Origin of the sequence: Solibacillus sp. FSL K6-1126, assembly GCF_038003445.1 — a bacterium.
Taxonomy (GTDB): Bacteria; Bacillota; Bacilli; order Bacillales_A; family Planococcaceae; genus Solibacillus; species Solibacillus silvestris.
Genome location: NZ_JBBOPD010000001.1, coordinates 2,477,949 through 2,939,321, shown reverse-complemented (window position 1 = coordinate 2,939,321; position 461,373 = coordinate 2,477,949). Strand labels below are relative to the sequence as shown.

Sequence of the window (461,373 nt, the reverse complement as noted above, 5' to 3'; positions counted from 1 at the left end):
CTATTAATTGGTAATTAAATTGTGAGGTAAAAAATGAAAAAAACATCATTGTTACAAGAAGAAAAACGTTCAACTATATTATTTTTATGGTTATTTTATGTGGTATTTTCTGTATATGAAATAATTTATCTTAACCTTTTCCCATTACTTCCGTGGTATGATGATAGCGCAAATGATGTATGGCATAATTTTATGTTTGTCAAATATGGAATTATGGTAGCGATCATCCCTGTATCAATTTATTTAATCAAAAAGGAAAAAACTGGGTTTGTTAAGTACATATTATTTTCCGGTTATTTTTTTACTAATTTATTTTCAGATATATTGTTTTATAAAGATAATACGCCTGCCTATACTAGTGGAAACTTAGTAGAACTTGTAATTATTCTTTTCTCACCAATCTTTGTGAGTAAAAGGTTTACATATTATATTTCTTTTGGTTTATTATTAAAATATATATTGGTAGGTATATTTATTAAAGCTCCATTGGTATTATTTCCAATTAGTATATTAATAGTTCTTACATTTATCTCTTTCTTAATTCTTCTGCGTTTTTTAAATTATATTAAAGCATTGAAGTATTCATACGACGAACAATTAGAAGGTATCGTTAAAGGAGTTATTGCTACACTGGAGTTAAAAGATCCTTATACTCGAGGACATAGTGAACGAGTTGCTGCATATGCAATGAATATGGCAGAAGCCACTGGGAAATTCAAACCTTCCGAATTAAATAATTTTTATTATGCTTGTCTCTTACATGATATTGGAAAAGTTAATATACCGGATTCGATTTTGACAAAGTCTGGTAGTTTGACAGATGAAGAGTATGATATAATTAAGACACACCCGGTTGTTGGCGCGGAAGCTATTCGAGACGTTGATGGAATTGCCGATAATATTGATGTCATTTATCATCATCATGAAAGATGGGATGGAAAAGGGTATCCAGATGGACTAGCTGGAGATGATATTCCATTTTTAGCAAGAATTACGGCGGTTGCCGATGCTTTTGATGCAATGACTTCATCCAGATCTTATCGTCCAGCACTTCAATTTGAAGTAGCCCATCAGCGAATTCTTGATGGACAAGGAAATCAGTTCGACCCACAACTGATAGAATTATTTAAACAGTTATATCCTCAATGGATACAAATTTCAAAAATGTATCATAAGGGTATGGACATGAGAGGAGGCAAATAAATGAAAATTCGTAAACTGAATAAAATAAAAGTTACTTGCTGGTGGTGTTTTTTACTTCCAAATAGATAAGTGAGTACATACTTAGGATGCTATAATTATAGCATCCTATTTTAATTTGTAGAGGGGGCTATACGGTGAAGGTATCCTTGCAATCCGAAATAACGCTATATCCGTTATCGATTCGAAAAGATAAAAAACATTATATTGTAGAAGAGCCGATTTCCGAGGATTTCTTTGAATTGCCTGAGATAGGTGTGGATGCCATCAAACGTTTGGAACAAGGTGAGGAACTCGTTTCAATTGAACATGCATTAAAAAATTCATATCCAGATGAAGAAGTGGATATTGTCGATTTTGTAGAACAGTTGTTGGAGTTAGGACTTGTTCAAGAAGTGGATGGTGTACTCGTTAAGAAAGAGCAGTCTAAATCCACATCACGTTCGGGTGGTTTCCTATGGATTCCGCATTCGGTGGGGCGCATATTTTTTAATGGAGTGATGAACAAGATCTACTTGCTTTTGCTCGTAGCGAACATCGTCATGCTCATACTGAATCCGAATCTTTTCCCCCATTACAAAGATATATTTCTCTTTGATTCTATGATGCTGAATATTATTAGCTATTTATTTATATCTTTATTATTAATTTTAATACATGAATTTGGACATATCCTTGCCATTCGATCACATGACTTGCCGGCTAAATTAAGTATTGGAAATCGGCTGATATTTATTGTTTTTGAAACAGACCTCACTCAAGCTTGGAAGCTCGATCCAAAAAAGAGAAATATACTGTACCTTGCCGGACTGTCCTTTGAGCAAGTAATTCTTTTCCTTTCACTTGGTGCAATGCTTCTTTTTCCGGATGCGGGCATTATAGGAATTCTCGGGATCATCGTTTTGGATATTTTCATTAAATTTATCTATCAATGCTGTTTCTATATGAAAACCGATGTTTATTATGTTGTGGAAAATATAACAGGCTGTTATAACTTGATGGAAAACGGCAAAATCTATTTGAACTCCAGATTTAAGAAACGACGAAAAGATGAGGAAATTAATAAAGAGATGTTCCACGGAGAATGGAACTTGATCCGTCTGTATAGTGTGTTTTACATAGTGGGAGTTGTTTTAACATTAATTTTGGCCGTGTTGTATTTTGTACCACAGCTTTATTACACTTATACTACTATTTATTTAAATCTTCTTGGAACAGGCGATCGTGCCGCGTTTTGGGATGCCATTTCATTTTTGATCATGACAATGCTCATGCTTGTTCTGCTGATGTATGTTGCAAATAAGCAAAGGCATGAGAACAGTTAGCGTATATATTATAAAATGCCTTGCAGGTATGCTCTGCGGGGCATTTTTTTTTTTTATAAAATAAGTTATTTTCCAAACATATGACATTCAACCTAATCTAAGATAAAAAAATTAATTTAATGGGAGTTAAATATTTTGCTGTAGGAGTAATTTCCTATTATAATGGAACTAAAATATTCTTCATAAGGGAGCTTCTACAAGATGAAAACTTTTCCGCCTAACAATAGCACGACACAAATTTTAAATGAAACATCTGTATTGACTGCACTTGAATCAAATTTGGCCATGATAGAATTTAACCTAAACAAAGAGGTTATTTGGGTAAATGAAAATTTCGCTAAAACATTAGGATATACAGTAGGTGAAATGAAAAAGATGGTACATAAAGAGTTTTGTACACTTGATTTCAGAAACAGCAGTGCCTATGAAGAATTATGGGATTGTCTTGGTAAAGGGGAAAAGTATCAGGGTAAAATCCAAAGGGTTGGGAAAACGGGGAATCTACTTTGGTTGGAGGCTACCTATATTCCAATTATGGATGACGAAGGGCAAGTAGAAGCTGTACTTAAAATTGCAACTAATATTACAGAGCGGGAAAATAGCACAATAAAAATTACTTCTCAATTAAAGGAAATGCCAACAGAGTTAGTAAATCTTGTTGTTGAAAATTCAATGGAAAAAATACAAGCAATAAAATCATTGGAGCAACAAATTGATTTGATTACTGATACGACTAAAATTATCCGTAATATTTCGATGCAAACGAATGTACTTGCCTTAAATGCTGCAATCGAAGCAGCCCGTGTAGGAGAGCAGGGACGCGGTTTTAAAGTTGTGGCAGATGAAGTTCGGAAATTGGCCAGCAATGTTGATCATGCCATTAAAAATGTGAATACGAACATAGAAAATATTACAAGTGAAGCTTTAAAAGTCAGTAAAATAACAGATGATCTACAAAGAACCGTCTCAGAAACTCAATCAAAGTTTAGTAAGACTATTGAAGAATTTGAAGGGGTTATTAAATAATATTACGACAAAACAAAGACATTCATAATGGGAGAATGTCTTTTAGTTTTATTTAAAACGTGTATCATCTTTATCATGCTGTTTTATCTAGCGGTCTTCCCCGATAAATGCTGTAAATATCTGAAATTTTAAATTATTCTAAAAACCTACTTGACGAATAAGAATTAAATCGGTACGATACTGTTAATACATTTAAAGTTAAGTAGTTTACTAGGGATTGGATAAATAAACTGCTCCTTTAAAGAAAAATTTAATAAAGTGCTGATTAGACAACTAAAGGCGCTAAAAATACATTCCTCTCACCAAACATATTGGAGGAGGCTGTATTTTTAGTGCCTTTTCATTTTAACTTTTGTTAAAAGCGGTTGTCTTGGAAGGAGGAAACTAAACAAAAGAGGGTATCAACAATGTTTGAATAGCACTTGAACGTCAAATAAACGGTTAACTTAAATAAATAATGAAAAGGGAGCGATATATATGGGAAATCCAACAATTCATCCTACAGGAGCGACAGTTTACATTCCAGAGAAGGCGGCAAGCGGTTTTACAATTTTTCAAGCAGCAAATGAGGGAGCATTACTGATTGATATGAATGGGAAAGAAGTTCATTTATGGAAAGGGCTACGCGGCTTCCCGAACAAAGTATTTCCAGGTGGTTTTGTTCTAGGGCATACGTTTAATCGTGATCCGCAGTATGGCTTCCAGGATGAGGGCGATTTAGTCCAGATTGATTTTGAAGGTAATGTTGTATGGAAATTTGACAAACATCAATATATTGAAGATCCGGGCAAGGAAGCAAGATGGTATGCACGAGCACACCATGACTACCAACGTACGGGCAGTCCTGTAGGGTACCCGGCACCAGATCAGGAGCCACAAACAACAGGCGGCAATACATTGATTTTGGTTCACCGTGATGTAGTCAACGAAAAAATCTCCAAACATCCACTATTGGATGATGCATTCATTGAGGTCGATTGGGAAGGTAATATCGTATGGGAATGGAATGCACATGAGCATTTCGATGAGCTAAACTTTAGTGATGAAGCAAAAAAGGCGATTTACGAGGAGCCGAATCGACGTTTCTTTGGTAATCATTCAGGCGACTGGCTTCACATTAATTCCATTTCATTAGTTGGTCCGAACCACCATTATGATAATGGAGATGAGCGTTTTCATCCGGACAACATTATTTGGGATGCGCGTGAGGCAAATATTATCGCAATTACAAGCAAAGAGACAGGGAAAATCGTATGGCAACTTGGTCCGGATTATGACACACCGGAGACGAAACATTTAGGATGGATTATCGGACAACATCATGCACATATCATTCCAAAAGGTTTGCCCGGAGAGGGGAATGTTTTAGTATTTGACAACGGAGGCTGGGGAGGATACGGCGCACCGAATCCAAACTCGGTTGATGGCAATAAAGTGGCAATCCGCGACCATTCCCGCATTTTGGAAATCGATCCGATTACACTTGAAATTGTATGGCAATATACTGGGCTTGAAGCAAAGTATTCAGTGCCAACAGATTCCTATAAATTCTACAGTCCTTATATTAGTTCGGCACAGCGTTTGGAAAATGGCAATACGCTTATTACAGAAGGTTCGAATGGCCGAATTTTTGAAGTAACGGCAGACCACGAAATTGTTTGGGAATATATTTCTGCCTATAAAAATGAACGAGGGTCAAATATGGTCTATCGCGCATACCGTGTGCCATACAACTGGGTACCACAATTGGAAACACCGGTTGAAGTAGAGATCAAGCCAATTGATGTGAAAGATTTCCGTGTGCCAAATGCGGCAGAAGGCGGTGCACATTCGGTTGCTGAAATTAAAGAAGCTTTTTCTTATGGTGAAGGTGCGCTTTGCGTTGCTCGTTATGATGAGACAGTGGCGAAGAAAATTACAACTTGAATTTTTGAACATAATTCCTAGTATAAAAATAAAAATAGTTAGTTAGTGGAAAGAGTGAAAATATGAAACTAAAAAGTTCGATACAATTACTGCTATTATTTGTAATGGTCCTAATATTAGCGGCGTGCGGGAATGATGCAAATTCAGCCAATGCTGATGGCAAAACAATTCGGGCAGCAATCGATACAGCAGCAGGGGGATCGTTCCAAATCCGGACAGCTGCTGCAAACAATTATTTTGCGGATCGAGAATTGAATGTAGAGCTTTCCAATTTTGCCTACGGAATCGATACTGTGAACGCTGTTTTGACAAAGCAGGCAGATACAGGGTTGGCGGCAGATTATGCATTACTGAACTCGCTAGGTAAAGGTGATTTCGTCGTCGTTTCATCACTGACAGGGAGCGATGAGCATTTCAACTCTGTCAGTCTGTCTGAAATTCTAGCAGTGAAGGGAATAGAGGTACCGGCAGATATTAAAGGGAAAAAAATTGGTGTTGCAAAAGGAACGGTATCTGAATACCAATGGGCTAAATACTTGGAGCACTACAGTATTAGCGAGGACGATATTAAATATATACCGTACAGTACTCCTGATGAAGCAATAGTCGGAATGAAAAAAGGGGATATCGATGTCGTTATTGGATCGGGTGCCTTAATAGAGAAATTCAAAAATATTGATGGTGTGCATGAAATCGACCGATTGAGTTCTGTACCTGATTTAAGTGTATCGAGCTATTTAATTGTGGACCGAAAATTTGCAGAAGCAAATTCAGAAGAAATCGGGAAGTTCCTTAAAGGTATTGAACAAGGAATTGAATATGTAAAGGGGAACCCGGAAGGTACTGCGGACATCGGCTACAAAGAGCTGAAAATTACAAAAGAAGACATACTGCTTGATTTAAAACGAGTGAACTATACGCTAGGTTTTACGAAAGAAGACTATACACATTTATCCAACATGAAAGGATATTTGCTGGAGCGCGGTATTTTGGATGAAGATTTTAATTTAGATGAAAAGCTGTATCTAGATCCGGCGAAGCAAGTATTGAAAGACAAGGTAACTTACTAACTAAGGGGGAAAAGGCAATGCTGAACACGATAACAGAAGAAGCAATTGTAATTAAGAATGGTGCCAAAACATTTCAAAAAGATATTGAAAATCCGACATATGTATTAAAAAATGTAGATTTATCGATAAAAAAGGGCGAGTTTTATGTACTTCTCGGTCCAAGTGGCTGCGGTAAATCAACACTGCTGAATATTATTGCGGGATTTTTGGATTTGTCGGTTGGCGAATTGCACATTGTGACTTCTCGTGAAGAAAACCGAGATGGACGCGGTTTCGTTTTTCAGTCAGCGGATTCAGCATTGTTCCCTTGGTTAACTGTTGAGGAGAATATTTCATTTGGCTTAAAAATGAAGAAGGTGCCTCCAGAAAAGCGAAAGAAGATAGCCAATACTTTCATAAAGCTAACGGGTTTACTTGGCCATGCAAAAAAGTTTCCAGATAATTTGTCAGGCGGGATGAAGCAGCGCGTTCAGCTTGCCCGTGTTTTGGCAAATGAGCCGGAAATCTTATTAATGGATGAACCGTTTGGGGCACTTGATGCAATGACACGACGAACGATGCAAAATGAGCTCATACGAATTTGGAAAGAAACAAATAAAACCGTTATCTTTGTGACACATGACATTCAGGAAGCGATTCTATTAGGTCAGAAGATTGGCATAATGTCTGTCGGTCCGAATTCGCGGATCGAGACGGCTTATGACGTAAAGCTGCCTTATCCTCGTGATATAACAAGTATTGATTTTAACAATCATTATAAGCAAGTTCAGGCACATTTTGAGGACTTTTCGATTTAATAAAAGCTTTGTTTAGAATAATAGGAGGCAGGTTATGACGACAATTGAACTGAAAAAAGGACAGCAAGTGGCGCCTGTCGTAAAGGTAAAGAGAAAAAGCAGAATCGGTAAATTGATTTTACAGTCCGGTATGATTGGCTGGTTATTTATTCTGCTTGTATGGCAAATTGCATCGATGTTATCCGAACCGATGTTTTTGCCAAGCCCCTATTTAACATTGGTTGGGGCGATTGAAATTGCCAGTGATGGGACATTGTTTCTCTATATGGGCTACAGTTTTTTACGGGTGTTGGCTGGATGGACACTCGGGTTGTTAATTGCTGTACCATTTGGACTTCTTATTGGAACGAACAAGTTTGTGCGGGCACTGTTTGAACCGGTCATTAACTTTGTGCGCTTCATCCCGCCACTTGCTTTCATTACTTTATTTATGCTGTGGTTTGGGATTGGCGAACAGTCAAAAGTATTTTTAATTGTCTATGCAACATTTTTTGTCATCACCATTAATACATTAACAGGGGTCCTATCTATTTCAAATGATAAATTATTATCTGCTAAAAGTATGGGGACTTCAAAGTTCCAAACGCTTATTTACGTTGTAATTCCGGCCACAATACCGTACATATTCACAGGTGCGAAGCTTGCGATGGGTTCGTCGTTCATGGCGATTGTCGGGGCGGAAATGGTTGCGGCAAATGAAGGGATCGGTTTTATGATCTGGAATGCTCGACTATATTTTAAAACAGACTGGATTTTTGTGGGGCTTGTCGTTCTTGGATTAATGGGCTTTATTATGGACCGTATTTTCGCATATGCCGGACGCAAGCTGCTTGGTCGTTATAAAGTTGTGTAACAAAAAATAAGCTAAACAAATATGTTTAGCTTATTTTTATGAAAGGCTATTTCTGTTTAACGTAATGAAATAATAATCAATTTGCACTATTAAACTAATTATTCATATTTTTTTACTTGGTTTTATTGATTTGTAGAAAATTTCCATGTATCATATGGTTTATTATACAAATATTGGACTTTTATTTTTAAAAAGGAGAGTAAATTAATGGGGAAAGTATATATTGTTGGGGCAGGGCCTGGTGATGTCGATTTAATCACAGTAAAAGGTTTACGCTGTATACAAGAAGCAGACGTAATTTTATATGACCGGTTAATTAACAATGAGCTGCTATCTTATGCAAAGCGCGGCGCACAGATGATATTCTGCGGGAAATTGCCGAACCGTCATGCGATGATTCAGGAAAATATTAATCTTTCTTTAGTTCATCATGCTTTACAAGGTAAAACGGTAACCCGATTAAAAGGCGGCGACCCATTCGTTTTTGGACGTGGTGCTGAAGAAGCGGAAGTATTAGCGGAAAATGGCATTCCTTTTGAAATCGTGCCGGGAATTACTTCAGGCATTGCTGCACCAGCCTATGCAGGGATACCGGTTACGCACCGCGATTTAGGCTCCAGTTTTGCGATTGTCACAGGACATATGCGTGAAGGAAAGGACGATTCCATCCAATGGGAGAGTTTGGCAAAAGGTATAGATACGCTAGCTATCTACATGGGGATAGGCAATTTACCATATATTTGCCGGCAACTTTTAACATTTGGACGGGATGCTTCTACACCTGTCGCATTAGTACATATGGGAACTTATGAACAACAGCAGACGATTACAGGGACATTAGGATCGATTGTTGAGATTGCTCAAGTAAACGATGTAAAAAATCCGAGCATGATTATCGTGGGTCAGGTCGTGGCATTACGTGAAAAAATAGCATGGTATGAGCAAACAGTACAACAGGATAAAAGAATAAAGGAAAAAATTGTGTAAAGCAGGTGAGTACGATGAGGGCAATTTTGTATGTAGGGCACGGTACCCGCTTGAAAAAAGGCGCAGATGAGGCAATACAGTTTCTGGAAACAACAAAATCTTATGTAGAAACTGAAATTCAGGAAACCGCCTTTTTGGAACTAGTCGAGCCTAATATTCTGGAAGGTGTTGCAAAATGTGTCAATCAAGGTGCAACACATATATCGGTTGTCCCGATTTTATTATTAACGGCTCAGCATGCCAATGAAGATATACCAGCTGAAATTAAGATTGCGAAAGAACGTTATCCGCACGTAACCTTTTCAACCGGGCGCCCATTTGGAATTCATCCAGCATTAATTGAAACAGTTTATGAAAGAATTGTTGAACAACAGGTGCCGATTAATGCTGACGCAGAAGTTTTATTAATCGGTAGAGGAAGCAGCGATATTGCCGTTGTAAGGGATATGGCGAGAATTAGTGAACAGCTAAAGGAAACTTACGGTTTCCGAGAAGTAAAATCTTGCTTTTTATATGGGGCAGGACCGTCTTTTGATCAGACATTAGTTGAACTGAAATTCAAGCAGACGAAGCAAGTTTTTATTGTACCTTATTTATTGTTTTCAGGACTTTTAAGTGTAGGAATCGAAAAAAGAATTCGGTCGCTTGACCTTGATTCATCTTCCGTAATTTTATGCAACCATTTAGGCTACAACGAAAAAGTTCGGAATGTATTGCTGGAAAGAGTGCAAGAGGTCATCTGAAAATTAGGAGGCATTTAGTCATGACGAAATCAAATGATATTAACGAAACGATTGAGAAGATTAAAGATACGGTTGCATCAGTGAAATATGGAACAGTGACGTTAGTTATTCAGGACGGTCATGTTGTACAAATTGAAAAAAACGAAAAAATCAGATTGAAATAAAACACGATTCGCGAGGTGGAAGTTTTGACGTTAAATCTGCATAATAGCCCATTTTCCGAGGCACAGACAAAGTTAATCAATGAGCTTTATCCAACGTTAACGGACTATCAAAAAGTTTGGTTAAATGGTTATTTAAGTGCAATACAAACAATAGGAGATTCCAATCAGCCGCTTGAAGTAACGGTTACAGAACAAGGGCAAACCGTTTCATTGCTGGAGGCAGTCAAACAGGAGGCAACCATTTTATACGGTTCGCAAACCGGCAATGCACAACAAGTTGCAGGTAAATTGAAAACGGCTTTAGAGTCACAGGGGGTCGAGGTCGTTTTGTCTGCAATGTCTGATTTTAAAACAAATAATCTGAAAAAACAGAAAAATATTTTCGTCATAACAAGTACACATGGCGAAGGTGATCCACCGGATAATGCAATCTCCTTCCATAGCTTCCTATATGGAAAGCGAGCACCGAAACTGGAGGATGTATCTTTTTCCGTTCTCTCGTTAGGCGATAGCTCATATGAATTTTTCTGCAAAACAGGACTTGATTTTGATGAACAACTAGAAAAATTAGGTGGTAAACGGATTGTTCCGCGTGTCGATTGTGACTTGGATTATGATGACCAAGTTTCACAGTGGATTGGGCAGGTCGTGGAAGCAATGGCGCAAAATACGCCGAGCAAACAACTGGAATATCAAAATATACCGGTTGCGGTAGCTGCTAGTGAAAAATCAGCCTATGACAAAAATAATCCTTTTTATGCGGAAGTACTGGAAAGCATCAATTTAAATGGTCGCGGGTCGAATAAGAAGACTCAGCATTTGGAGCTTTCATTGGAAGGATCCGGTTTGACATATGAACCGGGCGATAGCGTCGGAATTCTTCCTGAAAATGATGCAAATTTGGTAACTGCATTACAATTATCGCTTGGCTTTGAAGGCTCGGAAGTAGTGACGGTAAAAAATCATTCTAAATCATTGAATGAAGCACTCACTTTACATTTTGAAATTACTGTACTGACAAAGCCATTACTGCAAAAGCTGGCTGTCTTTTCAGAAAACGATAAGCTTGAGGCATTGCTGGAGGATGATTCGAAGCTAAAGGAATATGTTTATGGACGAGACTTGCTGGATGTTGTGCAAACTTTTGGGCCTTTTAACTGGAATGCCCAACAGTTTGTTGATCAGCTCCGTAAAAATCCGGTACGCCTGTATTCCATTGCAAGCAGTCAAAAGGCAAATGAAGAAGAAGTTCATTTAACAATCGGTAAAGTTTTCTATGAAGTAGATGAACGTGAACGTTTAGGCGTTGTGTCTGGGCAAGTGGCAGAGCGAATTAGAATTGGAGATAAGATTCCGGTTTATATTCATAAAAATCCGAATTTCCGTCTGCCGGAAAATGCGCAAACACCAATTATTATGATTGGTGCGGGTACTGGGATTGCTCCTTACCGTTCATTTTTGGAGGAACGTGCTGAAGCAGGCATCGAAAGCAATGCATGGCTGTTCTTCGGAGATCAGCATTTTGTTACGGATTTCTTGTATCAGACTGAGCTGCAGCGCTGGCTGAAAGATGGTACATTGACAAAATTATCTGTAGCCTTTTCACGTGATACAGAACAGAAAGTCTATGTACAGCATCGTCTGCTTGAAAATGCTGAAGAAGTATATCGATGGTTAAATGAAGGTGCGGTCATCTACGTATGTGGTGACGAGAAATATATGGCGCATGATGTGGATCAAACATTGCGCAAAATTGTTGCGGAACAGGGCGGCAAAACGGAAGAAGAAGTTACATTATTTTTTAATGAGCTAAAAAGTCAAAAACGTTATCAGCGAGACGTATATTAACCCATTTTTTTGTTATGGACCGTAAATTTTAATAGAGATAGGAGATAGGCATATGAGTCAGAAAATCGTACTTCCTCCACAGCCGGGTAAACCGAATGATGTTGAACGTATTAAAGACGAAAGTAATTATTTGCGGGGAACTTTAGAAAAAACAATGCAGTATCCAATTAGTTCAGGAATTCCGGATGATGATAACCGTCTCATGAAATTCCATGGAAGCTATTTGCAGGATGACCGGGATTTACGTACAGAACGAGAAAGACAAAAGCTGGAGCCAGCTTACCAATTTATGGCCCGTGTCCGAACTCCGGGTGGTGCCGCAACATCGGAACAATGGCTTGTAATGGATGAGATGGCGGAAAAGTACGGGAATGGGTCACTAAAGCTAACGACTCGTCAGGCATTCCAGGTACATGGCATTCTGAAATGGAATGTCAAAAAGTATATGCAGGAAATTCACGAAGTGCTGCTTGATTGTATCGCGGCATGCGGTGATGTAAACCGTAATGTAATGTGTAATGTAAATCCGAATCAATCGGCATTTCATGAAGAAGTGTATAATTGGTCCGCGAAGTTAAGTGAACATTTATTGCCTCGTACTCGTGCATACCATGAATTATGGCTGGACGGAGAAAAAGTTTATGATGGTATACAGGATACAGAAGTTGAACCGGTTTACGGCGCACTGTATTTGCCACGTAAATTTAAAATCGGTATTGCCGTTCCACCGAGCAATGATATTGATGTATTTTCACAGGATATTGGTTTTATTGCCATTGTCGAGAATGGCGAGCTACTGGGCTTTAATGTCGCGGTCGGCGGCGGGATGGGTATGACGCATGGCGATAAGGAAACATACCCGCAATTAGGCCGTTTAATTGGTTATATTCCAAAGGACCGTCTGCTAGAAACTGCGGAGAAAATCTTAACAATCCAACGTGATTACGGGAATCGGGCAGAACGTAAAAAGGCCCGCTTTAAATATACGGTAGATGCAAAAGGTTTGGATTTTATTAAACAAGAGCTGAATCATCGTTTAGGGTGGGAGCTTGAACAAGTAAGACCGTACACATTCAGTCGTACAGGAGATGAGTACGGATGGATAAAAGGAGAAAATGGAAAATGGCACTTTACGTTATTTATCCAAAATGGACGAATTAAAGATTTTGAAGATTATCAGTTAAAATCGGGCTTGCGTGAGATTGCCAAAGTGCATACAGGGGTGTTTCGTTTAACTCCAAACCAGAACCTTCTGATTGCAGATGTAACGCCACAGAAAAAAGCGGTCATTGATAGACTGTTGACGGCTTACAACATAACTGATGGTGCGCATTATTCTGCACAGCGACGCAATTCGATTGCCTGTGTCTCATTGCCGACGTGCGGCCTGGCAATGGCAGAAGCAGAACGTTATTTGCCTTCATTAATTACGAAAATTGATGAAGTACTGGCAGATAACGGGCTGCGTGATACCGAGATCGGTATTCGTATGTCAGGATGTCCGAACGGCTGTTCACGCGCAGCAATGGGCGAGATCGGCTTTATCGGAAAAGGACCCGGCAAGTACAATCTATACTTGGGCGGTGATTTTAAAGGACAGCGCTTAAACAAAATCTACAAAGAAAATATCGGTGAAGAAGAAATCTTAAATACTCTTTCGCCAATTTTTTCTGAATATGCAAAAGAGCGAATCGAAGGTGAATATTTCGGTGACTTTACAATTCGTAAAGGTTATGTAGAAGCAGTAACGGATGGCCGACAATTTCATGGACTGAGCGAAGTGCGAAGCTGACAATGTTACCGATGATGGTCAATATACGAAATAAAAAAGTAATTGTAATAGGAGGCGGAAAAATAGCGGCTAAGAGAATCGAGTCGTTATTACGCTTTCAACCGAATATTACAGTCGTAAGTCCGGTACTTGAGGAACGTTTACATGACCTTGTGAAAAGTGATGTAATCGAGCATATTGCAAGATCCTTTCATAAAAGTGATGTGAAAGGGACGTTTCTCGTCATTGCGGCTACAGATGATACAGCGGTAAATCAACGGGTTAAGGAAAGCTGTCAGACCAATCAGCTGATCAATATTGTCGATGATCCGGCCAATAGCTCGTTTCATTTTCCGGCAATGTATGAGAAAAATGAAATTACGATTGCGGTGACGACGAGCGGTATTAGCCCGATGCTTGCCAAAAATCTCCGTGACGAATTCGCAGCGATTGTTGATGGGATGGATCCGGAATATTTATTGTTTTTAAAAGAAGTCCGGCATCTGGTGAAAGAGGGTCAATTTACAAAAGAACAGAAGCGTATTCTGTTAAAGGAATGCTTGGAAGAATGTCATCATTCCAATTCTATACAACGGTCAATTTTTATGGAAAAGATTCTAGATTTATACTATCACCCCAAAAAAAATAAAAGATAAATTAGGGAGCAGTTATAATTGACTGCTTCTTTTTTATTTCTGTATTTATAGAAAAAACTGGGTAAAGCAGTAGAAATCTAATTATAGATAAAGACATATTTATTTATGTTAATATTAATGGAAGATAATAAATCTTTACTATAAAAACTTTGAATGTTTCCATAATCTATAACTTCAAACGGATATTCTGGAATGGAGGTAATTTCATGGTGATACCAATGCAAGAATTACAGATGTATCAAAATTTTAATGAACTCGCCAGTGATGTATTAGAACTAGCTAAAGAAATTATGCCTGACAAACTGATTTATTTAAGTTCATTCACCGAAAATGAGCAAGTTATTCTTCGGCTTTCAAATGCAGATTCACATATTTTATTATCTGAAGGAATGGCAATTAAGCTTAATCAAACGGCTTGTAATCAAATTGATTTTGAAAATAATCAACCGTTAATATATGAAGATATCAGTAAAGAAACGGATTTTGAAGAGCTGAAAAAAATAAGCGAAAAAATTAATATTAATTCCTATTTGGGTATCCCAATTTCCCTTACAAATGGGGAAAAGTTTGGCACATTATGTGTGGTACATCATGATGCTGCTCATTTTGATACAAAAAGCATCAGTTTGCTTCAAAAGGTAGCGAAGATGTTTTCATATTATTTAATGTTGGAAAAACTGGCCTATAAAGATTCTTTGACAGGACTTTACAATAGAGAGTTTCTTTTCGCGTTTTTCAAGGAATATTCAGAATTAGGAGGGACTTTATTCTTTCTTGATTTGGATGGGTTTAAAAAAATAAATGATCTGTATGGCCATGATGCAGGGGATCAAATTTTAAAAAGTGTATCTTCTAAAATAAAAAAATTTATAAAACATCACGAAAATGTATTTGCAGTGAGGTTGGGAGGAGATGAATTTATTATAAATTTACCTCATATTTCTTCTAAAGAAGAAACTGCCAAACAGGCTGAAATACTTCTTGAGTATCTCAATACATGGGATAACGAATATCAACTTTCCGCAAGTCTTGGCATAGTCCATTATAGGGCAGAAGATACATCTGCTCTGGAAACGATTCTAAAACATGCGGACAAAGCTCTATATCAAGCAAAATTGGCGGGTAAGAACACTTATAAATTTTTTGAAGCTTAATGAACTGCACCTCAATTGTCAGAAACATCTCAATTGGAGGTGTATTTTTTTATGACTAAATTCAGTGCAGAGGAAACGCTATCAGTTAATCGAGCTTTATGCTTTGAACTTTTCTATTGAATAATAAAATGTTGATGTAGGTTGAGGGACTGTTTGGTTGTTGCAACTCACACACATCTTTACACAACTCCAAGGAATGAAGTGCATAGTATAACAGAAACCGGCTATAAGAAAGGTGGAAGCTCTTGTATCACCCACAAATGATGTTTCAACCAGTCGCCAGTATACGGGAATTGACTGTTACTGGGAATGGTGAAATTATTGCTCAGCCTGATTATGCGCAAGTGCAAATCGAAGTTCGAACGCAAGGCGAAAATGTCAGCACGATTCAGCGGGAAAATGCGGTTATTATGACTCGTGTGATTGATTCACTAAGGGCTTTAAATATTCCCCAAGAATCCATTCAGACGACTGCTTACAATATCTTTCCAACGTATGATTTCATAGATGGAAGACAGGTGCTAAGGGGCTACGAGGTTCAAAACGCCATAACAGTAAAAATAGCGGATATTGGTCAAGTAGGTACGGTAATTGATACGGCAATTCGAAATGGAGCAAACCATGTATCCGCTATCGAGTTTAAAATAATGGATACAGATGTTTACTATCGTCAGGCACTTCAGTTTGCTCTGATCGATGCCGTGGGAAAAGCAACAGCTATGGCTAAAACGATGCGCGTCACATTACACACGGTGCCGGTGGAAATAATAGAAGAGCAAACGATCACTCCGATTCCGTACAAAGCGATGCAGTTAAGCAGCCGACAGGTAGTGACACCGATAGAACCTGGAACAATGACAGTAAGCGCATCAGTTCGTGTAAAGTTTAGTTATTAGAAAAATTATATTTCATTCTATAATACTTTAACCGTCCAGAAAAATAGCGGTTAAAGTATTTTTTATTACGGTGATTTTCATCCTAAATTCTCTTCTTTTTATATTCAAGCATGTTTTCTACCTGCCTGTACATAAAGTATCTATGATAAATAGAAATATAAAGAAGGTGCGAATTGAAAAAGAGTATTCAAATTGCAGGGGCGTTTGTCAGTTTAGTTGTCGGTGCAGGCTTTGCTTCAGGACAGGAGATTATGCAGTACTTTACAAGCTTTGGATTAATGAGTGTGTTTGGATGTATTGCAGCGACGATTATTTTTACGATGTTGGGGATGACGCTTGCTCAGATTGGTTCCGATTTACAGACGACTTCCCATAAGGAAGGAATTCAATTTATCGGCGGACGTTTTTTTGGTCCGGTACTCGACCAGCTGATTTCCTTTGTGCTGTTCGGCATTGCGGTGGTTATGCTGGCTGGGGCAGGCTCTACTTTTAATCAGATGTACAGTGTGGATGCCTCGATAGGAAGCTTGTTTATGGCAATACTTGTTGTAATTACACTGATGCTTAATGCGGAAAGTATCATTAAAATGCTGGCGGCTCTTATGCCATATTTACTCGGAATCATATTTATTCTATTAATTTATTCATTGTTTACGATGGAATATTCAGTGAGCGAGCTGAATGTAATCGCGAAAAGCCAGCCTTCTGCATCACCACATTGGTTTTCCAGCGCCGTTATATATGTTTCTTATAATATTGCGGCAGGTGCGGCAATGCTTATTGTAATGGGGGGAACGGCAACGAATAGAAAGGTTGCTAGAAGAGGCGGCGCGTTAGGAGGCATCATACTAGGGTTACTCATTTTACTAATTAATGTAGCTTTATTTGCCAAAATGGATATTGTGGCCGGAGTCGAAATGCCGACACTGGAACTTGCAAAACAAATTCATCCTACAGTTGGTATCATCATGTCCTTTGTGCTGTTAGCCATGATTTACAGTACCGCTGTAGGAACTCTTTATATACTGGCTGTCCGAATAGTAAAACAGGACCGTTTTGCATTTAAGGTCGTTATCAATCTACTTTGTATTGTTGGCTTTGCGATTAGCTTAGTCGGTTTTACAACTTTGATCAGTAAATTGTATGTCATCATGGGGTATTTAGGAATAGTTCTGATTCTTTTTATCATGATTTCAGCAATATTCAAATCGAGTGGTCGGAAGGTAACTTGAATGACGAAAAATTCTATGCTAAAGATTCATCCTTCTTTTTTCATAAAATTCTTCGTCATTCCGCCTATAACGAACTTATCAATTGTTCTCTTCCGCTTCAAGACGCGCAATCGTAGCGCGGATTGACTCAATCTCCAGACGGATTTGCTCCATTTTATCAGTTAATGTTGAAAAGGTTCTGGAAAATTGAGTATTTTGGATTTCTTCATAGCTAGCGACAATACCGTCGATTCGGATGTCATCGAATCGTGCAGCTAAAGTCCCTTTCCATGTAGCTGAAGTAAGTTCTGGCTTTGTCATCAGATGCTGATTGCTTGAGAACTCACTTTGCTTTCCGGTTAATTGACCATTGCACGTTTGTAAACGGTTCAAATCATTTTGCTTTTTATTTAACAGAGCATACCAGTACGCTAAAGACATTCTATCACCTCTCAATTAATTGGTTTAGTCTTTTGAAATATGGGTACCTATATAGAGTAAATAATTGGTTTTATAGCAAATTGTAGGAACTATAATATAATACCACTTAAATATATCACAAAGAAAATAACATAAAATGATATACTTTGCTTATTTTATTCCAAAAAAATTAGTATAAAATTCCTCTTTTGCTATATTCTTATTGACCTTATTTGCGAAGGTTCTATAGAATGAGATTGAAAATGAGGATTGTTAAATTTTGTGAATTTGATTGCGAAATTTAATAATGCCAAAAAGGAGAGAACTTCATGTCAGGAATTATTCGTGTTACCCCAGCAGAACTAGAGGCAATGTCGAATCGCTATGGGAGTGAAAGTGCTCAAGTAGAAGAACAAATTTCGCGTTTAGATAACATGATTCAGGAACTGCAGTCAATGTGGGAAGGTGAATCAAGTCGCGCATTCGCGGATCAATATGCAACTTTACGTCCATCAATTCAAGATATGCAACGACTTTTACAGGATGTTTCAGTACAACTGAAAAATACTGCACATGCTCTTGCAGATGCAGATCGTCAAATTGCAGGACAAATTCGCGGCTAAATTTCATCGGTGTTTAAGTTTTCAAAGAGCGTCATATTCGGATGAAGGCGCTCTTTTTGTTTTTGCTGACCGATTTGACCAAGTTTATCGCTATGTTGCAGAAGATGTGTTGAGGTGAAGGATATGTACATAGAAGTTTCAATTGATTTAAAACAGTATAACGGGGAGTGCTTCGATCTTCGTCTATCAAACTCCTATTCCGTCAAAGAGTTAATTGAAATCGTTTGGCAGGTAAAGTCGATTCCCTATCCACCGAAAGAAGGGTTCTGGGTACGAAATACAAATAAGCAACGAGTTTTATCCGGGAATGACCTCCTGGTGAACAGTGGCATCACAACAGGTGATCGATTAGAAATTTTGTGAGGAGTCATGGAGATGACAGATAAAAAAACATCCTATTTAGAAAAACAGTTAGAGGCGGCCCTCAAGTTTGAACAGGACAAGATTGTAATAACGTTTCAACGTGAAAAAATTAAATTAGCCAATGAACTGGAAATTACGTTATTGCAAGAAAACAATCTTTTCATTGAGAAAAACATCACGTTAACAGAAGATGAATTAATTTTTACATATAAAAAAGAACCGAACTTTATGACATTCGGTAAATTACGAACATTAGATGAAAGAAGTCGATGGATGTTTGCATCAAAGGTATTAAGGTTTATCATGCTACACCAGTCAAACCGGCTTCATCTCATTGTTTGTCCTGAAAATATTCTCATAGATGAAAGTTTGACCGCTTATTTTCTGCATTATGGAGTAAAAGAGAGTATCCCTCCTTATGAAAGAAATAAGGAACGACTTTGGGCTGAAACAAAAGCAATCATTGCCGCCGCGGTACAGCCAAAATATAAGTTTGACCAATATATTCAGTTCTCCAAGTCAATTGAATTAAGTCCGGTGGCAGTAAAAATAATGGAAGCGAAAGACGAACAAGAACTTTTGACCACCATCCAAGATCAGCTGCAGCTGCTGGAAAAAGAAGAGAAAAAATATACAAAAATTGCAAAAACAAAATGGAACTGGGTGAGGTATAGTCTGATTGGGCTTCTATTAGTGTTATTGCCGTTAGGAATCTATACCGGATACGCAGCTCTCGTAATACAGCCGCAACAAGAAGCGTATGTAGCTGTACAAGCACCGTACATCCAAGGAAATTACAGTGAAATTATCGATCAGCTTGCACAGTATGACGTTGAAAAAATGCCTAACGTGATTCAGTACGAGTTATCGCTTGCCTACATTGTTAATGAAACTTTGACGGAAGAGCAAAAGGAAAACGTCTTAAAGACCATTACACTGCAAACAGATCCGGATTATTTTAAGTACTGGATTTACATTGGCAGGGGACAGGCAGAGGAAGCGTTAACGGTGGCGCGGCAATTGGAAGATTTAGATTTGATTATGCTTGCGCTGTTGCATTATGAAGAATCGATCAAGGCTGACCGAGAATTAGACGGCGAAGAGCGCGAACAGCTGCTTGACAAAGTTCAAACAGAAATAAACGAAGTGACAAAACAGCTTGAAGAATTAAAAGAAGCGCTGGAATCTGAAGATGTGAATACAGATGACGGAAAAAATCCCGTTTCAAAGCAAGAGCAGGAAAAAGCAGAAGAAAAAAATACAGTTCCTGAAAGTACGAACGAAGCAAAAGCGGAGAAGACTGCCCAGCCGGAAAAAACTAAGGAAGCGGGAGCCGAATAACTTCAGTTAATGTTCTTCAAACCGAAAATTGTAAAAACACTTTCGAAAAAAACATTACATGATTAGGAAATCCCTAATAGAAGGTGATTTGATGAGTACACTTATATTTTTCTATGACAACTATTATCAGTCCATAGATTTAAATCAACTAAAAAAGAATTCCATTACAGTAGGGAATAATTCATCTGATACTGTAACAATTCAAAGCATTCCATTTACAGATGGCCCGCTCCAGATTACCGAGGATTCCTTTGGTTTTACGGTAAAACAGAATGGAAGCCAGCTTGGAAAAGTGAATCCTAAGCAATTTTTTGAGTGGAAAGACAGTACCGGCAAAAAAATGCTGAAAATCATTCTCTTTCTTTCAAGACCTACAAGTGAGACGTATTTTGTAGGGAATAGAACGGAAATTTCTCTTTCTACAATAGACGGTCAGGCAGACGTTGTTTGGCAATCTGAAGCTGAAATCCAGCAGCAGTCTTTTTCACTGCTGAAGGTGGGGCAACAATGGATTGCTGAACTTCCGGAAAATACTATGCTCTACATAAATGGACAAAAAAAGCAGTCAACTAAGGAAATCCAAATCGGAGACTTGATTTTTACACCATTTATTTTCTTTCGTCTAGTGGAAGAGGATGTTCTGGAAGTGACGAGCTTTGAAAAGTTTGAAACAAGATTTTCGGTTATCAGTGAACCTGAATCGGAAATGAAAAAGAAATACCCGATATACAGAAGAACGCCAAGAATGGTCTATGAACTGCCGAAAGAAAAGATTTCACTGTCATTTCCTTCACAGGAGAACGACCCGTCAAACCGTGGTTTATGGCTCATCATTTTACCGCCGCTTGTCATGCTGATTGTGATGGGGATTGTCGCGGTTATTCAACCACGCGGCATTTTTATACTGATTACGATGGTCATGTTCGTCATGACGCTCATTACATCAACCGTGCAGTATTTTAAAGACCGTGGCAATGAAAAGCGCAAGAAAGAAAGACGTATTCGTATCTATACGGCCTATTTGGAAAACAAACGGCAAGAGTTGCAACAGCTGTCCGAAAAACAGCGCTTTACAATGGAGTTTCACTTTCCTAAATTTGAGCGTATGAAATATTTGACGAATCAGATTTCCGACCGGATTTGGGAACGTTCCTTGGAAAGTAATGATTTTCTGCAATTACGTTTAGGAACAGGAATCGTTCCTTCTAGCTTTACCATTGCCTTGAACTCGAATGATATGGCCAATCGCGAAATGGACGATCTAATCGAACAATCCCAAAAACTTGAAAAAGTATACAAAGAGATTTCAGATGTCCCTGTTATAGCGAATTTGGCAAAAGGACCGATTGGACTAATCGGGAAAGAGCGAATTGTAAAAAAGGAAATTCACCAGATTATAGGCCAGCTTGCATTTTTCCACAGCTATCATGATTTGCGCTTTGTTTTTATTTTTGATGAAGCTGATTATGAGAACGTTGAATGGATGAAGTGGCTGCCGCATTTCAATATTCCTAATATGTATGCACGCGGGTTCATCTATAACGAGAAAACCCGGGATCAGCTGCTGTCAACGATTTATGAAATGATTCGCGAGCGCGATATTAAGGAGAACAAAGAAAATCTCCGTTTTACTCCGCATCTTGTTTTCATCATTACAAACCAGCAGTTAATATCTGATCATGTCATTTTGGAATATCTTGAAGGTGAACATAAAGACTTGGACATCTCAGTCATTTTTGCAGCAGATGCAAAGGAAAGTTTGTCGGACAATATTCATACTCTTGTTCGATACTTAAATGATACAGAAGGCGACATATTAATTCAGGATAAAAAAGCGGTAAATATTCCGTTTAAACTTGATTCCCACCGTCAGGATAATAATGAACATTTTGCCCGACTATTAAGGACACTGGATCATCAGACAGGGATGACAAATTCAATTCCTGAAAGTGTAACGTTCCTTGAAATGATGGATGTGAAAGAAGCCGATGAACTTCAAATTGGCGATCGCTGGATGGAAAATGAATCCTCCAAGTCCCTTGCTGTACCAATTGGCCTGAAGGGAAAAGATGATCTTATGTATCTGAATCTTCATGAGAAAGCACATGGACCTCATGGACTATTAGCCGGTACAACAGGGTCAGGGAAAAGTGAATTTCTGCAGACCTATATTTTATCATTGTCTGTTCATTTTCATCCCCATGAAGTTGCATTCCTGCTGATTGACTATAAAGGCGGAGGGATGGCGCAGCCGTTTAGAACATTACCGCATCTTCTAGGGACAATCACCAATATTGAAGGTAGCGTGAACTTTACGAATCGGGCACTTGCCTCGATCCGCAGTGAACTGAAGCGTCGTCAACGTCTTTTTGACCGCTATAACGTGACCCATATTAATGACTATACAGGATTAGTAAAGCTACAACTTGCTGAAGAACCTCTGCCGCATCTGTTTTTGATTTCGGATGAGTTTGCGGAGCTGAAAAATGAAGAACCTGATTTCATTCGTGAATTGGTGAGCGCGGCTCGTATCGGACGTAGCCTGGGAGTACATCTGATTTTGGCAACACAAAAGCCAGGCGGGGTCATAGATGATCAAATATGGAGTAATGCCCGCTTCAAAGTGGCATTAAAGGTTCAGGATGCAAACGACAGTAAGGAAATTCTTAAAAACGCCGATGCCGCATCCATCACTGTTACCGGCAGGGGCTACTTGCAAGTTGGCAACAATGAAGTTTACGACTTATTCCAATCAGCATGGAGTGGTGCTCCATATCAATCCGAGCACATTGGCGGGGAAGATGAAGTTGCAATTGTAACAGATTTAGGGTTGATCCCATTATCAAATATAGCCGCAAAAGAAAGTAAACAAAAAGGGCTTTCCGAAATCGAAGCAATCGTAGACAAAATTAAAGAAACCCAGGAAATGTACAACATCGAAAAGCTGAAAAGTCCTTGGCTGCCTCCACTTGCAGAACGATTGCACAAAAACGGCATTACATCAGAAATTCAGGAACATATTGCAATGGCCTTCGTCGATGAACCGGAAAAACAAAGTCAATCGCCATATTATTATCGCGTGATGGAAGACGGGAACTTAGGTATTTTTGGTTCAACTGGTTACGGCAAATCAACTACCGTGCTGACATTATTATTAAATATTGCGGAAAATTACAGTCCTGAGGAAGTCCATTATTACTTGATGGATTTTGGGAACGGTTCATTGCTGCCATTAAAACAACTTCCGCATACAGCTGATTTCTTCTTAATGGAAGAAGGGCGCAAAATGGATAAATTTATGCGAATGGTTCGAGATGAAATTGCAAGAAGAAAACAGCTGCTTCAGCAACTGGAAGTAGGCAATATCAAGCTTTATAACCGCATTGCAGATAATAAGCTGCCACTTATCTTTGTTGTTGTAGAAAATTTTGATTTCATTAAAGATGAAATGCCGGATATGGAAACATACTTCAACCAATTTGTCCGGGATGGACAGTCTTTAGGCATTTATATGATTTTCACGGCGACCCGTATTTCTTCGATTCGTCAAGCGGTCATGAACAACCTCAAGACGAAAATTGTCCATTATTTAATGGATCATAGTGAAGCCTATACAATCCTCGGGAAAACCGCTTTAGTACCTGAAGCAATACCGGGTCGGGCAATTATTAAAAAAGACGAAGCAAACTTCTCGCAACTTCTGTTGCCGGCAAACGGGGATAATGATTTCGAAGTAATTGAAGGTATTAAAGAAACTGTAAAGATATTAAAAGAAAAGTATAAGGATCATATTGGACCATCACCGATTCCAATGCTTCCAACTAATTTAACCGTGAAACAATTAGCTGAATACAGCGGATTAATGGGTCAGCAGCATTTATATCCGATAGGTCTGGATGAAGAATTTGTTCGACCTGTCGTAGTGAATTTCCTGACGAACAAGCACCTTCTGATTATGGGACAAGCCCAAAAAGGAAAAACAAATGTGCTTAAAGTATTGTTGACGAATGCAGTAGAGAACAACGTCCTGCATATCGGCGTTTTTGATTCGTTTGACAGAAGTCTGGCTATGTTTACCGACAATGAATCGATTTCGTATTTGGAATCTAAAGATGATGTGGAAGAATGGATAACGCAAATAGAAGGGCAGCTTTCAATACGTGAGATGACTTATGCCAATTCGGCGATAGCTGAGCGCAAAACTTTGCAGTTTACACCAATTTTGCTGGTTGTCGATGATTATGCCCGTTTCAATTCGGGCATTGATGCAAAATTGCAGGAACGGATTACAAAGTTGATGAAAAATGCTGGCTATTTAGGGTTCAACTTCATCGCATCAGGAAATTCTACAAATTTAACGAAGGGATACGATGTGTTAACTACGGAAGTGAAGCAAATTCGCCAGGCAGTTCTATTAATGAAAAAATCTGATCAAACATTGTACACGCTTCCTTATGACCGTAAAGAAGAAGAGATACAAGCAGGGTTTGGCTATTATGTCCTAAACAATAAAGAAACGAAAATCCAAATACCACTTTTTGATAGTGAAAGGAAGATCTATTCATGACGGCTCAAAAAAAGCTCATGTTAAAAATCATAATCGTCATGATTTTGATAGTAGGAGCACCTGTCCTTTATTTTATGGCAATCGGAGAAAATCCGTTTTTCGATTCATCGAATGGAACGAAAAAAGTCGCGGTTGTCAATGAAGATACAGGTTCAAAAAAAGAAGAAAGTTCACTGGAATTCGGAAAAGAAGTGCAGCCGATTCTATCGACGGATTCCGAATATGAATGGTCTGTTGTCAGCAGAAGCGCAGCCGAAAAAGGGCTGACAGATCGAGAGTACGATGCGGTCGTATATATCCCTTCGAATTTCTCGGAAAACATCATGACATATGAAGAGCAACAGCCGGTAAAAGCGGAGTTTAAGTATACTGTTTCCGGTCAGCTGAACGCGGCAAACCGTGAAAAAGTATTGCGAGAAATTGACAATGCAACTGCAAGAGTTAACGGGAAAGTCGCAACATTATACTGGAGTTATGTATCTCAGGATTTGGAGAAAGTACGAAATGAATTTGATACGATTCTTCAAAAAGAGATGGAGTTTTTAAATACGATTTCCAACTTTTATCGGCCGAATTTAGCAAGCGTGGTTGGTGATATTGAAAGTCAAAAGAGCCTGCTCGATAATTTGGCTGCCACTGTTAAAGACACTCCGATTGAGGGAAATATCGAAAACGCAGGTGAATTTGAAGGGCTGCTGGCACAATTTATTACCTATGTGGATACATATCGAGAGTATCACAGTACACAGCCGCAGCTTTTACAACCGTTGCAAAATGCAAATACGGCCTCAATCATCGCGCTGAAAAGTGAGCATGACCCCCGCTATGTGGAAGTGAAATCGTATTTAATGGAGCATAATGAAAAGTTCAATTCCGATGTACAAAAATTGGAGAATCAGCTGGCCAAAAATAAAGATAATGTTAAAAATTTATCGGATGAAGTAGTCGTTCAGCGTAATGAGATTATCAGCCTACTGAAGCAAGTAGAAGGGGAGCTATTAGTGCAATACGAAAATCAAGTGATTGGTCTAAAGAATCAGCTTGATGCTAGTACCCCTTCAGCAGATCCGACAATACAAGCGAAAAATGGTAGCGGCAAAGTTACAGACAATACAAATAACTTTATCGCTTCATCAAAAATTACAGCGCTTGATTCGGAACGCGAAAAACTGCTCGGCTTAGTCCAGAACATGAATTCACTGAAACAGGAAGTGGGTGCTACAGCGGTAAATTCGGGCGAAACGACACCGGAATCCGCAGTTAATGCAAGTGCTACTGCAGCAGTAAACGAAAAGCTTACACAAATTTCATCACAGATGACAACAATTGAAGCAAATATCCAGCATATACAACAGCAGGAAAAACAATTGCAGGAACAATTTGTACAATCTCAAAGTGAATTGGTTAAAGAGACAGTAGTTGAAAAAAAACCAACCTTTGAAAATGCAACAGCCGTAATCGAAGAAATCGAGCGTAAAGAAGCGGAAATTATGGCGCTGCCTATGATGAATAACGGTAAAATAGAGCGTCTGAAAAATGTTTTCTCGAAATCTATCGGAAGTAACAATACGACTAAGCTGATGGAATATTACGGTGCACTGGCCCAGTATGAAGCGGTCGTGCAAACGAACTTAAGCGAAGAATCCAACTTCAAGGAGATTTCATCGCATGTCAATACGATTTTAGGCATCAATGATCGGGGAACGACAATTTTAGATGAATTGCAAATGGACGTTCCCGCTTCACAAAACCAATTAGCAACTTTGGAAAAAGGAGTTAATTCTTTCTTCCTGACGTATATGGAAAAAGTCGATGCAGACTATGAAGCGATTTCTGCACAGCTGGATGCAATTGAGACAAGTGCGGACAGTATGCAGCAAAGCCTTGATGCCTTTATTGCCGGATCTGAAGAAGTTGCCACGCCGCCAGCTGACGGCAGCAGCCTTGTCACGAATCAGCAAAGCATCAGTCAAAACTTAATGGCGATGAGTAATGCAATGAACAGTATTATGGCAAACCAGGACAACATTATCTCGGTTACAAATGACTTGGAATCAAAAGCGAAGAACGTCAACGCAGATACAGAGGAATTGAATTACAAGTGGAATGAAAATGTGGTGACGACAGAAAAGTACCGGAACGCGATCCATGATGTACTTAACAATGCATTTATCGATGGACAAAGGAACGGTCATATCTACAATCATTTATCAACACCGCTTGCGGCGAAAAGCTTGAATTCTTCCGTGCAGGAAAATAAAATACCGCCCGTAATTGTACTCGTAATTGTTCTGGTCAGCGGACTATTAATCGGCTACTTCTGCTACTATTTAAAAAATAATAAACGAAGTGTGCGCATTGCATTGTTTGCTTTGCTTAATCTGATTGTCGGACTAATTATCAGTATGTACGGAATGGATATTTATTCGTTAAATGAAACGAGCTCGATTGAGTGGACGATATTCACAATTTTATTATTAACAGCAGTTTCCACAATTATTTTTGCCGGCTTTTCAGTGGGCCCGCTAATTGGGTGGTTTGTAACCGTTGCAGTAATTGTATTCTTTGTCACACCAATGCTAACACTTCTGGCTTCCAATATTGATTATGAGGATCCGATGTCGAAGGTGTACTTATCGATTCAATATGGTCCGGAGTCACTGATTATTTCTGCAAGTATTGTGCTTGCACTTCTCATTGGGGTTTTTGCACTTGTACCACTCATTGTAAGCAAAATTAAAAATCGTAAAATCGAACAAGATGAGGAAACGATTTATGAAATGTAGGAAATTAGCAGTTGTTTTTGGATTTAGTATATTAATGGGAGTCGGATTCGAAATTGAATCCGGCTTTCCGTTAAATTTAGAGACAAAGCAAGTGTCTGCAGCTACTGAATTGAATAACCTCAATCCCAATGAATTTAAAGAAAAAGAATTTAAAGACAACAAAGAGTACCTTCATAATGAATCCCTGCTGGACAACCGGAAAAATATCCGTGAGGAGCAAAAACAGTTGGATTTCAAGCCAAAAGTATCAGAACGAAACGAGAAAATAAAGGAAGAGCTTTTTGTAAGTGATTTTAAAGAACGGAAAACGATTGCTTACGATTCGATGAAATATGGTCTGTTTTCAAATGAAAGAGAAATAGTGAAAACCAAAATAACCGAATCGATTCCTGATGACGACAGCAAAAGCAATGGGCTGCAGTTTTTCTATATTGGTCTCTTGATAGCTTGTATATTCGTTGTCTTGTTATGGCTAGTCCCGAAAATGGTACAGGGTGATAAAAGCTAACACATAAGAAGCAAACAAACGGAAAGGAGAGAAGGAATATGTCGAATGAAGTGAAAGTTGTATATGCGGATGTTGAAGAACAGCTGGGAGTAATGGAGAATGCTGCGTCAACACTGAAACCTAAAGCAGAATCGCCAATTGAAGGGAATATGTTGGATGTTGTTACAAAATTAAACGAGCTGTCGCTGCAATTGGAACAGGTTTTAACAAGCTACCAGGCTGTGCTGCAAAATAATATTCAAACAACGGAAAATTCTGTGCAATATTTAAAAGAGCAGGATCAGCGGATATCAACAACTATTAACGGTGCCGCTTCTAGTCATGGGAGGCTGATGGAATAATGAAAGTATTGGATGCAGAAAACTTTCATAGCGGTCTTGCGCGCAGTATAACCATGCTGACTAGACTTGATACCGAAATGAAAACAATTGAGACATCGATACAGGGACTTATTCAGCTTGAGGAATCTTTAAAAGGGCAAGGTGGGAATGCAATACGTACATTTTACCGAGATTGCCACATGCCCTTTTTACAATTTTTTTATCTATTTAAAAACAGTTTTCAGGAAGTTCTTCAGCAAACAGAAGCCGCGTTAACCAGCCTCGAACCAGATCAAAGCGGCTATATTCAACAAACATTTCTTGAAACGGGTGTTGAACAAGGTTTGAATAATGCGAAAGAAACTGCGGAGGGCCTAACAACTGAAGCGAATGGAATTATGGACTATGTGGCAGATATTGTTTCATTGCCGAAACTCAATGATTCTGCAGTACAAAGCGAAATCCAGGCTGCCAAAAACCATCGGGATACAACAATTGAAAATTTAATGATGTTTGACAATAGCCAAACAGCTGTGCTTGGAGGAGTGGAAAGCGATCTGGCGGCGATGAGTACTTGGATTAAAGACCTTGAAACGATGATTACAGAAGGGTTGACCGATGTGAATTTCCCTGCTGAACATTGGGCGCAATATGCTTCAACGACAGCCCTTTTAACAAATTTAACAAGCCGAACAAATCCAGTCGAAGAAGTGACAGAAGAGCCTGTAGAGGAAAAACCGGGCGATGTCACATCTGCAGACGAAACAGTTATGGGACATAAAGAAGATGTAGGGAATGCAAAGAAATTTAATACCGCGGTCAATGGCGCAGTTGAAAGCTTTGGCATGTTCATGGCAGGGAAAAACGGCGGACTGAAAATGGAGTTGGTGCGTGATGCGAGAACAGGCCGAAATGTATACCGTATGCTTGCCAGTGAACGTGCCCTCCATTATTTACGTGTAACACCGGATGCAAAAGCAATGCGCGAGTTTAATTATAAATTGCCAAAAGGGAATAAAGCATGGAAACCAAAACATTACCAGCAGCAGGCAAATAATCGGGCAACTTTAAAGTTTGCTACGCAAAAAAAGGGACAATCAGGCTGGTCCAAAGTTGGGGAAGCTGCCTTAAAAGAGCATTCATCGCTAAAATACTGGAATGATCAAGCGACCATTGCCGAAAAAGCCAAAACGGTTGGTAAAGCTACTGTAGCAGGTGCGGGTAAGTCATTCAAAGATGCTGTAGATGTAAAAGGGATTTTTACCAATGGGGCTGCAAAAGGATTTACAAAAGCACTTGGCCCTGTATCGGCCGGTCTGAACTACTACAGCAATTACCATAATGCAAAAGATGACGGGCTAACAGGAGCCGAGGCCCACACACGTGCCACAGTGGATACGGCAATCGATACAGCGGTGGGCGGTGCGGTACAAGCTGCAAGTGTTGCATTATTCACAGCCGCTGTTCCAATTCCGGGTGTCGGTACTGCTGTTGGTGTTGCAGTCGGAATCTTCGCCAATACGCTTCTTAACAAAAAAGACAAAAAAACAGGGGAATCGGCCATGGATAAAATTAAAGGCTGGTTCCACTGATGAATATGGAGGTAGTCACCGCATGCTAAAAAAACTATCAGAACAAGATTTCGCAGTATTACGAGGACCGCTGGAGTCTGGTAGACAAAGTCCGAATTCGTTGGCATCTGTGCTTGTATTAGGCATTTTCCTGCAGGCACTGTTTTTCTATCTAACTTATAATATTGCAGGAAAATACACAATCTATCCAAATTTCGAAAGCATTAAAACAATTCATATGTGGCTTACAGGAATCATTATTTTATTGTCCCTTCTATTCGCTATTCCTGTCGTTTTTAATAAGATGGAGAAGCTGCAGTACTTCTTGTCGATTATTGTGACACAAAATTTTTCTGTATTTTTATTCCTTGCCCCGTTATTTCTTTTAGGGGAACAGGACGCTGCAACAGTTGAATCGCTACTAAATTTAACATGGATTACACTTTCAATTGCAGGTGTATTGTTTATTGCTACGTGGATCCGCTTTTATTTACTTCTAAAAAAAGGTCATTACCGTGCAGGGTCAAGAAACGAGGAAATGCGTGGGAAATTTGAAACGAAATCGTATATTCCAATTGCAGTCATCGGCAGTACAGCGCTTGTTTTTCTTATCCAATTTGTCATGAAAACAGGTTCGTCCGATTTATTTGAAACAATCATGCTAGTCTTTTTACCATTCGGTATTTTTTATACACTCATTTTCGTATTGCCGGAGCAGCTTGTTATACTCTATTGCAAAATCAGATTTAAAAGCTTCAACTTTGATATAAACGGTTATCTGAACACGGAAAGAGCAGCCAAAAATACTAGAAAAGTAAAACAAAGTTAGGGGGACTCAATCATATGGAGATTCGCGGATTGCATTTCGATCATTTAATTATGTTTCGTGTGAGAGATCAAAAAGAGAACTGGCTTGAAGGAATAAAAGTAATGGAAGATTTTCCGTTAAATCATGAAGTGTATAAAAATGGGCCAGTGCTTTTCTCGTTTGAAGAAGAGGAAGATGGGGAAGGTTTGTTTACTTATTTTATGCCGATTAATACGGAAATCGAATTTGAAGAAGGGATTACCGATTTCGCCTATTTAAATCAATACCAATTGAATCAATCTCTGTTATTGCGCCATGCACAGGAAGAATTCGATTTCAGGACTGCTTATGAGAAAGTAAAAGCGTATGCAGCAGCAGAAAATCTTTCCGTAGAGGATTCATATATCTGTGTACTGTTAAATGTTTACGGAGAATATATCATTGATTTGTATGTCCCATTGAAAGAATGGAGCGAAGTGCAATGATTATAGAAAACCATCAAATTGCATACAGAAATGTAGCTTCAAAATATTATAATTTTGTCCCGGAAGAAATTGATCTGGCTTTCCAAGATTTTGATCAAATTTTATCGAGTCATGGATACAATACAGCCGATGTCATGTTTTTTTCTATTATCAGTGACCCGACCGCATCCGTTATGACTGCTGAAATTTTCCGGCCGATCGAAGAGAATGAAATTTCGCAAATAAGTTCTGAAGAAGATGTTAATTTCAGAAGCTATTTTTCAATTAATGGCATGCTGATGACGCGGATTACCGATCAATTTGATGAACAATCTCAAGTAAAGTTTTGGGAACTGGCGGAGCACATACAACAACATAATTTCTCGCAGAGCAGCCCTTACTTTGTAGAATACAAACGCAGTCATTCCGGGGCAACATATGTGGAAATGAGTGTCGGAGTAAGGTGAAAAACGGAGGCCAATTCAAACGTAATGAATAAAAAGATGGTGATAAATTGAAGGTATTGGATGTAAATGAGTTTCAGCAAGGACTTGAAAGAACTGTTAATCAGTTAACCCGCCTGGAAAGTGAAATGAAACAAATTGAAAGTGCTGTTCAAGGTCTCACACAATTAGAAGAATCGCTAAAAGGTCAAGGTGGAGAAGCATTACGTGCATATTACGAGAGTTGCCATTTGCCATTCCTCACATTTTTCAATACCTTTAAAAATAGCTTTACTAGTGTTCTTCAAGAGATGAAAACAGCCCTTTCATCGCTTGAACCGGATTCATCAGGCTTTATTCGCCAAGCAGCATTAGAAGGCGAAATCGAGCAAGGCTTAAACCGAGCCAAACAAGTGACGGAAGAGCTGACAGATGAAGCCAATAATATCATGGACCAAGTGTCAGATATCGTGAACTTGCCAAAACTGGATGATAGTGAAGTCCATCTGGGTGTACATGACGCGAAACGACATCGGGACGAAACCGTTGAAAAACTCATTGAATTTGACGTATCCCAAACAGATGCATTAACGACAATTCAAACAGACCTGATGCATATGAAAACATGGATCACCAACATAGAAACGATGATGACAGAAGGGGTAACAGATGTTAACTTCCCGGCAGAACAATGGCAGTCATTCGCTAGTCAGAATCCGTTAATGTTTGCACTGGCTTATCGTACGCAATCGTTGGATCAAGTGATTAATATGAATCCACTATTTAATCCTGGAGGAATAGGAGGAGCGAATCCATATACTCTCCCTGGTCTTTATCAAAATGGTCAGCAGCCTTTAGTTACTTTCGGTCTCAGCGGTGCGATGGTTTCAACAAATTTCGTTTCATTTATGAAGCAAAAAGAAAAAGAAATCGTAAAAGAGCTTTCCACTACAGCCACAACAGTAGATAATGTGAAAGATGAGGGGAATGGTTTTCTTAATTTCCTAGGAGATGTCGGAAGTGGCGCTACAAAAGTCGGAAAAGGCTTGTTGGATTTCTTAATATTGGACGACGTGAACACGCTAGCTGATAAAAATGCATCATTACTAGATAAAGGAATTGCTGTAGCATCCTTCATTCCAGTAGGAAAAGTTTTGAAAATCCCGAAAGCGATTGATAAAATTGTAGATAGTAATGTGGGTGCGGTTGTTAAGAAGAGTGATGTAGATGAGGTTGTTGGTAAGGGGAATATGAAGCATTTACCAAGAATAAAAGAAGTTGAAGTTAATTTTAAAAGAAATGATAAACATGACTCCGAAGAATTTGCAAGACAATTGAAAGACCAAGAAAAAGGTATGAATGAACTTACAGTTGATGAGTATTTGAAAAATCGTGAGAAGTATATTGAACAAGGGCGTGCAATTGAAGGTAACGCTGCCCAACAAGCAGCTCGAGAAAAAGCATTAAATAAAAAGATAGAAGAATTGTTCGAAAATGGTATGTCATGGGAAGAAGCGGAGAAAAATGCAAATAGTTGGTTGAAATCGCAAGCAGCCCTCCATAATCCTGACCAAATTGCTGGAGGTAAACCGCTAAATATTGGTGGTATGGGAGATAAAAGAATAAATTCATCAATTGGATCACAATGGAAGTATAGAATTGATATTGTCGATGAACAAATAGGTGAACTAACTAAATCAATGACATCTGATCAGCGAAAGAATACTTATTTAAATGTTAAGCTTACACATTAGAGGAGGTTAACAATTTGAGCTTATTTAAAGATTTTAAAAAAGTAAGTGAAGTTGAGGAATATACAATTAATAAATATAAGAATATGGTCCCAGAAGCTTTAATTGAAGTATGGAAATCATATGGGTATGGTACAATTATGAATGGATACTTAAAAATAATAAACCCTGATGAATTCAGCTCTTTAGTAAATGAGTCTTATTTAAGAAGTAAAGGGACAATACCTATTTTCAGTACATCCATGGGTGATCTAATACTTTTTGAAAAGGATGAAAATCAAGAATCCTATATTGTAACAATAAACTACCGAAAAGGTAAAACAAAAGTTGTAGCTTCAAAATACTCCTTGTTTCTAAGATTTTTAGAGGAAGAGGCTTTTAGACAGAAGGCTTTAGATTGGCTTCCTTATCCAGAAGCAATAGAAAAATATAATGAACCAGAGTATGATGACTGCTTTGGCTATACTCCTTTACTAGGTTTAGGTGGAGCAGAAAAAGTAGAGAATCTAAAAAAAGTCAAATTGAAGGAACATATTCGTATTATTACTGAATTTATGGGTCCAGTGCAGTAATGTACAGGAAATATGGTTAGAGTTAACTATGAGCACTTGATTGTCTATATTAGGCGACGAGTGCTTTTTTATGTTTTCAATATTCATACCGATGTTAACTTCCCGGCAGAACAATGGCAGTCATTTGCTAGTCAGAATCCGTTAATGATTGCACTGGCCTATCGAACGCAATCGCTGGATCAAGTGATTAATATGAATCCATTATTTAATCCTGGAGGAATCGGAGGAGCGAATCCTTACACACTTTCGGGTCTTTATCTAACCGGTCAACAGCCTTTAGGTACTTTCGGGCTCAGCGGTGCAATGGTTTCAACAAATTTCGTTTCATTTATGAAGCAAAAAGAAAAAGAAATCGCAAAAAAGCTTTCCGCTACAGCCCCAAAAGTAGATGATGTGAAAGAAGATGGTTATCAGGCACATCATATTATTCCTAAAGAATTTAAATATCATCCAGTAATAGAAAAAGTAGGATTGGATATGGATAATGCTAACAATGGAGTGTTTTTACGCAATCGAACTAGTGCTAAAATAAGTCCGATGGCAAGACATCAAGGATATCATCGAGTATATAACAAATACGCAGAGAAAAGATTAAATCAAATAGAATTAACTAAGAATGTTAATGAAATTGAAAGGGATGTGTTTACTCTTCAGGGAAATAGTTTAAGACCAAGCGGATTTGATATAGAATATGAAATAGATGGTCGTATGAGGTATACAAGTATAGAGAATTAGGGGTGTTTATGTGAAGGCATTTGAGGATTATTTTTCAGAATTACAAACAGATATGGTGGCTATTTGTTTAGAGTACGTCGATAATAAAGCAGATGAAATCTTTATTTATTGCTCATATGAACCCAAAATGTATGTGTTTGATTTTTTCTATAAAATTAATGGTAAGGTTGTTCATAAACATCAACTCAAGGAGACTGTAAAAAAATCGAATGGTCCACACAATCAAGTTTATGATGTTTCTAGAGAAAGACAGAAGGCTGCACTAAGAATTGGTAATCAAAATTTAAAGCATATTCATAAAAAATGTGAAGAGTTCAATAAAGATATGCCTAAAGAAATGAAACTTTATTATAATGTAAAACAAAATAGCTTAAAAGGAAAATATAGATATGAGTTAGTTTATTCGAATGATGACGAACTATTACCTGATGATATTTTTGATTTATGGTTTGAAGAAGTGAAGGGAAATAATTAGTAAAACAAGACCTTGATTGGCTATATGCCTTTCAAGGTTTCTTTTTTAGGTGAATACCTAGCGCCCAATAAAGCGCTATTATTTTTAAAATGTAGATAACCCCTGTATCCCTTTCCAAGCCTTGAAGTTTACATTCGTTGTAAAAATCGTGCTCTTATTTTCGTAAAGTACATCGATTAACTACAGGAGAAATAGGACTTTCATCTCTCGAACCGAATTAGTCGGGCTTTATTCGCCAAGCAGCATTGGAAGGCGAAATCGAGCAAGGCTTAAACCGAGCCAAACAAGTGACGGAAGAGTTGACAGATGAAGCCAATAATATCATGGACCAAGTGTCAGATATCGTGAGCTTGCCAAAACTGGATGATAGTGAAGTCCATCTGGGTGTACATGACGCGAAACGCCATCGGGACGAAACCGTTGAAAAACTGATTGAATTCGATGTGTCCCAAACCGATGCATTAACGACAATTCAAACAGACCTGATGCATATGAAAACATGGATTACCAATATAGAAACGATGATGACAGAAGGGGTAACAGATGTTCACTTCCCGGCAGAACAATGGCAGTCATTCGCTAGTCAGAATCCGTTAATGATTGCACTGGCCTATCGTACGCAATCGTTGGATCAAGTGATTAATATGAATCCACTATTTAATCCTGGAGGAATCGGAGGAGCGAATCCGTATACCCTCCCTGGTCTTTATCAAAATGGTCAGCAGCCTTTAGGTACTTTCGGTCTCAGCGGTGCGATGGTTTCAACAAACTTCGTTTCATTTATGAAGCAAAAAGAAAAAGAAATCGCAAAAGAGCTTTCCGCTACAGCCACAACAGTAGATGATGTGAAAGATGAGGGGAATGGTTTTCTTAATTTCCTAGGAGACGTCGGAAATGGCGCTACAAAAGTCGGAAAAGGTTTGTTGGATTTCTTACTATTGGACGACGTGAACACGCTAGCCGATAAAAATGATTCGGGTCTTGATAAAGGTATTGCGTTAGCATCCTTCATTCCAGTAGGAAAAGTTTTGAAAATCTCGAAAGCAATTGATAAAATTGTTGATAGTAATGTGAATGAGTTGGTTAAGAAGAGTGATGTAGATGAGGTTGTTGGTAAGGGTAAGGGTGATATTGGTTGGAGTATGTCAAAAGGCGGAGGAGAAATAAATGGAAGAAATTATTCTCAGCATGCTTTGGAAAGAATGGCACCTGATACTCCTGAAGTAAAAGCTACTTTGACAAGTAGAGCAATTAAAAAAGCTGAAGAATTAGGATATAAGCCACAAACAAAAGAATTTAGTGACTTTATCAAAAAATATGTTGATCCAAGAAATATTCCACCTTCAGTTATTGAAGACGCTATAATGAATACGAAAAAGACACCTGGTAATAGAAGCGGAACGTTTGTTCATGAAACATAGAAAAAGATGCTAATGAGGTCAAGTACATTTCTATTTTAAGAAAAAATACTAATAAGAGTATAGCTGAAATAAAAGAATTACATAATAATAATAATGATTTCATTTTATCGTATAATTTATTTGAAATTGATGAATTCTTGCAAATGAAAAAAATAGTAAGTTTATTATTAGCGGCGAATGCTAAAGTTCATATATTTGAAGAGAAAAGAGAGGTTAGCATAGAGTTTTTAGATAATCTTATAGAATCTCATTTAGATACTAAAAGATATCTGGAAGATGTTGATGAGCAAATATTTAAGGCGGATTAATACAAATATTTTCGTATTCTTACTATGGGCAACGCAAAAGATAACAAATAAAGATAACAAAGCACTCGGTTGTCTATTAGACAACCGAGTGCTTTGTTATGAGAAAATTATGCATTGGATAATTAATGTGATTGTAAGAAATTCATAGCACTATTGAATGAGGCGAAAGAAAGGGGAAGGCCAGGCAATTCATTTGAAGTTCCATCGCCTTGGGTAGAGTGGATAGAAGAGCATGCCAAAAATGGACGTATAAATAAATAGACGGAGCTGAAATATATGTTATTAGAGCCTAAAGCGCTTGAGAATATTATTGTAGGTGTATTAATTGAGAATCGTTTCAAATGGTATGTATCCCCAAAAGATATTTGGTTTTTAGATAGAGAAAAGTTAGAAGAAGCATATAGAAAGAAATATAAAGAAATGGGACTTGGAAATATGGGTCCTTTTATCGAAGAGGATGATGAGAGGAAAGGTATAGAAATATTGGATGAGGATTCATATACAGAATTTGCGCCAAAAATTGCCAAGTATGCTGTTTCAACAAAAGAATTAAGAGAAAGCCTTAAGTTAAATTTACTTACTGAAAAGAAAGAGAACACTTTTTATAGTTTTATGCCTTCTTTATTCGTAAATTTCGATAAAAGAGAACTGTACTCCCTTTATTCAGAACCAGCTTCCTACGAGGATTTTGTACCTGAAAATTGGACAGGAGGCTACGAAGACTTTTTACCATTCATAGATAAGGCAGAAAAGTACTGGTATGATGAAAATGAGAGTGTTCTATTAAATTTCGAGAATGACGGAGGGAAGAAATGAGCGAAGATAAAATAATTATAATGTCGGAAACCTTTGAGAATGAAAAAACGGGTGACCAAGTCGAAGGTATTACAATTATAATTGATGGCAAATTAAAAAGTATGCTAGACATAATTATTGACAAAGAAGACGGCTACAATAATTATACAGAATTGGTTAAGGATTTGATGTTTGCTGGAATTAATCAATATGTTGATAAATACAAAAAGTAGAAGCTACCTTAGTAAACACAAATTTATATAAGTAAAACAGCCATCTGATATTTTAAGTTGTATAAAAAAAGAAATAATTAATAAGACAAGACCTTGAAGGCTAAAGCTTGTTGGATTTCTTAATATTGGACGACTTGAACACGCTAGCTGATAAAAATGCTTCGGGTCTTGATAAAGGAATTGCGTTAGCATCCTTCATCCCGATAGGAAAAGTTTTGAAAACCCCGAAAGCGATTGATAAGATTGTAGATAGTAACGTGGGTGCGATTGTGAAGAAGAGTGATGTTGATGAGGTTGTTGGTAAGGGGACGGGTAAAGAAACTTATTAACATCTAAAGGACCATAAGAATAATAAATATTCTACTCGGAGTATAGAGTATCGGCTATACACCTCTATTAGGTTTAGGTGGAGCCGAAAAAGTAGAGAATCTAAAAAAAGTCAAACTGAAAGAACATATTCTTATTATTACTGAATTTATGGGAACAATTCAATGATATTCAGGAGTATGTTATAGAATTAACCATAAGTACTTGATTTACTTTATGAAGCGACAATTGAAAAAACTTCAATTAGATATTGAGCAATGAAAAGAGGTATCATACTAACCTTATGATTTTGTTCATTTAGAAGAATGATAATATAATTAATTAAAATTGCACCTTGATTGGCTCATGCCTTTCAAGGTTTCTTTTTGTAGAGGGTTACCTAGTACCGTATTTTGAAACAAACAGTGAGTATCTTATATCCGGTTAATAATCACCCACCACATTCATATACTTTCCTATTGATGATTTTATTGAGGGAGGAGCTTTGTGGAGATTTTCGTAAGACCGGGTGATTCCTTTTGGTATTATAGCCAAGTTTTTAATCTTCCTTTTCAGCTGATTCTTGATTCGAATCGGAATCTGAATGCACAAGCCCTGATGCCCAACCAACCCGTTCAGATTCCCGGTTATGTGACAAGTCAGTATACGGTTCAACGGGGAGATACGGTTTGGTCGATTGCACAAAGAATCAATATGCCGATGGATGCGCTTTTTCTGCTCAATCCGGTACTCAATCCATACGTACTTCAGGTCGGTCTACGGTTGCGGTTGCCTGTTCGTGTAACATGGAGAGTTGTGAATGGTGAACAGGATTACGATTATAGGGCAATGGTGCAGGATATTCGGTCATTGCAGGCAATCTATCCGTTTATAGCAAATGAGCCGATTGGCAATTCCGTATTGGAAAAAGAAATTCCGGGGCTCACGATTGGGAACGGGCAGAAACGTGTTCATTTTAATGCTTCTTTTCATGCCAATGAGTGGATTACGACGTCGATTGTCATGACGTTTCTTAATGATTATTTAATTTCGCTCACGAATAATGCTTCAATACGAGGGCTATATACATTGCCATTGTATATTCAAACGAGTTTAAATATTGTGCCAATGGTAAATCCCGACGGAGTAGATTTAGTGCTGAACGGACCTCCGGAAGATGAAACAATTCGTAAAAACGTAATCGAATGGAATAATGGTAGTACAGATTTCTCGGGTTGGAAAGCGAATATTAATGGGGTTGATCTGAACGACCAGTTTCCTGCTGAATGGGAACGGGAAAGAGAAAGAAACCCGAAAACGCCTGGGCCGCGGGATTATGGTGGGCAAAGTCCGCTATCGGAACCGGAATCCATTGCAATGGCCGATTTGACAGTAGAGCGGGATTTTGCTCGGGTTTTGGCTTTCCATACACAAGGTCAAGTTATTTATTGGGGATTCATGGGATTGGAACCTCCTGAAACAGAACAGCTTGTCAATGAATTTGCGAGGGTAAGCGGATATGAGCCTGTGCAGACAATAGAAAGCTATGCGGGTTACAAAGACTGGTTTATTCAAGATTGGCGCCGCCCCGGATTCACCGTTGAACTGGGGCTTGGAACGAATCCTTTACCAATCAGCCAATTCGGTGAAATTTATGAAGAAGCATTAGGGATTTTTTTAAGTGCATTATATATGTAAATAAAGTCCCCCCGTTACGTCCTTAGAGGTAACGGGGGAACTTTTATGAATCCCTCAAGGTTTCATCAATTTCAAGGATGCTTTGCTTTAGCTCATCTAGTTTGGATTTATTCTGCTCGACAATATCCAAATGCTCCTGCCTTTGCTCTGCATTGGCAAGTGCATTTTCGGTACGTTCCATTGAATTAAAAGCATGTTCCACCGCAAATTCCTCTGGGTGGGACATTGCCTGTTTTACTGCACGTTCTGTTCGTTCAACGGAGTTGGATAATAAAGTAATCGGGTGATTTTGTTTCCAGCTAGGTGTACCTGAACTTTTTTTAGCCACTGTTCCTCATCCTTTCTTGCGAAAATTGACTGATTCACACGTTTAGTATTGGTGGATGCAATGATTCCATACGCGGAAGAAATTCGGAATTGTTAGGAAATGTGTCGATATCAATTTTTATCTTTATAGGGAATAACTGCAGCAAGTACAGCCATACTAAAATTGATTCACTTTTAAACATAGGGAGGCGGAACGAATGGATAAGAAGGGTTTCACAGATCCAAAATCTAAGAAGATCCACCAAAACTGGGCGAGCGAAAAGCATCAAAAGTCTCAAATCAAAGGGGAAACAGAGGTAACTCTGCATAACCAGATTTTGAGAATTAATGCGAAGGCGAGACAGTTCTAACCTTTGTCTTGAAGTAAATCAGGCCTTCATTCCAGTACATACTGGAATGAAGGCCATTTACATATCAATACATTTTTCTTTTTCCTTTTTTTGCTTGCTGATGGAGCTCGGTTAGTTCATTCGCAATTTCTTCCTTTACTTTGTTTGGTGCAATTTTCATGTTTTTCGGTGTTTGCGGTAATGATTGTTTATTCGTTCCTTTACTTTTACTATCATCTCTGCCCATTTAAATGCTCCTTTCAATATTGGTTCCTTCTTAATATGGCTTTACAATTTTTTTTCATTACAAAAATTGAGGAAGCCTGAAAAAAGCATAAAACCTCCTATCCTGAGCACATTAAGCCAGTAGGAGGTGATGAAATGAGCAAAAACAGTAAAGAAACGATGAATACGCGAACACATAATCCTTTTTCTACCTATAAAGAATTACACCGAAATACAACAAGTCACAATCGGAATCCGGAAGATAATACAGCGGAATTTGCCGAAGAGTTCGATTCGAAATTAAAAAATAAAAATAATAAAACAAACCATGATAAAAACCAGCAATCCAATAAAAAGTAAAAAGTAACGGATAAAGAAAAATGAAAAAGCCTCGCTACATAGAATGTACAAGGCTTTTTCTTATATAGCTGGGCAATAGGTAAATCTAGCCCATATAAACACTTTCACATGTTCCCGCTATAGGCTCATAGAAACAATGCTGTTTAAATTGACCTGTAAATGGTTGATCGTACCAAGTAGGAGGACATGGGCCGGATGGGTTAAAATACCAAAGTGCATATTTCGCCGGATGGTCTCGCCAATAATCCAGCGTCTGTCTTGCTAATCTTCTTTCAGTCTCTCTAGCCCTCTGATAAAACATGTTTCCTTTTTGTACCGCCTCAAACGAATAGTTATTGCCCTGTACTTGGAAAATAACCTGCTCGATTGTTCTCACATCATTAAAATCCAGGCATGAAGCAACAGCTCGGTTCACAATTACATTTCCGACATACAGCATCCCTTGTTTTCCTTCACCTTCAGCCTCAGCCCGCATCATTCGTGCCATCAAATCCACATCGGAATCCCGGTATTTTACTCTTGGCATTTTTTCACCTCACTACTATAGTATGAAACAGTCAACCTGGTTGCGCATATGAATGAATGAAAATGTAGAATATTGTTTTTTGTCATGGTTACTTATATATTTCTAACCTATCTTTCCGCATTAATACGGTATATAGTTCATAAATTAGTACATAGGAAAAGGAGGACGGACAATTCAAATTCATGTAGTACAACCGGGAGAATCATTGTGGGCAATCGCACAGGCTTATGGAACAACAGTGCAGAGTTTAGTGGAAGCCAACCAAATTCCGGAGCCGGCCCGGTTAGTGGTCGGGCAAGCATTGGTCGTTCCATTGAAAGGGCAGTATTATATTGTACAGCCAGGGGATAGTTTATGGTCAATTGGTCAACGTTTTCAGGTGAATTATTTAACGCTCGCACAAGCAAATGGCTTGAATCCAGATGCGTTGCTGATGATTGGCACCTCATTGTATATACCGGAACCAACTAAAAGGTCCGCAGAAATTTTGGCATATGTAGAACCAAGAGGCGATGAAATAAGTGATGCGCTGCTCGACCAAGTTCGGGAGGCAAGTCCTTATTTAACGTATTTAGCTATTTTCAGTTTTGAAGCAAGACGGGATGGTTCATTAAAAGCGCCTACAATTAACCCATTACCGGAAATTGCTGAACAAAATAATACAGGAATAGCAATGGCAATCACTAATCTCGAGGATTATCAGTTTAGTGCTGAGCTAGCACGTGATATTTTCCAAAGTGTTGCAGTTCAAAATTTACTGCTGGACAATATCATAGCTGAAGCAAAGCGTATCGGAAATATTTCAGATATCCATTTTGATTTTGAACGGATTGCACGCGATCAGCGGGAAGCTTATAATAATTTCCTCCGAAGAGCTGTAGAACGTATGCATGCGGAAGGATATACCGTTTCTACCGCATTGGCTCCAAAAACGAGAGCCGATCAGCCGGGAGAATGGTTTATGGGCCATGACTATAAGGCGCATGGCGAAATAGTGGATTTTGTTATGTTGATGACATATGAGTGGGGCTATTCTGCGGGACCTCCAATGGCCGTTTCTCCGCTGCCGCAAGTCGAACAAGTAGTACAATATGCATTAACAGAAATTCCTGCAAATAAAATTTTACTTGGGCAAAATTTGTATGGTTACGATTGGACATTACCTTTTGTACAAGGAGGAGATTACGCAGAAGCGATAAGCCCGCAACGTGCAATTGAAGTGGCCAAACGCTACAACGCAGCAATCCAATTTGACTATACAGCACAGGCACCCTACTTTAACTACTATGATGAGCAAGGGCGTTCACATATTGTCTGGTTTGAAGATGCACGTTCGATTCAGGCGAAGTTCGATTTAGTAAAGCGATTAAATTTGCGCGGAGTCGGCTATTGGAAGCTCGGTCTGCCATTCCCGCAAAATTGGCAGCTCATCGGGGCTAATTTTAATGTAGTGAAGAAATAGCAAAAGGAAAGAAAGTCAGATGAAAAAACATCTGACTTTTTGATTGTCATCTAAATTAAGAAGGAGATTTTATTGAAGCTGATGAAGTATTAGTAGTAGCTGAATAAAAGGGGGATTATAGATGGGGAATATTCCGGAAATTTTACAAAACTTACGTATCCCAGTAATCGGGGCACCATTGTTTATTATTAGCAATCCGAAATTGGTCATTGAACAATGTAAGGCAGGAATAGTCGGGTCAATGCCTGCGTTAAATGCAAGACCGGCAAGCCAGTTGGATGAATGGTTAGCTGAAATTACAGAGGAGTTGGCCAGCTATAATGCCAAAAATCCGGATCAGCCGGCAGCGCCATTTGCCATTAATCAGATTGTTCATAAAACAAATGAACGTCTGGAACAGGATATGGAGCTCTGTGTGAAATATAAAGTTCCGATTATTATTACTTCACTTGGGGCACGTGAAGAAGTATTTGAGGCAGCACATAGTTATGGTGGCATCGTTTTCCATGATGTCATTAACAATCATTTTGCAAAAAAAGCGATTCAAAAAGGTGCAGACGGCATCATTGCTGTAGCAACAGGTGCAGGTGGCCATGCAGGTCAGCAAAGCCCATTTGCGCTCGTACAGGAAATCCGTGAATGGTTTGACGGTCCATTAGCTTTATCAGGATCAATCGCGCGAGGACATTCGGTATTGGCTGCACAGGCGATGGGGGCTGATTTTGGCTATATCGGTTCACCATTCATCGCGACCGAAGAAGCGTTTGCTCGTCAAGAATATAAACAGATGATTGTTGATAGTACTGCAGAAGATATTGTATACAGCAATTTATTTACAGGAATCCACGGGAATTATTTGAAAGGTTCTATCATGAACGCGGGGATGGACCCGAGTAATTTAAAAGAAAGTGATCCTTCAGCAATGAACTTTAACGATAATACCGCAAAAGCCTGGAAAGATATTTGGGGCAGCGGGCAAGGAATTGGCGCGATTAAAGAGATTACTTCCACAAAACAATATGTCGATAAACTGGCCGAGGAATATGCTCAGGCTTTTCATGAACTGACTGGTAAAAGATCTGCAGTAACCCATCTACAATAGATGTCAGCGCATCATTAGTAACAAAACTTTTACTAACGATGCGCTATTTTGTGAATTTGTTATTGAACTATTAATTTCGTAATTTTGTGAATTCACTTGCCCGGTTCGAATTAATTTGTTACACTCTGGGTAATTAAATGCATTTGCGGGGGGACACAGCAGTGTTGAGAAGGTTAAAACCTGACCCTTAGAACCTGACCGTTAATACGGACGTAGGGAGCAAAGTACAAGCTATACATATGTACTTACTTTGGCTCCGCGTATATTTTACGTGGAGTCTTTCTTTTGCAAATACACAAGCATTTGATTTGCGGGGGGACACAGCAGTGTTGAGAAGGTTAAAACCTGACCCTTGGAACCTGGCCGTTAATACGGACGTAGGGAGCAATGAAAAGTGGTACGTACACTTTTTGGGGACGTCTCTCTATATGTTGAGACGTCCTTTTTGTGCTTCCGCCAACAAAAAGGAGGAGTAACAATGGGGTTTTGTGAAAAGGTAAGAAAAGAAACGGATTTTTATTGGGAGGCTAGCTTTTATCATCCTTTTGTACAAGGGATTGCAGATGGGAGTCTACCGCTGGAGAAGTTTAAGTTTTATATGTTGCAGGATGCGTATTATTTAAAACATTATACGAAAGTATTAGCTCTTGCAGCTGCAAAAGCGACAACGGATGATGATGTTCAATATTTTCTACAAACAGCAAAGTTTATCCATGATGCCGAGCTTGAGTTGCACCGTACAACGTTTAAAGAATTAGGTGTGACAGCGGATGATTTGGAACAATTCGAACCAGCACCAGCAGCCTATAACTATGTGAGCCATATGTACAATGCAGTGCATAACGGAGATGTAGCAGAAGCATTTGCGGCAATCCTGCCATGCCCATGGCTGTATCAGGAAATTGGGCAAAGATTAAAAGATGCATGCCCCAATATACCTCTTTATGAACAGTGGATTGCATTATATGCTTCCGAGGAGATGCTTCAAAATATTGAAGTACAAAAATCGATGCTAGATCGATATGCGAAAGAACAACCTGCAAAGCTTAAAGTACTACAGGAGCATTTTAAGAAAAGCTGTTATTACGAATGGATGTTTTGGGAAATGCCTTGGACGAAGCAAAGCTGGGAACAAGGAGTGTATGTAAATGAGTCTGCAAGCAATTTATAATAAACAACCATTAGTTCATTGTATTACCAACTATGTTGTCGCAAATTTTACAGCGAATGGCTTGCTGGCGGTAGGAGCTTCACCAGTAATGGCGGATGCAATAGAAGAAGTGGGTGAAATGGCTGCCCAGGCCAATGCTTTGCTTTTAAATATGGGCACTTTGAATGAACGGACAATAGAGTCGATGAAGAAAGCAGGACTTAGCGCAAACATGCATAATACTCCGGTTGTCCTTGATCCAGTAGGTGTAGGGGCAACGAAGTTTCGAGCGGAGACAGCACAACAATTGCTCGACCTTTTAAAGATTAATGTAATCCGTTGCAATATTGGAGAAATGGCGGCTCTGGCGGGAGTGAATTGGGCGTCTAAAGGTGTGGATAGTGGCAAAGGAGATATCGATGTTGCAGTGACTGCCAAAAAGTTGGCTAATAACTATCAATGTATTGTGATCGTAACAGGAGAACAAGATGTTATTACTGATGGGATAAGAGTGGAATTTGTAGAGGGTGGTCATGAAAAGGTGACAAAAATGACGGGGAGTGGCTGCTTGCTTAGTGCCTTTTGTGCAGCGGCGCTTGCAAACAGTAAAGAACCGTTTGATGACTTACTGACGCTACTAAATGAATATAAACAGGCAAGTGCCAATTCTGTTGCAACTATAGGAAATTTCCACACAAATTTCTTGAATGAACTAGAAAATTTAGCGGAGGGACGAAAATGATTACATGTACGATAGCAGGATCGGATAGCGGTGGCGGTGCCGGGATTCAAGCCGATTTAAAAACGTTTCAGGAACTCCGTGTATTTGGTACATCAGTAATCACCGCATTAACCGCACAAAATACTGAAGGAGTGCATGGAATTTTTCCGACAACGGCTGATTTCGTTCAAGCTCAGCTAAAGGCAGTACTTCAAGATTTCGACGTAAAAGCAATTAAGACAGGGATGCTGTTTAGTGCTGAAATTATCGAAGCCATTGTGACTTTACTAAAAAATACGGATATTCCGCTTATCGTTGATCCGGTCATGATTGCAAAAGGCGGTGCCAGTTTGCTAGAGCAGCAGGCAACAACAGCTCTTAAAGAAAAGTTATTGCCGCTCGCAACCGTTTGTACCCCGAATATACCGGAAGCGGAAATCCTGACAGGCTATAAAATACAAACGGAAAAGGATATCGCATCAGCGGCGCATGATTTATTAAGTCTGGGGCTGAAATGTGTTGTCATTAAGGGTGGTCACTTAAACAGTAAGCATGCGACAGATACGGTTTTCATTCGCGGGGTGCAACCATTTAAAATGAAAACCGAGCGGGTGGATACGAAACATACTCACGGTACAGGATGTACATTTTCTGCAGCGATTACCGCGGAAATGGCAAAAGGCAGATCGATAGAGGCAGCCATAATAGAAGCAAAAAAATATGTGCAGCTTGCAATCCGTCATCCGCTTAATATTGGTCATGGGTTTGGTCCGACAAATCATTTCGCCTATCATGAACAGCGGGGGATGTGCGATGTCCATGTCCTTTGATTTGAATAAATATTTTGTGATGGGAACGGCCAATTGTAAACGCGAACCATTGCTTGTTTTGGAAGAAGCTTTACAGGCAGGTATTACGATGTTCCAACTGCGAGAAAAAGGAAAAAATGCATTAAAAGGCCATGCGTATGCAGAGTTTGCCCGTCAATGCCAAAAGCTATGCCAAACATATAAAGTGCCGTTTATTATTAATGATGATGTCGAGCTTGCACTAACATTAAATGCAGATGGTATTCATGTAGGGCAGGAAGACACCGGTATTGAACAATTTAGATTCCTTGCAAAAAATAAAATCATCGGTGTATCGATTCATACGATGGAGCAACTCGAAATGGCCATTGCAAATGGGGCGGATTATGCGGGAATTGGTCCAATTTATGAAACTTCCACAAAAGATGATGCGAGAGCACCAGTAGGGCTGACGTTACTGGAAGAAGCGAAATCTCAGTACACTCAATTTCCTATTGTAGCAATTGGCGGAATCTCTGTTGAAAATAGTTTCATTGTAAGACAAACAGGAGTAAATGGAGTCGCCGTTATTTCGGCAATCAGTCATAGCGATAATATAAAAGAGGCTGTAAATTCACTATAAGTTAAATTCTGTCATATAAGTACTATTTTGATTGGAATAACCTGTACCAAATTACTCTTTTCTACTATTCTGGCAATTTAGTATGATAGTTCTGTTATACACTACAGAATATGGGAGTGAAAGAAATGTTGAAAAAACTATCTGCTTCAGCCTTAACGCTAACACTTTTAGCAAGTGGCATGTCAGCAGTTTCAGCGGCACCAGTCTCTACAAATGAAGATATGACACGTGGGGAGTTTGTGAAGGCCGTAATCGATGCATTGGGGGTAGAGGTCGGTACTGGTCAGTCTGTAAAATTTCAGGATGTACCTGATTCACTTAAGCCTTATATTGAAAAAGCGGTGGAATTAAAGTTAATTAAAGGAAAAACTCCAACTAAATTTGCACCAGACGAAAAACTGACACGCACACATGCATTCCTTATTGCGGCAAGAGGATTGCAGGATAAGGAAACATATTCTGAAAAGGTATTGGATCAGTTTAAAGACGCAAACAAAATTGGACAAGGCAATCGCCAGGAAATGGCGAAAGCGGTAGCAACAGGATTACTGACAGGCTTTGATGACGGAACGATTCGCCCGAATGATTTTGTAACAAAAGCTCAAATGCAAAAAATTCTTCAGCGCTTTTTGGAAGAATACAGTCCGGTAAAGGCAAATACGACGGTTTCTTTACGTATTTTAGGAACGACGGATATTCACACAAATATTGTAAACTATGATTATTATAAAGATACGCCAACGAACAGTTTAGGTTTGGCAAAAACTGCGCTACTAATCGAAAAGGCGCGTGAGGAAAATCCAAATACAGTGCTGTTTGACAATGGAGATGCAATACAAGGAACGCCACTTGGCTCGTATATTCAATCAGTAACGAAATTAAAAGACGGGGAAGTTCATCCATCGATTGCTGCGATGATTGCACTTGATTATGATGTAGCGACATATGGTAACCACGAGTTTAACTACGGTTTGGAATTTATCGATGAAGTAACGGATGATGCCCCATTCCCGTATGTAAATGCCAATGTGCGTAATGCAACGACAAAGGAATTAATGTATAAACCATATGTCATGATTGAAAAAGAAGTAGTCGATTCAAACGGTGAAAAAACGTTGATTAATATTGGGGTAACAGGTATTGTGCCACCTCAAATTTTAAAATGGGATAAAGCAAATTTAGAAGGAAAAGTAACAGTCGATGATTCCGTAGAGGCTGTTAAAACAGTCGTTCCGCAAATGAAAGAAGCAGGAGCAGATGTTGTCGTAGTACTTTCACACTCTGGTATGGGAGATGCTACACATGAAAAAGGGGAAGAGGATGTATCGTATTTACTATCTACAATTGAAGATGTGGATGCAATCATTACAGGGCATGCCCATGGCGTATTCCCTGGTAAAGTGGATAGCTCTATAACAAATGTGGATATTGAAAAAGGAACAATGAACGGCAAGCCGATTGTTATGGCCGGTAAATTTGGTAGCCATTTAGGGGTCATTGATCTAGAGCTTGAGAAAAAAGACGATGCATGGGATGTTACAACAGGAACGGGCGCGGTGCGTGAAATCGCAAAAGATAATGATGCTGTCAGCGCTACGGTTGTAGAAAGTGTAAAAGAAGCACATGAAGGAACAATTAAATATGTGCGTCAGGCAGTAGGGACAACGACAGCGAACATTCACAGTTACTTCTCGCAAGTTCAGGATGATCCTTCTATTCAAATTGTAACGAATGCCCAGTCAATCTATGTGAAAGAAAAGTTGAAAGATACAGCGTATGAAAACCTTCCTGTCCTGTCAGCTGGTGCACCATTCAAAGCCGGAACAAGAAGTGATCCGGAATACTATACATTTGTACCAAAAGGTGAGCTTGCAATTAAAAATGTAGCAGATTTATATTTATATGATAATACACTTGCGATGCTGAAGGTAACAGGTGCAGATGTGAAAGAATGGCTTGAAATGTCTGCAGGACAATTCAATCAAATAGATGCAACAAAATCAGAAGAACAGCAATTAATCAACGCCGAATACCGTTCATACAATTATGATGTTATTGACGGTGTGACGTATGAAATTGATGTAACAAAACCGGCAAAATATGATGCAAGTGGAAAAGTTGTAAACGAACAAGCATCACGTATTGTCAATCTGCAATATAACGGGAAGCCAATTGATGCAGCACAGGAATTTATCGTAGCGACAAATAACTATCGTGCGAATGGTACATTCCCAGGTGTTCGTAATGCGACAGCGGTTGAAATTTATCCGGATGAAAACCGTCAGGCAATTATCGACTATATTTTAGCCGAAAAAACAATTGATCCGACAGCAGATGGCAACTGGAAGTTCGCTCCGATTCCGGATAGCGTAAACGTTGTATTTGAATCTTCTAAAAAAGCAGTGGATGTATTGGATGAAAACAGCGCTATTAAGTATATTGGAGACGGTACAGACGGCTTTGGCAAGTATGGTTTAAAAACAAAGTAATTTTAAAAATGCCTGTAGGCGAAGAATTCTTTTCTTCTGTCTGCAGGTTTTTTTGTTTGTTTTAAATGACTGTCACGAGTAAGAATTAATACCGGTAAGTAACTAATTTTTTTAGAAAACCTTTTGACATAGTAACAACCTGTTGTTAATATTGAGTTGTTACTTTTTAGATAAAAAATTTAAAAGAGGATGAGAAGATGAGCAAAATCAAAACAATGGGTATTACTTTAGGAATGTCTTCCGCACTGCTACTTGCTGCTTGCGGAGATGATACGGAGAATAAAGAAAGTTCGGCCGGAGCGTCGTCTTCTAGTATTGGCGAACAAGTCGATTATACAGTAGTTGCTACTGAACCCGGGGCAGGTTTAACTGGCCTTTCCCATGAAGTAATGGAGCAATATGAGAATCTGGAGGGCTGGACATTACAGGAAAGTTCAACTGCTGGAATGCTGAGTACGTTGGATAAGGCAATACGAAATGAAGAACCGGTTATTGTGACAGGCTGGACACCACACTGGAAATTCTCGGCTTATGATTTAAAAATACTTGAAGATCCTAAAGGTATTTTAGGCGGTGCTGAAAACATTCAAACACTTGCCAGAAAAGGTTTAGAACAAGACTTGCCTGATGTATATACAGTACTTGACCGCTTTTATTGGGAGCCGGAAGATATGGAAAAAGTCATGTATGATGCACAAGAAAATGGTGACTTTGATGTAGCAGCAGCCGATTGGGTTGAAAATAATCAAGATAAAGTTAGTGAATGGACAAAAGATATAGCACAAGGAAATGGCGAAAAGGTAAAAATCATTTCAACACCTTGGGATTCGGAATTTGCTTCAAGTAGCGTAATAAAATTGGTGCTGGAACAATTAGGGTATGAACCTGAAGTAACACCAGTCGATCCGGCCATTATGTTCCAGTCAATCGCAACTGGTGAAGGGGATGTAACGGTAGCACCATGGTTACCAACAACTCACAAAGCATTTTATGATAAGCATAAAGACGATATTGTTGATTTAGGTGAAAATCTAGAAGGAACGCAAAATGGTTTTGTTGTTCCGGCATATGTAGAAATTGATTCGATTGAAGATTTAAAACCGAAAGAATAAATAGAAATATGCTCCGTAAATAGCCTATACGGGGCTTTATTTATTTGTACTTCTAGTTTGACAAAAGTAACAACTTGTAGTTAAAATGGGGTTGTCGATTTTTTAGGAGTAGATAAATTCAGATTATAGGGGATGAAACATTTGAAACGATTTAAAACTTTAGGTTTAACTATAGGGATGTCTGCAGCATTGTTATTAGCAGCATGCGGGGATGATACAGGCAGCAGTGATAATTCAAACAATGAATCTGCAAGTATAGGTGAACAAGTAGATTATAAAATCATTGGGATAGAACCTGGCGCGGGGATAACAGGTTTGTCACATGATACATTGGAACAATATGAAAATCTGGAAGGCTGGACATTACAGGAAAGTTCAACTGCAGGCATGATCGGGACGTTGGAACAGGCGATTCGCAATGAAGAACCGGTGATTGTAACTGGCTGGACACCCCATTGGATGTTCTCTGCCTATGACTTAAAATTCCTTGAAGATCCTAAAGGAGTTTTAGGAGGAGCAGAAAATATAAATACTGTCGTAAGAAAAGATCTTGAAAAGGATTTACCGGACGTCTTCACAGTGCTTGACCGATTCCATTGGGAACCGGAAGATATGGAACAAGTTATGTATGATGCACAAAATGGAGATTTCGAAACAGCTGCTGCAGCCTGGATTGAAAATAACGATGACAAAGTAAGTGAGTGGACGAAGGGTATTGAACAAGGTAACGGAGAAAAAGTGAAACTTGTTTCAGTCCCATGGGATTCAGAAATTGCATCAAGCAGCGTTGTTAAAATAGTGTTGGACAATTTAGGTTATCAAGTAGAAGTAATACCTGTAGACCCTGCGATCATGTTCCAGGCAATTGCAACTGGTGAAGGGGATGCTACTGTGGCTCCATGGTTGCCGACAACTCATCAGGCATTCTATGAAAAACACAAAGACGATATTGTGGACTTAGGCGAAAACTTGGAAGGTACGCAAAATGGCTTCGTCGTACCAGCTTATATGGACATTGATTCAATTGAAGATTTAGAACCGAAAGAATAATGAGTGAAAACCTCTTTATCGGCAAATTTATTTTAATAAAAAAGCTATGTGCAGTAGTGGGTAACCATTCTACACATAGCTTTTTTATGCAATCGTTCGCTGTGGTTCGATGCTTGGTTTACCAAATAAATAACCTTGGAATAACTTATAGCCGATTTGTTTTAGCCACTCAAAGTCTTCCTGAGTTTCTATTCCTTCCGCAAGCGGTGTTGCGCCAATTTCAAGCGCTTTTTTCAAAAACTGTTTGGCGGTATTTTGTTTTTCAAAATCCTTATTTACGCCTTGTACATATTTCATATCAAGCTTCATATAATGCGGCTTTATGTCGCCCAGCATTTCCAGAGTATTATAACCTTCTCCTACATCGTCCAATGCATATTGAAAGCCTTTATTGTTATAGTAATTCAAAATCGATTTTAAATGATCAATATCATCAACTTGCTCCGATTCCACGACTTCAAATACAAATTGATTCGGGTCAATTTCCAGAAGGTTAGCGAGCTTTACCGTTGACTGCAGGCAATATTCAGGAGAATAAATCGACGTAGGAATGAAATTGATAAATGTTTTTTTCTTTAATACAGCAGCATACTTTACGGCAGCCATGCGACATAAACGGTCCAACGCATACAGGCGCCCTCGGGTTTTAGCTGCGGCAAAAATTTCATTTGGAAAAATGAGTGAGCCATCTTCTCGGGTAAAGCGTGACAGCACCTCATAAGCGTAGATTTCATTTCTGCTATTTACAATAGGCTGAGAGTAGCTGACTACTGCATTTCTATGTATGACATCATCAATCCATTGCATTTCAAGAACAGTTTCAATTTCAGCAAGGTGCTCCCAAGGCATTTCGTCCAATCTAAAATAAATCAGTTCTGGCTCCATATAGTCTCTACTAAAGTCAAGAAACTCTTTCACGCCGGATTCTTGTATCATTACAATTTGTTCCTTTTTAGTAATTGTTAAATTCCGGCGGTTAAAGTGTTCGACAATCATATCCAACATAGCGATATTGTTTTCGCCTTTTAATAAAATCTCAAACTGTAATTCTGAAACGACACAATTTCTGCAAGACATGTAAAGTTCCCCCCTTTTAAGCTTTATTTAACTGTATAGTATAGAGCTCAAAAATACTATGTAATATTGCTTATTTTACTATTAAAATTATACATTGTACAACGTTTGTATATTAATTTTAATTATTTCGCATAAAGTTGACAATAAATAGTAAACAATGTTATACAATAATTATACAAAGTGTTGGGGTGAGGATAATGGTAATGTGGTGGAAGCAGAAAACATTGGTCGAAAAGGCATATCAAGAGGAGAAAGTGAATGACTTTAATCCTGTGATTGAATTGACAAGCATGCCTGAATTAGCACAGCAGATGAACTTGATTGGTATAGCGGAAGAAAATTTACGGCGCATAAAGTCATATCAACCAGCAATTGCAGCGGGAGTATCCGAGATTACGGATGTATTTTATGAAAATGTATTAGCCGTACCATCTTTAAAAAAGATAATCGAAGAGCGTACAAAAATTGATCGCTTAAAGAAAACATTGAGTTCTTACATTATTTCCATGTTTGACGGGGTTTTTAATGAAGAAACAATCGAAGCGAAAAGAAAACTCGCCCGCATGCATTTCAAAATCGGGTTGGATCCAAAATGGTATATGGGCACATTTCAAAAGTTGCAGGAAACAATGATTATGCTTATCAGTAAAGACATAGCGGATGTTGCAGGAAGAGAAATTATTCAATTAAATGTGTCAAAACTTATAAACCTTGAGATGCAGATTGTTTTAGAGGAGTATGAAAAGGAAAATTTGAATCTTCGAAAAGAACAATATAATGTTGTAAAGTTTGAACTGAAGGATAAATTATCCGCCATTATTCAAAATCTCGCAGACTTAACGGAAGAAACGAACCAATCGATTGAACAAGTAAACAGCCATACATTTCAGATAAGTAGTACGATTGAATCTAATGTTAAAATTGTACAGCATATACATACAGATGCAGTGACAGGGAACAGCGAAGTTACAAGGCTGGAGCAGGAGATGCTTGAAATTAGGGATAGTACGGTTGAAATGGGACAACTGATCGGGAATTTAAAAACGTCTTCCGAACAGATTATCGATATTGTGGCCCTTGTTAAAAATATTGCAGACCAAACAAATTTACTTGCATTAAATGCCTCGATTGAAGCAGCAAGAGCGGGGGAACATGGTAAGGGGTTTGCTGTTGTCGCACAGGAAGTACGGAAACTGGCGGAACAATCGAAAAGCTCTGTAGAAAATATAACAAATCTCATCCAGACATCCACGCTGCTAACGTCGACTGCTGTTCAAATGATTGAAAGGGTTCAGTTGAGGGTGGATTCAGGTTTGGATGTATCGATCAATACCCAAACGATATTTCAGCAAATTTTGAAGGCAATCGAACAAAATGAAGCGCAAATAAAGGAAGTCGCAATGGATATAACAAATTTGGGCAGTGTCATCGGCAACATCGGTCAAGAAACGAGAGATGTTGCAATTACTGCAGACGAGCTTTACCAAATGACTACCCACCTATAAAGTTTTATAGAGTGTTTTGTTATGAATAATGCTGTGTAAAAGTGCCATCGCTTTTACACAGTTTTTTGTTTTATAAGTCTCTTTTTTTATAAGTGTAATTACAAAATGATTGGGAATAGTAAGGTAGGTGAGAATAAATTAACAAATAAGGAGCCACATTGAAATGAAAATTACTGCAGCTGTAACTGAAGCACAAGGAAAAGATTTTGTCTTGCAGGAAGTAGAACTAGCATCCCCAAAAGCAAATGAAGTGTTGATTAAAATTGTAGCAACAGGTGTTTGTCATACAGACGCGGTAGCACGTGATTTAGCAATTGCTCCGCTTCCAGCTGTTCTTGGACATGAAGGATCTGGAATTGTAGAAGAAGTGGGAGAAGGTGTGACAAGTTTAGAAAAGGGTGACCATGTTGTCATATCGTTTGCACATTGCGGGACGTGTCCAAACTGTTTAACAGGTCATCCAACAGTATGTGATACGTTTAACCCACTCAACTTTGGCGGCGTTCAGGATGATTATACAACACGTCTATCAAAAGATGGTGCTGAGTTAGCAACATTTTTCGGTCAGTCTTCATTCGGAACATATGCAATTGCGCATGAGCGAAATGTTGTAAAAGTAGATAAGGATGTTGATTTAGCGTTGCTTGGTCCTCTGGGCTGTGGTATTCAAACAGGTGCCGGGACAGTATTAAATCGACTTCGACCACAATTTGGTTCTACAATTGTCATATACGGATGCGGTGCTGTTGGTTTATCTGCGTTGATGGCAGCAAAAATTGTAGGCTGTAAACATATTATTGCCGTTGACGTCCATGACTCACGACTGAAGTTTGCAAAGGAACTAGGAGCGACACATGTATTAAATGGCCGAAATGTTGATGTCGTTGCCAAGGTTAAAAAGATTACAAACGGCGGTTCAAACTATGCAGTTGAAACGACAGGTGTGCCACCAGTTGTGAAGCAATCCCTTAATGCATTACGTCCATTAGGTACTTGTGCGATTGTAGGGGTGACACCTGAGATGACAATCGATGTCCATAACGATATTATGGCGGAAGGAAAAACAATGATGGGAGTCATCGAAGGAGATTCGGTACCTCGTGTATTTATTCCGGAATTAGTCAACTATTATAAAGATGGTAAATTCCCGTTTGATCGACTCGTAAAATTTTATGAATTCGAACAAATTAATGAAGCTTTTGAAGACTCTAAAAATGGGACTACTATTAAGCCAATTTTAAAAATCGCGAAATAAATTGACTAAAGCCGAGAACATAGACATTCTCGGCTTTTTGATTATATCGCAGTCAATCCAAATAATCGTGTTTTCGTGCTTCATCTGCATATTCTTTGGAAATTTGCCCCTGCAGAAAATCGTCCTTGGAAACATGCAATATTTCTAGTGCAGAATACATATCTTCATCATCTTTATCTTTGTATAAATCGTTGTAGTGATCGAAATCTCCTTCAAAATCTGCTGGTGTATCGGAATTTCCATACTGTGCGACGATTTGGAAGGAATCTTCGTTATCTTGAAGCTCATCATCCTTTTCCCGATTTGAAAAGGAGTTGTCAACAGCCGGATGGAGCAATTGTTCTTCAACCGGACGATCTGCCGCAGGAGTTTTTGCATCACTATGCTCAATACAAAAAGCCGTATACGGAATTGCTTGCAGTCGATCATATGGGATTTCTGTTTGGCATTTTGCACAAATTCCATATGTACCGTTATTCATCCGATCAAATGCCGCTTCAATTTGGCTCAATAAGTCATCACTATGCACTTTTAATGCCATATCTTTTTCACGGTCATATAATTCGGTCGCTAAATCCGCGGGATGATTGTCAATAGTTGAGAGCTCATCTGTAGAGTCCCTTAAACTGGCACGTGCAATAAGTTCATTTTCATTAGTGTTGACATCACCAATTAGTTCTCTTTTTTGTTCGATGAGCAGTCGTTTTAATTTAGTAAGTTGTTTTTCACTAAGCATCATAATCAATTCCTTTCAATTTTAGTATGGGCGAAATACGATGAATTATTTCAAAACATCGTGAACTGCTTTCGTATAGTTTCTTTTTAAATTAGAAATACTAATATATAAGGCGAAATTTTATGTACACATAAAAATATCCATTCTATAGGAGGAGTCGAAGTTGCTAAATACTGAAAATACACTATCCATTTTCGCACTAGGCGGCATTAATGAAATCGGAAAAAATATGTATGTCATTGAATATGGGCAAGAATTAGTTATCGTTGATTGTGGCGGGAAATTTGCAGATCAGAGTTTATTAGGTGTCGATTTGATAATCCCGGATTTAAGCTATTTGGAAGAAAATAAACATAAAATCAAAGCTTTAGTTGTAACGCATGGACATGAAGATCATATTGGCGGAATCCCATATTTGTTGAGAAAAATTAATATGCCAATTTATGCATCCAGATTTACCCTTGGGTTAATTGAGCTGAAACTAAAGGAGCACAAATTGCTCCGTAATACAGAATTAATTGAGATTAATGCAGAGTCAAAAATTAATTTTGACCAACTATCGCTCACTTTCTTTAAGACAAGTCACAGTATTCCTGACTGTTTAGGGATTGTTTTTCATACGCCTGAAGGGAAAGTCATTCATACAGGTGACTTTAAATTTGATTTCACACCCGTTAATGATCAACCATCAGATATTCATAAAATGGCAGCACTCGGTACAGAAGGGGTGCTCGCCCTCATATCCGAAAGTACAAACGCCGAACGTCCCGGATTTACACCATCCGAGCAAGTAATTGGAGGTCATTTGGATGAGGAATTTCAAAAAGCGACCGGAAAAATCTTCATTTCTACTTTTGCATCCAATGTAAATCGCATTCAGCAAATCGTTGAAGCAGCAAAAAAGACGAATCGGAAAATTGTTCTTCTAGGTCGCAGCATGGTCAATGTTACGTCTGTTGCGATGCGACTGGGCAACTTGGACATTCCAGGCTGGATGCTTATCGAGCCAAGAGAATTAAAAGAGTTACCGCCGGAACGGGCAGTAATATTATGTACAGGAAGCCAAGGGGAGCCATTAGCTGCGCTTTCCCGACTCTCAACTGGTCGTAATCGGGATGTTAAAGTTGTGCAAGGCGATACGGTTATTTTCGCAGCTTCACCAATACCTGGAAATGAAAAAGATGTTTCAAAAATTGTTGATAATCTGTTTCAGCTTGGCGCAAAAGTAGTATACGGAAATTCGAGCATTACCGGTATGCACGTATCGGGTCATGGCTATCAAGAAGATTTAAAAATGATGCTGACACTTATGAAGCCAAAATATTTTATTCCCATTCATGGAGAATACCGCATGCTTCATATTCATCGGTCACTGGCAGAAGCGGTTGGTGTTGAAAAAGGGCATACATTTATCCTTAAAAATGGTGAAATTGTTGACATTAAAGGCGGGGAAGCGCGGCAAACACGGGCTATTCCGGCAGGAGATTCGTACGTGGATGGTACTGGAAGTGATGAAGTCGGTGAAATCGTATTGCGTGATCGGAAGCAACTATCCGAAGATGGGATGCTTGTGATTGTCGTCACGATCAGTAAATTCGATGGGTCCATTATTTCTGGTCCTGACAGTATTTCTCGCGGATTCGTCTATGCGAGAGAATCAGAAGGATTAATAAATGATATTAACGAAATTGCTCAAGCAGCTGTCGAAAACTTTAAAGAAGCCAATCCGTTTGCTATGAAAAAAGCGATTAAACACGCGGTAGATCAATATATCTTTACATTAAAAATGAAAAAGCCCATGATTTTGCCGATAATAATTGAAATATAAAGTTAAATTATTACAGAAAAACGATCTTGAAAGGAAATAATCGCTTTCAAGATCGTTATTTTATTACATGCATTTTAGTCTTTTTTTGTTTGGGCTCACTAAAATTAAGCAGGCTGAAGCTCCGTTTGTTCCAGAAGCTGTTTGTAAACTGCCAAATCTTCTTCATAATTATTAATATATGTGGAAAGACTATGATTTTTTATCATTTCAAATGTATTTTGATCAATGAATAATAATTTTTCATTTAGGTTTTCTGCGTTAGCCCATGCGGTTTCTTCAAAGGCAATGTTCATTTGATGTTCTTCTATTAACATGCCTAATAAATCAGGATTTTTAAAAATTTCTTTAGTAGAATATTGATCTCTCATATCAAAATAATCGAGGGTTCTAGTTAAAGAAGCATCTAGTGCAGGACGGTCAATAGCGTGACCAAGTTCATGAAGAGTAATGGTTTTTACATATTGATCAAATGGAATGCTTGATAATTCGCCAGCTGCTTCCACTAAACGGTTTGCATCAAAACTAACAACATTTGTTATAAAGTTATAGCTCATATTTACTCCGGTATGATCCTCCTCCAACATTATAGGGAGGCCGGTAGCTTTAATAGTGGAATAAATTAATTTATATAAAAATTCGTTTGTATATTGGTTCATGTATACGCTCATTTCCTTTTCTATATATATAATAAATAAGAAAACACAATAAAATGCTCGCTCTAATTTAAGCAAGCATAAAATAATATATAATTGTTATATAATATTTTCAAGTAATTTGTTTGGATATGTATACTGTTCGAGGGGAAATTTGGATAATAGGGTAAAAATCCATACAAATAAGGGTGTTCGCCATTCTTCTAAATGGCAAACACCCTTTATTAATGTAAAGAATTAATATTTACATCATGAATCAACCTATCTTCAAGGTTAATTAAATCATTATGAGTTATTTTTTTTGTTATTATTGTTACTGTTATTGTTTCTACGGCTAGCTTCTCCGCCTTTGCGGCCAGCTTCTTCACGGCTCATTTTGCCGCCATTATTGTTATTATTACCGTTTTGGTTGTTTCCGCTGCTTGCTTCTCCGCCTTTACGGCCGATTTCTTCATAAAATTCTCTACCATGGTTATTAGATGTAGCCTCTCCGCCTTTACGACCCGCTTCTTGAACCGTCATTTGTCCGTCATTCTGATTCTGATTACGTTTGTTGTTATTAGCCATTTCTTACATCCTCCTAGTGAAAATTTTTTAGCTTATTGCTAAGCTTACTAGTTAAATTCCCATCTCTCGTTATATTAAACATAAATTATATTTCATTTATATTACAAAAAAATGATGTAAAGTTATTAGAATCTGAAGAAGAGGTTCATCATAAAATAGAAGTATTTCAAATGACATAGGCATGTAAAGCAATGTAAGGGTGATTTATTTCAACTATTTCGATAATTTTTACAATTTCTGTAGTTTGGTATGATAAAATAGCTATTATGCATAATTTTCAGTTAATTTTAAAAATTGTAATACAACAGTTATGAAATTTGTTATTGTTGTATTACAACATAAGAGAGATACATAGGGGGAAAGTTAAATGAATGCGATCACATTAGTAATTGGGGCAATCTGTATTTTAGTAATTGCCTATCGTTTTTACGGAATTTTCTTTACAAAGAAAGTATTAAAGATTAACGAAGATATACCTACACCTGCAAATGAAAAAAATGACGGACAAGATTACGTGCCAACAAATCGTTGGGTAGCTTTTGGACATCACTTTGCAGCCATTGCCGCAGCAGGACCGCTAGTTGGACCAATTTTAGCCGCGCAATTCGGTTATTTACCGGGTTATCTTTGGTTATTAATTGGTGCTGTTATTGGGGGCGCCGTACACGATGCAGTTGTATTATTTGCTTCGATGACAAAAGGCGGGAAGTCATTATCGGAAGTTATGCGTGAAGAGCTTGGGCCTGTCGCTGGTTTTTGTACAGGATTAGCGATGCTGTTCATCATTACAATTACAATGGCCGGTTTATCAATGGTTATTTTAGGAGCTTTAGCAGAAAACCCTTGGGGAACATTTGCAGTTGCAGCAACGATTCCGATTGCCATGCTCATGGGTCTTATCAATAAATTCACAGGAAACTTAAAGATTTCAACAATACTTGGGGTCATTCTTCTCGTTGGGGCCGTTTTTTACGGACCGTCTATTCAAGGTACATGGCTAGGAGATGTATTAACATTAGATCGTGAAACTTTATCGATTCTATTGCCGATTTATGCGTTCTTTGCAGCTGCATTGCCAGTTTGGTTCTTACTTGCACCACGTGATTATTTGAGCAGTTTCATGAAGATAGGGGTATTTATTGCTTTAATCATTGGGGTGTTTATTATTAACCCTACAATTCAATTCCCTGCGTTTATTCCTGAATTCCTAGGAGGCGGTCCGATCGTTGCAGGTCCTGTGTGGCCATTCGTTTCGATTACAATTGCATGTGGAGCTATTTCCGGTTTCCATGCATTTGTAGGATCAGGTACTACGCCGAAAATGTTAAACCGTTGGGATGATATTCGCGTAGTTGGTTTTGGTGCTATGCTCGTAGAATGTGTCGTTGGGGTAATGGCACTGATCGCTGCAACTGTACTGCATCCGGCAGATTACTTTGCGATTAACTCATCACCTGAAGCATTCGCAAAATTGGGAATGACGGTTGTCGATTTACCGGTGCTGTCAGAAGCAATTGGTATGGATCTGGAGGGTCGTACTGGTGGTGCAGTAACACTTGCAGTCGGTATGGCATCCATTTTCTCTGGGGTAGAATGGTTTAGCCATTTAACCGCTTATTTCTATCAATTTGTTATTATGTTTGAAGCTGTATTTATTTTAACTGCAATTGACGCAGGTACACGTACAGCTCGTTACTTAATTCAAGACTTTTTAGGAAATGTTTATAAGCCGCTTAAAAAGACGGATTGGCTCCCAGGCGCAATTGGGGCAAGTGCATTGGCCTGTATCATGTGGGGATACTTATTAAATTCAGGGGATATTGCTTCTGTATGGGCATTATTCGGTGTGTCCAACCAGTTAATGGCCTCCATTGGTCTAGTATGCGGTGTAACATTCGTATTAAAAGTAGCGGATAAGCGTATTTATGCTTTAACTTGCTTTATTCCGTTAGTATATTTATATATTACGGTAAACGTAGCAGGATTCTGGATGGTGAAAAATGTTTACTGGAACGATATGGCTGGTGGCTACAATATTTTAAACGGTATTTTATCGATTATTATGCTTACACTAGGATTGATCATTGTTATTACATCAGTCATAAAATGGCGTGAACTATGGGCACATCCACGTTTTACAAAACAAGCTACTGCTAACTAAAACAATTAAAAAAGAACGGAAAATTAGAGTAACCTCTAAATTTTCCGTTCTTTTTGTGTTGAGTATAAATAATTTAAAAAATCGTCCTTAAAAACAGCGTTTAAAATACACGGTTGCTTTTGTCTTTTTTCCAGCAGCAAATGTTCTTCAGGAAATTGCTGTTCGACATTTAAAGATATGAAAGGAAGTTTTTCCTGCGCTTTTTGAGAACGCAAATTGACTGTACGTGCACCGGCAAATACTACTTCAAGATGTAAATATTCAAATGCTATTTTCAAAAGTTCAATTTTGGAGGCCAGATTATAGCCTTGGCCCCAATAATCCACTGCAATCCAGCTTCCGATATGGCATTGTTTATTGGACTGATCGATAAACATCAATGTCGTAATTCCGATCAATTGGTCCTCTTCATTCAAAATTAAACGGGAAATAGTTTTCCCTTCTGATTCCTCCATTAGAGTATTAATAATAAAGTTTTCCGTATCTTCCACAGATTGTGTCGGAAGTCCGAGTGCATTCTTTACTTCGGGCGCCTGCGATAAACGATGAATTTCTGGTGCATAACGAAGTGCTTGTGGAATTAATGTTACTTTTTTCATTCATATAACCTCACTTTCCGATGAAACGTGCCAAACCTGCGTATGGTACATTGTTTCATTTTACATTATATTCAAAAAATATCCGATTATTTTTTAGAAAATAAAAATAAATTAAAAAATAAGGTTGTTTTATTTAAGTAAGTATAATAATATAACTCATATAATATAAAACCAAGTTGAATAATCGGTATTGGGGTGAAAACTAGTTGTCGACAGTTAAGATTGAAATTAAAGAAGTTTCAAAGTCGTATGGAGAAAAAGGTCCGACAGTTTTAAAAGATGTTTCTTTTAATATAAATCACGGTGAAGTCATTGCCATTCTTGGGAAAAGCGGTTGTGGTAAAAGTACATTGTTAAATTGTATCGGTGGCTTTGAAACGATTGTTCAAGGACAAATCATGCTTGATGGGACTGCCGTTACAAAACCTAGTAAGCGCTGTATTATGCTTATGCAAAATTACGGGCTGTTGCCATGGCGCTCTGTTCGAAAAAATGTGGAGCTCGGTATTGAAAATTCAAATTTACCGACTGCTGACATTACAAAAAGAGCGGCCCATTATTTACAGATGGTCGGTTTGGAAGACCGTGCTAATGCATTGCCTAGCGAACTTTCAGGTGGTATGCAGCAACGAGTCGCAATTGCCCGTGCGCTAGCCATTCAACCGGAAGTTATTTTAATGGATGAACCGTTTGGAGCGCTTGATACATTTACACGCTATTATTTACAGGATGAATTAAAACAAATTCAGCAACGCGAGAAAATGACAATTGTATTAGTAACCCACGATATTGATGAAGCAATTTATTTAGCAGATCGCATCCTTATTATGAAGCCTAATCCAGGTGAAATTCATAAAGAAGTTGTGCTAAAGTTGCCAAAGGACCGCAATCGTGCTGATGCAGATTTTCAACATTACCGCGAAATCATTTTTAATGAATTCCAATTTACTCATGATAAAGCAGCAATTGAATTTAACATTTAGGAGGATAGTAGATGAAAAAAGTAGCGTTAATGATAACACTGCTGTTCGTCGTATTGTTGACGGCGTGCGGGACGAACGAAACAGGAAGTACTGCAGGTGACGGGGAAAAGCCAACGATTAAAATCGGGTATTTACCGATTACGCACGCGGTACCGTTATATATGCAAAATGATGAAAAATATGAAGATTATAATTTAGAGCTCGTGAAATTCGGTTCTTGGCCTGAGCTGATGGATGCACTGAATACTGGTGCAATTGATGGGGCATCTGTATTAATCCAATTAGCGATGAACGCAAAGGAAAAAGGCATTGACCTAAAAGCAGTCGCACTTGGTCATCGTGATGGCAATGTATTAATTGGAGGTAAGGATATAAATTCCGTGGAAGAACTGAAAGGGAAATCTTTTGCAATTCCAAGCCGGTTTTCAACACACAATATTTTGTTGTATGAAATGCTGAAAAAGCATGGCATTGCTTACGATGAAGTGGATGTTATCGAATTGCCCCCAGCGGAAATGCCTGCTGCTTTAGCGGAAGGGCGTATTGCTGGTTATGTAGTTGCGGAGCCGTTTGGTGCGATTTCTGTTGCATTGGAAAACGGAAAAGTGCTTTATCAGTCAGAAGAAATTTGGCAAGATTCAATTGATTGCGGCTTAGTATTGCGCGGTCAGTTTATTAAAGATAATAAAGAATTGGCAGGGAAATTTGTCGATGACTATGTAGCAGGCGGAGAGCTAGCACAAGGGAAAGACGATCATATGCATGAAATCGTTGGGCAATATTTAACAGTTGAAAAAAATGTATTGGATATTTCATTAGATTGGATTTCCTACGATAATTTACGCATTGAACAAGACAGCTATACGATTTTACGTGATGCATTACTGGAGATGGGATTATCCGAAAACCCTCCTTCCTATGAAGATTTTGTTGATGCTAGCTTTGTAAATTAGTAGAGGACGGAGGGATATTATGGCGATAGTGAAGAAATTGTCCCCGATTACACTTGGCTTTCTATTATTACTTGTCGTATGGCAAGCTGCAATTATGATAGGTGGGCACCAGTCGGCACTTTTCCCTCCGCCTTTAAAAGTGGGGGAAGCATTACTGGCGATCATTTCCGATGGTTCGCTGTTTGCACATATACAAATTAGTTTATTTCGATTTTTCACAGGCTATCTGATCGCTGTCGTTGCAGCAATTTTGTTAGGGCTTATTTTAGGAAGGTTACCGGCTGTCTGGAAAGTGCTCGACCCGGTAGTTCAAGTATTGCGACCGGTTTCGCCGATTGCATGGTCACCGTTTATCGTTCTATGGTTCGGCATTGGCAATATGCCGGCGATCGTTATTATTTTTATCGCTGCATTTTTCCCGGTGTTATTGTCAACGGTATCCGCGGTAAAAAAAGTTGATAAAACGTATCTACGAATCGCATCAAATTTTGAAATGAGCACTTTTGAGACAATGCGGAAAATTATATTGCCGGCATCATTTCCAATGATCGCCAATGGGCTGCATATGGCATTAGGTTCAGCGTGGATTTTCCTCGTCGCGGGGGAAATGGTCGGAGCGCAATCGGGTTTAGGATTTTTAATTATCGATGCACGAAATTCCTTAAGTCTAGATTTAGTTATGGCATGCATTGTTGTAATTGGGGTACTTGGTCTTTTACTCGACAAAGGCATTCATTATTTTGAAAGTTGGGTAAACCGCATTTGGGGAGGGGCCAAATAAAACTGCCTAATGAGTTTAGACAGTTTTTAATGGCCGTATATGAATCGTGTCGACGCGTTTGCCTGTTTCAGTAGAATAATAACCGACTTCTACACGCTGTTCATCAGGCCCGACGATTTCTTTATAACAGGTTTCTAGATGATCAGCACCCCATATAATCATGGAGTTGAATACATGCTCAAGGGCTGTCCCTTTTTCGGTTAATGTATAACGGTAGCGTGGGGGATGGGCGGAATATAGCCCGCTTTGAACGATCTGTGCTTCTTCCAATTCTTTTAACCTATTTGACAGAATATTCGCTGATAAACCTGGAAGCTTGAGCTTAATATCATTAAAGTTGGTTTCGCCGATAAGTAGTTCGTGAATAATGAGAAGCGTCCAACGATCTCCCAAAATATTTAATGTTTGTGCAATGTTACAGGGTAAGTCATAACGTGTTTTCATGTTTTCGCCTCCTTGATACAAGTATAAACATTAATTTTATGCAATGCGAGTTAATTTTTTTAACCTATAAGAACTATTGAAATGGGTATTCATAGTGCGCTCTAAAGAACGCCTATTTGAATATAGAATAATTTAACATTTACTATTAGGAGGAAAATACAATGAGTTTATATTTAGTAGAATCAACAATTAATGAGGTTTCTTCAAAAGAAGAATTTTCGGCATTAGTCGAAAAAGTGCATGGTACAGAAGGTGTTGGAGTTATCGAAGTACAAGTGGCGAAAGACTTTTCACGTGGTTATTTCATTATTGAAGCAGCAGATGAGGAAGCGGCAAAAACAGCGTTACAAACACAAGGTGTTGCAATTGATCTAGTAAAGGAAGTCCGTTTAATCGGTAAAGAACTTGATGAAGTAAAAGCGGGCGGCGAGCAAGTAAACTACTTAGTAGAATGGGAAATTCCTGCAGAAATTACGATGGAAAAATATTTAGAGCGTAAAAAGAAAAATTCGGTAAAATACGAAGAAGTTCCAGATGTAAAATTCTCTCGTACGTATGTATGTGAAGATATGACAAAATGTTTATGTTTCTATGATGCACCAGACGAAGCGGCTGTAAAACGTGCACGAGAAGCAGTACAAACACCGATCACATCATTAACGGAATTGGCAGACTAAAAGGAAAGGATGCGGGGACAATGGCATTGAACAAAGAATTGTTACAACGAATCATCGATGAAAAACTGAAGCCCGTAGTGAAGAAGGTCGATGAGCAGGCACATTATGCAGAAGATTATATTTTAGTGCTAAGTGAGGCTGGTTTCTTCCAATCGGCAAATAAGGAGCAATCGACGCTATTACAGGATGAGGCAGCAGTTGTTCGTGAAACGTCAAAGGTTTGTATGACAACAGCGTTTTGTGTTTGGTGCCATTTAGCCGCATTAACTTATTTACGTAATAGTGACAATAAGTATTTAAAGCAAACGATATTACCGGAACTGGAAAGCGGCGTAAAGCTTGGTGCAACAGGATTATCAAATGCGATGAAGTACTATTCCGGATTAGAAAAACTCCATCTGAAGGCAGAAGAGACAGAAGAAGGCTATGTCATTAATGGAACGTTGCCAGCTGTATCCAACTTGGGGAACCGTCATTATTTTGGTGCAGTTGCGACAGTCGACAGTCGTGAAGTTTTGGTGCTTGTACCAACTGATATCGAAGGTCTTGAAATGAACGAACGACTTGGTTTCCTTGGAGTGAATGGCAGCGCGACATATTCATGTAAATTTGATCATGTCGTAATTTCGAAAGACTTTGTCATTTCCGAGGATGCAAAAGAATTTTGCGATATTATCCGCCCTACGTTTATTTATTATCAAGTTCCGCTTGGTGCAGGTGTAATTGCCGCAGCAGTTGAAGGTATTGAAAAAGTAAAGGCTAAGCAAAACGGCTGTAATGACTACTTAAAAGTACAGGCAACCGAACTGCGCGATCAATATGAAAGAATTAATGCAGAGTTGAACAACTTGGCAGGCAATTTGACACTGAAGGGAATTGTAAACACACGTCTCCAAGCTGTGCACGATACATTAGCTGCAGTACAGGCGAATATGATTCACAATGGAGCAGCCGGCTATGTTGCGGGAAGTGTTCCATCCCGCAAATTGCGTGAAGCATACTTCTTTGCTAACTTGACGCCAACAGTCCGACATCTGGAAAAAATTAAATCATCTTTTGCTTGAGTTTAAAAGAGGCTGGGACAGAAGTAGAAATTTCATAAACTAAGGAGAAAAACCTTATTAAGAAACGGATATTTTATAAAATTGATTGGAATGGAGGGCGACTCCTGCGGGAATAGCGTGACGCCTGAGACTACAGGCTCAGGCCACGCCCGCGGAAAGCGTCCCGGAATGGAAATCAATTTTTATGCTCAGCAAAAAAATGCCATTTTTCTCTAGCAGAAAAATGGCATTTTTGGGTTATGTCCCACCCCCTTTTCATATATTCCTCCTTTAACTCCAACACCTCTTCTCACCTCATATCGTTAAGTCTTTTTCAATTTTTTCATATTCGCTTCAAGCTAGTAATTCAATGGGTGACATGAGAAAATGGATTAAATAGAAAAAGGGGGATCGGCATGGATATAAAAATTTCAGAAAAACAAATAAAAAATCTATGCGGAACCGTTTCTTTTAAAAAAGGACAAACTTTTTACCAAACAGGGAAAGTTAATTTCCTGCAAGATACAGATGTGTATGGAGAAGCGGTTGTAAACAGTACGGAACAATTCGTTGTCCGGGTAGAAAAAGAGGGAACAGGCCAATTTAAAACATCTTGCAGCTGTCCGACATTGGGTAATTTCAGTAAAAGCTGTCAACATGTTGCGGCAGTTCTTATCGCTATTTTTAATAACAATAAAAATAAAGCTCAATCGATGCAAGTTGATGAAAACGCTGGAAATTTAATTTCTGAAAACAGCTTTCTTTCTATTTTTAAACAGGAGACAATACAAACAACAAGACAGCAAAGTCATTTTGAAAAACGGGAAATATTAGAAGTGCAGTTTTTATTAACGCCTGTTCAACTTTCAGAACAAGACCCGTTTTTTAGTATACAACTCCAGATCAATGGAGAACAGATTTTATCAATTCGCGAATTTTTATCACATATAAAAAATAAAAAGCCATATCGGATATCTCAAAATATCACCTATAATTTTGAACAGTTCTGCTTTGAGGAACAGCATGATGCCATTTTACAGCTCCTAATTAAAATTGTTGAAGATGATACACTTTATAGTGACACGCCTGTACAAAATCAGGAGCAGCATCTGCTGATCATTCCACCCTCATCTTGGTTTCTTCTAGCTACATTGATATCGAATACGGAAAATGTTTCGTTATTGTATCAAAATGAAAGCTATAGCGATGTAAAGCTACAAACACAACCTACAGCTCTTCGTTTTTTCATTGAAGCAAAGGGAAAAGATTATCAGGTTTATATAGAAGGAATTAAACGAGTTTTCTTGCTTCCTAATTATCGGGTAGTGCTATTTGATGGAGAAATGACGCAAATGAGTGACGATAGTATGAAGCAGTTTTTCGAGTTAAAGCAGATGCTTCAGCAACAAACCTTATTAACGATTGAGCATTCACACTGGGATTACTTCCGGGAACAGGTGATACCTAAATTGAAAAAAATAGGTATTGTTGAAATGGCTCCAGAGCTTTCAGCAAAACAGATGGAAACGCCATTAGTCGCAAACATTTATTTAGACCGTGTGAAAAACCGCTTCCTTGCAGGGGTGGAATTTCAATACGGGCAATTTGTCATTCAACCATTGGATGATCAGCTTTCTGACGAAGTGTTCATCATCCGTGATATCGAAAAGGAAGCGGCGGTTTTAGCGTTGATGGATGGAAGCGGTTTTACAAAAACGGATGGCGGCTACTATATGCAAAATGAAGAGCTTGAATACGAGTTTTTATATCACCAGCTTCCGAAGCTCACAAAACTCGCTAAAATTTATGCCACAAATTCTGTCAAACTGCGGATAGCAAAAGAAAATAACTTTCCGAAAATCCGGGTGAACGTTCAAAAGGAACGGACAAATTGGCTTGAATTTAAATTTGAAATGGATGGGGTTACGAATAAGCAAATTAAAGAAATTTTAGCGGCCATCAAAGTGAAGCAAAAATATTATCGTTTGCAAAATGGGGCATTGCTTTCGCTGGAGACTAAGGAAATTGAAGAAATTCAGCGCTTTCTTAGAGCAATTCCGGCTCAGGATGATGAATATGAATTAACGTTTAATATGCCAATATTGGATAGTCTACCGTTTTTGGAGCAGTTTGAACAAAGTGAAATATTTGAAGCGGAAAAATCGTTTAAACAGTTTACAGGGCAGTTATTACATCCTGAAACATTGAAATTTGAAGTTCCGGAAAGCTTGGAACCGATTCTTCGGGATTACCAGAAACATGGTTTTAACTGGTTAAAATTGCTTTCGAATTATGGATTCGGTGGTGTGCTTGCAGATGATATGGGACTTGGTAAAACAGTACAAAGTATTGCTTTTATCGTATCTGAATTGCCGATCATCCGTGCAAATAAACAGCCGGTTCTGATCGTCTGTCCATCCTCGCTTTCATACAATTGGCTGTATGAGTTCATGCAATTTGCCCCTGAAGTCGAAGCAATTGTCATTGATGGGGAAGTATCCGAGCGGCGTCATTTGCTTCGTACAATGGAAGAACATGATGTTATCATTACGACCTATCCGTTATTACGTAAAGATAGTGCATTTTATGAACGTCAGCATTTCCATACGGTATTTTTTGATGAAGCGCAGGCATTTAAAAATCCGGTTACACAGACGGCTAGAACAGTAAAAAGAATCAGTGCGACAAATCGCTTTGGTTTAACAGGAACACCGATTGAAAACTCATTATCGGAATTATGGTCGATATACCGTGTCATCTTTCCGCAGCTGTTCCGCGAGCTAGAGGAGTTCCGCCATATGCAGCGGAAAGATATTGCACGCAGAGTACGGCCGTTTCTCCTTCGCCGAATGAAAGAACATGTACTGGGTGAATTGCCTCAAAAAGAGGAAATGATTGAAAAAGCCGAACTGTTACCGGAGCAAAAAGCGTTATATGCAGCCTATTTGGCAAAACTGCGTGTCGATACAATGAAGCATCTGGATAAAGAAACGTTCCATAAAAACCGAATTCGTATTTTGGCCGGAATTACGAGACTGCGTCAAATCTGCTGTCATCCGGCACTGTTTGTCGAAGGGTATAAAGGTAGTTCCGCCAAGTTTGAACAGCTGTTCCGACTATTGGAACAATCGAAGGTATCTGGCCGCCGGGTATTAATATTTTCACAGTTTACGCAAATGCTGAAAATGATTGCGACAGAACTTTCCAAGCGCGGGGAACAATATTTTTATCTTGATGGACAAACCCCTTCAGAAGAGCGTATTGCACTATGCAACTCTTTTAATGATGGCGAGCGGAATATGTTTTTGATTTCTTTGAAAGCAGGCGGCACAGGACTGAATTTAACAGGCGCAGATACCGTCATTTTATATGATTTATGGTGGAATCCGGCAGTAGAGGAACAAGCGGCCGACCGTGCCCATCGTATGGGGCAAAAGGAAGTTGTACAAGTGATTAAACTCATTGCAAATGGTACAATCGAGGAAAAAATGAGTGAACTTCAGCAGAAGAAGAAAATGCTTATTTCGGATATATTGGACGGCGATGAATCGTCGAAGGGAACGTTAACCGAACAGGATATCCGGGAAATTTTAATGATCTAAAAAAGGTTATGAGGGCCATTTTTGTGCTCCTCATAACCTTTGTTTTATTTTACGGTGTCCGTACAATTAAAACATCGCATGTTGCATGCCGAACGATTGCTTCCGTAGTGGAGCCCATGAACATCTGCTCGACCGCATTCGAGCCGGTTGCACCACATATGATAATATCTGCAGGTGCATGCTCTGAAAGCTTTCTTGCTAAAATTGTTTTGGGCGTGCCTTTTGTTAAAATCTTATTGATCGCAGGAATGCCTGCTTCTTTTGCTTCCAATTCATAGCGGTCTAGTAAAACTTCGCCATGTTTGCGAACCAATTCAACCATATTATCATAAAGCATATCAAAAGATGTGGAGAAGCTCGTATCGATTACATGGATAATATGTAAAGTCGAGCCAATATTTCGTTTTGTTATATCAATCGATTTTTTAAAAGCGAGTTCGCTTATTTCTGAACCATCTACTGCAACAACAATATTTTGATAATGATTTGCCATATGAAATTCCTCCTTCATCTATTGAATAAAGTATATCAAATATATGAATCTCGGTATAATGATGACGCCGAGAACATGAGATGAGGAATTCTACTACAATCAACCATTTATTTAATAGGTAGGATTTTCAGGATTTTTTGAATACGATATGCAAAGAATCCTGCGAAAATTGAAAGAATAATATCTTTTGGCATTGGCGGAATCATCCAAAGCCATGCCATTTTAAACGTAAAACCTTCTGGAGCGGATGCCCATAATGTATAGGCAAAATACATCCATGTTGTTCCTATAATATAGTTAACCGCCATTGCTATAAGTGCACCAATAATATAGGCAAGTCGTGTTTGAAACTTTTCGGCAATTTTACCGGCAATATATGCACTTATAATAAATGTTACAATGAAGCCGAAAGTCGGAAGTAGAATTGCCGAAAATCCGCCTGTGAATTTAGAGAACACCGGTGCCCCTGCAAGACCGATAAACATATAAACTGCACAAGCGATGGCTCCTTTTTTTGATCCAAGCACTAAACCTGCTAGTATGGCAAAAAATGCCTGTAATGTTATCGGTACACCACCGACCGTTAGAAAAGGTACAAATGATGTAATATTTGCCCCGATCATAATAAGTGTCGCAAAAAGTGCACTGTAAATTAAATCGATTGTTTTAAAGCTTTGTGTTTTGTGAACAGTCTCCATACATTACTCCCCTTGTTGTTAACTTCTATATTATTTTGGTTAACATAAATATAAATTGAGTTTTGTTTTGTGTCAACTTTTATTTTTAATAGGTTAACATACTGACCGGGCGTTATTTTGGTTAACTTTTATAATAAAGTTTATAATAAATGCATCTTTGAAAGGAATGAGGCGAAAACAAATGACAGATAAAAAGCAGAATTTTGGTTTTCGTTTTAATAACAGTTACTTGGAGTTGCCGCAAACTTTTTATTCCCATGTAACAGCTAATGAAGTGACATCACCTTCAATCGTCATCTTCAATCGTACATTAGCTGAGCAGCTCGGGTTAGATGCTCGGGAATTAAAAGAGCATGGTGCCGCTATTTTGGCAGGACAAGAAATGCCTGATGGCGCAGCGCAAATTGCACAGGCCTATGCAGGACATCAATTCGGGCATTTTAATATGTTAGGTGATGGAAGAGCGTTATTAATCGGAGAACATCTCACGGGAAATGGGAAACGATTTGATCTTCAGTTGAAAGGATCGGGTCTTACACCGTATTCTCGTGGAGGCGATGGACGTGCTGCACTTGGTCCAATGTTACGCGAATTTATCATCAGTGAGGCAATGCATGCACTTTCAATACCAACAACACGTAGTTTAGCTGTTACGGCAACTGGCGATATCATCTATCGTGAAACAGCTTTGGAAGGCGCTGTTCTAACACGGGTTGCTGCAAGTCACTTACGTGTCGGGACGTTTCAGTATGCGGCTGCATTTGGAGAGGCGGACGACTTAAAAGCTTTGGCTGATTATGCAATTGAGCGCCATTATCCTGAGCTGATGCAATCAGAAAACCGCTATCTTGCCCTGCTCGAAGCGGTAATTGATAGACAAGCTTCCCTTATTGCGAAGTGGCAGAGTGTCGGCTTTATTCATGGTGTAATGAATACTGATAATATGACAATCAGCGGTGAAACAATTGATTACGGGCCATGTGCGTTTATGGATACGTATGACGTGGCAACTGTATTCAGTTCGATTGATCGTAAAGGGCGTTATGCCTACCGCAATCAGCCGCCGATCGCATCATGGAACTTAACGCGTTTCGCTGAAAGTCTGCTCCCGCTTCTTCATGAAAACGAAGAGGAAGCAGTTCAACTTGCACAAACTATTCTAGGTAAATTTCCTTCTATTTATGAAGCTTATTATTATAGTGAAATGCGGGAAAAATTAGGTCTACTTTCGATTGATGATCAGGATGAGAAGCTGATAGATGATCTGCTGAATTTAATGGAAGAATATGAAGCAGACTATACAAACACTTTTCGTACATTGTCGGAAGGTAAGCGACCGGATAATGATTTGTTCCAGTCAGACGCCTTTAAACAGTGGGAAAAAACATGGTTTGAACGGATTGAACAACAAGACACGACAATTGATGAAACAATGCAGGTAATGCAGTCCGTTAATCCGGCCTTTATTCCAAGAAATCATTTTGTGGAACAGGCAATCGATCAGTTTGCAGAAGGCGACCCTTCAATGTTTGCTGAAATGCTCCAAGTACTGACAAGCCCATTTACTGTGCCGGAGCAGTACAAAAAATATACTCAGCCACCGACAGACGAAGAACCACCGTTTGTAAGTTATTGTGGAACTTAAAAAACGAGCACGGTACAACAAAAAGTTGTTGCCGTGCTCGTTTTCACTAACTAAAGAAAACTTTTATGATTTCAGTTCAATGTGGTTTCTAACAATTGGAACGACTTCGTTGGCAAATAAGTTTATACTGTTTTTTACAAGTTCAAATGGTTGACCGCCAATATCCGGCTGCGCCAAAAACCGGCTATGCCCGAAGAATTCATATTGTTTAATAATTTTTTCCGCAACCTCTTCAGGACTTCCAACGAATAATGCCATGTTCGGTCCGGTAATTTCGATGAATTGTTCAAAAGATAACTGGAAGCTGAAACTGCCGCGTTGCTGATTTACATACTGCCAATAGTTTTTATAGTAAGGGTAAAATTGCTCCAGTGCCTGTTCAGTTGTTTCTGCAATGAAAAGGTGACCGGTAACTCCAACATTTAATTTTTCAGGATGATGCTGTCCGGATTTTCGGTAAAGATTCACCAGTGGCTGGAACCGATCAAGGGGACCGCCTAATATTGCAAGTGCCATTCCAACTCCGATACGACCTGCTCGAACGGCACTTGCCGGTGTGCCGCCAACACCAACCCAAATAGGAATTTCTTGATTAAAGGGCCTTGGAGCGATTTCCGCATTATTTAAAGCTGGGCGGAATTGACCACTCCATGTTACGCGTTCCTGAGAATTTAATTGTTGGAGTAACAGTAAGTTTTCCTCAAATAATGCGTCATAGTCATTTGTTGAATACCCGAAAAGCGGGAAAGATTCGATGAATGCACCACGACCTGCTAAAATTTCGGCTCGTCCGTTGCTAAGTAAATCAAGCGTTGCAAAATCTTCAAAAAGCCGAACAGGATCCACCGTACTTAAAACGGTTGTTGTGCTCGTCAGTTTAATATGTTTTGTCCGTTGAGAAATCGCAGACAAAACAACAGGCGGAGCAGATACGACATAATCAAGACGGTGATGCTCGCCGACACCGAACACATCCAGCCCTAAATTTTCAGTTAAGTCCGCCATCTGTAAAATTTCCTCTAATCGTTGCGAAGGAGAAGGGGCTTTTCCTGTTAAAGGATCAGTGCCAATATCAGCAAGGGTATAGATGCCGAATTCAAATTTCTTCATTTTTAATAGACTCCTTTAGTAAGTTACTAAAAGTAAGTTTATCATATACTCTGTGATATCTATATTAATAAGCTTTGTGCAACATATCATTCAAAATAGTTGAAGTATATTTAAATACTTCTAGGGGGGGAACTCGTGAAAACAGAAAAAAACATCCATTTCCTCACGGAGAAAATGGATGTTTTTGTTACCATGGATTGTTAATTAAGATAGACGGTTACGGTAGTCTTCGTATTGGAAAGTACGAATAACTTTTACACCATCTTGTTCATTGTAAGTGCAAATACTTGGCAGATTTACACCATTGAACATATGCGTTTTTACCATTGTATAATGGGCCATGTCCGTAAAGACAAGTTTGTCGCCTGCTTGTAGCGGCTCATCAAAAGAATAGTCTCCGATAATGTCACCTGCTAAGCAAGTCATACCGCCTAAACGATATGTGTAAGCTTTCTCGTTTGGCTGACCCGAACCGATAATATGTGCGCGATAAGGCATTTCAAGTGTATCCGGCATATGGCAAGTAGCTGAAGAGTCGACAATCGCAAGCTCCATACCGTTTTGTACGATATCAAGTACTGTTGCCACTAAATATCCTGTATTAAGCGCAATTGCTTCACCTGGCTCTAAAATCACTTTTACGCCATATGTTTCCTGAATGCGGTTGATTAAGCTGACTAATAGCTCGACATCATAACCTGGCTTCGTAATATGGTGTCCGCCGCCAAAGTTAATCCACTTCATTTGATGCAAGTATTCGCCATATTTCTCTTCAAAGTGTACTAAAATACGCTCCAAAACCTCTGCACCCTGCTCACACATTGCATGGAAGTGAATACCTTCAACACCGTCAAGTTCATCCGGACGGAATGACTCCACCGGAATACCTAATCGCGAGTTAATATAGCAAGGGTCATACAAAGGTGTTTCCACTTCTGAATATCCTGGATTTACACGTAAACCGATTGAAATATTTTTCTCGTGATTTAACACTTTGTCTTTGTATTTATTTAACTGATCAAATGAGTTAAATACAATATGGTCGACATAAGTTAAATATTCATCGATTTCATGCTCTGCATAAGCAGGGGCATACGCGTGTACTTCCTTGCCGAATTCTTCAAAGCCAAGACGTGCTTCAAATAATGAAGAAGATGTAATCCCCGCTAAATAATTGCGCGCCATCGGGAATGTTGACCACATAGAAAACCCTTTAAGTGCAAGTAAAATATCACAATTCGTACGATCTTGTACGGATTTTAACAGTTTTAAATTGCGCTCAAGTAATCGCTCGTCCACTACGAAGGCGGGAGATGGTGCTTTTGACCAGTCAATGCCTGTTTCTTTTTCAAGAGCAGCTGCCATCACAGATTTTTTCGTGTTTTTAATTTCTGCCATTATGCTTTTTCTCCAGCAGAAGTGAATTCCAAGTCGATTAATTCAGGGTTTTCTGTTTCGTGCCATGGTAATCCCCATTTATTTAATGCATCCATGAATGGGTCCGGATTGAAGTCTTCTACATTCCATACACCTGGTTTTTGCCATTCGCCGTTCATTACAAGCATAGCGCCGATCATTGCCGGTACACCAGTTGTGTAAGAAATCGCCTGTGAGCCAACTTCTCTGTAGCATTCTTGGTGATCACATACATTGTATACATAGTAAGTTTTTTCTTTACCGTCTTTCATACCGCGAACGATACAGCCGATGTTTGTTTTACCTTTTGTAAGTGGACCTAATGTAGCTGGGTCTGGTAAAACAGCTTTTAAAAACTGGATTGGCTGAATCATTTGTCCTTGGAATTCGATTGGCTCGATTGAAGTCATACCTACATTTTCAAGAACGTTTAAATGTGTTAAGTATTTTTCGCCAAACGTCATCCAGAAGCGGATTTGTTTTAAACCTTTAATGTTTTTCGCTAAAGATTCCAGTTCTTCATGGTATAGAAGGTAGCAATCTTTTTCACCGATTTCCGGTAAGTTATAAACTGTTTTATATTCTAAAGGCTCCGTTTCAACCCACTCGCCATCTTTCCAGAAACGACCGTTCGCAGTAATTTCGCGAATGTTGATTTCAGGGTTGAAGTTTGTTGCGAATGGAAGTCCGTGGTCTCCACCGTTTGCATCAACGATATCGATATAATGAATTTCATCGAAATGATGCTTTTGTGCATGCGCTGTGAATACGCCTGTTACACCTGGGTCAAAACCTGAACCTAGAAGCGCAGTAATACCTGCTTCTTCAAAACGCTCTTTATACGCCCATTGCCATTTATATTCGAATTTAGCAGTATCTAAAGGCTCGTAGTTCGCTGTATCTACATAGTGAGTCTTCGTTGCCAAACATGCATCCATAATAGTTAAGTCTTGATATGGTAAAGCTACATTGATCACCACATCTGGATTAAATCCATTGATTAGGTCAATTAGTTCCTCAGTGTTATCCGCATCCACCTGTGCTGTGTGAATAATCGTTTTTCCACCATCTAATTTTTCTTTTAAAGCATCACATTTTGATTTTGTTCGACTTGCGATCATAATCTCTTCGAATACTTCTGAGTTTTGTACACATTTATGTACGACAACGCTAGCTACACCGCCAGCTCCAATAATCAATGCTTTACCCAATTTCTTGTCACGCTCCAAATCTATAATTTTTTGGTTTCATTTTTGAAACAAGATTGATTATATAGAATAGTACGGTAGTTAGCAATTATGTTCTCATATTTTTTTTGTAGAATTAAGAGAAAATAAAAACATAATTTATTATCATTACTTTATAAAAAAGAAAAAGCCCAGTGAGAAGTTATATCCACTGGGCAGGCATATCTATTTAACTGTTTGTTTTTGTAAAAATGTATCACGATTCGTTACTGCATCAACGGCTTCGTAGATTGTACTTTCAAAGTGATTAACTTGAAGGGAAGTGACACCTTGAATTGTCGTTCCTCCAGGTGAACATACTTGATCGATTAATGCCCATGGGTGAGAATCGGACTGTAATACCATTTGCGCACTGCCTAATACAGAGCTTGCCGCAATTTGAAGTGCCATATCTTTGGGCATCCCTTCACGAACTGCTGCACGGGCCAATGAGTCGATATAGAGGTAAGTAAAGGCAGGAGAAGCACAACCAATTGTTGTAAAGATTGAAAATAGGTTTTCAGGAAGCTCGACAATTGTTCCGACAGTAGCAAAAAGCTTCTCAATGATTGCTTTTTGACCTGCACTAGCTTTCTGAGTTGAATAACAACTTGTCGATGCCCCGATTGTTGCGTTAATATTCGGCATAACCCGGAAAATAGATGTTTCGCTTCCAAGTTCCTCATGTAAATAATCGAGTGATTTTCCGGCGGCGATTGAAATGACGATGTGTTTATTCGTTAGATGTTTTTTTATTGTAGGTAAAACATCTTCGAACATTTGAGGTTTTACAGCGATGACAATTACGTCTACTTGTTCCATTATCTGTTCAATTGTATCGGCTGCCTGAATGCCGTATTTATTTACAAGGTCTTCGGTTTTTTCACGACTCCGATTCATCCCGTATACATCGGCAGCATTAAATTGCTGGCTTGTAATCATGCCGTGAATAATCGCGCCAGCCATGTTTCCAAGTCCGATAAATCCAAATTTCATCTATAAATCCTTCTTTCAATTAATTTAATTATATCTTTTACGTAAAATGTACATAGCGCTTAGTATACCGCACTGGCCGTTCAATGCAAACAGAACGACTTTTTTCATACACACAATAACCGTCCTTTTGTTGCTAATAACAATAAATTAGGTTAATTACAATTAAGAACGGGAATATTGAGTGAAAAGGGTCACGATTTCAGATTAAATCATGCATTCATATAATTATTGTTGGAATGAATAAACAACGTTAAAATAAATGCAATGGACGAAGAGTGCAACTGCATTACTTTGTCGCCGATGGAGTGATTAGATGAAAGAAAATAAAAAAAATAAAGATCATGGAAAAGTAATTTTATTTCCGGGGATGATGGATCGTTTATTTAATGAAGCAAAATACTTGGCAGAAAATAACCAGTACAAAGAAGCAAATGAGCTATTTGAGCAAGCTTTGTTACTAGGTGAGGGAGATGAAGTGTCACTTAGTATATTTGCATACTCATTATATGAAGAAAAAAATTACGAACGAGCAAAACAAGTTTGTGAGGAATTGCTTGCGATAGGTCCAAACATGTACTTTGAAGTGATGGAACTGTACTTAACGATCTGCATGCAATTACGTCAATTTAAACAAGTTGAAAAAATCATTGAATCATTGTTTGACGAACAGTTAATCCCTGAATATGAAGCGGAAAAATTCGAACGCTTAAAAAATTTGAATGCCCATATTGCGGAAAACCAGGAATCCCATTTTCAAGCAACAATTATTGAAGATAACGAACCTGAAGAATTTACGGCAACAGAATTTTCTGTAATGTCAGCACAACAGCAAATGATGCTGATCCATGAACTTACGGAAAAGAATATCCGTCCCTATTCCGGTGAATTGAAAGCCCTCATTGAAAACGAAACAATCCAACCTTTTATAAAAAGCTTACTGCTCATTCTGCTTGTTGAACAAGAAATCAATATGACAGTCACTGTAACAAAACTAGGTCAGTCCAAAGAATTAAACCCGGTGAATTTTCCGTTGCCGACGAAGCTGCCTCAATATACGGAAATTACGGGATTTATAACGGAACAACTGGCACAGGAGCCGTCTACTTTAGAGTTTGCTTTACACTTAATCGACAAACATGCAATCGTACTTTACCCGTTTGAATGGGCCGGATATTCCAGTGAAGAAGTTGCTGCAGGCTATATCGATTATGTGAAAATAATGTTCGGTGAAGAGAGGGAAATGAATGGTGGAATAGTTACTTTTTTACAAAACATAGAAAAAATGTCGGATTTGCAAGAGTAGTGAAAAAAGTTGAAACATTGAGCATCTATGTTATACTAAAATGGTTGTCAAACAATATATATGACGAGTTTGTTTATTCAAACGAATGTTAACTTTGGAGGTAATATATATGTCAGTAAAATGGGAAAAACAAGAAGGTAACGAAGGTTTATTAACGGTTACTGTAGAAGCTGCAGAAGTTGATAAAGCTTTAGACCAAGCTTTCAAAAAAGTAGTAAAACAAATTAACGTACCAGGTTTCCGTAAAGGAAAAATGCCTCGTAACGTATTTGAAAAAATGTACGGTGTAGAAGCTCTTTACCAAGATGCTCTAGAAATCGTTATCAATTCTTCATACCCAGTTGCTTTAGACGAAGCTGGTATTGAGCCAGTTGACTACCCAGAAATCGCGGGTACTGAGAATTTCGCTAAAGGTACTGACTTCACATACACTGCAACAGTAACTGTGAAACCAGAACCAAAATTAGGTGAATATAAAGGTTTAGAAGTAACAAAACAATCTGCTGAAGTAACAGACGAAGAAGTTCAATCTTTAATCGACGCTCAATTAGCTAAAAAAGCTGAATTAGAAATTAAAGAAGATGAAGCAATCGTTGAAGGCGACACAGCTGTAATCGATTTCGAAGGTTTTGTTGGTGAAGAAGCATTCGAAGGCGGTAAAGGTGAAGACTACGCATTAGAAATCGGTTCTGGTTCTTTCATTCCAGGTTTCGAAGAGCAATTAGTAGGTGCTAAAACTGGTGAAACGAAAGATGTAGTAGTTACTTTCCCAGAAGAATACCATGCTGCTGAATTAGCTGGCAAAGAAGCGAAATTCGTTGTAACAGTTAAAGAAGTTAAAACAAAAGTATTACCAGACTTAACGGATGAGTTCGCTAAAGAAATCGATCCAGAAGTTGAAACTGTAGAAGCATTACGCACTAAATTAAAAGAAACTACTTTAGCTAACAAAGAAGCAGATGTAGAAGCTTCTTTACGCGACGAGTTAGTTGAAAAAGCGGCTGCTAATGCAGAAGTTGAAATTCCACAAGGAATGATCAACACTGAAGTTGACCGCATGGTTCAAGAGTTCGGCCAACGTTTACAAATGCAAGGTATGAACTTAGACCTTTACTACCAATTCTCAGGTCAAAACGAAGAAGCATTACGCACTCAAATGGCTGAAGAAGCTGTAAACCGTGTACGTGTATCTTTAGTTTTAGAAGCAATTGGTCAAGCTGAAAACATTGAAGTATCTGAAGAAGATATCAATACAGAAGTAGAAAAAATGGCTGCTCAATTCGGTATGTCAAACGATCAAATTTTAACTGCTTTAGGTGGAACTCAAGTTCTTGAGAACGATATCCGCACTCAAAAAACAGTTGAATTCCTAGTTGAAAACGCTAAAATTTCTAACTAATTATTTGTTTTGAATAATCGATTTGAATTCAATCCTGTACTGATTCATGACCATGGTGAAGCATGAATCAGTGCCGACAAGTACCGGTTTACTCCTGGGCTACCGTCTAACATAAAGATAAAACTAGTACGGATTGAATAAAATGAGATTTTGACAAGGTACGGTATTCCCGTGCCTTGTTTTCTACCTTTGAATACATACATATAATAGTTGGTTCATTTGAATATTTAATGATAAAAAGTTACAATATAAAGTGAAACTTAAATCAGTGGGGGTTCTTTATCTCCCACTGATTGTTAGTTGAACCAATCGGGCTTTTACGGGTAGTTGATTTCCCGCCTTTCCTTTTCGCTGTACTTTAGTCGAAAGGCGGAATTCTTACTACCCGTTAATGCGGGATAATCTCATTAACTATTGAACAGCCAGCAAAGTTTAATAGGACATAAAATAAGCTAGTAACAACGCGCAATCAATTTATTTGATAAAACAACTAGAATCTTGTAAGATTGTTGCTTGAATAGGGGTGAACCAAATTGTTTAAATTTAATGATGAAAAAGGCAATTTAAAATGCTCTTTTTGTGGTAAACCACAAGAACAAGTTCGTAAACTGGTTGCAGGACCAGGCGTATATATTTGTGATGAGTGTATCGAACTATGCTCGGAGATCGTAGTGGAAGAGTTAGGGATCGAAGAGGAAATCGAGTTCAATGAAATTCCAAAACCTAAAGAGATTTTAAATATTTTAGGTGAATATGTAATCGGACAAGAACGTGCAAAAAAAGCATTAGCAGTTGCTGTATATAATCACTATAAACGTATTAATTCGAATTCAAAAATTGACGATGTTGAATTGTCGAAATCGAATATCGTATTAATCGGACCAACTGGTAGCGGTAAAACTTTACTTGCTCAAACGTTGGCGCGTATTTTAAATGTACCATTCGCAATTGCTGACGCGACAAGCTTAACTGAAGCAGGTTATGTTGGTGAGGACGTTGAAAATATTCTTTTAAAGCTAATCCAGGCTGCAGATTATGATATAGAACGTGCAGAAAAGGGTATCATTTATATTGATGAGATTGACAAGGTTGCTCGTAAATCTGAAAATCCTTCAATTACACGTGACGTATCAGGCGAAGGTGTACAACAAGCATTACTGAAAATTTTAGAAGGTACAGTTGCAAGTGTTCCCCCACAAGGCGGACGTAAGCATCCACACCAGGAGTTCCTTCAAATCGATACATCGAATATCCTGTTTATCGTAGGTGGAGCATTTGATGGAATCGAAACAATTATTAAACGTCGTCAAGGCGAAAAAGTAATTGGCTTTGCTTCAACACAAAATAAAGGAATCGATGAAGATGCTTCAATTATGTCACAGTTAATTCCTGAAGACTTGTTGAAATTCGGATTAATTCCTGAATTTATCGGACGTTTACCGGTATTGGCTACATTAGAGCAGTTAAATGTAGATGCTTTAGTACAAATTTTAACTGAGCCTAAAAACGCTTTAGCAAAACAATACCAAAAAATGTTGGAGCTTGATGATGTTGAACTGGAGTTTGAAGACGATGCACTTGTCGAAATTGCTAAATTGGCAATTGAACGCAAAACTGGTGCCCGTGGTCTACGTTCAATCATTGAAGCGACAATGCTTGATGTAATGTTTGAATTGCCTTCACGTGAAGATATTAAAAAATGTATCATCACAGCTGAAACAATTCGTGACAAAGCAGATCCAAAGTTAATTTTGGATGATGGGTCTGAATTGAAAAAAGACGACAACAAAAAAACTTCAGCTTAATTATTAGCTGAATGGATTCCAACTATGTAGCTGACTTAGACTTCTCAAGCAAGTCCAAAGTCAGCTTTTTCTTACAAAAAGCATATACATAAGGTTTCGGATATTTAGCCGGATGTCTCAGGTTTTGAAGCGTTAAAAATGGTTTTCTCCAGTATTTTGAGTACCTGAACTCGGAAAAATCTGGACACAGTAACGCTTAGGCGTAATTGACAAGGAACTAACACATACTTATATTGCGGGTTTTTTTAAAGATTTGGATGGAGGTGAATACCCGCGTGACGAAAAAATTAACTAATATGCCAGTTTTACCGTTAAGAGGACTTCTTGTATACCCAACGATGGTTTTACATATTGATGTGGGTCGAGAACGTTCAATTGCTGCACTAGAACATGCGATGCTTGAAGATAGTACAATCTTTTTAGTAACCCAAAAAGATTTACGTGTTGATTCACCGGGAAAAGCAGATCTTTATAAAATGGGGACATTAGCGAAGGTAAAACAAATGCTGAAGCTTCCAAATGGAACATTACGTATTCTGGTTGAAGGTTTAAACCGTGCGGAAATGGTCAGCTATGAAGATTCCGGAAAATTTACAACTGCAGATTTGGAACTATTTGAAGATGAGCTGCACAAAGATGCAGAAACGGAAGCTTTAATGCGTACTGTGCTATCGTATTTTGAAAAATATGCAAAATCTTCAAACAAAATTACGACAGAAACAATCGAATTGGTGCTTGATATTGAAGAACCGGGTCGATTAGCAGATGTTATTGCTTCTCATTTGCCTTTCAAAATTAATGAAAAGCAAGAAGTGCTCGATATTACGAACATTAAAAAGCGTTTAGATCACTTAATGATTCGTTTGCATGACGAGCAGGAGATCTTAAATCTCGAGAAAAAAATCAGTACAAAAGTGAAACAAGCGATGGAGCGTACACAGAAAGAATATTATCTGCGTGAGCAAATGAAAGCAATCCAAACAGAACTTGGTGATCGCGAAGGAAAAACGGGTGAAATTGCCGAACTTCGCAAAAAAATCGATAGTGCCGGAATGCCGGAGTCAACACAAAAAGTAGCGTTAAAAGAACTTGACCGCTACGAAAAGTTACCTGCTGCAAGTGCAGAGAGTGGTGTCATCCGTAATTATCTGGAATGGCTTGTATCGATTCCTTGGACGGAAAAAACGGAAGACCGTATTGATATTGCCTATGCAGAAGAAATTTTAAACCGCGATCATGATGGCTTAGAAAAAGTGAAAGAGCGCGTTTTAGAATATTTATCAGTACGTCAATTAATGAATTCATTGCGCGGTCCGATTTTATGTTTGGCCGGACCTCCGGGCGTAGGTAAAACGAGTTTAGCGCGTTCCATTGCGGAAAGCCTTGACCGTAAATTTGTCCGTGTATCACTTGGCGGTGTGCGTGATGAATCTGAAATTCGTGGTCACCGTCGTACGTATGTCGGCGCAATGCCGGGACGTATCATTCAAGGGATGAAAAAAGCAGGCACGACAAATCCTGTATTCTTACTTGATGAAATCGATAAAATGTCAAATGACTTCCGTGGAGACCCATCTGCTGCAATGCTGGAAGTATTGGATCCCGAGCAAAATAATACATTCAGTGACCACTTTATTGAAGAACCGTACAATTTGCAAGATGTCCTATTTATTGCAACAGCAAATGATTTAAGTACAATTCCTGCACCATTATTGGATCGTATGGAAATCATTAATATTGCAGGTTATACAGAATTCGAAAAAGTAGAAATTACTAAGAACCATTTGATTCCGAAACAGATGAAGGAACATGGTTTGAAGAAGACGCAAATGGCGATGAAAGATGAAGCGATTACGGATTTAATTCGTTACTATACACGTGAAGCTGGTGTTCGTGGGTTGGAACGTCAAGTTGCGACTGTTTGCCGTAAAGCTGCGAAAAAAATCGTATCTGGTGAAAAGAAAAAAGTAACGGTCAACTCCAAAGTACTAGTGGATATGCTTGGGAAACACCGCTTCCGCTATGGACAAGCTGAATTGGAAAACCAAGTGGGTGTCGCTACTGGACTTGCCTATACAACAGTCGGTGGTGATACATTACAAATCGAGGTTTCATTAACACCTGGTAAAGGTAAATTAATTTTAACAGGGAAGCTTGGCGATGTAATGAAGGAATCAGCACAAATTGCGCTTTCATTCGTCCGCACATTAACAAGTGATTTAGGAGTAGATGCTGATTATTTCGATCAGCACGATATTCATGTCCACGTTCCGGAAGGCGCTGTACCAAAAGATGGTCCATCAGCAGGTATTACGATGACGACTGCTATTGTGTCCGCAATAACTGGAAAAGCAATTAAACGCGAAATTGGAATGACTGGAGAAGTAACATTACGGGGTCGTGTACTGCCAATCGGCGGCTTAAAAGAGAAATCACTAAGTGCCCACCGTGCAGGATTAACGACGATTATCATTCCGCAAGACAATGAACGTGATATTGATGATATTCCTGAAACAATTCGTGAGCAACTCACATTTAAACTAGTTTCACAAGCGGAAGAAGTTCTTGCGCTCGCACTAGATGGAGGTTTTAATAAGTAATGAAAGTCCATAACGTAGAAATGATCGGCAGTTTTGTCCGACCAGAACAGTTCCCGGAAGACGGGCTACCTGAATTCGCTTTAGCGGGTCGTTCAAATGTCGGCAAATCTTCGTTTATCAATCGTATGATTGGCCGTAAAGCAATGGCACGTATTTCGTCAAAACCTGGTAAAACACAACAACTGAACTTCTATAAAATTGAAGAACAGCTTTATTATGTTGACGTACCAGGATACGGCTATGCAAAAGTTTCAAAATCAGAACGTGCAGCATGGGGAAGAATGATTGAGCAGTACTTTATGGGTCGTGAGCAGTTAAGAGCGGTTGTCTTAATTGTTGATATTCGCCATAACCCGACTTCAGATGACTGCATGATGTATGATTTTTTAAAGCATTATAATATCCCGGTAATAGTTGTCGCAACTAAGGCTGATAAAATTCCGAAGGGAAAATGGGATAAGCATAAAAAGATTGTCCGGGAAACACTACAAATGGAAAAGCAAGATCCATTAATCGTGTTTTCTTCTGAAAAAGGTCTTGGTCTAGAACAGGCTTGGGCAGAAATTGAATCACGCATGTAAACAATGCAACCTCGAAATTCTTTCGGGGTTGTTTTTTATTTTGGCCAATTTACTCTCGGAAATTATAATAATTACTTGATATTCATAGTATTTAGCCGATAAAGGTAAATAGGAGGTGTACATTTGGATATTGCTGCATTAGCGATGTCGGCGAAACATAACGAATTGATGCAAAATGTTTCATTGACCATGACGAAAAAAGCGATGGATTTTCAGCAAGATAATGCGAAACAAATAGTCGAAGTGATCAATGCATCACACCCCATATTAGGTAAAACAATCGATATTTACGTATAAATAATTTCGACAATCAATGCCAATAGTCGGCAATTTTGTTACACTAAAATAGGCCCTGTAACAATATTTGGTATCAACTACAAATATTCCGGGCGTTTACTATGGATTGAAAAAGTTACTGAAAGAAGGAGGCAGGAAAATTGCTTAAAAAATTCATTACCGTATTGATAGCAATTACAATTGCTTTAGCGATCTTACCAATAGTGCAAAAAGCTGAAGCAGCATCGAATACATATACATTTATGAAAGCGAATTATAATGAAACCGAAGATAAGAAGGGAAATGTCACACGAACATTAAAAAGTGTCACATTAAAAAATAGTGCAGGCAAAACTGCAACATTTAACCTTGCCAATACTAGTAAATACTATATTAATAGTACGCTGACAACGATTGATGGATTTAAAGCAGGCATGAGTGTCACGATAAAAGTAAACTTGGGCAAAATTACGGAAATGCGTGGCTCTACAAATGTAGAAGGCGGTTCAATCGTCGAAAACAGCAAACAAGTAACCGGTGTTGTCACACAAATTGATCCGAACGGTTTGCAGTTACGTGTAAAAATCGACGGTTCCTCAACTAAAAATTATTCAGTGACAAACAATACGGAAGTTTTCAAAGGAAACTCATCTGTAGATTTAAGCACACTTTATGTTGGAGACCGTGTCCGTCTAAAATTTGCAACAGCCAATACTTCCCGTATAGCTGAAATTACAATTATGAGCACAGCCAATATGGTAGCGGAATTATATAAAGCAGATTTAAATACAGTTAACACAAACAAAAATACGCTAAATGTTAAAAATGCGCATCCTTTACTAAACTGGCGCTTTGGAACAGTAAAAACGAAAACACAAGCAACATTTAATTTTACGAACAGTACAAGCATTTACGTAGGAAATAAAAAAATCTCAAAAAGCCAATTAAAAAAATATAATAATAGCGAGCTTTATTTTGTAACAAAAACTCAGTTCAGCAAAGAAGTAATTGATAAAATTATCGTATTAGCAAAAAATGAGCGTACATTCTATCAACCTATTACAAGTGTCAATCTTGGTGTGAACACACTGCAACTTAAAAATTCATTAAAATTAAATTATCATAACGGTTCGATTTTGATTCGCAATGGCCGTTTAGTAGAACCTGAAGGACTTATAGCCCTTGATTTAGCGCAAAATCCAATATCGACAACGGCATTTGTATTAACAGATGGGGCGATTAAGAGTGATTATGCCCATATCGTCAATATAACAAATGATGGTTATTTAGCACCGAATCTATCAAAATACAAACTTTACTTTGGTCGAATTAATGTGGCGGATCTAGATGCATATGAAGTGGAGTTATTTGACTTACAACGTTTCGATAATCATTTCTGGAATACGGATAATTCCATTGCATCATTTGCTTACAGTAATTCAACAATCGCTTCAGAACTGGATGGAACAAAGCAATTTAAAGTCATCCCGGAACTGGATCTCGATTTGTATGATAATTACACAAATTCACCAAATCCATATTACGGATACTTCTTTGTAAATGATGGTCATATTGAGGGCATTCATTTTGTGCCAAATGAAAAACTGGCTACGTTAACATTAACTGGCCGTGTAAGTTCGATTAATTTCAATACGAAAAAGATATCGGTTGTTAACAGCAGCCAGTGGAACAAAGACGGTCACTGGAGTTACCGATTCGGTTCACTTTCGCTCGACCTATCAAAAGCAATGGTTATTAAAGATGGGGAAGTAATCGACATATCTGAAATTAAAAAAGCAGATCATGTTACAGCGATTGCACGTTCAACATCGGAAGTATATGTATTATTAGTAAACTAATTAAAAAGGCATGCGGGACCGGTTTCTCGCATGCCATTTCATAATAAGTGAATCATAAAGAAATGAGGGACAAATTTGTGAGAAAGAAACTTTGCTTCACCTTCCTAGTGGCATGCTCATTTTTTCTGTTGCTGCTCCCTTCATCAAGTTCTGCACAATCTATTGATCTAACAGGCGGCATAAAAAACGAATATGAGTATGAAGAATACTTTTTCTTAACAGGAAAGCCGATCAAATTTACAGGGACAAATAAAAATATAACGATATCAGCGAGGGAATCTAAAGGCAAGTTAACCGAAACATATAAGTTTACGTTGGCAGGGCCAAATGGGGAAAAGCTAACACGGAATTTTACGTATACATACGATGTCACAAACTATGACCAAGTTGGGCAAAGTTCGGCAACGGGTGAAGTTACAAAATTTACTGAAAAAATTACGGTTGGTGACAGAACCTTTACATTGGCCGATTACCAGCTTTCTAAAAGTACGATTACAGACAAGCGTCCGGCATCCGACTATTATTCAGGAAATGCGATTGCACGTAAAACATATACCGAAATGACAGGACGTAGCAAAGATGCCGTTACTAAAACAATTACGGTACATGTAGATAGCCGCAATGAAGGATATGAAAACTTCTGGGGGGCTACTGAAACACAAATTACGGATTTTGAGATTGAGTTTGATGACGGGACGATTGGTACAGTGAAAAACAAAGTATCAACATCCAAGTCGCGAACATTGGAATATAATGAAAATGATGCATCGTTATCTAGTTTTAACGGTAACTATAAAACGATTAGCTCTGCTGATTCATTATCGGAATATGAATACGACTTGCCTACTAGTGAAGGAACAGTCGCAAGCAACATCGACTATATGCCAATGCTTGAAATGCTGAAAATTCCAAAATTCCGAGATTTATCTTCGAACTGGGCACGCGTGCAAATTGAGAAACTGTATTCATTGGGCATATTAGATGATCAATCGAACTTCTACTCACCCAATACACCTGTTCAGCGCTATGATTTTGCAATTGCCATTGGTAAAGCAATCGATCTGCGTGTATTGGAAGAAACGAACCGCAAAAAGACACAGCCATCTATTTTTAAAGACGTGAAACGTACAGTAAAAGATTACAATTACTTAGTGGCAACGGTTGATAAAGGCGTTATTAAAGGGAAAACACCAACAACATTTGACCCGGATGGTTTTTTAACACGTCAGCAGGCAGCGACAATTTTAGTACGCGCACTTGGGCTGGAAGGTAAAGCACCTGAGCCTGGCTATACTACAGACTATAAAGATGATTACAAAATTACGGATTATGCACGCGATGCAATTTATGTCGCAACACAGTTAGGGTTAATGTCAGGAAGCGAAGGGTATTTCAATCCGAAAGCTACATTAACACGTGCACAATCTTCTGCAATCATTGAACGATTTTTACGTTATTTAGAAACAGATTTAAAAGAAAATTACCGAGACAATATTCTGTTCTTTAACTAAGGGGTTGCAAACATGAGTAAAACAAAGAAACTAATGGCCATGCTGCTCTGTAGTCTTCTAGTATTCTCCGTAGTATTTCCGTTCGGTGCTACGGAAACGGAAGCTGCAAGTAAGCAAATTTCGGATATATCGAAAAAAAATTCGAAGTATAAAGCAGCCAAATGGACAATAGATAATGATTATTTGCAGTTGTATAAAGGAAACAAATTCCAGTCCGGAACACTCGTAATGGAATGGCAAATGCTGCAGTTTTTGGCGAAGATGGACAAAAACTATCATTTCAGTACAAATGATAAAGATATGCTCTATGAATATTATGGCGACTTGAATATTCCGTTATATGGTGTAAATAATAAATCAAAACGCAATGCCAATATTTCACGCGGACATTTTGCGCGTCTTTATGCGGCGGTAAATGGTCTTGATTTATCCGAGATTCAGGCGGTCAGATATTTGTATATGAACGAAATTACGACAGGTACAACAGGAAAGCAAACATACGAGGACTATAAGCCGACACGCAATATTAATCGCGGTGATATGGCAGTCTTCATGTACCGAATCAATCAGCAAGGGAAACTGGCAATTGAAGGTCTGGCAAGTACACCTGCTGGCAAAGATAATAATAAAATTACATTACCGGTAAACTTTGTTGAGAGTAAAAACGGCACTGTTATAATACCGACAACACCAGGTGAAAATACGGATGATAAAACGACACGTCCGGATGTTTATAAAGCAGTTAAAAAAATAAATGTAGAAAACGAGGAACTTATAGCAAACGGTGTTGATTCCACATTAATCACAATTGATCTGCGAGATAGCTACGGCAATGACATTTCATATGATGAATCATTGGCATTTAAAGTAACTTCAAAAGCAGGGGCAAAAGTTTCCGAAACGAATACAAGTACAAGCGGTCAATCCACAACGGTCTATACCGATGGACCACAGCTTAGCGTATATGTAACGGCACCAGCTTTAACGAAGTCAGTAGTGGATACAATTCGCTTTGAGATGATTAATCCATCAGAAAAGTATTACACATACAAAAATCAGGTGATTGAAGCGTCTGTGCGCTATGTGCCAAAAGCAGAACTTCGTATTTCTTACGAAGTGTTCGATCCGGAACAGACAGAGTGGAATGGCGGAACGGTTGACCCTGGCGTTAGACCTCTACCGGCATTACCTCAAGGTGTTGTAGGGACAACGACAGTACCATTTACACAAAACGGGGTTATAACAATCTCAAACTACGATCCGGACTTAAAAGTGATGACAGGGTCTAAATGGGAAAGCTATACAACTGCTGACGGAAAACTGACACAAGGCCAGGTTACTTCCAAGGAAATTCAATATGGGAATGCAGATTTGAAGCTGGAAGGTCAAATTATATCGGTTTGGCTGTTTGAACAAATTCTTGACTATATGATTGAAGGACCAAAAGAGGAATCTTCTTGGGGCGGTCTCGGCAATGCTAAAGTAATGTACACGGTCAACAATGAGGGACGCGCGACATATGATTTGCAAGGTGTCATGAGTGAAGAAGATACGGAAGCATTCGATTCAATGCTCCATGCGGTCATTATTTATTTAACAGACAAATTTTTACCGATTGCAGACCAGGTAACATTAGCACATGAAGAGTCGGTAGAGGTCATTAAGGCGATGTATGATCGTTTAGGCCAAATCGACAAAAACTTACTGCGAAAAGATTATGCGGATATAATCGGGAAGCTCGAAGGTGCCGTTGCAAAAATTAAGGTTTTGCTTGCAGGTAAAGAGCTGCAGCAGCGTCCGGAAGGCATGGACCGATATACAAAAGTAATCGTCAACCTTGTCGCACCAGGCGGGGTTATTATTACCGATTATAAAGGCACGGTGGAAGTAACTTTCAACGGCAAAACACGTGTCGTATCATTCGATACAAATACGAAAGACTATAATAACGGCACAGGCAGCCGCGGATCCGCGGTAGTTTACTTTGATGATATTTTATACGGTAAAGCGCAAGTAAAGGCGCGGTTGATCGATTTGGATCCACGCTACGATAAGGTCGTTCAAAGCCTGAAAAATACAACGGTCACTGAACAAATCTTTGCCAACCCGCGTTATGAAAACAATTTATGTTCCGTTGAATCGGAAGTTATGTTTGTTGTAGACCACTCTGGTTCGATGAAAGCGCGCGATGCGAAAAATTATACAGCGAATAAAGTGAAGCAAACGATTAAACAAATCGGGGCAAACCCTAGTCATGTATATCGCTTTAATAATCGTCCAAATCACGAAGCAACAGACAAAGCGGATATTGTTTCAAGTATCGATAGTTTGTTAACGTATAAAAATGAAAACCGATCGACAAATATTGTGAAAGCCCTTGAAACAGCAATCGGTAATTTCACGACAAACCAGTATACGAGCAAAGCTATTGTACTAGTTACTGACGGTTATTCGAACAGCAATGGACTCGAACAGGTGCTGAGAGATGCAAAACAAAAAGGAATTACAATTCACACTGTCTCTGTTGGGTCATATACAACGGTAAATGAGAAACTACTGAAAGATATTTCGTCCGAAACAAATGGCACATATCAAAATATTACATCGATTGAAAACTTGCACGGCTCTTTGCAAGCAATCATTACGACAATTTTATGTAAAACACCTGTTATGAATAATAGTTGTCTAGTAGGGGATACAATCTTTAACAATACCGATGTACGTATCGAAACATCAAAAGTAACAATCCTGGCAGATGTAAATACAGGATGTGACAATGTAAAAGGTGTTCGCGTTGTCTTCATTTCACCGAGTGGGGATGTTAAATACGACTTGCCTGCACGAGGTTCTTCTCGTTATATGCATCGACCGAACCTTTATGAGTTCCCGGAATTTGATTTATATGTAGAGGTTGAATTCCAGGCAATTGATGCAACCGGCAACATTATTGGGACTAAAATTCATAATATGTGACAAAATAGAGGCTCACTTATAAAGTGAGCTTCTTTTTTAGTTTGAATGATTGAAATCTGTGTCGAACTTTGTTAAACTTACATTAGAATAATTCTAATTTAACAATTCCCGATTCATTTTGGAATGGACTTCATCTTGCTCTCTTTGGGACAAGATGTATTTTTCTGAAGTTAGGGTATATATACAAAGGTTCAGTTATCCACTGACAATATAAAAGTTGTTTTTGGATTTAATTAAGTAGGTTTAGTATATACTTTCATGTCATGTTCACAAACTAAACTAGAATCATGCTGCAATTATGTTACAATAAAATCTATGAATTAGAACGTGTGAGGTGTGGGGATTCATGCATACATTAGTAGTAGGCCTGAATTATAAAACAGCGCCAGTAGAAATTCGTGAAAAGCTCTCGTTTATCGAATCGGATCTTCCGAATGCTATGGAAGCGCTACAAAAGCAAAAAAGCATATTGGAAAATGTAATCATCTCTACTTGTAACCGTACAGAAATTTATGCGGTTGTTGATCAATTACACACTGGTCGCTATTATATTAAACAATTTTTGGCGAACTGGTTTAACATACCGATGGAACAGTTCGAGGATCACTTATTCATCCGTGAAGAAGATGATTCATTGAACCATTTATTCCGTGTAACGGCTGGTATTGATTCAATGGTGCTTGGGGAAACGCAAATTTTAGGACAAGTAAAGAAAAGTTTTTTACAAGGTCAGGAAATTGGTACAACTGGTACAGTTTACAACCAACTATTTAAACAGGCAGTAACATTTGCAAAACGTGCCCATAGTGAAACAGCGATTGGGGAAAATGCTGTTTCTGTTTCTTATGCTGCCGTAGAGCTTGCCAAAAAAATCTTTGGTTCCTTGAAAGATAAGCATGTAGCCATTTTAGGTGCTGGTAAAATGGGCGAACTTGCAATTCAAAACCTATACGGAAATGGTGTAGGAAAAGTAACGGTTATTAACCGTACATTTGAAAAAGCCCAAAACTTGGCATCGAAATTTGATGGAGATGCGAAAGCAATGAATGAACTTCAATGTACGCTGCTGGAAGCTGATATTTTAATCAGTTCAACTGGGGCAACAGATTATGTCATCGATTATGACTTAATGAAAGATGTAGCGAAATTCCGTAAAGGCGATCCTTTATTTATGGTCGATATTGCGGTACCGCGTGATTTAGATCCGCGTATTGGCGATGTGTCCAATGTATTCCTGTACGATATTGATGACCTTCAAGGAATTGTACAAGCAAACTTGGCTGAACGTGAACGTGCGGCAAATGAAATTACAGCGATGATTCAAGAGGAAATTATTCAATTTAAAGATTGGTTTAATACACTTGGTGTTGTTCCTGTTATTTCTGCCTTACGCAAAAAAGCGGCATCTATTCAAGAAGAAACAATGTTGAGTATCGAAAACAAAATGCCGAATTTAACAGAGCGCGAACGCAAAATTTTAAACAAGCATACAAAATCGATTATTAACCAGCTATTGAAAACGCCGATTCTACAAGCAAAAGAACTTGCAAATGAGAAAAATGCGGAAGCACAGCTTGCATTGTTCCAGCAAATCTTCGGTATTGAAGATGAAGTGCAGCATGAAGTTCAGCAATTACGCCCGGAAGTGAAAAGAAGTGAAACAGCAAAAGAGGTAACCTTAAAACCAGGGTTATCTTATTAATTGAACAATAGCCAATAGACATTGAGCCTTATTGAAGCACTTTATTCAAATAAAACATAAGCGTTTTCGTATCTATATGGTAAAATTATAGATAGCGAAAGCGCTTTTTTTTAGTAAGTTTCCATCGGGAGAAGGGTGCATATGACAGAAATGGTAATGACAAGATTATATGAGCTCATGATCATTCTCTATGGGCTCTGTATCGTACTATATTTCACAGACTATCTTTATAAAAATATAAAATTCAGACGCGTAGCTTTTTGGTTTGTTTCGATTGTTTGGGTGTTACAAACTTTATTTATCGTCTTATTTATCATTGAAACGAAGAGATTTCCGATCTTATCGTTGTATGAAGGAGTATTCTTTTATGCATGGCTCTTAACGACACTTTCTATCGTCCTTCATTGCATTGTACGAGTTGATTTACCAGTGTTTTTTATTAATGTATTGAGCTTTGTATTTATGACAATCCATTTATTTGCGCCGCAAACGAACGATCAGATTGTCGGTGATTCATTAGTTTCGGAAATGCTGCTAATCCATATTAGTTTTGCGATTGTGTCATACGCAGCTTTTTCTGTTGCGTTTGTCTTCTCGCTGCTATATTTAATTTTATATCGCATATTAAAACGAAAAAAGCTTACTAATTTATGGTCACGTTTGCCAAGTTTACAGCAAATGGTGAAATGGATTAATTTATCAACCATTATTGGTATTCCATTGCTATTAATAAGTTTAATTTTAGGATTAGAATGGGCATTTTTAACATTAGAGAATGTTTCAATTTTCGATGTGAAAATATTAGGTTCGTTTATCGTATCGATAGTTTACTTAATTATTTTCTTGCTGCATCAGAGAGGGAAATTAATTGGCATGGTATATGCAAAAGTGCATGTTTATTTATTTTTACTCGTAGTCATTAATTTCTTCCTCGGCAGCAAATTATCAAATTTCCATCTGTGGGTTTAGCAGAATAGAAAGGTCGGAGTAACGTGAGAAAAATTATTGTAGGATCCCGAAAAAGTAAATTAGCATTAACACAAACAAACTGGTTTATTAATGAGCTAAAAGAGGCTGGCGTACCATTTGATTTTGAAGTTAAGGAAATTGTAACAAAAGGCGACCGCATTTTAGATGTACAGCTTTCTAAAGTTGGCGGTAAAGGACTATTCGTTAAAGAAATCGAGCAAGCTCTATATGATAAAGAAATCGATTTTGCCGTACACTCGATGAAAGATATGCCTGCCGTATTGCCGGAAGGGTTGATCATTGGCTGTATCCCTCCACGAGAAGATGCGCGCGATGCCTTTATTTCAAATGGTCATGTGAAATTTGCTGATCTGCCAAAAGGGGCAATCGTTGGAACGAGTTCATTACGTCGTAGCGCACAATTATTACAAGCACGTCCAGATCTTGAAATTAAGTGGATTCGCGGAAATGTCGATACACGTCTAAAAAAACTGGAAACTGAAGATTTCGATGCGATTATTTTAGCTGCAGCAGGCTTGAAACGACTTGGCTGGAGCGATGAAGTCGTTACGGAATATTTAGATACAGATATTTGCCTTCCAGCAGTTGCACAGGGTTCATTAGGTATTGAATGCCGTGCGGATGATACGGAGCTGCTTGAACAACTGACAAAATTAACAGACGCCACTACATGGGCTACAGCACATGCCGAGCGTTCATTCTTAGCTGCAATGGATGGCGGCTGCCAAGTCCCGATTGCTGGCTATGCAACAGTAGAAGGTGACACAATTACTTTAACTGGTCTAGTGGCAGCACCGGATGCTTCTGTAACGTATAAAGAAACGTTGACAGGTACAGATGCGGATGCGGTTGGTAAAGCAGTTGCCGCAAAATTAACAGAGCAAGGTGCCTTTGACTTAATTCAAAAAGTAAAGGCTGAGTTAGATGCCGAGTAATGCACTCTTAGGAAAAACATTGATTATTACAGGGTCGGCTGTTGTAAGAACTGTAGAGCAATTGATTGAGCAACATCACGGGAAAGTTTATAATTATCCATTAATCGAAACAGTAGAAAAGATTTCTAAGGAAGATAAATTCTATCTTCAGGAATTACAGGCCTATCATTGGCTCATTTTTACGAGTCAAAATGCAGTGAAAAGCTTTGTCGATAAATGTATACGGCATGAACAGACGATTCCTGCAACAATGAAAATTGCAGCTGTCGGTGAAAAGACAGCTGCTTTATTAAAGGAGCATGGCTATAACATTCATTTTATGCCAACTGTTTACAGTGCTGATGTATTTGTGAAGGAATTTTCGATGATGCCAGGGGAACGTGCATTATTTATACGCGGATCAAAGGCGAAAAAAACGATACACCAAGGTACTGGAGCAGATGAATGGACCGTTTATGAAACACGTCCGTGCAGTAAATATTTTGCGCAGTTAACACAGTGCCTGCTGACCGAAAAACATCCGATTGTAATATTCGCCAGCCCTTCTGCGGTTGATATTTATGCTGAGCATATTGTGCCGCATGTAGCTTGGCAAAATGTGAAATTTGCATCGATTGGTCATGTAACAACAGCAGCCCTTGAAAAGCATGGGGTACAGCCAATGGTGCAACCGAAAATCTATACGATGCAAGCTGTAATTGAACAGCTCATCCTGGAGGAACAGACAAAATGACAGAACTATATTTCCAACGTCACCGTCGCTTACGTCAAAATGCAGCGATGCGTGCACTCGTAAAAGAAACATACCTACAAAAAGAAGACCTTATTTATCCGTTGTTTATTATTGAAGGTGAAAATATTAAAAACCCTGTAAGTTCAATGCCGGGCGTGTTCCAGTTATCATTAGATAATTTGGCTGCTGAAATAGATGAAATTGTAGACTTAGGCATTCGTGCGGTATTACTGTTCGGAATTCCTGAAGAAAAGGATGCAGTCGGCACTGGTGCTTTCCATGATCATGGGATTGTACAGAAGGCGACGCGTTTAATTAAAGAGCGTCATCCAGAGCTTCTAGTCGTAGCAGATACATGCTTATGTGAATTTACGGACCACGGTCATTGTGGTGTCATTGAAGGCGAACAAGTTTTAAATGATCCATCACTGGATGTGTTGGCACGTACAGCAGTTTCTCAAGCAAAAGCCGGTGCTGATATTATTGCTCCGTCAAACATGATGGACGGCTTTGTAACAGCAATTCGTGCAGGTTTGGATGCAGCAGGCTTCCAGCATATTCCGATTATGTCGTATGCGGTGAAATACGCTTCAAGCTATTACGGACCATTCCGTGAAGCAGCGGAAGGGGCACCACAATTCGGTGACCGTAAAACGTATCAAATGGATCCTTCCAATCGAATGGAAGCGATTCGTGAAGCAACTTCCGACGTTGAAGAAGGTGCAGATTTCCTAATCGTGAAACCGGCATTAGCATATTTGGATATTATCCGTGATGTGAAAAACAGCTTCCCGCTGCCTGTTGTGGCGTATAATGTTTCAGGCGAATATTCAATGGTAAAAGCAGCTGCACAAAATGGCTGGATTGATGAAAAAGCGGTTGTACTAGAAACATTATTAGGTATGAAACGTGCAGGTTCGGATTTAATCATTACTTATCATGCAAAAGACGTCTGTCGTTGGTTGGAGGAAAAATAATATGCGTAGTTATGAAAAGTCAAAAGCAGCATTCACAGAAGCGGTTGATTTAATGCCAGGAGGAGTAAACTCTCCTGTACGTGCATTTAAATCAGTAAACTTGGATCCGATATTTATGGATTCGGGCAAAGGTGCAGTTATTAAAGATATCGATGGCAATGAATATATTGACTATGTCCTATCGTGGGGTCCGTTAATTCTAGGACATGCACACCCGGAAGTTGTTTCGGCTATTCAGGATCAGGCAGCTAAAGGCGCATCATTTGGTGCACCAACTGTTTCCGAAAACAAATTGGCGAAACTTGTAATGGACCGTTTGCCGTCAATGGAAATGATTCGTTTCGTATCATCAGGAACAGAAGCAACAATGTCTGCACTTCGCTTAGCGCGTGGATTTACAGGACGCGATAAAATTTTAAAATTTGAAGGTTCATATCACGGTCATGGGGATTCGCTGCTTATAAAAGCGGGTTCGGGTGTTGCGACGCTTGGTTTACCTGACTCACCTGGTGTTCCGGCTGATATTGCCAAAAATACACTAACGGTTGCATACAATGACTTGGAATCAGCAAAATTAGTATTCGAAAAATTCGGCGCTGATTTGGCGGCAGTTATTTTAGAACCGGTTGCAGGCAATATGGGTGTTGTTCCGCCACAGCCAGGTTTCCTGGAAGGGTTGCGTAAGCTGACAGAAGAAAATGGAACGGTTTTAATTTTCGATGAAGTAATGACAGGCTTCCGTGTAGACTATGGCTGTGCCCAGGAATATTACGGAATTACACCTGACCTTACTTGTTTAGGGAAAGTAATCGGCGGAGGTTTACCGGTTGGTGCATTTGGCGGAAAGCGTGAAATTATGGAGAAAATCGCTCCGGCAGGCCCGATTTATCAAGCAGGCACATTATCAGGTAATCCACTTGCTATGACAGCCGGCTATGAAACATTAAGCCGCTTAAACAAAGACTCTTATGAATACTTCCGCAAGCTAGGAGACCAGTTGGAAGAAGGTTTCCGTGCAGCAGCGACGAAATACAATATTCCACATACAGTGAATCGCGCAGGGTCGATGATTGGTTTCTTCTTTACAAACGAAGATGTAATTGATTTTGATTCGGCAAAAAGTTCGGATTTAGAGCTATTTGCTGAATACTTTAAGCTGATGGCTGAAGAAGGAATTTTCTTGCCGCCTTCACAATTTGAAGGACTATTTATTTCAACTGCGCATACGGAAGAACAAATCGCAAAAACAGTTCAGGCATTCCATAATGTCTTTGAAAAATTAGCACGATAAATAAATCATAAATTCCCTTTCTATGCATAATGTAAGCGTAGGGAGGGGATTTTTTATGCAACAGTGGGAAATGAAAGAGACATTTACATTTCCAAAGCAATTAGGAAATGTTCAAGAGAATTCTAAAATAGTAGTAGAACCGAAATGGCATGAAGAAATTAATGAAGATTCCGTCGTAGTAAGAGGAATTTATGTAGTAAAAGGAAATATTCAATTTGATCATGTAGCACGCGAGGATGAAACGGAGGAAGGTATCTATATCGAGCATATGGATATTGAAAAAGATCATGGTTATTTCGAATATGCCCTGCCTTTTTCAGTAGATTTTCCAAACGATGATATTGAATCTGTCTCACTTCGCATAAATGACATAAAAGTAGAACCAAATAATGGCTACTGCTCATGCAGCTGGGCTGTCCATTGTGATGTGGAAAAGAAAGTACAAGCAATAGCTGAAGTTGAGAAGCCCGCACCAGTTGAAGAAATCGTTTTGGAGCAAAAGCCTGTAGAAGAAGTACAACCCCGACTTCAAGCGGAAAAAGAAGTAGAAGCAGAAGTAGAGGTAGAATCAACGCAGCTGGCCCAAACCGTTCCACATGAGCTTGACTTCCTGGAACAGTTGGCCGATGCGTATAGCCGTGTACAAATACAAATAAAAAAATAAATAAATGTTCCGTAAGAATTGAAGCTTACGGAACATTTTTTTGTTAAATGAAATCTGTGAGCAATAAGTAAGTAAATAAAATTAGAAGGGCCAGCAATAATATATCACCCGTTGTCGGAAGCAAGACCGTTCGGATCGCCTGAAAAATCGTAATCGGCAAAATACAATGGCGCATAAAGAAACGGAATTTTCTCAGCCATGGAGGCAATAAATATGGATTGTAGTTTTTTCGCAATGTCCAGACTCCTTTTGCATAGTATATGTGAAGAGAACGGATAACGTGTTAAAGTATATTCCCCATTCGTGCTTGATATTTCATTAAAAACAGCTTAAAATAAAGTGCAACTATATAATTGAAGCGAAGATTAGGAAGAGTACGTATGAGATCGATGGCAAGAGAGGAAACGGTAGCTGAAAAGTTTCTCCATCAACTATGCAGAAGGTAGCCTAGGAGCTGACTTAGTGAACTAACAGTAACTAGGATCCGGTTAAACACCGTTATCGAATGAAGTGCCGAAAAGCTTAAGGAAATTATGCGAGCGCATGACGGGGAAATGCTGAAAAGAAGCATTTGCCAGTCAAGTAACGACGAAGCAACGACAATGAACAAATAGTTCGTGAGGATTGCCGAGTGGAGACGAAGAATGCGAACGATTGACTTAAGCCCCTCGGAAATAAAGGTGGTACCGCGAATTAACTCCCTCGTCCTTTTTTAAGACGAAGGGAGTTTTTTTATGTCCAATAATAAGGTGACAAAGGAGAGATTCATCATGACGGAAATTACAATGCCAACAAAATACGATCCGCAGGAAACTGAAGCCGGCCGCTATGAATGGTGGTTAAAAGGCAAATTTTTCGAAGCAGATCCAACAAGCGATAAGGAACCATACTCTATCGTTATCCCACCGCCAAACGTAACAGGTAAGCTGCACCTTGGCCACGCTTGGGATACAACATTACAAGATATTTTAATTCGTATGAAACGCATGCAAGGATATGACGCACTATGGTTGCCGGGTATGGACCATGCGGGTATTGCGACACAGGCGAAAGTAGAAGAAAAATTGCGCGGTGAAGGTATTACCCGCTATGATCTTGGCCGTGAAAAGTTCCTTGAAAAAACATGGGAATGGAAAGAGGAATACGCTTCTCACATCCGTGCACAATGGTCGAAATTAGGTTTAGGCTTAGACTATTCAAAAGAGCGTTTCACACTCGACGATGGTTTATCGGATGCTGTAAAAGAAGTATTCGTTAAATTATACGAAAAAGGCTACATTTACCGTGGTGAGCGTATTATTAACTGGGACCCAGCTGCCAAAACAGCCCTTTCAGACATCGAAGTAATTCACAAAGAAGTAGAAGGCGCATTCTATCATATGGAATACCCGCTTGCTGATGGTTCAGGTAAATTACGCGTTGCAACAACTCGTCCGGAAACAATGCTAGGTGACTCTGGTGTAGCTGTACACCCTGAAGATGAGCGCTATGCACACTTAGTAGGGAAAACTGTCATTTTACCTATCGTAGGTCGCGAAATTCCAATTGTAGCAGATGACTATGTAGATATGGAATTCGGTACAGGTGTTGTAAAAATGACACCGGCACATGACCCGAACGACTTTGAAGTTGGTAATCGTCATAACTTAGAACGTATTTTAGTAATGAACGAAGATGGTACAATGAATGACTTAGCTGGTAAATATGCGGGTATGGATCGTTTCGAATGCCGTAAGCAAATTGTTGCGGATTTGCAAGAGGCAGGCGTATTAATAGAAATCGAGCCACATGTACACCAAGTAGGCCACTCAGAGCGTACGAATGCTGTTGTAGAACCATACCTTTCTAAGCAGTGGTTCGTAAAAATGGCTCCACTAGCTGAAGAAGCATTAAAAATGCAAGCAGATGAAAATGAAAAAGTAAACTTCGTACCAAATCGTTTTGAAAACACATATAACCGCTGGATGGAAAATATCCATGACTGGTGTATTTCACGTCAATTATGGTGGGGTCATCAAATTCCAGCTTGGTACAACAAAGAAACAGGCGAGCTTTATGTAGGAAAAGAAGCACCTGAAGATGCTGAGAATTGGACACAGGACGAAGATGTTCTTGATACGTGGTTCTCATCTGCTTTATGGCCGTTTTCTACAATGGATTGGCCAAATGAAGAATCTGAAATGTTCAAGCGCTACTACCCGACAAATACGTTGGTAACGGGCTATGATATCATCTTCTTCTGGGTAAGCCGCATGATTTTCCAAGGGAAAGAATTTACAGGCGAGCGTCCATTTAAAGACGTTTTAATCCATGGTTTAGTTCGTGATGCTGAAGGACGCAAAATGTCTAAATCTCTTGGGAACGGGGTTGACCCGATGGATGTAATCGACCAATATGGTGCGGATTCATTGCGTTACTTCCTTGCAACAGGTTCATCTCCAGGTCAAGATTTACGTTACTCTACAGAAAAAGTAGAATCTACATGGAACTTCGTAAATAAAATCTGGAATGCTTCTCGTTTTGCATTGATGAACATGGAAGGCCTAACATTTGAACAAATCGATTTAACAGGCAACCTTTCTACAGCGGATAAATGGATTCTTTCACGCTTGAACGAAACGATTGACCGTGTAACAACTTTATCTGATAAATACGAGTTCGGTGAAGTAGGCCGTGAACTTTACAACTTTATCTGGGATGACTTCTGTTCGTGGTATATCGAAATGGCGAAATTGCCGTTGTATGGTGAAGATGAAGCAACTAAATTAACGACACGTTCAGTTCTTGCGTACGTTTTAGACAATACGATGCGTTTACTGCACCCATTCATGCCATTCGTAACAGAAGAAATTTGGCAGCACTTGCCACATGAAGGTGAGTCTATTACGGTAGCTGCATGGCCGACTGTAAACCCAGCATTCAACTTTACGGCAGAAGCAGGCGATATGCAGCTGTTAATGGATATTATCCGTTCAGTACGTAATATTCGTGCAGAAGTGAATACACCAATGAGCAAAAAAGTACCGATGACGATTTCAGCAAAAGATGAACAAACATCGGCAGTGCTTGAAGTGAACAAAGGCTATATTGAAAAATTCTGTAACCCGGATGGCTTAACAATCGGGGCGAATCTTGAAGCACCAGCACAAGCAATGTCAGCAGTAGTTTCAGGCGCAGAAATCTTCATGCCACTTGCAGGCTTAATCAATATTGAAGAAGAAATCGCACGTCTTGAAAAAGAACTCGACAAATGGGCTAAAGAAGTAAAATTAGTTTCTGGAAAGTTATCAAATGAACGATTCGTTTCAAAAGCACCGGAAGCATTAGTAGCAACAGAGCGCGAAAAACTGGCGGATTATGAAGCAAAATTCGCAACAGTTGAAAAACGCATTGCAGAACTGAAAAACATGTAATGCCAAAGAGAGGTACCGTATAATGGTACCTCTTTCTTTTAATTCAGCTATAATAAAATATATTACATATTAGCCGTATTAGGGAGAGAACATAATGTTTCAAACGATGGAGCAGTGCACAAATTTTATTTTTAAGTTAAAAGCAAGCCAATATAAAGGCGAACCATTACAGTCGGCGAAGATTATCCTGGATGCACTTGGCAATCCGGAACAAAAAACGAAATTCATTCATTTTGCAGGTTCCAATGGAAAAGGTTCAACATTGAATGCAACGCGTGAGATTTTAATCGAGCATGGCTTAACGGTCGGTGCCTTCATATCTCCGCATTTAGAGCGTGCGAATGAACGGGTGACGATCAATAAACAGCAAATTTCCGATGAGGACTTTTTACGTATTGCAAACGAGATTGCGGAAGTTGTTGGAAATAAATTGGACGGAAAGTTTCCAAGCTTTTTTGAGTTCATGACATTACTTGCCCTAAAATACTTTTCGGAGCGATCATTGGATATCGCTTTGCTTGAAACCGGGATTGGCGGACGTTTGGACTCGACAAATGTTGTGACCCCGGAAGTGAGTGTTATTACTACGATATCGCTTGAACATACAGATATGCTAGGGGAAACGTATGCGGAAATTGCCGCAGAAAAAGCCGGAATTATTAAGCAAGGTAAGCCGGTCGTTGTCGGAGTAGAAAATCTGGAAGCTCTAGCGGTAATTCAACAAACCGCAGCACAACAGCATGCACCGATTTATACGATAAGCAAACACTTTTATGTAGAGAATCAAAAAGGTGCTTTTTTTGACTACAGAGGCAATATCAGCATTGACAAGATTGAACTTGCGATGGCAGGGGAACATCAAAAGGCGAATGCCGCGCTTGCCATTACGGCAGCCGATTTATTCCTTTCATCGTTTGATGCACAAAAAGTAAAACTGGCCTTGCAGCATGCAAAGTGGGAAGGGCGTTTTGAACGGGTACGCCATAATGTCATTTTAGACGGTGCCCATAATTCGGAAGGGACGACTGCCCTCATTAAAACTTTGAAAGATACCGCGCCGAAGCATAAAGTGAAGTTTGTCTATGCTGCATTACAGGACAAGGATCATGCAGTAAGTATAAAGTTAATGGATGATGTCGCATCTGAAATGCACTTCACACAAATTGATCTGCCGCGTGCAGCAACAGCGAAGCAGTTATTTGAACAAAGTACACATTCAAAAAAGTTTATGCATTCAAACTGGCAGGTGCTAATTGAAAAAGAAATGGATCATTTGGCTGAAGACGAGCTGCTCGTTATTACCGGCTCTTTGTATTTTATCGCTGAAGTGCGCAGTCTGTTTATAGAAAGAGAGTGGATTTCATGATTCCATTACTGGAAGTATATAAAGAGCGTTGGCAAGTGGAAAGTGAACAAGCGATCAAGCCGGGTTTGGAGGCAATTGAATTCGCGCTCCGTAAGTTAGGTGAGCCACAAAAACAACTGAATGCCGTTCATCTAGCGGGAACGAACGGAAAAGGTTCAACATTGGCTTTCATTGAAGGGATGGCACGGGAATACGGGTTATCGGTCGGGAAATTCATGTCACCTTGCATTGTGGATGTTCATGACCAAATACAGGTTGATGGCCGTCCAATCACGAATGAACAGATGGATCGGATGTTTCAGCAATTGGCGAAAGCGGGGCTTAGCGGAAAACTAACGGACTTTGAACTGTTGACGGCAGTTGCGCTTTTATATTTTGCTGAGCAAAGTCCGGACTTAGTATTAATCGAAGCAGGCATGGGCGGCAGAGAAGACAGTACAAATGTTGTGACACCGATTGTTTCGGTAGTACCGAGTATTGCTTTGGAACATACGAATTTTTTGGGCAATACATTAACGAGTATCGCGTATCATAAAGCCGGTATATTGAAAGAAAACCGTCCTGCTGTCATTGGGGATATGACAGAAGAGGTTACGGAAGTTTTTGAAAAAGAAGCCATTCAAAAAAATGTGCTATTATCCAAGTTTGGAAAGGATTTTTTCGTTACAAAACTTGATGGGACAGAAACGTATGATTACCCATTACAGCAAATTACTATTTCCGATTTACAGCGTCAGCTATTGGGGAAACATCAAGGGCATAATATGGTATTGGCCATTACTGCTTTTCTGGAAGTTATAAAGAAATTCGAACTGCTGCTAGATATTCAAAAAATCCGCAATGGTGTGAACAATGCAACACTTGCCGGGCGCTTTGAACAAATTAGCCCCAATCTTTATTTTGACGGAGCGCATAATCCTGCAAGCATTCAGTCATTGGTTGATACGGTTAAAGAGAATTTTCCGAATAAGCGAATTGAATTTATTATCGGGCTACTGGCGGACAAGGATATCAAAACAATTCTGCAGTTATTGGAAGAAGTCGGTGATGCTTTTTATTTCGCCAATATTCATAATGAACGTGCAATGCAGGCAATGACTCTTTACGAACTTAGTCAAGCAAAGGAAAAACAAATAATAGATGATGTAAACGAATTTTTACAAGGTTTAGTAAAAGGTGACACGGTTCGAATTGTAACCGGCTCACTTTATTTACTAAGTGAAATTCGACGAAATATGCACTAATGCAGCTGGAGAAACGGTTCCTACAGGAAAAGCAAGATGCCTGTGACTCCAAGGTCACGAGTGCCCGTGGAAAGCGTCCAAACTGATTTGAAAAGCAAATTAATAGAAACAAACGGACTTCAATTGCAAATAATGAGGAATAATAGCGAAAACTTTTTAGAGGGAGGCGACAGCAGTCTCCTCTTTTTTTATCGCTATTTTGCTATTATTGTATGAAAAAGAGATGGAGCTGTGGCAACGATGAAAGCTTTAAGGAATAATGCCATTTTTCAAGCAATGTTCATTGGAAGTATTACAGGGCTTGCTGGCGTCATACTATTTGTTTTTATTCTGCAACTACCGACGACAACCGAAGAAGCTGCAGAAACAATCCCGACAGTTCAAACACCCGAGGAGCAGCAAGTACAGCAACAGTATTTTGCGTTGCAGCATGGTGTTTTTTCAAATTTTGATAGTGCAGCACAATTTTTAGGCACTTATCCTACGCTAAATAAGGCAGCAGTTGTTAAAGTGGACGAGCAGTATTTTGTCTGGTCCCGACTAGACACAGAAAAAGTGGAAACAGCATTAACGATTGTACCGACCGGATTTTATAAAAAAATTACGATTATGAGCAGCTGTCCTAATCCTGCAGAATTTCAGCTGCCGGTCACATTGAAAGATTCGAAAATGTTCTCATTGGAAGATACAGAAGCAATTGACAAACAACAAGTGCCAAAAGACTGGACGGCACTTATGACGGAAGTTTCTAAGCTTTCCACGAATCCGAATGTTGTTCGTCTGCATATGTTTATAAATTATTTTGAGAGTTTGGATTGCTTGAAAGTAACATTTTAATCAATGTAAACATACAGAAATCTTGTTTTTGAATATTTGCAACTAGAGTTGGCTGTTGTCCAAATTTCCTTTTCTCGGTTACTATAGTGGGTAGGAGGATTGGAAATGAATTTTACTACAAATGAACAACTAATATTAGCTTCTGCTTCACCAAGGAGAAAGGAACTGCTTCAAATGCTGAATATCCCGTTTACCATTGTGACGAGCGATGTTGTTGAAACAAGCGTAACAGTCGATACGGCTCGTGAATATGTGACAGAAGTGGCATTGTTGAAATCACGTGATGTGGCCAAGAAATGTCAGGGGAAATGTATTATCGGAGCGGATACAATTGTTGTGTTTAATAATCAAATACTGCACAAGCCTGTTTCGGAGGAAGAAGCCATAGAGCATCTAACAAAGCTTGCCGGGAATCGCCATGAAGTAATGACTGCTGTAGCCCTTATTTTGGCTGACGGAACAGAGCATACTTTTGTAGAAGTAACATCTGTACTATTTAAAGAAATTTCTCCGCAATTGATCAAGGCCTATGTTCAGACAGGAGATCCATTCGATAAAGCAGGCGGATACGGAATTCAAACGAGTGGCGCCATGCTCGTTGACCGTATTGAAGGGGACTACAATAATGTCGTCGGTTTACCGATTGCTACATTAGTTCAAAAAATGCTTACATTACAACTACTAAAACTACCATTTTAGGAGTGATGTAAATGACGGTCCAACCGTTATTGAATATGAAAATCCATGATGTTCATGAATCAGACCGCCCGCGTGAACGCCTCATCCGCCAAGGAGCAAAGAGTCTGTCAAATCAGGAACTGATCGCCATCTTGCTCGGGACCGGGACAAAAAGAGAGTCTGTGTTGACCGTAGCTAACCGGGTACTGATCAACTTCGAAAAATTGCATAATTTAAAGCATGCAACACTGGAAGAAATAACAGAGATAAAAGGAATAGGAGAAGCAAAAGCGGTTTTACTGCTCGCTGCGATTGAACTGGGAAGACGACTTGCGTCGAGAGATTTAGAAGAACGCTTTACTATTCGATCTCCGGAAGATGCAGCCACCTTTTTAATGCAGGATATGACGTCCTTACAGCAGGAACATTTTGTCTGTCTCTTTCTCAACGTAAAAAATCAGGTGCTTCATAAGCAAACAATCTTTGTTGGCAGCTTGAATGCCAGCATCGTCCACCCTCGGGAAATATTCCGCGAAGCTGTAAAACGTTCCGCTGCTTCTATAATCTGTTCCCACAACCATCCAAGCGGCATCCCGACACCAAGTCCGGAAGATATTGATGTCACAACAAGGCTTTATGAAGCAGGTAAAATAGTCGGGGTCGACTTGCTCGACCATGTTATCATCGGTGATCATCAGTTTATAAGCATGAAAGAAAAGGGATATTTCTAATTCTAAGGAATCCTAAGCAACTGGACAAACGTATTAAAGCGTTTGTCTTTTTATTTTGCAGTTATTTAATCACGAATTAACAGGTAGTAAGACGAATTCAGAATACTGTAAAAACCCAATGGATCCCTAAGTGCTGTCACAGGATGGGACGGTTTTAGATCGTGTTCCCTCTAATTCAGGGAGGTAGAAAACCCCCACTGATAGAAGTTTCAAATTATTACATTGCGATAACAATTATTACGGATTTAAAAATTCGTCGACAATTTTCGCAATTGCAACTTTTATTTGTTATATTCGTCATAAGCATGTGGCGATTTTGTTAAATCTTACATATTAATTTTATTTGTTTCGTAACGGAAATAGAAATACAATAGTAAAGTAGTGTTGTAGAAAAAAACATTCGACAAAAGTCGCGATTCGGTGCTTGTAACACTATAATTTTTTGATGTAATTCGTTATAATAGAGCGTATGATTTTGCTAGCATCATAAATTAGAAATCGTTTTAATAAGAAAGGGAGTACTTAATTTGTTTGGATTAGGGAATAAAGATGTCGGGATTGATCTTGGCACAGCTAATACATTAGTATTTGTAAAAGGTAAAGGAATTGTATTACGTGAACCATCAGTAGTAGCGAAAAATACAAAAACTGGCGATATTGTAGCAGTCGGAAACGACGCAAAAAATATGATCGGTCGTACACCGGGTTCAATCGTGGCAATCCGCCCGATGAAAGATGGCGTTATTGCTGATTTCGAAATTACAACAGCAATGATCCAATATTATTTAAAAGAAGCAATGAAAGCATCGGGTTCTAACTGGAAGAAACCGAATGTCATGATTTGTGTGCCATATGGTATTACTTCGGTTGAGCAACGTGCTGTTATTGATGCAAGTCGTCAAGCGGGTGCAAAAGAAGCATTTACAATTGAAGAACCATTTGCTGCAGCAATCGGGGCAAACTTGCCGGTATGGGAGCCAACAGGTTCGATGGTAGTTGATATCGGTGGAGGTACAACAGAAGTAGCTGTTATTTCTCTAGGCGGTATTGTAACAAGTGAATCAGTACGTGTCGGTGGTGATGCAATGGATCAATCTATTATCGCCTACATCCGTAAAACATATAACTTAACAATTGGTGAGCGTACAGCAGAAAGCATCAAAGTAGAAATCGGTACAGCACTTGCTGAAGGACCTGCTGAAACGATGGAAATTCGCGGACGCGACTTGTTAACGGGTTTACCAAAAACAATTGAAATTACATCAGATGAAATTTCAAAATCTTTACATGAAGCGATTGTTGTTATTTTAGATGGTGTTAAGAAAACATTGGAACAAACACCACCTGAATTATCTGCAGACGTAATGGAGCGTGGTATTGTTTTAACAGGCGGTGGCGCATTATTACGTAATTTAGATAAAGTAATCAGTGATGAAACAAAAATGCCTGTATTTATTGCTGAAGATCCGCTGGATTGTGTTGCAATCGGAACGGGTAAAGCATTGGACAACATCGCTTTAATTCGCGCACAACAACTGAAGTAAGGAGGACTGGCAGTGCCACATTTTTCTAATAAAAAGTTAATTGTCCTATTAGTAAGCGTGATTTTTCTAGTGGCATTGATTGGTTTCTCTTTACGTGATCGTCATAACGCAACATTACCCGAGAAAATTATTAAAGATACAGTTGGCTTTGCACAATCCCTTGTCGCAAAGCCGGCTAATTACATAACAGGTATTTTTAGCAATATTGATTCGCTGTTAAATACGTATGAAGAGAACCAGCAATTAAAAATGCGTCTAGAAGACTTTGCCGTGCTAAAGGCAGAAGTGAGTACTTTAAAGGCCGAAAATTCTTCATTGCGTGAACTCGCATCAATCGAGGAAAGTTTGCGTGATTTCGACCCAATTCAGGCGACGGTCATCGCGAGAAACCCTGATCAGTGGGAAGAAAAAATTATTTTAAACAAAGGGACAGCACATGGAGTTGAAAAAAACATGGCTGTTATGACTTCTCGAGGGCTAGTTGGTAAAATAGTCATCGCAACACCTTATACTTCAGAAGTGGAACTGCTTTATACGAATAATGAAAACTATCGTGTGTCAGCGGTTGTACATGATGAAAAGAATAAGGAAATTCATGGTTTAGTAGAAGGTTATGACGTCGAGCGTAACGAATTACTATTAAAGCGTATCGATTCTAAAGTGGAACTTAAAGAAGGCGGTAAAGTATTGTCTTCCGGACTAGGGGGAATCTTCCCGAAAGGTATCTTAATCGGTGAGATTACAGAAGTGACAACTGATGACTTCGGTTTAACGAAAATGGCCTATGTCAAACCAGCAGCAGATTTTTCAATGATCGAGCATGTTATTATTGCTAAGCGCAAAACAATTTCGGTAGATGGTTCTGATGGCGGCAGTACAAATGAAGATTTAGTAAATGGACCGGCCGATGAAAATGAGGGGGATAAGTAATGCTCGCTCGATTTTTAATTGGCTTCGTTGCTGTCTTGCTGTTTTTACTTGAATCCGAGTTTGCCGTATTCTCCCCATTGCAGTTGGGTGAAGGAATCTATTATTTGATTCCGCGTTTTTTAATTTTATATTTAATTTTTCTGTCCATTTATTACAGCCGAAAAAAAGCCATGATTTATGGTCTTATTTTTGGACTTTGTTTTGATGTGTTTTATATTAATATTATTGGTCTTTATACGGTTTTATATCCTGCTATCTGTTATATAGCGGCATGGTGTGTAAAACGTGTTCATCCACATCTAGTATTTTCTACGATTTTGGCATTATTGCTGATGATTGTTTTCGAATTTGTTGTATATGAATTTTTCTATATGCTCCAATTTACAACGATGGCGCTTCAGCCGTTCCTAGTGAATCGGTTAGTTCCGACAACAATTGGTAATCTATTATTTTTGATAATGCTTGCATGGGCGTTTAAATATTGTCTTAACGCTCGTGTATTTCAACGGGCACAATAGCATTTTAAAAAAACGAAAAGAAACAAAGCGGATCCATAATCCGGTTGTTTTCTTTTCGTTATTATGTAGCGCGAGGTGACTTGAAAAAGCTATGAAAAAACAACTTATCCATATTAAAGGAACAAAAGATGGGTTAGTACTTCGTTTGGATGACCAATGTTCTTTTACAGAGTTGGTAGAAGAACTTGGAAAAAAAGTTACAGACGGCCATCTTGATGGTAAAATAGATGTACAATTACACTTAGGTAAACGTTACTGTACACAAGAGCAAAAAGACCAGCTTACTGAAATTGTGGAAAGGCAGCAAAAGCTATGTGTGAAGAAAATTCAAAGTGATGTTATTACATTAGAAGAAAGCCATAAACTGCTTGAGACTAGTCGCTTTGAAACATATGTAGGAATTGTGCGTTCCGGACAAACGATTCGTGTTACTGGCGATATTCTTGTGTTAGGTGATGTCAATCCAAACGGACGTATTGAGGCAGGGGGTAATGTACATATTGCGGGTAAGTTAAAAGGCATTGTGCATGCAGGCATGGATGGCAATGAACAAGCAATTGTATCCGCGTCACATTTTGAACCAACACATATATTGATTGGGAATTATGTGGAAGTAATGACGAACGAGTCGCAATATATATTAGACAATACCGATCAGATTTTTGCCTATCTTGGAGAAAATAATGTAATAGCATATGATAGAATCCAGGAAATAAGAAATGTACGACCGAATTTATCAACATTCAAAGGAGGAAGCTAAATGAGTGATGAAGAATTATTATTCTCTAAGAATACTGATGAAACTGGAGCTCAAAAAGCTACCTTATATAAGGAAGGGGCCGCTAATGTGGGAGAAGCAATCGTTATAACTTCAGGAAAAGGTGGAGTAGGAAAAACTACTACGACTGCAAACCTAGGAACGGCATTGGCACTTCAAGGTAAGAAAGTTTGTCTAGTCGATACGGATATCGGACTGCGTAATTTAGACGTTATATTAGGTTTGGAAAATCGGATCATTTATGATTTAGTGGACGTCATTGAGGGCCGCTGCAAAACGCATCAGGCATTAGTAAAGGACAAACGTGTAGATGAACGTCTATACTTGATGCCTGCTGCCCAAAATACAGACAAGAACGCGATTAACCCTGAACAGATGAAAGCTTTGATCGATGAGTTGAAGCGTGAGTTTGACTATATTTTAATTGATTGTCCGGCCGGTATTGAGCAAGGCTATCGCAATGCGGTCGCTGGTGCAGATCGTGCCATTGTTGTGACAACACCTGAAATTTCAGCAGTAAGAGATGCGGATCGTATAATCGGATTGCTGGAACAGGAACCAATCGAACCGCCTAAGCTTATTATTAACCGAATCCGTAAGAGCTTGATGAATAATGGAGATGCGATGGATATTACAGAAGTAACAACGCATTTATCGATTGATTTATTGGGAATCATTGTCGATAGTGAAGATGTTATCAGTTCATCCAATAAAGGTGAACCAATTGTCATGAATCCGAATAACAAAGCATCATTGGGATACCGTAATATCGCACGCCGTATATTAGGGGACTCTGTGCCGTTAATGTCCTTGGAAGATGATCAGCCAAAAGGCGTTTTTGCAAAAATAAAAGCATTATTTAAATAAGAAGTAAGCTGTATGGAATGTAATCTACTATTCTATACAGCTTTTTTTCTATGTACAGGCTTTCCTGAATTGTATTGTTGTTCCTGACATATACTAGTGCAAAAAGAGGGATGGTGAGCTTGAAAAAATGGCAGTGGCTCATCGCGAGTATTGTCTTTGTTGTTATTTATAGCTGTAATTATTATGGGGATATCGCTACAAAACGTGTCATTCATTCGGTTGTCTATAGTTCGGATGATTTAGTCATGATGCGAAAAGCGGTGGTGAATATGTTGTCTAATGAAGACCAGCAGCTCCCTGTTAGTGCAGATGTATCGATTAGTCAATTACAGCTCTTTGAGACGATTGATCGTTTTAATGACGGATATTTACTCGTGTATGATGAACCGTTCGTATTAAATGCATTGTATGATGGGATGATTGTGTTTACGGGCCATACAAAATATAACGGGAAAACGGTCTCGGTTGTTTATGATACAGGGGATACGGTTACGTTTGGTTTTGTGGACGACTTCTATGTATTGCCTTATACAACGGTAACAAAAGGTGCAGTTGTCGCTACGAAAAAAAGCGGGGAACTCTATATTCAGATTGAACGTAACGGGGAAATTTTAAATATGGAAGAAACGATTCGCTGGCTAAAGGAACAGCCGATTTAGATGAAAATTACGATTCATCCATTATTTTTGTTACTGCTCTTATCAATCGTATTATATGGTGATATTGCTTTATACAGTGTTATTATTGTTTCGTTATTATTTCATGAATTAGGTCATTTTATCGCTGCAAAGCTTGTCGGAGCCAAGATAACGCAATGTAAAATCGTTCCTTACGGCGGGGAGATGACGATTAAGGATGAATTGCAGTTATCCTATCAGCAACTGATCATTATCGCTATTGGAGGACCGGTTGCAACATGTCTCGGGATTTTTATCAGTTTATTCCTGCCCGATATGCTCAGTGCGAGATTAATAGAAGTTCAATTCTTTATTCTAGCTATTAACCTCATCCCCATTTGGCCTCTGGATGGTGGAAGAATACTATGTTACAGCATTTTGAAATGGCGGCCGTTTTCTAAAATTTTCGAATTTTATTTAACGGCTTCTTTTTATTTACTTACGGTAACAATTATCGTACTATTATATTTATTGCCGCAGACATTGTCTTTAGCAATTATAAGCCTCTTTTTATGGAGCAAAGTAATTGGAGATTGGAAATATCGAAAATACCGTTCTGCTTTTGAGAAAATAGTTATGAAGCGGTTGACTTGATAATTCTGATGTGGTAGTATTTTAATGTTATTGTTTGTAGCACCCGTGCTACTGCAACCGCGCTGAACAGGTTTAAGTACCTTTATAGGTCACCTGCAATTCCGGGCGAGTCTGAGTCTAAGAGGAGGTGCATTTTAATGTACGCAATTATCGAAACTGGTGGTAAACAAATCAAAGTAGAAGCAGGTCAAGAAATCTATGTTGAAAAACTAGGTGTGGCTGCTGACGAAATCGTTACTTTTGACAAAGTTTTATTCGTAGGTGGAGAAACAGTTAAAGTTGGAGCTCCAACAGTTGCTGGCGCTACTGTAACAGCTAAAGTTGTTAAAGAAGGTAAGCAAAAGAAAATTACTGTTTTCAAACTTAAAGCGAAAAAGAACTACCGTCGTAAGCAAGGTCACCGTCAACCTTACACAAAATTAGTAGTTGAAGCTATCAACGCTTAATAAGTAGGTGATGGATATGATTACAGTAACTATTTATAGTGATGAAAATCGTAAATCGTATGGATTTGAAATTTCAGGACATGCTCTATCGGATATCTATGGTCGAGATTTAGTTTGTGCTGGTGCTTCTGCTGTTGCCTTTGGTGCAGTGAACGCAATCCCGCAAATTACAGGAATTACTCCTGAAATCGAACAAGGTGCTGAAGGCGGTTACTTAAAAGTAACTGTTCCACAAGCTGAACTGAATGATGAAACAGACGCTAAATTACAAGTTATTCTGAACACAATGGTGACACAGTTCTATACAATGACTGCGAGCTATTCAGAATATATCGAATTGAAATATAAAATGATCTAGGAGGTGGAACAGAATGTTATTATTAACTTTAGATCTTCAATTCTTCGCATCTAAAAAAGGTGTAGGTTCTACTAAAAACGGACGTGACTCTGAGTCTAAACGCCTTGGTGCTAAACGCGCTGATGGTCAATTTGTTACTGGTGGTTCAATTCTTTACCGTCAACGCGGTACAAAAATTTACCCAGGTACAAACGTAGGCCGCGGTGGTGACGATACATTATTCGCAAAAGTTGACGGCGTTGTTAAATTTGAACGCTATGGTCGCGACAAGAAAAAAGTATCTGTATACCCTACAGCTCAAGAAGCATAATTCTTGCAATGAAAGGACTGCATTTATTGCAGTCCTTTTTTAAGTTTTTGCACAAAAATGAAGAGATGCCTTTATAAATGGATGGTTGAAATTTTCTTAAGTATTGAATATGGCATGAGTATGAAGTATGGAAGGAAAATTGATGAAAAACTTGTTATACTAATAATACTGTAATACGGAGTGTGTAAAATGACCGTTTCAAAATTAACTGTAAGTGAAGCATTACGCTTTGCGAATCACGACTATTTGAATCAGCTTCATTTAATCCAGATGAACTTAGATTTAGGACGAGTGGACGAGGCGAAAAAGGTAATTTTTGACCAGTCTGAACATTGTAAAATGCTTTCGAACATCAATCGACTTCAATTAACGGAAACAGTGGAATGGCTTCATACCCTGAGTTGGCGTTATCCGGCTTTACAACTAAGCATGACAAGTAATGTAAACGCACCAATACAAAGCAAGTACGATGAAGCGATTGTTCAATACTTGGAAAACACAATTATTCATGTTTACGACAAGCTTGATCCATATGAAGAGCATCAATTACTGTTAAACATCGAAACATATGAAGAGAAATGGAATATTTCATTTCATTTAAAGGGAAAATGGGAACAGTCGCCATTTTCAATAGAACAGAATATTTTTAATGTGGAAACATATGAACAAACGAATACAAGTTGGAAATATGTTCTTCACATATGAGGAGTGAAAGAAATGTTTGTCGATCACGTAAAGATTTATGTTAAAGGTGGAGACGGCGGGGATGGAATGGTTGCCTTCCGTCGTGAAAAATATGTACCGAATGGTGGTCCTGCAGGTGGAGACGGAGCACGAGGCGGTAACGTTATATTTGAAGTAGAAGAAGGTTTACGTACGCTAATGGATTTCCGTTACAAACGTCACTTCAAAGCTGAACGTGGAGAGCACGGAATGAGTAAAGGGATGCACGGTCGTCGTGCAGAAGATTTAATCGTAAAAGTGCCACCAGGAACAGTTGTGATGAATGCTGAAACAAAAACAGTCATTGCCGATTTAGTTGAACATGGTCAACAAGCTGTAATTGCTAAAGCAGGCCGTGGCGGACGTGGTAACTGCCGTTTTGCGACACCTTCTAACCCAGCACCAGAATTAGCCGAAAAAGGCGAACCAGGTCAAGAGCTGGAAGTAATTTTAGAATTGAAAGTATTGGCGGATGTTGGATTAGTTGGTTTCCCTTCTGTTGGTAAATCAACATTACTTTCTGTTGTTTCTTCTGCAAAACCTAAAATCGGCGCTTATCACTTTACAACAATCGTACCGAACTTAGGCATGGTGGAAACTGATGATGGCCGTTCATTCGCAATGGCAGATTTACCTGGTCTTATCGAGGGTGCGCACCAAGGTGTCGGATTAGGAATGCAGTTCCTGCGTCACATTGAGCGTACACGTGTAATCGTACACGTAATCGATATGTCCGGTATGGAAGGCCGCGAACCTTATGATGATTATGTAACAATTAACAACGAGCTTGAACAATATAACTTACGATTACTTGAGCGTCCTCAAATTGTCGTTGCAAACAAAATGGATATGCCGAATGCCGAAGAAAACTTGAAAGAGTTTAAAAAGAAAGTGGGAGAAGATGTAAAGGTCTTCCCGGTTTCAGCGGTTTCTCGTCAAGGGTTAAAGCCATTACTATTTGAAATTGCGGATCTTTTAGAAGTGACACCGGAGTTCTTATTACACGATGTACTTGAAGAAGAATCAGATGCAGTCGTAATGTACAAGCATGAAGGCCAAGGCGGCGACTTCGAAATTTCACGTGATGACGATGGTGCATATGTTCTTTCAGGATACACAATCGAACGCCTATTCAAAATGACGGACTTCAGCCGTGAAGACGGTATTCGACGCTTTGCTCGCCAATTACGTGCGATGGGTGTCGATGAAGAGTTACGTAAACGCGGTGCCCAAAACGGCGATACTGTACGTTTAATGGAATTCGAATTTGACTTTGTCGACTAATTAAGTGGGGGATGACGATGAAAAACGTAGCAAATCAGCGATATTATTTAGTGCGTGAAGATGTCCTGACAGATGCGATGCAAAAAACATTGGAAGCAAAACAATTATTGCAAAAAGGATCTGTTTCATCTATATGGGATGCGGTAAAAGAAGTGGATTTATCTCGAAGCGCATTTTATAAATATCGTGATGCAGTTTTTCCTTTCCATTCGATTGTGCAAGAGCGTATTTTAACAGTTTTCATTCAATTGCAAGATCGAAAAGGTACACTTGCCAAATTACTCGAAACTGTATCTGATGCACATTGCAATGTTCTGACGATTCATCAGACGATTCCGATTCAAGGACGTGCCAATGTGACGCTTTCTTTAGATGTTACAAGCATGTCTTATGAGCTGGATGAACTTATTCGCAGCTTAAATCAACTTGAATTTATCGAATCTGCTGAAGTAATCAGTTCTGGCGCATTTTAACTTTCCTTTGAAGAGCAATGTTGTTTAACAGAAAAAGTGAGATGTTCCGGTGCAAATACATCAGGATATAATAAATAAAATTGCTGTCCAATGTGTTTTAGGGCATTTTGGACAGCTTTTCTTATAGGATAAATTTCCAGAAAATTTAGAACTTATGATCGAGGTGCTTATTGATGTCAGAAAAAAATTGGGAAAAAAGAGTTGCTTACCTAGGTCCGGAAGCATCATTTACATATTTAGCAACAAAGGGACTATTTCCGCATGATTGGCATATTCCGTACAAGTCGATTCCGGAATGCATTGAAGCGGTATCGGAAGGGAAAGTTGAGCTGGCGGTAGTCCCGGTGGAAAATGCACTGGAAGGTTCTGTTCCGCTAACAATTGACTACTTGTACCATGAATCCGAGCTTTTCGTTACAGCTGAAGTGATGTCGAAAATTCAACAGCATTTATTAGTGAATAAAAAGTTTGCGGAAAATAAAGAGGCAATCGAGGAGATTTATTCACATCCGCATGCTTTAGCACAGTGCCATAAATATTTATATTATAAACATGGAGGGGTAAGACAGACATCGTATTCTTCAACTGCTGCCGCAGCAGAGCTTGTATCCCAAACTGAAGACCGCTGTATTGCTGCCGTTGCGAACTTTTCTGCCGCTGAAAAATATAATTTACATATACTCGAACACAATATCCATGATTTCCATTTTAATCATACGCGCTTCTTCGTTTTATCGAAGCAAAATATAAAGCATGGTTTAGTACCGTTGCAGGCACAACCGAAAACTACGTTTATGCTTACATTACCGACAGATGTATCTGGTGCGCTTCATCAAGTACTTTCGGTATTTGCATGGCGTAAACTGAACTTGAGTAAGATTGAATCACGACCACTTAAAACAGGACTGGGGAATTATTTCTTCATTACTGATATACTAGCAGATGAAGAGGAACCGATGATGAAAGGTGCAGTGGAAGAACTGATTGCACTAGGCTGCAAAGTGAAGTCACTCGGTACATATTATACATACGTCACACCAGAGTGAGGTGAAGAGCATGAAGCGAATCCTATTATTTGATGGAGAGTGCAATTTCTGTGATGCAAGTGTCCAGTTTATTATTAAACGTGACCCGAAAGCATTGTTTCAGTTTGCGTCGCTGCAAAGTGAGGTTGGAAGGGCATTGTTAAAAGAGTATGATGTGCCGGAAAACACAGATAGTATTGTGTTTATAGAAGACGACCAGCATTTTACGGAATCGACGGCCGCACTTAAAATTACACGAAACTTATCAGGTTTGTGGAAGCTGTTTTACGTATTTGTGGTTGTACCAAAACCCGTTCGTGATCTTGTGTATCGCTGGATTGCCAAAAATCGCTACAAATGGTTCGGAAAAAAGCAGGAATGTATGCTACCGTCACCGGAACAGCGAAAACGATTTTTATAAAATGTACAGGTGCACTCTGCTTCATGCGGAGTGCTTTTTTTGTTCGGATTTTTATGAGAACAGTGGGGTGCGGTTATTAGAAGAAATGTGGCTTTTATTAGGAAATACAATGAGTTTATTAAATTCTAATAGTGTAGGGTTGAAAAGAATATACATGACATACATATTAGAACATTGCTGTGGGATATTAGAAAATATCATTAGGATATTTGAATATCCAGCTGCGATATTAGAAAAAAGCAAACCATTATTAGAACATCGAAACGATATTTTAGAAAATCGACAATTTATTCAAAGATAAAAATTTTTATTAGAAGTTCTGTAATTATATTAGAATTTTCCTTATGAAAATCAAACTTTCCTAAAACGAGGCTCGTCTAATTGATGAAAGGAGGTATTTAGGTGGAAAGTTATTTAATAAATGATACCGCTAATTTATCAAATGAAATGATTATAGATGAATTAATGCAACAGTACGGGGAAGAGATATTAAAGCTTGTTATGCAATATGTACATAATCATTCGGTTGCCGAGGATCTGACGCAGGAAATTTTCGTGAAATGCTACAAGGCACTCCCTTCTTTTCAATATGGTTCATCGTTAAAAACATGGCTTTGGCGCATTGCAATTAATCATTCAAAAGATTATTTGAAAAGCTGGTATGCCAAAAATGTCGAAGCAAAAGATGATGAAGTTTTTATGAAAGTAGAAAGCGGTATGTCCGTTGAACAAGAAGTCATACAGCAGCAGGAAGATAATAACTTAGTCAAGGCGGTCATGGCACTGCCGGTCAAATATCGTGAAGTTATTTACTTGTGCTATTACGAAGATCAGACGATGAAGGAAATGGCCGAAGTACTGCAAATTAGTGAAAACACGGTAAAAACAAGGCTTAGAAAAGGAAAGCAGCTATTAAAAAAACATCTGGAGCGTGAAGAAAATGGATGATCGTTTAAAAAATTTAAAAAAAGCGATGGATCGCACCGCATTTTCCAACACAAAGTTCACAGAGCAGCATAAAGAAAATGTCCAACGACAGTTAAACATCGATGAGTTGAAAAGGGTAATTTTATCACTTTTAATTGAAGCAAAGTCCGGTATTGAAATTACGCAATTACTGCATGTAAGGGGAATACAGGATGTAATCGATAATGAGGGAATCATCTATTCAATTCTTCATGAACAGGAAAGGAATGGGTTTGTGCTCGCAAATTGGACGGACGGCGTTAAGCGGTATGAGTTAACGAAGACCGGAAAAAAACAATTACAGCAAGAGGGACAAATCAAACTGACATTGAAGGAGCGTCTATTGGGGGTGCGTATGCATGCAGAGTGAACGTTTTTTAAATAAAGTAACAGCCTTTATTCGTTCAAAAGAAGCTCAGGTACATGTATATGATGAATTAAAGCACCATATAGAACATTCGAAAAATGCCTGGTTAAAAAAAGGGTATACACCCGATGAAGCGGAACGAAAAGCAATTGATGAAATGGGCTCACCATCCGCACTCGGAAAATCGATGGACAAGATTCACCGGCCCAAAGTCGATTGGCTGCTGATTAGTTTAGTTGCTATTCTATTAGGGGCCAGCTTTATCCCGATTTTAACATTTGATAGTACCGTTATTTTTGGGGCAGACATGACTAATTATTTTATTCGAAACAAATGGCTGCACCTTCTTTGTGCCGTCCTATTGATAGCAGCACTGATGTATATCGATTATCGGAAGCTGGAGCGTTTCAGTCTAGCTATATATTTGGGTGCCCTTATTTTGTTAATGATATTAAAATATTTTCCGACAGCTATGGTTTCCGGGCAAAGCTATTTAATGGTAGGGCCGATACAGATTCAGGTTTGGACCGTTTTACCATTGCTGCTCATTGCTTGGGCAGGCTTTTTTACACAGAAGAAATTTAAAAGTTGGCAGTTAATCATCTTATTTGTTTTGCCGTTATGGTTTATTTTACGTGCGCCAAACCTGACAGCAGCCCTTATTTATGCGGGGGTCGTTACTATTTTGTTTTACTTAAGTGACTACTCGCTAAAATCGAAAATTTTGACAAGTATAACAGTGATTGGCTTAATCGCTAGTGCGGTGTTTCTGATGACTCCGCAGCTGCACCATTACCAGCTTGTACGTATCTATGCTTTTCTGAATCCGGAAAGCTATGCCACACAGGAAGGCTATATTTATCTGGCAATCAAAAATGCATTAAATGAAGCTGGGTGGTTTGGGGCAGAGACGATCCGATATATTCCGGAAGGGCATACAGATTTTGCTTTAGTACAGCTTATCCAGGAATTTGGTTACATTGCAGGAATTGCTGTCGTAACGGTATTATTCGCCATCGCAATTCGTATACTTTGGGAAGCAAAACAATTAACCCGTTCATATGGCAAAATGCTTGTAATCGGAGCAGTATCTTTTTATTGCATGCAGTTTGGATATTCTGTGGCAATGATTCTTGGTTGGTTGCCGATTATCGGATTATCGCTTCCTTTTATAAGTTACGGTTTTACATCTCTTCTAATAAACTCGTTTGTCATTGGGACTGCACTAAGCGTGTATCGCCGGAAAACATTCATAGGGAGTGGAGCGCAGCAGAACTAATCATAAAAAAACAGCTTATTCATGTGACAGGGTGTCTTTTGAATAAGCTGTTTTATCTTAGTTTTCAATTAAAAACCCGCGCTGACGTAATTTCTCTTCTGCCAGATTCAAGCTTTCTTCAGAAGTTGAGCTAATGACATGTAAGTGTGTACCGTCCGTTAATGCAGAAAGATAAAGGGCATTAGTTTCTTGGACGCGTTTTACAAAATGCTCCACTTCCAAGCGGTTTGATACCATAATCGAAGCGGTAATTTCTCCGTATACCGGATGCTCGACTATAACGCTTTCAACCATAACCCCACAGTCGACCAATATGAAAAGTTCTTCTTTTGCCTCATTTGGATTGTGCATACATACAATTTTTCGTTGAAGGCGTGTTTGCTGGACATTGTGCATATAAATATACCCTTGGCTTGTTGCTACAATCGGTTCATTTCGTGCTTTCAATAAATTCATATCATTGACGATGACTTGTCTTGAAACATTTGTACGCTTCGCCAAATCTGTACCTGTCATTGGCTGTTCAGCCGTTTTTAACAATGCAAGTAGTTCCAAACGCCGTTCTTCACCTAATAATTTTTTCAATATATTCACCTCAATTAGCATACCAGTTCCTTTTCATCTTATCATATTTACCGCTTGCTAAGCGTGAACATTGTGGCAATAGCACAATTTGTGCATATGCTATTACGAGAAAAGGAGGAAAGAAGTGCGCGTTCATATTGTTCAAAAGGGAGACACTTTGTGGAAAATCGCGAAGCAATACGCGGTTGGCTTTGATGAATTAAAGCGATTAAATGCCCATTTAGCAAACCCTGATTATATTGTTCCGGGGATGGAAATTTATTTACCGGACACGACAGCGAAAAAAGAAATGCGGCAACCTGTGAAGGAACAGCCGAAATCTGTTAAAGAGCAGCCGGTACAAATGCCTGCACCAGCTCCGGCACCGAAGAAAGAGCATATCGTTAAGCCGGCACCAGTGCCTGTACCAACACCGGCACCTATGCCGATGCCACAGCCGCAAAAGCCGATTTGGCAAGGGGATATTTATTTCCAGCCACCGGCACCACAGCCGATGCCGATGCCAATGCCAATGCCAAACTGGCAAACACATGTACATGTTCAGCCGACATTTGAAAATACGGTGACAGCACCGCAACCAATGCCATTGCCACAGCAACCGGTTATTCAACAACCTCCGCAGCAACCACAACAACCGATTTTTATCGAACAACCACACTATATTCAGCCGATGCCAATGCCGATGCCGCAAATGCCTGTGTGTCCAACATGTCACCACATGCCAATGCCGATGCCAATGCCGATGCCACAAATGCCAGTATGTTCAAAATGTCATCAAATGGCAATGGAATCTCCGATGCACATGCAATCAATGCCAATGCACATGCATCCAATGCCGATGCCTCAAATGCATGGATGTTCAAAATGTAACCAAATGGCAATGGAATCCCCGATGCAAATGCAACCAAATATGTACATGGAGCCAATGCCAATGCCAATGTCGATGCCGATGCAAATGCAAATGCAGCCGATTTTTAATGAAGAGTCTTCATTAAAGAAAGACCATTGCCATGATAAAGATCACCTAGTGCACCAGTATTATGAAGAAATTGACCACATGATGCGTCAACCTAACCCTTGTTACCCACACATGATGCCATATCAAGAAAATTCAATGCAGCACATGATGCCATATCCAGCAAATACGATGCCCCAAATGCACCAAATGCCACATCCGCCTAAGTCATGTCAATAGTAATTAAAGAGAATTGCTGGAAGTGGGATACACATAAAGGGTCCTTTTTTATGAAGTACTATGAGAATGGTTTTGTGGCGCAGAAAGTTAAAGCGATTCATCGAGAGCTTGAAAATATACAATTTCCATATCATATTCCACTTGTAGAAAATGAAGAGCCGCATATATTAAAGCAGTTTTGGTTTGAAGGGAAAAGTGCGGAGTATAAACGGTTTGAACATCAGCAGCTTTCCCTGCATGCAATCGAAAAACTGCATGAAACATGTGAAGTCATTCCTTGGGCGGAAACAGGCATCTTGTCCACATATCGATTAGAGGAGAAGTGGAAGAGGAGATTTGAGCGTTTTATCCATCATGAAAGAGAACTAAGACGTTTATTAAAAAGCAATTATGATATTTTAGTCAACCATGCTTCCTATGCCTTAGGTTTAATGGCTCAAATAACAGTTCCGAGTGAAAAGCAAACGATTTTACATGGGGATGTTGTTCATCATAATGTGATGCTACGTGGTGAAGACGTGAAACTTATTGATTTTGATTTAGCTTCTTTAGGGGAAGCCTCAGATGAAATTATTTTATGGCTTCATCGCGTATTGCCGCATGTTCAGTATGAAATACAACCGCTTGTAAATGACCACCATTATTTGCATAAAGCGCAGGAAAAGCTTCATTATCTGTTTTTCCCGAATGAAATATTAAGGGAATGTCTGTTTTATCTAAAACTCAGCGACCGTCAAAAGCTTTCCTGCTATCCGTTTATTCAATCGATTGTTTATGACTGGATGAAAAATTACGATTCTTTTGCAAGACAGATCGATACATTGCAAAAGTAATTGGCAGTTTATAATCGATGTTAGATGGAGAAGAATATGATAAACTATTAAAGGCTGTCTTAAAGGACGGTCTTTTCTTTTTGAACCAACATACGTTCGGTAATTCACAACTCTTATGCTATAATAGAGCGAGAAATGTGAGGGATAAAACGATGTATGATTATTTAAAAGGACAGGTTACAAGGGTTACACCCGAGTATATTGTATTAGAGCAACAAGGCATTGGCTGGATGCTGTATACGCCAAATCCATTTGCATTCCGTACATCTGCAAGCGAACAGCAAATATATGTATCCTTGCAAGTGCGTGAAGATGCCCAAAATTTATACGGGTTCAATAGTTTGGAGCAGCGTGAATTATTTAAAAAGCTAATTCAAGTTTCGGGCATTGGTCCAAAGGGCGCGCTTGCTATTTTAGCGAGCGGTAATCCGACTTCAGTCATTCAGGCAATTGAAATGGAAGATGAAGCATTTTTAATCCGTTTCCCGGGCGTCGGGAAAAAAACAGCACGTCAAATGATTCTCGATCTAAAAGGGAAGCTGGACATGCTGCTTGATCACGTCGAGTTACCAAGTGCAGAAAATGAGCTGCCATTGTTTGGAGTGAATCCGAATGAACATGAATTGCAGGAAGCGATGCTGGCACTTGTCGCATTAGGCTATTCAGAAAAGGAATTAGACAAAATCAGACCGCAATTAAGTGAAGATGATAAGTTAACGACGACAGACGCCTATATTAAACAGGCATTGAAGCTGTTGTTGAAATTGAAATAAAAAGGAGTGAGAAGCATGTCAGACCGTGTACTTTCTGGTGAAGCAACAGATGCCGAGCAGCAGTTTGAGCTTTCTTTAAGACCGCAACGTTTAGCGCAATACATAGGCCAAGATAAAGTGAAAGAAAACCTGAAAATATTTATCGAAGCCGCTAAGCTACGTCAGGAAAGTCTTGACCATGTTCTCCTTTATGGTCCACCTGGTTTAGGGAAGACGACGTTAGCGATTGTCATAGCGAACGAGATGGATGTAAATGTAAAGATGACGAGCGGTCCTGCGATTGAGCGACCTGGTGATTTAGCAGCGATTTTAAGCTCTCTTGAAGCAGGGGATGTGCTTTTTATCGATGAAATCCATCGCCTGCCAAGAGCGATTGAAGAAGTGCTTTATTCTGCGATGGAAGATTTCTGTCTGGATATCGTAGTCGGAAAAGGTCCTGAAGCCCGTTCGATCCGATTGGAGTTGCCGCCATTTACACTCGTTGGTGCAACAACGAGAGCAGGTGCTTTATCTGCACCGCTTCGTGACCGTTTTGGTGTTTTATCGCGACTGGAATATTATGATGAGCAGTCATTAGCCGAAATTGTTATCCGTTCCGGTGAATTGTTTGGTGTTGTGCTGGATAAGCATGCGGCATTTGAAATTGCCCGCAGATCCCGAGGGACACCTCGTATCGCAAATCGATTGTTAAAACGTGTCCGTGACTATGCACAAGTATTGGCAGATGGCATTGTTTCCACAAATTTGGCGGAACAGGCACTCGAACTGCTGCAAGTTGATCCACGAGGACTTGATCATATCGATCATAAATTGATGCAGTCAATGATTGAACGATTTGGCGGAGGTCCTGTCGGATTGGATGCATTAGCGGCATCGATCGGAGAAGAGCGTATTACGATTGAAGATGTATATGAACCATATTTATTGCAAATCGGATTTATTCAACGAACACCACGCGGCCGAATCGCGACAAATCTTTGTTACGACCATTTCGGTTATCCGCAGACACAAAAAGAATAGAAGGAAGTTTTGAACGTGAAAGTAGAAGATTTTGATTTTTATTTACCAGAGGAATTAATTGCCCAAACACCATTATTGGATCGTACAGCGAGTCGTTTAATGGTAGTGAATCCGAACTCATTGGAAGTCGAGCATCACACATTTGGTCATATTTTAGATGAGTTAAATGCAGGGGATTGCCTTGTACTAAATGATACACGTGTACTACCTGCACGCTTAATGGGTGTTAAAGCAGATACTGGCGCGAACATTGAATTGTTGCTGTTAAAACAGACAAATGACGATGAGTGGGAGACGTTAGTAAAACCTGCAAAACGTGTTAAAACAGGCACTGTCGTTACATTTGGTGATGGGTTGTTGACTGCGACTTGCACAGGTGAACTGGATCACGGTGGCCGTACCTTTAAATTCACATATGACGGGATTTTTTATGAAATTTTAGACCAACTGGGTGAAATGCCATTACCGCCATATATTCGTGAAAAGTTGGAAGACCAAGATCGTTATCAAACGGTTTATGCGAAAGAGCGTGGTTCTGCAGCAGCACCAACAGCTGGCCTTCATTTTACACAGCCATTACTTGAAGCAATTAAAGCAAAGGGTGTTGAAGTCGTATTTATTACACTGCATGTGGGACTTGGTACATTCCGACCTGTCAGTGTGGATTCGATTGAGGACCATGATATGCACTCTGAATTTTACAGTGTGTCAGAAGAGGCAGCGGCTGTAATTGAACGTGTCAAACAAGCTGGAGGCAAAGTTATTTCGGTAGGGACAACTTCAACCCGTACTCTTGAAACAGTTGCATCGAAAAATGACGGTAAAATTGTCGCTTCTCATGGTTGGACAAATATTTTCATTTATCCGGGCTATGAATATAAAGCAATCGACGGCCTGATTACAAACTTCCATTTACCGAAGTCAACATTAGTGATGCTTGTCAGCGCACTCGCTTCGAAAGAAACAATTATGAACGCTTATGAACAAGCCGTTAAAGAAAAATACCGTTTCTTCAGCTTTGGCGATGCCATGTTTATCCGTCCGGCTAAGTAATTTGCAATTAAACAAAAACCTATATACAATAATAATTTGTGCAACACCTACTAAACTTAGTAGGTGTTTTCATTCGAAGTACTGTATTTACTTTAGAAACGAGAGGATTTTTTTATATGACTGAAACAACAAAACAACCACCAATTCGTTATGAATTGATTAAAACATGTGCACAGACAGGTGCGCGTTTAGGTATTGTCCATACACCACACGGTTCCTTTGAAACACCAACATTTATGCCAGTTGGTACACAAGCGACAGTAAAAGCAATGAGCCCTGAAGAATTAAAAGAAATGAATGCAGGTATTATTCTGTCAAACACATATCACCTATGGTTGCGTCCGGGTAATGATATCGTGAAAGAAGCAGGTGGACTGCATAAATTCATGAACTGGGATCGTCCAATTTTAACCGATTCAGGCGGTTTCCAAGTATTCTCATTATCTAAGTTCCGTAAAATCGAAGAAGAAGGCGTTTATTTCCGAAACCATTTAAATGGCGACAAGCTGTTTTTATCACCGGAAAAAGCGATGGAAATCCAAAACGACTTAGGTTCTGATATTATGATGGCATTTGATGAATGTCCGCCTTTCCCGGCAACATACGAATACATGGAAGCATCTGTTGACCGCACAACACGTTGGGCAAAACGCTGTAAAGAAGCACATCAACGCCCGGAAGAGCAAGGGCTGTTCGGTATTATTCAAGGCGGGGAATATGAAGAGCTGCGCCGTAAATCGGCTGAAGCATTAGTAGAGCTCGATTTCCCTGGTTATGCAATCGGCGGTTTATCAGTTGGTGAGCCGAAAGATATTATGAATAAAGTATTGGACTTTACTGCACCGATGATGCCGGCAGATAAACCACGCTATTTAATGGGTGTCGGTTCACCGGACTCTTTAATCGATGGAGCAATGCGCGGCATCGATATGTTCGACTGTGTATTACCAACACGTATTGCACGTAACGGTACATTGATGACATCTGAAGGACGTATGGTCATCAAAAATGCGAAATATGCAAAAGACTTTACGCCAATCGATGAAAATTGCGATTGCTACACATGTAAAAACTATACACGCGCGTATGTGCGTCATTTATTGCGTACAGAAGAAACGTTCGGTTTACGTTTAACGTCATACCATAACTTACGCTTCCTTATTAAATTAATGGAAGATGTACGCCAGGCAATCCGCGAAGACCGTTTAGGCGATTTCAAAGAAGAGTTCTTTGAGAAGTACGGTTACAATAAACCGAATGCTAAAAATTTCTAAAAATATGTTCGAAATTCGAAATTCAATATAATTTTTTTGAGAAAAAAAAGAGTTTTTTGCGCAAAAACCTGCAATTCTATACTATACTAGGTAAGTGAGAAAGAGATAGAGAAAGGGGGCAATTTGAAAATGGAAGGTTTAGTACAATTTTTACCGATTATCGTAATGTTTGTTGCGATGTGGTTCATTTTAATTCGTCCGGCACAAAAACGTCAAAAAGCAACTGCTACAATGCAAAACAGCTTAAAACGTGGTGATAAAGTAGTTACTGTAGGTGGCTTACACGGAGAAGTAGATGCAATTGAAGATACGACTGTCTATTTATTAGTTGACGGAAATACACGTTTAAAATTCGAACGCCAAGCAATTGGCCGTATAGAATCGGTTTAAACGTTACATAAAAAAGCTTGTGGAGTTTAATTTTCCACAAGCTTTTTTGTATTTTTCATGCAATTTCGAACAAGCTATTGTATGAGAGGTGAATCAATTGGAAGATTATACATTAATTATATTTCGAACAATTGTTTTATATATTATATTACTAGTTGTTTTCCGCCTTATGGGCAAGCGTGAAGTTGGTGAGCTCAGTATTGTGGATTTGGCAATATTCGTGTTAATGGGTGAAATTGCTGCGATTGCATTGGACGATTATGATCGGCAGTTTTTCAAAGCCGTTTTGCCTATTATTTTATTGTTTCTGATTCAATACTTAAACTCCTGGCTCATATTAAAAAATAAAAAACTGCGCGACTTTATTGAAGGCGATCCGTCGCTTGTTATCCGCGACGGATATATTTGTGAAGCGGAAATGAAAAAGCAGCGCTATAATCTCGATGATTTACTCCAGCAATTACGTGAACAGGGAGTATGCTCTGTGCAGGATGTTGCCTACGCTTTTTTGGAGCAATCCGGAAAGCTATCGATTTACCAAAAAGATCAGGGCGGATTTATTTTACCTCTCATTTTGGATGGCTATGTTGACAAAAGACATTTAAAAATTATTGGTAAAGATGAAAAATGGCTCGTTCATGAATTATTGGTAAACGGTTATCCCAATATACGAGATATATTCTACTGCAGTTATGAAGACGGAAAGTGGTTTGTCCAATTACGAGCGCGAAAATATTGAACGAAGATAATGGAAATCGTTAAAACGGATTTGTTTTGTAATGAACAGTAACAGCAAGACAAACCCAATCGTAATTGCAACGCTTACGATAAGCGGCATTCCGGCAGCAATGATCGGCTGTACAAAACAAGTAAGGATGAAAATACCATACGGCAGAACGAAGAAGCGGAAACCTACATTAATCTTTTTCTGCTGTCTAATAGAAGCGATGTGTAAGAAGGACGTAATCAATACGCCAAAGCCTATAGCGATAATCGCGCCTTTTTCCTGAATGGCGGGTTGTGAGGCAAGGAAAAACAGTAAAAATAGCTTCCCTATTCCTCCATAGATGGAATTCATCATGGCAGCCTGTGCTTCATCTAGTGCTTGTAAGATGGAATGAAGCGGACTCTGTATATAATAAAAATAAAAAATAGGAGCCAATATTTTCATATAGCCACGATTTTCCTCAAGATGGAACAGTACCATAGTCAACTCATCGCCGTGTATGAAAAACACAGTAGCGGCCATACAGCCAATTAAAGAAGATAGTCGTAATGAATGTGTAATGCGTTTATTCAGCAACGGGTAATTATTGCTGGCTAGTGCGCTACTAACGGCAGGAATGAGTACAATTGCCAATGCAGCAGGAATGAAAGCCGGAAACAAGAGTAATGGTATATGCACACCTGAGATGATCCCGTACAATGTAGTTGCCGCGCCTGCAGCCAATCCTGAAACCGTCAGTGCTTTTAAGAAAATGATTGGTTCCAAAAACCATGTAAAGGTACCAAACAATTTACTGCCCGCTGAAGGCAGTGCAATATTAAATATCGGCTTTGTAAAGGAAGTGCCTGTTGAACCCTTTTTGAACATTCTACTCGAGCGTTTATAAAAGATCGCTAAAAACAGTAATGAAAAAACTTCTCCAATTGCTGTTATTCCCATAGCGGCTGCTGCCGTCAATGCAGGCGACTCTGAAATGAAGTACGGCAATAATACGACAATGAGACCAATTCGTACAAGCTGCTCAAGAAGCTGTGCCCATGCAGTTGGTGCAATTTTTGCTAAACCTTGTAAATATGCTTTTATTAAGCTTGAAAAAATAACGATTGGAATTGTGAAAAGGCTAATATAAAGAGTGAAAATAAGGTTTTCATTATGTAAAAGCACTTTTGCGATATACGGAATAGCAAAATAAATGAATGGGCTAAATAAAATAATTGATATAGCCGAAATTTTGATTGCAGTTTTCATTACCGATGTGACATGTTCCGTTTTCCGTTTCGCATGGTATTCGGCAATCAGCTTAGAGATGGCAATCGGAATACCTAATTGAATTAGCGAGATGAAAAATATAAATGTCGGGTAAGCCGTCATATAGAGTCCGACCGCTTCCTCCCCGGCAATACGCATAAACTGCATTCTGTACATAAACCCGAGACATTTTGAAATAAATATGACAAACATTAAAAATAATGTTCCTTTTAGAAATGAGCCCAAATAACTTCTACTTTCTCCCTTCTCAATTTAATTTCATTCATATACAATAAAGTATGCAGTAGTAATCGCAGTTAAAACCTAAGTTCAGGAGTGATCGACATGCAAATTCCATTTTTCGGCCTTTACGAGAAGGTACAGCTTATATTGACGAACAAAATCGAGGAATTTCATTACTATGGATATGATTCGATAACAGAACAAGATTTATGGAAATATTGCATTGATAAGGTGTGGCGCAAAAGAGATGTGCAAAATATGCGATTGCATGAGCTGACAGCCGGCATTTTCGGTGCAACTGCTTCGGAAGTGTTAAGCTATATGCAAATAAAGGATTTTAAGCGCAATGAATTGAACTTAAAGCTTTCCAATGAAGAGCTGCAAGGTTTGTTCCACCCGCTTAAAGAGTAGGGGAAAATAAGAATAATATAATAAATTATCTAGTAATAATTTGACAGTTTCCATAAGCTGTTTCATAATGAGAGTGTTGTGCTTTTCAAACTATCGGATTGTTATTTTTGAAAAGTGATTCAGAAAATTATTGAAATGAATACATAGTTTGTGGATGGTAATTTTTACGTTTTACATCACACCGCGTTTCGTGTGATATTGAGGAGGATTTTTTAATGAAATTAGCAAACCGTATCATTACGTTCGTTCTTGTCGTAGCATTGCTATTTACAGGGATGGGCACAACGGTAGAGAAGGTTTTAAACGATGTAAAACTTGGATTGGACCTTCAAGGTGGATTTGAAGTACTTTATGAAGTGGAATCACTTGTTGATGGACAAAAGATTACCCAAGATGTATTGGCAGATACGACTACGGCATTAGATAATCGTATTAATGAATTCGGGGTTAGTGAGCCAAGCATTCAAATTGAAGGGGAAGACCGTATTCGTGTACAGCTTGCAGGTTTAGCGGATCAGGATTCTGCTCGAGAGCTATTATCGAGTACAGCGAATTTAACTTTCCGTGATGTAAATGATAATATTTTACTCGATGGGACAGATTTAAAGGAAGGTGGCGCATCGCCTTCATTTGATCAGCAAAACCAGCCAATTGTAACTTTAACATTGAAAGATGCGGCGAAATTCGCAGAAGTGACGCAAAAAGTCATGAGCATGGGTGCACCGAATAATTTATTAGTTGTTTGGCTGGACTTTGAAGAGGGCGTAGATTCTTACGCTGAAGAAAGCAAAAAGCCACCCGAAGAGCAAAAATTTGTTTCTGCAGCCTCTGTTACTCAAGTATTAAATACAACAGATGTTATGATTTCTGGTAACTTCACAGTAGATGAAACGAAAAACTTTGCATCTATACTTAATGCAGGTTCATTACCTGTTAAGTTAACGGAGATTTATTCAACATCGGTTGGGGCACAATTCGGTGAAGATGCTTTAAATGATACAGTATTCGCAGGAGTAGTCGGCGTACTGTTAATCTTCCTGTTCATGCTGTTTTACTATCGTTTACCAGGGTTTATTTCTATTATTACATTATCGGTATTCACATATTTAGTGTTAATCGTCTTTAACGGTATTAATGCTGTATTAACATTACCGGGTATCGCCGCGATCGTATTAGGGATCGGGATGGCCGTTGATGCAAATATTTTAACAGCTGAGCGTATTCGTGAAGAACTGCGTGTTGGCCATTCAGTAAAAGACGCATATAAATTAGGTTCAAAACAATCACTATCAGCAATCATTGATGCGCAATTGACAACTTTACTTGCTGCTGCCGTATTGTTCTACTACGGGACAAGTTCAGTTAAAGGGTTTGCAACGACATTAATTATTTCGATTTTACTATCGTTTGTAACAGCTGTATGGGGTTCCCGCGTATTGCAGGGTCTTCTTGTAAACAGCGGTTACTTCAATAATCCGGCATGGTTCGGAATTAGCAGATCAAAACAGCATTCAATTGATGAAGGAATTACTTCATTGGATTTAACAACGAAATTTGATAAATTGGACTTCGTTGGAAACCGTAAAAAATTCTATGCGATATCTACAATCATTTTAGTTGCAGGGATTGTTGTTCTCGGTATATTCAAACTGAATTTAGGAATCGATTTCTCGAGTGGTACGCGTGTAGAGATTAAATCCGATACAGCGCTGGTTCAAGAAGAAGTGAAGGATTATCTGGACGAAATCGGTTTTGCAAACGAGGATGTTGTTATTTCAGGCGATAATCAAACAATCGCCGTAATGCGGTATAAAGATGACTTCTCTCAACAACAAGTACTTGATTTTAAAGAGCAGGTAAATGAAAAATACGGACATGAACCAAGCTTAAGTACAGTATCGGCTACTGTCGGAAAAGAACTGGCGAAAAATGCGATGTATGCATTGGCACTGGCGGCACTTGGTATCATTATCTATGTAGCAGTCCGCTTTGAATGGCGTATGGGTCTAGGGGCAATTGTTTCTTTACTGCATGATGTATTCTTCATTATTGTTATTTTCAGTATGCTGCGTCTAGAGGTAGATATTACGTTTATCGCTGCGGTATTAACAATTGTCGGTTATTCGATTAACGATACAATTGTCACGTTTGACCGGATCCGCGAAAATATTGACCGTCACGAAGAAATTACGACGAAAGAAGAGCTGGCATTGATTGTCAACAAATCACTTCGTCAAACGATGGGACGATCTGTAAATACAGTATTGACGGTTATTATTGTAGTTATTGCACTTATTTTCCTAGGTGCTCCATCAATTCAAAACTTCTCGATTGCTCTGTTAATCGGGTTAGTTACAGGGATTTACTCTTCAATCTGTATCGCGGCACAAGTTTGGTATTCACTGAAATGCCGTGAAATGGACAAGAAAGGTACTTCTGTTGTGAAAAAAGAGAAAAAACAATGGGGTTCAGACGAGCCACAAGTATAAATATATGAACCGCGTAATTGCTTTCGGGCAAATTATGCGGTTTTTGTTTACCCCCACTGAAAAAAAGGAATAAATTTTTAAAGTAAGACGTGAGAGGAGGTTCATTATGAAAATTCAATGGACATTGGTAGTTGGACTTATTTTTGCTCTTATTATTGCCATTTTTGCTACAGTTAATGTGGATAGCGTACAGGTTAATTATGTCTTTGGAGAAGCACGCTGGCCTTTGATATTAGTTATTTTAGGGTCGGTATTAATTGGTTTTATCATCAGTTTTTGTTTTTCGGCATTCCGTATGTACGGAGGGAAAAGGCAGATGAAAGCAGTTCGAAAAGATCTTGAAGCAGCACAAGTACTGATTAATGAAAAAGATGCAGAGATTATCCGACTGAAAAATGAGCTTGGGGAACAGGGTGCTTCCAAATTTATAACCGAAGAAATTTCGGGCGGCGATAAAATTCAGAAAGAGTAGATAATATGTGATGCTGATCTTTAGAAGCTATTTGAAACGTGAACATCGTTCCAAATAGCTTTTTTATTGTTTAATAGATACATTTAAGAAAACGTATGGTCATTTTAACTAGCAGACTTATTAAATTTCCGTATCAATATTTCTGGTAATATCAGAAGAAACTTTGGGAAACATGATAGATTTCCGTTATAATGAACTGCGTGAGGAAGTGAATATATATGATACAGTCACAAAAAGTATGGACAATAACAAAGCAAGATGAGCAGCTAGTAAAACAATTCAGTGAACAGCTGAATATTTCAACGATTGCAGCAAAAATTTTAATTGCACGTGGTTGCACATCGATAGAAGAGGCAAAACCATTACTGAAAATTGATGAAACCCAGTATCATGATCCATATTTAATGGCTGGAATGGAAGACGCAGTTATGCGCATTGAACAGGCATTGGATAATGGAGAAAAGATTCTGGTATATGGTGATTACGACGCGGACGGTATTACAAGTACAACTGTGCTGCTAAATGCTTTACTTGATCTGGGGGCAGATGTCAGTTTTGTCATTCCGGATCGGTTTATTCATGGATATGGACCGAATGAAAAACTTTTCAAAAAAGCTTATGAAGATGGCGTAAATTTAATTATTACGGTCGATAATGGGATAAGCGGGATTGAACAAGTAAAAATGGCAAGAGAGCTTGGTATGGATGTGATTATTACCGATCACCATGAAGCGGGTAATATTTTACCGGATGCCAACGTCATCATCCATCCGCGTGTGCCAGAAGGTCATTATCCGTTTGGAGAACTCGCAGGGGTAGGGGTAGCCTTTAAATTGGCACATGCATTGTACGGCGAGTTGCCTGATCATCTATTTGAATATGTGGCAGTGGGGACGATTGCCGATTTAGTGCCGCTCGTTGGCGAAAATCGCTATTTAGTACAGCGCGGTCTACAGGCGTTAAAGCATTCTCCAAATCCTTGGGTAAAGGCCATTTGCGATGCAACAGGGGCAAACAAGAAAGACATCAATGAAGAAACTGTTGGCTTTTATTTTGGCCCACGCCTGAATGCAATCGGACGACTAGGCAGTGCCGAACCGGGAGTACACTTTTTAATGAGCGAAGACCCGCTTCAGGCAAATACACTGGCTACCCAATTGAATGATAAAAATACTGAACGGAAAAAAATTGTGGAAGACATTACAAATGAAGCAATGGCTATGATTGAAGATGATGCTTCATTAAAAGATTCCCTTGTTCTAGTCGTAGCAGGGGAAGGCTGGAATCCAGGTGTTGTCGGAATCGTTGCATCGCGATTAGTCGAAAAATATTACCGTCCGACAATCGTTCTTTCCCTTAATCATGAAAAAGGGATTGCAAAGGGTTCTGCAAGAAGTATTGAAGGGTTCCATCTGTTTAATGAGTTGGCAAAAAACCGTGATATTTTACCACATTTCGGCGGCCACCCAATGGCAGCTGGGATGACGTTACCGATTGAACATGTGGCATCATTACGTACCCGGTTAAACGAACAGGCCAAACTTTGTTTAACAGAAGAGCAGCTTGTGCAAAACATGCAAATTGATGTTCCGATAGAGCTAAGTGAAATTACCGTTGAGGCGATTGAAGAACTGCGACAATTGGCTCCATTTGGTACAGAATTTCCGAAGCCGGTTTTTGGGATTCAGGATGTAAAAGTAAAATCGATGCGCAAAATCGGTTCCGGTGAAAATCATCTGAAAATGGAATTGGAAGATCCGTATCGTACTCTTGATGCAATTGGGTTCAATAAAGGTTTTTTACATGATGAAATTTCATATGGTGTTGCATTATCATTGGTTGGTGATTTGCAAATCAATGAATGGCAGGGGAATAAAAAACCGCAATTCATGATTCAGGATGTTCGGGTTAATGAATGGCAGCTGTACGATTACCGTGGGAAAAGCAAGACCGCAAACTGGCTTGCTAAAATTCATGTGGAAAAAACTGATTTTATTGCTTTTTCCCAACAGACAAAACTTCACTTTGAACAGGAAATTCCGAAAGAAATTATTAATTTCACAATTGAAACGGAAACCGATAAACTGCACAAAAATATCGTATTGCTCGATTTGCCGGAAAATGTAGCCGCATTGGAAAAATTACTGCAAGACGTTCAAATTGAACGAATCTATGCACATTTATATACAGACCAATCAGCGTATTTTAATGGTATGCCGACAAGGGAACACTTTAAATGGTATTATGGATTCCTGAAAAAACGTCCGGCTTTTAACTTGAAAGAACATATTCGACAATTATCCGAACATATCGGACTAAATATAGAAGTAATTAAATTTATGACAAAAGTGTTTTTTGAGCTAGGATTTGTTACAATAGAGAATGGTTTGACGACAGTAAACGAAAATGCACCGAAAAAAGCATTATCCGAAGCAACGTCATATAAATTGCGTTCACAACAAATCGAACTTGAGCAAAAGCTGGTATATGCCACATACAGCGAACTCAAGCAATGGTTTAATGAACGATTGAGTTCTTGAGGAGGACATAGGAAGAATGGATTTAAAACAATACGTAACAACAGTTGAAAATTGGCCGAAAGAGGGCATCAGCTTTAAAGATATTACAACAATCATGGATAATGGTCCTGCATATAAATATGCGACTGATGAAATTGTAAAATATGCGAAGGAAGTTGGCGCTGAAATCATCGTAGGTCCGGAAGCACGCGGATTTATTATTGGTTGTCCTGTAGCCTATGCATTGGAAATCGGTTTCGCTCCAGTTCGTAAACCAGGAAAACTTCCACGTGAAGTCATCTCTGCAGATTATGGATTGGAATATGGTACAGACACATTAACAATGCATAAAGATGCTGTGAAGCCTGGTCAAAAAGTTTTAATCTGTGATGATTTGCTTGCAACAGGCGGTACAGTTGAAGCAACAGTTCGCTTAATCGAACAATTAGGCGGCGAAGTAGTAGGTGCAGCATTCATTATCGAACTTACAGAATTGAATGGCCGTAACAAAATCAACAATATTCCAATTAAAACTTTAATTCAATATTAATTCACTGAACTATCCTGCAAAAACTTTGCGGGATAGTTTTTTTTCAATGAGTTCTATACTAGAAGCTGTTCAATAATTCTACAAATTTCGACTTTCTGCAAAACTAAATGCCCACGTGCCTTTACATTTAGTAGATATCTTTTATACAATTGAACTTATACTTAAAGCGAAAATAGAAAGAACAGGTGGACTCATAATGGCGAAAGAACAAATATTGGCGCCCGAAGATGTTTTCGAGCTCGTCAAATCTTATATGAACGAAGAACATGTTACCTTTGTTGTTAAAGCATATGAGGTAGCGAAAGAAGCACATAAAGAGCAATTCCGCAGTTCAGGAGAACCATATATTATTCACCCGGTACAAGTGGCGGGTATTTTGGCTGAGCTGCAGATGGATCCTGAAACAGTGGCAGCAGGATTTTTGCATGATGTCGTGGAAGACACGGAAGTGACACGCGAAGATCTAGTAAACGAGTTTAGTGAAGAAGTAGCCAAGCTTGTGGACGGGGTAACGAAGCTTGGGAAAATTAAATACATGTCAAAAGAAGAGCAGCAGGCTGAAAACCACCGAAAAATGTTCGTCGCAATGGCTCAGGATATCCGGGTGATTTTAATTAAGCTGGCAGACCGTCTACACAATATGCGGACATTAAAGCATTTGCCTGCTGAAAAACAACGCCGCATTTCACAGGAAACACTTGAAATTTTCGCACCATTAGCACATAGATTAGGAATTTCGAAAGTGAAGTGGGAGCTGGAGGATACGGCATTACGCTATTTAAATCCGCAGCAGTACTACCGGATCGTCAGCTTGATGAAGAAAAAGCGTGATGAACGGGAAGCTTATTTGGATAACGTGATGGACGAAATCAATTCCCAGCTGAAAGAAGTGGAAATTGAAGCGGATATCTTTGGGCGTCCGAAACATTTATACAGCATATACCGCAAAATGGTCCTTCAAAAAAAGCAGTTTAATGAAATTTATGATTTACTGGCTGTACGTATTTTAGTCGATAGTATTAAAGATTGCTACGCGGTAATCGGGATTATCCATACATTATGGAAGCCAATGCCGGGACGTTTTAAAGATTATATTGCGATGCCAAAGCAAAATCTTTACCAATCCCTACATACAACTGTCATCGGACCATATGGGGATCCGCTTGAGGTGCAGATCCGTACGAAGGAAATGCATAAAATAGCGGAGTTTGGTATCGCCGCACACTGGGCTTATAAAGAAGGCAAAACCGTTGAACAAAATGCTGAAACAATTGATCAAAAGCTGACTTGGTTCCGTGAAATTCTGGAGTTCCAAAATGAATCGTCGAATGCAGCAGAATTTATGGAATCGCTGAAATTTGATTTATTCTCGGACATGGTATATGTATTCTCGCCAAAAGGGGACGTTATTGAGCTTCCGTCCGGTTCTGTGCCGATCGACTTTGCTTACCGCGTTCACTCGGAAGTCGGGAATAAAACAATTGGTGCAAAAGTAAACGGTAAAATGGTACCGCTTGATACGCCTTTAAAAACTGGGGATATTGTAGAAGTTTTAACATCGAAACAATCATTCGGCCCGAGCCGAGACTGGATCAAGATTGCCCAAAGTTCGCAGGCGAAAAACAAAATTAAGCAATTTTTCAAAAAGCATGTGCGTGAAGAGAGTGTTGTTAAAGGGAAAGAACTCGTTGAAAAAGAAATTAAGGCTCAGGAGTTTGATATGAAGGAAGTCTTAACAACTGAAAATATTAAACGGGTTATTGAAAAATTCAACTATACACATGAAGATGATTTATATGCAGCTGTAGGCGTAGGCGGAATAACGGCTCAGCAGATCGTCAATCGTCTGGCAGAAAAAATGCGCAAAGAGCGTGAACAGGAAGAAGCGCTCGAAAAAATCGTTAAAAGCATGAATAACCCGACACCGAAAAAACGGACGGAATCAGGTGTTATAGTTAAAGGAATCGATAATTTATTAATTCGTTTATCACGTTGCTGTACTCCGGTACCAGGTGATGATATTGTCGGCTTTATTACGAAAGGTCGTGGTGTTTCAGTACACCGTGCAGATTGTCCGAACATCCAAGATGATGGAAACCTGGAGCGTCTAATTGAAGTGGAATGGGAAAATGACGGCACACAAATCCGGAAAGACTACCCAGTAGATATCGAGATTTCTGCATTCGACCGTCCAGGAATTTTAAATGATGTTATGCATGCTGTCAGTGAAGCGAAAACCAATATATTGGCAGTTACAGGCCGTGCGGATCGTGAAAAAATTGCCACGATTCATTTAACGATTGCCATCACCAATATTTCAGGACTACATCGTGTTGTCGAAAAAATTAAACAGCTACCGGATATTTATTCGGTTCAGCGTGTAATTAATTAATCAATAGATAGTAGGGGAAAAGATGCGCGTAATATTACAACGTTCAAAACAGGCATCTGTTACAGTCGATGGACAAGTAACAGGTGCTATTCAAAAAGGCTATGTACTGCTAGTGGGCATTACACATAGTGATACAGAAGAGGATATCGCATATGTAGCGAAAAAAATTACCGACTTGCGTATTTGGGAAGATGAGGACGGCAAGATGAATCGTTCCATTGCTGAAGCAGGCGGCGACATTTTATCTATCTCCCAATTTACACTATATGCCGATACTCGAAAAGGGAAGCGACCAAGTTTTGTTGAAGCGGCAAGACCGGAACAAGCAAAGCCGTTATGGGAAGCATTTAACGAACAATTAAAGGCAAATGGTTTACATGTTGAAACAGGTATTTTTGGTGCAATGATGGATGTCGCGCTTATTAATGATGGTCCTGTAACAATCACGATTGAGTCTAAAGGTAAATAATCGATGAACGGATCACTCCTTTTTCGCATATTGTACAATATGCATACAAAGGAGTGATTTTTTGGTTCAAATGAACGCATATCCGAACGCGTACTGGCTAGAAGCGATCCAAAATTATTTAGGGCAAATGGTTGCCGTTCAGCAAGAAGGGAATCGTGTTCAGCAAGGGATATTGGCAGCAATCTGTCCGGACTATATTGTACTTGATGTTTGCCAGACACCGTTCTATATTCGTATCGATAAAATAGTCTCGATCATGCCGTTTTTAAAAAAATAAAATGAATGAGGTCTACGCACTCCATAATCGTCATAAGCTTACAATGACAATTAGGGGGTGCTTTATTGTTTCAACGCGTCAATCGATTACTTATTGATTTACCACAGGTTGAATATGGAGACGCAAATGCTGCAAGTGCAGTACAGGAATTACTAGGCGGTAAGTTTGGCGAAATGTCGACTTTGAATAACTATATGTATCAGTCATTCAATTTCCGTGGTAAAAAGAAATTAAAACCATTTTATGATTTAGTTGCGAGTATTACAGCAGAAGAGTTTGGACATGTGGAGCTCGTAGCGACGACAATCAATTTACTAAGCAAAGATACGACGTTTTCCGGAAACCCGAATCTGGCACCGATGATGAACGCTAAAAATATGCGCAATACGCAAAGCTTTATCGCTTCTGCACAGACAGCTTTACCTGTTGATTCGATGGGTAAGCCATGGAATGGGGAATATGTGTTTACGAGCGGGAATTTAGTGCTCGATTTACTGCATAATTTCTTCTTGGAGTGTGGCGCGCGGACACATAAAATGCGGGTATATGAGATGACGGATCATCCGACAGCCCGTGAAATGATCGGATATTTACTGGTGCGTGGCGGGACACATGTTGTTGCCTATGCAAAAGCACTGGAAATGGCGACAGGTGTGGATGTAACTCGGATGCTTCCAATCCCTAGCCTTGACAATCATGTATTTGACCACGCAAGAAAATACGAAGAACGTGGTTATGGAAATGTGTTGTTTACGTGGAATTACGTAGGGGATTACCAGGATATTAATAAAATATGGAAAGGGACACATCCGACAACGAATGCACCACTCATTGTTGAAGAGGGCACGCCAAAAGGTGCAAAAATGCCGGATTTAGATGAATTGCCGGAAGAGTTTGCACCGGGTATCGGTCCGGAAGAGTTCCAGATGATCGCGAAACGTCTTATGTTCAATATGTAATACAAACACCCATTTTTCTCTGAGAGAAAGATGGGTGTTCGCTGTTTAAAATATCCGTTTCTTACCGTATTCATTGAAAAATCTTTATCTTTTTAGGCTATTCAATACCTTCGCAATAGTTCACTACTGTTTGGAAGTCGAGGTCACCGCCGAAAATAGAAAGGGCGCTGCCGATTGTAACATGCAATTTTCCATTTGAAAGTGATTCGAACTTTTTCAGATCGTCAATTGAACGTACACCACCAGCATACGTTGTCGGAATCGATGTCCATTCTGCCAAGTCACGTACTAAATCCTCCTGCATGCCACTGCGTTTTCCCTCTACATCAACCGCGTGGATGAGCAGCTCGTCACAATATTCTTCGATTACTTTAATTGACTGCGCATTAACTTCAAAGTCGCTGAATTTTGTCCATTTGTCAGTTACAACATACCATTTACCGTCACGTTTCCGACAGCTCAGATCCAGGACAAGTTTTTCTTTACCGATTTTTTTTACTAATTGTTCCAGCCGGTCCATATCAAGCTGGCCGTCATGGAAAATATATGATGTTACAATTACATGTGAAGCACCAGCATCAATATATTTTTGTGCATTGTCGGCTGTAATACCGCCACCTATTTGAAGACCGTTCGGGTAAGTTTGTAAAGCAGAAATTGCCGCTTCTTCATTGCCGGGACCAAGCATGATGACATGTCCGCCCGTCAGTTTGTTTTGCAGAAATAATGAAGCGTAATACGAGGCGCCTTGGTCAGAAGTGAAATTTTCAACCACTTCTTTATTTTCGTAGCCAAGTGTGCTTCCGACAATTTGCTTTACTTTTCCATCGTGTAAGTCAATACAAGGTCTAAAATTCATGTTCGTCACTACTTTCTCTAACATTCTATTATCATCATAACATTTTAGCGTACTAAATTAATAGAAAAATCAGACGTAATGGCTTCTTTGCATTATTGTAGGACATGCTTTAATCGGTATGATAAAATGGGCTTACAATTTATTAGAAAGCGTGGCATGGAAATGGCGGAAAATCTAAATTTGTTTGACGTAAATAAGCTCTTTATTTTAGGTCGACCGATTGTAACAATTTTTCATAATGCAACGAATATGTACTCCATTGTTCGTGTCAAAATTCAAGAAACAAACATTCAGTATGACGAAAAAGAAATCATCATTGTTGGCTACTTCCCGCAATTAGTCAATGATGAACAATACCGCTTTACAGGGCAGTTAAAAAGTCATCCGAAATACGGGATGCAATTTCAAATTGATACATTTGAAAAAGAAGTGCCGACAACCGAGCAAGGAATCGTCCATTATTTATCAAGTGATCTATTTTCAGGTGTGGGCAGAAAAACGGCAGAGACAATTGTAGAAAAGCTCGGTATGGATGCTCTTACGAAAATACTGGAAGATCCGTCAGCACTCGATGCTGTTCCCCGGTTATCTGCTGAAAAAAAATTACATATTCGCCAAACGATCGAGGAAAACCTTGGACTGGAACGGGTGATGGTGCGGCTGAATGATTGGGGCTTTGGGCCACAGCTTGGGATGAAAATTTACCAGGCTTATCGGGAAGAAACAATTCAGTTACTGACAGAAAACCCTTACCGTTTAATCGAGGAAGTGGAAGGGGTCGGTTTTATACGTGCCGATGAACTTGGTGCGAAGCTGGGTATTACGGGAAATCACCCGGATCGAATAAAGGCTGCCATTTTCCATGTACTGACAAATGCTGCATTATCAGAAGGACATGTTTATTTGGATGCGGAAATGGTGCTTCCAATGGTTAAAGATATGCTTGAACAAAGTCAGCGCATCGAAATCCCGTATGAAGCGATTTCGAAAGCGGCAATCGATATGCGTGAGGAATCGAAAATTTGCGGCGAGGAAACACGCATGTACTTACCGTCACTCTATTTTAGTGAAGTGGGTATTGCAAGTAAGATCAATGAACTGAAAGAAAAAAACAAAACAGCTGAAAGTTTTACGAAAGATGAAATCCGAAAAGCAATTGGCGATATTGAAGAACAATATGATGTGACGTATGCGCCAACACAGGCACAGGCGATTGAAACGGCAATCAATTCTGCCGTCATGATTTTAACAGGAGGACCCGGCACGGGAAAAACAACCGTTGTACGAGGTTTGGTGGAAGTATATGCGGAACTTCACGGCTTATCATTAAATCCAAAAACATATGCTGAAAAAGAGGAACCGTTTCCCATTGTCCTTGCAGCCCCAACAGGACGTGCAGCGAAAAGACTGGCGGAATCGACTGGCTTACCTGCTATGACAATACACAGGCTGTTAGGCTTTAATGGTCAGGAAAAGGATGAAGAAACAGAGCGTGAAGTCGTAGGTCGTCTCATTATTATCGATGAGATGTCGATGGTTGATACATGGCTGGCACATCAACTGTTAAAAGCATTGCATGAAGATGTTCAAGTCGTTTTTGTAGGGGATCAAGATCAGTTACCGCCTGTCGGTCCAGGGCAAGTCTTAAAGGATTTGCTTGCATCCAAACAAATTCCGACTGTCGAATTAACAGATATATACCGTCAAGCGGAAGGTTCTACAATTATCGAGATGGCCCACCAAATCAAAAAAGGCAAAGTTCCGGATACGTTGACTGCAAAAACAACGGACCGCTCGTTTATACAAGCTGGAGCCGCACAAGTAACGAGTGTTGTCACACAGATTGTAAAAGGTGCACTTGCGAAGGGACAGGCAATTCGAGATATTCAAGTATTGGCGCCAATGTACAAAGGACCTGCAGGCATCGATAATTTAAATAAAGAAATCCAGCAGCTCGTCAATCCGAATGATGGGACGAGAAAAGAACTTGTTTTTGGTGATACGATTTATCGTATAGGGGACAAAGTGCTGCAGCTAGTGAATCAGCCGGATAATAATGTATTCAACGGGGATATGGGAGAAGTAATTTCCATCATCCGTGCAAAGGAAACAGTGGAAAAGCAGGATTTGCTTATCGTCAGCTATGATGGGATCGAAGTAACATATCAGCGTGCTGATTTAAATCAGATTACATTGGCCTATTGCTGTTCGATCCATAAATCGCAAGGCTCTGAATTTCAAACGGTCATTATGCCGATTGTTCGCGGCTATTCGAAAATGCTTCGAAGAAATTTACTGTATACGGGTATTACACGTGCTAAAAACTTTTTAATATTATGTGGTGAGCCGGATGTACTGGCGAGCGGTTTAGCAAAAACAGATGATTTAACACGCTTAACAACATTGAAGGCACGTTTAAATTCAGAATTTGTTGCTGAAGAAAAGATGGAAGCGACACCGGAATTGGAAGAGAAAAAGGCGTCTGTAAGTGAAGTGAAACAAATTCCTTCATCAGAGCAGCTCGGTCTCTTGAATGTTTCGGCTTCACATAAGATCGGGGAATCCCTGCCAAATCACTTAACGGCAGAAACAGCACCATATATTCACCCATTAATTGGTATGGCAAATATATCGCCGTATGATTTCAACGAAGAATAGTACTAGCCATTTCCGTTCATCATTGAATGGGAATGGCTAGTTTTTTTATTTATGGAAAAGTACTATCTAGGATAAATTTTAAAAAATGATGAGTTTATGTTCACGTGTACAGGGAAAATGTTTTTAAAATATAATAAAAGTTTGAAACAAAACGGGACATACTAAAAAAATGATAACTTTTTGCTGAAAAATCAGAACTTTTAAAAGAAACTATTAATTAATATTATTTCTATGGGTATGTTAGTATGAAAAAAAACTTATATGACGTCCGAAGTTGTATGTCAGTTATTACAAAATGAAAAGGTTTTCAAAACTAAAGGAGAAGGTGCACATACATGGATTTCGTATGGGGAATCATAGGTATTCTGGGAGTCGTAGCGATTGCCATCGGGTTATCTAGTAACCGTAAAGCAATTCAATGGAGAATTATTATTTCAGGATTAATTGTCCAATTGATTTTTGCATTTATCGTATTAAAATGGTCTTTTGGCCGTGAGAAGCTTATGCAACTTTCTGATGGTGTACAGAAGCTGGTTAGTTATGCCAATGAAGGGATTGTCTTTGTATTTGGCGGTTTAGCAGATCCGGAAAATGTCGGATTTGTATTCGCGATGAGCGTATTAACAATTATTATTTTCTTCTCATCTTTAATCTCTGTCCTTTATTACTTAGGGATTATGCAATTTGTCATTAAGATTATCGGTGGTTTCTTATCAAAAGTATTAGGTACGACAAAAGCAGAATCAGTGAATGCTGCTGCTAATATTTTCGTTGGACAAACTGAAGCCCCGCTTGTTATTCGACCATTTTTAAATAAAATGACAAGATCACAAATGTTCGCGGTTATGACAGGTGGACTTGCATCGGTTTCAGGTTCAGTATTAATCGGATATTCTTTATTAGGTGTTCCGCTTGAATACTTATTGGCAGCAAGTTTCATGGCTGCACCAGCAGGATTGGTAATGGCAAAGTTAATGATTCCTGAAACAGAAGAAGTAAATGAAGATGACTTTAAATTAGAGCGTAATTCTGAAGCGACAAACGTTATTGATGCAGCGGCTGTTGGTGCTTCTGACGGTTTGAAATTAGCAGTAAATGTTGGAGCAATGCTATTAAGTTTCATCGCATTAATTGCCTTATTAAACGGTATTTTAGGCGGCATAACAGGATTGTTCGGTTTTGAAAATGTAACACTTGAAGGTATTTTAGGTTATGTATTTGCTCCACTAGCATTTTTAATCGGTGTTCCTTGGGATGAAGCAGTACGTGCAGGTTCGTTTATCGGTCAAAAATTAATTTTAAATGAATTTGTTGCCTTCTCTAACTTCGGTCCGGTTATCGGCGAGCTATCGGACAAAACAGGCATCATTATTTCGTTTGCGCTTTGTGGTTTTGCAAACTTAAGTTCAATGGGTATTTTAATCGGTGGTTTAGGTGGTATGGCACCGGATAAACGTCCAATGATTGCACAGCTTGCGATTAAAGCGGTTGCTGCAGGAACATTGGCATCATTATTATCAGCTGCAATTGCTGGTATGTTTATTTAATATCATTCAGTATTCAAGAGACTGTGCTAAAAATATTTTTAGCGCAGTCTTTTTTTAGTACGAAATTTCTGCTGCCAGTTTTTCTAGTTCGGAACGATTTGTCAGGATATACCCGCGATTTTGCTTCGTAATATAGCCTGCCTCGCTGAATTGTGCAAGGACAAAAAGCAGGTGGCGATATGATACACCTAAGTAATCACAGACTTCAGTATGTTTTTCTTTATAGAATTGTTGATCCGACGATAGTAAAATGAATGAAGCTAACCGGTTTTCCAAAGGATAGGCCTGGTTTTGCGTATATTTTGTTGTTGCTGTTGTTGCTTTATGACTTAAAAATAGACAGAGCATTTTTAGGAAAACAGGATCTGTCAATAATTTTTCCTTCACTTCCTGAATCGCAATCGCAAAACATACCGACTTTGACAAAGTTTGAATGCCTTTAGAATAGCGTTCGGCGTTTAGGAGCTCCATTTCCCCCATAAACGTTGGGGCTGTAATAAAATCGATGAGCGAAATTTTCCCGTTTTTATGGGTAATATATAATTTAGCTTTCCCTTCGACCATGTAATATAAATAGTCGGGGAAAGAATGCTCATGGAAAATAAATTCCCCTTTGTCGAATTCGTACACATTGATATATGGCACAATGTCAAACGAAAAATATTGGGAAATCGGGTATTGTTCGATATAGGGGAGACTTTCATCTATTGGTAACTTTCTCAAATTATAGAGCAACTCCTTCCAATAAAATATGAGATTTCTCACATTATTGTAGTATTTCTCATGTTAATATTCAACTTAATAAATTTGAAAAAAGGATGAAGATTATGAATAATCAGCGTTGGCTCGCGAAAAATTTCTTTATGTTCTTTATTACGTGGGGGATTTTCCTGCCATATTGGACGGGTTGGCTTATTAATGATAAAGAGCTTACGGTTTCGGAAGCGAGCATAATAATGGGTTTTGGGCTGGTTGCAAGGGCACTTTCGACGATGTTTATTTTTCCGTTTGTTTCAAAAGTGATGAGCAACAAAAATGTGCTGATCTTTTTTACTGCAAGTTCATTAGTTGTGACACTGCTATACATACCGATTAATTCATTTGGCGGCCTGTTTTTAATGACATTGCTGTTCAGCGCCTTTTACCCGGCATTACTACCGGCTGTTGAGAGCAGTGCTTCCACATTAATGCAACATGGATCCATCCATTATGGAAAAGCACGTTCATTTGGATCTTTCGGGTTTGTTGTCGCTGTATTGATCATTAGTATGATTAGCGGGATGTATGGTGAGCAAATGATTTTATGGATGATGATTGTAGGATTGGCCGCATTACTCATCATTCAATTTATGCCTGCACCTCAAGTATTAAGTTTAGTGCCGGTAAAAGAAAATGGAAAAACGCTCTCAATGAAAGGGCTATTTAAAGTAAAAAGCTTCATCATCGTATTGTTTGTTGTTATTTTGCTTCAGGGGGCACACGCATCGTACTATAACTACGGCTATATTTATTTACAGGAGCTGAATGTCAATCCGTTTTATATCGGAATGATTTTAAATGTCGCAGTAATATTTGAAATCCTTTATTTTTATAAGGCAGATACATTTTTGACAAAGTGGAAGCCTTCTTCGTTAATGCTCGTTGCTGCAATTGGCTCGAGTGTTCGTTGGATACTAGTTTACGCATTTCCGAATATGCCGATGTTTATCTTATCTCAGGCACTACACGCTCTGTCATTTGCAATGGCGCATTATGCCTTTATCCGCTATATTTCCAAAGCTTTACCGCAAGAGCAAATTCCAAATGCACAGGGGATTTATTCTGCACTTGCAATGAGTTTAAGTGCAGCGATTCTTACACTTTTAGGTGGTGCACTTTATGAAATTGAGCCAGGTTTGGCGTTCTTAGGAATGATTATATGTACAGTGCCTGCAATCCTTTTAATTTTACTGACGAAAAAACGTTTTAATTATTAAGGAATGCCGATTGACAGCACGATGTCTATTTTTTATAATGAAGAGCATAATAAAATGAAAACGATGATGGAACAAGTACGTATGGACTTCGTGAACAGAAAGAGATTTCCCGGCTGAAAAAATCTCCCCGAATAAATACTGAAAGCTACTCCAGAGTGCAGCTAACCACTGCCGTTTGCTTACGTTACAAGCACTTGAGATATAATGCATGCGCGTTATAAATTAGGGTGGTACCACGAGATAATAGTCTTCGTCCCTTTACCGGGATGGAGGCTTTTTTTGTTTTCATTTTGCGGAACATAAAAATTTCCGGTAAATGAAGCGCTTATATGCGTGAAGGTGTAATTAATCTGTACCACAATTCATCGACTTCAATAAATTTTAGGAGGAAAAAATCATGACAACAAAAACTATGACAGGTTCTGAAATTCGTCGTCTTTATTTGAATTTCTTTAAAGAAAAAGGGCATCATATTGAACCATCAGCACCATTAGTGCCAATTAATGACCCATCGCTTTTATGGATCAACTCAGGTGTGGCAACATTAAAGCCGTATTTTGACGGACGTATTATTCCAGATAACCCGCGCATTACAAACGCACAAAAATCGATTCGTACGAACGACATCGAAAACGTAGGGAAAACAGCGCGCCACCACACATTCTTTGAAATGTTAGGGAACTTCTCTATTGGGGATTACTTTAAAAAAGAATCAATTCATTACGCTTGGGAGTTTTTAACGGATCCAAAATGGATGGGCTTCGATCCTGAAAAGTTATCGGTAACTATCCACCCGGAGGATCAGGAAGCTTATGACGTATGGCATAATGAAATCGGAATTCCGAAAGAGCGCTTAATCCGATTGGAAGGCAACTTTTGGGATATCGGGGAAGGTCCATCAGGTCCAAACTCTGAAATCTTCTATGACCGCGGTGAAGAGTACGGCGTTGGTGCACCGGAAGAAGAAATGTACACAGGCGGGGAAAACGAGCGCTATCTTGAAATTTGGAACCTAGTATTTTCTCAATTCAACCATAATCCGGACGGCACTTATACGCCACTTCCAAAACAAAACATCGATACAGGTATGGGTCTTGAGCGTATCGTTTCTGTTGTACAAAATGTACCAACAAACTTTGATACAGATCTTTTCATGCCAATCATTGAAAAAACAGAAGCGTTCGCAAACCGTAGTTACAAACGTCCGCATGAAGTGGATTTAAAAGAAATTTTCGGATCGACTGAAGATGTGAATACACCATTTAAAGTAATTGCCGACCATATCCGTACAGTAGCATTTGCTATTGGGGATGGTGCATTACCATCAAATGAAGGCCGCGGCTATGTATTGCGTCGTCTATTACGTCGTGCTGTTCGATATGCGAAAAAAATAGGCATCGAAAAACCGTTTATGTTTGAATTAGTGCCGACTGTCGGAGAGATTATGCATGATTTTTATCCGCAAGTAAAAGAAAAAGAAGCATTTATTCAACGTGTGATTAAAAATGAAGAAGTGCGTTTCCATGAAACACTTGATGGCGGATTAGCAATTTTCAACGAAGTTGCAGAAAGCCAAAAAGCTAAAGGTGAAACAGTTATCCCGGGTGCTGATGCATTCCGTTTGTATGATACATTCGGTTTCCCGATTGAATTAACGGAAGAGTACGCAGAAGAAGTTGGCATGACAGTTGACCAAGAAGGTTTTGAAGCTTCTATGGAAAAACAGCGTGAACGTGCGCGTAATGCACGTGCTGACGTTGATTCAATGCAAGTGCAAAACGAAGTTCTGTCGAATTTAACACAGCAATCTACATTTATTTATGATGCATTGGAAGCTTCTGCAAAAGTTGCTGCAATTGTTGTTAACGGTCAAGAAACTTCAACAGCTTCCGAAGGTGAAGAAGCGTTGGTTATTCTATCTGAAACACCGTTCTATGCTGAAATGGGTGGACAAATTGCCGATACAGGTATCATTGAAGCAGACGGATTCACGGCCATTGTAAAAGATGTTCAAAAAGCACCAAACGGCCAGCCATTACACACAGTTGTAGTGGAATCGGGTGAAATGAATGTCGGCGATATCGCTACTGCAAAAGTTGAAGAATTAAAACGTAAATTAATCCTTAAAAACCATACTGCAACACACTTAATGCACCGTGCATTAAAAGATGTATTAGGTGACCATGTAGCACAAGCAGGTTCTTATGTAGGACCAGATCGTTTGCGCTTTGACTTCTCTCACTTTGGTGCTGCAACAAAAGAAGAGCTTGCACAAGTTGAACGTGCAGTGAACGAAAAAATTTGGGAAGATATCGAAGTCGTGATTCAGGAAATGGATATTGATTCTGCAAAAGCAATGGGTGCAATGGCACTGTTCGGTGAGAAGTATGGGGATGTTGTCCGTGTTGTAGCTGTTTCGGATTATTCGATCGAACTTTGCGGTGGACTGCATGTAAGCCGTTCATCTGAAATCGGCATTTTCAAAATCGTATCCGAAAGCGGAATCGGTGCAGGTACACGCCGAATTGAGGCTGTTACAGGAAAAGCGGCATATGAAGCGATTAAAGAAGAAGAAGCAATTTTAAATGAAGCAGCAGGCCTTTTAAAATCGAATGCAAAAGACGTGGCAACTCGTGTTGCAACACTTCAAGCAGATTACAAAGAACTGCAACGCGAAAATGATTCATTGTCACAAAAAATCGCAAATGCACAAGCTGGCGCAGTATTAGATGCTGCACAAAAAATTGGTGATGTAACAGTACTTGCAACTCGTGTAGAAGCAAAAGACAATAATCAATTACGCCAGATGATGGATGATTTAAAAGAAAAAATGGAATCAGCTGTAATTGTTCTTGGAGCAGTCGATGGCGATAAAGTCATGTTATGCGCGGGTGTAACGAAGGATATCGTTGGTGGAAACTATCACGCTGGAAACATTGTGAAGCAAGTTGCTGAAGCTTGCGACGGCAAAGGCGGCGGTCGTCCGGATATGGCGATGGCCGGTGCGAAAGATGCTTCTAAATTGGAAGATGCGTTGAATGCTGTTTACGAACATGTAAAATCTTTCTAAACATCTAAATTTTACTACTGGCATATTTGAAGTGCTTGCAGGAATAAGTTATAATGATATAAATGGAGATGGGAGATAGTGCTCCATCTCCCTATTGCTGAAAGCGAGGTGCTGGTCTTGAGTTCTTTCGATAAAACAATGAAATTCAGTTTTCCAGAAGAATCCATGGAACAAGAAGTAAAGCAAGTGATGCTGAAGGTGTATACGGCTTTAGAGGAAAAAGGGTATAATCCAACAAATCAAATTGTGGGGTATTTATTATCTGGCGACCCGGCATACATCCCTCGCCACCAGGACGCACGTAATTTAATCCGCAAGCTTGAACGTGACGAGATTTTAGAGGAACTCGTTAGATTTTATATTAGAAAGAATACTGAGGCGGATAAATGAGAATTATGGGTTTAGACGTCGGCTCGAAAACAGTCGGCGTTGCAATTAGCGATGCGCTAGGGTGGACAGCGCAAGGAATCGAAACGATAAAAATCGATGAAGCGGCAGGCGAATTTGGTATTGAACGTATTAATGAGCTTGTAAAGGAACACAATGTAACAGAATTTGTTGTAGGCTACCCCAAAAACATGAATAATACAATCGGTCCCCGCGGGGAAGCTTCCGAAAGCTATAAAAAGTTGCTGGAAGATACATTTGGTTTTCCTGTTAAACTTTGGGACGAGCGTATGACAACAATGGCTGCTGAGCGAATGCTGATCGAAGCAGATGTAAGCCGTAAAAAGCGAAAGCAAGTTATTGATAAAATGGCTGCTGTCATGATTTTACAAGGTTATTTAGATAGTAAAAACTAAAGTTGCTTTATATGAGGCATTTTTGTACTTATCCGAAAAGGCTTTATGTATAATGAATTGAGCAGCAACAGGCACCAATGCCTAAATATTATGAAGAGGTGACGATCATGTCAGAACAACAAAATCACATTACAGTAGTCGATGAAAACGGCAACGAACAACTTTGCGAAATTTTACACACTTTCGATTCAGAAGAGTTCGGTAAATCATACGTATTATATTCTCTAGTAGGTGCAGAAGAAGATGAAGACGGCGCAGTTGAAATCTTTGCCTCTGCATTTGTTCCTGCTGAAAACGGTGAAGATGGCGAATTAACGCCGATTGAAACAGAAGCAGAATGGGATTTAATCGAAGAAGTATTAAACCAAATCGAAGACGAATTAGGCGAAGAAGAATAATTCATTTGACACGATAAAAACAGAGTGGGTGTTGAGCCTACTCTGTTTTATTCATTCATTGGGAGGAAATAGTATGGAAGAAAATATTTTTATATTGCAAAAAGAAGACGGCGGGGAGCAACAATGCCGCGTTGTTTTTACATTTGATTCAGAAGAGCATTCTTATGTGTTATTCTCATTAATCGGTGATGAAGAAGCCGGTATTTCTGCACTTCGCTATGTACTTGACGAAAATGGCGAAATGAGCGGCTTTTCGGATATTGAAACAGATGATGAATGGGCGATGGTTGAAGAGGTTATGAATACGGTGCTAGCGGAGTTTGGCGCAGATCAGACAAATTACTTCACGATCACGAATGACGATGACGAAGAAGTTATGTGCCAAATTTTGCACCGCTTCGAAAGCAACGGCAAAAATTACTTATTCTATGCCATTATGGAAGACGATGAGCCTGTTCTTGAAGAAGTATTCGCTTCTGCCTATATCGCTGGCGACAACGGTGAAGTAGCGGACTTGCTGCCTATCGAAACAGACGAAGAGTGGGAAATGGTAGAGCAAGTATTAAATTCATTAGCACAAAACTAATTTCAAGTACCTTACTGACGATATATACGGCGGTAAGGTTTTTTTATTGTTCAAAATTAGACAAAAACGAACATTTTCTATTATAAAACGTCGCAAATAGTGAGAATTTGCATACCTTTCGTCGCTCGATATTGTGTCGAAAGAGATTTTTATGTATCATTATGAAAGAGAAAAAGGGGGGGCTCCCGTGCTGGACGAAAATAAAAAGCAAGAAATGTTCAATAAAATGAAAGAGCGTAAAGGAGAAGTTAAAACGGTGCGTAAAATTGTGGGAATCATCGCGCTTGTCGCTCTTCTGATTATCGCCATCGTCGGTTTAGCAGGATATAGCTATGTGACATCGGCATTGAAACCAACGGACCCGGAATCGAACGAAAAAGTTGAAGTCGAAATTCCGATGGGGTCAGGTATTACATTAATATCAACTATTTTAGAAGATAAGGGCATTGTAAAGAATGCGCAGATTTTTAAATATTACACTAAATTTAAAAATGAATCGGAATTCCAAGCAGGCAGTTATGCTTTGACGAAATCCATGACACTCGACGAAATTATTGAAAGCTTAAAGACAGGTCGTGTGTATCGCGAGCCTGTATTTACAATGACAGTGCCAGAAGGGTTAACGCTAGAGCAAGTAGCTGATATTGTACAGAAAAATACTTCTCACAAAGCAGAGGACTTCATGAAAAAAGTGACGGATGCCGCTTATGTGGAGCAATTGATCACTGAGTATCCTGATTTATTGTCAGAGGCCATTTTAAAGGAAAATATTCGTCATCCATTAGAAGGTTATTTATATCCGGCAACATATCCATTCTTTGAGGAAGATCCATCAATCGAGGAAATTATCGATACAATGCTTACTGCAATGAATACGATTGTTTCCGAGTATACACCGGTATTGGAAGAACGTGAAACATCTGTTCATGAACTATTGACATTTGCATCACTGCTTGAAGAAGAGGCAACTGCCCAAACGGACCGTGAAACGATTGCAAGTGTATTCTATAACCGTATAGAAATTGATATGCCTTTACAGACAGACCCAACCGTACTGTATGCATTAGGCTCTCATAAAGACCGCGTGCTGTATGAAGATTTGGAAGTGGACAACCCGTATAATACGTATCAAAATGTTGGATTACCGCCTGGACCAATCGCGGGAGCCGGAAAAACATCAATTGAAGCGGCACTGAACCCTTCACAAACGGATTATTTATACTTCCTGGCAGATAAAGAAGGCATAAATCATTTTGCTAAAACGTATGATGAACATTTATCGAACATCGAAAAATACTTACGCTAAGAGAGTTTAATGGATGAAAAGGAATCGAATGGCTTGAAATTTCCGTTTTACGATGGAATTCAGTAAATTGTTCGCATTCCTTTTCTTTTCATGCTATTATAAATTGTGATTTTTTGTCCTTATATAACAATTTTGTAGGCGCAAACATCTTCGTTTCGTCTTTTTTCTTGTGAATGAAAGATGAGCGCAAACAACCAGGTAAAGGGAGAATGACGAATGGAATTATCAGACGCTTATATTGCTTCCTTCATTCCTGAACGTGATGAATTACTAATGGAAATGGAACGCTTCGCAGAACAGAATCATGTCCCGATTATGCAGCTTGCCGGGATTGAGTCACTAAATCAAATTTTACGCATTCAAAACCCGAAATCGATTTTGGAAATTGGTACGGCAATTGGTTATTCTGCTATACGAATGGCGCAAGCGCTGCCAAATTGTCATATTGTGACGATAGAACGTGATGTGTCACGGGTTCAGTATGCCAAGGAATTCATTGCAAGGTCAGAGGTGGCAAACCGCATACAAGTAATTGAGGGCGATGCGTTAGAGGTAGACATGGAAACACTTCCACCTACTTTTGATGCTGTTTTTATTGATGCGGCAAAAGGGCAATACATGAAGTTTTTCGAAAAATACGCATCACTCGTTCCACCGGGTGGCGTTTTATACATCGATAATATGTATATGCACGGACTATCGGATTTAGATATAAAAGAAGTACCTAGAAGAAAGAGAACGATGATTCGCAACTTAAAAACATTTTCAGACTGGATTATGGCACATCCGGATTATTCGAGTGCGTTTTTCCCTGTCGGTGATGGTTTGTTAATTTGTTTGAAGAGGTGATTAGTTTGAAAAAACCAGAATTATTAGTAACACCACAATCCATTGAGCATATTACAGCACTGCTTGAGGCAGGTGCAGATGCTTTTGTGATCGGTGAACAAAAATTTGGCTTACGTTTAGCTGGAGACTTTACGGTAGCACAGGTGGAAGAAGCAACAAAGCTGATTCACGCTGCAGAAAAGAAGGTTTATGTAGCAGTCAATGCCTTATTCCACAACGATCGTTTAGATGCGTTGGATGAATATTTAGTGGAGATGCAGCGTATTGGGGTAGATGCATTATTATTCGGAGACCCAGCCGTAATTATCGCTGTGCGTGAAAACAACGTAACCATTCCGTTACATTGGAATCCGGAAACGACAGCAACAAACTTCTTCCAAGTGAACTATTGGGGTGAACGCGGAAGTAAGCGTGCTATACTTGCACGTGAACTTTCAGTGGATGAAGTTATTGAAATTAAAGAAAATACAAAGCATGAAATCGAAGTGCAAGTACATGGCATGACTTGTATGTTCCAATCTAAGCGCTCACTTTTAGGAAACTATTTCCTTTACCGTGACGAAGCGATGGAAATTGAAAATCGAAAAGAAAACAAAAATATGTTCCTTCACGATAAAGAGCGCAAAAATAAATATCCGATCTATGAGGATATGAATGGCACACATATTTTCTCACCGAATGATATGTGCATTATCGAGGAGTTAAATGAATTATTTGAAGCGGGCATCGATTCATTTAAAATCGATGGTGTCCTTCAAACATTTGATTATACGGTGACAGTTACAAAACTTTACCGTCAAGCGATTGATACGTATTTTGAGCAAGGTGAAGATGCGTACGATGACATTAAATCTGAACTATTTGAGCAAATCGAAGCAATTCAGCCAGCGTTACGTCCACTGGATACTGGCTTCATCTACAAGGAAACAGTTTACTAGGAAGGAGAACGAACGCAGTATGCTACAATTAATTCAAAATGATAGAATCCGTGAAACAATTAACGGGAAAACAGTAATTACGAAAAAACCAGAGCTTTTAGCACCAGCAGGAAGCCTGGAAAAATTAAAAGTAGCCGTACACTACGGTGCCGACGCTGTATTTATCGGTGGCCAGGAATTTGGTTTACGTTCAAACGCAGGGAACTTCACGATTGAAGAAATGAAGGAAGGCGTTGAATTTGCAAACAAATACGGTGCCGTTGTATATGTAACAACGAATATTTTCGCTCATAATGAAAACATGGACGGGCTGGAAGAATATTTGCAAGCAATCGAGGGAGCAGGCGTAAAAGGAATTATCGTTGCAGACCCGTTAATTATTGAAACTTGTAAAAAATGTGCACCTTCTCTAGAAATCCACCTTTCAACACAACAGTCTTTATCCAACTGGAAAGCGGTAAAGTACTGGAAAGAAGAAGGGTTGGAGCGTGTTGTTTTGGCACGTGAAGTAGGCGGAGAAGAAATGCGTAAAATGAAAGAAGAGGTAGACATTGAAATCGAAGCATTCGTGCACGGTGCAATGTGTATCGCTTATTCAGGGCGCTGTACGCTTTCAAACCATATGACGGCACGTGATTCAAACCGTGGCGGCTGCTGTCAGTCTTGCCGTTGGGATTATGACTTATATGAAAATAATGACGGTGAAGAAGTGGCATTGTTTAACGAAGGCGAAGCACCGTTTGCAATGAGCCCGAAAGACCTGAAATTAATCGAATCCATTCCACACATGATTGAGTTAGGTATTGACTCATTAAAAGTGGAAGGCCGTATGAAATCGATTCACTATATTGCTACAGTTATTTCTGTTTATCGTAAAGTAATTGATGCATACTGTGCAGACCCGGAAAACTTTACATTTGAAAAAGAATGGCTGGAAGAATTGGCGCGCTGTGCAAACCGTGCAACTGCTTCGTCATTCTTTGAAGGTGAGCCAAGCTATAAGCAACAAATGTTTGGTTTCCATTCACATAAAATGAAGTGGGATTTTGCTGGTTTTGTAATGGATTATGATGCCGACACTCAAATGGTTACATTGGAACAACGTAACTATTTCAAGACAGGCGATACGGTTGAATTTTTCGGCCCTAATATGGATACATTCAAAATGACGGTTGGCCAGCTTTGGGATAAAGACGGCAATGAACTAGATGTTGCCCGCCACCCGCTACAAATCGTTAAATTTAAAGTTGATCGCTCATTATCACATTTTGATATGATGCGAAAGGAGAATAATTAAATGTCAAACCGTCCAGTTGTAATCGGTATTGCCGGTGGTTCATGCTCAGGTAAAACCAGCGTGACACGTTCTATATATGATGTTTTTCGTGAACATTCAGTAGTTGTAATCGAACAGGATTATTATTATAAAGACCAAAGCCATATGACGTTTGAACAGCGTCTGGAAACGAACTATGATCATCCGCTGGCATTTGACAATAATTTGCTGATTGAGCATATTCATCGTTTACTTGCCTATGAATCAGTGGAAAAACCGGTCTATGATTATGTACAGCATACGCGTTCAGATGAAGTCATTCATGTGGAACCAAAAGATGTAATCATCGTCGAAGGAATTTTAGTGCTGGAGGACGAGCGTCTTCGTGATTTAATGGATATTAAATTATTTGTGGATACGGACTCTGATTTACGTATTATCCGACGCATTCAACGCGATATTAAAGAACGCGGTCGCACAGCTGATTCGGTAATCGAACAGTATTTAACTGCAGTGCGTCCAATGCACAATATGTTTATTGAACCTACTAAGCGATATGCAGATGTAATCATCCCTGAAGGTGGGGAAAATAACGTTGCAATTGACTTAATGGTAACGAAAATAAAAACAATTCTTGAAACTGAATCGAACTTGTAATATGATGATGTAGTATTTACAATAATTACATTTTAAATTGATAGAACAACATAAATAATTAATCATAAAATTCGGCTGCCCGTATTACGGTGTAAACTTCTTCTAAAAGAAGGGATTTACACATACCGTAAACTAGTAGTCGGGTTTTCTGTTATTTATGAACAAAATACGTGAAAATAACATTTAAATTTATACGTATTTTTTTAGAAATAGAAATAGAAAACGCAAAAAGTAAACGTTTTCAAGTTAATACTAAGGAGTGGGAATAATGTCAAACGAAAAACAATATCCAATGACACTTGATGGAAAACAAAAATTAGAAGATGAATTAAACACATTAAAAACAGTAAAGCGTCCGGAAGTAGTAGAGCGCATTAAAGTAGCTCGCAGCTTCGGTGACCTTTCTGAGAACTCTGAGTACGATTCAGCAAAAGAAGAGCAAGGATTTGTGGAAGGTCGTATTTCTTTGATTGAACAAATGTTGCGTAATGCTGTTATTATTACTGAGGACGAAACATCAAATACAATTTCTTTAGGTAAAACAGTTACATTTGATGAACTGATCAACGGTAAACGTGCAAACTTCGAAGAATCATACACAATTGTTGGTTCAGCTGAAGCCGATCCGATGGAAGGTAAAATTTCAAATGATTCTCCAATTGCTAAAGCATTGATGGGCAAGCATGTGGATGATGTTGTAAAACTGACAACACCAGGCGGAGAAATGGAAGTTATTATTTTAGAAGTAAAATAATTATTGGAGCAGTTAGCATAAATTGCTAGCTGCTTTTCTTTTGTTAAGTACTGGAAAACTTTTCAGTGTTTAATTTCCGTGCAACCTTTGATGTTCTAATGCTAAAATAGGTTTGCATAGGAGGAATTGAAATGGAACGAAAAAGACGATTTCAAACACGACAACAGTATGCTGAACAAAAATCAAAACAGACGAAATTTCAGAAAGCGGATAAAAGATTAAATTACTTAATCGCCGTAGTCGCTGTATTAATTGTGGCAACATTAATTTTTATTATTACGCAAGAGCCAAGCCCCAAAAACGAAGCCGAAAAACAAGATTCACCGGCGGAAGTAGCTACAGATGTTCCGGAAGATGATGCTGGGCAGGAGACGGAAGATAATGAAACAGAAACCAATGTCCCGGAAGAAGCAGAAGAGGAAGAAAACTCTTCGGATGAAACGGAACAGCCGACTTCTGAATCGGATAATATGGTAATTCCTTCCGATGATCCGGCAGTAAAAGAAGTGATTACAAATCCGAATTGGCCGGCCTATCCGACGGCACAAACTGGTGAACATGTATCGACATATGAAAAAGGGCATATTGATTACGAAGAAAAACTTAAAGCAATATTTAGTGTCATCGATTTACAGCAGGAAAACAGTATTGTGCTGCGGGTGAATAATAACGGTAGCGCGGAAAATGCAATTGCCGTTGTCACATCGATGGATAAAGAACAGAAATACCGTGTAAGTATTGAATGGGTCGACAATGAAGGCTGGAAACCGATTCAAGTGGAAGTTTTATCAACATTGGAAGGTTCACAATAACGCGTTTAGTGAGCAAGTTTAATTGGAGGAATGAATAAATGACAATAGCAGTAATCGGCGCAATGGAGCAGGAAGTAGAATTATTACGAGGCGCACTACAAAATACGAAAACGGAAACAATCGCAAACAGTGAATACACAACAGGTACATATGAAGGCAAGGAAGTGGTACTTTTAAAAAGCGGTATCGGTAAAGTGAATGCGGCAATGTCTACTACAATCCTATTGGAAAAGTTTAATCCGAAAGTTGTCATCAATACAGGATCTGCAGGCGGTTTTGATGCAGCATTAAAAGTTGGGGATATTGTTATTTCGGATGAAGTACGTCACCATGATGTAGATGTAACAGCTTTTGGCTATGAGATCGGTCAAATGGCTGGGATGCCGGCAGCATATAAATCGGACGAAAATTTAATGGAAGTCGCAAAACAGGCAGTAAAAGAAGTGGGAGAGCATAATTACAGTGTAGGGCTAATTTGTTCAGGCGATGTATTTATGAGCAATCCTGAGCGTGTTGAAGCAGTACGAAAAGATTTCCCTACAATGAAAGCCGTGGAAATGGAAGCAGCGGCTGTAGCGCAAGTATGCCATCAATTCAATACACCGTTTGTTGTCATTCGTGCACTATCAGACATTGCAGGACAAGAATCAAGCATGTCATTTGATGAGTTTTTACCTGTTGCAGCAAAACACTCAACAGAAATCGTATTAAACGCTATTACAAAATTATAATTCGGATCAAAACGATAAATGCCCAATCACAAAAAAGATTGGGCATTTTTTTATCATGTTTAAATTTAATGTTTGTTTGAAAACTTCCTTTCAAATCAAAGGAGACTTATTCTTTCTCTCCATGCTTAAACTGCTGGTAAAGCTTAATAAGTGCCCGTTTTTCAATGCGTGAAACATAGCTGCGTGAAATATTGAGTCTTTTAGCAATTTCCTTTTGGGTATGCGGGTCGAAGTTTTGGAGCCCATATCGGTAGGAAATAATTTCGAGCTCACGCGGATCTAATGTATCTAAATAGCGATACAGTTGGGCAAAATCTTCCTGTCGTTCAATTTTTTCGATTGTTGAAGGTTCGTCAAGCTGCAGTAAATCCCGGATTTGAAGAGACTGCCCATCTTTATCGATACCAATCGGCTCAAATAACGAGACATCCTTTTGCACTTTTTTTTGTGCACGAAGATGCATCAGAATTTCATTTTCGATACATCGGGCGGCATATGTGGCGAGACGTGTCTTTTTTTCTGGTGTGAAGCTGCTCACGGCTTTCATAAGACCAATCGTGCCAATTGAAATATAATCATCAAGCAAATCGTGTGAAGGATGGAATTTTTTTACGACATGTGCAACTAAACGCATGTTTCGCTCAATTAATTCAACACGAGCGCTTTCATCCCCCTTTATAAAACGATTGATGACTTCCTCTTCTTCCTCGCGTGATAACGGTTTATAAAACGTCTGCCCTTTTAAATAGCCTAATAATGCGGGAAGCTCAAGCCAAAGTTGAACCAATGCTGTCACAAAACCGCTCAAGCAATTAACATCCTTTCATCTTTTCGACAGTATATGATGAATTTTGCGCAGAAATGAAAAAAAGTGTAAGAGCGATATTTTGCTCTTACACTTTTTTCAATGTAAACGTACTTACCATTAATAATGCTAATACCGGAAAAAGAATAAAATAAAATGTTTCAGATAACGTATTTGTAAAGAAATATGAAATAGTTAGTAACGTACCTGCCGCTGTAATTGGCAGACCTACAAAATAGCCTGTTGAATCCATTACATTGAATCGAGCTAAACGCAACGCACCGGCAGCGATGAATAACACGGGCATCATCATTCCTGTAAATCCTGCATTCATTAATGCCATTTCATACATTAAAAGGGCAGGTGCCACACCGAAGGAAATAATGTCTGCCATTGAATCAAGCTGTTTTCCCAATTCGGACTCCTGATTAAATTTACGGGCAACTTTACCATCATACCGATCTAAAAAAGCAGCGATAAAAATTAATAATACACTATAGCTATGATACTCATTCAATGTAGCCATAATTGCAGCCCCACCAAATGACATATTTGTAATTGTAATAATATTAGCAGCATTTGCTTTTATTTTTTTAAATGTTGAATCGACTTTTTGAAGTAGAAACATTGGAAAACACTCCCTTGCACATCGGCTATATTCTATTATACTTGTTCTATTAAAAAAAGGTAATAGTTAATTCATATTAAGACCTATCTTTGTATGGCCAGTCATTATATAATTTACTTTTATCCCGTTCACTTTATCAATACTTAATTAAAACCGGAGGACCTAGAATGAAGGAAAAATTATACCGGAATATGATAGAACTATCAAATGGTAAAATCTCTTCGAAAATTTTACAACAGATTGCTCAATCCCGTTTAAGTAAAAATTTTATTCGTAGCTATAGTCAAATATACGGAATTAACATACAAGAAGTTTCAAAATCTCCAAAAGAATTTACGAGCCTGCATGATTTTTTTGTTCGTCAGTTGAAAGAAGAAGTGCGTCCGGTAGATGTTCGCGCGGATATATTTGCGAGTCCTGTTGATGCGAAAATAGAAGCTTTCGGCAATATTGAAGATCAGGAAATGTTTACTGTGAAAAATAAGCCGTATTCTTTAATTGATCTAATGGGAAATGAAACACAGGCAAAGAGGTATAATAATGGCAAATATATTGTTTTTTACTTGAGTCCTGCAGATTATCACCGTATTCATAGTCCGATTGATGGTGTTGTTACGCGACAATACATACTTGGGCAAAAGTCTTATCCTGTTAACCAGATGGGCTTACAATACGGGAAAAAACCGATCAGTCATAATTATCGTATGATTAGCGAAATTAACTATGAAAAAGATCATTATACAGCATTCATTAAAGTAGGAGCGACATTTGTGAATTCAATCGAACTTACGAACACATCCACACAGTGGAAAAAAGGCGAAGAAGTTGGCTATTTTGCTTTTGGCTCAACTGTTGTAATGTTATTCGAACAAAATACAATTGAATTTACGGAGAATGTAACAAATGGGGCGAAGATAAAAATGGGAGAAGCCTTTGCTACTATGGTATAATGAATAAATAAATTTTGAGTTAGGGGTTACGGCTTTGTACAACTTTTTATTACCAGATGAATTTATTCGCAGTGTATATGAAATTACACCGGAAAAATTAAAGGATTTAGGCATTAAAGGGATCATAACAGATTTAGATAATACGCTTGTTGAATGGGACCGTGCTGATGCAACGGAAGAGCTTGTACAATGGTTTGAAATGTTGCGTGAAGCAGGCATAAAAATTATCATTGCCTCAAACAACCATGAAGCACGGGTGCGCCAGTTTGCAGAACCGCATGGCATACCGTTTATTTTTCGTGCAAAAAAACCATTAGGTGCAGCATATTATGCGGCCCTTGTTCAGCTGCGTCTACGTCGCCATGAAGTTGCGATGCTGGGAGATCAGCTATTAACAGATGTGATGGGTGCAAAACGTCAAAAACTTTATACGTTTTTAGTTCGTCCTGTTGCTGACTCTGATGGACTCGTTACAAAATTTAACCGCTTCGTCGAACGTCGTGTATATAACGATTTAAAGCGAAAAGGAAAGTATCCTTGGGAAGACTAAAAACGACCCAAGTTTTTTTGCATGAATGTGCAATAGTAGTTAGGAGGAAATAGTGAATGAATGAAATGCCACAATGTATTGGCTGTGGAACAGTGATTCAAACTGAAGATAAAAATGGATTAGGGTATGCACCTGCATCCTCGCTGGAAAAGGAAATGATTATTTGTCAACGTTGTTTCCGTTTAAAAAACTATAATGAAATCCAACCTGTTAGTTTAACGGATGATGATTTTTTACGTATTTTAAACGGCCTTGGACAACAGCAAGGTCTAATCGTAAAAATCGTGGATATATTCGATTTTAATGGCAGCTGGCTACCAGGTTTACACCGATTCGTTGGAAATAATCCCGTTCTTTTAGTAGCAAATAAAGCAGACCTTTTACCTAAATCGGTAAAAGAAAAGAAAGTAATTAACTGGTTAAAACGTGAAGCAAAAGCGCTTGGTTTGAAGCCTGTTGATGTGAAGCTTGTTTCGGCACATAAAGGATTAGGCATGCAGGAAGTCGTTGAAGCAATTGAAGAATACCGTAATGGCAAAGATGTATATGTTGTAGGTTGTACAAATGTCGGCAAATCGACGTTTATCAACCGGATTATTAAGCAAGCTACAGGTGAAGGAGAAATTATTACAACTTCTCATTTCCCGGGAACTACGCTTGATATGATTGGCATTCCGCTAGATGACGGATCATCTTTATATGATACACCTGGTATTATTAATCATCACCAAATGGCACACCATATCGATTCAAGTGAATTAAAATATATTATGCCGAAAAAAGAAATTAAACCAAAAGTGTACCAGCAAAATGCTGGACAAACCCTATTTATCGGTGCTCTTGCCCGTTTTGATTTTATTCAAGGCGACCGTTCGGCATTTACTGTCCATGTGGCAAATGACTTACCGATTCACCGTACGAAGCTGGAACGTGCGGATCAATTATATGAAGAGCACAAAGGTGAGTTACTGGCACCTCCAACATCTAAACATATCGATCAATTACCGCCATTAGTGCGTCACGAGTTTTCGATTAAAGAACCGAAAACAGATGTAGTCATCTCAGGGCTAGGCTGGGTTACTGTGCAACATGCCAATGTTGTCGTAGCAGCACACGCACCAAAAGGCGTAGAAGTATTCATTCGCCCGTCACTGATTTAACTGAACGGTCTCTTCATCAGTAGGAGCAAGTGTTACTTTGTAGTGAATGAATGGTAGTAGGAAAGAGGGAAATGTCGATGAAAAAGTGGTTTGCGGTTATTGGGGATCCGATTGCACAGTCAAAATCTCCAGAAATGCATAATGCATGGTATGAAGAGGAAAATGTGGATGCAACGTATATTCCGATACACGTGAAGCCAGAACATCTACAACAAGCTGTTGCATCATTCAAACTGTTAGGGACAAGTGGCTGGAATGTAACGATTCCGCATAAACAAACGATCATTCCGTTCCTGGATGAACTCGACGAACTTGCGGAAAAAATGGGCGCGGTCAACACGGTCGTGCGCACTGCAGAAGGTAAATTAAAAGGCTATAATACTGATGGTCCTGGTTTTGTAAAATCACTTGAGCATGCGATCGGTACAATGAAGCGTGACGCACCGATTTTACTAATCGGAGCAGGTGGCGCAGCCCGTGGTATTGCATTTGCTCTACAGCTTACAGGTTATAAAAATATAACTATTGCCAACCGAACAGTTGAAAATGCACAGCGGATCATTGACGACATGCATGCCGGCAAAGCTGTTTCTATGCAAGAAGCAGAACGAAGCCTGGCTAATTTTGAAATTTTTATTCAAACAACACCAGCAGGGATGACAACAGGCAACTTTGCATTACCATTTTCGCTTGAAAAGTTCCCGGCAGGCGCAATTGCTGCAGATATTGTGTATAATCCATTAATGACGCCATTTTTGCAAGCGGCTGAGCAAAAAGGTGCGATAATTATCAATGGATTAGGCATGTTCGTGCATCAAGGTGCGATAGCCTACGAACACTGGTTAGGTCATTATCCAAATACAAATGCAATGATTGCCCGTTTAACGGCGCAATTAGGAGGAAATTATGTTAACAGGTAAACAAAAACGTTTTTTACGTGCTGAGGCACATCACTTAGATCCAATTTTCCAAGTTGGGAAAGGTGGCGTAAATGATGCAATGATTGCACAATTGCGCGATGTATTGGAAGCACGCGAACTTATTAAAGTACGCATTTTAGACAACTGTGAAGAAGACAAAAATGTCGTGGCGGAAGAACTGGCTGCCGGTACTCGTGCAGAGCTCGTTCAACTGATCGGTTTGACAGTTGTATTATATAAAGAATCACGCAACAATAAAAAAATCGTATTACCTAAAGTAGCTACGAAATAAGGTGAAGTGTAATGAAGAAAGTCGGTCTTTTTGGCGGAACCTTTAATCCACCGCATATCGGACATTTAATGATGGCCAATGAAGTGTATGCAGCGCTTGGTTTGTCGGAAGTACGCTTCATGCCGAATGCAAAACCGCCTCATAAGGATTTGTCCCGCTCGGCAACAAATGCACAGCGTCTGCGGATGGTTGAGCTGGCGATCGAGGACATTCCATATTTTCATGTGGAAACATATGAACTTGAGCGCGGAGGGGTATCCTATACATTAGATACAATGAAAGCGTTGTGCGAAAGAGAACCACAAACACAGTTTTATTTTATTATCGGCGGGGACATGATCGATTCTTTGCATACATGGCACCGTATCGATGACTTAATGGAACTTGTCACATTTGTTGGAGTAAAGCGCCCTGGCAGTGAAGCAAAATCAACCTACGATGTGTGTATGGTGGAAGCTCCGCAAATTGACCTTTCTTCAACATATATTCGAAATCGATTACAGCAAACAGAGGCACCTTTACAGTTTTTATTGCCTGCTGCAGTTGAACAGTATATTCGAAAGGAAGGTTTGTATGGAACGTCAAACGATGCTGGCAGCGATTAAAGAGCGAATGCCCGAAAAGCGGTATATTCATACGATTGGTGTAATGGAAACAGCGATCCGTTTAGCTCAGCAATACGATGAAAATCCCAAAAAAGCTGAGATTGCGGCAATTTTCCATGATATCGCTAAATATGCGGATGTTGCCTGGATGAAGCAAGTTGTAACCGAGCAGCAGTTGGATGCACGCCTGCTTGACTGGGGTGCTGAAATATTGCATGGTCCGGTCGGTGCCTGGATTGTCGAGACGGAATTCCAAATTAATGATGAAGCCATTTTAAATGCAATTCGTTACCATACTACCGGACGTGCGAATATGACAACTTTTGAGAAAATTATTTATGTAGCAGATATGATTGAACCAAATCGTAAATTTCTCGGTGTAGAGGAACTAAGAACATTGGCAGACATCAGTTTAGAGGATGCATTCCGGGCATGTGTGACCCATACGCTCAGTTTTTTAGTTTCGTCACAGCAGGCGATTTACCCTGTTTCAATTGAATGCTACAACAGCTTAATAAGAGAGGAATAAACATACATGAATGAAACGTTATTAAATATTACGTACAAAGCAATCGATGACAAGCGAGGAGAGGATATCGTTGCATTGAATATGCAGGGGATTTCACTTTTAGCTGATTATTTCATCATTGCGGAAGGTAGCTCAGAGCGCCAAGTACAGGCAATTGCACGTGAAATTAAAGAAAAAGCAGAAGAAGCGGGTTACACAGTACGTAAGCTTGAAGGCTTTGACACAGCACGCTGGATTTTAGTCGATATGGGTGATGTTGTTGCACATATTTTCCATAAAGATGAGCGTGCCTATTACAACCTAGAGCGCCTATGGGGAGATGCACCACAACTAGACGCGCCACAAATGGACAATGAATAGTTATGAGCGTTTTGCAGAAGTTTATGATGAATTGATGACCGATATCCCGTACACGGAATATTTGGAATGGATTCAGACATATGCACCTGCACAGAACTATAAAAATCTGCTCGATATTGGCTGTGGTACAGGAACACTTGCATTAATGTTGCATAAAGCGGGTTACGCTGTATCAGGGATTGATTTATCGGAAGAAATGCTATCCATTGCCAGTGCCCGTATGGATGCTGAGAAAGTTACAATGCCTCTTTTTGCTATGTCAATGGACGAGCTGGAAGGCTTCAGCGACTTGGATGTTGCCATTATTCCGGTTGACTCGATTAACTATGTAAAAGAGCAGCACAATGTAATGGAAACATTGAAGCGGATATTTGACAGTCTTCGTGAAGGCGGACAGCTATTCTTTGATGTACATTCATTATTTAAGATGGACGATATTTTTCTGGATGGTCCTTTTACGTTTGATGACGGGGAAATTTCTTATGTTTGGCATACTGAACCGGGTGAAGAACCGCATTCCGTGTATCATCAGATGACGTTTTTTGTATTAACAGAAAGCGGACTGTATGAACGTTTTGACGAGGAACATTATCAGCGCACATTTGCATATGGGCAATATGTGAAATGGCTGAAAGAAATCGGTTTTTCTCATGTTGAAGTGACGGCAGACTGGACGACAGCACAACCGACTGATGAAAGCGAACGAATTTTTATTCGGGCGGTTAAATAAAATAGTCGAAAAAGTAAGTTTCGGCAGTTTTGATTGAAATACCTTTTCATAAAGAAGTGGAATTTGTATAGTGGAGATAAGCTCCATATATAAAACCTTCTTTATGAAAGGGTGTTTTTTATTTTGCAGCCATTTCTGGAGAAGTATAAAAAGCAAATTGCCCTACTGGGCGGAGTAGTTGCAGCGATTTTAATTTACTTATTAGTCTTTGATGATTCCTCTAACCGTGCTACGATCGAAACAATTGACCAAATCACACTTGCTGCAAGTGATGAACCTTCCACAATACCGGAAACGGAAATCGAAACTGAATCTAAGCCAATAGTGGTGGATGTAAAAGGCGCGGTAATATATCCGGGTGTGTACACATTATCCGAAGAACAACGGATTGTCGATGCTGTTGAAGCGGCAGGAGGATACACGGACGATGCCAATCCGGTGCTCATTAACCATGCTCAAAAGCTTCACGATGAAATGGTAATCTATATACCGAAAATAGGGGAAGAACCTGAAGAGTTAATGGAACAGATAATACAGGCGAGTCCGGCAACCGGTTCCGGTAGTGGAAGTTCCAACGGGAAAATTAATATAAATAAAGCATCTGAAGGGGAATTGACTCAGCTGCCAGGAATTGGCCCAGCCAAGGCGGCTGCGATTATTCAGCATCGGTCCGAACAAGGAAATTTTCAAATCATTGAGGACTTAAAAAATGTCACGGGAATCGGTGATAAGACATTTGAACAGTTAAAGGACTTAATTGATGTAAAATAAAGTGAAACTTCACTCAGTGGGGACGTTCTTTCCCCGCGGATTAGAAGGAACACAAGCTAAAACCGTCACGTCCTGTGACAACGCTTGTGTGACCAACATCAAGTTGGTCCGAACCAATCGGGCTTTTACGGGTAATTTTGTCTCTGCCGCTACGCTTTCGAGGCAGATAAATTACTACCCGTTAATGTGGGATAAAGTGAAATTTCTGAACAAACCTGCATTGCGAATGACAGGAACTACGTTTAAACTGATAGGTGACAAAACATTTGGGGGTTATCATATGGAGCGAATTACTTGGGATCAATTTTTTATGGCGCAAAGTCATTTACTCGCATTAAGAAGCACATGCAGCCGTCTTGCAGTAGGTGCGACAATTGTACGGGAGAAGCGCATCATTGCCGGCGGATATAATGGATCCATTTCAGGTGACGAACACTGTATCGAAGAAGGTTGCTATGTTGTGGACAACCATTGTGTCCGCACAGTGCATGCCGAAACAAATGCATTACTGCAATGTGCAAAATATGGTACGCCAGCAAATGGTGCGGATCTTTATGTCACACATTTCCCATGCCTGCCATGTACGAAGACAATTATTCAGGCCGGAATTAAAAATGTGTATTATGCAAAAGATTATAAAAATAATAATTATGCAATGGAATTGTTCAAAAAAGCTAACGTCCATGTTGCACATATTCCATTTGATGAAGCAAAAATTGACTTTCTGCAAGATGAAAAGTTCGCACTAACCGCTGAAATGCTCGAAAAACTTCGTGAGTTAGGCGCAAGCCGCGATCAATTGCTCCCATTAGAGGAGAAGATGCATGCTTTATTTGGTAAACTTATTCAGGCATAACTGGATTTTTTACGCCTTGTCGATTTGTATTAGTGCACTTGCTGCATTTGAATCGGGAAGGCTTCTTTTACTGCTTGCTTTATTGTTATTATTTAGTCATTATAAACGACTGTTAAACATTCATCTGTTGCTTATTTTAATTGTTGGGATTGGGAGTTACAGCTATTTCTCCTATGAGGCCAATAAGCTTTCATTGCCGGTTGAGCTTCCCGCATTGTTGACATGGACCGATGAGTACAATATAAATGGTGTGATGCTGCGAGGATTCATGATTAATGAATCGGGAGAGAAAGTATATGTCACCTATGAATTGAGAAATGAAAAAGAAAAACAGCGCTTTGAGGCACAGCAGCTCGCTGGTACAAGTTTTATTGTAACCGGGAAGCAAGTATCCCCATCAATCCCTGCACACCGCTATGGCTTTTCTATGGCCCGCTATTTGCAAAGCAGAAATGCAAGAGGAATCATCGAAATTCAACAGCTTCAATATTCCCATCAAAAAAAATCCATTATGCAGCCTATTTTTGAACAGCGCTTTCAGTTAAAGCGCCACATTGTCGAAACTTTCCCGCCGTCGCTTGCAGCAGAGGCGCAAGCTCTATTGATTGGTTTCCAGGAAAATGTCGATGACCAATTAAATCGTGCCTATCAAAAGCTTGGGATTACCCATTTATTCGCGATTTCGGGTTTGCATGTCGCACTTGTCTCATTCCTGTTTTTTCAGTTGTGGCTTCGCTTGAGGATTCGTAGAGAAATCGCTACAATTTTACTGCTTATTTTATTGCCGTTATATGCAGTTTTAGCAGGAGGAGCACCGTCTATCTGGCGTGCGGTCAGCGTCGTGGAATTAATCATGCTTGCGCAGTATTTTCGCTGGAAAATACCGATTGATGATGCACTGTCAATTAGCTTTATTATGTTTGTATTACTGGAGCCTGGTGCAGTTTTTCAAGTCGGCTTTCAGCTATCGTATTTGGCTACTTACAGCTTAGTATATTCCGGCCGTATTTTAGCGCGCTATTCTAATTTTTGGGTACAATCTTTTTATATTACTTTTGTTTGTCAAATCCTCGTTTACCCTTTGTTACTACACCATTTTTATGAAATCAGCCTTTCCTCTTTTATCGCCAATATTTTTTTCGTCCCTCTATTTTCCTTTATTATTTTGCCAATCAATTTATTTGCTCTTGTACTGACTTTTTTGCCATTCCCGCTTGACTCCTTCCTGTTTTATATTTATGAGCCCTTGCGTACAGCGCTGACAAATTTCATTCTTTATATTCAGCAGCCGATTGTTCAAATGTGGAACCCTGGTAAACCTTCAATTATGTGGCTGATCCTTTTATATAGTTCTGTTTTTTTCGCTTTTTATTTGCTCGATCAGCATGCTCCGTTAAAAAAGGTCTTCATTGCTTTAATACTGCCTGCTTTTATATTTCATGTACAGCCACTTTTGCATAGTGATCTAAAAATTGCTTTTGTCAATGTCGGTCAAGGGGACTGCATTGTTATTGAGTTACCACGCAGAAAATCGGTGATCGTTATCGATGCAGGGGGCTTATTACGATTTGAACAGGAAGAATGGAAGGAGCGCAAAACCGTATATGAAGTTGGGCGTCAAGTTGTTGTTCCCTATTTGAAAGGTCGAGGGATGCAAACAATCGACACATTTGTGCTGTCACATGCGGATGCCGATCATGTAGAGGGGGCTGAAGAGGTGTTGCGGGAAATCCTTGTAAAGGAGGTTCATGTGACACCAGGCTCGATCGCTAAGCCGGTTATGAATGATTTTTTGTATGAGCTAGAGAAAACAAATACAAAACTGATCGAGAAAATGGCTGGTCATAAGTGGCAAATCGGACAAACTGCTTTTGAATATTTATGGCCGCTGGAAATTGAATATGAAGGAAATAATGATTCCCTCGTTCTTTTCGTAAAGCATAATGCATTTCGCGCATTGTTTACAGGGGATTTGGAGCAGGAAGGCGAGAAGGAGCTGATTCAGCTTTATGAAGAGAAATTGCGAAATATCGATTTGTTAAAAGGGGGGCATCATGGCAGTAAAACATCTAGCATCGAGGAATTTGTCACAGTAACAAACCCTAAATTTGCCGTGTTTATGGCAGGAGAAAATAACAGATACAATCATCCGCATATTGATGTTGTTAATCGGTTTGAATCGAAAAATATCCCATACGCAACAACTGGATTAGATGGTACGGTAGAAGTCTCCATCTCTGAGAATCAAATATATATAGAAAAATCGAATGCTCTTTTCAGGAAATAAAAAAGTGGGATGATTTCTCATGTTAATAAGAAATCATTCCACTACTAAGGAATTACAGACGTGTAGCTGCTTCTACGATTATTGCAATAATAAACAATACGATGAAGAATCCGCCACCGATGGCGAAACCGTAACCGGCATCTGGGAAGTCATTGCTTTTCATCGCGCGGCCACGACCTTCAAATGGGTTTTCAGCTACATAGTTTGGATCTTGATGTCCTGCCATAAGTATCCCTCCTAATCTTCAATAATTATAGAATATTCTAACTGAAAATGCTATATGAAATGCTAATTATTCCTTTTATTGGTTTAGTATATCGTTGAGATTTTCAATAAATATCCATAAATTAATTGAGAGGAGATAGAAAGGATATTTTTTTCATGGCATATTGAGATAAGAAACTGGACATCCTCAATAACGTAAAAAATGGTATACTTAGAACTACGAAAGTAAAGGAGGTTCCCAGTATGATAACAAAAGTATGGCAAGATTTTAAAAAGGGGAATTTCGCACCGGTTTACTTGCTTGTAGGAGAAGAATCCTATTTTGTAGATGAAACAATTAAGCAGTTGAAGGCGGCTCTTCAAAAAAATGAAGAAGCGGAAATCATGACCTTTGACTTAAATGAACAGCCGATTGATTATGTTATTGATGAAGCGGATACGATTCCGTTTTTTTCGGAACGTAAATTAATAATAGCTAAAAATGCATCATTTTTAAAAGCGACTGAAAAGGGCAAAGAAAAGATTGACCATGATTTAAAGCGCCTTGAAAGCTGGCTGCAACATCCTACTGATACAGCCATTACCGTATTTATCGCGCCGTACGAAAAGTTGGATGAGCGTAAAAAAGTAACGAAGCTTATGAAAGAAAAATGTACAGTGCTTATAGCGGAAACACCTCAAAACAACGACTTGAATGTATGGGTAAAAAATGAAGCACAGCAGCATGGGAAAGCAATTACAGATGAAGCAGTCGTTAAGCTTCTTGAAATGGTTGGTCCCAATATGCTCCAGCTTCAGATGGAAATAGAAAAGATGGCCTTGTATTTAGGTGAGGATCATGAAATTACACGTGAACTTGTAGATGATTTAGTAGCAAAAACGCTTGAGCATGATGCATTTAAAATGCTGAATGCCTATTTGGAGCATAATCAAGAAGAAGCGCTCAAAATATATCATGATCTATTACGACAAAAAGAAGAACCAATCAAACTTGTAGGCCTCTTAGCAAATAATATCCGGACGATGTCCAATATTTTCTATTTGCAAAAAAAGGGGTACCATCAGCAACAGATTGCAAAGCAGCTTAAAATTCATCCATACCGAGTGCAGATTATTTCAGGTCAAAGAAACCAACCATCCGACCAGCGTTTACTACAAGCACTCTATAGTCTGGCGGAAGTAGATCTCCAGTTGAAAACAACAGGCGGAAATCGTGAGCGTCATCTTGAGCTGTTTTTAATGAAGAAACTATAGAAATTATCATATTCTAGAAAACAACGAAAAAAGCCAACTGTGCGGATGCACAGTTGGCTTTATAAGTTTACAATTAAGCTTTTTTCGCTAAACGAGACTTTTTACGAGAAGCCGCGTTTTTGTGAATAAGACCTTTAGAAGCAGCTTTATCTAATGCTTTAGAAGCAGCAACTACTAATTCTTGTGTGTTTTCAGCACCTGTTGCGATCGCTTGCTCAGCTTTTTTAACTGTAGTACGCATTGCAGATTTTGCTTGTGCGTTAGCAGCGTTAGCTTTTTCGTTAACTTTTACACGTTTGATAGCAGATTTAATGTTTGGCATTTCTTTCACCTCCTAGATTTAGGTACGAGATGAGTATTTTCTCACTTATTCATGTGTCAATACAACAAAAATCATTCTACCAAAGGATTGAAAGAATTGCAATACATAAATGCAAAGAATATTTACTTGACAGTTTGAACAAACTGAATTGTGGAGGTGCATTATGAAAAAAATTGATTGGAATCGAACAGATTTAATTGATGAAACAGCAGAAGTTGTCCAACATCAAACGAAACAACAAAAGGAAACATTGGAACATGAACGTGGCATTCACATGGAAGAATCCCAACAAAATCGTGTCAAAATCACAAAAGTTGAAGTGAATGCTACTGGGGAAGAAAGAATAAGTAAAAAGCAAGGGACGTATATAACGTTGTCGATCCCTACATTAACTTCGGAAGACCGACATGGATTTGAGCAAATGCAGGAATCTTTAATCCATTACCTGCATGATCTGCACAAGGATGTCAAGATTACGGCGGATTCAAAAATTCTAGTGATCGGTTTAGGAAACAAGACGATTACCCCAGATGCGATTGGCCCTTATACAATCGATGCGATGCATAAAAAACAATCGGAACTGGATTCCCCGAAGTTTATTTTGTATGCACCAGGTGTTACAGGGCAGACAGGATTTGAGACGAGCGATTATATTCATGCATTGGCAGAAAAAATTAAACCTGCACTTGTTATTATCGTCGATGCGCTTGCAACAAGCGGAAGTGCCCGCTTATGCCGGACAATCCAACTGACAGATACCGGCATACATCCAGGTGGAGGTGTCGGCAACCATCGCAAGGAAATTTCAAAGGAAATGCTCGGCGTACCGGTAACAGCGATCGGAGTTCCGACAGTTGTGGAAGCACCTATTTTAATAGCCGATGCAATAGATGTAGCATTCAGGTCGATTGCGGCTAAAATACAGGAAAGAGACAAACCTTCAGGCAAGCTCTCAGTTACAAGCTGGACACCTGTAAACGAGGAAGTCGATTTAACGAAAGTTGAGCCGATTTTCGGTCAGTGGGCAACATGGCCGACAGAAGATCGACGACAATTATTTGAAGAAGTATTCAGTACCCATCCGGAGCGGTTGATGGTTACTCCGAAAGAGGTTGACTTCTGGCTGAGTCAATATGCATTTTTACTAGGCGAAGGCTTGTTTAAATGGCTTGAAGAAAAACAAAAAGCCGGTAATTAACCGGCAATTTATTTTCTGAACAATAAAAGCTAGTTATACGTTCTAAGTTTTACTCTTCTCCCATATTGTATTGGAGAAAGGGTGATGTGTTTGCGGAAACTAAAACGCTTCTCATTATTGTTCTTATTTTTATTTTCACTGCCTATCATTATTGGGCAATTCCCTTTTCCAAATAATGAAATGACTACACAAAAAAGTAAAAGTGAACGTCCCCACGTTGTTTATGCGGCGGCAGAGCCAATTGTGACAGTACCTGAAGAACCGAAAATTGATCCATTCAATGTACTGTTGATGTTCACACATTCACACGAATCCTATAAGCCAATCGTCAAAAAAACAAAAGGGATGCAGGCAGTTTATGATGAAGAAATGAATATCTTTTCACTACAAGAAATGATGCAGCATTATCTTGAATTAAACGGTTTAACACCACATATTGTAGATTTTGATGTTATGACCGAAATGAAACAGGTTGATGCAACATTTCACCAAGCGTACAAAGTGGCTCGACCTGTATTGGCACAGTATTTGGAAGAAAACGAATATGAACTTGTAATCGATTTTCACCGGGATTCAGCCCCTAAAAAAGTAACGACACTTACAGCAAATAATGAACAATATGCAAAAATTGCTTTTGTTGTCGGCGCGGAACATCCTGCATATGAAGCGAATTTAGCTTATGCAACAATGCTGAGTGAGCAAGTGAACAGCATTGTGCCTGGCATTTCACGAGGAATTATTAAAAAGTCTGGTACTGGTGTAGATGGTGTTTATAATCAAGATCTTGCAACAAATGTATTGCTGATTGAATTTGGGGGTATCGACAACACCGAAGAAGAACTTCAACGAACGATGGCGGTTTTAGCACAGGCGATTCGGGTTGCTTTCGTTGAATCAGCAGTTTAAGTATTAATTGATTTACAAATAGCAGGCGGGTAGTGTGAGACACGTAGAGCAATTTCAGCACGGCTACTCGCTCAAATATGAAAAACCGTATTTCGCTATAGTTTAGTGCGAAATACGGTTTTCCTATTGTAGGTGAAGGTTCGCTGTTGTCGTTTTACTACAATTCATAGTATAATTTAAAATACGTTATGCCTCTATGTTCCATTACTTAAAATTGGTGGGAGATAGAGGCTGTATTTTAGTAGAAAAGTAAATGGATGAATAACCTACATATGTAGTGACACCAACCCTAAATGGGCTCAGGTGTTTTTTCTAATTAGGAGAGGAATAATACATGAACCGAGAACAACGTTTAAAACGACAAGAGAATATCCGAAATTTCTCGATTATTGCACATATTGACCACGGAAAATCAACTCTTGCGGACCGTTTATTGGAAACGACGCAAACCGTTACACAACGCGAAATGAAATCGCAGCTGCTGGATTCTATGGATCTTGAGCGTGAACGCGGAATTACAATTAAATTAAATGCCGTACAATTGAAATATAATGCTAAAAATGGCGAAATCTATACATTCCATCTGATCGATACACCGGGTCACGTCGATTTCACATATGAAGTATCACGTTCATTAGCGGCATGTGAAGGTGCTATTCTAGTAGTAGATGCTGCACAGGGAATTGAAGCACAAACGCTGGCTAACGTATATTTGGCATTGGACAATGATCTGGAAATCTTACCGGTAATCAACAAAATCGACTTACCTGCTGCAGATCCGGAGCGTGTTCGCGCTGAAGTGGAAGATGTGATTGGGCTGGACGCTTCTGAAGCAGTACTTGCATCAGCAAAAGCAGGAATTGGGATCCAGGATATTTTGGAGCAGATCGTTGAAAAAGTACCTGCCCCACAAGGTGATCCAGATGCCCCATTACAAGCACTGATTTTCGACTCTGTATATGATGCATATAAGGGTGTTATCATTTCAATCCGTATTGTAAATGGTACGGTTAAAGCCGGAGATAAAATTAAAATGATGGCAACAGGTGCAGAATTTGAAGTAATTGAAGTAGGGATTCATACACCAAAATCGGTACCACAAGCTGAATTGACAGTTGGTGATGTAGGGTATTTGACAGCATCAATTAAAAATGTTCAGGACACACGTGTAGGTGATACAGTAACTTTTGCAGGCAGCCATGCTGCGACAGAGCCGCTTCCAGGTTACCGTAAACTAAATCCGATGGTGTATTGCGGTCTTTATCCAATTGACACAGCAAAATACAACGATTTACGTGAAGCACTTGAAAAACTGGAATTAAATGACTCTGCATTACAATATGAGGCAGAAACTTCTCAGGCATTAGGATTCGGTTTTCGATGCGGATTCTTAGGACTATTGCACATGGAAATTATTCAGGAACGTATTGAGCGTGAATTCAACATTGATTTAATCACGACTGCGCCTTCTGTAATTTATGAAGTGACAAAAACGGATGGTTCGGTATTGAAAGTGGATAATCCGTCAATGATGCCGGATCCGCAAAAAATCGACCGCATTGAAGAGCCGTACGTAAAAGCGACAATCATGGTACCGAATGATTACGTAGGTGCTGTTATGGAGCTTTGCCAGAAGAAACGCGGTAACTTCTCAGGGATGGATTACATCGATGACACACGTGTAAAAATCGTTTATGAAATGCCTTTAGCTGAAATTGTTTACGATTTCTTTGATTTCTTAAAATCAAATACGAAAGGCTATGCGTCATTCGATTATGAATTAATCGGATACCAGCCTTCTAAGTTAAGCAAAATGGATATTCTGCTAAACGGTGAACAGGTAGATGCATTAAGCTTCATCGTACACAAAGACTTTGCATATGAACGCGGAAAAGTAATCGTTGAAAAATTAAAAGAGCTGATTCCGCGTCAACAATTCGAAGTACCGGTGCAAGCTGCGATCGGTCAAAAAATTATTGCCCGCTCGACAATTAAATCAATGGGTAAAAATGTACTTGCTAAATGTTACGGCGGTGACATTTCACGTAAACGTAAATTACTTGAAAAGCAAAAAGCGGGTAAAAAACGTATGAAGCAAGTAGGTTCAGTAGAGGTTCCTCAGGAAGCATTTATGGCTGTACTGAAAATGGATGATAGTAAATAGTATTTGTAAAAGGCAGATAGAGCAATCTTTCTGCCTTTTATTTTTAGAGGATAGTTTACTGAAATGTTTTTTGAAAATGAGGTAGAAAATATGACCGATATTTTAAATTTTTTGCATTATAAAAATGAAAAACTGGAAAGTGAATTGAATAAATTGTTTGAACGTGCCAATTCGCCTGTAAGCCGGGTAGATGCTCTGCTGGAAAATAAAGCATTGCAACTGGAAGACCACAAGCTGTTTTTGGCGTTTTTAGCATATTTAGCGCAGCAAAACATTGAAGCAAAACGTTTATTTCAAGATGTTCTGCGCTTGCCAAAGCATCAATTTGAATCGGAATATGAAATGAATTGGGCACAGGTAATCAAATTGAGTGTCACATTTTTTACAATTTTACGTGATAATGACCTGAATAGTTACAAACAATTTATCGACTAGCTTGTAACAAACAGCAACAGTTCGCTATAATGATGAAATGAGTAAAGGTAATAAATGATAGGGGGGCAAGTAGTCGATGAATGAAGAACAACGACTAGCTAGTCAGCAGATTAAACAACCTAAGGAAGAAAAAGACTATAGTAAATATTTTGAGAAAGTATTTACGGCTCCTTCACTAAAAGACGCGAAAAAGCGCGGTAAAGAAGAAGTAAAATATCATAAAGATTTTGATATCGAAGAAAAATATTTAGGAATGGGACAGGATCGTAAGTTTTATATTCGAACATACGGCTGTCAAATGAATGAGCATGACACAGAAGTAATGGCTGGTATTTTCATGCAGCTTGGCTATACACCGACTGAAATGATTGAAGAAGCGGATGTTGTTTTACTAAACACGTGCGCCATTCGTGAAAATGCGGAAAATAAAGTATTCGGTGAGCTAGGCTTCCTGTTAAAATATAAACGTAAAAATCCGGAAATGCTGATTGGTGTTTGCGGATGTATGTCGCAAGAAGAATCTGTCGTGAACAAAATATTAAAACAGTATCAGCATGTTGATATGGTGTTCGGGACACATAATATCCACCGATTACCGAATATTTTACACGATGCTTATATGTCAAAGGAAATGGTTGTCGAAGTTTGGTCAAAAGAAGGCGATGTCATTGAAAACCTTCCGAAAAAACGTATTGGCTCGATTAAAGCATGGGTGAATATTATGTACGGCTGCGACAAGTTCTGTACATATTGTATCGTTCCGTATACACGAGGCAAGGAACGTTCTCGCCGCCCGGAAGAAATTATTCAGGAAGTGCGTGAATTGGCTGCACAAGGCTATAAAGAAATTATGCTTTTAGGCCAAAATGTCAATGCGTACGGCAAAGACTTTGATGATATTGAATACCGACTAGGTGATTTAATGGATGAGCTCCGTAAAATCGATATTCCGCGTATTCGCTTTACGACAAGTCATCCGCGCGACTTTGATGATCATTTAATCGAAGTATTGGCAAAAGGCGGTAATCTTGTTGACCATATCCACTTACCGGTCCAGTCCGGTTCAAACGAAATATTAAAAATTATGGCCCGTAAATACACACGTGAGCATTTCCTGCAATTAGTCGATAAAATTAAAGCGGCAATTCCGGGTGTAACATTAACAACAGATATCATTGTAGGCTATCCGAATGAAACGGAAGAGCAATTCCAGGAAACGCTTGATTTATATCGTCAAGTCGGCTTTGATATGGCGTTCACGTATATTTACTCGCCTCGTGAAGGAACACCGGCTGCAAAAATGGTCGATAATGTAACAGAGGAAGAAAAGAAAGACCGTCTGCACCGTTTAAATGCGGTTGTCTCTGAGTATTCTGCAAAAGCGCTCAAAGGTTTGGAAGGTCAAACAGTTGAAGTTTTAGTTGAAGGCAGCAGTAAAAGACGCGATGATGTGTTAGCTGGCTATACGCGCAAAAACCGTCTTGTTAACTTTAAGGCAGATCCAAAATTTATTGGTAAGCTTGTAAATGTAAAAATTTTAGAAGCAAAATCTTACTCTTTAATGGGTGAGTTTGTAGAAGAAGTGACAAAAGAGGGGGAGTTCGTAAAATGACAACAAAATTGTATACAAAAGATGAGATTGTAGAAAAAGCAAAAGAAATTGCCCATATGATTGCGAATACTGAAGAAGTAGAATTTTTCAAAAAAGCGGAAGAACAAATTAATGAAAATCAATTTGTCCGCGAAAAGATCGCTTCTTTAAAAGCATTGCAAAAGCAGGCGGTTAACTTTCAGCACTTAGGGAAAGAAAAAGCGCTTAATATGATTGAAGGTAAAATTACGGGAATTGAAACTGAAATCGATGAATTACCAGTCGTTCAACAATTTAAGCAATCACAGACGGAAGTAAATGAACTGTTACAATTAGTATCAAATGCCATTGCGAATAATGTTACAGATGAAGTTATTGCTTCTACAGGCGGCGATGTACTAAAAGGCGAAACAGGATCAAAAGTACGTAATAGTACACCAGGCTCATGTTCTTAAAATAATTATTAAAGATATCCCACGTGGATATCTTTTTTTATGTAGAGTTAATATTCTAAAAGTTTAGCAATATGTGACAATAAATATGTCGATATTCCTACTGTTTTTTGTTATGATTTAAGTTAGTTAGAACTATATAGGAAGGACTTTACTAATGAACGAATTTGATAATCTAAGTGTAAGTGATGAAGGATTGTACGATTGGTTATGTCAGATGGCTCGGCAGATTGATTTGGCAGTAGCAATTATTAACCCGAATAAAGGGTATACAATTGAATTTGTAAACCAGATCTTTACGCAAACAACAGGGTACAGGGAAGATGATGTGCTCGGGTCAACACTTTCTTTACTACAGGGACCTCTTACTGACATGTTAAATGAGAATTCGATTCAGGAAAGTATTGAAAATGGACTGACATTTAAAACATCATCCTTTCATTACCGGAAAGATGGGTATGCATTTTGGAATGAAGTCAGGCATTTACCAATGTTTAATCAGCAAGGAATAATCCAATATTGTGTGATCATAATGAAAGATGTAACGGACTCCATGAACATAGAGTCGTTGATTGAGCTGGAACGTGAAGTCTACTTTAGTCTGGAAACAGGGCATCCACTTGAAAATGTATTACGTAATATTTGCAAATCGGTTGAAATAACTTTCGGAAAGAAATGCCATTGTTCCATCGTCCTTGTTGATGAAAATGACCGGATGATTAATATTTACGGTGAAATGTGGAAAGATTTGAAGGAGCTCGATGAGAAAGTTTTATTGATGGATATGAAAGACAATAGGAAAATAAATAAACCGCTCATTTTAAAAGACTTAGAGCAATCGATTTATCATGAAGCATATAGACCGATTATCGATAAATATCGTATAGTTTCAATGTGGAGTCAGCCAATTTTAAATTCAGAAGAAAAAACGATCGGTTTATTTACAATGTACTTTGAACAACGGGCAGAACCAAAAACGATTGAAATAAAATTCATGAACCGAATCGCACCGATTGTTACACTCGCATTAAAATATTTTGACCAAAAAAGTGCGATTCACCGTCTTGCTTTTTGTGATGTTGCATCCGGATTAAATAATTATGAACGCTTTAAAATCATTTTAAATGATTTTACTGCAAATCAGTCGATGGGGCATTTATATATTATTGAACCGGGAGAATATCAAAATATTATTGATTTGTATGACCGGCAAGGCGGGGATGAAGTGCTGCGTCAGCTAGCAAATCGAATACAGAATATCCCATCATTCGCAGACTCGATCATTGCGAGGTATACCCATTCAGCGATTATTGTAGCGACACGTTTATCATTACGGGAAATGAAGATTCCACCAATTGTAGCTGAACAGTTTTTATCAGAGCCATATTATATTGATGGAAAAGAAGTATACTTAACATTAAAAATAGGAACTTCATCTTTTAGTTCCCGTATTAATTACATAGAAGCAGTCCGCCAGGCGGATATTGCGTTATCAAGTGCACTTAAAGTAACGGGCACTGTTATTAAAAATTTTAATATGAGTTTAATTGAATCTGTAGAACAAGAAATGAATGTACTGGCCCATTTTGCTCGCGGTCTAAAAAATAGTGAATTTTTTCCGATGCTCCAGCCGAAAGTGAACTTGATGACAGGGGAAATTGAAAGTTTTGAAGCTTTGGCACGTTGGAATTCGACGGATTTAGGTGTTGTCTCACCGACGTTATTTATTCCGGTTGCAGAAAATACCGGTAATATTTATAAAGTAGACCTCGAAATTTTCAAGAAGGTGCTTCTATGGCAAAAACAGCGACACGATGCGGGATTGAAATTGTATCAAGTAGCGATCAATATTTCACCAAGCCATTTTTATAATCCGGCATTTGTAGAAAGTTCCATTGCCCTTATAGAAAGCTATAAAATAGATCCGAAATTTATAAAATTTGAAATAACCGAAAGTGTCGAACTGGAAAATGTCATAAGAGCAAAAAAAATTATCGACGAGTTGCAACAGCTGGGGATTGAAACATCGATTGATGACTTTGGTGTTGGTTATTCATCACTCAGCTATTTGCAGGAACTGCCATTTAAAGAAATCAAAATTGATAAAAGTTTTGTCGATAATTTAGCGAATCCACGGATGAATGCCGTTATTAAAACCATTATTCAGCTTTCGGATAACTTGAACATGGTATCTGTAGCAGAAGGAATCGAAACAGAAGAACAGCATCTTGAGCTAAAGCGATTAGGCTGTCAGGTTGGGCAAGGATACTATTATTATAAACCAATGTTAATTGAACAAATTAATGAACTATTAAATCAGCAGTTAAAAACTTCATTCAGCAAATGAAGCTCTCAGTAAAATAAAAGATGGGCTAAATAAGACAGCACTATGTAGGCCTTATCCCGCTTCCCGACATAACTGAACCGAGGTATAATTGAGTGAAGCAATAGCAAAAGCGCTACTACAACAAAGGTTTGTAGTAGTTTTTTTTTCTAAAAACTCATTTCACCCTTTAGGCACCTGTCGCATACAATAAGTCGAGTTAGTTGAAGAAAGGAGAGATGTTCGGTGAAGCGTTTACGTCAAATTGTGACGAAAGCAGTTATTGCAAAAGGGAAGAAGCGTACCGAATGTGTAGAAACGCTCTGTCCACCGAATGCGCCAACGAGCATATTAGGTTGTTGGGTAATTAACCATCAATACCAGGCGAAACGTAACGGTAAATTTGTTGAGGTGACAGGGAAATTCGAGGTGAATGTTTGGTACGCATATAACAATCATTCAAAAACGGCAGTGCATACAGAGACAATTTCCTATAAGGACCGTGTCAAACTGTCATTCCGTGATGGAGATGAAGTCGATTCAAATGATGTAAAAGTCCGTGTATTACAAGCGCCGAATTGTATTGAGGCAGTGATTACTAAGCAAGGCGACAAAATCCAAGTAACGGTCGAGCGTGAATTTTTAGTGGAGATAATTGGGGAAACGACAGTTGTGATTAATGTACACCCACTGGATTATGAAGATGAATGGTCATATGAAGAAAGTTCACAGCAGCCATCCAGCACTTCTTCATCATCATCCTCGTCATCCTCGTCATCGTCTTCATCGTCCGACTCGGGCGGAAAAGATTATGGCAAAGATTATGACTCCTCATCATTTTCGTGAAAACGTCTATTTTTTAACAGCAAATTTAAAGTCGTAAAAAACTGCAAAAGTCTATCGTAAACAGAGGGGAATTGTTTGAAGATTACTTTCAGACAATTCCTTTTCTTTTCGTTTGCAAGGCAAAATGCGAGTCAAATGGTATAATACTTGTACAAGTTTTAGCAAGTGAGGGAAATAAACATGACTACATATACACCGATGATGCAACAATATTTACTCGTAAAACAAGATTACAAGGATGCTTTTTTATTTTACCGTTTAGGCGATTTTTATGAACTGTTTTTTGATGATGCAATTAAAGCGTCACAGCTTCTGGAAATTACACTAACAGCGCGCTCTGGCAATACCGATAATCCGATTCCGATGTGTGGGGTACCGCATCACTCTGCACAAGGCTATATCGAAACACTTGTCTCAAAAGGTTTTAAAGTGGCGGTATGCGAACAGACGGAAGATCCAAAGCATGCAAAAGGTGTTGTGAAACGTGAAGTAGTACAAGTAATTACTCCAGGTACGATTACAGAGGGGAAAGCACTTGACGGGAAATCCAATCATTTCATTGCAGCAGCTGAAAGTAATGAAAATGATGAAATGGTATTTGCCTATTTGGATGTATCGACAGGCGAAGCCAATTGTTCTGTTATTGAAGGAAGTGCAAAACAATTAATTCAGCAAGTACAAGCATATGCAATAAAAGAATTGATCGTAAACGAGCAGCTGCAGTTACTGCTTGCAGATTATGCGGAAGCAGGTGGTATCGTTCTGTCGCTTGAAACAGAAGAAATGGATCCGGTAAAAGCAAATCAGTATGTCGCTCATTTGCCGGTTCAGCTACAAGGCGTGGCAAAGCGATTATTACAATATGTGGAACGTACACAAATGCGTTCGTTATCACATATTCAGCCGTTTACCTATACTGAGGCACATAACTTCCTTCGCATCGATACGAATTCCAAACGTAATTTAGAGTTGATTCAATCGATACGCGGAGGTGATTCTAAAGGTACATTGCTGTGGCTTTTGGATGAAACGGTAACGGCGATGGGAGGCCGAAAACTGAAACAGTGGATGCACCAGCCGCTTGCAAAGAAAAATGCAATTGAAGCACGCCAGGCGATTGTTACAGAATTGCTGGAAGATTTCTTTTTGCGGGATGAATTAACGTCATTGCTGAAAAATGTATATGATCTAGAGCGTTTAGCAGGGCGAGTTGCATTTGGTTCTGTTGGGGGACGTGATCTGGCACAGCTGCGTGAATCATTACGCCAAGTACCGATGATTCAGCAAAAGCTTGTAAACTGCGGATTGGAAAAATGTACAGCACTAGGACAAAAGCTTGACGTATGCGCCGATATTGAACAATTGCTGGCAGAGGCGATTACCGATCAACCGCCAATTTCAATCAAAGAAGGCGATGTCATTCGCGATGGCTACAATGCACAGCTCGATGAATATCGTGATGCCTCCCGAAACGGGAAAGACTGGATTGCCCAGCTTGAGCAAAAAGAACGTGAACTGACAGGAATTAAAAATTTAAAAATAGGCTATAACCGTGTATTTGGCTATTATATCGAAATTACAAAATCCCATTTGAATAATACAGACCTGGCACGCTTTGAACGAAAACAAACTTTGGCGAATGCCGAGCGTTTTATTACAGAAGAATTAAAAGAAAAAGAAGCACTAATTTTGAATGCCGAAGAGCAGAGTCTTGCGCTGGAATATGATTTATTTGTAGCATTGCGTGAACAGTTAAAAGGGTATATTCCCCGTGTACAGGCATTGGCTGCCCAAATTAGTGAGCTTGATGTACTGATGAGCTTTGCGATGGTAACAGACAAATACCGTTTTACAAAGCCGGTATTCCATGACGGACGTGCTTTGAAAATTATTGAAGGAAGACATCCGGTTGTCGAGAAAATGCTCAATAAGCAAAGTTATGTACCGAATGATTGTGTGCTGACAATTGATAAAAATATGATGCTGATCACTGGTCCGAACATGTCGGGTAAAAGTACGTATATGCGCCAAGTAGCACTCATTGTCGTATTGGCACAAATGGGTTGCTATGTACCGGCTGATGAAGCAATACTTCCGATTACTGATCAGATTTTCACGCGTATCGGTGCAGCAGATGACTTAGCGGCAGGTCAATCGACATTTATGGTAGAAATGCTTGAATCACAGCATGCCATTACACATGCCACTAAAAACAGTCTGCTGCTGTTTGATGAAATCGGACGCGGTACATCAACATATGACGGGATGAGTCTGGCACAGGCGATGATGGAATATATTCATGATGAAATCGGGGCAAACACATTATTTTCTACCCACTATCATGAACTGACGGATTTGGAAAATGAGCTTTCACGTCTGCAAAATGTTCATGTCAGTGCAACCGAGCAAGATGGCCGGGTTGTATTTTTGCATAAAGTGAAAAAAGGTGCCGCAGATAAAAGTTACGGTGTCCATGTGGCGGAGCTGGCAGAAATGCCTGAAACGATTTTACAACGTGCTCGCGTATTACTGGAGCAATTTGAGGCTGCGAATGAAGAAAAGCCGCAAGCAATCAATTATAAACAAGAACCACCTCAAAATCCGCAAATACCGGAACAGGTGACGGAGAACGACCAGCAGCTTTCATTGTTTACAATAGAGGAAGAACCAGCAATCGCACCGGAACAACAAGAGGTGCTTGATGCATTGGCAAAGCTGAATGTGATGGGCACAACACCGATGCAGGCAATGACATTACTATATGAACTGCAGCAAAAATTACTAGGCAATCAATAAAGGAGGGAACGGCTTTGGGAAAAATTCAAATAATGGATGAGTGGCTATCGAATAAAATTGCAGCCGGTGAAGTAGTTGAACGCCCTTCATCTGTCGTGAAAGAGCTAGTTGAAAATGCAATCGATGCGGGCAGTACGTCAATCGAAATTTTCCTGGAAGAAGCGGGCCTTCATTCGATACAAGTCATTGATAACGGAAGCGGGATGGACGAGGAAGATGCTCTTAAATCCTTTTCCCGCCATGCTACATCAAAAATAGAAAAAGAACAGGATCTGTTCCGTATTCGGACACTCGGTTTCCGCGGGGAAGCATTGGCATCGATTGCTTCGGTTTCCAAGTTAACATTACGCACTTCGGACGGGAATGGAGGTGTGCACCTGTATATGGAAGGCGGTCATTTGAAGGAACACCAGCCGACCGCACTGCGCAGGGGAACAGATATTACTGTTGCACAGCTATTCTTTAATACACCGGCACGCCTGAAATATTTAAAAACGATTCAGACTGAGCTTGGACATACAATCGATTTTGTTAACCGGATTGCGCTAGGCTATCCGACGATTGCGGTTAAACTTGTGCATAATGGGCAAACATTATTGCAAACGAACGGCCGCGGCCAGGTGCAGCAAGTATTGGCGGCAATATACGGTGCACACAATGCGAAGAAAATGCTGCCGTTTGAAGGGGAGAATCAAGATTATAAAATACATGGTTTTGCAAGTTTACCTGAAGTTACGCGTGCTTCGAAAAATTATATGTCACTTTTCGTCAATGGGCGCTGGGTCAAACATTTCGTGATTCAGAAGGCAATCATAGATGCATATCATACGTATTTACCGATTGAGCGTTTCCCAATCGTACTTTTGTATGTCGAGGGAGATCCGCAATTAACAGATGTCAATGTCCATCCGGCGAAGCATCAGGTACGCTTAAGTAAAGAGCCGGAACTGCTGAAGCTTATTGAAGATACGATCCGTTCAGCGATTCGGGAGATTATCCGTATTCCGCTCGCTGAAAAAAAGGAAAAACCAATTCGAACGCCAACTGAACAGATGAATATTTGGAATCCGGCACCTGCAATGCAGCCGACATTTAATGAGGATAAGTTATCGACAATTGTTGAGCGATTATCAAGTGAAGCATCCATTGTAAAAGAGCCGTATGCGCCGGTCCCGACACAACAACAGGTCGTGCCTGCAGCTCCACCCGAGCCGGAAAGCAGCGAACAGCATTCTACGGAAGACTTCCATGAAGTTCCGACTATTGAAGAGGAAATGTACCTGGAAGAGTCACCAATGAAAGAAGTCGAATCGAAAAGGCATTTTCCACAAGTTGAAATTGTCGGACAGATTCACGGAACGTATATTGTAGCCCAAATGGAAGACGGATTTTATTTAATCGATCAGCATGCAGCACAGGAACGAATTAAGTATGAATATTTCCGAGATAAAGTCGGAGAAGTGAATGCAAACGAACGCCAGACTCTCCTCATGCCCTTAACATTCCATTATGCGGCTGATGAGGCATTACGTCTAAAAGAATCCAAGGAGGCACTTGAAGAAGTAGGGGTTTTCTTGGAGGAATTCGGTCTTTCTTCATTTGTTGTAAGGGAATACCCGACTTGGTTCCCGAAAGGCGAAGAACAGGAAATTATAGAGGAACTAATAGAGCAAGTGCTAAGCGCACGGAAAACCGATATAAAAAAATTGCGTGAAGATGCGGCCATTATGATGAGCTGCAAAAAGTCGATTAAAGCGAATCATTATTTAAATAAAGAACAGATGGAAAGACTGATTAATGACTTACGAAATGCTGACAATCCGTTTACATGTCCGCATGGGCGACCTGTATTGATTCATTTTACGTCGTATGAAGTGGAAAAAATGTTTAAACGGGTAATGTAATTCATACAGTGAAACTTCAATAAGTGGGGAATCTCTTCAATCCCACTCATTAGAGGGAACATAAGCTAAAACCGTCACGTTTTGTGACAACGCTTGTGTGACCAACATTGTGTCGGCCCGAACCAATCGGGTTTTTACGGGTAGTCTTGCCTCTGCCACTAAGCTTTCGAGGCAGATAAATTACTACCCGTTAATGCGGGATAAACGAGGGGATGGTTTTATGGAGCAACGGTCATTTTTTGTCACAATGTCAGACGGGCATGATATCTTTGTCCGTACATATACACCAAGTAAAAAGCGTATAGGGCATATTCATATTTTGCACGGGATGTCGGAACATAGTGGTCGATATGAAAATTTCGCGGAGAAGCTATGTGATGAAGGGTATTTTGTAACAGCGCATGATCATCGCGGTCATGGTTTTACAGCGCAAAAAAACGGCATATTTGGTTATTTCGGACCTGAAAAGGGTTTTGAGCTTGTTGTAGATGATGTTGTAGAAGTGCTTTCCTTTTTGAAGAAAGAAACGGCAGAACGGGCTATTATATTCGGTCACAGTATGGGCTCTTTTATAGCACGACGTTTTATCCAACAGCATAGTGATAAAATAGAACGGCTGATTTTATCGGGTACGGGTTCACCGACATTGCTTCATAAGGCAGGGCATATTATAGCGAAGCAGCTGGTAAACCTGCAGGGAGCAAAAATTCAAAGTGATCTTATGAATGATCTTAGTTTTAGCAGTTTCAATCGTAAAATTAAAAATCCGAAAACAAATTTTGACTGGCTTACAACCGATGAAGAGGAAGTACAAAAATATATTGATGATCCATTGTGCGGTGTGATCCCGACGAATCAATTTTTCGTTGATTTAACGGGAGGCATGTTGAAGCTCGAAAATGACCGTGCAAATGCGCGAATACGACCTGATTTAAAAATACTTGTAGTAAACGGCACATATGATCCGATTGCCGGGCCTGAAGCAGAAGGGGCATTTCATGTTGGTAAACTGTTTGCACGTGCGGGTGTAGAACATGTAAAGGTGCATATATTTGAAGGGATGCGGCATGAAATTTTAAACGAAAAAAAGAAAGAACAAGTAAAAGAAATAATTGTACGGTGGTTAAAAGATGAATAAAAAAATCGATGTCGTGGCCATTATCGGTCCTACAGCATCCGGAAAAACAGCGCTGAGTATCCGCTTGGCAAAAGAGATTGACGGTGAAATTATTAACGGAGATTCTATGCAGATCTACCGCCATATGGATATCGGTACGGCCAAAATTACCGAAGCCGAAATGGAAGGGGTTCCGCATCACCTGCTTGATATTAAAGAACCGACAGAAGGTTTTTCGGTTGCAGAATATCAACAGCTTGTCCGCGGTAAAATTGAAGAGATTCAAGCTCGGGGGAAAATGCCGATTATTGTTGGGGGAACGGGGTTATATGTACAATCTGTCCTATATGATTTTCAATTTGCCAAACAAGAGGTCGATGAAACAGCTCGCGAAAATTATTATAGAGAACTTGAAGTGTTAGGGCCACAAGCGATGCATGCGAAACTTGTTCAAATGGACCCAGCAGCGGCGGCGTCCATTCATCCGAACAATACAAGACGTGTTATTCGGGCAATGGAAATGGCAGAACTTGCAGGGGTCTCTCGAGCAGAAGAGCAATTCAATCGAGGGGACATACCGTTATATAACCATGTAATAATCGGGTTGGATATGGATCGCGAAAAACTTTATGAAAGAATTAACTTACGTGTCGATTTAATGATGGAAGCGGGTCTTGTCGAAGAAGTCCGCGCGCTATATGAAGCGGGAATCCGCGATGTCCAGGCGATTAAAGCGATCGGCTATAAAGAGCTGTATGCCCATTTTGATGGACTAGTTTCACTTGAAGAAGCAGTGGAACAGATTAAACAAAATTCCCGTCGCTATGCGAAACGCCAACTTACCTATTTCCGAAATAAAATGGAAATTGCGTGGATCGGAAATGATTGGAGTAAAATAAAAAGTTTATTTGAAATTCATTAAATTTAAAGGGAAATTTTGTACGCATAACGAATAGGTAACTATTGCATATATTTTAAGGTAAGGGAGATTGAACGACGATGAAATCGATAAATTTGCAAGATACTTTTTTAAACAATTTACGTAAAAATAATGTTTTTGTAACGGTATTTCTGTTAAATGGCTTCCAATTAAAAGGACTTATAAAATCATATGATAACTTTACCGTACTATTGGAATCGGAAGGAAAACAGCAGCTTATTTACAAGCATGCAATTTCTACTTTTGTACCGTCCAAAAATGTAGCGTTAACGGAAGAAGAGTAACAACCTAGCCAAACTTGTAGCGAATTTTGATCTGATTGATTATAATGACTAAGATGCTATAAGTATTGGAGGATTTTTGATGAAAACGATGACAACAGATGAACTGATCAACTTACTCGATGCAAATGAAGATTTAAATGTAATCGATGTTCGTGAAGATTTTGAAGTGGAACACGGAATGATTCCAGGTGCTGTACATATTCCACTTGGCTCAATCCCGGAACGTACTAATGAACTAGACAATTCAAAATCCTACATCGTCGTATGTAAAGGCGGGGTACGCAGTGCAAATGCTTGCGAATATCTGGCAGAGCAAGGTTTTGATGTAACGAATTTAGATGGCGGAATGATGGCCTATGATGGAGAATTAGAATTTAAATAATTTCCAAAAGAAAGGGAGTGCCGATTGATTCGGCACTCCCTTTAGTTATCCTACTTTGTATAATAAATTTTCTTTGATGGCAGGCTCCAGCCTTTAGTGTATGAACATATCCGCAGGACAGTAATGGAAACAAATAAAAAGTATAAAAACAAATCCCCCTTAAAAATTTCAAGGCCGATTAAGAAACCTGCACTGGCCGCCCAAACGGCATAAATTTCGTGACGCAGTATAATGGGTCTTCTACCGGCAAGCAAGTCCCGAACCACCCCCCCTCCTGCACCTGTTAAAACGGCAGCTACAATTACTGCTACAATCGGTAACTCCAGGTGGACAGCATGCATTGCACCTTGAATGGCAAAGGCGGATAATCCGATTGCGTCGGTAACGTATCCCCATCGACTCCACTGTTTAAATAAATGATGCGGAATTAAAAAGAAAATCGTAATCGCAAGAAGCGCGAATTGAAACATAAGCTCCTGGTTCCATAATGTCGAAACCGGCAGGCCGATTAATATATTACGGATAGCCCCGCCGCCAAAAGCTGTAACGATACCTAATATGTACACCCCAAATAAATCATACTCTTCTTCCATTGCCACAATTGCCCCGGAAATGGCAAAGGCAACCGTTCCGATCAAACTAAATACATCCCACGCCATAAACATCTCTCCCTTAATGTCCTTTCGACCATGACGATAGCAGTTTTTCAAACATTCGTCAAAACTATTTTTTTTCATGTATAATGGATACAGTTTGAACAGAATGGAGCAGGAATTATGGCATTTCAATCAATATTAACAGCTGAAACATTAACGCTTGCAGCACAAGTGGAAGAAAAAGTCCGCACTTATCATCAGGAAGTCGATGAACGTGCATTTTATAATCAACAAAAGGTACTGGCAGCTTTTCGAAATAATCAGGTAAGTGACTTTCATCTTCATCCTTCAACAGGGTATGGATATGATGATGAGGGCCGAGATAATTTAGAGCGTGTATATGCGCAAACTTTCGGGGCAGAGGCGGCCATCGTACGTCCTCAGATCATTTCGGGTACACATGCGATCACAATAAGTTTATTCGGTGTATTACGACCGGGTGATGAATTGGTTTATATTACAGGCAAACCGTACGATACACTACAATCAATCGTTGATGGTGGCGAAAAGGATACAGGTTCCTTGAAAGACTATAAGATTGGCTATTCTCATGTAGATTTAATCGACAATAAGAAAATCGATTGGGAAGGTGTAAAAAAGGCAGTAAACGAAAATACGAAAATGATTGCGATACAGCGTTCCAAAGGCTATGCAACACGTCCATCATTTACGATTGAACAAATTTCCGAAATGGTTGTGAAAATACGGGCAATCGCACCGAATGCCATTATTTTTGTAGATAACTGCTACGGTGAATTTGTGGAATTACTTGAACCGACAGAAGTTGGCGTTGACTTAATGGCAGGTTCATTAATTAAAAATCCTGGTGGGGGCTTTGCAAAAATCGGTGGATATATTGCAGGTCGCGCAGATTTAGTTGAAAAATGTGCATACCGTATGACATCACCGGGAATTGGAGCTGAGGCAGGCGCTTCATTAAATACGTTAGCAGACTTTTACCAAGGTTTCTTCATGGCACCGCATATTGTTGCACAAAGTTTAAAAGGTGCAATTTTTACATCCGCAATGCTTGAGGAAATCGGTATGACAACATCTCCCCATTATACTGATGTTCGTACGGATCTCATTCAATCCGTTTCATTCCAAACGGCGGAACAGATGGTAGCTTTCTGTCGTGAGATTCAAGCTGCTTCACCTATTAATGCCCATTTTGCGCCGGAGCCTGCCTATATGCCTGGATACGAAGATGATGTCATTATGGCGGCAGGTACATTTGTTCAAGGATCAAGTATTGAATTAACGGCAGACGGTCCAATCCGCCCTCCTTATACAGCCTTCATCCAAGGTGGTTTAACATATGAACATGTAAAATATGCTATTTGTTCTGCTGTCCAAAAGCTAAAGTGATATTTAGGGATCGTCCATTTAATGGGCGATTTTTTTATATGCGTAAAATTCGCTATATTCTGTTTACTTTTCGCTCATTTAAAAAAGTAATGTCAGTTTTTCTAACATACATTTGACAATGTAAATTACAAGTCGTAATATAGCGATAAGGGAGGTGAATTAAATTGAGTAGTGAAATTCGACGTTCAATGCCACTATTATCGATAAGTATCGTCATGCAATTGACGGATCTGACAGCAAGACAAATCCGTTATTATGAAGAGCATGATTTAATTCAGCCGCACCGTACAGAAGGAAATCGACGCATGTTTTCTTTAAATGATGTCGACACTTTATTGGAAATCAAAGATATGCTTGAACAGGGCATCAATATGGCAGGGATCAAAAAAGTATTTGCTTTGAAAAATGATCCGGCAGCACAGCAAGCGAGCAAAGAAATTTCCGATTCGGACTTACGCAAAATTTTACGTGAAGAAATGCGCCAGGCACAACGCATGCAAAAAACATCTATTCGACAAGGGGATTTATCGCGCTTTTACCAATAGCGTGTAAATTATAAAAGATCGAGTAAAATCGGTACTGAACAAATTTAGGAGTGTGGAATTTAGTGGGCAAATATACAAAAGACGATATTAAACGTCTAGTAGAAGAAGAACAAGTAAAATTCATTCGTTTACAGTTTACAGATATTTTAGGGACAATTAAAAACGTAGAAATTCCTGTAAGCCAACTAGATAAAGCATTGGACAATAAAATGATGTTTGATGGTTCATCAATTGAAGGTTTCGTACGTATTGAAGAATCGGATATGTACTTATATCCGGATTATGATTCATTCATGATTTTCCCATGGACAGCTGAAAAAGGGAAGGTAGCACGTTTCATCTGTGATATTTACAATCCGAACGGTACACCATTTGCAGGTGATCCACGTAACAACCTGAAACGAGTATTGAAGGAAATGAAAGAACTAGGATTCACAGATTTCAACTTAGGACCAGAACCGGAGTTTTTCCTATTTAAACTGGATGCAAAAGGCGAGCCAAGCTTGGAAGTAAATGACCACGGCGGCTATTTCGACTTGGCACCGACAGATTTAGGTGAAAACTGCCGTCGCGATATCGTATTGGAATTGGAAGAAATGGGCTTTGAAATTGAAGCTTCTCACCATGAAGTTGCACCGGGTCAACATGAGATTGACTTTAAATATGCGGATGCTATTACTGCATGCGACAACATCCAAACATTTAAATTAGTTGTTAAGACAATTGCACGTAAGCACGGTTTACATGCGACATTCATGCCAAAACCTTTATTCGGTGAAGCTGGATCGGGAATGCACTTTAACGTTTCTTTATTTAAAGGAAAAGAAAATGCATTTTATGATGAGTCTACTGAATTAGGGCTTTCTGAAACAGCGATGCAATTCATGGCAGGTGTGCTTGACCATGTTCAAGGTTTTACTGCAATTACAAATCCGACAGTAAACTCTTATAAACGTTTAGTACCAGGTTATGAAGCTCCATGTTACGTAGCATGGTCTGCGCAAAACCGTTCACCGTTAATCCGTATTCCTTCTTCTCGTGGCGTATCAACACGTGTAGAAGTTCGTTCAGTGGACCCATCAGCAAATCCATATTTAGCGATGGCGGTAATTTTAGAGGCGGGTCTTGAAGGGATCCGCAAAAAAACAACACCACCACCAGCAATTAACCGAAACATTTATGTAATGAGCGAAGAAGAGCGTAAAGCTAACGGCATCGATAATCTGCCTGCAGCTTTAGATGATGCATTAGCATTACTAGCAAAAGATGAAGTGGTTCAAAGAGCATTAGGCAACCATATCTATGCGAACTTTAAAGAAGCAAAAGAAATCGAGTTCGATATGTACCGTTCAACTGTTCACCAGTGGGAACGCGACCAATATATGAAAATGTACTAAGAAGAAAGGGCTGGGGCTAAAATTCCAGCTCTTTTTTTTTGCACTTTTTGTATAGTCGTATTCAATTTTAACCAAAATAACTGTTGTAATTTATTCGTATAATATAAAAGAAACCGGCAATATAAATTGCCGGTTCAATAATGCATTATTTATTGCCGTTTTGGAAACGGTTTTTACCGTAAGAGCCAGAAGCTTGCTGTTTTTTAGCTTCAGCTTGCTGGTTTTGCTGTTTTACCTGGTTAACATCTGTTTCCATGCCAAACTCAGCGTTCATTGAAGTGAGTTTTTTCTGTAAACCACTGTTTGTAAACACACCAGAAGCTTGTTGCTTTTTAGCTTCAGCTTGCTGGTTTTGCTGTTTCACCTGGTTAACGTTTGTTTCCATGCCAAACTCAGCATTCATTGAATTCGGTTTCTTCTGCAAACCGCTATTTGCAAAAGCACCAGAAGCTTGTTGCTTTTTAGCTTCAGCTTTTTGGTTTTGCTGCATTACTTGGTTAACATCCGTTTCCATTCCGAATTCGGCGTTATTCTTGTTATTGATGTTTTTATTTTTTGACATCAAAATCACCTCCTGACATTATTCTGTTCAGAGGTTGCTTTATTATTCGGTTAAATCAATTGCCAATTTTTTAAAAATTTTAAATGTGCGATCACCAATGCTTCAGTACCTTGGAATGATAAGCATATAAATCGTATAATAAGAAGGATTAAAATTTACCGATTGAACAAAAGGAGGCTATTATGAAACTTGATACAATGATGCAAGAATTAGAGGCATTGGGTAAAGAGCGTACAAAAAAGATTTATATGTCCAATGGAGCAAAGGAACCGTTATTCGGTGTAACGACTGGCTCGATGAAACCGTATGTAAAACAAATAAAAATAAATCAGGAGCTGGCTGAACAGCTTTATGCGACAGGCAACTATGATGCAATGTATTTTGCCGGGGTTATTGCGGATCCGAAAGCAATGACTGAAGAAGATTACGACCGCTGGATTGAACAAGCCTATTTTTATATGATTTCCGATTATGTTGTTGCAGTGACTTTGGCTGAATCCGATATTGCGCAAGAAGTAAGCGATAAATGGATTGCAAGTGGTGAGGAACTAAAAATGTCGGCAGGTTGGCATTGTTACTGCTGGCTGCTCGGCAATCGTAAAGATGAAGAATTTTCAAAAGAAAAATTATTGGGTATGCTTGAGTATGTAAAACAAAATATCCGTCAAGCACCACCACGTACACAAGTAGCAATGAATAACTTTGTCATGACAGTAGGTGTTTCATTTAAACCTCTACATGAAGAGGCTGTGCAATTCGCTAAGGAAATCGGGCCAATTGAAACGAAACGTGAAGGGAAAAAGCCGGGTTTGCTGCACGCTTTTGCTGAAATTGAAAAACAGGTGGAAAAAGGACGAATCGGCTTTAAACGTAAATATGTACGCTGTTAATTGTAAAGAGTTATACCTTGTTTTTTTGCCATACAATTGTATAAACTAAAATTAGGAAATTTCAAGGAGGCTATTACATGAAAAAAAGCATTGCCATCGATATGGACCAGGTGCTGGCTGACTTTTATTCGAAATTATGTGTTACATATAACGAGAATTTCGGGACAAATTTTACCGATGAAGAATTTCTTCTGACGACACAGCGCGATTTACCTAGAGAAGATGCGAAAAAATTATTTGCTCTATTAAATGAGCCCGGCTATTTCAGAGATTTAAAAGTACTGGATGAAGATGCTATTGATGTCATTCGAGAGCTGCAGGAGCATTATGAGATTTATATTGCGACAGCTGCCATGGATGTACCCGGGTCATTTACAGCGAAGTACGATTGGTTAATGGAGTATTTACCATTTATTAAAACACAGAACATAGTGTTTTGTGGAAATAAAGCGGTAATACATACTGATTATTTAATTGACGATAGCCCACGCCAACTCAAGTCATTTAAAGGAACAGGTATATTGTATTCGATGCCGTACAATCGATCAGAAGAAGGTTTCATGCGTGTGAACAACTGGAAAGAAATTAAACAGTATTTTATAAAACAACTGGAAATTGTTTAAAAGGGAAAGGGTTGCAATCAGGCAATCCTTTTATATTTTTGTAGTAACTTAGCTTAACGAAATAGTATAATTTAAATAATTGGAATTATCTTTAAATTGTAAGGGGATAGAATGAATGAAACCGATTATTGGATTAACAATGTATGATTTTGACAAGAAATTGGATATAAACAACGCATATTTGACGTCGATAGAACTAGCGGGGGGTATACCAATTTGTATACCGAATGCTACGGAAGAAAACGTAGAAGCAGTATTAAATGTAGTTGATGGCCTCGTATTAATTGGTGGAGCGGATATCGATCCATTATTGTTTAATGAGGAACCGCACCGTCATATCGGTAGTGTTGTTAGAAAGCGTGATGACAGTGATCTTTTATTAATGAAGGCAGCCTTTAAAAGACAAATGCCTGTTCTAGGTATTTGCCGTGGACAACAAATTATGAATGTTGCATTCGGAGGTACGATAATTCAGGATATACCATCACAGGTGGAGAATACAATCTTACATAAACAACCTTCAAAGCGTGGAGAATTGGCACATACCGTTGAAGTGAAGACACCGAAATTTAAGGAGATTTTTACAGAAGAAACATTCCGTGTTAACACATTTCACCATCAATCTGTAGGAAAGTTAGGGGAAGGACTTCTTATTTCGGCAGTTGCGAAAGACGGCATTATTGAAGGAATTGAACACGAATCCCATCCGTATTGTGTGGCGGTACAATGGCACCCGGAAGAATTGGCGCCAAACGGGGATGTTTATGCACAGCGCTTATTTAAAAGTTTTATAGAAGCATGCCATAAGTAATAAAAGGCTCAGTCGTTTACGGCTGAGTTTTTTTAATTCATTAAAAAACTTGCCGATTCTATAAGAATGGCAAGCTTCTGATTAATGAATATTTCGATAGAGGCCGACTACTTTACCTAAAATAGAAACTTGATTGACAATGATCGGCTCCATTGAACTGTTCTCAGGCTGTAAGCGGAAATGAGTTTTTTCTTTGTAAAAGCGTTTGACTGTCGCTTCATCATCTTCCGTCATTGCTACAACAATCTCTCCATTGTTCGCGGTAGACGTTTTTTTGACGATTACATAATCCCCATTTAAAATTCCGGCTTCAATCATGGATTCACCCATAATTTCAAGCATAAATAGTTCTTCTTCCGGTGAGCCGTAAGCATCCGGCAACGGGAAATATTCCTGAATATCCTCGATTGCGGAAATAGGCAGACCAGCTGTAACTTTACCGATTAACGGAACATGGATGACACCTTGTTTGGTGATGTTCATCTCTTCCTGGTCCAATATTTCAATGGCACGCGGTTTAGTAGGGTCACGACGGATAAGCCCTTTACTTTCTAAACGAGCTAAATGCCCGTGGACAGTTGAACTGGAAGCTAAACCTACCGCTTCTCCAATTTCGCGTACTGATGGCGGATAGCCTTTAGAACGAACTTCCTCTTTTATAAAAGTTAGAATAGCCTGCTGCCGCTTTGAAATTTTTTGTGTCAACTAACTCACCTCTTTATCATGCTATTTTTCTTAAAGTAAGTATAGCAGTATGCGAACACGAATGCAAACATAAGTTCGAAAAAACGGTTGACAAAAACATATGTTCGTATTATTATGAGAACAAATATTCCGAACATATATTCGAAAGAGGGTTTTACAAATGAAAAAAACTAAACTAAATGGCTTTACATCAATGTTTCTACTATTCTCTGTACTTATGATTGCTTTATTCATGATGCAGGACGATAAAATAGAATTATACGAACAGGTTAGCATAGAGCATGGCGATACTTTATGGTCGTTGGCAGAACAATATCGTGGTAAAATGGCTAAGCATGATTGGATCGATGAAGTGAAAAAGGAAAACGGATTGCTGGATGAAAAAGTTGTTTTAGGACAAGTACTGGTTGTACCTGTAGAAAAAGATTCACAATACATTGCCCAGCTGAATGAATCCACTGATATGCAATCGATTAAAGTAGTGAGAGGGAACAATGATAAAAACTAAAGCAGTAATTTATTGCCGTGTCAGTACGGATAAAAATACACAGGAAACGTCACTAGTACGTCAGCAAGAAGAGCTGACAAAGTATGCGAAAACATTCGGCTATAATGATGTGGAGATTTTCATGGATCAGCATAGCGGATATGATGTGGACCGAGATGGACTGCTCGATATGCTTGACTATATGAAAGAACACGGCGTCAAAGCGTTATTTGTACAGGACGAAACACGGTTAGGGCGCGGTAATGCACGTATGGCAGTACTTCACCTATTGCAAAAATATGAAGCGACAGTGTATACATTGAATGATGCAGGTCCTGTCGTATTAAACGAAATGGATACAATGCTGCTCGAAATTTTAGCGATTGTCGAAGAATATCAGCGTCGTATGCATAATGCGAAAATCCGCCGGGGAATGCGTCGTGCTGTAGAAAATGGCTACCAGCCCCAAAATAATTTAAAAAACCGCGGTAATATTGAAGGGCGTGAACGTAAAGAAGTGCCTGTTGAAGAAATCGTCCAGCTACGCCAGAAAGGCTTAACATTTGCAGAAATTGCTACGACATTGTCTGGTTTGGGCATTTCCATCAGTAAAGCGACCGTACATAGAAGATATATTGAATATATGGAGCGACTTGAAGAGTAAACACTTGTCTTCAAGTCGTTTTTTTTATACCTTTGTAGTAGGTAGGAAGAAAGGTGAGATTCAAATGTTATCAAAAGAGAAAATAGCTCGAATTAATGAGCTTTCTAAATTAGCGAAAGAAGGTAAATTGACGGAAGAGCAAGCGAAGGAACGCACTGCGCTGCGCAAAGAGTATTTAGATACATTCCGTTCCACAATGCGCGATACAATCGAGCATGTGAAAGTAATTGATGAAGAGGGCAATGATGTGACACCTGAAAAATTAAAACAAATAAAATCACAGAAGAAATTCTTAAACTAATAACATTTCATTAATATGTCACATTTAATATTAAGTATGACATATTTTAGATGACGTTTTTAGAAATTATTGTTTTCTTGTGAAAATTTGTCTACACTATAAAAGGTATAAATATCGTACGAGGAAAGGATGTCACATAATGACACAACAGATGGATCAGTTAGCAATTAACGCAATCCGTACATTATCAATCGACGCAATTGAAAAAGCAAATTCTGGTCACCCAGGTTTACCAATGGGTGCTGCACCTATGGCCTATACTTTGTGGACGAAGCAATTACGCCATAACCCACAAAATCCTAATTGGTATAATCGCGACCGTTTTGTATTATCAGCTGGACATGGTTCCATGCTTTTATATAGTTTATTACATTTGGGTGGCTATGGTTTAGAGATGGAAGAAATCAAAAACTTCCGTCAGTGGAATTCAAAAACACCGGGACATCCTGAATATGGTCATACAGTTGGTGTAGAAGCGACAACTGGTCCATTAGGACAAGGTATTGCCATGTCAGTAGGTATGGCTATGGCTGAACGTCACTTGGCAGCAACATACAACAAGCCAGGCAAAGAGATTGTTGACCACTATACGTTTGCACTATGCGGTGACGGAGATTTAATGGAAGGTGTTGCTGCAGAAGCAATTTCTCTTGCAGGTCACTTAAAATTGGATAAATTAATTGTACTTTATGATTCAAATGACATTTCACTTGATGGTGATTTAGAAAAGTCATTCTCGGAAAACATCCAAAAACGTTTCGAATCTTACGGCTGGAACTATTTAAAAGTTACAGACGGTACAGATATCGTGGAAATTAATTCAGCAATCGAAAAAGCGAAACAAAACACTGGCGGCCCAACTGTAATCGAAGTGAAAACTGTCATCGGTTTTGGTTCTCCTAACAAATCTGGTAAAGCAGATTCACACGGTGCACCACTAGGATTTGATGAAGTTGCTTTAACAAAAGCTGCATATGCATGGGAACATGAGCCATTCGCTGTCCCTTCGGAAGTGTATGATACATTTAAAGCAGCAAGCGAAGTACAAGGTGTACAAGCAGAAGCAGCATGGAATGAACTATTCGAAAGCTATAAAACTGAATACCCGGAACTGGCTGCCCAATTTGTAAATGCAATGGAAAACAAATTACCGGAGAACTTTGCTTCTGAATTACCTGTCTATGAAGCAGGAACTGCAGTAGCTACACGTTCATCATCTGGTGATGCAATCAATGCCATTGCAAAAACTACGCCATCATTCTTCGGCGGTTCTGCTGACTTGGCAGGCTCAAACAAAACAACAATTAAAGGCGCTGGCGATTTCTTTGCTGAAACTCCGGAAGGCCGTAACATCTGGTTTGGTGTTCGTGAATTTGCAATGGGTGCTGCGCTGAACGGTATGGCATTACATGGCGGTTTAAATGTATTTGGCGGTACTTTCTTCGTATTCTCTGACTATGTACGACCAGCAATTCGATTATCTGCATTAATGGGATTACCTGTAACATATGTATTTACACATGACTCAATTGCAGTAGGTGAAGACGGTCCGACACATGAGCCAATCGAGCATTTAGCATCATTAAGAGCGATGCCGAATCTTTCGGTTATCCGTCCTGCAGATGCAAATGAATCTGTAGCAGCATGGAAATTAGCTGTAGAAAGCAAATCAAACCCAACTGTATTAGTATTATCCCGTCAAAACTTGCCGGTGTTGGATGTTGCAAAAGAAACAGTATACGAGGGTGTTGAAAAAGGTGCCTATGTTGTTTCAGCTTCATCTAAAGAAACTCCGGATGCTTTGTTAATTGCAACGGGTTCTGAAGTAGGCTTGGCAGTGGAAGCGAAAAAAGCATTACTGGCAGAAGGGATTGACGCATCTGTTGTGTCAATGCCATCAATGGACCGCTTTGAAAAGCAGTCGAAGGAATACAAAGAATCTGTATTACCAAAAGCTGTAACGAAACGTTTAGCAATTGAAATGGGTGCATCACTTGGCTGGCATAAATATGTTGGCTTTGAAGGAGATGTATTGGCAATTGATAAATTTGGTGCATCGGCTCCAGAGAAAATTGTGTTAAAAGAATACGGCTTCACAGTAGAAAATGTAGTTGCGAAAGTAAAAGCACTTTAATTCGAAGCTCAAAATGTCACTTGTCTACTATGGCAAGTGGCGTTTTTTCTTTTCACTATCAATCTGAAATCCAATATAATGATTAAAGTAACAAGAAAAAAGCTTTGGCAAAAAGACCAGATTCATATACAATATGCCATACATATAGTTGGAAGGCGTGCGATTTTACTGAAGGAATGGTACGATAATAAAGAATTACGGAAGAATCAGATGAAGGATGTGGATGAATGATGACAGCAGAAAACAAGCAAAAGGAAATTACTACATATATCGAGCAGACACTTTATTTTCTATCGAATAAAGCGGACCTAGAAAAATTCGAAACGATGCTTCAAAAAAATATCGATGAAAAACGAGCTTCTTCCACTTCAACGACTGATTTTTATGATCGCTTAATGTTAAATATCGCGTATTACGTGGAAAATAAAATGGCATGGACTGATCTTGTCCGGGAAACATTAAGTACAGGAAAAGTGCCGACCGTTTCTTATATTGAAAACGAACTAATGGCGCAGCAAATGCAAATCCGTAACAGTGTCGGAGAGAAAATGGATGATTACAAAAAAGCATTCCATCAGCAATATGAAGCATTAAAGGTAGAAGATGAAGATGTGATTTACGATTATGCGTATGCATCTGTGGAACATGCGTACCGGATTGATTTTTTAACGGTTGCCTGTGCCAAAAATGCAACAATTTTAACAGAAGGCGATATTGAGGAAACAATCAAATTGCTGGATGGCTATATGGCTTATTACACGGACCAGCTTGTCAATAAAATGACGCTTTCTTAAAAGGAGATATAAAATGAATACACCATTTATTTATTTACACAAAGCACCTAAAGTTGAGGCAGATAAGCAACCTGCGATTTTCTTGCTGCATGGATTAGGGAGCGATGAAAACGATTTACTCCAACTTGTTGATTCGTTTTCAACACATTGTCATATTTTTAGCTTGCAAGGGCCGATAAAACATCGCCCTGGCTATGCTTTTTATACATTTGAAGAAGAAGGTAAGCCAAATCGTGCAATTTTTGATAAAGTGCTGAAAGGAATTGAATCCTTTATTAAGGAAGCAATTTGGGAATTCAATTTAGATGAACAGCAAATTTATGTTGTCGGCTTTAACCAGGGGGCAGCGATGGCACAGTCACTTGCAATGGTGATGGGCAATGCCATTCGTGGAACAGCAGCATTGAGCGGATATTTACCGGAATTCGCTGCACTTGAATATAGTAAAAAAACGATGGATAAATCAAAAATCTTTATATCTCACGGAGAATATGATTATGATTATCCGATTGAATGGGCAGAGCATGCCGTTCGTTTTTTCAACGACTATGATACAGACGTTACATTTCGAACATATCCGGTAGGCCATGGGGTGAGCGAACAAAATCTACATGATTTAATCGCATTCTTATCGAAAGATTTACCGAACAATTTAAACTAAAGAAACAGCTGACGGAAGGTGAATTACTTCTCGTCAGCTGTTTTTTGTGTGTCCAGTAATTGTTCTGCTTCGGAAATGGACATCGGTTTATAAAAATAATAGCCTTGACCAGCAGGGCAGCCGAGTTGTTGAAGCATTGCCAGCTGTTCTTCTGTTTCAATACCTTCAGCAATGGGACGCATTTCAATATTTTTAGCCAATTGGATGATTGTTTGTACGATTGCATACATTCCAGGTTCATTCATTGAACTGACGAAGCTGCGGTCAATTTTAATTTCTGAAAAGGGCAATTGTGGTAAATAGCTTAATGATGAAAAGCCAATTCCAAAGTCATCAATCGAACATTCGATGCCCATTAGTCTTAGTTGATTCAAAATCTCTTTTGCTTTTTTAAAATCTACCAATTCAATGCTTTCGGTTACTTCCAGTTTAATATAATGTGGAGGCACATTATATTGATAGAATATATTTCTTATATTCTCCAGGAAATCCGGGTCGTAAAAATGGTCCGGCGAAATATTGAGCGCAATCGGTAAAATCTTTTTATTTTCATTCATACGATTTTCAAGCCAGATAAGGATCTGTTTGAAATTCAGTAAATCAATCGCTTTAATTTTTCCGGTTTGTTCTGCGATCGGGATGTATTTTACCGGCGAAATAAACCCGAGTTTGCTTGAATTCCAGCGAGATAGTGCTTCAAAACCTTCCACTTCGATTGTTTGGAAGTTAATTTTAGGCTGCAAATAAACTTCGAACTCTTCATGTTGAAGCCCATAAGCCAATTGATTGAGGATATCCATTTCTTCAGTCAGTTGTTTAGTACTATTATCTTCATATATAGAATAGCTCGTCCCAGTACGCTTCTGTGCATTGGATAAGGCAATATCCGCCTGATGTATGCTCTGTTCGACTGTCATTGACTGATTAAAGATTGTATAACCGATTTTTAATGTTATATAGATTTCTTTTCCGTCGATTTTATAAGGCATTTGTGTCAAAGACTCGAGATGCTGATTATAGGCAAGGAAACAATCACTTTCGTTTACTTTTCCTAAAATGAGCGAATTTGAAAAACGTGAAATGAGTGCATCACCATTTGGAAAGTAAACTTGCATACGATCTGCCACTTGACGCAGTATATCCGCTCCAGCATTCCTTCCGTATAAATCAACGACCTTATTAAACTCAGTAGGATGGAGGATGGCGACCATTCCTGAGCGACCGGCATTAATTAATTCTGATAATTCAGACTTAAAATAATGGAGGTTTGGTAAATTTGTTTCAACATCAAAAAAGGCAAGTCTGCTAAGCTCGATTTTTTGTTCAGCATATTTAATGGCTAATTGAATCAGCAGAGCCAATCGGTTTAAATAATTGATATCGATTTGCTTTAACTCCGTTGCATCTTGATTGAACAGGGTCAAAATGCCGCTTACTTCATTTTGAGGTGTTAATATAGGCTTTGTCCATGAGCCTTGAACATGGTTAAGATTCCAATAGTTAAAAAGTGCTTTATGCTGGTCTTTGTCTGCAAAGTCCTTTAAATAAACGGCATTCGAATTCAGACCGGTATTAGGCGAAATTTCCAATATATCGAGTTCATTAATAATCGGCAATGGCAATGAATGTGTGCCTAACGATTTGACTTCACAATTTTCATTGAAAATATGAATGGCACAATATACATCGCGAATATAGAAAAGTTCAATTTTCTCCGTAATTAAATTTAAAATCGATTGCAGATTGTCTTCATGATCGATTGCTTCATACACTTCATGCTCCAATTTATAAACCATTTTATTTAACTCTGCCTCTGTTGTATCTTCACATGTTATTAAAATATATTGAATGACATTGTCTTCATTTCGAATCGGATGAAGGGTAATCGAATTCCAAAAAGCGGAACCTTCTTTCATATAATGCAAAATCGTAAATTTTTTTGCTACGCCTGATTTTAAATGTAAATTTAATTCTTCGATTGATGTTTGATTCGTTCTGTGACCATTGAAAATGTTGATATTTTGATGGAGCAATTCATTCATTTTAAATGAGGTCAGTTTTAAAAAATGTGAATTAGCATGTAAAATAGGTAAATTTTCATCATTTACATCAATGATGAGCGATCCTTTCGAAAGCTGGTTACTTAAGGTTTTTAGCCAATTAAATAAGCGGTCTTTTGATAGGGGTATAAATTGATCTATGGTCATTCTAACTTCCCCTTTAAAAAGTAATGTGTATTTTAACTAAAGTATACCAAAATTCCTATAAATTTAAAGTAAGATTATATTAATATAAAAATATTCCTTTTAATTGATTCTAAAGTACTTGGCGGGAAAATAGAGTTTATTAACTATTTTAACGCAAAAAAAAGAAACTAGTAAATATGAAATTTACTAGTTTCGGTCGTTAAACATTATTTTCGGTATTCATCGATTTTTGATGTAATTTTATCTTTGACATCAGCAACTCTTTCCTGAGTTTCGCCTTTTAGCTGATCGCGCTGACCTTCTACTTGTAAAGATGGATCATTTGTATTTTTACCGATTTCTTCTTTTACTTCACCTTTAATCTTATTTCCTGCACCTTTTAGTTTATCTGTAAATCCGTTTGACATACTATGACCTCCTCAAAGTTTAGATATTATTTATATTCCCTCATGTATTATTACTAAACAAAGTGGATAGAAAGTTTGAATGAAAACAAACTAAAGGCATTTAATGTATGTAGGTTTTATAAAAGTGATGAAGAATTTCCTGACCGTCTTCGTTTACAAGTGTCTGTCCATTCATATGCATGGATACTTTTGTTTTGGATTCATCCATTTTGTCATTTTTAAATGAAAGAATGACTTCTACTTGGCCATTTTCTTTTAAGAGTTCTTTTTGGCTAGCAGTAAATGAATGTGTGGCAAATAAGCCGTTATCTTGCCAAGTACCTGTAATTTTTAACTGCGGTGTTTCTCTGTTATCGTCATAATCCCATTGCACATCGCGTAATATAGTCTTAAATAAATCGTTAATAGTAAAAGTTTGATTGTCGAATTCAATTTCAGTTGCTCGAATGGAATGGACATCGATTGAAATCGCTGAAGCTGCTTCATTTGCTTTTGTATTAATACCTGCCGCCGCCTCTTTCATGTCCGCTACCGTATCACCACATCCAGCCATTAAAATTGTAGTTAATAGTACTAAACTAAATCTTCTCATTAGATTCCCTCCAATGCTGTCATTTCATTCATCTTACTAAATTGTGATGAAAGATTCGCCCGGATTTTTAAACAGATTGTGAAAAAAATGTAACAGATTATAATCAGTCGAATATTCCGAGATGGTTTGCATTGATTCGTCATGAATAACGTTCGCCACTCTGGGCATGATTAGAAAAGATATGAATTGCATGGCGCTGAATAGTCCATCATCTAAATAATCGAAAGTGAGTGATCTTAATGCGGATTAATGATGAATTGCTAGACAAACTGGGAATTTACTTTGTTTATCATGAAGTGTATAACAAATATGGCATTACTTTTGAAAGCTTTGTGGATCGTTGGACAAGAGGAATTTTGGAAATTTAATTTTGTGAAATAAAGCAACTCAAACCCTTTCACACGACGGAAAGATACGACCTAATCGGGAGCGTGTCTTTTTTCTGTTTTCTTTTTGGAAAAAGTTGTTTACGATAAATCTATCTACAATAGTTACTAAAGGAGAACAAACAATGAAAGTACGTGAAATGGGGATAACAATTGGGCAATTGCCTCCAGGGGATAAAAACTGCATTACAGATATTGAAGGTGTAAGTGTGGGGCATGTAACTTTGAATTATCCGTTAAATGATTCAGGTGATGTGGCTTGTACTGGTGTAACAGCTATTTTACCGCATCGCGGCAATCTTTTCCGTGAAAAGGTGACAGCTGCCAGCTATATACTAAATGGTTTCGGGAAAACAACTGGTCTCGTTCAAGTAGATGAACTTGGTGTAATTGAGTCGCCAATCATGCTCACCAATACATTCGGTGTGCCGAATGTAGCACAGGGGACACTTCAATATTTACTTGAACAAAACGAAGAGATAGGAATTTCGACGGGGACAGTCAATATAATTGTCGGGGAATGTAATGATAGTCATTTAAATTCCATTCGCCATTTTCCTGTTAAAGCTGAGCATGCAATTGAAGCAATACAGCAAGCTAAAACAGATGAAATAGAAGAGGGCGCTGTCGGAGCAGGAAGAGGTATGGTTTGCTTTGGCTATAAAGGCGGGATTGGTAGCTCCTCCCGCATTGTTGAAGATCAGGCAGGTCAAAAATATACGGTCGGGTGCCTTGTATTGAGTAACTTTGGGAAGGCGAGTGAATTTTTAACAGACCGATATAAGGTTACTGCTGAAAATAGGGAATCGACAATTAGTCCGACAGACGGCTCTATTATGATTGTAATGGCGACAGATGCCCCATTAAGTAGCCGCCAATTGAAACGAGTTATAAAGCGATGCGGGATAGGGTTAGGGAGAACCGGCAGCCACTTTTCCCATGGAAGCGGAGATATTGTCATTGGCTTTACAACAGCCCGCACAGTGCAGCATCAATTTGATGGAGAACAGGAAAGTCGCCGCCAGTTAAGAGAAGATCATGACGTCATGAACACATTATTTATGGCAGCTGCCGAAGCGACAGAAGAAGCGATTCTCAATTCTTTGTCACAAGCTACAACTACAACTGGGCGAAATAATCATACAGTCCAAAGCTATAATTTTGTCGAATAATGTCTTTTTTCGTTAGGTAAACTTAATAGCTCTATTTAGTCTTTTATATAGCTCCTATGTAGAAGGCTTTTTTTCTTATGAAAATATAATATCTATTGGGATAATATGATTTAAATAATTAACAAATAGTGTGATTTATCAAAGGCTTTCGCGTTTAGAATATTTATTTTTTTATTTTGAAAACTATTAGAAAAAACTTCCACAATCGAAATAAGTATGGTATTTTATAGATTATAAATAAAAGACAGAAAAATCTAAATCTTTAAAAATATTATTCTACACTGATGAATTTAATGATAAATGGAAGGGGTATCTAAATAAATGAAAGTATATATAAGTGCGGATATCGAGGGGATTACGGGCACAACAGTTTGGAGTGAAACCGAACTTAACGCTCCAGATTATGCACAGTTTCAAAAACAGATGACAAAAGAAGTGCTGGCGGCAATCGAAGGTGCATTTGCAGGCGGTGCCACAGAAATTTTACTGAAAGATGCACATGACTCCGGCCGAAATATTCTTATTGAAAACTTGCCAGAAAACGTAAAAATCATTCGCGGTTGGACGCAAGAGCCGATGTGCATGGTAGCGGGACTGGACAGCAGTTTTGACCGTGCGATTTTTATTGGTTATCACAGTGAAGGCGGCAGTGAGAAGAACCCGCTTGCACATACACTGAGCTTATTGGCAGATGTCAAAATAAACGGGGAATATGCAAGTGAATTCTTAATCAATACATATGCAGCTGCACTGCATGATGTGCCGATTGCTTTTGTTAGCGGGGATCAGGCATTAACGGAGCATATCGCCCGTTACAATGACCAAATTGTCACATTCGCGACAAAAGAAGGAGTCGGTCATGCAACAATTAATGTAAGTCCGCAAACGACATTGAAACAGACGAAATATCTTGTAGAACAATCAATGAAGATTGACCGAACAAAGCTTCAAATTGAATTGCCGAAGCATTTTACCGTAGAAATTATTTATAAGGATCATATTAAAGCATACCGGAATTCGTTTTATCCGGGCGCGACATTTAAGCCACATAATACAGTCCAGTTCAAAACAACCGATTATTTCGAGGTGTTGAGACTGTTACAATTTTTAACATAAAGCAGGTGAATTTATGAAAATATCGAAGGTTGAGGTGGGGCTGGTCGAGGCACCACTTATTACCCCGTTTAAAACAGCACTTCGCACAGTACATAGTATTCGAAATATCGTCGTCTTTATTTATACCGAGAATGGTCTAATCGGTATCGGGGAAGCAGCGCCGACACATGTCATTACCGGAGAGACTATTTCATCGATCCGCTATGCAATAGAAGAAGTCATTGCGCCAGCTATTATTGGAATTGAAATTGATGAAATTGCGCTGCTATCCCAACGAGTCGATGCATGTCTCTATCACAATACGAGCGCTAAAGCGGCGGTGGAAATTGCACTTTATGATCTCTGGGCAAAACAGTACAATGCCCCGCTTTATAAATTGCTTGGAGGCTACCGAAAAAATATTACTACGGATATCACCATTAGTGTGAATGACACGGATGAAATGGTGAAGGACAGTATAGCAGCTGTTAAACGCGGATTTTCCATTTTAAAAGTTAAAGTCGGCAAAACCCCGGCTGAAGATGTGGAACGTGTTCTGGCAATTAGAAAAGCAGTTGGTCCAGAAATTACGTTAAGAGTTGATGCCAACCAAGGGTGGACAGCAAAAGAAGCTGTAAAAATCATTAGTCAGCTTGAAGATAAAGGGGCAGATATTGAGCTCGTTGAACAACCTGTACATTACAGCGATGTGAAGGGCATGCAGTATGTTACGAGCAATACGTATACAAATATTCTGGCAGACGAAAGTGTATTCTCTCCAAAGCAAGCGATCGAGGTCATTGAAAAGCGGGCCGCGGATTTAATAAATATTAAGCTGATGAAAACGGGGGGTATTTCAAAAGCACAACAAATTAACCAGATTGCAGAGGCAAATGGTGTCGCTTGTATGATTGGCTGTATGCTTGAAACAAAAATTAGTGTCAGTGCAGCTGCGCATTTTGCAGCAGCGAACAAAAATGTCACAATGGTCGATTTAGATGGACCAAGTTTGTGCAGTGAAGATCCAATTGAAGGGGGGCCGATTTTCGAAGGGGAGAATATTCAAATGACCGATGCTCCCGGTATCGGGTTATTAGTAGAGGCTTACTTAGCCAGATAGAAAAGAGAAATGGGGGAAATGAGTTGAAGAAATCTTTATTAGCGTTACTGTGTATGTTTGTGCTTGTATTAGCAGCTTGTGGGGATTCATCCGATTCTGGTGAAACATCAGAATATCGAACAGTGTATTCCGGAGAAATTAAGACACTGAATTATTTAAAAACAGCAGAAACAAATGAATTTGCATTATCTGCAAACTTAGTAGAAGGTCTAATAGAATATGACCAATATGGAGTAGTTAAGCCTGGATTAGCCGAAAGCTGGGAATCCAATGAAGACGCGACTGTATGGACATTCAAACTTCGTGATGATGTAAAGTGGGTAAACCATGAAGGAAAAGATGTAGAAAATGTTGTTGCACAGGACTTTGTAGATGGTTTGAATTATGTGCTTGATGCGAAAAACGAATCTTCGACAGCGTGGATTGCAACAGTCGTGAAAAACGGCGATGCCTTCTACAACGGCGAAGTAACGGATTTTTCACAAGTAGGTATTAAAGCAATCGATGAAACGACACTTGAATACACATTGGAAGCGCCGACACCATACTTTTTATCGATGCTGAACTATGTATGTTTCTTCCCTGTTAATGGGGAGTTCTTAGCTGAAAAAGGTGATGCTTTCGGAACGACTCGTGAGAATATTTTATATAATGGCGCATATATTTTAGATAAATTCGAACCTCAGAATGAGCGTGTACTTGTGAAAAACGACGAATACTGGGATAAAGAAACAGTGAAAATCGATCGTATTCGCTATAAATACAATAAGGAAGCGGCAACTGTTGCACCTGAACTGTTCCTACGCGATGAGATTGATGGGGCATTAATACCGACATCCATTTTGGATGAATGGTTAAACAGTGACGACAAAAAAGATTTAGTACGCCAAAATACTAATAACTTCTACACATACTTCTATGCATTAAACTTTGATCCGCAATATGATGCAGAGTATGAGCCTGAAAACTGGAAAGTAGCAGTAAATAATAAAGATTTCCGTAAATCGCTTTATCATGCACTTGACCGTGTATCAGCGATGTTAACGATCGAGCCTTACAATCCACAAGACTTATTGTCAAATACAATTACACCGAAGAACTTTGTGGATGTGGAAGGTGTAGATTACACAATGCTTGAACCACTAAAAGCAATTACAGAAACAGATTCATTCAACAAAGATTTAGCTCTAGAGCATAAAGAGGCGGCATTGGCAGCATTGGCTGGTAAAGCAACATTCCCTGTAAAGGTATTATTACCTTACAACTCTGGTTCACCAGAATGGGCAAACCGCTCACAAGTAGTGGAACAGCAGCTTGAAAACCTTTTAGGTGCTGATTACATCGATGTGGAACTATATGCAGGTCCTGCGACAGGATTCCTTGGTGAAGTACGTCGCCCTGGTAAGTTCTCAATGATCGAAGCAAACTGGGGTCCTGACTTTGCTGACCCGTCAACGTATACAGATCCATTTACAGAAGGCGGAACATATAACAAGCCGGAAATGGCAGAAGGTTATAACAGTGAATATAACAAGCTGGTCGAAGCTGCAAAAGCAGAAGTAGATCCGGCAGTTCGTTATGAGCTATTTGCAAAGGCAGAGGCATTTTTAATTGAGGAAGCATTTGTTATTCCGTACGCTGTAGGCGGCGGCGGTTACACTGCTTCAAAGTTAAATCCATTTGAATCACAATATTCGCCATTTGGTGTTACATCCGAGAAGTTTAAAGGTCAGTCTATCCTAGAAAAGCCAATGAGTAATGAAGAATTTAAGTCTGCTAAAGAGGCATGGGAAAAAGAGCGTGCGGAAGCTTTAGCAAACACTTCTAATTAATACGTAGGCATTTTAAATGGAGTTAGATAGGAGATGACAGGATGTTTCTGCATCTCCTTTCTGCTTTTATGCCTCATTTTTGTAGGTGTCACGGATTCAATAAGGAGTATTGGGCGCTAGCGACAAACCGATCCGGACGTCAATACGCCGAGGAATTGATTACTGAGGAGGGAACGTGTTTGGTAAAGTATATTGCGAAACGATTCGCGCAATCCATATTGACGTTATTCATCATCATTACAATAGTTTTCTCCCTGTTACGATTAATGCCTGACGAAGGCTATCTAGGCGCAGCAGCAGAAAAAATGTCGCCTGAACAACAGGAAATCTATTTAACAAATCTTGGCTTACGGGATCCGTTATTAGTCCAATTAAAAAATTTCTACGTTGACCTTATTCAAGGCGACTTAGGGAAATCGATTACATACCGTACAGATGTACCAGTACTTGACATTATTCAAGATAAAATGATGTATTCCATTTTGTTTGGATTAGGGGCTGTAGCACTCTCATTATTAGTTGGGGTACCGTTGGGCATTTTAATGGCCCAGTTTAAAGGGCGCTGGCTCGACCGGCTCGGCACAGGCTATATTGTTATTGTTGTAGCAGTACCGGCGATGGTGTATTTCCTCATGATTCAAATGTATATTTCAGAATGGTTCAACTTGCCGATGCTGTTTGATGAATACAATCCACGGAGTTTTATTTTACCGTTAATCTGTTTGGCGCTTGGTCCGATTGCGTCATATGGAATGTGGATGCGACGTTATATGGTGGATGAGCTGAACAAGGATTATATTAAGCTGGCACGGGCAAAAGGTGTGACAGAGCGTACGATTATGTTCCGCCATGTGATGAGAAATGCCTTTATACCAATGGCTCAATATTTACCGGCAACAATTTTATTTACGATTACCGGTTCGATTTATATTGAATCATTATTTTCGATTCCAGGTATGGGTGGATTGCTTGTAGATGCGATTCAGCGCCAGGACAACAATGTCGTACAAGGTTTAGTGCTTGTATTTTCTTCACTAGGGATTATTGGATTAATTTTAGGGGACTTACTGATGGCAATTGTTGACCCTCGAATTAAACTAGGGAAAGGGGACAGTGTACGCTAATGGGAATTTTCACAAAAGAAATTCAGAATATTTCGGAAAAATCAACAGAACAGCTGCATGATCAGATGTTTGACTTTGCCGCTGTCGATGATGCAAAAGCGGAAGAAACAGCTTATTCCAATTATTCTTATTGGCGTTCGACCTTCCGCTCCTTTAGTAAAAATAAAATTGCTGTTTTTTTACTTGTATTTGTCATCGTATTGATCGCATTTACATTCGTCCAACCTTATTTACCAGATCAAAAATCACCGACTCAAATTTATTTGAATCCGGACACTGGAATGCAGGACCGGAATGTTGCTCCAAATGATGAATATATTTTTGGGACAAACTCCATCGGTCAGGATTTATGGTCCAGAATTTGGGAAGGGACAAGGACATCCTTATTTATCGGTTTTGCTGTAGCGATTATTGAAGTGCTGATCGGTTTTACAGTTGGTGCGTTATGGGGCTATTCTCGAAAACTCGAGGCACCGATCACCCAGCTTTACAATATCGTGGATAATATTCCGACAACGATTGTGCTGATCTTAATGGCGTATATTTTGCGACCTGGCGTATCGACGATTATTATTGCCATGTGTATAACCGGTTGGGTTGAAATGGCTCGCTTCCTGCGAAACCAGATTGTCATACTGCGTGACCGGGAGTACAATCTGGCTTCTAAAACATTAGGAACACCCGGCTATAAAATTATACTGAAAAATCTGCTCCCATATTTAATTTCGGTCATTATGCTGCGAATGAGTTTAGCAGTGCCAGCAGCAATTGGTGCGGAAGTATTTTTAACTTATATCGGCCTCGGATTGCCGGTAAGTGAGCCATCATTAGGAAATCTGATCAATGAAGGAAGAGTATTGATGATGTCACCGGATTTACGCTATCAGCTAATTTTCCCAAGTATCGTGCTGAGTGTCATTACGATTGCCTTTTATATTATCGGGAATGCTTTTGCCGATGCGGCAGATCCGAAAAATCACGTTTAAAGAGGAGGGCGTTATATGGAACAGGAAAAAATATTATCCATCGAAAATCTAGTCATAAAATTTAAACTGCGTGGACAAACATTGACGGCTATCCGTGATATTTCGCTCGATTTATATAAAGGGGAAAGTCTTGCAATTGTAGGGGAATCAGGTTCAGGGAAATCGGTATTAGTAAAATCAATTATGGGTCTGCTTGATAAAAACGGCTATATTGCAGATGGACAAATTCACTTTGACGGCCATGATTTATCGAAATTTAAAACAGAGGCGGATTGGCTGAAAGTTCGCGGCAAAAAAATCGCAATGGTTACACAAGACCCGATGACCTCCCTTAATCCGCTGAAAACTATCGGAAAACAAATTGAGGAAAGCGTTGTACTGCATCAAGGGTTAAAAGGAAATGATGCATATGAAAAAACATTACAGCTGTTGCGTGATGTAGGAATTCATGATGTTGCACGCCGCTATAAGCAATACCCGCATGAATTTTCCGGCGGTATGCGTCAGCGCATTGTGATAGCGATCGCTGTTGCCTGCAACCCGCAAATTTTGATATGTGATGAGCCGACAACTGCACTCGATGTAACGATCCAGGCACAAATATTGCAGCTGTTAACCAATTTACAGGAGAAATATTTGCTGTCGACAATATATATTACCCATGATTTGGGGGTTGTTGCAAAAGTCGCGGACCGGATTGCAGTTATGTATGCCGGGGATATTATTGAAGTTGGACAAACTGAGGAAGTATTTTTCGATGCAAAACATCCGTATACATGGGCTTTGATTTCTTCACTCCCTCAATTGGGAAATAAGGGCGAGGAATTATATTCAATCAAAGGAACACCGCCGAATTTATTTAAAGAAATCAAGGGCGATGCTTTTGCGCCGAGGAATCAATATGCACTGAAAATCGACTTTGTAGAACGTCCGCCTTTTTTCAAAGTGACGGATACCCATTATGCACGCACATGGCTCCTTGATCCAAAAGCACCGAAAGTAGAACCCCCTGAAGTGTTGCAAGCTTTTTTTGCGGAAGGGAGACAATATGCAAATGACTAAAAACAGTAAAGAAAAACTCATTGAAGTGAAAAATATTGATATCATTTTTGGACAAGGGAAAAAGCAGTTCAAAGCAGTAGATGATGTAAGCTTCGATATATATAAAGGTGAAACATTCGGGCTTGTTGGAGAATCCGGTTCAGGAAAAACAACGATCGGCCGTGCGATTATGCGCATTAATCCGATAACTAACGGAGAAATTCTGTTCCATGGTAAACCGATCAATGGTCGTATTACCAGCGCTTGGGACCATGAAATTACCCAAAAGATTCAAATGATTTTCCAGGACCCCGGTGCTTCTTTAAATGAGCGGGCAAAGGTTGACTATATTGTTTCGGAAGGCCTGATTAATAATAAAAGGTACGGCAATGAACAGGAGCGGATCGATAAAGTAAAAAAAGCATTACTGGAAGTCGGACTGCTGCCGGAATTTGCCTCACGTTTCCCGCATGAGTTTTCTGGCGGACAGCGTCAACGGATCGGTATTGCCAGAGCGCTCGTCATGGAACCGGAATTTATCGTAGCGGATGAACCGATATCTGCACTGGACGTCTCCATTAGAGCTCAAGTATTGAATTTATTGTCCAGCTTACAGGAACATCGTGATTTGACCTATTTATTTATCGCTCATGACCTGTCAATTGTCCGCTTTATTACAGATCGTACGGCGGTCATTTATAAAGGGAAAATCGTTGAACTGGGTGAAACGGAAAAGCTGTTCAACAATCCGCTGCATCCATATACGAAAGCATTGCTGTCAGCCGTTCCGGAACCGAATCCGCTAAAGGAACGAAGAAAAAAGCTGCAAGTATATGATCCGACTGTCCATCAGTATGAAATGGACTCACCTGAATTTGTTGAAATTGAAGAGGGACATTTCGTATTGGCCAATCAAGAAGAGCAGGCACAGTATCGGGCGGTGCTTGCCGGAAGTGGAGTGTAGACGATGGCAATGATAATTCCGAAGTCACTGAAAAAAGGGGATACGGTAGCATTAATCAGTGCATCCGGAGCAACACCGGAACACCGTATCGAACGTGCCATCCAGGCAGTGGAGAAGTTGGGTTTCCGTGTAGTAGTAGGAGAAACGTGCAGAGCGCGACACGGTTATTTTGGAGGCAGTGATAATCTGCGTGCAAAAGAACTGAATGACATGTTCCGCAACCCTGAAATAGACGGTATTTTTTGTATTCGCGGGGGCTATGGAGCGACAAGGATTTTACCGATGCTTGATCTGGAAATGATTAAAGAAAACCCGAAAGTATTTGCAGGCTACAGTGATGTTACAGCACTGCATATTGTATTCAATCAACACTGTGGATTTGTAACGTACCATACACCGATGCCGTCAACAGAATTTATTCGTCCTGAAATGGATGACTATACATGGACGTATTTTATCAACAGTGTCACCAATACCGGATGGAGTGATTATTTCCTGGAAAATGCGGAAGGCCAGAATATGAACACCGTTGTTCCTGGTACGGCTACTGGTGAATTAGTGGGAGGAAATTTAACACTTGTCAACGCATCTCTGGGGACACCATACGAGATTGATCTGAACGGGAAAATTCTATTTTTGGAAGACATAGATGAGAATGTACAACGGATCGACCGAATGCTTACACAGCTTGCATTGTCAGGGAAACTCCAGCAGCTGTCAGGTATTTTGCTGGGTGGTTGGACGGATTGTGGGCCAATGGATATAAATAATGAAGAAAATAATTTAAGTTTGGATGCTGTATTTGAAGAAATTTTAGTGCCATTGAATATTCCCATAATAAAAGATGTAACATGTGGTCATGTGCTGCCGACGATGTCATTGCCGCTTGGTAAAACCGTAACGATCGATGCAACGGATAGATCGATTCAGGTTGTAGGTTAGTCCGATGCATAAACAACTTGATCGCATCATTGCACAATGCCCGTATAAAGTCCATGTCATTGTCGAAGACTACAAAACGAACGAAATCGTCTGGAAAATTCGGGCTGAGAAAATCTTCAGCAGTGCAAGTATAATCAAAGTGCCGATTCTCATTGCTATATTAGCTCATTTGCAAAAAACGAACGGCAGTTTAAATCAGGTTTTCAAAATTGCGCCGGAAAACATGGTCGATTTCAGTGTCATTACAGAGCAGAAGCAAATACGAGCTACACTGCATGAACTGTTACTTTGGATGACGATTACGAGTGACAACACAGCAACAAACGTATGTATCGATCTATTAGGCATGGACGCATTCAATGACTATTTTAATGAAATCGGCTTACATAATACTCGGGTCCAGCGGAAGATGATGGATTTTGAACGTCAAAAGCTCGGCTTTGATAATGTAACAACAGCACAGGATATGCAGCAGCTTTTCCGGAAAATTTATAGAGGTACGCTTCTTACAAGTGAATGGAATGCAGTTGCACTTGATATATTAAGCAAACAGCGCAGTCACGAATCACTCAAACGCTATATCGCAGACGATGTGAAGATGGCCCATAAAACAGGCGGTCTCGATACTGTGGATCATGACACAGGAATTGTATTTTTAGAAGTTCGCGATTATTTTATCGGGGTATTCATTACAGAAGTGACCGATAATGATAAAGCGAGACAAACGATTGGTGCTATTTCTAAAATTGTCTATGAGCATTTTACAAAACAGGAGGAGGGAACCGATTGAATGCCGTAGTGAAAACAAAAATTGCGAGTTTACATGCAGAACCTGACACGCATTCTGAATTAATCGATGAGGTGTTGTATGGGATGCCGGTCGAGGTACAGGAAGAAATTGATGAAACTTGGGTCAAAATCCTTACTTTTTACCGTTACGAAGGCTATACATTAAAATCCAACTTGCATATTGGAAGTGAACCTACTGTAAACTGGGTATATGAAGCGAATGAGGTCGTTATTCAAAGCTTTGCCGATGTTCTTGCAGCCCCTAAAATACAAAGTGAAAACATCATGACATTGACGCGGGGTGCTTTTATAAAAGTTGTACTGGAAGCAGGACTTGATACAGCTTGGGCAAAAGTGCAGCTTGTTACAGGGGAAGAAGGGTATGTACGGTCAGCCTGGATCCAGGATCGAGTTAAAGTATATACGGCAAATGAAGCTTTATTTCGCAAGCAAGTTGTGGAAACGGCTTTTCGCTATATGGGAACTCCATACCGCTGGGGTGGTAAAACACCTTTAGGCATTGACTGTTCAGGACTTGTTTCGATGGCCTATATGCTGAATGGCGTCTATATTTTCCGAGATGCGAAAATAGTGGAAGGTTTCCCGTTAAGAAAGATAGAACGTGAAAATTTAAAGCCGGGGGATCTAATTTTCTTCCCTGGCCATGTAGCGATGTATATTGGTAATAATGAGTATATCCATTCCTCGCTAGGAGGAAACGAAGTCAATGTAAACAGCCTGAGCTTGCAACATGAAAATTACCGCGAAGACTTGGCGACAACAATTACGGAATATGGCAGTATTTTTTAATACAAAATTAAAGGGTTAACCCAGCATGATTATTGCTGAGTTGACCCTTTTGGTTATTGTAGAAATGGTTTTGTACAACTAAAAGTTTTTAAGAATCCAATCGTTTGCTTCTACCCAATTACTAACGCGAATTACGTTATTCGGTACGGACATTTGATTGTACGGTGTATCAAATAAAATGACAGGAATTTTAAGCTCTTCGGCAATTTCCACTGCATTATCATGTTTGTCTTCGAAAAAAGCTTCTACTCCATGCTTTTTTGCGATGGCAATTTTGTTATGACTGCCGATACATTCGATATGGTCATAAGGTACTTTAAATTGATCAAACCAGTTTTTTGTAATATCGAAAACATTTTCTCCACGCGCAGAAATATAATAAAGCTCATACTGGTTTTGCCATGCTGTTAAAATGCGATGTGCATCAGCAGCAAGCTCACTTACTTCATACATTCGTGGCTCATTTTCTTTAAACCAGGCCTGAAACTGTGCGCGGTCTACAGGGTGTGGAAAGCCACTTAAAAAATCATATTCCGTTACATCTTGTAGCGTCATATTAATATTGTATTGTTTATTAATATGTGGAATTAATGTAGCAGGACATGTGACAGTCCCATCAATATCAATGCCGAACCGATGTTTTAAGTTTGTCATTTCCATTACCTCATTTCTTTACACGCTTGCATTTATTTCTGCTTCGCGCTTTGCAACCATTTCAGCAGCTAATTTATCGATTTCTTTCTTCAGTTCTTCCACCATTGTTTCTTCAGGAACTTTACGAACTGTTTTACCTTTCATGAATAACAGCCCTTCGCCACGTGCACCGGCAATACCGATATCCGCTTCACGTGCTTCTCCAGGACCGTTTACCGCACAGCCTAAAACGGCTACTTTTAACGGAACATTCAGTTTAGAAATATATTCTTCTACTTCGTTGGCAATCGAAATTAAATCAATTTCAATACGGCCGCAAGTCGGACATGAAATCAATGTCGCCATGTTTGATGCCAAGCCAAATGATTTTAATAATTCACGAGCTACTTTAATTTCTTCCACTGGATCTGCAGATAATGAAATACGTAATGTATTCCCGATCCCTTTAGATAAAATCGCACCTAAACCGGCAGCTGATTTAACAGTACCGGCAAATAATGTACCTGATTCTGTAATTCCTAAATGCAGTGGATAATTGAATGCTTGTGCAGCTTTCTCATATGCTTCAATAGCCAAATTTACGTCCGATGCTTTCATCGAAACAATAATGTCATGGAAATCCAAGTCTTCTAAAATTTTAATGTGGTGCAATGCAGATTCTACCATTCCATCTGCAGTAGGGTAGCCGTATTTTTCGAGGATATGGCGCTCTAAAGAACCAGCGTTAACACCGATACGAATCGGAATACCTTTTGCTTTTGCGGCATTTACAACTGCCTCTACTTTTTCGCGGCGCCCGATGTTACCCGGGTTGATACGTACTTTATCGATGCCACCTTCAATGGCTTTTAGTGCTAATTTGTAATCAAAGTGAATATCCGCTACTAATGGGATATTAATTTGTTTTTTTATTTCAGGTATTGCATTTGCAGCACGCTCATCCGGTACTGCAATACGTACGATCTGACAACCTGCCTCTTCTAAACGTTTAATTTCGGCAACTGTTGCTTCTACATCATGTGTTTTCGTCGTACACATACTTTGGATTACGACTTCGTTATTACCACCAATTGTTAAGTTACCGACACGCACAGGACGTGTTTTCGTACGGTGAACGATTTCACTCATGAAAAATTCTCTCCTTTTCAGGCTTTTAATGTGGTTATATCACCTATATAGATATAACGATATGTAAGCCGTCACTGTTCCTTATTTTATCAGTGTATGAAAAGAAGAACAAGGAAGAAACATTATGAATTCAATTTAGACAATTTTCCTTCACGTTCGAGATGATTGGGATGAGGACAGTATCTCCTGGTACAAGTGGCTGTAAATTCAAATGCGGGTTAAGTTGATAAAATTGGGCAAGTCTTTCAGGAAAAGTGGTTTTAATAGGCGAGGGAGTTGCTGAGAATAGGCTGTAAATTGTATCGTCCTGCTGGATTTTTACGACTACATAGCTTTCTTTTTCCGCTTCCTCACATGATTGAGGAGCAGCATAAAAGGATGCTAATGGGAGCGTACCTTCCTGTAAATCTACTTTAATGACAAACGCAAACAACAAAAGCACAATGGAAGCTATTAAAAAGCGCAATAAAATCCTCCTTATCTCTCTATAATTTAACTCGTTAATAGATTGTTAAACTATATGATTCATAAGGAGAATTTATTATTTTTGTACGGGATATTTTGTTAAGGCAACGATTATAAAGAGCATCGTAATAAAAATACTGCTAAGCGTGATTACAGTTTGAGAGAGGATAAACAGATTTCCGAACATCGTTAGAAATGTTCCCCATGTACTTGCAAAAACAGCTGTTCGCCATACTTGCCGATATTCACCGCGTCGTCTCATCGGCCTAACGAAAAACAAACCTGCAAGTGCATATAAACTTACCTTAATAAAATAGATCGACGTATTTAGTACGAATAAAAATACAATGGCAATCGGGTAAACAATCCATTGAATATTTTGTGCATACTGTCCAATTTCCGAATAACCGAAAATTTCGGCTGTCCCTGTATTGATAAATTGGCCGAATGAAAAAGCGGTAATAAGGGTAATCATTAAAAAGGCATACTGCATCACTTTTCCAATTGATAGAATTCGATAGGCGCCCAGTTTATTAGGGCTTGTTAAACTATGTATAAGTAACTGCATATGTGAAATTTTCATTGTTGATTGCTCCTTTACAAAGGTAGTGTAACATGAAAAAAATTCGATTTGAACTCGGAATAGAAAATTGAATCTTTTCTTTGTTTATTACGTATAATCTGTGAACACATATAAGAATAAAATTTGAAAGGATGTGAAATGGTTGGACATTATTGCATGGACACTTATTATTGCGCTGTTTATTATCGCGTTTATCGGTTTAGTATATCCAATTATCCCATCTGTCTTATTTTTGTTGGGCGGGTTTATCGTTTATGGGCTATTTTACAGTTTTACCGAATTGCCGTGGTGGTTCTGGTTAATTGAGTTATTATTTGTTGCACTGTTATTTGCGGCAGACACGATCTCAAACCTAATTGGAGTGAAAAAATTCGGCGGATCAAAAGCAGGGATGTGGGGAAGTACGATTGGTTTATTGATCGGGCCATTTGTTATACCGTTTGCCGGAATTATCGCAGGGCCCTTTATCGGTGCGATCATTGGCGAGTTAATTGTGACACGAAGCAATCTACAGCAGGCGATTAAAGTTGGCGTTGGTTCAGTTGTCGGATTTTTAACATCGGTGGTAACGAAAGGTATTATTCAAGTCATTATGATTGTCTTGTTTTTTATTGCTATTTAGTTTCTTTTATTAATTGAAGTAGATTTAATTGATGGGGAGCAAATATTTGTAAAATCTATCGGATATCGCTTACACTAGTAGAGGAAAGATTACAAACACAGGTGAGACGAGTAATCCACAGCCTTTCCGTCAAAAGACTGAAATGCAAATATTACTGTTTTTTTCATTGAATGAGCAATCATTTTTTGATAACCTAGTACTGTAATCAACATTAATTACTTGTTCCAGGGAGGAATATTATCATGGCATTCAAATTACCAGAATTAACTTACGCTTACGACGCATTGGAACCACATATCGATGCAAAAACAATGGAAATTCACCATTCTAAACACCACAATACTTACGTAACAAACTTAAACGCAGCAGTAGAAGGTACTGAATACGCTGACAAAGACATCAACGAGTTAATCGCTAACATCGATGCTTTACCAGCTGACAAACAAACTGCTGTACGTAACAACGGTGGCGGACATGCTAATCACACATTATTCTGGGAATTAATCGCTCCAGGCGGTTCTAACACTCCAGTAGGTGAAGTAGCTGCTGCAATCGATGCAAAATTCGGTTCATTCGACGCTTTCAAAGAAGAATTTGCAAAAGCTGCAACAACTCGTTTCGGTTCAGGTTGGGCTTGGTTAATCGTTGATGGTGACGGTGTAGCTGTTACTTCAACTCCAAACCAAGACTCTCCAGTAATGGAAGGTAAAACACCAATTCTAGGCTTAGACGTTTGGGAGCACGCTTACTACTTAAACTACCAAAACCGTCGTCCAGACTACATCGGTGCATTCTGGAACGTAGTGAACTGGGACGTTGTAGAAGCTAAGTTCCAAGCTGCAAAATAATTAAATTTGCACATTAAAATTTAATTATTTCTGTACCGAAAGCGAAGCGGCAGGTACAAAATATTTTAAACGTAAAACGCATGAGAAGTTTATTACTTCCATGCGTTTTTTGTATATATTTTTTTACAGTTATCTGCTACGCTCAAAATAGTAAATAGAATTGGGGTGCGGCAGTGGATGATTGATGAATTTATTGCACAAATTGATGAGAAGTGGCACGGTGCTTTTATCAAATTAATGGAGGCGATTGATGAGAACTTGCCGCCGGGGTTTGAAAAGTCAATTGACCGGAATATGATCGTATACAATGTACCATTAACTACCTATCCAAAAGGGTATCATGTAACACCGAACACGCCCTTACCGTTTTTGGCCCTTGCTCCACAAAAGCGCCATATTGGCCTTTATCATATGGGCATCTACAGTAATCCTGAACTTCTCAAATGGTTTCAGGAAGCCTATGCCGAAGCGGTTCCGACAAAACTAAATATGGGGAAAAGCTGTATTCGCTGGACCTCAACAAAACATATCCCCTATAAACTGATCGGGGAACTGAGCAAAAAAATGTCGGTAGAGCAGTGGATTGCTACCTATGAAAATGAAATACAGAGATAAATAAAGAAGGACAAACGAGCGGACATTTCCTTGATCGTCCTGTCTTATTGCTCGACATCTTGCATGGTTCCAGTGAATGGAACAAGATGCAGGTAGTCCAGCTTAATAATTATATTTTCTAAAAGGCTTTGTAACTTCGGTTGCAGAGCTTTTTTTTATATTTTATTCATCCTTATATAGTCGTAAGTACACCTAAACTAAGCTACTTGTGAATAAAGTAAAGAGAGGTGAGGAATAAATGAGCATGACGTACAAAAATATACTAGTTGCCGTGGATGAAACGAATGAGTCGCTGATTGCTTTTAGAAGAGCTGTGCAAGTGGCACGGGGTAATGTCGGAAGTAAGCTGTATATTGTTCATGTAATTGATACCCGTTCCTTTGCATTTTCAGAAGGCTATAACTTTGATATGGCGGAAAAAATCACGAATAATAAAAAGGATTTGTTAGATAGTTATGAAAAAAAAGCGCAGCAGTCAGGCTTGGTAAATATAAAAAAACTTATTGAATACGGAACGCCTAAGCATGTCATTGCACGTGATATCCCTCAGCAGGAAAAAATTGATTTAATTATTTGCGGTGTAACCGGAAAAGGGGAATTAGCCCGCCTTTTCCTTGGGTCTGTATCGGAAGGGATATTAAGAAATGCCCGCTGTGACGTTCTTGTTGTAAGAAATTCCTAAAAAGGTGACGAAGCTCCACGTAATTTTCGTGAAGCTTCTTTTTTGTGAAACTTTATAAAAGTCCAGCCGTCTAAAAGATGAATAATAAAAATCTGAACTCTTTTTTCATGGAGTTTTCAGTGTTATACTAAAAGCTATGACTATACATTCATGTACACGATACATAAAGTAAGGAAGGGGAAGAGTTCTTTGCGCAAAATTACGCAAAATCGTCAGCAAAATCCGAAGGCAAAGCAACGGGCAAGTTTAACTTTTCGGATGAATATCCTTTTCTTTTCAATATTTGTTTTGTTCTCAGTACTAATATTTCGTCTAGGATATATACAAATTGTAAAAGGTGAAGATTATGTGCGTGCATTAGAGCGTACAGAGGAAGTGCGGGTAAATACTAGTGTGCCCCGTGGCCGTATTTTTGACCGTTATGGTCGTATTTTAGTTGATAATCAGCCTGAAAATGCGATTACGTATACAAAAATGCAAACAACAAAATCCGCTGAAATGCTTGAAATTGCAGAAAAACTTGCAAATCTCATCGAGCAGCCGACAGAAAAAGTAACACAGCGCGATAAATTAGATTTCTGGATTTTACGGAATCCGGAAAAAGCAAAAGAAAAAGTAACACAAAAGGAAATGACGAAATTCCAACTTGAAAATGAAGAATTAGAAACGAAGGAAATCAATAAAGAATATGATCGACGGATTCGGGATCGGATTACAGATGAAGAACTGGAACAGCTTACCGACTTTGACCTGGAAGTTCTGGCGATTTACCGTGAAATGATGACTGGCTATAATTTATCACCGCAAATTATTAAAGGGGAGAATGTTACACCGGAAGAGTTTGCCCGCGTTTCAGAACAATTGGCGGATCTTCCTGGTGTGAATACGACAACCGATTGGAAGCGGGTGCGATTGTCTCCGTTAGCGGTTTTAGGCCGAACAACAGTACCGAGCAAAGGTGTACCTAAATCGAAACTAAACCATTACTTAGCCCGTGATTACTCTCGAAACGACCGGGTTGGGGAAAGTTATTTTGAAGCTCAGTATGAAGAAATCTTACAGGGTGAAAAATCAGTCGTTAAAAACATAACGAATAAAAAAGGCCAAGTAGTTGAAACGATGACGACTTTCGCAGGCGAGCCCGGCAAAGATTTAGTGACAACAATCGATGTGGAGCTCCAGCAAAAAGCAGATGAAATTTTGGAAAAGTATTTATTGGAATTGAAAGCTAAAGGTGGTTCTCAATTATTGGACCGAGGATTTTTAGTGGCAATGGATCCAAAAACCGGCGAACTTTTATCGGTAGTAGGCAAGAAAATAGAGAAGGATGAAGAGACTGGCAAACCATATATTGTCGACTATTCTTACGGTACATTTACGTCAGCATATGAAGCAGGTTCAACTGTAAAAGCAGCTACTGTTTTAATGGGCTACAATGAAGGAATTATTAAGCCGGGGACGGTTTTGCTCGATTCTCCAATGCGAATCGGGAATATTACGTTAAATACATTATTCAACAAGAATGGTAGTGTCATGGTTAGTGATTTAACGGCATTAGAGCGTTCTTCAAATGTCTATATGTTCAAAATCGCGATGGGTATTGGCGGCCGGACGTATTCACCTGGTATGCGATTCAGTTTAGCTCCAGGTACACTGCAGACAATGCGAAATGAATATGCACAGTTTGGACTAGGTGTGCCAACGGGGATCGACCTTCCTGGGGAATCGACAGGTTATCAGGCAGACCCGGATACCGATGTAAAACTATTAAACTTGGCAATCGGCCAGTTTGATACGTATACAACGATGCAATTGGCACAATATATTTCAACGATTGCAAACGGTGGCTACCGCATTCAACCACGCATGTTAAAAGAAATACGCAACCCTTCTAAAGATGGCGAGTATTTAGGGCAAGTTGTGGAAGAAGTGACACCTAATATTTTAAATAAAATTGAAAACAGCCAACGGGAAATTGAGCAAGTACAAGAAGGTCTGCGCCGGGTATACTTCGGGGCAAATGGTTCTGCCCGCCGTCAGTTTGAAACAGCAGATTATACAGCTGCTGGTAAAACGGGTACAGCCGAGGTAGTTTACTATGGACCGCAGCGTGATAAATGGAAAACTAACACGATCAATATTGTCCATGTAGGCTACGCACCATTTGATGATCCTGAAATTGCTTATGCAGTCATTTTTCCATGGGCAACAACGAACTTTACAAATAACTATTTACCACAGGCGAATTTGACAGCACGTGAATTAGTAGATTCCTATTTTGAACTGAAAAATAAATATGCAGAAGAGGGCTTATCTACAAGTAAAGTAGAAAAACCGATCATCAAGCATTCAGATGAAAAGCTGGATGAGGATGAAGAAGTTGAAACTGTAAATGAATAAAATTATGATCCCGTAGTTTCTGCTACGGGATTTTTTTAAGGAGAAGATTTAATGAGAAAGAAGATAATACATATTGTTGTGATCATCGGTGCCCTAAGTAATGCAGCGATTCTAGCATTCATGGATTTGCCGGCATGGCTCATTTTTTTAATGTCGGTAATCTATATTGCTATTTTTGAAGGGCTCCTGCTTGTATTGGAGCCCCGTTTAGTCCGTGCCGAACGCGAACGGAATGTTAAAGCCTATCCTTTTTTACGAGAATTGGTTGACGCAAAAAAAGCGACGGTTACAATGCGCGACGGTTCAGTGTTATATAATGCTACGTTCGAAGGCTATGCCCATCCAAAAGATGCGAAAACCATTTTACTTTATGTACATAAAGTAAAGACGAAAAAGGAAAAAGCAGCCTATAAGGAACATCCTATTAAACTTATTAACATTAAAAGCGTAAAAAAGATTCAATAAGAAGAAAATGAGACAATTTGCCGGGAACTCCTGTAAATTGTCTTTTTTATTTACAAAGCTTTACATTCAATTAACTGCGGAATTATATAAGCTTAACAATTTGTGACTATAGTTGGAATTGTAAGAAAAACATCTATTAAACAAGCGGAGGAATTACAAATGAAAAAGTGGCAGTACTTAACATCAACAGCTTTACTAGGTTCAGCAATTCTTTTAGGAGCATGTGGTGGAGAAGAAAATAATGATGAAACATCAACATCTGCACAAACAAACACTGAACAAGCTGAAACTGGCAGCGCACAATTGACAGGTAACGTAGTAGGCGATGGTTCGTCAACAGTTGCTCCAATTACAGAAGCATTAGTTGAAGAATACGCGGGCGTACAAAAAGATGTACGCGTAGCAGTTGGTGTATCTGGTACAGGCGGCGGATTCGAAAAATTCATCAATGGTGAAACGGATTTCTCAAACGCTTCTCGTCCAATCAAAGATACTGAAATGGAAGAGCTTAAAAACGCAGGAGTAGAATATACAGAATTTGAACTTGCTTACGACGGTTTATCGGTAGTTGTACACCCTGAAAATACTTGGGCAAAAGATTTAACAGTTGACCAATTAAAGAAGATTTGGATTGAAGATGGTTCTACGAAAAAATGGTCTGATATTGATCCTTCATGGCCGGATGAAGAAATTGTATTCTACTCACCAGGTTCTGACTCAGGTACGTATGATTACTTTGATGAAGTCATTTTAGACGGTGAAGACATTGTTAAAACAGCAACATTATCTGAAGATGACAATGTGTTAGTACAAGGTGTAACAGCAGATAAAAATGCAATCGGCTATTTCGGATACGCATACTACCTGGAAAATAAAGATAAATTACAAGTTGTAACTGTTGACGGTGTGGAACCGACAAACGAAACAATCGAATCAGGTGAATATTCACCATTATCACGACCACTTTTCGTTTATGTGAAAAACAGTGCACTTAAAGACAATGAAGCTACATATGACTTCATGAAATTCACACTTGAAAATGCTGGTGAAATGGCAGAAGTAGTAGGGTATGTGAGCTTACCGGATGAAAAGTATGAAGAAGCTCTAAAAGAGTTAGAAGGATTAAAATAATTACGATGTTTAATAGTGTGGGGTGGCTCTCATGCCTCCCCACACGTTTTTTAATGATAAAAATTGACCGATTATTTATATAGATGACTGGAAGGAGTTTTCGCACATGGCTCTTAAACAACAGGAGCAAGTAAGTGTCCAACAATTAATCGAGCGTTCGCGCAATCGCAAAGGAAAGAAAGTAATCGAAAAGTTAGTACCAATCGGGTTATTTTTAGCAGCAACAATTTCGGTTCTTACGACGTTTGGGATTGTATTTACACTAATATTTGAGACATTTGAATTTTTCACGCGAGTGTCGATTACCGATTATTTATTTGGTACAGAATGGCTGCCATTCTCAGGTAAGGAGCCATTGTATGGAGTATTACCATTAATATTCGGGACATTTAAAATAACACTGATTGCTATTATTGTAGCAGTACCATTCGGTTTGGGCGCTGCCATTTATTTAAGTGAATATGCATCAGAACGTGTACGAAAAATTATTAAACCGATTTTAGAAGTACTGGCAGGTGTACCAACAATTGTTTACGGGTTCTTTGCCTTAACATTTATTACACCGATTTTGCAGGCCATTATTCCCGATTTGAAAATATTTAATGCAATAAGCCCCGGGATTGTTGTCGGAATCATGATACTGCCAATGATCACATCCATGTCCGAAGATGCAATGAGCTCTGTTCCAAGTTCGATTCGTGAAGGTGCGTTAGGGTTAGGGGCGACAAAATTCGAAGTAGCAGTTAAAGTTGTCCTGCCAGCCGCATTATCAGGTATTGTCGCTTCTGTCGTATTAGGTATTTCCCGGGCAATAGGGGAGACGATGATTGTTTCACTGGCAGGCGGATCTACACCAAAATTCGACTTTGGCTTTACTGATTCGATACAAACAATGACTGCTTATATCGTGCAAGTAACGACAGGGGATGCCGGTTACGGTACAACAATTTACTACTCAATTTACGCAGTAGGGTTTACATTGTTTATTTTCACTTTAGCAATGAACTTGCTTGCAACCTACATTTCAAAACGCTTCCGAGAGGAGTATTAATATGCGCTATATACAAGAAGATTTAGTGATGGAGCGGATGAATAAACGCCTCAATTCGAATAAAATGTGGAAAATAATTTTCATTATTGCTACAAGTTTTGCCCTTGTTTCTTTAGGTATGTTACTATACCGAATTTTGTCGCAAGGAATTGGTTTTTTAGATATGAATTTCATTACAAACTTCGCGTCACGTATTCCCGAAAATGCAGGGATTAAAGCAGCACTAGTCGGATCATTATGGCTGATGAGCGTTGTTGCCCCTGTCTCGATTATTTTAGGGGTAAGTACAGCGTTGTATTTGGAGGAATATGCAAAGCAAAACAAATTAAATGATTTTATCCGCATAAATATTTCTAACTTGGCAGGGGTTCCTTCCATAGTTTTCGGTTTACTCGGATTAACAATTTTCGTTCGACTGTTTGGCTTTGAAAAAAGTATTTTGGCAGCCGGACTGACGATGAGTCTACTCATATTGCCTGTTATTATTGTTGCGGCTCAAGAAGCGATCCGCTCGGTACCAAATGAACAGCGCGAAGCTTCATACGGAATGGGTGCTACGAAATGGCAAACGATTGTTCGGGTTGTACTGCCGGCAGCTATTCCGGGAATTTTAACAGGTAGTATTTTAGCGTTATCTCGAGCAATTGGTGAAACAGCACCATTAGTAGTAATCGGTATTCCAGTCATTCTGCAGTTTTTACCAACAGGATATCTCGATACATTTACCGCATTGCCGATGCAGATTTTCGACTGGGCAAAACGTCCGCAAGAAGCGTTCCAGTATGTGGCTTCAGCAGGAATTATCGTATTAATGATTTTCTTATTAACGATGAATTCCATTGCAATCTTTATTCGAAATAAATTCCAAAAACGTTATTAGGAGTGAAATGGAATGGTTCAAGTATTAACGAAAAATAATGTGCGTCAATCTGCAATGGGAATCGAACAGAATCAAGCGAATGTCATGCAGTCCAATAATTTTAATTTATGGTATGGGGATCACCATGCTTTAAAAGATATCAACTTAGACATGAAGGAAAACGAAGTAACGGCAATTATCGGTCCTTCCGGCTGCGGGAAATCGACATATATAAAAGCATTAAACCGTATGGTAGAACTTGTGCCGATCGTACGGACATCAGGAGAAATCAATTATCGCGGCCGTAATATTTTTTCAAACGGCTATGAAGTGGAAGAACTGCGCACGAAGGTGGGCATGGTGTTCCAGAAACCGAATCCGTTTCCAAAATCGATTTATGATAATATCGCATACGGACCACGAATACATGGAATTAAAAATAAGAAAATCCTGGACGAAATTGTGGAAAAGTCACTGCGTGGTGCAGCCATCTGGGATGAGGTGAAAGACCGTTTAAATCAAAATGCTTATGGGTTATCAGGCGGTCAGCAGCAGCGTATTTGTATCGCACGCTGTTTGGCAATCGAACCGGATGTCATTTTAATGGATGAGCCGACTTCAGCGCTTGACCCAATTTCAACATTAAAAGTTGAAGAGCTTGTACAGCAGATGAAAGAACAATATTCAATCGTCATCGTGACACATAATATGCAGCAGGCGGCACGTATTTCCGACAAAACGGCCTTCTTCCTGAACGGGGAAGTAGTAGAGTTTGATAAGACAGATATCATTTTCTCGACACCGTCAGATCAGCGTACCGAAGACTATATTTCCGGTCGATTTGGATAACGAGAAAAGGAGAATGATAACGATGATTCGCGAGCGTTTTGAACATGATCTAATAGCGGTACAGCAAGATTTAATGGAACTGTGTGATTTAAGTATTCATTCATTGCAGGAGTCTTTTAAAGCTTTTTTAAAAAAGGATATTGATTTGGCGCTACAAGTTATTGATACCGATCCGAAGATTAATCGGTTGGAGGAAATAATCAATGACCGTGTCATTTTACTCATTGCAAAACAACAGCCTGTTGCGACAGATTTACGCCGTTTAATTGTTGTGATTAAAGCAGCAACGGATATGGAGCGCATAGGTGATCATGCGGTCAATATCGCAAAGGAAACGATTCGAATCGGAAAAACACCATTTGTCACGAGCGTGGAGCCGATTGAGGAAATGTTCCATAAAACAATTTTAATGCTGCGCCAAATTGTCGACGCCTTTTTAGAGGAGAATACGACTAAGGCAAAAGAAATTGCAAAACTGGATGATGAGGTCGACGAATTAACAGGCAATATACTGAGTAACTTAATGAAGTTGTCTGTTTCCAATGAGCAAGTGGCACAAGTGACGAGTTTATCATACGTATGCCGCTGTATCGAACGTTCGGCAGACCACGCAACAAATATAGCCGAGCATTTATTCTACCTTGTAAAAGGGAAGCATTATGAACTGAATAATTAAATGTAAAAAGTATAGGAGGAGACTTCCTATACTTTTTTTCTTTAATCAAACAAATTTGTTTATGAATAATTTATGTATTGAAAGGGTACATGGTACAATAAAGGTAATTCAAATAAGTCATGTACTTATTTAAATATAAAGGGGTAGACAGCATGTTAAAAACAATTGTATTTGACCAATTAAAGCAAGCGATGAAAAACAAAGATGTATTGGCTAAAGGAGTATTAACTTTAGTGAAGTCCGCTTTGGATTCTGCAGAAAAGGAAAAAGGTGCGGAATTGACGCCACAGGAAGAAATTGCTGTCATTAATCGTGAAATTAAGCAGACAAACCAGTCACTAGAAGGTGCAAAGCAAGCAGACCGTCCAGATTTAATCGAAAAAGAGGAAGCAAAATTAGTCATTTTAAAAAGCTTCTTACCAAAACAGTTAACAGAGGAAGAAATTTCAGCTGAGCTTCAGGCAGCTGGTATTACTTCAGGCATGAATATGGGGGATGCAATGAAAATTGCAAAGCCTTTACTTGATGGAAAAGCAGACGGAGCGACAATTTCAAAAGTTGTCAAAACGCTCATTTCCTAAAATGAAAATAAGCATTGTCAAGTAACAGAAAAGGAGGTGTGCCGCAATTAATTGACGGTCACGTCCTTTTCGCTATATTTTTCTAAAATTATAACCATTACACTACAAAAAGGAATTAGGATAGGGAGGATTAAAATGACCTTACATGAACAAATTGAACTGTATGTACCTTACAATGAACAGGAAGCAAAAGATCGAGACATTATTTTACGTGCAATGGCTAGTTTATCGGATGTCCTGACAAGAAATAATGAAGTTCTGCATTTTACTGCTTCAGCTTTTGTATTCAATCCAGACCGCACCCGTGTACTGATGGCTCATCATAATATTTATAATTCATGGGGCTGGATGGGCGGTCATGCAGACGGCGATCCTGATTTATTTAATGTAGCGAAAAAAGAGCTGATGGAAGAAGCAGGTCTTACAGAAGCAAAAGCAATACAGGACGATATTATTTCGCTGGATATCCTGCCGGTTATCGGTCATATGAAAAACGGAAAATATGTTGCAGCACATTTACATTTTAATGTGACTTATATATTTGAAGTGGAAGATGAAGCGACATTTAAAGCGAAGCTTGATGAAAACAGTGAAGTCGGTTGGATCGCAATAGACGAAGTTGCCGAAAAATGTACGGAAGCGCATATGATTCCAATCTATGAGAAAATTATAGAGAAGGTAAAAAAAATCGGCTGTTAAACGATAGGCTGAAATGGATAACATTTTTACTAAAGACTGATTTTTTCCATACGGAGATTTTCTGGATTCAACTCGCTGATATACAGAAAAACACAAACGAATGCTGAAATTGAAATAATTTCACAAAATTAAACAACCGTGTGCTAAAATAACGTTGTATAAACAAAAGGGAGGCTATTTTCAAATGGCGAAAAAAGTAAAAGAATATAAAATTAACCCAGATCGAGTGGAAGAAGCATTATTAGTACAAAACCGTATGCTTCTTGAATTATTGGTTCAAGTTTTAGATGAGCAACTAGTAATTGAACGTCCAATTTTACACGAACGTTTAGGAAACCTAATCGAGCTTTCAGACAACGATCGTGATTTAAAAGATACTTTACACGGTTTAACTCAAAAATTATAATTACATACATTTATGTGTGGTGCGGTATCCTAGTGATACCGCTTTTTTTATGCAGAAAAAAACGATTATATCGCCCACAGTTTAAATTACTACTTTTTAATTTTAATCTTCGCTATACTATCGGTATTGATTTGAAAACAGATGGAGGGTTTTACATGACAAATGAATATAAGACTGTATTAACAGATGAAATTCTTCATTTTTTATATCGTAATGCATCTTTTCAAGCTTTAGATGAAAATGAGCAGCAACAGTTTTTGGAGAAATTCGGTAAACAACCATTATTCATAGAGGTTATCGAAATTGCAATTGCACTTGAAGAAATGATTGCAGAAGTGGAAGCAACGATGCCGAAAATACAGGATAAAGATTATTTATTCCCGATTGAGCAACAAAAGCAATTACTGAAAGATCGGACTGTTATTGATGGCAATGTACTGTATGTGCCGTTTGAAGAGATGAAAAATCTTTATTCACCCATGATAGTCATCCTACAGCAATCTGACGCCATGCAGGGGGTTGAAGCCTTTACAAAAGGGACCATTTTACCGCTATTTAATTTATGTGCTGTCCAAAAGCGTGATTTAATCATACTTCCGTTTAGTAATAAACCGGCTCAACCACTTCTTTTTAAAAATGGAACACTTGAAATTAAAATGTTCGATCAATTTCTGCAGCATTTTTTAACTGGAGACGCTCAAATTATGCCGGCTATAGATAAGGCGATTGAACTTTTTACCCAAGACAACATTGGCCATCAGCGGGATCTTATGATTATTACGGATAATCAATTTAGCGATTTCCATAAACTGAATCAAGAAGTTGCTGCTGGAAAAATGCAGGAATTTGAGATCGATCTAGCGGTCATCGCGATGAGCGAAACCGCCTTTGAAAAACAGCCGATTTCCTTTGCAGACAAAGTATTTTTTGCCAACGATTAATGAAACGAATCCGTTTTGGGTTCGTTTTTAATTTGCCCAATTTTGTTACACACAAGGAATTTTAAAAGGGAGTGCGGAATAATTAAAGTAAGGATACATAAATAGAGAGAAATGGAGTGTTTCGTTCGATGTATACAGCCTATTGTAGAACCGTCCAAAGTTCAATGCGTGTCGGTATGAAGCTTATGAACTGGAGAAAGCCAGAATTACTCCAAGGGGAAAACAGCCTTGAAAAATTGCCGGACCTTGTGAAATGTTTAGATTTAAATATGCTTTTAGTGATTACAGATGAAGGAATTCACAAACTTGGGCTGATGGATAAGTTATTGGAGGGCTTACAGGAGCAAAATATTGCATTTGTTGTCTATAGTAAAACAGTTCCAAACCCAACTTTCACAAATATTGAAGAAGCATTGGAATTGTATAATGCGAATAATTGTGATGGCATTATAGCATTTGGCGGCGGGTCACCGATGGATTGTGCTAAGGCAGTTGCGGCAAGGATAGCACGCCCCGATAAATCGCTGGTTGATTTAAAGGGATTATTCAAAGTAAGAAAAGAAATGCCGCCGTTTTTTGCGATTCCAACAACAGCCGGAACGGGAAGCGAAGGGACGATAGCCGCAGTCGTATCAAATAGTGAAACACATGAGAAATTCGCTATTATGGATCCGGTGCTTGTCCCGCATTACGCTGTACTAGATCCGGTATTAACGATTAATTTGCCTCCGCATATTACATCTACGACGGGAATGGACGCTTTGACACATGCCGTGGAAGCCTATATTGGAAAAAGTAATACAGAGGAGACGAGAAAATATGCCCGTGAGGCGGTTATACTTATTTTTAAGTATTTAGAGCGCGCCTATGTTGAGGGAACAGATATGAAAGCAAGGACGGAAATGCAGCGTGCGTCCTATTTGGCCGGACTTGCATTTACCCGGGCATATGTAGGCTATGTTCATGCCATTGCTCATACACTCGGTGGTTTCTATCAAGTTCCGCACGGATTTGCCAATGCGATTATCCTGCCGCATGTCCTGCGATTTTACGGCAAAAGCGCTGCTAAGCCATTAGCAGAACTGGCGACGATTGTAGGAATCGGGAAAATAACAGACAGCGATGAAAAAAAGGCAGAGTTATTTATTGAAGCGATTGAAGTGTTAAATGAAAAGATGAACATCCCTCGAAAAATAACAGGAATCATCAACCGTGATGTGCCATTAATGGTAGAGCGCGCTATACAAGAAGCGAACCCGCTGTACCCGGTACCGCGCATTGTGAATAAAGATGAAATGTTTTATTTATATCAAGTCATTCAGGAATAGTAGAAAAAGGACAAGCATAAAACCCCGATTTTTCGATAGAGAAATCGGGGTTTATTTTTGTATATAATTATTGTTCAAGTTGGTCGTCGAAATAGTTTAATAACCCTTGATAGATGCCCAGTGTTGCTTGTTCCCGGTAATAATCTGTAGTAATTGCCCGTTCTTCAGAAGGATTACTTAAATAACCGAGCTCAAGCAATATAGCATTTTGACGGTTTTCGCGTAGCACTAAATAGTTTCCGAAGCGCGGTCCACGGTCCTTCAAGTTAACTTTTGATGCCAAGCCTTCATGAACATATTCGGCAAGCTTTTGCTGGTAACCATTTGTATAATAGGTCGTAAAGCCGCTCACTGAACTATCTTCATTTGCGTCATAGTGAATACTGATAAACGCATCGGCACTTGCCTGATGCGACACTGCTACACGCTTTCGCAAGTCGACAAATATATCAGATTCCCGTGTCATGACAACATTTGCACCGGCAGCCTGTAATTTGGAACGGAGCATTTCTGCTGTAATAATATTAATATCTTTTTCGTCGGTTCCACGAACGCCGGTAGTACCACGGTCATTACCGCCATGACCGGCATCCAGCACGATTGTTAGGCCTTTTAATGTACCCTGTTTACGCTCGGCTACTTGACTTGTATTGTTTTGGGATGTAGTTCCCTGTGAATTGTTTTTACTTACAACCCAGTTTGCGACATACGCAGTCTGTTGATCTTTTACTGCGATTTTAAACCAGTCGCCTTCACTTTCCACTATCGGATATGTATGACCAGCATCTGCGATAACGACTACATTTGAAGAAGTAGAAGGGGATTCCCTTAAGTTTGTCCCGTTATAAATAATCGTGACAAAGTTTTTCGCTTCTTCTTTCTCAGATGAATGATTTTGTTTCAATTGTTTTGTGAAAGTTCCGTAAAAGCTGTAAATCCAACCCTTTTTGCCTTTTTCATATTCAATCTCGACCCAATTATGATCGCGGCTAAGCACTTTAAACTGTTGGCCCTCCGATGCAAGTCCTAATTTTTTTGCTGTTAAATCAGGTTTTTTTCGGATGTTTACGGCACTTACATTAACGGTAAATGTATTCGGATCAATTTGCTCTATAGGTTCATTTGATTGTTCCTGTTGCACATTATCAGTTGGAGTTTCCGGTGTTTCCGACTTTGCATCTTTTACTGTGACATATTCTGCGAATACCCAACCTGTTATTTCCCCGAACTGAATTTGAATCCAATCCTGTTCCTGTTGTAAAAATTTACTTTCCGTCCCGGAAGAGATTTTCGTCAGCACAGATGCGGATAATGATGGCGCTACGCGAACATTTAAAGAGTCCACTTGAGAAATGACCGTTTTGTCTGATGAAGAGTCTTTTTGCACATTTGCTGTTTTCACAAGCCATGCCGCAACCCAACCTTCTTGTTGTCCGACCTGAACATGGTGCCAATCACCTTGTTTTTCAATCGAAATAATCTCAGTTCCTTCTTTTAACGTATCAATGATCGGATAAGAAAGACCGGGACCTTCACGTAAATATAAAATTTCCGCGTTTACATACAACGGTTCCCCGTTGGCATAAGCAGGGCGAGCGGAAAAATTATACGGAATTACCGCTGTGAACAATAATAAAATTGATAAACCAACTATTATTTTATTTTTTTTCATAGTTTCCTCCTTTTAAAATTATTTTGTTTAAATGACCCTTTCACTATATCCCCCTATATTATAAAAGTATTTATGACAAAAAATATAGCGTTTTTTTGAAAATGGTTGACAACTTGTCATGACATCATTAAGATTAGTGTTAATTTAACAAAAGTAACATTGCCAATGACCAAACAAGTAGCGGTTGCCAATGCTGAAAAGAGAGGGAAAGACATAGGCTGTAATCTTTCCTGCAGTATGTAACATGTGAACAACAGTTGAGAGGCGTTTCCTCGAAAAATTTTTTCTAGTAGGGGAAGACGGAATCGGCCGTTATCCGAATTCGAGAGGATGTAGAGATACATCAATTAGGGTGGAACCGCGGAAGAATTTACAAGCTTTCGTCCCTTGCAGTTTTTGCAAGGGACGAAAGCTTTTTTTATTTTCTTCTTTCTTCAGCTCGCAATGTGTTTGGTCAATTAAGAGAGGAGTGCTTTTATGAATTTTAAAGTACCAAAAGGAACACAGGATATTTTACCGGGTCAATCCGAAAAATGGCAGTATGTAGAACGTGTCATCCGTGATTTATGTGAAAAATATCGCTATAACGAAATTCGCACACCAATGTTTGAATCAACAGAACTGTTTCAACGCGGTGTAGGCGATACAACGGATATCGTACAAAAAGAAATGTATACATTTACGGACAAAGGAAATCGTTCGTTAACATTACGTCCAGAAGGAACAGCTTCAGCGGTACGTGCATACGTGGAGCATAAAATGTTCGGTCAGGCAGATCAACCTGTCAAACTTTATTATACAGGTCCAATGTTCCGTTATGAACGTCAACAGGCAGGACGCTATCGCCAATTCGTACAGTTTGGTGTAGAAGCAATCGGCTCAGCTGATCCGGCAATTGATGCGGAAGTAATGGCACTTGCAATGGATGTCTATACAACACTTGGTTTGTCCGATTTAAAATTAGTCATTAATTCATTAGGTGACAAAGATACTCGTGATGCGCACCGCAGTGCATTAATTGAGCATTTTACTCCGGTTGTTGGGGAGCTTTGCAGTGATTGTCAAAGCCGTCTGGAGAAAAATCCTTTACGTATTTTAGATTGTAAAGTAGATGCTAAACACCAGGCAATGGCTACTGCACCGGCTTTAACAAATTATTTGACGGATTCTTCTGCAGAATACTTCACGAAAGTAAAACAATATTTGGATGTACTGGGCATTTCCTATGAAGTGGATCCTAACTTAGTACGTGGTCTTGATTACTATAATCATACGGCGTTTGAAATTATGATTACCGGTGAAGGGTTCGGTTCAATTACGACACTTTGCGGTGGCGGGCGCTATAACGGTTTAGTTGAAGATATTGGCGGACCGGAATCACCTGGTATCGGTTTTGCCCTATCAATTGAACGATTATTATTAGCGCTTGAAGCAAAAAACATCGAGCTTGCAACGGGAAATAATCTGGAAATGTATGTTGTGGCAATGGGTGAAGAAGCTAAACTCAAAGCAGTGGAACTTGTAAGTTCGTTCCGCGCAAAAGGCATTTCAGCAGATATGGATTATTTGGACCGGAAAATGAAAGCGCAAATGAAAGCTGCTGACCGTGCGAATGCGAAATTTGTCATTGTATTAGGTGAGTCAGAATTAGAAGAGCAAGCAGTAAACGTCAAAACAATGGAAACAGGCGATCAGACAAAAGTGGAATTCGGTCAGCTTGTCCAATACGTTTTAGAAAACAAATAGTTGGAGGAATAACAATGGCGCAAAGAACACATGCATGTGGCTTAGTAACAGCTGCAGAAGCGGGACAGGAAGTTGTATTAAAAGGTTGGGTACAAAAACGTCGTGATTTAGGCGGATTAATTTTCGTGGATATGCGTGACCGTGAAGGGATCGTACAGGTAGTTTTCGGTGATCAAGCGAAAGACGCTTTAGAACTTGCCAATAAAATTCGTAATGAATTTGTCATTGAAGTAAAAGGTACAGTAGTTTTACGTGATGCTTCCCAAATTAACAAAAATATGAAGACAGGCGAAATCGAAGTGGTGGCTTCTGAACTGACGATTATTAATGAAGCAAAAAACCCGCCATTCGCAATCGATAACAATGCGGAAGTTTCGGAAGAGTTACGTTTGAAATACCGCTATTTGGATTTACGTCGCCCTGTAATGTATGACACATTTAAGATGCGCTCTGATGTAACACGTACAATCCGCAATTTCTTACAAAACGAAGGCTTCCTGGAAGTGGAAACACCAATTTTAACGAAATCAACACCAGAAGGAGCACGTGACTATTTAGTTCCATCTCGTGTACATGATGGTGAATTTTATGCATTACCGCAATCACCACAGTTATTTAAACAGCTATTAATGGTAGGTGGCTTTGAGAAGTACTTCCAAATTGCTCGTTGCTTCCGGGATGAAGATTTGCGTGCAGACCGTCAGCCGGAATTTACACAAGTCGACATCGAAACTTCATTCTTATCAATGGATGAAATTATTGAAATGAACGAACGTCTTCTTACTCAAGTTATGAAAGATGTAAAAGGCATTGATGTCGTTACACCATTCCCGCGCATGAGCTATAAAGAAGCAATGGATCGTTTCGGTTCAGATAAACCAGATGTTCGTTTCGGACTGGAATTAAAACAGCTTTCAGACATCGTAAAAGAATCAGCATTCGGTGTATTTGCTAACGCAGTGGCAAATGGCGGTGAAGTGAAGGCAATCAATGTAAAAGGCGCAGCAACAAACTATTCACGTAAAGATATTGATGCATTAGGCGAGTTTGCAGGCCGTTACGGGGCAAAAGGGTTAGCATGGTTAAAAGTGACAGAAGAAGGCTTGAATGGACCGATTGCGAAGTTCTTTGAAGGCGAAGCAGCTGACACAATCATCCAAGCAACAGAAGCACAGGCTGGTGACTTATTATTATTCGTTGCAGACAAATCTTCTGTAGTTGCAGACGCACTTGGCGCATTACGTTTAAAATTAGGAAAAGAACTAGGCTTAATCGATGAGTCGAAATTCGAATTTTTATGGATTGTTGATTGGCCATTATTCGAATACGATGAGGCGGAAGGTCGTTACTATGCGGCCCACCATCCATTCACTCGCCCATTTGATGAAGATTTAGAGTTAATGAATACAAATCCTAAAGAAGTTCGTGCACAGGCATATGATATCGTATTAAACGGTTATGAGCTTGGCGGCGGATCACTACGTATTTATGAGCCGGATTTACAAGCAAAGATGTTTGAACTGCTTGGATTTACTGAAGAAGAAGCGCGTGCACAGTTCGGCTTCTTACTTGAAGCATTTGACTACGGCGTTCCTCCACATGGTGGTTTGGCGATGGGACTTGACCGATTAGTAATGCTTCTTGCTGGCCGTACAAACTTACGTGATACAATTGCATTCCCTAAAACGGCAACAGCTAGCTGTTTATTAACAGATGCACCATCACAAGTTTCAGATGCACAGCTTGAAGAGTTAAGCTTACGTATCGCAGCGACAGCAAAAAAATAAATGTTAAGGTACTTCTTCTCACGGGAAGAAGTACCTTTTTTTATAAAGTAAATTGGAACCATATTATTCTAAAAAATTAGTACAATTTTAATAATTTATAAGAATGGAATGTTTTCGATTGAATAATCAGAATATTGGTGTTAATATAACACTAATACGAATCCTGATGTGTTCGTCGCTATATTTGTTACTAAACACTTTTGACCGAACAATAAATCGTTGGGAGCTACTATTACCGTAGAAGCAAACATGCCCCATTTGGAGCGGGAAGTTTAACGCTGCGATTAGTGCACCCCCTTGCTATAGACGCGGGATCAAAACGATGTTGTAGCAAGACGGCATTTTTGGGATTCGTCCATTTCTAATTTTACTCTTCTGCTTTTATGTAGAAGAGTATTTTTATTTTGTTATAATAACTGGAATTTGAGCATTCCTGAAATGATATTATGGAAAATGCTGCTTTCTGTCATTAGATTGTTGCTTGCATCTCGTATATGATGTCGTTATAATGCCTAGTAGAATGATAAAGATTGAGGGGTAAAATTAGATGTTACATCAATTTTCACGAAACGAGTTAGCTATTGGAACAGAAGGGTTAGAAAAGCTGAAAGAAACGACAGTCGCAATTTTAGGTGTAGGCGGTGTAGGCTCGTTTGCGGCAGAAGCATGTGCACGTAGCGGGATTGGCCGTATCATATTAGTAGATAAAGATAATGTGGATATTACGAATGTCAATCGTCAATTAGTTGCATATCTATCAACAGTTGGAAAATCAAAGTCTGCTATTATGAAAGAACGGATTGCAGATATTAACCCGGAGTGTGAAGTAATTGATATGCATATGTTTTATACAGAAGAAACGTATGAACAGTTTTTCGCACAAGGAATTGATTATGTAATCGATGCATCCGATACAGTTATGTACAAAATCCATATTATGAAAGAATGTTTAAAACGCAACATTCCAATTATCTCAAGCATGGGTGCTGCCAATAAAATGGATCCTACACGATTCCAAATTGCCGATATTTCAAAAACGCATACAGATCCACTGGCAAAAGTAATCCGTACAAAACTGCGTAAAGAAGGCATTAAAAAAGGTGTAACTGTTGTATTTTCAGACGAATCCCCAATTGTCGTACGTCCGGACGTTGCACAATATGTAGGAAAGCCTGAAGCGGAAATCCGCAAAGCACAATTACCACCTTCATCAAATGCATTCGTACCATCTGTTGCCGGATTAATTGCAGCAAGCTGGGTTATTAATACGATTTTAAAAGATATCGAAATTAAACGTGTTCAAGGGTAATTCGTAAACTTCCATAAATGAAAGGATGTGTAAAAGGGATTTCGAAACCTTTTAACACATCTTTTTTATTGAGGAATTGTTAAATGATATTTACTGATTTAAACGTTGTTTTTACATCTAAAACGTCATTAGACAATTAATGAACCATCAAATTTATCTTTCCGTTAATCAAATTATTGCGTATTAAATTACATACTTATATTAGTTTATACAAAAATTTCCTCATAAAGTGGTTTTGTCATGAATGGTTATTCATTAAATGGAATACAATATTATTGTGATAAAACAATAAAAATGTTTAAGAAATGGAGCTTAAGAAATGGTCATACAACAATTGGAATACCGGGGTTTGAATTTACATGATGTGATCGGCTCAGTGGAAATTGCAATTGATGCCGATTTAAATACGATTCACATTTATGACACCGATCATATTGTTGAACCTGAATATGATTTTTTAACGAAAAACTTCAAGCTAAGTGAAGGTTTCTGGAAAATGGCGAATGTAATAAAAGAAAAGCAATTATTTTTGAGCAATGATGAAAAAAATTTAGATGTATGGATTGAATCATTTAATTGGTTTTTTTACAGTTCAGGCCCTTCCGTTAAAATCTATAAACAGGGTGAGATGGTTGTATTTAAAAACGACTATATAAATATAGAGAAGTTATTGTATGAAAAGTACTTTTCCCGTTTGACGGGTGAATCTTTAAATGGCAAATGACATAATATTCTATTAAGAGAATAATTATGGCAAAAATATGGCAGGATTTTAATGATTTTTTCGTTTTTTAAGAAAAATTCCTTTTTTTTGCTATAGTTAGAGTGTATTGATAATATGCATGGGGATGCAAGGAGGAACGATAGAATGACAATCGAAATGAAAAATGATTTATTAAATTTGCCGAGTCTGCAGTTGAAGATGGATACAATCGTTTTTGAAAATATCGATACAAAACCAAATTGGTCGAAAGCTTTTGAGCAGCTTGATGGATTATTACACAAAGTAGCGAATAATTTTAATTTTTTCATTGCTAAAAATGACGGGGAACTGCCATCAAGCACTACTTATTGGACGCTTTATATGGATATTGCTTCAAAACTTTTATACTTTACCGGTTTAGCGCATGCCAACTTAATTGCGGAAGATGATATCGATGCACGTGCACATGTGAGTAAGTTTTATGAGTTAAGTGCGAGCTGTATTCCAAACGCGCATACTGAAAATAATGAAGAATTGCTTTCGGAGATTCAAAAGAGTATTTACCAGTTAAGCGGTGAAGAAGTTAAGCTGACTGTTGCCGACAATGTGGAGCAGTGTATTAAAGCATTTAAGAAATTTGCAGAGTCATACGAAAAGTAAAATATAAAAGAGTCATTTTCATTGATTTGAAAATGACTCTTTTTGTATTCGTTATAAATTGTTTTTTATTTCTTAAAGGATTTTAGCTTCTCATATATAGCGGCCATTCTTTTTTCTTCACCTGCTATGACGGGCTTATAAAATTCGGTACCTGCCAATTCATCCGGCAAATATTGCTGTTGCACCCAGCCGCCAAATGTTCCAAGAGGGGAATCGTGAGGGTATTTGTAACCGACATGACCGAGTTCTGCCGCACCCGCATAATGAGCATCTTTTAGATGGTTCGGTATATCACCGGTTTTCCCTTCATGAATTGCTGCAATTGCTGAATCCAATGCTTTATAGGCTGAATTCGATTTGTCCGATAAACACATTTCAACGACAGCGGTTGCAAGTGGTATGCGTGCTTCCGGTAACCCGAGTTTCACGGCAGCTTCCGTCGCTGCCTGCACATGTGCTCCGACACTAGGATTCGCAAGTCCGATATCTTCATAGGCCATGACGAGCAGTCTTCGACATACTGCAACTAAGTCCCCATTTTCGAGTAAATGAGCCAAATAATAGAGCGCAGCATTTGGATCGCTGCCTCGTACCGATTTTTGAAGGGCAGACAATAAGTTATAGAAATGAGAGCCCCCTTTATCCCCAAAAACCCCAATTCGTTTTGCAAGTGCGTCGATCGCATTATCGTCGATAATAGTTACTCCGTCTTTTTCATCTGAAGCATAATAGACCGATTCCAAAAGGGTTAATGCTTTTCTGGCATCTCCGTTGGAAGCATTGGCAATTTTTTCGATTTGCTGTTCGGTTATTTCAATTTCTAAATGTCCAAGTCCACGTTCTTTATCTGCCAATGCCTGATTGAGTAGTTGAATGATATCATCGCCTGTTAAGCGTTCCAATTGTAATATTTCCCCGCAGCGCGAACGGATGGCAGGGTTTACATCATGGAACGGGTTTTCCGTTGTTGCCCCGATTAAGACGATTGAACCGTTTTCCACATGCGGCAGCAATGTATCTTGCTGAAGTTTGTTGAAGCGGTGGATTTCATCTAAAAATAAGAGGACTTTACCGCTCATACGCGCGTCCATCACGATTTGCTCAATATCTTTCTTCCCAGCATGTGTTGCGTTCAATGCAAAGAACGGAATTTTCGAACTCCCGGCAATGGCGTTGGCAATCGATGTTTTTCCTACTCCCGGAGGTCCGTATAGCAACATCGAAGGTACATGTCCTTTTTCGATCATTCTAAACAATGGTGTTGCTGATCCAATAATATGCTGTTGACCGACAATTTCATGAATTGTACGAGGTCTCATTTTATAGGCGAGCGGTTCATTTTGCATAATTTTTCGCTCCTTTTCTTTTCAGTTAAATAAATTGGTTATTGTTAATTATCATAAAGTATTTCCGAGTGGTTTAAAAGGAGTTGTGTTATAATGAATAATATTATAGGACTAGAAAATAAGAGGTGTAACGATGAAAATATCGACTAAAGGGCGTTACGGTTTAACGATTATGATTGAATTGGCAAAGCATTATGGTGAAGGACCGATTCCGTTGCGACAAATTGCTGCGGATAAAGATTTATCTGAAGCGTATTTAGAGCAATTAGTGTCTCCACTCCGCAATGCAGGTCTAGTAAAAAGTGTTCGTGGTGCATACGGCGGCTATATGTTGGCACATAAACCTAATGAAATTTCGGCTGCTGATGTCATCCGCGTATTGGAAGGCCCGATCCAGCCGGTTGAAGGAATTGAAAACGAGGAAGCGCCACAGCGTGAACTGTGGATGCGTATTCGGGATGCAGTGAAAAATGTATTGGATACAACGACGATTGATGATTTGGCAAAATATACGAATAATGAAGTATCTGACGGTTACATGTTTTACATTTAGTGTTATTTAAAGGAGTTAGTTAGTTTGAAAAATTCAATTTATCTTGATCATGCCGCTACTTCGCCAATTGCATCGGAAGTAATTGATGTAATGGCACGTGCAATGGCAGAGGAAAGCGGTAATGCATCAAGTATTCATACAGTTGGACGCAGTGCACGTAAAGCACTGGATGAATCTCGGGCTAGTTTGGCAGCCAAATTAAATGCGAAGCCCTCTGAAATTATTTTTACAAGCGGAGGAACAGAAGCCGATAATATGGCCATCTTTGGAACAGCGTATGCGCGCCAAAAAGAAGGTAAACATATTATCACAACAGCAATTGAACACCATGCCGTTTTACATGCGTGTGAAAAGCTTGAAAAAGAAGGTTTCACGGTGACGTATTTACCAGTTGATCAAACGGGACGTATCCGCGCTGAACAGGTAAAAGAGGCTTTACGTGATGATACGATTTTAGTGACGATTATGTATGGTAACAATGAAGTCGGCACAATCCAGCCTATCGCAGAAATTGGTGCGATAGTAAAAGAACATACCGCAACATTTCATACAGATGCTGTACAAGCATTTGGACTGGAAAAAATGGATGTTGAAGCACTCCACGTTGACTTACTAAGTGTTTCGGCGCATAAAATTAACGGTCCTAAAGGAATCGGCTTTTTATATGCAAAAACAGGAGTCAAACTGACAAATATCCTTTATGGTGGCTCACAGGAGAAAAAACGCCGTGCAGGTACCGAAAATGTCCCGGCTGTGATCGCTTTTGCAAAAGCTGCCGAGTTAGCAGGACAGTCTGCACAACAGCGTATGGAGCAGTATAATGGTTTCAAAAATATTTTAATCGAACAGTTCCAGCAGGCGAATATTGATTTTCATCTGAATGGTCATCAAACGAGCGTTTTACCGCATGTATTGAATGTGACTTTCCCCGGGACGGATGTTGAATCATTTTTAATCAATTTGGATATGGCCGGCGTACTCGTATCTAGCGGTTCTGCTTGTACAGCAGGTTCGATTGATCCGTCCCATGTACTTGTTGCAATGTATGGACAGAACGCTCCTGAGCTTCGTAGTTCCATTCGTTTCAGTTTTGGGTTAGGATTAACAGATGAGTTAGTGCGAGAAGCGGGTAAGCGTACTGCTGAAATTGTGAAACGTCTAACTTCGTAAATTTATAAGAAAGACTTCGCGCCTTTTACGCGATTTGTCTAAGAAAAGGTGAATAGTAAATGGTAGAAACAAGAGATCCATCTCAAATTCGAGTAGTTATTGGAATGAGTGGAGGCGTTGATTCATCAGTAGCCGCTTATTTATTAAAACAGCAAGGCTATGATGTAATCGGTATTTTCATGAAAAACTGGGATGATACAGATGAATTCGGTGTATGTACAGCGACAGAAGATTATGATGATGTCATCGCAGTATGCAACCAAATCGGCATTCCGTATTATGCAGTTAACTTTGAAAAACAGTATTGGGATAAAGTGTTTACGTACTTCCTGGAAGAATATAAAGCAGGCCGTACACCGAATCCTGATGTGATGTGCAACAAAGAAATTAAATTCAAAGCCTTCCTGGAGCATGCACTGGCACTTGGTGCGGACTATTTAGCGACAGGCCACTATGCACGTGTAGCGCATGATGAGAATGGTGTAAAAATGCTTCGCGGCATTGATAATAATAAAGACCAAACGTATTTCCTGAATCAGTTAACTTCAGAACAGCTTGAAAAGGTCATGTTCCCAATTGGTCATTTACCGAAGCCTGAAGTCCGTAAAATTGCGGAAGAAGCAGGTTTGGCAACAGCGAAGAAAAAAGATTCAACTGGGATCTGTTTCATCGGTGAACGTAATTTCAAAGAATTTTTAAGCCAGTATCTACCTGCGCAGCCGGGCAATATGGAAACATTTGATGGTGAGGTAAAAGGTACGCACGACGGCTTAATGTACTATACATTAGGGCAACGTCACGGCCTAGGGATCGGCGGAGACGGCGAACCTTGGTTTGTTGTCGGTAAAGATCTAACACGTAACGTATTATATGTTGGCCAAGGTTTCCATCACGATGCATTGTATTCGGATGCATTGACGGCGGTAAAAATGAGCTTTACAGGTGAAGCGAAAACGGGCACATTTAATTGCACGGCTAAATTCCGCTATCGTCAGGAAGACTCGCCGGTAACCGTGACTATGCGTGAAGACGGTACAGCTTATATTGAATTTGCCGAACCGGTTCGAGCGATTACACCGGGACAAGCGGTTGTATTATATGATGGTGAAGAATGCCTAGGTGGCGGTACAATCGATGGTGTATTTAAAAATAGTAAAAAATTAACATATGTAGGGTAATAGACGATAGACGTTCATTAAAAATGAGCGTCTATACATATTTATAGAGGTGACATAATGGATACAAACTATAATGAAATCGGGATTAAAGCATTCCAGGAAAAGCGTTATGAAGAAGCTGCACAAGCTTTTACACAGGCAATTGAAGCACAGCCGAACGATGCAATCGGCTATGTGAACTTCGGTACATTGCTTGCGGCAATGGGGGATATTGAACGAGCTGAGCGTTTTTTCCAAAAGGCGATTACAGTAGACGAAAAAGCTGCTACAGCGTATTACGGATTGGCGAATTTATACTACGAAGCTGAGCGCTATACAGAAGCAGCAAAACTATATCAAAAATCGATCGATTACGGAATCGAAGGGGCAGATGCCTATTACATGCTGGCTAAATCTTTTGAGCGGGAACAGCAATTCAAGTTGGCCCTGCCATTTATGCAGCGTGCGGCAGAGCTTGCGCCGAAAGATCTGCAAATTCGTTTAGCATACGGCATTTTGCTCTGCTCTTTGGAAATGTTCGATTTTGCGAAGCCGGAGCTGGAATTTGTTATTGAAGAAGACTGGAATAATGCAGATGCGCATTATAATTTAGGTGTATTATACGCGGTAGCTACAACAGATACCGATAAAGCAAAGTATCATTTGAAACAGGCTTTTACATTGCAGCCTGAATTTGAACAAGCTAAGTATTTATATGATATGATTTGCCAACGTTCGAACTAAACATTTTCTCCCGAAAAGATGAAAAGTGATGTGCTGGAAAAGAAGTTTCCAGCACATCACTTTTTTTAATAAAATGATAACGAAATGAAATACTTCACAGCTATAAGTTTATGATATGATGGATGAAACTGACAGTTATTTGAGGTGGGATATTTTACATGGACGCTAAAATAGATGTAGCAGATTGCATGTTTTTAATTTCTGATGAAAAAATGTGCCAATTTCAACAATTGATAGATGAACTTGACTTGTTCACGTTAATACTACCTTTCAGTGAGGATTCATACCAGCGTTCTATCATAATATTTGATATTTGGTATTTACTGAATACAGAAGAGGCTGACCGTATTGCTCATCCCGAAAACATTATGATTTATCCAATGCGGAATTATTTACTAGATAGAATTAAAAACTTTCAAATAAAACGTTATATTCAGCTTGCGTTATATGAGAACGATAAACTGGCATTTATCTGTGCGATATATATTTATTTGAAACTCGATCAGTTTGTTTTAGAGAAAATGAAGAAAAATGAAGAAATTGCGATAAACTTTCTAGCCCTTAGAGAATTCAAAGATAAAAGTTTACGACCTTACTATGATTCGAAATATATAGAAGTTGAAAATTACCCGAAACAACTGGCGTTATTGCAAAGTACGGTAGTAAAAGAATTGCAGGAAATTATGGAGGAACATGAACAGCCACTCAAACTTATATTTGAACAAGCAATTGATGAGGCAAGTGAAATTTATGAAGCTGTATTTGGATTGATAAATGATTGGGGTGGGCGAGTATCATGAAAATTTTAAACCAAATCGAACATTTACGTAATTCATTTATAGAGCTGAAATATATGGAAGTGATTCAGTTTAGCACAATTACATTGCCGACTACTCTCGAAGAAAAGAGATATGATGAAGCTCTTCTATGTTATGAATATTTGGCCTCAGCATATTTTGAAATAGGCAGCTATCGAAATTTTCACGCGGTCATGGATGATTATGAAAAGCTTTGCTTAACATATGGAAACAGTGAGAATAAGATGATCTACTACTACTTATACAGTCTCGAACATATCTTTACAAAACATCATGATGAATCAATTGAAGCAGCAAAAAAATCGCTTGAATATGCCCACTTTTTACAGAATGATGAACTTGTCGTTATCAACTACTTCAATTTGGCGGCACAGTACCGTTATATAAATGACTCGGAAAAAGCAACGATCGCCATTCGTTTGGCGGAATTTTATAAACAAAAACTAACTTCAATCAATGCGACGATCGTCCGAGGTTATTTTGGAGCACTCTATTATTATGCATCAACAAATAATGACGTGGAATTTAATCGGATAAAGCATGGCATTTTACAACAGCTCACAGGTAAACATCCTTACTATGAGGGAAGTCTGCTTTTTGCGGAAGCGATTTTAAACTATAATTCTGGGCAAAGACAAGAAAGTCTGAAATTATTTGAGCAGGCTTTTTTACAGTTGGAAAAACAGCGTAACTTTGTATTATTGTCGGTAGTTGAAAGGTATCTGGAGCGTTTTGGCCTAATGAAGCATTTCCGATATAGGGAGGAAATGCAGCAGCTGATTGAAACGAACAAAAGAGAGCCGGAAAATATACGCAAAATACGGAATATACATGATGATTTATTTTTTGAAGAAGAAACGACCGCGCTTAAAATCAAATATCCTCATGTTGTTTCAAAAGAGAGTACGATCCAATATGTAAAACAGGCACTTACAAATAATGAGGCGCTTTACTGTATTCATTGGTGCTTTATAACGGACAAAATTGAAGAGTTGTTCGGCAGTTTATTCACAGAGCAGTTGTTATTTACATTATTTGAATCAATTTATTCGAATATTTTTGAACATAATGCAAAAGTGAATGTATTAACAAAAAATACAGGGGAAGCCTTTATCCAAAATATTTCCGAAGCGGACTTTTTTAAATTGTTGATGAAACTGGAGGAGAAACTTCGAATGAATGTTGTTCATTCGACAACAGGAGTCGTAGAAATTCCGATTCATTTTGGATTTATCCATTCAGATCAACTTCCACAAGAAGAATTATCGTATGAACAATTAGCCGCCTTTGCCGATGCGAGTCTGTACTATGCAAAATCACATGGGCAACTATATATTTACAGTTAATTTAAAATAGTTTGTAAAACTCAGGCTGAAACGATACAATAGCAAGTATAGTAAAAGCGATGATGAAAAAAGAGTAGTAAAGCAGCGTTTTATAGAGAGCTGACGGTTGGTGGAAGTCGGTAAACGTACTTTATGAATGGACTTTCTAGCTGCACAGAGGAAATGCTGTGCCGTAGCGCTCACGTTACGAGTTTTGAGTGGACTAATTAATTTAGTCAATAAAGGTGGCACCACGGCTCTTTCGTCCTTTAAATACGAAAGGGCCTTTTTGTGTTCACAAAAAAGAAAAGCTGAGGAGAGATGAGTATGGCAGTAAAGACAGATAAGTATGTAATGAAGCAGGTAAATGGCGATACGTACACGCCTATTTCGATTTTTGAATCGATAGTTGGAACGAAAAAAGTATTATTCGAATCCAATGCAAAATTTAAGCAAAACGGGCGCTATTCCTTCATCGCCTTTAATCCCGTTGGTGAACTGAAAGGGAATGCGGAATCGGGTTCTTATTCTATCCATAATCAGGAGCTGACGGCAGAGCAGAAACCAGTATTAACTTTGTTGAGGGAGCTATTGCCAATTCAAAATAAAGAAGCTCCATTCGCCTTTTTTGGCGGGGCAATCGGTTATTTTGGCTATGAAACAGCATATCATTTTGAACAAATTGGGGAAATTGTAGGCGATGTATACAATATGCCGGATGTTCATGTTTATTTTTATGAAACATTCATCGTCATCGATCATCTGTTACAGCAAGTATCCATTGTAGCAATGGATCTGTTTCAGGTGGGGCATTCGATGGATTTCATGCAACAAAAAGTGGATGATATCGAACGAATGATGATGTCATCTGTATCATATAAGCACACAGCAGAAATCGATGTACAGTTCGCACCGACAATTAAAAAAGAACGCTTTATTGAAATGGTTGAAACTGCAAAGCAGCATATACGTAAAGGTGACATTTTCCAAGTTGTTTTGTCACAAACGTTTGAAGCTGATTACCGTGAAAATGCATTGACGCTTTACCGCAAACTACGGACGTCAAATGCCTCGCCGTATATGTTCTTTATGGAATTTGGGGATTATACGGTTCTTGGCACATCACCGGAAAGTCTCGTGAAAGTTCAAAAAGGGCTTGTCACAACAAATCCAATTGCCGGTACAAAGCCACGTGGACAAAATGCACAGGAAGATGATGCAATCGCAAATGCATTGCTGCAAGACGAAAAGGAAATAGCCGAGCATAAAATGCTTGTTGATTTAGGACGAAATGATGTTGGCCGGGTAGCGCAGGTTGGAACAGTAGCTGTTACAAAATATATGGAAATAGAAAAATATAAATATGTGATGCATATCGTTTCTGAAGTAACAGGTAAATTACGGGACGATGCCCACTTAGTCGATGTCATTGCATCAAGCCTGCCTGCAGGTACTGTATCAGGTGCGCCGAAAATTCGAGCGATGCAAATTATTAATGAGCTGGAAAAGAGAAAGCGCGGAATTTATGCGGGTGCTATTGGATATTTATCGACTTCGGGGGATATGGATTTAGCCCTTGCAATCCGCACAATGATAATAAAAGATGAGAAAGCCTATGTTCAGGCAGGTGCAGGGATTGTTTATGATTCTGTCCCTGAATTGGAATATGAAGAAACGTTAAATAAAGCAAAAGCATTGCTGGAGGTGCGGAAATGATTTTACTGATTGATAATTACGATTCATTTACGTATAATCTGTATCACCAAATTGCACAGTTTGGAGAAGACATAAAAATTATTCGAAATGATGCCATCACGGTTGAGGAAATCCGCGCATTGCAGCCGAAAGCAATAGTTATTTCTCCAGGACCCGGGGAACCGAGAGACGCAGGGATTGTCATTGAAATGATCCGCGATCTTTACAAAGAGATTCCGATATTGGGAATCTGCCTCGGCCATCAATCGATTGGCGAAGCGTTTGGTGCAACGGTGAGCCGTGCCAAAAATATTATGCATGGGAAAACGAGCCTGCTGCAGTTTGAAAAAACGGGTTTGTTTGCACAATTTGAACGAGAAGTAGAAGTGATGCGATATCATTCGCTAATCATTGAAAAACAAACATTGCACGAAGATTTCCGCATTGTCGCTACAAGCGCAGATGATGGGGAAATAATGGCCATTCAACATAAGCAATATCCGGTATATGGACTGCAATTCCACCCTGAGTCAATCGGAACAGAACTTGGTAAGGATATGATTAGCATGTTCTTAAAGAAGGTAGAAGTATTAGCATGATTCCAAAAGATAAACATGATATTGCAGCAGTAGAGAAACTGGGGACAATGGAAGTAGAGTCGGTCATTCCATTATTGCCGCAGCTGCTTGAATGGGTGCAAGATATGAACTGGCCGATCGCCGAGCCAATGGTAGAACTGCTGCTTCATTATCCCAATGAACTAACACCACTTGTTGAAGAGGTGCTGCTTGGAGATGATGATATGTGGATTTACTGGTGTCTTGTGGCGATTGTACCGAGGCTGCCATTTTATTCGAAGCTCGTTTTGGCAAATGCTGTGGAACAAATTGCCACAATGGAGAAAACACCTTTTACTGAAGATAATATTGAAGCCGCAAAAGAAGCTTTATTAAGTTTTCAACCATAAAAGATTCGCCTAATCGTTCATTGGTTAGGCGTTTTTTTAGTGAATTCACAAAGAAATGCGTCCAAATTTTAATAAATTCCGTCTATAGGGGTGAAAGGAGGGCGGCTAGTGGAAATTGAGAAGCTAATTGATACATACAGTGACTATTTGTACCGCATTGCTTTTATCTATACAAAGGATCGTTTAGCAGCTGAAGAAGTTGTTCAAGACGTATTTGTAAACTATTATCATAAATCCGATCAGTTTGAACAGAAAGCATCGATTAAAACATATTTAGTGAAAATGACGATTAACCGCAGCTATGATTATTTACGAAGCTGGAAAAATAAGAAGTTCTTTATTGCTCAGTTTTTTCAGCAATATGAAAAAGGTGCAGAACAAATCTATGTCGAGAAGGAATTACAAGGTGAAATAACCGCTGCTGTACTTTCGTTACCGGTTAAAGATCGGGAAGTATTATTACTCTATTATTATGAGGAGATGACTGTTTTTGAAATCGCCGAGTTATTAGAGTTGGCAGTATCGACTGTAAAATCGCGATTGCAGCGGGCAAGAGTAAAATTAAAGCCAAAATTAAGCGTGGAGGTGATGGATGATGATTAAGGAGAAGTGGCAGCAAGAATTAAGTAGAGTGCAATTAACGGAACAACAGAAGATAAATTTAATGCAAATGATCGATCATTCCAAACGCCCGAAACGTCATAAGAACTGGACGATTGTGATTGCTCCAATTTTTGTATTTACGGCATTGTTTTTCTTATATTTGATGACGAATGATCCGTTCGTTTCACCTCTTAATCAAGCATCAGATCCTGTAACGGAGAGTTATGAAAACGAACATTCAGCTGAAGTTATAAGAAGAGGCAAACATGTGGCCATCATTAGTTTACTGCTAATTCTCAACGGTGTGCTTGCCACAATTGTTTTCTTTACGATGAAGCGATGGCAAAAACCGAAAATACGCAAACTTCGTGAAACAGTTTATAGATGGCGCTATTTGCTTATCATTCTCTCACCGTTTATCGTCTATGCAATCGGGAGCCTAATTCAGATGTATGAAGTGGACATTCAGTGGCTGAAACTTAGTATTTTTATGCTTATAAATATTTTGCAAATTGTACTTTTATTTTACTTTGCCCGCAATAGAACACGGAAGGTATGCTGTCCGCATTGCGGTTATTCGTATTCTGAAAAAGAGCAGAGAAAAATGGTATGTAAGTTTCAATTGGAATTGCGTTGCCCTTCCTGTAAACAAAAACTGTTTTATTCTAAAAAATACCGTCAAATAATTGGGGGCTTATCGATGCTTACTACGCCAACGATTATTTTCTCTTCTTCGTTTGGGTTACCGATTTCATTAACTATTTTAAGTCTGGCTTTTTATGTCCCGGCGATGTTTTTCATCGTTATGCCATTGTATTTGGAACTAACAGAGGAAGAGGAATTCTTATTTTAAAAAGAGCAGCCGAAAAAAATGTTCGGCAGCTTTCTTCTATTATATATAAGTGACCCTTAAAGTAGTTTTGCAATATCGTTTTCTGCTTTTGTCGGTGAATCTTGTGGTGCATAACGTTTAATGACATTCCCATCACGGTCGACTAAAAACTTCGTGAAATTCCACTTTACCGATTGTCCTAAAAGACCTTTTGCTTCGGAAGATAAATGTTTAAATAATGGATGGGCTTCTGTACCGTTCACTTTTACCATTTCGTGCATCGGGAACGTTACACCGTAATCCAAGCGGCAAAATTCGGCAGCTTCCTCACCGGAAGACAATTCCTGTTTAAATTGGTCGGAAGGGAAGCCGAGTACGACAAATCCTTCTTCCTTATATTTTTCGTATAATTCTTCCAGCTGTGTAAACTGATTTGTAAATCCGCACTTGCTTGCGGTGTTGACAATCATCATTACTTGGCCTTTATATCGATCTAATTCATATTGCTCGCCTTTTTCTGTCTTAACAGGAATATCGTAAATATTCATGCTTTCGTTCCTCCTCGAAACTACTAATATAATGGTTTGTAATTTTATCGTACTTGAAATAAAGCGCACATGTAAAATAATCGCTATCATCAAAACACAAAAATAAAATATGACTCTTGTCGAAATAATGACGGCCACCGAACTTATCTATTCAAATATGACATGTGTCACTGTGCCATTATTGTGATTGCGCTTACATTTTTGGTTGGCATAAAAATTTTACATCAGGGAGTTTTACAATGAACAAAAAAATTGCATGGATTACAGATACGGCAGCATTATTACCAGAACGTTTTATTCAAGAACACTCAATTCATGTGCTTGCATTGAACATCGTTTTTGAGGAAGGTGCTCTTCGTGAAACAGTGGACATGACGCACGATGAATTTTACGATAAATTAAGAAATTCACCAAAACATCCGAAAACATCTCAGCCAGCATTCGGCGAACATGTGGCATTGTATGAAAAACTAAAAGATCAAGGGTATGACTGTGCCATTGCCATTCATACTTCAGAACAACTATCAGGAACAGTATCAAGTGCTCCAATGGCTGCAGAACAGGCAGGTTTCAAAAGCTATGTCATTGACGCAAAAATTGGTTCATATCCAATGCAAGTGATGCTGGCTCTCGGGATAGAGCTTGAAAATCAAGGACATGCACCAGAAGTAATCGTTGAGAAAATTGAAGCAATGCGTGGTAAGGCGGAACTTGCTTTCATCCCTGCTAGCTTGGAGCAATTGCATAAAAGTGGACGTGTATCAGGAATGGCCATGTTCCTTAGTAATTTACTGAATATTAAACTCGTAATTGAATACAATAAAGAAGGCGGCGTTGAGGTAACGAAAAAAGTACGCGCTGATAATCGTGCCAAAAAAGTGGTCATCGAAAAACTTGAACGTGCCATTTTAAAGTCACCTGTAAAGGAAGTAGCAATTATTCACTGTAATAATGAAGCAGGGGCCATCGAGTGGAAAAAAGAGTTGTTGAAGGCTTTTCCATCAATTCAATTTACTCCAACACCGCTTTCTGCCTGTGTAGGTGTCCATGCGGGTGAAGGAACATTAGGTTTGACATGGATACGAGAATAAAAAAATGCAGGGCCACTTTCTAGGGGCTCTGCATTTTTTCGTATTTAGATTGATAGTAATGAATGAAGCCTGCAAAAGTAAATGTAAGGACGAGTGCCGATCCGATGAAAAGTACAATGCCTGTCCATCCGTAGTGCATCCAAAAAATACCGCCTACTGTCCCCCCGATACTTGACCCCATATAATAGGCAAACAAATATAATGAAGATGCCTGGGCTTTGTCGATTTCGGCTAAAAAACTGACCCAGCCGCTTGCAATGGAGTGGGCGCCAAAAAATCCGAAAGTGAAAATAATGAGTCCGCCTACTTTCAACGGCAAACTTATAGGAAAAGTGAGCATTACGCCAACGAACATAATGACAATGCCGCTATATAGAACATTTTGCCGGCCATATTGATCAGACAAATTTCCAAACCATGTAGAGCTCCACGTACCGACTAAATAAACAACAAATAGCCAACTTACAAATGTCATACTTAGATTATAGGGAGGCTCGACCAGTTTGAAGCCGATATAATTGTACATTGTCACAAAGCTGCCCATTAAAGTAAATCCAATCCCGAACAATAAAATAAGCCTTCTATCTTTTATATGCTGGAATAGTGTTTTAGTCAGCAATCGGAATTGTAATGGGCGTGGAGTAAAGTGTTTCGATTCGGGTAGTGCCCATACGAAGTAGCAGCTGATGATAATGCTTAAAACCCCAAGCACAATCACCCCCATCTGCCAGCTGAACAAATCACTCATCGTCCCGATTATTATACGCCCCGATAAACCTCCAATCGCATTTCCACTTATGTAAAGACCCATTGCCACGCCTAAGCTGGAAGGATCCATTTCTTCTCCTAAATAAGCCATCCCAATGGCAGGAACCCCGGCAAATACAAAACCTTGAATCATACGCAATGCGAGAATCGTCTCAAAATTGGGAGCAAATGCTAAAGCGAGTGTTAAAAAGGATGCCGCAAAAATCGAAGCGGTCATCAATTTTTTTCGCCCCCAAGCTTCCGACAATGAACCGAACAGTAACAGACTAAATGCCAGTACGGATGTTGCAGCAGATAAGGATAAACTGGCTACTGCAGGGGATACATTGTAATCATTGGAAAACTGCGGCATTAACGGCTGCGTAATATATAGGTTGGCAAAAGTGATAAAACCTGCAGCAAATAACGCGATATTGGTCATCGTAAAAGCTTTTGTTCCTTTTTTTATATAGTCCATATAATCCCTTCAATCATGAATACTTTTGAATAATCGATAGTTTGGAAGAAGAATTGTATGATACGATTTGTAGTTATTCGGTCGGTTGCCCTGTTAACACTTGGGCAATTTCCTCGATTGTCATATCAGAGCGGAGATCAAATGCACCTTTTTGAATAGAACGTGCAAATTCCGGTTTTGACAAATAAAGTTCAAGTTCACGACCATTTGCTACAATGCCTAAGTCTTCTGCCTGCTGGCCAATTGTATAAATTGAAACATTTTCATAAATATAAATTGTCGCTTCAACAACACCTGAATCAGTTTCTTTTTTTGTAACAGAAGTGTTCTCAGCGGTTGCACTATTTGTTTGCTTGTCCACTTTTGATGGATCGGCGGATACCGGATTTTGCTCCTTTAACTGTTTTGAAAGTTCAGCAATTTGTTTTTCATAGTCTTTTACTTGCTTCTCATAAACGGCGATCTCTTTCTCATTGGAATCAGAAGAGAGCTGGTCAAACAATGCCATGCACGCACCTGCCACAAAAAGACCGATACCAAATGCTCGCAACGATGATTTCATTGTTGACCTCCATTTGCTATAATCGAATGGATTTGAGCATGTGATAATGTGGAGCGTTTACTGATCTCCTCGATCGATAGACCTTGACTATTGAGAGCGAGCACTTGGCTAACTAGAATGCCGTTAATAGGCTTCGTGCTTTTTGACGGATTAACTTTAGGAGCCGTTCCATTGCTTTGAGCCGCTTTTACTTGTGCTGCCACTTGCTGGAAAGATGAAAACGCTGCTTGCTGCTCTGAGTTTTGTTGGACAGAAGAAGGTTTTCTTACTTGAAAATTAGGTTCTACAAGCAGTTCCTCTTCCAATGCTTTTACGCGTCGTTTTAAAGCATTCGTTTCTTGATAAATATTGATTGATAAATCTTCTACATCTTTTTCAACACGTGCTGATTTATCTTTAAATAATAGGGATATAATAATGACAGCAATACCGGCAATCATTAATATTGAAGAAAGTCCCATATGAAATCCTCCATTTCATTTAATCTATTTCTTAGTTTAGACAGGAAACAAGCAATTTTTATAATAGGAAATGTGTTTTCCTACTGCAGATTCCCTTTATTTTAACATAGTAAAACTTATTAAGAAATCATACTAGATTTTTTGAAACAGTGTGTTATAATAGGTAAGTCGTATAAATCATGCTCAAATAAATTTATTCTTAATTTAGAGTGGGAGGGTTAATGATGCGCGTAAACATTACTTTAGCTTGCACAGACTGCGGCGAACGTAACTACATTTCAAAAAAGAACAAGCGTAACAATCCAGAGCGTCTTGAACTTAAAAAATATTGCTCTCGCGAGAAGAAGTACACTCTTCACCGTGAAACAAAGTAATAATCGCTCATTTAGCCAAAACCACTCGTTGGTTTTGGCTTTTTACTTGCTACCCTCTTAAATTTTACTATGATGATTCAACAAAATTGATTTATGATAGTAATGTTTAACTTAAAACAGCTTTATTGAAAGTAGGGATTTGTTTGGAGAAAAGAGACTATCGTATAAAAGTGCAGGAAAAATTGTCCAAAATGAACGATCAGGCATATCGTGAACGTTCATTGGAAATTGCTCAGCAATTAGTACAAGAACCATCTATTCAAAAAGCAAATATTATCGCCATTACATTATCAAACCAGCCGGAAGTGGATACGACGTTTATTATTGAGGAATTATGGAAATTAAATAAATATATTGCAGTTCCGAAATGTAATCCTAAAGATCGCTCGATGCAGTTTTACAAAATTAACAGTTTTGATGAAACCGAACGAGCTTATAAAAATATATTAGAACCGATACCTGAACGAACGGAACTGGTCGAAAAAGAACAAATTGATGTAATGATTGTACCAGGGGTAGTATTCGATCGTCATGGGTACCGTATTGGATTTGGCGGGGGCTATTATGACCGCTATTTAGTCGGGTTTAAAGGGATGCGGATATCGTTGGCGTTTGAGGAGCAACTGTTGAACGAAATACCGAGAGAATCACATGATCTTCCGGTACATATACTACTTACAGACAAAAATCGCATAATCTGCGAATAAATGGTGGGGGAACGAGAATGAAGTCAATGTTGGATGTGCTTGGCATCTTAAAACAATACGGCATTTACATTTATACAAAGGACCGTATTGGAGATTTGTACTTAATGGAAGACGAAATTAAGGAATTATATAAATCTAAATTTATCGAGACGAAAGATTTTCAAATGGCCTTGTTAATCTTGCGCCAAGAAGAGCAAAGGCTTAAAGCAGGAAAATAACTGGAATTTAACGTATAATAGTAAAGGTCGGATAAAGGGTTACTTGTTTACTTAGGGTTTTGGACTTTTTGATGAACATACCCTGAGTGTTACAGCGGGAATAAATCGCTGTTTTCATATTTAACGAAACCTTTTCGAAGTTAATACGTACTAAATAATAGTGCTATTTTATGAATGTAATCTGTTTAAACGAAATAATGTTGCGGATTTGTTTGAAAAGCTTTAACATAGATTTTGTTTGAATAAGGAATTTACACAAATAAAACAATGTATTTAAAAAAAATCGAATATGTAAAGAGAGGATGTATAGGATATGAAAGATTTTAAATGGCCTAAACATTCGATATTAGCGATTGCCGTAATAGCAACCTGGATTAAAACTGTAATTGTTTATGAAACTAGCTTTGATATGAAGATAGAAAATGCAATGCAATTGTTAATTTTGATTATCAATCCATTAAGCTTCTTATTGTTCTTCTATGGATTGTCATTGTTCTTGAAATCACAAAAAGCACGAAATCGCTATATTGTTGGCAGTAGTATTTTACTGTCCTTCGTAGTATACGGAAATGTTGCCTTTTACCGTTTCTATAATGACTTTGTAACATTGCCTGTTTTGTTCCAAACGAGCAATTTTGGAGAGTTGGGAACATCAGCAGCAGCTATTATTAGCTGGATGGACATATTTTACTTTGTCGATGTTTTACTGATTATTATTGCTGTGAAGTTTTTACCGAAAGCGGATGAGCAGTTACTGCCTATACGTAAAGATGCGCGTAAAGCTTACTTTGTCATGACGGCAGCTATTTTGTTTTTAAACTTAGGCTTAGCTGAAACAGAACGTCCGCAATTATTGACACGAGCATTTGATCGTGAACTGTTAGTGAAAAATATCGGAACGTACAACTATCATCTATACGATGTTTATGTTCAGTCGAAATCGTCAGCCCAGCGTGCATTGGCTGACGGGAGTGAGCTTGTTGAAGTAAGCAACTATGTTCGTGCTAACCAGGCGGAACCTAATGTTGAAATGTTCGGCAAGTATGAAGGCCGAAATGTAATTGCCGTTTCACTGGAATCATTGCAGTCTTTTGTTATTAACGAAGAAATGAATGGGGAAGTGGTGACACCTTTCCTGAATTCATTAACAAACGATAAGGATACGTATTACTTCAGCGACTTTTACCACCAAACGGGATTAGGGAAAACTTCGGATTCTGAGTTTATTTTCGAAAACTCATTGTATGGTTTAGGTCGAGGGGCAGTATTCTTTACACATGGTGAAAATACGTATAATTCCTTTGCAGAGCGATTAGGGGAGAATGGGTATTTTACAAATGTTATGCATGCGAACAATAAATCATTCTGGAATCGTGACATGATTTACAAATCATTCAAACTAGATCAGTTTTATGATCTCGAATCTTACAATGTAACAGAGGAAACATCTGTAAACTGGGGATTAAAGGATATTCCTTTCTTTGAACAATCTGCAGCATTGATGAAAGAAATGCCACAGCCGTTTTACAGCCGTTTAATTACATTAACAAACCACTATCCGTTCTATTTGGATCCGGAAGATATAATGATTCCGGAATACGATTCAAATTCAGGAACTTTAAATCGTTATTTCCAAACAGTTCGCTACTTGGATGAATCGGTGAAGGAATTCTTTGATGATTTAAAGGAACAGGGCTTATATGAAAATTCAATTATTGTGATGTACGGAGACCACTATGGGATTTCCGAAAACCATAATAAAGCAATGGCAAAATATTTAAACAAAGAAGAAATTACACCATATGACAGTGCACTTTTACAGGCTGTCCCATTATATATTCACATCCCTGGTTCGAATGATGGACAAGTGATGGATAATGTAGCGGGTCAGCTAGATATTCGTCCTACATTACTGCACCTGTTAGGTATCGAGACTTCAAAAGATATGCAATTAGGTGCTGACCTGTTCTCAGAAGAGCATGAGGATTTCGTTATCTTCCGTGATGGTCGCTTTGTAACAGATAAATATGTATATGCAGGTGAAGTATGCTACGACCGGGAGTCGGGAGAAGCAATTGATACGGAAGCGTGTCAGCCATTTATTGATCGTGCAACGCAAGAATTAGAATACTCGGATCAAATTATTAATGGTGACCTGTTGCGTTTCTATGATACAGAAACAGGAAATCTGCTGATTGATACGAATTATAAATAATGAAAGCTGCCCCGGAGAAATTCGGGAGCAGCTTTTTTTCTTCATATAAAAAACGTATTGCTAGTGTAGCAATACGTTTTTTGGTTGCAATTAGTGGGTTGGTGGATAGCCTTGATTTAAAACCGTCATAATGACGAACCAACCGAAAACACCTGCAGCTAAAGCGTTAAAAGCAGCAGCTAAAAGGTTTTTCTCTTTGATTGATTGGAATATGCCAATTACGCCAAAAATTGCAACTAAACCAAAAATAACCATTAATAAGTTCATAAAAAATTGACACTCCTTTCAACATTCCAAAAAATGTCTCAACAATATTCCTCTTTTATTGTAAAGGTTTCCAAATCGTTTGTCGAGAACTAAAAGTGGCGTTTGTTTGAACGATAACTTTCTCTATCAGAACGATTGAAAAAATGTATAATGGAAACTGAGGTGATAATCCATGTTAAATGTTAGAAAATATAGTCTTGGACCGATACAAACTAATTGCTATATTGTAAGCAATAAAGAAAAAGACTGTTTAATTTTTGATCCAGGTGAAGAAGGGGCACGTATTGTAAATGAATTACGTAAAAATGGCTTGAATCCATTAGCGATTTTATTAACCCATACCCATTTTGATCATATCGGTGGAGTGGATGCGGTACGGGCAATATATAATATTCCGCTGTATGTACATGAAAAAGAAGTGGAATGGCTTGCTGATCCAATGAAAAATGGTTCGGGCAAATATGCGGAATTGCCAAATTATATTGTTAAAAAACCCGATGGAGAACATATTATCCGAAAAGAAGGAGAAATGACTATCGGTGCGTTTACCTTTACGGTAGCCCATACACCAGGACATTCTCCGGGAAGTGTATCCTTTATTTTCAAAGATGATGCTTTTGCGATTGTAGGCGATACATTATTTGAACAAAGCATTGGACGTACTGATTTGATCGGTGGTTCCATGAATGTCTTGCTAAAATCGATTCACGATAAGCTATTATCATTACCGGAAGATACAATTATATATCCGGGGCATGGTGATTATACGACACCAGCTGCTGAAATGGATTCCAACCCGTTTTTAAATGGCTTTTAATTATCCCTATGTAAATGAAAAAACGACCGCTCTCGATTGAAGAGCGTGTCGTTTTTTAATGTCCGCCACCTGGAGTGTGTATGAATGTTGTGTAATAGGTGAAACCGGCGAAGAAAACAGTTAAGTATGCGCCAAAAATGTACATGTACATGCGTTCTGAAAGATTTAAGAAGCCTAATAATAAAAATAAACCTGTATTACCTACGAATAATAGCGAAACCTCGTTCATACCTCCAAGGTAGAACATAACGGCAAAAATAGCAGTCCAGAATGCCATAACTTTATACATATTGCTCATGAAATATCCCTCCTTTTCTAAAAAAATAGAATAGTCTCTCATTCATTATAAATCAAGTTTCTGGATAATGTAAACTGCGAGATATGGAAGAGTTGTGACAAATGAATAATTTTTCCATTAATTGTGAACGGAAATTTTGTATTTACAGAAGTCACAGTCATGTACCATACTTTCTATTTTTGTAATTTCATGACTTTCAAACAGTGTATCAACTTGTCCATACAAAAAGGATTCATGGAGTTGGCATACAATTTCTCCGTAGTTCATTAACTGTTCCTGGAAGGGACAGTTGAAAAGTGAGAATATAATGGATTTGGATTGATTATCTTCAATAACTTCCGGTATATAACCTATTAATGTCGCACTTTTAGTTAACATGGCCAATTTCTCATCAAATGTATAGGGAGATTTTCGTTTATGTGAATTCATTTGTTCAAGCATCGATTGTTTTCCGTCACGGTAACTGATTTCCTGTGCTTTACTCAGAGCATCTTCACCAAGCTCGCGAATAAGTTCAAGTGACCATTTAACTAATGAAGATGGCTCGCGTCGAGGAATACTTAAATTGATTCCTTCTTGCTTTGCTTTATATACTCTTCCAGGTCGGCCGCCTTTTCCGGTTTTTAAATGTTCTGATGTTATGGCACCGATTTCTGCAAGTTTCGTTAAATGCAGGCGTGCTACATTGGAGTGGATTTTAAATTGATCTGCAATATCTTGAACGGATAAAAATTGCTTTTGCTGTAACATAAATTCATAAATGGAAAACCGGGTTTCATCGGCAAAAGTGCTAGAAATTTTAATCGGATGAATCATATATAAACCCCCAATACGGTAAAAATTTAAAATTTAAAAATGCTAGCTTAACTAATATTCTACATGAATTATTAGTGAATTTGTTGATATAGAAAGAAAATTCCTATTAAAAAGAAATTTTATCTGTTTTTATATAAAATACTAGACAATCCATTTATAATGGAGTCATCTTAAATAAAGGGGTGATTTCGATTAAACCATTATCAATCATTGAACAAAAATGTTTGGAGCTTTTATCTAATGCAGCGCAGCTTAATGTGACCGACATTCATTTACTCCCCAGAGAAGGGTGCTATGATTTATTAATGAGAAAATACGGCCGTTTTGAAAAGGAAGATGAACTTCCTACAGAGCTCGCTACCCGTATGATTTCCTATTTTAAATTTCTTTCTTCGCTTGATATTAGTGAAAAGAGAAAGCCTCAGAGTGGTTCCTTCCAAAAATTTATTGACCAGTCCAGGTATGCGTTCCGTATTTCCACATTACCTTCCAGCTTCTTTAAAGAAAGTTTAGCCGTTCGAATATTACGTCAAAATTATACCGTCCCCTTACAGACTTTATGTCATTTCCAGGAAAGTGTTGAACAGCTGTATCAATTGGCCAGTCTTGAAAGCGGGTTAATCCTGATTAGCGGTGCGACCGGAACCGGCAAAACGACAACGTTATATTCACTGCTCCAATATTGTTCACAGCATTTATCCCGTCACGTCATATCTTTGGAGGATCCAGTGGAAAGCAGACAAGAGCAGCTATTGCAAATACAAGTGAATGAGCGAGCCGGAATGACGTATTCAGCAGGTTTAAAAGCAATTTTAAGGCATTCTCCCGAAGTTATTATGTTAGGGGAGATTCGGGACAGGGAAACGGCAAAGGTTGCCATAGAAGCAGCGTTCTCCGGACACCTCGTCATATCAACGATACATGCAAAGGATACTGTGAACTGTATTTACCGGCTTCATGATTTATCGGTTTCACTTGAGGAGATGCGGCAGATGCTTAGAGCGGTTGTTTCACAGCGGCTAATCGAAACGGAGGTTAACGGCTATAAAGCGATTTTTGAATTTTTAACTGACGATCAATTACAGCTTGCCTTTGAATCAATTATCCAAGATAGATCTTTTACATTACCGTTTGATCAAACATTGGCAGGTCAAAGGGCAAAGCTTCTAGGAGAATACTATGAATATACCGCTCCTTAAAAATACCGCAACTGCTGCTTTATTTAAAAAACCTGTCATTAAGTCCTCAGAGCTCCCTACATTACTCCAACGAATTTCCACACTGTTAAATGAAGGCTATACATTTGCCCATAGTATCGAAATGCTGTTGCCCTATCATGTAAAACAATATGAGCCCCTCCAACAGGAAATATCGAATATATTGCGTGGGGGTGGTAGTGTAACACAAGTTTTTCAGCTACTTTCTCTTGATACACAATATTTAGTATCTATTGAGTTGGCAGAAGCGACGGGCAAACTAAGCGAAGCAATTGGTCTTGTCGCAAAACAGCTCGTTTTTCAACAGCAGGCGAAAATGAAACTAATAAAAGTGATGTCATATCCGCTCATTTTATTTACATTTTTAATTATATTGTTTTTAGCCTTTCGAACATACTTTCTGCCGAATATGTCTTCTGTTATTACATCCCGCGTCCATAGCGAATCGTCCGCAAGCATTCAGTGGTCGACGTTTTTCCTCCATATGCCAGACTACATTATTGCAGTTGGAATTGTTCTGGTCATTGTTCTTTCCATTTTTGTTTATTATATCCGTAAGAAGCGAATCGATTTACAGCTTCATCTACTGTTTAAGCTCCCTTTAATCGGCCTTTTTTGGCGACTTTTTCTGACGAGACAGTTTGCTCGCCATTTAGGCAATTTATTATTAGCTGGCTTCTCGCTCCAAAAGGCATTCGATCATTTAAAATCCCAACAGCACCAAAAGCAGATTGCCTATATTGCTGGTTCACTTCAAGAACGCATTCTTATTGGCGATTCCTTGGAGCGGACGGTGGAAGTCGTCGGCTACTTTTATCCGAAGTTTGAGCACTTTATTGCACATGGTGAGGCGAGCGGCTTATTAGGACGGGAGCTTATTTTATATTGTGAGCTTTTGGATGAAAAGCTACAGAAGATAATTGAACGAATACTGGCAATTATTCAGCCGCTGCTTTTTGTGATCATTGCCATTTGTGTTATTGCTGCCTATTTGAGTATTTTAATTCCGATGTATGATGTCATTGATTTTATATAAGAAAGGGTGGAACAGATGAAGAATGAAAAAGGATTTACGCTAGTAGAAATGCTTGTTGTTTTATTAATCATCTCCATTTTAATATTAGTCACAATTCCAAACGTTTCAAAGCACTTTGCATCAATTGATGAAAAAGGGTGTGATGCTTATATTTTGATGCTTCAAGGACAGGTAGAGGCATATAAACTGAATCATAATGAATATCCGTCTTCGGTCACAGATCTAATTGAAGAGGATTATATTGTGGAAGAAGATTTAAGATGTCCGGATAATACTGAAATTAAAATTGTGGACGGAAAAGTCGTTGGACCGGCGAACAGCGAAACGTAACCATGATGCAGAAAGTTAAATCACAGTTAACAGATGAAAAAGGTTTTACACTACTGGAAATGCTTATCGTTCTCTTTATTTTTTTAGTCGTCAATTCAGCGATTCTGTATTTTTCACAAAAGCCGTTAATGGATTATACAGAAAAACAAGTGATGAGCCAAAACGAGATGTTAATACGCATGACACAATTACTATCCATTGAGACCGGAACCTACCATAGCTTTGAAATTATTAATTGTCACCGGATTCAAGTAAGAGAGCGCAATACTTCTACTATTGTTTTCGATCAAAGAATAGCGCGGCCACTAGATATGTATTTAACTACTCCGAATAACCGGCTGATATTTAATACAAGAGGAAATGTCCAGGCGTTTGGACGACTGACATATCATTTTGAGAATAAAAGCTATCAATATTCTATTAATATCGGGAAAGCCAGAATTTTGGAAAAGGAGGTTTTTCATGAACCAGGAAGGACTAACTCTTGTAGAAACACTATTAGCAGTCGTCATTTTATTATTCCTCTCGTCGACAATGATACCGCTCACGTTTAATATGAAACAGCAAATTGCCATACAAAAAATACAAGCCCATGCAGCGGAAGTGGCTTATATAGGAGCGATGAAGTATAAAAGGTATGGTCAATCAGCCGGTACACAACAAATTGATGGCATGCAGTTTCAATGGAATTACGACGGACACCGAGTATGCGTCCGTTATGACAACAATGAAAAAGATGAGGAACTTTGTGTATGAATTTCAAGCAAACATTAAGTGAGCGGGGGTTTACACTACTGGAAAGCTTGTTTCAGTTAACCGTGTTTGTGCTTTTTACCGCAATTAGCCTGCTGATCCTCATATGGGTTCGGGATCTTCAACAGCTTGAGAAGATGAAAGATGAGGTGAACTGGGAATTGTTCGTTTATGATCTTCACCAATACAATATGAATTCCGCATCTGGTAGGGTACTCAATTCTAATATGCTGCAACTGGAAATGTTAAATGATCCCGAGGAGCGGTTGTTTGTCTTTGATAAGTCAGAAGAGCATTTGCGTAAAAGGTCGAATAAAGGGGGAAATGAGATTATGCTGCCTTTTGTTAAGGAATGGGAACTGACGATTGTTGAAAATGAAGTGAATATGAGGGTAGTGATGAAAAATGGAACAAAGCGAGAAAGAGATCTCGTATTGCCATTGCCTCCAGAATGAGAAGGGTGCATTATTTTTAATGGCTGTATTTTTATTGTTCATCGTTTCTGGTGCTGCTGTTTTCTATACAAATGCATATTTTGCGCAAATAAAAGTATATAATTCATTGGAATCTATTTACGTTCGTGCTACGATAAATATACTAAATTTACCTTAAAGTTCGACTTCTTTTTGCAAAGTCGAAAAAATGTCACATCATGCGGTTTTGTTTGATACAAAAATATTTGTGTTAAAACGCAAAATGGAAACGAAAGAATAGGTAGAGGTGTAATTGATAAAGTAGTCCGTAATTAGAAGAAGGTGAACAGCATGCGTAAAATTTATTTAGTAGGATTTATGGGTTGCGGAAAAAGTGCGATTGGTAGACGTTTAAGTTTTTTCTTGAAAATGCCGTATTACGATATGGATCACGAAATTGTACGTCAGCAGGGTATGACAATTCCTGAAATTTTTGAGAAATACGGCGAAGCACACTTCCGAAAAATCGAGACGGAATTTTTAAAGAATTTTCGTGATGAAGCATGCATTATCGCTACAGGCGGTGGGGTAGCCGTCAATGAAGAAAACAGGAGAATTATGCGCCAGACAGGGCTCGTATTTTTTCTTGATGCTAAATTTGAAGATATTTATATGCGGATTCGGAATGATAAAAACCGTCCTATTGTTCAATCGTCATCGGAACAAGAATTGGAAAATCTGTATCACCAACGCAGAAGGAGTTATCGACTAGCTGGCCATATACAAGTACTCACAGCCGGAAGAACATTAAGACAAATTGTCGAGTACATCGGGTTTCAAGTAAAACGTCTTAAAGGCGAATGATTTTACGATAATTAAACTTAATGTTCGTATTTTGAATAAAAATAAAAAAAGATTGCGTTTGCATTATATTCAATGTTAGGATATTGCTAAGAAGAGCAATAACATGAAGTAAATAATCTAACGCGGATGATGATACGGGGAGAGAACGTGATGTCACGTCGCCGAAGGAGCAAATAGCTAAGCTATGAATCTCTCAGGCAAAAAGACTCGTATTGGACGCAACTCTGGAGAGTGCTGTAATAGCTATTGTTACAAACAGCCACCAAAGGGGAAAGCCTAAATTGTGATAGAGGATCAAATTCAGGTGTAACTTTCAGGTGCCAGGACAGAGAATCTCGCTAAAGGGGATTCGTCTGTCTTTTTTTGTGGAGAAATCGGCTTTTAATATTCTGATGATTCTAATAAAAAGATAGATTTACACTTTTGATAGGTGTAATGTTGCTTTCCCCTTTGCATTGCAAAACGAACATACATAATTAAAGGAGGAAATGAACATGACAAATGAATTAAAGCTAAAGCGCACACCACTTTTTGATGAATATGCAAAGTATGGTGGGAAAACAGTTGATTTTGGCGGCTGGGAGTTGCCTGTACAATTTTCTTCGATCAAAGATGAACATGATGCGGTACGTAATCGTGCAGGACTTTTTGATGTTTCTCATATGGGGGAAATCATCGTCGAAGGTCCGGATGCACTTGTTTATTTACAAAAGATGCTTTCCAATGATATTTCGAAAATTGCAATTGGCGGCGCGCAATATAGTGCACTTTGCTATGAAGATGGCGGTGTTGTTGACGATTTACTGACATACCGTTTGGAAGATAATCGCTATTTACTATGTGTCAATGCAGCGAATATTGAAAAGGACTTCAAGTGGTTACAGCAGCATGTCGAAGGGGATGTCAAAGTGGCAAATTTGTCAGATGACTACGCTCAAATCGCTTTGCAAGGACCTTTATCTCAGGAAGTTCTGCAAACATTAACAGCAACAGACTTAACGGCAATCAAATATTTTAAATTCCAGGACAATGTAGAAGTAGGCGGACATTCGGTTCTTGTCTCGCGCTCAGGTTATACGGGAGAAGACGGATTTGAAATTTATGGTGCTCCAGCAGCGATTGTTGACTTGTGGAACAAAATTTTGGAAGCAGGAAAAGACCAAGGTGTAGTAGCAGCCGGTTTAGGCGCTCGTGATACACTTCGCTTTGAAGCTTGCCTGCCATTATATGGCCAAGAGATTTCAAAAGAAATTTCACCACTTGAAGCAGGGATTGGCTTTGCCGTGAAATTGGCGAAAGATCCGCAGTTTATCGGTCAGCAAGCATTAATTGACCAAAAAGAACATGGCCTAACACGTAAATCTGTAGGTATCGAAATGATTGATAAAGGTATTCCCCGCCATGGCTATAAAGTATTTAAAGATGGTGAAGAGATTGGTTTTGTAACTACAGGAACTCAGTCACCAATGACAAAGCGCAATATCGGTTTAGCTTTAATTGACGCAAAATTCACGGAAGTTGGAACTGAATTAGAAATCGAAGTACGAAAAAATAGAGCAAAAGCAGTTGTAGTAGAAACACCATTTTACAAGCGTGCAAAATAAAGTGAAACTTCAATCTACCCGTTAATTGCGGGATAAAACTTTTGAAAAGAGGGTTAACAATGAAACATCGTTATTTACCAATGACGGAACAAGATAAACAAGAAATGTTAGACCGTATCGGGGTTGCGACAATTGATGAACTTTTCGAGGATATTCCTGAAAAAGTTCGCTTCCAAGGAAGCTACAATATTAAACCTGCAAAGTCTGAAGCCGCTTTAATGAAAGAACTGGCACAACTTGCTTCAAAAAATAAAGATACAGCAAGTAATGTCTCATTTTTAGGTGCAGGAGTCTACAATCACTATAAACCGGTAATTGTCGATCACGTTATTTCACGTTCAGAGTTTTATACAGCCTACACACCTTATCAGCCGGAAATTTCTCAAGGCGAACTTCAAGCTATTTTTGAATTCCAAACGATGATTGCGGAACTGACAGGTATGGATATTGCAAACTCTTCTATGTACGATGGCGGTACGGCATTGGCAGAAGCAGGTATGCTTGCTGCAGGCCATACACGTCGCGGTAAATTACTCGTTTCAGGAACTGTCCATCCAGAATATCACGATGTTGTGAAAATGTATGCAACAGGACAATCAATTGAAGTTGTTACTATTCCTGCAAAAGACGGTGTGACAGACATCGAAGCATTAAAAGGCTTAATCGATGATCAAACAGCCGGTGTTATTGTTCAATATCCAAACTTCTTTGGTCAAATTGAAAACTTACAGCCACTTGCAGACATTACACACGATGCAAAAGGATTGTTTATCGTATCTGCTAACCCGTTAGCTCTTGGAGTATTAACACCTCCAGGAAAATTAGGTGCCGATATTACAGTTGGGGATGCACAAGTATTCGGAATTGCTGAAGCATTCGGTGGTCCACACTGTGGCTATTTCGCGGTAACGAATAAATTAATGCGTAAAGTACCTGGCCGTCTTGTTGGGGAAACAGTAGACCAAGAGGGTCGCCGTGGTTATGTATTAACATTACAAGCGCGTGAGCAGCACATCCGTCGCGACAAAGCGACATCTAATATTTGTTCTAACCAGGCATTACTTGCACTTGCTTCTTCAGTAGCAATGACAGCTCTTGGAAAACAAGGTATGCAGGAAATGGCGAAACAAAATATCGTGAAGACACGCTTTGCTAAAAATGCCTTTGAAGCAGCTGGTTTTGAAGTTGTTTATCAAGGGGCACACTTCAACGAAATCGTCGTTAAGACAAATCATAATGTGACAGAGCTAAACAAAGCATTAATCGAAAAAGGCATTATCGGCGGTTTTGACTTAGGTCGTGTTTATCCTGAATTAGAAAATCATGCACTCATTGCTGTTACGGAAATCCGTACAAAAGAAGAAATCGAGCAATTAGTTGCAGAAATGGGGGCTTACAATGCATAACGAAAACCAATCACTCATTTTCGAAATTACAAAACCAGGTCGTGTCGGCTACAACTTAGAGCCATTGGATGTTCCTGATTTTGATCTTGAAGAACTGCTTCCAAAAGAGTTAGTACGTCAAGAAGCGGCTGAACTGCCGGAAGTTGCAGAATTAGATATTATGCGTCACTATACAGCACTTTCACGCCGTAACCATGGTGTAGACTCAGGGTTCTACCCGCTTGGTTCATGTACGATGAAATACAATCCGAAAATCAATGAAACTGTTGCACGCTACGCTGGTTTTGCCAATGTTCACCCATTACAGGATGAGTCAACAGTACAAGGTGCAATGGAATTATTATATGATCTTCAAACATCCCTTCAGGAAATTACAGGTATGGATGAAGTAACATTACAGCCAGCAGCAGGCGCCCATGGTGAATGGACAGCATTAATGATGATCCGTGCATTCCATGAGGCAAATGGTGAAGGTCACCGTAACAAAGTAATCGTACCGGATTCGGCGCACGGTACAAACCCGGCTTCTGCTACAGTTGCAGGCTTTGAAACAATCACAATTAAATCAGGTGATGACGGCTTAGTGGATCTTGAAGATTTACGCCGTGTTGTCGGTCCGGATACAGCAGCATTAATGCTGACAAACCCGAACACTTTAGGTTTATTTGAAGAAAACATATTAGAGATGGCTGAAATCGTGCACGGTGTCGGCGGTAAAGTTTACTATGACGGCGCGAACTTAAACGCTGTTATGAGCAAAGCACGTCCTGGCGATATGGGCTTTGACTGTGTTCACCTAAACTTACACAAAACATTTACAGGTCCACACGGTGGCGGTGGTCCGGGTTCAGGTCCTGTAGGAGTAAAAGCGGATTTAATTCCATTCCTGCCGAAGCCGGTGCTAGTGAAAAAAGAGGATGGCACGTTCCACTTCGACTATAACCGTCCACAATCAATCGGTCGTGTGAAACCATACTACGGAAACTTCGGCATTAATGTCCGTGCATATACGTATATCCGTTCAATGGGTCCAGATGGCTTAAAGGCTGTAACAGAATATGCTGTATTAAATGCAAACTATATGATGCGCCGCTTGGAAGAGCACTTTGATTTACCGTATGACCGTCACTGTAAGCACGAATTCGTGTTATCAGGCCGTCGTCAGAAAAAATTAGGTGTTCGTACATTGGATATCGCAAAACGCCTTCTTGACTTTGGCTACCATCCACCAACAGTTTACTTCCCGTTAAACGTGGAAGAGGGGATTATGATCGAACCAACAGAAACAGAATCGAAAGAAACATTGGATGCATTCTGTGATGCAATGATTCAAATTGCTCAAGAAACAATCGATAACCCATCGATCGTTCAAGAAGCACCGCATACTACAGTAATCAGCCGTTTAGACGAAACACGTGCTGCCCGTACACCGGTGTTACGTTATACTAAAAAAGAAGAAGTCACAATTTCATAAATTGTGACAAAAAAGGTCAGAGCTGTTTTCTGACCTTTTTTCTTTGAATAAGGTTAGACTTCTAACGTGTCAGTATATAATAGAAGAAACTACTGAAAAACAGATAATTATGAACGATACTGCCGGTGAGTGAAAATTAAAAAGCCCTCTACACTGTAGAGAACTTTTAAGATTAGTTTTTCGATTTAACTTTACCTGTCCAAGTTTTGAATCCGCCTTGTAACTGATACAGTTGGCTATAGCCTTTTTTCTTTAATGTCAGCGCTGCTCGTGCACTACGGCCAGAGTTTTGGCAGTAAAGGTATACAGGCAGGTCTGGTCGGATTTCTTTATGACGTGTATTAAGCTGCGTCATCGGAATGTTTCGTGCACCTAAAATATGTCCTGCTTCAAATTCTTTAGGTTCGCGTAAATCGATTAATTGGGCTTTACGGTAGCCTTCGATAAATTGCTCCTGTGTTAAATTTGTAACGGATTTTTTTAAGCGCATAGAGTTGATTACTACGTAAGCAACGATGACTACTAAAATTATTAGTATCGTATATAAAATTGTCACTGCGATATTGCCCCTTTCTTTCTGTACTTACTATTATAAGAGATGAACTAGAGTTAGTCGAGCGAGTTTGTTAAAATGAATTGGTGGAGGCGAGAAATTGTGAAAAAACAATGGTATTTTATAAATTCGGGGCCATGCAGCCCAGCCTATAACATGGCATTAGATGAAGCGTTACTAGATTGGCATAGCCAAGGGGAAATCCCGCCGGTTATTCGTTTTTACGAGTGGAATCCTGCAACATTATCAATCGGTTATTTTCAGCAAGTACATAAAGATATTAATTTAGAAGCCGTAAAAAAGCAAAATTTAGGTTTCATTCGTCGTCCTACAGGCGGACGTGCTGTTTTACATGACCAGGAGCTTACATATTCAGTGATTGTGACAGAGAGCTACCCGAATATGCCTGAGACTGTTACAGAGGCGTACCGTGTCATTAGCGAAGGAATTTTACAAGGGTTCCGCCTATTAGGGTTGGACGCTTATTTTAGTGTGCCGGAGACGAAAGAACAACTGGATGATTTAAAGAAACCGAAAAGCGCGGTTTGTTTTGATGCACCAAGCTGGTATGAGCTAGTAGTTGAAGGGAAAAAAGTAGCGGGCAGTGCACAAACACGTCAAAAAGGCGTAATTTTGCAGCATGGAGCCATTTTATTGGACCTGAACGAAGAGCTGCTACTTTCAGTGTTTAATTTTGCTACAGCCGAAGCTAAAGAAAAAATGCGGAAAAAATTACCCGAGAAAGCCGTTGCGATGAATCAGTTTGTCGATACGCCATTTACAATCGAGCAATGTGTGAATGCATTTTCTAAAGGGTTTGAGATAGCTTTGGATATAGAACTGATTCCTTATGAATTAACGGAGCAGCAAACACAATATGTAGAACAATTAATGCAAAATAAATATTTAACAGATGAATGGAATTTCAAAAAATAGATTGCGAACGTGTGTTTTGATTTTTTATAAAAAAATTTTTATACCCGAAACGTTGGTATAGGTGGATTTAACAAAAACTAAAAAAAATCAACCCCTTGTTTGAAAAAAAGATTTATTGTAATCTTTTTTAAGTGTAATTATATAACCCAACATATAGAATGGTATTTAAGAAATAAGCACAATATATGGTATAAAATGTGTTTAGTTTACATTCGTGAAGGGAATCTTAAAATTATTAAATCGTCCAAAGGGGGGCTTACGCGGTGGCAAGTGTTTTAGAACAATCCATCCAAGTCAATCAATTAAATCAAGATATTGAGCAATTTCCTCAAGTGCACCCGATTACACCGGATATGCATATTACGCATAAAGGTGTATCACGTCTTGTTATGATTGACCGTTATTCTTTTAAAGATACGGAAAAGAAAACATTAAAAACGGGGGATTTTGTTGTTTTGACAGTGAAACAAGATCCGAAATTCCCGGCGCGTGGACTTGGCATTATTCATTCGATTAATCCGGAAAAGAATACCGCTCTTATTAAAATTGATGAAGATTACCGTCATGTATTGGAAGGCGAAGAACAAGAGACGGGTATTATTGAACGCTCATTGGATATTATTGAGAAGCCGCTCGAAATTTTTTATGAGCAAATTGCAAAACGTAATGCAACAGGCTTAGCTTCAGTTGAGAAAACAGAAGAAAAGCGCAAAGAATGGTTCGGAAAGTTTTATGAAGAGCTTGTGTCAATGAATTTTATCCCTGCAGGCCGTGTAATTTATGGGGCAGGTTCGGAAACAGAAGTAACATTTTTCAACTGTTATGTAATGCCATTTGTCGCTGATTCGCGTGAAGGCATTAGTGATCACCGTAAGCAGGTAATGGAAATTATGAGCCGGGGCGGTGGAGTTGGGACGAACGGATCGACACTTCGCCCGCGCAACACATTGGCGCGCGGTGTAAACGGTAAATCAAGCGGATCTGTAAGCTGGCTTGACGATATTGCCAAGCTGACACATCTTGTTGAGCAAGGTGGGAGTCGCCGAGGTGCTCAAATGATTATGCTGGCAGATTGGCATCCGGATATTGTGGAATTTATCATTTCAAAAATGCAAAATCCACGTATTCTCCGTTACTTAATCGAGAATACAGAAGATGAATCAATTATTCGTCTAGCAAAAGAAAAATTGAAATTCAAGCCTTTAACACAGCAGGAAGATGCGATGTATCAAGGCATTGTGAACTATAAAAATATTGAAGGTTTTGGCGGATTTAACGAAGCGATTATTCGTGACGCTGAAACGAAGCTACGCGATGGCGGAACGTACTCAGTCCATAATCCGGATTTCTTAACAGGTGCAAATATTTCGGTTACATTAACGAAAGAGTTTATGAATGCTGTGGAAAACGATGAGGACTTCGAATTACGCTTCCCGGATGTAGAAAACTACACACCTGCACAAATGCTCGATTACAACGAGAAATGGCATGAAGTCGGTGACGTTCGTGAATGGGAGAAACTTGGTTACCCAGTTCGAACGTATCGCACAATCAAAGCAAAAGAACTGTGGAATTTAATCAACGTCTGCGCAACATATGCAGCAGAACCGGGTATTTTCTTCATTGATAACGCAAACGATATGACAAACGCAAAAGCGTACGGTCAGAAAGTTGTTGCGACAAATCCGTGTGGTGGAGTTCGCCTCACGTTAAACATCGCGGGATGAAGCGGGAAGGCTGAAATGCTAATCCGAACCGAAGACGAATTGTAAAATGTTCGTCAGGGGCAACGCATAGATAGTGAACCTCATCATTTGAGAATATAATCTATCCACGAGACCGCGACATTGCACTAAATTAAATCTTTTGACTCAAATATATTTATGAGGTGAAGTTATGGCTAATAGAGGCTATGCTGGATTTTATAAAAATGTATATTTGAGAAGTTCCTATGAATATGCTTATGCAAAATATCTTGATTTTTATAAAATAAAATGGGAATTTGAAATACAAGTATTTAATTTAGGATATAAACTTTATAAACCAGATTTTTTTATCTTAAATCCAAATAATTCAATAAAGAAAATAGTGGAAATAAAATCGAGAAATAAAAAAGCAATTGAACAGGCAAAAACTGACTTGAAAATTATTAGTGAACAGTATGGCTACGATGTTGATGTAATCTCATATAAAGAACTTTTAGAACTGTATAAACCCTTACCTTTTTCTCTTAACTCAGTCATTACAGAATGGATCAACTCAGATCATACAACTATTAATAAAGCTGCATTTGGAGCTTTAAATGGACATTATCAGATGAAGCACAATGATTCTACTAAGAAGAAGATTGGAGCACATACCAAGTTGTTGTGGGAAACTGATAGTATCTCAAAACTGAAAATGATTGAAGGTTTGAAAAAAAGTGGTATGAAAAAAGGATTTATTAAAGTTCGAAGGGTTGAAAGAGAATGCTTACATTGTAACAAACCATTTATTGCACTTGAAACATCAATACAAAAATATTGCAGTAGAACATGTTCAGGATCTGTAGCAATTAAATTAGCAACAGAAGCATCAATAAACAAGCAGTTATTATTGCATCAAGAAATTAAAAAGTATGTTATCGCCTGGACAATTGAAAATAATGAAATTGTTGAAAAAACACCTTTTAATAAAATTAAGCCAACGATAGATCCACTACTAAGAGAAATTGAATTAAAATATGGGATTAAAGATTTAAGAATTATTTCTAAAGCTATTTTTGGAAAAGATTGCGGTAGAAAAGAGTTACTTAAGTTTATGAAGAGTATTTGCAATGAAAATGTATGCTGAACTTGCACGAATGACAAGTGTAAGAACCTTAGGATAAAAAGCCTAGGGGTTAACAAAAATTTGGAACAACCATTAGCACCATATTCCGTTTGTAACTTGGCTGCCGTTAACTTGGCGAAGTTTGCAAACAAAGAAACGAAAACAGTTGATTTTGATTCATTGCGCAAAACGGTCAAAGTTGGCGTACGTATGCAGGATAATGTTATCGATGCAACACCGTACTTCCTGGAAGAGAACAAAAAGCAGGCACTTGGTGAACGTCGAGTTGGGCTTGGTGTAATGGGCCTTGCCGATCTATTGATTTACTGTGAAAAAGAGTACGGTTCTGAAGAAGGTAATGCGCTAGTCGATGAAATCTTCAAGACAATTGCGGTTGCAGCGTATGAAGAGTCGGTTGAACTGGCTACAGAGCGCGGCAGCTTCCCATTCCTTGAAGGACAGACAGAAGCAGAAACAGCACGTTTGCGTGAAGCATTTATTAACACAGGCTTCATGAAAAAAATGCCACAGCATATTCGCGAAAATATTGTGGCAAACGGTATTCGTAATTCGCATTTATTGACGGTTGCACCTACGGGTAAACAAGTTGCCCCGTACATTTGTAAAAATGTAGCGTAAACTTGGCTATATGCGGGAAACCCTGGCGTATCTTTTACTACCTAGCTTTGCCAGCACCATAAAGGTAAAAATGTAAAAGTGTTGATAAGAATTTATCTACCAGACAATCCGCAGGGAAGTCGTGGCTGACCCCTCAACGACTACACGCCGAGCACCATTATTTTGCGAACACTCGTTCTTGTTTTATAATTAATAAAACAGTTGAAGGGTGATTCGATGAAAAAGAATTGTCTTAAATGTGGAAAAGAAATTAATGTAAAACCCAGTCAATTTGAACGGAAGAAATATTGTTCTAGAATCTGTAAAACAGAGTATCAAAAAAGTAATCCGCCTCAAATTTGGAGTGAAATGTCAAAAAAGATATTGATTCCATGTTCTTATTGTAAACAACAAATATTGAGGAAACCTTCTAATATTAATAAAACAAACTTTTGCAATATAAATTGCAAAAAACTATATCAAATACAAAATGGTCATTTATTTAATCAGCATTTAAGAAAAGATGTTGAAGTTAAATGTCTAACCTGTCATCAGATGTTTATTGTGCCTAAAAATCGTGAGCATACAGCAAAGTTTTGTTCTAAGGAATGTTTAGGAAAAGCTAATGGTATTAGAGGAAAGGAACAATATCGTAATCGAATTATTGTTTCTTGTAGTAATTGTCATAAGAAATTTGAAAAAACTCCCTCTACTATTAGAAAATTAAACTTTTGTACTGTAGCATGTATGTCCACTTATTATGCGGAGAAAGAAATGTTTGCTGGTGCTAACAGTGGTACATGGACAGGTGGTAAGGTTTCATATTATGGACCTAATTGGTATAGCCAACGGAGGAAGGTTAGAGCAAGAGATGAGTATACTTGCCAGGATTGCGGAATTACAGAAGCAGAGTATGGACAAGAGCTTTCCGTACATCACATTATTCCTTTTAAACAATTTAACGGGGATTGGAAGAAAGCGAATCAGCTTTCAAATTTAATTTCTCTATGTGAATCCCCGTGTCATCGAAAGAGACATTCTAGAATGGTTGATGATATAGTCTGACCCATATGGCGACATATGGAGCGGGTGATAATAGTCCCGCCCTCTAAAATTAGAGAGTAACAAAAGTGAGTACAGGTACAATGGTCGGAGTTGCAACAGGGCTTGAACCTTACTTCAGCTTCACTTACTACCGTTCAGGTCGTCTAGGGAAGTTTATTGAAGTAAAAGCTGAAATCGTAAAAGAATATTTAGATGCCAACCCGGGTGTGGATGAAAATAACTTACCGGAATGGTTCAAATCTTCAATGGAGCTTTCTGCGGAAGCCCATGCAGATGTTCAATGTATTATTCAAAACTGGATTGATTCATCTATTTCCAAAACAGTAAATGCGCCAAAAGGCTATGGAGTAGAGCAAGTGCAAAAAGTGTACGAGCGTCTATACCGCGGCGGTGCAAAAGGTGGTACGGTGTATGTTGACGGTTCCCGTGACACACAAGTATTAACATTAAAAGCTGAAGAGGCAAATTCAGATGAGCAATTGGAATTTGAAGAATTAAAACAATCAGAAGACCAAGTGAAGCGTCAAGTTGTGCTAGTGGATACAATTAAACCATTAACAGATACAGACGTGACAATTGGTTCGGAAGTTGGCAATACATGCCCGGTTTGCCGTCAAGGTACGGTAGAAGAAATGGGCGGGTGTAACACATGTACAAACTGTGGTGCACAGCTGAAATGCGGTTTATAAAATAAAAAAACGCAACTCATATAATATGGGTTGCGTTTTTGCTTTTCGGAAAAGTTGACGATCTTCCCTTTATTTAAAAATGCAGTCGTCCGGTAGCAGGATGTACTAATGGCCATGCACGAACGTCAATTTTTTTTGAAAAATGCAGGATCGGCTGATCACTTTCCACAATAATCCCTTGCTTGGACAGCGTTGTATTAAGGGTAATTTCGCCTTCTGCTTCTTGTAAAATCCAAGGGTGGTGCAAAATATCACAGCGTACCGGGAGATCTGAAGCATTTAATGTGTAGAAGCAGTAACGCTCGGTCATCCATTCTTCAAAGGAGCCTTTTACCGCAATAAATGGTGCGGAAACGGGTTTATAGCTGCCCGCGAATACAATGTCTGATCGATTGCGCCTTTTGCTTTCAAACAGTACTGTATCACCAAAGTTTTTAATATCCATCTTTGCATAGTGATACGGTAAATGAAAAAATGTGCGGGCACCTTTTACAGCCGGCCAATTATCCGCATCCAAACTGAAAAAGTATACGCCGGGTTTTCCATCAATCGTCACATAGGTGCGCACATTTAGTTCCGGAAATGTAGCGGTACCGGGAATTGGCGGCAACCCTCGAAACCTCACACCTGACATACGAAAAGGGACAACCCCAACCCAGTACACATCTTCATAAGAATCTAATTCCAGTGATTCTGGAACTAACTTCCGTAAAACCTCGTATTTCACCGGATAATGGGCGAATAACAGATCGCTCCATGTTTGCTTCATTCCCCACGGTAAATTTGGCAGCGGCCAAGGACGATGGCTGTCATCCCATTTGTTTTCTTGTATGTTTGGGAGTTCCTCCATAGCAAGTCACTTCTTTCACATCTATCGTATTTTATATAATTTCCTTCATTTTGACTTATAAACGTTCGCGGATTTGTTTTTTCCGCATCCATTGAGTAGCAACCCATTTTTCGCCTTGTATTACTGGCTCACCAGAATGAAGGGTAAGTTCATTTAATTTTTGATCATTGTAGAAATATTCAAAGTAAACCGCTGTACCTTTCTTTGGTACATTTACAATACCTAGATTTGGAAACGTAGTAACGCCTCCTTCTTCCACATCATTTAAGTAGACTACTAACGTGCTAATGCGATTATTACTGCTCGAAGGGTGATTTGGACCAAAAAAATCAAAATGTGGTTTGAATTCCTGGCCCGGTTCATAATGTAAAACTTGTAGACCCTCAGCATGTTCGATTGGAAGGTGCATCAGGCTGCTAATCCGTTTTTCAATTTCGGAAATAAGCGAATTTTCATTTTCCTCAAAAAACATACCACTGCTCGTACGAATTGAACTTATCTCTTTTTTTGCTAATTTGGATCTTTCCAAACGCGAAGAAGCACAATCGATTAAATTCTGGCATTCCTCATCACTTAAAACATTTAAAAACTTTACAATGAGCGGTTCTTCATGCAGAACTTCTGCTGTTATCGTTCGATTGTCAATTGAATAAACAGATTGAATAGGTAAAATGGAAACTTCTGTTGTCATATGTTATATCCTTCCGCAATGGCTTCTAAGTTAGTACAAAAACACTCTCACCCTTATATGATGAAAAGAATGTATTTCTACTCCGATACATATTATACCATTTAATTCAATTTAATGGTATTTAAGTAGCAGGAATATATTAAAAAAATTTTATGCCTGATCCCTAAGTTCTAGTATTTGTAAAAAAATAAATTAGCAGTTAAGAAGGATAAGAAAAAATTATTGATTTACATAAATAACCTAACATTTTATTTATGGCATAGTTTAAGTAAGATAATGGAAGAAGAGAAAGAAATGGAGGAATGTAAATGATTGTTGGATTACATCATGCACAAATAACAATTCCACTAGGTACTAAGGAAGCAGGGAAAGAGTTTTACTGCAAAGTATTAGGTCTAAATGAAATTTCAAAACCTTCTGCACTACAAGGGCGAGGAGGCTTTTGGCTGCAAGTAGGGAATCAGGAAGTACATGTAGGGACAGAAGAAGGCTTTAATCGGCTAACAACTAAAGCACATCTTGCCTACGAAGTTGAAGATATTTCTTATTGGAAAAAAGTATTGATGGAACATGATATTGAGATCTTGGATTCAGTACCTATTCCTCATTATGAACGGTTTGAATTTAGAGACCCTTTCGGAAATAGAGTAGAGATGATCCAACCCATTTAATCGATTGCAATTTCACTCTTGTTTATCCGCATCACTTTTTGATAATAGTTCAATGATTTCGTTATTCTGAGTTCGTATATCTTTTAAAATCCTCTCAATTGCCAAAGCGGTAAAAGTAATGATGATTAGAAGTGCAAAGCTGAAAAAGCCCATTTAAAATCTCTCCATTCTGATTCATATTGCATCTATTATACTAATACTGAAAAGAATAGTTAATTATTTCTAATAAGCTCCGCCTAATTAATGATGGTAAATTTATCGGAAATCGCGTATCATTGTAAGGTAGTTTTAAACTATCAGGTATATCCTGCAAATATATTGAATGATAGGTGAAAAAAATGAATTATCAAGTATTATTGTATTATCATTACACAACGATTGAAGATCCAGCTGCTTTTTCAGAAGAGCATTTAGCTGCTTGTAAGGAAATTGGTTTAAAAGGACGTATTTTAGTAGCCCATGAAGGGATTAACGGTACGGTGTCTGGTACGATTGAGCAAACACAAAGCTATATCGATATGATGGAAGCACATCCATTGTTTAAAGGGATTGTTTTCAAAATTGATCCAGCAGAAGGCCATGCGTTCAAAAAAATGCATGTACGTCCACGCCCGGAGCTTGTAAACTTAGGTCTGGAAGAAGATGTGAATCCGCATGAATTAACGGGCCGCTATTTATCACCGGAACAATTCCTGGAAGAAATGCAAGATGAAAACACAGTCGTACTAGATGTACGAAACACATATGAATATGATGTCGGTCACTTCCGTGGCGCAATTCGTCCAGAAGTAAAGAACTTCCGTGATACTCCGCAATGGGTACGTGACAACCGTGAATTATTCGAAGGTAAAAACGTTTTAACTTATTGTACAGGCGGAATTCGCTGTGAGAAATTCTCTGGTTGGATGAAGCGTGAAGGTTTTGGTGAAGTTGGTCAATTGCACGGAGGCGTTGCAACATACGGTAAAGACCCAGTTGCTAAAGGTCAGCTTTGGGATGGTCAAATGTACGTATTCGATGAGCGTCTGACAGTGCCGATTAACCAGGTGGAACATGTTATTGTAGGGCGTGATCACTTTGATGGGACACCATGTGAACGCTACATTAATTGTGCGAACCCTGAATGCAATGAGCAAATCATTGCATCAGAGGAAAACGAAGCGAAGCATTTAGGCGGCTGTACAATCGAATGTTCAAAACATGAACGTAATCGCTATATCGTCCGTCATAACTTAACGGAAGAGCAAGTACAACAAGCGATTGAATTATTAGAAGCTGAAGCGACAGTATAATAAATTTTTTAATGCATCTCTTAATAGAGATGCATTTTTCTTTTTTGTAAACAAAACACCCTATTGTAAATGCAATGTAAATAGATTTTTCTAAATATTCATCATAAATTGTCTGTTTTCTGTAATTCTTACATGATTCATTAAGCCTTTGAACATAATATTGACATATTTCATTTTCCTTCATTGATAATTATTTAAATCCTCATAAAAAATCCCTCTCGTTTGTTAATAAATCTCATAAATATTTACAAATTGGCTGTTTTATTTTAAATTTTCTGATTTTACTGATTGATTTTACATAATAAAAAGACGTGTTCTTCATAATTTACATAAGGTTTACATGTTTAATACATGCCATTAATTTTATGTATGTATTGTTAAAGCAGGTAGAAAACATTCATGTTGATGGAGGATTGAAGTATGTTGAAAAAAACATTTTACTTCATTGGGTTAACAATTCTAATGGTAGTATTAGCAGCTTGCAGTAATGAAGATTCTACGGAGTCCTCTTCAGGCGGCGGAGACTTAGTAACAATTTCAGGTTCTACATCAGTTGGACCTTTAGCAGAGAAATTAGCAGCAAAATATGAAGAAACAGAAGACGTTAAAATTGAAATAAATCAAATCGGTTCATCGGCAGGGATTACAAATGCAATCAATGATGTATCACAAATCGGGATGTCCTCGCGTGATCTAAAGCAGGAAGAAATCGACTCCGGTATTCAGGAGCTGGTCATTGCGTATGACGGGATTGTGGTTGTTACCCACCCATCAAATCCGGTTAAAGATTTAACGATGGAACAAGTGAAGCAAATCTTTACTGGCAAAATTACCAACTGGAAAGAAGTTGGCGGAAAAGATATGGAAATCGTAGTTGTATCACGTGAGGACGGATCTGGTTCGCGTGATGCCTTCCAGGAAATCGTCGGCTATGAATCTGGACAACTGATTCGCAATGCGATTGTTGCAAGCGGGAACGGAAATATTAAAACAACAGTTGCGATGAACAAACATGCTGTAGGATTCATCTCGTTTGAGTATATTGATGAAACTGTTTCAGCGATGGACATTAATGGCGTTAAGGCAGAAGCAGGCAATGTATTGGATGGTAACTATAAATTATCTCGTCCATTCTTATTCGTTTATAAAAAGAGTGTACCGGAGGCGGCAACGAAGTTTATGGATTTCATTTTAACTGCAGAAGGACAAGAGATTGTGGAAGCCGCTGGAGCGATTCCATTAACGAAATAATCAGTGCTGGAGGATAAATTTGTGAACACACAAAACAGAAACGAAGTAGAACAGCAAATAAGTAAAGGCAATAAGCGAAAATACTTTTTAGAAAGCTTATCATCGAAAATATTTTTAGCATGTGCGCTTCTTTCAGTAGTGAGCTTACTACTAATTGTAGGATTCGTATTTTATAAAGGTGCAAACCCATTCGTAACTGGCGGTTATAGCTTCTTCGACTTCCTATTTGGCAGCGACTGGGTACCATCAGAAGATAAATTCGGTATTTTCCCGATGATCGTTGCGTCAATTTATGCAACGATCGGAGCACTTGTTATCGGGGTACCAATCGGATTATTAACAGCAATTTTCTTGGCGGAAATTGCTCCTAAATCAGTAGCTAAAATCGTATCACCGGCAATTCAGCTTTTGGCTGGTATTCCGTCAGTATTATACGGTGTATTTGGTCTAGCGATTATCGTTCCATTTTTACAGGATAATTTAGGATTAGCTCGTGGACAGAGTTTAATTGCTGTTATTTTAGTACTGGCAATTATGATGTTACCGACAATTGTAACAGTTGCTGAAACAGCGATTCGTGCAGTGCCGAAAACATATCGTGAAGGTTCACTTGCTCTAGGTGTTTCACAAATCGGGACAATCTTTAAAGTCGTTGTACCGGCTGCAAAGTCAGGTATTATGGCAGCGATCGTTCTTGGATTGGGCCGTGCATTAGGTGAAACGATGGCTGTAATTTTAGTAGCGGGGAACTCGCTGGTCATCCCGACGAGCCTGACAGACAGTGTACGTCCATTGACGACAAACATCGCGCTTGAAATGGGTTATGCAGCGGGAACACATCAGGAAATGCTGTTTGCAACAGGGATTGTACTATTCTCATTCATCTTAATATTAAACTTTGTATTAGCACGCATTACAGCGAAGGGAGCTCAGTAACATGCGACAATTTAAAGACAATATGTATCGCGGCTTACTTTGGGGTTCCGCATTCGTATCAGTAGCCGTATTAGTTGTAATCGTTGGCTATATTTTCTATAAAGGTTTTTCTTATATCAGTTTTGATTTTATATTTGGTGATTATTCGCCAACAGGTGGCGGCGGAATATTCCCGATGATCGTCACAACGATTTTAACGATTGTCATTTCACTGTTAATCGCAACACCAATCGGAATTTTGGCGGCCGTTTATTTACACGAGTATGCCAAACAAGGACGTCTTGTACGTATCATCCGTTATGCGACAGAAAGTTTAACAGGAATTCCATCGATTATTTACGGTTTATTCGGTGCTGTGTTCTTCGTAGTAATCTTAAAGTTGGGAATGTCGATTATCGCTGCATCATTAACATTAACGATTATCGTATTACCGGTCATTATTCGTACGACAGAAGAAGCTTTGAAAACAGTGCCGGCAACATATCGTGAAGGTTCACTGGCATTAGGAACAACAAAACTGCAAACGTTAATAAAAGTTATTTTGCCAAGTGCAATGCCTGGAATTTTATCAGGAATCATTTTATCAATCGGCCGTATTGTCGGTGAATCGGCAGCCATTTTCCTGACTGCAGGTACCGTGGCGGCAATGCCATCAAGTATTTTCTCATCTGCCCGTACATTAACGGTTCACTCCTATTTAGTAACACAGGAAGCAGGCGATATCGGACTTGCAGCGGCAATCGGAATTGTATTGATCGTCATTATTTTAGTATTGAATTTAACGGCAACATATATCTCGAAGAAATTAAACAAAGCGGACTATTAAAAGGAGCGAAACCTATATGACTATGACTATTTCGGAAGCATCAATTTTTAAAACAACAACGACTTCTACGGGCGCTTTACCAACAAAAATTAAAGTAAATGATTTAAACCTGTTCTATGGTGAAAAACAAGCGTTATTCAATGTTAATCTGGACATTAAAGAAAAAGAAGTAACGGCATTAATCGGTCCATCAGGCTGCGGTAAATCAACATTTTTACGTACATTAAACCGCATGAACGATCTGATCGATGGTGTACGCGTAATCGGAAATATTCATATTGATGGCGAAAATGTTTATGAATCAAGCGATGTCATCAAGCTCCGTACAAGAGTCGGCATGGTATTCCAAAAGTCAAATCTTTTCCCGATGAGCATCTATGACAATGTTGCCTATGGTCCACGTATGCAGGGGATTAAAAGCAAAAAGCTCCTAAATGAAATTGTTGAAGAATCTTTACGCGGTGCAGCGATTTGGGATGAAGTAAAAGACCGTCTGAAGTCATCGGCTTTAGGTCTTTCCGGTGGTCAGCAACAGCGTATTTGTATCGCACGTGCCATCGCAATGAAGCCGGACGTCATTTTAATGGATGAGCCGACTTCGGCACTTGACCCGATTTCCACGTTAAAAGTAGAAGAACTCATTACACAAATGAAAAAAGACTATACAATTGTCATCGTAACGCACAACATGCAACAAGCAGCACGTATTAGCGATAAGACAGCATTCTTCTTAAATGGGGAAGTCATCGAATATGATGATACAAATGTTATTTTCTCAACACCAAAAGATGAGCGTACAGAAGACTACGTAACAGGACGATTCGGATAAAAGGGGGATTTTGGAATGATTCGCGAAAATTTCGAAAAGAACATGCTTGAACTGCAGGACAAAATGGGTGAAATGGTCGACATGACGGTTGTTGCAATGGAAAAGGCATTTAAAGCACTTCAGGAACAGGATATGGTGTTGGCACTGGATGTCATTGAAGAGGACAACTATATTGATGACCTGGAAAATGAAATTAATCAAATGGCAATTTGGCTGATGGCGAAAGAGCAGCCGGTAGCCCGCGACATGCGCCGAATTATCAGTGTTATTAAAATGTCTTCGGATATTGAACGCATTGCAGACTTTGCTGTAAATACAGCAAAAGCAACGATTCGTATTAGCAAAGAAGAAACGATTTTAGAAAAAACTTCATTAGTCGAAATGAAAAATGTAGCAATGGATATGCTGAAAAAATCAATGAAGGCATTTATCGATGCGGATATCGCATTAGCAAAAAAAGTTGGAGAGCTTGATGATATTGTAGATCGCAATAATCATGAAAACTATGCGCTTTTAACTGAGTATTTGAAAGAGTGCCCTCAAGAGATTGAGCAAACATTGCAATTGTTGTTCATTAACCGCTTTGTCGAACGTGCAGCAGACCATATAACTAATATGGCGGAGTCAACAGCTTACTTTATTAAAGGGCAGCTATTTGATTTGAATTAACTTCCTTCAACAGATTTTATGCTTAGGTGAAGCAGTAAGCACAGAGTGCATTTATATATAGATAGAGGTTAACATAATTTTTGGTCAATTTTCATCGGGTATTCAAATGCCTGCTGAAAGAAGTTAATGCCTCCGGCGGCTGTCATAGATTCGGTAAGAAATTCTTTGCGCGAACGCAAACCGAATCTGGACACAATTACGTCGAGGCGTAATTGATTAGAGAAGCGGGGAATCATTAATGACGAAAAAAATATTAGTCGTTGAAGATGACGAAAATTTAGTGAATTTACTGCATATTTATTTAGTAAAGGACGGCTATGAAGTCCAATGTGTACGATCGGGAAAAGAGGCACTGGCTGCTATTCAATCATTCGAACCGGATGCGATGCTGCTCGATTGGATGCTTCCGGATATGGAAGGAATTGAGATTTGCCGTCAATTCCGCTTCGATCATGACTTTCCGATTATCATGATTAGTGCGCGTACGGATGAATTGGATATTGTACTGGCGCTTGAAATGGGGGCGACAGAATATATCCGAAAGCCGTTTGGATTCCGTGAAATGCTTACACGCTTAAGAATCCATTTAAAACGATACGAAAGGGAATTACAGCAGCAAGAGCGTATTTCCCAAATGTTGATCGGTCCGTTCCGTGTAGATTTAATTATGTTCAAAGTGTACAAAGATGAAGTGGAAATTCCTTTAACAAAACGTGAATTTAAACTGCTGCTTCATTTATTGGAGCAACCGGGCAGTATTAAATCACGTGAAGAGATTATTAATATACTGGACTTTACAAAAGGGGATCGTCGTACAGTAGATGTACATATTCGTAGGCTTCGCGAAAAAATTGAAGAACAGCCGAGCTCACCGAAGTGGATCAAAACAAAAAGCGGGTTAGGTTATTATTTCAACTTTCCTTCACAGGAAGTGACATACAGTTCATAGGTAAAAAACATTTTGGAGCGATCAATTGTTTCAAGATGTTTTTTTTATGTTGGAAATTACATCATTTCTTTTACAAATGCAACAGCAACGGCTTATACTTAAAAAAGTAGATGGATGAGGAGGTCTGAATATGTCTGAACAAAATGAGAAAAAGAAATTAAGCCTGCAGGAACTAGTGAAGCAACAGCTGGAAGCAAAGAAAAACAATGCAGCTGGCAACAAAGGTAACTTAAAAGGTGATACATCAACGAAAAAGATGAAAAGTCAACAAACAAAGAAAACGAGCAATACCCGTCGTAAAATGGGCGTGTAATGGTTAGGGAAGACCGAAGCAAACGAAAATTTGCTTCGGTTTTTTCTGATATTTTATTTTTAAAAAATGATTTCAGATTTATAAGCAACAGTGCCCTAACATGTAAATGTTGGGGTTTTTTATATTATGATGTAAAAGTGATTCCAAATCATTCGTTAATCGTCTTTAAGAAGTAAGGAGGCTGATAGGTTGAGACGGGAAATTTTTGAAGCGCATTACGACGCTGTTTATAAATACATACGTTATTTAACAAATGATACGGATTTAACGCATGATTTGCTGCAGGAGACCTTTTACCGCTTTTATCAGAAAAATTATACTGAGCATGAACGGACTTATTTATTGAAAATTGCCCGAAACCTTGTTTATGACCATTATCGAAGGAAAAAAATTATTGGCTTTTTTCAATTGAAATCGGAGCCAGTTGCAACGGGAGAATTGCCGGAAGCAGTAATCGAGCGAAATGCGGAAAATGAAAAACTGTATGCCGCACTCCAGCAAATTAAATGGAATTACCGTGAAGTGATTGTGCTGCGCTACATAGAAGAATATTCGGTAAAAGAAACAGCGATGATTTTGACCTGCAGTGAAGTAAAGGTGAAAAATAATATGGCACGCGGCTTGAAGGCATTACGGGAACTGTTAGGAGGGGAAGACGATGTTTGAAAACGAAAAGTTAAATGATTTTAAAAAGATTTATGTCGATCCGGAAAAAAAGCAAGAGGACTTCAATAAAATTCAGCAGCGCCTCAACACTAAACCTTTTAACTGGAAAATCCCGGCAGTAATCATAGCGATTGCGTGCATCTCGCTGTTTTTAGTCGGTACATTTCCACAAAAGCAGCAAATCACTTCTGATGATATGGATAGTAGTGCATTACAAGCGGTTTATTTTATGCAATGGGAAGGGAATCCAGAGTCCATCTTTCAAGCTGGTGTGAGAAAAGTGAAAAATGAAGAAACATTAAAAGAGATTGAAACAGCGCTGCAACAGTTTCAGCAAACTGATATTAAAATAGAAGACCCATATATTCAACAAAGCTACAGGCTAAGCTTTAAAGATGATCAGGTGATGCGTATACAGGAATACCCCGGAAGCGAAGTAACGTATTATCGTAATGTCGATACAGGGGAAATATATTTATTAAGTGAAAATTCATTGCAGGAAATTATCAATTTACATGAACCGGCCGATCGAACATTATCTTTAATTATTGGCATAGTATTCCTGACGTTGGCAATGATTGCGACGAGTAAGGTGAAAAAAAAGATGCGTGACCCGGATGATCCGAAACGTTACATTCCGATGCATTCTACCTATTGGCAAAGCGTCGTGGAAATTTTGACATTATTAATCCTGATCTTACTTATTTCTGCATCACAACTACATCTGTTTGTGCTCATCTCGTTTTTGTTGCTGACAGCACTTATTAATATTCTATTAGAAGTAAAGCACGGCAAAAATAAAGGGCGCATATTCCAGTTTGTATTGGTGAAAGTATATGCAGGTGTTTATATTTATATATTTTTATGGCCCTTAATTTAAGTACATCGAATTTATGGATACCAATTTTAGATTGTTTAATTTTAGTACCTTTCAGAATACTTTGACAACAATTGCTATCCCTCGTACGATATTAATAAGTTACTAGAAGGGGTGGTAGTATGACGACGATCGAAAAAGCAAGACAACTCGATGAATTGGATGGACTGCAGAAATATGCAGAAGAGTTTTATAAAAAAGAAGGACAGATATACTTGGACGGCAATTCGCTCGGGTTATTGTCAAAGAGGGCGGAGCAGTCGGTGCATACACTGCTTAATTCATGGAAGGATTTTGGCATTGACGGATGGACAAATGGGGAACATCCTTGGTTTTATTTATCCGAAAAGCTGGCGGCAATGTGCGCACCATTAATTGGCGCGAAAAGTGAAGAGGTAATTCTGACTGGTTCCACAACAACAAACTTGCACCAGCTGTTGGCTACGTTTTTCAAACCGACTGCGTCACGCTATAAAATATTGGCTGACGAACTGAACTTCCCGTCGGACTTGTATGCGATTGCCAGCCAAATTGCTTTGCACAATTTGCCTGAGAGCAGTATGAAGCTGGTGAAAAGTGAAGACGGGCAAACGATTACGACAGAAGCCATCATCGAAGCGATGTCAGAGGATGTGGCGGTTGCGGTTCTGCCTGCTGTCTTATACCGCAGTGGCCAAGTGTTGGATTTGCAGGCGATTACGGAAGCCGCACATGAACACGGCATATTGGTTGGATTTGATCTATGCCATTCGATTGGTTCCGTTCAGCACCATCTTCATGAAATCGGCGCGGACTTTGCGTTTTGGTGCAATTATAAGCATTTAAACGGTGGTCCGGGCTCAGTAGCAGGATTGTACGTTCATGAGAAACATTTTGGAACAGCACCCGGATTGGCCGGGTGGTTTGGCTCAGCAAAGGAAAAGCAGTTTGATTTAGATGTAACAATTACCGCTGCACCGCATGCCGGGGCTTATCAGATCGGTACACCGCATATATTGAGTCTGGCCCCGATTGAAGGCGCACTTTCACTGTTTGAAGAAGCAGGAATTGAAGCGATTCGTGAAAAATCACTCGCCCTAACACAATTTATGATGGATTGTATTGAGCAAGAATTGCCGAACACATTTACTTTTGGAAATCCGCTTGACGAGACACGTGGCGGCCATCTGTTTTTAGTGCAAGACGAGGCGGCAAGAATCTGCAAAGCATTAAAAGAATATGGCGTTGTACCGGATTTCCGTGCACCGAACGGCATCCGCCTGGCACCGGTTGCGCTGTACAATTCCTTTGAGGAGGTATGGCATTCAGTGCAGATATTAAAAGATATTGTCACAAACAAAACTTATGAGAAGTACGAAAATAAACGAGATATCATTGCATAAGGAGTGAGTCAGTGGATAAACGTTCAATTTCGGATTTGCAGCACAAGCTAAAAGATGAAAAAGGGATTCATACAGATTTTCGTGAAGATATGACATACAGCGATTATTTAAGTCTGGCCCCACTTTTAAACAGTCAAAACCGTCTTTCCGACCATCATGATGAAATGCTTTTTATAATTATTCATCAAGTGAGTGAACTTTGGATGAAGCTGATCATTCATGAAATGCGCGGTGCGATTCGTGCGATTCAGCAAGGAGAGATGCAGCCGGCATTTAAGATGCTTGCACGTGTTTCGAAAATCCAAATGCAGATCATTCAGGCGTGGGATGTATTGGCAACGATGACGCCGGCCGAATATTTGCAGTTTCGTGATGAACTGGGGAAAGCATCGGGATTCCAAAGCTATCAGTACCGCTTAATTGAATTTGCACTCGGCTATAAAACACCGTATATACTCAAAATCTATGAAAAGGAACCGGACATTCTTGAAGTACTTAAAGAGGCGTATGATGCGCCAAGTATCTATGATGTGGCGATTCAGGCATTGGCAAAAGCAGGATTGCCAATAACTGAAGCTTTGCTAAACCGTGATTTTTCGGTAGTATATAGTGGTGACGATACTGTTGCCGCCGCATGGAAAACCGTCTATGAAAATATCGATACGTACTGGGATTTATATCAGCTTGGTGAAAAGCTCGTCGATATTGAAGATTCCTTGCAGCAGTGGCGTTTCCGTCATATGAAGACGGTCGAGCGCATTATTGGCTTTAAAGTGGGGACAGGTGGCTCATCAGGGGTCAATTATTTGCGAAAAGTGCTCGATCACCGCTTTTTCCCGGAGCTCTGGGATTTGCGGACAGCTTTATAGCTTAGTTTAGACAGATGAGTGGAGTGAGACAGATGGAGAAGAGTAAAGGACAGTGGTCAAGTAAATTAGGATTTGTTTTAGCGTCAGCTGGTGCAGCGATTGGGCTCGGAGCAATATGGAAAATGCCATATGTAGCCGGTCAAAGTGGAGGTGGCGCATTCTTCCTGATTTTTGTGCTGCTGACATTAATTATCGGGCTGCCAATGCTTTTATCGGAATATATTATCGGGCGTGCCACACAAAAAGAGGCAGTTACTGCCTATAAAGTATTGGCTCCGAATACGAAGGCCTGGGCTTGGATTGGCAAGCTCGGCATCATTGGCTGCTTCTTATTATTATCGTTTTACAGTGTAGTTGGCGGCTGGATTTTTGTTTACAGCGGAGTTTCGGTAGCCGGAAATGTAATTGCACCAGCTATGGAACCAGGGGCATTTTTCGGACAAGTGACAGGTACACCTTGGATTGCTTTACTCGGTTTGGGATTATTTACATTGGCCAATGTAGTGATCATTGCACTTGGTGTTCAAAACGGGATTGAAAAGGCAAATAAATTCATGATGCCGTTACTGTTTATTATGTTCTTTATTTTAGTTGTAAGAGCCGTAACATTGGACGGAGCAATGGAAGGAATTAAATTTTTCCTGTATCCGGACTTTTCGAACATTACCGGTGAATCAATATTATATGCGTTAGGGCAGTCATTTTTTGCATTGGCTGTTGGATTCTCATGTTTAGTTACATATAGTTCTTATTTAAAGAAAGATGTGAGCTTACCGAATTCAGCAGGTTCTGTTGTAGGACTGAGTATTTTTGTATCCCTCTTGGCGGGCTTAGCGATTTTCCCGGTTGTATTTGCATTTGATATGGAAGTGGCAAGCGGACCGCCATTACTGTTTATGGTATTGCCTGCAGCGTTCTCGCAAATGCCGTTTGGCGAACTGTTTTTAGCGTTGTTTTTAATTCTGTTTTTATTTGCAACATTAACGTCATCGTTTAGTATGTATGAAATTATCGTTGCTGCCATTATTGAAAAATGGAACATTAGCCGCGCGAAAATTACAATCATCATCGGTATCCTTGTGTTTATCGCTTCGATTCCTTCAACATTAACGTACAGTTCATTAGGAGATGTTTCGATTTTTGGACGCAATATCTTTGATTTCACCGACTTTCTAGTGTCGAATATCATTTTACCGATCGGCAACTTGCTTATTGCGATATTTATTATGCATATTATGGATAAAAACCTCGTAAAAAGCGAGCTGTTGCAAGGAAGTAAAATGGGTGAAGGCTTTTACAGAACATATCGCTTTTTAATGACCTTCGTTGTACCGACAGTCATTGTCGTTGTGCTTGCATATTTAGTCATTCAATATTAGGGGTGAAGCCATGTGGATTGATATTACACAGCCGATGAAAAACGGGATGCCGAACTGGCCGGGGGATACACCGTTTTCTTTTGAAGTAGGATATACGAAACAACAGACGGGCTCGGTCAATATCGGACGGATGACGACTTCGCTGCACACCGGTACACACGCAGATGCACCGTTTCATTTTAACAGTGAAGCTGAAACGATCGAGCAATTGGATGTGAATGTGTATATCGGCGACTGCGTGATTGTGGATTGCATTGGGCAGGAAATGGTTACAGCTCAATCGCTGGAACCCGTTGATTTCCGTAGTGCAAAGCGTGTACTGCTTAAAACAATTGAACAGCCGAGTGCAGCATTTCCGCAAACTATTCCGGTTATTCATCCGAATGTAGCGCCATTTTTAAAGGAGCGCGGTGTAATATTGCTTGGCATAGACAATCCTTCCGTTGATCCATTGGACAGCAAGGAAGTATTGGCTCATCACAAGTTGTACGAACATGGCATTCATATTCTCGAAGGACTCGATTTAGGGCATGTTCAGCAAGGCCTTTATGAATTGATTGCATTGCCGCTTAAAATAGCAGGTGCTGACGGTGCACCTGTTCGTGCGGTCGTTCGAAAAAAGTTGATAGAGTGAAATAATAACAAGAAGCTCACGATTTTATGTCGTGGGCTTCTTTTGTAATAAAAATAAATTTCTTCGCGTTAAAAAAGTCCATTGAATAGTTTGATTTTGAGTTGTAATATATTCCTACAAAGTATTTTATTTGTAATCCAAAATTCCTAGGAGGGAAAAGCTTGAAGAAACGCAACGAAAAGGTTAATTGGATTCATCAATTAAATCTGTTTATTACGATTGGACTGGCTATTTTAATTGTTTCACCGCTTGTGATTGCAAACGGTTTTAGTAATTCAGTTCCATATTTAATTGCAGGAACCGGAGTTATCTTATTATCGACGGTCAATTATTTCTTGAATATTTCTAATTTTGCCAAAGGATTAATTTTTGTACTGATTCCTGCATCTGTCGTATTTTTATTGTTCTATCTTGATGGGTATACAATCAATAAACATTATATGTTGTTTGTCACATTTATTATGGGAGCAATGTATTTTAATGAACGGTTGATTAAGACATTTTTACTGATTGTCAGTATCTTTTATGTTTTCTTATACATAGCAGTGCCGGAAAATTTATTAGGGGTAAATGCCAATCTGGCCGTATTCATTACAGTATTTGTGAGTATGACCGGTTGTAACTATTTGCTTTACCGATTGACACAATGGGGCAACAAACTCGTGAAGGATGCCCAGGAAAAAGAGCGGGTAGCAAAAGAACTGTTGGAAAATTTAACATCAGTATTAAATAAAATCGATGAAGGTTCAATCCAGCTTGCACAAAATATTACACATGTAAATGAAAATGTGGGGACATTAAATGTTGCGAGCGAAACAATTTTACAGTCATCGAATCAAATGGCAGCAGCCATTCATAATGAAGCTGAAATGATTCAGCAAATTAATGAACAAATCATTTTATCTCATGAAAATATGGTAAAAACGAAAGAGTCTTCTAAATCGACTGTAAAGGATTCGAATGAAGTGCAGGAAGCGATTGAACGGAGCTGGAAGCAGGTGCACATTGTTACAGCTGATATGGCAACATTAAGCGACTCCATTGATTTAACGACAACGACAATTGACAATATGCAAGAGAGCCTTGCAAATGTAAACAATCTGCTAAATGGTATTAAAGCAATAGCGGATCAGACGAATTTACTGTCTTTAAATGCTTCAATAGAAGCAGCACGGGCAGGGGAGCATGGGAAAGGATTTGCGGTTGTTGCAGAAGAAGTGAAAAAACTTGCGGAAGAAAGTGCAAAAATCGCAACGAGTATTACCGTTGTTACACAGCAGTTGCTTGAGCGAGCAACAACTGCCCAGTTAAAAGCTTATGAAGGAAAAGAAGCAGTTCATTCAAGTGTTGGCACATTAAACGAAATTACAAGTTCATTTGATGGAATTAAACTATCATTTAATGATATACAAGGGAAGCTTCATCTAAACATGTCGACAATTACACATACAAACGAGCTTGTTGAAAAAATAATGAATCAAATTGAAAATATGTCCGCTATTTCTGAAGAAAATGCTGCAATGACTGAAGAAATCGCAAGTTCAATAAATGAAGAGCATATCATGATGAAATCGATTGCGGATGCCAGTAATGAACTTCAGCAGCTACATAGTGAATTAGCGGAAATTACAAAACGCTAATAATAGTAAACCGCACATAAAAAGGAAGTGTCCAAAATAACCGGACACTTCCCTTTTTAGTTATTCTACTTCGATTGCAATACTGTCTGTCACATCACCGTTGCTAAAGCGCGCCATACTGGAAATGATATACATACCTTTTTCCAGTGGGGCATTAAAACGTGTCGATGTGGCAATTTCTTTATAATCATAATCATCAATCCATTGTTGAATGGAAACACTCGTTACATTTTGACTATATTGAAATTCCATTACTTCCCCTGGATGTACTTTTACGTAAGGGGTTTTCTGTGCAATTATAATTTCATGCGGGGCAGCCGTATCAACACACTCTGCTTCACCTGCAGAATGCCAGCAATAGCTACCGCGAACTGTTTCAATCACCTGTTCATTCGTTACTGCTGTTACGTCAGGTATTACCGTTACTTCATTTTGTGCCATAAAATAGCGGCCAATAATAACAAGGATAATGATAGCAATAATAAGAAATAAACGATTTACATTTTTCATCAGAATGTCTCACCTCAATGTGTTGTATAGGTACTTTGTTGTTTTCGAAAAACGAAATCTATCCCAATCAGCACCGCCAAATACAGTAAAAGTCCAACAGCCGCCCAATAGTTATGTTCACTCAAAATACCTGCAACAAGTAAAAGGAAGGTTACACCAAATAACTTTACATAAATTCTTTTTGTAATCGTAAATTGGTTTTTGCTCCCGATGATAAACAGAATGCTATGTAGTAAAAAAAGGATAATCCATTCCCATTGTATTAATGGTTCGATATGAATCACTAAATTCATAATACAAAAACCGATCCCTGCAAGTACCGCATCTTTTGCTTTTCCATAATAAAAACAAAGAAATAGAAGTACACCGACTGTGAAACTGATCGTATATAAATCAGGAAGAGACAAGTAGAAAATCGAATTAATATCGAGCAAAGCCACAATTGTTGCTAATGTAATGACAATCGATCTTAAGCTGATCTTGAAAATCAGCAAAACAAATAAAACAAATAAAGCAAATGTGAGCAGCGCTAAAGCCAGCTCCAGATGTTCTATGCGTTGAGAAACGACATAAATTGAATGGGTGGATAAAACAAACAGAAAAAAGAGTAGGATGCTTTTCGAATCATTGTTCATAAACTTTCCTCAATTCCGAATAAGTTTGAAGAGAGGGCATAAAGAATAAAAACTATGCAAATCGCGAAGGAATTTGCATAGTTTTTATAAAAAAAGTGGAATTAGTAAAACTAGACATGCCTCTATCTACATCTTACTAAAATTTGAAATATAAGTCTATTTAAAATTTTCCTGCTATGTGATAATGAGGTTGCGCAAAATAGTCATAACGTTATGGTGAAACGAGGAAAAGAATGAAGCAAAATATTTATGATAATGACTTGTTTTTCAAAGGATATGAAGAAATTCGAAATCGGAAATTTAATTATAACAATTTGCTGGAGCGGCCCAATTTTATAGCACTAATGCCGGATATAAAAGGGAAAGTCTTATTGGATTTAGGCTGTGGAAAAGGGGAGTTTGCAAATGACTGTGTTGTAAACGGGGCACAGTATGTTGATGCAATCGATATTTCAGGTAACATGATTGCCGCAGCAAAAAAGCGCTATAAAAGTAATCGTCTTCACTTTCAACAAATCTCAATTGAAGATATAATCTTGCAGGAATCGAATTATCATCTTATAACAAGCGCATTGGCACTTCATTATGTAGCGGATTTTGAAGGGGTCATTGAAAAGGTAACCAGAGCATTGTGTCCAGAAGGAATTTTCCTTTTCTCCATCGAGCACCCGATTTCAACAGCTAATAAAGGTGTGGAACAATGGATTACAGATAAGAAAGAAACACCCTCGCATTTTGCAGTTTCACGTTACCAAGATGAGGGGAAACGAACACAGAACTGGCTTGTTGACAATGTCGTAATGTACCATCGTAGAATCGAAACAATTATAAACACACTGATCAACAACGGGTTACAAATAGAAAAGTTAGTGGAGCCAATGCCAACAGACGAAGCAATCGAATTACTTCCAAGCCTACAAAAAGAACAGCATCGTCCTTCCTTTATAATCTTAAAGGCGAGAAAGGCAAAATGAAAAATAAAGCGCAGAAATCAATCTGCGCTCCTTTTTTAATATTAGTGCTTATATTGACTAGTTATCAAAACGGTCATCGTCTAAATCTTCTTCGTACTTAATAATGTCGCCTGTTTTTGCATCGATTTCAAAATCGTACTCCATTTTACCGTTACGGATTTCAATCTCATAGATCAGACGGTTGTCATCTTCATCCAATTCCAGGTCCGTTACGGTACCTTTTGCTTTCGCTTGAGCAATTTCAATTGCCTGCTTTTCCGTGATAACAGCAGAAGTGTTCGATGAATCCGTTCCTTTTACTGTATCATCGGTTTTTTCGGTATTTTCCGCTGTAACTGTACGAATGTTTTCACGTTCTGTTACAACCGCTTTACCTGTACCTGCATTCACTTCAACCTCAATTTTTTCATTGTCTTTTAAGATGTCAATTTCATAATGTGGTGTACGATCATCTCGATCATATTCAAAACCAATAATTTCACCGTTTAATTGTTTTAACGCAATTTTCTTTGCTTCACCAGCTGAAATACTTGGGTTGTTTTCTGCTTGCGCAAATAAATCGGACTGTGCGAATACAGCGCCTCCACCAATTGCTACTAGTAATGCCGGGATTGCTAAAAATTTTTTATTCATATTTACTCGCTCCTTTTCTTGTTTGTAATGTCAGTATAACGAGCGAATATGAAAACGGTCTGAGAGAATTATTAGAAATTGATGAGAAAACTAATCATCATATTGAATTACGATAATTTCGCCGGTAATGGCATGGACTTGAACGATGACATCATCTTCCTGTTCAATCTCCACAAAATAGACGCCGCCTTCAGCGTTACCTTCAAATTCCACTGAATCAACTTCACCAGGCACTTCCTTTAATGCAATATCTACGACCTGCTGTTCAGACAGTACTGGCTTTGTTGCTTTTTCAACTGGCTTACTTGTAGATGTTTGATCTTCTTTTGATACTTCCGAATTATTTTGCTCATCTTGCTTTTTTTCATTTTTATGAATGAGCTTTAAATCGGAAAATTGCCCTGTAACGGCATTTACATTCACTTCAAAAATCGAACCATCTTTATTGAACGAAGCGATAAATTGATCTTTTTCTTTCACCAATGTTTGGACTTCCGCATTATAAATATCTTTAATCTTCACTTCCAGTTCATTCGTGTTCAGCTCATGCGGTGTTGATAATTGCTTGACTGTCATTGTAATGAAAAATCCAATGAGAATGACGGCGATGCATAGGGTAATCCATTTAGCTTTCATGTTGTGCACCTCCTGAAAGTGGAACGATGAGTAAAATCGTTGTTCCTTTTCCTAGTTCACTGTCAATGGAAACTTCGGCATTCAGACGATCGGCGAGTTCCTTTGCAATCGAGAGGCCAATGCCGGTGCCACCAGTTTTCCGGTTACGGTCTTTATCAACCCGGTAAAAACGATGGAACAAATTCGGAAGGTCCTCTTGAGGTATACCAACACCAAAATCCTGTATAGAGATATGCAGATCATTTTTCACAGAAGCGTGAATTTTAATGACATCGTCACTGTATTTTCGTGCATTATCAATAAATATAAAAAGCAGCTGTTTTAATTTTGCTTCATCCGTTGTAATGTCAACATCAGGAATATTAACGTGAATCTCACGATGATAAGCAGTTTTTATACTTTGAACAATCTGATCGATAAAAGGCTGTAATGCAAATGTCGTCATATTGATTTTCGTCATTTCATTTGTTTTTGCCAATGCGAGCATTTGTTCAATCATGGCCTTCATATTGGTAGTTTCCTTTAAAATTGCTTCCAACGCTTCTTCCGTAATTTTTGCGTCTTGTGTGCCACGGCGTTTTAACAGCTTTGTATAACTTTCAATGACCGTTAACGGTGTTTTCAGTTCATGTGAAGCATTGCCGACAAATTGCTGCTGTTTGTCATGGGCATCTTCCAACTGTGCCATTAAATGATTGTACGTCGTTGCCATTTGTGCTATTTCATCGTTCGATTGCTTGCGGGTGGGAATCTGTTCATAGCTGGACTGCTGAATATTTTTTTCCATCGTCGACGTTAGCTGCAAAACGGGTTTTACGATCAGTTGAACAAATAGTTGGCTCGCCAAATAAATCGGAATGAGTGCAACAAGTGTCATCAAAACTAATATAATTAACAGTCGATTCATATTATCGGTAATGGTCGGCAATGGCTGGATCAGCTTTGCCTCGGCAATTTCATCATTCGGCAAAATGATTGGAGTAGCAAGTGCGATATGAGGGACATCATGTATTGTTTTTTCCGTATAATGCTGTGCCGGATCAAGTTTAAAATCAATTTGCTCCGAGGTTTTTTGAAGACGGATTAATGGTTTACCCGTATTATCATCAATCTCACGAACGATGATCGCTCCATCAGTCGGGAGATATGCCCCGAAAATCGAATCAATTCCATCCATGGATTCAAGTGCGCTTATTGCTGTTGTCAGCTCATTTGCCCGTGCCTGTAATTGCTCTGCCTCTGTGGAAAAAGCAAACTCTTTATACAAATAATAAATGCCTGTAAAACTACCGATTAAAATAACCGAAGTCAATAACATGGAAAACAGATTTACTTTTGTATTAAGTTTCATTTGACGCTTCCTTTAACACATAGCCGACACCGCGAACTGTATGTAGTAGTGGCGGTAAATTCAGATTTACCTCTAGTTTTTGACGCAAATAACGGACATATACATCGACAACATTTGTATCACCATAATAGTCATATCCCCAAACTGCATTCAGCAGCTGTTCCCGTGACTGTACAAGTTTAGCGTGCTTCATAAAATGCAGCAGCAAGTCAAACTCACGAGGAGTCAAATCAATTTGTAGCGCGTTTCTTGTGACTTCTCGGGTTTGCTCATTTAATGATAAGTCCTGAAATGTGTGGACAGACGATGATGTTGGTTCTGGAGCAGATTTGTGCGAAAATCGCAATGCAACACGAATTCGTGCAAGCAGTTCATCGAATTCAAATGGTTTTGTTATATAGTCATTTGCCCCGTAATCAAGCCCTGTCACTTTATCTTCAATATTGCTTTTAGCAGTGAGTAAAAGAACGGGAACGGTTTCATTATGTTTGCGAATTCGTTTCAGCACTTCCAGGCCGTTCAGCTCCGGAAGCATCACATCAAGCAACACTAAATCATATTCGTCTTCATGAAATTTTAGCAAACCGTCCGTACCGGTATTGGCAATTGTTGTTTCATAGCCTTCAAACCCTAACTCCAGCTGTAATACACGCGCGATCTGCTGTTCATCTTCCACAATTAAAATTTTAGACATGCAAAACACCCACTTCTATCTGTTTTGTATCCATCGTATTGTAAAAGAGGCGGTATTGGCAATGGAGAAACGTTATTCGGTGAAAAATGATCAAAAAGGGGTAGCGATGCTTGGGATAAAACTTCCATTTCATGTTACTCTATTTACAGGGGGTGTAAAATAATGGATTATAGTGAATTGAAAAATTTTAAGCTTCGCTATTTTATACTGTTTGCGATTGGTATATTCATAGCGAGCTTTATCTTGTTATTTTTAATCGATATCCCAGCAAGTGAGGAATGGGTTACATTTTTTGTTTCGGTCAGCTGTTTAATGTACTTGCTGCATCAAACAAAAAAATGGAATTTCTCGTTTAATGAACAGCCGATTCATACTACGATGACAAAAGGGCGCTGGGCAAAATATTTATCGATTACCGCTAGCTTCCAATTGATTACCGTTGTATTTACAACAATCCTATTCACGATTGTGTATCTTATTTTTGAAGAGCATATACGGGAACTGTTTTCATTCTTTCCGATGCTGAATTTGGATGAAGTACAGCCATCATTTCTCGTTTACGTATTATTCTTTATTAATATTTGCATTCTTGCCCCCATATATGAGGAGATGTTATTTAGAGGGATCTTGCTTCGCCGTTTCACCTTGAGATGGAGTCCGCAAAAGAGTATTATTATTTCCTCCCTTATATTTGGTGTTATCCACCTTAACCCAATCAATGTCGTATTTGCCTTTGCATTAGGATGCGTGCTTGGCTACGCGTATTTAAAAACGAAAAATATCGTGATACCAATGCTTTTACATAGCTTTAATAACTTCTTGGCATATCTCCAGTTTGTCTATACAAATCAAACGACAAAACTTGATTTACCGACAACAGAAGCAGCCCAGCAGGAATTGCTGATAAACATGGCGTTCTTCTTAATTTTTGCGGCCATTATTATTATCTTACTCGTCAAATACTATAAAAACTTTCGTCAGTTAAAAAATCCGGCACCGAAGTCGGAGGAACAAACGGATATCGAAACGGTTTAGCTAATCATGGACAATACAAGATTAGGCTGAGATATAACCTCAAAATGCCAATTTTCTCTCAAAGAAAATTGGCATTTTGCTGTGCATAAAAATTGATTTCCATTCCGGGACGCTTTCCGCGGGCATGAGGCCAACAGGATGTTGGTCACAAAAGCGTTGCCACAGGACGTGGCGTTTTTAGCTTTTGTTCCTAGTCTCAGGCGTCGTGCTGTTCCCGCAGGAAGCTTTGCTTGTAGCGAAAGGCGTAGCCGTAAGCTACACTCGCCCTCCATTCCAATCAATTTTCTTAAATGTCCGTTTCTTACAAATAATTTTTCTTTATCAAATCAAAACTCTACTTCGGTATCAAAATTTAATATTACACGTTAAGCATTTGTCCGAACACGCCCTGGTTTTCAATTAATTCTTGGCGATTTCCTTGTTCGATGATTTTCCCTTGATTTAAGACGATAACATAGTCGACTTTGCGAATTGTATTCAGGCGGTGGGCGATGATAAAACTCGTACGGTCTTCCATCAGTTTTTCAAGTGCTTCCTGAATATGGAGCTCCGTCACGGTATCAATACTACTTGTCGCTTCATCCAATAATAAAATTTTCGGATCGGCTACAAATGCACGGGCGATCGATAACAGCTGTTTTTGTCCTTGAGAAATCTGGCTGCCGTCTGCACTTAAAATCGTGTCGTATTTTTCCGGCAGCTTATCGATAAATGTATGGGCATTCGCTTTTTTAGCAGCTTCATATATTTCTTCATCTGTTGCATCGAGCTTCCCGTAGCGGATATTATCTTTGATCGACATTTCAAAAAGGAACGGATCCTGCAAGACAAATGCCATTTGACTGCGCAAACTCGCTTTTGAAATTTCTTCTATTTCCATATCATCAAATACAATCTTCCCGTCCGTTTTCTCATAAAGTCCGGTCAATAGCTGCATAATCGTTGTTTTCCCGGCACCGGTTTGACCGATTAATGCAACTGACTGCCCGGATTTCACTTCAAAGGACACATTTGACAGAGTAGGGGAGGAAGCTTGTGCATCATATTGGAAAGAAACGTTTTGAAAACGCACATTCCCGAGAAGTTCCATATTTTCCCCGTCAATTTCATCTTCTTTTTCATCCAGGATCAAAAAAACACGTTCAGCCCCTGCCAATGCCGAAAGGACGGTGTTGAACTGGTTGGCCAAATCATTTAAGGGGCGCGTAAACTGTCTTGCATACTCCGTGAAAATAATAATAGTCCCGATTGAAATATGGCCGTAATAGGCAAATAAACCACCGGCCAACGCAACAATCGCAAAGCTTAAACTGTTCAGCGTGTTCATGACTTTCGGGATAAACCCGGAATACGTTAATGCCCAGAATCCGACCGTGCGAATGCGTGTATTTTTCTCGTCAAATTGACGCAGCATTTCCGTTTCCTGTGAAAAGGCTTTAACGACATGCTGACCGGTAATGGACTCTTCAATTAATCCGTTCATTTCCCCAATCGCTGCCTGCTGCTGTTTAAATAGCAAGCTTGTGCGTTTTGTTATCCAGCGCATCCCATAAAACATAAGCGGTACGATAAGCATTGTGATAAGTGTCAATAATGGACTAAGCCAAAGCATAACGGCAACCGTACCTGTTAATGTCAAAATACTTGATACAACTTGGATAAAGGCGCTATTTAACGTTGAGCTGATTGTTTCGATATCATTTGTCGCGCGGCTCATTAATTCCCCATGCTTTCGTTTATCGAAAAAGCGGAGAGGGAGCTTGAAAAAGTGTCCGTAAAGCTGTGTACGAATTCGGAATACAGTTTGTTGGGCGATGCTGACCATCCAATAGTTTTGGAAATAGCTCGCTAAACTGTAAAGTAAATAAATGACCGCCAGCCCGTATAGCCAGTATGAAAGCTGGGTTAGCGAACTGCCATCAATAAACTGGTCGATGAGCCGTCCAATGATGAACGGTCCGACTAAAGCAAAAGCTGAGCTTAATACGACAAGCAGTAAAACGATAAACAGGAGCATTTTCTGTTCGGCTACAAAATCGAAAATACGTTTCAATGTATACGTCCAGTTTTGCGCGCGTTCACCTTTTTTCTTCTTACCGCTTGTGTTTTTAATTTGTTCTCTTGTGATGATGGGTTCATAGTTGAAAAACTTCATTCGGCAAGCACCTCCTGCTGTGAAGCAACAATTTTCGCATACAATTCGTTCGTTGCCATTAATTGTTCATGTGTGCCAAATCCGTGCAGTTGGCCTTCGTCAATGAGCAGTATGCGGTCAGCCGTTTGTGCAGTCTGTATTTTTAGAGTTACAACGAGCATGGTGATGGCCTCCTGATCAAGCGCCTCCCATAGTTTCTGCTCTGTCGCAACATCCAGAGCTGAAGTACTGTCATCTAAAATAAGTAACGATGCCGGTTTTAACAGGGCACGGGCAATTGCAAGTCGCTGTTTCTGCCCACCGGATAAGTTGATACCGCGCTGTCCAATCATCGTCTCATACTGTTCGTCAAAGCTTTTGATAGAGTGATGGATTTGCGCTTTTTTTGTCGCGTCAATAATTTGCTCGATAGTTGCATCATTTTGTCCCCAGCGTAAATTGTCCACAATCGTCCCCGAAAACAGGAGGGATTGCTGCGGGACATAGGAAATCGAACGACGCAACTGCTGCAATGGGATATCCTTTATATTTTGATCGTTAATATAAATGTCTCCACTGTTCGGTTCGTAAAAATGCTCGACCAATTGTAAAATAGTCGATTTTCCTGAACCGGTAGCCCCCATTATGGCAATTTTTTCGCCGCTGCCAATTGAAAATGACAGGTTTTGAAGCGTATACTGCTCCGTTGTTGGATAACGGAATGAGACATTGTCAAAATGAATCGAAAAGTCTTTAAGAAGAGGGGCTTCATTTTTTTGTACTTCCTCTATGCCTTCCTCGACATTTAAAATCTCTTCGATACGCTCAGCAGACGCTTTGGCGCGGGCATAGGCAATAATAATAAATGAAAATATAGAAAACGATGCCGTCATACGGAATGCATAGTTAATAATAGCGGCCAAATCACCGGCAAGAATCTCATTGTCCCGGATCGCATCTGCACCAACCCAAATAACAATGAGCAGACTAATATTCATAACAAACTGAAGCACAGGCAATGCAATTTCCATGACACGTGTCGCTTTGATCGTATCAAATTTCAAGTTTTCTGCAACGCTTAAAAAGCGGCTTTCTTCATATTGACCACGCATATACGCTTTAATCAATCGGACAGCCTGCAGTCCTTCCTGAAGCTGACGATTCACAAAATCAAGTCTCTGTTGAACTTGTGCGAACAGCTTGATTCCGACTGATACCATCCATACGAGGAAGATTAGCAAAAACGGAAAGCTGACACATAAAATGAGCGCAAGCTTCGCATTAATGAGAAACGCCATAATAAGCGAACCAACCGTCATTAACGGTGCTTTCATTGCAATCCGCAGCATCATAAAGACGATGTTCATCGTTTGTGTAACATCGCTTGTCAGACGTGTAATAAGTCCGGAAGTTGGGAAAGTCAAGTAGGTCGCCATCGTCAGTGATTGTATTTTACTGTACAATGCTTTCCGTAGAACGAAACCGAAACTATGGGCGACATGCGCGGAGAAGAAGGAGTTGAGTACTCCGCTTATGAAAGAGAATAGGGCTAAAGCAAATAAACAGCCACCCCAAAATGCGACATTATGTAAATTTTCTTCAAGAAGGCCTTCATTAATCATTCTCGCCATGAACAGCGGCTGTATCAGATCGCTTGCAAGTTCCAATAGCATGAGAAAAAATGCGATTGCTGCAGGCCATTTATAGCGCCTCATAAATTGAAAAATCGTTTTCATTTGTTAACTCCTTATAATGAATTCACTGAATTTTAACTCTATTATGCCATTTCGTCTATTGGAACTCAATGAAAATATTTCGAGACTCTAAATATATGGCAGGCGTCAAAAAAAGGGGAGTTATCGTAAAAGTAAATTCCCTTTTACATAACTCCCCGAATCTTTAATTAATCATGTACTAATGTTTGTGCAATAGCCGGGTTTTTCTCGACTTCATGCAGTTTTTTGAAAGAGGCGATCGCTACTTCCACCATCTCGTCTTTCGGTTCTTTTGTTGTTAACAGTTGCAGCCATAATCCAGGATAGCCTAGGTAACGTAAAACCGGAATTTCACGAACGGCATTTGTCGCTTGTAATACTTCAAAAGAAATACCGATTACAACCGGGATTAGTAAAATACGGCTTACAAGACGAACCCAAAGTGGATCAACAGGTACGAAGAAATATGTAAACATACCTACAATTACGGTAAATAAAATAAAGCTTGAACCGCAACGATAATGAAGTCGTGATTGTTTTTGAACATTTTCCACCGTTAAGTCAAGGCCTGCTTCATAGCAATTAATTACTTTATGTTCAGCTCCGTGATATTGGAATACCCGCTTAATCAACGGCGTCATCGAAATAATCTGCAAATAGCCAAGAAGCAAAATTAATTTAAAGCCGGTTTCAATAAAAATTTGAACGGTTTTTCCTGGAAACCAAGGTTTTAAAAATTCTGCCAGAAACATCGGCACTAATGTAAAGACAAACTTACCGAATAGAAACGAGAGTACACCAATAACGGCTACACCTAATATCATCATTAACTTCGATGGCTCTTCACCACTGTTTTTCTCTTCTTCGCCTGGTGTAACATCATAGCGGTCAGAAGCAAATTGCAAATGGCGCGACCCAAAGCCTGCCGATTCGATTAGTGCGACAACCCCACGAACGAAAGGAATTTTTTTTAGCTTTTGAAAAATTGGCTTTTTCTCTTTTTTTACATGGAAATAATCGATGGAATCGTCATTTCGACGGATTGCCGTTACCATATGATCTTGACCAGTGAACATAACACCTTCTAAAAGCGCTTGCCCACCATATATTGGCGCATTATTACTCACTTGCTCGACACCACTCTCTTATAAAATTTCAATCTATTTTAAGGCGGGAGAATGGAGTCTATCCATCTCTTGTCTTTGTTATACCCTCATATTGTACTAAATTTTGGAGAAAAGCACTATCCATTCGAATAGTTTTTTTACAATCGGTCATACTGAGTCAAAAAAAGGAGTTTTTGTCATGCATCTGTTTGTCACTTCATTATTTACATCATTTATTGTGACAGTAAGCTTAAAAGGCTTGCACTTATTTAATTTTATTAAATGGCATCCGGTATCATTTCTAAAAAAATTGGAATGGTTCGAATGGACGGCATTCGAGCGATGGGTTATTTTATTTTTAATGATAGCGATTGTTGCTTTTTTATTATTGGTCGTAACGCAGCTTCTCGTTATGGTGCCTCCTTTTTTACTTTCACTTATTTTGGGAATTGTCATGGCTTCATTACTCGAATTGAAAATCTTAAATCTACCTATTGAATTGTCATCAATCAAAAAATTTTCCATCCCATTTTTTATTGTAATTTTAATAGCGATGCGTTTGATTGTCGAAACGGCCAGGTACCGTACAAAGACATTATTTCGTTAGTCGAAAGTATTGATGTCTGAAAAGTCTGTGATAAAATAGGGACAGTATAAAAAGAAGCGTTCACAATGAAGCAGCTTGTATTAAAGGTCCCTTTTACCACCTTGGAAAGTGTAATTTAAAGGGTTTAAAGACATAGGAGTATTGCATCGCGTAACGCCAAAGTTTCTGTGATTGAAAGCAGGACAAATTTGTAGATTCGCCAATTAAATGGCCATCTGCAAGTTTTTACTACAATAAAAAGGGGAATAAGAACAGATGAAACTTACTAAACTACGTCAAGCACTAATCGAGCACAATGTCGAAGCAATACTCATTACAAATGAATACAACCGCCGTTATATGACAGGCTTCACTGGTACATCAGGTGTTGCAGTTGTTTCCCAGCAGGATGCCGTTTTTATTACAGATTTCCGCTATACAGAACAAGCTTCAGAGCAAGTAAAGGAATTCCGTGTCGTTCAGCATAGTGGTCCGATCCATGATGAAGTGGCAAAACAAGTGGCAGCAATGGGTGTAAAATCATTGGCATTTGAAAAAGATGCCATGCAATATGGTACATATGAAGTATATAATTCGGCAGTGAATGTTGATTTCGTGCCAGTTTCCGGTTTAATTGAAAAAATTCGCTTGATTAAGACTGAAGAAGAGATTAATATTATTAAGGTTGCATGTGAAATTGCAGACAATGCATTTACACATATTTTAAATTTCATCAAGCCTGGCATTACAGAGCTTGACGTATCGAATGAATTAGAATTTTTCATGCGTAAACAAGGTGCTACAAGTTCTTCTTTTGATATTATTGTTGCAAGTGGATTGCGTTCGGCATTGCCGCACGGTGTTGCGACAAACAAAATTATTGAAACGGGCGATTTTGTAACACTTGATTTTGGTGCTTACTATAATGGTTACATTTCGGACATTACACGTACAATCGCTGTAGGCCAACCTTCAGAGAAGTTGGTAGAAATGTACAATGCTGTGCTCGAGTCTCAGCTTCTTGCGCTTGAAAAAGTTGGTCCGGGCATGACAGGGATTGAAGCGGATGCTGTAGCACGCGATTATTTAAAATCAAAAGGCTTAGGTGAAGCATTTGGTCACTCAACAGGTCACGGTATCGGCCTTGAAGTGCATGAAGGACCTGGGTTATCATTCCGTTCAAATACGGTCCTGGAGCCTAATATGGTTGTAACAATTGAACCGGGCGTCTACATTCCTGGAATTGGTGGCGTTCGAATTGAGGACGATATTTTAATCACAAAAACGGGTAATGAAGTACTAACACATTCGACTAAAGAATTAATCATTTTATAATTTGGAGGAAATAATTCATGATCTCAGTAAACGATTTCCGTACAGGATTAACGATTATCGTTGACGGTAACTTATTCCGCGTACTAGAATTCCAACACGTAAAACCAGGTAAAGGTGCTGCATTCGTACGTTCTAAATTACGTAACCTACGTAACGGCAACGTAACAGAAAAAACTTTCCGTGCTGGTGAAAAAGTAGAAAAAGCAATGATCGAAAACCGCAAAATGCAATATTTATATGCACAAGGTGATGAGCACGTATTCATGGACTTAGAGTCATATGACCAAACAACATTAGCTGCTGCTCAAATCGAAGACGAACTTTACTATTTATTAGAGAACATGGAAGTTCATATCCAAACATATTCAGGTGAAATGTTAGGTCTTGAATTACCAAATACAGTAACGTTAGAAGTTGCTGAAACAGAGCCGGGTATTAAAGGCGATACAGCTTCAGGCGGTTCAAAACCAGCTAAAATGGAAACTGGCTTAATGGTAAACGTGCCATTCTTCGTTAACCAAGGTGATAAATTAATTATTAACACAACTGAAGGCACTTACGTTTCACGCGCATAGTCTTCTTGAAAAATTAAAAAACATGCTGAAGGCAATTGCTTTGGTGCTGCACCCCAAAAGTTAGAGTTAAAAAACTAACTTTTGGGGTGTTTTTCTATGGTTAAATATAGCGAAGAATTCAAATTGATGGTGGTTAAAGACTACCTGAGTAGTTCATTAAGTTATCGAGTAACAGCTAGGAAACATGGCGTCGCTGAAGAATCTCAAGTAAGACGTTGGGTGCGTGCTTTTAAAGAATTTGGTCAAGGTAGCCTATCGATTAAGAAAAAGAAGCAGTTTTATTCTGTTCAATTTAAATTAGATATATTAAACTTTATGAAACAAACAGGTGCTTCTTATCTAGATACAGCGATTCAATTTAATATGAATAATCCAAGTTTAATCGCAAATTGGTACAGTAAATTTTTAAAAGAAGGGATAGAGGGCCTGCAAGAAAAAGCAAAGGGGCGCCCATCTATGTCTAAAAAATCAAAAACTACACAAAAGAAGCAAGAAAAAGAACTGTCACGTGAGGAACAGTTAGAGCGCGAAAATGAACTGCTTCGTTTGGAGGTTGCGTATTTAAAAAAGTTGAAGGCTTTTCGAGAGAATCCGGATGCCTTTCTCGAAAAGCACAAGCAGCGATTACCTTTGGACTCAAAGAAGAAGGATTCCGATTGATAGATATTTTAAAACGAGTGGACATTCCAGAAGCAACGTATCATTATCATATCAAACAAATGAATCAGGAAGATCCGGATAAAGCATGGAAAACATTGATTTTAGAGACGTTTGAGAAACATGAGGGTCGATATGGCTATCGCCGAATTCACGCAGAATTAAAGGCAGAAGGACACATAATCAACCATAAAAAAGTACAGCGAATCATGAATGAAATGAATTTGAAATGTGAGAAATTCGGGCGTAAATCTCGTTATAAATCTTATAAAGGAACTGTGGGTAAGGTCGCAAAGAATCGATTAAACAGACGTTTTATCACACCAAATGCCCTTCAAAAATTAGTAACAGACATAACCGAATTTAAGTGTACAGATGATGAAAAATTGTATCTAAGTCCCATCATGGATTTATTCAACGGTGAAATACTCGGTTTCAGTATGTCGAAACGCCCTACACTCGATTTCGTAATGGAGGCACTTGACCAAACACTTCCGATTATTCATGAGCAGGCGAATTATCGAACAACGATTCATTCGGATCAGGGGTGGCATTATCAACATAACAAATGGGTGAAAACATTAAAGAGAAACAAGATTTTCCAAAGCATGTCTCGTAAAGCAACATGTGCAGACAATGCGGCCATGGAGAACTTCTTTGGCATACTCAAACAAGAAATGTATTATGGGGAAGTATTGATTTCCTATGAAGCGTTACAGAAGAAAATTGTGAAGTACATCAGTTATTACAATAATGATCGAATTAAACAAAAACTGGCCGGCATGAGCCCGGTAAAATACCGAACTCATACCAGCCAATTAGCTGCATAATAAAAACTCTAACTTTAAGGGGTCACTACCTTTCAGCGTGTTTTTTTGTGCTTTGTATATATATAAATTTCTTTTCAATTAGATATCTCCATCATTATGAAAATACCATTTTATTGAATTGGAAGGAATATTTAGATAAACGTCAAATATTAAGTGAGTAAGCAATACAAGAAGAAATTTGTCGTTTGATTTCAGAAAATTCAGAAATAGGGGTGTTCGTATGGTTGATATGAAACAGTCTACAACGTATACACGGGATAGAGAAACAGTCATTTCATTGACACAAAAGCTCGTACAAATTGAAAGTGTTTTTCGTAATGATGGCAAAGGTAATGAGCAGGAAGTAGCCAATTACGTTGCCGAGTATTTACGCAATTTAAATCTAGGCATTGAAGTGCACATGGAAGAAGTAACACCAGGCAGACCGAATGTCATTGGCATTATCGATTCAAAAAAACCCGGTAAAACCCTTTTATTTGAAGGGCATACCGATGTGGTTACAGAAGGAAACCGGGATGCATGGACATATGACCCATTCGGTGCTGAAATCATTGATGGGCGTATGTATGGTCGCGGGACGAATGATACAAAAGGGAACTTGGCATGCATGATTACGGCTGTGCAGTCAATCTTGTTAGATCAAGAGAGTTTCACAGGTAAAATTATATTATGCATTCCATGTGATGAGGAAGGGCTTATGCTTGGTATAAAGCATTTTATTGCACAAGGCTGGGCAGATGGTGTAGATGGGGCAATTATTTGTGAGCCTGAAGAAAACCAAGTATGCATTGCACAGCGGGGCGCAATCCGTTTGCGTGTTGATATTTATGGAAAAATGGCTCATGGAGCGATTTCATGGAGCGGTATTAATCCAAACTGGCGCATGGCACGCTTTATAACAGAAATGGAGAAACTAGAAAAGGAAGAGCAAGAACGTTTAGGAGAGGATCCATTTCTGAAATGGCCTTCGATTACTCCGACAATTTTACAAGCGCCAGTATTAGGTGATGCTCAGATTAATGTTATACCGGATCAATGTATGACAACACTTGATATTCGAACTGTTCCGGCACAAAACCATGATGAACTACTAGCGAAAATTGAAGCAATTATTGCCCGAATGAAGAAGTCCGACCCTGACTTTAAAGTGGAACTCACTGTACTCGATAATCGACCGGCCACTTATACAGAACGGACAAATCCGATCGTTGAAGCAGTGCATCATGCTGTAAAAAATGTACTTAAAAAGGAACCGATTTATAATGGTGTACCAGGGGCAACAGATGGAACATTTTTACATGTACATGGAATACCAATTGTAACCATTGGTGCAGGAGATCGAGAGATACCCCATCAAATAAATGAATATGTAGATATAGAAGAGTTGGCGGAAACAACAGCAATCTATAGAGAAGCGGCATTATTATTTTTGGCAGGTGAAGACCAATGAAAATTGCTGTAATCCCAGGAGATGGCATTGGTCCAGAAGTAATGGAACAGGCATTAACTGTACTGGAAACATTGCAGCAGCTTGATCAAACACTTGAAATCGAGACAATGACGTTTCAATGGAATTCCGACTACTATTTACAAACAGGGAGAATGATGCCAGAAGACGGTTTAGAAACGCTTGCACAATATGATGCAATCTTATTTGGTGCCATTGGAGATGCGCGCGTACCAGACGATGTGACCGTTTGGGAACTTATTATGCCTATTCGTAAGCAATTCCAGCAATATGTAAATTTTCGACCAGTAAAATCGCTACCAGGTATTGCTTCACCACTTGCAACAAAAGAAGCGATTGATTTTGTTATTTTTCGAGAAAATACGGAAGGTGAATATTCTAATAGTGGGGGCCGGTTATACGGTGGTACAGAGCACGAATTAGCGATACAAAATACGGTAATGACGAAAGTAGGCATTAATAATATTGTAAGTGCGGCATGTGATTATGCGCTGAAATATAAAAAATCGACGGTAACAAGCGCAACAAAATCGAACGCGGTTATTCATACAATGAAATTTTGGGATGCGATTGTACATGAAACGATGAGCCGTTACCCGCAGTTGCAACTGAAAAGTTATTATATCGATGCGCTCGTTGCTTACTTCGTAGAGCGACCAGAGGAATTTGAAGTTGTGGTCGCTTCTAATTTATTTGGTGATATTTTGTCCGACTTAGGATCGGCCATTATCGGAGGGCTAGGACTTTCACCGTCTGGAAATATTAACCCGAATCGCGCTTATCCATCAATGTTCGAGCCTGTGCATGGTTCAGCTCCTGATATTGCAGGGCTTGGCATCGCCAATCCTATTGCTCAGATTTGGTCGCTGGCATTACTGCTGGGGCATGTTGGGCGTCCTGATTTAGAGCAGCTAATTGTGCAAGCGATTGAACAAGTATTGACGAAAAGCGAAGTGAAAACGGCAGATATCGGTGGAACTGCAACGACGCAACAAATGGGTGAAGCGATTTGCTACGCTTTAAAAAATTGCTATGAAATGAGAGGTGTATAAATGAAAACAGTGATTGTAACAGGTGCTGCTGGTGGTATGGGACAAAAAATTGTTCAACAGTTATTAGTGGAAAATTATGAAGTTATCGGACTTGATTTAGCAATAGAACAGCCATTCGACCATTCGTATTTTCATTATCAACAATGTGATGTAACAGATGAGCAGAAGATTACATCAATTGTCGAACCACTCTCGAATGTGTACGGACTTATTAATGTACATGGCTTAGCACAAGCCGCTACACCGATAGAAGAGGTATCAGCTGATTACTGGGATAAGTTGATGAACATCAATGTTAAAAGCCTATTTTTATTGGCAAAAGCAGTCGTTCCAAAAATGAAAGAAGCGAACGATGGTGTCATTATTAATATTGCTTCGATTTCTGCTGTACGCCCGCGACCTGGGCTTCAAGCATATATTGCTTCAAAAGGTGCGGCTGAAAGCTTTTCTAGAGCAATGGCTATTGAATTGGCTCCATATAATGTGCGTGTTAACACAATTCATCCAGGACCGGCGAACACAGCAATGCTTGGACAATTCGCGGCAGTAGGTGCTGATGTTGAGCAGGAGAAAGCCCAAATTTTTGCTTCTTCCGTTCCGCTAGGTCGATTAATTGAACCGCAAGATATAGCTAATGCAGTACGTTTTTTACTGCAAGAGCAATCAAACATTATTACGGGAACGACACTTCATGTCGATGGTGGACGCGGTTTATAGAAAGGTGGACAAACTATGGAACATATTCCGATGTGTATTAATGGTGAATGGATCGAGGGTGAGGACAAAATCACGGTTTACAACCCTTCGACTGGGAAGCCGCTTGTAACAATTGCCAATGCAACGTATGCACAAATTGATGACGCAGTCCGTATAGCAAACGAAGCTTTTGAAGGTGAGGAATGGCGTAATGTAAAGCCATTTGAACGAGGTCAACTATTGGTAGAATTTGCTCAATTTATTCGTCAAAACGCAGAACATTTTGCGAAGTTGGAAAGCTTAGACGTCGGGAAACCATTGCAACAAGCACGTGCCGATGTTGAAGCAGCGGCACGTTACTTTGAGTTTTATGGTGGAGCAGCAGATAAAGTGATGGGTGACACGATTCCGATTGAAGACGGTATTTTTAATGCAGTCGTATTGGAGCCCATTGGTGTGACGGTACATATTGTGCCTTGGAATTATCCGATTCAAATTACGTCACGTAGTGTAGCCGCTGCAATTGCAACAGGTAATGCGGTAATAGTGAAGAGCGCGGAAGATACACCATTAACGACACATGAAATAGTAAAATGGCTAAATGCACGACTTCCGAAAGGTATTATTCAGCATGTGACAGGTTTTGGTAAAGATGTAGGGGCTTATTTATCAAGTCATCCGGGCATTCACCAAATCACGTTTACTGGCTCAGTACCTACAGGCATTGCAGTTATGCAAGCAGCTGCAAAGAATATAGTACCTGTAACGTTGGAGCTTGGTGGCAAATCTCCAAATGTTGTCTTTGCAGACGCAAATGAGGAGCTTGCACTTGAAGGGGTTATGCGGGCGATTATTCAAAATGCAGGTCAAACGTGTTCGGCAGGTGCACGCTTATTAATTGAAAAATCTTACAAAGAGATATTTTGTGCGAAACTTGTTGAACGCTTTCAGCAAATCCGTATTGGGGCAGGAGAGCAAAATTTAGATATGGGCCCGGTGTTAAATGCAAATCAATTAAAAAAAATTACCACCTTGTTAGAGCTCGCCCAACGCGATGGTAAAGTGCTAATTGGCGGCAAACCTCTACGTGTAGAAAATTATGAGAATGGTTATTATGTGGAGCCGACAATTGTAGATGGGCTTGATGTAACGCATCCACTTGCTGTCGAAGAAATTTTTGGTCCTATATTAACTGTTTTTACATTTGAAACAGTAGAGGAAGCGATACAGCTCGCTAACAGTACAGATTACGGGCTAGTAGCCGGTGTATGGACACGTGATATTGACGTCGCGCATTTCATGGCTAGTCGTATAAAAGCTGGCCAAGTATTTATCAATAATTACGGTGCAGCGGGTGGTATCCAAATGCCGTTTGGCGGCTATAAGAAGAGTGGAATCGGACGAGAAAAAGGATTAGTTGCAATGCGTAACTATACGCAAATGAAAAATATTGCAATTCGCTACAACGTTCAAGGGAGGTAATCGCCGATGACCGAGCAAAAAAAGACTGTCTTACAAGTCGATAATTTATCGATAGCGTTTCAAATGGCAAACGGTAAGCAAACAAATGTTGTCGATGCGGTTAGCTTTCAAGTATTTGAAGGGGAGACGCTGGCACTTGTTGGTGAATCTGGTAGTGGTAAAAGTGTTACATCACTTGCTATTATGCGCCTTTTACAAATGCCACCAGCTCGTATTACATCAGGGCAAATTTTATTGAACGGTACAGATTTATTACAAATGAAGTTAGATGACATGAGCGGTGTTCGTGGAAATGAAATGTCGATGATATTTCAAGAACCGATGACTTCTCTCGATCCAGTTTTCAAAATTAGTAGTCAACTAATTGAGGGGATTCGCCGCCATCAACATGTGGATAAAAAGCATGCTTTTGATATCGCATTATCGATGTTAAATAAAGTGGGCATAGCGAATGCCGAAAAAGTAATTCATGAATACCCGCACCAATTATCAGGAGGGATGAGGCAGCGCGTTATGATTGCGATGGCGATGGCTAACAATCCGAAACTTTTATTAGCCGATGAACCTACGACTGCACTCGATGTAACAGTTCAGGCGCAAATTTTACAGTTAATGTTGAAAATGAAAGAAGAACACGGCTCATCCATTTTATTTATTACACATGATATGGGCGTAGTAGCAGAAACTGCAGATCGTGTGATGGTCATGTATGCAGGTCAAATTGTTGAATCTGGGCCGGTAGAGCGAATATTTACTGAACCGAAACATCCTTATACGAAAGCACTACTTCAAACGATGCCTTCACTTTCAACTAATGAGCGAAGATTACCAACAATTCCAGGCACCGTACCGTCTCCTTTAAACTTTTCAGCGGGCTGTCGCTTTACCCCTCGCTGTCAACATGCGATGGATATTTGTGAACGTATAGTACCTTCTGAAATTACTTTTGAAGATGGTCTGATGGTTCGTTGTCATTTATTTAAGGAAAAGGAGGTTGCTGCCCATGACGCGTGAAATATTAATTGAAGTAAAAAACTTGAAAACACATTTTCCTGTAAAACGAAAGAGATTAAAGGAGAAGAAAAAGGTTGTCAAAGCAATAGATAATATTTCACTCGTTATTTATAAAGGAGAGACGCTCGGTATTGTAGGAGAATCTGGCTCCGGTAAATCGACTCTAGGGCGGACAATTTTGAAATTGACAGAGCCGACGAGCGGAGAAATTTATTATCGTAATACACCTATTACAAAGCTAAAGGGAAGCGAGTTACAAAAGTATCGAAACGCAATGCAGATGGTATTCCAAGATCCGTATTCATCGCTTAATCCACGTATGCGAGTTGGTGATATTTTACAAGAGCCGATGAAGCTACAGCTATCCATGTCAAAAGAGGATCGGCAAAAGCGTGTCCTAACATTGCTTGAAAAAGTAGGGTTACGAGCAGATGCAGTGGATAAATTTCCGCATGAATTTTCAGGTGGACAGCGCCAACGAATTGGGATTGCAAGAGCACTTGCGATTAATCCAGCTTTTATTATTGGGGATGAGCCTGTTTCGGCACTCGACGTATCGGTCCAATCACAAGTATTGAACTTGATGATGGATTTGCAGGAAGAATTTAATCTAACGTATCTATTTATTTCCCACGATTTAAGTGTTGTTAAGCATATAAGCGACCGAGTAGCAGTGATGTACTTAGGGAATATCGTTGAAATTGGCGAAAAGGAAAAAATATTTGCAACGCCAAGGCATCCATATACAAACGCTTTGCTCCAAGCAATTCCCGTAGTAGATTTCACAAAAAAACGAGAGACGATTCCGTTAAAGGGAGATTTACCGAATCCGATAAATCCGCCCATTGGTTGTGTATTCCATACGCGATGCCCGCATGTCATGCCAAAATGCCAGCGAAAAAAGCCGCTTCTTCAAGGTACGGATGCGCAGCAAGTCGCTTGTTTCTTATATGAGGGGGAGATGACGAATGTATAACAACATAACTGATGTTGCCGGAATTACAGTAGGGCATGCCGTTGATAAGCAAGGGGTGACAGGTTGCACGGTCATTGTCGCAAAAGAAGGAGCGGTTTGCGGTGTGGATGTGCGTGGTTCTGCACCAGGTACGCGTGAAACCGATGCACTAGATCCTATTAACGGAGTAGAAAAAGTCCATGCAATTTTATTGGCTGGTGGTAGCGCATTTGGATTGGAAGCCGCTTCAGGTGTGATGAAATATTTGGCGGAGCAGCAAATCGGCTTATTTGTAGAGGTGGCAACTGTACCCATTGTGCCAGGCGCGGTTATTTTTGACTTATTGATTGGTAGCCCGACTGCATACGCAACAAAAGAAATGGGCTATGAAGCGACACAAAATGCGATAGTTGGTCCTTTTGACAACGGCAATGTTGGTGTTGGCTATGGTGCGACCGTTGGGAAAGTTGCAGGTATTGAACACTTTATGAAAGGGGGACTAGGCTCGTACTCTATTCAAGGTATGAAAGATTTAGTGGTAGGTGCAATTGTAGCAGTTAATGCTGTTGGAGATGTGAGGGAGCCTGGAACAAAGGAAATCATCGCAGGAAGTCGTAATCATACGACAGGTGAATGGCTGGATAGCTGCGCTCTTATAAAGCAATATGCAAGTATCCAAACAACACCCGGAGCAAATACGACGATTGGTGCAATTGCCATTAACGCTAAATTGACCAAATCGGAAGCGAAAAAGCTTGCGCAGCTGACGCAAAATGCACTTGCGCATACGATTTATCCAGTGCATACAATGTTTGATGGAGATACAATTTTTGTGCTAGGGACTGGAGAAAAGCAATATCAACTTGATTATTTAGGACAGCTTGCTATAGAAGCAATGGAGCAAGCGATCGTTCTTGCAGTGAAAGATGCTAAGCGTTTAGCGAATGTTGAATGTTATGAAAGTATCCAAAAATAGGGGGAATTTCATTGAAAAAGTATACTCTAATGTTTTTAATGGCAATCGTTGTTTTTGTACTGGCAGCCTGTTCAGAAGATACAGGTAGTGATTCTTCAAATGAAACAAACAATAGCTCTTCAGGGGACGAGGCGCAAGAAATTATCGTGCGTGTAAATGATGATCCTGATTTTTTAGATCCGCATAAAGCGACAGCTTCGATTTCATTCCAGATGATTTTAAATATGTTTGAAGGATTGATGGCTCCAAATACAGATGGCTCATTGCGCGAGGCATTAGCAGAAAAGTATGAAATATCGGATGATGGCTTAGAGTATACATTTACGATTCGTCAAGGTGTGAAATTCCATGATGGTTCAGATTTAACGGTGGATGATGTGAAATATACGTTCGATCGTTTAATGGGTACAAATGGTGGGGAGAAAATGAAAAATAACTTTGATAATGTCGTTTCAGCAAATGTTGAGGACGAAAATACATTTAAATTTATTTTAAAAGAGCCGAATTCAAACTTTTTGTACTCATTAACAGCATTGACTTCAGGTATTGTACCCGCTGCAAATGATGGCAAACATAATGAAAATCCGATCGGTACCGGACCATTCGCATATGAAAAATATTCTCCAGGTACGAATTTAGTACTGAAGAAAAATGAAAATTACTGGCGTGATGGTATACCGTATTTAAATAAAGTAACGTTTAATTTCCAATCGGATGATCAAGCAGCTATTATGGCGTTACTTGCAAATGTAGTGGATTTAACAGGGATACCTTGGGCACGTATTGATGAAGTTACGGAGGAATTTAATACGACGAAACAGCAAAATAACTCATCATTAGTTGTTACTTTTAATGAAGAGAAAGAACCTTTTAATAATGTGAAGGTGCGCCAAGCGATAGCAATGGCTATTAATAAAGAGGACATTATAAGCTCTGTATTTAACGGGTATGCGGAGAAACTTGGTTCAAATATGAGTCCAGCTATGGGTAAATACCATGATGAGAAGCTTGTGGATGTTTGGAAATTTGATGTTGAAAATGCAAAATCTCTCCTAGCAGAAGCCGGCTATGCTGATGGCTTCTCAACAAAAATTACGGTATCCTCTCATAACGCAATATACGGGAACATTGCACAAATTGTCGTTGAAAATCTAAAAGCAATCGGAATTGATGTTGAAATTGAAGTAGTAGAATGGGGTATTTGGTTGGAGCGAGTGTATTTTGGTCGTGATTATGAAATGACGGCTATCGATTTAACAGGTCGCCCATCTGCCTATGAAGTTTTAAATGATTATATTTCAACGAATGATGGGGAGAACTTTTTCCGATTCAACAATGCTGAATTTGACAAAGTTATGAGTGAAGTATTACTTGAAACCGATCAAGAGAAACAAGTGGACTATTTCAAACAGGCACAAAAAATCTTAACAGAGGAAGCAGCGGCTGTTTATATTGCAGATTACCAAGTGATTTGGGGCTCAGATAAAGCGGTATCAGGTTTAAAATCATATCCATTCTGGTACCACGATATGTCGGAAGTGAAAATGTCAAATTAAGAAAGGGTTGAAGCGTAATGTTGTATTTACTACGCCGCTTCGTCCTCTTAATTGTTACTGTTATTTTTGTCTCTTTTATTACATTTGGCGTGTTTCAAATTTTGCCTGGAGACCCTGTGTTAACAATGCTTGGCACAGAAGCAGATCCTGCGCAGATTGAAAGTTTGAGGTCTGAACTCGGTTTGGACCTCCCGCTCTATGTACAATATTTTGAATGGATGACAGGACTTTTTACAGGGGATTTAGGGAATTCTATTCGATTTTCAATGCCGGTAATGGAGTTAATGCTTGATCGGCTTCCAGTTACACTTTCGTTAGCAGCGATTACGCTTTTCATCGTTTGTGCAGTCTCACTTCCTCTTGGGATGTTTGCTGCCCGACGTCAAAATAAATTAAGTGACTTAACGCTGTCAACAGCAACGCAAATTGGTATGGCTATTCCATCATTTTGGCTGGGGATGATGCTAATTATTTATGTCGCTATGAATGTTGATTTTTTCAAAATTAGTGGCTACATACCTTGGTCCACAAGTATTACAGGAGCATTAAGTACATTGTTATTACCAGCGATAACAATCGCCATCCCACAAATAGCGATTAATTTCCGCTACGTCCGTACTGCGGTTTTGGAGCAAATTCGCCTTGACTATGTTCGGACAATTCGCAGTAAAGGTATTGTTGAACGCAACGTTATGTATAAGCATGTACTAAAAAATGCACTGATACCGATTTTGACCGTTTTCGGATTAATAACAGCAGAGGTAATGGCAGGAACAATTATTGTTGAGCAAGTATTTTCAATTCCAGGTGTAGGGCAGCTATTAGTGACGGCAATTAACAACCGCGATTTTCCACTCGTACAGGGAATCGTCATGTATATTACGATTGCAGTTGTAACAATTAATTTTATTATTGATATTTTATACTCCATTATAGATCCGCGAATTCGAATTCGCTAAAGGTGGTGAGCAAGATTGGCAACTAAACTATTGAAAAACTTCAATTTGCTCATCGGCTTGTTAATTGTTGGTGGGTTATTACTGATAATGATTGTAAGTTTTTTTTACACGCCTTATGATGTGACGGCAATGAATATCGCACAAAAGTTGCTTGCACCGAACAGTACACATTGGTTCGGTACAGATGAATTCGGGCGAGATATTTTTAGTCGAATTATGAAAGGGACACAAACAGCCTTTATAGTCGGTATAATCACCGTTTTTATTGGCGTTACATTTGGGGTGTTAATAGGAGGTATTGCAGGTTATTTTGGTGGTTGGACTGACGAAATATTAAGTCGTTTTTTAGATGCGCTAATGGCGTTTCCTGGTATCATTTTAGCCTTAATGCTCGTGGCCATCTTTGGTCCAGGTATTGTAAATACGTCTATCGCATTAGGTATCATTGCAATACCAGGCATTGCCCGTATCGTACGGAGTGGTTTCGTCCAGCAACGTGATGCGGAGTTTGTTTTAGCTGCAAAGTTAATTGGCGCAAAAGCTCCGCGAATTATGTTTCGACATATTTTACCGAACATTTCCTCTCAAATCATTGTTGCGGCAACGATTACATTTGCTACGGCGATGCTAGCGGAAGCAGCGCTTAGCTATTTAGGACTTGGTGTGCAGCCACCGGATCCTAGCTGGGGCCGGATGCTGAAAGATTCACAGTCTTATCTGGCGAGTGCACCTTGGTATGTCTATGCACCAGGGATTGCAATTACGTTAATGGTATTAGGGTTATACATGCTAAGTAATGCTGTCCGTGATTTATTAGACCCACGATCAAAGTAGTAATTATCTAGTAATTCGAAAATTTCAAAACAATGCTACAATGAATGTACATTGCCAATAGTAAAGGTGGGAATATAGTGATGACAAGGTACACGTTACTACATGAAACAATTCAAGCACCAATGGCCGGAATTACGACTCCTAAATTTGTTGAAGCTTGCTGTAAGGCAGGTATGTTAGGTTCAATAGGCGCAGGATATTTAAATGGTGAAGAAACATTAAAGTTTATTCAAGAAGTTAAAAACTTAACGACGAAACCTTTTAATGTTAATCTATTCGTTCCAGAACAATCAGGATTCGATCAGACGGTTATTCAAAAAGCACGCCAAGAATTACAACCTTTTTATGATGAGTTAGGTATTACCGAGACACCACATATCGTGTCTACAGAAGTTTTTAACGAACAAATCCAGGCGATTATCGATGAGGATGTAAAAATTGTGTCGTTCACATTTGGCATCCCTAGTATAGCGACAATTACAAAATTAAAAGAACACGGAATTTATTTAATCGGCACTGCTACAACCGTAGAGGAAGTGATTGCAGTGGAACAAGCTGGTCTTGATGCTGTAGTTATTCAGGGAAGAGAAGCAGGTGGGCATCGTGGGTCATTTACTGAACCTCTTCAATTAATAACGACCACGGAGCTTCTGGAAAATGTAAGAGAAATAGTAACCATTCCGCTCATCGCTGCAGGTGGAATTATGACGGCTGAGCATGTTAAGGAAATGCTGCAGCTTGGTGCGACATCTGTTCAATTAGGTACGATTCTTTTAACTGCATATGAATGCGAGACATCGAGAACACATAAAGAAGCGATTTTAAATTCCGGTCAACAAGCGACAACGTTAACGAAAGCATTTACCGGCAAATATGCGCGCGGACTGAAAAACAGGTTTACCGAGGAGTTAAAAGAAGCGGTGACTGCCCAATATCCGCTTCAGCATTATTTGACCCAACCGATTCGAAAAGAAAGTGCCCGTCAAAACAACCTTGAATATATGTCTCTTTGGATGGGGGAAAATAGCTATTTGGCTAAAGAAGCATCTGTTAAAGAGATTATCGAAACTCTCTTACGATAAAATTTTTTACACTGATGATAAAGGATAAAACTTTCTCATCGGTGTTTTTTTGTGCTTATTTGATTGGATAGTGCATATAGTTTCGTTAAGGAAGGAGGGCTTTATTGGAATTACAAGATGTGCTTCGTGTTGCAGGGATTGGGTTGATTATTGCACTTCTTCATTTATTCTTCGAGCATTTAGGAAAAAAAGAGTTTTCGTTTTTCTTGTTTTTCATTGCGTATTTATACATGACGATTGAATTAATTCGATTTTTGCGCTTGTTCTTTCAAGAGATTGTCGTATTTTTCCAATGGTTGACGGCCGTCTAGCTAAATGATTGCGCTATTTGCAAGTGTCATTTATTTAGTTCTGTTTTTATTTTTAAAACAGACGATGGACAAGCTGCATTCAATTATTGTCGTCATCGCTTTCTTTATTTTTTTCCAATTTGTTGTCCGCGAGCAACTCATTCCGCTTTGGCAGCGACTCGCAGTTATTTTCAATAATGTTCCATACAGTAAGGGACTGCTCTTCACGGCATTACTTTTTTTGCTGAATGAATTAATCTGTCAGCTATTAGATCAATTTGAATATGAAGCTTTTGCGACATTAGTTACATTGTCCATTCGCATGACCGCAGTGTTATATTGGATCAATCTGCTACAACCGAAATTTCAGCTATTAATCCAATTATTAGAAAGGCTACAGTAATGCAGACAATTTATTCGATTTTTACAGAGCCCATTCAATCTTTAGTGTATTCTTTGCTGCTAGTAGCGATATATATTTTGATGTATTTACTGCTACTTGCTTTAGTCCCGAAAGAAACCGCGTTAATTGAACAGTTATTTATTATTTTGTTTATCGTTGTATTTGCACAAAATGTCGTCGATGCCTTTGTTGTGCTGTATGAGCTCATTGCCATACTGCAAAATTTCTTTATGGCTATTTTACCGATCATGTCATTTATGCTGTTGACAATTCAAACCGTATTTACGGCGATCGCATGGAATCCAATCATCATTCTTTTTGTCCAGGTTATTTTATTTATCAGCACAAACGTTACAATACCTGCTCTAATCCTCGCATTAATATTTGATGTCTGTACAAAAATATATCCGGCTATTTCTTTTTCAAAAGCTGCAGATCTTATTCGTTCTTCTATATTAAGCGTCATGATTGCGTCGGTTATTGCATTGACATCGATTTTGACGCTTTCTGGTGTCGCCTTTATTCAGCTAAATGACGCATTAAAATCACCTATAAAGAAATTAATTGAGCAAAATATTCCGTTAATCGGCAATTTGATTGTAGAAGGGCTGTCCTTTTTCCAAAAAACTCAGTCAACCGTTTCCACCTTTGTTGGACTGTCCTTTTTAACAATTATTTGGGGTGCGGCTTTTTATCCGGCGACGGTACTATTGCTACACGCACTGCTGTTTAAAATTATTGGTGCCATTATAGAACCGTTTACAAATATGCGTATAAGCGGTCTATTTGATGATGTTGGAAAGACGATGTTTGTTTTATGTGCGGTTGCCTTTTTACTTGGCTTCGCAATTATGTTTATCGTACTGTTATTTATTTTCTTTATGCAGATGTCCATGGGGGGAAAAACATGATTCAATTATTTCTTTTTATTTTACTGGGCAGCAGTCTTCTCATATTTGCTGATGAGCGGCAATGGCAAGTATATGTAAAGCTCGCATTGTATTTATTCGTGACAAGCACAATTCTTTCATTGTTTGCATAACCGGTTTGTTTCGTTCATACATTATGTTGAAATCTAGTAGAGAAGGGGGCGTATACGCTTAATAATGTGGAAAAGAAACAAGCGAATCGTCCTATCGTATTAATTGTCATTGCCGTAGTATTTATTATTTTTTTATTCATGTTTCTATCACAACCGGAGAAAGGAGAAAGCAATAACTCAAATGAGGAACAACTTGCAAAATTATTAAGTGAAATTCAGTCAGTCGGACAAGTTCAGGTTTATTTTCACTATGATCAACAAAGTGAACAGCAATTTTTGTCTGTCACACAACAGCAAAAGCTATCCGGTGTCATCATTGTGGCACAAGGAGCGAATAATACCGACGTGAAAACCATGCTAAAGGAAACCGTTGGGCATGTTCTGCAAATTCCGTCGCATCGTATTCAAGTAGTGCCAATGCAAATTAAGGGGGAAAACAAGTGAAAGTGAAAAAACGAACAGTATGGTTCTTAACAGTAGTAAGTTTAGCTGCGGTAATTTCTGTATTTTATATTTTCGAAGACAATACGCCGAATATTTTAACGATCTTCTCTGATGAAACGATTGATGAAACAGATATTTTAGGGGTTAATCAAAACCTGACACAACCTGTTAATTCAGAAAGCGACTTATTCCAGGAAGTACGTTTAGAGTTAGCGAACAAACGCAGCCAGCAAAAAGAACAATTGACGCAAAAGATTGCTGCTGATGAATTTACAGCAGAAGAAAAGAATGAGGCATTCAATGAAATGGATGAACTGATCAAGTTGGAATCATCGGAAGCGATGCTGGAAATGCTTATTAAATCAATCGGCTATTCAGATGCCCTTGTCCGAATTGAAGGAGATAAGGTGGCTGTACGAGTTATGTCAGATGAAGTATCCGAGAAATTAGCAGATGAAATCTTATACGTTGTGCGTTCTGAATTTAAAGATTACGTAAATGTTAGCGTAGAATTCGAACCTTTTAATTAAAAGGACGTCATATTAATGTAAAGCAGAAAATGTGTTATATAGCAGATTGAAATATTTTTCTTTGTCTTAATATACGATTGTTCTGCTTTATGCCTATTTTTGAGCTATTTAAAATTATTTGTTTCAAAATAGTCCGAAAAATTATAAAATAGGGTTTGTATTGTTATTACTTTTTTTTAAGGGAGAGTTAAGAATGTTCAAAGTTCAAGAAATCCGAGAAATTATTAAATTAGTAGATGCTTCATCAATCGACGAGTTTGTATATGAAGCGGACGGCGCAAAGGTTAAACTAAAGAAAAACAACGGTGTTACAGAAGTAGCAGCTCCTAAAAAAGTACAAGAAGCAGCACCGGTTGCAGCAGTAGCGGCACCAGCTCCAGTACAAGTAGAAGCGGCACCAGCTCCAGCTCCTAAAGCAGAAACACCAGCAGCACCAGTAGAAAACACGGCTGATTTACATAAAATCACGTCTCCTATGGTTGGAACATTCTATCAGGCTCCAAACCCGGAATCACCAGCATATGTAAAAGTAGGCGATAAAGTAGGCGAAGAGTCAATCGTTTGTATCGTAGAAGCGATGAAGTTATTCAACGAAATCGAAGCTGAAGTTAAAGGTGAAATCGTAGAAATCTTAGTTCAAGATGGCCAATTAGTAGAATATGGTCAACCATTATTTTTAGTAAAAGCTGAATAAGGAGCGTATATACAAATGAAAAAAGTATTAATCGCAAACCGAGGCGAAATTGCAGTACGTATTATTCGTGCATGTAAAGAGCTAGGTATTCAAACGGTCGCAGTATATTCTGAAGCAGATGCGGATGCATTGCATGTAAAGCTTGCGGATGAAGCATATTGTATCGGACCAAAGTTATCGAAAGATTCGTATTTAAGTTTCCCGGCAGTTTTAGGGGTAGCGCAAAAAACAGGTGCTGACGGGATCCACCCAGGATATGGTTTCTTGGCGGAAAACGCAGCATTTGCTGAAGCTTGTGAAAACGCGGGTATTAAATTTATCGGTCCTTCTTCGGATGCGATTAAAATCATGGGGATTAAAGACGTTGCACGTGACACGATGGAAGCGGCAAATGTTCCGTTAGTTCCTGGTACAGGCATTGTACCGAATATTGAAACAGGTAAAGAATGGGCTACGAAAATCGGTTACCCGGTCATCATTAAAGCAACTGCTGGTGGTGGCGGTAAAGGAATCCGTGTTGCACGCACAGAAGAAGAGCTTGTAAAAGGAATTGAAATTACTCAAAAAGAGGCAGCAGCGGCATTCGGCAACCCTGGTGTTTATTTAGAGAAATTCATCGAATATTTCCGTCACTGCGAGATCCAAGTATTAGCGGACAGCCATGGCAATGTTGTACACCTTGGCGAACGTGACTGTACAGTTCAACGCCGCATGCAAAAGCTTGTAGAAGAAGCGCCGTCTCCGGCACTATCTGAAGAGCGCCGTGCAGAAATGGGCGAAGCTGCTGTAAAAGCAGCAAAAGCATGTAACTATGAAGGTGCTGGTACAATCGAGTTCATCTACGATTACCAGGAAGATCGTTTCTACTTCATGGAAATGAACACACGTATTCAAGTTGAACACCCTGTAACAGAGATGATTACAGGTGTTGACTTAGTACAACAACAATTAAAAATCGCTTCTGGTCAAGAACTACCGTTCAAACAAGAAGACATCAAAATTAACGGTTGGGCAATTGAATGCCGTATTAACGCCGAAAATGCATACAAAAACTTCATGCCTTCAGCAGGTACTGTAGATACGTATGTAGTACCAGGCGGTTATGGTGTACGTATCGATTCTGCAGTTTATGCAGGCTATACGATCCCACCATACTACGATTCAATGGTCGCAAAACTGATCGTTCATGCAGACACTCGTGAAGAAGCAATCGCGAAAATGAACCGTGCGTTATCAGAATTTGAAGTAGCTGGACCTGGAATTAACACTACAATTCCATTCCACCAAGCTTTAATGAACAACGACGTATTCAAATCAGCGAAATTCAACACGAAGTTCCTGGAAGAGAATGATATTTTAGGTGTGAATGTGAAATCTTAATTAGATTTTAATAAGTTTTTAACCCTCTAATTTTAATTAGAGGGTTTTTATTTTTTTTGAAACTATTTAACAGTTTTACCGTCTGTAAGTGGAATAGCTATTAATAGAGTAAGAGAGGGGGCGAAAAATATGCAGATGGCTGCTCAAGACAAAATAGCGGAAGGTACCCCTATCTAGAAAGTTTGGTATATGTTAACATATATGTGAATCTTTTAACTTTAGAAATTATAAAAGGAAGTGTAATAAGTACTTATGAAAAAGTTATTCAAACCATTGATTGGTGTAATTGCTGTTAGTGCGATCACTCTATCTATCAATAATGATAAAAATGTAATTGCAAATGATATTGCAAATACGTGTGAGTATGATGCAGCGTCGAAGGTAAACCCTGATTTCTCTACTACGAACTGCTTGTTAACTGAAACAGCACTGAGTTATGATGTCCCTCCTGAAATTGTGAAGGCAATAGCGGAAGGTGAAAGTGGAAATTGGCGTCATTTCGATAACAACGGGGAAGCAATTGTGACAGCAGATAATGGGATTGGCCTTATGCAAATTACAAATCAGGCCGGCTACAATGAAGAAAGATTAAAAAGTGACCTTCTTTATAATATTGAATCGGGTGTAAAAATTCTTGATAAAATGTTTGATCGATCGGATTTACCTAAAATTAATGATGGTGACAGAGATGTCCTGGAATCTTGGTACTTCGCGGTTATGGCTTATAACGGTACGAAGCCGGTAAATAGTCCAACTGTACAAGCAACTGGTGAAAGAAATGTAAAAGCATATCAAGAAAAGATTTTTGGGTTTGTTGAGAAATATGAATTAATCGACTTACAAGAGCTGCCTTTTACAAGCGAAGGTTTCCAATATGACTCTAACAGCAGAGATAATATTAAATTTTTAAAGATGGATTATAAGTTTGATTTACCATTAACAAAATCAAAGTACTCTTTTGAAAAAGGTGAAAAAGTAAGTGCAACAACAAATCCCGCATTTAGATCTAGACCTACAACGGGAGATGATTCTAAAAAAGGTACTTTAACTAAAGGCGAAGTGGTTACCATTACTGGTCCATTTGTTTACGATGAGGTAGCAACGAAGAAAAACCATTTTGTCTGGTATCCGGTGAAAAGAAGTGACGGATCAGAAGGGTATGTAGCTTCAAGTTATTTAGATTATGTAGAATCGACATCGACTCCTGTAACTCCTGTTGAGCCTAAACCGGACTACTCGTCTTATATTAAACAGTATGCTGACTTCAGTACTACAGCTTGGTGGAAAGATGACATGATCTGGGCAATCGATAGAGGTTACATTCAAGGTGACAGTACAATATGGAATGCAAAAACTAAAAAATACGAAACGCATCTACTACCGAATAAAAAATTAACAGAAGCACACTTCCTGACAATCTTCTTCCGCTACGCTGAAAAAGATGAATTAGCAAATGTACAAAGCACATCATCTTGGAACAAAGGTAAAGTATACAACTTGGCGAAAAAGTATAATATGCCTGTAGTGGCAAGCGAAAAATCGAAAGCCTCTAGAGCTTTAGCGGAGCAAGGTATCAGACGTGGTAAACTGGCACAATTGATGGCCTCTTACTACTATGGGAAAACAGTAAGTGAAGACACAGCGATTCAATTTTTCATCAATAATGGACTTACTACCCAAACAACAATCAAAGCTTTTGAACCTGAAAATATTTTAACACGTGCTCACATATCCGCATTCATACAGAGATATGAAACATTCGTATTAAAGAAAAAATAATAGAAATAGGAAAACGGTTGCGTCCACTGCAACCGTTTTTCTCATTTTGCAGCTGTAAAATATCATAATTTGGGTAAAGTAAGAATGAAGAAATATCTCAAAGAGAGAGCTATATGAATAATAAAATAATTTTCTGAAAATAATCAATTTTCCCTATTTAAAAAAATGCTTATAATAGATTGCATTTTACTATAATAACGAATATTATATATAAGTTCTTAAAAATTGTTCGTGTTTTGAAAAGAGGAATGCAAATGTTTCAGTTAAAAGAAAATGGGACAACAGTTAAGCGTGAATTATTTGCGGGTTTAACAACATTTTTAACGATGGCTTATGTCATCATTGTTAACCCGATTATTTTATCAGGTGCTGGAGTTCCGGTTGATCAAGTATTTATGGCAACAATTATCGCAGCAGTTATCGGGACAGGCTGGATGGCGCTTTGTGCGAACTATCCGATCGCCGTTGCTCCGGGTATGGGATTAAATGCATATTTTACTTATACTGTTGTATTAGCTTCAAATGGAGAGATTACGTATACTACTGCCTTTTCAGCAGTATTTGTTGCAGGTATTTTATTTATTATTATTAGTTTAACGCCATTCCGTGAAAAGCTGATTACAGCAATTCCTGAAAACTTAAAGTTGGCGATAACTGCGGGTATTGGATTATTTATCGCTTTCATCGGGTTGCGTATGTCCGGTATCGTCGTAGCTGATGAATCTAATTTAGTTAAGTTTGGTGATATTGCGGAGCCAGCACCGTTATTAACATTTGTCGGGCTGTTCATTACAGTTGCACTAATGGCTCGTAAAGTGAACGGGGCAATTTTTATCGGTATGATTGTGACGGCAATTATTGCGATGTTCACAGGACAACTTACAATCGATAAAGTAGTGGCGCTTCCACATCTACCGGAAGGAATTATCATACTCAATCCAATAACCGCGATTTCAGAAGTGATTGAATACGGTCTATACGGTGTGATTTTTTCATTCATTTTAGTTACATTATTTGATACGACAGGGACGTTAATCGGTGTATCAAAGCAAGCAGGATTATTGAAGGACGGGAAATTGCCGCGTGCACGTAAAGCGCTTATTTCCGATTCTCTTGCAACAACTGCAGGTGCGATGTTCGGGACAAGTCCATCAACTGCGTATTTGGAATCAGGTTCTGGTGTTGCAGTTGGTGGCCGTACAGGTTTAACAGCATTAACCGTTGCCGTACTGTTTATCATCGCTTCATTTTTCGGACCGCTTGTTGGCTCATTGTCCGGTGTGGCAGCCATTACTTCACCAGCATTAATTATCGTAGGTAGCTTAATGATCGGTGTTGTGAAAAACATGAAATGGGATGAAATTGAAGAGTCGTTCCCGGCGTTTTTAGTTATTTTATCAATGCCACTTACATCAAGTATTTCAACAGGGATCGCACTCGGTTTTATTAGCTATCCGTTAATTATGCTTGTAAAAGGGCGTGGACGCGAAGTACATCCGCTCGTTTATATTTTCGCTGTTCTGTTCATATTACAGTTAATTTATCTACCACATTAAAAAATTGCTGCTTCTTATTGGAGCAGCAATTTTTGTAACAAGGGCTTCCTGTTCTATACATAAAAAGGATTGCTGTAACAGGATTAACGCAGGAAAAGAGCTAGAGATCACATTGAATCTCTAGCTCTTTTTAATTTCAAAAAAATAAATGGGTTATTTTCACTTTAAATTGAATACATCTTTTTAGCGTTTTTCTAAATACTAATGCTGATGAAATTAATTAAGGAAGTGATCATATGAATAGAAAAAAATGGAAAAGAATTGCTTTTATTTTATTTTTAGTCCTTTTATTTTTATTTGCAGCTATGTATGTTTTCAACAGTCTAGGTGAAGCAAAAGGAAGGGACTATTATGAAAAAACAGGTGAAATTATATGGGATATTAAAACGAACGAAAAGGTGGTGGCCCTGACATTTGATGACGGGCCGCATCCGAAATATACCGAGCAAATACTTGATTTACTTGAACAATATGAGGCGAAGGGAACGTTTTTTATCGTGGGGCAACTGGCTGAAAAAAGCCCCGAACTCGTTTTGCGGATGCATGATGGAGGAGGCAATCGGGAGCAGACAGTTCAAGCGTTGGAGAAAATATTGCCGGAGCTAAAAAATCAAGGCTACCGATTTATTACAATTTCACAAATGATTCGATTACAAAATGATTCGAACCAACATATCGTAGAGGAGGGGAAATGATGAAATACCGTATTGCATTGATGATGACGGCCGTTGTCATTTTAGGATATATGCCGGTTACCGATGCTTCTGCAGAGGAGGACACCACCTCGACAAAAGAACAACTATTGGAAAAAAGAATGGACTACTATATACAGCATGAAAACATTTTATTGCCTTGGTATTATTTGGCGGCTGTCGATCAATATGAACGAAATATTCAGGAAGTACGAAAGGATATTCCAAAGCGAGAAAGTATCATTGCCATTCAATTTTCGGATGAATTCTGGTCCGGTATTTTAAATCCGGCCGAAAATGATAATTCCCCGGTTTCAATCGCTTATTTTAATGGAAGCGGTATGGATGGGAACGGGGATGGGATTGCGGATCGTTCCGATGATAGCGATATATTATTTACATTGGCTAAGTATTTAAGACAGTACGGATATGGTGAGGATAATTTTAAATTGGCATTATGGGATTATTATAAAAATGAACTATCGGTGAATCAAATACTTGTCATCGCAAAATTATACGAGAAATTTGGAACGATCGATTTGGATGGGCATACATTCCCGCTATCAATTCGAGCCGACTACAGCTACAGAGGGACATGGGGGGCAAATCGCGGCTGGGGTGGCCGAAGAATACATGAAGGAACGGATATTTTTGCTCCGTACAACACGCCGGTCTATTCAACGTCATACGGGGTAATCGAAGTGATGGGCTGGAATCAATTTGGCGGCTGGCGTGTCGGTATTCGTGACAACCATAACTCATATCATTATTATGCACACCTTGCATATTTTCAAAAAGGACTCAAAGAAGGCGATATTGTCGAGGCTGGACAAGTTATCGGCTATGTTGGAAGTACAGGGTACGGAAAAGAAGGAACAGCCGGGAAGTTCCCGCCGCATCTACATTATGGGATCTATAAATTTAATGGCCGGACAGAATGGGCATTTGATCCATATCCAGCGCTGACAAGATGGGAAAAAGAAGCGAGGCAAAGAAAACAATAATGATATATACCATTTTCGCTGTTTATAAAAGTGACGGTATCCCATTCAATACGCATGGGCATTTGTGGCATTAATTCTGTTAACAGAAGTTAAATTTCTGAATAAGCTATGAGATCTTTGCTTTTATAGATAGGGGAAATAAAATGAAAACAAACTTCATTTATTTAGTATTGTTCGGTCTTTGTTTACTTGTAGGCTGTGAAAAAGCGTCATATTCAGGAACTTCCGAAACAGATGGAGTAAAAGAACATCAAATCGAAGCTTCGACCTCCGCCCCGTTGTCGGAAAGTGAAGCAATTGTCGGGGAATATCCGCTTATTTATCCAGCTGTTATTACACTGATCGATCCGAGAACAATGGAAATCGTGAAATCGTTCACACCACAATTATTAGGATACGGCACGGATCGTGAACTGTACGAAGCAAACATTAAGAAAGTAGCGAGAGAACTGGCAAGAGGGTCTAAAGAAAGGACCGGCTATGATCAAACAATGGTCCTGCACAAAATTGGGGAAAACGGAGAGATTATTGAAGGAAATCCCGGAATCGTATTAAAGGAAAGTGAATTAGTCGAAAAAATTTTAGCGGCTTCTCCAAAAGGGGACCATATTTTTTTGCCGCTGTATATATTGGAAAGCAATCTGGAAATCGACATTCCTTCATTAGATGATGTGACTGTTGCTTCGTTTACGACTTATTTTAATGGAGCAGAAAGCGGAAGAAGTGAAAATATCGAGCTTTCCGCAAAGGCCATCCATAATATTTTAGTTGGGGATGGAGATTATTTTTCTTTTAACACAATGGTCGGAGAACGAACGGTGGAAAAAGGCTATCAACCGGCACCTGAAATTATTAACAAGGAGCTGGTGATGGGTATTGGTGGTGGAATTTGCCAAACGTCCTCGACATTATTCAATGCCGTCGACCAGTTGGGAATTCGCATTACGGAAAGGCATCACCATTCACTGAACATCGGCTATGTTCCGACTGGAAGGGATGCGACGGTTTCTTACGGATCGCTCGATTTTAAATTTCAAAATACGAGAGCGGGGCACCGTTTTTAATTAAAACGTATTACAGCAAAGGTTCGCTGACGATTGCGCTCACGACATCGCATCAATATAAAGATTTACTGAAAAAGTAATAAAATTGCTGCTCTTTACATAAGAGTGGTTTTTTATTTTGCTGGTGTTCCTTGATGAAAGAACATCCGCCATGTCCCGTTTTCATTGCGCCAAAGAGAACTGCGGTTTTGCCTGTTGCCATTCGTTCGATTTGTAGTGACAAATCGTGTTTGCACAATTTGATCTGCAAGTGAAACTGCCTGAAATTCTGTAACGGTAAATAAACAGTCTTCAATCCCTTGTTCTGTCATTTGGTGAAGCAAGTAAGTTTTATCCATGATGCCTCCGGATGATCCGTATTCAAGAAAATCCTCACTCAAGATGTTGATAAAATCTTCTTTTCTGTAATGCATAAGTTGTTGTTCTAGAAGCAAAAATAGATTGTTAAGTCCAGTCATAAATAATCCTCCATTCGAATTGATTATCAGTGGAACGATTTTCAATGTAAATCGTTTCTTTACATGGTATGATTTTGTCTTGTAGTTGTAAAGAAGGTTTAAGAAGGTGATTGTTATGTGGGAATCGATAAAATGGTTAATTCCGTCTGTTACTGCACCGACTGTAGCAGATTGTCTGGCGGCTGCTGCAATAATTATCGTTGGTTTAATCGTCATTCGTTTTATAATACGGCCGCTGCTTTTTAAAATTGCGGATTTGTTCAATAAAAAAAATCATCCGGTATTTGGTGACATTACAAAGAGTGTCTACCCATCAATACGTAACGCGATTATTTTCAGCTTGATTGTGATGGCAGCATCTTTATTAGTGGAAGTATGGCTTTTTGAAAATGCGAAACTAAGTATTTATATTGATTCAGTCTATGTATTTTTTGCATTTAAAGCACTGTATGATGTACTTGGTTTTTATTTGAAAAACCCACATCGATTTGAAACAGGGAAAGATCAGGATATTTTAACCCCATTTTTCTTGCGGATGAGTAAAGTCGCGGTCATGGTCATTGCGATGTTTACAATTGCTTCACTGTGGAACTTTAATTTAAACGGGTTTTTAACTGCAATTGGATTAACAGGTGTGGCGCTCGCATTTGGTATTCGTGACACGCTCGCGCATATATTCGGCGGGATGAGTGTTGCGTTGGATAAACCATTTCAGATCGGTGATTGGATTATGTCGGGTGACGAGAAAATTGACGGGACTATACAGGATATTAATTTGCGTAGTACCGTTATTCAAACATCCGATAAAGGGACAGTTTATGTACCAAACTCGTATTTAGTCAATCGTCCGATTTATAATCTTTCCAATCGTACAGAAAGAAAAGTGGAGCATTTCCTGCATATATCAAATGAAAACAGTGAGGAAAGTATTGTGAAGTTTTTGGAATCTGTACGAGAGCAAATTTCACTACATCCGAAAATTTCGAAAAAAATTATTCATGTAGCGATGGATGAGCTAATGCCGACAAGCTGCCGTATTCTCATTCGGTATTTTGTCGAAACGAATGATACAGGCAGTATGCTGCAAGTACGTCAGGAAATATTATTTGTTGCAAAACATTACTGTGAAGTATATGACTTAAAACTAATTGATCCGAATGAAGGTCAGTATGCATGGAATAATGGATGACCATTGCCAAAATTACAAAATGTGGCGCAACCGTTCTACATCCGGTCTATAATTGTAGTATACTGAACTTAAGGATTTAAAGTAACAAGCGTTAGAAATCCATTAGTTTACATAAGAGAGGATGTATCGCAAATGGCTGAGAAACAACAAGTAGCATTCGTACAACCAACACCGGTTGGTAAAGAAGAATTAGGGAAGATTGAAGTCGCGCCAGAAGTAATTGAAGTTATCGCAGGTATCGCTGCAACAGAAGTAGAGGGAATTGCAGCAACACGCGGAAATTTCGCATCAGGTGTTGCCGAGCGTTTCGGTAAAAAAGTCCATTCCAAAGGCATCAAGTCAGCAATGTCGGAAGAAGGCAATATTGTTATTGATGTATTCTGCACTGTAAAATATGGGTATGCCATTCCAAAAGTGGCGAAAGAAGTGCAAACAACGATTCGACAAGCCATTTTAAATATGACAGCCATCGAAACAAGCGAAGTGAATATCCATATTACAGGGATCCAGTTCGAAACTTCAAAAGACACAGAATAATTGTATAAACAAGAACCGAGCTCAATTAATTGATGCTCGGTTCTTTTTTTGATTCCTCAACACTGAAGCTCTTATTTTAAATATTTTTTCATAATTTCGTGAATTTTAGGATGTGAACAAGGTGAAAATAGGGTATAGATTTAAAGCTTCATTTGGTAAGGAGGAAACGGTATGGGAAACTTTTCTGCAAATGCAAGAGAGCGATTGAAAAAAACATTCATAGAAGAAACCTTTGATCTGTTTGTTATTGGTGGAGGAATTACAGGTGCGGGTATTGCACTTGATGCCGCCACACGAGGGATAAAAGTAGGGTTGGCAGAAATGCAGGACTTTGCGGAAGGAACGAGTAGCCGATCGACAAAACTTGTTCACGGCGGCCTGCGATACTTAAAACAATTCGAAATTAAAGAGGTTGCCGAGCTCGGTCGAGAGCGGGCAATTGTTTACGAAAACGGACCGCATGTAACAACGCCTGTATGGATGTTGCTGCCCTTCCATAAAGGAGGGACATTTGGTTCGTTTTCGACAGCGCTAGGATTAAAAGTATACGATATTTTAGCGAATGTGAAAAAAGGTGAACGTCGTTTTATGCTATCTGCAGATGAAACGATTGCCCGTGAACCGCTTATTAAAAAGGATGGTTTGCTCGGTGGCGGCGTTTATGTCGAATATCGTACAGACGATGCACGCCTGACAATCGAAGTGATGAAAGCAGCTGTTGCCAACGGGGCACTTGCAATGAACCATTTGAAGGTTGTGGGAATTGAAGCGGATAACGTGGCATTTTCTACAGTGACGGTGGAAGATCAGCTTATTGGGGAACAATTTCAAATTCGTGCGAAGAAAGTGGTCAATGCAGCAGGCCCATGGGTTGATGAAGTACGTAAATTAGATGGGGAGCTTGATAATAAACACCTTATTTTATCGAAAGGTGTGCATCTTGTTTTCGACGAGGATGATTTCCCTCTGCAGCAAGCGATCTATTTTGATACAGAAAAAGATGGTCGGATGATTTTTGCGATTCCACGAGATGGTAAAGCGTACGTTGGAACAACGGATACATTTTATGAAGGGGATCCTGCAGATCTGAAGGTAACAAAAGAGGACCGACAATATATTATGGATGCGATTCATTATATGTTCCCGCAACTGCAGCTGACAGAAGATAAAATCGAATCGGCATGGGCAGGGGTGAGACCGCTTATCCATGAAGAAGGTAAGGGACCGTCCGAAATTTCACGAAAAGATGAAATTTGGCAATCAGAAAGCGGATTGATTACGATTGCAGGAGGAAAACTGACCGGCTACCGTAAAATGGCTGAAAAAATTGTGGACCTTGTCGTAAAACAATTAAACGACGAATACCAGTTAAAATACGGTAAATCGATTACCAAAAACCTGCCTATTTCGGGCGGAGAAACGAGCGGCTCTAAATTTTTCGAATCATTTGTTGAAAAACGGACAATGAAAGGCCAGGAGCTTGGCTTAACGGAGGAACAAAGCCATTACTTAGCAAAATTCTATGGTACTAATGTCGATAAAGTATTCAATTATATTAAACAGGCAAAAGGAAACTTACCGCCGATCGTATATGGCCAGCTGTACTATGCAATAAACGAGGAAAGTGCATGTACACCGAGTGACTTTTTCGTTCGTCGTACAGGCGCACTCTTATTTAACATCCATCTAGTGAGACAATATAAACAGCTTGTTATTGATGAAATGAGCGACTACCTAAACTGGACAGCAGAAGAAAAGCAGCAGCATACAGATCAACTAGAACATGAACTACAAGACGTAACAATGACTTAGTGAAAAGAGGCGAAGGGAATGTCAACATTTTTAGCAGAATTAGTAGGAACAATGATCTTAATTATTTTAGGTGGCGGGGTTGTTGCTGGATCTTTGCTGAAATTTTCCAAAGCGGAAAATAGCGGCTGGGTCGTAATTACGATTGCCTGGGGTTTTGCCGTGGCTATCGCGGCATATACTGTAGGCGGTGTGAGTGGTGCCCACTTAAACCCTGCATTGACAATAGCATTTGCAACAATTGGTGACTTCCCATGGGCGGATGTTCCGATGTATATTATTGCACAAATATTAGGGGCAATTCTCGGTGCAATTGTCGTATATCTTGCTTATTTGCCACATTGGTCACAAACAAAAGATCAAGATGCGAAATTAGCTGTTTTTGCTACAATTCCTGCCATTCGTCATCCTTTGGCAAACATCGTAACAGAAATGATAGGGACTTTTATATTATTATTAGGAATTTTAGCATTAGGCGGTAATTCATTGGCGGATGGTATTAATCCGTTGCTTGTTGGTATTATTGTTATCGCCATAGGTATGAGCTTAGGCGGACCTACAGGCTATGCCATCAACCCAGCCCGTGATTTAGGACCCCGCATCGCGCATTTTTTCTTACCGATATCAGGTAAGCGTGATTCAGACTGGTCTTATGCCTTTGTGCCAATTGTCGGACCGATTATTGGTGGCGTCACAGGCGCACTGTTTTACAAACAATTCTTTTTAAATGAAAATTCAGTGGCATTTTGGCTGTTTACAACGTTATTTGTTGTCATTTGTGTCATTGCATTTATCACACAATCCAAATCCGTTAAAAAGGAGACAGTATAATGGAAAAATATATTATGGCGTTAGATCAGGGCACGACGAGTTCACGTGCCATCTTATTCAATAAAAAAGGGGATATCGTTCATACAGCACAACAGGAATTTAAACAATATTTCCCGAAATCGGGTTGGGTTGAGCATAATGCAAAGGAAATTTGGAGTTCCATTTTATCGGTAATTGCAAAGGTGTTATCGGAAAATAATATTCAGGCGTCACAAATCGAAGGAGTCGGGATTACAAACCAACGCGAAACGACTGTTGTGTGGGATAAAAATACGGGTGAACCGGTATATAATGCAATCGTATGGCAATCACGCCAAACTGCGGAAATTTGCGATTCTTTAAAGGAAGCGGGGCATAATGAGCTGTTCCGTAATAAAACCGGTTTGCTCATCGATGCTTATTTTTCCGGCACGAAAGTAAAATGGATATTGGACAATGTTAAAGGAACACGAGAAAAAGCGGAAGCGGGCGACCTTTTATTCGGGACGATTGATACATGGATTATTTGGAAGCTTACAGAAGGAGCTGTTCATGTGACGGACTACTCGAATGCTTCCCGAACATTAATGTATAATATTTATGATTTAAAATGGGATGAAGAATTGCTGGACATTTTAGGGGTTCCTGCATCCATGCTTCCTGAAGTGAAACCGTCCTCTGAAATATACGGAGAAATTGCGGGTAATCATTTCTTTGGTCATCGTGTACCGATCGCAGGTATTGCAGGAGATCAGCAGGCGGCATTATTCGGTCAAGCTTGCTATGAACAAGGAATGGTGAAAAATACTTACGGTACCGGTTGTTTCATGCTGATGAACACAGGTGAGGAAGCGGTAAAATCAGAGCACGGTCTTCTTACAACTATCGCATGGGGTTATGATGGCAAAGTGACATATGCGCTCGAAGGAAGTATCTTTGTAGCCGGTTCGGCCATTCAGTGGCTTCGTGACGGACTACGGATGTTCCGGAAATCTGCTGAGAGTGAGGCATATGCTGCTCGTGTAAAAGATACAGATGGAGTGTATGTTGTGCCGGCATTTGTCGGACTTGGAACACCGTATTGGGATAGTGAAGTGCGAGGAGCAGTATTCGGTTTAACACGCGGCACGTCTAAGGAACATTTTATCCGTGCGACATTGGAATCGCTTGCCTATCAAACTCGGGATGTGTTATCGGCTATGGAATCCGATTCAGGTATCGACTTAAGGAAACTGCGCGTTGACGGTGGTGCTGTGATGAACGACTTTTTAATGCAATTCCAGTCAGATATTTTAAATGTGCCTGTTGACCGTCCTTCAGTCAATGAAACGACGGCACTTGGCGCAGCGTATTTAGCCGGATTGGCTGTCGGATTCTGGGAGAACCTCGATGAAGTGCAACAACATTGGCAACTCAATCGTCAATTCGAGCCGGCAATGGATGAAGAGCAGCGTGAATCATTATTTACAGGCTGGCACAAAGCCGTTAAAGCAGCGCAAGCGTTTAAGTGATGGTAAGTAAAAGGACATGAAAATAAATGACCGGACAAGTCGTTTGGCAGTAGCTTCCTATTCTCTATTGGAATTATGCTATAATAGGTCATAATCTAGTTGAGGAGTTAAAATGATATGAGCAAAGATTATATTCGTATAGCAAATGAAGAAGATTTAAATTTGATTAACGCTTATTTTAAGCAAGCATTGGCACACTATGAAGAAGTAGGAGAGCTGATGGCAATGCAGGATATCCGATATTTCTTGGAAAATATGGAGCATTTTCAGTTCTACGTAATAAAAGAAACAGCTGAACAAATTACGTACCTATTTGAATTCCCTGAATCGGAAAACAATAAGCGCGAAACAGGCACGCTGATGATACCGTTACAGAATAATTAATTTCACATTATAATGTAAGATGCCTTCAGTAAGTTTTATAACGAGTTGATTGAAATGGAGGGGAGGCGAGTGTTCGTGCTGACGGTTTCACCTTTCGCACTGTGAAAACATTAGCTGACGGCTATCGCCTTTCGCTACAAGCAAGCTTCCTAGGGGATTAGCCCGTGGGAGAGATGAGGAACAAAAGCTAAGAATGCCACTTCCTGTGGCAACGCTTTTGTGACCAACATCCTGTTGGCCTCGGGGCCCCTGGAAAGCGTCCGACCCGCAATGGAAATCAACTACCTAATATAAAAACCTGGTATTTTATTAACGGAATTAATATAAACGACATGTTGATTTATCTCAAACATGTCGTTTTTTTATCGTAAATTTCACCATTTTAAGGAAGAATACAAAAATCTCTTTTTGCAGCCAAAAATTTTCTGTCAAACTGTGCGATGCCTTGCAAAATATGCTATGATATCAAGTAATGCTACTTATGAAGGAGAGCTATTATTTATGAAACGAACAGAGGCGCGTCAAAAAGCGTTACAAGCTTTGTTTCAGTTAGACAGCACAGAATTAACAATAGAAGAGGCAATTGGCCATGTTCTTGAAGAAGAACAAAAATCAAATGCCTTTTTGGAGCAATTAGTTCGTGGGACAACTGAAAATATCGAAGCAATTGATGCAGCGCTAGAAAAAAACCTAGAAAAATGGACGATCAACCGTCTGCCAAAAATTGAAAGAACAATTTTACGTTTAGCTGTATATGAATTATTATACGCTGAAGAAACGCCAAACAAAGTTATCATGAACGAAGCAATCGAACTTTCTAAAACATTCGGTGACGAGAAATCAAGCAAGTTCGTCAACGGTGTACTTTCGAAATTTACTGAGCAATAAATCAACAAATGTATTCAATTCTTTAAAGATTAATATATCAAGATTTAACTGGTAGGTTGTCATAATAATCGTGTGTGTTTTTAATACAAGCAGTAGGCAACCTTTCCGATTGTCGTAATCACTGGAAGGAGCAACAACATGTCAAGCGTAATTATTAATGGTAAAGAAATCGGTCAAGAAATTCGAACAGGGGTCGCTACTCGTGTAAAGAAGCTAAAAGAGCAAGGGATTACACCCGGCTTAGCTGTCATTTTAGTAGGCGACAATCCGGCATCCAAAACATACGTAGCAAACAAGCAAAAGTCTTGTGAGCAAATTGGGATGTATTCGGAACTTGTCAAACTACCTGAAGAAATTTCAGAACAGGCTTTACTTGAACAAATTCGTGAATTAAACGAACGTGCTTCAATTCACGGTATTCTCGTTCAGCTTCCATTACCGAAACATATCAATGAGGACAAAGTAATTCAAACGATCTCTCCGGAGAAAGATGTGGACGGATTCTCACCGATTAGTGTAGGGAAAATGATGCTTGGACAGGATACATACTTGCCATGTACTCCTTATGGGGTTATGAAAATGCTCGAACATGCGGGAATAGACGTTGCAGGAAAGCATGCAGTCATCGTAGGACGCAGCCATATCGTCGGGAAACCGATGGGGCAACTATTGTTGCAAAAAGACGCTACAGTTACATATACACATTCTAAAACACCGGATTTACCGTACTTTACGAAACAGGCCGATATTTTAATTGCGGCAGTCGGTCGTGCGAACTTTATTACAAGTGAGCATATTAAAGAAGGGGCAGTTGTCATTGATGTAGGGATTAACCGAAATGAAGACAACCGTCTTTGCGGTGATGTGGATTTTGATGATGTACTAGGGATTGCTTCACATATTACACCCGTTCCAGGCGGTGTCGGCCCTATGACAATCACGATGTTACTGGAAAACACAGTACAAGCAGCTGAAAAAGAGTTAGAACGTCAAGAGAATTAATCTAACTTCAAAAATCACGATTTTGATGTAGATCAAAATCGTGATTTTTAGCTTAAACGATACAATAGAAAGTAAACAAGAGAGAAGTAGCGGTAAATATTCCGCTTATTTTTTTATAAACCGGGGTTTCCGACGCAATGGAAATCACACATACAGAAAAGTACTACCGTAAAGGAGCAATACGTTTATGACATCGAATTCTTATTTATCCGTCAAAGCATTAACAAAATATATTAAGCGAAAATTTGATGCCGATCCGCATTTACGTGATGTTTACGTAACGGGAGAGCTTTCAAATGTAAAGGTACATAGTTCTGGTCATATTTATTTCACGCTGAAAGATGACAGTTCACGTATTAACGCTACGATGTTCCGTTCACAGGCTTCGAAACTTTCCTTTAAGCCGGAAGAAGGGATGAAAGTTTTTATACGGGGCGATGTGAATGTCTATGAAGCAAGTGGCGCATACCAACTTTATGCACAGACGATGGAGCCGGATGGGATTGGCGGTTTGTTCGTCGCATTTAACCAGTTAAAGGAACGTCTGCAAAATGAGGGGTTGTTTAACCCAAATTTTAAACAGCCGATTCCGCAATTTCCGAAAACGATCGGTGTATTAACGGCGACGACTGGTGCGGCCATTCGCGATATATGCACAACGATTAACCGCCGATATCCGCAGGCTGAAATTTTAATCTATCCGACGCTCGTTCAGGGTGCAGGTGCGGCTCCAAACATTACAGAGAATATTTATTTAGCGAACCGCCATGGATTTTGTGATGTACTGATAGTTGGACGTGGTGGCGGATCGATTGAAGATTTATGGGCATTCAATGAAGAAATCGTCGCACGGGCGATTTTTGAAAGCCGTATTCCGGTTATTAGTGCGATCGGACATGAAACCGATACGACAATTGCGGATTTTGTCGCGGATTTACGTGCACCGACACCAACTGCTGCGGCAGAATTGGCTGTTCCGAATCAGCAGCAGCTATACCAGCAAATTCTTCACTATCAGTCTATTCTTCATCAAATGATGACATCAAAGCTTAACTTTGAACGCAATCGCTTAACAAAACTGCAAAATTCCTATCCGCTTGCAACACCTGAGCGATTATATCGTCCTTTTATTGAAAGGCTTGTGCAGGTGGACTTATCACTACAAAATGCGACGAAGCTCTATATGATGAATGAAAAATCAAAGCTACAGTCAATTGACAGCAGAATGAAGCTGTATTCGCCGGTACATCAATTAACTGCGGCTAAACAGCAGCTCGAACACCGTACTCAAACGTTAACGAATCGAATGCAGCAACAGCTCGCACAAAATAAAGTCGCTTTTACAAATCAGATACGTATGCTGGAGGCTTTAAATCCTCTCGCATTAATGAGTAAAGGCTTCAGCGTGGCATATAAAGAGGAAAACGTAGTAAAATCAGTTCACGAGCTGGAAAAAGGCGACGTGATTCAAGTGACGTTTCAGGATGGATATGCCGAAGCGAAAATTGAGAAAAAGCATGTGCAAAAGGAAGGGGAAGCAAAGTGACAAAACCGACATTTGCGACAGCAATGACAGAATTAGAAGAAGTTGTACGTAAACTTGAACAAGGAGATGTTCCACTGGAAGAAGCCATTGACCTTTACAAAAAGGGAATGGAACTATCAAAACTTTGTCATGATACACTGCAAAATGCAGAACAACAATTAATTTCAATCGTTGGAGAAGATGGCGAAAAGAAAGCTTTCCAACAAGGAAATGGAGAAGACTAACAGATGGAAAACACGTTAAAGCAGTTTATTGATCATAATATACCGCAGCTGGAAACGACAATGTATGAACTCGTTGAATCGATCAAATCACCGGCACATTTAAAAGAATCGATGCTGTATTCATTAAAAGCAGGGGGCAAACGAATTCGTCCGTTATTTGTTGTGGCAGTTTGCGAAATGTATAATCAGTCTCTTGAGACAAGTTATACAGTAGGATCCGCTGTTGAAATGATCCATACGTATTCGTTAATCCATGATGACCTGCCAAGTATGGATGATGATGAATTGCGCCGAGGAAAGCCAACGAACCATGTTGTGTACGGCGAAGCATTGGCAACTTTGGCTGGTGACGCTCTAAACACATTGGCATTTGGTGTCATCGCACGTCTAAATAATCTTTCTGCAGAAAAACGTATTGAGCTCGTGAACCTATTAAGTGTTGCCTCAGGTGCTGAAGGAATGGTCGGCGGACAAGTACTTGATATGGACGGAGAAAAACGTCTATTGAATCTACAGGAGCTTGAAACAGTTCATGTAAACAAAACAGGCGCATTACTTCGTTTTAGTATTGAAGCGGGTGCTGTGCTGGCAAATGCAAGTATTTCTGATCGTGAAGCATTAGTGGAATATGCACACCATATCGGTTTAGCCTTCCAAATTCAAGATGATATTTTAGATATTGAAGGAACTTCGGAACAACTAGGGAAAACAGCAGGAAAAGACGTAGCAAGCGATAAAAGTACATACCCTGCTTTACTTACATTAGACGGTGCAAAGCAAAAGCTTGACGAACATTATGAGCTGGCGATTGAAGCATTACAAAAAATTGACATTGATACAACATTGCTTCGACAATTTGCGCAGTATATTGTGAGACGTAGTAACTAAAATGTGTTAAACTTTTGTCTTGTGTTGTACATTGATATAATAGAAAAATCACAACGGTGAATAAACTGATGAAAAGGTGTGTGGATGAGATGGATTTAACGAAAATTTCTAGTCCATCCTTTTTGAAAGACTTGAATAAAAAGCAACTAGAAGCGCTGGCTGGAGAAATTCGCGCTTTTCTGATCGAAAAATGTTCAATTACGGGTGGTCATATTGGCCCGAATTTAGGTGTTGTTGAGCTGACGATTGCACTGCATAAAGCTTTTAACAGTCCAAAGGATAAATTTTTATGGGATGTCGGGCATCAAGCATATGTCCACAAAATTTTAACAGGCCGGGCAAGTCAATTTGACACATTGCGTCAATTTAAAGGACTATGCGGTTTCCCGAAGCTTGTCGAAAGTGAGCACGATATGTGGGAAACAGGGCATAGTTCCACGTCTTTATCTGCAGCGATGGGTATGGCTGCGGCAAGAGATATTAAAGGGGACAAAAACTTTGTTGTACCGATTATCGGTGATGGTGCATTAACAGGTGGAATGGCACTGGAAGCTTTGAACCATATTGGTCATGAAAAAACGAATATGATCGTTATTTTAAACGATAACGAAATGTCGATTGCACCAAACGTTGGGGCATTGCATGACGTTTTAGGACGCTTGCGTACGGCAAAAGAATATTCACGTGCAAAAGAAGATTTGGAATCATTAATTCATAAAATTCCAATGGTTGGCGATAAGCTGGCCGCTACTGCTGAACGTGTGAAAGACAGCCTAAAGTATTTAGTTGTTTCAGGTGTATTCTTTGAGGAATTAGGTTTCAAATATTTAGGTCCAATTGACGGACATGATTTTGAAGCATTGGAAAAAACATTGGAATATGCGAAAAAAGTACAGGGTCCTGTACTAGTCCATGTATTGACGAAAAAAGGTAAAGGCTACAAACCTGCTGAAGACGATACAATTGGTACTTGGCATGGAACAGGTCCATATAAAATGGAAACGGGTGCTTTCGTAAAATCTTCTACAAAAGGTCCAGCATGGAGCAGCTTAGTCGCGGAGTCGGTTCGTAAATGCATGAAGGAAGATAACCGAATTGTAACAATTACACCGGCAATGCCTGTCGGTTCAAAACTTGAAGGAATTCAAAAAGACTTCCCGAATCGCTTCTTTGATGTAGGGATTGCCGAGCAACATGCCACAACAATGGCAGCAGGTCTTGCAACACAGCATATGAAACCGTTTTTATCGATTTATTCGACGTTTTTACAGCGTGCGTATGACCAGGTGCTGCATGATATTGCACGTCCGAATTTAAATGTTTTCATCGGTATTGACCGTGCTGGCCTTGTTGGCGCGGACGGTGAAACACATCAAGGCGTATTTGATATTTCGTTTTTGCGACATATTCCAAATATTGTCCTGATGATGCCTAAAGATGAAAATGAAGGTCAGCATATGGTGAAAACAGCAATTGATTATAATGATGGTCCAATTGCGCTTCGTTACCCTCGCGGCAATGGCTTAGGCGTTGAAATGGATGCGGAAATGAAAGCATTGCCGATCGGTTCATGGGAAGTATTGCGTGAAGGCACGGATGCGGTTATTCTGACATTCGGTACAACGATTCCAATGGCAATGAAGGCAGCAGAACAATTGGCATACCAAGGCATTGATGTACGTGTTGTAAATGCACGTTTCATTAAACCGATGGATGAAGCAATGCTGCATGAGATTATGCAGGAAAACCTGCCGATTTTAACGATTGAAGAATCATTGCTGCAAGGCGGATTTGGCAGTGCTGTGCTGGAATTTGCATTTGATAAGAAGTACCGTAATGTTCAAATTGAACGTATAGGGATTCCGGATGAATTTATCGAGCATGGTGAAGTTGATTTATTATTAGAAGAAATAAACGTGACAGCTGAAGAAGCGGTAAAACGTATTACGCAGCTTGTACCGAATAAACAGTCGGATAGGGTTAAATAAAGAATGACAAAGCAAAAAAAAGAACGAGTAGATGTAATGCTTGTTGAGCGCGGGTTATGTGAGACGCGTGAAAAGGCAAAACGCTCGATTATGGCTGGTCTCGTGTTTTCAAACGAAATCCGCATTGATAAAGCAGGGGAAAAAATCGAAATCGATGCACCGCTGCAAGTTAAAGGCTCACAGTTAAAATATGTGTCACGAGGCGGTTTAAAGCTGGAGAAGGCACTGGAAATTTTTGATCTATCTGTTGAAGGTAAGCTAATGCTTGATATCGGCTCTTCAACAGGCGGATTTACAGATTGTGCACTGCAAAACGGCGCCCGTCACTGCTATGCACTAGACGTAGGATCAAACCAGCTTGCATGGAAAATCCGTTCGGATGAGCGTGTAACGGTTATGGAAAAAACCAATTTCCGTTATACAAAGCCTGAAGACTTGATAGAAGGCTTACCAAGTTTTGCAACCATCGATGTTTCCTTCATTTCGTTATCACTGATTTTGCCTGTGCTAAAAACCATTTTAGTGCAAGGTGGCGATGTTATGGCACTTGTAAAGCCGCAATTCGAAGCAGGTCGTGAAAATGTCGGGAAAAAAGGAATTGTCCGTGAACCGAAAGTCCATTTAGCTGTTTTAGAAGAAACAGCAAAAATGGCAACAGAAATCGGATTTGTCGTAAAGGATGCTTCGTATTCACCGATTACAGGCGGCGAAGGGAATATTGAATTTTTATTCCACCTGTATAATCCGCATGACGGTGAAGAAGTAGAGTCCTTCACAAATTTCGAACAAGTCGTAAAAGACGCGCATATGCAGCTGAAATAATGTAAGCACAAAACAGATTCCTATGGATTTGTTTTGTGTTTTTGTTTATTTATGGACATATTAAAAGAGGCATACATTTTTGTTGAAAACGGGAGTTGATTGGAATGGAGGGCGGCGACTCCTAGGGGAATAGCCCGTGGGAGAGACTACAGGCTCGAGCCGGGCCCCTGGAAAGCGTCCGCCCGCAATGGAAATCAACGGACTTTGTAAAGGAGTGTTCTATGGAAACAGGACAAAATTTATGCGAAATTTGCAGATTTTACTTTTTATTTTCATGTAGAAAACAGTCGGAAAGAACGGATTTTTGAACATATGTACGGTTTTTTCTTGTTTTTCCTTTATGCAAATGGTAGTGTAAATATACATATATTCCTAAACATTTTAATGAGGTGACTTTTGTGAACAAAGGACAGCGCCATATACGCATCCGTGATATTATTACAAATAACGAAATCGAGACACAGGACGATTTAGTCGATCAGCTGAAAAATGCGGGTTACAACGTCACACAAGCAACGGTTTCACGAGATATTAAAGAATTGCATTTAGTAAAAGTACCGTTACAGGACGGTCGTTATAAATATAGTTTACCAGCTGACCAACGTTTCAACCCAATTCAAAAATTGCATCGTTCGTTGGCTGATGCTTTTGTTTCAATTGATGGAGCTTCACATTTTCTAGTTATGAAAACATTGCCGGGGAATGCGAATGCAATCGGATCACTGCTTGACCATCTGGACTGGACAGAAATTTTAGGAACGATTTGTGGGGACGATACGATTTTAATCATGTGTCGAACAGAGGACGAACGTGAAGAAATAAAAAATCGCTTATTAGATATGCTGTAAACCGAGGTGGAATGGTTTGTTAAGAGAATTAAGCATTCGAAATTTTGCTATTATTGATGATTTAACCGTTAGTTTTTTTGGTGGTTTAACTGTTTTGACAGGTGAAACAGGTGCCGGAAAATCTATTATTATTGATGCGGTTAATATATTGGCTGGCGGGCGCGGCTCAACGGAGTTTATCCGCCACGGAGAGAAAAAGGCTGAACTTGGCGGATTATTTCATGTAGATAATAGTCATCATCCGATTTTTGCAAAACTTGAAGAAAATGGGATTGAATCAGAAGAAGATACGATTATTTTACGACGGGACCTGCATGATTCAGGAAAAAGCGTTTGCAGAGTGAACGGCAAACTTGTCCCATTATCTGTTTTGCGTGATATTGGCGGCAGTTTAATTGATATTCATGGGCAACATGAAAACCAGGAGCTTATGGATGAAAAATTCCATATCAATTTACTGGATCATTATGCACATAATAAGCTTCAGCCTGTGAAAGCAAGGTACGATGAAGCTTTTGAAGCGTATCGTCAGTTAAAAAGAGAAGTGGCTGAGCTAAGTATGGACGAGCAGCGGATGGCACAGCGCATTGATTTATATCAATTCCAAATTCAGGAGCTGGAACAGGCCGGATTAAAAGTCGACGAAGAAGAAGCATTGGATGAAGAACGACTTCGTTTAATGAATTTCCATAAAATATTCGAACGTGCGAACATTGCATATTCAGCGATTTCCGATGATGGAACCGGACTGGATTTCATTGGTAATGCCATGAATGCACTGGAGGATATTGTTGCACTCGATTCGAATTTCAAAGAGGCTTCAGAAGCGGTCTCTTCCAGCTTTTATGCATTGCAGGATGCAGCATATCAAGTGAAAAATGTGCTGGATGATTTAGAGTATGACGCAGAGCGTTTGAATGAGGTCGAGCAGCGTCTTGCTTTATATCAAAATATGAAACGTAAGTATGGAACGACAGTTGAAGAGATTTTAACGTATCACGAAAAAATCGAAGAAGAGTTGAGCCAGCTTATGAACCGTGATGAAACATTGCAGCAAAATGAGCAATTGCTGGCGAAAATGGAAGCAGATTTAAATAAAATTGCAGAAGAATTGACGACAATCCGCAAAGAAAATGCAATTAAGCTAAGTGATGCGATTATGAATGAACTACGTATGCTGCATATGGAAAAAGCGCAGTTTATCGTTAAATTCGAGCCATTGAATCAGCTGGACGCAAACGGCAAGGATTTTGTCGCATTCTATATTTCAACAAATGTTGGGGAACCACCGAAGTCCTTGCCTAAAGTCGCTTCCGGAGGGGAACTTTCCCGTATGATGTTGGCACTTAAAACAATTTTCTCTTCATCAAATGGCATTACGTCAATAATTTTTGATGAGGTTGATACAGGTGTCAGCGGACGTGTAGCACAGGCAATTGCAGAAAAGATTGCCGCAATTTCAGTCAATTCACAAGTATTATGTATTTCTCACTTGCCGCAAGTTGCTGCAATGGCGGATCATCATTACTACATTAAAAAGCAAGTAGAGCATAACCGTACATTTACGTCGATTACGGAAATGGAAGAAAAGGAACGAATCGTGGAGATCAGCCGCATGATGAGTGGAGCTGAAATAACAGACCTGACATTACAACATGCTTCGGAATTAATTCATATGGCCAATGAACGTAAAGAAATGATGAACTAAATTTAAAAACGTCTAAAATTAATAAAATTTTAGACGTTTTTTTATTTTTTTAACCGTATAAGTTTCAATGTCCCTAAGCAGCAAGGATTACAACGAATACATTCTAATTTTTCCTCATATCAACAAAATTTTTCCGTTCATAACTCCGTCAAATTTTCACATAGTAAGCGCATAGAGGAGGTGAAGGATGATTAAAAAATGGTCGATACTCGTTGCATTGCTTTTTATGTTATCACCAATAGAAGTATTGGGAAAATCGTTAATTCCAATGGGCCATTCAATTGGCGTTCAGTTGGAGATGCCTTATGTAATGGTTGCACAGGACGTATTATTGGAAAATAGTGAGTGGTTGAAAAAGGGAGAACATATTTTAAAACTGAATGGTGAAAAAGTAAGCCAGTTAGAAGACATTGCCGGCAAAGGCGAATCATTTACACTGACCGTTGAGAATGGAAAGCAACAACGAGACATCAACGTATCAGCTCATGAACTGGTGCATTTAAAACCATTTTTAAAAAGTGAAACTGATGGAATAGGTACTTTAACGTATATCGATCCTGAAACGATGGAATACGGAGCGCTAGGACATCAAATTGTAGATTCTACAATGAAGCAGCCTCCAAAATTTAATGATGGTGCAATCTTTGAAGCATCAATCTCACAAGTGAAGAAAAGTACGCCTGGACAACCAGGGTATAAAATTTCAGTTGTAGATAAATCACAAATGCCACTCGGTTCAGTAAAAACCAATGATGTCTACGGAATTTTTGGAAATTGGAAACAATCATTACATGACAGTTTGCATCCACCGCTGGAAATTATACATGCAAATGAATTAAAAAAGGGTAAAGCACAAATCTTAACGGCAATCGACGGAGAAGAAGTCAATTTATTTGATATTGAAATTGACAAACAAACGGATAATACGTTTACATTCAATGTCGTCGATGAACGTCTTATAAAGAAAACGGGCGGTATTGTTCAAGGGATGAGCGGGAGTCCTATTATACAGAATAACCAGTTTGTGGGTGCGGTAACACATATGTTTATCGAAGAACCAACAAAAGGTGCCGGTATTCTTGTTATTGAAATGCTGAAAAAGAGCCCGTACTAAAATACTTTAGACTATACTTTTTAATAAAGTGTAGTCTTTTTTTGCTTTTTTCATTACAATAGTATATAAAGATAAATCGACAAATGTAGAACCATAAATTTCCTTGTCGATAAAGTAAGAAAAGATAATACTTGTTGCTCATTTTTTGTGTAAGAAAAGGAAATTTAGTAATTCTGTCGAAACTTCACTAAAGGACAATGCAAAATAAGAGAGATCGAAGGACAACTGTCGTTCATTTTTGTTACAATTGTATTACAAAAGAAGTTTAGACATTTGTAAGAAAACTCATACAATTTGCTATTGTAATGAATATATAAGAAATAGAATTTAAAGGGGGATTTTGTTTGTCAAAGGTGAAAATTGCGATTGCAGATGATAATCGCGAATTAGTAAAAATGATGGAAGTGTATTTTACAAATCATCCGCAAATTGAAATTGTTGCTACAGCATCCAACGGAAAAATCTGTATTAAAATGTTGGAAGAGCATAAAATCGATGTTCTACTATTGGATATCATTATGCCGCATTTGGATGGACTGGCTGTATTGGAAGAAATGTATAACGATGAGCGTTATACACAGACACAAGTCATTATGCTAACTGCATTCGGACAAGAAGATGTAATGAAGCAGGCAGTGAATTACGGTGCTTCTTACTTCATGTTGAAACCTTTTGAGTTTGAGCAGCTAGTTCAAAAAATTCTGCATTGTGCAGGAAAGAAAGTCGAACAGGAAAAACGTGTACCGGTTTTATCAACGAACACCCCTGCAAAAATGGATACACGCTTATTGGATACAACGATTACAGGCATCATTAAAGAGATTGGTGTACCTGCACATATAAAAGGATATGCTTATTTACGTGAAGCGATCCAGATGGTTTACAATGACATTGAATTATTAAGCTCAGTTACAAAAATTTTATATCCGGAAATCGCGAAAAAATTCGGGACAACCCCGTCACGTGTGGAACGTGCAATTCGCCATGCCATTGAAGTAGCCTGGAACCGCGGCAGCTATGAGAATATCTCAGAACTGTTCGGCTATACAGTGCACCATATGAAATCAAAACCGACAAACTCAGAGTTCATTGCGATGATTGCAGATAAGATTCGTATTGAAATGGTGGCGAGTTAAGAACTTTCTTGAGTTCATTTCGCCTCGGAAACTTATTATTTATTACGAGAATATTACTTTATAAAAACGCCTCCTAGAACAATTGTTCAGAAGGCGTTTTTTAATGCTTTATGCCCGTTCTTAGTAAGAATTGATCATTCAATGCTCTTATACCAAGCCAAAGGAATTATCCATTCTAGTCGCTATACTTGAAATGTCTTCATCAACGAATATGAACGTATCCTTCGTTATTATATAACTATCAACAGCTTGCGCTAAATACTCATTATTTTCTAGTATTTCTTTTAATTTTTCACTAACATAGTAACAATCGTCAGAAAGATCATAAGAGCAATCTTCTACTTCACTGTCAATGCCGATTTCTTTAAAGTAGTTATCCATTTTCTTTAAAATATTATCTAATTTTTTATCAGAGAAATACTTATATTCGCTGCCGTCAAACATCTTAATATATAAATATTCGAACTTATATTCACTCCATAGTTCCTCCTCATTCATAAGGAATAGGAAAAGAAATCGTTCCTCTGTTTTATCATTTCTATAATATATTTCTTCTGTATTCAGCTCATAACTTTTAATTCTTTTTAGAAAAAGTCTTTTGTTATCTAATACAATAACACTCATTACATAATCATCCTTTTACATTCATTGATAATTTATGAGTATTCTAACCTAAAAAGAGATTTTTTAGTCTTTGTGATCATATAAATTGAATTTTGACTTAAAATATTTGTAATTTACGTTTAACAAAAAATAACAAAGGGTAAAATTAGGTAGCAAGGCTAAGAAATTCTTCGTCTTCGTTTTTACCTCCTTTCTTTGGATAATATGTTTGAAAACGTATTGTTCTATTTGTGTCTAGCTGTTGCTGGACACTTTTTTTGTTGTCATAGGATTTTAATATTAATTTCATATTATTAATACAATTTCGAAGTAAAATAGGGGGACAACAATAAGGAGCGATGATAAATGAAACGATGGAAATTCATAATAATCCTGCTCGGTGTCCTGACATTTGTTCTTCTAGTAAGATTTCCGTATGATTTAGATGCATCCTCTACGATAACAGCCAATTCTCCTGATGAGGTTGTAAAAAAATATAAAGAAGAATTACATGTACAACGTGAGACATGTTATAACGATATATTGCTGCTCGGTACATTAAGCAACTCACAGCTTCAAAGGATGGAAATGGAGCTTGAGAATTATTTAAATGAGCTGGGAATATTAAGAAACGAGATCATCGAAAATGATATACACCATCAAAACTTAACTAATTCAATCGAACTAGATATTTTGATGATCAATAGAACACTTATGGCTATTGAGACACAAGACGAAAGTTACTTAACTGACCTGTCAGATATGTACCATAATTTACTCCAATTTCAACGTTCACTATAATAAAATATTTTAGGTATTTATAACTTATGAGTCAGATGCTTTTCATATTAATTGATGGACATGCTAAAAAACCTCCTATTCATCCAATATTTAACTAAACAAATATCGACTATTTGTATATACTGTAATGTATGAGGAGGTGGAAGGGCATGGTTATTTATGAAAATCATTTTTTTGAAATAATAAAAGAAGATAGGAAAGTATATATCCACACACGAAAACCAGGCTTCATGCTAAAAGATTTTGAAACGATATTGCGCCAACATCCTCGTATTAAACTTACAAATTTCGCATTATTAAAAAAAGAATTGAATGAAGTTACCGACAAATCGATAGAAATCGGAATATGGCTCCCATCAATAATGATCGAAATTTCACGAGATAAAATGTCAGCATCGCTTTTTGTATATGAGACAGTGGAGTATATAAAAGAAAACGTACAGTCCATTCAGAATAGAGTTCAGATACTTTTAGCTGAAAATAACATAACGCACGGGATTTTAAATGTAAATCTGGAATCCATTGTCACTTCGAAGGCAACATTAATTGCGCAAGGTACCCCACCTGTCCAAGGAAATGATGCACAAATTACCTATTTAGAATTACCTGAGCGGAAACCGGTCATAAGAGAAGATGGTAAAGCCGATTATTATGATATGAACTTCATTTATGAAATTGAAGAAGGCGCATGGCTTGGTGAGAAAATTCATGCACAGCCAGGTACTCCGGGAATAAATATTTTTGGAGAGTCAATTCCTGCTCCTTTTGGGCGAGATTTGCAGTTAAAGTATGATCGGAAATCGGCATATGAAGTCGAGGAAGATGGAAAAACGGTACTTCGATCGAAAATTAGCGGAGTAGTTGAAGAACATGAAGGAATGGTAAGTGTTAACCACCATTTACCGATTGTTGGTGATGTCGGCATAGAAACCGGTAATATTGAATTTAATGGGTCTGTCTCGATTAAGGGAACAGTCCAGCCAGGTTTTTCGGTTATAGCAAATGGAGATATTTCAATTGAAGGTCCAGAAGGTGTATCCGGCGCAAAATTGATCAAATCCTTATATGGAGATATTTTCATTCGAGGGGGCATATTCGGGTTATGCGAAACGCTTGTTGAAGCTGCTGGGGATATATTCGTTAAACATGTGAATGACGCTCATTTAGTTGCAGGTCAAAATCTGAATATTGGATTTTATTCATTAGGATCCAACTTATCCGCACATTCCATATTGGTCGATGAGCGGAAAGGGAAAATTATCGGTGGTACAGCAATCGCAAAAAGTACTATCGTTACGGCATGTACCGGAAATAGATTGGAAAGACCGACTGAATTAATTATTAATAGCATAAATAAAGCACAAAGTCTTGAGGTTATTCAATACAAGGCATCTCTGCTAAAATCAATGCAGGAAGATATGGTGCAGCTAGAGAGTCAAATAGATCGCATCCTACCCGTTATACATACGTTAACACAACGACAATTGGCAGCACTGGAGATAACAAAGCAAAAGCTCGCTTCCACTAAGGAAACAGCGCAAAATTTAGATCGAGAAATTAAACAATTAATGAACGATTTACGTGAAGTTAGTAAAGCAGAGATTCATGTGACGAAAGAAGCATATCCTGGTACATATATACAGATTGGCAAAAAGTCCACTGTTTTGACGTCTATTACAAATGGGCGATTTTTAATAGAAAATGGAGAGTTGAATGTATAATGAATGACATACCCATTTTTGCCCATCGAGGGGCATCGAGCTTTCACTTAGAAAATACATTTGCTGCCTTTAAAAAAGCGAAAGAACTTGGGGCAGATGGCATTGAACTGGATCTCCAAGTTTCAAATGATGGTATTTTAGTGGTGTTTCACGACAATGACTTAAAAAGACTGGCCGGCATTAATAAAATGATTAATCAGTGTTCTTATGACGAGCTCATTCACTATAAATTAGGTCCGCGGTTTAAACGGCTGTTTCGTCGTGACCGGATGATTGCTTTTGCCGATGTACTGGAGTGGGCGAATGCAGAAAATATTGCGTTGAATGTGGAGCTAAAAGAATCGCTAATAACGAACGAAAATGTGCTGAAGGAATTATTGCATACAATTACTTTACCTGAAAACAGTCATTTCTCGTCATTTCACGAATCTTTATTAAAAATTGTGAAAGAAATTCGGCCGGACATCGAGACGGGGTTTATTATAACGAGAAAATTCTATTGGGGAACATTAGAGGAGCAAAATTTTTTTGATGCGATACATGCACATAAACGGTACTATAAAGGTCAATATTTAGAGGCTTGTAAAACAGCCAATATCGGCATGCGTTTTTACGGAATTCAGGGTAATGAATCTTTTCTGAAAAATCCCCATTCAATTGTAAAAGGGTGGATTACGGATTTCCCCCATTTAGTTCGGGAAGCCCAGGTGAATCGGTAAGTTTGATTTGTTATGGGGGAATATTACAATTTTCGCCAATTTACTTTCACGTTAATAATTTAGTGTCATGTTACAATAACTTTACTCTTCCTGAAAAAAGAGTTAACTGAATATACGAAAAAAATCAAATTTCCTCCCAGAGAAAAATTTGATTTTTTTATTGTAGACCTATTTCTGCCAGCGTTCGGATACTTTGCCGCGCTTGCGATCCCGATGCAGTAAAAAACCTGCAAAAAATAAAAATGAAACGGCAAAAAAGATGGCACCAATAATGAATTGTAACCAAATCCATGGAAATGGTGAAATTAAAATCCCGAATAATGTATCCCGCATAAATTTTATCCCTGCAGCCATTAAAATTGCGGGAATGACTAGTACGATAAATGCAGCCATACGTGCCATTTTCAAACCTCCTTCAGACTAAAAACAGTGAATGAAACAATGTCTCTGATTATTTTAGTATCACTTAATTTTACAATGCAGGTAGAGAAAGTCAATAATCGGGTATAGATTCATAGAATGGAAATATAGGCTTAGTAAAAAAAATACCTAAATAACTATATTAGAATAGTTTATTCGAAAGTAATTTTAATCGGTTTTCAAATGCATTTATAGGTAAAAATTGTCCGAATATTCTAATTTAAATTAAATTGGGGATTTCTAGTTGCATCCTTTTAGATTTATAAGTATTGTAAAAATAACGATAATAAAATTATACAAATTTAAGTATTTATTATCTCTAATTAACAGAAAATAATAATATACGAGAAAGTAAGCGCTTTCTTGAGTGGAGGGGTATAGTGTTATGGAAATTTTCAAGTACATGCAGAAATATGATTTTGAACAAGTAGTCTTTTGCCAAGATGAGGCATCGGGGTTAAAAGCGGTTATTGCTATTCATGATACAACATTGGGTCCAGCTCTTGGGGGTTCGCGCATGTGGACATATGCCTCAGAGGAAGCAGCTATTGAAGATGCACTACGTCTAGCACGCGGCATGACTTATAAGAATGCGGCGGCAGGCTTAAATCTAGGTGGCGGTAAAACAGTTATTATTGGAGATCCGTTCAAGGATAAAAACGAAGAAATGTTCCGTGCATTAGGACGTTTCATTCAAGGTCTGAATGGTCGATATATTACGGCGGAAGATGTAGGCACAACGGTTGCCGATATGGATTTAATTCATGAAGAAACAAATTATGTGACAGGTATCTCACCGGCATTCGGCAGCTCTGGCAATCCATCGCCAATTACAGCATACGGTGTATTTTTAGGGATGAAGGCAGCAGCAAAAGAAGCGTTTGGGGATGATTCGCTGGCAGGTCGTAAAGTAGCGGTTCAAGGTCTTGGGAATGTTGCGTATACATTATGTGAATACTTGTATAATGAAGGAGCGAAACTAATCGTAACTGACATTAATCAGCAAGCAATCGACCGTGTCGTTGCAGACTTTGGAGCGGTAGCTGTAGCACCTGACGAGATTTACGCACAAGATGTGGACATTTTCTCGCCGTGTGCTCTTGGCGCAATTGTTAATGATCAAACGATTCCGACGTTCAAAGCGAAGGTTATCGCTGGATCTGCAAACAATCAGCTGGCAGAATCAAGACATGGTAAAGTACTGCATGATTTAGGGATTGTTTATGCACCGGATTACGTGATTAATGCAGGCGGGGTTATTAACGTAGCAGACGAGTTATACGGCTATAATCGTGAACGTGCAATGAAGCGTGTTGAAACGATTTACACAAGCTTGGAAAAGATTTTTGCAATATCAAAAGAAGAAGATATTCCGACTTATTTGGCAGCAAACCGTTTAGCAGAAGAGCGTATTGCTCGTGTAGCGAAATCCCGCAGTCAGTTCCTTCAAAACGAAAAAAATATTTTAAACGGTCGCTAAAAAGCGATTACGAAAGAAGAAATTGATTTTGTAACTGGAAAAAAGGGGTGTCGGTTATGGCAAAAGATTATGATGTCGTTATTTTAGGCGGAGGCACAGGCGGTTATGTAGCCGCGATCCGTGCGTCACAGCTAGGATTGAAAACGGCAATCGTCGAAAAAAATAAAATGGGGGGTACATGCCTGCATGCGGGCTGTATTCCGACAAAAGCATTGCTCCGAAGTGCGGAAGTATATGTGCAATCAAAAAAGGCACTTGATTTTGGGGTGGAAGTAAACGACGTCAAAATCGACTTTGAACGTGTCCAACAAAGAAAGTCTAGTGTTGTAGATAAACTTTACAAAGGCGTTCAGCACTTGATGAAAAAAGGGAAAATTGATGTATATGATGGTTTCGGCCGTATTTTAGGACCATCTATTTTCTCCCCGATGCCAGGTACAATATCGGTGGAAATGAATGATGGCACAGAAAATGAGATGCTTGTGCCGCAAAACGTCATCGTTGCGACCGGTTCTCGCCCCCGTACATTGGACGGTTTGAAAGTTGATGGGAAAAAGGTGTTCACGTCAGATGAATTTCTGACGATCGAAAAGCTTCCGAAGTCAGCCATTATTATCGGTGGTGGTGTAATCGGTGTCGAGTGGGCGTCAATGCTCACTGATTTTGATGTCGAAGTCACGATCATAGAGTTAGGTGACCGTCTGCTGCCGACTGAAGATGCAGCAATTTCAGCGGAGATGCTGAAATCTTTGAAAAAGCGCGGAGTGAACGTTCATTTCAATGTAAAACTCGATCCTTCGGCAATTGATACAAAGGAAAATGTATCGCTTCAAGTAAATGATGAAACCATTTCAGCGGAAGCACTTTTACTTTCAGTTGGAAGGGTAGCAAACACGTCAAATATCGGCTTGGAAAACACAGAAATCGAACTGAACAATGGATATATTTCAGTAAACGAACATTTCCAGACGAAAGAACGTCATATATATGCTATAGGAGACGTCATCGGCGGTATGCAGTTGGCACATGTTGCTTCACATGAAGGAATTCGTGCTGTCGAGCATATTGCGGGACAGAATTCGATTCCTCTACATTATGCAAATATTGCACGAGGCGTCTACAGTAATCCGGAAGTCGCAAGTGTCGGACTTACAGAAGAGCAAGCAAAAAACAACGGCTATAAAGTTGTGACAACGACATTCCCGTTTAAAGCGATCGGTAAAGCGATTGTGTATGGTGAAACAGCAGGCTTTGTGAAAGTAGTTGCGGATGAAAGTTCAAATGATGTTGTCGGTGTCCATTTAATTGGACCGCATGCAACGGATTTAATATCTGAAGCTGCACTAGGCTTGTTTTTAAATGCCTCGCCATGGGAAGTTGGACAGATGGTGCATTTGCATCCTTCATTAAGCGAAATCATCGGGGAAGCCGCGCTGGCGATTGAAGGGAAAGCGATTCATTTTTAAGAGTGACAAGGGGGTATTTTATGACTGACATTACAACAATAACACATGAACAACTTGGGTTAACGGATGAAGATGTACTGAAAATGTACGAAACGATGTTAATGGCACGCCGCATTGATGAGCGGATGTGGCTGTTAAACCGTGCAGGAAAAATACCGTTTGTTATTTCATGCCAAGGACAAGAGGCAGCTCAAGTAGGTGCTGCCTTTGCCCTTGATCATACAAAGGATTATATTGCGCCGTACTATCGTGATATGGGGGTTGTCCTTCATTTTGGGATGACGGCAAAAGATTTAATGCTTTCGGCGTTTGCGAAAGCGGAAGACCCAAACTCTGGCGGGCGTCAAATGCCGGGACACTTCGGGCAAAAGAAAAATCGTATACTTACGGGTTCTTCTCCTGTAACGACACAAGTACCGCATGCGGTCGGTGTCGCACTTGCAGGGAAAATGCAGCAAAAGGACTTTATCACATTTGTAACACTCGGTGAAGGTTCGTCAAACCAAGGAGACTTCCATGAAGGGGCAAACTTTGCGGGAGTGCATAAATTGCCGGTTATTATCATGGTAGAAAACAACCAATATGCCATTTCTGTTCCGGTTGAGCGACAACTGGGTTGTGCACAAGTATCTGACCGTGCAATCGGCTACGGGATGCCTGGTGTAACGGTAGACGGCAAAAATCCGCTGGAAGTATACAAAGTGGTGAAAGAAGCGGCTGATCGTGCTCGACGCGGTGAAGGGCCTTCACTGATCGAAACGGTTTCGTTCCGACTGACAGCCCATTCTTCTGATGATGATGATCGTCAATATAGAACAGCTGAGGATATTGCAGAAGGAAAAGCAAAAGACCCGATTATTTTATTTGAAACATACTTAAAAGACTGTGGTGTAGCAGACGATGCGTTATTGGAACAAATGAACAAAAAAATTATGGATACTGTCAATGAAGCGACAGATTATGCAGAAAATGCAGCTTATGCCCCGCCAGAACATGCATTGCGTTTTGTGTATGCGGAAGGAGAAGATGCGTAATGCCGGTAATTTCTTATATTGATGCGATTAACTTAGCAATGAAAGAAGAAATGGAGCGAGATGACAGTGTCTTCGTATTAGGTGAAGATGTTGGGTTGAAAGGCGGGGTGTTCAAAGCGACAACAGGCCTGTATGACCAATTCGGGGAAGCGCGCGTATTGGATACACCGTTAGCTGAAAGTGCGATTGCCGGTGTTGCAATCGGTGCAGCGATGTACGGCATGCGTCCAATTGCTGAAATGCAGTTTGCGGACTTTATTATGCCTGCTGTAAACCAGATTGTTTCGGAAGCGGCGAAAATCCGTTACCGTTCAAACAATGACTGGAGCTGTCCTTTAGTTGTGCGTGCACCATTTGGTGGGGGAATTCATGGTGCCCTTTATCACTCGCAATCGGTTGAAGCAATGTTTGCAGGTACTCCTGGCTTGAAAATTGTCATTCCGTCCACACCGTATGATGCGAAAGGGTTATTAAAAGCAGCCATTCGCGACCCAGATCCGGTTCTGTTTTTCGAGCATAAACGTGCATACCGTCTTATTAAAGGGGAAGTGCCGACAGATGATTACACATTGCCAATCGGAAAAGCCGATGTGAAGCGTGAAGGCGATGATGTGACAGTTATTACGTATGGCCTTGCAGTACATTTTGCATTGCAGGCAGCAGAGCGTCTAGCAAAAGACGGTATCGAAACGCATATTTTAGATTTACGTACTGTTTACCCGTTAGATCAAGAAGCCATTATTGAAGCTGCAAGAAAAACAGGGAAAATTCTACTGATTACTGAGGATAATAAAGAAGGCAGCATTTTGGGTGAAGTGGCGGCCATCATTGCTGAGCATTGCTTATTTGAACTGGATGCACCGATCAAGCGTCTCGCAGGGCCGGATGTTCCCGCAATGCCATATTCACCAACAATGGAAAAGTTCTTTATGATTAATCCTGATAAAGTAGAAAAAGCAATTCGCGAACTTGCAGAATTCTAGTTATTAGAATTGGGGTTGTATAAGAATCCTAAATAAACAGCAAAGGCCTATTAGTTAAAGGGGGATTGTTTAATGACAATTCAAAATATCGTCATGCCGCAACTTGGAGAAAGTGTGACAGAAGGTAAGATTGAACGCTGGCTTGTCCAAGTGGGAGATAAAGTAAATAAATATGATCCATTAGCAGAAGTAACAACAGATAAAGTTAATGCCGAAATCCCTTCTTCGTTTGCAGGGGTAATTACAGAGTTAATCGCAAACGAAGGTGAAACGTTGCCGGTAGGCGCGGTTGTATGCGCAATTGAAGTGGAAGGCTCCGAAATGCCGCCAGCTCCAGTTGAAAAAAGCTCGAATGTCAGCTCAGCAATTCTAAATGCCGGCTCACAGAAAAAAGAAGAAGACGAACCGGCAGCGAAAAAAGAAGACAAACCGGTGCGCACAGAACGCAAGCCGGGTCGTTTTTCACCTGCAGTTTTAGCATTGGCAAATGAACACGATGTCGACTTGGCCCAAATTACCGGCACAGGTGTCGGCAATCGGATTACAAGAAAAGATGTTGAAGCATATGTTGCAGCAGGTAAGCCGACAAGTCAGGATATTTCGAATGACGAACAACCAACAGCATTTGCTGAGCCAAAACAGGAAGCGTCAGCACAAGCGTCCACGCAAGGCGCGACACAAGCACCGGCGTCTCAGCCGAAACAAGAGGTTCCAGTTGCTGCTGGAGACATTGAAATTCCGGTTACACAAGTGCGTAAAGCAATTGCAAAAAATATGCTGCGCAGCACACATGAAATTCCGCATGCATGGATGATGATGGAAGTGGATGTGACAGAGCTTGTTGAATACCGCGATAGCATAAAAGAAGATTTCAAGAAAAAAGAAGGATTTAATCTGACGTATTTTGCATTTTTCCTAAAAGCGGTCTCCCAGGCGCTAAAAGAATTCCCGATCATCAATTCTGTTTGGGCGGAAGATAAAATTATTCAAAAGAAGGATATTAATTTATCGATTGCTGTAGCTACTGATGATGCATTATTCGTGCCGGTTATCAAAAATGTCGATGAAAAATCGATTAAAGGCATTGCGAAAGAAATTCATGAATATGCACATCTTGTACGCAACGGAAAACTGAAATTGGAGCATATGCAAGGTGGTACATTTACAGTCAACAATACCGGATCATTTGGTTCTGTTCAGTCAATGGGCATTATCAATCATCCACAGGCAGCAATTTTGCAGGTGGAAAGTATTGTAAAAAGACCTGTAATAGTACAGGGTAATATGATTGCTCCACGCTCTATGGTGAATTTATGTTTATCATTAGATCATAGAATTTTAGATGGTATGATTTGTGGGAAATTCTTATCTCGTGTGAAAGAAATTCTCGAAAATGTCGATAAAGAGAAGATGTCAGTCTACTGAAAATGCCGTGAAAGCCTGTAAAATAAGGCTTTCACGTTTTTTTTCTCTTTATTGTCAGAACATTCTCGTGTAAACTATAGTACAGAAATATAACAAGGGGGGAAGCTACTTAGCGACCACATGTCAATGAATATGAAAGAGATCGAATTTCAAACAGCCAGCTATGAGCAGTGGAAGGAAGAAGCGATTAAAGCATTAAAAGGAAAACCGTTTGAATCCTTATTTACAAAGACAATTGAAAATATCACGCTTGACCCACTTTATACAGAAGAAAGCTTAATCGAAAAATTGGGAGAGCAACTGGAGAAACAAGTATCAACAATCCGTTCTTTAACAAAACAGACAAGCTTCACTGTTGCACAGCAAATCGCTGGCAATGATGCAGCCAGCTTTTTTGCCAATATCGAGGATAGCTTATCGCGCGGCAATGAAATGATTACAATCAACAGCCCGATTGCATTTGACTGGTCTGAACAAGACAGCGAAAAACTCGCTTCTTATTTATCGGAAAATTCATTTAAATTTATCGTCGCTTCTGCTGAAGATGCAGTGCTGGATGTATTCAAATATATTGACGAAGCTAAACGTAAAGACGTTGTAGGCTATATTGTTTCACCTGAAACAATAGAATTAGCTAACTATCCAAATGTCCGCACGTTTTGTGCAAATACGATTCCATTCCATAATGACGGCGCTAATGCGGTACAAGAGCTTGCTATTGCGCTTGCACAAGCAGCTAAACTTGCTAATACGGTAGAAGATTTTAAAGCATTTGAACAGAAGTTTTTCGTACAGTTCGCTGTCGATACACAATTCTTTGCAGAAGTAGCAAAACTTCGTGCCTTCAAAGTATTATGGAAAGCGTTTGCTTCAGCATTCGGCAATGAAGCAAGCGCTGTCCCGGTCGTAGTGGAAACTTCGGTACGCAGCTTCTCGAAATATGATGTTTATGTAAATTTATTACGTGCAGGCAATGAAGCATTCTCAGCGGCAATCGGTGGTGCAGATGTTATTACGGTACATCCGCATGATGCATTGACAGGTGTGACAGGTCAGTCGGTCCGTATTGCGCGCAATGTCTCCCTTGTGACGAAAGAAGAGTCGCATGTAACAAATGTAATCGATCCATCAGGCGGTTCGTACTTTATCGAATCATTAACAGCAGACTATGTAAAAGAAGCATGGGCACTGTTTTTGGAAATCGAAATTGCTGGTGGATTGGAAGCATACGGCATCAATGCTCATATTGAGGAAGTGTATGCGGCACGCATGAAGCAAGTGGAAACACGCAAGCACTCATTAATCGGTACAAATATTTATGCAAACCCGCAAGATGGGGTAGCAACTACTGAAAATGCTCAATTTGCAGGTGTAAAACGTCTTGCCATTCCATTTGAAAACCTGCGTGCTACTTATGCACAAACTGGCATCAAAGCAGCGATTTTAACATTCGGCGAGCTGAAAAATTATAAGCCGCGCGCAGATTTTGTACAAGGATTCTTTGCGACAGCAGGCATCGTCGCATACCAAACAGCAGGCTTCCAAACAATTGAGGATGCAACAACTTGGCTGGCAAGTGCAGACTATGACTATGTAGTAGTAGCAGCAACGGATGAAGATACAAAGGCCATTATTCCGGCATTACTTGAAAACAAAAAGCAAACAGCTGTATTGGATGCAGCGGGTAAATATAAAGAAGAAGAAGAAGCGGCGTGGACTGCAGCAGGCTTAAACGGCTTTATTTATGCAGGTCAAAACATCGCCCGCAAGCTATCGGATGTCGTGATGAGCGTGAAGGGGGTACAACAATGAGCAAAGCAAATTTCGCAACAGTTGTCATTGAAGATGTATTAAAACAAGAGCAACTTACTTCTACAGGCTCGTACGTCACAAATGAAGGCATTGAAGTAAATTCGGTTTACAATAAAGAAGATATTCAAGATGCAAAACATTTAAAAGATGTGGCTGGTATCGCGCCAAATACACGTGGCCCATACCCGACAATGTATGTAGCGCGTCCGTGGACAGTACGTCAATATGCAGGTTTCTCAACTGCGGAAGAATCAAATGCTTTTTACCGTCGTAACTTGGCAATGGGTCAAAAAGGGCTTTCAGTAGCATTCGACTTGGCAACACACCGCGGTTATGACTCGGATCATCCTCGTGTAACAGGGGATGTCGGAAAAGCCGGCGTTGCAATCGATTCAGTTGAAGATGCAAAAATTTTATTCGACGGCATTCCACTTGATCAAATGTCGGTATCGATGACGATGAACGGTGCAGTATTACCGATTCTTGCATTCTACATCGTTGCAGCAGAAGAACAAGGAGTATCGCCTGATAAATTGGCCGGTACGATCCAAAACGACATTTTAAAAGAATACATGGTACGTAACACATATATTTACCCACCGGCAATGTCGATGAAAATCATTGCAGATATTTTTGAATATACGGCGAAATTCATGCCGAAATTCAACTCGATTTCCATTTCGGGTTACCATATTCAAGAAGCGGGTGCGACAAATGATATCGAGCTTGCGTATACATTGGCAGACGGTCTTGAATATGTACGTACAGGTTTAAAAGCAGGTATTGACATTGATGCATTTGCACCGCGTTTATCGTTCTTCTGGGCGATCGGTATGAACTATTACATGGAAGTTGCGAAAATGCGTGCAGCACGTCGCATCTGGGCACAAATGATGTCTACATTCAATCCGAAAAACTCGAAGTCTCTTGCATTGCGTACACACTCGCAAACATCAGGCTGGAGTTTAACGGAACAAGATCCATTCAATAACGTAACACGTACATTGATCGAAGCGAACGCGGCAGCAATGGGCCATACTCAGTCGCTTCATACAAACGCACTGGATGAAGCAATTGCTTTACCAACGGACTTCTCTGCTCGTATTGCACGTAATACTCAGCTATTCCTGCAAGAAGAAACAGGAATGACAAAAGTAATCGATCCATGGGGCGGCTCGTACTATGTTGAAAAACTGACAGATGAACTGACAGAGAAAGCGTGGGCATTAATCGAAGAAATCGAAGCTCTTGGCGGAATGGCGAAAGCGATTGAGACAGGACTTCCAAAAATGAAAGTTGAAGAAGCAGCGGCTAAACGTCAGGCGAAAATCGACTCAAAAACAGAAACGATTGTCGGTGTAAACAAATACCGTCTTGCTGAAGAAGATCCAATCGACATTTTAGATATCGACAATGCGATCGTACGTGAATCACAAATTGCCCGCCTTGAAAAAATGAAGGCAACACGTGATGAAGCAGAGGTGCAAAAACATTTAGCACGCTTAACGATGGCGGCTGAAGACGGCTCTGAAAACTTATTGGCCGTTGCAGTGGATGCAGCAAGAGCACGTGCATCATTAGGTGAAATTTCGGATGCGATTGAAGCAGTATCTGGCCGTCATAAAGCGGTTATCCGCTCAATTTCAGGTGTCTACTCTGCAAACTTCTCGGATGATGAAATGATATCAGAAGTGAAGCAAATGACAGAAGACTTCCTGGAAGCAGAAGGTCGCCGTCCACGTATTTTAGTGGCGAAGATGGGACAAGACGGACATGACCGTGGTGCGAAGGTTGTTGCAACTGGTTATGCGGACTTAGGTTTCGATGTCGATATTTCTCCATTGTTCATGACACCAGAAGAAACAGCACAAATGGCAAACGAAAACGACGTACACTGTATCGGAGTATCTTCTTTAGCTGCGGGTCATAAAACATTAGTGCCTGAACTTGTAGCTGAATTGAAGAAATTAGGTCGTGAGGACATTATCGTCATTTGCGGTGGGGTAATCCCAGCTCAAGACTATGAGTTCCTATATGAAGCAGGTGCAGCGGCTATCTTCGGGCCAGGTACTGTGATTCCAGTATCGGCAATTCGCATTATAGAAGAAATTTATAAAAAGTTAGGTTATGAGGAAGTGGCAGAGTAGTGATGCCACAAGACGAGAAAAGCGCTTTATTTGTCATGGATGGTGTGAAGGGTGGTCATGATGGTATGAGCTATTCAAACCCAAAGAAATTCCGTAAAAAAAAGCAGGAAGCACTTGATTTACAGACGCTGGCTGGCGAAGTGCGTGCGGGTAATCGTACTTCGCTCGCTAAAGCGATAACGCTCATTGAAAGCTCGAACAATGCCCATAAAGAAGAAGCACAGAAGCTGCTGCAGGAGTTGTTGCCTTTTACGGGCAATTCAATCCGTATTGGCATCACCGGTGTACCGGGTGCAGGGAAAAGTTCGTTTATTGAAGCATTCGGTACGATGCTGTGCAAAATGGGCAAGCGCGTTGCGGTTCTTGCAATCGACCCGAGCTCGTCGCTTTCAGGCGGCAGTATTTTAGGGGATAAAACCCGGATGGAAGAACTGGTGCGCCAGGAAAATGCATTTGTCCGTCCTTCGCCGAGTGCCGGTACATTAGGCGGCGTCCACAAAAAGTCCCGCGAAACAATGCTTTTATGCGAAGCAGCAGGCTATGACGTCATTTTGATTGAAACAGTCGGTGTCGGTCAAAGTGAAACGTATGTGCGCGGCATGGTCGACTTCTTCCTGCTGCTTGTCTTAACAGGTGCGGGAGATGAGCTTCAAGGGATGAAGAAGGGCATTATGGAGCTTGCAGACGGCATTATCGTCCATAAAGCGGATGGGGACAATGTGCGTCCTGCACGCCGGACAATGCAGGAATACAAGCAGATCCTTCATTTCCTTCAGCCATCTACTCCTGGCTGGCTCAGTACGTCACTGACCGTATCGTCCCTTGAAAAAAAGGGGCTCGACATAGTATGGGATATGCTGATGGAATTTGAGCAGACGATTAAGCAATCGAATTATTGGACGACACGTCGCCATGAACAAACGCGCGACTGGTTCCATACAATGATTACCGATCATTTAATAGATTCGTTCTATAATAATCCGGAACGTAAAAAGCAGGTCCGGTCACTTGAGGAAGAAATATTGCATGGCCAGCTAACGGTTACACAAGGGGTTAATGCATTATTTGGCGAAAAAAATGAATAAATCAATTACGCCAAGGCGTAATTGTGTCCAGATTTTTTGAGTTTGGACCCACACGAAGTGGGTCAGTCAGCCGTTCGCATGATGCGACGCTTTTAGGCTGGAAATCTCTATAATTCCTTTAAAAAATCTGTGACATCCGCCGGAGGCTTATTTTCATTCAGCGGGAGTTTCCGCTGAATGAAAATAATGATAATCAAGAGTCTTTGCACATCTTTCGTAACCTTGCTATGATAAAAAGGAACATAGAAAGGGGCTAAAAAGCTTATGAACATGGATTATGATTTATTTATGCAACAAATTACAACGACTGCACGTGCAGAGATGGAAGCAGCAGGTTATGAGCAACTGTTCACTCCGGAAGATGTGGAAGCAGCGTTTGCTCGTAAAGGAACAACTCTTGTTATGGTGAATTCTGTATGTGGCTGTGCTGGTGGTATTGCACGTCCTGCAGCAACACATGCTGTACATTATGATAAACGTCCTGACTATTTAGTAACAGTATTTGCTGGTCAAGATAAAGAAGCAACAGCAGCAGCACGTTATTATTTCGGTGAAGATCACATTCCATCATCACCATCATTCATATTATTGAAAGATGGACAAGTTGTAGGAGAAGTTGGCCGCTTTGAAATCGAAGGACATGACCCAATGAGCGTTGTAACAAACCTTCAAGGTCACTTCGAGGAAAACTGCGAAGAAATCTAATACTACTAGAGTTATTGTGTAACGGGTGCGTATTGAACGTACCCGCTGCACACCTATAACGGGGGAGTTCAACCGATATGAAGAAATTTTCAATCGGCTATCGTACATTAAAAACAGCCATTGGTGCTGCTGTTGCGATAGCAATTGCCCAATATTTTGATTTGCAGTTTTTCACGGCAGCTGGTATTCTGACGATTTTAAGCATTCAACCAACAAAACGTAAATCTCTCCATGCAGTGTATACCCGGATTGTTTCAACATTTATCGGGATCGCTTATGCATTTGTATTTTTCAAAATATTCGGTTATTCACCGGTTGTTTTGGGAGTTGTCATGATTCTTTTCATTCCGACAATCGTTTCGCTGAGAGTTGTGGAAGGTTTTATCTCAAGTTCGGTTATTATGATGCATATTTATTTGACCGCCAATTTTACGGCAGATTTGCTAATTAATGAGTTTTACTTAATGGCAATCGGTTATGGGGTTGGTTTAGTCGTTAATATGTATATGCCGGATATTCAGCAAGGCCTGTATTACCACCGTGAGAAAATGGAGTCGTTATTGAAGAAAATTCTTGCAGAAATTGCAGGGTATCTAAGAGATGGCGATACATTATGGGACGGTCATGAACTGATTGAGGCGGCGAAAGTGGTCGAAGCAGGAAAAGCACTGGCATTCCAAGATGTTGAAAACCACGTGACTCGTAAAGAAAATACATATTACTTGTATTTTGATATGCGTGAAAGACAGCTGGAGATTATTGAGCGCGTGTTGCCGAAAATTACTTCACTGCCGGTAATGACGGAGCAGGCTACTTTAATTGCAGCGTTTATGGAAGACTTGAGCGAGCACGTCCATTCAGGAAACACAGCAAGCCGCTTTTTGGAAAAGCTCGACAAAGTAAAAGAAGAGTTCGCCAAAATGCCATTGCCAACCGATCACGAAACATTCCTCGCCATGGCGGCATTGTACCAGTTTATTGAAGAAATGGATGAATACCTGGTCATCAAGCAATCGTTCAAGGGGATGAAATAATACGGAACATGATGGGACGGCAACTTTTGATTTAAATGCAAATTGATTGGAATGAAGGGGAGGCGACTCCAGCGGGAACAGCCCGAGGGAGAGCAATAGGAACAAAAGCTAAGAACGCCACGTCTTGTGGCAACGCTTTTGAGACCAACATAGTGTTGGCCTCGGGCCCGCGGAAAGCGTCCGACCCGGAATGGAAATCAACTTCAGAAACCGGATGAATTAAAAAAATGGATGCATAAACATCCATTACATAATTGCTGCGACACCCATTGCAACAGTTGAGATTAACATGATAACAACCATTGAATAAACGACTATTTTTTGAAACTTTTTGTTGCTCATTCTTTTCGCTCCTTCAATATGAACTAGTACTAGTTTATCAAATTTGAAGGAATTCTCAAGTACATTAGATTTTACATTTTCGAAATTTTAAAATTTTTTTATCGGGATTCCAAATACCCAATAAAAAAAGAAGCCTCCAACAGATGTCCGGACACGCTTCAGATGTGGAGGAATTAATAATTTTATTCAAAAGGGAGTCAGTACCGTGGAAAAAGTGGATCATATCGGCATTGCCGTTCGTAATATTGAAGAACGTATTACATATTACACAGAAACGCTAGGCTTGAAATTATTAAAGATGGAAGAAGTAGAATCACAGCAAGTAAAAGTTGCTTTTATCGATGCAGGCAATGTAAAAATTGAGCTGCTTGAGCCAATGAGTGAAAAAAGCGCGATTCATGGATTTTTGGAAAAGCGCGGAGAAGGCATTCACCATGTTGCATTCGGCGTAACTGGTATTCGTGAGCGCATGGCTGAACTTCGTGACAAAGGTGTACGACTATTATCTGAAGAGCCGGGACCAGGTGCTGGCGGCGCAGAAGTAGCATTTTTACACCCGAAAGACTCATATGGTGTACTTTACGAATTATGCGATAAAAGCGGAAAAGGGGATAAATAACGATGACAACAATGACAGTAACTCCAGATATGTTTGATAAAATTAATGAGCTTTATGACCGTAAAGAAGCGATCCAGCTTGGTGGCGGAGATGCGCGTATCGAAAAGCAACATGAAAAAGGGAAAATGACTGCCCGTGAACGTATTGATATGTTATTGGATGACGGGTCATTCGTTGAAATCAATCCTTTCATCACACACCGTACTGTTGACTTTGGTATGGATAAACTGGAAGGTCCTGGTGACGGCGTAGTTACTGGTTTCGGTAAAATCAATGGCCGTAATGTATATCTATTCGCACAAGACTTCACAGTATTCGGTGGTGCGCTTGGTGAAATGCATGCGAAAAAAATCGCAGCGGTAATGGACTTGGCAGCGAAAAACGGTACACCATTTATTGGTATTAACGATTCTGGCGGTGCTCGTATTCAAGAGGGTGTATTGTCTCTTGACGGATACGGTCATATTTTCTACCGTAACTCAATCTATTCTGGTGTTATTCCGCAAATCTCGGTAATTATGGGGCCATGTGCTGGTGGTGCCGTTTATTCACCAGCGATTACTGACTTTATTTTAATGGTTGATAAAACATCTCAAATGTTCATTACAGGCCCTAAAGTAATTGAAACAGTAACGGGTGAGAAAATTTCTGCTGAAGGCCTTGGCGGATCTAAAGTGCACAATGCAACTTCAGGAAATGCCCACTTCCGTGCTGAGAACGAAGAAGCTGCAATTGCGCAAATTCAGCAATTACTTTCTTACTTACCACAGAACAACCGAGAAAAAGCACCAAAACAAGCTGCTCCAGAAGGCGATAACTTCCGTTCAGAGCTTGTTGATGTGGTACCGATTGACCAAACAAAATCTTATGATGTTCGTAAAGTAGTAGAGCAAGTAGTAGATGAAGGTTCATTCATGGAAGTGCAAAAAGAATTCGCGAAAAACATCGTTGTTGGTTTTGCACGTATCGCGGGAGAATCAGTTGGTTTAGTATGTAACCAGCCGAAGTTCTTAGCGGGCGGATTAGATATTGATTCATCTGATAAATTAGCTCGTTTCGTACGTACATGTGACGCATTTAACGTGCCTGTTATTACATTTGAAGACGTATCCGGCTTCTTCCCGGGTGTTAAACAAGAACATGGTGGGATTATCCGTCATGGTGCGAAAATTTTGTATGCTTACTCAGAAGCAACTGTACCGAAAATTACAGTTATTTTACGCAAAGCATACGGCGGTGCGTACGTAGCATTGAACTCAAAAGCAATCGGCGCGGATTTAGTATTTGCTTGGCCAAATGCGGAAATTGCAGTAATGGGTGCTGCTGGTGCGGCAAACATCATTCATGCAGGTGAAATTGCGAAATCGGCTGATCCGGAAGCAACACGAGCAGCGAAAATTGAAGAATACAAAGAAAAATTTGCAAATCCTTATGTAGCGGCATCACGCGGTATGGTTGACGATGTTATCGATCCACGTGAAACACGTATCAAGTTAATTCAAGCATTGGATATGCTATCAACAAAGCAGGAAGACCGTCCTTACAAAAAGCACGGGAACATTCCACTCTAATTTTTAAGTAAAGTACCCTAAGAAACATCTCTTAAATGATTTGTATACTATACAATCATTTTTGAGGTGTTTTTTGTTTTTAAAAGTTCAGAAGGAAACAGAACAGAAAAAGAAGGATAAAATATTAGGAATTTATCAAAAATTAACCACCTATTAAATGTAAATACTCCTTTTTTATTATAGTGAAATTTACAAAAAGCCATTATGCTAAAGAAAGGGAAAGACTGTAAAAAATTAACGGGATTTTCATTGAATACTTACACAGAGTGACAGGAGGACTTGATGGATGAATGAAAGGAATCAACTACAGAGAGCAATAGATTTAAGAAGTAATGGAGAATTACAGCAATCCAATCAGCTATTATTGGATCTAGTTGAACAACATCCTAACGATGCCTATGTAAATTACCAGTGTGCTTGGAGCTTCGATGTGCTTGGAGAAGAGTCCAAAGCTGTACCGTATTATAAAGAGGCAATTCAAGGTAATTTGAATGAAGAAGATTTAGCGAATGCTTATTTAGGTCTTGGAAGTACATATAGAACATTAGGGGAGTACGAAAATTCAAAACATATGCTTGAAAAAGGGTTAAAGAAGTTTCCACACAATTTAGCCATTCAAGTATTTTATGCGATGACGTTGTTTAACTTGAATGAACACGAGCGCTCCATGGAGCTTCTATTAAAAAATTTAGCGAGCACTTCCTCTGACCCTCAAATTCAGACATACAAAAAATCTATAATATTTTATAGTGATAAACTGAATGAAGTGTGGAAGTGAGGAATCAAATAATTGAGGCAAAATATTGAGTTTGCACCTTTTAGGATGAAATTAACTAAGGTTGTAAACTACTTAGTCTATACAGGGATGGTCAGCCTGATCGGCTATAGCTGTTATTTCATATCGATGTTGTTTATTGGTTCTATGCTGTTTACTGCAGCAGATGCGCCACCGGGAGATATTTCGAATTCAGGCAGATTGCTGACCATTGCCTTTCAAGCTTTTGGAACGTTCATTGTGCTACTTATTTACAGCATTGTTCATTGGAGCATTGCATCGCTTCTGAACATACCGTTTCCAAAGCGATTTATCTTCATTTTAAATTTAATTGTCATTAGTTTGGTCACTGGTGCGTTAATTTTAAAATTCATTATCATCAACGGCAGTTTTTTATAAAATTACTCTACTGCTTTAGACAGATTGAAAGCCGCTTGCTGTTTTTTCTTCTCCTTTTCATACGGGTGTTCGTGCTCGGCAAAAAGGAAGATTGCCCCGAGATCAATGCCATGACCGTAATGGGCAGTTTCTTCAGGGGTTAGGTGCAATATGCGTAAGCTCACTTCATATACATTTTGGCGTGTTATAAAACTGATAAGTTTGTCAAACCAATTGCCGGCAAGGTGGACTTGAATATCGGTATACATTTTCAGTGATTGTAGAGGATGGTTATCTTTTGAAAACACATGGATTTCATGCTCGTAAAAACCGTGCCCCCTAATCATGTTCAGTTTTGTCATAGCTTCCTCAATACTGTACACTAAAGCAATTTCACGTCGATACTCCATCATGATCACCTCTTTTTTATTGTAATGGAATTTTTCATGAGATAGTAGTGATAAAAATCAATCATGCATTAATACAATTGTAAAATGCAGAAAATTCGAAACCTATACAGTAATTAATCCGTAGAACATAAAAAGGGAGGTTTTACTTATGGGGAACTATTCCATTCGCGATTTTGTAAACAAGACGCAGCAAGACCAGAATGAAAACGATTATTTTGAATTGGAAACTGATCGCGTACTCGAAGTGAATCTTAATGGGGAAGTATGGTCAAAAATGGGCGCGATGATCGCCTATGTCGGTTCGATCAAATTTGAGCGTGAACGGATTCTGGAACATGGCGTATCGAAAATGTTCAAGAAAGCATTGACAGGTGAAGGAACTCAACTAATGAAAGCGAAAGGCAAAGGCCGGTTATATTTAGCGGACCAAGGGAAAAAGATTACAATTTTTGATTTGCAGAACGAAAGCTTGTGCGTGAACGGCAATGATCTGCTCGCGTTTGAGCCATCGATAAATTGGGATATTCGTCTTATGCGCAAGATGGCTGGTATGATGGCAGGCGGCTTATTCAATGTGATGCTGGACGGCAAAGGAAAAGTGGCGATTACAACCCATTTTGAACCGTTAACATTAATCGTGAAGCCGGGTGAAACTGTGTATACGGACCCGAATGCCACAGTTGCGTGGTCCGGGAATTTGAAACCAGAGTTTGTAACGGATATTACGTTCCGCACACTCATTGGACGCGGCAGCAATGAATCTATTCAAATGGCCTTTTCCGGTGAGGGATTTGTCATCATTCAACCATTTGAAGAAGTGTATTTATCGTCGGATTCATAATAGTTGCGGTAAAGTAAGGAGAAACCAGATGTTTTTAAAATCAGTCAAACTAAAAAAAGAACAAATATTGGACTATAGCGAGTACCCGTTCTCAATTCCATTTATTCGCCATATGGATGAGCTGGATGTGGATGCACGGGTCACGTTTTTTGTTGGAGAAAACGGTGCAGGTAAATCAACATTGCTAGAAGCCATTGCGGATCAGATCGGTTTCAATCCGGCAGGGGGGAGCACACAAAACTATAAGGCATATGAAGTGCATCAATCCGAATCCGCACTTGGAGATTATGTGAAACTCTCCTGGTGGCCAAAAGTAACGAACGGATTTTTTCTTCGCGCGGAAACATTTTACCAGTTTGCCTCGCATTTGGATGATACCGATGAAAATGGCTACAAAGCATACGGGGGGAAATCACTTCATCATCAATCACACGGGGAATCATTTTTCTCACTGTTCCAGCATCGGTTCACAGGTCAAGCGATTTATTTACTGGATGAGCCGGAAGCCGCGTTATCCCCGACAAGACAGCTAGCGTTTTTAACATTGATGAATGATTTGGTGAAACAGGGCAATGTCCAATTCATTATCGCAACTCATTCACCGATTTTACTCGGGTACCCAGGAGCGGTCATTTATCAATTTGATGAAGATGGCATCGAGCAAGTTGAATACGAAGAAACCGAACATTATCAAATTACCTCATACTTTTTGCAGCACCGTGAAAAAATGCTGCAGGATCTGTTCGAGGAAGATGAGGATGAACTGTAATATCAATCGAAGTGATGCAGATTGCACGGCTGCTTAGCAGCATGTATAAACAAGGGAGTGAATAAAATGGGATGGCAGCAATTGCAACAGCAAGCAGAGCAATATCACATTCAACTATTGGAAGCGGAAAAACTGAGCAAAAAAATCGAAAGTCTTGAACTTCAAATTCAACATGTAAAGCAGAATGTTGAGCAGCATGAACGAGATTTGCAAAACACACGCCAACAATTGAATAAACTCGAGGAATTTTCTTTCGTCAATCTTTTCCGCGGCTGGTCCGGGAAAAAGGATGAGCTAATCGAGCAAAATATGGACTCTGTAGCAGTTACCGAGCTGAAGCTGGTAGAAGCTCAGTTAACGTTTAAAGATTTACAAGAAGACCGGATTAAACTTGTTCAACAATTGAGCACGATAAATGTTTCCGCAATCCGTGAACAGCTAAAGAAAATAGAAGACGAAAAGCAAGTGTGGCTAATGGCGAATGCACCTGCAGCAGCGAAGGAATTGACGGTCATTACTGAACAGGAGCTTTTATGCAAACAGCTGAAAACCGAGATCCATGAAGCGATCGATGCGGGTAAACAGGCATTTAATAAGCTGACAGATGCCGGCTCCCAATTGCAGGACGCCAAATCCTACTCAACATGGGATACATTTTTAGGCGGGGGCTTTATCGCAACAGCGTTAAAGCACGACAAACTCGAAGAAACGAACAGCTATTTGCATGAAGCGCAAATGGCCCTACAACGTTTCCAAAATGAACTGCTGGATATTAAAGAGATGCGTCAAAATACACTGGAAGTTCATACGGATGGTTTTGTGATGTTTACGGATTACTTTTTCGATAATATTTTCACTGATTGGTCAATTCACTCTAAAATTACAACAGCAATCGATCAAATTTCGCGCGTGCAGGACGATGTGGCGAATACACTTCGCGATTTAAAGCAAAAATTGAGCATGACAATCGAAAAAGAACAGGCACTTCTAATAGAAAAAGAAAGCATTTTAAATGCCGATGATCAATCATTGTTTTTTCAAAAATAGAGGCGTACAATAAAGCGTAAACTAGTTATTTAAAGGAGTTATCGATTATGAACCGAGTAGTAGAAGAGTTTTTAGAATTAGTGCAAATTGATTCAGAAACTAAACATGAACAAGTGATTGCACCTATTTTAGTAAAAAAATTAGAAGAAATGGGCTTTGATATTTTTCAGGATGATGCACATACACGTAACGGCCACGGTGCAGGCAATATTATCGCAACATTAAAAGGCGATGAGTCAATCGAGCCAATTTATTTTACAGTACATATGGATACAGTCGTGCCGGGCAAAGGCATTAAACCGGAAATTCGTGAAGATGGCTATATTTATTCTGACGGCACAACGATTCTTGGCGCGGATGATAAAGCAGGTATCGCAGCATTATTTGAAATGGCACGTCGTTTAAAAGAAAAGGATAGCGTACATGGTACAATCCAGTTCATCATTACAGCAGGCGAAGAAAGCGGATTAGTTGGCGCTAAGGAACTCGATCCTTCAAAAATCATCGCCAAATACGGTTTTGCGGTTGATAGTGACGGCAAAGTGGGCGGTATTGTAGTTGCAGCACCATTCCAGGCAAAAGTATTTACAAAAATTATCGGTAAAACCGCACATGCTGGCGTTGCACCTGAAAAAGGGATTTCGGCGATTACTGTTGCAGCAAAAGCTGTTGCCCAAATGAAATTAGGTCGTCTCGATGAAGAAACGACAGCGAATATCGGTCGTTTTGAAGGTGGTAAAGCAACAAATATCGTATGTGATGAAGTATCAATTCTTGCGGAAGCTCGTTCGATTGATGAAACAAAACTGAATGCTCAAACTGATCATATGAAAGAAACATTTGAACGTGTGGCACAAGAGATGGGTGCGCGTGCTGAAGTTGAAGTGAAGTTAATGTACCCAGGTTTCCGTGCGACAGAAGAAGATCAAGTTGTGAAAGTTGCTAAAGCAGCGGTTGAAGCAATTGGTCGTACACCACAGCTCGGTATTTCAGGCGGCGGTAGTGATGCGAACGTTATCGCTGGGTTCGGTATTCCTACTGTAAACTTATCGGTTGGCTATGAGGAAATTCATACAACAAACGAAAGAATGCCGGTTGAAGAACTAGAAAAACTGGCGGATCTATTGGAAGAAATCGTTGTTCAAACAACGAAATAAGAGGTATCCATATGAGCATTGAAAAAGCAGTCGTATTTTTATGCGGCACAGAACAATATGCTGTGCCGGTTGAGCAGGTTGTTTCGATTGAAAAGCTGGAGCGTGTAACTCCGATTCCTCATTTACCGAACTACTTGCTCGGCTTTACGCGAATTCGAGGGGAACTTACACCAATAATCGATTTTCAGACCATTTTATACAATCGCCCGACAAATACACCAACGTCTAAAATTATTGTATTGAAGACAGAGTTGATTAATTATGGATTGGTCGTTGCCGATGCGAAAGAAATTATCGATTTTGAAGAAGGCGTATTAAAGCAGATGGGGCTAGTCAATTATGAAAAGACGAAATATTTTACGGCGGTTGCCAATTTGGAAGACCGCATGATTTCTTGTATTGACCCGAATATTCTCGTTCATTCGTTAGACGGCATCCGTGAAATTATTGAATATTTACATGAAATGAATCAGCAGGAAAATCAAACAAACTAAAAAAAGGAGCTTATCATCTGATCGTGATAGGCTCCATTTTTTCAATCGGCAGTAACTGCCTTTTTTTTGAATTGTTTAACGTACGCATAACCTGTGAAGCTAAATACAAAGATGGAAATGATTGTGAGTGTCAAAACGAGATTTTCCTCAACCCATGGAATATTTCCAAGTAAAAAGCCACCGCCAAGCCAGACAACTGTCCAAAGTACGGCCCCCATGAAGTTATAGCGCAAAAATGTTCCATACGAAAAGCCGGAATATCCGCATATAAATGGTGTCATTGTCCGCATCAACGGTACAAACCGTGAAAACGTAATGGCAACCCGGTCATAGTTTTCCAGGAAGTTCAGAGCTTTTTCATTAGTTTCCTCTGATAAAAAACGCCTAAAGAGATTGCGCTTCGGCGGAATTTTCCGTATCGATTTACCGATAAAATAGTTGCTGCTGTCAGCTAGCGTTGTCGCAATGATAAAGATGATGAGCAATGTCATAAAATCAAGCTTATCGATTGCCGCTAATGTACCACTTGTAAACACCGTACTGTCTCCTGGTAAAAACGTTAAAATCACAAAGGCTGTTTTCGTGAAAACAACCGCAAATAACAGAATATAAATATACAGTCCGAGTTCTTTTATGTAATAAAATATGACTTGGTCGATTTCCCGTAAAAATTGAATAATTTCAAGTAGCATAAGTAGTTCTCCTATCAAGAGGATGATTAAATTCAAGTATAGCGGATATTGGCTGAACATTGCTATAAAAAGTGCTGACTAAAAAAATCTAAAGAGGTGATGGAAATGAGTTTGACAAAGCGCCCTAAAATTGAGATTTCAAAAACAAAATCTGAATGGCTGATGGATATGATCGGCTATATAGCATTAGCAATTATGCTCATTGTGCTATTCATGAACTGGCGAGAACTGCCGAATGAAGTGCCTGCCCATTTTGACGGCAGCGGCAATGTCGACCGCTGGGGCTCTAGATGGGAGCTGTTAATTTTACCGGGCATTGGAATTGTGATGCATTTCTTTTTAATGATTTTCGAAAAATTCCCCGAAACACACAACTATCCGGCCCGAATTAATGAATCCAATGCCGAGGTGTTTTACCGAAATAGTCGTCAAACATTAAATTATATGCGCAATATCATTAATATATTATTCGCTTATATCGTATACCGGTCTGTCACGATTGCATTAGGAGATGCGGCAACAATCGGCTGGCCATTTTTCGTCATAATGGCAGCGCTGTTTGGTGTGCTGATTTGGAAGATGATTAAGATAATGAGGATTAAGTGAATTTAAAAGATTGTGAGCGGAAAGTGGAACTCTCCAATGTAAATTAGAACTTGGAAAGAGAAAAGTAGAATATTTCAAGGCAAAAGTAGAACGCCACTCATAAAGTAGAACACGGCAAGCGGAAATTAGAAAATTTCACGGGTAAGGTGGAACGCACCGGTATGAAAGTAGAACTTACGGCTACGAATGGAGAACTGAACTCGAAAAGTAGAACAATCGGATAGAAAAGTAGAATCCCTATCGAATAACTAAAGCATCTCATAAAGGAGGTGCTTTTTTCAGTGTGCAAAAATTTATTAAAGAAAATTACATATTTCTGTGTTTCGTTCGTCTATACAAGTAAGAGAGGTGATGGATTTGGATTTTGATGAGCTTTATGAGCAGGAGTTCCGCAAAACTTATCAGTACATACGCTACATGGTATCTCACGCACAAGTTGCCGAAGATTTAACACAGGATACGTTTGTGCGAATTTATAAAACGGACTTGACCAAAGTAACCAATTGCCAAACTTATACGAGGCAAGTCGCACGGAATCTTGTTTATGACTATTATCGAAAGAAAGCATTAATAAAGTGGCTTCCATTTACAAATGCCCCGGAGCAGCAGGATTTTGGTTATGTACCGCATGAGTGGCTTATCCAGGAAGAGGACCGAAAACAATTATACGAGGCACTGCAAAAGTTAAAACCAATCCAACGTGAAGTTATCATTTACCGAAAAATCGAGGAGCTTTCAATTCTGGAAACGTGTGACATTATGGGGTTAACTTCGATGAAGGTTGCTAACACACAGCGGAGTGCGATGCAGGCATTGCAGAAAATTTTAGGAGGTGTAATCGATGAAGCTTGATGATCAATTAAAACAGTTAAATGAACTCCCTGAAAATGAATCATTAAAAAAATCCATTTACACCAACATTCATAAAAAACCTGCGAAACCCCGTAAGTCAATGAAGCGATTCCGTGAATTAGGTGTAATGGTGTCAATCTGTTTCATCGGCCTGTTTTTACTGTTCACATCGGACATTCAAAACAACCAGGCAGCATCAGGAGAGATTGCTAAAATTACCTCATATGAAAATAACGGAGAAAAGGGGTTTAGAGGCAGAACTTCGACACTTTTCGTAGGCGTGGAAAATGTTACTATAGATGAATTGACTTATTTATTTGAAAATATTTCAGAGCTCCCTTCTGTCATGGCTCCTCCAAAGAGTGACTTGCATTATGATATTGTCGTGCGGTATAAAAACGGAGAACTTCGAAAATTCGAATTGGCATGGAACTATTTATATGACGTCACCAACAATGCATATTATCCAGGATATGAACAATATCCATCCACTGTTTTAGCTCACTTGGAAAATGCGCATGATCGACTACAATTTCCTGTAATTTTTATTGCGCTAGGGGTTATTGTGATGAACTTGATGTCAACCAGCTACTACAGTCGCCGTCAAATTGAAAGGCCGAAAAAAATTCGTGGATTAGGAATTGCAATGACAATTAGCTTAATCATCCTCGCTGTTTTGGCCGCCTATTACTACTGGTTTGGACCACATTATAAGCCATTGCTCTTGTTATTAGTGCTTGGGTATGGATTAAGCATTTGGTGGCCAATTAAAAAAGAGATTACAAACTTGACCATATTGAAAGTGGAAAAGTACAAAATTATATTTGTTGTCCTGTTGTTCTTTATGTGGATTGCTATGGCGTAAATATTGAAAATGCACAGGCATGGCCGTTCATAAAGAAGCGGCCATGCTTTTGCGTGCGCAGATACTTACAATGGGAAAGGAATTTTTTTGAAACCTTTTATCTGAAAATTCGTATAAATAAACAGGCAAGGAAGAGGAGGCATTTGAATGAATAATCAATTTAAAGAACAGTTCGGTCGGTATTTTTTAGCCGGTGAATTTGAGGAAATCTACGAGAAAACAACAAAGTCGTTTCAGAACCTAGTATCGTTAGAACAATTTCGCCAGCTTTCTTTAGACTATAATTCAAATGTGAGTAGTTATACGTGTATCGTGTCCAATACATTTCAAGGGCTTGATCGGCATATTTGGGTTGATGAAACTTATTCCAAAGCAGTTGTAATAGCATATGACAGGCAGGATATTATTCAGGCAATCTATTTAAAACCGTTTGCAACCTATCCAAACAGCGATCAAATATGGACGAAAAATACATACAACATGCCGATTAATGATGAATGGTATGTTTTTTGGGGCGGCACGAACGAGTTTATCAACTATCATTATCCGTATGAACAGCAGCGTTATGCTTACGATTTAGTCAAAATGGTCAATAACGAAACATATAAAAACTCGACACAGCAAAATGAAAATTACTATGCATTTGGAGACGAAGTCGTAGCACCAGCTGATGGTGTAGTTGTCGAAGTGATTGACGGAATTTCAGACAATGTTCCTGGTGAGATGGATGAAGAAAATCTAGCAGGAAACTATTGCATCATTGCACATGAACACAATGAATTCAGCATGATTGCCCATTTTAAGAAGGATTCTATTTGTGTGAAAACAGGAGATAAAGTGAAAGCAGGTCAACTGCTCGGCTTATGCGGGAATTCTGGCAATTCCTCGGAAGCACATATTCATTTTCAAGTAATGGATCATCAGGATTTCCTGCAAGCAAAATCACTGCGTATCAAATTTCATGGGGGCACAGAACCAATCCAAGGTGATTTTGTGAAGCCTAGCTCAGCAAGCAAACCACAGTGAAATACGTTTGATAAAGTTGCAAAATCTATTTTGTCTGGAAAACTGCTGTTATTGCCTCCCTCGAATAATTGGGCATTTTTTTAGTAGTATAGGCATTCAAAGTGTAGCACAGCTCCCTTTATAGAGGGGCTGTGCTATTTTTACTATATTTATAATGAAAATACCAATCATTTTAAAACAAATAACGAATATTACATCCTATTATTCTTATTTATTTATTTATTTATTTATTGTGCGATGAAAAGAAAGGATAAACTAGCATTAAAGTGATATAATGTAGAAAAATATGGAATTGGAGGCTGAGAGTGATGCAAATGATTTTAAACAATTCACAGAAGCTGACACAGGTTTTGTCGGCGAAATTGTTGCAGCATTTAGAAATACTTCAATTTTCTACGAATGAATTAGAACAATATATTTATGAAAAAGCAAATGAAAATCCACTTCTTTCTGTAATTGACGCAAAAGTAAAAGGAAATTACGAGGAAATTATGAAACTGGCAAAATGTTCAATAAACACGTTTTCATCACACTGGAATAGATCCGGTAAAGAGCAATATAACATCATTGAAAAAACACTTGCGGAAAAAGTGAGCTATGAACAATTTCTAATTGAACAGATTCCAATGCAGAATAATTTATCCGAAGTGGACTTGAAAATTTTAAACTTTTTAATCCAGTCTTTAGATGATCGTTTATTTTTAGATACTGATTTAGAATTTGTATGCAAAAAATATAACACGAGTATTGTCCATGTCGAGGCAATATTGAATTTACTCCAAACTTTTGAACCAGTTGGTGTTGGTGCTCGCAGCTATACAGAGTATTTGTTGATTCAAATTGATCATGACCCATATGCTCCAAAAATGGCAGCCGAATTTATCAATGCCGATTTAAAGTTGGTCGCAACACAGGCAATTAAAAAGTTAAGTAAAAAATATAAAATGCCACTTCAGGAAGTACAACATACTGTTAACTATATTAAAAACTTGAACCCGATGATTACAGGAGATAAGGTGGAAGCAATTCCATATATCATCCCAGATTTAACAGTCAAAAATGTTGAAGGGGAATGGACGATCAAATTAAACCGTCACTATTTGCCATCCGTTACAATTGATGAAACTTATGTGAAACTACTTAAAAATGATGCGAACAATGAAACCTATTACCGAGATTCACTTAAAGATGCACTTGCATTAATGGAGGGCATTGAGCAGCGGGATAAGACACTTTATGAATTGGCTCGGTTGCTCGTACAAATACAGAAAGATTTTTTTGCAAAAGGAATGGATACAATCAAGCCGATGCGTTTAAAAGATGTATCTGAAGTACTTGATGTGCACGAATCAACAGTCAGCAGGGCTATCCGGGGGAAATATATTCAAACACCGCATGGAATTTATGCTTTGCAGTCTTTGTTTACAAAAGGGCTAACCAATGCTTCGGGCAAAATGGATTCCATAATGTATATTAAGAAGCGGATAAAAGAGCTGATTGAAGAGGAAGACAAGAAAAAACCATTATCCGATCAACAAATGACAAATGTTCTTAGTAAGGAAGGAATCCAAATCTCAAGACGAACTGTAGCAAAATACCGGGAAGAAATGAAAATTGTCAGTTCAGCTAATCGTACTTTCGGATAGATGATGCAATAAGAAGTGAGATGATGAAGAATAGAACAACAATGATGCGAAAATGCATCACAAATATGATAGGTCTTCATTTATTTAACTACAATAAACTGAATTTTTAAATTTCGGCATGAAAATTGCTCCTTATAAAGTAGACATTGAATTAGAGGAAGGATTTTATAAATGTCTACATTCATACACTGAGGGGTGAATAAATGGGCACATTGCAAAAATCATTAAAAACGCGTCATATTACGATGATTTCAATTGGAGGAGTCATAGGGACAGGGTTATTCGTAGGAACCGGGAAAAATATTTTAAGTACGGGTCCTGCAGCTGTTATATCGTATGCAATTGCATGTTTTCTGATTGTCCTGATTATGCAAATGGTTGGGGAAATGGCGACAGGAGAACTCGCTTTAGGTAAAAAAAGAGGTAGTTCTGCAGAGCTTGGTTCATTTGCTTCCTATGCTGGAAGATATATTGGTCCATGGGCAGGGTTTACTGTAGGCTGGCTATACTGGGCCAGCTGGGTGTTTATTGTCGGGCTAGAAGCGGCACTCATTGGAGGTATATTGCATAACTGGTTTCCGATTATTCCAGTCTGGGTTGGCGGTGTAGGGATTACTCTATTAATGACAGTTGTCAATATTTATTCTGTTAAATCATTCGGTGAATTTGAATATTGGCTGTCGTTTATTAAAGTAACGGCAATTATAGTGTTTTTGATTGTTGGTATTTTAATGATTGTGGGATTATGGCCAAATTATGAGCCGAGAAGTTTAGAATTATTATCATCGTACGGCGGATTTGCACCAAATGGGATTGTACCGGTTGCGACAGCGATTGTATTTGTAATTTTTTCTATTTGTGGTGCGGAGGTTGCAGCAATAGCAGCAGCAGAATCTGAAAATCCGGCAAAAAACATTGTACGTGCTATCCGCAACGTTGTATTCCGTTTAGGGTTATTCTTTGTCGGGTCTGTTGCGATAATGATTATGATTGTTCCATGGAACGATTCGGCTATGCTAGCTGCACCATATGCAAATATTTTAACAATGGCTGGTTTACCGGTTGCAGCACAAATTATACAGATCGTCATTTTTATTTCTCTAATTTCTGTATTAAATTCTGCTCTGTATACAAGTTCGCGCATGTTGCTTGAAATGTCGCGTCAAGGCGATGCACCGAAAATGTTCTCACAAATTAAAAACAAGCGGGGAGCACCGGTACATGCCATAATTGGCAGTACAGTTGTTGCATATATTTGTGCATTAATGTACTTCGTTTCTCCGGAAGTGATCTTTTACTTTTTAGGAAACAGTGTTGGGGGATTAATGATTGTTGTTTATATTTTCATCGCCATTTCACAAATCCGGTTCCGTCGTCATTATGAAAAGGTTTCTGGTGAGCCTCTTGCGATAAAAATGTGGCTGTTCCCGTACTTATCTTATATTACAATCGGTGTTTTGGCGGTCGTTTATTTATGCCAAATGTTAATTGAATCTTTACGCTCTCAATTTTACTTAAGTACATTAGTATTGATTGGTTCCGTTTTTATATTTTTTGTCATGCGAAAGTTCTCTGTCAAACCGGCTATACAGAAAGAAGTAAAAGTAGAGGAAATAAAGGATAACTTACTATCCGAATAGAATAGGTGAAGAATACCCTTAGATACAGGCTGTCTAAGGGTGTTTTGGAGAGGATGTGACCATTATGCCAATAGTAGGATTTCATAAAGGAGAGCATTTTTTTGTAGTAAAAAACGATGAAATCATTTTGAAAAGCAAAATCCAGTCGGACTTAATCGAAAATATTATAAATCATTATAAAAATGGAAAAGAGTTATTTGAGGTAGATGGCTACTTTGTACAAGTCCTGGAGTCGGCACAGGGAAATTTATTTAATGTGCGCTCGTTAAATCAGTTCAGCGACAGCGATTTTATGAATCCGCTTTCGACAAAAGTATTTAACTCCATCTCTGACGGCATTACGATTTGTGATCATCATGGCAAAATTTTGTTTCAAAATAAAAACGATATTGAAATTGTCGGTATTAATCTAATGGGAAGATATGCGAAAGATGCAATGGCAGAAGGATTGATGAGTGATTCGATCTCGATGAAAGTGATTGAATCAAAAGAAAAAGTAACAATTTTGCAGACGTTTATTAATGGCAAGTGCTTTTTAGTCACGGGGAAGCCGATATTCGATGATACAGGGGAATTGCAATATGTAGTTGCCATAACCCGTGATATGACCGAACTGAAATTATTGGAACAAGAAGTACAGAAGCTTGAAATACAAAATGAAAATTTTAAAAACAAATTACAAGCGATACATACAAAAGAATCAAATATAATATCGATGTCCCATGCTATGGAACAAGTAGTAGATCGTGCGATGAGAGTAGCCGAAGTGGATTCTACTGTATTAATCAGTGGGGAGTCGGGGGTGGGAAAAGAAGAAATCACAAAGCTCATCCATACATCCAGCAGGCGCAGCGACAAGCAATTATTAACGATTAACTGCAGTGCGATACCTGAAACATTATTGGAATCGGAACTTTTTGGTTACGAAGCAGGTGCATTTACAGGTGCAATTAAAGGCGGTAAAGCAGGGCTGTTTGAAATTGCTTCAGGCGGTACAGTATTTTTAGATGAGATTGGTGAGATGCCCTTGCTGCTACAGGTGAAATTATTGCGCGTGTTACAGGAATGCGAGGTTCAGCGCATCGGCAGTGGAAAGCCGATACCTATTGATGTCCGCATTATAGCTGCAACAAACCGGAATTTATCAGAGATGGTAAGGCAGGGCAGTTTCCGAGAAGATTTGTATTATCGCTTGAATATTATTCCTATTGAAGTGCCGCCGTTAAGACATCGTCGGGAAGATATTATTCCGTTGGTAAATCATTTTTTAGCATTAATCAATAAAAAATATGGTATCCACCGGACGATTAAAAAAGACGCATTGAAAATATTTAAGGCATACAACTGGCCCGGTAATGTCCGGCAGCTCAAAAATATCGTAGAACGGATATGCCTACTTGCTGTTCAGCCGGAAATAACTGTGAATATGGTTAAACAGGAATTAGACAGCAATTCGGATATTGCCCATGCAATAGAAAATCTGCATGAGGAGAAATTTGTAACGAAACAAATCATGCATCCCAAATTTGAGGGGACGCTAAAAGAACAAGTGGCTCTATTTGAAAAGCAGCTAATTAAACAAGCACTATCTGAACATCCAAGCATTCGTGAAACAGCTAAGTCTCTCGGCTGTGATCAGTCAACATTGGTCCGGAAAATACAAAAATATCATTTAACGCGCAATATTTCGTATGAAGACAGATGATGTATTTATGCATCATTTTTGCAATTTTAAATTTAAATTGTGTAAATACCTATAAAAATTGCCGTTATAAATTTTATTGTATTAATACATGCAAAGCATGTTGAAATATCAAAAGACATCACTTTTGAATCTATTAAAATGTGGTGTTTTTTGTTGTTAAAAGATTTCTATATACTTATAATTCCCTTCAAACAAAGTTGGCACGAGAATTGCTCATAAAGAGGTGTAGGTAAATAAAACGAAATGAGGGGAACTATTTATGACAATTCAGTTAAAAGAAACGTTAAAAGTATTGGATCAGAAACATTTTCTCCATCCAACATCTTCTATTGAACAACAGCAAGCTGATGGACCGGCTGCCATTTTTACAGAAGGTGAAGGAATTTATTTAAAAGATATGGAAGGCAATGTATACATTGACGGAATGTCTTCTTTATGGAATGTCAATGTTGGGCACGGTCGTGAAGAAATCGCAGAAGCGGCAAAGGAGCAGATGGGAAAGTTAGCATTCAGCTCTTGTTTTGCAACGTTTAGTAATGAACCGGCCATTCGCTTAGCGTCCAAAATTGCATCAATGGCCCCTGGAAATTTAAATACAGTATTCTTCACTTCAGGCGGTTCCGAGTCCAATGATACGGCGATTAAATTAGCGCGTCATTACTGGGTACTGAAAGGTCAGCCGCAACGTCAGACAATTATTTCACGTACCCAGTCTTACCATGGGGTAGCAATGGGGGCAACAAATGCTACCGGGTTAAAAGCATTCCGTGACTTTACAAACTCACATGCACCTGGTTTCCATTATGTATACAACCAGTCTGCACGTAATTTACGTGACACAATAGAACAGCTAGGACCTGAAACAGTTGCGGCATTCATGTCGGAGCCAGTACAAGGAGCGGGTGGAGTAAATATCGCACAGGAAAATTATTTTAAAGAAGTCCGTGAAATTTGTGATGAGTACGGCATTTTATTTATTGCTGATGAAGTAATTACTGGTTTCGGCCGTACTGGTAAATTATTCGGTATGCAGCATTACGATGTTGTTCCGGATATGATTACGTTCGCAAAAGGTGTATCAAGTGGCTATGCACAACTTGGCGGAGTTATCATTTCGGAAAATATTCACCTGGATTTATGTGAGCTATCGAAAGGGACATTAATGCACGGCTATACTTACAGTGGCCATGCTGTAGCATGTGCAGTAGGGCTGAAAAATATTGAAATTATTGAGCGTGAAAACCTTGTTGAAAATGCAGCCAAAATGGGTGAAGCAATGCTGGAGGGCTTCCGTGTTCTACAGGATAAATACAGCTTTATCGGCCGTGTCCGCACACTCGGTTTACTTGGAGCGATTGAGTTAGTAAAGAGCCGCGAGACGGGTGAACTTTTCGACACTTTACTGAGCCCGATTTTTGTACAGGAAACGATGAAAAGAGGCTTAATCTTGCGAACAGTTACGTATGAACAAGATACGATTGTATTTGCGCCTCCGCTAATTTTATCGCAAGCTGAATTAAACGAAATGCTAAGAATTTTAGACGAGACATTTGAATTTGTGCGTAAAAATATTGTGGAGAAAGAAGGCTAAGCAATTAATTATCGGGATTCCAAAGGAAATAAAAAATAATGAATAACGTGTCGGCATAATTCCCGGCGACATTTTTTGAACCCTTCAAGGACGTCAATGATTGCATTTAAAGCGGTTGCCGATGTTCACAACCTTCCGTATAAGTCTTTAAAGATGTACTGCAAACTGTGTCTATTAAAGGAGGAATTTTATGACAACGATAATTAGAGAAATCCGTGAACAATTCAATCCGGCCAATCCGGCTGAATGTATCGGCCAAGTTGAACTTCTGACGGTAGATGAAACGAAAGCAATCGTTGCATCAGCCCATCAGGCATATAGAGAATGGAAAAATAAATCTTCTGTTGCTCGCGGCGAAATTTTACGTGTATTGGCTGATTTACTGGAAGAGGAAATAGATATTGTAGCGGAAACCGCTTCACGTGAAATGGGAAAAACAAAGAATGAAATGATCGGTGAAGTAAAGCGTGGTGCTTCGATTTTACGTTACTATGCACAGGAAGGGATGCGCGCAACGGGTGAAATACTGCCTTCTGCCAATGAAGATAAAATTTTGTATACGAAGCGTGTACCACTTGGTGTAATTGCAGCAATTACACCTTGGAATTTCCCTGTAGCCATTCCACTGTGGAAAATTGCACCGGCTTTAGTTTACGGAAATACTGTAGTTTGGAAGCCTTCAATTGAAGCAGCATTGACTGGAAAGCTGCTTGGCGAATTATTCGAACGGGCTGGATTTCCGAAACACGTTGTCAATGTTGTACAGGGACGCGGTTTAAATGTCGGGCAAGTTTTATTAGAAGCCCCTGAAGTAAAAGCAATTACCTTTACTGGTTCAAACGGCGTTGGACAAAGTATTTTAAATACAGCCGGATCTACAAATAAAAAAATACAGCTGGAGCTTGGCGGGAAAAATGCGGCGATTATTTTAGCGGACGCCGATTTAAAATCAGCAGCAAAATTGACAATCGAAGGTGCAATGAAACAAACGGGTCAGCGCTGTACAGCCACAAGCCGTGTATATATCGAACAAACGATTTACGATGAAGTACTGGCGTTATTAATTGATGAAACAAAGAAAATTGAAGTTGGTGTTACGATGGGACCTGTTGTCTCACGAGGACAATATGAAAATATTTTAGCGGCAATAGAAAAGGCGAAATCTGAAGGCGCAGAACTTATTTTCGGTGGTGAACCAGCTTTTAATGAAACACAAGGCTACTACATTCAGCCAACGATTTTCAAGAATGTAACTCATGAGATGGCGATTGCACGCGAAGAAATATTTGGACCGGTGCTGGCTGTCGTGAAAGTGAAAGATTACGAGGAAGCGATTCAATTATCGAATGATTCGGAGTTCGGTTTAAGTGCTTCAATCTACACTAAAAATATCCAAAAAGCGTTTGATTTTATTAAGCGCAGTGAAGTAGGGCTTGTTCAGGTAAATGATGAAACTGGCGGAGCAGAACCACAAGCTCCGTTTGGCGGTGTGAAAAACTCTAGTACAGGTGCTCGCGAACAAGGTCAGGCAGCAAAAGAATTTTTCACCACAATGAAGACCGTTACGATTAATACGAAATAGTCGAATGTTTTATCGGAATATTGAATTAAATTAAATTAAATTATAAAAACGGCCATATAATGTCCGCTTCATTACAATACAACTTCCTTATGAAAGAAGGTATCTCTATGACACATACTCGTTTAGCTATTGATGTTGGTGGAACTTTTACAGATGTTTTTGTATTCAACGAAAATACAGGAGAAGTGTTTGTAACGAAAACATCTTCTACACCATCTAACCCAGAAGAAGGCATTATTAATGGGATTGAGAAGGCTGGACTAAATGGGAAGGATATAAAAATATTCTCTCATGGCACAACAGTAGGCACGAATGCGCTGATTGAACGAAAGCTCCCGAAAACAGCACTGATCACAACAAAAGGCTTTCGAGATGTAACTGAAATTCGCCGTGGTACGAAAGAAGACATATGGGATACGTATAAAGATACAGCAAAGCCTTATATTCAAAGACGTGATCGATTTGAGGTTACAGAACGGACGGATTATGAAGGGAATATTTTAGAAGCAATTCAGGAGGACGAAATTCGAGCATTAGCAAGAAAGCTGAAACGCAGAAATACCGAATCTATTGCCGTCTGTTTTATTAATGCCTATGTAAATGGAGAAAATGAAGCAAAAGTAAAAGAAATTTTAAAAGAGGAACTGCCAGATGTCTATGTTTGTATATCCAGCGAGGTACTGCCGGAAATTTTTGAACATGAACGGATGAGCACGACAATTATTAATGCCGTTCTAGGACCGATTATGAGTAAATATATTAGTAAATTGAGCGATGAAATGCAGAAAAAAGGCTACGAAGAGGAAATTTTAGTTTTGCATTCAGGAGGCGGGGTAATGACGTCCAGTACGGTTCCTCGTTATGCTGCCAGGTTAGCTAGCTCCGGGATTGCTGCTGGAGCGATTGCAAGTAAACATATAGCCAAATTATGCGGATTTGATAATGCAATCGGTTTGGATATGGGCGGAACGAGTACCGACATCTCCCTTATGTTCGAGGGTGATATTCGTATTACAAAAGACTGGTCGATTGAATATGGTTATCCAATTGGGTTCCCGAGTATAGAGATTTTAACGATTGGAGCAGGTGGGGGGAGCCTTGCATGGAAGGATGAAGGGGGATCTTTGCGTAATGGTCCACAAAGTGCCGGTGCTGCACCGGGCCCTGCTTGTTATGGTCGTGGAGGAATATCGCCAACCAACTCGGATGCGAATTTAGTGTTAGGCCGTTTAGGTGTAAATTTACTGGATGGCACAATGCAATTGGATAAATCTGCAGCAATTAAGGCAGTTAAGTCCATTGCGGATGAATTTGACCAGACTGTTGAAGAAGCGGCGAATGCGATTATCCAAGTGGCCAATGCCAATATGAGCGATGCAGTTCGATTAATTTCGGTACGTCGTGGTTATGACCCGCGTGATTTTGCTCTTGTAGCGTTTGGTGGGGCAGGACCATTACACGGAGCTTATTTAGCAAAAGATTTAAATATCCCGAAAATAATTATTCCGACACATCCGGGCGTGGCTGCTGCAATGGGCTGTCTGCTTGTTGATGTGCGCCATGATATTTCAAAAACGTACGTGAAAAAAGTGACAGATGTGTCTGTTGAAGAGCTAACTGACCAGTTCAGCGATTTGCGAACTGAGGCAAAAGCACTACTGGAAGAAGAGGGGATTTCCGAAGAGACTTCTACATTGATGAACTATATTGATCTTCGCTATAAGGGGCAATGGCGTTCATTGGCTGTTGTTGTTCCGGATGAATTAACTTCATTAGAAGATGTACTGGCTGCTTTCCATAAGGAACATGAACGTGAATTTGCTTTCTCCGATCCTGAACAGGCGGTCGAAATTTACGGCTTGCGTGTAACAGCCATTGGAACTGTGCCAAAACCGGAATTTCTGCAATATGAACCAGAAGGAACGATTGAAGATGCTTATAAAGAAACACGCCCTGTTTATTTCGAAGGGAAATTTGTAGATACGAAAGTGTATCACCGCGATAAAATTCCAGTCTACACACAAATACAAGGTCCGGCAATCGTAGATCAGTTAGATACGACGACAGTCATCCCACCAGGATTTACGGCGGAAGTAGATGTCTATAAAAATATCATTATTACGGTGAACGAATAAACGATAAGGAGGATGAATTCTATGAGTACGATGAAATTAGCAGAACATAATAAAGTGCAAAATCTAGATCCCGTAACATTTGAAGTGTTAAAAAACGGGTTTGTCAATCTGGTAGATCAAATGGCAGAGCAAATGTTACGTACATGTTATTCATTTGTGATTTATAACCGTGATTTTAGTTGTGCACTATGTGATGCCGAGGGAAACACGGTCATGCAAGGGACGCAGGATATTTCAGTTCATGTAGGAACATTGCATTTGACGGCGAAGGCTGTTTTGGAAGATTTCGCAGATGACATTCATCCTGGTGACGTTTTTTTAGTAAATGATCCTTATCGTGGCGGGACACATTTTAGTGATGTCCGAGTCGTTTTACCTGTATTCCATGGAGAAAAACTTATTGCTCTCATGCAAACGAACGGGCACTGGGCAGATGTCGGTGGTTCAAACCCTGGATCTTTCGATATTACAGCGAAAGAACATTTCGGCGAAGGATTGCGCATTCCGCCTGTACGGATTTACAGTAAAGGCCAGTACTTAAAAGATATCGTCAATATTATCGTAAAAAATATGCGGATTCCGGAAGAACGGATTGGAGATTTACGTTCACAAGTGGAAGCCGCAAAAGTTGGCGAAAAACAATTAAATGAGATGATTGACAAGTACGGGATTGATACGGTTTTACTAGCTTTCGATGAAGTACAAAATTATGTGGAGCGCTTAATGAAAGCAAAAATCGAGGCTTTGCCTAAAGGGGAATGGGAAACCGTGGATTATATTGATATGGATCCGCAGCTTGGGGATGGTCTAATTCCGATCCGTGTGAAAATGACAATTACGGACGATGAGATTTTATATGATTTAAGCGGATCCCACCCGTACATCAGCTGCTTCTTAAATGCCGGTTTTGGTTCGGCACTTTCGGGAACTTATGCAGGGACAAAGACATTTTTCCCGGACATTCCGCTAAACTCGGGCTTCTATCGTGTCGTAAAAACATATCTTCCTGAAAATACGGTAGTCAATGCACCGAGTCCAGTGGCGGTATCGGGTTACTGTTCCGGGTCCTTTGAAAAAATCATGAATGCGTGCTTTGAATTATGGTCAAACATTATGCCGGAACGTGCTATTGCTTGTTCCTTTAACTTGGAGTATTTATTAATTGGCGGTTATGATAAACGGCAAAATGGCAGTGAGTACTTTATGTGGTACGACTGGATGGCAGGCGGTCATGGCGGTCGTATTGACCGAGATGGCGCAAATACAACTTCTCCGGTTTTCGGTGTAGGGTTAAGTGTTCAGCCATGTGAAGGTCAGGAACGGTTGTCACCGGTCATTACGACGAAGCATCAAATCATTACCGATTCTGCAGGACCGGGTAAATACCGCGGTGGCTGCGGTGTTGAAAAGGGCGGTATTTTAACAGATACCAATAATACGGTTATGTCCTATTGTTGTGACCGCTCCCGCTCGATTACATGGGGCATCAAAGGGGGATTACCTTCTATTCCACAAGGGGCTATTCTTAATCCGAATACAGAAGATGAAGAGTTTTTAGGGACGATTTTCTCCAATGTAGAAGTGAAAAAGGGTGATTCATTTACACGACCATCTGCAGGTGGGGGCGGCTTAGGCGACCCGTTAGAACGCGATATTCATGCAGTTTTGGAAGATGTGATTGATGAATATGTATCGATAGAGCGTGCAAAGCTTGATTACGGCGTAATTATTTATGAAATCGACCGGGATATTGATGCGTTTGAAGTGGATTACGAAGCAACATTAAAAGAGCGTGAATATATCCGTAATAACCGGTGTCAATGGTTGGAAATGGATTCTCATGAGGTTGAAGGCCTGTACAATGCAGGCGTGATTAATCAAATGGATGTCGTTCGCCGCCATGGTGTAATTATGGATTATAAAACGAATAAAGTTTTACCGATATCAACTATGCAATACAGAGAAGAGATGAAAAAACGTTCACTTGTTTTTTGGGCATAAGAAACGGAGCTTGCGAAATCCTATGCAGGATTAACTCTGCATAGGGTTTTTATTTTAGGTTTGAGCTTTAAACTTGAGGCTTTAAGAAAGAATCGGAATTTTGCTGACTTTATAATATAGATGTATTAATATTTGGTAATGATAACCAAAATGGTATGAGAGGTGTTATGAAATGGTACGAAGTAGAGGTATATATGAAGTGCACATCATTGGTAATCCGCTTGTATGTTTATTTTGCCAAGATAAGAAATTCAGACACCGTGAAGTATATGTTAAATTGACAGTTGAATAATTTATATATGATTGACAGATAAATCGTACTAGCAGGAGGAGATTCTATAAAAAAATTTATTCTCTTTTTAATTGTATTTACTGTCATGTTACTTCTCTTTATTTCCCTCTACAGGTTATCGACAACACCAGAAGAAATTACGGCTCATTATAAAGAACGCTGGGGTGTAGAGTTACCGGTTCCAAATGAAATTATCAATGTGTGGTCAACAAAATATCCCGCTCGTGGAGATGGGGAATGGGTAACGGAATTACTGTATGATAGCAAGGTTAACCCTGAACAACTTCATGATTTTATAAAAGTGACAGAGGGTAATTTAATAGAGGCAAATCGACCCGTTTCCCATTTTATAAGCCGAGGTCAAAATATGTATAAAATCCAGCAAGATGAAGAATTCAAAATTACGATTGAAGCATACTCCACTAAAGTAGAACCTGGCGATTTCTACTTCCAACAATCAGAAAATGGTCAGTCAGATACATTCACGGCAATTTATCAGCAAACCGAAAATCGCATTTTACTATTTGAATGGCATCAGTAAGGAAAAATTCTCCCCAAAATTGGTTCGAAAGGATTGGATTTGATGAAACTCGGATTAAAAAAGAATGAAGTTGTACTTGTGCCGTATGAAGCCGGCTGGAAAAGGGAATTTGCTGACACGAAGAAAAAAATCATGGAGCACACGAATTTACAGTCGTATCAGATTGAACATATCGGTAGCACATCTATTGAAGGGATTTCGGCAAAGCCGGTAATTGATATTGTAATAGGTGTTGAAAATTTTAACTTGCTGGATAAAGCCTTTTTCATGGGACTCAAGGAAGCTGGTTTTTATCGCTTACAAGTTGAAAGACCTGATGAAATTATTTGCGCAAAATTTACAGATGCTTCATTTGAAACGAAAACTCATTTCATCCATCTTGTAGAATTCAATAAGGAAAAGTGGCATCAAATGCGCTTTTTTAGAGATTATTTGAATGCAAATGAAGCGGTAAAGAAAGAATACGAAGCGCTTAAAAATGGATTTTTCTCAACAGATATGCAAGGAATTGCAGATTACACAACCTATAAAGAACAATTTGTGCAGTCGATATTTAAGAAAATGAATGAGGGGATTTTATGACTTGTATTTTCTGTGAGGGGATAGAAACGAAACAAATACTAATCCAAACCGATAATTTTAAAGTAGTTTTAGATATCGATCCGATTCAGTCCGGTCACTTATTAATTATATCAAAACAACATTTTATGGATATCCGCGAGCTTTCTGATTCAGCATTAATGGAACTATTTAAACTGCAGAAACAGATTATAAATGTATATGAAACACACTTTCCGGTAGACGGGCTAACCATTATTCAAAATAACGGCGCGATTATGGATGAGGGTACACATTTTCATATACATATAGTTCCACGATATAAAGGGGATGACTTTTGGACATACCAGGAGGTCAACTACCATCCTATTTCGATTTCAGAACTTGTGAAACTGCTTCAATTTGAAAGGGAGTGATTGTTTTGGAAATTAAGAAATATAAATTGGAAAATGAAGAACTGATTGATTTACTATGTTCCAATCATTGGCCTTTTCATGCGAAGATTCAGTTAGATCCGGCAGCGATAAAAAGAGCGATTGACAAAGGCTATTACTCTGAGGGAAAAGAAACGTTTTGGATTATTGAAAAAGAACAAAAAGTTGGAATAATAATAATCGATGACATTGAAGATACAATTCCATTGTTTGATCTTAGGTTAACGGAAGAAGCAAGAGGAATAGGCATCGGTCAAAAATCGTTAAGTTGGCTACAAGATTATTTGTATGGTGAAAAAGGTAAGATCCGAATTGAAGGGTATACAAGAGCAGATAATTTAGCGATGAGAAAATGTTTTACAAAGGCAGGCTTCGTAAAAGAAGGCTATTTACGAAATGCATGGGAAAATGAAGACGGATCAATCTCAGATACTGTTTTATATGCTTCTATCTATGATGATTGGAAGGACAAAAAAACAACACCAATTAAATTAGATGAAGTCCCTTATTAAGTTTTAATCATACTAATCGGCTGTTCGGGAAGTTAGAAATAAATTCTGACTTTGCGGCAGTCTTTTTTATTGTATGGATTGTACATAATCGATAACTTGCAAATTTAAGGAACCTGGTATTTTTTACATTAAACATTTCTCTTGGTAGCTGATGCAATTTCTACTATAATTAGAAATCGATTGGGTATGCAGTGGAGGTGTTTTTACAGGTGATTCAATTACAGCAAGTTACAAGAAAGTTTGGCTCTTTCATGGCCGTTCAAGATGTGACATTAACGGTTGCTAAAGGGGAAATTCATGGTTTGATCGGGGCAAGCGGTGCAGGGAAATCGACGTTATTGCGTTTGATGAATTTGCTGGAAGTACCGGACAGCGGCAATATTTTCATCAATGGCCAGCAACTAACAGCTTTAAAAAATGCTGAACTTCGAGAAGCGAGAAAATCAATCGGGATGATCTTCCAACATTTTCACCTTGTCGCAAATAAAACCGTCCATGATAATGTAGAAATTGCACTTGTCCTGGCAAACTATCCGAAAAAGCTGCGGAAAGCACGTGTTATCGAATGCCTAAAATTTGTCGGGCTTGAACAGTTTGCAGGTCAATATCCGGCCCAGCTGAGCGGCGGGCAAAAGCAGCGTGTGGCGATTGCAAGAGCACTTGCGAATGAAACTGCAGTCCTGCTCTGTGATGAGCCAACCTCTGCGCTCGATGCAAACACCTCTGCGGAAATATTGCGTGTTTTACAGAAGGTTAATAAGGAGCTTGGTGTGACGATTGTGCTTGTCAGTCATGAGCTTGAAGTCGTTAAAAGTATTTGCCATCGGGCTACTGTACTGGATGCAGGGCAAATATACGAAACAGTTGAGTTAACACCTAATGGCATAATTGATACGAGCCATCATCCGCAAAGCTTCGTCGATCAGCTCGTGAAAGGTGGAATCGGACATGCCTGATGTATTGCGTCAATATGAAGCCGAAATTTGGCGGGCCATCAGTGAAACGTTTTTCATGGTCGGTGTGTCAATTGTAGCTGCCGTATTAATCGGATTACCAATCGGTACATATTTATTTCTTTGCGGGAAAGAAAAGTTGCTTGAAAACCGTGTCGTTTACAACATACTAAACTTAGCGGTGAATACGATCCGTTCGTTTCCATTCCTGCTGCTAGTCGTATTCTTGATTCCCTTTACAAGGCTCATTGTCGGTACGGCAATCGGTACGGTTGCGGCAACAGTTCCGTTATCGATTATTGCCATTGCCCATTATGCAAGGCTTGTCGAACAGTCACTGCTTGATGTGCCAAAAGGTGTAATTGAGGCTGCTGTTTCAATGGGGGCTTCGGTTCGACGTATTATTTTTAGTTTTCTTTTTGTGGAAGCGCGTTCAGGACTAGTGCTCGGCCTGACGACTTCAATAGTCAGTTTTATTTCGTATTCCACAATTATGGGTGTTGTCGGGGGCGGCGGTATCGGTGACTTTGCAATTCGCTACGGGTATCAGCAATTCAAGACAGATCTAATGCTTTACATGATTTTCATTATGATTATTTTGGTGCAGCTCATTCAAATGATTGGTACGGCTGCAGCAAGATGGTTGGACAAAAGATAGGAGAATGATTGTGAAAAAAAGATGGATGTTAAGTGTGGCGGCAGTATTAGCTTTAGTTGGCTGCGGACAGAATGAAGAAAAAGAAACGAATAAAGAAGCAGAAAAGGAAGAGACAACATTAAAAGTTGCCTCATTAATTTCACCGATGACAGATATTCTGGAGCTAGTCGAGCCTAAATTAGAAGAGCAGGGCATTGATCTGGAAATTGTCGTATTAGGCGATAATGTACAGCCAAATAGTGCACTAGCTGCAAAGGAAGTTGATGCAAACTTCTTCCAGCACGTGCCGTATATGGAGGAATTTAATCGGAACAATGATGCGAATTTAGTGCCGATCCAGCCAATTTACTTTGCCAATTACGGTGTGTATGCAAAAAATTATGATACAATCGAAGAGTTGCCGGATGGGGCAACTGTTGCGATTGCCAACGATATTTCAAACGTTGACCGTTCGTTAATGCTGCTTGCCCAGCATGGTGTAATCACATTAAAGGAAAAAACGGATGTGTATTACACATTAGCAAGCATCGAGGACAACCCGAAAAATCTTCAGTTTAAAGAAGTTGACCTGTTAATGCTAGCACGTATGTACGATGATGCGGATGCGGTTGTTATGACACCTGCCTATGCGGCACCACTTGGCTTAACGCCGAAAAGTGATGCACTGTTAACTGAAGGTGTAGAAAACGACTTTGCCATTACTTTAGTTGCGCGTGAAGACAACAAAGACGACGAAGCAATCAAAAAGCTTTCGGAAGCGATGACGAGTGAAGAAGTGCGTAATTTCCTGCAAGAAAACTACGACGAAACGGCTACTCCTGCGTTCGAATAGATGAATAACCTGAAAACACCGAGACGCGGTTAGATTTTGCGTTTCGGTGTTTTTATTGGTTGGATTAATCTGTCGGGCACATTAAGCGATTACCCGATGAAAATTGTATCTATAATTAAAAATCAGACTTAATTATTATTTCCAATGCCCTTTTCAGCACTTCTGTATCGCTATCTGTCAAGTTTTCGAGAACTTGATTATTCAACACAATTGTTGCAGCTTCCACTTCATCTCTGATTTCTTCCGATTTTTGAGTCGCCATTACTAAAACATTTCTACGGTTGTTTGGATCGATTGAACGTTCTATTAGTCCGGCTTTTTGCATTTTATCTAAGATCCCCGAGACAGTAGGGGCTTCTAAATATACCATTTCACCAATTTGTTTAGGCGATAATTGCCCTTCTCTCCACAAACAATTCAGCACACCATATTGGGCAGGTGTTACGCCATAATCCTCCAAAAGTTTGCTGAAATATTTAAAAACCTTATTCTGACTGGCGCTCAGCAAAAAATTCATGCAATCTTTTAATTCCATTTTATCTCCCCCATATTGACATTACCTATCATATCATGTAAGTTTTTGTAATAAAACATTTTTGGTATAGAAATGTTTTGTTGCAGAAGGGGGCAGATTGTTATGGATCAATTCAAGGCAATTATTGTAAAAGAAGAACAAGATCAGGTGATTTACGGTTTGGAGAATGTTAATCTCGACAGTCTTTCAGATGGCGAAGTTTTAATTAAGGTTTCCTATTCTTCAATAAACTATAAAGATATGTTAGCTGTTCAAAAAAATGGAGGCGTTATCCGGAATTATCCGCTTATCCCTGGAATAGATTTAAGCGGAACGATTGTTCATTCAACAGATAATCGCTATACAGAAGGACAGAAAGTAATTGTGACAGGTTTTGCTATGGGTATGAGCCATACAGGAGGTTTTGCGGAATATGCCAGAGTTCCCGCAGATTGGATTGTTCCTTTACCGGATAATTTATCTTTAAAAGATGCGATGGTTTTTGGAACAGCCGGATTTACGGCTGCCCTTTCTATCATGGCATTAGAGGATAAGGGTATGGATTTAAACAAAGATCCGAGGATTCTGGTCACTGGTTCAACTGGCGGAGTAGGTAGTATAGCTGTGCAAATTTTATCAAAAATTGGTTACAAAAATATTGCTGCGTTAGTTCGGAAAGAAAATCAGATTGACGTAGCAAAATCTTTAGGAGCTACTGATGTCATTTTTGCAGACGAATTAGGAGAATTCAATAAACCGTTAAATAAGCAAAAGTTTGATTTTGTCCTAGATACTGTTGGAGGAGAAATTGCTTCTGTAGTAATCCCTCAAATTTCTTATGGCGGAAGTATGAGTATGTGCGGAAATGCAGGCGGGATCAAACTAACAACGACAGTACTGCCGTTCATTCTTAGAGGAATTAACCTTTTAGGAATTGATTCAGTAAATGTGCCAATTAAAGATCGAGGTTATATTTGGGATAAAATAGCGAATGAATGGAATATTGCTCAAACTACTCTAATAAGTGAAATTTCACTTGAAGAATTACCTCACACGATTGAAGCAATTAAAAATGGTCAGCATTTAGGAAGAACAATTATTAAAAATTAAATAGCGTATCAAAAAATGAGTGCTTTTCTTCAATGAAAGAGAAGCGCTTTTTTATATTCTAGACATCTACCAATCAAGAATAACAAATCACTTAAAATATATAGAATAAGTCAAAAAATCCACAAAGTCATGTATAATAAATATGAATATTAAGAAAATTCTTGCATTATGATGAAATTATTCTTAATTATACTACTTTTTCTTTGTACGGTGGGAGGGTGCTATGTTTAATTATATAACTAATGAATCTACGCAGGTATATTTGGAACGTACAATGGAGGAAGAAAAGCACAGAATAAAAAATTTTTATGTTCTTTCGGTCAATGATGCTCCTATTGAAAAAATGAATTACAGTCTCTTTTTCGACAGACATATTGAGGAGGGCTCCATTGTCGATCTGGAACAGGATGAAGGCAATACGAATACTCCAAGTTATATTATTGATGAGGAGGAGTATGCTAGAAATAAGGAGTTATATTATAAAATTCGGTTACAGCTGCGAAAAAGAATAATTGAAAAGATGGCGATTTCCATTAACTTTTATATTGTAGCCCATAGCACTCAGGGAAGTAATGCAATATTAAATAACGATCAATTGCTAGAGAATTCTATTGAGGAAACGAAGGCAATTATACAGAATGAAACATTTATAGGTAAAGAGGATACGTGGGATAATTTTTATATTTGGCTCCAGAATCAATTAAAAATCTTTATTTTAGAGGAAATGATTCTGCTGGACGGAATCAGAGGTATCAAAGAATTAACGATAGAAGAGTTAAATGTGAAATTTTTTGAATTACTGCGCTTTAATCTGGCAACTAATAAATCATTTATTAGGAAGTTCAGTCATAATGTCGATCATTATCTTAAAGAATGGCAAAGAAGACTGATCAATGAAATAAATAATAATGTTTCCGCCTCTTTACAACTTGGTAGTGTCATCGAACAGCCTGAAAATGGTGGGGCAGGCAGTGATGCACTTCAACCGAAATACATGTCCAACTATGCAAATGTTCTGAATAATGTAGCCTATCATGTAGTGAGAGAAGCGATTTATAAAAAGAAATTTGTGATAGGTGATGAAGGTATTTGGCCTAAATATATTTTTGAGAAGGGAAATACGAGCGGGAATCTTCAAATCATTCCGTTTATTAAGGAAAATCGGAACTTTAATTCTGCTTATGAAAATATGCAACAAATTGCTTCAAATTTAGTCCGGCAAATGTCCATTATCGATGTGGATGTACTAGATATTCTTTGTCATCTTTATTTACAGCTGGCAAAAAATCTAGACGATATTGTTGAAATTGAATTAAGGGATATTTTAACAATGAGGGGGCTCCGGCCTAAACTCAATGGAGATGGGCGGCGTGGGGGCTTTGAAACAAAACAGAGGGAACAGGTCATCCATTCCTTAAAGGTGATTCAAAGTCTGTGGCTAACCATTGATAAAACCGTGATGTACAAAAATAACAAGCCAATTCAGGTAGAAGTCCAAGGCAGGACCTTTTTATTCAAAAATGCAAACGGTGAGGAATATGAAGTGAATGAGGAGACTTGCGGTAAGTCCATAACATTTACGGTCGATAAAGTATTCGCGAAATATTTAGTCTCGTCCAAGCGGCAGATGGCATTACTTCCGTTAAAAGCAATGCACTATCATCCGGCACGATTTAACCTTGAGAAAAAATTATGCCGCTATTTAAGCTGGAGATGGAGGACACAGGCATATAAAGGGGACTACCAGCAATTAAACAAAGTGAATACGCTATTGGAAGTTTGCGGGCATGGGCTAAATAATCGTCTACCAATCAGAACAAGGGAGCGGTTTGAAAAGGCGCTGGATAAATTAGTGGAGGATAAAATTATTGCCGACTGGTACTATATCAACTGGGATGAAAATAGAGCGGAAGGAAAGGGCTGGGCCAAATATTGGCTAAATACTTCCATCGTTATCGATCCTTCTCCTGAAATAAAAGAACATTACCGGTCGATTGAGAGAGTGAAGAAGCCCGCCAAGTCTGTTGCGACTAGTAAGGATATGCAGAGCAGTCTCCAGACAGAGCTCATCCAGCGTATGAATCGAGTACGCAGGAATCATAACCTTACGCTAACGAATATCGCGGAGGAAATTGAAGTTTCTGCTTCGTATTTAAATAAAATCGAGAGAGGGCTTGTTGTAGGTTCCTCTAAAATTCAAAAGAAAATATGGGAATGGCTAGAGCGATTTGACCAAAGCTTCTGAAATTATTCGGAGGCTTTTTATTTTTGTCTCTCCATTATATGAATGCGCTTACATAGATACGAAGTCGAGATTATATTGAATGAAAGTCGGGGTTAGTATGAACATAAGATTTTTTCCACCCTATTCAAATAGCAGCAGTTACAAGGCTCTAAATGAATTATTCCAGTATATTGACAACATAATAACTCTATTAATTTACTAGTCAGAATTTTCAGTGTAAATAAATAAGGAAATGTATGATGGGTTCATAGATGAATCATCTAAAAACATTTTAGGAGGAATGCAAATGACTCAAAATGTAGAAAGCTATGAATCCATTAGGCCATTACTTTATCCTGAATCGGTCGCGATTTTAGGCGCATCAGAGAATAAGTACAAAATCGGCAACATTCAGCTCCAGGCACTGATTGACGGTAAATTTCAGGGCGAAATCTATCCGATCCATCCGAAAGCGGAGCAAATTGCGGGCCTGAAAAGCTACCCGTCATTGACAGATGTCCCGAATTCTATTGATCTCGTTATTTTCTGTGTAGCCTACGATCAGATTAAAAATGGTCTAATCGCCTGCGCAGAAAAAAAGGTAAAAGCTGCGATCATTTTTGCTTCCGGTTTTTCGGAGGCTGGTGAAGAAGGAAAGAAACTACAGCTGGAGTTGGCGGAATATGCCAAATTAAATAATATTCGATTGCTGGGTCCAAACTGTGTCGGTTTAGTCAATACATCGAATGGTTTAATCGGCACCTTCTCATCTTCTGTGTTAGACGTTCCAATGACTGGTAAGCGAGGAGTTGGCTATGTGTCACAGAGCGGTGCATTCGGTGTTTTAACATATATGGCAGCAGCCCAGTATGGCATCAACTTCAACTATTTTATCAGCAGCGGAAATGAAATGGATACAACAATGGAAGATTATATCGACTATATGGTCCATGATGATGAGATTGAAGTGATCAGCGGCTATATCGAAGGAGCAAAAAACCCTAAAAAGCTGAAACAGGCAGCACATAAGGCTTTGGAAAAGAAAAAGCCGATTGTATTAATGAAAACCGGGCGTAGTGATGCCGGGAGCAGAGCAGCTGCCTCTCATACGGGAGCACTCGCTGGTTCGGATAAAATCTACGATGCGTTTTTCAGGCAGTACGGTATTATTCGTGTAGAAGATGCAGAGGATGTCATTGCCTTTTCAAAATTGTTTAATCCAAATCGATTGCCAAAGGGCAAAAACACGGCGATTATTACAAGCTCCGGCGGCCGGGGCATTAATGAAGCGGATCGCTGTGAGGCATATGGATTGAATATTGTCAGACTTTCTGATGAGACAATGGCGGAAATGCGCAAGACTTTACCGGATTACGCAAGTGTTACGAACCCAATTGACTTGACTGCCGCAGCCTCTTTCACAAATCCGGAATTTTTCCTGGATACCCTAAAGGTGCTTGTGAATAGTCCTGAGGTTGATAACATCCTGCTGACAGAGTTTCCGCATAGCTGGGATGAGCATAACGAGTATTTCAAAGAGTTTATAACCGTCGCAAAAAACAGTGAAAAATTTATTGGTTTTTTCCCGTTCCCATTAGGAGAGATCACATACCCACAAACGACTCCGATCTTAATTGAAAATGAAATAGCGGTAGTATCAGGCGCATTAAACCCGGTGCGGGCATTATCACAATTAGTAGAATACAGTCAGTTTTTAAATACCGTTCAAACAGATGGGATGGAAGAACGTTATGAACATGAGAATATTGATGATTTGTTAACACCAGGTGCTGTTTTAAGTGAGTCAGAGGCGAGTGAAGTTCTAGCGAGGTATGGCATTCCAATCACTAAGCGCTATGTAACACTTTCTGCGGATGAAGCTGTGGAAAGAGCATTGCAGATTGGGTTTCCGGTTGTGCTGAAAATCGATTCGCAGCAAATCCCTCACAAAACAGAGGCAGATGCAATTCGTTTAAATGTCTCTTCTGAAGAAGAAGTGAAGGAAGCATTCATGGAAATTATGAAAAATGCAAGGAACTACAATCCTACTGCTATTTTAAATGGTGTTTCTGTACAGGAAATGCTGCCGCAGGGGACAGAAGTGATTATCGGCGCAAAAAATGATGAAGTATTCGGACCGGTTATTATGGCTGGTTTAGGTGGCATTTTTGTTGAGGTGTTTAAGGATATCGCCTTCAAGATTGCACCATTAAGCAGACAGGATGCCGGGACACTATTGGACGAACTGCAGGCAAAGGCCATTTTGGACGGGGCTCGGGGTCAGGTAGCGGTAGATAAAGAAGCGATTATCGATGTGCTTTTAAGAGTTTCCCAGTTAATGCTTGATTATAGAGACCAAATCAAGGAATTGGATATTAATCCGCTGATTGTTTATGAAAATGGAATCAAGGCTGCAGATGCCATGCTTGTAGTGACTGAAGAGAGTATTAAAAAGGAATTGATTGGAGGATAAAGCGATGGAGCTTGCACATTTAATCGGTAAAACAGGTAAACCCTTTACCTTCAAGGTGGAGCAGCGTCATATTAGACAATTTGCGCAGGCGATTGGCGATGCGAACCCGCTTTATACGGATGAAGAATATGCCAAAAATACACCTCATAAAGGGATCGTTGCACCGTTGACGTTTCCTGTTGCCGTGACACCCGACAATGAAAATGACGCTTTGGATTTAGGGTTGGATTACAGACGAATGCTTCATGGTGAACAGCAATTTTTCTATACTCGTCCGATTCGTGTGGGAGAGATGCTGTACTGCCAGATGAAGGTGACGGATGTATATGAAAAAGAAGGAAAAAACGGCATGATGGAATTCATTTTATTCGATACAGAAATAAAAGACGAAAACGGCGGGCACATAGTAACAAGCCGAACTAATATTGTATACCGCCCGTTAGTGCTGAACTAAATTTCTTATACAGAAAGGACAGATTAATATGATTGATCTTAGCCAATTAGTGGAAGGGCTGAATCTGCCGGAATATAAAAAAGAAAAGGTAACAAAGGTTCAGCTTGTAAAATATGCAGGAGCTTCAGGTGATTTTAATCCTTTGCATACAGATGATGCTTTCGCCCAGAAAATCGGGTTAAATGGTGTGATTGCACACGGAATGCTAATCATGGGTTTTTTAGGAGAATACGTGAATAAAATTGTATCGAATGAAGGTACAGTAACCGATTTTAAAATGCGCTTTGGTGCCATGACCGTTCCGGAGGATGAAATTGTGTGTAAAGGAATCGTCAAGGAAAAAACGAAAATTGACGGTAGGACAGAGGTTGTTTTGAAATTATATGCAGTTAAGGACATAGGCGAGGTTGTTGGATCTGGCGAAACCATTATCCAATTTTAACATAGAGGGAGTGGGCTGAATGGAAAAAATCAGGGAAAAATATGCCATTGTTGGGGTAGGCGAAAGTAATCGTTCGAAAAATTCCGGGGTTACCCCATTGGAATTGGCGTTGGAAGCAGCACGGGCTGCACTAGCAGATGCAGGTTTGGAAGCAAAAGACATTGATGGGTTCATGAGCTATTCGGAGATGGATTCTTGTAATCCGCATCAGGTGGCAACATATTTAGGGGTTCGGCCTAAAGTTGTGAAAGAAATGTTCGGCGGGGGGAGCAGTACCGAGCTCTTAATCGCAGAGGCCATTGGTTTGATTGAAACAGGACAGGCAAATACCGTGCTTATTTTCCGCTCGATGAATGGACGCTCCGGTGTCCGCATGGGTGGGGGCGGATTCAGTATTGATGCCCTTCAAAACGGTTTTGATGGCGGGAGCTTTATTATTCCTTATGGGGCAGGCAGTCCAGGGCAATGGTTCGGGTTGTTTGCCACTCGCCATATGCATTTGAACGGCTTGACACAGGAGCATTTAGGGCATGTTTGCACAAGCTTTTACGAGCATGCACAGCGGAATCCGAAAGCATTTTTTTACGGGAAGCCATTGACGATGGAAGAATATATGAGCACGGCACATTTAAGTTCACCATTTACAAAGCATGACTACTGTTTGGAGTCGGATGAGGCAAACGCGATTATTGTAACTTCCACAGAGCGTGCCAAAGACTGCAAATCCGTTCCTGTAAAAATTTTAGGCATGGCTGCAAGAGAAGTAGTATCCCACGCCCATTACTGGAAAAATATCGATGAAGTTGCAGCAGATTATGTTGCGCCACGATTATACGAGAATGCGGGCGTTTCACCTGAGGATATTAAGGTTGCATCGATTTATGACTGTTTCAGCTGGGTTGTTTTACGTCAGCTCGAGGCATACGGACTTGCACCAAAAGGCGAAGTGGGGGATTTTGTAAGTGCTGGAAACTTGCGAATGGATGGCAAGCTTCCTACAAATACAGCGGGTGGCATGCTTTCGGAAGGCTATACACACGGCATGAACAATGTATTGGAAATTGTCCGCCAAGTTCGACGTGAATATGAGGGAACAGAACGTCAGGTAAAAGATACAGAACTGGCAATTTGTACAGGTTGGACAGGACCGGATGTTGCCGGTGCCATGATTTTATGTAAATAGGAGGAATGACAATGAAAGAAGAGACGAAAGTAATTTACGAAAAGCCGATTCCTTTGAAAAACACCTATAATGCACCTTACTGGGATGCGGCAGATCGACATGAGCTGAATGTGCAAAAATGCAATACATGCAGCAATTATAATCACCCCCCTGGACCGAGCTGCGCAAACTGCGGAAGCATCGATGTATTCTGGGAAAACTTAGGTTCAACAATTACCGGTGAGGTCTACACCTATATCGTTTCAAATAGACCATTTTTACCGGGCTTCCAAAATGAACTACCAACAGTGATCGCTGTTGTCCAATTGGAGGAATACCCTGACATCAAGATCATTGGTAATGTACTCCATGGCAATACAGAAACTGTTTCGATCGGAACAAAGGTAAAAATGGTATGGATAGAGGCTACTGAGGAGCGAGCGATTCCACAGTGGGTAATGGTCTAAATTCTTTTAGAAGGAGGGATATGGATGGACTTTTCGTACACAAGTCAGGAGGAGCAGTTTCGTCTGGAGCTTCGCGAATGGCTGGAAAATAATCTGCCGGAGGGCTGGCTGGATGGCACATTTAAAATGCCGGAAAATCAACAAGAGCTAGGCCAATTTTTACGGAATTGGCAAAGAAAACTTTCAGAGGGAAGATGGGCAGCGATTGCTTGGCCGGAAAAGCAAGGCGGCCGCAATGCGACGCTGATGGAAGAAATCATTTATCATCAGGAAATGGTTCGTGTGAAGGCACCGCCACTTGTTAACTATGTGGGCTTACATATGGTAGGTCCCACGCTCATGCAGATCGGCAGCAAGGAACAGCAGGAGAAATATATATCAAAAATTATTACCGGTGAGGAAGTATGGTGCCAAGGTTATTCTGAACCAAACGCAGGCTCGGATTTGGCTGCTGTTCAAACGACAGCGGTGAAAGACGGCGATAAGTGGATTATAAATGGGCAGAAAATCTGGACAAGCTTTGCCCATTTTGCAGATCGCTGCTTTTTAGTAGCCCGAACGAGTAAGGGCGAGAAAAAGCACCATGGGATTACATGTTTTTTATTGGATATGAATCAGCCGGGCGTCGAGGTTAGACCAATTATTCAAATGGATGGAGAGCATGATTTCAATGAGGTTTATTTGAATGATGCGGTTGCCTATGAAAGTGAAATTATCGGTGCTGTCGATGATGGATGGCGTGTAACAATTGCGTTGCTCATGCATGAAAGAACGGGCATTGGTGCACAGGTGTTCTCATTGGAACAGCAATTTGATGAGCTGGTGGAACTGGCCCGCAATGTTACGGAGGATCATGTGCCTGTAATAGAAAAGCCGGATGTCCGCAAAAGACTGCTGGATTTGTATATTAAGTCGCGCGGGTCCTTGCTGAACTATTACCGCAATTTAACTAAGCAGCTAAAAGTGGGTCATCCTGGAGTGGAAGGCTCAATGGATAAACTCTTAGTCAGCGAAAATACAAAAGAACTGTTCGCAGAAGCCATTTCAATTCAGGGGCACCAAGGACTGTTATGGAAAAAGGATGCCGTGTATGGCGACTCGTATTGGCAAAGGAATTATCTCTATGCCTTTGGTCAAACAATCGGAGGCGGTACGAGTGAAATCCAGAGAAATACAATTGCGGAGCGCATTTTAGGCCTGCCAAAGGATATTGGCAAATAAATGAGAAGAAGGTGAATAGATGGACTTTTCTCTAAGCCAGGAACAGGAAATGTTTCGGGAATATATAAAGAAATTTTTAGGGGATATGGAACATACGAAAATTGCAAGAGATTATATTGATAACAAAACAGAGCATGTAAAAAATATTTTATCGGATTTAAAGGAATTGGGCTGGACAAAATTGAATATCCCGGAAGAATTCGAGGGAATGGGCTTAGGCCAGCTCGATTTAGTGCCGATCATGGAAGAGTTCGGCAGGGTATTGCTTCCGGGTTTACACCTTGAAACAAATGCATTGGCAGTTCCTTTGATTGAACGTTTCGGAACGAAGGAGCAGAAGCAGTATTTTTTAAAGGAAATAGCCGATTCGGATTTAAATTTAACGGTGGCATGGTTAGAGCCAGGTGGCAGCTATAAAGAGCAGGGAATCCGGCTTTCTGGTGAAGTGAGTCAGGGGCAGATTATTTTAAATGGTGTGAAAACACAGGTGCCAGATTTAGAGCTCGCACAGCATGCTATAGTTCCGCTACGAATACACAATGAAATTACATTAATCACTGTGGATCTTAGCACACCGGGAATTTCAATTACACCACAGGATAATTTTGCTGAAACGAGAAAACTGTCAATGGTTGAATTTGAACAAGTGAAAGTTCCGGCTGAAAATGTTATTGGCCAAATAGGAGATGGCTGGGGAATGTTGCAGGAGGGTTTGCTTTATTATAATGCTGCGTTATCTTCCGTAGCGGTAGGTGCAATGGAGCATATAGTGGAGATGGCCAGCGAGTACGCTAAAATCCGTGAACAATTCGGAAACCCTATCGGCAGATTCCAGGCGATTAAACATCGTCTAGCAGATATGAAATTGGATTTGGAGACTGCACGTTCGCTTTCCTATTATGCAAACTGGGCAATGGAGACTTTTTCAGAAGACCGGATTGAGGCAATTTGCAGTGCGCGTATTTTTGCAACGCAGGCATTCATTCGATTGGCGTCCCATAATATCCAAATTCATGGCGGGATTGGATTCACGGAGGAAATCGATTGCCACTTATTTATAAAGCAGGCTAAATACTACGAAAATTATTTAGGAAGCATTGATCAATATTATGATCTGGCAATTAATGCTTTAAATTGGACCAGTCAAAATTCTGTACAAACAGAGCAGCAACCTATTATGGCGCATAAATAGAGGATGATATATAGAGAGTGATTTGCGTTTAAATATTTGAAATATTTAAATCAAGTCGCTCTCTATTTTAATGAAACTCAGAAAATTAGTCCGAATCGATAGATAAGACGTCTGATCCGACGACACAACATTGTTTTAGTTCGGGCTATTTGTTTAATTGAGCGGAAAGTTTAGTCTAACAAAATAATCAAAATCAAAGAGGTGATTTTGTTCATGTTAAAAACGTCTAAAACTGTTGAGTCGCTAACATATAAACAAAAGGTTTTATTAATGGTTGGGGTCTTTATGTGTATAGAATTGGGGCTTATGGTTTCCTCCCAGTTCTCAGTCGCGTTGCCTAAAATTATTGATGATATTGGCGGCATCGAATTTTACTCGCTCGTATTCACTGTAAATTTGACTGTAAGTGCAATAATGACGCCAATAGTGGGAAAAATGAGTGATATTTATGGACGCAGACAAATTTTGATTATCGGTATTTTAGTTATCTTAGTCTCGGAAATAATAACACCTTTGTTGGTATCAAATATTTACCATTTAATGATTTTCCGAGCGATACAGGGCTTGGGCGGCGCACTTGCGGCTGTAGTTGGTCTGATCGTCATCAGCGATATATTTGATTTGGCGAACAGGGCGAAGTTTTTAGGGTTTTATGGGGCATTAAATGCCATTACAGCAATAGTCGCACCTACATTGGGTGGAATATTTGTACAGTATATGTCCTGGCACTGGGTATTTTATTCGATTGCTCCAATTGGAGTGATCGGCTTGTATTTAGTCGTTAAATATATGCCGAATATTCCGAGGACAGAAAATGCAAAACTTGATTATAAGGGAATAAGTATTTTAAGTGCCGCTATTTTAGTTTTTGTTGCGATTACAACATTTGGCGGCTCAAGAATTCCTTGGCTATCTGTCCCGATGTTCGTGTTGGTAACCGTCTTTGTATTGTCGATTTTCGGTTTTATTACTAGCCAAAAGAAAGTTGCACATCCAATCGTGCCATTACGGTTATTTAAATATCGGGTTTTTGTCGTTTGCATGTTAAGTGTTTTTGCCGTTATGTTTGCCGCAACCGGGCTAATTTTTTTATTGCCGATGTTCTTACAAAATTTATTTGGTTTTACACCAACTGAAACTGGCTTATTTATGACGTTTCGAGGGACGACTTCCTTCATATTTGCTGCAATGAGCGGATTCCTTGTTGTAAAATTGAAAGATTTCAAATTGGTTGCAATCATTGCGATGGTTATTTTTGCTTCTATGATTTTCACGTTAACGTTCTTTACAACATCTGCTTCTACATTAGCCTTAACGATTATTTGTTTAATTTGGGGAACGTCCAGCGGTGTTTTGATTTCAATTTTCCACACAGGAATTCAAATGAACTTACCTGATAAAGATATTAGTGTTGCAATGAGTGTCATTCAGTTAGCTGTTGCAGTATCGTCGTTATTGGCAACATCTTTCCTGGGACTGTTTTTACGACTTCCAAATTTAAGTCAAGGCTTATCGTACTTACTGTTTGCATGCTTAGGCGCAGTTGTTCTTGCACTTGGAATCTTTGTCATCACATTGCAAAAGCGCAATTTGAAAATAGAGGAAGAAGAACCAGTCACAGAGCAGCTTGTTTAAATTAAAGGATTTGAAATAGGTAAGTTAAATTTTATAAAAGGGAGTGGGAAAGATGAGTTTTTCTACGATAAACAAGCTACAAAGTATTTTTGACAAGCAAAAAGGTTTTCAGTGGCAGGCACGTCAAACAACAGCACAGCAGCGTATCAAAAAACTGCTGAATTTGAAAAATGCGATTTTGACGCGTACACAGGATTTGGTAGAGGCCGCGAACAGGGATTTTGCCATGACGACTATGACAGCCGAGCAACAAATTTATTCCGTTACATCGGCGATAGATTTTACTGTTAAGCATCTGGAGCAATGGATGCAACCTGATCGGGTTGAAAATACTCAAGATGGAGAAGCCTATATTTTATATGAATCACGTGGCTGTGTTTGCATTTTCGGGACTTGGAATTCTCCGATGTCTGTAACAATTCATCCATTATTGGATGCATTGGCTGCAGGTAACTGTGTATTAATTAAACCAAGCGAGTTTAATCCTGCCTATAATCAGATACTGGAAGATATAATTGAATCGGTATTTGATGAGCAGGAGGTCGCGTTCGTTCAGGGGGAAGCCGATGTTTCCGAGCAATTACTGAAGCTGCCGTTTGATCATTTCTTCTTTACGGGCAGTCCCCGTGTCGGCAAAATAGTCATGCGTGAAGCGGCCGAGCATCTGGCAACTGTAACGCTTGAGCTTGGCGGTAAATCGCCGGTTATTATCGATAAAGGGTATAATCCTTTCAAAGCGGCGCAAACAATCGTTTTCGGAAAGGTAATGATGGCTGGACAGTTTTGTATTTCACCAGATTACTTATTTGTTCATGAAGACGATTTAACAGGTTTTGCACGGGCTTTTCAGCAAATGACGCTAGGTATGCTCTATGATGAAGGTAAATTACGCACAACGGAGCGCACTCAAATTGTTAATAACGCACACTATTATCGGATTAAGGGGTTATTCGAGGATGCAATAGAAAAAGGAGCAACCGTATTAAGCGGAGGGATATTTGATGATGAAAATCGTTTAATCGAGCCGACTTTATTAGGAAATATTATACCCGACATGCGGATTGCGGATGAGGAAATCTTCGGACCGCTCACATTTGTAAAAACGTATAAGGATGTGTCAGAAGCGATTCGCCATATCCAGCAGAATCCAAAGCCTTTAGCGCTATATATCTATAGTGAGGATGAGCATTTCCAACAGCAGGTGCTCCGTACTACGTCTTCTGGCGGAGTGACGGTCAACGGAATATTTATGCACAATACGCATCTTCATTTACCATTTGGCGGTGTCAATAACTCGGGAAGCGGCAATTTCCATGGAATTCATGGTTTTAAAACGTTCTCGCATCAGCGTGCTGTTTATAAAGTTCTTTCATGACATAGAAACTAATTTATCCCTCTGTTTTCTTGTTGGGAGAAGAGATTACATGGTTAACGATAGTTTTATCGATGATTGTTGTGGAATGTATAATAATCGAAAAAAATGCGCCTGTATTAAAGGAATAAATGAAATTAATTTAAAAGAAAGTGAACGTTAACTGTAAGTTTTTCATAATCTATTTATATGGAATACATTGTAAGCTAAGGGATGAAATCAACATGAATTTTATGCCCAATATATAGTGGGATTTTGGTAACAGCATGAATGATATAACGGACTATGGCAAAAACCCAATTGTCATTATTATTCATGGAGCGACAGAGCGATAGTACGTTCCGGACCGTTTTACGGACCAGGAATCATCTGCAATTGACTGTCATAAGTTTTCATCCAGGTGAGAAACTTGGGTTGGAGATGCATCCGAATGTCGACCAGTTTCTACGGATTGAACAAGGTCAAGGAATTGTTCAAATGGGTAAAAGTATAGATAATTTAAATTTGCAATGGATCGTTTTTGATGATAGCGCCATCATCATCCCTGCTGGCACATGGCATAACTTAATCAATACCGGAAATATTCCGTTAAAGTTATATTCCATCTATGCACCACCAAATCTTCCATTTGGAACAGTGCATCCAATAAAACAATGCGGAACGACATGAGCACTAGTTTTGGAAACTTGCACAAAAGTGCGAGTTTCTTTTTGTTGACATTTATACCTGCAGGGGTATAATAAAAAGTGTGAGAAAGCTTTTCTATTCTCAACACTACTAGAAAATTAAATATTTGACATATACCCTTAGGGGTAGTATAGTTTGATTAATAAATCATTCCAAATGAGGTGAGAAAATGCAGTATGATCCAAAAGTATTGGCACGAATGAAAAAAGTCGAAGGTCAGTTACGCGGCATATTACGGATGATGGAAGAAGAAAAGGACTGCAAAGATGTTATCACACAACTTAGTGCTGTCCGTTCTGCTGTTGACCGTACAATCGGTGTCATCGTAACGGATAATTTAGTGGAGTGTCTTTCAAAGGAAGATGCCGAAACGATGGATAAAAATGCCATGGTCAAACAGGCAGTAGATTTACTAGTAAAAAGTCGATAAGACTTTTTATTTTTGAAATACATTATACCTATAGGGGTAGGGGGACTTTCGTTGGAAAAGAAAAGAACAACAATCGTATTATTCAGCGGTGATTACGACAAGGCAATGGCTGCTTACATTATTGCAAACGGTGCGGCTGCATATGATCATGAGGTAACAATTTTTCATACCTTTTGGGGTATCAATGCATTACGAAAACAAGAACCGGTAACTGTTAAGAAAGGGTTCCTGGAAAAAATGTTCGCCAAAATGATGCCGCGCGGAGCAGAAAAACTTGGCTTATCAAAAATGCAAATGCTTGGCATGGGACCAAAAATGATCAAGCATGTAATGAATAAGCATAACGCATTAACGTTAACACAACTCGTTGAAATGGCACAGGAACAAGACATAAAACTTGTGACATGTACGATGACGATGGATTTATTGGGACTTCAAAAAGAAGAATTGCTTGATGGCATCGAATACGCCGGAGTAGCGGCCTATTTAGCGGATGCTGAAGACGGAAACGTCAACCTATTCATATAAGAGGTGACATATGGAAACAATACTAGTAATCGCCGTGATCGTGGCATTTTTAGCCTGGCGCATGAAGCCGACAAAAGGCGTCAACACGATTTCGACGACAGAACTCAAAAGTATGATCAATGACAAAGACAAATTGTTTATTGATGTACGCACACCTGCTGAGTATAAAGCGCGCAATGTGAAGCAATTTAAAAATATCCCACTTGGCTCTGATTTTTCAAAACTGCCAAAGAATAAGGAAATTGTGGTCATTTGCCAAAGCGGCATGCGTTCCAAACAAGCATGTAATCAACTGAAAAAATTAGGCTATAGCCGTGTCACGAATATACGTGGCGGCATGAGTGCCTATTAAGGAGGAAGAAAGAATGAAAACAATTTTACCAGAACAAGTACAAGCAAAATTAGAAGCAGGTGAAGCGGTTCATTTAATCGATGTTCGTGAAGTAACGGAAGTAGAAGCAGGTCATATTCCGGGGATTACCCATATTCCATTAGGATTACTGGAATTCCGTATGCACGAATTGGATAAGAAAACACCATACATTATGGTTTGCCGTTCAGGCGGCCGCAGCGGTCAGGCAACAGCCTTTTTGGAATCACAAGGGTTTGACGTGACGAATATGACAGGCGGTATGCTTGAATGGAATGGTGAAGTTAAGTAAGTAAAAAATTTAAATAGGATTATACCTTAGGAGGATAACGATGATTAAATCAGACGTACAACTTGATGCAAAAGGTTTAGCTTGTCCAATGCCGATTGTCAGAACAAAAAAAGCGATGAATGATGTGGCAGAAGGACAAGTGCTTGAAATTCAGGCGACAGACAAAGGCTCAGTGGCCGATTTAGCTGCATGGTCGAAAACGGTCGGTCATCAATATATCGGCTCAAATGAAGTAAATGGTGTGTTTTATCACTATATCCGAAAGTGCAATCCGGAAATCAGTGATGCAGCGGAAAAATCATTTGAACAAACAATTTCGAATGAAGATGCCGTGAAACAAGAAGGAATGATTTTGGACGTACGTGAAGCAGCGGAATACGCTTTTGGCCATATCCCGGGAGCAAAATCAATTCCTATGGGCGAATTAGCAACACGAATGAGTGAACTTGATAAAGAAGAAACAATTTATGTTATTTGCCGTACAGGAACACGCTCGGATTTGGCAGCCAAACAACTGGCTGAAGCAGGATTTACAAAAGTATACAACGTCTTGCCTGGTATGACAGGTTATGAAGGCGAATTGAAGAAAGAGGTAGAGTAATATGACAAACAAAGTAGCAATTATTGCAGCAAACGGTGGGCTTTTCGATGCTTATAAAGTATTTAATATCGCAACGGCAGCAGCAGCTTCTGAAAAAGAAGTAGCCATCTTTTTCACATTTGAAGGTCTAAATTTAATTCATAAACAAGGGATGAATGCACTTGAAATGCCTGCTGGCAAAGAACACTTTGCGGAAGGCTTTGCTAACGCAAATGTACCGGCAATCCCGCAATTAGTGGAAATGGCACAGGATTTAGGAGTGAAATTCATCGCCTGCCAAATGACGATGGACGTGATGGGTTTGACAAAAACAGATTTCGTTGATGGTATTGAAGTAGGCGGCGCCGTTACATTCCTGGATTTTGCGAAGGATGCTGCACCAACATTAACGTTTTAACAAGAAAAAATTTTAAACTAAAATATACCAATGGGGGTAATTTAAATGACAGTAACAGCATGGACAGCCGCACAAGTTGCGCGCAAAGTAATTGAAAACAAAGAGTTGTTTATTTTAGATGTTCGTAATGAAGATGCATTTAAAGACTGGAAAATCGAAGGTCACAAATTTGATTATTTAAATATTCCTTATTTTGATCTGTTGGATGGTGTAGATGAAATTTTACCACAAATTCCAACAGACAAAGACGTATTAGTTGTGTGTGCAAAAGAAGGCTCTTCTATCATGGTAGCAGAAATGTTAGCTGATGCTGGTCGTGAAGTTGGCTATTTAGAAGGCGGTATGAAGTCTTGGTCAATGTACCTTGAGCCAATTAAAGTCGGCGATCTTACAAACGGCGGAGAGTTATACCAATTCGTACGTTTAGGTAAAGGCTGTCTTTCTTACATGGCCATTTCTGAAGGCGAAGCAGCGATCATCGACGCAGTACGCTTCACAGATGTATTCACAAAGTTCGCTGAAGAAAAAGGTGTTGAGATTAAACACGTTTTCGATACACACTTGCACGCTGACCACATTTCTGGTGGTCGTAACATCGCTGCAGCTACAGGTGCAACATACTACTTACCACCGAAAGATGCAGAAGAAGTGGTATTTGACTACGCACCACTTGAAGACGGTTTAAAAGTACAATTAGGTGCTTCTGAAATCGAAGTAGGCGCACTTTATTCACCTGGTCACACAATTGGTTCAACATCATTTGTCATCGATGGTAAATATTTATTAACAGGTGACATCCTGTTCATCGATTCAATCGGTCGTCCAGACTTAGCTGGACTTGCTGAAGACTGGGTTGGTGACTTACGCGAAACATTATACTCTCGCTACCGCACATTAGCAGAAGACTTAATCGTATTACCGGCTCACTTTATGATCATTGACGAACTAAACGAAGACGGCACAGTGGCAAAACGTTTAGGCGACTTATTCGCTGAAAACCACGGTTTAAACGTGGAAGACGAAGAAGTATTCCGCTCAATGGTAACAGATAACTTACCACCACAACCGAATGCATACCAAGAAATTCGCCACGTTAACATGGGTAAAATTACACCTGATAACGACGAACAAACAGAAATGGAAATCGGTCCAAACCGTTGCGCAGTACGCTAATTTAGTTTAGCAATGAGATGTTACACCAATGCGTGCCTCACGCTCAAGAGGCACGCAACCGTGTTACACGGTAAACTTATAGATTGCTTACAACAAACAAATTTAAGAATAGAGGAATTTCAAATGAATATTACACAAACATTAGATGCAAAAGGCTTAGCATGTCCAATGCCAATCGTAAAAACGAAAAAGGCAATTGATAAAATAAACTCTGGTGAAGTACTAGAAGTTTTAGTAACAGATAAAGGCGCATTAAATGACTTCAAGGCATGGGCAGGTGCAGGCGGCCACACTATCGTAGAACAAAAAGAAGAAGCAGGCGTCCTGTACTTCTACATTCAAAAAGCATAAAAAAATAATAGCGGGTAGATGAAGCTCTACTCGCTATATCTTTATTCAGCGGGTGTATATAAACGCCCGTTGAATAAAGATATACCCCGGCCGAAGTCACAATTATTTAGCTGAGGTATAAATTGAATTTTTGAAAGAAGGAAAACATATGGAAATCGATTTATCATTTATGTATATAGCGGTCATATTCGGGCTTGGATTTATCGGCTCGTTTCTATCCGGAATGCTAGGGGTCGGCGGTTCAATCATTAAATACCCGTTGCTGCTCTATATTCCGCCAATGTTCGGTTTGGTGGCATTTACCGCACATGAAGTTTCCGGAATTAGTGCTGTACAAGTGCTATTTGCATCGCTTGCAGGGGTTTGGGCTTACCGTAAAAGCGGGTTGTTAAACAGAGAACTCATTATCTATATGGGTGTGGCGATTTTAATCGGTAGCTTCATCGGCAGTTACGGTTCAGGATTTTTGTCTGAAGATGCCGTTAATATTGTATATGGTCTATTAGCCGCCATTGCAGCTGTCATGATGTTTATACCAAAGAAAACGGTTGAAAATACAACAGAAATTACCTTCAATAAAGTATTGGCAAGCTCACTTGCACTGATTGTCGGAATCGGGTCAGGAATTGTCGGGGCAGCCGGCGGATTTTTACTCGTACCGATTATGCTGACGGTGTTAAAAATTCCAACTCGAATCACGATCGCGACAAGCTTGGCAATTACGTTCATCTCCTCGATCGGTGGTAGTGTCGGCAAAGTGATGACAGGCCAGGTAGACTATTGGCCGGCATTTATTATGATTATCGCTAGTATCATCGCTGCGCCACTTGGTGCAAAAGTCGGTCAGAAAATGAATGTAAAAATGCTGCAATGGCTGCTTGCAATTATGATTGGTGCCACGGCCATTAAAATATGGATAGATATTTTACTATAATCAATTTTTAAAGTGGTGAAGCGGCATGAGAGCTTCCCTCTTTTTTTTTTGATCTTCACAATGACTCAATATTTCTTAACAATTCTAGCATTCTAGATTTACAAATGAAATTTACAATGAAATCGAATTACAAATTAGCAGTTGCTTAGGAGGAAATTTCATTGATGAAGAACAAGAAAAAATGGTTTACATATGCACTTGCGGGGACAGTGGCAGTATCATCTCTTTCTGTCATGCAGTTCAATACTGAAGCTGAAGCGAAACAAGCAAAAAAGGAGCCAATTAATGTCATCATGCTCGTGATGGACGGTTCCAGCAATAACGCTGTATCGTTAGCTCGCTGGTACAAAGGTGAAAGTCTCGCAATGGATGAAATTTTAACAGGTGGTGTGACAACGTATTCAGCAGAATCAGCTATTACAGATTCGGCACCAGCTGGAACGGCACTTGCTACCGGCCATAAATCAAACAGCGGGTATGTAGGGGTACTGCCATCCGTAATTGATATGCCGGGCGTAGAAGGAAACCCGGACAATGCATTTACACCAGTTGCAAATGTGTTAGAAGGAGCAAAACAATTAGGCAAGGCTACAGGAATCGTGTCAACTTCTGAAATTCAGCATGCGACACCTGCCAGTTTCTCTTCACACGTAACGTCTCGCAGTAATTATGACGATATCGGAGAACAACAAGTGTATCAAAATATGGATGTGATTCTTGGCGGCGGATATGATTACTTAAAATCAGAAAACCGAAAAGATGGCGAAAATCTAGTTAGCGTAATTGAAGATAAAGGATATGACCTAATTACAACGCGTGATGAGTTACTAACGTCCAATTCCAATAAAATTTACGGTAGTTTTGCCGGCAGTTCTTTAGCGTATGATCTAGATCGTACGAAAACAAACTCAAATGAACCTTCACTGGCAGAAATGACATCAAAAGCAATCGATACGCTGAACAAAGATAAAGATGGGTTCTTCCTTATGATTGAAGGGAGTAAAATCGACTGGGCAGCTCATGCGAATGATCCAATCGGAATGGTTACGGATATTTTGTCATTCGATGATGCGGTAAATGAAGCGCTGAAATTTGCGAAAAAAGACAAGAATACGATGGTTATAGCAGTAACAGATCACGGCAACAGCGGGATTACGATTGGTAATGAAAACACGAGCTCTACATATGACAAAATTAATATATCCAATTATATAAATCCATTGAAGAAGGCAACGATGACAGTGGAAGGTGCACTAAGTCAATTAAAGCCGGACCGTTCGAATTTAGTGGAAGTAGCTAAATTATATGGACTGGATAATTTAACTGCAGAGGAAACGGCTGCCCTGAACGCAACAGAAACGAAGAAGCTTGCCGGTACATTCGTCAATCTTTTATCAAAACGTGCCGATTTAGGATACACTACTGGAGGACATACAGGCGATGACGTATTCCTGTACTCATATGGACCAAAACGCATTTCCGGACTAGTAGATAATACTGATTTAGCAAAAGAAATGGCCAACTTCATGGGCATTAAGTTAGATAAATTAACAAAAGATCTTTACGTTAACGCAGAAGCAGCACTGAATGGCAAAGGAATGACGACTACAATCGACCTTTCGGATAAGGAAAATGCGGTACTTGTAGTGAAAAAAGGCACGACTACTTTTGAAATCCCTGAAAATAAGAATGTTATCATTAAAAAAACAACGGATAAATCAGGCAAAGAGACTACAAATGAAATTCAGACAAATACAATCAGCGTATACAATGAAAGTGGTTTCTATATTTCAAAAGAAACAATCAACAAGCTTAAGTAAATGCTAAGTGAAATCCTTGCCAACTCGTGTGGTGAGGATTTTCTATTTGAAGTAATCAGAACGTTTTATTAAAAAGGTAAACAATCAAGTAATGTCGAAACTAGAAAATAGTAGTTATAAATGGGGGTAAGGGGATGCACACTGAAACCAAAAGATTATTAATACGAAAATTTAATATGGAAGATTTACAAGCGGTATATGAATATACATCCGATGCCAATGTCATGAAATATATACCTGAAGGGGTTTTTACAGAAGAAATGGCAAAAGATTTTATCGAACAAAACTTGGGGGAGGAAGCGGAGAAGTTCGCGGTCATATTGAAAGGTGAAAATACTTTGATTGGACATATATTTTTCGGTAAATATTTTGGAGATCATACTTATGAGATAGGCTGGGTATTCAATCCGAAATTTTATAATAAAGGATATGCTACTGAAGCGGCTAAAGCAATGTTACAATATGCCTTTGAAGAAAAGAAGCTACATAGAGTGATCGCAACTTGTCAGCCACAAAATCCGCCTTCATATCGTGTGATGGAGAAAATTGGCATGAGAAGGGAAGGATATTTCAAGAAATGTATTCCGAACGGTGATGAGTGGTGGGATGAATACTATTACGCGATTTTGGGTGAAGAGTGGAAGTAAGCGGCATCAAAGAGGGAGAAAAAATTATGGCAGATCATACAACTAAGAGAAGAGTAATTTTAGATTTGGCAATTACTTTAGATGGATTGATTGAAGGGAAAAACGGTGAAATAGATTGGTGTATTATGGACCCGGAAATGAACTTTAACGATTTTTTGAATCAAGTAGATACGATTTTTTACGGTAGAAAAAGCTACGACTTATGGGGACAATATATTCCTGAAGAAGGGGGCTCCGAAACCGAAATAGAAATGTGGGATTTGGTTCATAGTAAAGAGAAATATGTTTTCTCCAGAACTCAAAACGGGACCGGTCATGAGGCAATATTTATAAATGATAACATCCGTGAAGAAGTGATTAAATTAAAGAACAAACCTGGTAAGGATATTTGGCTATATGGCGGAGCAAGCCTCATTACTACTTTTATCAATTTACGGCTTATTGACGAATTTAGATTATCCATTCATCCAGTCGTATTGGGAGAAGGTAAACCGCTGTTTATAGATGTTAGAGAGAGGTTAAATTTAAAAGTCGTAAATACAAGAACATTCTCTTCCGGTGTTGTACAAATCGTTTATCAATATGAGGGTAGCTAATATTTATCATAAATTACAGGTGATAGGCTAGAATCATGAAACCGTTGTTATCCTGAAATAGTCCCGTTCAATTTTATTAAGTGGGCATAGTATAGAATAGTTAAGATTTAATGAAAGACCGATATTTGCTTAACATTGTATAAGAAAGTAGAATGATATTAATTACAAATTTTGGAGGTTGTTTGCTTGCAAAATATTGAACAAAGAGCGCCAAATAGGAAGCATAGTTTAATCAGCTATAGTTCACTTCTAATTGGTATTATTTGTTTCTTTATCGTCTTTGTAACACCGACAAGGTTAGCCCACACCGGAAATATGGCAGGAGATTATATTACCTATGCCATGACATTTATAGGAATTTTATTATCAATTGTGGCGCTATCGAAAGAAAAGGAGAAAAAGTTAATTCCCGTCCTTTCTCTAATTCTTTCTTCATCCCTCTTTATTTTTTGGATGTTAGCGCTATTCTTATTGTTTACAGGTTTAATGGATTTTGCTCCATAACTTAATTAAATGGCGCGGTTCTTGAACAAGAATTCGCGTCTATTTTCACAAAAGGGGATCAATCAATTGATAAAACAAATTGCGGTTATTTTGTTGTCCTTGCTATGGATAGCCGGATGTAGTGATAGCAATATTAAAAGGAATACAGAACTTGAAAAAAATCTGCATTCTTCCATTATTATGGTATCGGATAATAGTGAAAGCCATCTTTATTTAAGCACGTTTGTCGAATTTGAATGGGACAAGGCGTTTCTATTTGAACCTTATACGACACAAGCAGAAATAGAAAAACAAGTTGGCGTTGAATTTAATGATCCAAGTAACATTGATTCGAGAGATGATATTTACCTGTTGGTTTTTGTCAATGAGGGTAAAGCAGTACAGTATGCTGTAATTGAACGTTTACATACCACTTTTTCTTTAGGCGATCAAGCGTATCTTGAGCCTTCAAATGATATTCTTTACATAGAAAGATAATGTAGGTGAGGTGAAAATCATAAAAATTAAAACATAATCGATTGGAGTCATCATTATCGGCTTAATTATCGGTGCTTTAGGCTACTTCTTATTTGTAAAAGTTTTTATCCCTAATATGATGTAATGATTTTCTATAGCAGAATAACAAAATTATGCATTCAAGCGCGCTTCAATTACAAGAAACAGCGCTTATTTGTATGATGGGAGAGTGAAAAAAGGTCTTTTGTTTTATGAATTAATCGTTTTTTAAGCGGTAAGAAAAATAGTGAAAAAATACACTTTGAAATATCTTGATAATGGGTTGCTTTCCTAAAAGAAAGGGTATATGATTTACTACAGTTTTGGATAAATAAGAAGTGAATCTTCTTCAAAATTATGTAGTAAAGGAGTGTAGTAATGGAGATTGGTGTAAAAGCAAAAAAAGAAATTAAACCTAGGCTTAAAATTAATAATGCGGATTTCTTCTGGTTTTTCTTTTTTGTTGCGCTACCCTTTATTTCTATAGTTTATTCGATCGCTGAATTTCTTTATAAGAATTGAATTCTCGTCATTCACCAAGCATTACTATACAAGGGCTTCAACCGCTAAGTGATTTTGAGATTAAATAAATATGACTAAAAAGAACATTTTTCTGATATAAGGAAAGTGTTCTTTTTTAATTTACTTAATTTGTAATATATGTATAATTATAAGTATAGATTTATATTTATTGGAAGGGGTGTTAATTTGAAAATTGAAATGAATATAGAACCAGCAAAAGCGGTTAAAGTTATCCATCAAGCGTTTAAGCGTTACGAAACAGATCCACAACCGTCCAGTGCTTTAAATGAAACAACAGAATCCATTATTACTGAGGTAAAACAAGGGACAGAAATAATCGGTGTATACGATAACGATGAATTAATAGCACTCGTAAAATGTGTTTTAAATGATGAGTTTATGTATTTCTCAAGATTGTCTGTATTACCTACACACCAGGGGAAGGGCGTAGCAACTAATTTGGTGAAATATTTAGAACGCTACGCTATGCAAAATAATATATTTGTTTCAATATGCAAAGTTCGAAAAAATGAAAAGAATAATATCGCGCTTTATTCAAAAATGGGATATAAAATCGTGAAGGAAGAAATCATCATTAATAAAAATGGTGATGAAATCCCAACTGTTACTATGCAAAAGAATCTGCAAATACATAATATAATGTAAATATAATTTAATAAAAAAAGAACTCGATTCCGTTTATTCGAAATCGAGTTTTATTTTTGTATTCCCTGCTGCTATAGATTACATGCTGACTAATTCTGATTATACAATTCCTTGTACAAAACATATTTTAACGCAGAAATTTCATCCTCGGTAAGCGTACCTTCCATTTCGGATACGACTTCATCAATACTCATGGAACCATTTTGAGCCTGTTCCTGGATGGCAAGTAAACGATTAATGCCTACTTTTTTTATTAACAGACGAGTTGCTTCTTCTTTAGTTTGGAAGGGAAGAGAATCGGGATCCGTAGTTGCTGCTTCGTTTACAATCTCCTGAAGCTTTGGATCTTTTGCAATATAGGATTTTACTTCCTCTTTATCTTCATCATTTAAATTAGCTTCTACTTGTTGTACGATTTTTTCGGAAGCAATATTTGTACCAAAATGCCAAACAGCATATCCGGCTGCTCCGAGTAAAACAAGGATTATTGCAGTAATCGTTAAAAATTTCTTCATCAAATCACTCCTGACAGTTTGAATATAGCACAACCTCAAAAAAACCACGAAGAAAAGATATTTCCAAAAGTGCATTCATTATATTTTTTAATAAAACATCCCGACGCAGTATTTAGATAACTTGTATTAAAAAAGGAAGATTAACTCGAATGATTTAGGGAAAGTTAAAAAATATGAACAAAAAATATAAATTGGACTTTTTAACTGGCAGGTTAGGAAGATCTATCAAGGAGGTTCATATGTCATGGGAAAAACAGAAAGAACAGTTTCTGAATTGATGCTCGATCAATTGTATATGTTCGGTGTACGACGGATATATGGGGTAGTTGGTGATGCAACATTTGGAATCATCGATGCACTGGCGAAACAGGATAAAATTAAATACATTGCTGTAAAACATGAGTCGACAGCTGCTTTTATGGCATCTGCAGAGGCTAAATTGACTGGTGGCCTTGGTGTGTGTACCGCAACAATGGGACCAGGTGCAGCAAATCTTATAAATGGACTTGGTGATGCATATGCAGACAGAGCGCCTGTACTTGCAATCACCGGACAGGCCGAGAGCGATAAAATCGGAACGGAATATCCGCAATATATTGACCAGCAGGAGCTTGTTAAGCCTTTTGCTGCTTATTCTGCAAATCTAGCCAACCCGGATGCGACGATTGAAGTCCTGCAAAAAGCAGCGCGAACATCTCTCGGACAGAGGGTTGTAACCCATGTGTCCATACCAAAGGATATTTTAATGATGCCTGCTAAAGGGGAACCGCGTCGATTACCTGACGTAATTGAAGGTACTTCCAGCTTTACGAAAGAAAGTCTGAAACACGCAGCAGACATTATGAGAATGGCCAAGCGACCAATGATCCTGGCTGGTATAGGTGCCACGTCTGTATCAGCAGATTTGGAAAAACTGGCGGATCTATGGGGAGCCGGCATTCTTACAAGCCTGGGCGGAAAAGGTTTGTTTGATGAATCTTCACCGCTTGTTTTACAAGGGATTGGTGAAGGCGGGAATCCCTATGCAGCTGATGTATTTAAGCAGGCAGATGTAGTACTTCTTGCTGGCACGACTTGGTGGCCGGAAGGGTATGTGCCATCGGATGCTCGAATTATTCAGATTGACCGCCAATTTGATAAGTTTGTAAAAGAAATTCCGACGGAACTTGGAATCATTGGCAAAACAGAGGAAGTTATACCAATTTTAACGGAGAGCCTGCAAGAATTCAGCCGCTCCGAAGATTGGGTAGCCCATTTACAGCAAGCAAAAGAGAAATGGGCAGCGCAAAATGAGGAGGAGGGCAATACGAAAGGTTATCCTGTTCATCCTTCCCGAATTATCCGCGCCATTGACCGAACAGTAGCACCGGATGCTATTCTCGCACTGGATACAGGGGATAATACAGTATGGACGAATCGTAACTTCAAACAAAAAGATCAATCTGTATTATTTTCCGGTTACTGGCGGACAATGGGCTTTGGCCTTCCAGCAGCGATGGCCGCGAAGCTCATCCAGCCAGAAAAGCAAGTAGTGGCGGTTGTAGGCGACGGGGGGCTTCAAATGGTGCTTGCAGATTTATTAACAGCAACTCGTTATGAACTTGATATTACGGTCGTTGTCTTAAATAATGAGAGTCTGCAAATGGAAAGGGATAAGCTGAAAGTTGCCAAGAAGGAAGAAGTAGGAGTTGATTTAACAAACCCAGATTTTGTGAAATTGGCAGAAGCTTGCGGTTGGAAAGGATTACGACCTACTTCAGATTCTGAGCTGGAGACTGTAATGGAAGAAGCACTTAATACGAAGGGACCTACACTGGTGGATATCAGCACAGCCCAAGTATTTTTCCCGGAAACACAATAAAAAATGAGCACAATTGATTTAATCGAAGAATAAAGTCTGAAACTGTTTAAAGTAAATCATACAGGGTATTCAAAAAATGTAACAATTTTTGTGAAGGAAAATCTGTTAAGCATTTATAAACCTTACAGGATTTATCCTTGCAATTTTGTACTAACTATATAGGAGATGATTTTTGATGGGAAACCCAAATCTAAACGATCCACGAAAAAAATTTCATACGGAGAAATTCCCGGATCAAGAACAGAATACTCCAGCGCTACAAAATGAAATGAGTCCAAAACCTGATTGTGGAGAAGAATCATATAAAGGGCATAATCGTTTGGAAGGACGTAATGCTTTAATTACCGGTGGCGATTCCGGAATTGGCCGTGCTGCCGCGATTGCTTATGCACGCGAAGGCGCAAATGTAGCCATTCAGTTCTTCCCAGGTGAAGAAGAAGATGCAAGTGAAGTGAAAGCAATAATTGAAGAAGCCGGAACAAAAGCATTGCTGCTGCCATATGACTTGCGTGAAGATGGCGCCGCGACAGAAATGGTAAAAAAAACAGTGGAAGCATTTGGCGGATTGGACACACTCGTCCTGAATGCAGGGCAGCAGATTGCACAGTCAACACTAAGTGATTTAACAATCAAACAAGTTGAGGATACGTTCAAAGTAAACATTATCAGCATGTTCGAAGCCGTTAAAGCAGCTGAAGAACATTTGGAACCGGGAAGTGCGATTATTACGACGACATCGGTTCAATCGTACAATCCATCCACATTTTTAATGGACTATGCTTCTACAAAAGGTGCAATTAGCAACTTTACAGTAAACCTTTCTTCGTACTTTGCTTCTAAAGGGGTACGTGTGAACGGGGTTGCGCCAGGCCCGATTTGGACACCGCTGCAGTTGGATAATGGACAACCGGATGGCAAAATCCCTGAATTTGGCCAAAATGCACCACTTGGTCGTGCAGGACAGCCCGTAGAGCTTGCCCCAGTATATGTCCTTCTAGCATCCGATGAAGGAAGTTATATTACCGGACAGATTTACGGTGTGACGGGCGGCGAACCGATCGACTTGTAAGGGCTTCAAAATAGCTCCCGAACAACGTGATATGACACTATTAAAAGCAATCTCCTAATTATACGGGAGGTTGCTTTTTTATTTTATTTTTATAAATACTTTAATTTTAAAATTAAAATTTCATTAACAATAGTTGGAAAATAATACTTATAATAAAATTGCATGATACAATCCAAATTTTACAACTTACATTCAGCTTTATACGTGTTAGCGCCAAATATAAAATCCGTACAAAAGAGGTGCTATACTACAAACCATGAAGGAGGGCCTTATGAAAATTCATTTACATATCGAGCATCAGCTTATGGAAGTCGAAGTTCATGTGCATGCACCGGAATACAATGAGCAAGTGGCGCAGCTGATGAAAAAGCTTAACCAATCAACGACTAATGATACGATTGCAGGCTATTCCAATGGTGATATTCATTTGATCAAAATGCAGGATGTGTACAGCATTTACAGCGAACAGGGGAAAGTATTTATCCAAACGGATGAGCAGGAACTGGAAGTGAAACAAAAGCTTTATGAGCTGGAGGAACGTTTTTCATCGCAGTTGCTACGTGTCAATAAGGCGACACTTGTTCATTTTGAAAAAATTGCTTCCATCCAGTCGAAGGTACTTGGCAACCCGCAACTGACGCTCGAAAATGGAGTCACAATTCCAATAAGCCGCAATTATTTCAAAGCGTTAAAAGAGGCATTCGGGTTAGGGGGAAATAGCAAGTGAAAAATTTAATACAAAGCATCTCAATAAGTTTATGTTCATCCTATTTTATCATCATGCTCATTTCATTAAGATCTCCACATGATTACTGGGTGAGTGAAACGATTGTAAATCAGTTTTTCTATGCAGTCATTTTAGGAACTGTCATTGCAGTAGCAAATCAACTGTATAAATTGGACTGGTCAATGTTCGTTGTACTTTTAATTCATTATGCTATTACTGTAACCGCAGTCTTTATCATAGGGTATTATGGCAGCTGGTTTGATCTTGATAATGGTAAATCAGTCTTTTTATTATACGCCCGCGCTTCGGTTATTTATCTCATCGTTTGGCTGTATTATTATACCGAAGAAAAGCGTGCAATTCGAAAAATGAACAGTCAACTTCAACATCGAGGTGAGTAACATGCAAGTATTGATTGATGTCCAACAGTTAACAAAGCGGTACGGAGAAGTTGAAGCCGTAAAAGGGATAAGCTTTTCAGTGCAAAAGGGGGCATTATTCGCATTTCTTGGCAGTAATGGTGCTGGTAAATCCACAACAATTGAAATGTTATGTACGCTTTTAGAGAAAACGAGCGGAACGGTTTCAATCGATGGACATACACTTGGTAATCTGAAAGGCAATGAAGCTATCCGCAGAACGATTGGTATTGTATTTCAGGAAAGTATTTTAGATCATCAATTGACGGTGAAGGAAAATATTCTGCATCGCGGCCGTTTTTATCGTTTACCGAAGTCAATGTTACAGGAAAATTATGATTTTGTGCAGCAGTATTTACAGCTTGCAGACATCGAACATCAAAAATGCGGTTCGCTTTCAGGTGGACAGCGTCGCAGAGCAGATATTGCGCGGGCAATTATTCATAAGCCCAAGCTGTTATTTTTAGATGAGCCCGCGACGGGACTCGATCCATTCACACGACAATTTGTGTGGGCTACTATTGACCGATTGCGTAAGGAAGTAGGCATGACGATATTTTTGACAACACATTATATGGAAGAGGCAGCAAATGCAGATGATATTGTCATTATGAAAAATGGTGAAATTATTGCACAAGGAACACCGAATAAATTGAAAGCACTTTATGCAAAGGACTTTTTGCAATTTGTTTTAAAACCTTCTATTGCAATTGAAGATGTAACCGCTATTTTGCCTATGCTGCTACCTGAAAAGCATCAAGATGGGTGGAAGGTGGAAGTGTCGTCAACAATTTCCACGATTCCAATTTTGGCTCAACTCGAACCCTATATTGCATCATTTGAAGTAATAAAAGGTTCGCTCGACCAAGTATTTATCGAAACGAATGAATCGAGGGAGGAGAAATAATATGATGACGAGCTTAATTGTACGCAATAATAAAATTTTCTTCCGTGACAGAATGCTCGTTTTTTTCTCACTGCTGTCTGTCTTGATTTCAATTGGATTATTTATTGTCTTTTTGCAGAAGCTGCAACTCGATGCCATTCGTCAGGTTATTGAAGTGACACCGGCAGTTGAATTAGTTGTAAGTGAATGGATGATTGCTGGTATTTTAACAATGACAGCCATGACATCAACATTAGCTGTATTTGCAATATTCGTTAGTGATCTGGAATCCAAGCGTACAGCGGATTTTCTTGTTACCTCCGCATCCCGCTATTCGATTCAGCTAAGCTATGTTATTAGCTCGGTCATGATCGGGTTTATCATGACCACTATTGCATTCATTGTATGTGAAGTATATTTATTGACGCTTGGTGCAGAATTGCCGAGTGTTTGGAAGCTGATGCAATTTTTCGGAGTGATTATACTTGGTGTGTTGCTGAGCGCAATGATTAATTTAATGATCGTACTATTGGCGAAATCAGCTAAAGCATTTTCCACTGTAAATTCATTGGTTGGTACACTAATTGGCTTTTTATGCGCAGTCTATGTTCCCATGGGGGTACTGCCGAAAGCAATCCAAACGGTCATTCATTTATTTCCTGTCAGTCACGTCGCTGTATTATTACGTCAGCTTTTGATGGAAGATTCTTTGAATACGGTGTTTGGAAATGCGAATGAGGCAATGGATTCCTACATGTTAACTTACGGAGTTGTTTACGAAATAGGTAGCAGTGTTTTAGGGACACAATCAAGTGTATTGTATATTTGCATTTCAATTTTTGGTATAGCTATTTTTGCAGCTTTTTTATTCCGATTGCAGCATAAGTAAACTATTTAAATTAAAAAAAGAGGTGAGAAATTCAAATGCAGGCTTCAGAAAATATACTAAAGATTTGGGATCAATTTAAGCACTTTCCTAAGCTACTATATGGAATTACAAAATTTAAAATTAAAATCTTAATCTAAATAAACGTTTAAAATTTCACTATTAAATCATTAGGTGGAGTCATTGAAAAATATTAGTCGGATTTTCCTTTGATAATTATGAATTCATAGAGTATAAAGTTGTAATAGAGTGCTTTTCTTGAGTAAGAAAAGTGCTTTATTAATTTAAAGGCCATATTATTTATAACATTCAGTGCAGTAAGAAAGGGTATCATATGAGAAAAAATCAATTATATTATCTTATTTTCCCTATTACTTATTTTATTTTTGTAACAGCTGGTCAATATTTTGCTAATGGTAATATTAAATGGGAGAAAAATTTATCTCTTACAGTAATTGCTCTTATTGTTCTCTGTTTATCATTAGCAATTAATAATTGGGCGAAAACCCCACATGTTTGGAAAAGAAAAGATAGATGATTAATTTGCCTTCAACTCCTTTTAAAGTGGGTGATTCTGATGAGGGTCTTACGAGTCTATGAAGTGTTGCCAAACGATGATTTGGGAATGTTATACTTTAAATATATAAGGGGGCGAAACAAATGGATTATACTAAAATCTACCATGAGGAACTGATTGCCTTAGTAAAAGAGAAAATTAACTCAGTCGGTGAAGTTAAAGCGGTGAAGTTTGTAAGAGAACAAACAGGTATGTCGTTAATACAGGCAAAAAAATTTGTAGATTTTTGTAAAGAATGATGCAACAACAATCTAAAAGGAAGTGATTTTTTGGTCAGTAAAATAATTTTAAATGATAGAGTAATTCAATTGAGAAGCTATGAAGAAGAAAAAGTAAATGGGTTTTATAAAGTCTCGGTCATTTTTGATGTGACAAGTAAAGACTATCATGACATTGCGACTTTACTTTACAACGGAACTTTTGACGTTAAGATTCCTGAGAAAGAATTAATGTTTAGAGGAACGATTTATAACTACTTCACTTCTATTACGAATTTGTATGAAGAAAATCAGGTAGGACAGTATACATTGACTTTAGTAGAAGAAAAGGACTGAAATTTAATGAGATTAAGCATATTGGATCAATCCCCTATTTCTTCAAATCAAACACCTCAGGATGCACTAAACTGGTCAATGAAATTAGCACAGGCTGGGGAGGCACTAGGATATACAAGATACTGGATTGCCGAACACCATGATTTATCTGGACTGGCATGTCCTGCACCTGAAGTCATGTTAAGCTACATTGGCGCTAATACGAATCGAATTCGTATAGGATCTGGCGCGGTTTTATTGCCTCATTACCGACCATACAAAGTTGCTGAACTCTTTAATACGTTAGCGACATTATTTCCTAATCGTATTGATTTAGGAATCGGACGAGCGCCAGGTGGGTCTGCCGAAGCGATGACTGCTTTGTCTGATAACTTTATCAAAAATGTGGGGAACTTTCCTGCCTTATTGAGAGACTTACTCCATTTTTTAAATGATGATTTTCCAACAGATACCGAATATTCAAAGCTATCCGCGTCTCCCATACCTGAAAACCCGCCAGTACCTTGGCTACTTGGCACGGGTAAAAAAAGTGCTTTATTAGCAGCGGGAAATGGATTGCCGTATACTTTCGGTCATTTTATGAGCGATCATGATGGAGCTGCTATCATTAGGGAATATATTGATACTTTTAAACCAAGAAGAGAAGGGCAAACACCACAAGTCATCGTAACTGTTAATGTTATTTGTGGTGAAACAGCAGAAAAAGCCGAAGAAGTTGCAGCAAGCTTTCTCATCTGGTCTCTACAAATGGACAAAGGGGAAGGTCATCAAGGCATTCCTTCTATAAATGAAGCTGAGCAATATAAGCTGACTGAAAAAGAAATAGAAAAGTTAGATAAAGTTAGACAAAGTATGATTATTGGCAATCCTTATGAAGTAAAACAGAAATTATTTGAATTAAAGACAAAATACCAAGCAGATGAAATGATGATTAATACAATCACATACTTACCGGAAGATCGAATACGTTCCTACGAACTAATTGCAAAAGAAGTGTTTTCAGAAGGAAAGCACTTAAAATTAAAGGGGCTTTAATGGAATAAAAATTTACAACAATCGGGCGCATTCTTGAAAAAGAATTGCGTCTTTATATAGCGCTCCATAGTCATAATCCGCATAAACCAATGTCATCGATCTCCTCTATACCTTCAATAGTGTTTGTTAGTTGTTAACGATAAAATATACCCTATCTATCACATTATAACTTCCAAAAATATTCTTCATTCGACTCGAACGAAATTTAATTATTTACAGTCTAATAAATAAGGAGGTGGCACAGATTGGAAAACTTACTCGAAAAAGCTACCGCTGGAGACCAACTAGCAATCCTCGAACTGATTGAAAAAGACGAGGAAGTACTTTATCCAATTGCTTATACATACTTAAAAAATGAGCAGGACGCACTCGACGCCATGCAGGAAATGACTTATAAGGCACTGAAAAAAATGCATAAAGTTAAACAGCCTGAATTTGCGCGTACTTGGCTCGTCCGAGTACTCATCAACTGCTGTAAAGATATGCTGAATAAACGTATCCAAACCGTGGAAATTGAAGAGACCAGCATTAGCGAAGCACCGATTTATTCCGATATCAGTCGTCTTCTTAACTTACTTACCCTCACAGAACAACAGCTCGTTTACGCAAAATATTTTCAACAGCTGAAAAACAATGAAATTGCCGAACTGCAAAATATCCCCGAAGGCACCGTCAAATCAAGGTTGCACGCCATTTTAAAAAAATTGCGTAAAGCCGCTGGACATAAGGAGGATTGGTTATGATTGATATTCCAAAAGATAAGCTACGCCAAGGTCGAATTGATGCATTTACAAAAGTAAAAAAACAACGCCGCCGTAAGAAGCAATGGCAGGCAATCACTGCAGTGGCTATCATCTTTCTAAGTTTTTTATTAACTGTCCGGGTCTCGCCGACTATTGCTAGCTATGCCGCTAAAATTCCTGGCCTTAGCGTTATTGTTGAACTCGTACAGGAAAATGAGGGGATAAAAGATGCCATAGCCAATGAATACTACGAGGAACTTGGCATTCTTGTGCAAGACAAGGATGTTACAATAACAGTGCAAGGGGCGATCATTGATGAATACGGTGTTATGCTCATGTATGATTTCGATTATCCGAAAGAAAAAAAAGATCATCATAACTATTCTGTGAATATATACCAAGGGGATCAACTGCTTGAAAATAGTTTATCTTACGGTACGTTGGACGGCCTAAACGAGCCGGTTGCACACAGTAATCATATACTTGAAATGACGCTTGACCAACCGCTCGATACGACAAACCCTAATTTCCGGGTTGAATTTGAAATGCGAGATGGTGACAAACAAACGATTTCGATTCCATTCACACTTGAAAAACCGATTGCTAAAGCTAAAATAGTAGAACCGAATGCGAGTATTACAGCACAAGGTCAACGTCTATCAATCAATAAAATCATTCGGACACCGCTACGCATTCATATTGAAGTAAAGCCAGATCCATCGAATATGATGCAAATCGTCGCTCTCGATGACATCTCACTTGAGCTTAAAAACGGTAGTAAACGTGAACTTATTCGCAACGGTTTAGTTGGTAGTGGTTCGTTCCGCGAAGGTCGGTACACGTTATACTTACAAAGCAATTACTTCTACGATTCGGATGAACTCATCGTCCGCATCGGCGAAATACAAGCAGTTCCTAAAGGCGAAGATTATATCGAAGTTGACTTCACAACAAAGGAAGTACTTTACAAACCAGACTTCATTGACTGGGATATTAAAGTTGTCGGCAACGATGTATACTTAAACGCACCAGTCAAAGACGACCACGGCCGCCAGCACTTGTTTCCTGCTGAAAAAGAGGATGGTACGTCGCTTGAATCTGAAGGAAGCAGTTTCTCTACGTCTGCCTACGAAGGCTTTAATTATAGAGAGTACTACGAGCCATACAATGGCAGAGCAAAACTATGGATCAATTACATTGATAACCCGATAGCAACGGACGTTGAGCTTAAGATAAATTTGACTGAATAACGAAAGACCCCAGTTTTATCATTTAAAAAAAGCATCGTTTAAACCGTTACGATGCTTTTTAGATACCTACTTTTAGTATGAGGAAATCCGGTATAGGAACTTTATTCCATTAATGGCGTTAAATTATCAAAAAGAGGCGATCTTTTGAAAAACACACTTATTTTATTTACTGTAAGTAGTTTTTTGTTAGTTGGGTGTTCTCAAGAAAAAAGTTATAGTGTTTGGGTTGAATCATCCCAAGACGCAGAACTTATTCATGCAGCAAAAGAAAGACTTACTAATGCAGAAATAGATTTTATAATTGATGATAATGGAAGTGTTTTAGTAAATGAGAAGGATTTTGATAAAGCTGTATTTTGTTGTTCTTAATAATATATAAGAAATAGACATACTATTGGGGGAAAGCTATGTCCTTAACTTTATTTATATTTATTGGACTTTTTGGTGCATTCTTTATCACATTTCTTAAAAGTTCATTAATAAACTTATTTGGAGAAAATAATATTCTACTATTTAAGTTAAAAAATGCTGGATGGTTTCAAAATTATTGGTTGGCTGGAATAATGCTATTTATTACGAATGCCATCCTATTTTTTTCAACAGCTCTTCTTATTTATCTGTTGAGTTATTTCTTAATTCCGTATGTACATTTACTTGTGATGATACTTGCTGTAATCGGAAGTATTTTTTTATGGATAATAATTAATAAAACTTGGCAAGGTACGAGAAAAAATCGGTTGAAGATGGCAACAGTTGGGAGCAGTTTTTATATGATTTTGTCCCTTATATTGATTTATATGTTAGTCACACTAGAGCCTGCCTATCCAGGCGATGATCCTTTTATGAGAGCAATCGGATTATTTATGGGAATTGTTGTAACAACTGTTGCGTTTATTTCGTGTTTGATCTTTACAGGGTTTTCTATAAAGAAGGAAGTGAATGAAGCGCGATTCTGAACTAGGATCAGCGCTGTTTTTTATATAGAGAACTATAGTTAAGATCTAGGTGATATTTTCATGACCAAAATAAACAGGTGTAACGGGTTAATTTAGATATGGATAAATATGTTAATATGAATTAAGGTTTTATAAAGGAGGTTTATATGTTATGGAAGTCTCACTATGTAAAGCAACTTTAGATGACGCGGCCAAGCTTCATGAGATACAAGTGAAAGCATTTATGCCGTTGCTAAAAAAATATCAGGACTACGAAACTAATCCAGCTAATGAATCCTTAGAAAAAGTTATAACTCGATTTAATCAACCATTTACAGATTATTATTTAATTAAAAATCTTGAAGTTACAATTGGTGGTATTAGAGTTATTAAAATGGACAATGAATCTTATCGTGTCAGCCCTATATTTATTTTGCCGGAACATCAAGGAAAGGGAATTGCTCAAAAAGTCTTTGCAATCATAGAGGAAATATATCATAACGCAAGATCATGGGAGTTGGACACTATTATGCAAGAAGAAGGGCTTTGTCACCTGTATGAAAAGATAGGTTATAGAAAAACGGGTAAAACCAGAAAAATAAATGAAAAGATCACTATAGTTTTTTATAAAAAACCTCAAATTAAATAAGTTGAAACTTTGGAATTATAAATAATCCATGTGAACTATTAATAAGAGTTTTTCATAAGGAAATAGAGTTGGAGGTAATTGTATTAAGAAAATAACATTATCAAATGGAAAAACAATTGAAGTTGAGTGTTTGAGTTGTGCAATAACAAGTGGTTTGATAGAACCAGATGGCGGCGTTGTATTTGAAACGCAGTATTTCCACGCCCATCAAGATGTTGCTTATCCAATAAAGGGGTTAATCATATTAGCGTATAAAAGACATATCAAGTCTTTTGATGAATTAACCGAAGAAGAAAAAACAGATTATATTCATGTTTTGACCAAAATTAGACAGGCTCAGAGAGAAATTTTAAATATTGAGTATGTTTATTACTTTTATAACGAAGATACTTTTCACCATTTCCACACTTGGATGGTTCCAAGATATGAGTGGATGTATGAGTTTGGCCGCTCAATAGAGTCGGTTCGACCTGCGCTACTTCACGCCCGCAACCATATGAATGATACTAAAAATATGGAAGAAGTAATGACAGCAATTAACTTACTAAAAAAAGAATTAAATGAATGATGAACAATTGCTTTCTTGGATACATAAAAATTAGGTTAAATTATTAGTGGAGATTGCTTTAAAGTTTTTTAGTACTAAAACATAAGGTGGTTATAGTAATGAATGGAACTGAAATATTAAATTTTTTTGGGTTTGAAGTGAAAGAAGAGCCTACAAGTATTTATCCATATTCACCAGTATATCGGGTGAAATATGGTGATCAGGATGTTGTTGTAAAACGTACGCAAAGCAGAGCAGAAAGTGTTATGTCTTATATCAACATGCTAAAAGATAAGGGGGTAGATGTTGTAACACCAGTTAAATTACAAGTTGAAAACCCACAAAAAATTGAAGATACAAATTTTGTAGTTTATCCATTTATAGAAGGTCAAAAATATTCAGGTAAAGACAATGAAATTTATGAAGCTGGTAAAATGTTAGGACAGATTCACAGCTATTCACCTGTTTCAAATAGTTATAAACTCCTTGACTACGATGTCTATGATTTTAATGAGGAGGAGGTAGAAGAGAGTATGGAGGCAATTATCCAACATGCCACTAAAGCTGGAATAGAAATTGATGCGGCGTTAAAAACAAAGTTGCTGGAAAGTGTAGCGAATCAACAAATACTTTACCGTGCAAATTTACCACATATTGCAACGCCACATGATTTTAAAGCAAATAATTTGATATTAATCCCCGAGCCATTTCTAATTGATCCAGATAATGCTACTTGGATACCGAAATTATTTGATCTAGCACTCGCGTTACTACTTTTTCATAATGAACATAAAGAAGCCCCGGACCGGGTTTTCACAATAGATGAATGGGATTTATTTTTAGCTGGATACAAAGAATATATCGACATTACCGATGAAGAAAAAAGATATTGGGAAATGGCGAAGCAGCATGTCTTTCTGGATGAAGTAATGTGGTTAATGGCTGAGTATGAAGAGGACTGGCAAAAATCTTCTCAACAAAAATTATTTAAAAGCTTGATTCAAATTGTACTAGATAGTGCTGACTATAAACTAGTATAAATTGTTTAAAGCTGACTATTTAATAACACATTTATTCAATGTTACATAGGCAAACTAACTTCCACTTTATTTAATCCGACACGATTCTTATTGTTTATGCTTTTTAAATATCAAATAAAAAACAATTGACACTTTAATAATTTTTATGATATTATTGAAAATTTGTTAAAAATCCATATACGTGTTAAGGTTAAGAAGGTTACCTTAAGGTTGCCATATGGAGGTGGATTATTTGTTTCAAATTGGTGAAAATATTATTTATCCAATGCACGGAGCAGGTATAATTAAAGCCGTAGAAGAAAAGGAAATATTAGGTGAAAAACAACAGTGTTATATTATAAAAATGTCAGTCGGTAATATGCAAATTACAATCCCTATGGATAAAATATTGAGTTCAAGTATACGTCCAGTGACTGATATAATTGAATTGAAACACATCCTTCATATTTTTCAGCATGGAGAATCAGATGAAATATTGCCGTGGAGACAAAGGTATAAAGTGAACACGGACAAAGTAAAAACGGGTAAAATACTGGAATGTGCTGAAGTTGTACGTGATTTGATGCGTATGAAAGAAGAAAAAGCACTTAATACAAGTGAAAAAGAAATGTTAAATAATACGCATCAATTTTTGATTAGTGAACTGGGATTAATTAAAGGGATTACTGAAAACCAAATTAAAAGTTTCTGCTAAAGTTAATTCAAATCTTCCAAATAGGGTGCGATTCTTAAGAAGAATTGTGCCTTTTTCAGTTGATGGATTTCGTTAAGAGAATTATTGAATACTCGAACTAAGACTGCTTAAAGCCAATAATTTTTAACATACTAAAAGTAAGATTAAAATTAAAGGTGTGGATGGATTGAAAAGAGCGGTATTTTTAGATCGAGATGGCGTAATAAATGAAGTGCTAACTAAGCGAGTGAAATTTGTAAACAATCCGAAACAATTTTATTTTTTACCTGGTGCAGAAGAAGCCATTAAAAGTTTAAATGATCATTTTGATTATGTATTTGTTGTGACGAATCAAGGTGGTATTGGATTAGGTTATATGAAGGAAAAGCAGTTGCAGAAAGTTCATGACCACATGGTAGCTGAACTGAAGAAAAAGGGAGCAACGATTCATGAAGTTGCCTATTGTCCGCATAAACCAAAGGCTGGGTGTGAATGCAGAAAACCAAATAGCAAAATGATTTTGGATTTAGGTGAAAAATACAAAATAGATCTGGAAAAATCCTATATGGTCGGTGATACAGATACAGATATTCAGGCAGGTAAAAAAGCAGGTACAAAAACAGTTTTTATAGGTGAACAGGATCCATTGGCAGATGCAGTTTTTCCAAATTTAAAAGAAGCAGCCCATTGGATTATTCGTGATATAAATAATGATTAGAAATAACCACAGTGGAAATTATCCATTGTGGTTTTATTTTGGGGAAATTTTACTCTTTATCAATTTCAGAAGAGTATAATAGTATTTGTTAGAATATTACATTTTTCTGAAAAGGATGTGTCTAAGATGTGGGAACAAAAATTTATTGAAACACCAAGAGGAACTTTCGAATATTTTGTAAAGGGAAGCGGTCAGCCACTTGCTATTACGCATTTTTATATGGCATTTAATGAAAAAGGGAATTGGTTTGCTAACCCATTCACAGAACATTATCAAGTCTATCTAATTAATGTCCGTGGGGCGGGTAATTCACCTGCCATCGAAATGGATGACCAAATGAATTTAGAAGAAATCATATTAGACTTAGAAGCAATTCGAGAAGCATTACATATTCCGAAATGGGCTTTTGCAGGCCATTCAACAGGTGGGATGCTTGCATTGCAATATGCTGTATTAAAACAACAATCTCTTACAAAATGTATTTGCGGTTGCAGCGCAGCAAGTAAAGCATACGCAACTCATCCAAATAGTATTTACTGTGCTGATAATAAAAATTCCAATAGAATTATTGAAATCATGGAAAGTCTAAATAATCCCGACACGCCGCAAGAGAAACGAAAAGATTTAGGTTTTGAATGGTCAATGATGTCATTTACTAGTGAAGAAAAATTAAAACATGCCCTGACAATACCGAATAGTGGACGGACTGTTGGTCGTGCACTGGATTACTTTAGAAAAGTAGCAGTAAAGTCATTCGATTTACGAGAAGAGCTGCCGACAATTCAAATAGATACATATGTGTTTGGCGGAAAGCATGACGCGCAGTGTCCAATTGAATTTAGTATTGAAATTGCTGACCTCATCCCTACTTCTGAATTAATAATATTTGACCATTCTAATCACAATCCATTTGTTGAAGAAGAAAAAGCATTTCTCGATTTTGTTAAAAAGACTACTAAGCCGCTTAAATTGGTCTAAATTAGATTGTAAACAGGCTCGGTTCCACTTATCGAAACCGAGCCAATAATTGTTACTTTCATTAAAATAATTAATCATAAGTCTGAACGTAAAGACCATTTTCCTCTGACCATTCAGCATAATATATTTTCTTGAGATCCTCGTAACCTTTCTCTTTTAACTGATGAATGATCCATTGCTTATCTTTTCCGATTTGTGCAAGAATCCTTTCCTCAATTTGCCCCTCGTCGATAAGCAAGTGGGTTAGCACGCCACCGGTATCTTCATCGGATGAATTCTTTTTCAATATACTAATTTGCCCACCCGGTTCAAGAAGGACATATTTTACCTCACTAATAGAAAAAACCCCTTGCATCCGCAGTAAGGAACGTAGCTGTTCAGATTCTATTTTATTTTTCTTTAACTCGTTAATATCCAGCAGCCCATTATTTACAAGAAAAGACGGTTCTCCTTTAATAATCGGACGAAGCCTTTCAAAGTTCCTGACAAGAAAATCAGTTAAAAGATACAGCGCAGTCCATAATCCAATGGTATAGAGGACATCCCAAACTCGTACTTTTTCATCGTATACACCCTCTTCAAGCGTTCCTCCAAGAATAACGATAAATACAAAGTCGAATGGGGTAACTTCCGCGAGTTCCTTTTTCCCGATAAAGCGGATAACAACCATAAGCGCTATAAAACCTGCAATAATTTTAATAGTAATTGCTGTAATCATCTATATACACTCTCCTATCATCCTTTGAATACCCTGTAGCCTATCAATTTAAGCTGGTCATAATTCACTAGCGTTTCCTGTTTTAAAAGGGATGAAGGAGTATTAATGAGTTTAATAGAAATCATTAGTACAGGTTCAGTAGCTCCAGTCTGTAGCAAAAGGCATTACTCGAACCGTATGTTAGGAGGGGAACAAATGCGAATATATCCGGATTGTTCTGTAATTAAAAAAACGATAGAGGTAGGCGGGCTATCCAAAGCAGAACTTATTCAAAGGCTGCAACAGTCTTCGATTTCATTGAACCAATATGGAGAAAAGTTATTATATGATGATCGGTTTACCACTTCAGAAATAAAGTATAGCTTGGAAATAGTTGAACTATTAGTTAGAGATCTGGGCTTTCCGAATGGTGCAACATTACCTGAAATCTATAAACAGGCGAACGAACTTCGCTTACAGTTATGCCCACCTGAACTAGGGCCTTACTTAAGACTGGAATATGTAGATCAAGTTGAGGGAAATTCAGGAAATTCTTCACAGAAAAATGAGGCACCTTCTGGATCTATCACCATCGCATCAGAAATAATCAGTGATGAGGATAGTTTTCCAAAAGGATTTTATGTTAGAAAAGTTGATGGCGTATTATGGCTGCGCGGATATGTTGCTGACAACTTGCATGTGTGGAATCCCGATACCCGGTTTATCTTTAAAACAGACAATGATTATTAAATCGAAATAGTAGGGATTTTGTGTGTTCAGTACCAAATAAAAACATCGAGGTGGTTCATTTGCTGAAGGAGAAATCGGAAATATTAGCACATCATCAAAACTTTATAACTTTTATTCATAGTTTGAAATCTTTTGATGAAAATCTATTAAGAAAACCGATTGAGGATGGAAAGTGGTCTGTTATAGAAATAGTAGGACACTTTTGCCCTTGGGATGAATTTGTTTTACAACACAGAATTCCATATTTATTAAAAGGCAAACACTTACCGAAAGGCCCAAGTGTCGATGATTTAAACACGCATTCTTCTTTACTTGCAAGAAACGAAGCGGTTGAAAATACTTTGCAAAAATGCATTCAGATCCGGGAAGAATTATTAAGTCAGTTAAAGCAAATACCTGAAGATGACTGGTTGATTCAAATACAGATTAACCAGTCCAATTTAACATTTTACGAGTACTTAAAAGGTTTAAAGGAACACGATATTCATCATATCAACCAGATAAAGATTTAAAAAAGTGGAGATACGAATCGAAATGTTCTTATTTAAAAGTAAAAATAAGGAAGATGGAAGTGGTTTTCATGAAAATATTTGAGGCCAATCAAGCATGCAAAGAGATTGATGGAATAATGGTTCTTAAAGAAGTTTCTTTAAGCATCTCACAAGGTGAAAAAGTGGCGATCACTGGAAATAATGGATCTGGAAAAAGCAGCCTTTTAAAACTCATCGGGGGGATATTCGAAGAAACTGCAGGGCAAGTGAAGAGATCACAAATTAACATAGGGTATGTGCCTGAACATTTTCCGGAAAGTATCCGATTCAAATTACAAGATTATTTAATGCTAATAGGTAAAATGACTTGTAGGTCGGATAAAGATATTATAAAAGAAATTCGGAATTATGCGGAGCGATTTGCAATTACAGGCTTTCTAAACACCCCTTTGCATCAATGTTCAAAAGGTACAAAGCAGAAAGCCGGAATTATTCAAGCATTGTTGAAGAACCCTAACCTATTATTATTGGACGAGCCACTAACCGGGTTAGATGACAATTCAAAAATCAAACTTTTGAATCTGCTGAATTCTCTCCAAGGGGAAAAAACAATTATTTTTACTGCACATGAACCACTACTAATTGAGGGATTAGCAGATAGGGTTATAACTGTGGAAAGCGGGATAATTGTTCAAGATTCTATAAAAAACAAGAAGGAAGAATTTAAATGTATAACGGCAAAGATTCCTACTAGAGAAATAATGGCCAAGATATCTTCTCTTAAATATAAATTTATAGGAAGTGATTTTGTTGAAATAGTTGTTTCAGCTGAAGAGTCCGATAAAATATTGGCCATGTTGCTTAAAAGAGGATGTTCAATAATTGAATTAACAGAGAAGAGGTAGTAAGTTGTCAGCTTTTATCCGTTACCAATTAACAAGCTATGTTCTTTCATTAAAGTTTATTCCACCTGTTGTTATTTTTTTCGTATGGGTGTTTATTTTATATGCCTATAAAAATGTACCGATCCTAAGCAGTTATGCAGCGTCTTCAATTGCCATGTACTTAATCATGACATGGATTACAATGGCCATTTTTACTTTGGAAGAAGAAGCAGAAAAACATATTTTAATCTTTCATCTAAAAGGAAAAGTAAGTTACCTATTTGGCAAGTGGCTAACTATTCTAGTAGTAATGACACCTTTACTTTTATTTGCAATTTTTTTCCCGATCATTACAGAAAGTTTTAAAGGGCATATGTCACTCATGCTATATACTTATGCATTATACAGCCACTTGTCCTTTATAGTATTCGGGATATTAGTAGGAACCCTATTTTCGGCTACTAAACTTGCTACAAAAAAATATGCCTGGCTTTCGGCTGTATTTATAATCGTAGTTTCACTTGCCTCCAAATCTATTGCCGAAATCTCATTGTTTTTTAAATGGATTTTATGGATCTTTCCGCCTGTGTTCAATGTAATTGGGATTATGGAGGGCGAAGATCAGATACTATTTAACACATCAATATTAATTGATAGCTTTTTTGTACTTCTTTATATATCCATCGGAGCTTTCATATTAGTTTTTCTTTTTGAAAAAAAAGAGAGTTAAGAGCTTTAAGAATTTATAACGAGTGGTGCTTTATTTGAACTCATATTATCCCTAATTATTACTAAAAAGATACGATTAACAGATGGAAGAAGGAATATGTAATTGTTTAATAGAAATCAATATTTACATGTTTCATGGTATTCATATTGGAGGAAATATTGGTGATGAAATTAATAATTGCTTTTTTAGCGCTGATCGGCGGTTCAGCAGTTGCGATACAAAGTCAAATCAATGCCTTATTTAGTAAGAAAGTAGGCGTATTAGAAAGCGCTACAGTTTCCTTCACAGTAGGAGCACTTGCTTTATTCTTTTTGGCTTTCTTTTTTGGAAAGGGAAATTTTTTAAATGTATTTACTGTTCCAAAATGGCAATTAATCGGAGGATTATTAGGTGCCTTCTTTATTGTCATAAATATTTTTTCTGTAAATCTTATTGGAGTTGCCGCAACCTTTATGGCTGTTATCATCGGTCAGATTTTAGTCGGTGCAGTTATTGATCATTTTGGACTTTTTGGTGGGGTTGTCTATCCGATAAATATGACGAAACTCATTGCCCTTGCTTTAATGTTTGTAGGGATTTATTTGTTTAATAAAGCTTAAAAGAAATAAAATGGAAATTAATTTTTTGTATGTAAAATTTATGAAACTTATTTGATTTCCTTTCGTAGGTTTATTTATGGAGGGAACTGAATGAAAAAAATATGGTGGGCGATTAATGTGTTTTGGATTGTCTTATTTGGCGGGTTAGCTACATTTATTTATTTAAGAGAAGTAGATGGTGCTGGTGCAGTTCAAACACCAGAGCTAAGATGGCTTTCTTTAGCACTGTTAGGTGTAGTATTTATTTTAGTTGCCATCATCCAACTTATATTTTTATTTTTTTTAAAGAAACCAAAAATTTAATAGCTTATAAAATTTAAGGCGCTTTCCGTAATAAGGGAAGCGTTTTTTTATGAATAATGCCAATGATGAGAAAAATTAATTTTAAAATTTAAAGCCAAATGTTCTTCTCGTATGTCTAATAGATGTAAAACGAAAATGAAGGGAGGAATTGCTATGAATATTGGACGCTTAGTAAAAAAAGCTCAAAAAGGAAATGACAAAGCATATTTAGAGCTTTTCCAAAAATATGAAGCAGATATTTATCGAATGGCCTATGTCTATGTGAAAAATAAAAATGATGCTTTAGACGTCGTACAAGAAGTAGCTTATCAGTCATTCAAAAATATTAGCACTTTAAATAAAGCGGAATATTTCAAAACATGGCTTATGAAAATTACAATCAATTGTGCGTTAAACGTAATTAATAAAAACAAAAAAGTGGTTCAACTAATTCCCCAATTTGAAGTACATACAGGAGAAGAAGTTGAAGATATTGCAATTTCTTTATCTTTACGAGAACTAATGAATACTTTGCAAGAAGATGAGAAAAGCGTGATTTTATTAAAGTATTATAATGACCGTACGTTAAAGGAAATATCAGATATTCTAGAAATCCCGCTCGGAACAGCAAAATCGATTTTATATCGTGCTCTAAATAAACTTCGCCAAAATTTAAAGGAGGTAGAGAACTATGGGGAATCATTTTAAACAGGATATAGAGGATATTGAAATCCCATTTCAGCTTCATGAAAGGAGTAAGAAAGGTATTCAGGAAGCTAAGTCAGAAATGGGAGGAACAGTGAAACGTTTTGTGAAAAAACGTATAGCGATTATGATTATGGCAGCCTGTTTAATGGTTCCAACAGGGGCATTTGCGTATCAATCGTTACTTGCAGATGATTTATATGGATCGTTTGATAATGTAAAAAAACATATAGCAAATATTACAATGAAAAGTTATTTATTATTTGATGCAAAATTATCCCAAGCAAAAGGTGACCTGGGAAATGAACAATTTGAACAGTTCAAAGAAATACTCTATGTCATTACAGATGCAAAGCTTGAATTTGGCGATAAAAACGGTAATATCGATTATTCTAAGGTTTCTGAAGAAAAACTGGAGGAAATTAAAGCGGCCATATATGAAATTCAGCCTTACTTTGACAGGTTAAACAATCAACCATCGAGTAAAGAGATTTTAACAGCTGAAGAATATGAGCAATATATTCTGGCTTTATTAACCTATGAAACAGTTATGGCGCAATTAGGTGTCTCTTCACCACCAAAAATTGAGATGATTCCTGCCGATGCACAAGAAGAATTTTTAAAGGCTCGTGCTGTTTTGGATTATGTGAATGAAAAACAAATGGAGAATTAATGGTGTAAATCAGCTTGGTATTTTCAAGCTGATTTACGTTTTTATATTTAAATAGACAATAGTATTCATAAATTGATAAAATAATTAGAAATAAATTACAGGTGGAATAAAATTGAGAAAAAGACTAGGTTGTCTACACGCACATTATTCAAATATTGAATACATAGAAAATGCACTTGCTCCATATAACATCGAAATACTTCATTTTGTTGATCCAGGATTAATGGAACGATTGAGGTCAGTTCAGAATTTCCAAGAAGGAGATGCACAACAAAAAGTAAAAGAGCAAATAGAATGGATTGCCCAAACCAATGTTGATGCTATTTTAATTACTTGTACAAACTATATTGCTATTTTACAGGATGATCAACTTTCCATACCAGTGCCAATTATTAAATTGGATGAACCGTTCTTTGATTTCATCTGCAATATTCAGCAACCTCATACTTTACTTTTTACCAATCCGGCGACCGTTGAAGGAACAATGGAACGTCTTAGACTTTTTGCTGATACCTATCAAAAATCGTTAAACATCGAGGTTGTTGTTCTAAACAACATGTTTGACTTAATCATGCAAGGACGTAAAAAAGAATACGATCAGGAAGTAGCAAGGATGTTAGAACAACTTATTTACGATGATAAAATAATTTCTGTTGCTCAATTATCGATGGTGGATGCAGCTCAGCTTGTTGAAGCGAAGACAGGTAGATCAATCACGAATCCGTTAAAAACTTTCGTATCTACTATTGTTAAAGAATTAGATTTAGAAAATATTTATTAAGAATCATTTGAAGAGCGCGTTTCTCTATGGAGCAGCGCTTTTTTATTAATGTAAATTACCTGGGGAATTTATGTTAAAACTCTGTTACGTTTAGTAATGAGAATACTAATAACATTGAATGAGGGAAAGCCCTTAGAGGTTCAAATGTAAAGGTGAATTTTTGAAACTTTAGCGTTTGTAAATTCGTATAAAATATTAAGACTGGAGGTGGCTACATGAACCAAGGTAAATTATTAATAAGCTTTATTTTAATGGCTTTTGGGGCTTTATACATATTCGGTTTTACATCTGTTCTTAATGTAATCGTTGATGGTAATTATCAACTCGAAGAACAAAATATTATTGAAAAAAATGGTGACCTTTATTTGCTAATTGACGGTTATGAATTATCGTTATCGAGGGATTTCTATAAGAAGATAGAGTTAGATAAAACTAATGAATACAAGATTAAGTATGTTTATAACAGATTAAATAATAACAATGGTGAGGTCGTTATGCTTAAAAAATATGGTGAACAGCCTTGGGGGAAATGACAACCTGTAGTTAACTTCCCATAATTAGTTCTGTCATGTTTAATTTTAGGTTGACTGGGGGGATATGAGTGCAGGTTTCAGTATCTATTTTAGCGTTAATCCTAAGTATACTTAATTTCATTATTGGCAGATTAATTGTAGGGAAAGAGAGAGGAAAAGTTTCAGAGACGAGTGGCAAAAATATACAAAGAATAGGGTTTGTCACAATTCTAATCATTGCTTTCAGTTGTTTCTATTTTATAGATATTATGGATGATAACGCCATGAAGTGGTTTTGGTTATATTTTTATACGATTACTTTTGGCTTTCATTTCTATTTGGATTGGGTGTATTTGAGGGATACAAAAGAATATTTGGTTTCACTTATTCTATTAATCATTGGAGTTTCATATATCTTATTTTTTGTATTTTAAGTATTATTTAGACTTACTGAGCGTGATTTTACAGAAGAGTTAACGATTGCTAGTATTCTTGGGAAAGTAACTAGAAATATTATATGTTGGAAAAATAGGGGGAAGTTTAAAATGGTTGAGAGAGGCGGTTCCATGATAAAGAAGTTTGACATTCGAAATACAAAAAATGCGAAAGATCTATTAATGATTCAAATACCATCTTATAAAGTAGAAGCAGAAATTATCGGTTATGATGATATCCCACCATTGAAAGATACAGTAAATACTTTAAAACAATGCGGAGAAACTTTCTTTGGCTACTATATAAAAGAAGAACTATGCGCGGCCATATCGGTGAAAGTTATCGATAATGAAGTAGACATACATAGATTAATCGTTCATCCGGACCATTTCCGTAAAGGAATCGCACAGAAACTGTTAACTTTTATTGAAGGTAAGTACAATAAAAAAACATTCATAGTAGCAACTGGATCCAAAAATACGCCAGCAGTTACTTTTTATAAGAAGAATGGGTTTCAGATTACGAAGGAAATCAAAGTAAATGAACATTTATCCTTAACCTATTTTGAGAAGAAATTATTAGCTGATTGAAGTTTGCAATAAGAGGAGTGGAAAATAATTAAACACAAAAGGATGCTTTTTTTACTGCTCATCATTTTTTATTGTCATTTTTTATTCGATTATATATTAATCAAGAAGCATTCCAGGAAACTAAGTGGCGCGATGCCTTATTCTTTTCGTTCTGGACAACAATCGGTCTATTGATTCTTTATATCATTCAAATTACTGTGGAAAAATATAGTAGGAAATAAGCGTGCGTTTGTAAAAACGGGGGTCTATTTGTGAAAAGATATTTAAACGTTGCTATTGGATTGCTTTCACTTTTTTTATTGTCTGGATGTTTTGGAGAAGATTATGATTTTTCGCCTCCGACAGTTATGATTATTACTCCTAATGGTATTGATATTCAAGAAGCTTTAGCTGAAGCAAACATCGATTGGAAGTATGATGACAAATACAACAAAGAAACAGAAGATATTCAAGAATTAGCTGAAATGCAAAATATTATTTACTTTGAATCTAGGGAATTGGTCGCGTTAAATATGGAAAGCTTCATTATTAATCGAGCAAAAGAATTAAAAAAGCTTGCAGAGATTAAGGGAGGGCATAAATGGCGGTCTCTGAAATCATTATCATGAAGCTTGTTTATGGAGGTCTTTTTTTATACACCGCACGATTAAGTTCTTCCAATAACAAAATTATTTTTTACGGTCACTATGTTTTCCTAATCGTATTATATGGATTAATATCTTTAAGTATTTGGTTTATGTATAAAGGATTAGAAAATCATATTAATACTCACAGTGGATATGAACCGATTAGTTTGACGAAAGAGGCCATTTTTCTAATCGTTGGTTTCACCACATATAATCTAATATTACTTTTATTAAGTAGGCAGATTAATAGAAAGAAATCTTCTATTATGAAAGGATAGTCTGTAATTATATAAACGTTTAATAAAAACGGGCTTTAGTATGGAAATTTTGTTAGTTGGTACGGATGATGAAATTGCTTTTGAGTGGATTTCGAAATATTGGTATTACCGCAATTTAAGAATCGCTCGTAATATAAAAAAATCCATTCTTCCTGAAACAAAGCGGTCTGTTATTTTATATGGAAGCGGTCATAACTATCTACTTAAACAACTGTTGGAAGAGGATGAATCCATTAAAGTAATTCAGTACGGAGATTGGTCTGAATAATATAGATTTAGTATCTTAAAGGAGTGAACAGATTATTTTAGAAAATTTAATTGGGTTTTTAATTGGGTTATTTATAATCGTGATTTGCCTTTTAATCGCCTATTGGGGATTTAATATATTATTTAAATCTACATTAAGGTCAACAAACAGAAGTGATGCAGCATTAAAAATCCAGTTGTATACATTAGAAAAACGAGTTGAGGAACTTGAAAGAAAATTAAATAACAAGTAATGGATCTATCAAGGAGTTGAGAATAACATGATTACATTAAGAAATGTGCAAAAGTCAGATTTAGAAGAGCTGGTAGTCATTGAAAATGAAGGCTTTACAAATGAAGAGGCTGCAACAAGGGAAGCGTTTCTGGAAAGAATTAAGTTGATCGCGGATACGTTTATTGTCGCTGAAAAAGATGGAGTGATTGTTGGTTATATTAACGGTCCAGTAATTCCTCAATTATACATAACGGATGACCTTTTTGAAGAAATAAAAGAAAATCCTAAAAAAGGCGGATACCAAAGTATATTAGGAGTAGCTGTTTCTAAAAAGGCGAGGAATCTAGGTATCGCTCGAATCTTAATTAATAAAATGGAGCAGTTGGTAAAAGAAAATGAACGCAAGGAATTACGTTAACATGTAAACAGGAATTGGTTTCTTTTTATGAAAAACTCGGCTTTGTAAACCACGGCATTTCTGAATCACAGCATGGCGGTGTTAGCTGGTATAACATGGTCAAACTGCAAGAGAATATGGATTAATTATGGGGGGATTTCAATGTAATGTGAAATCCTCTTTTTATTTTCGGGTTATTCAATATCAGCATTTTCCATTATAATGGAACTAACAAATTTATACAGAATTGAGTGAATAATATGGGTACTTCAAAAGTTACAGAACATCAATGGAATGCTAGTTTATACGATGATAAGCACTCGTTTGTTTCAAAATATGGCAATAGTTTGGTGGAATTGTTAGCTCCTAAGGAAGGAGAACGAATACTGGATCTTGGTTGTGGAACAGGGGATTTAGCAAATACTTTATTTGAGTATGGCGTGGAAGTAGTAGGTATCGACAAATCTGAAAATATGGTGAAACTAGCGTCTAGTAAATACCCGCACATACCATTTACCGTTCGAGATGCTACAAAATTAACCTATCAAAATGAATTTAATGCGGTATTTTCTAACGCAACCCTCCATTGGGTGCACGCGCCGAAAGAAGCTGTGCAATGTATTTACCAAAGCTTAAAACACGGCGGTAGAATGGTTGCTGAATTTGGAGGAAAAGGCAATGTACAAACAATTACAGATGAAATTATTCAACAAATAAAAAATGCAGGCTACGAATTTAAAGAAGCACAATTTCCCTGGTATTATCCGAGTATTGCAGAGTACTCAAAGCTGATGGAAGAGGCAGGATTCCACGTGACTTTTGCCCAACTATATGATCGACCAACGCCTTTAGATGGTGAAAATGGTTTGAGAAATTGGATTGACATGTTTGGCAGTATGTTATTTTATGGCATTCCCGAACAAATACAAGATCACATAATCGCTAATGTAGAAATGAACTTAAAGGATGTTTTGTATCGTGAAGGCATTTGGGTGGCAGATTATAAAAGGATTCGTGTAGTCGGAATTAAATAAGTAGTTCGCCTTGCCTTTGTTTTATATTGAAGAAGTAAGTAAATAACTAATTGAAATATAAATTAAGTATAAGTTAGGTGAATATAGATGAAAAAGTCCTCTCCAAAGCTTCCTTTAACATCTGAAGAAAGAATAAATTTAAGAAAGTGCAAAGTGAAATTAAATGAAATCGCACTTTTGGACATAACACAATTAACTGCATGTTTACAATCAACTTCCGAACGTGCTAAATACCTCCGTGGACTAGCTCAATTCCAAACTATCCCTTCAATTGGACCGAAGTTGGCTCAATGGGTTACTGAATTGGGTTATTATTCTTTGGAAGAATTGAAAAACGAAGATGGTGCTGATTTGACTAATCGCCTAGAGGAACACTTCGGTTATTGGGAAGACCCGTGTGTAGAGGATTCGTTAAGATGTATCGTACATCATGCTAACCATTCAGACAGCGAAAAAAGTTGGTGGCATTTTACAGATGAACGGAAGCAATATCGGGAGTTAAATGGATACCCTGATTCAAGGCCAACGACACCTTGGCATGATAAGAAAGATAAAAGCAAATAGAGTAAGATTAAGCAGAATTATTAAGATAGAAAGTTACAGGACCAAGGGAGGACTAAATTTGGCAATTCATAGAATAGATCATGTAGGTATCATAGTAAAAGATCTTACGGCGGTTAAAGAGTTTTTCATTGAATTTGGGTTGGAAGTACTTGGTGAAGGGGAAGTGGATGGGAAATGGGCAGAGCGGATCATCGGGTTTACTGATGTGAAAGCAACCATTGTCCTTTTAGGGATGTCGGATGGCCAGGCAAATTTTGAACTGGTCAAGTTTCATACAGACTCAGAGATAGAAAGTATACAGCAATCTTTAAAAAATCATATTGCCTTTGCCGTTGAAGATATTGAAACGGTCGTTGTTAAATTGAAAAAGAAAGGCGCGGAAATTATTAGCGAAACTCAAAACTACAATAATATATATAAATTATGCTTTGTTCAGGGACCAGAAGGCATAATTTTAGAGTTAGCTGAGAAAATGAGATAAACTTTAAGTGGAAGATTTCAACTTAATAGTACATTTTCATAGTAACCTTGGTGGGAGGAATAGAATTGGCAACTAATGCAGTCTTTCAAAGAGATATTAAAAGTTTTTGGTACCCAGAGTACAATAAAAATGGATATCCTCATGTGCAACAAGGATTCATTCTTCATCCTGATCGAAACGCTGAATTCGATCCTTTTATTTTAATGGCAGAAGATTGGTATAAGCGTGGCGTTTTCTCTGATCACCCACACCGTGGCTTTCAAACTGTAACATATGTTGTAGATGGCAGACTAGAACATATTGATAATGCTGGCGGTTACAGCATTTTAAATGCCAGGGATGTCCAATATATGAACGCCGGTTGGGCAGCTAGACATGCAGAAGAAGCGTTCGAGGACGACTTGATTCATACATTGCAGCTATGGCTAAATCTGCCGAAAAGTTTAAAGCATACAAAAACGTCTTATCAAAATATTTTTGTTGAAGATGCACCTGTAGTCAATATCGATGGCGGATTCGTTCGGGTTTATTCAGGGGATATTGCAGGTGTAACAGGACCTATGCAAAGTTTAGTTCCGATTACGATGACAGAAATTACTCTTCGTGAAGGTGCTGAATACACACATGTTTTACCCGAAAACCATAATTCATTCCTGTTTATGTTGGCAGGAGAGATGGAATTTGGGGAAAGCAAGACAAAAATAACGAAAACGGGAGCAGCAACGATTTCATTTAACGAAGATGGCTCAGAAGTAAAATCAAGCGAATTAAAAATTAAAGCATCAACACGGTCTAAAGTTTTGATTTATTCAGGTGTCCCAATTAGAGAAGAAGTCGCTCTAGGTGGACCGTTTGTGATGAATACAAAAGAAGAAATCAGAGAAGCATTCCGTGATTTACAGCTAGGTGAATTTGGCCCACCAGCTGTGAAAAAGTAAAACTAATTAGCAATTAATAGCAAACAGTACAATGAACCGGATGGAATTTAGCCATCTGGTTTTTTGATCTTATCAGGTTCGACTCTACAATTATGGTAAAATTTAAAATATAAGGAGAGGATTTCATGGATTTATTATCATTTGCCTTTTTAGGATTTTTGCTTTACATCGTTGTATTTTTTGCAGTCAAGCATGGGATTAATTATTCGGAACTTGGAATTTTAATAAAAAAGAAATATAAAATTGAAGAAGAAATGCCTAACTTGAGTAATGACGACATTGAAAAAGAGTTAGAAAAAGATATCCATAAACAAAACTAATCGAGAAATATAGGGGGATAAGTGTGGAGATTAAAAGGCTGGAAAAACAGGAAAAGGTGCCCTTGGAATTGTTATTATTGGCGGACCCTTCAAAAATTATCGTTGAAGATTATGTAGCAAAGGGGGAATGTTTTATAGCCGAAAATGAAGAGCAAACCATTGGCGTCTATGTACTGTTACCGACAAGACCGCAAACTGTAGAAATTGTCAATGTAGCAGTAGCTGAAAATTATCAGGGAAAAGGAATCGGAAAATTATTAGTAAGTCATGCGATTCGTGTTGCCAAAACACAGGGGTATAAAACGATTGAAATTGGTACGGGAAATTCAAGTATTGGGCAATTAGCTTTATATCAAAAATGCGGTTTTAGAATCGTTTCAGTTGATCATAACTATTTTATTAAGCATTATTCAGAAGAAATTTACGAGAATGGCATTCAGTGTATCGATATGATTAGGTTATCGCAAGATTTATAAGGGGGATAAGGATGAAAAAATTATTGTTTTTATTCTGTTTGTTTTCCATTTTGCACATCACGACTGCTTGCAGTAACAAAGATGAACCTATTACAACAATTGAAACCGCAATTTCACAGTTGACAGAGGATGAATTTGAAAGTGTAGGGACTCATGAGTTAAAAAATCCTCAAATAGATGATTTCAGGAAATTTACATTCAACGTGGAAGTAGACAATGTAGCTGGACAGAAAGTGGAATTTTCATTTAGCGATAGTTGGAAAGATGCGATCGATTCATTTGATACTACTGACCGTTATTGGTTTGGAGGCGGAAGTGAACAAAATAATGAAGGTGAGAATGTCGCCTCGTATGTGCAAGAATTTGTCTTTTATTCTAAAGGATTAAACGAAGTATCAATGAGAGAGGCATTGAATACAATTATTTTTGAAGTAAGCATAGACCAGATAGGAGAAATCGTGACAGAAGAATATAAAGTTGGGGATTTAATTGAATTTGAGTAACTTCGTTGATGGAAAGTAATAATTAAAAATGATTGGAGAAATATTCATGAAAATATACAATCTAGCAAGTCCATTTCTAAATCAATACGAGCCTTCAAAAGAGTACTACGAAAGTTACTTTAATCATCATCCAGAAATCTTTAGTTATTATTTTGAAAATCACTGTCACAATAAAGAACTGAAACTTGAAAATGCTTTAAAAGCGCATCCAAATATGATTGATCAAATGAACTGGGTTGCAAAGAAATTAAAATCGCTCACACCCCAGATTACAAAAGAATACGAAAAGCGGTTTCCGATAATATTTTCAAAAGATGTTTATATTTTTGTCGGTCTAGGTGGTTCGAATGCTTATACTTATCGTTCCATGGATCCTCATATTGCTTTTTGTGTTGAAAATTTTGAACCATATGAAGAGGGCATTAACGTAATAATTGCGCATGAATTTGGCCATGCAGTCCATCATCTTTACACAACACATAATGGGATTGAAGCAAAAGATATTCAATGGTCTAATCCGTTGACATGGCTATTGCAAGAGGGTGTAGCAACTTTTTTATCAACTTTAGTAGTAAATGTAGACCAAGATATTTATTTTGCATATAAACGTGATCCGGAGTGGCTTTCATTCTGTGAAAAAAATATAGCAACCATTATCAATGCTTTTCAAAAAGATTTAATTCAAAGTACATCAGCAGAAATATTTAAAGAATGGTTCTCGATTAATGGGGGTCAAACTTTTGGCTACAGTCGGATTGGTTATTATATTGCTTATCTTTTAGTAAAACGTTTAACAGGTGAAGAAGGTATTGAAAATGCAATGCTTTATTGGGGACATTCAGATTTTGAAGAGAGAATGAAAACGTTATTACGAATTATAGTAAAAAAAGAAAAGTAGACACACGTTGATTTCATATATTGGGGGAGTAGCATGTTTATAATAAATACAGTTGCTTTATGGGTAATTATCTCAGTGTCGATTAACAATTATTTAATGACTTTACCTATTCCGGTTATACGAAAAAAGGATTTTCCGACTACCTACATGATTCTTCAAAAGAATCGAATCGATTTCCAAAAAGATACGGAATGCGCGGCATTTTCAACAGCTTACCTGCTGCGTCACTTTGGTAAGGAGGCTGAAGGAGAAGCGTTATATAAGCATTTTCCCAATAAAACAAAAGCTGGAAATGTATATCCAAAAGGAATCCGTACTGTTTTAAGAAATAACGGATTTAAGACAAATTATTATAAAGGAACTATTGATACATTAAAGTACGAAGTCAGTAAAGGAACTCCCGTAATTGTTTTTATTAAAGTACAGAAGGATCTCAAAAATCTGCATTTTGTTCCAGTAGTAGGTTATGACAAAGAGCATATTTACCTTTCAGAGTCATTAAGTCATTTAGTGAATTGTGAAGAAAAACAGCAGAACTATAATCGAAAGGTGCCGATTGAAGAATTTAAAATGCTATGGAATGTAAAGAGAATTCATATGCTTCCTTATAGCAATACATATATAGCAGTGGATGCTAACAATACTTTTAGCAGTAGGTGAAAATAGTGAAAGTATTTGGAGAGAAATTAAATGGCCTTAATTATGAAATGAGAAAAGGGATTTATGCAGTAATTTTTAATTCAACAATGACTCGTGTCTTAACAGTCCAAACTACAAGAGGGGATTACTTTTTGCCAGGTGGCGGGATTGAAGATCATGAAAACCATTCGCAATGCCTGGAAAGAGAAATACTTGAAGAAACAGGATATAACGTAGTGATTGGTTCTTTTGTAGGGAACGCAAAGTGCTTTTTTCTCTCAACCAAAAAAGAGCCAATTCTTAATGATGGCTATTTCTAATTCGCACAATTATTAAATAAAATCCAAGATCCCATTGATGACGACCACTTTATAAAATGGATTGAGACAGGTAAAGCCCGGGATCTCTTATTACATGCCCATCAATATTGGGCAATTAAGGAAGGGTTAAAACTGAAGATGCATAAAAAATGAGCTAGAATCATTGAATCTAGCTCATTTTTATTTTAACGTCTAAGTTTAAATTTACGCATACGATCGACTAAGAAACCGCCTTTGAATGATTTTGGCTCATATGAAATAATAAATGCCTTTGGTTCAATCGATTCAACAAGGGCGAATAATTCTTTTTCTCGGTTTCGTTTAGCCAAAATCTCATATTTATAACGTTCACTGTCACGACCTTCACTGACAGATGTCGTGATGGCAAAGCCGCTGTTTCTTAATGTTTCGATCAATTCCTGATTTTTTTGCTGAGTATTGATTGTAACTGAGACAAAACCAATAGCCAGTTTGTTTTCAATCATTGTTCCTATTGGTATCCCAATACTAAATCCGAGTGCATACACAATCATTGCGATAAAGTTCTGATCACCACTAAAAATGATAGAAAGTGCAAATACGTTAATTAAAACTTCTAAAAACCCAAAAATTGAAGCAAGAAGTCTCATATCTTTGACTAAGAAAATTGTTCGTAATGTCATTAACGGCACGTAAACGAGCTGTATGACCAGGATTAGGATTATCTCCTGCATGAAATCCCCTCTTTCTTTAAAAATTTACTTTACTTTTTTACTTCTACCCTAATATGAAATTTATATTCTTATTAATTATTTGAGTAATTAGTATAAAATGCAGGAGAATTCAATTGCTTTTATTAAATTAATTTTTCAAACGACCGTTTATCCAGCTGGATGAATAGTCGTTTTTTGTTTGGAAAGGGGGTTCGGGATAGGTAAAGTCCGGAAGTACAACCATGAATTAGTAGTAATAAAATGAGATTCTATGCACTAAATCTAATAAAAAACTGCTATGATGATAGTGTTTAAGTCTATTATTTGAATATTAAAGGAGTTGCAAATTTGATAAAATTAATCAGAGTATTACTATTAATTTTACTTTCTTTACTAGTTTTAAATAGTGGCCCGTTTACTTCGAGTGCAAACAGCCTGAATCCTTTACCTTATGAAGATGAGAAGTCAGGAAGAAATAGTAACGCTTATTTATCTACATACGAATTTCCTTCAACCAAAATGAAGGAAGACTTTATTAATGAAATTTATACATATGCAATGAGAGCAAATGAAAAGTGGGGAATCCCTGCTAGTGCGATCATTGGAATGGCCATTCTGGAAAGCGGCTATGGAACAACAAGAATAGCAGTGAATGCAAATAATCTTTTCGGGATAAAGGTCTGGGGATATAATCCGAAGAACGGCTGGCACCTGAAGGGACAACCTGATGAAGATTATGAACCGGTACCTGTTCTAATCGATTACGGAAAAGACCGCAAAATATATGATGAAAGCAAAAGAAGAGATAACTGGTATCGGGCTTTTACTTCCTATAAAGAAGCGGTTGATTATTTAGCAGGGAACTTGTTGTTAA

Annotated in this window: 477 protein-coding genes, 1 other RNA gene, 5 pseudogenes, 4 riboswitches and 4 other annotated features (1 of these 491 cut by a window edge); of the genes and pseudogenes, 417 read left to right on the top strand and 66 right to left on the bottom strand. The window is 38.9% G+C overall.

All coding sequences use genetic code 11. The features are described from left to right. The first annotated feature begins 33 nt into the window (after nt 1-33). The 16 genes from MHH44_RS14595 (at nt 34) to MHH44_RS14520 (ending at nt 17,648) form a co-directional block, all read left to right on the top strand. Complete coding sequence (locus MHH44_RS14595) at nt 34-1,203, top strand: HD-GYP domain-containing protein (RefSeq protein WP_340798927.1); 1,170 nt, start codon at nt 34-36, stop codon at nt 1,201-1,203. 134 nt (nt 1,204-1,337) lie between these two features. Next, on the top strand, nt 1,338-2,525 hold the full coding sequence (locus MHH44_RS14590) for a peptidase (protein WP_340798926.1): 1,188 nt from the start codon (nt 1,338-1,340) through the stop codon (nt 2,523-2,525). A gap of 201 nt (nt 2,526-2,726) precedes the next feature. Next, on the top strand, nt 2,727-3,551 hold the full coding sequence (locus tag MHH44_RS14585) for a methyl-accepting chemotaxis protein (RefSeq protein WP_065215556.1): 825 nt from the start codon (nt 2,727-2,729) through the stop codon (nt 3,549-3,551). 477 nt (nt 3,552-4,028) lie between these two features. Further along, nucleotides 4,029-5,477, top strand: coding sequence for an aryl-sulfate sulfotransferase (locus MHH44_RS14580; RefSeq protein WP_340798925.1), 1,449 nt, complete (start codon nt 4,029-4,031; stop codon nt 5,475-5,477). Between the two features lie 62 nt (nt 5,478-5,539). Further along, nucleotides 5,540-6,547, top strand: coding sequence for an ABC transporter substrate-binding protein (locus MHH44_RS14575; protein WP_340798924.1), 1,008 nt, complete (start codon nt 5,540-5,542; stop codon nt 6,545-6,547). A 17-nt stretch (nt 6,548-6,564) separates the two neighbouring features. After that, nucleotides 6,565-7,344 (top strand): ABC transporter ATP-binding protein, encoded by a 780-nt coding sequence (locus MHH44_RS14570; protein ID WP_340798923.1) that lies wholly within the window; start codon nt 6,565-6,567, stop codon nt 7,342-7,344. A 34-nt stretch (nt 7,345-7,378) separates the two neighbouring features. After that, entirely contained in the window at nt 7,379-8,197 is an 819-nt protein-coding gene (locus MHH44_RS14565) for an ABC transporter permease (RefSeq protein WP_340798922.1), read from the top strand. A gap of 207 nt (nt 8,198-8,404) precedes the next feature. Continuing rightward, nucleotides 8,405-9,184 (top strand): uroporphyrinogen-III C-methyltransferase, encoded by a 780-nt coding sequence (cobA, locus tag MHH44_RS14560; RefSeq protein WP_340798921.1) that lies wholly within the window; start codon nt 8,405-8,407, stop codon nt 9,182-9,184. Between the two features lie 14 nt (nt 9,185-9,198). After that, the gene (locus MHH44_RS14555; protein WP_340798920.1) at nt 9,199-9,927 is read left to right on the top strand and encodes a sirohydrochlorin chelatase; all 729 of its coding nucleotides are present in this window, start codon (nt 9,199-9,201) and stop codon (nt 9,925-9,927) included. Nucleotides 9,928-9,947: 20 nt separating this feature from the next. Further along, nucleotides 9,948-10,091: a YezD family protein gene (locus MHH44_RS14550; RefSeq protein WP_014823193.1), complete on the top strand. Its 144-nt coding sequence runs from the start codon at nt 9,948-9,950 to the stop codon at nt 10,089-10,091. 24 nt (nt 10,092-10,115) lie between these two features. Beyond that, nucleotides 10,116-11,939, top strand: coding sequence for an assimilatory sulfite reductase (NADPH) flavoprotein subunit (locus MHH44_RS14545; RefSeq protein ID WP_340798919.1), 1,824 nt, complete (start codon nt 10,116-10,118; stop codon nt 11,937-11,939). Between the two features lie 52 nt (nt 11,940-11,991). After that, the gene (gene cysI / locus MHH44_RS14540) at nt 11,992-13,731 is read left to right on the top strand and encodes an assimilatory sulfite reductase (NADPH) hemoprotein subunit (RefSeq protein WP_340798918.1); all 1,740 of its coding nucleotides are present in this window, start codon (nt 11,992-11,994) and stop codon (nt 13,729-13,731) included. Between the two features lie 2 nt (nt 13,732-13,733). Then, complete coding sequence (locus MHH44_RS14535) at nt 13,734-14,366, top strand: precorrin-2 dehydrogenase/sirohydrochlorin ferrochelatase family protein (RefSeq protein WP_340798917.1); 633 nt, start codon at nt 13,734-13,736, stop codon at nt 14,364-14,366. A 206-nt stretch (nt 14,367-14,572) separates the two neighbouring features. After that, nucleotides 14,573-15,520: a sensor domain-containing diguanylate cyclase gene (locus tag MHH44_RS14530; RefSeq protein ID WP_340798916.1), complete on the top strand. Its 948-nt coding sequence runs from the start codon at nt 14,573-14,575 to the stop codon at nt 15,518-15,520. A gap of 245 nt (nt 15,521-15,765) precedes the next feature. Further along, on the top strand, nt 15,766-16,416 hold the full coding sequence (locus tag MHH44_RS14525; protein ID WP_008405078.1) for an SIMPL domain-containing protein: 651 nt from the start codon (nt 15,766-15,768) through the stop codon (nt 16,414-16,416). A gap of 173 nt (nt 16,417-16,589) precedes the next feature. Next, entirely contained in the window at nt 16,590-17,648 is a 1,059-nt protein-coding gene (locus MHH44_RS14520; protein WP_008405079.1) for a YkvI family membrane protein, read from the top strand. A 78-nt stretch (nt 17,649-17,726) separates the two neighbouring features. On the opposite strand, the gene MHH44_RS14515 is transcribed toward MHH44_RS14520, so the two are convergent. Next, nucleotides 17,727-18,068, bottom strand: coding sequence for a YwqH-like family protein (locus tag MHH44_RS14515; protein ID WP_014823200.1), 342 nt, complete (start codon nt 18,066-18,068; stop codon nt 17,727-17,729). A 308-nt stretch (nt 18,069-18,376) separates the two neighbouring features. Between MHH44_RS14515 and MHH44_RS14510 the strand changes: the two genes are divergently transcribed. The 22 genes and pseudogenes from MHH44_RS14510 to MHH44_RS14405 all read left to right on the top strand — a co-directional run bounded on the left by MHH44_RS14510 (nt 18,377) and on the right by MHH44_RS14405 (nt 40,135). After that, on the top strand, nt 18,377-18,670 hold the full coding sequence (locus MHH44_RS14510) for a WXG100 family type VII secretion target (protein ID WP_008405083.1): 294 nt from the start codon (nt 18,377-18,379) through the stop codon (nt 18,668-18,670). 123 nt (nt 18,671-18,793) lie between these two features. Continuing rightward, nucleotides 18,794-19,033, top strand: a complete 240-nt coding sequence (locus MHH44_RS14505; protein ID WP_008405084.1) for an EsaB/YukD family protein — start codon at nt 18,794-18,796, stop codon at nt 19,031-19,033. Between the two features lie 12 nt (nt 19,034-19,045). Continuing rightward, entirely contained in the window at nt 19,046-20,374 is a 1,329-nt protein-coding gene (gene essB / locus MHH44_RS14500) for a type VII secretion protein EssB (RefSeq protein ID WP_340798914.1), read from the top strand. Nucleotides 20,375-20,465: 91 nt separating this feature from the next. After that, the gene (essC, locus tag MHH44_RS14495) at nt 20,466-24,941 is read left to right on the top strand and encodes a type VII secretion protein EssC (RefSeq protein WP_340798913.1); all 4,476 of its coding nucleotides are present in this window, start codon (nt 20,466-20,468) and stop codon (nt 24,939-24,941) included. Continuing rightward, on the top strand, nt 24,938-27,727 hold the full coding sequence (gene esaA / locus MHH44_RS14490) for a type VII secretion protein EsaA (protein ID WP_340798912.1): 2,790 nt from the start codon (nt 24,938-24,940) through the stop codon (nt 27,725-27,727). The genes essC and esaA overlap by 4 nt, the downstream gene beginning before the upstream one ends. Then, nucleotides 27,717-28,235 carry a type VII secretion protein EssA gene (gene essA, locus MHH44_RS14485; protein ID WP_340798911.1) on the top strand — a complete coding sequence of 173 codons (519 nt, stop codon included), beginning with the start codon at nt 27,717-27,719 and terminating at the stop codon, nt 28,233-28,235. Before esaA ends, essA begins: the two co-directional genes overlap by 11 nt. A 38-nt stretch (nt 28,236-28,273) precedes the next feature. Beyond that, nucleotides 28,274-28,576 carry a YwqI/YxiC family protein gene (locus tag MHH44_RS14480; RefSeq protein WP_008405092.1) on the top strand — a complete coding sequence of 101 codons (303 nt, stop codon included), beginning with the start codon at nt 28,274-28,276 and terminating at the stop codon, nt 28,574-28,576. After that, nucleotides 28,576-30,147 carry a ribonuclease YeeF family protein gene (locus tag MHH44_RS14475; protein WP_340798910.1) on the top strand — a complete coding sequence of 524 codons (1,572 nt, stop codon included), beginning with the start codon at nt 28,576-28,578 and terminating at the stop codon, nt 30,145-30,147. The genes MHH44_RS14480 and MHH44_RS14475 overlap by 1 nt, the downstream gene beginning before the upstream one ends. 22 nt (nt 30,148-30,169) lie before the next feature. Further along, entirely contained in the window at nt 30,170-30,955 is a 786-nt protein-coding gene (locus MHH44_RS14470) for an ABC transporter ATPase (RefSeq protein WP_340798909.1), read from the top strand. Between the two features lie 14 nt (nt 30,956-30,969). Beyond that, a complete protein-coding gene (locus tag MHH44_RS14465; RefSeq protein ID WP_008405095.1) occupies nt 30,970-31,419 on the top strand; it encodes a hypothetical protein in 450 nt (149 codons plus the stop codon). Then, nucleotides 31,416-31,865: a DUF5085 family protein gene (locus MHH44_RS14460; protein WP_014823208.1), complete on the top strand. Its 450-nt coding sequence runs from the start codon at nt 31,416-31,418 to the stop codon at nt 31,863-31,865. Before MHH44_RS14465 ends, MHH44_RS14460 begins: the two co-directional genes overlap by 4 nt. Before the next feature lie 47 nt (nt 31,866-31,912). Further along, on the top strand, nt 31,913-33,595 hold the full coding sequence (locus MHH44_RS14455) for a T7SS effector LXG polymorphic toxin (protein WP_340798908.1): 1,683 nt from the start codon (nt 31,913-31,915) through the stop codon (nt 33,593-33,595). A 14-nt stretch (nt 33,596-33,609) separates the two neighbouring features. Beyond that, nucleotides 33,610-34,164 (top strand): T6SS immunity protein Tdi1 domain-containing protein, encoded by a 555-nt coding sequence (locus MHH44_RS14450; protein WP_339262605.1) that lies wholly within the window; start codon nt 33,610-33,612, stop codon nt 34,162-34,164. Nucleotides 34,165-34,176: 12 nt separating this feature from the next. After that, nucleotides 34,177-34,899, top strand: a complete 723-nt coding sequence (locus MHH44_RS14445; protein ID WP_340798907.1) for an AHH domain-containing protein — start codon at nt 34,177-34,179, stop codon at nt 34,897-34,899. A gap of 10 nt (nt 34,900-34,909) precedes the next feature. After that, nucleotides 34,910-35,374, top strand: coding sequence for a DUF600 domain-containing protein (locus MHH44_RS14440; protein ID WP_340798906.1), 465 nt, complete (start codon nt 34,910-34,912; stop codon nt 35,372-35,374). 230 nt (nt 35,375-35,604) lie between these two features. Beyond that, on the top strand, nt 35,605-36,795 hold the full coding sequence (locus MHH44_RS14435; RefSeq protein ID WP_340799520.1) for a T7SS effector LXG polymorphic toxin: 1,191 nt from the start codon (nt 35,605-35,607) through the stop codon (nt 36,793-36,795). Between the two features lie 143 nt (nt 36,796-36,938). Continuing rightward, nucleotides 36,939-37,103, top strand: a complete 165-nt coding sequence (locus MHH44_RS14430; protein WP_340798905.1) for a hypothetical protein — start codon at nt 36,939-36,941, stop codon at nt 37,101-37,103. Nucleotides 37,104-37,379: 276 nt separating this feature from the next. Next, nucleotides 37,380-37,919 carry a hypothetical protein gene (locus MHH44_RS14425; RefSeq protein WP_340798904.1) on the top strand — a complete coding sequence of 180 codons (540 nt, stop codon included), beginning with the start codon at nt 37,380-37,382 and terminating at the stop codon, nt 37,917-37,919. Then, entirely contained in the window at nt 37,916-38,131 is a 216-nt protein-coding gene (locus MHH44_RS14420; protein WP_340798903.1) for a hypothetical protein, read from the top strand. The genes MHH44_RS14425 and MHH44_RS14420 overlap by 4 nt, the downstream gene beginning before the upstream one ends. Before the next feature lie 107 nt (nt 38,132-38,238). Next, on the top strand, nt 38,239-38,460 hold the full coding sequence (locus tag MHH44_RS14415; protein WP_340798902.1) for a hypothetical protein: 222 nt from the start codon (nt 38,239-38,241) through the stop codon (nt 38,458-38,460). Nucleotides 38,461-38,512: 52 nt separating this feature from the next. Further along, nucleotides 38,513-38,626 (top strand): annotated as a pseudogene (locus MHH44_RS14410) (T6SS immunity protein Tdi1 domain-containing protein); the annotation flags it as partial. 318 nt (nt 38,627-38,944) lie between these two features. Beyond that, on the top strand, nt 38,945-40,135 hold the full coding sequence (locus MHH44_RS14405; RefSeq protein ID WP_340798901.1) for a M14 family zinc carboxypeptidase: 1,191 nt from the start codon (nt 38,945-38,947) through the stop codon (nt 40,133-40,135). Between the two features lie 43 nt (nt 40,136-40,178). Here the strand turns inward: MHH44_RS14405 and MHH44_RS14400 are convergent, their stop codons facing one another. After that, nucleotides 40,179-40,463, bottom strand: coding sequence for a hypothetical protein (locus tag MHH44_RS14400; protein WP_008405110.1), 285 nt, complete (start codon nt 40,461-40,463; stop codon nt 40,179-40,181). A 196-nt stretch (nt 40,464-40,659) separates the two neighbouring features. Here MHH44_RS14400 and MHH44_RS14395 point away from each other — a divergent pair, with 196 nt between their 5' ends. Then, the gene (locus tag MHH44_RS14395) at nt 40,660-40,812 is read left to right on the top strand and encodes a YpzG family protein (RefSeq protein WP_340798900.1); all 153 of its coding nucleotides are present in this window, start codon (nt 40,660-40,662) and stop codon (nt 40,810-40,812) included. Nucleotides 40,813-40,876: 64 nt separating this feature from the next. Here the strand turns inward: MHH44_RS14395 and MHH44_RS14390 are convergent, their stop codons facing one another. Beyond that, entirely contained in the window at nt 40,877-41,038 is a 162-nt protein-coding gene (locus MHH44_RS14390; RefSeq protein ID WP_008405112.1) for a hypothetical protein, read from the bottom strand. A gap of 134 nt (nt 41,039-41,172) precedes the next feature. Between MHH44_RS14390 and MHH44_RS14385 the strand changes: the two genes are divergently transcribed. Further along, entirely contained in the window at nt 41,173-41,376 is a 204-nt protein-coding gene (locus MHH44_RS14385; RefSeq protein WP_008405113.1) for a hypothetical protein, read from the top strand. Nucleotides 41,377-41,461: 85 nt separating this feature from the next. Here MHH44_RS14385 and MHH44_RS14380 read toward each other — a convergent pair whose 3' ends face one another. Beyond that, nucleotides 41,462-41,902 (bottom strand): cell wall hydrolase, encoded by a 441-nt coding sequence (locus MHH44_RS14380; protein ID WP_008405114.1) that lies wholly within the window; start codon nt 41,900-41,902, stop codon nt 41,462-41,464. A gap of 205 nt (nt 41,903-42,107) precedes the next feature. On the opposite strand from MHH44_RS14380, the gene MHH44_RS14375 reads away from it, so the two are divergent. The 9 genes from MHH44_RS14375 (at nt 42,108) to MHH44_RS14335 (ending at nt 52,419) form a co-directional block, all read left to right on the top strand. Further along, nucleotides 42,108-43,364, top strand: a complete 1,257-nt coding sequence (locus tag MHH44_RS14375) for a glycoside hydrolase family 18 protein (RefSeq protein WP_008405115.1) — start codon at nt 42,108-42,110, stop codon at nt 43,362-43,364. Between the two features lie 121 nt (nt 43,365-43,485). Further along, nucleotides 43,486-44,466 carry an NAD(P)H-dependent flavin oxidoreductase gene (locus tag MHH44_RS14370; protein WP_008405116.1) on the top strand — a complete coding sequence of 327 codons (981 nt, stop codon included), beginning with the start codon at nt 43,486-43,488 and terminating at the stop codon, nt 44,464-44,466. A gap of 137 nt (nt 44,467-44,603) precedes the next feature. Then, nucleotides 44,604-44,702: riboswitch (TPP riboswitch) on the top strand. A 66-nt stretch (nt 44,703-44,768) separates the two neighbouring features. Continuing rightward, a riboswitch (TPP riboswitch) is annotated at nt 44,769-44,867 on the top strand. Nucleotides 44,868-44,944: 77 nt separating this feature from the next. Further along, on the top strand, nt 44,945-45,637 hold the full coding sequence (gene tenA, locus MHH44_RS14365) for a thiaminase II (RefSeq protein WP_087615873.1): 693 nt from the start codon (nt 44,945-44,947) through the stop codon (nt 45,635-45,637). Continuing rightward, nucleotides 45,615-46,358, top strand: a complete 744-nt coding sequence (gene thiM / locus MHH44_RS14360) for a hydroxyethylthiazole kinase (RefSeq protein ID WP_340798899.1) — start codon at nt 45,615-45,617, stop codon at nt 46,356-46,358. The genes tenA and thiM overlap by 23 nt, the downstream gene beginning before the upstream one ends. Then, a complete protein-coding gene (thiD, locus tag MHH44_RS14355; RefSeq protein WP_340798898.1) occupies nt 46,355-47,167 on the top strand; it encodes a bifunctional hydroxymethylpyrimidine kinase/phosphomethylpyrimidine kinase in 813 nt (270 codons plus the stop codon). Before thiM ends, thiD begins: the two co-directional genes overlap by 4 nt. Beyond that, nucleotides 47,151-47,768: a thiamine phosphate synthase gene (thiE, locus tag MHH44_RS14350; RefSeq protein WP_340798897.1), complete on the top strand. Its 618-nt coding sequence runs from the start codon at nt 47,151-47,153 to the stop codon at nt 47,766-47,768. The genes thiD and thiE overlap by 17 nt, the downstream gene beginning before the upstream one ends. Nucleotides 47,769-47,893: 125 nt before the next feature. Further along, a complete protein-coding gene (locus MHH44_RS14345; RefSeq protein WP_340798896.1) occupies nt 47,894-50,257 on the top strand; it encodes a bifunctional 2',3'-cyclic-nucleotide 2'-phosphodiesterase/3'-nucleotidase in 2,364 nt (787 codons plus the stop codon). A 197-nt stretch (nt 50,258-50,454) separates the two neighbouring features. Continuing rightward, complete coding sequence (locus MHH44_RS14340; protein WP_008405123.1) at nt 50,455-51,369, top strand: glycine betaine ABC transporter substrate-binding protein; 915 nt, start codon at nt 50,455-50,457, stop codon at nt 51,367-51,369. A 141-nt stretch (nt 51,370-51,510) separates the two neighbouring features. Then, complete coding sequence (locus MHH44_RS14335; RefSeq protein ID WP_340798895.1) at nt 51,511-52,419, top strand: glycine betaine ABC transporter substrate-binding protein; 909 nt, start codon at nt 51,511-51,513, stop codon at nt 52,417-52,419. Between the two features lie 84 nt (nt 52,420-52,503). Here MHH44_RS14335 and MHH44_RS14330 read toward each other — a convergent pair whose 3' ends face one another. Then, complete coding sequence (locus MHH44_RS14330) at nt 52,504-53,496, bottom strand: EAL domain-containing protein (RefSeq protein WP_008405127.1); 993 nt, start codon at nt 53,494-53,496, stop codon at nt 52,504-52,506. Between the two features lie 197 nt (nt 53,497-53,693). On the opposite strand from MHH44_RS14330, the gene MHH44_RS14325 reads away from it, so the two are divergent. Both MHH44_RS14325 and MHH44_RS14320 read left to right on the top strand, forming a co-directional pair. Further along, on the top strand, nt 53,694-55,001 hold the full coding sequence (locus tag MHH44_RS14325; protein ID WP_340798894.1) for a globin-coupled sensor protein: 1,308 nt from the start codon (nt 53,694-53,696) through the stop codon (nt 54,999-55,001). 163 nt (nt 55,002-55,164) lie between these two features. Continuing rightward, nucleotides 55,165-56,256, top strand: coding sequence for an NAD(P)-dependent alcohol dehydrogenase (locus tag MHH44_RS14320; RefSeq protein WP_340798893.1), 1,092 nt, complete (start codon nt 55,165-55,167; stop codon nt 56,254-56,256). A gap of 52 nt (nt 56,257-56,308) precedes the next feature. Here the strand turns inward: MHH44_RS14320 and MHH44_RS14315 are convergent, their stop codons facing one another. Then, entirely contained in the window at nt 56,309-56,995 is a 687-nt protein-coding gene (locus tag MHH44_RS14315) for a TraR/DksA C4-type zinc finger protein (RefSeq protein ID WP_340798892.1), read from the bottom strand. A gap of 160 nt (nt 56,996-57,155) precedes the next feature. On the opposite strand from MHH44_RS14315, the gene MHH44_RS14310 reads away from it, so the two are divergent. Further along, nucleotides 57,156-58,820, top strand: a complete 1,665-nt coding sequence (locus MHH44_RS14310; RefSeq protein WP_340798891.1) for a ribonuclease J — start codon at nt 57,156-57,158, stop codon at nt 58,818-58,820. Between the two features lie 104 nt (nt 58,821-58,924). On the opposite strand, the gene MHH44_RS14305 is transcribed toward MHH44_RS14310, so the two are convergent. Together MHH44_RS14305 and MHH44_RS14300 are read right to left on the bottom strand one after the other, a co-directional pair. Further along, nucleotides 58,925-59,476 carry a hypothetical protein gene (locus MHH44_RS14305; RefSeq protein ID WP_008405133.1) on the bottom strand — a complete coding sequence of 184 codons (552 nt, stop codon included), beginning with the start codon at nt 59,474-59,476 and terminating at the stop codon, nt 58,925-58,927. A gap of 282 nt (nt 59,477-59,758) precedes the next feature. Next, nucleotides 59,759-60,040, bottom strand: coding sequence for a KGG domain-containing protein (locus MHH44_RS14300; protein WP_008405134.1), 282 nt, complete (start codon nt 60,038-60,040; stop codon nt 59,759-59,761). Nucleotides 60,041-60,407: 367 nt separating this feature from the next. Between MHH44_RS14300 and MHH44_RS14295 the strand changes: the two genes are divergently transcribed. Beyond that, nucleotides 60,408-62,201: a carbon starvation CstA family protein gene (locus MHH44_RS14295; RefSeq protein ID WP_008405135.1), complete on the top strand. Its 1,794-nt coding sequence runs from the start codon at nt 60,408-60,410 to the stop codon at nt 62,199-62,201. A 35-nt stretch (nt 62,202-62,236) separates the two neighbouring features. Here the strand turns inward: MHH44_RS14295 and MHH44_RS14290 are convergent, their stop codons facing one another. Next, the gene (locus tag MHH44_RS14290; RefSeq protein ID WP_065215590.1) at nt 62,237-62,800 is read right to left on the bottom strand and encodes a GNAT family N-acetyltransferase; all 564 of its coding nucleotides are present in this window, start codon (nt 62,798-62,800) and stop codon (nt 62,237-62,239) included. A 206-nt stretch (nt 62,801-63,006) separates the two neighbouring features. Here MHH44_RS14290 and MHH44_RS14285 point away from each other — a divergent pair, with 206 nt between their 5' ends. The 3 genes from MHH44_RS14285 to MHH44_RS14275 are packed head-to-tail and all read left to right on the top strand — an operon-like array spanning nt 63,007 to nt 65,517. Beyond that, nucleotides 63,007-63,783, top strand: a complete 777-nt coding sequence (locus MHH44_RS14285) for an ABC transporter ATP-binding protein (RefSeq protein ID WP_340798890.1) — start codon at nt 63,007-63,009, stop codon at nt 63,781-63,783. A gap of 11 nt (nt 63,784-63,794) precedes the next feature. Next, nucleotides 63,795-64,736 carry an ABC transporter substrate-binding protein gene (locus MHH44_RS14280; RefSeq protein ID WP_340798889.1) on the top strand — a complete coding sequence of 314 codons (942 nt, stop codon included), beginning with the start codon at nt 63,795-63,797 and terminating at the stop codon, nt 64,734-64,736. Nucleotides 64,737-64,755: 19 nt separating this feature from the next. Next, the gene (locus tag MHH44_RS14275; protein WP_340798888.1) at nt 64,756-65,517 is read left to right on the top strand and encodes an ABC transporter permease; all 762 of its coding nucleotides are present in this window, start codon (nt 64,756-64,758) and stop codon (nt 65,515-65,517) included. A 15-nt stretch (nt 65,518-65,532) separates the two neighbouring features. Here the strand turns inward: MHH44_RS14275 and MHH44_RS14270 are convergent, their stop codons facing one another. Beyond that, on the bottom strand, nt 65,533-65,961 hold the full coding sequence (locus MHH44_RS14270) for a winged helix-turn-helix transcriptional regulator (RefSeq protein WP_340798887.1): 429 nt from the start codon (nt 65,959-65,961) through the stop codon (nt 65,533-65,535). A gap of 161 nt (nt 65,962-66,122) precedes the next feature. Between MHH44_RS14270 and MHH44_RS14265 the strand changes: the two genes are divergently transcribed. The 3 genes from MHH44_RS14265 to MHH44_RS14255 all read left to right on the top strand — a co-directional run bounded on the left by MHH44_RS14265 (nt 66,123) and on the right by MHH44_RS14255 (nt 71,283). Further along, entirely contained in the window at nt 66,123-66,638 is a 516-nt protein-coding gene (locus MHH44_RS14265) for a DUF4242 domain-containing protein (RefSeq protein ID WP_340798886.1), read from the top strand. Between the two features lie 20 nt (nt 66,639-66,658). Next, complete coding sequence (locus tag MHH44_RS14260; protein ID WP_340798885.1) at nt 66,659-67,702, top strand: acyl-CoA dehydrogenase family protein; 1,044 nt, start codon at nt 66,659-66,661, stop codon at nt 67,700-67,702. A gap of 395 nt (nt 67,703-68,097) precedes the next feature. Further along, nucleotides 68,098-71,283, top strand: coding sequence for a DEAD/DEAH box helicase (locus MHH44_RS14255; RefSeq protein WP_340798884.1), 3,186 nt, complete (start codon nt 68,098-68,100; stop codon nt 71,281-71,283). 49 nt (nt 71,284-71,332) lie between these two features. On the opposite strand, the gene MHH44_RS14250 is transcribed toward MHH44_RS14255, so the two are convergent. After that, entirely contained in the window at nt 71,333-71,776 is a 444-nt protein-coding gene (locus MHH44_RS14250) for a universal stress protein (RefSeq protein ID WP_008405150.1), read from the bottom strand. Between the two features lie 107 nt (nt 71,777-71,883). Then, nucleotides 71,884-72,474: a biotin transporter BioY gene (locus MHH44_RS14245; RefSeq protein ID WP_008405151.1), complete on the bottom strand. Its 591-nt coding sequence runs from the start codon at nt 72,472-72,474 to the stop codon at nt 71,884-71,886. A gap of 181 nt (nt 72,475-72,655) precedes the next feature. Here MHH44_RS14245 and MHH44_RS14240 point away from each other — a divergent pair, with 181 nt between their 5' ends. Beyond that, nucleotides 72,656-74,119, top strand: coding sequence for a protein adenylyltransferase SelO (locus MHH44_RS14240; protein WP_340798883.1), 1,464 nt, complete (start codon nt 72,656-72,658; stop codon nt 74,117-74,119). Between the two features lie 63 nt (nt 74,120-74,182). Here the strand turns inward: MHH44_RS14240 and MHH44_RS14235 are convergent, their stop codons facing one another. The 4 genes from MHH44_RS14235 to proC all read right to left on the bottom strand — a co-directional run bounded on the left by MHH44_RS14235 (nt 74,183) and on the right by proC (nt 78,867). Continuing rightward, complete coding sequence (locus MHH44_RS14235) at nt 74,183-75,229, bottom strand: LLM class flavin-dependent oxidoreductase (RefSeq protein WP_340798882.1); 1,047 nt, start codon at nt 75,227-75,229, stop codon at nt 74,183-74,185. A 204-nt stretch (nt 75,230-75,433) separates the two neighbouring features. After that, nucleotides 75,434-76,594 (bottom strand): carboxynorspermidine decarboxylase, encoded by a 1,161-nt coding sequence (gene nspC, locus MHH44_RS14230; protein WP_173364541.1) that lies wholly within the window; start codon nt 76,592-76,594, stop codon nt 75,434-75,436. Between the two features lie 32 nt (nt 76,595-76,626). Then, nucleotides 76,627-77,856, bottom strand: a complete 1,230-nt coding sequence (locus MHH44_RS14225) for a saccharopine dehydrogenase family protein (RefSeq protein WP_008405160.1) — start codon at nt 77,854-77,856, stop codon at nt 76,627-76,629. 201 nt (nt 77,857-78,057) lie between these two features. Continuing rightward, nucleotides 78,058-78,867, bottom strand: a complete 810-nt coding sequence (gene proC / locus MHH44_RS14220) for a pyrroline-5-carboxylate reductase (RefSeq protein WP_008405162.1) — start codon at nt 78,865-78,867, stop codon at nt 78,058-78,060. A gap of 313 nt (nt 78,868-79,180) precedes the next feature. Here proC and MHH44_RS14215 point away from each other — a divergent pair, with 313 nt between their 5' ends. From MHH44_RS14215 to MHH44_RS14140, 16 genes are all read left to right on the top strand, one after another. Beyond that, nucleotides 79,181-80,170, top strand: a complete 990-nt coding sequence (locus MHH44_RS14215; RefSeq protein ID WP_008405164.1) for a DUF3196 family protein — start codon at nt 79,181-79,183, stop codon at nt 80,168-80,170. Between the two features lie 109 nt (nt 80,171-80,279). Then, complete coding sequence (tig, locus tag MHH44_RS14210) at nt 80,280-81,569, top strand: trigger factor (RefSeq protein ID WP_008405167.1); 1,290 nt, start codon at nt 80,280-80,282, stop codon at nt 81,567-81,569. 533 nt (nt 81,570-82,102) lie between these two features. Beyond that, nucleotides 82,103-83,374: an ATP-dependent protease ATP-binding subunit ClpX gene (gene clpX / locus MHH44_RS14205; RefSeq protein ID WP_008405169.1), complete on the top strand. Its 1,272-nt coding sequence runs from the start codon at nt 82,103-82,105 to the stop codon at nt 83,372-83,374. A 257-nt stretch (nt 83,375-83,631) separates the two neighbouring features. After that, entirely contained in the window at nt 83,632-85,974 is a 2,343-nt protein-coding gene (gene lon, locus MHH44_RS14200; protein WP_169797430.1) for an endopeptidase La, read from the top strand. Then, on the top strand, nt 85,974-86,555 hold the full coding sequence (yihA, locus tag MHH44_RS14195; RefSeq protein ID WP_008405173.1) for a ribosome biogenesis GTP-binding protein YihA/YsxC: 582 nt from the start codon (nt 85,974-85,976) through the stop codon (nt 86,553-86,555). Before lon ends, yihA begins: the two co-directional genes overlap by 1 nt. A gap of 123 nt (nt 86,556-86,678) precedes the next feature. After that, nucleotides 86,679-86,852, top strand: a complete 174-nt coding sequence (locus tag MHH44_RS14190) for a YjfB family protein (protein ID WP_008405175.1) — start codon at nt 86,679-86,681, stop codon at nt 86,850-86,852. Nucleotides 86,853-86,992: 140 nt separating this feature from the next. After that, nucleotides 86,993-88,690, top strand: coding sequence for a phosphate ABC transporter ATPase (locus MHH44_RS14185; RefSeq protein WP_340798881.1), 1,698 nt, complete (start codon nt 86,993-86,995; stop codon nt 88,688-88,690). Between the two features lie 77 nt (nt 88,691-88,767). Then, nucleotides 88,768-90,201 carry an S-layer homology domain-containing protein gene (locus MHH44_RS14180; protein ID WP_340798880.1) on the top strand — a complete coding sequence of 478 codons (1,434 nt, stop codon included), beginning with the start codon at nt 88,768-88,770 and terminating at the stop codon, nt 90,199-90,201. Nucleotides 90,202-90,213: 12 nt separating this feature from the next. After that, nucleotides 90,214-93,174 (top strand): vWA domain-containing protein, encoded by a 2,961-nt coding sequence (locus MHH44_RS14175; RefSeq protein WP_008405179.1) that lies wholly within the window; start codon nt 90,214-90,216, stop codon nt 93,172-93,174. A 346-nt stretch (nt 93,175-93,520) separates the two neighbouring features. Beyond that, nucleotides 93,521-94,876 (top strand): glutamyl-tRNA reductase, encoded by a 1,356-nt coding sequence (gene hemA / locus MHH44_RS14170; protein ID WP_008405180.1) that lies wholly within the window; start codon nt 93,521-93,523, stop codon nt 94,874-94,876. Nucleotides 94,877-95,017: 141 nt separating this feature from the next. Next, nucleotides 95,018-95,845, top strand: a complete 828-nt coding sequence (gene ccsA / locus MHH44_RS14165; RefSeq protein ID WP_008405182.1) for a cytochrome c biogenesis protein CcsA — start codon at nt 95,018-95,020, stop codon at nt 95,843-95,845. A gap of 23 nt (nt 95,846-95,868) precedes the next feature. Then, entirely contained in the window at nt 95,869-96,801 is a 933-nt protein-coding gene (gene hemC, locus MHH44_RS14160; RefSeq protein ID WP_014823253.1) for a hydroxymethylbilane synthase, read from the top strand. Further along, the gene (locus tag MHH44_RS14155; protein ID WP_008405185.1) at nt 96,791-97,534 is read left to right on the top strand and encodes a uroporphyrinogen-III synthase; all 744 of its coding nucleotides are present in this window, start codon (nt 96,791-96,793) and stop codon (nt 97,532-97,534) included. The genes hemC and MHH44_RS14155 overlap by 11 nt, the downstream gene beginning before the upstream one ends. Next, nucleotides 97,531-98,511: a porphobilinogen synthase gene (gene hemB / locus MHH44_RS14150; RefSeq protein WP_008405187.1), complete on the top strand. Its 981-nt coding sequence runs from the start codon at nt 97,531-97,533 to the stop codon at nt 98,509-98,511. Before MHH44_RS14155 ends, hemB begins: the two co-directional genes overlap by 4 nt. 1 nt (nt 98,512) lies before the next feature. Continuing rightward, nucleotides 98,513-99,802 carry a glutamate-1-semialdehyde 2,1-aminomutase gene (hemL, locus tag MHH44_RS14145; protein WP_008405189.1) on the top strand — a complete coding sequence of 430 codons (1,290 nt, stop codon included), beginning with the start codon at nt 98,513-98,515 and terminating at the stop codon, nt 99,800-99,802. 55 nt (nt 99,803-99,857) lie between these two features. Next, on the top strand, nt 99,858-100,466 hold the full coding sequence (locus tag MHH44_RS14140; protein ID WP_008405190.1) for a hypothetical protein: 609 nt from the start codon (nt 99,858-99,860) through the stop codon (nt 100,464-100,466). A 43-nt stretch (nt 100,467-100,509) separates the two neighbouring features. On the opposite strand, the gene MHH44_RS14135 is transcribed toward MHH44_RS14140, so the two are convergent. After that, on the bottom strand, nt 100,510-100,701 hold the full coding sequence (locus tag MHH44_RS14135) for a hypothetical protein (RefSeq protein ID WP_014823256.1): 192 nt from the start codon (nt 100,699-100,701) through the stop codon (nt 100,510-100,512). Nucleotides 100,702-100,818: 117 nt separating this feature from the next. Then, nucleotides 100,819-101,179: a binding site (T-box leader), on the top strand. A 57-nt stretch (nt 101,180-101,236) separates the two neighbouring features. Here MHH44_RS14135 and MHH44_RS14130 point away from each other — a divergent pair. From MHH44_RS14130 to MHH44_RS14015, 24 genes are all read left to right on the top strand, one after another. After that, nucleotides 101,237-103,879 carry a valine--tRNA ligase gene (locus MHH44_RS14130; protein WP_340798879.1) on the top strand — a complete coding sequence of 881 codons (2,643 nt, stop codon included), beginning with the start codon at nt 101,237-101,239 and terminating at the stop codon, nt 103,877-103,879. 94 nt (nt 103,880-103,973) lie between these two features. After that, complete coding sequence (locus MHH44_RS14125) at nt 103,974-105,245, top strand: bifunctional folylpolyglutamate synthase/dihydrofolate synthase (protein ID WP_340798878.1); 1,272 nt, start codon at nt 103,974-103,976, stop codon at nt 105,243-105,245. Beyond that, nucleotides 105,242-106,489, top strand: a complete 1,248-nt coding sequence (locus MHH44_RS14120; RefSeq protein WP_340798877.1) for a bifunctional folylpolyglutamate synthase/dihydrofolate synthase — start codon at nt 105,242-105,244, stop codon at nt 106,487-106,489. The genes MHH44_RS14125 and MHH44_RS14120 overlap by 4 nt, the downstream gene beginning before the upstream one ends. A gap of 240 nt (nt 106,490-106,729) precedes the next feature. Next, complete coding sequence (locus tag MHH44_RS14115; protein ID WP_008405194.1) at nt 106,730-107,326, top strand: hypothetical protein; 597 nt, start codon at nt 106,730-106,732, stop codon at nt 107,324-107,326. Between the two features lie 105 nt (nt 107,327-107,431). After that, nucleotides 107,432-108,025 (top strand): Maf family protein, encoded by a 594-nt coding sequence (locus MHH44_RS14110; RefSeq protein ID WP_340798876.1) that lies wholly within the window; start codon nt 107,432-107,434, stop codon nt 108,023-108,025. Between the two features lie 11 nt (nt 108,026-108,036). Beyond that, on the top strand, nt 108,037-108,735 hold the full coding sequence (gene radC / locus MHH44_RS14105; protein ID WP_008405196.1) for a RadC family protein: 699 nt from the start codon (nt 108,037-108,039) through the stop codon (nt 108,733-108,735). 527 nt (nt 108,736-109,262) lie between these two features. Next, nucleotides 109,263-110,279, top strand: coding sequence for a rod shape-determining protein (locus MHH44_RS14100; protein ID WP_008405197.1), 1,017 nt, complete (start codon nt 109,263-109,265; stop codon nt 110,277-110,279). 12 nt (nt 110,280-110,291) lie between these two features. Continuing rightward, on the top strand, nt 110,292-111,209 hold the full coding sequence (mreC, locus tag MHH44_RS14095) for a rod shape-determining protein MreC (protein ID WP_340798875.1): 918 nt from the start codon (nt 110,292-110,294) through the stop codon (nt 111,207-111,209). Next, on the top strand, nt 111,209-111,727 hold the full coding sequence (gene mreD, locus MHH44_RS14090) for a rod shape-determining protein MreD (protein WP_008405199.1): 519 nt from the start codon (nt 111,209-111,211) through the stop codon (nt 111,725-111,727). Before mreC ends, mreD begins: the two co-directional genes overlap by 1 nt. A gap of 91 nt (nt 111,728-111,818) precedes the next feature. Continuing rightward, complete coding sequence (locus MHH44_RS14085) at nt 111,819-112,487, top strand: septum site-determining protein MinC (RefSeq protein ID WP_014823334.1); 669 nt, start codon at nt 111,819-111,821, stop codon at nt 112,485-112,487. 87 nt (nt 112,488-112,574) lie between these two features. Beyond that, entirely contained in the window at nt 112,575-113,372 is a 798-nt protein-coding gene (gene minD / locus MHH44_RS14080) for a septum site-determining protein MinD (RefSeq protein ID WP_039966703.1), read from the top strand. Nucleotides 113,373-113,491: 119 nt separating this feature from the next. Continuing rightward, the gene (locus MHH44_RS14075; protein WP_008405203.1) at nt 113,492-114,031 is read left to right on the top strand and encodes a membrane protein; all 540 of its coding nucleotides are present in this window, start codon (nt 113,492-113,494) and stop codon (nt 114,029-114,031) included. After that, the gene (locus MHH44_RS14070; protein WP_008405204.1) at nt 114,032-114,643 is read left to right on the top strand and encodes a site-2 protease family protein; all 612 of its coding nucleotides are present in this window, start codon (nt 114,032-114,034) and stop codon (nt 114,641-114,643) included. Nucleotides 114,644-114,688: 45 nt separating this feature from the next. Continuing rightward, nucleotides 114,689-114,766 (top strand) — a sequence feature (ribosomal protein L21 leader region). Nucleotides 114,767-114,780: 14 nt separating this feature from the next. Then, entirely contained in the window at nt 114,781-115,089 is a 309-nt protein-coding gene (gene rplU, locus MHH44_RS14065; RefSeq protein ID WP_008405205.1) for a 50S ribosomal protein L21, read from the top strand. Nucleotides 115,090-115,105: 16 nt separating this feature from the next. Further along, nucleotides 115,106-115,447 carry a ribosomal-processing cysteine protease Prp gene (locus tag MHH44_RS14060; RefSeq protein ID WP_008405207.1) on the top strand — a complete coding sequence of 114 codons (342 nt, stop codon included), beginning with the start codon at nt 115,106-115,108 and terminating at the stop codon, nt 115,445-115,447. A gap of 13 nt (nt 115,448-115,460) precedes the next feature. After that, nucleotides 115,461-115,757, top strand: a complete 297-nt coding sequence (gene rpmA / locus MHH44_RS14055) for a 50S ribosomal protein L27 (protein WP_008405208.1) — start codon at nt 115,461-115,463, stop codon at nt 115,755-115,757. Between the two features lie 189 nt (nt 115,758-115,946). Continuing rightward, the gene (locus MHH44_RS14050; RefSeq protein WP_008405211.1) at nt 115,947-116,462 is read left to right on the top strand and encodes a Spo0B domain-containing protein; all 516 of its coding nucleotides are present in this window, start codon (nt 115,947-115,949) and stop codon (nt 116,460-116,462) included. A gap of 12 nt (nt 116,463-116,474) precedes the next feature. After that, nucleotides 116,475-117,764: a GTPase ObgE gene (obgE, locus tag MHH44_RS14045; RefSeq protein WP_008405214.1), complete on the top strand. Its 1,290-nt coding sequence runs from the start codon at nt 116,475-116,477 to the stop codon at nt 117,762-117,764. 17 nt (nt 117,765-117,781) lie between these two features. Further along, entirely contained in the window at nt 117,782-118,237 is a 456-nt protein-coding gene (locus MHH44_RS14040) for an ACT domain-containing protein (RefSeq protein WP_008405215.1), read from the top strand. A gap of 173 nt (nt 118,238-118,410) precedes the next feature. Beyond that, a complete protein-coding gene (pheA, locus tag MHH44_RS14035) occupies nt 118,411-119,283 on the top strand; it encodes a prephenate dehydratase (RefSeq protein WP_340798874.1) in 873 nt (290 codons plus the stop codon). 10 nt (nt 119,284-119,293) lie between these two features. Then, nucleotides 119,294-119,683 (top strand): thiol-disulfide oxidoreductase DCC family protein, encoded by a 390-nt coding sequence (locus MHH44_RS14030; protein WP_008405219.1) that lies wholly within the window; start codon nt 119,294-119,296, stop codon nt 119,681-119,683. 402 nt (nt 119,684-120,085) lie between these two features. After that, on the top strand, nt 120,086-120,631 hold the full coding sequence (locus tag MHH44_RS14025; protein ID WP_008405221.1) for a sigma-70 family RNA polymerase sigma factor: 546 nt from the start codon (nt 120,086-120,088) through the stop codon (nt 120,629-120,631). After that, nucleotides 120,624-121,019: a helix-turn-helix transcriptional regulator gene (locus MHH44_RS14020; protein ID WP_340735391.1), complete on the top strand. Its 396-nt coding sequence runs from the start codon at nt 120,624-120,626 to the stop codon at nt 121,017-121,019. Before MHH44_RS14025 ends, MHH44_RS14020 begins: the two co-directional genes overlap by 8 nt. Further along, nucleotides 121,009-122,295, top strand: coding sequence for an FtsW/RodA/SpoVE family cell cycle protein (locus MHH44_RS14015; protein WP_340798873.1), 1,287 nt, complete (start codon nt 121,009-121,011; stop codon nt 122,293-122,295). Before MHH44_RS14020 ends, MHH44_RS14015 begins: the two co-directional genes overlap by 11 nt. A gap of 57 nt (nt 122,296-122,352) precedes the next feature. Here MHH44_RS14015 and MHH44_RS14010 read toward each other — a convergent pair whose 3' ends face one another. After that, nucleotides 122,353-122,880, bottom strand: a complete 528-nt coding sequence (locus tag MHH44_RS14010; protein WP_014823343.1) for a transcription repressor NadR — start codon at nt 122,878-122,880, stop codon at nt 122,353-122,355. 124 nt (nt 122,881-123,004) lie between these two features. On the opposite strand from MHH44_RS14010, the gene MHH44_RS14005 reads away from it, so the two are divergent. The 8 genes from MHH44_RS14005 (at nt 123,005) to MHH44_RS13970 (ending at nt 130,157) form a co-directional block, all read left to right on the top strand. Further along, a complete protein-coding gene (locus MHH44_RS14005) occupies nt 123,005-124,075 on the top strand; it encodes a LysM peptidoglycan-binding domain-containing protein (protein ID WP_340798872.1) in 1,071 nt (356 codons plus the stop codon). Between the two features lie 50 nt (nt 124,076-124,125). Further along, nucleotides 124,126-124,908: a phosphotransferase gene (locus MHH44_RS14000; RefSeq protein WP_008405230.1), complete on the top strand. Its 783-nt coding sequence runs from the start codon at nt 124,126-124,128 to the stop codon at nt 124,906-124,908. A gap of 152 nt (nt 124,909-125,060) precedes the next feature. Continuing rightward, nucleotides 125,061-125,681, top strand: a complete 621-nt coding sequence (ruvA, locus tag MHH44_RS13995; protein WP_008405232.1) for a Holliday junction branch migration protein RuvA — start codon at nt 125,061-125,063, stop codon at nt 125,679-125,681. A gap of 15 nt (nt 125,682-125,696) precedes the next feature. After that, a complete protein-coding gene (ruvB, locus tag MHH44_RS13990) occupies nt 125,697-126,701 on the top strand; it encodes a Holliday junction branch migration DNA helicase RuvB (protein WP_008405234.1) in 1,005 nt (334 codons plus the stop codon). Between the two features lie 15 nt (nt 126,702-126,716). After that, nucleotides 126,717-127,754 (top strand): tRNA preQ1(34) S-adenosylmethionine ribosyltransferase-isomerase QueA, encoded by a 1,038-nt coding sequence (queA, locus tag MHH44_RS13985; protein WP_014823347.1) that lies wholly within the window; start codon nt 126,717-126,719, stop codon nt 127,752-127,754. Nucleotides 127,755-127,870: 116 nt separating this feature from the next. Then, nucleotides 127,871-129,028, top strand: coding sequence for a tRNA guanosine(34) transglycosylase Tgt (gene tgt, locus MHH44_RS13980; RefSeq protein WP_008405238.1), 1,158 nt, complete (start codon nt 127,871-127,873; stop codon nt 129,026-129,028). 129 nt (nt 129,029-129,157) lie between these two features. After that, a complete protein-coding gene (yajC, locus tag MHH44_RS13975) occupies nt 129,158-129,418 on the top strand; it encodes a preprotein translocase subunit YajC (protein WP_008405239.1) in 261 nt (86 codons plus the stop codon). 97 nt (nt 129,419-129,515) lie between these two features. Beyond that, the gene (locus tag MHH44_RS13970) at nt 129,516-130,157 is read left to right on the top strand and encodes a DUF421 domain-containing protein (RefSeq protein WP_008407683.1); all 642 of its coding nucleotides are present in this window, start codon (nt 129,516-129,518) and stop codon (nt 130,155-130,157) included. Here MHH44_RS13970 and MHH44_RS13965 read toward each other — a convergent pair. Then, a complete protein-coding gene (locus tag MHH44_RS13965) occupies nt 130,137-131,606 on the bottom strand; it encodes a putative polysaccharide biosynthesis protein (protein ID WP_231918638.1) in 1,470 nt (489 codons plus the stop codon). The two genes, MHH44_RS13970 and MHH44_RS13965, sit on opposite strands and share 21 nt — an antisense overlap. Before the next feature lie 132 nt (nt 131,607-131,738). On the opposite strand from MHH44_RS13965, the gene MHH44_RS13960 reads away from it, so the two are divergent. The 9 genes from MHH44_RS13960 to MHH44_RS13920 all read left to right on the top strand — a co-directional run bounded on the left by MHH44_RS13960 (nt 131,739) and on the right by MHH44_RS13920 (nt 142,174). Beyond that, entirely contained in the window at nt 131,739-132,047 is a 309-nt protein-coding gene (locus MHH44_RS13960) for a post-transcriptional regulator (protein WP_008407679.1), read from the top strand. Nucleotides 132,048-132,262: 215 nt separating this feature from the next. Then, nucleotides 132,263-134,536, top strand: coding sequence for a protein translocase subunit SecDF (secDF, locus tag MHH44_RS13955; RefSeq protein ID WP_340735386.1), 2,274 nt, complete (start codon nt 132,263-132,265; stop codon nt 134,534-134,536). 106 nt (nt 134,537-134,642) lie between these two features. After that, nucleotides 134,643-135,008: a LapA family protein gene (locus MHH44_RS13950; RefSeq protein ID WP_340798871.1), complete on the top strand. Its 366-nt coding sequence runs from the start codon at nt 134,643-134,645 to the stop codon at nt 135,006-135,008. A 218-nt stretch (nt 135,009-135,226) separates the two neighbouring features. After that, nucleotides 135,227-137,548: a single-stranded-DNA-specific exonuclease RecJ gene (gene recJ / locus MHH44_RS13945; protein ID WP_340798870.1), complete on the top strand. Its 2,322-nt coding sequence runs from the start codon at nt 135,227-135,229 to the stop codon at nt 137,546-137,548. 16 nt (nt 137,549-137,564) lie between these two features. Next, nucleotides 137,565-138,077 carry an adenine phosphoribosyltransferase gene (locus MHH44_RS13940; protein ID WP_008407673.1) on the top strand — a complete coding sequence of 171 codons (513 nt, stop codon included), beginning with the start codon at nt 137,565-137,567 and terminating at the stop codon, nt 138,075-138,077. Nucleotides 138,078-138,273: 196 nt separating this feature from the next. After that, nucleotides 138,274-140,469 carry a RelA/SpoT family protein gene (locus MHH44_RS13935; protein ID WP_008407672.1) on the top strand — a complete coding sequence of 732 codons (2,196 nt, stop codon included), beginning with the start codon at nt 138,274-138,276 and terminating at the stop codon, nt 140,467-140,469. Between the two features lie 22 nt (nt 140,470-140,491). Next, nucleotides 140,492-140,938: a D-aminoacyl-tRNA deacylase gene (gene dtd / locus MHH44_RS13930; RefSeq protein ID WP_008407671.1), complete on the top strand. Its 447-nt coding sequence runs from the start codon at nt 140,492-140,494 to the stop codon at nt 140,936-140,938. Between the two features lie 70 nt (nt 140,939-141,008). Further along, on the top strand, nt 141,009-141,215 hold the full coding sequence (locus MHH44_RS13925) for a YuzF family protein (RefSeq protein WP_231918654.1): 207 nt from the start codon (nt 141,009-141,011) through the stop codon (nt 141,213-141,215). Nucleotides 141,216-141,280: 65 nt separating this feature from the next. Continuing rightward, nucleotides 141,281-142,174 (top strand): manganese catalase family protein, encoded by an 894-nt coding sequence (locus tag MHH44_RS13920; RefSeq protein WP_008407669.1) that lies wholly within the window; start codon nt 141,281-141,283, stop codon nt 142,172-142,174. 97 nt (nt 142,175-142,271) lie between these two features. On the opposite strand, the gene hisA is transcribed toward MHH44_RS13920, so the two are convergent. Next, nucleotides 142,272-143,033, bottom strand: a complete 762-nt coding sequence (gene hisA, locus MHH44_RS13915) for a phosphoribosylformimino-5-aminoimidazole carboxamide ribotide isomerase (protein ID WP_340799519.1) — start codon at nt 143,031-143,033, stop codon at nt 142,272-142,274. 162 nt (nt 143,034-143,195) lie between these two features. Between hisA and recD2 the strand changes: the two genes are divergently transcribed. After that, nucleotides 143,196-145,691 (top strand): SF1B family DNA helicase RecD2, encoded by a 2,496-nt coding sequence (gene recD2 / locus MHH44_RS13910; RefSeq protein WP_061550155.1) that lies wholly within the window; start codon nt 143,196-143,198, stop codon nt 145,689-145,691. Between the two features lie 335 nt (nt 145,692-146,026). Then, nucleotides 146,027-147,238, top strand: a complete 1,212-nt coding sequence (locus MHH44_RS13905; RefSeq protein WP_008407663.1) for a NupC/NupG family nucleoside CNT transporter — start codon at nt 146,027-146,029, stop codon at nt 147,236-147,238. A 54-nt stretch (nt 147,239-147,292) separates the two neighbouring features. Here the strand turns inward: MHH44_RS13905 and yeiL are convergent, their stop codons facing one another. After that, nucleotides 147,293-147,961 carry a transcriptional regulator YeiL gene (gene yeiL / locus MHH44_RS13900; protein ID WP_008407661.1) on the bottom strand — a complete coding sequence of 223 codons (669 nt, stop codon included), beginning with the start codon at nt 147,959-147,961 and terminating at the stop codon, nt 147,293-147,295. Nucleotides 147,962-148,065: 104 nt separating this feature from the next. On the opposite strand from yeiL, the gene MHH44_RS13895 reads away from it, so the two are divergent. From MHH44_RS13895 to mtnN, 14 genes are all read left to right on the top strand, one after another. After that, complete coding sequence (locus MHH44_RS13895; protein ID WP_008407659.1) at nt 148,066-149,214, top strand: MFS transporter; 1,149 nt, start codon at nt 148,066-148,068, stop codon at nt 149,212-149,214. Between the two features lie 397 nt (nt 149,215-149,611). Next, complete coding sequence (alaS, locus tag MHH44_RS13890) at nt 149,612-152,284, top strand: alanine--tRNA ligase (protein WP_340798869.1); 2,673 nt, start codon at nt 149,612-149,614, stop codon at nt 152,282-152,284. Nucleotides 152,285-152,401: 117 nt separating this feature from the next. Continuing rightward, the gene (locus MHH44_RS13885) at nt 152,402-152,674 is read left to right on the top strand and encodes an IreB family regulatory phosphoprotein (RefSeq protein ID WP_014823361.1); all 273 of its coding nucleotides are present in this window, start codon (nt 152,402-152,404) and stop codon (nt 152,672-152,674) included. Continuing rightward, complete coding sequence (gene ruvX / locus MHH44_RS13880; RefSeq protein ID WP_008407654.1) at nt 152,671-153,087, top strand: Holliday junction resolvase RuvX; 417 nt, start codon at nt 152,671-152,673, stop codon at nt 153,085-153,087. Before MHH44_RS13885 ends, ruvX begins: the two co-directional genes overlap by 4 nt. A 107-nt stretch (nt 153,088-153,194) precedes the next feature. Continuing rightward, on the top strand, nt 153,195-153,485 hold the full coding sequence (locus tag MHH44_RS13875) for a DUF1292 domain-containing protein (RefSeq protein WP_014823362.1): 291 nt from the start codon (nt 153,195-153,197) through the stop codon (nt 153,483-153,485). A gap of 73 nt (nt 153,486-153,558) precedes the next feature. Then, nucleotides 153,559-154,071, top strand: a complete 513-nt coding sequence (locus MHH44_RS13870; protein WP_008407650.1) for a DUF1292 domain-containing protein — start codon at nt 153,559-153,561, stop codon at nt 154,069-154,071. A gap of 187 nt (nt 154,072-154,258) precedes the next feature. Beyond that, nucleotides 154,259-155,377: an endolytic transglycosylase MltG gene (gene mltG / locus MHH44_RS13865; RefSeq protein WP_008407647.1), complete on the top strand. Its 1,119-nt coding sequence runs from the start codon at nt 154,259-154,261 to the stop codon at nt 155,375-155,377. 216 nt (nt 155,378-155,593) lie between these two features. After that, on the top strand, nt 155,594-156,226 hold the full coding sequence (locus MHH44_RS13860) for an O-methyltransferase (protein ID WP_340798868.1): 633 nt from the start codon (nt 155,594-155,596) through the stop codon (nt 156,224-156,226). Nucleotides 156,227-156,231: 5 nt separating this feature from the next. Then, nucleotides 156,232-157,164, top strand: coding sequence for a peptidase U32 family protein (locus tag MHH44_RS13855; RefSeq protein WP_339262494.1), 933 nt, complete (start codon nt 156,232-156,234; stop codon nt 157,162-157,164). 19 nt (nt 157,165-157,183) lie between these two features. Then, nucleotides 157,184-158,461: a peptidase U32 family protein gene (locus tag MHH44_RS13850; protein ID WP_008407642.1), complete on the top strand. Its 1,278-nt coding sequence runs from the start codon at nt 157,184-157,186 to the stop codon at nt 158,459-158,461. Beyond that, nucleotides 158,462-159,097, top strand: a complete 636-nt coding sequence (gene udk, locus MHH44_RS13845; RefSeq protein WP_008407640.1) for a uridine kinase — start codon at nt 158,462-158,464, stop codon at nt 159,095-159,097. It abuts the gene before it with no gap. A gap of 268 nt (nt 159,098-159,365) precedes the next feature. Further along, nucleotides 159,366-159,851 (top strand): transcription elongation factor GreA, encoded by a 486-nt coding sequence (gene greA, locus MHH44_RS13840; protein ID WP_008407639.1) that lies wholly within the window; start codon nt 159,366-159,368, stop codon nt 159,849-159,851. 131 nt (nt 159,852-159,982) lie between these two features. Continuing rightward, on the top strand, nt 159,983-160,663 hold the full coding sequence (locus MHH44_RS13835) for a YrrS family protein (RefSeq protein WP_340798867.1): 681 nt from the start codon (nt 159,983-159,985) through the stop codon (nt 160,661-160,663). A 38-nt stretch (nt 160,664-160,701) separates the two neighbouring features. Beyond that, on the top strand, nt 160,702-161,394 hold the full coding sequence (gene mtnN / locus MHH44_RS13830; protein WP_008407635.1) for a 5'-methylthioadenosine/S-adenosylhomocysteine nucleosidase: 693 nt from the start codon (nt 160,702-160,704) through the stop codon (nt 161,392-161,394). A gap of 106 nt (nt 161,395-161,500) precedes the next feature. On the opposite strand, the gene sigK is transcribed toward mtnN, so the two are convergent. Together sigK and pssA are read right to left on the bottom strand one after the other, a co-directional pair. Next, nucleotides 161,501-162,202, bottom strand: a complete 702-nt coding sequence (sigK, locus tag MHH44_RS13825; RefSeq protein WP_008407633.1) for an RNA polymerase sporulation sigma factor SigK — start codon at nt 162,200-162,202, stop codon at nt 161,501-161,503. A gap of 85 nt (nt 162,203-162,287) precedes the next feature. After that, a complete protein-coding gene (gene pssA / locus MHH44_RS13820; protein ID WP_008407632.1) occupies nt 162,288-162,827 on the bottom strand; it encodes a CDP-diacylglycerol--serine O-phosphatidyltransferase in 540 nt (179 codons plus the stop codon). Between the two features lie 167 nt (nt 162,828-162,994). On the opposite strand from pssA, the gene MHH44_RS13815 reads away from it, so the two are divergent. From MHH44_RS13815 to MHH44_RS13760, 12 genes are all read left to right on the top strand, one after another. Then, on the top strand, nt 162,995-163,777 hold the full coding sequence (locus tag MHH44_RS13815) for a phosphatidylserine decarboxylase (protein ID WP_008407630.1): 783 nt from the start codon (nt 162,995-162,997) through the stop codon (nt 163,775-163,777). A 34-nt stretch (nt 163,778-163,811) separates the two neighbouring features. Further along, on the top strand, nt 163,812-164,327 hold the full coding sequence (locus MHH44_RS13810) for a YqeG family HAD IIIA-type phosphatase (protein ID WP_014823368.1): 516 nt from the start codon (nt 163,812-163,814) through the stop codon (nt 164,325-164,327). A 56-nt stretch (nt 164,328-164,383) separates the two neighbouring features. Then, entirely contained in the window at nt 164,384-165,487 is a 1,104-nt protein-coding gene (yqeH, locus tag MHH44_RS13805) for a ribosome biogenesis GTPase YqeH (RefSeq protein WP_339262485.1), read from the top strand. A gap of 77 nt (nt 165,488-165,564) precedes the next feature. Further along, entirely contained in the window at nt 165,565-166,407 is an 843-nt protein-coding gene (aroE, locus tag MHH44_RS13800; RefSeq protein ID WP_339262483.1) for a shikimate dehydrogenase, read from the top strand. Next, complete coding sequence (gene yhbY, locus MHH44_RS13795) at nt 166,394-166,699, top strand: ribosome assembly RNA-binding protein YhbY (protein WP_008407625.1); 306 nt, start codon at nt 166,394-166,396, stop codon at nt 166,697-166,699. The genes aroE and yhbY overlap by 14 nt, the downstream gene beginning before the upstream one ends. 11 nt (nt 166,700-166,710) lie before the next feature. Continuing rightward, complete coding sequence (locus MHH44_RS13790) at nt 166,711-167,304, top strand: nicotinate-nucleotide adenylyltransferase (RefSeq protein ID WP_339262480.1); 594 nt, start codon at nt 166,711-166,713, stop codon at nt 167,302-167,304. Then, a complete protein-coding gene (gene yqeK / locus MHH44_RS13785) occupies nt 167,273-167,833 on the top strand; it encodes a bis(5'-nucleosyl)-tetraphosphatase (symmetrical) YqeK (protein WP_339262478.1) in 561 nt (186 codons plus the stop codon). Before MHH44_RS13790 ends, yqeK begins: the two co-directional genes overlap by 32 nt. A gap of 6 nt (nt 167,834-167,839) precedes the next feature. Further along, nucleotides 167,840-168,193, top strand: a complete 354-nt coding sequence (gene rsfS, locus MHH44_RS13780; RefSeq protein ID WP_008407622.1) for a ribosome silencing factor — start codon at nt 167,840-167,842, stop codon at nt 168,191-168,193. Next, on the top strand, nt 168,186-168,923 hold the full coding sequence (locus tag MHH44_RS13775; RefSeq protein ID WP_340798866.1) for a class I SAM-dependent DNA methyltransferase: 738 nt from the start codon (nt 168,186-168,188) through the stop codon (nt 168,921-168,923). Before rsfS ends, MHH44_RS13775 begins: the two co-directional genes overlap by 8 nt. Nucleotides 168,924-169,046: 123 nt before the next feature. Then, on the top strand, nt 169,047-169,694 hold the full coding sequence (locus MHH44_RS13770; RefSeq protein WP_340798865.1) for a helix-hairpin-helix domain-containing protein: 648 nt from the start codon (nt 169,047-169,049) through the stop codon (nt 169,692-169,694). Nucleotides 169,695-169,974: 280 nt separating this feature from the next. Further along, nucleotides 169,975-170,550, top strand: a complete 576-nt coding sequence (locus MHH44_RS13765; RefSeq protein ID WP_008407617.1) for a ComE operon protein 2 — start codon at nt 169,975-169,977, stop codon at nt 170,548-170,550. Further along, nucleotides 170,519-172,837: a DNA internalization-related competence protein ComEC/Rec2 gene (locus tag MHH44_RS13760; protein ID WP_340798864.1), complete on the top strand. Its 2,319-nt coding sequence runs from the start codon at nt 170,519-170,521 to the stop codon at nt 172,835-172,837. Before MHH44_RS13765 ends, MHH44_RS13760 begins: the two co-directional genes overlap by 32 nt. A 52-nt stretch (nt 172,838-172,889) precedes the next feature. Here MHH44_RS13760 and MHH44_RS13755 read toward each other — a convergent pair whose 3' ends face one another. Beyond that, nucleotides 172,890-173,063: a YqzM family protein gene (locus tag MHH44_RS13755; protein WP_008407615.1), complete on the bottom strand. Its 174-nt coding sequence runs from the start codon at nt 173,061-173,063 to the stop codon at nt 172,890-172,892. A gap of 242 nt (nt 173,064-173,305) precedes the next feature. On the opposite strand from MHH44_RS13755, the gene holA reads away from it, so the two are divergent. Beyond that, nucleotides 173,306-174,316 (top strand): DNA polymerase III subunit delta, encoded by a 1,011-nt coding sequence (holA, locus tag MHH44_RS13750; RefSeq protein ID WP_340798863.1) that lies wholly within the window; start codon nt 173,306-173,308, stop codon nt 174,314-174,316. A 73-nt stretch (nt 174,317-174,389) separates the two neighbouring features. Here holA and rpsT read toward each other — a convergent pair whose 3' ends face one another. Further along, the gene (gene rpsT / locus MHH44_RS13745; protein ID WP_008407613.1) at nt 174,390-174,638 is read right to left on the bottom strand and encodes a 30S ribosomal protein S20; all 249 of its coding nucleotides are present in this window, start codon (nt 174,636-174,638) and stop codon (nt 174,390-174,392) included. Nucleotides 174,639-174,801: 163 nt separating this feature from the next. Between rpsT and gpr the strand changes: the two genes are divergently transcribed. The 14 genes from gpr (at nt 174,802) to MHH44_RS13675 (ending at nt 191,976) form a co-directional block, all read left to right on the top strand. Next, nucleotides 174,802-175,836, top strand: a complete 1,035-nt coding sequence (gene gpr, locus MHH44_RS13740) for a GPR endopeptidase (protein ID WP_008407612.1) — start codon at nt 174,802-174,804, stop codon at nt 175,834-175,836. A gap of 84 nt (nt 175,837-175,920) precedes the next feature. After that, nucleotides 175,921-176,742, top strand: a complete 822-nt coding sequence (spoIIP, locus tag MHH44_RS13735; protein ID WP_087615989.1) for a stage II sporulation protein P — start codon at nt 175,921-175,923, stop codon at nt 176,740-176,742. A 334-nt stretch (nt 176,743-177,076) separates the two neighbouring features. Further along, complete coding sequence (lepA, locus tag MHH44_RS13730; protein WP_008407610.1) at nt 177,077-178,906, top strand: translation elongation factor 4; 1,830 nt, start codon at nt 177,077-177,079, stop codon at nt 178,904-178,906. 90 nt (nt 178,907-178,996) lie between these two features. Next, the gene (locus MHH44_RS13725) at nt 178,997-179,341 is read left to right on the top strand and encodes a hypothetical protein (RefSeq protein WP_014823377.1); all 345 of its coding nucleotides are present in this window, start codon (nt 178,997-178,999) and stop codon (nt 179,339-179,341) included. A gap of 76 nt (nt 179,342-179,417) precedes the next feature. Then, nucleotides 179,418-180,953 carry a tRNA (N6-isopentenyl adenosine(37)-C2)-methylthiotransferase MiaB gene (miaB, locus tag MHH44_RS13720; protein WP_008407608.1) on the top strand — a complete coding sequence of 512 codons (1,536 nt, stop codon included), beginning with the start codon at nt 179,418-179,420 and terminating at the stop codon, nt 180,951-180,953. Beyond that, nucleotides 180,950-181,387: a RicAFT regulatory complex protein RicA family protein gene (locus MHH44_RS13715; RefSeq protein ID WP_008407607.1), complete on the top strand. Its 438-nt coding sequence runs from the start codon at nt 180,950-180,952 to the stop codon at nt 181,385-181,387. The genes miaB and MHH44_RS13715 overlap by 4 nt, the downstream gene beginning before the upstream one ends. Before the next feature lie 154 nt (nt 181,388-181,541). Beyond that, complete coding sequence (locus MHH44_RS13710; protein ID WP_340798862.1) at nt 181,542-183,731, top strand: bifunctional diguanylate cyclase/phosphodiesterase; 2,190 nt, start codon at nt 181,542-181,544, stop codon at nt 183,729-183,731. A 222-nt stretch (nt 183,732-183,953) separates the two neighbouring features. Beyond that, a complete protein-coding gene (cotE, locus tag MHH44_RS13705) occupies nt 183,954-184,553 on the top strand; it encodes an outer spore coat protein CotE (protein ID WP_008407603.1) in 600 nt (199 codons plus the stop codon). 180 nt (nt 184,554-184,733) lie between these two features. Beyond that, nucleotides 184,734-187,349, top strand: coding sequence for a DNA mismatch repair protein MutS (mutS, locus tag MHH44_RS13700; RefSeq protein WP_340798861.1), 2,616 nt, complete (start codon nt 184,734-184,736; stop codon nt 187,347-187,349). A 14-nt stretch (nt 187,350-187,363) separates the two neighbouring features. Further along, a complete protein-coding gene (gene mutL, locus MHH44_RS13695; protein WP_340798860.1) occupies nt 187,364-189,253 on the top strand; it encodes a DNA mismatch repair endonuclease MutL in 1,890 nt (629 codons plus the stop codon). A 220-nt stretch (nt 189,254-189,473) separates the two neighbouring features. Further along, complete coding sequence (locus MHH44_RS13690; RefSeq protein WP_340798859.1) at nt 189,474-190,391, top strand: alpha/beta fold hydrolase; 918 nt, start codon at nt 189,474-189,476, stop codon at nt 190,389-190,391. Then, nucleotides 190,384-191,292, top strand: a complete 909-nt coding sequence (gene miaA, locus MHH44_RS13685) for a tRNA (adenosine(37)-N6)-dimethylallyltransferase MiaA (protein ID WP_340798858.1) — start codon at nt 190,384-190,386, stop codon at nt 191,290-191,292. Before MHH44_RS13690 ends, miaA begins: the two co-directional genes overlap by 8 nt. Before the next feature lie 77 nt (nt 191,293-191,369). After that, nucleotides 191,370-191,594: an RNA chaperone Hfq gene (hfq, locus tag MHH44_RS13680; protein WP_008407593.1), complete on the top strand. Its 225-nt coding sequence runs from the start codon at nt 191,370-191,372 to the stop codon at nt 191,592-191,594. A 79-nt stretch (nt 191,595-191,673) separates the two neighbouring features. Next, complete coding sequence (locus MHH44_RS13675; RefSeq protein WP_014823385.1) at nt 191,674-191,976, top strand: rhodanese-like domain-containing protein; 303 nt, start codon at nt 191,674-191,676, stop codon at nt 191,974-191,976. Nucleotides 191,977-192,026: 50 nt separating this feature from the next. Here MHH44_RS13675 and MHH44_RS13670 read toward each other — a convergent pair whose 3' ends face one another. Continuing rightward, on the bottom strand, nt 192,027-192,635 hold the full coding sequence (locus MHH44_RS13670) for a trimeric intracellular cation channel family protein (RefSeq protein WP_340798857.1): 609 nt from the start codon (nt 192,633-192,635) through the stop codon (nt 192,027-192,029). Nucleotides 192,636-192,752: 117 nt separating this feature from the next. On the opposite strand from MHH44_RS13670, the gene MHH44_RS13665 reads away from it, so the two are divergent. The 3 genes from MHH44_RS13665 to glnA all read left to right on the top strand — a co-directional run bounded on the left by MHH44_RS13665 (nt 192,753) and on the right by glnA (nt 195,942). Then, entirely contained in the window at nt 192,753-194,000 is a 1,248-nt protein-coding gene (locus MHH44_RS13665) for a methionine gamma-lyase family protein (RefSeq protein ID WP_340798855.1), read from the top strand. 164 nt (nt 194,001-194,164) lie between these two features. Next, nucleotides 194,165-194,545, top strand: coding sequence for a MerR family transcriptional regulator (locus MHH44_RS13660; protein WP_008407589.1), 381 nt, complete (start codon nt 194,165-194,167; stop codon nt 194,543-194,545). Between the two features lie 62 nt (nt 194,546-194,607). Further along, nucleotides 194,608-195,942 carry a type I glutamate--ammonia ligase gene (gene glnA, locus MHH44_RS13655; RefSeq protein WP_008407588.1) on the top strand — a complete coding sequence of 445 codons (1,335 nt, stop codon included), beginning with the start codon at nt 194,608-194,610 and terminating at the stop codon, nt 195,940-195,942. Between the two features lie 145 nt (nt 195,943-196,087). On the opposite strand, the gene MHH44_RS13650 is transcribed toward glnA, so the two are convergent. After that, complete coding sequence (locus tag MHH44_RS13650; RefSeq protein ID WP_014823387.1) at nt 196,088-196,504, bottom strand: gamma-type small acid-soluble spore protein; 417 nt, start codon at nt 196,502-196,504, stop codon at nt 196,088-196,090. 182 nt (nt 196,505-196,686) lie between these two features. On the opposite strand from MHH44_RS13650, the gene MHH44_RS13645 reads away from it, so the two are divergent. The 3 genes from MHH44_RS13645 (at nt 196,687) to MHH44_RS13635 (ending at nt 198,828) form a co-directional block, all read left to right on the top strand. After that, complete coding sequence (locus MHH44_RS13645; RefSeq protein WP_008407586.1) at nt 196,687-197,394, top strand: DNA alkylation repair protein; 708 nt, start codon at nt 196,687-196,689, stop codon at nt 197,392-197,394. A 77-nt stretch (nt 197,395-197,471) separates the two neighbouring features. Next, on the top strand, nt 197,472-198,017 hold the full coding sequence (locus MHH44_RS13640; protein ID WP_008407584.1) for a 5' nucleotidase, NT5C type: 546 nt from the start codon (nt 197,472-197,474) through the stop codon (nt 198,015-198,017). A 115-nt stretch (nt 198,018-198,132) separates the two neighbouring features. Then, nucleotides 198,133-198,828, top strand: a complete 696-nt coding sequence (locus tag MHH44_RS13635; RefSeq protein ID WP_008407582.1) for a gamma-glutamyl-gamma-aminobutyrate hydrolase family protein — start codon at nt 198,133-198,135, stop codon at nt 198,826-198,828. An 81-nt stretch (nt 198,829-198,909) separates the two neighbouring features. Here MHH44_RS13635 and lexA read toward each other — a convergent pair whose 3' ends face one another. Next, nucleotides 198,910-199,533 (bottom strand): transcriptional repressor LexA, encoded by a 624-nt coding sequence (gene lexA, locus MHH44_RS13630; RefSeq protein WP_008407580.1) that lies wholly within the window; start codon nt 199,531-199,533, stop codon nt 198,910-198,912. 160 nt (nt 199,534-199,693) lie between these two features. Between lexA and yneA the strand changes: the two genes are divergently transcribed. The 6 genes from yneA (at nt 199,694) to MHH44_RS13600 (ending at nt 204,574) form a co-directional block, all read left to right on the top strand. Further along, nucleotides 199,694-200,041 carry a cell division suppressor protein YneA gene (yneA, locus tag MHH44_RS13625; protein WP_340798854.1) on the top strand — a complete coding sequence of 116 codons (348 nt, stop codon included), beginning with the start codon at nt 199,694-199,696 and terminating at the stop codon, nt 200,039-200,041. Further along, nucleotides 200,028-200,684, top strand: coding sequence for a YneB family resolvase-like protein (locus MHH44_RS13620; RefSeq protein WP_008407577.1), 657 nt, complete (start codon nt 200,028-200,030; stop codon nt 200,682-200,684). The genes yneA and MHH44_RS13620 overlap by 14 nt, the downstream gene beginning before the upstream one ends. A 64-nt stretch (nt 200,685-200,748) precedes the next feature. Beyond that, entirely contained in the window at nt 200,749-200,985 is a 237-nt protein-coding gene (locus tag MHH44_RS13615) for a DUF896 domain-containing protein (protein ID WP_008407575.1), read from the top strand. Between the two features lie 139 nt (nt 200,986-201,124). After that, nucleotides 201,125-203,119, top strand: coding sequence for a transketolase (gene tkt / locus MHH44_RS13610; RefSeq protein WP_008407574.1), 1,995 nt, complete (start codon nt 201,125-201,127; stop codon nt 203,117-203,119). Nucleotides 203,120-203,346: 227 nt separating this feature from the next. Then, the gene (locus MHH44_RS13605; protein WP_008407572.1) at nt 203,347-203,913 is read left to right on the top strand and encodes a hypothetical protein; all 567 of its coding nucleotides are present in this window, start codon (nt 203,347-203,349) and stop codon (nt 203,911-203,913) included. A gap of 13 nt (nt 203,914-203,926) precedes the next feature. Continuing rightward, entirely contained in the window at nt 203,927-204,574 is a 648-nt protein-coding gene (locus tag MHH44_RS13600; RefSeq protein ID WP_339262444.1) for an alpha/beta hydrolase, read from the top strand. A 23-nt stretch (nt 204,575-204,597) separates the two neighbouring features. Here the strand turns inward: MHH44_RS13600 and MHH44_RS13595 are convergent, their stop codons facing one another. The 3 genes from MHH44_RS13595 to MHH44_RS13585 all read right to left on the bottom strand — a co-directional run bounded on the left by MHH44_RS13595 (nt 204,598) and on the right by MHH44_RS13585 (nt 207,780). Then, nucleotides 204,598-206,781 carry an EAL domain-containing protein gene (locus MHH44_RS13595; protein WP_340798853.1) on the bottom strand — a complete coding sequence of 728 codons (2,184 nt, stop codon included), beginning with the start codon at nt 206,779-206,781 and terminating at the stop codon, nt 204,598-204,600. 206 nt (nt 206,782-206,987) lie between these two features. After that, on the bottom strand, nt 206,988-207,188 hold the full coding sequence (locus MHH44_RS13590) for a CsbD family protein (protein WP_340798852.1): 201 nt from the start codon (nt 207,186-207,188) through the stop codon (nt 206,988-206,990). Nucleotides 207,189-207,288: 100 nt separating this feature from the next. Further along, the gene (locus tag MHH44_RS13585) at nt 207,289-207,780 is read right to left on the bottom strand and encodes a 23S rRNA methyltransferase (RefSeq protein ID WP_065215646.1); all 492 of its coding nucleotides are present in this window, start codon (nt 207,778-207,780) and stop codon (nt 207,289-207,291) included. Nucleotides 207,781-208,291: 511 nt separating this feature from the next. On the opposite strand from MHH44_RS13585, the gene MHH44_RS13580 reads away from it, so the two are divergent. The 11 genes from MHH44_RS13580 (at nt 208,292) to MHH44_RS13530 (ending at nt 220,041) form a co-directional block, all read left to right on the top strand. Further along, entirely contained in the window at nt 208,292-209,338 is a 1,047-nt protein-coding gene (locus tag MHH44_RS13580) for a DmpA family aminopeptidase (protein WP_340798851.1), read from the top strand. Between the two features lie 321 nt (nt 209,339-209,659). Then, nucleotides 209,660-210,454: a M55 family metallopeptidase gene (locus tag MHH44_RS13575; protein WP_340798850.1), complete on the top strand. Its 795-nt coding sequence runs from the start codon at nt 209,660-209,662 to the stop codon at nt 210,452-210,454. 13 nt (nt 210,455-210,467) lie between these two features. Next, a complete protein-coding gene (locus MHH44_RS13570; protein WP_340798849.1) occupies nt 210,468-211,553 on the top strand; it encodes a mandelate racemase/muconate lactonizing enzyme family protein in 1,086 nt (361 codons plus the stop codon). 53 nt (nt 211,554-211,606) lie between these two features. Continuing rightward, the gene (locus MHH44_RS13565; protein WP_445683055.1) at nt 211,607-213,385 is read left to right on the top strand and encodes a peptide ABC transporter substrate-binding protein; all 1,779 of its coding nucleotides are present in this window, start codon (nt 211,607-211,609) and stop codon (nt 213,383-213,385) included. A 179-nt stretch (nt 213,386-213,564) separates the two neighbouring features. Further along, nucleotides 213,565-214,509 (top strand): ABC transporter permease, encoded by a 945-nt coding sequence (locus tag MHH44_RS13560; RefSeq protein ID WP_340798847.1) that lies wholly within the window; start codon nt 213,565-213,567, stop codon nt 214,507-214,509. Beyond that, nucleotides 214,509-215,495, top strand: a complete 987-nt coding sequence (locus tag MHH44_RS13555) for an ABC transporter permease (protein ID WP_008407552.1) — start codon at nt 214,509-214,511, stop codon at nt 215,493-215,495. The genes MHH44_RS13560 and MHH44_RS13555 overlap by 1 nt, the downstream gene beginning before the upstream one ends. A 15-nt stretch (nt 215,496-215,510) precedes the next feature. Then, nucleotides 215,511-216,557 (top strand): ABC transporter ATP-binding protein, encoded by a 1,047-nt coding sequence (locus MHH44_RS13550; RefSeq protein WP_008407551.1) that lies wholly within the window; start codon nt 215,511-215,513, stop codon nt 216,555-216,557. Then, nucleotides 216,550-217,500, top strand: coding sequence for an ABC transporter ATP-binding protein (locus MHH44_RS13545; protein ID WP_340799518.1), 951 nt, complete (start codon nt 216,550-216,552; stop codon nt 217,498-217,500). Before MHH44_RS13550 ends, MHH44_RS13545 begins: the two co-directional genes overlap by 8 nt. A gap of 3 nt (nt 217,501-217,503) precedes the next feature. After that, nucleotides 217,504-218,442, top strand: a complete 939-nt coding sequence (locus MHH44_RS13540) for a S66 peptidase family protein (RefSeq protein ID WP_340798846.1) — start codon at nt 217,504-217,506, stop codon at nt 218,440-218,442. A 4-nt stretch (nt 218,443-218,446) separates the two neighbouring features. Continuing rightward, complete coding sequence (locus MHH44_RS13535; RefSeq protein WP_340798845.1) at nt 218,447-219,232, top strand: serine hydrolase; 786 nt, start codon at nt 218,447-218,449, stop codon at nt 219,230-219,232. After that, complete coding sequence (locus MHH44_RS13530; RefSeq protein ID WP_340798844.1) at nt 219,229-220,041, top strand: C40 family peptidase; 813 nt, start codon at nt 219,229-219,231, stop codon at nt 220,039-220,041. Before MHH44_RS13535 ends, MHH44_RS13530 begins: the two co-directional genes overlap by 4 nt. 78 nt (nt 220,042-220,119) lie before the next feature. On the opposite strand, the gene MHH44_RS13525 is transcribed toward MHH44_RS13530, so the two are convergent. The 4 genes from MHH44_RS13525 to MHH44_RS13510 form a co-directional block, all read right to left on the bottom strand. Beyond that, entirely contained in the window at nt 220,120-220,695 is a 576-nt protein-coding gene (locus tag MHH44_RS13525; RefSeq protein WP_008408578.1) for a 5' nucleotidase, NT5C type, read from the bottom strand. An 18-nt stretch (nt 220,696-220,713) separates the two neighbouring features. Beyond that, nucleotides 220,714-221,823 (bottom strand): flavodoxin-dependent (E)-4-hydroxy-3-methylbut-2-enyl-diphosphate synthase, encoded by a 1,110-nt coding sequence (ispG, locus tag MHH44_RS13520; RefSeq protein ID WP_008408577.1) that lies wholly within the window; start codon nt 221,821-221,823, stop codon nt 220,714-220,716. Between the two features lie 130 nt (nt 221,824-221,953). Continuing rightward, the gene (locus tag MHH44_RS13515) at nt 221,954-222,289 is read right to left on the bottom strand and encodes a hypothetical protein (protein WP_008408576.1); all 336 of its coding nucleotides are present in this window, start codon (nt 222,287-222,289) and stop codon (nt 221,954-221,956) included. Between the two features lie 75 nt (nt 222,290-222,364). Further along, complete coding sequence (locus tag MHH44_RS13510; protein WP_340798843.1) at nt 222,365-222,871, bottom strand: DUF1189 family protein; 507 nt, start codon at nt 222,869-222,871, stop codon at nt 222,365-222,367. 142 nt (nt 222,872-223,013) lie between these two features. Here MHH44_RS13510 and MHH44_RS13505 point away from each other — a divergent pair, with 142 nt between their 5' ends. The 16 genes from MHH44_RS13505 (at nt 223,014) to MHH44_RS13430 (ending at nt 237,024) form a co-directional block, all read left to right on the top strand. After that, nucleotides 223,014-223,493, top strand: a complete 480-nt coding sequence (locus MHH44_RS13505) for a DUF456 domain-containing protein (protein ID WP_014823406.1) — start codon at nt 223,014-223,016, stop codon at nt 223,491-223,493. Between the two features lie 242 nt (nt 223,494-223,735). Beyond that, nucleotides 223,736-224,341 carry a superoxide dismutase gene (locus MHH44_RS13500; RefSeq protein ID WP_008408572.1) on the top strand — a complete coding sequence of 202 codons (606 nt, stop codon included), beginning with the start codon at nt 223,736-223,738 and terminating at the stop codon, nt 224,339-224,341. 177 nt (nt 224,342-224,518) lie between these two features. After that, nucleotides 224,519-224,956: a DUF1801 domain-containing protein gene (locus MHH44_RS13495; protein ID WP_340798842.1), complete on the top strand. Its 438-nt coding sequence runs from the start codon at nt 224,519-224,521 to the stop codon at nt 224,954-224,956. Between the two features lie 238 nt (nt 224,957-225,194). After that, entirely contained in the window at nt 225,195-225,638 is a 444-nt protein-coding gene (locus MHH44_RS13490) for a universal stress protein (RefSeq protein ID WP_340798841.1), read from the top strand. 189 nt (nt 225,639-225,827) lie between these two features. Continuing rightward, entirely contained in the window at nt 225,828-228,038 is a 2,211-nt protein-coding gene (locus MHH44_RS13485) for a peptidoglycan D,D-transpeptidase FtsI family protein (RefSeq protein ID WP_008408569.1), read from the top strand. A gap of 51 nt (nt 228,039-228,089) precedes the next feature. Next, entirely contained in the window at nt 228,090-228,503 is a 414-nt protein-coding gene (locus MHH44_RS13480) for a hypothetical protein (RefSeq protein WP_008408568.1), read from the top strand. Nucleotides 228,504-228,662: 159 nt separating this feature from the next. Next, nucleotides 228,663-229,634 carry a PstS family phosphate ABC transporter substrate-binding protein gene (locus MHH44_RS13475; RefSeq protein WP_008408567.1) on the top strand — a complete coding sequence of 324 codons (972 nt, stop codon included), beginning with the start codon at nt 228,663-228,665 and terminating at the stop codon, nt 229,632-229,634. Nucleotides 229,635-229,740: 106 nt separating this feature from the next. Beyond that, nucleotides 229,741-230,685 (top strand): phosphate ABC transporter permease subunit PstC, encoded by a 945-nt coding sequence (gene pstC, locus MHH44_RS13470; protein WP_008408566.1) that lies wholly within the window; start codon nt 229,741-229,743, stop codon nt 230,683-230,685. 1 nt (nt 230,686) lies between these two features. After that, nucleotides 230,687-231,565, top strand: a complete 879-nt coding sequence (gene pstA / locus MHH44_RS13465; protein WP_340798840.1) for a phosphate ABC transporter permease PstA — start codon at nt 230,687-230,689, stop codon at nt 231,563-231,565. A gap of 54 nt (nt 231,566-231,619) precedes the next feature. After that, nucleotides 231,620-232,393 (top strand): phosphate ABC transporter ATP-binding protein PstB, encoded by a 774-nt coding sequence (pstB, locus tag MHH44_RS13460; RefSeq protein ID WP_231918655.1) that lies wholly within the window; start codon nt 231,620-231,622, stop codon nt 232,391-232,393. Nucleotides 232,394-232,415: 22 nt separating this feature from the next. Beyond that, nucleotides 232,416-233,069: a phosphate signaling complex protein PhoU gene (gene phoU / locus MHH44_RS13455; protein ID WP_008408561.1), complete on the top strand. Its 654-nt coding sequence runs from the start codon at nt 232,416-232,418 to the stop codon at nt 233,067-233,069. 152 nt (nt 233,070-233,221) lie between these two features. Next, nucleotides 233,222-233,650 carry a GatB/YqeY domain-containing protein gene (locus tag MHH44_RS13450; protein WP_008408559.1) on the top strand — a complete coding sequence of 143 codons (429 nt, stop codon included), beginning with the start codon at nt 233,222-233,224 and terminating at the stop codon, nt 233,648-233,650. A 135-nt stretch (nt 233,651-233,785) separates the two neighbouring features. Further along, a complete protein-coding gene (locus MHH44_RS13445; protein WP_340798839.1) occupies nt 233,786-234,349 on the top strand; it encodes an NUDIX hydrolase in 564 nt (187 codons plus the stop codon). A 184-nt stretch (nt 234,350-234,533) separates the two neighbouring features. Then, nucleotides 234,534-234,755, top strand: coding sequence for a hypothetical protein (locus MHH44_RS13440; protein WP_008408555.1), 222 nt, complete (start codon nt 234,534-234,536; stop codon nt 234,753-234,755). A 155-nt stretch (nt 234,756-234,910) separates the two neighbouring features. Beyond that, a complete protein-coding gene (locus MHH44_RS13435; protein ID WP_340798838.1) occupies nt 234,911-235,696 on the top strand; it encodes a vWA domain-containing protein in 786 nt (261 codons plus the stop codon). Nucleotides 235,697-235,824: 128 nt separating this feature from the next. Next, nucleotides 235,825-237,024, top strand: coding sequence for an iron-containing alcohol dehydrogenase (locus tag MHH44_RS13430; protein ID WP_340798837.1), 1,200 nt, complete (start codon nt 235,825-235,827; stop codon nt 237,022-237,024). A gap of 67 nt (nt 237,025-237,091) precedes the next feature. Here the strand turns inward: MHH44_RS13430 and MHH44_RS13425 are convergent, their stop codons facing one another. Further along, a complete protein-coding gene (locus MHH44_RS13425) occupies nt 237,092-238,696 on the bottom strand; it encodes an N-acetylmuramoyl-L-alanine amidase (RefSeq protein WP_340798836.1) in 1,605 nt (534 codons plus the stop codon). Nucleotides 238,697-238,852: 156 nt separating this feature from the next. Beyond that, nucleotides 238,853-239,087: a binding site (T-box leader), on the top strand. A gap of 86 nt (nt 239,088-239,173) precedes the next feature. On the opposite strand from MHH44_RS13425, the gene hisS reads away from it, so the two are divergent. The 6 genes from hisS (at nt 239,174) to MHH44_RS13395 (ending at nt 244,901) form a co-directional block, all read left to right on the top strand. Next, nucleotides 239,174-240,442, top strand: a complete 1,269-nt coding sequence (gene hisS, locus MHH44_RS13420; protein ID WP_340798835.1) for a histidine--tRNA ligase — start codon at nt 239,174-239,176, stop codon at nt 240,440-240,442. A gap of 14 nt (nt 240,443-240,456) precedes the next feature. Then, the gene (gene aspS, locus MHH44_RS13415; protein ID WP_340798834.1) at nt 240,457-242,229 is read left to right on the top strand and encodes an aspartate--tRNA ligase; all 1,773 of its coding nucleotides are present in this window, start codon (nt 240,457-240,459) and stop codon (nt 242,227-242,229) included. 157 nt (nt 242,230-242,386) lie between these two features. Further along, nucleotides 242,387-242,584: non-coding RNA, 6S RNA (ssrS, locus tag MHH44_RS13410), on the top strand. 192 nt (nt 242,585-242,776) lie between these two features. Continuing rightward, nucleotides 242,777-243,538, top strand: a complete 762-nt coding sequence (locus MHH44_RS13405) for a tRNA threonylcarbamoyladenosine dehydratase (RefSeq protein WP_008408546.1) — start codon at nt 242,777-242,779, stop codon at nt 243,536-243,538. 319 nt (nt 243,539-243,857) lie between these two features. Continuing rightward, nucleotides 243,858-244,262, top strand: a complete 405-nt coding sequence (locus MHH44_RS13400; RefSeq protein ID WP_340798833.1) for an aminopeptidase — start codon at nt 243,858-243,860, stop codon at nt 244,260-244,262. A 144-nt stretch (nt 244,263-244,406) separates the two neighbouring features. Beyond that, entirely contained in the window at nt 244,407-244,901 is a 495-nt protein-coding gene (locus MHH44_RS13395; RefSeq protein ID WP_340798832.1) for a GTPase, read from the top strand. Nucleotides 244,902-244,966: 65 nt separating this feature from the next. Here the strand turns inward: MHH44_RS13395 and MHH44_RS13390 are convergent, their stop codons facing one another. After that, on the bottom strand, nt 244,967-246,247 hold the full coding sequence (locus tag MHH44_RS13390) for a replication-associated recombination protein A (RefSeq protein WP_340798831.1): 1,281 nt from the start codon (nt 246,245-246,247) through the stop codon (nt 244,967-244,969). 133 nt (nt 246,248-246,380) lie between these two features. Here MHH44_RS13390 and cymR point away from each other — a divergent pair, with 133 nt between their 5' ends. From cymR to MHH44_RS13335, 11 genes are all read left to right on the top strand, one after another. After that, nucleotides 246,381-246,800, top strand: a complete 420-nt coding sequence (gene cymR, locus MHH44_RS13385) for a cysteine metabolism transcriptional regulator CymR (protein WP_008408540.1) — start codon at nt 246,381-246,383, stop codon at nt 246,798-246,800. 24 nt (nt 246,801-246,824) lie between these two features. Continuing rightward, nucleotides 246,825-247,970: a cysteine desulfurase family protein gene (locus MHH44_RS13380; RefSeq protein WP_340798830.1), complete on the top strand. Its 1,146-nt coding sequence runs from the start codon at nt 246,825-246,827 to the stop codon at nt 247,968-247,970. A 59-nt stretch (nt 247,971-248,029) separates the two neighbouring features. Further along, nucleotides 248,030-249,148, top strand: a complete 1,119-nt coding sequence (mnmA, locus tag MHH44_RS13375; RefSeq protein WP_340798829.1) for a tRNA 2-thiouridine(34) synthase MnmA — start codon at nt 248,030-248,032, stop codon at nt 249,146-249,148. 57 nt (nt 249,149-249,205) lie between these two features. After that, the gene (locus MHH44_RS13370; protein WP_008408536.1) at nt 249,206-249,871 is read left to right on the top strand and encodes a tetratricopeptide repeat protein; all 666 of its coding nucleotides are present in this window, start codon (nt 249,206-249,208) and stop codon (nt 249,869-249,871) included. A gap of 158 nt (nt 249,872-250,029) precedes the next feature. Continuing rightward, the gene (locus MHH44_RS13365; protein WP_008408535.1) at nt 250,030-250,671 is read left to right on the top strand and encodes a hypothetical protein; all 642 of its coding nucleotides are present in this window, start codon (nt 250,030-250,032) and stop codon (nt 250,669-250,671) included. After that, entirely contained in the window at nt 250,668-252,035 is a 1,368-nt protein-coding gene (locus tag MHH44_RS13360) for a hypothetical protein (RefSeq protein WP_340798828.1), read from the top strand. The genes MHH44_RS13365 and MHH44_RS13360 overlap by 4 nt, the downstream gene beginning before the upstream one ends. A gap of 50 nt (nt 252,036-252,085) precedes the next feature. Continuing rightward, nucleotides 252,086-252,287, top strand: a binding site (T-box leader). 54 nt (nt 252,288-252,341) lie between these two features. After that, entirely contained in the window at nt 252,342-253,730 is a 1,389-nt protein-coding gene (trpE, locus tag MHH44_RS13355) for an anthranilate synthase component I (protein ID WP_340798827.1), read from the top strand. After that, nucleotides 253,727-254,308 (top strand): anthranilate synthase component II, encoded by a 582-nt coding sequence (locus tag MHH44_RS13350; protein WP_008408532.1) that lies wholly within the window; start codon nt 253,727-253,729, stop codon nt 254,306-254,308. The genes trpE and MHH44_RS13350 overlap by 4 nt, the downstream gene beginning before the upstream one ends. Beyond that, nucleotides 254,305-254,676, top strand: a complete 372-nt coding sequence (locus MHH44_RS13345) for a DUF5071 domain-containing protein (protein WP_008408531.1) — start codon at nt 254,305-254,307, stop codon at nt 254,674-254,676. The genes MHH44_RS13350 and MHH44_RS13345 overlap by 4 nt, the downstream gene beginning before the upstream one ends. 108 nt (nt 254,677-254,784) lie before the next feature. Then, complete coding sequence (locus MHH44_RS13340) at nt 254,785-255,279, top strand: RNA polymerase sigma factor (protein WP_008408530.1); 495 nt, start codon at nt 254,785-254,787, stop codon at nt 255,277-255,279. After that, the gene (locus tag MHH44_RS13335; protein ID WP_008408529.1) at nt 255,269-256,132 is read left to right on the top strand and encodes a hypothetical protein; all 864 of its coding nucleotides are present in this window, start codon (nt 255,269-255,271) and stop codon (nt 256,130-256,132) included. The genes MHH44_RS13340 and MHH44_RS13335 overlap by 11 nt, the downstream gene beginning before the upstream one ends. Nucleotides 256,133-256,188: 56 nt before the next feature. On the opposite strand, the gene MHH44_RS13330 is transcribed toward MHH44_RS13335, so the two are convergent. Next, the gene (locus MHH44_RS13330; RefSeq protein WP_008408528.1) at nt 256,189-256,659 is read right to left on the bottom strand and encodes a glutathione peroxidase; all 471 of its coding nucleotides are present in this window, start codon (nt 256,657-256,659) and stop codon (nt 256,189-256,191) included. Between the two features lie 239 nt (nt 256,660-256,898). Between MHH44_RS13330 and MHH44_RS13325 the strand changes: the two genes are divergently transcribed. Beyond that, a complete protein-coding gene (locus tag MHH44_RS13325; RefSeq protein ID WP_008408526.1) occupies nt 256,899-257,750 on the top strand; it encodes a DegV family protein in 852 nt (283 codons plus the stop codon). 19 nt (nt 257,751-257,769) lie between these two features. Here the strand turns inward: MHH44_RS13325 and MHH44_RS13320 are convergent, their stop codons facing one another. The 3 genes from MHH44_RS13320 to MHH44_RS13310 all read right to left on the bottom strand — a co-directional run bounded on the left by MHH44_RS13320 (nt 257,770) and on the right by MHH44_RS13310 (nt 259,998). Continuing rightward, entirely contained in the window at nt 257,770-258,975 is a 1,206-nt protein-coding gene (locus tag MHH44_RS13320) for an MFS transporter (RefSeq protein WP_340798826.1), read from the bottom strand. Between the two features lie 73 nt (nt 258,976-259,048). Beyond that, nucleotides 259,049-259,537, bottom strand: coding sequence for a hypothetical protein (locus tag MHH44_RS13315; RefSeq protein WP_008408524.1), 489 nt, complete (start codon nt 259,535-259,537; stop codon nt 259,049-259,051). Beyond that, entirely contained in the window at nt 259,534-259,998 is a 465-nt protein-coding gene (locus MHH44_RS13310; protein ID WP_008408522.1) for a hypothetical protein, read from the bottom strand. Before MHH44_RS13310 ends, MHH44_RS13315 begins: the two co-directional genes overlap by 4 nt. Nucleotides 259,999-260,222: 224 nt before the next feature. Between MHH44_RS13310 and rpmG the strand changes: the two genes are divergently transcribed. The 4 genes from rpmG (at nt 260,223) to MHH44_RS13290 (ending at nt 263,512) form a co-directional block, all read left to right on the top strand. After that, complete coding sequence (gene rpmG / locus MHH44_RS13305) at nt 260,223-260,372, top strand: 50S ribosomal protein L33 (protein WP_008408521.1); 150 nt, start codon at nt 260,223-260,225, stop codon at nt 260,370-260,372. Between the two features lie 143 nt (nt 260,373-260,515). Next, nucleotides 260,516-261,079, top strand: a complete 564-nt coding sequence (locus tag MHH44_RS13300; RefSeq protein ID WP_008408520.1) for a 5-formyltetrahydrofolate cyclo-ligase — start codon at nt 260,516-260,518, stop codon at nt 261,077-261,079. Nucleotides 261,080-261,096: 17 nt separating this feature from the next. After that, complete coding sequence (locus MHH44_RS13295; protein WP_008408519.1) at nt 261,097-261,297, top strand: YqgQ family protein; 201 nt, start codon at nt 261,097-261,099, stop codon at nt 261,295-261,297. Nucleotides 261,298-261,610: 313 nt separating this feature from the next. Then, complete coding sequence (locus MHH44_RS13290) at nt 261,611-263,512, top strand: LTA synthase family protein (RefSeq protein WP_008408518.1); 1,902 nt, start codon at nt 261,611-261,613, stop codon at nt 263,510-263,512. A gap of 90 nt (nt 263,513-263,602) precedes the next feature. Here MHH44_RS13290 and MHH44_RS13285 read toward each other — a convergent pair whose 3' ends face one another. Next, nucleotides 263,603-263,779 carry a DUF2759 domain-containing protein gene (locus MHH44_RS13285; protein ID WP_008404364.1) on the bottom strand — a complete coding sequence of 59 codons (177 nt, stop codon included), beginning with the start codon at nt 263,777-263,779 and terminating at the stop codon, nt 263,603-263,605. 172 nt (nt 263,780-263,951) lie between these two features. Between MHH44_RS13285 and MHH44_RS13280 the strand changes: the two genes are divergently transcribed. Next, entirely contained in the window at nt 263,952-264,596 is a 645-nt protein-coding gene (locus tag MHH44_RS13280; protein WP_008404363.1) for an MBL fold metallo-hydrolase, read from the top strand. A gap of 55 nt (nt 264,597-264,651) precedes the next feature. On the opposite strand, the gene MHH44_RS13275 is transcribed toward MHH44_RS13280, so the two are convergent. Then, nucleotides 264,652-264,894, bottom strand: a complete 243-nt coding sequence (locus MHH44_RS13275) for a DUF2626 family protein (RefSeq protein WP_008404362.1) — start codon at nt 264,892-264,894, stop codon at nt 264,652-264,654. A 117-nt stretch (nt 264,895-265,011) separates the two neighbouring features. Then, complete coding sequence (locus MHH44_RS13270) at nt 265,012-265,710, bottom strand: helix-turn-helix transcriptional regulator (RefSeq protein ID WP_008404361.1); 699 nt, start codon at nt 265,708-265,710, stop codon at nt 265,012-265,014. 182 nt (nt 265,711-265,892) lie between these two features. Between MHH44_RS13270 and comGA the strand changes: the two genes are divergently transcribed. The 10 genes from comGA to gcvPB all read left to right on the top strand — a co-directional run bounded on the left by comGA (nt 265,893) and on the right by gcvPB (nt 274,807). Continuing rightward, nucleotides 265,893-266,909, top strand: coding sequence for a competence type IV pilus ATPase ComGA (gene comGA / locus MHH44_RS13265; protein WP_340798825.1), 1,017 nt, complete (start codon nt 265,893-265,895; stop codon nt 266,907-266,909). Beyond that, nucleotides 266,890-267,963, top strand: a complete 1,074-nt coding sequence (comGB, locus tag MHH44_RS13260; RefSeq protein ID WP_340798824.1) for a competence type IV pilus assembly protein ComGB — start codon at nt 266,890-266,892, stop codon at nt 267,961-267,963. The genes comGA and comGB overlap by 20 nt, the downstream gene beginning before the upstream one ends. A gap of 15 nt (nt 267,964-267,978) precedes the next feature. After that, on the top strand, nt 267,979-268,293 hold the full coding sequence (gene comGC / locus MHH44_RS13255) for a competence type IV pilus major pilin ComGC (RefSeq protein WP_008404357.1): 315 nt from the start codon (nt 267,979-267,981) through the stop codon (nt 268,291-268,293). A gap of 2 nt (nt 268,294-268,295) precedes the next feature. Further along, entirely contained in the window at nt 268,296-268,847 is a 552-nt protein-coding gene (locus tag MHH44_RS21215; protein WP_081502359.1) for a prepilin-type N-terminal cleavage/methylation domain-containing protein, read from the top strand. Further along, a complete protein-coding gene (locus tag MHH44_RS13250) occupies nt 268,756-269,049 on the top strand; it encodes a type II secretion system protein (protein ID WP_008404355.1) in 294 nt (97 codons plus the stop codon). Before MHH44_RS21215 ends, MHH44_RS13250 begins: the two co-directional genes overlap by 92 nt. Further along, nucleotides 269,046-269,501 carry a competence type IV pilus minor pilin ComGF gene (comGF, locus tag MHH44_RS13245; RefSeq protein WP_008404354.1) on the top strand — a complete coding sequence of 152 codons (456 nt, stop codon included), beginning with the start codon at nt 269,046-269,048 and terminating at the stop codon, nt 269,499-269,501. Before MHH44_RS13250 ends, comGF begins: the two co-directional genes overlap by 4 nt. A 309-nt stretch (nt 269,502-269,810) precedes the next feature. Continuing rightward, complete coding sequence (locus MHH44_RS13240; protein WP_008404350.1) at nt 269,811-270,323, top strand: shikimate kinase; 513 nt, start codon at nt 269,811-269,813, stop codon at nt 270,321-270,323. Nucleotides 270,324-270,449: 126 nt separating this feature from the next. Continuing rightward, nucleotides 270,450-270,542: riboswitch (glycine riboswitch) on the top strand. Nucleotides 270,543-270,545: 3 nt separating this feature from the next. Beyond that, a riboswitch (glycine riboswitch) is annotated at nt 270,546-270,654 on the top strand. A gap of 163 nt (nt 270,655-270,817) precedes the next feature. Continuing rightward, entirely contained in the window at nt 270,818-271,927 is a 1,110-nt protein-coding gene (gene gcvT, locus MHH44_RS13235; protein WP_008404348.1) for a glycine cleavage system aminomethyltransferase GcvT, read from the top strand. Between the two features lie 59 nt (nt 271,928-271,986). After that, complete coding sequence (gcvPA, locus tag MHH44_RS13230; RefSeq protein WP_008404347.1) at nt 271,987-273,333, top strand: aminomethyl-transferring glycine dehydrogenase subunit GcvPA; 1,347 nt, start codon at nt 271,987-271,989, stop codon at nt 273,331-273,333. After that, nucleotides 273,326-274,807 (top strand): aminomethyl-transferring glycine dehydrogenase subunit GcvPB, encoded by a 1,482-nt coding sequence (gene gcvPB, locus MHH44_RS13225; RefSeq protein WP_008404345.1) that lies wholly within the window; start codon nt 273,326-273,328, stop codon nt 274,805-274,807. The genes gcvPA and gcvPB overlap by 8 nt, the downstream gene beginning before the upstream one ends. Nucleotides 274,808-274,979: 172 nt before the next feature. Here the strand turns inward: gcvPB and MHH44_RS13220 are convergent, their stop codons facing one another. Next, complete coding sequence (locus MHH44_RS13220; RefSeq protein WP_008404344.1) at nt 274,980-275,363, bottom strand: rhodanese-like domain-containing protein; 384 nt, start codon at nt 275,361-275,363, stop codon at nt 274,980-274,982. A 153-nt stretch (nt 275,364-275,516) separates the two neighbouring features. Here MHH44_RS13220 and MHH44_RS13215 point away from each other — a divergent pair, with 153 nt between their 5' ends. The 6 genes and pseudogenes from MHH44_RS13215 to MHH44_RS13190 all read left to right on the top strand — a co-directional run bounded on the left by MHH44_RS13215 (nt 275,517) and on the right by MHH44_RS13190 (nt 281,479). Continuing rightward, nucleotides 275,517-276,296 (top strand): lipoate--protein ligase family protein, encoded by a 780-nt coding sequence (locus tag MHH44_RS13215; protein WP_269764165.1) that lies wholly within the window; start codon nt 275,517-275,519, stop codon nt 276,294-276,296. A 263-nt stretch (nt 276,297-276,559) separates the two neighbouring features. After that, nucleotides 276,560-277,990, top strand: a pseudogene (locus MHH44_RS13210) (vitamin B12-dependent ribonucleotide reductase); the annotation flags it as partial. 202 nt (nt 277,991-278,192) lie between these two features. Then, nucleotides 278,193-279,128: a hypothetical protein gene (locus tag MHH44_RS13205; protein WP_008404338.1), complete on the top strand. Its 936-nt coding sequence runs from the start codon at nt 278,193-278,195 to the stop codon at nt 279,126-279,128. A 57-nt stretch (nt 279,129-279,185) separates the two neighbouring features. Then, nucleotides 279,186-279,746: pseudogene (locus tag MHH44_RS13200) on the top strand (vitamin B12-dependent ribonucleotide reductase); the annotation flags it as partial. 216 nt (nt 279,747-279,962) lie between these two features. Next, entirely contained in the window at nt 279,963-280,790 is an 828-nt protein-coding gene (locus MHH44_RS13195) for an HNH endonuclease (RefSeq protein ID WP_340798823.1), read from the top strand. A gap of 65 nt (nt 280,791-280,855) precedes the next feature. Beyond that, nucleotides 280,856-281,479: a response regulator SirA gene (locus MHH44_RS13190; protein ID WP_340798822.1), complete on the top strand. Its 624-nt coding sequence runs from the start codon at nt 280,856-280,858 to the stop codon at nt 281,477-281,479. A gap of 73 nt (nt 281,480-281,552) precedes the next feature. Here MHH44_RS13190 and MHH44_RS13185 read toward each other — a convergent pair whose 3' ends face one another. Both MHH44_RS13185 and MHH44_RS13180 read right to left on the bottom strand, forming a co-directional pair. Then, nucleotides 281,553-282,329: a YqjF family protein gene (locus tag MHH44_RS13185; protein WP_065215679.1), complete on the bottom strand. Its 777-nt coding sequence runs from the start codon at nt 282,327-282,329 to the stop codon at nt 281,553-281,555. A gap of 55 nt (nt 282,330-282,384) precedes the next feature. Next, a complete protein-coding gene (locus tag MHH44_RS13180) occupies nt 282,385-283,020 on the bottom strand; it encodes a 2OG-Fe(II) oxygenase (protein ID WP_340798821.1) in 636 nt (211 codons plus the stop codon). A gap of 308 nt (nt 283,021-283,328) precedes the next feature. Between MHH44_RS13180 and MHH44_RS13175 the strand changes: the two genes are divergently transcribed. The 16 genes from MHH44_RS13175 (at nt 283,329) to MHH44_RS13100 (ending at nt 298,203) form a co-directional block, all read left to right on the top strand. Then, complete coding sequence (locus MHH44_RS13175; RefSeq protein WP_340798820.1) at nt 283,329-283,691, top strand: VOC family protein; 363 nt, start codon at nt 283,329-283,331, stop codon at nt 283,689-283,691. Nucleotides 283,692-284,029: 338 nt separating this feature from the next. Continuing rightward, nucleotides 284,030-284,983, top strand: a complete 954-nt coding sequence (gene trhO / locus MHH44_RS13170) for an oxygen-dependent tRNA uridine(34) hydroxylase TrhO (RefSeq protein WP_340798819.1) — start codon at nt 284,030-284,032, stop codon at nt 284,981-284,983. 420 nt (nt 284,984-285,403) lie between these two features. After that, nucleotides 285,404-286,234, top strand: coding sequence for a phosphate ABC transporter substrate-binding protein (locus MHH44_RS13165; RefSeq protein ID WP_340798818.1), 831 nt, complete (start codon nt 285,404-285,406; stop codon nt 286,232-286,234). Between the two features lie 21 nt (nt 286,235-286,255). Next, complete coding sequence (gene pstC, locus MHH44_RS13160; protein ID WP_008404324.1) at nt 286,256-287,170, top strand: phosphate ABC transporter permease subunit PstC; 915 nt, start codon at nt 286,256-286,258, stop codon at nt 287,168-287,170. 1 nt (nt 287,171) lies between these two features. After that, on the top strand, nt 287,172-287,996 hold the full coding sequence (pstA, locus tag MHH44_RS13155; RefSeq protein WP_008404323.1) for a phosphate ABC transporter permease PstA: 825 nt from the start codon (nt 287,172-287,174) through the stop codon (nt 287,994-287,996). Between the two features lie 16 nt (nt 287,997-288,012). Beyond that, complete coding sequence (pstB, locus tag MHH44_RS13150) at nt 288,013-288,825, top strand: phosphate ABC transporter ATP-binding protein PstB (RefSeq protein WP_008404320.1); 813 nt, start codon at nt 288,013-288,015, stop codon at nt 288,823-288,825. 15 nt (nt 288,826-288,840) lie between these two features. Beyond that, nucleotides 288,841-289,494, top strand: coding sequence for a phosphate signaling complex protein PhoU (gene phoU, locus MHH44_RS13145; protein WP_008404318.1), 654 nt, complete (start codon nt 288,841-288,843; stop codon nt 289,492-289,494). A gap of 238 nt (nt 289,495-289,732) precedes the next feature. Further along, nucleotides 289,733-290,443: a response regulator transcription factor gene (locus tag MHH44_RS13140; RefSeq protein ID WP_340798817.1), complete on the top strand. Its 711-nt coding sequence runs from the start codon at nt 289,733-289,735 to the stop codon at nt 290,441-290,443. A 130-nt stretch (nt 290,444-290,573) separates the two neighbouring features. Then, the gene (locus MHH44_RS13135) at nt 290,574-290,756 is read left to right on the top strand and encodes a hypothetical protein (protein ID WP_008404313.1); all 183 of its coding nucleotides are present in this window, start codon (nt 290,574-290,576) and stop codon (nt 290,754-290,756) included. Between the two features lie 189 nt (nt 290,757-290,945). Further along, the gene (locus MHH44_RS13130) at nt 290,946-291,422 is read left to right on the top strand and encodes an RNA polymerase sigma factor (protein WP_340798816.1); all 477 of its coding nucleotides are present in this window, start codon (nt 290,946-290,948) and stop codon (nt 291,420-291,422) included. Then, nucleotides 291,415-292,302, top strand: coding sequence for a signal recognition particle (locus tag MHH44_RS13125; protein WP_340798815.1), 888 nt, complete (start codon nt 291,415-291,417; stop codon nt 292,300-292,302). Before MHH44_RS13130 ends, MHH44_RS13125 begins: the two co-directional genes overlap by 8 nt. A 119-nt stretch (nt 292,303-292,421) precedes the next feature. Then, the gene (gene kynU, locus MHH44_RS13120; RefSeq protein ID WP_008404306.1) at nt 292,422-293,681 is read left to right on the top strand and encodes a kynureninase; all 1,260 of its coding nucleotides are present in this window, start codon (nt 292,422-292,424) and stop codon (nt 293,679-293,681) included. An 11-nt stretch (nt 293,682-293,692) separates the two neighbouring features. Beyond that, a complete protein-coding gene (gene kynA, locus MHH44_RS13115; RefSeq protein ID WP_008404304.1) occupies nt 293,693-294,550 on the top strand; it encodes a tryptophan 2,3-dioxygenase in 858 nt (285 codons plus the stop codon). A gap of 32 nt (nt 294,551-294,582) precedes the next feature. Then, nucleotides 294,583-295,929, top strand: a complete 1,347-nt coding sequence (locus MHH44_RS13110) for a sodium-dependent transporter (protein WP_008404302.1) — start codon at nt 294,583-294,585, stop codon at nt 295,927-295,929. 10 nt (nt 295,930-295,939) lie between these two features. After that, nucleotides 295,940-296,563: an arylformamidase gene (gene kynB / locus MHH44_RS13105; RefSeq protein WP_008404300.1), complete on the top strand. Its 624-nt coding sequence runs from the start codon at nt 295,940-295,942 to the stop codon at nt 296,561-296,563. 161 nt (nt 296,564-296,724) lie between these two features. Further along, nucleotides 296,725-298,203 carry a methyl-accepting chemotaxis protein gene (locus tag MHH44_RS13100; protein WP_008404298.1) on the top strand — a complete coding sequence of 493 codons (1,479 nt, stop codon included), beginning with the start codon at nt 296,725-296,727 and terminating at the stop codon, nt 298,201-298,203. 60 nt (nt 298,204-298,263) lie between these two features. Here the strand turns inward: MHH44_RS13100 and MHH44_RS13095 are convergent, their stop codons facing one another. Both MHH44_RS13095 and MHH44_RS13090 read right to left on the bottom strand, forming a co-directional pair. Then, nucleotides 298,264-298,713: a hypothetical protein gene (locus MHH44_RS13095; RefSeq protein WP_008404297.1), complete on the bottom strand. Its 450-nt coding sequence runs from the start codon at nt 298,711-298,713 to the stop codon at nt 298,264-298,266. Nucleotides 298,714-298,727: 14 nt separating this feature from the next. Further along, nucleotides 298,728-299,348: a heat-shock protein gene (locus MHH44_RS13090; protein ID WP_340798814.1), complete on the bottom strand. Its 621-nt coding sequence runs from the start codon at nt 299,346-299,348 to the stop codon at nt 298,728-298,730. Nucleotides 299,349-299,581: 233 nt separating this feature from the next. On the opposite strand from MHH44_RS13090, the gene MHH44_RS13085 reads away from it, so the two are divergent. Continuing rightward, nucleotides 299,582-300,322 carry a class I SAM-dependent methyltransferase gene (locus MHH44_RS13085; RefSeq protein WP_008404294.1) on the top strand — a complete coding sequence of 247 codons (741 nt, stop codon included), beginning with the start codon at nt 299,582-299,584 and terminating at the stop codon, nt 300,320-300,322. Nucleotides 300,323-300,379: 57 nt separating this feature from the next. On the opposite strand, the gene MHH44_RS13080 is transcribed toward MHH44_RS13085, so the two are convergent. From MHH44_RS13080 to MHH44_RS13065, 4 genes are all read right to left on the bottom strand, one after another. Then, on the bottom strand, nt 300,380-300,955 hold the full coding sequence (locus tag MHH44_RS13080; protein ID WP_065215689.1) for a PepSY domain-containing protein: 576 nt from the start codon (nt 300,953-300,955) through the stop codon (nt 300,380-300,382). 90 nt (nt 300,956-301,045) lie between these two features. Further along, nucleotides 301,046-301,591, bottom strand: coding sequence for a PepSY domain-containing protein (locus MHH44_RS13075; protein WP_008404292.1), 546 nt, complete (start codon nt 301,589-301,591; stop codon nt 301,046-301,048). Further along, entirely contained in the window at nt 301,581-302,942 is a 1,362-nt protein-coding gene (locus MHH44_RS13070) for a sensor histidine kinase (RefSeq protein WP_008404290.1), read from the bottom strand. Before MHH44_RS13070 ends, MHH44_RS13075 begins: the two co-directional genes overlap by 11 nt. Further along, nucleotides 302,932-303,636, bottom strand: coding sequence for a response regulator transcription factor (locus tag MHH44_RS13065; RefSeq protein ID WP_008404288.1), 705 nt, complete (start codon nt 303,634-303,636; stop codon nt 302,932-302,934). The genes MHH44_RS13070 and MHH44_RS13065 overlap by 11 nt, the downstream gene beginning before the upstream one ends. A gap of 162 nt (nt 303,637-303,798) precedes the next feature. Here MHH44_RS13065 and MHH44_RS13060 point away from each other — a divergent pair, with 162 nt between their 5' ends. Then, complete coding sequence (locus tag MHH44_RS13060) at nt 303,799-304,671, top strand: CPBP family intramembrane glutamic endopeptidase (protein WP_340798813.1); 873 nt, start codon at nt 303,799-303,801, stop codon at nt 304,669-304,671. Between the two features lie 358 nt (nt 304,672-305,029). On the opposite strand, the gene MHH44_RS13055 is transcribed toward MHH44_RS13060, so the two are convergent. The 3 genes from MHH44_RS13055 to MHH44_RS13045 all read right to left on the bottom strand — a co-directional run bounded on the left by MHH44_RS13055 (nt 305,030) and on the right by MHH44_RS13045 (nt 309,647). Beyond that, the gene (locus tag MHH44_RS13055; protein WP_340798812.1) at nt 305,030-306,826 is read right to left on the bottom strand and encodes an ABC transporter ATP-binding protein; all 1,797 of its coding nucleotides are present in this window, start codon (nt 306,824-306,826) and stop codon (nt 305,030-305,032) included. Further along, entirely contained in the window at nt 306,823-308,541 is a 1,719-nt protein-coding gene (locus tag MHH44_RS13050) for an ABC transporter ATP-binding protein (protein WP_340798810.1), read from the bottom strand. The genes MHH44_RS13055 and MHH44_RS13050 overlap by 4 nt, the downstream gene beginning before the upstream one ends. A gap of 167 nt (nt 308,542-308,708) precedes the next feature. Next, a complete protein-coding gene (locus MHH44_RS13045) occupies nt 308,709-309,647 on the bottom strand; it encodes a DUF1385 domain-containing protein (RefSeq protein WP_340798809.1) in 939 nt (312 codons plus the stop codon). A gap of 178 nt (nt 309,648-309,825) precedes the next feature. Between MHH44_RS13045 and MHH44_RS13040 the strand changes: the two genes are divergently transcribed. From MHH44_RS13040 to MHH44_RS12900, 29 genes are all read left to right on the top strand, one after another. Further along, a complete protein-coding gene (locus tag MHH44_RS13040) occupies nt 309,826-310,233 on the top strand; it encodes a DNA helicase (RefSeq protein ID WP_340798808.1) in 408 nt (135 codons plus the stop codon). 255 nt (nt 310,234-310,488) lie between these two features. Then, entirely contained in the window at nt 310,489-311,547 is a 1,059-nt protein-coding gene (locus tag MHH44_RS13035; protein WP_340798807.1) for a M24 family metallopeptidase, read from the top strand. Between the two features lie 17 nt (nt 311,548-311,564). Next, entirely contained in the window at nt 311,565-312,122 is a 558-nt protein-coding gene (gene efp, locus MHH44_RS13030) for an elongation factor P (RefSeq protein ID WP_008404273.1), read from the top strand. Between the two features lie 96 nt (nt 312,123-312,218). After that, nucleotides 312,219-312,782, top strand: coding sequence for a helix-turn-helix domain-containing protein (locus tag MHH44_RS13025; RefSeq protein WP_340797817.1), 564 nt, complete (start codon nt 312,219-312,221; stop codon nt 312,780-312,782). Further along, a complete protein-coding gene (locus MHH44_RS13020) occupies nt 312,746-313,609 on the top strand; it encodes an IS3 family transposase (protein ID WP_340799483.1) in 864 nt (287 codons plus the stop codon). Before MHH44_RS13025 ends, MHH44_RS13020 begins: the two co-directional genes overlap by 37 nt. A 220-nt stretch (nt 313,610-313,829) precedes the next feature. Beyond that, nucleotides 313,830-315,059, top strand: a complete 1,230-nt coding sequence (locus MHH44_RS13015) for a M20 family metallopeptidase (protein WP_340798806.1) — start codon at nt 313,830-313,832, stop codon at nt 315,057-315,059. Then, nucleotides 315,056-316,129 carry a tartrate dehydrogenase gene (locus MHH44_RS13010; protein ID WP_340798805.1) on the top strand — a complete coding sequence of 358 codons (1,074 nt, stop codon included), beginning with the start codon at nt 315,056-315,058 and terminating at the stop codon, nt 316,127-316,129. The genes MHH44_RS13015 and MHH44_RS13010 overlap by 4 nt, the downstream gene beginning before the upstream one ends. Further along, the gene (locus MHH44_RS13005; RefSeq protein ID WP_339262321.1) at nt 316,130-316,846 is read left to right on the top strand and encodes an SDR family NAD(P)-dependent oxidoreductase; all 717 of its coding nucleotides are present in this window, start codon (nt 316,130-316,132) and stop codon (nt 316,844-316,846) included. A gap of 15 nt (nt 316,847-316,861) precedes the next feature. Then, nucleotides 316,862-318,307 carry an aldehyde dehydrogenase family protein gene (locus MHH44_RS13000; protein WP_340798804.1) on the top strand — a complete coding sequence of 482 codons (1,446 nt, stop codon included), beginning with the start codon at nt 316,862-316,864 and terminating at the stop codon, nt 318,305-318,307. Between the two features lie 6 nt (nt 318,308-318,313). Further along, nucleotides 318,314-319,321: an ABC transporter ATP-binding protein gene (locus tag MHH44_RS12995; protein WP_340798803.1), complete on the top strand. Its 1,008-nt coding sequence runs from the start codon at nt 318,314-318,316 to the stop codon at nt 319,319-319,321. Further along, nucleotides 319,311-320,297 (top strand): ABC transporter ATP-binding protein, encoded by a 987-nt coding sequence (locus tag MHH44_RS12990; RefSeq protein ID WP_340798802.1) that lies wholly within the window; start codon nt 319,311-319,313, stop codon nt 320,295-320,297. The genes MHH44_RS12995 and MHH44_RS12990 overlap by 11 nt, the downstream gene beginning before the upstream one ends. Beyond that, nucleotides 320,290-321,252 carry a P1 family peptidase gene (locus MHH44_RS12985; protein ID WP_340798801.1) on the top strand — a complete coding sequence of 321 codons (963 nt, stop codon included), beginning with the start codon at nt 320,290-320,292 and terminating at the stop codon, nt 321,250-321,252. The genes MHH44_RS12990 and MHH44_RS12985 overlap by 8 nt, the downstream gene beginning before the upstream one ends. A gap of 5 nt (nt 321,253-321,257) precedes the next feature. Next, a complete protein-coding gene (locus MHH44_RS12980; protein ID WP_340799517.1) occupies nt 321,258-322,808 on the top strand; it encodes an ABC transporter substrate-binding protein in 1,551 nt (516 codons plus the stop codon). A gap of 17 nt (nt 322,809-322,825) precedes the next feature. After that, a complete protein-coding gene (locus MHH44_RS12975; RefSeq protein ID WP_339262312.1) occupies nt 322,826-323,767 on the top strand; it encodes an ABC transporter permease in 942 nt (313 codons plus the stop codon). An 87-nt stretch (nt 323,768-323,854) separates the two neighbouring features. Continuing rightward, entirely contained in the window at nt 323,855-324,601 is a 747-nt protein-coding gene (locus MHH44_RS12970; protein ID WP_445683054.1) for an ABC transporter permease, read from the top strand. Nucleotides 324,602-324,681: 80 nt separating this feature from the next. After that, nucleotides 324,682-325,683 carry an NAD(P)H-dependent flavin oxidoreductase gene (locus tag MHH44_RS12965; RefSeq protein ID WP_340799516.1) on the top strand — a complete coding sequence of 334 codons (1,002 nt, stop codon included), beginning with the start codon at nt 324,682-324,684 and terminating at the stop codon, nt 325,681-325,683. Between the two features lie 104 nt (nt 325,684-325,787). Further along, complete coding sequence (locus MHH44_RS12960; RefSeq protein WP_008404269.1) at nt 325,788-325,994, top strand: hypothetical protein; 207 nt, start codon at nt 325,788-325,790, stop codon at nt 325,992-325,994. 4 nt (nt 325,995-325,998) lie between these two features. Next, complete coding sequence (locus MHH44_RS12955; RefSeq protein ID WP_008404267.1) at nt 325,999-326,376, top strand: hypothetical protein; 378 nt, start codon at nt 325,999-326,001, stop codon at nt 326,374-326,376. Beyond that, the gene (locus MHH44_RS12950) at nt 326,376-327,287 is read left to right on the top strand and encodes a stage III sporulation protein AE (RefSeq protein ID WP_008404266.1); all 912 of its coding nucleotides are present in this window, start codon (nt 326,376-326,378) and stop codon (nt 327,285-327,287) included. The genes MHH44_RS12955 and MHH44_RS12950 overlap by 1 nt, the downstream gene beginning before the upstream one ends. Further along, on the top strand, nt 327,284-327,418 hold the full coding sequence (locus tag MHH44_RS12945) for a hypothetical protein (RefSeq protein ID WP_269454576.1): 135 nt from the start codon (nt 327,284-327,286) through the stop codon (nt 327,416-327,418). The genes MHH44_RS12950 and MHH44_RS12945 overlap by 4 nt, the downstream gene beginning before the upstream one ends. A 66-nt stretch (nt 327,419-327,484) precedes the next feature. Next, complete coding sequence (locus tag MHH44_RS12940; RefSeq protein ID WP_008404262.1) at nt 327,485-327,862, top strand: stage III sporulation protein AG; 378 nt, start codon at nt 327,485-327,487, stop codon at nt 327,860-327,862. Then, nucleotides 327,859-328,392 (top strand): SpoIIIAH-like family protein, encoded by a 534-nt coding sequence (locus tag MHH44_RS12935; RefSeq protein ID WP_008404261.1) that lies wholly within the window; start codon nt 327,859-327,861, stop codon nt 328,390-328,392. The genes MHH44_RS12940 and MHH44_RS12935 overlap by 4 nt, the downstream gene beginning before the upstream one ends. Nucleotides 328,393-328,585: 193 nt before the next feature. Further along, a complete protein-coding gene (accB, locus tag MHH44_RS12930) occupies nt 328,586-329,086 on the top strand; it encodes an acetyl-CoA carboxylase biotin carboxyl carrier protein (RefSeq protein ID WP_008404260.1) in 501 nt (166 codons plus the stop codon). Between the two features lie 15 nt (nt 329,087-329,101). Continuing rightward, complete coding sequence (gene accC, locus MHH44_RS12925; protein WP_340798799.1) at nt 329,102-330,466, top strand: acetyl-CoA carboxylase biotin carboxylase subunit; 1,365 nt, start codon at nt 329,102-329,104, stop codon at nt 330,464-330,466. A gap of 252 nt (nt 330,467-330,718) precedes the next feature. After that, complete coding sequence (locus tag MHH44_RS12920; protein ID WP_340798798.1) at nt 330,719-332,245, top strand: SH3 domain-containing protein; 1,527 nt, start codon at nt 330,719-330,721, stop codon at nt 332,243-332,245. Nucleotides 332,246-332,499: 254 nt separating this feature from the next. After that, entirely contained in the window at nt 332,500-333,801 is a 1,302-nt protein-coding gene (locus tag MHH44_RS12915; protein WP_065215700.1) for an NCS2 family permease, read from the top strand. Nucleotides 333,802-334,037: 236 nt separating this feature from the next. Further along, nucleotides 334,038-334,496, top strand: a complete 459-nt coding sequence (locus MHH44_RS12910) for a polysaccharide deacetylase family protein (RefSeq protein ID WP_340798797.1) — start codon at nt 334,038-334,040, stop codon at nt 334,494-334,496. After that, complete coding sequence (locus MHH44_RS12905) at nt 334,496-335,497, top strand: M23 family metallopeptidase (protein WP_340798796.1); 1,002 nt, start codon at nt 334,496-334,498, stop codon at nt 335,495-335,497. Before MHH44_RS12910 ends, MHH44_RS12905 begins: the two co-directional genes overlap by 1 nt. 143 nt (nt 335,498-335,640) lie before the next feature. After that, entirely contained in the window at nt 335,641-336,561 is a 921-nt protein-coding gene (locus tag MHH44_RS12900; protein WP_340798795.1) for a VanW family protein, read from the top strand. A gap of 113 nt (nt 336,562-336,674) precedes the next feature. On the opposite strand, the gene MHH44_RS12895 is transcribed toward MHH44_RS12900, so the two are convergent. Further along, nucleotides 336,675-337,019, bottom strand: a complete 345-nt coding sequence (locus MHH44_RS12895) for a nuclear transport factor 2 family protein (protein ID WP_340798794.1) — start codon at nt 337,017-337,019, stop codon at nt 336,675-336,677. A 115-nt stretch (nt 337,020-337,134) separates the two neighbouring features. Between MHH44_RS12895 and MHH44_RS12890 the strand changes: the two genes are divergently transcribed. The 17 genes from MHH44_RS12890 to spo0A all read left to right on the top strand — a co-directional run bounded on the left by MHH44_RS12890 (nt 337,135) and on the right by spo0A (nt 355,423). Further along, entirely contained in the window at nt 337,135-338,208 is a 1,074-nt protein-coding gene (locus tag MHH44_RS12890; protein ID WP_340798792.1) for a mechanosensitive ion channel family protein, read from the top strand. Nucleotides 338,209-338,340: 132 nt separating this feature from the next. Next, a complete protein-coding gene (locus MHH44_RS12885; protein WP_340798791.1) occupies nt 338,341-338,745 on the top strand; it encodes an Asp23/Gls24 family envelope stress response protein in 405 nt (134 codons plus the stop codon). 171 nt (nt 338,746-338,916) lie between these two features. Then, nucleotides 338,917-340,557: a glycerol-3-phosphate dehydrogenase/oxidase gene (locus tag MHH44_RS12880; protein ID WP_008404245.1), complete on the top strand. Its 1,641-nt coding sequence runs from the start codon at nt 338,917-338,919 to the stop codon at nt 340,555-340,557. An 18-nt stretch (nt 340,558-340,575) separates the two neighbouring features. Next, on the top strand, nt 340,576-341,385 hold the full coding sequence (locus MHH44_RS12875; RefSeq protein ID WP_340798790.1) for an MIP/aquaporin family protein: 810 nt from the start codon (nt 340,576-340,578) through the stop codon (nt 341,383-341,385). Continuing rightward, complete coding sequence (gene glpK, locus MHH44_RS12870) at nt 341,385-342,875, top strand: glycerol kinase GlpK (protein ID WP_008404243.1); 1,491 nt, start codon at nt 341,385-341,387, stop codon at nt 342,873-342,875. The genes MHH44_RS12875 and glpK overlap by 1 nt, the downstream gene beginning before the upstream one ends. Before the next feature lie 117 nt (nt 342,876-342,992). Then, nucleotides 342,993-343,259: a hypothetical protein gene (locus tag MHH44_RS12865; RefSeq protein ID WP_008404242.1), complete on the top strand. Its 267-nt coding sequence runs from the start codon at nt 342,993-342,995 to the stop codon at nt 343,257-343,259. Nucleotides 343,260-343,760: 501 nt separating this feature from the next. Continuing rightward, nucleotides 343,761-344,147, top strand: coding sequence for a transcription antitermination factor NusB (gene nusB / locus MHH44_RS12860; protein WP_008404241.1), 387 nt, complete (start codon nt 343,761-343,763; stop codon nt 344,145-344,147). Between the two features lie 138 nt (nt 344,148-344,285). Continuing rightward, nucleotides 344,286-345,149, top strand: a complete 864-nt coding sequence (folD, locus tag MHH44_RS12855) for a bifunctional methylenetetrahydrofolate dehydrogenase/methenyltetrahydrofolate cyclohydrolase FolD (protein WP_008404240.1) — start codon at nt 344,286-344,288, stop codon at nt 345,147-345,149. 187 nt (nt 345,150-345,336) lie between these two features. Further along, on the top strand, nt 345,337-346,695 hold the full coding sequence (xseA, locus tag MHH44_RS12850; RefSeq protein WP_340798789.1) for an exodeoxyribonuclease VII large subunit: 1,359 nt from the start codon (nt 345,337-345,339) through the stop codon (nt 346,693-346,695). Continuing rightward, nucleotides 346,692-346,919: an exodeoxyribonuclease VII small subunit gene (gene xseB, locus MHH44_RS12845; RefSeq protein ID WP_008404237.1), complete on the top strand. Its 228-nt coding sequence runs from the start codon at nt 346,692-346,694 to the stop codon at nt 346,917-346,919. The genes xseA and xseB overlap by 4 nt, the downstream gene beginning before the upstream one ends. A gap of 3 nt (nt 346,920-346,922) precedes the next feature. After that, entirely contained in the window at nt 346,923-347,807 is an 885-nt protein-coding gene (locus tag MHH44_RS12840; protein WP_340798788.1) for a polyprenyl synthetase family protein, read from the top strand. An 89-nt stretch (nt 347,808-347,896) separates the two neighbouring features. After that, nucleotides 347,897-349,795: a 1-deoxy-D-xylulose-5-phosphate synthase gene (gene dxs, locus MHH44_RS12835; RefSeq protein ID WP_008404233.1), complete on the top strand. Its 1,899-nt coding sequence runs from the start codon at nt 347,897-347,899 to the stop codon at nt 349,793-349,795. 3 nt (nt 349,796-349,798) lie between these two features. After that, the gene (locus MHH44_RS12830; RefSeq protein WP_008404232.1) at nt 349,799-350,617 is read left to right on the top strand and encodes a TlyA family RNA methyltransferase; all 819 of its coding nucleotides are present in this window, start codon (nt 349,799-349,801) and stop codon (nt 350,615-350,617) included. A 398-nt stretch (nt 350,618-351,015) separates the two neighbouring features. Further along, nucleotides 351,016-351,465 (top strand): transcriptional regulator AhrC/ArgR, encoded by a 450-nt coding sequence (ahrC, locus tag MHH44_RS12825; RefSeq protein WP_008404230.1) that lies wholly within the window; start codon nt 351,016-351,018, stop codon nt 351,463-351,465. 16 nt (nt 351,466-351,481) lie between these two features. Next, on the top strand, nt 351,482-353,173 hold the full coding sequence (recN, locus tag MHH44_RS12820) for a DNA repair protein RecN (RefSeq protein WP_340798787.1): 1,692 nt from the start codon (nt 351,482-351,484) through the stop codon (nt 353,171-353,173). Nucleotides 353,174-353,360: 187 nt separating this feature from the next. Continuing rightward, nucleotides 353,361-354,287, top strand: coding sequence for a SpoIVB peptidase S55 domain-containing protein (locus MHH44_RS12815; protein ID WP_008404226.1), 927 nt, complete (start codon nt 353,361-353,363; stop codon nt 354,285-354,287). A 344-nt stretch (nt 354,288-354,631) separates the two neighbouring features. Continuing rightward, nucleotides 354,632-355,423: a sporulation transcription factor Spo0A gene (gene spo0A / locus MHH44_RS12810; protein WP_014823486.1), complete on the top strand. Its 792-nt coding sequence runs from the start codon at nt 354,632-354,634 to the stop codon at nt 355,421-355,423. Nucleotides 355,424-355,570: 147 nt separating this feature from the next. Here the strand turns inward: spo0A and MHH44_RS12805 are convergent, their stop codons facing one another. After that, nucleotides 355,571-356,047: a DNA polymerase III subunit alpha gene (locus tag MHH44_RS12805; RefSeq protein ID WP_339262279.1), complete on the bottom strand. Its 477-nt coding sequence runs from the start codon at nt 356,045-356,047 to the stop codon at nt 355,571-355,573. A gap of 345 nt (nt 356,048-356,392) precedes the next feature. Between MHH44_RS12805 and MHH44_RS12800 the strand changes: the two genes are divergently transcribed. From MHH44_RS12800 to MHH44_RS12790, 3 genes are all read left to right on the top strand, one after another. Then, the gene (locus MHH44_RS12800; RefSeq protein ID WP_340798786.1) at nt 356,393-356,827 is read left to right on the top strand and encodes a hypothetical protein; all 435 of its coding nucleotides are present in this window, start codon (nt 356,393-356,395) and stop codon (nt 356,825-356,827) included. Between the two features lie 149 nt (nt 356,828-356,976). Further along, entirely contained in the window at nt 356,977-358,548 is a 1,572-nt protein-coding gene (locus MHH44_RS12795) for a DUF342 domain-containing protein (protein WP_340798785.1), read from the top strand. Beyond that, complete coding sequence (locus tag MHH44_RS12790) at nt 358,548-359,267, top strand: glycerophosphodiester phosphodiesterase (protein WP_008404215.1); 720 nt, start codon at nt 358,548-358,550, stop codon at nt 359,265-359,267. Before MHH44_RS12795 ends, MHH44_RS12790 begins: the two co-directional genes overlap by 1 nt. Before the next feature lie 168 nt (nt 359,268-359,435). Here the strand turns inward: MHH44_RS12790 and MHH44_RS12785 are convergent, their stop codons facing one another. After that, nucleotides 359,436-359,669: a DUF2627 domain-containing protein gene (locus MHH44_RS12785; RefSeq protein WP_340798784.1), complete on the bottom strand. Its 234-nt coding sequence runs from the start codon at nt 359,667-359,669 to the stop codon at nt 359,436-359,438. 403 nt (nt 359,670-360,072) lie between these two features. On the opposite strand from MHH44_RS12785, the gene MHH44_RS12780 reads away from it, so the two are divergent. From MHH44_RS12780 to MHH44_RS12735, 10 genes are all read left to right on the top strand, one after another. Next, on the top strand, nt 360,073-361,167 hold the full coding sequence (locus tag MHH44_RS12780; protein ID WP_008404213.1) for a Leu/Phe/Val dehydrogenase: 1,095 nt from the start codon (nt 360,073-360,075) through the stop codon (nt 361,165-361,167). Nucleotides 361,168-361,223: 56 nt separating this feature from the next. Continuing rightward, nucleotides 361,224-362,633: a dihydrolipoyl dehydrogenase gene (lpdA, locus tag MHH44_RS12775; protein WP_340798783.1), complete on the top strand. Its 1,410-nt coding sequence runs from the start codon at nt 361,224-361,226 to the stop codon at nt 362,631-362,633. A 20-nt stretch (nt 362,634-362,653) separates the two neighbouring features. Further along, nucleotides 362,654-363,667: a thiamine pyrophosphate-dependent dehydrogenase E1 component subunit alpha gene (locus MHH44_RS12770; RefSeq protein WP_008404211.1), complete on the top strand. Its 1,014-nt coding sequence runs from the start codon at nt 362,654-362,656 to the stop codon at nt 363,665-363,667. Beyond that, nucleotides 363,667-364,650 (top strand): alpha-ketoacid dehydrogenase subunit beta, encoded by a 984-nt coding sequence (locus MHH44_RS12765; RefSeq protein WP_087616229.1) that lies wholly within the window; start codon nt 363,667-363,669, stop codon nt 364,648-364,650. Before MHH44_RS12770 ends, MHH44_RS12765 begins: the two co-directional genes overlap by 1 nt. Nucleotides 364,651-364,722: 72 nt before the next feature. Next, complete coding sequence (locus MHH44_RS12760) at nt 364,723-366,075, top strand: dihydrolipoamide acetyltransferase family protein (protein ID WP_340798782.1); 1,353 nt, start codon at nt 364,723-364,725, stop codon at nt 366,073-366,075. Between the two features lie 132 nt (nt 366,076-366,207). Continuing rightward, complete coding sequence (locus tag MHH44_RS12755) at nt 366,208-367,887, top strand: methylmalonyl-CoA mutase family protein (RefSeq protein ID WP_340798781.1); 1,680 nt, start codon at nt 366,208-366,210, stop codon at nt 367,885-367,887. Further along, on the top strand, nt 367,884-370,034 hold the full coding sequence (gene scpA, locus MHH44_RS12750) for a methylmalonyl-CoA mutase (RefSeq protein ID WP_008404205.1): 2,151 nt from the start codon (nt 367,884-367,886) through the stop codon (nt 370,032-370,034). Before MHH44_RS12755 ends, scpA begins: the two co-directional genes overlap by 4 nt. 2 nt (nt 370,035-370,036) lie before the next feature. Continuing rightward, nucleotides 370,037-371,119: a methylmalonyl Co-A mutase-associated GTPase MeaB gene (gene meaB, locus MHH44_RS12745; protein WP_061550142.1), complete on the top strand. Its 1,083-nt coding sequence runs from the start codon at nt 370,037-370,039 to the stop codon at nt 371,117-371,119. A gap of 264 nt (nt 371,120-371,383) precedes the next feature. Then, nucleotides 371,384-371,824: a BrxA/BrxB family bacilliredoxin gene (locus MHH44_RS12740; protein WP_340798779.1), complete on the top strand. Its 441-nt coding sequence runs from the start codon at nt 371,384-371,386 to the stop codon at nt 371,822-371,824. A gap of 77 nt (nt 371,825-371,901) precedes the next feature. Continuing rightward, nucleotides 371,902-372,858 (top strand): aromatic acid exporter family protein, encoded by a 957-nt coding sequence (locus MHH44_RS12735; protein ID WP_065215718.1) that lies wholly within the window; start codon nt 371,902-371,904, stop codon nt 372,856-372,858. Nucleotides 372,859-373,104: 246 nt separating this feature from the next. Here MHH44_RS12735 and prli42 read toward each other — a convergent pair whose 3' ends face one another. After that, nucleotides 373,105-373,200 (bottom strand): stressosome-associated protein Prli42, encoded by a 96-nt coding sequence (prli42, locus tag MHH44_RS12730; RefSeq protein ID WP_008404197.1) that lies wholly within the window; start codon nt 373,198-373,200, stop codon nt 373,105-373,107. Between the two features lie 205 nt (nt 373,201-373,405). Between prli42 and mce the strand changes: the two genes are divergently transcribed. The 4 genes from mce to MHH44_RS12710 all read left to right on the top strand — a co-directional run bounded on the left by mce (nt 373,406) and on the right by MHH44_RS12710 (nt 376,564). Next, nucleotides 373,406-373,819, top strand: coding sequence for a methylmalonyl-CoA epimerase (gene mce / locus MHH44_RS12725; protein ID WP_008404195.1), 414 nt, complete (start codon nt 373,406-373,408; stop codon nt 373,817-373,819). Nucleotides 373,820-373,821: 2 nt separating this feature from the next. Continuing rightward, complete coding sequence (locus MHH44_RS12720) at nt 373,822-375,390, top strand: acyl-CoA carboxylase subunit beta (RefSeq protein ID WP_008404193.1); 1,569 nt, start codon at nt 373,822-373,824, stop codon at nt 375,388-375,390. A gap of 286 nt (nt 375,391-375,676) precedes the next feature. Next, nucleotides 375,677-376,168 carry a tetratricopeptide repeat protein gene (locus tag MHH44_RS12715; protein ID WP_340798778.1) on the top strand — a complete coding sequence of 164 codons (492 nt, stop codon included), beginning with the start codon at nt 375,677-375,679 and terminating at the stop codon, nt 376,166-376,168. A gap of 12 nt (nt 376,169-376,180) precedes the next feature. After that, entirely contained in the window at nt 376,181-376,564 is a 384-nt protein-coding gene (locus MHH44_RS12710; protein ID WP_008404189.1) for a hypothetical protein, read from the top strand. 2 nt (nt 376,565-376,566) lie between these two features. Here MHH44_RS12710 and MHH44_RS12705 read toward each other — a convergent pair whose 3' ends face one another. Continuing rightward, a complete protein-coding gene (locus MHH44_RS12705; protein WP_008404187.1) occupies nt 376,567-376,953 on the bottom strand; it encodes a general stress protein in 387 nt (128 codons plus the stop codon). A gap of 148 nt (nt 376,954-377,101) precedes the next feature. Here MHH44_RS12705 and MHH44_RS12700 point away from each other — a divergent pair, with 148 nt between their 5' ends. The 5 genes from MHH44_RS12700 (at nt 377,102) to MHH44_RS12680 (ending at nt 381,261) form a co-directional block, all read left to right on the top strand. Continuing rightward, a complete protein-coding gene (locus MHH44_RS12700) occupies nt 377,102-377,794 on the top strand; it encodes an AIM24 family protein (RefSeq protein ID WP_008404184.1) in 693 nt (230 codons plus the stop codon). Between the two features lie 28 nt (nt 377,795-377,822). Continuing rightward, the gene (locus MHH44_RS12695; protein ID WP_014823501.1) at nt 377,823-378,563 is read left to right on the top strand and encodes an AAA family ATPase; all 741 of its coding nucleotides are present in this window, start codon (nt 377,823-377,825) and stop codon (nt 378,561-378,563) included. A 66-nt stretch (nt 378,564-378,629) separates the two neighbouring features. Next, the gene (locus MHH44_RS12690) at nt 378,630-379,610 is read left to right on the top strand and encodes a hypothetical protein (RefSeq protein WP_008404179.1); all 981 of its coding nucleotides are present in this window, start codon (nt 378,630-378,632) and stop codon (nt 379,608-379,610) included. Between the two features lie 47 nt (nt 379,611-379,657). Next, complete coding sequence (locus MHH44_RS12685) at nt 379,658-380,767, top strand: M20/M25/M40 family metallo-hydrolase (RefSeq protein WP_340798777.1); 1,110 nt, start codon at nt 379,658-379,660, stop codon at nt 380,765-380,767. A gap of 11 nt (nt 380,768-380,778) precedes the next feature. Continuing rightward, on the top strand, nt 380,779-381,261 hold the full coding sequence (locus tag MHH44_RS12680) for a chemotaxis protein CheW (RefSeq protein WP_008404176.1): 483 nt from the start codon (nt 380,779-380,781) through the stop codon (nt 381,259-381,261). 41 nt (nt 381,262-381,302) lie between these two features. Here the strand turns inward: MHH44_RS12680 and MHH44_RS12675 are convergent, their stop codons facing one another. After that, the gene (locus tag MHH44_RS12675) at nt 381,303-381,953 is read right to left on the bottom strand and encodes a DedA family protein (protein ID WP_008404175.1); all 651 of its coding nucleotides are present in this window, start codon (nt 381,951-381,953) and stop codon (nt 381,303-381,305) included. A 105-nt stretch (nt 381,954-382,058) separates the two neighbouring features. Between MHH44_RS12675 and MHH44_RS12670 the strand changes: the two genes are divergently transcribed. The 18 genes from MHH44_RS12670 to MHH44_RS12585 all read left to right on the top strand — a co-directional run bounded on the left by MHH44_RS12670 (nt 382,059) and on the right by MHH44_RS12585 (nt 402,382). Then, the gene (locus MHH44_RS12670) at nt 382,059-382,559 is read left to right on the top strand and encodes a DUF1648 domain-containing protein (protein WP_008404174.1); all 501 of its coding nucleotides are present in this window, start codon (nt 382,059-382,061) and stop codon (nt 382,557-382,559) included. Between the two features lie 357 nt (nt 382,560-382,916). Continuing rightward, nucleotides 382,917-383,411 (top strand): RNA polymerase sigma factor, encoded by a 495-nt coding sequence (locus MHH44_RS12665; protein WP_065216067.1) that lies wholly within the window; start codon nt 382,917-382,919, stop codon nt 383,409-383,411. After that, complete coding sequence (locus MHH44_RS12660; RefSeq protein ID WP_340798775.1) at nt 383,401-384,276, top strand: dehydrogenase; 876 nt, start codon at nt 383,401-383,403, stop codon at nt 384,274-384,276. Before MHH44_RS12665 ends, MHH44_RS12660 begins: the two co-directional genes overlap by 11 nt. 147 nt (nt 384,277-384,423) lie before the next feature. Further along, entirely contained in the window at nt 384,424-385,302 is an 879-nt protein-coding gene (locus MHH44_RS12655; RefSeq protein WP_340798774.1) for a M23 family metallopeptidase, read from the top strand. A gap of 308 nt (nt 385,303-385,610) precedes the next feature. After that, nucleotides 385,611-386,948, top strand: a complete 1,338-nt coding sequence (gene rpoN, locus MHH44_RS12650) for an RNA polymerase factor sigma-54 (RefSeq protein ID WP_340799515.1) — start codon at nt 385,611-385,613, stop codon at nt 386,946-386,948. Between the two features lie 203 nt (nt 386,949-387,151). After that, nucleotides 387,152-388,588: an amino acid permease gene (locus tag MHH44_RS12645; protein ID WP_340798773.1), complete on the top strand. Its 1,437-nt coding sequence runs from the start codon at nt 387,152-387,154 to the stop codon at nt 388,586-388,588. 64 nt (nt 388,589-388,652) lie between these two features. After that, a complete protein-coding gene (locus tag MHH44_RS12640) occupies nt 388,653-390,293 on the top strand; it encodes a sigma-54 interaction domain-containing protein (protein ID WP_340798772.1) in 1,641 nt (546 codons plus the stop codon). A 259-nt stretch (nt 390,294-390,552) separates the two neighbouring features. Continuing rightward, nucleotides 390,553-391,884, top strand: coding sequence for an aminotransferase family protein (locus MHH44_RS12635; RefSeq protein WP_014823512.1), 1,332 nt, complete (start codon nt 390,553-390,555; stop codon nt 391,882-391,884). 190 nt (nt 391,885-392,074) lie between these two features. After that, entirely contained in the window at nt 392,075-393,466 is a 1,392-nt protein-coding gene (locus MHH44_RS12630) for an aldehyde dehydrogenase family protein (protein ID WP_340798771.1), read from the top strand. A gap of 107 nt (nt 393,467-393,573) precedes the next feature. Next, nucleotides 393,574-395,601 (top strand): hydantoinase/oxoprolinase family protein, encoded by a 2,028-nt coding sequence (locus MHH44_RS12625; protein ID WP_065215733.1) that lies wholly within the window; start codon nt 393,574-393,576, stop codon nt 395,599-395,601. A 21-nt stretch (nt 395,602-395,622) separates the two neighbouring features. Beyond that, the gene (locus tag MHH44_RS12620; RefSeq protein WP_340798770.1) at nt 395,623-397,602 is read left to right on the top strand and encodes a hydantoinase B/oxoprolinase family protein; all 1,980 of its coding nucleotides are present in this window, start codon (nt 395,623-395,625) and stop codon (nt 397,600-397,602) included. Nucleotides 397,603-397,979: 377 nt separating this feature from the next. Further along, nucleotides 397,980-398,435: a hypothetical protein gene (locus tag MHH44_RS12615; protein WP_339262237.1), complete on the top strand. Its 456-nt coding sequence runs from the start codon at nt 397,980-397,982 to the stop codon at nt 398,433-398,435. Nucleotides 398,436-398,477: 42 nt separating this feature from the next. Next, on the top strand, nt 398,478-399,017 hold the full coding sequence (locus MHH44_RS12610; protein WP_339262235.1) for a GrpB family protein: 540 nt from the start codon (nt 398,478-398,480) through the stop codon (nt 399,015-399,017). Beyond that, nucleotides 399,014-399,409 (top strand): HIT family protein, encoded by a 396-nt coding sequence (locus MHH44_RS12605; protein WP_339262233.1) that lies wholly within the window; start codon nt 399,014-399,016, stop codon nt 399,407-399,409. The genes MHH44_RS12610 and MHH44_RS12605 overlap by 4 nt, the downstream gene beginning before the upstream one ends. Before the next feature lie 5 nt (nt 399,410-399,414). Then, a complete protein-coding gene (locus tag MHH44_RS12600; protein WP_008404161.1) occupies nt 399,415-399,939 on the top strand; it encodes a GNAT family N-acetyltransferase in 525 nt (174 codons plus the stop codon). A gap of 209 nt (nt 399,940-400,148) precedes the next feature. Then, nucleotides 400,149-400,895, top strand: a complete 747-nt coding sequence (locus MHH44_RS12595) for a methionine ABC transporter ATP-binding protein (protein ID WP_008404160.1) — start codon at nt 400,149-400,151, stop codon at nt 400,893-400,895. Beyond that, nucleotides 400,888-401,550: a methionine ABC transporter permease gene (locus MHH44_RS12590; RefSeq protein WP_008404158.1), complete on the top strand. Its 663-nt coding sequence runs from the start codon at nt 400,888-400,890 to the stop codon at nt 401,548-401,550. Before MHH44_RS12595 ends, MHH44_RS12590 begins: the two co-directional genes overlap by 8 nt. Nucleotides 401,551-401,560: 10 nt before the next feature. Continuing rightward, nucleotides 401,561-402,382, top strand: coding sequence for a MetQ/NlpA family ABC transporter substrate-binding protein (locus tag MHH44_RS12585; RefSeq protein WP_340798769.1), 822 nt, complete (start codon nt 401,561-401,563; stop codon nt 402,380-402,382). Between the two features lie 115 nt (nt 402,383-402,497). Here MHH44_RS12585 and MHH44_RS12580 read toward each other — a convergent pair whose 3' ends face one another. Next, nucleotides 402,498-402,917 (bottom strand): MarR family winged helix-turn-helix transcriptional regulator, encoded by a 420-nt coding sequence (locus MHH44_RS12580; RefSeq protein WP_008404154.1) that lies wholly within the window; start codon nt 402,915-402,917, stop codon nt 402,498-402,500. Nucleotides 402,918-403,019: 102 nt separating this feature from the next. Between MHH44_RS12580 and MHH44_RS12575 the strand changes: the two genes are divergently transcribed. From MHH44_RS12575 to MHH44_RS12440, 28 genes and pseudogenes are all read left to right on the top strand, one after another. Further along, nucleotides 403,020-404,006: a YhdH/YhfP family quinone oxidoreductase gene (locus MHH44_RS12575; protein WP_340798768.1), complete on the top strand. Its 987-nt coding sequence runs from the start codon at nt 403,020-403,022 to the stop codon at nt 404,004-404,006. A 223-nt stretch (nt 404,007-404,229) separates the two neighbouring features. Further along, the gene (locus tag MHH44_RS12570; RefSeq protein WP_340798767.1) at nt 404,230-406,251 is read left to right on the top strand and encodes a helix-turn-helix domain-containing protein; all 2,022 of its coding nucleotides are present in this window, start codon (nt 404,230-404,232) and stop codon (nt 406,249-406,251) included. Nucleotides 406,252-406,537: 286 nt separating this feature from the next. Beyond that, nucleotides 406,538-408,703, top strand: a complete 2,166-nt coding sequence (locus MHH44_RS12565; RefSeq protein WP_340798766.1) for an acetate--CoA ligase family protein — start codon at nt 406,538-406,540, stop codon at nt 408,701-408,703. Nucleotides 408,704-408,707: 4 nt separating this feature from the next. Then, nucleotides 408,708-409,157: a MaoC family dehydratase N-terminal domain-containing protein gene (locus MHH44_RS12560; RefSeq protein WP_008404149.1), complete on the top strand. Its 450-nt coding sequence runs from the start codon at nt 408,708-408,710 to the stop codon at nt 409,155-409,157. 28 nt (nt 409,158-409,185) lie between these two features. Then, the gene (locus tag MHH44_RS12555; RefSeq protein ID WP_340798765.1) at nt 409,186-409,599 is read left to right on the top strand and encodes a MaoC/PaaZ C-terminal domain-containing protein; all 414 of its coding nucleotides are present in this window, start codon (nt 409,186-409,188) and stop codon (nt 409,597-409,599) included. A gap of 19 nt (nt 409,600-409,618) precedes the next feature. After that, nucleotides 409,619-410,782 (top strand): thiolase C-terminal domain-containing protein, encoded by a 1,164-nt coding sequence (locus MHH44_RS12550; protein ID WP_065215745.1) that lies wholly within the window; start codon nt 409,619-409,621, stop codon nt 410,780-410,782. Nucleotides 410,783-410,793: 11 nt separating this feature from the next. Next, a complete protein-coding gene (locus MHH44_RS12545) occupies nt 410,794-411,228 on the top strand; it encodes a Zn-ribbon domain-containing OB-fold protein (protein WP_008404144.1) in 435 nt (144 codons plus the stop codon). 24 nt (nt 411,229-411,252) lie between these two features. Next, nucleotides 411,253-412,449: an acyl-CoA dehydrogenase family protein gene (locus MHH44_RS12540; RefSeq protein WP_008404142.1), complete on the top strand. Its 1,197-nt coding sequence runs from the start codon at nt 411,253-411,255 to the stop codon at nt 412,447-412,449. Between the two features lie 19 nt (nt 412,450-412,468). After that, entirely contained in the window at nt 412,469-413,641 is a 1,173-nt protein-coding gene (locus tag MHH44_RS12535) for an acyl-CoA dehydrogenase family protein (protein ID WP_008404141.1), read from the top strand. A 213-nt stretch (nt 413,642-413,854) separates the two neighbouring features. After that, a complete protein-coding gene (locus MHH44_RS12530; RefSeq protein WP_340798764.1) occupies nt 413,855-415,276 on the top strand; it encodes an MFS transporter in 1,422 nt (473 codons plus the stop codon). A gap of 52 nt (nt 415,277-415,328) precedes the next feature. After that, complete coding sequence (locus tag MHH44_RS12525; RefSeq protein ID WP_340798763.1) at nt 415,329-416,651, top strand: aldehyde dehydrogenase family protein; 1,323 nt, start codon at nt 415,329-415,331, stop codon at nt 416,649-416,651. A gap of 254 nt (nt 416,652-416,905) precedes the next feature. Beyond that, nucleotides 416,906-417,317 (top strand): annotated as a pseudogene (locus MHH44_RS12520) (cupin domain-containing protein); the annotation flags it as partial. Between the two features lie 187 nt (nt 417,318-417,504). Continuing rightward, entirely contained in the window at nt 417,505-417,765 is a 261-nt protein-coding gene (locus MHH44_RS12515; protein WP_008404135.1) for a metal-sensitive transcriptional regulator, read from the top strand. A gap of 51 nt (nt 417,766-417,816) precedes the next feature. After that, nucleotides 417,817-418,293, top strand: a complete 477-nt coding sequence (locus MHH44_RS12510; protein ID WP_008404134.1) for a DsrE/DsrF/DrsH-like family protein — start codon at nt 417,817-417,819, stop codon at nt 418,291-418,293. Nucleotides 418,294-418,303: 10 nt separating this feature from the next. Continuing rightward, a complete protein-coding gene (locus tag MHH44_RS12505) occupies nt 418,304-418,645 on the top strand; it encodes a rhodanese-like domain-containing protein (protein ID WP_340798762.1) in 342 nt (113 codons plus the stop codon). A 13-nt stretch (nt 418,646-418,658) separates the two neighbouring features. Beyond that, the gene (locus tag MHH44_RS12500; protein WP_340735290.1) at nt 418,659-418,955 is read left to right on the top strand and encodes a rhodanese-like domain-containing protein; all 297 of its coding nucleotides are present in this window, start codon (nt 418,659-418,661) and stop codon (nt 418,953-418,955) included. Between the two features lie 40 nt (nt 418,956-418,995). After that, a complete protein-coding gene (locus tag MHH44_RS12495; protein ID WP_014823535.1) occupies nt 418,996-419,556 on the top strand; it encodes a sulfurtransferase TusA family protein in 561 nt (186 codons plus the stop codon). Nucleotide 419,557: 1 nt separating this feature from the next. Further along, entirely contained in the window at nt 419,558-419,953 is a 396-nt protein-coding gene (locus MHH44_RS12490; protein WP_008404130.1) for a DsrE/DsrF/DrsH-like family protein, read from the top strand. A 45-nt stretch (nt 419,954-419,998) separates the two neighbouring features. Then, nucleotides 419,999-421,126 carry an MBL fold metallo-hydrolase gene (locus MHH44_RS12485; RefSeq protein WP_340798761.1) on the top strand — a complete coding sequence of 376 codons (1,128 nt, stop codon included), beginning with the start codon at nt 419,999-420,001 and terminating at the stop codon, nt 421,124-421,126. 123 nt (nt 421,127-421,249) lie between these two features. Beyond that, nucleotides 421,250-421,477, top strand: a complete 228-nt coding sequence (locus tag MHH44_RS12480) for a sulfurtransferase TusA family protein (protein ID WP_008404128.1) — start codon at nt 421,250-421,252, stop codon at nt 421,475-421,477. Nucleotides 421,478-421,625: 148 nt separating this feature from the next. Further along, nucleotides 421,626-422,411, top strand: a complete 786-nt coding sequence (locus MHH44_RS12475) for a sulfite exporter TauE/SafE family protein (RefSeq protein WP_008404126.1) — start codon at nt 421,626-421,628, stop codon at nt 422,409-422,411. 164 nt (nt 422,412-422,575) lie between these two features. After that, nucleotides 422,576-424,231, top strand: coding sequence for an alkaline phosphatase (locus MHH44_RS12470; RefSeq protein ID WP_340798760.1), 1,656 nt, complete (start codon nt 422,576-422,578; stop codon nt 424,229-424,231). 134 nt (nt 424,232-424,365) lie between these two features. Then, nucleotides 424,366-424,878, top strand: a complete 513-nt coding sequence (locus MHH44_RS12465) for a GNAT family N-acetyltransferase (protein ID WP_014823539.1) — start codon at nt 424,366-424,368, stop codon at nt 424,876-424,878. Between the two features lie 26 nt (nt 424,879-424,904). Then, entirely contained in the window at nt 424,905-425,474 is a 570-nt protein-coding gene (locus MHH44_RS12460) for a dihydrofolate reductase family protein (RefSeq protein ID WP_014823540.1), read from the top strand. A gap of 186 nt (nt 425,475-425,660) precedes the next feature. Continuing rightward, nucleotides 425,661-425,978, top strand: coding sequence for a hypothetical protein (locus tag MHH44_RS12455; protein ID WP_014823541.1), 318 nt, complete (start codon nt 425,661-425,663; stop codon nt 425,976-425,978). A 66-nt stretch (nt 425,979-426,044) separates the two neighbouring features. Then, the gene (locus MHH44_RS12450; RefSeq protein ID WP_340798759.1) at nt 426,045-426,455 is read left to right on the top strand and encodes a hypothetical protein; all 411 of its coding nucleotides are present in this window, start codon (nt 426,045-426,047) and stop codon (nt 426,453-426,455) included. Between the two features lie 396 nt (nt 426,456-426,851). Next, nucleotides 426,852-426,995: a hypothetical protein gene (locus tag MHH44_RS12445; protein ID WP_008404118.1), complete on the top strand. Its 144-nt coding sequence runs from the start codon at nt 426,852-426,854 to the stop codon at nt 426,993-426,995. 186 nt (nt 426,996-427,181) lie between these two features. Beyond that, entirely contained in the window at nt 427,182-427,661 is a 480-nt protein-coding gene (locus MHH44_RS12440) for a GNAT family N-acetyltransferase (protein WP_008404116.1), read from the top strand. 89 nt (nt 427,662-427,750) lie between these two features. Here the strand turns inward: MHH44_RS12440 and MHH44_RS12435 are convergent, their stop codons facing one another. Continuing rightward, the gene (locus tag MHH44_RS12435; protein WP_008404113.1) at nt 427,751-428,176 is read right to left on the bottom strand and encodes a hypothetical protein; all 426 of its coding nucleotides are present in this window, start codon (nt 428,174-428,176) and stop codon (nt 427,751-427,753) included. A 244-nt stretch (nt 428,177-428,420) separates the two neighbouring features. On the opposite strand from MHH44_RS12435, the gene MHH44_RS12430 reads away from it, so the two are divergent. The 20 genes from MHH44_RS12430 (at nt 428,421) to MHH44_RS12335 (ending at nt 443,723) form a co-directional block, all read left to right on the top strand. Further along, nucleotides 428,421-430,037 carry a thiamine pyrophosphate-binding protein gene (locus MHH44_RS12430; RefSeq protein ID WP_340798758.1) on the top strand — a complete coding sequence of 539 codons (1,617 nt, stop codon included), beginning with the start codon at nt 428,421-428,423 and terminating at the stop codon, nt 430,035-430,037. A 175-nt stretch (nt 430,038-430,212) separates the two neighbouring features. Further along, on the top strand, nt 430,213-431,106 hold the full coding sequence (locus tag MHH44_RS12425; RefSeq protein WP_340798757.1) for an SDR family oxidoreductase: 894 nt from the start codon (nt 430,213-430,215) through the stop codon (nt 431,104-431,106). 271 nt (nt 431,107-431,377) lie between these two features. Continuing rightward, nucleotides 431,378-431,833 carry a LytTR family DNA-binding domain-containing protein gene (locus MHH44_RS12420; RefSeq protein ID WP_008404107.1) on the top strand — a complete coding sequence of 152 codons (456 nt, stop codon included), beginning with the start codon at nt 431,378-431,380 and terminating at the stop codon, nt 431,831-431,833. Next, a complete protein-coding gene (locus MHH44_RS12415; RefSeq protein ID WP_008404105.1) occupies nt 431,830-432,234 on the top strand; it encodes a DUF3021 domain-containing protein in 405 nt (134 codons plus the stop codon). Before MHH44_RS12420 ends, MHH44_RS12415 begins: the two co-directional genes overlap by 4 nt. Before the next feature lies 1 nt (nt 432,235). Further along, entirely contained in the window at nt 432,236-433,159 is a 924-nt protein-coding gene (locus MHH44_RS12410) for an ABC transporter ATP-binding protein (protein ID WP_340798756.1), read from the top strand. Between the two features lies 1 nt (nt 433,160). Continuing rightward, entirely contained in the window at nt 433,161-434,027 is an 867-nt protein-coding gene (locus MHH44_RS12405) for an ABC transporter permease (protein WP_340798755.1), read from the top strand. 331 nt (nt 434,028-434,358) lie between these two features. After that, a complete protein-coding gene (locus tag MHH44_RS12400) occupies nt 434,359-434,562 on the top strand; it encodes a hypothetical protein (RefSeq protein WP_340735279.1) in 204 nt (67 codons plus the stop codon). Nucleotides 434,563-434,684: 122 nt separating this feature from the next. After that, nucleotides 434,685-434,840, top strand: coding sequence for a hypothetical protein (locus MHH44_RS12395; RefSeq protein WP_008404095.1), 156 nt, complete (start codon nt 434,685-434,687; stop codon nt 434,838-434,840). Nucleotides 434,841-434,870: 30 nt separating this feature from the next. Then, nucleotides 434,871-435,155, top strand: coding sequence for a DUF3219 family protein (locus MHH44_RS12390; RefSeq protein WP_014823551.1), 285 nt, complete (start codon nt 434,871-434,873; stop codon nt 435,153-435,155). A 6-nt stretch (nt 435,156-435,161) separates the two neighbouring features. Then, on the top strand, nt 435,162-436,190 hold the full coding sequence (locus MHH44_RS12385; protein ID WP_340798754.1) for an LLM class flavin-dependent oxidoreductase: 1,029 nt from the start codon (nt 435,162-435,164) through the stop codon (nt 436,188-436,190). Between the two features lie 245 nt (nt 436,191-436,435). Continuing rightward, on the top strand, nt 436,436-436,933 hold the full coding sequence (locus MHH44_RS12380) for a sigma-70 family RNA polymerase sigma factor (RefSeq protein WP_340798753.1): 498 nt from the start codon (nt 436,436-436,438) through the stop codon (nt 436,931-436,933). Next, entirely contained in the window at nt 436,930-438,183 is a 1,254-nt protein-coding gene (locus MHH44_RS12375) for a DUF4179 domain-containing protein (RefSeq protein ID WP_340798752.1), read from the top strand. Before MHH44_RS12380 ends, MHH44_RS12375 begins: the two co-directional genes overlap by 4 nt. Nucleotides 438,184-438,327: 144 nt before the next feature. Then, on the top strand, nt 438,328-438,552 hold the full coding sequence (locus MHH44_RS12370; protein WP_065215767.1) for a hypothetical protein: 225 nt from the start codon (nt 438,328-438,330) through the stop codon (nt 438,550-438,552). Between the two features lie 38 nt (nt 438,553-438,590). Next, nucleotides 438,591-439,139 (top strand): hypothetical protein, encoded by a 549-nt coding sequence (locus MHH44_RS12365; protein WP_340798751.1) that lies wholly within the window; start codon nt 438,591-438,593, stop codon nt 439,137-439,139. A gap of 151 nt (nt 439,140-439,290) precedes the next feature. Beyond that, the gene (locus MHH44_RS12360) at nt 439,291-439,767 is read left to right on the top strand and encodes a GNAT family N-acetyltransferase (protein ID WP_340798750.1); all 477 of its coding nucleotides are present in this window, start codon (nt 439,291-439,293) and stop codon (nt 439,765-439,767) included. Between the two features lie 130 nt (nt 439,768-439,897). After that, the gene (locus tag MHH44_RS12355) at nt 439,898-440,335 is read left to right on the top strand and encodes an HIT family protein (RefSeq protein ID WP_340798749.1); all 438 of its coding nucleotides are present in this window, start codon (nt 439,898-439,900) and stop codon (nt 440,333-440,335) included. A gap of 98 nt (nt 440,336-440,433) precedes the next feature. After that, on the top strand, nt 440,434-441,354 hold the full coding sequence (locus MHH44_RS12350; protein WP_340798748.1) for a phosphotransferase: 921 nt from the start codon (nt 440,434-440,436) through the stop codon (nt 441,352-441,354). 217 nt (nt 441,355-441,571) lie between these two features. Then, the gene (locus tag MHH44_RS12345; protein ID WP_039966431.1) at nt 441,572-442,048 is read left to right on the top strand and encodes a CarD family transcriptional regulator; all 477 of its coding nucleotides are present in this window, start codon (nt 441,572-441,574) and stop codon (nt 442,046-442,048) included. Nucleotides 442,049-442,214: 166 nt separating this feature from the next. Continuing rightward, complete coding sequence (locus MHH44_RS12340; protein WP_065215773.1) at nt 442,215-442,745, top strand: D-glycero-alpha-D-manno-heptose-1,7-bisphosphate 7-phosphatase; 531 nt, start codon at nt 442,215-442,217, stop codon at nt 442,743-442,745. A 126-nt stretch (nt 442,746-442,871) separates the two neighbouring features. Continuing rightward, entirely contained in the window at nt 442,872-443,723 is an 852-nt protein-coding gene (locus MHH44_RS12335) for an alpha/beta fold hydrolase (RefSeq protein ID WP_340798747.1), read from the top strand. Between the two features lie 70 nt (nt 443,724-443,793). Here MHH44_RS12335 and MHH44_RS12330 read toward each other — a convergent pair whose 3' ends face one another. Then, on the bottom strand, nt 443,794-444,441 hold the full coding sequence (locus MHH44_RS12330) for a DUF421 domain-containing protein (RefSeq protein ID WP_340798746.1): 648 nt from the start codon (nt 444,439-444,441) through the stop codon (nt 443,794-443,796). A gap of 195 nt (nt 444,442-444,636) precedes the next feature. Between MHH44_RS12330 and MHH44_RS12325 the strand changes: the two genes are divergently transcribed. The 26 genes and pseudogenes from MHH44_RS12325 to MHH44_RS12200 all read left to right on the top strand — a co-directional run bounded on the left by MHH44_RS12325 (nt 444,637) and on the right by MHH44_RS12200 (nt 459,807). Continuing rightward, the gene (locus tag MHH44_RS12325) at nt 444,637-445,170 is read left to right on the top strand and encodes a helicase (protein WP_340798745.1); all 534 of its coding nucleotides are present in this window, start codon (nt 444,637-444,639) and stop codon (nt 445,168-445,170) included. Between the two features lie 59 nt (nt 445,171-445,229). Further along, nucleotides 445,230-445,682: a DinB family protein gene (locus MHH44_RS12320; RefSeq protein WP_340798744.1), complete on the top strand. Its 453-nt coding sequence runs from the start codon at nt 445,230-445,232 to the stop codon at nt 445,680-445,682. A gap of 68 nt (nt 445,683-445,750) precedes the next feature. Then, on the top strand, nt 445,751-446,566 hold the full coding sequence (locus MHH44_RS12315) for an ATP-binding cassette domain-containing protein (RefSeq protein WP_008404068.1): 816 nt from the start codon (nt 445,751-445,753) through the stop codon (nt 446,564-446,566). Nucleotides 446,567-446,570: 4 nt separating this feature from the next. Next, complete coding sequence (locus tag MHH44_RS12310; RefSeq protein ID WP_340798743.1) at nt 446,571-447,275, top strand: hypothetical protein; 705 nt, start codon at nt 446,571-446,573, stop codon at nt 447,273-447,275. Between the two features lie 164 nt (nt 447,276-447,439). Further along, a complete protein-coding gene (locus MHH44_RS12305) occupies nt 447,440-447,874 on the top strand; it encodes a DMT family transporter (protein WP_008404064.1) in 435 nt (144 codons plus the stop codon). Nucleotides 447,875-447,964: 90 nt separating this feature from the next. Beyond that, entirely contained in the window at nt 447,965-448,177 is a 213-nt protein-coding gene (locus tag MHH44_RS12300) for a DUF3923 family protein (protein WP_340798742.1), read from the top strand. A 153-nt stretch (nt 448,178-448,330) separates the two neighbouring features. Further along, nucleotides 448,331-448,864: a sigma-70 family RNA polymerase sigma factor gene (locus tag MHH44_RS12295; RefSeq protein ID WP_340798741.1), complete on the top strand. Its 534-nt coding sequence runs from the start codon at nt 448,331-448,333 to the stop codon at nt 448,862-448,864. After that, on the top strand, nt 448,848-449,534 hold the full coding sequence (locus MHH44_RS12290; RefSeq protein ID WP_340798740.1) for a DUF3600 domain-containing protein: 687 nt from the start codon (nt 448,848-448,850) through the stop codon (nt 449,532-449,534). Before MHH44_RS12295 ends, MHH44_RS12290 begins: the two co-directional genes overlap by 17 nt. Nucleotides 449,535-449,640: 106 nt before the next feature. Beyond that, nucleotides 449,641-450,315 (top strand): hypothetical protein, encoded by a 675-nt coding sequence (locus tag MHH44_RS12285; protein WP_340799514.1) that lies wholly within the window; start codon nt 449,641-449,643, stop codon nt 450,313-450,315. A 215-nt stretch (nt 450,316-450,530) separates the two neighbouring features. After that, nucleotides 450,531-450,848, top strand: a complete 318-nt coding sequence (locus tag MHH44_RS12280; RefSeq protein ID WP_340798739.1) for a hypothetical protein — start codon at nt 450,531-450,533, stop codon at nt 450,846-450,848. A gap of 68 nt (nt 450,849-450,916) precedes the next feature. Then, the gene (locus MHH44_RS12275; protein ID WP_340798738.1) at nt 450,917-451,261 is read left to right on the top strand and encodes a DUF4181 domain-containing protein; all 345 of its coding nucleotides are present in this window, start codon (nt 450,917-450,919) and stop codon (nt 451,259-451,261) included. A 111-nt stretch (nt 451,262-451,372) separates the two neighbouring features. Next, entirely contained in the window at nt 451,373-451,852 is a 480-nt protein-coding gene (locus MHH44_RS12270; RefSeq protein ID WP_340798737.1) for a GNAT family N-acetyltransferase, read from the top strand. A gap of 251 nt (nt 451,853-452,103) precedes the next feature. Next, nucleotides 452,104-452,460: a hypothetical protein gene (locus MHH44_RS12265; RefSeq protein ID WP_340798736.1), complete on the top strand. Its 357-nt coding sequence runs from the start codon at nt 452,104-452,106 to the stop codon at nt 452,458-452,460. Then, on the top strand, nt 452,433-452,756 hold the full coding sequence (locus tag MHH44_RS12260) for a peptide ABC transporter permease (protein ID WP_340798735.1): 324 nt from the start codon (nt 452,433-452,435) through the stop codon (nt 452,754-452,756). Before MHH44_RS12265 ends, MHH44_RS12260 begins: the two co-directional genes overlap by 28 nt. Before the next feature lie 40 nt (nt 452,757-452,796). Next, complete coding sequence (locus MHH44_RS12255) at nt 452,797-453,024, top strand: DUF5694 domain-containing protein (RefSeq protein ID WP_340798734.1); 228 nt, start codon at nt 452,797-452,799, stop codon at nt 453,022-453,024. 262 nt (nt 453,025-453,286) lie between these two features. Next, nucleotides 453,287-453,780: pseudogene (locus tag MHH44_RS12250) on the top strand (GNAT family N-acetyltransferase). Nucleotides 453,781-453,894: 114 nt separating this feature from the next. Next, complete coding sequence (locus tag MHH44_RS12245) at nt 453,895-454,668, top strand: class I SAM-dependent methyltransferase (RefSeq protein WP_340798733.1); 774 nt, start codon at nt 453,895-453,897, stop codon at nt 454,666-454,668. 87 nt (nt 454,669-454,755) lie between these two features. Then, a complete protein-coding gene (locus tag MHH44_RS12240; RefSeq protein WP_340798732.1) occupies nt 454,756-455,232 on the top strand; it encodes a helix-hairpin-helix domain-containing protein in 477 nt (158 codons plus the stop codon). Nucleotides 455,233-455,290: 58 nt separating this feature from the next. After that, nucleotides 455,291-455,713, top strand: a complete 423-nt coding sequence (locus MHH44_RS12235) for a VOC family protein (protein ID WP_340798731.1) — start codon at nt 455,291-455,293, stop codon at nt 455,711-455,713. Between the two features lie 65 nt (nt 455,714-455,778). Continuing rightward, nucleotides 455,779-456,651 (top strand): pirin family protein, encoded by an 873-nt coding sequence (locus MHH44_RS12230; protein WP_340798730.1) that lies wholly within the window; start codon nt 455,779-455,781, stop codon nt 456,649-456,651. A 125-nt stretch (nt 456,652-456,776) separates the two neighbouring features. Beyond that, nucleotides 456,777-456,971 (top strand): hypothetical protein, encoded by a 195-nt coding sequence (locus tag MHH44_RS12225; RefSeq protein ID WP_340798729.1) that lies wholly within the window; start codon nt 456,777-456,779, stop codon nt 456,969-456,971. A 23-nt stretch (nt 456,972-456,994) separates the two neighbouring features. Beyond that, entirely contained in the window at nt 456,995-457,447 is a 453-nt protein-coding gene (locus tag MHH44_RS12220; protein ID WP_340798728.1) for a GNAT family N-acetyltransferase, read from the top strand. A gap of 11 nt (nt 457,448-457,458) precedes the next feature. After that, on the top strand, nt 457,459-457,950 hold the full coding sequence (locus MHH44_RS12215; protein WP_340798727.1) for a fructose-bisphosphate aldolase: 492 nt from the start codon (nt 457,459-457,461) through the stop codon (nt 457,948-457,950). A gap of 46 nt (nt 457,951-457,996) precedes the next feature. Further along, entirely contained in the window at nt 457,997-458,848 is an 852-nt protein-coding gene (locus MHH44_RS12210) for a hypothetical protein (protein ID WP_340798726.1), read from the top strand. A 33-nt stretch (nt 458,849-458,881) separates the two neighbouring features. Then, the gene (locus tag MHH44_RS12205; protein WP_340798725.1) at nt 458,882-459,508 is read left to right on the top strand and encodes a cysteine peptidase family C39 domain-containing protein; all 627 of its coding nucleotides are present in this window, start codon (nt 458,882-458,884) and stop codon (nt 459,506-459,508) included. Nucleotides 459,509-459,513: 5 nt separating this feature from the next. Beyond that, entirely contained in the window at nt 459,514-459,807 is a 294-nt protein-coding gene (locus tag MHH44_RS12200; RefSeq protein ID WP_340798724.1) for an NUDIX domain-containing protein, read from the top strand. 185 nt (nt 459,808-459,992) lie between these two features. Here the strand turns inward: MHH44_RS12200 and MHH44_RS12195 are convergent, their stop codons facing one another. Next, on the bottom strand, nt 459,993-460,520 hold the full coding sequence (locus tag MHH44_RS12195; protein WP_008404026.1) for a DUF2179 domain-containing protein: 528 nt from the start codon (nt 460,518-460,520) through the stop codon (nt 459,993-459,995). A 327-nt stretch (nt 460,521-460,847) separates the two neighbouring features. Here MHH44_RS12195 and MHH44_RS12190 point away from each other — a divergent pair, with 327 nt between their 5' ends. Then, nucleotides 460,848-461,373, top strand: partial view of an S-layer homology domain-containing protein gene (locus MHH44_RS12190; RefSeq protein WP_340798723.1) — the 5' portion only. It continues 728 nt past the right edge of the window; the window shows 526 of its 1,254 coding nt (coding positions 1-526); it begins with the start codon at nt 460,848-460,850; its stop codon lies beyond the right edge, outside the window.

Coding starts and splice junctions, on each gene's coding strand:
- MHH44_RS12485 (WP_340798761.1), top strand. CDS start 419,999: ATGACAGTAACAGCATGGACAGCCGCACAAGTTGCGCGCAAAGTAATT.
- MHH44_RS13440 (WP_008408555.1), top strand. CDS start 234,534: ATGGCGAAAAAAGTAAAAGAATATAAAATTAACCCAGATCGAGTGGAA.
- MHH44_RS13925 (WP_231918654.1), top strand. CDS start 141,009: ATGAACGCATATCCGAACGCGTACTGGCTAGAAGCGATCCAAAATTAT.
- MHH44_RS13475 (WP_008408567.1), top strand. CDS start 228,663: ATGAAAAAGTGGCAGTACTTAACATCAACAGCTTTACTAGGTTCAGCA.
- prli42 (WP_008404197.1), bottom strand. CDS start 373,200: ATGAGCAACAAAAAGTTTCAAAAAATAGTCGTTTATTCAATGGTTGTT.
- udk (WP_008407640.1), top strand. CDS start 158,462: ATGTCAAACCGTCCAGTTGTAATCGGTATTGCCGGTGGTTCATGCTCA.
- MHH44_RS13575 (WP_340798850.1), top strand. CDS start 209,660: ATGAAAGTATATATAAGTGCGGATATCGAGGGGATTACGGGCACAACA.
- MHH44_RS12605 (WP_339262233.1), top strand. CDS start 399,014: ATGACTTGTATTTTCTGTGAGGGGATAGAAACGAAACAAATACTAATC.
- MHH44_RS13445 (WP_340798839.1), top strand. CDS start 233,786: ATGACCTTACATGAACAAATTGAACTGTATGTACCTTACAATGAACAG.
- MHH44_RS14535 (WP_340798917.1), top strand. CDS start 13,734: ATGTTACCGATGATGGTCAATATACGAAATAAAAAAGTAATTGTAATA.
- MHH44_RS12565 (WP_340798766.1), top strand. CDS start 406,538: ATGACTCAAAATGTAGAAAGCTATGAATCCATTAGGCCATTACTTTAT.
- MHH44_RS13605 (WP_008407572.1), top strand. CDS start 203,347: ATGATGACAGCAGAAAACAAGCAAAAGGAAATTACTACATATATCGAG.
- MHH44_RS13585 (WP_065215646.1), bottom strand. CDS start 207,780: ATGAGAAGATTTAGTTTAGTACTATTAACTACAATTTTAATGGCTGGA.
- MHH44_RS14340 (WP_008405123.1), top strand. CDS start 50,455: ATGAGCAAAATCAAAACAATGGGTATTACTTTAGGAATGTCTTCCGCA.
- MHH44_RS12290 (WP_340798740.1), top strand. CDS start 448,848: ATGGGGAATCATTTTAAACAGGATATAGAGGATATTGAAATCCCATTT.
- MHH44_RS14040 (WP_008405215.1), top strand. CDS start 117,782: ATGAAAAACGTAGCAAATCAGCGATATTATTTAGTGCGTGAAGATGTC.
- MHH44_RS12465 (WP_014823539.1), top strand. CDS start 424,366: ATGCACACTGAAACCAAAAGATTATTAATACGAAAATTTAATATGGAA.
- MHH44_RS12260 (WP_340798735.1), top strand. CDS start 452,433: ATGGCGGTCTCTGAAATCATTATCATGAAGCTTGTTTATGGAGGTCTT.
- MHH44_RS12625 (WP_065215733.1), top strand. CDS start 393,574: ATGACACATACTCGTTTAGCTATTGATGTTGGTGGAACTTTTACAGAT.
- MHH44_RS12735 (WP_065215718.1), top strand. CDS start 371,902: ATGAAGAAATTTTCAATCGGCTATCGTACATTAAAAACAGCCATTGGT.
- MHH44_RS13325 (WP_008408526.1), top strand. CDS start 256,899: ATGAACAAAAAAATTGCATGGATTACAGATACGGCAGCATTATTACCA.
- MHH44_RS14295 (WP_008405135.1), top strand. CDS start 60,408: ATGAATGCGATCACATTAGTAATTGGGGCAATCTGTATTTTAGTAATT.
- thiM (WP_340798899.1), top strand. CDS start 45,615: ATGAGTCTGCAAGCAATTTATAATAAACAACCATTAGTTCATTGTATT.
- MHH44_RS14505 (WP_008405084.1), top strand. CDS start 18,794: ATGTACATAGAAGTTTCAATTGATTTAAAACAGTATAACGGGGAGTGC.
- MHH44_RS12905 (WP_340798796.1), top strand. CDS start 334,496: ATGAAATACCGTATTGCATTGATGATGACGGCCGTTGTCATTTTAGGA.
- MHH44_RS12690 (WP_008404179.1), top strand. CDS start 378,630: ATGGGATGGCAGCAATTGCAACAGCAAGCAGAGCAATATCACATTCAA.
- MHH44_RS14270 (WP_340798887.1), bottom strand. CDS start 65,961: ATGAAAACACGTTATGACTTACCCTGTAACATTGCACAAACATTAAAT.
- MHH44_RS13350 (WP_008408532.1), top strand. CDS start 253,727: ATGATTTTACTGATTGATAATTACGATTCATTTACGTATAATCTGTAT.
- MHH44_RS14235 (WP_340798882.1), bottom strand. CDS start 75,229: ATGAAGAAATTTGAATTCGGCATCTATACCCTTGCTGATATTGGCACT.
- MHH44_RS12330 (WP_340798746.1), bottom strand. CDS start 444,441: ATGATTACAGCAATTACTATTAAAATTATTGCAGGTTTTATAGCGCTT.
- MHH44_RS12720 (WP_008404193.1), top strand. CDS start 373,822: ATGACAACAATGACAGTAACTCCAGATATGTTTGATAAAATTAATGAG.
- MHH44_RS12840 (WP_340798788.1), top strand. CDS start 346,923: ATGGAAAACACGTTAAAGCAGTTTATTGATCATAATATACCGCAGCTG.
- MHH44_RS13640 (WP_008407584.1), top strand. CDS start 197,472: ATGAAAAAAAGCATTGCCATCGATATGGACCAGGTGCTGGCTGACTTT.
- MHH44_RS12490 (WP_008404130.1), top strand. CDS start 419,558: ATGACAAACAAAGTAGCAATTATTGCAGCAAACGGTGGGCTTTTCGAT.
- MHH44_RS13010 (WP_340798805.1), top strand. CDS start 315,056: ATGAAAATTGCTGTAATCCCAGGAGATGGCATTGGTCCAGAAGTAATG.
- MHH44_RS14475 (WP_340798910.1), top strand. CDS start 28,576: ATGAAAGTATTGGATGCAGAAAACTTTCATAGCGGTCTTGCGCGCAGT.
- proC (WP_008405162.1), bottom strand. CDS start 78,867: ATGAAATTTGGATTTATCGGACTTGGAAACATGGCTGGCGCGATTATT.
- glpK (WP_008404243.1), top strand. CDS start 341,385: ATGGAAAAATATATTATGGCGTTAGATCAGGGCACGACGAGTTCACGT.
- mtnN (WP_008407635.1), top strand. CDS start 160,702: ATGACAATAGCAGTAATCGGCGCAATGGAGCAGGAAGTAGAATTATTA.
- MHH44_RS13535 (WP_340798845.1), top strand. CDS start 218,447: ATGCATAAACAACTTGATCGCATCATTGCACAATGCCCGTATAAAGTC.
- MHH44_RS13775 (WP_340798866.1), top strand. CDS start 168,186: ATGAATAGTTATGAGCGTTTTGCAGAAGTTTATGATGAATTGATGACC.
- MHH44_RS13035 (WP_340798807.1), top strand. CDS start 310,489: ATGAAACTTACTAAACTACGTCAAGCACTAATCGAGCACAATGTCGAA.
- gcvT (WP_008404348.1), top strand. CDS start 270,818: ATGACAAATGAATTAAAGCTAAAGCGCACACCACTTTTTGATGAATAT.
- MHH44_RS12785 (WP_340798784.1), bottom strand. CDS start 359,669: ATGGCACGTATGGCTGCATTTATCGTACTAGTCATTCCCGCAATTTTA.
- MHH44_RS13760 (WP_340798864.1), top strand. CDS start 170,519: ATGCTTTATTTGGTAAACTTATTCAGGCATAACTGGATTTTTTACGCC.
- MHH44_RS13960 (WP_008407679.1), top strand. CDS start 131,739: ATGCAAATTCCATTTTTCGGCCTTTACGAGAAGGTACAGCTTATATTG.
- MHH44_RS12575 (WP_340798768.1), top strand. CDS start 403,020: ATGGATCAATTCAAGGCAATTATTGTAAAAGAAGAACAAGATCAGGTG.
- MHH44_RS13335 (WP_008408529.1), top strand. CDS start 255,269: ATGATGATTAAGGAGAAGTGGCAGCAAGAATTAAGTAGAGTGCAATTA.
- MHH44_RS13015 (WP_340798806.1), top strand. CDS start 313,830: ATGGTTGATATGAAACAGTCTACAACGTATACACGGGATAGAGAAACA.
- MHH44_RS13390 (WP_340798831.1), bottom strand. CDS start 246,247: ATGCAAAATGAACCGCTCGCCTATAAAATGAGACCTCGTACAATTCAT.
- MHH44_RS13940 (WP_008407673.1), top strand. CDS start 137,565: ATGGATTTAAAACAATACGTAACAACAGTTGAAAATTGGCCGAAAGAG.
- MHH44_RS13490 (WP_340798841.1), top strand. CDS start 225,195: ATGAGCATGACGTACAAAAATATACTAGTTGCCGTGGATGAAACGAAT.
- pstB (WP_008404320.1), top strand. CDS start 288,013: ATGACTATGACTATTTCGGAAGCATCAATTTTTAAAACAACAACGACT.
- secDF (WP_340735386.1), top strand. CDS start 132,263: ATGAAATTAGCAAACCGTATCATTACGTTCGTTCTTGTCGTAGCATTG.
- MHH44_RS14385 (WP_008405113.1), top strand. CDS start 41,173: ATGAGCAAAAACAGTAAAGAAACGATGAATACGCGAACACATAATCCT.
- MHH44_RS14380 (WP_008405114.1), bottom strand. CDS start 41,902: ATGCCAAGAGTAAAATACCGGGATTCCGATGTGGATTTGATGGCACGA.
- cysI (WP_340798918.1), top strand. CDS start 11,992: ATGAGTCAGAAAATCGTACTTCCTCCACAGCCGGGTAAACCGAATGAT.
- MHH44_RS13290 (WP_008408518.1), top strand. CDS start 261,611: ATGAAAGATTTTAAATGGCCTAAACATTCGATATTAGCGATTGCCGTA.
- rpsT (WP_008407613.1), bottom strand. CDS start 174,638: ATGCCAAACATTAAATCTGCTATCAAACGTGTAAAAGTTAACGAAAAA.
- MHH44_RS12410 (WP_340798756.1), top strand. CDS start 432,236: ATGCAAGTATTGATTGATGTCCAACAGTTAACAAAGCGGTACGGAGAA.
- MHH44_RS14245 (WP_008405151.1), bottom strand. CDS start 72,474: ATGGAGACTGTTCACAAAACACAAAGCTTTAAAACAATCGATTTAATT.
- MHH44_RS12315 (WP_008404068.1), top strand. CDS start 445,751: ATGAAAATATTTGAGGCCAATCAAGCATGCAAAGAGATTGATGGAATA.
- rpmG (WP_008408521.1), top strand. CDS start 260,223: ATGCGCGTAAACATTACTTTAGCTTGCACAGACTGCGGCGAACGTAAC.
- MHH44_RS14580 (WP_340798925.1), top strand. CDS start 4,029: ATGGGAAATCCAACAATTCATCCTACAGGAGCGACAGTTTACATTCCA.
- scpA (WP_008404205.1), top strand. CDS start 367,884: ATGAGCAAAGCAAATTTCGCAACAGTTGTCATTGAAGATGTATTAAAA.
- MHH44_RS12990 (WP_340798802.1), top strand. CDS start 319,311: ATGACGCGTGAAATATTAATTGAAGTAAAAAACTTGAAAACACATTTT.
- MHH44_RS12815 (WP_008404226.1), top strand. CDS start 353,361: ATGATTAAAAAATGGTCGATACTCGTTGCATTGCTTTTTATGTTATCA.
- rpoN (WP_340799515.1), top strand. CDS start 385,611: ATGCAAATGATTTTAAACAATTCACAGAAGCTGACACAGGTTTTGTCG.
- MHH44_RS14555 (WP_340798920.1), top strand. CDS start 9,199: ATGAGGGCAATTTTGTATGTAGGGCACGGTACCCGCTTGAAAAAAGGC.
- MHH44_RS14315 (WP_340798892.1), bottom strand. CDS start 56,995: ATGATGCTTAGTGAAAAACAACTTACTAAATTAAAACGACTGCTCATC.
- kynB (WP_008404300.1), top strand. CDS start 295,940: ATGTGGATTGATATTACACAGCCGATGAAAAACGGGATGCCGAACTGG.
- MHH44_RS13935 (WP_008407672.1), top strand. CDS start 138,274: ATGGCGAAAGAACAAATATTGGCGCCCGAAGATGTTTTCGAGCTCGTC.
- pstA (WP_008404323.1), top strand. CDS start 287,172: ATGCGACAATTTAAAGACAATATGTATCGCGGCTTACTTTGGGGTTCC.
- MHH44_RS13175 (WP_340798820.1), top strand. CDS start 283,329: ATGATTGTTGGATTACATCATGCACAAATAACAATTCCACTAGGTACT.
- MHH44_RS12640 (WP_340798772.1), top strand. CDS start 388,653: ATGCCAATAGTAGGATTTCATAAAGGAGAGCATTTTTTTGTAGTAAAA.
- MHH44_RS12425 (WP_340798757.1), top strand. CDS start 430,213: ATGGGAAACCCAAATCTAAACGATCCACGAAAAAAATTTCATACGGAG.
- MHH44_RS13675 (WP_014823385.1), top strand. CDS start 191,674: ATGAAAACGATGACAACAGATGAACTGATCAACTTACTCGATGCAAAT.
- MHH44_RS12555 (WP_340798765.1), top strand. CDS start 409,186: ATGATTGATCTTAGCCAATTAGTGGAAGGGCTGAATCTGCCGGAATAT.
- MHH44_RS12660 (WP_340798775.1), top strand. CDS start 383,401: ATGAAGCTTGATGATCAATTAAAACAGTTAAATGAACTCCCTGAAAAT.
- MHH44_RS14030 (WP_008405219.1), top strand. CDS start 119,294: ATGAAGCGAATCCTATTATTTGATGGAGAGTGCAATTTCTGTGATGCA.
- MHH44_RS12405 (WP_340798755.1), top strand. CDS start 433,161: ATGATGACGAGCTTAATTGTACGCAATAATAAAATTTTCTTCCGTGAC.
- MHH44_RS13545 (WP_340799518.1), top strand. CDS start 216,550: ATGACTAAAAACAGTAAAGAAAAACTCATTGAAGTGAAAAATATTGAT.
- MHH44_RS13040 (WP_340798808.1), top strand. CDS start 309,826: ATGCATCTGTTTGTCACTTCATTATTTACATCATTTATTGTGACAGTA.
- MHH44_RS12780 (WP_008404213.1), top strand. CDS start 360,073: ATGGAAATTTTCAAGTACATGCAGAAATATGATTTTGAACAAGTAGTC.
- MHH44_RS14585 (WP_065215556.1), top strand. CDS start 2,727: ATGAAAACTTTTCCGCCTAACAATAGCACGACACAAATTTTAAATGAA.
- recJ (WP_340798870.1), top strand. CDS start 135,227: ATGATACAGTCACAAAAAGTATGGACAATAACAAAGCAAGATGAGCAG.
- MHH44_RS12395 (WP_008404095.1), top strand. CDS start 434,685: ATGGATTATACTAAAATCTACCATGAGGAACTGATTGCCTTAGTAAAA.
- MHH44_RS12790 (WP_008404215.1), top strand. CDS start 358,548: ATGAATGACATACCCATTTTTGCCCATCGAGGGGCATCGAGCTTTCAC.
- MHH44_RS14265 (WP_340798886.1), top strand. CDS start 66,123: ATGAGTTTATATTTAGTAGAATCAACAATTAATGAGGTTTCTTCAAAA.
- pstB (WP_231918655.1), top strand. CDS start 231,620: ATGGGAATCGAACAGAATCAAGCGAATGTCATGCAGTCCAATAATTTT.
- MHH44_RS13360 (WP_340798828.1), top strand. CDS start 250,668: ATGAAAATTTTAAACCAAATCGAACATTTACGTAATTCATTTATAGAG.
- MHH44_RS13185 (WP_065215679.1), bottom strand. CDS start 282,329: ATGGAGGAACTCCCAAACATACAAGAAAACAAATGGGATGACAGCCAT.
- MHH44_RS14480 (WP_008405092.1), top strand. CDS start 28,274: ATGTCGAATGAAGTGAAAGTTGTATATGCGGATGTTGAAGAACAGCTG.
- MHH44_RS12655 (WP_340798774.1), top strand. CDS start 384,424: ATGAATAATCAATTTAAAGAACAGTTCGGTCGGTATTTTTTAGCCGGT.
- MHH44_RS14020 (WP_340735391.1), top strand. CDS start 120,624: ATGGATGATCGTTTAAAAAATTTAAAAAAAGCGATGGATCGCACCGCA.
- MHH44_RS14175 (WP_008405179.1), top strand. CDS start 90,214: ATGAGTAAAACAAAGAAACTAATGGCCATGCTGCTCTGTAGTCTTCTA.
- MHH44_RS14085 (WP_014823334.1), top strand. CDS start 111,819: ATGAAAAAACAACTTATCCATATTAAAGGAACAAAAGATGGGTTAGTA.
- MHH44_RS13070 (WP_008404290.1), bottom strand. CDS start 302,942: ATGAAACTTAATACAAAAGTAAATCTGTTTTCCATGTTATTGACTTCG.
- MHH44_RS13250 (WP_008404355.1), top strand. CDS start 268,756: ATGAACCAGGAAGGACTAACTCTTGTAGAAACACTATTAGCAGTCGTC.
- MHH44_RS12345 (WP_039966431.1), top strand. CDS start 441,572: ATGGAGGTGGATTATTTGTTTCAAATTGGTGAAAATATTATTTATCCA.
- MHH44_RS13095 (WP_008404297.1), bottom strand. CDS start 298,713: ATGAAAAATGTAAATCGTTTATTTCTTATTATTGCTATCATTATCCTT.
- MHH44_RS14255 (WP_340798884.1), top strand. CDS start 68,098: ATGGATATAAAAATTTCAGAAAAACAAATAAAAAATCTATGCGGAACC.
- tenA (WP_087615873.1), top strand. CDS start 44,945: ATGGGGTTTTGTGAAAAGGTAAGAAAAGAAACGGATTTTTATTGGGAG.
- MHH44_RS12805 (WP_339262279.1), bottom strand. CDS start 356,047: ATGAGTGTTATTGTATTAGATAACAAAAGACTTTTTCTAAAAAGAATT.
- MHH44_RS13180 (WP_340798821.1), bottom strand. CDS start 283,020: ATGACAACAGAAGTTTCCATTTTACCTATTCAATCTGTTTATTCAATT.
- MHH44_RS12975 (WP_339262312.1), top strand. CDS start 322,826: ATGTTGTATTTACTACGCCGCTTCGTCCTCTTAATTGTTACTGTTATT.
- MHH44_RS14215 (WP_008405164.1), top strand. CDS start 79,181: ATGAAAGAAAATAAAAAAAATAAAGATCATGGAAAAGTAATTTTATTT.
- MHH44_RS13125 (WP_340798815.1), top strand. CDS start 291,415: ATGTTTGAAAACGAAAAGTTAAATGATTTTAAAAAGATTTATGTCGAT.
- aroE (WP_339262483.1), top strand. CDS start 165,565: ATGAAAAAGTGGTTTGCGGTTATTGGGGATCCGATTGCACAGTCAAAA.
- MHH44_RS13790 (WP_339262480.1), top strand. CDS start 166,711: ATGAAGAAAGTCGGTCTTTTTGGCGGAACCTTTAATCCACCGCATATC.
- gcvPA (WP_008404347.1), top strand. CDS start 271,987: ATGAAACATCGTTATTTACCAATGACGGAACAAGATAAACAAGAAATG.
- holA (WP_340798863.1), top strand. CDS start 173,306: ATGATAACAAAAGTATGGCAAGATTTTAAAAAGGGGAATTTCGCACCG.
- MHH44_RS12530 (WP_340798764.1), top strand. CDS start 413,855: ATGTTAAAAACGTCTAAAACTGTTGAGTCGCTAACATATAAACAAAAG.
- MHH44_RS12365 (WP_340798751.1), top strand. CDS start 438,591: ATGTCCTTAACTTTATTTATATTTATTGGACTTTTTGGTGCATTCTTT.
- MHH44_RS12885 (WP_340798791.1), top strand. CDS start 338,341: ATGGCTGAGAAACAACAAGTAGCATTCGTACAACCAACACCGGTTGGT.
- MHH44_RS13285 (WP_008404364.1), bottom strand. CDS start 263,779: ATGAACTTATTAATGGTTATTTTTGGTTTAGTTGCAATTTTTGGCGTA.
- MHH44_RS12245 (WP_340798733.1), top strand. CDS start 453,895: ATGGGTACTTCAAAAGTTACAGAACATCAATGGAATGCTAGTTTATAC.
- nusB (WP_008404241.1), top strand. CDS start 343,761: ATGAAACGAACAGAGGCGCGTCAAAAAGCGTTACAAGCTTTGTTTCAG.
- nspC (WP_173364541.1), bottom strand. CDS start 76,594: ATGGCAGCTGCTCTTGAAAAAGAAACAGGCATTGACTGGTCAAAAGCA.
- rplU (WP_008405205.1), top strand. CDS start 114,781: ATGTACGCAATTATCGAAACTGGTGGTAAACAAATCAAAGTAGAAGCA.
- MHH44_RS12970 (WP_445683054.1), top strand. CDS start 323,855: ATGATTGTAAGTTTTTTTTACACGCCTTATGATGTGACGGCAATGAAT.
- MHH44_RS13875 (WP_014823362.1), top strand. CDS start 153,195: ATGTCAGAACAACAAAATCACATTACAGTAGTCGATGAAAACGGCAAC.
- MHH44_RS13860 (WP_340798868.1), top strand. CDS start 155,594: ATGGAATTATCAGACGCTTATATTGCTTCCTTCATTCCTGAACGTGAT.
- pheA (WP_340798874.1), top strand. CDS start 118,411: ATGTCAGAAAAAAATTGGGAAAAAAGAGTTGCTTACCTAGGTCCGGAA.
- MHH44_RS12515 (WP_008404135.1), top strand. CDS start 417,505: ATGCAGTATGATCCAAAAGTATTGGCACGAATGAAAAAAGTCGAAGGT.
- esaA (WP_340798912.1), top strand. CDS start 24,938: ATGACGGCTCAAAAAAAGCTCATGTTAAAAATCATAATCGTCATGATT.
- MHH44_RS13240 (WP_008404350.1), top strand. CDS start 269,811: ATGCGTAAAATTTATTTAGTAGGATTTATGGGTTGCGGAAAAAGTGCG.
- trhO (WP_340798819.1), top strand. CDS start 284,030: ATGAATTATCAAGTATTATTGTATTATCATTACACAACGATTGAAGAT.
- MHH44_RS13600 (WP_339262444.1), top strand. CDS start 203,927: ATGAATACACCATTTATTTATTTACACAAAGCACCTAAAGTTGAGGCA.
- ccsA (WP_008405182.1), top strand. CDS start 95,018: ATGACAGAAATGGTAATGACAAGATTATATGAGCTCATGATCATTCTC.
- yqeK (WP_339262478.1), top strand. CDS start 167,273: ATGGAACGTCAAACGATGCTGGCAGCGATTAAAGAGCGAATGCCCGAA.
- MHH44_RS14330 (WP_008405127.1), bottom strand. CDS start 53,496: ATGTCTTGCAGAAATTGTGTCGTTTCAGAATTACAGTTTGAGATTTTA.
- MHH44_RS13025 (WP_340797817.1), top strand. CDS start 312,219: ATGGTTAAATATAGCGAAGAATTCAAATTGATGGTGGTTAAAGACTAC.
- MHH44_RS13320 (WP_340798826.1), bottom strand. CDS start 258,975: ATGGACTATATAAAAAAAGGAACAAAAGCTTTTACGATGACCAATATC.
- MHH44_RS14395 (WP_340798900.1), top strand. CDS start 40,660: ATGGATAAGAAGGGTTTCACAGATCCAAAATCTAAGAAGATCCACCAA.
- MHH44_RS12620 (WP_340798770.1), top strand. CDS start 395,623: ATGAGTACGATGAAATTAGCAGAACATAATAAAGTGCAAAATCTAGAT.
- cymR (WP_008408540.1), top strand. CDS start 246,381: ATGAAAATATCGACTAAAGGGCGTTACGGTTTAACGATTATGATTGAA.
- MHH44_RS12950 (WP_008404266.1), top strand. CDS start 326,376: ATGCAGACAATTTATTCGATTTTTACAGAGCCCATTCAATCTTTAGTG.
- comGF (WP_008404354.1), top strand. CDS start 269,046: ATGAATTTCAAGCAAACATTAAGTGAGCGGGGGTTTACACTACTGGAA.
- MHH44_RS14050 (WP_008405211.1), top strand. CDS start 115,947: ATGACCGTTTCAAAATTAACTGTAAGTGAAGCATTACGCTTTGCGAAT.
- MHH44_RS12705 (WP_008404187.1), bottom strand. CDS start 376,953: ATGGAGTATCGACGTGAAATTGCTTTAGTGTACAGTATTGAGGAAGCT.
- comGB (WP_340798824.1), top strand. CDS start 266,890: ATGAATATACCGCTCCTTAAAAATACCGCAACTGCTGCTTTATTTAAA.
- MHH44_RS12300 (WP_340798742.1), top strand. CDS start 447,965: ATGAAAAAAATATGGTGGGCGATTAATGTGTTTTGGATTGTCTTATTT.
- meaB (WP_061550142.1), top strand. CDS start 370,037: ATGCCACAAGACGAGAAAAGCGCTTTATTTGTCATGGATGGTGTGAAG.
- alaS (WP_340798869.1), top strand. CDS start 149,612: ATGACAACAAAAACTATGACAGGTTCTGAAATTCGTCGTCTTTATTTG.
- MHH44_RS13055 (WP_340798812.1), bottom strand. CDS start 306,826: ATGAAGTTTTTCAACTATGAACCCATCATCACAAGAGAACAAATTAAA.
- phoU (WP_008408561.1), top strand. CDS start 232,416: ATGATTCGCGAGCGTTTTGAACATGATCTAATAGCGGTACAGCAAGAT.
- MHH44_RS13215 (WP_269764165.1), top strand. CDS start 275,517: ATGGCATTAGATGAAGCGTTACTAGATTGGCATAGCCAAGGGGAAATC.
- MHH44_RS13110 (WP_008404302.1), top strand. CDS start 294,583: ATGGAGAAGAGTAAAGGACAGTGGTCAAGTAAATTAGGATTTGTTTTA.
- MHH44_RS14470 (WP_340798909.1), top strand. CDS start 30,170: ATGCTAAAAAAACTATCAGAACAAGATTTCGCAGTATTACGAGGACCG.
- MHH44_RS12580 (WP_008404154.1), bottom strand. CDS start 402,917: ATGGAATTAAAAGATTGCATGAATTTTTTGCTGAGCGCCAGTCAGAAT.
- yqeH (WP_339262485.1), top strand. CDS start 164,384: ATGAATGAAATGCCACAATGTATTGGCTGTGGAACAGTGATTCAAACT.
- spoIIP (WP_087615989.1), top strand. CDS start 175,921: ATGTGTTTGCGGAAACTAAAACGCTTCTCATTATTGTTCTTATTTTTA.
- MHH44_RS13000 (WP_340798804.1), top strand. CDS start 316,862: ATGGAACATATTCCGATGTGTATTAATGGTGAATGGATCGAGGGTGAG.
- MHH44_RS12255 (WP_340798734.1), top strand. CDS start 452,797: ATGGAAATTTTGTTAGTTGGTACGGATGATGAAATTGCTTTTGAGTGG.
- MHH44_RS12460 (WP_014823540.1), top strand. CDS start 424,905: ATGGCAGATCATACAACTAAGAGAAGAGTAATTTTAGATTTGGCAATT.
- phoU (WP_008404318.1), top strand. CDS start 288,841: ATGATTCGCGAAAATTTCGAAAAGAACATGCTTGAACTGCAGGACAAA.
- MHH44_RS14370 (WP_008405116.1), top strand. CDS start 43,486: ATGGGGAATATTCCGGAAATTTTACAAAACTTACGTATCCCAGTAATC.
- essC (WP_340798913.1), top strand. CDS start 20,466: ATGAGTACACTTATATTTTTCTATGACAACTATTATCAGTCCATAGAT.
- essA (WP_340798911.1), top strand. CDS start 27,717: ATGAAATGTAGGAAATTAGCAGTTGTTTTTGGATTTAGTATATTAATG.
- MHH44_RS14445 (WP_340798907.1), top strand. CDS start 34,177: ATGGTTAGAGTTAACTATGAGCACTTGATTGTCTATATTAGGCGACGA.
- MHH44_RS14290 (WP_065215590.1), bottom strand. CDS start 62,800: ATGAAAAAAGTAACATTAATTCCACAAGCACTTCGTTATGCACCAGAA.
- MHH44_RS12400 (WP_340735279.1), top strand. CDS start 434,359: ATGAGAAAAAATCAATTATATTATCTTATTTTCCCTATTACTTATTTT.
- MHH44_RS12890 (WP_340798792.1), top strand. CDS start 337,135: ATGTGGGAATCGATAAAATGGTTAATTCCGTCTGTTACTGCACCGACT.
- gpr (WP_008407612.1), top strand. CDS start 174,802: ATGAAAAAAATTGATTGGAATCGAACAGATTTAATTGATGAAACAGCA.
- rsfS (WP_008407622.1), top strand. CDS start 167,840: ATGAATGAAACGTTATTAAATATTACGTACAAAGCAATCGATGACAAG.
- accC (WP_340798799.1), top strand. CDS start 329,102: ATGAAAAAAGTATTAATCGCAAACCGAGGCGAAATTGCAGTACGTATT.
- MHH44_RS13430 (WP_340798837.1), top strand. CDS start 235,825: ATGTATACAGCCTATTGTAGAACCGTCCAAAGTTCAATGCGTGTCGGT.
- MHH44_RS12570 (WP_340798767.1), top strand. CDS start 404,230: ATGTTTAATTATATAACTAATGAATCTACGCAGGTATATTTGGAACGT.
- ruvA (WP_008405232.1), top strand. CDS start 125,061: ATGTATGATTATTTAAAAGGACAGGTTACAAGGGTTACACCCGAGTAT.
- yihA (WP_008405173.1), top strand. CDS start 85,974: ATGAAAGTCCATAACGTAGAAATGATCGGCAGTTTTGTCCGACCAGAA.
- cobA (WP_340798921.1), top strand. CDS start 8,405: ATGGGGAAAGTATATATTGTTGGGGCAGGGCCTGGTGATGTCGATTTA.
- MHH44_RS13495 (WP_340798842.1), top strand. CDS start 224,519: ATGATTGATGAATTTATTGCACAAATTGATGAGAAGTGGCACGGTGCT.
- MHH44_RS12955 (WP_008404267.1), top strand. CDS start 325,999: ATGATTGCGCTATTTGCAAGTGTCATTTATTTAGTTCTGTTTTTATTT.
- tkt (WP_008407574.1), top strand. CDS start 201,125: ATGACACAACAGATGGATCAGTTAGCAATTAACGCAATCCGTACATTA.
- MHH44_RS14420 (WP_340798903.1), top strand. CDS start 37,916: ATGAGCGAAGATAAAATAATTATAATGTCGGAAACCTTTGAGAATGAA.
- MHH44_RS13525 (WP_008408578.1), bottom strand. CDS start 220,695: ATGACAAACTTAAAACATCGGTTCGGCATTGATATTGATGGGACTGTC.
- MHH44_RS14510 (WP_008405083.1), top strand. CDS start 18,377: ATGTCAGGAATTATTCGTGTTACCCCAGCAGAACTAGAGGCAATGTCG.
- MHH44_RS14575 (WP_340798924.1), top strand. CDS start 5,540: ATGAAACTAAAAAGTTCGATACAATTACTGCTATTATTTGTAATGGTC.
- ruvX (WP_008407654.1), top strand. CDS start 152,671: ATGAGAATTATGGGTTTAGACGTCGGCTCGAAAACAGTCGGCGTTGCA.
- mreD (WP_008405199.1), top strand. CDS start 111,209: ATGCTCGCTCGATTTTTAATTGGCTTCGTTGCTGTCTTGCTGTTTTTA.
- hemB (WP_008405187.1), top strand. CDS start 97,531: ATGACAGAACTATATTTCCAACGTCACCGTCGCTTACGTCAAAATGCA.
- MHH44_RS13085 (WP_008404294.1), top strand. CDS start 299,582: ATGAAGCAAAATATTTATGATAATGACTTGTTTTTCAAAGGATATGAA.
- mutS (WP_340798861.1), top strand. CDS start 184,734: ATGACTACATATACACCGATGATGCAACAATATTTACTCGTAAAACAA.
- MHH44_RS13540 (WP_340798846.1), top strand. CDS start 217,504: ATGGCAATGATAATTCCGAAGTCACTGAAAAAAGGGGATACGGTAGCA.
- MHH44_RS14110 (WP_340798876.1), top strand. CDS start 107,432: ATGAATTTTACTACAAATGAACAACTAATATTAGCTTCTGCTTCACCA.
- MHH44_RS12635 (WP_014823512.1), top strand. CDS start 390,553: ATGACAATTCAGTTAAAAGAAACGTTAAAAGTATTGGATCAGAAACAT.
- MHH44_RS12535 (WP_008404141.1), top strand. CDS start 412,469: ATGGACTTTTCTCTAAGCCAGGAACAGGAAATGTTTCGGGAATATATA.
- MHH44_RS13435 (WP_340798838.1), top strand. CDS start 234,911: ATGACAAATGAATATAAGACTGTATTAACAGATGAAATTCTTCATTTT.
- efp (WP_008404273.1), top strand. CDS start 311,565: ATGATCTCAGTAAACGATTTCCGTACAGGATTAACGATTATCGTTGAC.
- MHH44_RS13065 (WP_008404288.1), bottom strand. CDS start 303,636: ATGTCTAAAATTTTAATTGTGGAAGATGAACAGCAGATCGCGCGTGTA.
- MHH44_RS12695 (WP_014823501.1), top strand. CDS start 377,823: ATGTTTTTAAAATCAGTCAAACTAAAAAAAGAACAAATATTGGACTAT.
- MHH44_RS12920 (WP_340798798.1), top strand. CDS start 330,719: ATGAAAAAGTTATTCAAACCATTGATTGGTGTAATTGCTGTTAGTGCG.
- MHH44_RS14565 (WP_340798922.1), top strand. CDS start 7,379: ATGACGACAATTGAACTGAAAAAAGGACAGCAAGTGGCGCCTGTCGTA.
- MHH44_RS13510 (WP_340798843.1), bottom strand. CDS start 222,871: ATGAAAATTTCACATATGCAGTTACTTATACATAGTTTAACAAGCCCT.
- yhbY (WP_008407625.1), top strand. CDS start 166,394: ATGTTAACAGGTAAACAAAAACGTTTTTTACGTGCTGAGGCACATCAC.
- MHH44_RS12335 (WP_340798747.1), top strand. CDS start 442,872: ATGTGGGAACAAAAATTTATTGAAACACCAAGAGGAACTTTCGAATAT.
- MHH44_RS12225 (WP_340798729.1), top strand. CDS start 456,777: ATGGATTTATTATCATTTGCCTTTTTAGGATTTTTGCTTTACATCGTT.
- MHH44_RS13620 (WP_008407577.1), top strand. CDS start 200,028: ATGATAAAAACTAAAGCAGTAATTTATTGCCGTGTCAGTACGGATAAA.
- MHH44_RS12865 (WP_008404242.1), top strand. CDS start 342,993: ATGAGCAAAGATTATATTCGTATAGCAAATGAAGAAGATTTAAATTTG.
- MHH44_RS13060 (WP_340798813.1), top strand. CDS start 303,799: ATGGATTATAGTGAATTGAAAAATTTTAAGCTTCGCTATTTTATACTG.
- ispG (WP_008408577.1), bottom strand. CDS start 221,823: ATGAGTGAAATCGTTCACCGTACGAAAACACGTCCTGTGCGTGTCGGT.
- MHH44_RS12760 (WP_340798782.1), top strand. CDS start 364,723: ATGACAATTCAAAATATCGTCATGCCGCAACTTGGAGAAAGTGTGACA.
- MHH44_RS12985 (WP_340798801.1), top strand. CDS start 320,290: ATGTATAACAACATAACTGATGTTGCCGGAATTACAGTAGGGCATGCC.
- MHH44_RS13580 (WP_340798851.1), top strand. CDS start 208,292: ATGAAAGTACGTGAAATGGGGATAACAATTGGGCAATTGCCTCCAGGG.
- MHH44_RS12270 (WP_340798737.1), top strand. CDS start 451,373: ATGGTTGAGAGAGGCGGTTCCATGATAAAGAAGTTTGACATTCGAAAT.
- MHH44_RS13275 (WP_008404362.1), bottom strand. CDS start 264,894: ATGAGCAATATGTATAAAGTTATGGCATTCTGGACTGCTATTTTTGCC.
- MHH44_RS14070 (WP_008405204.1), top strand. CDS start 114,032: ATGAAAATTACGATTCATCCATTATTTTTGTTACTGCTCTTATCAATC.
- MHH44_RS13835 (WP_340798867.1), top strand. CDS start 159,983: ATGGAACGAAAAAGACGATTTCAAACACGACAACAGTATGCTGAACAA.
- MHH44_RS13050 (WP_340798810.1), bottom strand. CDS start 308,541: ATGAAAACGATTTTTCAATTTATGAGGCGCTATAAATGGCCTGCAGCA.
- MHH44_RS12645 (WP_340798773.1), top strand. CDS start 387,152: ATGGGCACATTGCAAAAATCATTAAAAACGCGTCATATTACGATGATT.
- MHH44_RS13950 (WP_340798871.1), top strand. CDS start 134,643: ATGAAAATTCAATGGACATTGGTAGTTGGACTTATTTTTGCTCTTATT.
- MHH44_RS12480 (WP_008404128.1), top strand. CDS start 421,250: ATGAATATTACACAAACATTAGATGCAAAAGGCTTAGCATGTCCAATG.
- greA (WP_008407639.1), top strand. CDS start 159,366: ATGTCAAACGAAAAACAATATCCAATGACACTTGATGGAAAACAAAAA.
- aspS (WP_340798834.1), top strand. CDS start 240,457: ATGGCGCAAAGAACACATGCATGTGGCTTAGTAACAGCTGCAGAAGCG.
- MHH44_RS14390 (WP_008405112.1), bottom strand. CDS start 41,038: ATGGGCAGAGATGATAGTAAAAGTAAAGGAACGAATAAACAATCATTA.
- MHH44_RS13590 (WP_340798852.1), bottom strand. CDS start 207,188: ATGTCAAACGGATTTACAGATAAACTAAAAGGTGCAGGAAATAAGATT.
- MHH44_RS13595 (WP_340798853.1), bottom strand. CDS start 206,781: ATGACCATAGATCAATTTATACCCCTATCAAAAGACCGCTTATTTAAT.
- MHH44_RS12915 (WP_065215700.1), top strand. CDS start 332,500: ATGTTTCAGTTAAAAGAAAATGGGACAACAGTTAAGCGTGAATTATTT.
- trpE (WP_340798827.1), top strand. CDS start 252,342: ATGGCAGTAAAGACAGATAAGTATGTAATGAAGCAGGTAAATGGCGAT.
- MHH44_RS13635 (WP_008407582.1), top strand. CDS start 198,133: ATGAAACCGATTATTGGATTAACAATGTATGATTTTGACAAGAAATTG.
- MHH44_RS13550 (WP_008407551.1), top strand. CDS start 215,511: ATGGAACAGGAAAAAATATTATCCATCGAAAATCTAGTCATAAAATTT.
- gcvPB (WP_008404345.1), top strand. CDS start 273,326: ATGCATAACGAAAACCAATCACTCATTTTCGAAATTACAAAACCAGGT.
- MHH44_RS13280 (WP_008404363.1), top strand. CDS start 263,952: ATGTTAAATGTTAGAAAATATAGTCTTGGACCGATACAAACTAATTGC.
- MHH44_RS14305 (WP_008405133.1), bottom strand. CDS start 59,476: ATGAACCAATATACAAACGAATTTTTATATAAATTAATTTATTCCACT.
- MHH44_RS12610 (WP_339262235.1), top strand. CDS start 398,478: ATGAAACTCGGATTAAAAAAGAATGAAGTTGTACTTGTGCCGTATGAA.
- MHH44_RS13765 (WP_008407617.1), top strand. CDS start 169,975: ATGGAGCGAATTACTTGGGATCAATTTTTTATGGCGCAAAGTCATTTA.
- tig (WP_008405167.1), top strand. CDS start 80,280: ATGTCAGTAAAATGGGAAAAACAAGAAGGTAACGAAGGTTTATTAACG.
- MHH44_RS14120 (WP_340798877.1), top strand. CDS start 105,242: ATGATTCCATTACTGGAAGTATATAAAGAGCGTTGGCAAGTGGAAAGT.
- MHH44_RS13895 (WP_008407659.1), top strand. CDS start 148,066: ATGAATAATCAGCGTTGGCTCGCGAAAAATTTCTTTATGTTCTTTATT.
- MHH44_RS14275 (WP_340798888.1), top strand. CDS start 64,756: ATGGCGATAGTGAAGAAATTGTCCCCGATTACACTTGGCTTTCTATTA.
- MHH44_RS13395 (WP_340798832.1), top strand. CDS start 244,407: ATGACAATCGAAATGAAAAATGATTTATTAAATTTGCCGAGTCTGCAG.
- MHH44_RS14260 (WP_340798885.1), top strand. CDS start 66,659: ATGGCATTGAACAAAGAATTGTTACAACGAATCATCGATGAAAAACTG.
- MHH44_RS21215 (WP_081502359.1), top strand. CDS start 268,296: ATGATGCAGAAAGTTAAATCACAGTTAACAGATGAAAAAGGTTTTACA.
- MHH44_RS13425 (WP_340798836.1), bottom strand. CDS start 238,696: ATGAAAAAAAATAAAATAATAGTTGGTTTATCAATTTTATTATTGTTC.
- miaB (WP_008407608.1), top strand. CDS start 179,418: ATGAATGAAGAACAACGACTAGCTAGTCAGCAGATTAAACAACCTAAG.
- ruvB (WP_008405234.1), top strand. CDS start 125,697: ATGTCAGACCGTGTACTTTCTGGTGAAGCAACAGATGCCGAGCAGCAG.
- MHH44_RS14125 (WP_340798878.1), top strand. CDS start 103,974: ATGTTTCAAACGATGGAGCAGTGCACAAATTTTATTTTTAAGTTAAAA.
- MHH44_RS13710 (WP_340798862.1), top strand. CDS start 181,542: ATGAACGAATTTGATAATCTAAGTGTAAGTGATGAAGGATTGTACGAT.
- MHH44_RS13965 (WP_231918638.1), bottom strand. CDS start 131,606: ATGTTTGTCATATTTATTTCAAAATGTCTCGGGTTTATGTACAGAATG.
- yneA (WP_340798854.1), top strand. CDS start 199,694: ATGAAAAAAACTAAACTAAATGGCTTTACATCAATGTTTCTACTATTC.
- MHH44_RS13870 (WP_008407650.1), top strand. CDS start 153,559: ATGGAAGAAAATATTTTTATATTGCAAAAAGAAGACGGCGGGGAGCAA.
- MHH44_RS12500 (WP_340735290.1), top strand. CDS start 418,659: ATGAAAACAATTTTACCAGAACAAGTACAAGCAAAATTAGAAGCAGGT.
- MHH44_RS14530 (WP_340798916.1), top strand. CDS start 14,573: ATGGTGATACCAATGCAAGAATTACAGATGTATCAAAATTTTAATGAA.
- MHH44_RS13140 (WP_340798817.1), top strand. CDS start 289,733: ATGACGAAAAAAATATTAGTCGTTGAAGATGACGAAAATTTAGTGAAT.
- MHH44_RS12685 (WP_340798777.1), top strand. CDS start 379,658: ATGAACCGAGTAGTAGAAGAGTTTTTAGAATTAGTGCAAATTGATTCA.
- MHH44_RS13715 (WP_008407607.1), top strand. CDS start 180,950: ATGACAACAAAATTGTATACAAAAGATGAGATTGTAGAAAAAGCAAAA.
- pstC (WP_008408566.1), top strand. CDS start 229,741: ATGGCTCTTAAACAACAGGAGCAAGTAAGTGTCCAACAATTAATCGAG.
- MHH44_RS13645 (WP_008407586.1), top strand. CDS start 196,687: ATGAAACTTGATACAATGATGCAAGAATTAGAGGCATTGGGTAAAGAG.
- MHH44_RS13565 (WP_445683055.1), top strand. CDS start 211,607: ATGTTTGTGCTTGTATTAGCAGCTTGTGGGGATTCATCCGATTCTGGT.
- MHH44_RS14250 (WP_008405150.1), bottom strand. CDS start 71,776: ATGGCAAATCATTATCAAAATATTGTTGTTGCAGTAGATGGTTCAGAA.
- kynU (WP_008404306.1), top strand. CDS start 292,422: ATGACGACGATCGAAAAAGCAAGACAACTCGATGAATTGGATGGACTG.
- recD2 (WP_061550155.1), top strand. CDS start 143,196: ATGGCGGAAAATCTAAATTTGTTTGACGTAAATAAGCTCTTTATTTTA.
- MHH44_RS14280 (WP_340798889.1), top strand. CDS start 63,795: ATGAAAAAAGTAGCGTTAATGATAACACTGCTGTTCGTCGTATTGTTG.
- MHH44_RS14115 (WP_008405194.1), top strand. CDS start 106,730: ATGAAAGCTTTAAGGAATAATGCCATTTTTCAAGCAATGTTCATTGGA.
- MHH44_RS12325 (WP_340798745.1), top strand. CDS start 444,637: ATGCGAATATATCCGGATTGTTCTGTAATTAAAAAAACGATAGAGGTA.
- MHH44_RS13090 (WP_340798814.1), bottom strand. CDS start 299,348: ATGAACAATGATTCGAAAAGCATCCTACTCTTTTTTCTGTTTGTTTTA.
- MHH44_RS12995 (WP_340798803.1), top strand. CDS start 318,314: ATGACCGAGCAAAAAAAGACTGTCTTACAAGTCGATAATTTATCGATA.
- lpdA (WP_340798783.1), top strand. CDS start 361,224: ATGGCAAAAGATTATGATGTCGTTATTTTAGGCGGAGGCACAGGCGGT.
- MHH44_RS13345 (WP_008408531.1), top strand. CDS start 254,305: ATGATTCCAAAAGATAAACATGATATTGCAGCAGTAGAGAAACTGGGG.
- hfq (WP_008407593.1), top strand. CDS start 191,370: ATGAAATCGATAAATTTGCAAGATACTTTTTTAAACAATTTACGTAAA.
- MHH44_RS12420 (WP_008404107.1), top strand. CDS start 431,378: ATGAAAATTCATTTACATATCGAGCATCAGCTTATGGAAGTCGAAGTT.
- MHH44_RS12215 (WP_340798727.1), top strand. CDS start 457,459: ATGAAAAAATTATTGTTTTTATTCTGTTTGTTTTCCATTTTGCACATC.
- MHH44_RS13365 (WP_008408535.1), top strand. CDS start 250,030: ATGGACGCTAAAATAGATGTAGCAGATTGCATGTTTTTAATTTCTGAT.
- MHH44_RS13195 (WP_340798823.1), top strand. CDS start 279,963: ATGAAAAAGAATTGTCTTAAATGTGGAAAAGAAATTAATGTAAAACCC.
- MHH44_RS12830 (WP_008404232.1), top strand. CDS start 349,799: ATGACAAAGCAAAAAAAAGAACGAGTAGATGTAATGCTTGTTGAGCGC.
- MHH44_RS12615 (WP_339262237.1), top strand. CDS start 397,980: ATGTTACTTCTCTTTATTTCCCTCTACAGGTTATCGACAACACCAGAA.
- MHH44_RS12740 (WP_340798779.1), top strand. CDS start 371,384: ATGAACATGGATTATGATTTATTTATGCAACAAATTACAACGACTGCA.
- hisA (WP_340799519.1), bottom strand. CDS start 143,033: ATGAATTTTAGACCTTGTATTGACTTACACGATGGAAAAGTAAAGCAA.
- MHH44_RS12700 (WP_008404184.1), top strand. CDS start 377,102: ATGGGGAACTATTCCATTCGCGATTTTGTAAACAAGACGCAGCAAGAC.
- MHH44_RS12900 (WP_340798795.1), top strand. CDS start 335,641: ATGAAAACAAACTTCATTTATTTAGTATTGTTCGGTCTTTGTTTACTT.
- thiE (WP_340798897.1), top strand. CDS start 47,151: ATGTCCATGTCCTTTGATTTGAATAAATATTTTGTGATGGGAACGGCC.
- MHH44_RS14240 (WP_340798883.1), top strand. CDS start 72,656: ATGACAGATAAAAAGCAGAATTTTGGTTTTCGTTTTAATAACAGTTAC.
- MHH44_RS13330 (WP_008408528.1), bottom strand. CDS start 256,659: ATGAATATTTACGATATTCCTGTTAAGACAGAAAAAGGCGAGCAATAT.
- MHH44_RS14325 (WP_340798894.1), top strand. CDS start 53,694: ATGGTAATGTGGTGGAAGCAGAAAACATTGGTCGAAAAGGCATATCAA.
- MHH44_RS12765 (WP_087616229.1), top strand. CDS start 363,667: ATGCCGGTAATTTCTTATATTGATGCGATTAACTTAGCAATGAAAGAA.
- MHH44_RS12715 (WP_340798778.1), top strand. CDS start 375,677: ATGAATGAAAGGAATCAACTACAGAGAGCAATAGATTTAAGAAGTAAT.
- MHH44_RS14300 (WP_008405134.1), bottom strand. CDS start 60,040: ATGGCTAATAACAACAAACGTAATCAGAATCAGAATGACGGACAAATG.
- MHH44_RS12195 (WP_008404026.1), bottom strand. CDS start 460,520: ATGCAGGAGATAATCCTAATCCTGGTCATACAGCTCGTTTACGTGCCG.
- MHH44_RS14570 (WP_340798923.1), top strand. CDS start 6,565: ATGCTGAACACGATAACAGAAGAAGCAATTGTAATTAAGAATGGTGCC.
- MHH44_RS14425 (WP_340798904.1), top strand. CDS start 37,380: ATGTTATTAGAGCCTAAAGCGCTTGAGAATATTATTGTAGGTGTATTA.
- MHH44_RS14130 (WP_340798879.1), top strand. CDS start 101,237: ATGACGGAAATTACAATGCCAACAAAATACGATCCGCAGGAAACTGAA.
- MHH44_RS12495 (WP_014823535.1), top strand. CDS start 418,996: ATGATTAAATCAGACGTACAACTTGATGCAAAAGGTTTAGCTTGTCCA.
- MHH44_RS13665 (WP_340798855.1), top strand. CDS start 192,753: ATGGCATTTCAATCAATATTAACAGCTGAAACATTAACGCTTGCAGCA.
- MHH44_RS12360 (WP_340798750.1), top strand. CDS start 439,291: ATGGAAGTCTCACTATGTAAAGCAACTTTAGATGACGCGGCCAAGCTT.
- MHH44_RS12205 (WP_340798725.1), top strand. CDS start 458,882: ATGTTTATAATAAATACAGTTGCTTTATGGGTAATTATCTCAGTGTCG.
- MHH44_RS13135 (WP_008404313.1), top strand. CDS start 290,574: ATGTCTGAACAAAATGAGAAAAAGAAATTAAGCCTGCAGGAACTAGTG.
- MHH44_RS14430 (WP_340798905.1), top strand. CDS start 36,939: ATGAAAAAAATAGTAAGTTTATTATTAGCGGCGAATGCTAAAGTTCAT.
- MHH44_RS14140 (WP_008405190.1), top strand. CDS start 99,858: ATGCAACAGTGGGAAATGAAAGAGACATTTACATTTCCAAAGCAATTA.
- MHH44_RS12550 (WP_065215745.1), top strand. CDS start 409,619: ATGGAAAAAATCAGGGAAAAATATGCCATTGTTGGGGTAGGCGAAAGT.
- rpmA (WP_008405208.1), top strand. CDS start 115,461: ATGTTATTATTAACTTTAGATCTTCAATTCTTCGCATCTAAAAAAGGT.
- MHH44_RS12755 (WP_340798781.1), top strand. CDS start 366,208: ATGAAAGAGATCGAATTTCAAACAGCCAGCTATGAGCAGTGGAAGGAA.
- MHH44_RS13755 (WP_008407615.1), bottom strand. CDS start 173,063: ATGGCAGGACATCAAGATCCAAACTATGTAGCTGAAAACCCATTTGAA.
- MHH44_RS13905 (WP_008407663.1), top strand. CDS start 146,027: ATGGATTTCGTATGGGGAATCATAGGTATTCTGGGAGTCGTAGCGATT.
- MHH44_RS12295 (WP_340798741.1), top strand. CDS start 448,331: ATGAATATTGGACGCTTAGTAAAAAAAGCTCAAAAAGGAAATGACAAA.
- MHH44_RS13205 (WP_008404338.1), top strand. CDS start 278,193: ATGGCTAATAGAGGCTATGCTGGATTTTATAAAAATGTATATTTGAGA.
- MHH44_RS14550 (WP_014823193.1), top strand. CDS start 9,948: ATGACGAAATCAAATGATATTAACGAAACGATTGAGAAGATTAAAGAT.
- MHH44_RS13500 (WP_008408572.1), top strand. CDS start 223,736: ATGGCATTCAAATTACCAGAATTAACTTACGCTTACGACGCATTGGAA.
- MHH44_RS12305 (WP_008404064.1), top strand. CDS start 447,440: ATGAAATTAATAATTGCTTTTTTAGCGCTGATCGGCGGTTCAGCAGTT.
- essB (WP_340798914.1), top strand. CDS start 19,046: ATGACAGATAAAAAAACATCCTATTTAGAAAAACAGTTAGAGGCGGCC.
- MHH44_RS12590 (WP_008404158.1), top strand. CDS start 400,888: ATGCCTGATGTATTGCGTCAATATGAAGCCGAAATTTGGCGGGCCATC.
- MHH44_RS13650 (WP_014823387.1), bottom strand. CDS start 196,504: ATGTCAAAAAATAAAAACATCAATAACAAGAATAACGCCGAATTCGGA.
- dxs (WP_008404233.1), top strand. CDS start 347,897: ATGGATTTAACGAAAATTTCTAGTCCATCCTTTTTGAAAGACTTGAAT.
- MHH44_RS14060 (WP_008405207.1), top strand. CDS start 115,106: ATGATTACAGTAACTATTTATAGTGATGAAAATCGTAAATCGTATGGA.
- MHH44_RS12675 (WP_008404175.1), bottom strand. CDS start 381,953: ATGCTACTTGAAATTATTCAATTTTTACGGGAAATCGACCAAGTCATA.
- MHH44_RS14515 (WP_014823200.1), bottom strand. CDS start 18,068: ATGTCTTTAGCGTACTGGTATGCTCTGTTAAATAAAAAGCAAAATGAT.
- MHH44_RS13725 (WP_014823377.1), top strand. CDS start 178,997: ATGACCGATATTTTAAATTTTTTGCATTATAAAAATGAAAAACTGGAA.
- MHH44_RS12545 (WP_008404144.1), top strand. CDS start 410,794: ATGAAAGAAGAGACGAAAGTAATTTACGAAAAGCCGATTCCTTTGAAA.
- thiD (WP_340798898.1), top strand. CDS start 46,355: ATGATTACATGTACGATAGCAGGATCGGATAGCGGTGGCGGTGCCGGG.
- MHH44_RS12630 (WP_340798771.1), top strand. CDS start 392,075: ATGACAACGATAATTAGAGAAATCCGTGAACAATTCAATCCGGCCAAT.
- MHH44_RS13405 (WP_008408546.1), top strand. CDS start 242,777: ATGTTACATCAATTTTCACGAAACGAGTTAGCTATTGGAACAGAAGGG.
- MHH44_RS14465 (WP_008405095.1), top strand. CDS start 30,970: ATGGAGATTCGCGGATTGCATTTCGATCATTTAATTATGTTTCGTGTG.
- hemL (WP_008405189.1), top strand. CDS start 98,513: ATGCGTAGTTATGAAAAGTCAAAAGCAGCATTCACAGAAGCGGTTGAT.
- hemA (WP_008405180.1), top strand. CDS start 93,521: ATGCATACATTAGTAGTAGGCCTGAATTATAAAACAGCGCCAGTAGAA.
- obgE (WP_008405214.1), top strand. CDS start 116,475: ATGTTTGTCGATCACGTAAAGATTTATGTTAAAGGTGGAGACGGCGGG.
- MHH44_RS12210 (WP_340798726.1), top strand. CDS start 457,997: ATGAAAATATACAATCTAGCAAGTCCATTTCTAAATCAATACGAGCCT.
- MHH44_RS13270 (WP_008404361.1), bottom strand. CDS start 265,710: ATGATTCATCCGATTAAAATTTCTAGCACTTTTGCCGATGAAACCCGG.
- MHH44_RS12375 (WP_340798752.1), top strand. CDS start 436,930: ATGATTGATATTCCAAAAGATAAGCTACGCCAAGGTCGAATTGATGCA.
- pssA (WP_008407632.1), bottom strand. CDS start 162,827: ATGTTTCTACTTCAAAAAGTCGATTCAACATTTAAAAAAATAAAAGCA.
- MHH44_RS12670 (WP_008404174.1), top strand. CDS start 382,059: ATGAGTTTGACAAAGCGCCCTAAAATTGAGATTTCAAAAACAAAATCT.
- MHH44_RS13570 (WP_340798849.1), top strand. CDS start 210,468: ATGAAAATATCGAAGGTTGAGGTGGGGCTGGTCGAGGCACCACTTATT.
- MHH44_RS12505 (WP_340798762.1), top strand. CDS start 418,304: ATGGAAACAATACTAGTAATCGCCGTGATCGTGGCATTTTTAGCCTGG.
- MHH44_RS12680 (WP_008404176.1), top strand. CDS start 380,779: ATGAGCATTGAAAAAGCAGTCGTATTTTTATGCGGCACAGAACAATAT.
- MHH44_RS13450 (WP_008408559.1), top strand. CDS start 233,222: ATGTTAAAAACAATTGTATTTGACCAATTAAAGCAAGCGATGAAAAAC.
- MHH44_RS12795 (WP_340798785.1), top strand. CDS start 356,977: ATGGTTATTTATGAAAATCATTTTTTTGAAATAATAAAAGAAGATAGG.
- MHH44_RS13480 (WP_008408568.1), top strand. CDS start 228,090: ATGAGAAAGAAGATAATACATATTGTTGTGATCATCGGTGCCCTAAGT.
- dtd (WP_008407671.1), top strand. CDS start 140,492: ATGCGCGTAATATTACAACGTTCAAAACAGGCATCTGTTACAGTCGAT.
- MHH44_RS13295 (WP_008408519.1), top strand. CDS start 261,097: ATGAAGTCAATGTTGGATGTGCTTGGCATCTTAAAACAATACGGCATT.
- accB (WP_008404260.1), top strand. CDS start 328,586: ATGTTCAAAGTTCAAGAAATCCGAGAAATTATTAAATTAGTAGATGCT.
- MHH44_RS14155 (WP_008405185.1), top strand. CDS start 96,791: ATGCCGAGTAATGCACTCTTAGGAAAAACATTGATTATTACAGGGTCG.
- yajC (WP_008405239.1), top strand. CDS start 129,158: ATGGAAGGTTTAGTACAATTTTTACCGATTATCGTAATGTTTGTTGCG.
- pstA (WP_340798840.1), top strand. CDS start 230,687: ATGCGCTATATACAAGAAGATTTAGTGATGGAGCGGATGAATAAACGC.
- MHH44_RS12895 (WP_340798794.1), bottom strand. CDS start 337,019: ATGACTGGACTTAACAATCTATTTTTGCTTCTAGAACAACAACTTATG.
- comGC (WP_008404357.1), top strand. CDS start 267,979: ATGAAGAATGAAAAAGGATTTACGCTAGTAGAAATGCTTGTTGTTTTA.
- MHH44_RS14015 (WP_340798873.1), top strand. CDS start 121,009: ATGCAGAGTGAACGTTTTTTAAATAAAGTAACAGCCTTTATTCGTTCA.
- MHH44_RS12560 (WP_008404149.1), top strand. CDS start 408,708: ATGGAGCTTGCACATTTAATCGGTAAAACAGGTAAACCCTTTACCTTC.
- MHH44_RS14595 (WP_340798927.1), top strand. CDS start 34: ATGAAAAAAACATCATTGTTACAAGAAGAAAAACGTTCAACTATATTA.
- MHH44_RS14000 (WP_008405230.1), top strand. CDS start 124,126: ATGAAGTACTATGAGAATGGTTTTGTGGCGCAGAAAGTTAAAGCGATT.
- MHH44_RS12880 (WP_008404245.1), top strand. CDS start 338,917: ATGGGAAACTTTTCTGCAAATGCAAGAGAGCGATTGAAAAAAACATTC.
- MHH44_RS13670 (WP_340798857.1), bottom strand. CDS start 192,635: ATGGCGTGGGATGTATTTAGTTTGATCGGAACGGTTGCCTTTGCCATT.
- MHH44_RS12965 (WP_340799516.1), top strand. CDS start 324,682: ATGACAAGGTACACGTTACTACATGAAACAATTCAAGCACCAATGGCC.
- MHH44_RS12445 (WP_008404118.1), top strand. CDS start 426,852: ATGGAGATTGGTGTAAAAGCAAAAAAAGAAATTAAACCTAGGCTTAAA.
- MHH44_RS12470 (WP_340798760.1), top strand. CDS start 422,576: ATGAAGAACAAGAAAAAATGGTTTACATATGCACTTGCGGGGACAGTG.
- MHH44_RS14460 (WP_014823208.1), top strand. CDS start 31,416: ATGATTATAGAAAACCATCAAATTGCATACAGAAATGTAGCTTCAAAA.
- MHH44_RS12910 (WP_340798797.1), top strand. CDS start 334,038: ATGAATAGAAAAAAATGGAAAAGAATTGCTTTTATTTTATTTTTAGTC.
- lepA (WP_008407610.1), top strand. CDS start 177,077: ATGAACCGAGAACAACGTTTAAAACGACAAGAGAATATCCGAAATTTC.
- MHH44_RS13080 (WP_065215689.1), bottom strand. CDS start 300,955: ATGAATAAAAAATTTTTAGCAATCCCGGCATTACTAGTAGCAATTGGT.
- MHH44_RS13075 (WP_008404292.1), bottom strand. CDS start 301,591: ATGAAAGCTAAATGGATTACCCTATGCATCGCCGTCATTCTCATTGGA.
- MHH44_RS12525 (WP_340798763.1), top strand. CDS start 415,329: ATGAGTTTTTCTACGATAAACAAGCTACAAAGTATTTTTGACAAGCAA.
- MHH44_RS12385 (WP_340798754.1), top strand. CDS start 435,162: ATGAGATTAAGCATATTGGATCAATCCCCTATTTCTTCAAATCAAACA.
- MHH44_RS12435 (WP_008404113.1), bottom strand. CDS start 428,176: ATGAAGAAATTTTTAACGATTACTGCAATAATCCTTGTTTTACTCGGA.
- MHH44_RS13615 (WP_008407575.1), top strand. CDS start 200,749: ATGTTATCAAAAGAGAAAATAGCTCGAATTAATGAGCTTTCTAAATTA.
- MHH44_RS12475 (WP_008404126.1), top strand. CDS start 421,626: ATGGAAATCGATTTATCATTTATGTATATAGCGGTCATATTCGGGCTT.
- folD (WP_008404240.1), top strand. CDS start 344,286: ATGTCAAGCGTAATTATTAATGGTAAAGAAATCGGTCAAGAAATTCGA.
- MHH44_RS12800 (WP_340798786.1), top strand. CDS start 356,393: ATGAAACGATGGAAATTCATAATAATCCTGCTCGGTGTCCTGACATTT.
- miaA (WP_340798858.1), top strand. CDS start 190,384: ATGAATAAAAAAATCGATGTCGTGGCCATTATCGGTCCTACAGCATCC.
- MHH44_RS13165 (WP_340798818.1), top strand. CDS start 285,404: ATGTTGAAAAAAACATTTTACTTCATTGGGTTAACAATTCTAATGGTA.
- MHH44_RS12540 (WP_008404142.1), top strand. CDS start 411,253: ATGGACTTTTCGTACACAAGTCAGGAGGAGCAGTTTCGTCTGGAGCTT.
- MHH44_RS13005 (WP_339262321.1), top strand. CDS start 316,130: ATGAAAACAGTGATTGTAACAGGTGCTGCTGGTGGTATGGGACAAAAA.
- radC (WP_008405196.1), top strand. CDS start 108,037: ATGACGGTCCAACCGTTATTGAATATGAAAATCCATGATGTTCATGAA.
- MHH44_RS12945 (WP_269454576.1), top strand. CDS start 327,284: ATGATTCAATTATTTCTTTTTATTTTACTGGGCAGCAGTCTTCTCATA.
- MHH44_RS13815 (WP_008407630.1), top strand. CDS start 162,995: ATGAAGGAAAAATTATACCGGAATATGATAGAACTATCAAATGGTAAA.
- MHH44_RS12240 (WP_340798732.1), top strand. CDS start 454,756: ATGAAAAAGTCCTCTCCAAAGCTTCCTTTAACATCTGAAGAAAGAATA.
- MHH44_RS14320 (WP_340798893.1), top strand. CDS start 55,165: ATGAAAATTACTGCAGCTGTAACTGAAGCACAAGGAAAAGATTTTGTC.
- MHH44_RS12770 (WP_008404211.1), top strand. CDS start 362,654: ATGACTGACATTACAACAATAACACATGAACAACTTGGGTTAACGGAT.
- xseA (WP_340798789.1), top strand. CDS start 345,337: ATGACATCGAATTCTTATTTATCCGTCAAAGCATTAACAAAATATATT.
- tgt (WP_008405238.1), top strand. CDS start 127,871: ATGACTGAAACAACAAAACAACCACCAATTCGTTATGAATTGATTAAA.
- MHH44_RS12350 (WP_340798748.1), top strand. CDS start 440,434: ATGAATGGAACTGAAATATTAAATTTTTTTGGGTTTGAAGTGAAAGAA.
- MHH44_RS14345 (WP_340798896.1), top strand. CDS start 47,894: ATGTTGAAAAAACTATCTGCTTCAGCCTTAACGCTAACACTTTTAGCA.
- MHH44_RS12280 (WP_340798739.1), top strand. CDS start 450,531: ATGAACCAAGGTAAATTATTAATAAGCTTTATTTTAATGGCTTTTGGG.
- MHH44_RS12430 (WP_340798758.1), top strand. CDS start 428,421: ATGGGAAAAACAGAAAGAACAGTTTCTGAATTGATGCTCGATCAATTG.
- MHH44_RS13850 (WP_008407642.1), top strand. CDS start 157,184: ATGCTACAATTAATTCAAAATGATAGAATCCGTGAAACAATTAACGGG.
- MHH44_RS13370 (WP_008408536.1), top strand. CDS start 249,206: ATGGATACAAACTATAATGAAATCGGGATTAAAGCATTCCAGGAAAAG.
- MHH44_RS13555 (WP_008407552.1), top strand. CDS start 214,509: ATGGGAATTTTCACAAAAGAAATTCAGAATATTTCGGAAAAATCAACA.
- lon (WP_169797430.1), top strand. CDS start 83,632: ATGGAGGTGAATACCCGCGTGACGAAAAAATTAACTAATATGCCAGTT.
- hisS (WP_340798835.1), top strand. CDS start 239,174: ATGAATTTTAAAGTACCAAAAGGAACACAGGATATTTTACCGGGTCAA.
- MHH44_RS13400 (WP_340798833.1), top strand. CDS start 243,858: ATGGTCATACAACAATTGGAATACCGGGGTTTGAATTTACATGATGTG.
- mnmA (WP_340798829.1), top strand. CDS start 248,030: ATGGTAGAAACAAGAGATCCATCTCAAATTCGAGTAGTTATTGGAATG.
- MHH44_RS13310 (WP_008408522.1), bottom strand. CDS start 259,998: ATGGGACTTTCTTCAATATTAATGATTGCCGGTATTGCTGTCATTATT.
- MHH44_RS13690 (WP_340798859.1), top strand. CDS start 189,474: ATGGAGCAACGGTCATTTTTTGTCACAATGTCAGACGGGCATGATATC.
- MHH44_RS12875 (WP_340798790.1), top strand. CDS start 340,576: ATGTCAACATTTTTAGCAGAATTAGTAGGAACAATGATCTTAATTATT.
- MHH44_RS13315 (WP_008408524.1), bottom strand. CDS start 259,537: ATGAAATCATCGTTGCGAGCATTTGGTATCGGTCTTTTTGTGGCAGGT.